Origin of the sequence: Methylacidiphilum infernorum V4, from assembly GCF_000019665.1 — a bacterium.
In the GTDB taxonomy this organism is placed as follows: Bacteria; Verrucomicrobiota; Verrucomicrobiia; order Methylacidiphilales; family Methylacidiphilaceae; genus Methylacidiphilum; species Methylacidiphilum infernorum.
Genome location: NC_010794.1, coordinates 1,607,680 through 2,069,052 on the forward strand (window position 1 = coordinate 1,607,680; position 461,373 = coordinate 2,069,052).

Here is a 461,373-nt window from a genome sequence, read left to right on the forward strand (position 1 = left end):
AAATCTCGTCGAGATCAGCACCTGGTTTTCGAAAAGCTTAAAGAATGCGTCAGAAAAGACAGAGCAAAAATAAACCTGCTTCCTATATCTTCCTTCGGGCTTGTAGAAATGACCAGGCAAAGAGTCCAAGAAAGTATCTGGCATTCTCTCTATGTTCCCTGTCCCCATTGTCATGGCCGGGGGATGGTTAAATCCCCGGAAACGATGAGCATCGAAATTCAAAGGGCGATCAACCGGGTCATTCGCCTTCATCCCGAAGTAAAGGAACTAAGAGTGATTTTGAATGGTTTCGTTTTGGACAGGTTAAAATCTGAAGATGAAGAGCTTCTTGTGGATCTGGAACGTAGAATGCAGGGTAAACTTTACTTTCGGACCGATCCGAGAATCAATTACGAGGAATTTAAAATTGTTAACGCCTTAACGGGGGAAGACATTACATGAAGTTTTGGGAAGAAAAGTTTTGAAAGGTGACCCTTCTTTAAAAAAGACAAGCTTTCATTGACCGAAGCCATGCTTTCCTTTTCCAGGGAAATCTAGAAAACAAGCCTTTTTCACCATGGTCTTGTCGATCCTGATTCAAATAGAAAAAAAGGGAGTTTGATTGAGAAAAGATTAACAAGCGATGAAAACTTTACAAAAATCCTCTATTATTTCATTCATGCCCGCATCAATCTAAGCAAAACCAAAACGGTAAAAATTTATTTTCGCTATCGATTGTTTCCTGTTGAAACTATTATTATGTAAAAGTTTTAATTTTATAATGTTGCGATAAAAAAAGGTCCCTTGAACAACTACCTCGTATGCTCGATATCCAACTCATTAGACATAACTTAGCCCAGACAAAGCAGAAATTGGCCCTTCGATCCAAGGGATTAGAAACTCTCCTTGATCACATTTTCGAGCTCGATTTCAAGAAAAGATCCCTGCAAAGCGAAATAGAAAAGTATCGAGCCTTAAGAAATAAGCAAAGCAAAGAAATCGGTTTAAAAAAAATCAAGGGAGAAAACGTCGAAGGACAATTTTCAGAGTTAAAAAAAATGGGCTCTAGAATAGAAGAAATGGAAAAAGAGCTTATCCAATTTGAAAACCAGATTAATACTCTGCTTCTTTCTCTGCCCAATATCCCCCATGATTCTGTCCCTACCGGTGGGCCCGAAGCCAACAAGGTTGTAAAAACATGGGGAGAACCCAGGCAGGCGAATTTCCCATTAAAAACCCATTGGGAACTGGGTAGGGAACTGGGGATACTTGACCTGGAAAGGGGAGCAAAACTTTCTGGAAGCGGTTTTTCTCTTTTTACAGGCAATGGAGCAAAACTCCAGCGTGCACTGATCCAATTTATGCTCACCATCCATACCGAAGAGCATGGATATAAAGAACTTTGGCCTCCCTACTTGGTTACAGAAGATTGTATGAGGGGCACGGGCCATCTTCCCAAATTCGCCCTAGACATGTATGCAACCGATAAAGATAACCTCTATCTCATACCTACCGGCGAAGTCCCCTTGACCAATTTCCATAGAGATGAAATCCTTGCGGAAAGCTCTTTACCCTTGCGGTACGTGGCCTATACACCCTGTTTTAGGAGAGAAGCAGGAAGTGCAGGAAAAGATACCCGCGGCTTACTGCGACTTCACCAGTTTGATAAGGTTGAACTTGTCCAGATAACAAAACCCGAAAACTCCTATACAGCGCTAGAGGAAATGGTCAGCCATGCCGAAAATATTCTGCGTTCCCTTAACCTTTGTTACAGGGTCGTTTTGCTCGCCTCTCAAGATATGGGATTTGGAGCAGCCAAATGTTACGATCTAGAAGTCTGGTCTCCGGGAATACAAAGTTGGTTAGAAGTCTCCTCTGTCAGCAACATGGAAAATTTTCAATCCAGAAGAATGAATTTGAGGTATAAATCATCCTCGGGCAAAAACATCCTGTGCCATACTCTCAATGGATCGGGAACCGCTCTTCCACGACTTGTAGCTGCAATCCTAGAGAATTACCAAAAAGAGGATGGTCGGGTATTGATTCCAGAAAAAATTAGGACTTATTTTAAAGAAGAATATTTATGAAAGCCAAGGTCAATTTTTTTCTTTTTGTAACGGGGTTTTTCCTTTTCATGGGGTTTTCAGGACAGTATTCCCTCCATGCTGACTTGAACGAATCCCAATGTGCCAAGGTAGCAAAGACTGTAGCTTCCCTGCTTCAACAAGCTCATTTTTCCCAGAAACCCGCCGATGAAAAACTTTCTCAACTTTTTTTAAAAGATTATCTCGACGCCCTGGATTTCAGCCACATGGTTTTCCTCCAATCCGACATCGACGAATTCAACGAAAAATACGGCAAAAGGCTTTTCGACTACATTTACCAAGAGGATCTAACACCCGCTTTCGACATTTATTCCAAGTATATTCGTAGGCTGACCGAGAGGGAAAGCTTGATAGAAGGTCTTCTGGCCGCTCCCCATGACTTTACAAAAGATGAGTTTTACCAAACAGACAGGTCAAAAATGCCTTGGCCAAAAACCGAAGAGGAAGCCAAGGATCTGTGGAGAAAAAGAATAAAATTCGAACTCCTCCAGGGAAAACTGGCCAACGAGAAACCGGAACAAACCCAAAAGACCATAGCAAGAAGATATGCCCGGCTTTTGAAAGAAATGAGGGAAGCCGACTCAGAAGAAATTCTTGATTACTTTCTCAATGCTCTTACCCATGCCTATGACCCTCATTCCGATTATCAATCTCCTAGTGAAGCGAAAAATTTTGAAATTAACAGCATAAAACTATCCTTAACGGGCATAGGGGCTGTCCTGAAATCCGAAGAGGGTTATCCTAAAATAGTCAGTCTCGTTCCCGGGGGGCCTGCTGATCTAGACAAAAGGCTAAAACCCAACGACAGGATTGTCGCCGTTCAACAAGAGAAGGGAGAACCCGTAGATGTCGTAGATATGAAGCTCAACAAGGTGGTAGAAATGATCAGGGGAGAAAAAGGGACGAAAGTCACCCTTATCGTTATTCCAGCAGATAGCCCGGATGATTCCGTGCGCAAGTCGGTCACCCTTATCCGCGACGAGGTCAAACTCAATGAACAACGGGCCAAGGCTTTTGTTTATGAAAGAACATCCAAAGAGGGCAAAATAGAAAGATATGGAGTTATACAGCTCCCCGGTTTTTACGAAAGATCGAGCGATGATGTGGCCCTTTTAATAAAAAGGTTAGAAAAAGAAAAAATTTCCGGCCTTGTTCTCGATCTGAGAAAAAATGGAGGAGGAATGCTCGAAGAAGCCGTAAACATGACGGCTTTATTTATAAAAGATGGCCCAGTCGTTCAAGTGAAGGACTTTCGTGGAAGGATCCAGCCTTTCCTTATCTCCTCAAACCGGTATTGTTATGGAGGACCCTTGGTCGTCCTGATAAGTCGATTTAGCGCCTCGGCTTCCGAAATTGTTGCTGCAGCCCTGCAAGATTATGGAAGAGCCATTATCGTGGGAGATCAGGTGTCTCACGGGAAAGGAACCGTCCAGACCTTGATATCTCTGTCCGATTTCATGCCTTGGGATTTCCATGGCGATCCGGGAAGACTCAAAATTACCGTTCAAAAGTTCTACCGCATTACCGGATTAACAACCCAACAGCACGGGGTCTCCTCGGATATCGCCTTTCCTTCCCTCGATGATTACTTGGAAATCGGAGAATCTTCGTTGCCCAACTACCTTCCCGCTGACCAGATTAGCCCAATGAATTTTCAAAAATTCAATAATGATCTGCCCTCTATTCTCCCTGTGCTGCAACGACGATCGGCGCAGCGTATTTCTTCAAGCCTTGATTTTATCCACTTGAACTCGGAAATCGAGATTCTAAAAAAGAAGATGTCTGAAAAGCTCGTTTCCTTGAATGAAGCCCAGAGAAAAAAAGAGAAGGCAGATTTCAACTTGCTGAAGAAAAATTATGAAACGGCAAGGGCAGAACAAAAATTTCCTTACGACAAGATATACGAATACGATATCGAAGCGGTTAAAAACCACAAGGAGCCGAAAATCATAACGGCAACATCAGAAAAAGCCCCTCCTCCAGCGGAATTTACGCCAGACGAAACCAAAATACTTGATGAAAAATTAGACGATACGGTTAATTCCTCTCCCAAAAATGATTTTGTCATGAATGAAACGCTGAATGTTCTTAAGGATTACATTTTTGCACTTCAAGAACCGAAAAACATTCTCGTGTTAAAAAATGAGAATTCCTGATGGGCTGCTCATTCATCAATAACGACTTAAAAGCTTGTTGTTTGGGATCTTCCCTGTTTTCCTTAAGATCGGCAATCCATTGGCTGTAATTTCCTTGACATTCTTTCGTTCCACCATACCATAATTTATAATGATAAACACGAACACCACGGTAATGCTGGGAACGAGAAGTTACCGGAGTGATTCAATTTCATGCCCTGGGATAGCTTTCAAGCTTAGATCCCTGGATCAAAAAGGGTTGGTAGGTTTGAACCCACTCCCTTTTTTCTTTCATCAAAAAAAGAAAGCTTTATGATTGTTTTCATATTTCTATGTCATCAGCAAACACGATAGAATTGGAAGGTACGATTGTTGCTGTTCTCCCTGGGACCATGTTTCGAGTTGAACTCGATAACCAGCACCAGGTTCTCGCCCATATATCCGGAAAAATGAGAAAGAATTTTGTCCGGTTAACTTACGGCGATCGAGTCAAGCTGGAAATGTCCCCTCACGATTTGACAAAAGCAAGAATATTGTACCGGATTGATAGAGTGCATTCTTCTTCATCACCGACCCTCCAGTCAACGAAGGGCCCAACCAAAAAGTCTTCTTCAAAACATTCATAAAGATTGAGGAAAACCAGCCTGCAAAAATTTTTTTTATGTCACAGAGGGAGAATAGAGCACTACCTTCCCGATAAATATGGAACCTATTGTTCTAAGAAGAATTAAAAAAGAGTCTTTTTTAAAAATCCTGATGTCTTCCTTTTTCCGAAAAAGAGAAGGCATCGAACACAGGCCACAATTCCCAAAGCTAAAGCCCGGACAGATCTGCCTGACATGGGTCGGCCATGCCTCTTTTCTATTACAAACTCCCAGGCACAATATTTTGATCGATCCAAACTGGGCAAACTGGATGCTTATTATCAGAAGGCTAAAAAAAGCGGGTATCGCCTTGGATGCTTTGCCTTCGATTGACCTTGTGCTTGTCACCCATGCCCATTTCGACCATTTAAATAAAAAGACGCTGAGAACGATAGCCAAAAAACAACCCATTGTTGTTCCAAGGGGGGTAAAAAGTTTAGTTCAAGGACTAGGTTTTGAAAAAATTGTAGAAATGCACTGGTGGGAAAAAATCGAAATAGAAGGGACAGAAATTACTTTTACACCAGCTAAGCACTGGGGGGCTAGAATGTTAGCTGATTTCCACCGTGGCTATGGAGGCTATTGCATCAAATTTGATGGCAGAACGGTATATCACTGCGGAGACACGGCCTATTTTGAGAAATTTCCAGAAATTGGCCAGAGGCTTAAACCTGAAGTTGTTTTAATGCCCATAGGCGCCTATGATCCTCCCTCCGGCCGTGATGTCCATATTAACCCAGAAAAAGCAGTTCAAGCCTTTCAAGAATTGGGAGGCAAGATTATGGTCCCCATGCATTTTGGGACGTATAGAATGAGTTATGAACCCCTTCACGAACCTGCCTATAGGCTGATCATGGCTGCAAAAAAAAGGGGAATTTTATCCTCCGTACGGTTCCTCAACGAAGGGATACCGACTTTATTCTAAATTTTTCTGTTGAGAAAGATCGGCTCAATGGTCATTATTAACCTTACGATTTCTCATTTTTTTTACTCAACTTGGAGCCATAGCTCAATTGGTTAGAGCACTGCCCTGTCACGGCAGGGGTTGCGGGTTCGAGCCCCGTTGGCTCCGGGAAGGACTACATTAAAACTGATCGTGAAAGGGCAAGTTGGAGAGATTGACTTTTTTTCTCTTTTCAGAACTTTTTTCCTGTATTTTGTTTTTTTACCGCTCTTCTCTTTGAGCTTTTTCCCTCCATGTTGGGGAGAAACCGAAAGGCAAGTTCTCATCAGGTGGTACGGACATGCCTTTGTCTACTTAATCTCATCGACGGGAGTCCGGGTTGCCATCGATCCATACGGGGATGAGACGGTTAAATACAGGTTCCCCGATCACCTGCAAGCCGATGTCGTTTTAATCAGTTCTGAAGCTGAAGACAGGTCAGCCGGTGAAAAACTGTACGGAACACCGCAGATCTTCAGAAGCATAACCGCTGTAGGACCTAATAATGCCCGTGGACATATCTTCAAAGGGATACAAACTTTCCGTGATAAATCCCAGGGTTCGTTGCATGGAAAAAACACGGCGTTTGTCTTTAAACTTGATCACATCACTTTTGCACACCTAGGAGACTTGGCCCATACCTTGACCAAGGATCAATTAGCTGAATTTGGAAAGGTCGATGTCTTGTTTCTTCCCATTGGCAATGAAATTCTTTCCAACGATGATCTTGATAAAATTACTTCCGATCTTGGGGCTCGTCTCATTATCCCCATTGCTTTTAAGACAACTTTAAGCGGAGACCTAGACATCCGTCCCTTGGATAAGTACCTAGAGGGCAAGCATAACGTAAAAATGATCGATAGTTCGGAACTGCTGATCGGCCAATCGGATCTGCCTTCTGAACCGTGGATTTATGTTTTAAAAGAACCGTGATTTTTACTTCAAATCCTGGAAGAAATAATAGATTTTGAGTAAAATCAACAAACAATATCGGCTGTATAAGTAAAAAATGTTGAATTAACTCTAAAAGGGGTTCGGAACAGTTGAATCAAGAGTTGTGCTTTCTTGAGCTTTCATGCATAATTTGAGCGAAGTACCTGGAGTGCCACCTGTCCACTACGGCGAGCTCCGCCGGCCGTCTTGCCTGTGGAGAGGAAGGCTCCGGAAGCTATTGCAAGATGGCGCTGCATCCGGCCTCAATGAGTAAGCCTGTCGGCTTTGTTCTTGACTAAGCAGCAGTGAGTAAGCCTGATGGAACGGAATAGAGAGAACAGAAAAAAAGAACCGAAGATTGGTTTTTACCATGGATAGCAATCCTTGTTTTCCGGGCGGTGATCAACTGAATAAAAGAAAGGAATGGCCTTGAAAGTTCTTGTGATTGGTGGCGGGGGTAGAGAACATGCCCTGTGTTGGGCTCTGAAAAATGACCCTTCTGTAAAAGAAATTTTCGTTGCTCCCGGAAACGGAGGAACCGAAGAGTTCTGCACAAATCTTCCCATCAGTGTAAGCGACATGGATAATCTTTTCCAATGGGCTAGGGAAAATCGGCCAGACCTCACCTGGGTTGGTCCCGAAGCCCCGCTTTGCGACGGCATTGCCGATAAATTTCACTTAATCGGGCTGAAAATTATCGGTCCCAAAAAAAGGGCAGCCAGGCTCGAAGGGAGCAAAGCTTGGGCGAAAGAATTCCTTGTTCATTATAAAATTCCTACAGCTTCCGGCCACATTTTTGACAATCCCCTGGATGCTCTTTCTTTCAGTAAAAGCTTTAAATTCCCTCAAGTCATTAAAGCCGATGGGCTCGCTTCTGGGAAAGGCGTCCTTATCGCCTTTGACAGTTCGCAAGCTGAACAGGCCATAAGAAAGTTGAAGGATCAAAAGCTTTTCGGTGCAGCGGGCAAAAAAATCCTTATCGAAGAATTTCTTGAAGGAGTAGAAATGTCTCTTTTTCTGCTCCTCGATGGAAAAAGCTACAAAATACTTGCTGCCGTCCATGATTATAAAAAGATTGAAGACTCAAACAAGGGACTGAATACGGGAGGAATGGGAGCGTTTTTCCCCAGTCCCCTATTCGATACCCAACTCAAAAACACCGTAGAGGAAAAAATTATAGTTCCCTTAATGGAAGCTTTGCAAAAAGAAGCCATAGACTACCAGGGAGTTCTTTACATTGGTTTAATCATTACACGAGATGGTCCTGCTGTTTTGGAGTTCAATGTAAGATTGGGGGATCCAGAAGCCCAGGTTTTAATTCCCGCTTTGAATACTTCTCTTGTTGAAATTGCGGATGCCGTTATGGCCAGAAAACTCGATGAGCTCCAGGTCCACTTCAAGGAGAATTCGCATTATGTTGGAGTTGTGATTGCTTCTAAAGGTTACCCTGAAACTTTTGATATCGGTAAAGAAATCACCCTAAACGATAACAACTTGACCGAGGAAGAGAGAACTCAAAGCCTTCTCTTTCACTCAGGAACAAAAAGAATCGAGGGCAAACTGGTGACATCTGGTGGCAGGGTATTCTGCGCTGTAGGTTTCGGACAATCTCTCGAAAAAGCCATAGCCTTTTCCTACCGAAGATTAAGCACGGTCAGCTTCGAGGGCATGATCTACAGAAACGATATCGGCCGCTTAAATCCGCCTTCTTTTTAAAGCCTTCGGTTTTCTAGAGTATAGAGGATTAAAAAAGTATTTTTTCATTTTCTAGATCAGCTCGGGGTATGGGTCCCACTTGCAAATTTTAAAAGCCATCGTTATATATATAGCATGTTCAAACGCATCTTTTTGTTAACGCTTACGAACATCGCCGTTATTTTTCTTTTGACGTTGTTTATTTCGTTATTGCACCTGGACCGATGGCTTAATGCTTATGGAATAGACTATCAAACGCTCTTTTTATTTTCCATGGTCGTCGGCTTTACGGGTAGTTTTATCTCCCTGGCTATATCCAAGTGGATGGCCAAAATGGCTTACAACATCCACGTTATACAAGAACCCTCGAACGAAGCTGAAAGATGGTTGGTTGAAACCGTTGCTGAGCTCGCCAAGCGGGCGAATATCCGCATGCCTGAAGTCGGTATTTACGAGAGCCCCGAAGTCAACGCTTTTGCTACCGGTCCCTCTAGATCCAACGCTCTTGTAGCCGTCAGCACGGGTATTCTTTCACAGATGAATAAAAAGCAGATTGCAGGCGTTCTTGCCCATGAAATCACCCATATAAACAACGGGGATATGGTAACAATGACTTTGCTGCAAGGTGTCGTAAACACCTTCGTGGTCTTTCTTTCCCGCATCATAGGGTTCTTTGTTGATCGGCTGTTTAGTCGTAATGAAGAAAGAGAGTCTATCGGCATAGGCTTTTACTTGGGAATGTTTATTTCAGAAATCGTACTTGGTCTTTTAGCTTCTATTATTGTAGCATGGTATTCCCGAATGAGGGAATTCCGTGCCGATGCCGGCGGAGCTCATCTTGCAGGCAAAGAAGCTATGATCTCTGCACTCAAAAAGCTAAAACAGATCATGGAAGGAGAGTCCGCTTTTATCGATGAGCGTTCTCCTGCGTTGAATGCTTTTAAGATTAACGGAAGACCCGGGGGGATTCTTGCCCTTCTTGCCACCCATCCTCCGCTCGATGAAAGAATAAAGGCCCTGGAAAGAATTCCCGATTAATCTTACGGGAGGGGTTTGTAGAGGATTGAGCAAGACTACCCAAAGCTTATAATATCTTGATCTAGATTCCAACATCCAGGCAATAACTAAACAGGATAAGCAGCTAGCCGCTTGCTCCCTTTTCCATGCAATCTGCCGGCAAGATCTTTTTAATCGATTGGCAAGGAGGAGTTGTTATTCGAGATTAAAAGACAGGTATTTTGTTTCTAAAAATTCCCTTATTCCCCATTGCCCTCCTTCCCGACCAATACCCGATTCTTTGATACCACCAAAGGGAGCTTGGCAGCACGAAGGCCTACCATCGTTGATACCCACGATACCGAATTGCAAGGCATGGGAAAGTCGAAATGCTCTCTTGAGATCGGAAGTCATGATATAAGAGGCCAGTCCATAACTTGTTGAATTTGCCAGCCTCACTACCTCTTTTTCGGATTCAAAGGAGAGAACGGGTAAAACCGGTCCAAAGATCTCCTCGGTAAGGATCTCTGAAGCAGGATCGTTGATTCGGATAATCGTGGGGTTAAAGTATAATCCCTTGGCTTCTCCTCCATAGAGAATTTTGCCTCCCTTGGATAGAGCATCAGAAAGCAACCGCCGGATTTTCTCAAGGGATTTTTCGCTGACAAGCGGTCCTATATCCGTTTCCTCATCCAGGGGATTGCCTACTTTGAGCTTTTTTGTTTCTTCAACGAGCTTGTTACAAAAGAGCTCAACGATCCCTTTTTCAACATAAAGCCTGTTAACCGCTATGCAGGCTTGACCGGCGTTTCTAAATTTGGCTTGAATTGTTTCTCTTACCGCCAGATCCAGGTCGGAATCCGCAAATACAATCATTGGAGCATTTCCTCCCAATTCTAGAAGAACTCCTTTTAATGTTTTAGCCGATTGCTCGTAAAGAGCTTTCCCGACAGGAACACTTCCGGTGAAAGAGACCTTTCTTATTCTAGAATCATCGAAAAAGGTTCTGCACAACTCTTCCGGCTTCGATGTAGGGAGAACCTGTAATACTCCTGGAGGACCTCCCGCTTTATCCCAAAGATCGACGAGGAAAAGAGCGGTTAAAGGACTATGCTCGGAAGGCTTAACAACAACCGTGCAACCTGCAGCAATCGCCGAGGCGGCTTTCCTTGTCACCATGGCGGATGGGAAATTCCATGGAGTAATGCACAAGACAGGTCCAACAGGCTCGTAACTCACGATAATTCTCTTGGAAGCTATAGAGGGGGGAATAGTCATTCCATAAATCCGTTTCGCTTCCTCGGCATACCACCTGACAAAACTTGAAGCATAATCAACTTCCTTTTTCCCTTCCTTTACAGGCTTTCCCATTTCAAAAGCCATGATTTCAGCCAATGTGTTTTTTTCTTTCATGATAAGTTCAGCCCACAAAGAAAGAATTTCAAAACGACGTTCGGCCGGGGTTTCTTTCCATTGTTCAAAAGCCTTCTGAGATTCCTCTATGGCCCATAGAGCTTCCTTTGGGGTGCAGTCCGAAACAAGCCCAATAACTTTTCCATCCACGGGACTGATCAACTCGAAACTCCCTAGGTTGTCTATCCAGTTGTTTCCAATCTTCGCCTGAGTAATGAATTTCTTTTTCATCAGTTCTCGATTCCTATGTTTCATTTCGCCAATTTTGCCAAGATCAGAAAATTGATGACAAAGTAATTTAAGGAACGGTTTGTGGATGATCTTTTTCAAAAGAATATCTTTCAACCTGGATCCACTGCTCCCCTTCTTTAACAGGTTCCTTGTGAATCTTAATGTCACTGACTATGAGTTTGCCCTGTTTTTCATCAAACCAAAAATCTATATCATAATATTTTTCAGGTTCGCCTTTTTCACGAAAATCGGTGCAGGCAAAGTACTGCTTTCCCGGTATCCTTCGCACGGGATTATGAATTTCAACAAATTCCAAGGCAAGATCTTTGCCTGTTTTTGGATCTTTCAAATGAAACACCCCTCCTCCTTCTTTCATTTTTTGGGCGACATAGTCATGAATGGCCGCCTTAACTTCCCAAGCCCTCTTTTGTTCATACTCTCCCGGATGCTCGGTGGAAGGGAGCCACCACCAAGCAATGGGGTAGTGCGTTTGCAAGACCCACCTGTCTCCTTCTTTTTTTGGGAATTTGTAGACTCTAATATCCATCAGGAGAAGTTCATTGCCCTTGGGTTTCCACCAAAAATCAAGTTCGTAAGGCTTAGACGGATCGGTGCTATCGTGAAATTGTGTCGTTGCAAAATATCCATAGCCGGCCAACGACCTCACTATCCGAACTTTTTCGAAGATGAGGGAGAGATCCTGGTTGGAGATCGGGTCATGAAATAGGAATTTTCCATCATGGGCTTTCTCGGAAACGTATTTCTGGACAGCTTGTTGGACCTCGCTCTTGGTAAATTCCGCTTCTTGGGAATAACCCGTAAAAGAACCCAGCATGAAGGAAAGCCCGACCATGAAACCAAGCATCCCTTTTCTAAAAAACCGATTCATGATAATAACCTTTGTTTAACTTTAGTCTCTTAGAAATAATGGATCGATTATCAGGAGTTGTTGTCAAGGATTGATTTTACAGGAAATGACAATTTTTAGGTCTTAACAAACCAATGATAAAGCATGAAATAAACCAACACTCCAGTTATAGACACATACACCCAACTGGGCCATAGAAGTCTTGTAATCCGAGTATGTTTATCAAAGCTGCTTTTCAAGGCAAAATAAACGGCTAAAAAAATAGCCGGCAAATTAACGATAGCAAGAACAGTATGGGTAGTCAAAATGGTGAAATAAAGGGGCCTTGACCAGTCATGCCGTGGAAAAGGGGTAGCGCCATGAAAGTAATGATAAATGAGATAACAACAAAGAAAAGCTATGGATAAAAAAACAGCGGTAATCATGAAAATCTTATGGGCATCCCTCCTTCCCTTTTTTATAGCTATATAGCCTAGCAAAAGGAAAAAGAATGTCAGTGCGTTTAACGAGGCATTGATGGCTGGGAAATCCTTAATCGACATTTTTGACTTTCGGCTTATAAAAAACAAAACGCAACCAAAAGACTTTATTTAACATCTTTTTTCCTTGCCCTCTTTTTCATTCCATTACCCAGGACTACCTACAGGTCACCCAAAAAAAAGTCGCCTTTCTTTCTCATAAAAACCTGTTACTTCCCCAGGAGTTAAAATCGTTGATCCTACTCCTCGATTCCTTCAATTCAATGCCGAATTTACATCCTCGTCCTTTCCGCTATCCCATTCTATAAGCCTTTTTACACGGGATGGCGCAAGAAAGGGGCCCCTCATTGCTAACCTTTTCCAACCCTTTATGTTCCTTTATTATTTTTTGAAGCTTCTTGCAACAAAAGGAGAATGTCTATAGAGAGATCTTTCGGGGTTTTTTGGTTCAATCCATCGTAATATTTTCGTATAAAGCCCTCTTGATCGATTAAAACAAATTGGGTGGAATGATAAAATCTTCCCTCGGCTTGCCTTTTATCTTGAGGATTTTCTCCCATTCCCAAAGCCAATCCCTTGACGACAAAATCCTGGATGTTCTGGGACTTCCCAGTTAAAAAGTACCAAAAAGTAGGGTCGGCATGGAATCCTTCCGCATACTTTCTTAAAGCCTGGGCATTGTCCATTTCTGGATCTATGGATATGGAAACCAAGCGTACTCCCTCGAGCTTGCCCAAAATGCTTTGTAGCTGAGACATCCTCAAGGATTCTGTCGAACAGGGACCGGGACAATGGGTATAAATCAAGTCGGCCACCCACACTTTCCCTTTCAATTCTCGTTCGGTAATTGTCACCCCATCAGACCTTATTAAAGAAAAAGGAGGAATCTGCCGGATCTTGGGCATGTTTGACCTTTCTTTCCAGTATTTAACTTGGAAATAACTGGAAGTCAGGTTAAGGAAAAAGGAAATAGCCACCAGGGAAACGAAAAGAACAACTAATGTTTTGATAAGGCTTTGGGGACTTTCTTTATTTTGTAAATTCATGGATGTTTCACTTTAATTTTATCGGTTACCCAAATACTGAGTGCTGTCATGGTTATGAAAAACAGCAGGGTAATAAAAAAGTACATCAACAATTTTCCCAGATCAAGAGAGGAGTAGGGACTCAACCAAAACCGCAACATTTCCAAGCCGTAGTAAAGGGGATTAAGAAAGATCAAGGTTTTAATCCATCCATAAGCCCCTTCAGCAGGAAAAAGCGCACCCGATAAAAGCCACAAAGGCATCAGCAAAAGATTCATTAAAGCATGGTAGCCTTGGACCGAGTCCAAGGGCCATGCCAAGATATAGCCGACGGCGGTCATCGCCATGCCTAGTAAAGCCAAGGTAAGGACTACACCAAAAAACCTCTCAAGACTAAAAGGAATACCCATGGGCAAAACTAAAAAGTAAACTATAAGCGATTGCAACAGCCCTAATGTTGTCCCTCCTAAAAGTTTAGAAACGACGATCGATCCACGGGATATAGGAGCACAAAGCACGGCTTGAAGAAAACCCTCTCTCCTATCCTCTATAATAGAAATGGTGGAAAATATAGCGGTAAAAAGAAGGATAAGAAGCATCATCCCCGGAAAAAAGTAAATCAAGTAATTCTGTCCATTGGGAGCATGGAAAGAACGACCCACGCCCGAACCAATTAAAAGCCAGAACACTAAAGGAGTGCCTAATGCACCGACTATCCTGTTTTTCTGTCTCAAAAACCGAACGACCTCCCTTTTCCAAAGAGTATATACGGCTAGGGTATTGTTCCCCACTCTTCTAATAGGCGGTTTCATCTTCTTTTTCTCCTATCAAAAATTGATGGCCAGTCAAATGCAGGAAAACATCTTCAAGAGATGTTTGGGCAATAGTCAAGGCGGAGATAGAGTTAGGTTGTTTTTCTAATAAATTTGCCGCAAATTGAAGAAGGGAGCTATAATTTTCTCCTCTTTTAGATTCAACAACTAAAGCTCCATTCACTTTAATCGGGGTCCTGCCCAGGCTCACGATCTGCTGTTCCAAAAGCTCTAAAGTCGAAGAGCGAACCGTAAGAATAAGACCGGGGATTAAAGACCTTAATTGATCCGGGCTATCCCAGGCAACAACCTTTCCCTTATCCATGATCAGGACCTTATCGCATCGTTCCGCTTCTTCCATGAGATGCGTGGTCACCAAGATCGTTAAATGGAATTCATTGCGCAAAGTAAAAAGATAATTCCAAATCTCCCGACGTGCAGCCGGATCTATCCCCGTGCTGGGTTCGTCTAAAATGAGAATCTCTGGTTGATGCAATATTCCTTTGGCCACTTCTACCCTTCTTTGAAGCCCCCCGGAGAGAGTTTCAACAAGATCCTTTTTCCTTTCCGAAAGATGAAAGAGTTCCAGCAGTTCGTCTATACGTTGACGGAGATCCTTTCCATGCAAATTATACAAATGACCCTGATGCTGTAAGTTTTCTTCAACAGTCAATTTTTTATCCAAACTTGGAGACTGAAACACTATGCCCAATACGGAACGAGCGAGAGCTCCTTCTGCTGGATAAGAAAACCCTGCAAGTTTCACAGAGCCAGAGGTTAAGGGCAACAGGGTTGAAAGAATCCTAAAAAGGGTTGTTTTACCACTGCCATTAGGACCCAGGATTCCGGCTATGGTCCCTTCTTCTACTTCAAAACTGACATCGTTGAGTGCCTTGCGTTCCCCATAAGAAAAGGACAAGTTTTTAACCTCTACTTTGATTCTCCGTGTCGTCCTCGTAGATCCAGCAGATTCTGTTTGAATAAATGAACTTATGCTCATTGTATAAAAAATATTGGGTTAAAAAAAGAATTCCACAGTGTTTTTTCAAGCATACTTTATTTCCTAGGAAGCCTCTTTAAGCAGATTTTCAAAAGGTCTTTTTGCGGTGAGCCTCTTTTGATATTCCAAATAATTATACACGATTTCTGCTGTTTTTCTTCCCACTCCTACATTTTTCATAAATACCGATTTTGCTTTTTTCCCCATCATTTTTCTGGCTTTTTCATCTTCGATCAACTCTTGGAGTTTGTGAGAAAAATCCGCCTCGTCCTTGACCACGGTAAGGGCTTCACAGTCTAAGAAGAGTTTAAATAACAATTTAAAATTTTGCATGTTTGGACCAACCAGTATCGCTTTCCCTGCCCTAGCCGCTTCTATAAAATTCTGTCCTCCCTTTGCCGTTAAACTTTTACCCACAAACACAAGATCTGCCTTTTCATAAAGCGCCCTTAACTCCCCGGTTGTATCCACTATAAGAATATCCGACGAAGGCTGTAGATCATTAATTGTCTCAAGCTCGGTTCTCATTACCGGGCTGATTCCATAATCCAGGCAAAGGCTTTTAATCTCCCTTGCTCTTTCTGCATGACGAGGGGCTAAAATTAAGCGAAGATTAGGCCACTTTTGTTTCAGTCGGATAAATGCCTTGACCAGGATTTCTTCTTCACCACGGTGAGTACTGCCTCCAAGAATAATTAAACTGCCTTGATCCCATCCCAGTTTTCCCCACCATGTCGTGGTTCTCTCCAAGTCAGTTCTATAATCGGCAACATCAAATTTCATGCTCCCCATGCAAAATATTCTCTCAGGAGGAAATCCAACCCTTGCAAATCTCTCCGTTTCAGATTCGTGGGTAACGAGAATTAAGCTTAACTGGTTAAGAAAAGGCTTCATGAACCAAGAAAAAAACTTGTACCATTTTTCCGTCCTTTCCGAAAGCCTTGCGTTACAGAGGATAATGGGAATTTTTCTTTTTGTCGATTCTTCGATAAAATTTGGCCAAATTTCCGTTTCGATAAGAACGACTAACCGAGGATTTAAAAAGGAAAAGGTCCTTTTTACGGCCCAAGGAAAGTCAAGGGGAAAATAATAAACCGAGCACTTATCCCTTGGTTCAGATAACGCCATTCTGAGCCCTGTTGAAGTGGTTGTGGTAAAGGCAACCTTGATTTCGGGATCTATCTTCCAAAGTTCTTTTAAAATGACTTTCCCAATCAAGACCTCTCCCACACTCACCCCATGTATCCATAAGTCTACGCCCTTTAAATAAGAATTTTTTTTCCTTGGATACATCCCGAACCGCTGCCCGATCCCTTCAAAAGGATTACCCCTTCTGCGCAATTTCACGTAGTAATAGGGCAAGCTAAACAGTGTAAAAATAATGAAAAGTAAAGTATAAAGAACCCGGATAACAAAAGAACGCATAGGTTTACTGTTCAAGCCCTAGGGTGAGTTCTAAAATAAGATTCTTTTAGATGCTCTGCGCTGACCGCCGTATATATTTGAGTGGTCGAAAGATGAGCATGACCCAACAATTCTTGAATACTCCTCAAATCCGCTCCTCCTTCTAACAGGTGGGTTGCAAAGGTATGCCTTAATTTATGGGGGCTTATCGACTGATCTAACCCGGCAATGGCTAAATACTCTTTTAAAGAAAGTTGGAAAAAACGGGGCGTAAGAGGTTTTCCTCTGGAAGAAACGAAAAGAAATTCCGACTCAAAAGGACAGCTTTCTAAATAAGAACATAGGGAGGCGGTGGCGACTTCCCCGAGAATACAATACCTTTCTTTTTTCCTTTTCCCTTCGACGAGAAGGGCTAGATCTGAGGGAAAAAAGTTTTTCCTTTTAAGAGAACTCAGCTCTCCGACCCTAAGACCCGCTCCATAAAGAGTTTCTAACCACGCTTGGTCTCTTTTCCATTGCCACTCATTCCACCTGGATTTTTTCCCCTTTTCTTTTTCCTTTTCCCATTTTTTTTGCGGAGCATTGAGCAAGGCTTGAACCTGTTCTAAGCTCAAGTATCTCGGCAGATTACGATCGGGCTTAGGCAACATAACCTGGGAAAAAGGGCTTTCCTTGTTTATCTTTTTCTCTCTGTAAAAAAAATTAAAAAAGGAACGCAAAGCCGCAAATCGGACCCGAATAGAACTCGGTTTTAAATCCGGCCTTTTGCAAAGAAAATAAAGATAATCTCGACATTCTTCTATCTTCGGCTCTTTACACTGCTGCCACTTCACGAAAGAAAAAAATTCTTTCAACGGCTGGACATAGTTTCTCACCGTGTATAAAGAAAAACTTTTAGCTAAAAGATAATGGATATACCTTTCAATCCATCCCGAGATTTCCGGCGACAAGGAAGTTCTTTTCTTAGAATCCATCGAAAAAACTTTCTTCTATAATCCTTCTTTCCAGGGAAAAAGAAAAGATAAATTTTACTCCAAACTCCGGAGAGAGCAATGGGATGAAGAGAGGACATCAGGGAGGATCAAAAATTAAAAGTAGTTGAAATTTTTACCAAAGGCTTTTCATTTAGATGGCTAAAAGAATGGATAAACGGTGAGTGTCAGAAAACAGCTAAGTAGCCTTCAGCGCATCTCTCCAGAACATGATTTTTCTCTTTTATCCAGGACCATCCATTTTCTTGGAGATACCTTGGGAAAAGTCATTACCCAGCTTGAGGGAGAAAAAATCCTATCCATTGAAGAGACGATAAGAAAATTGGCAAAAGAAAGCCGTAAAGGCAAAGAAGAAGCAACCCGGAAGTTATCCGATATTGTCCGAGGATTGGACATAGACATGGCTTACAGGATGGCCATGGCTTTTACCTGCTACTTCGAACTCGTCAATCTTGCCGAAGAAAACTATAGAGTTCGAATTTTAATGAAACGGCGGATCAATCAACTCAACCATCCCCAAAAAGCTATTCCCAAGGAGTCCATAGAATCGGCGATCTCCCAGTTAAAAAAGGCCAAGGTTAAAAAAGAGGAGATCCAGGAAATTCTTGAGAAGATGGAAATCGTGCTTGTCTTTACGGCCCACCCCACGGAAATAAAAAGGCAGACGATATTAAATAAACTGTGTGAAATTTCTTCTTATTTAAAAAAAGAATCTTTCAACTCCAAGCCTTCCCCGGCCATTCATTCAACCGTTGAAAGATTAATCGCTTCTTTGTGGCTCACGGAAAGATCGAGATCAAAGAATCCTCAAGTTCTGGATGAAGTACGCACCGGGCTGTGGTACTTCGAACATACCCTATGGGATGTCATCCCCGAACTCCATAACGAATTGCAAAGAGTCCTTGATATTTACTATCCTGGAGTAACCTTAAAGCCCAAGTGGATATCTTTTGGTTCCTGGATTGGTGGCGATCGCGACGGCAATTTTCAGGTCACTACGAAAACTACGGCAACCACGTTCATTCTCCAACGCAACCTTGCCCTAAGAAAAGTTTCTCAGAGTCTCGAACGGCTTTCTGAAATTTTCTCTATTTCAAGCCAACGGATCCCTCCTACAAAAAAAGTTATCCGGCTGTTGAATGAAAAGCTAAAGTCTTTCCCCTCTCTCAAAGAAGAATATGAAAGGTATCCCAATGAGCCTTACCGGCTTGTTCTTTTGGCTCTAAAAAAAGAAGTGGAAAACTCGATAAATAAAATTTCTGAGAACGACTTGCTCGATTTTTTTCATGATTGCAAGCCAGATACGACCCTGAAGGCTATTACCGAAGTCTTGGAAGCTTTGAAAGAAAATTTTGACGCTCCACAGACGAGAATATTTCTCGAGGGAGAATTTCAAAAACTTGCTCAATGCATCGAAGTTTTCGGGATCCATATCTTTTCACTGGATATTCGACAACATTCCGCCATTCACGAGGAAGCTATTGAAGAAATACTGCGACTTAATGGACATCCCGAAATTTCCTATGCTTTGCTTGATGAAAAGGAAAAGGTAGGGTTGCTCAACAAGTTGCTGGAAGGGCCCCTTCCTTCCCTGCATTCTCTTTACAATCGAGCTTCGGATAAACTTAAGGAAGTCCTTGGTCCAATCCTGGTCTTTTCCCGGTCTATAGCTATTCTGGGCAAAGAAGTTTGCGGTTGCTATCTTATAAGCATGACTTCCGGGCTCTCCGATATCCTAGAAGTCCTTTATTTGTGTAAAATATGCCGATGTTCAATCGACATTGCTCCGCTTTTCGAAACTCTGTCTGACTTAAAGTCTTCTCCACAAACCCTTCAGGACCTTCTCTCTCATCCTCTTTATAGAAAGTACCTACAAGAACGTTCCGACAAACAGATCGTCATGCTCGGATATTCCGATAGCAACAAAGATTGTGGATACATGACGTCAAACTGGTGGCTTTTTCAGATACAAGAAAAGCTTCATGAAGTCTGCCGTGTTCATGGCGTCAGCCTCGTTTTATTTCACGGTAGAGGAGGAACAATAGCTCGCGGAGGGGGACCTGCAGCAAAAGCCATACTCGCCCAACCCAAAGGTCTATTAGAGGGTAAAATCAGGATTACCGAGCAGGGAGAAGTCCTTTCAACCCGTTACCACGATTTCGATATCGCTTTCCGGATTCTTGAACAGACTACTTATGGTGTTCTCCTCGCTATTCATAAAAGTAGAAAAAAAACAATTCTTCCCAAGTCATGGGAAAAAACGATAGAATGCATTGCTGAAGAAAGTTATAGGGCTTATACCCATCTCCTTCATCAAGAGCCTGATTTTTTGCGCTTTTGGCAGGAAGTCACCCCGATAAACGAAATCGGTTCTCTAAAAATCGCATCCCGTCCCATTTTTAGATTTCGGTTAAACAATTTTGAAGATCTTAGGGCTATTCCCTGGGTTTTTTCTTGGATGCAAACCCGTTTTGTCATTCCTGGATGGTACGGTATTGGTTCCAGCTTAAAAAAGGTGATTGAAACAAGCCCAAAGGCTTTGTCCATTCTCCAAAAGATGTACGAAAAGTGGACCTTCTTTCAAACGGTCATCGATAACGCCCAACTTTCCCTGGCTAAAACCGATATCGATATTGCCAGGTTATATTGCGACTTGGCTTCAGACAAAAATTTGGCCCAAAGAATATTTTCCATCATAGAAGCGGAATACAAGAAGACGGTTGAAACCATTCTTAAAATTACCCTTCAAAATAATATCCTTGATCATGAACCCATTCTTCAGAGGTCTATACAACTCAGAAATCCTTATGTCGATCCCCTGAATTATATTCAGGTCGAAATGATCAAACGCAATCGAGCAGGCCAGCCGCCAACCGCGTTGGAAATAGACAAGATAAAATCGGTGATCGAGTTGACCATAAACGGTATAAGTGCAGGGCTTAGAAACACCGGTTAAAGGATCATAAGCGACTTTTTTATGCTTGTTTACCCTATGAACGGGGCAAGGAGATCCTTGGGCATAAAAATATCTTTTTGTTTTCTCTTTCTTCTCTTATTTCAAGATTTCGACATACCGCTTAGGCTCCTGAACAGGAACGAGAAAAAAAATAAGCACCGTGGCAAAGGATGGGCTGGCAAAGAAAAACTCCCCCAAGAGAGAAGATACAGTCTTCATTCAGAATACCGAGGAGTGCTTTTATCGAAAGGAAGCAAGACTGATCCTCGCAGCCTAGCTAGAACAGAGGGATAGCTCTCCTAAAGAGGAATTCTTGAGGTCAAATTTTATTCTTTTAAAAAAAAGATAAAATATTTTTGCTAAACTGCTATTTGTGCTAAATATTATTTTGATGGACAATAACTATAAAAGTTATGATCACCACCATTCTTATGAACGGGTTACCTCTCGTTTCAAAAAAGAGTTGGATACCACTTCATTGTCCATCATTTTAGCCATCGTTATCGGCTATATCTTGTTCATGCTCTTTTTGAATTTTGATCATTTCATTCCCTACTTAAGACCGGAATCCGAAATATTTGATATTCCCCCTACGCCCTTTTAGCCAACTGTTCTTTTTCTCTTCCGGAAAGGGGAAAAACCAAAGAAAAAGGAAAAGCTATAATAAAGCCTTGTTAACGGCATTTAAGTAAGCTTTTATGCTGGCTTCGATCACATCGGTGGAAGCCGCTTTAGCCGTAACCAGTTTTTTCGAATCAAAATTGACCTTAACGGTGACTTCTCCGATGGCGTCTTTCCCTTCTGTAACGGATTTGACTTCATATTCCACAAGATGCCCATGCTGGCCCGTAATTCGATCCACCGCTTTCATCGCAGCGTCCACTGCCCCATCTCCCGTACTGGCATCGACAAGGACTTCTTCTCCATGCCTCAATTTTATGGTGGCCATGGGAATCCCCCCACTACATACCGTTACGGCTACATATTCGAGTTCATAAGTCTCTTTTATTCTCGATATTTGACCTTCAACAAGAGAAACCAGGTCATCGTCGTAAATAAACTTTTTCTTATCTCCTATCTGTTTAAACTGGGAGAAAATGTTGTCGATCTCTTCCTTTTCTAATTCAAATCCGAGTATTTTCAGTCGATTCTCCAAGGCCGCTCTACCGCTGTGCTTGGTTAAAGGCAACTCGCTTTGCTCCCAACCGATGATTTTCGGATCGATGATCTCGTAAGTTTCCCTTTTTTTCAGAATACCATCCTGGTGGATTCCTGCTGCATGGGCAAAAGCATTTTCTCCAACCACCGCTTTGTTTCGTTGAACCGCGAGCCCAGACATCCTGGAGACAAGCCTAGATGTCCTGAGAATTTCTTTAAGCTGGATGCCCGTCTCAATTTTGCCAAATGCATCGGGACGCGTATGCAAAGCCATGATGATTTCTTCAAGAGCAGCATTACCGGCTCTTTCGCCAATGCCGTTGATCGTCCCCTCCACTTGCCTCGCTCCAGCTTTTATAGCAGCCAAAGAATTGGAAACGGCCAGTCCCAAGTCATTATGGCAATGAACACTCACCACGACTTTATCAATATCTTGAACGTGATCAAAAAGATAACGGATAAGAGAGGCAAACTCTTCGGGAACGGCATATCCCACCGTATCGGGAATATTGACGGTAGTCGCTCCCGCCTCTATGACTTTCTGAATAATCTTGGCCAAAAACTCGGGCTCGGTCCTTGAAGCATCTTCGGCGGAAAACTCGACGTCTTGAACATAGCGCTTCGCTAAACGCACCCCTTCTACAGCGATCCGCACGATCTCCTCCTCGTCCTTGGCCAGCTTGAATCTCCGATGAATTTGAGAGGTGGCAAGAAAAACATGTATCCTTGCTGCATCTGCTGCTGCTTTTAAGGCTTCAGCTGCCGCTTCAATATCCTTCGGCAAGCACCTTGCAAGACCACAAATCTTTGGTCCCTTAACCTGGGCCGCTATTTCTGATACCGACTCGAAGTCTCCCTGGCTAATGACAGGGAACCCCGCCTCGATCACGTCCACTCCCAGCCGGGCTAATTGTTTGGCAACTTCCAACTTCTGCCTGGAGGTCATACTGGCTCCAGGACATTGTTCTCCATCTCTTAATGTTGTATCAAAGACAATGAGCCGATTAGCTGTCATCTCCAATGGTTAACCTCTCTTTTTAGCTGATTAGGGCTAGTTATTCATAAGCCGCTTGTACCCCATGAAGATTCTTTTTCTTCAACCAAGGGAAAAGGGCTCGAATTTCTGATCCCACTTTTTCAATCGGATGCTTAGCCCCTTCTTCCAGGAGTCTCTTGTAATTCGGTTTTCCTGCCTTTACCTCTTCAATCCACTTCTTTGCAAATTGACCATTTTGAATGTCTTCCAGAACCTGTTTCATGCGAGCTTTGACATGTTCGTCGATGATTTTAGGACCCACGGTAACATCACCCCACTTAGCGGTCTCGGATATAGAAAACCTCATTCCCGAAATGCCGGATTCGTATATTAAATCCACGATGAGTTTCATTTCATGCAGGCATTCGAAATAAGCCATTTCAGGAGAGTAACCTGCGCTAACCAATGTTTCAAAGCCAGCTGTAATCAAAGAAGTCAGTCCCCCACATAAAACGGCCTGTTCCCCGAAGAGGTCCGTCTCCGTTTCTTCTCTAAAAGTCGTCTCAATGACTCCTACCCGTGTAGAGCCAATTCCTTTCGCCCAAGCCAAGGCGATGTCTCTTGCCTTTCCGCTTTGATCCTGATAAACAGCTATCAAGGAAGGAACTCCTCTTCCCTCGACAAACTCCCTTCTCACGATATGACCTGGACCTTTGGGGGCAACAAGGATGACGTCAACTCCAGGAGGAGGAACAACCAGTTTATAATGAATAACGAAACCATGGGCAAAACCTAAAGTTTTGCCTGGAGAAAGATAAGGAGCAATCTGAGCTGAATAAATTTCTGGAATGACAAGATCGGGCACGGCTAAAAAAAGGATATCGGCACTCTTCGCTACCTCGGCGCTGGGCAAAACCTCAAAGCCATATTTTCTGGCCACTTCTATAGATTTACTTTGCGGATACAGGCCGATGACTACGTTAATGCCACTATCTTTTAAATTCAAAGCATGGGCATGTCCTTGCGAGCCAAACCCGATGACACCGACAGTCTTTCCTTTAAGCAGGGATAAATCAGCATCTTTATCGAGCAATACAGTTCTTGTCATTTTGTTTTCTCCGGTAGCTGGGCTTTATTATAATAACAAGCCTCGATGTTTCTCAGAGTTTGTCAACCTCTTTCTTTAAGTTCCTCAACAACTTGCTTGTGAGGACAGTTCGTCTTTTTGCATGTTCTAAATCCTGGGCAAAGCGATTTTACCCGTGCGGCTTAAATCGAGTATTCCGAAATCCTGCATAAGAAAAATAAATTTCGAAATCTTGCTCTCGTCCCCCGTTACTTCAATGGTCATGTTCTTTGGCTCCACATCCACAATTTTCGCTCGAAAAATATCGCATATTTGCATCAGTTCCGCTCGACTCTTGTTGCCCGTTGCCACTTTCACCAATACCAGTTCCCTATCGATATATTCTCCATCTCTAAAGTCCTGGACCGCCAATACATCGATAAGCTTATTTAATTGTTTTGTTACCTGGTCCAAAACTTGGTCGTCTCCTTTTACAACGATGGTCATCCTAGAAATGGATTCATCATGGGTAGGTCCCACGTTAAGAGTATCGATATTAAAGCCCCTGCCGCTGAAAAGCTCGGCGATCCTTGTCAAAACCCCGAATCGATTCGCAACCAAAATAGATAACGTATGTCTCATAGTACAAGCGCCTGGGTTAAGGAGAGTTCAAAACAGCAAAACAAAGCTCATTTACCTTATTGATCATTATAGATTCCGGCTTCAAACAGCTAAAAAATTCGTTTTTGTTAAACCAATAGCACATCAACGAACGATAGAAAAATGAATATATTTGTCTTCTGGTTTTTCCCAAAGCCATTCCACGTGCGTAATACAGGATTTGAGATGGCTATGGGTTAACTCCCTAATGAAGTCTTTAATAGCCTGCTCTTCTCCCTCTACGATCAACTCGACTCTTCCATCCTTCAAGTTCCGCACCACTCCCCCAACATTGTAACGCTGGGCGATACTCCAAGCCGTAGCTCGAAATCCTACCCCTTGAACATGTCCATAAAAACTAGTCTTTAGCCGTTTTTTCACAACAAAGGATGTTTTAACCGCTAAAAGGGATTAATCCTCTTTCCCTACCTCATAAAAACTCAAAAATTAGGGTTTAACTAGAAGAATAAGATAACGAGGAATGGGCTGAATAAAAAATTTTTTTTGATTACTAGACAAGGATTGTAACCCTACCTTCCTTTTTCTATTCCCTATCTTGTCGATGCTAAAGTCTTCTTTTGGGTATATTCGTAAAACGGTCTAGAAATTTCCCTGGAGATTTCCAATTTTCTTTTAAAAAAGATTTTTTTTTCTAAAAATGGAGATCGCATCAAACTCCCTTTTGAACTATAAACAACCAACAGGAAAAGAGGTGAAAAACTTTCTGGATTAAGGCCAACACCCTATGAATGGATACTCTACTTCTACAAATGCTCTCCGCGATGGAGGAAGATTCCTCATCATAGGACTTCCCGGAGCCCACCTTTCCCAGGACCAGATTCAAACCATTCGCGAAATACAGCCTTCAGGATTCATTTTTTTTTCTAGGAACCTGGAGAATCCCCTTTCTTTCAGAAACCTTCTTGAGCAGTTAAGATCCCTGGTCGAGCATGAACCCATCTTTGCAATTGACCAAGAAGGGGGAAGAGTCTCTAGGTTAAAAGCTTTTGGGAGCGAACCTCCCGGGGCAAAAGAACTGGGGGAAAAAGCTGACCTCGATCTTCTTAGAGAACATGGAGAACTGACGGGGAAGTTATTACGTCTTTTCGGTCTAAACTTTGACCTTGCTCCCGTACTCGATATGGACACGAGCGAGCGCGAGCATAATTCTTTGAAAGGACGATCTTTTGCCCCTGATCCTCAGGATGTCTCTCGTTTTGCCAAGGCCTTCATAGAAGGGTTAAAGTCCCAAGGGATTCTTTGCTGTGGAAAACATTTTCCCGGTTACAGCTTTGCCCAATGTGATCCTCACCTCGAATTACCCCAATCTTTTAAATCGAAAAAAGAACTCGAATCTTTTGAATGGATTCCCTTTAGAGCTCTTCAAAACTCCTGCGATAGCTTCATGATCGCCCACATCCGCAACTTCAACCTGGATCCTCAAGGCTTACCTGCTACCCTATCTTCTCGGATGATTAGCATTATAAGGCAAGAATGGCAGTTTACTCAACTCCTCGTTTCCGATGATATAGACATGGGCGCCATCATCAACCACTACTCCTTAAAAGATACCCTAGAATTATCTTTAAAAGCCGGTATAGACATTCTCCTTCTTTGTCATCGTTTCCATTTAGTTAGAGAAGCCGCTGCCATTCTCAGTTCATTCCCCGAATCGATCAAGGAAGAAGCGGCTCAAAGAATCGAAAATTTCAGGAACCGTCTTGCCCCCCCTTTAGCTTTCTCACTAGAGCTATTTCAATCCATCGACCATGAAATCTACTCGCTTCGCGAAAAGGTTCTTGGGAAAGAAAGAGCAAAACAAAGATCTATAGAGGATGGGAAGCGATCACCCGTTGAAATTTATTGAAAATCATGTTATTCCATTGAATTTACCCTGGGATGAAGGTAAAATTTGGGGCTTCTATAAAATAGCTTAAGGTGCAAGGAATGATCTCATGGACTGGATAGGTAGGGAATGGATCCCCTCATCCCAAGGGGCATTGCTGCTGGTTTATACGGCAACTTTACAAGACCTTGAGGCTTTCGAGAATAGCATTCCAAGGAAAACGGTCGTTGCTATAGGAGAACTGAAGGAAGTCAAAGAAGAACAGGTCCTTCTCAAGGGATATATTCCCCTTGAAAAGACTCCAAAAGAAGAGGCTATCCAGTGGGTGGAAGAAAAACTTCAAACTCATAGCTTGGTGGCCATTATCTTCCGCTTGACCCCATTTCCTGAAGGGACGGTGTCCAGTTTTCCCCGGGTTGTTCTTGATATCATAGAACATGTTCAATCCCTAATCATTCCCATCTGGATCGATTCTTTCTGGGCTCATTTTTTTAGTTCCGCCAATGCCTATCCTCCTTCTAAAAGAATCCTTGTCGGCAGCCCAAAAATGCGCGATGAAGATTGGAAAGATTGGTTAAGAAAAAGCTTCTATGATCTCTCTTCTCAAGCTTTATCCCTCCAACCTGGGCTAGAAGAAAATATCGGCTGGCAAGCCTTGTATTATCTTAAACAGAAAAAAAATAGCCCTGTATTCATTGACGGATATTCTCAGAAGCCCCTGACCGGTAAGCTGTTACTAGGGTTAGCCTTAAAAGTCGCCTCATGGATTTCTAAAAATGTCCCCGAGCCACGGGTGGGAGTCCTTTTGCCTATAGGAGCAGGAGCGGTGATTATCAACTTGGCGATCATTTTTGCAGGGAAGATCCCTGTCAATTTTAACATGACGGTGGGTTCTGCAATGAACCTTATTGCCGTTGAGCGATCAAAAGTAAAGACCTTGTTTAGTGCGAAAACATTGAGAGAAAAACTGCAAGATTTTCCGTGGCCTAAAAAAACGATTGAGACGGAAAGTTTTCTCAAGTCCTTTTCCAAGGTTTCCTTGTTTTTTTCCATTTTTCTTGCGGATCTTTTACCCCCGAAAATCGTGGCTACTCTCTGGGGAATACCCAGGCTCGGCGGAGAGAAAGAAGCCGTTTTGCTTTTTACCAGTGGCTCTTTTGGAGAACCCAAGGGGGTTCCCTTATCCCACAAAAACATCTTGGCCAACATTGCCCAAATAAAAACCATCCTCTCGAGTATTCCCATTAAAAGATTACTCGGTGCGCTCCCCATTTTTCATAGCTTTGGTTCAACGACCTGTCTTTGGTGGCCCCTATTAGGAGGTCCCCTAACGATTAGCTACGTTAATCCCCTAGAAATAGAGAAGTTAGCCAGCCTCATCGAACAATACCAGATAGAACTCCTCATCACCACCCCTACGTTTCTTCGTCAGTATTTTAAAAAAGTATCCCCGGAAAAACTCCGAAGTCTCAAAATCGTGATTACCGGATCAGAAAAGCTTCAAAGACAACTTGCAACCGATTTCGAATCGAAGTTCGGGGTCCCGGTTTGTGAAGGATATGGGACAACGGAAGCCTCTCCGGTTATTAGTTCGAATGTGATCGATCCCTTCCAACCCTTGGGTTCTTTAGCCTATAATCAAAGGAACAGGCCGGGGAGCGTGGGGCAACTGGCTGCAGGCCTATCCATTCGCATATTTGATCCAGAGACACGCAAAGAACTCCCCCTTTCTTCTCGTGGAATATTAAGCTTTAAAGGGGCGAATATCTTCAGCGGTTACCTGGACGATCCCCTCCGGACGGCTGCTTCTTTTCAAGAAGGATGGTATTTAAGCGGGGATGTGGGTTCTATGGATAGCGATGGATTTCTTTACATTGAAGACAGGATTAATCGATTTTCTAAAATCGGCGGTGAAATGGTCCCCCACGGAACTATTGAAGAAGGTTTGAGAAAAGGATTACAACAGGCAGTAGGAGAGGATGTCGAAATTGCCGTCGTCGGTATTCCTGATCTCAAAAAAGGAGAAACGCTCGTCGTCCTGATCAACAGAAAAGTTTACAACTGGCAAGTAAGAAAATGCTTGCTTGCGTTGGGTTTTTCTCGACTTTGGATCCCCAAACGGGTTATCTACCTTGATTCTCTCCCCAAGACGCCGCTGGGTAAAGTCGACTACCAACGCTGCAAGATTATAGCATCCAAAGAAGAAATCGAGGCCCATTTGCCCTCTCAATCTCAAGACAAGGCCATCCCAGGTGAAGAAGAACCCAATCAAATCCAAGGATAAACCGCTTGGGGAATGTCCTTCCTAGGGTTTGAGGCAATCTCTTAACTGTTTTCTCTTCTCCCACAATCTTTTGCCTCCACCGGGAGCCTGTTCATAGAGATGGTCGATCTCCGCCCCCTGTAATCCATGGATAGCCAAAAGCCGTTTTTCATAAAGCTCTACAATTTTCAAACTCACGGGCTTTTTTTTTATGTAGCCTAAGGCCTTTTCAAGAAGTATAAAACATTCCGGAAGCGGTGTTCTTTCCTCAGCCGTTTGGGCAATCAATTCAACAAAATAACTCGAGCAAAGCAAGGTTACCCAGTCCCTTCTCAAGGCAAGCATGGGATCGACAATCCGGTATTCTTTCAACAAGTAAAGATCGCTCCTTCTCGATACATAAAAAACAATTTCACATTCGTAAAAAAGATCGATAGGTGCAAAAGAAGCTGTTCCCGACTTTCTAGAGCCCTTGGCAAGGGTTTTTATACATCCCATTGGGCTGATCCAGTAAATAATCGTGCTCGTTTCAGAAAAAGGGTATTTTCTAAAAGCAATAGCCGTGGTGGATAAAAGAGGACCAGAGTGTTTATCCATGGAATGCAGTCGATTGCAGTTTCTCCCAGGTCTTCTCCAGAATGGATTCCTGCACCTGTTCCATCCGCTTCCTCTCCTCTTCTTTGTCATCATCCATACCACAAAGATGGAGCATCCCATGAATCCCATAAAGGAGGACTTCTTTCAATACAGCTATAGAGCGCTGCCTTGCTTCCTTTTCAGCCACCGAGGGACAAATTAAAATTTCACCATAATCGAAACTAATGACATCCGTAGGATGAGGATCCCGAAAGAAAAGGTTATGCACTTCTCCCATTGTCTTCTCAGGTAAAAGGACGAAGTGGATTTTCTGAGGTAAGCGAGGCTGGTCAGCAATTAACTCCACTGCCCATTTCCATCCCTTCCTTAGATCGGATAAGGGCAACGGCACCTCTTTCTGCAGGTTCTGGATCACTACTCGATTTTTCAACGTTTTTAGTACTCTTGGGATAATGAATGCGGGTATGCAATATGGTTTTCAACGAAAAAACAAAACTTTTCTTTATTTCTGTTATTTCTTTCATGCTCAAGGGGCAATCATCGAGCTGGCGGTCTTGCAACTTTTGGGAGACGATGTCTTCGACCAGTTGTTCGATGTCTTTAAGGGTAGGCCTTTCCAAGCAACGCGAAGCACTTTCTATGGAATCGGCAAGCATTAAAATGCCGATCTCTTTCGTTTGCGGCTTGGGACCAGGATATCTAAAACGGGAATCATCAACCTCCAGGAGATCCTCTTCGCCCATGTTGAGGATCTTCACCCCCTTGCGACAATCTTCAAAATTCTGTAAGGCTTTCCTGTAAAAATAATAGACCAAGGAAGTGCCGTGATGCTGTTGGATGGCATCAATAATGGGACGTCTTAAGTGATGCTCTAAAGCCAAGTCCACTCCATCCTTGACATGAGAAATAATAATTAGAGAACTCATTTCTGGAGTAAGGCGGAAATGGGGATTGTCCGCTCCTTGGTTTTCAACAAAATATTGAGGGTTAATCACCTTTCCAATGTCATGAAAATAAGCCATCACCCGGCAGAGACTGCCGTTTTCTCCAATTGCATTGGCCGCTGCCTCGGCTAGGTTAGCCACCATTAAGCTGTGATGATAAGTTCCTGGAGCTTCAGTAGCAAGCCTCCGCAGCAGAGGATGGTTGAGATCGGATAATTCAAGCCATGTAAAATCGGTGTTGAGTTGAAAAATTTCTTCAAGAAGAGGCAAAAGGGTGTTTACAAGCACAGCCGTGAACAACCCTATGCCGATACTCAAAAAAGATTGCTGAATAAGCACATCGGTATCCCCTCCGTTGATAATTCCAAAACCCACGGCGCAAACGAGGCTGGTAAGCCCAACGGCGATGCCCGCCTTCAAGATATCCCTTCTCTGGCAAATCCTCTGAATAAAATAAACTCCAACTATACCGGAAAGCAGGTTGCTGGCTAAAAGCGGTATACTGGGATTAACAAGTAAAGAAATAAAAACACTCGAAAGCATCACCACGATCACGCCGGCATTGACATTAATCAAGGCGGTAACCAATAGGGGAGCCACGGCGGTTGAGACATAAAAATAAATAGCCCTGGATTCTAGCCCCGGCTGGCGAATAGACCATACATAGACAGACTTGGCTATCAACAAGTTGATGGCTATTACGGCAAAAACCAAGAGGAGCTTGGAATTGCTGTAGAAAATCCGGGGCAGGCTCAAATTCAAAACCATGGCCGCACAACTTGTCAGTATCAAGGAAAGGAAAACCAGGGAATAGGTCACATGACCCGTCGCGAAAAGTCCTAGGACGATACAAAAAAAGATAAAAAAGAGAAAGATGGCTAGACGAATCGGTTCGTTAGTTTCAAGTTTGCTTTCCCACTTGGGGATAACAAATATTCTTCTTTTCCGATCCGCCTGCCCTTTTTGAAACTTCGCTAACAGATGCTCAAACAAAGGCTTCATAAATTATTTTTCCCACTGGCCCTATGTATCCTATAGGCTTCCACAATATCCTTGACAAGCTTGTGCCTAACAACATCTTTTTCACCAAACTCGCAAAAACATATACCTGATACGGATTTCAATGCGCTTATCGCCTCAAAAAGCCCAGAATTTCTATGCTTTGGAAGATCTACCTGCGTAGGATCTCCCGTCACCACGCAACGGGATCTCTGCCCCAGGCGGGTTAGGAACATAAGCATCTGTTCGGTGGTTGTATTTTGGGCTTCATCAAGAATAATGAAACTGCCACTTAATGTCCGCCCTCGCATAAAGGCCAAGGGAGCCAATTCAATGACCCCCTTGTCAACCATTTTCTTTAACTCTTCGGCATCGAGCATTTCCTCTAAAGCATCGTAGAGGGGGCGTAAATAAGGGAAAATTTTATCCTCAAGTTCGCCCGGAAGAAATCCAAGTGCCTCTCCCGCCTCTACAGCAGGACGCGTCAAAATGATTTTTTTGATTTCTTCAGCTCGAAATGCCGCCAAAGCAGCAGCCACTGCAAGAAATGTTTTCCCCGTACCTGCTGGACCTAATCCAAAAACAAGTTCGTGTTCTTTTATAGCCTGGATATACCTTTTCTGGTTCAAAGTTCTTGGGACTACTGGAGGTTTTTTAGAAGATGTTTCAAGTTTTGCTCTCTGGAAATCACTCAAAACGACCCCATTTTCTTTTTCAACAAATTCCATGGCGCTATGAATATCCTTTTTAGCAATTTCTAACCCCTGATCGAGGGCGTCCTGCAACTGGTCAAATACTCTTTTGGTTTTCAGGACATTCTCTGGAGCACCGTCAATACGTACCCATCCATCCCTGGTTGTAACCTTTACCCCAAAGCGTTCTTCCAAGATACGCACATTTTTTATTTCATTGGCAAAAAGTTCATGCACTAATCGACCATTCTCAAAAGAAATAATTTCTGAATGCATCATGGGTTAAGTTGGAAAGAAAAGAAATTTAGCAGGGAAGACCTATCCTTAGACCGCTTACAGGGATTTCCAACGAAGGAGTTTAAATAGAATAAAAAAAGGAAGAAAATCAAGCTTCTTAAATCCGAAAATATAAAAAATAGAGTGGGAAAGATCCAAAAAAGAACGGAAACAGTTTTATAAAAAAAATTCTTCCAACCTATCATGAAAATTTATTAATCAAGATCTACCTCAAGAAAATAACCTTTTTAATCTTCTTTTTTTAAGCAATATCATTTTTTAAAACTGAAGTCAAATGTCAAAATAAAAGTTTTACAACCTAAAAAAACTTCTTCACAGATTCTCGTTGAATTAGGCAGCAGCCCTTATTTTAAACAAAACCGGTGAATATCCTTTTTATATCCACTGAACTCAGTCCCTATGCTAAGACAGGAGGGCTTGGAGATGCTGTAGCCTCTCTATTAAAGGCCTTACAGGCTAAGGGCTATAGCGTCGGCTGTGTTTTACCCCTTTATAGATCCCTAATGGACCGGTTCAAAGCGATGAAAAAAAACGGTTTGCTCTTAAAAATCCACTTTGGAGGGAAAATTGTCCCGGTCCAAGTTATTCAAACTCAAACCGATACCGGATTCCCCTTGTTTCTGCTCCGTAGCGATGCTTTTTTTAACAGGGATTTCATTTATGGACCTCCGGGAAAGGAATACGCGGATAATTTTCAGAGATTTGTTTTCTTTTCAAAAGCCGCATTAGAACTTGCCCAATGGATCAAACCCTTGCCTAAAATTCTCCACGTTCACGACTGGCCCACCGCCCTTGTGCCTCTTTTTGTAAGGCATCTTGGACTGCCTTTTCATACCGTTTTGACCATTCACAATTTGTCTTACCAAGGCATTTTTGAAAGCCACTTATTTGGACTTACCGGCTTGCCGTCGATCTACTTTTCCTTGCACGGGTTGGAATTCTTTGGAAAAATCAATCTTCTTAAAGGGGGAATTATCTTTTCAGATTGGTTGACTACGGTCAGTCCAAGCTATGCTTTGGAAATTCAAAATCCAGGCTACGGATGCGGGCTCGAAGGAGTCATCAAGCAAAGAGCTTACAAGTTAACGGGAATTCTCAATGGGGTAGATTATAGCCTGTGGAATCCGAAAACAGATCCTTATATCGTTCAGAACTATTCCCTGTTCAATTTAAAAGGAAAAGAAACATGCAAGGAAAGCCTGCTGAAGACTTTTTTTCTTAGTTTTGACGATAAGCCCCTGTTTTGTACTCTTTCCCGGTTCATTGAACAAAAAGGCTTTGAGCTGATTATCCCATTAATAAGAGAATTGGTTTTTAACGGCTGTCGCTTCATTTTTTTTGGCGAAGGCTCTTCGAGAATTGAAAAACTCCTTCTTGAGGCTTCAAGCAATTATCCCACTCATGTGGCAACAAAAATAGGTTTTGATGAGATCCTAGCTCACCAGATTGTAGCTGGAGCCGATTTTCTTCTCATGCCTTCTTTGTTCGAACCTTGCGGCTTGAGCCATCTTTACGGGATGAAATACGCTACCCTTCCCATTGCGAGAAAAACAGGAGGCCTAGCGGATACCATTGACGGTTGGGACGAGCAGAAACATCGGGGAACAGGGATTCTTTTCGATGATCCTACTCCCGCAGCACTTTTGAAGGCTATAAAAAAAGCTCTCCATATCTTTCAAAATAAAAGCTTGCTCTCCTCCATGAGAAAAGAGGCGATGAAAAAAGATTTCAGTTGGCAAAAATGCTTATCCTCTTACGAAAAAATTTACCGCCGATTTGACGTTTCCCATTCCCTTCCTCTCTATTCGCACTGAAAGAAGAACTCAAGGAGAACTTTTCTTCACAAATTCCAAAAACCCCGTGGCTTGTTCCAGCATTTTCTTTTGGATGTTTTCTTGTTCAATAGCGCATTTCCCCTCAAGGAGCTCGTCTATTTTAGCTAAATATAAAGGGAAAGGATAAATGAACGCTCTCCTATAAAAGAGAATAGCTTCAAGATGCGTCGATGCCCTCAAAGCCCCAGACGATCCTCGGGCTACTCCAACAAGGCAAACAGGTTTTCTTGCCAATGATTCCGGATGGGGCAGTATATCGATATAGTGCTTTAAGGAGCCCGGAATACTCCCGTTATATTCTGGATAGACGATAACTAGACCCTTGCAATCGACCGTTCGTCTCACCATGGGAAGAATTGAAAGGGGAAGTTTTTTAAAAACCGTGCCCGCCCATGCCTCTTTCGGTAGTGCTCCCAAATCGATCACATTTATTTTCTGATCAAGCTTGGAATACAGGCGCACAAGTTGAGCAGCTACAAGCCTACTTTTACTCCCCACCCTGTTTGTTCCTATCAATACCCCGATCATAAGACTCCATAAAAATCTGTTTGAAGCTTGTTTCTAAACGTTATACGGTATGCCCTTTCTGGCTATGACAAAACTGTTTATTGAAATTCCTTCTTTTTAAAGATCATTACTATAAAGGTAAAAGTATAGCGGTATTTTTTATTTTCGGAGCAATTAAAATGCGTATTGGAATACCTAAAGAAATTAAAAAAGGAGAAAATAGGGTCTCTCTTATCCCTTCAGGGGCAAGACGCCTAGTCGAATCTGGACACTCTGTATACGTAGAAAAGAATGCCGGAGAGGGCAGCGGTTTTAGCAATGAAGATTACGCTAAAGCTGGAGCTTTCATTGTATCCGCAGAAGAAGCATGGAATTGCGACTTGATCGTTAAAGTTAAAGAGCCCCAACCGTCAGAATATCGATACCTTAAGAAAAACTTACTGCTCTTTGCTTTCTTGCATCTCGCTGCCAACCGTGAACTGACTGCGGTGCTCCTTGAACGGGAAGTCATCTCCTTTGCTTACGAAACTCTCAGGCTTTCTGACGGCAGTTTACCCCTTCTCATCCCGATGAGCGAAATTGCCGGCAGAGTCGCTATCCAGCACGGGGCAAGGATACTTGAAAAAAATCAGGGAGGCATAGGGATTCTTCTAGGCGGTGTACCCGGAGTAGAACCCGCGCGGGTGGCTATTGTAGGTGGAGGAACAGTAGGGACCAATGCCATGAAGATGGCCTTGGGACTAGGAGCAGAAATCACAGTGTTCGATTGCGACCTAAAGAAACTACGCTACCTTGATGACCTTCTCGGAGGAAGAATCAAGACGGTCATGGCCAACCCCTATGCCATTGAAGAAAGGATACAATCCTTTGATCTTTTAATAGGGGCTGTCCTCAATCCCGGGGCCAAGTCTCCCAAGGTGATCACAAAGCAGATGATTCAAAAAATGAAGCCCGGAAGCGCCGTCATGGATATATCCATTGACCAAGGGGGATGTATCGAAACGATCGATAATCCCACTACTCTTGATAATCCAACTTTCATCAAAGATGGAGTTATCCATTACGCGGTGGCCAACATCCCGGCAAGCGTTCCGAAAACGGCAACAGCCGCCTTAACAAACGCCACTTTCTACTGGATTGACCTCCTGGCCAATCATGGAGTCGAAGCGGTGCAATTCAACCCTTCAATCAAAACGGCTATTAATACGATATATGGAGAACTGACCTGTCGCGCTGTGGCCGAGGCCTTTGGAATACCTTGGAGCCCAATAGAAAAATTTTTGTAAAAATACCTTTTTTTAGCGCATGTAATTCCACTCAAAGCTTTTATATTTCTTTTCTTCCAGCTCTACCGCTCGACCCCACACCTCCGGACTAATATTCTCTTTAAGAAAATCCACCTGAAAGGTCTCCAGAAAGCCTTCGATAACCGCTCCAACCATCTCTTTGAAACAGACTCCCCTTGGAATGGCAATACTTCCTTGGTGGAGTAATCCGTGACGATTTCTTCTCTGCGCTGCACCGGCAATTTTCCTGTTTTCCCACATCAGGTCGTATTTGACCGGTTTCAGAAAACAAAAGCTTCCCTCCTGTTTTTTTTCATCTTCATAAAATTCAGTTTTTAAGCCTAAGCGGCCGATCCCTCTTTCTAGAGCCTTATGAATGGTGTAATAAGATTCTCGGGCGGCAAGGCGCACAAGAGAATGATTCTTGGGGAAAACCAAGGTATAGGTACAATCCTCTCCATGATAAACAGCCCCTCCTCCCGTGTAGCGGCGCACGAATTTCGAACCCTGGGGAATTTCTTTCCATTTTTGAAAGTAACCGATAGAGATCATCGGCTCAGAAAACCTATAAATTCTCAATAAAGGATGGGAAACCCAACCTAGATAAGCTTCATCCAGAGCCATGTTTAGTTCCCCGTTAAACGGTCCTTCAAGCACTAAACTCCAAGTTTGCATCAACTGTTTATCCCGATTCCCCTTAATCTTTCCCGTGAATAATCTTCTCTAAAAGTCCCGTCTCCTTCCTAGGAGCGTTAAATTTCTTCTCTAAAAAATCGATGGAAATATGCCAAGCCGCTTCAGCATTCGTCGGATCATAATTGGAGTTGGATGGATCCGCAAATCCATCCTGGGCATCAAAACTATAAAAAACGAGGGGTTTTTTTTCTTCCTCAAGCCTATTGACAAAATGGATGATTTTTTCCTTGGAAATCGACTTATCCTTTTCGGCATAAAAATAGCAAAGAGGAACTTTGAGCTTGAAAAGTTTTTTCTTTTCAAAATCCACCTCTCCGTAATAGATAATGGCTGCTTCTATGCCCTTGATGTTGAGGGCCGCCTCAAAGGTATATTCTCCTCCTCTATCCCATCCTACAATCCCCACCTTGTCCGTATGAAACCTTGGACTTTCGTGGAGAAAACGGACGGCGGCCGATATTACTCCCAGGGCGGAATCTTCCCTGACGAACCGGGTTAGATCGGCAGCATAGGAACTGTCTTTAGGAACAATCCCGTTAAAAAGGTCCACGGCCAAAGCTACATATCCTTCCTTGGAAAAGCGATCGGCCAAAAATTTTATGCCTCGATTCATTCCCCATTTGCCGGGGACGAGAACAACGCCCCCTTTCGGTTCTTGGTCAGGAATCGAAAGATACCCCACATCGTCTGCACCGAAATCCGTCAACTTGACTAATGCTCCACGCAAAACAGGTTCAGCCGGCTGAACAGAGGGATTTCCCTTTTCTTCAACAGAACCAATAGGGGCGGCTTGCAGAGAATTCGGATCTTTTTCTAAGTTATTCTCGGCTAAAGAATTTTGAACAGGTAATAATAAATAAAATCCAAGAAAAAAACAGGCACTGAAAGCTCCTTTTCTTTTCTTTCCAACCATCCCCTTTTGATAAACAGCTTTGAAGAAAGAAAAGTGTTCCATCGAAAGTGCCGGGTTAAAAGATTAGAGGGATCAAACAAATAAGCATTCTTTTGATTTCTTGGCTACTGGGCGGTTAGGGGAATACCCCTCGCATCTCCTTCGCCTCGGCCACCTTTTTAATCCCTAAAGAGAGGGCGGCCATTCGGGTAGATACTTTATTTTCGTGGGAAAATTGCATGATGGAATTTAACGCTCCAGATAAAATACGGCAAAGGGCATTCAACACCTCGGCTTCCGACCAAAAATAACTCTGCATATCTTGAACCCATTCGAAGTAGCTCACAATGACTCCTCCTGAATTACATAAAATATCGGGGATGATAAATATCTCTTTTCTTTCTTCAAGTATACGATCAGCTTCCGGGGTCGTAGGACCGTTTGCTCCTTCAGCAAGAATACGGCACCGCAATTTTTCAGCTACAACTTCATTAATCACTCTTTCCTTTGCTGCAGGAATCAATACATCACAATGCTGGCAAAGAAGTTCAACCCCATCCATTTCATCGGCTTCGGGAAAACCTGCTAATCTTCCCGTTTTTTCTTTGTACTCGAGAAGCCGGAAGTAATTGATTCCCTTGGGATTATAAAGAGCTGCAGAGGCGTCGGAAACACCTACCAGGATGGCTCCATCTTTTACAAGTTGGCATGCGCTTACGCTTCCCACGTTGCCAAAACCCTGGATGATAATCCGCAAGGGACCGGGTAGCTTTAATAATCCAGTTATCTTTTTTACCAGAAAAGCTACACCTTTACCCGTAGCTTCTTTCCTTCCCAGGGTCCCCCCAATAGTCACCGGTTTTCCTGTGACAACACCAGGTACAGGATAACCGACTTGCATGGAATAAGTGTCCATCATCCAAGCCATGATCTGTTCATCGGTTCCTATGTCGGGCGCAGGGATGTCTTTCTGAGGGCCGATAAAAGGAATCAATTCTTGGGTATATCTTCGGGTCAATCCTTCGAGTTCCTTTTTACTCATTTCAGCGGGTTGACAACATACCCCTCCTTTGGCTCCTCCAAATGGCAATCCCACCAAAGCACATTTCCAACTCATCCACATAGCCAAGGCCGATATTTCTCCCAGCGTTACGTCAGGATCAAACCGGATTCCCCCCTTAGTCGGCCCTAAAGCAAGATGATGTTGAACCCGATAGCCCGAAAACATCCGTACTTTTCCATTATCCATTTTTACGGGAAAGGTTACAGACAGGGATCTTTGAGGCCATTTAATGATTGCTTGGGTTTTTTCGGGAAGGTTCAAAAACTGGGCAACTCTATCGAATTGTTTACAAGCCATCGAAAAGGTAGGATCGGAAAGGAGGAACTCCATGGATTTACGGGGTTAAAAAAATTAAAAACGTGGTTGTTTAATAGAAAGAAAATTTTTTAAAAGCCTCTTGCCTTCCTTGGTCAATATCGATTCAGGATGAAACTGCACCCCAAAAACGGGATTCTTTTCATGGGCCAGCCCCATAACCTCCTCTTCCTTGGTCCAAGCTGTAATTTTAAGACACGAAGGAATGCTTTCCTTCTCGACGATCAATGAATGGTATCTTGTGGCTTCAAAAGGGCAAGGCAAATCCGAGAAAAGATCTTCTCCATTGTGATAGATAAAAGAAGTTTTTCCATGCATGAGCCTTTTTGCCCTAACGACTTTTGCGCCATAAACTTGGCCTATACATTGATGTCCAAGGCAAACGCCGAGAATAGGCACAGAGGGGCCTAATCGCCGGATCAATTCACAAGATATACCGGCATCAGCCGGTCCTTTAGGTCCTGGAGATATAACGATATAATCGGGTGAAAGCCGAGCCACTTCATCGACCCCGATCTGATCGTTTCTAAAAACGGTTGGTTCTATTCCAAGCTCCCCAAAATACTGAACAAGGTTATAAGTAAAAGAATCGTAGTTATCGATGACAAGAAGCATAAAAGAGCAGGGCTTCGCAAAAAATTACCTTACAAAAAAGATTCCACCAGTGCAAGAGCTTTCATCCCCGCTTTCGCTTTGTTCGAAGATTCGAGATATTCTCCTAGAGGGGTACTGTCCGCTACCAACCCTCCTCCTGCTTGAAGATAAGCTATTCCTTGTTTTATGAGAATGGTTCTAATCGCAATGCATGTATCCAAATAACCTGAAAAACTCATGCAACCCACAACTCCCGCATAAGGACCCCTGCAGGTCGGTTCAAGCTGGGCGATAATCTGCATAGCCCGCACCTTGGGGGCACCCGTTACCGTCCCGGCAGGAAAAGTAGCCTCGAGGACGTCGAAAGCGGTTATTCCCTTACGCACGATTCCTTCCACCGAAGAAACCATGTGGATCACATGACTGTATTTCTCTATGACCATAAGCTCCTTGACACAAACGGTGTTAAAAGAACATACTCGGCCGATATCGTTACGAGCCAGATCGACAAGCATAATATGTTCGGCCCTTTCTTTAGGATCGTTTATTAATTCCTCGACGATTCTTTCCTCTTCCTCGGCAGATGTTGAACTTCTAGGCCGAGTCCCCGCAATGGGCCTGACATAGACTCTTCCCTTATCAAACCTGACGTGCACTTCCGGAGAAGAACCAACCAGAGAAAAATCCCCTAATTTTAAACAGAACATGTAGGGAGAAGGGTTAATCAACCGAAGAGCCCTATAGATATCAATAGGGTCTTTTTCACATCGGATATGCCAGCGTTGAGAAGGAACTACCTGGAAAATATCCCCGGCTCGAATATATTCCTGCATTTTTTCCGTCATCTCTATATATTGTTCCTTTGTCATATTCACTTGGGGAGTTATAGCCGCGCTTTCTTGCTGGTTGATAAAGAGGGGATGATAAAAAGGCTTAGAGAGAGCGGTTTGAAGATCATCTAATTTTTTTACAGCTTTCTCATAGGCTTCAAAAGGCTCATCATTAATAATAGCATTGGCCACGAGAAACATTTTTCTTTCTTGATGATCGAAAATGACTAACGTATCGGCCAGTAGAAAGCAGAGATCGGGCACGTTAAGATCGTCTTTTTTGGCCCTGGGCACAGAGGGCTCAAAGAAATGAACCATTTCATAACCCAGGTAGCCGACACAACCTCCTGAAAAATCGGGAAGCTGGGCTAAAGGGAACGCCCTGTAAGCCTCCATCTTTTTCCTTAACTCGTCGAGGGGATGGGAATCCGTCCAATACTCCTCTTTTTGCCCGTTACGGTATTCGACGGTGATCTTCCTCCCATAGGCCGTAATAAAGAAATAGGGATCGGCACCGAGGTAAGAAAACCTTCCAAACTTTCCTCTGTCCGCTGATTCTAAAAGAAAAGAATACTTGGAAGCACGAGATATTTTAAGATAGGCCGATACAGGAGTATCGAGGTCAGCCACAATCTCCCTAACCAAGGGCACGACATTAGCCCTGGAGGAAAAATGAAGAAACTCCTTGAACGTAGGAAAATCCATATAAAGGATACTTTCCTAGAAAAGGCAAAGAAGACAACTCCAAAAATGGATCTTCGGATACTTCAACAATAATTACTGTTTTCTCTGAAAGGAATTACGGGACAAGGTCAACTCAACTGTTCCTTCCTAGGAAAAGCTTGCCCGATTCGGCTAATTAATCTTGAACCGGATCGGCACGTCCACATCCACTTCCACGGGAACACCAAAGACGGTAGGAGGCTTAAACCGCCAGGATTTTCTTACCGTACTTTCAGCGGCTTGATCTAATTCCGGGTAACCCGATGACCTCCCAATGGAAACGGAGGTGGGATATCCACTTGAAGAAACGTGGACACGTAAAATAACCAATCCTTGATGGCCGGCCGCCTTGGCCGCCGCAGGATAGACAGGGGCGGGATTTCTTAGATATCCGGGCATCGACATCTTTCCTGCAGGAGCTCGAGCGGTCGAAGGCACCCCCTTGGGTTTGATGGCCTTGGGCTTTTGCTGGGGTTGGATCACGGGCTTGGGAGCTTCCGCCGGCATGGTCATCTCCTCCTGGACAGGAGGGGGGACCGGTTCAGGCTGGGGAGGGGGAGGAACATCTGGAGTATTGATAAGATCGACATCCACGCTACTTTCCCCCGCCGTTATCCCGTACTCCACTTTCTGAATAAAAAAATACCCAACAATAAAAAGAAGGGTAAAATGAATGAGAATGGAGAAAAAATATCCAATGTAATCGTTACGTTCCATGGGCTAATCCACTTTTTTGAGCTTGCGGTTGGGGTTTGGTTGTTTGGATGGCAATTTTGTTTATGCCTATTTTCCGAGCCTCATCGATAATTTTCACAACGAGTTCAAAACAGGCATTAGGTTCACCCGTAACAAAAATCTTGGGATCCGCATTGGATGCCTTGATCTGGTTTAATTTCACGGTCAGATCCTGGGAAAGAACCTTTTCCTTGTCAAAAAGGAAATTCCCATCTTCGAGTACTTTCACGGTCACCTGGTCTTGAGGAGCCTGTGTGACAGTCGTCGTGCTTTTGGGCAACTTTATCTGGATAGATTCATTTTTTAACATCGTTAAAGAAACGATCATAAAGGTCGCCAAAAGAAAAAACATCACGTCGATAAATGGGATGATTTCCAACCTCGGTCGATGCTTTTCTGCCTGGATACGCATTCTCATCTTTCAAACTCCCCCGATTGAGACTAGCTTCTTTTTTCTACCTGGCCATTTCCACTTCCATTCTTTCGCCGGTTAACTTCGCCCCCTTTTTTTTCAATATCATTTCCAGCCGCGTGCAATAACCTTCCAATTCTCTCCTGACTTTTTCCGTCCGGGCATTAAAAAAATTGAGAGGAATGATGGCGAGGATCGCTATGGCCAAACCAAAGCTCACCGCGATCAGGGATTCGGCTACCCCCCCGGTGATCGCGGCTTGCTTTCCCGCGATCTCTCCAGTTCCTACGATGCTAAAGGCATGCATCATCCCGGTGACCGTTCCGAGTAGCCCCAAAAGGGGTCCAAGGGTCACCGCCGTATCTAAAATGACAAGGCCCCGAGAATATCTTTCTATTTGTCCACTTGCCGCCTCGATCATGGCATCTACCGGCATGCTGTTCCTATGCCTGAGCCCTTCAACAACCACTTGGGCAACATTATATTTTGATTTTTCTCCTATGGCTATGGCCTCCTCATATCTCCCTTTTTCCGCCAGTTCAAAAATTTTTTGAATGAGCTTGGGGTTACGCACGCTCTGTTCGGAAACCAAGAAAATCACTTTTTCTAAGAGCGCAGCCACTGTCACCACTCCAAGGATTAGAATAGGCCACATTACCGGCCCACCCTTGAAAAAAAACTCGATCATAAAAAAACCTCTCCTATTTCCTATTTAAAAAATCGAATATCCCTTCCAACCAAAGAAAAGCAGATATCGTTTTGATAATTGCTTAGCAGTTTAAGGAAAAATAGCACAAAATCATTAACCTTTTTGTTAATTTATTATGACGATATTATGGAGATATTGTGACAAAAATGAATTTTGTATGTCATTTTATTCCAATAAATTATAGAAAATAAATAAGTTTTTAAAAAAAATTCATCAAAATTGATAATTTACTGCATTTACTTTAACTTTCTTGTACCCCTTAGCGTGCTTATCGATCATGGAATTGTTCTCTAATCTTTTTCATTTGGCAAAGCAAAGCTTATAAATAGGATTATTATTAAAAAACGGACTAAAACAAATTGCTTCCCCCATTTCTTTTTTGCACCGACTTCGATGGCACCCTTCTTCCTGTTGACAAGGAAAGAAAGATTGCCGAAGAGTTTTACGAGCTTCTGCTCAAGAAAAAAATTCACCATCATTTCCTATGGATAATCAATACGGGGAGAAGCTGGGAAAGTCTTCTCGAAGAGTTGAATAGGCTTCAAATTCCTTTTTTTCCCGATTGGGTCGTGCTTTATGAAAAAGAAATTTACAAGGTCAAGGGTTCCCATATTTACCCCCTGGAAGAATGGAATGATTATTGTAAAAGACTCCAAGCCGCTTTATTTGACTCCCTGAATTTTTTCTTTGAAGAACTCGTTCAATATTTAATCAAAAATACGGGAGCCAAGCTCAATAGTTCATCCTGCTCGCCCATCGAGATCGAAGCTTCAAGCCAAGCGGAAGCTGATCAGATATCAGCCTACATCGATCTCAAGCTTCAACATTACCCTTCCTTGACTTACCACCGTAATTTCGTCTACTTCCGTTTTGCCCACAAAAATTTTCACAAGGGTTCCGCCCTCAAACAGATCCAAGCCATCCTGGAAATCCCCCCTCAAAATTCCATGGCTTGTGGCGATCATTTCAACGATCTGCCCATGCTCGACTTGGAGATCGCCTCCCATCTCGCCTGCCCTGCAAATGCCGTGGAAGTTGTAAAGGAAAAAGTTGCCGCACAAGGAGGCTACATAGCGCACAAAGAAGCTTCCCTAGGAATTATCGAAGCTCTTTTAAAACTCGAGGAAGAAATTTTTTCTTTCCCTAAAATCTAAATAAGATCCAGGAAGTAAGGCTGTCGCTTCAGTTTCTCAAGAAGTTTCTTTTTTTCCAAAACAGCCCCATAGACCTTTAATGTTTCTTTTAATGCTTTTTGCCATCCATTTTTTTTGGCGGTTTGGAGGGCATTATCACTCAATTGCTTTCTCAATTCAGGCTGGGCCAGCTTACCGAAAGCAGCAGCTAAAACCTTAGGGTCTTCTGGATTTTCAATCTTAAGGGCATTTACTCCTTCTTCAGCTACATCCCAGGCTCCAACATCCGGGGACAAAATCACGGGTAATGCCGATGCCATCGCTTCCAAAACAACCATGCCAAAACTTTCGAACCGGGAAAGCAGGACAAAGAAATCCGCAGCCTGGTAATAGTGTTCAATCCCCTCGGTAATGAGTCCGGTAAACCCAACCTGGCTTTCAATGCCTTTTAACTTCAAAAAACGGCTTACTTCATCGCGATTTCCTCTGCCTACGACAAGAAGGTTCACCCTCAAGCCCCTGTTTTTGGCCTCGGCGAGACCATAACACACCTGGAGCAATCCCTTCAGTTTCCAGTTGTTGCCCACGAAAATGCCAACCAGATCCTCCCGGTCCCATCCAAACCTGTCTAAGATCCTTTTTCTTCGCAGCTCTTTATCCTTAAGATCCCCATTGAACCGTTCAAATGCTACACCGGGATTGATCACTTTAACCTTGGACAGAAGATCGGGATAATACTGCGCAAAGGCTTTCAATGCACGTCCCGAGTTAGGCAAAATCCAAGAAAGGCTTTGAGAATAAAGAGTTTTTTTTTCTAGAAAATTGATCAAGCAATTATAGAGGGATAGAGATCGCTTTTTTTGGATTTCTCTTACCCAAAACAGGTGCGGAACTCCAAAGGTAACAACGTCACTGTTCTGGATGAGTTCATGGCTGTGCACAAGGTCAAAGTTCCCTCTCCGTATCATTTTGTAGGCGTTCCAGCAAAAGGAAAGTCGAGTTGAATACCGATTGATTTTAAAAAGAGGGATTTTATGGCAAACAATTTGAGGACCGACTCTTTTCCACCTGGAAGCTAGAAGATGCACTTCCAACCCCGGAATACAACTCATCCTTTCGGTGATTTCCCAAACAAACTTCTCAGCTCCTCCTTCAAATCCATATTCCATGGAGACAACGGCAAGGCGCAAGGGTCTCATCTTGATTTTCCAGGTTCAAGGTTTTAGCCCCGTGGCAATGACCGTCCGCCCTAGCATAAGATCAAGGGAGTTAACGAGCTTGACGTAAGGGAGGTTCTCTTTTTGAATAGTCCGGTATTTCCATTGCTCCTTGAAAAAAGAGGCGGCCCCCAAGAATTTGATGGGGATATAAAAAAGGGAAAGGGCAAAAATCGAAGACCGCTGGTATTTATCCGTGGATACCTCTATATGAGAAAAACCCGCTTCGTGGAGGCCATGGACAATGTAAAAAAAATGGACAGGACTGATATGTCCATCCGTGTCCTCTCTCTGGATACGATCAAAAGGAAGAGGACCAAAAAGATTCCAAAACCCGAAAGAAAAAAAGCGGATTCGAGATTTAATGTTCAACAGGTTAGGAGTTGACAATATAACCAATCCCTGGGATTTTAACACCCTGTAAATCTCCCTCAAAAGCCTACGGAAATTTTCAAGGTGTTCGATGACTTCCGTACAAGTGACAATATCGAAAGTATGATCAGCATAAGGTAAGGGATCCGTATTAAGATCGACAATATCGACTTTCTGGCCCTCCACTTCCATGAGCTTGTCCGTGTAATCACAGGCAGAAGTATGGAAATCCCATTTTTCTTTTACCTGCCGAATAAGTTCGCCCTTGCCGCTTCCAATATCCAAGAGCCTGGCTTGAGAAGAAAAACGGCCCTTTTTTTTAATTTTTTCAAGAACCGAATCGTAAATCGCATAGGTGCTCATGTTTTCTTACCCAGGGATTTTCTCGAAACGCTAATCAAACTGCTTCCTCCAAAAATAACAGCAAAAGATTCATTGTCATCCATGCAGTATTTTTTTCTTCTCTCAGGAGGTTGAAGCCGACCATAAAACCAAACAAGAAGGCCGATAGGCCAAAGAAAAATAAGCTGCTTCCATTTGATCTTGTCTTTTTCCAAGAAAAGCGGCTTGAGCTCATTCCATTCGAGAATCTGCTTCATTTCAACCCATGTCATAAGGTTCTGATGATCGAAGCCGCTGCCGTTCTGTTTAAATTCCTCCGGAGAGATGAACCTATAAAAACAGCCACGGAAAAGATAGTTGAGCCGTTCTTCAAGGTTACAAATATTAGGCGTGGAAAGAATGAAATAGCCCCCCGGGCGAAGGACTCGAGAAACTTCCCGGACAAATTGAAACGGGTTTTCTAGATGTTCAATGCCTTCAAGAGAAACAACGAGGTCGAAAAAATCACTTTCAAAAGGAATGGCCTTGTTTAAATCGGCCCTCTTCCGAATAATGGAGGGTTCAATCGCTGCAGACTGATGCAGGTCGATATCCGCTCCATAGACCTTGTAGCCTTGATGATGCAAGTAGACGCTCAATGCCCCCGGACCCATGGGAACATCAAGGACCTTTGACCCAGGGGTTAAGTTCAATTTTTCTATGATTAAGGTCACGGCTTGGTGAATTTCTTCCCTTGCCCTCGGCTTAGGAATCATGGGTTCAACGATCAACCTTTTTTCCTTGTTCATCTTTCCTTTTCTCTTCCTTCAACTCTTACTCCTTGAGCTCCGGGTTAACAAGATCAAGTCTATATTTGGGTAAGCTTTGCGGATAATTTTGCCGCAGATAATCGATGATTTTTTCTCGAACAAAACAGCGAAGATCCCAAAGCTTGGAGGAATTTTCAGCACTCACCACGATACGCAGTTCCATTGCTTTATCGGTTGCATGGGTGACCTGGATGGAGGCTACTTTCTTGTCCCAAAGGGGACAATGGGAAAGAATGGCTTGGAGATGTTCGCGCAGAGGATCAACGGCTATGGAATAATCAACATAAATATGGACGGTTCCCAACAGTTCCGAAGAATTCCTCGTCCAATTTTCAAAAAGATTAGAGGTAAAATAACTGATGGGTAAGACCAACCTCCGATGATCCCATACATGCACGACGACATAGGTCAAGGTAATCTCTTCAATAGTTCCCCAATAACCCTGGACGACCACGACGTCTCCCAGTCTAATAGGTTGGGTAATAGCCAGTTGGATTCCTGCAAATATATTTGAGAAAATGTGCTGGGCGGCAAAGCCGACGATGATGCCTAAAACACCCGCGGAAGCAAGCATGCTTGTCCCGATGTGTTTCACTTCAGGGAATAACATCAACACGGAAGAAACGGCAAAAAGGATGATAAAAAAATAGAGAATCCTTTCGATGACCCTAACCTGGGTATAAACCTTCCTCTTTGTAAAATCGTTTTCCGCTTTTCGCCATTTATAGATAATAAATTCCCCGGAAACTGAAACCAGTTCGAAAAAAGAATAAGCCAATAACACAATCAGCAATATTTCAAGAATTTTATTGAGCACCAATCGTACCTGGGAGGGGAAAGGATAGATTTCTATGGCTCCAGCCATGCCGACGGCTGGAATGACGACATAAATGGCCCGGGCAATCCTGCTAATAACGATGTTCCCAAACTGCTCGCCGTTTCCAAACTTGCGTTTAACAAACTCCAAGTTGGTTTTAGCCAAGCGAAATAAAAAAAAGACAAAAGCTACATACCAGCCAAGAAATAATCCCCAAAACAGTCCTATAAAGGGAAGATCCAAAGAAAACTTCTTATTGAGATAGAAAGTAAGAAAGAGGGTTACCCCAATAGAAAGAGAAAAGAGAAAAGCCGTCCAGAAAGATACCCATAAACTTGAGCAAATCCCTTTTTTTATAAAGTCAGCCGGTTTATCTGCCGGTTCTGCCCTCAACCTTTTTGCAACCCAACCCCGCACCGGCTTCCCCAAGATAGAGAGGAGGAAAAATACTAAAAGCACAACCCCCAATTGGGTTAATGCGTAGAAAAGGGAAGAATCAAAGCCAAGCATCAGCTCCTCCTCTTTTAAATAGTAGTTATCAAGAAAAAAGATGACCCCTTAAATCTCTTGAAATAGTGCCTTCCTAGTTGATTTATACCCCTTACAAGAGAGGTTGACAACAAAGGACTTACCACCAGTAGGCTCCCGGTCCCCATCCCCAAGCGTGAAGGTTCCCCTCGGGCTGGTCAAACCAATTCGTCGAATTTTTCCCATAAACAATCGATTCTTTCCAAGGAATAATGGTTTTTACCTGGACAAGAGGGAAAAACGATTCAGCAATTAAACCTTGAGCTTTCCCTATGACATTTCCCCTAACCGTGACGGGGGTCCCCTCTCCAAATAATGTTGGATCCATATCATGGGAGATTTCGGCTATGAAGCGGCCTTCCGAAGGATAATCGATCAGGGGTCTACCGCTATCATCGACAGGAAGTTCGATGATTTCCATGTAGGTTTTGCCTCTTTTCTTATTCACAGCGGCAACGGTTCCACCGAGAAAAACCTTCTGCCCCCTGTATTCTTGGGGCTTTGCCATCAGTTTTAAAAAAGAGGGCTGCTTTTTTATACTTTCCATTTTGACATCGGTAAAGGGAGCGCAACTCGAGAATTCCAAGAGAATAAAAAGGATTGAAAATAAAATAAAAAGAGAAAACTCTTTATCCGTATTATACATTCGCTAAATTTTACATAATTTTAATTTATAAATTAATTTTTTTATTTAAAAAATTTCGTTTTCCTAGCTCAAGCTATGTGGCTCGTCAAGCTTTCTTTAAAAAAAACTTATACAATCGGAGTATTAGCCGTTCTCATTTTTTTCCTCGGTTTTTTTACCCTAAAAACAACCCCCACCGATATATTTCCCGAAATTAACATTCCCGTTGTCGTGGTCAGTTGGCAATACTTGGGGTTAGTCCCTACCGACATGGCCAATTATATAACGACATTTAGCGATTATCAGATCGCCAATTACGTGGACGGGGTCAAGCGAATAGATTCGAACATCTATTTTGGTTTTTCGGTAAGTAAAATTTATTTTCAGCCTTACGTGGACATCTCCATGGCGGTTGCCGAAATCACCGCCGTTCTCCAACCCATTATCAAAAGAATGCCTCCTGGGACGACTCCTCCCCTCATTTTTAAATTCAATGCTTCATCCGTCCCGGTTCTACAGATAGCTGTTTCAAGCTCCTCTCTCTCTGAACCCGCTCTTTATGACTATACGATCTGGCAGCTGCGCCGTGATCTTTTATCCGTTAAAGGAACAATGTTCCCCCCTCCATGGGGCGGAATTGTAAGGTGGATGACCGTGGACCTGGATCCTCATCAACTTCTAGCCAGGGGGATTTCAGCCCAGGATGCCGTGGACGCTCTTACCGGGCAGGTTCTGAATTATCCTTCCGGGGATGTCAAAATCGGGGATAGGGATTATTTTGTCACCCTCAACAATGTCCCAAAGAATCTTTTCGAAATCAATGATTTTCCTATAAAAAGAGTTTTTGATACTGATTTTGCTTATGTTCGAAGAAACATCAATGATCGAGTAATCTACTTTCGGGACGTGGGGACAGTCCATGATGGAGGGGTCCCCCAAGTGAACTTGGTCCGATTGAACGGTGTTCATGGCATTTTGATGACCACGCTCAAAACCATGGGGGCTTCGACTATTCAAATCGTTGATCAGATCAAATCCCTTCTCCCCGAAATCCGCAAAGCAAATCCAGATAAAAAAATTCAAGAACTCTTCGATCAATCCATATTTGTTCGTGCCGCTATAAAAGGGGTGGTGTTTGAGGCCGGCTCGGCTGCAATCCTGACAGGGCTCATGATCCTTTTATTCCTCAGAAGCCCAAGAAGCTCTTTCATCGTATTGACATCAATCCCTCTTTGTATTTTTGTGGCGTTGTTTCTTCTTAAACTACTAGGCCATACCTTAAACTTGATGACCCTTGGAGGCCTGGCCTTAGCGGTGGGAATACTCGTCGACGATGCAACGGTGGCAATTGAAAACATTCACCGGAACAAGGAATTAGGGAAACCTCCCCTGCAATCCATTATGGATGGCTCACAACAGATTGCCTTGCCTGCGCTAGTCGCAACGCTATCCATCTCCATAGTCTTTACTTCCGTCATTTTTCTTGACGGTCCTCCTCGATACCTTTTTATCCCCATGGCCCTTGCCGTCGTATTTGCCTTGCTTTTTTCCTACGTATTGTCTCGATCCCTCGTCCCCGCGATGGTTCTTTTGCTCGAATCCAAGGAAGATAAAGAAAGCAGGATAGACCGGCTTTTCTCCTTTTTTTATCCTATCCAAGCTTCTTTTTACCGAAACTTTGAAAGATTGCGCCTATCCTATGCAACAATCTTAAGGATGGTTCTATGCAACAGGAAGAAATTTTACATCGGCGTGTTTTTTTTCATAACGGGAAGCCTTCTCACCCTTCCTTTCATTGGCAGAGATTTCTTCCCGACGGTGGATGCGGGAATCATGCGTTTGCATGTTTATACCCCCACGGGAACGCGCCTGGAAAAAACAGAGGAGTATTTTTCCCGGATTGAAGCGTCTATAAAAAAAATAATTCCGCCTGCAGAACTCGAAACGATGGTGGATAACACGGGCCTACCGATCTATTTCATGGCCACCCTTGCCATGTCTGACTCCATGAACCAAGGCTCCTTTGATGGGGAAATCATGATTAATTTAAAGGAAAAGCATCGCCCTACCGCCTTCTACATGAAAAAAATAAGAAAAATTCTAAGAAAAGAGTTTCCGGATTGTATCTTCTTTTTTCAGCCCGCCGACATGGTTAACCAAGTCCTCAATTTTGGCGTACCTGCTCCCATCGACATCCAGGTTATCGGCACCGACGACAAGCTTACGTATCAATTTGCCCTCGAATCTCTTTCCAGAATCAAGGAAATTCCCGGGATAGTGGACGGCCACATCCATCAACGATTCGACTATCCCACCCTTCACCTCGAGGTAGACAAAGTCAGGGCCGTGGAGATGGGCCTTTTTCAAATCCACGTGGCCAACAACGTGCTCAATCAACTGTCGACCAGCTACATGGTCAAACCTACCTATTGGCCAGACCCAAAAACAACGATCAACTATCCCTTGCTCGTCTTCAGCCCGCAGATGAAGATCAACTCCATAAACGATCTATTGAATTTTCCCTTAACTTCGATTACTACCCCGTTTTTGGTAGGGGCTTCGCCTCCCGTCGAGTCCACGCAAACCCTCCTTGGTAACGTGTTAAATCCTGAACTTTTGGCCAATGTCGCCAAATTGATCCATACAACAGAACCGGCCATGGTGAGTCATTCGACGATGAAGCCCGTCTTCGATATCCTTTGCAATGTTCAAGACAGGGACCTTGGGGCGGTTGCTTCTGACATAGAAAAAAAACTCGATCCGTTGAGAAAAAAACTTCCCCCTCTTTACAGGATCATCTTGTCCGGACAAGCTTCCAGCATGAACAGCGCTTTCCAGCAACTGGAATTTGGAATTCTTTTTGCCATTATCTTGGTTTACCTTTTAATGGTAGTAAATTTTCAATCCTGGCGAGAACCCTTTATCGTTCTTACAGCCCTGCCTATTGGAGCCTGCGGAGTTTTATGGATGCTTTTTCTCACGCGAACAACATTTAGTGTTCCCTCGCTCATGGGCATTCTTATGGCTGTTGGAGTCATCACTTCAAACAGCATCCTTCTTATTACTTTTGCCAACCAGAGAGTCAGGGAAGGGCTGTCTCCGCTTGAAGCTTCGCTAGAGGCGGGTTTTACCCGGTTCAGACCCATTTGCATGACAGCCTTGGCCATGATCATAGGCATGCTTCCCATGTCGTTGGGGCTATCGGAAGGGGGAGAGCAATACATCCCTTTGGGGCGGGCCGTTATTGGAGGACTGCTTTTAGGAACGGCGGGCACCCTGTTTTTTGTGCCTTCGATGTTTACCACCATTCGACAGCGAAAACCCTAGACGTGAATCACCATGACCTTCAGAATGCATGAAACAAAGGAAGAACAAAAAGCAGAGAAGAACCTTGTCCAAACCAAAGGAAAAAGAGAACACCTTTTTTTACGTTCCATGATTTTCTTCTTTAAGGGAAAAACCGGGAGGATCTTAAGATCCTTCAAAGAAAAAAATCCCTTGTTCATCGTCGGTGGGCTTTTCTTTCTTTTTTTTGTCTTTTCTTTGGGTCAAAGGATCTTAAATTGGTTTGAACTTCAATCCAATCTTCGCCTTTCCCAACTCGTCTATGTTCACGTGGTACACCCGGAAAAATCGAAACCGGTTGTCTCTTTGACTTTACCCGGAACGACTCAAGGCTTCTACGAAACTCCTATCTGGTCAAGAGTAAACGGCTATATCAAAAAATGGTACGTGGACATCGGGGATAAGGTTAAAGCGGGGCAGCTTCTTTGCGAAATCGATGCCCCGGAAGTAGATAAGGAAGTGGAACACGCTCGAGCCAAAGCCGAGATCGCAAGGATCAGTTACGAAAGATGGAAAAACCTTTCCGCTACCCGTGCCGTATCAGCCCAAGAATATGACGTTCAAAGAACAAATTACGAAGCCGCTGTCGCCGAACTGGACAAGTTGCTTCAGTGGCAGAGCTTCGAAAAAGTTACAGCCCCTTTTGACGGGGTAATTACGGCCAGGAATATCGATATTGGAACACTCGTTGCCGGGCAAAACGAAGCGGTCCAAGGCGCCCAGAAACAACTCTACCGCATTGCCCAGATCGATGTTTTAAGGATATATGTCGCCGTTCCCCAAACCTATTCGTTGTCGATCAACGAAGGCATGCCTGCCGAAGTTATCGTTCCTGAACAACGCGGGAAAATTTACCCAGGCAAAGTGGTTAGGACATCCTATGGATTAGAATCAGCCTCAAGGACCCTGCTTACGGAAATCGACGTAGAAAATCCCGACATGAAACTGCTTCCAGGACTCTATGTCATCGTTTCCATTAAAGTTCCGAGCATAGCCCCGTGGACTATTCCTGTAAATGCCCTCTTCATTAAAGATGGCCAACAATACGTTTCTACCGTGGATAAAGGCAACCGTTGCCATCTCAAAAAAGTGGAAGTAGGGAATAACGATGGGTATAAAGTAGAAATTTTACAGGGGATAGATCCCCAGGATGACATAGTTCTCAACCCTCCAGATGAAGCAAAAATCGAGGGATCCAAGGTTATCCCTGTCCGCTCTCAATAAATAATTCTTCTTTTTTTCTTTTCATCATCCATTTAGAATCATTTTAATTATATATCAAGCTTGGTTTAAGCCCCGATTCCTAACATTTCTCTGTAATGCAAAAGAGCTTTATACAGCTTTACTTGGAACACAAGGAAAAGATAGCCCATAAGTGGACTTCTTATCTTGAAATCTATGACTCCGCTTTTGCGCCTTTTAGGAACCTGCCCATTAACTTGTTGGAGATTGGGGTCCAAAACGGAGGATCCCTTGAAATTTGGTCTAAATATTTTGAAAATGCTCTAAAAATAGTGGGATGTGACATTAATCCCCGTTGCAAAGAACTGATTTTTTCAGATCCTAAAATCCGCATTGTCACCGGGGATTCATGCCGTGAAGAAACCAAAAACAAGATCCTTGCTGAAACTTCAAGCTATAATCTTATCATCGACGATGGATCACATAAGTCTTCAGATATAATCAAAAACTTCGCCCTTTACTTCCCTCATCTAGCAAACAAGGGGATTTATCTCATAGAAGACCTCCATTGTAGCTATTGGAAAGAGTTCGAAGGAGGACTTTTTTATCCTTACTCCGCCATGGGATTTCTCAAGAAGTTGGTGGACATTATCAATTATCAACATTGGGCCGTAGCAAAGGAAAGAAAGGAGCTGTTAAAAGAATTTGAAAAACTTTATGACATCAACATTGGAAATGACACCCTTTCTCAAATTTATAAAATCGAATTTTTCAATTCGGTCTGCATGATCACCAAATCCGTTGAAGAAGGGAGCTCTATCGGCAAACCGATTGTCGCCGGAACAACGGCTGAAATCAGTCCTGGGATTAAAGATTCGGGGGGGGCTGTATTCTTTCCCGATCAGAAAGAGAATTTTTGGTCTAACGAAACAAGCTTCGAATCCTTGGAAGAAAAACTGATTCAAAAGTTGGCCGAAAAAGAAAAAGAAATTGAAAGGATTAAAAATTCATTTTCGTGGAAACTGATTCAGCCTATTCAATATATCCTCCAAAAAATTTTAAAAATTTCTGCAAGCAATCATCAATAGGTAGGGTAATGGATAATATCAAATTTTGACCTAATATGATAGACGGTGACGATTTGGGTAGAACTTTGGACCGGTCCACCATAACCCATTCCCCAACCGGGATACCCCACCGGTCCCCAAAATGGATCTCCAAATCCAAAGGGATATCCGAACATCCCATACCCATAACCCATTCCCATAGAATCATAATAGGTTTCTCGTCTTCTTTCTCTCAAGACTTTCGAATAGACTCTAACCACCCCATTTGCATGCTTATCCTTGGCTTTATCGACAGCTTTTTTTATGGCCTCTCTTTTTTCTTTGTCCACCTTAGCCCAGCTATCTGTCGTGCGTTCGTCCCTAAGGACGCCATCAATCCAATAACGCATGGCCGGTGTCCCCTCAAGCCACACATCCACATTCTTTATCCTGACTACCTTGCCTCCTTTTCCAATCTTCAGTTTTGGGTGCTCATAGGCAATATATTCGGTCGAGGCGCGCACCAAAGAAAGAGAAAACAAAAAAAAGAAAGCAAAAGCTACCATCCTTTTTCCAAGATCAAAATCGGTCTTCATAACTAAAGGTTGACGATCGCACAAGAAGAGAAAACTTTTTAAACTATAACCAACCCGCTCAAAAAGAAAAAGTTCCTTGAAGTTTAACAAATAGCCCGAACCACTGGGAAAGAAGTTACCCTCACCGAGTCCTGTTCCTTGGCATCCCCATCCAAATGGATTACTTTTTATGTATCTTGATGAATGAATATTCCCTTTTAGAAGAAAATGCTTCCCTACTCAAGGCCTACTCCTCCTCGATGTCTTCATATTGGCTTCCCGTATGTCCTTCTTCCTCTTTGTTGGACAAGCCTCTAGGAATACAGCTTTTAGAAAAGCGTCTTGTCCTGGCCCGTCTCCATGGAAAAGCCAGCTGTTTCGATGATCTTTGCCGTCATCTTGGTGCCGCTCTTTCCAGGGGTAAAATAGAAAAAAACAGTTTCTTGAGGTGTCCTTACCATGGGTGGCTCTATAATGAAGAAGGCCGCTGCGTAGAAATACCCTCCCGGCGCAACCTTCCCATTCCTAGGGACGCCCGGATAGGTTCTTATCTCACCCAAGAATCCCAAGGAATGATTTGGGTATGTCTTGGAGCAAAGGAAAAGTATCCCCTTCCCCATTTCAAGGAGTTCGATGATCGGGATTTTCATCAACTGGATGGAGGAAAATGGAAAGAAAGCCACTGGCGGGCAACTCCACAGAGAATTGTTCTAGGACAGCTCGACGATACCCATTTCGCATGGGTTCATCCTTCAACCATTGGGCATCCGGACCTCGTAGAAGCACCCGAACACAAGGTCACTAAGGAAACAGGATTTATACGCTCAACTTTTACCCTATTCCAGCGAAAAAAGGCCCCTTCATCGGGGTTCAGCACGGCCGACATCGCCCAAGAAGGAGAACTGTCCCCTGTTCATTACACGGTGTCCGCCGGGCCTAACTGGATTCATTTACGCAAAGAAAACGACAAGGCAGAAGCATGGGTCCTTGTTCAACTTGTTTCCCCCTTGTCTTACAACGAAAGCAAGGTGTTTTGGAAAATAGCCCGTAACTTCGATAAAAATCCCCAGCGTGATCCCATTTACGAAGAAGTTCAACTCCAGATAATGGAAGAAGATAAGCGTGTCATAGAAAGCCAAAGACCCTGGCTACTGCCCCCGATTTCCTCCAGTTTATCTCTTTACTTGCGCCCCGGCGATCTTCCTTTAATCGAGTACCATAAATGGATGGAAGAAGAAAGGATTCCCCTCCTGTAGAAAGGCTCTTGAAAGGTATCTTTGATCCCTTTTTAAGTCCACTTTCTTCTTGTTTACAAGAGATCGGCTCGCTCTAGCCAGGAAAAACTCCTCCCATGGGAAAGCCCTTCAGCGATGAAAAAGAACGATCAATCCCAGGGGCCATGAGAAACTAAAACGGCTTCACCCCGGGAAAAAGGGAACCGTTTTTTGGGTTGAGGTAAAGTGCGTCGAGGAGGTTTTTGTTCCTCCAAAAAAGGATCTAGAGAATCTTTAAGATCTTTAAAAAGCGATTGCTGGATCTTGAACAACTCCCTTTGTTCTTCCAGGAAAAGGGATTGAAGCCGAGAAATCCTTTCCCAAAGCACATCTTGCCATTCTTCAAGAAAAACAATCTCTTGATTGATTTGTTCTAATACCTCTTGGGCCTCTTTATCGGTGGAATTCAAAACCTTTCCGTTTTTTATGATTACTATTTTTTTTCCTTCGCAATCACAATAACTTGCTTTACCCAATAAAGAAAAAGGGGATAAAAGCCATGTAAAGAAAAGTAGGATAGCCAGTCCCGAGCGCATTTTCCCTCCTTCTTTTCACAAAGGCTCTATACAAATTATCCGGAATTTTAAACTTTGCAAAACGAAGGCTGTTAAGCCACCGGGATATTCCCCTTGAAGGGGTGGGAAAAGATTCTTGAATCTTCGAGCTGATCAAATACGGGTTGAAACCAATTTTTGACCCGTTGCCTGAGAAGAATAGGAACCGAGTTGTCATGAGCGAGGAGGGATGGTCTTGATCCCGTTTTGACCAATTGTTGCATCGCTTCTTGCAAGAGGGTTGAGATTTTAATCTCGATAGGCAGATAACTTTTTCTAAATTGCTGCCCGGCCTTAGAATCAAAATAATCGCTGAAATGGGCAAGTTTTGAATGCATCATGTTTTTTGCAACCAGGTACCTGCAAGAGTCTTGAAAAACAGCAGCCCAATCGAAAATCCCTCCAGCAGATCCCGGATAAGGGGTAACCGATCCCACGGCTATCACCTCTACTTTCATTTCCGTAAGGACCTGGGGAGTAATCAGCTCCTTCCACCATCCCTTGATTTCGGCTCCACTATTGGCGGGAAGATCGACAAGGGTATATTCATTTTCTGCAGCCGTTTCCAAAATCATGTCGCACTCCCTGGCACTGCGAATATCAACCCTCAGGCAATCTTCAAACCAATGGCTTATCCCCCCTGCCTTTCCGGAATTTTCTAAATCGGCTTCAATGATCTGAACGTTTTTTCCCTTGGATAGAAGCCAGTCGGCAATGAGAAGCATAGCCGTGGTTTTCCCCGTTCCCCCCTTCGCCCCTATCGTCATGAAAAGATAACTTTTAAGCATGAGAAAAAAACATCGCTGTTCAACCAACGGGGATAGTCTACAAAAAAGGCAAAGGAGCGGTCAATAGGAGTCGAAAAAATTAACAATTGTAACAATAACTTAACAATCGTAACAGATTTTAATTTTTTTGTTCTCCATGAGGAAGTTGATGGAGTTAAAACGGATAAATCTTAGCCACAGTCCTTATCCTCGATCTGTTTTATGGCAACAAGAACATTTTCTTTGAGAAATACAGGTGGGCTGATCTGCTGCAGACAGTGCCTGATCATCCCCTCTAAATGATCTTCTTTTTCTTCCCTGAAGAGCTGTTTTCGGGCTAAGCTCAACCCCGAAGATCTGTCCTTTTTAGGCAATTTATCCCTCTTTTCTTTATTCAAAGCCTTATGGACAATCTTTTTCGACCCCATGGTTCCTCTTTATATTTCTAATTTTAACCTCTTATTTTTCCCTTTGTTTGACCCTTTGGCAAGAATTAAATTGCGTAACGACTTCTTTGCACGAAATATTCTAGACATCACCGTTCCTATAGGCACGTTCAATATTTCAGAAATGTCTAGATAAGAAAGTTCATCCATGTAATAGAGAAGCAGAACAATCCTATAGGGCTCATCAAGCTGGAAAAGACAGTCCAGGACATACTGGCAATCAACCGTTATTTCTCCTTTGTTTTCCTCCACAAGGAAATTTTCCATCTCTTCAATACCCATGTATTGATAGCGTTCTTCCCTCTTCTTCGATCGGAGGAACAACCTATACAAGGTGGTAAAAAGCCAGTTTTTGACTTTCAAAGCGTTCTTTAAATTTTCTTTATGAGTATAAAGAAGAACAAAAGCCTGCTGCACTAAATCACAAGCTTGATCAGGTTGCCTGCAAAGCGACAAGGCAAATCTATAGGCATCCTTGTGATATTCTTCAAAAAATTTTTCAAACTCTTGTCTATTCATAACCCCTTGTCCATTATTCTTATAAGAAGGTTTTTGAAACGAAATGGTAGAGAGCCAAAGGCAAAGCCGATGCTCAGCGACCGAACAAAGCTGATTGCTAGGCTTTCTTTCCCTAAAACTTTGCCGACACACAAAAGGGCAAACGCTTACATGGGAACAAGAGGGCGATTGCAAAGCTCCTCCATGGCCTAGCTTGATCGAATTTAAGAATAGGACTTAGGGGGAGGATTACGGAACGGGAGACAAACCGAATCAGGAACTTGCTTAACCTGGTGCAGGGTTTGCAACAAAAGATTGTACCTTTTTACTTCGATAGACAAAGCGGGCGTAATCATGGGTGATGCTTTTTTCAAGGATTTCGACCACGCCATTTTCTTTGCTTCTTTGAATTGCTCCTTGGAAACTTTTTTACAAATGGAACAGGGATGTTTCCCATCAAATGTCATTGTTATGCCACTTTCTACCCCGTAACTGGATGAATAGCTAGAGATCATCTTTCCGTAGGCAACAAAGAGAATTAAAATCCAGTGGAGGCCCAAAATACCAAAAAGCGACAGCAAGGAAAGAATGGAGCCTACTTTTTTCACTTTCCTTTACTTGGAATTTTTTCTAAGCTCTGTCAACACTATTTTTTCAATTCTTGTTTCGTTCTCTATCCTGTTGTTTTTAAGCAGCATGAGGGATATACAATAGGTTGATGCCCGCCTGCCACGATCATGATAAAGCCAAGTTTTACCCTTTTCTGCGGCTGTCTATGCCTATTTGCTTTTCGGGAGACGATTCAAAGTTTTGCTTCCAGTCCCTCGGTTAAAGCCTCTAGGGATACTCCTGCCCTGGCCCGATCCTATCAACGGCTAAGCCTAGCTCAATATCAACAAGGAAAGAAACTTGTCGATCTCTTGAATATTAACCCAAAAGATAAGGTCCTAGACATCGGATGCGGTAGCGGAGAACTGGCCGCATATGCTGCCCAGTTTTGTTCACCCCAAGGTTTTGTGCTCGGCATCGATCCTTCGCCCTATAGAATAGAGCTCGCTCAAAAAAAAGGGGCCAAGAACTGTTATTTTCGGGTCGCAAGCTCCGACCAACTCTATTCTTTGCCCTCCAACAGCTTCGATGTGGTTTATCTTAACTATGTCTTGCATTGGATAGAGAATAAAAGGCAAGTATTCGAAGAGATTTTTCGCCTTCTTAAACCTGGAGGCAGGCTGGGAATAAGCATGGGGGACAAGCAGCAGAATTCAAAAGTATACTCTATCCTCATGGAATCGATTCAAGAAACGCTTGGGAAAATTCCCTCTGACCGGCTCGTCACTCCTTATTACATCTCGAAGGAACAACTCGAAAAAACGGCTATTCAAAGCGGTTTTTCTATAGATCATCTTTACGTCGAAGAAAATATCCACTACTTAAGTTCCCCTTCGAAGGTCATAGAATTTTTTGAAGCGAGCGATTTCGGTAATTTTTTAGCGGGTATTCCTCAAAAAGCCAAAAGAAAGATAATCCGTAAAATGAAGGGGAATTTAGCCAGGCTGGCTACGCCTCGAGGAATAGAAATGAAATACCGAACTATTGTCTTCATCGGTCACAAACCCTGAGTAAACTAGAGCACAGCTGCCCCCAACCACTTCTCCCTAACCAAGCGAGAGGGGGAAGGAACTTGAACCTCGATGCTCTTTTATACAATGGATTATTTAAAGAAGGATGATTCTCTTGTAAGAAAAATTCAGGAAAAGTCCAGGATCCTTTTTAAATAGGGACCGAGACCATGTTTATTCTCCTGGGAATCCGACTTTCCAAAATTCTGCGCCCGCATTTGGCAAGAAACCGGGCATAATCTAAAGGCTTGGCTTCTGTCAGAACCGCCCTCCTTGGCTATAGGGAGAAAAAATTTCAAAATCTAGGAAGGCTTACCGACGAATACAATGGTTCTTTTCCCAGGGCTTACAAGGGAGCAATGTTCTTGGGTTCTTTTCTGGCGGGATAATTCCAATAAAAAAAATACAGGACGGCGCCAAGGCAAAGCCAACCTACAAAGGCAATAAGAGTAGTCTTGCTGAGATGAATAATCAAAAAAAAGCAACTCAAAATCGAAAGAATACCCGTCCATGGCATTCCCGGAGCCCTAAAAGGAGCTATAAGTTCGGGATTTTTTTTTCTCATCACTAAAACGGATACCGAAACCATGATAAAGGCGGTCAGCGCCCCGACATTGGTCAGTTCAGCCACGGTATGTATCGGAGTAAAACCGGCCAGCAAGGCTACGATTAAGCCAGAACTCAATATTATCCTGTAAGGAGTATTAAACTTGGGATGCAACTTTTCCAAAAATGGAGGCAAGAACCGATCACGGGACATGGCAAAAAAAATCCTGCTCTGCCCATACATATTTACAAGCAAAGCCGACGTGATCCCTCCTAAAGCTCCCACGCTGACAACGGAAGCTGTTAGACGTTCTCCAACTTGCATCAAGGCATACGTCACGGGGTCTTTTACATCCAGTTTCTTGTAAGAGACCACCCCCGTTAACAATAGCCCGACCAATATGTAAAGAAAGGTACAAAACACAAGAGAACCGATAATGCCAAGGGGTAAATCTTTCCCAGGATTCTTAGCCTCCTCCGCGGTGGTCGAAACCGCATCAAAACCGAGGTAAGCAAAAAAGATAAAAGCAGCTCCACCCATAACTCCTTTCCATCCAAAAGGCATAAAGGGAACCCAATTAGACATGTTGAGATGGCGGCTGGCTACAAAAATGAAAAGGACGATAACCGCTAATTTTAATCCCACGATAAAATGATTAAACCAAGCGCTTTCCTTAACACCCTTAGAAAGCAAAAGAGCCATCAAAAAGACTATGCCCATGGCCGGAACGTTCATCATTCCTCCTTCCGAAGGAGCGTGGGCAAATTGGAAAGGAACGACGATTCCCACAGCCTTTAGGAGATCAACCATGTAAGCCGACCAACCTATGGAAACCACGGCACCCGTAAGGAGGTAAGCCAAAATCAGGCACCAACCCGTAATCCATCCGGCGAACCTGCCAATAGCCCTATAGGCATAAGTATAAGCACTGCCCGCAGAGTGAATAACAGAAGAAAATTCCGCATAGGCGAACGCGGTAAAAAGACAAACGATTCCCGCAAAAACAAAAGATATACTCAAAGCCGGTCCTGCTTCCCTTGCTGCGGCAACCCCTGTAAGGACGAAAATGCCCGAACCGATTATGGCACCTACTCCAAGAAGAAAAAGATCGAAGGCATTAAGCGTCTTGGCTAGCTTTTGTTTCTCTGAAGGTTTCAAAAGATCCATCGTTTACTTCTTAAACTTTTTTCCCTGTTTTGACCTTAATGTCTAAAAAGCAGGAGAGATTCCAAGAGCTTTATTCTATCTTTGTTTTTTGTAAAAGAGTAGCGGAATTGAATCCTCTCTTTATAATTTTTTTCATGGAAAATCTTGTTATCAGGGAGGCCACCAAGGACGACCTTCCTGTCCTATATTCTCTTTTCAAAACAATTGTCGAAGAACAAGCTTCCTATCCTTTTACCCTTCCTTTTTCTTATCCCGATTTTATCCAGTTCTGGGAAGTTCCCTCCCCGTCTTGGAAATTTTGCGCCTGTATTGGAGATACAATCACCGGAGGTTATATGCTCAAGCCCAATTCCGTAGGCTTGGGCGATCATGTCGCTAACGGCTCTTTTTTTGTCGCTCCCCCCTTTCGTAGGCGAGGCATAGGAGAGCAGCTGGGAGGGCATGCTTTAAAAAAAGCCAAGCAATTACATTTTCTTGCCTTGCAATTCAATTACGTCGTCAGCACGAATGTCCCGGCAGTCAATCTATGGCTCAAGCTCGGATTTAAAATCGTAGGTAGCATCCCCAAAGCCTTTCGCCATCCTCAAAAGGGTTATGTTGATGTTTACATCATGTTTAGAGAAATTGAGCCATAGGATGGACAAAGCTTTCATTCTTTTGATTCTTTTGGAGGAGGATTTTTATTCCCAGGGTAGTCTTTTTTTGAAGACCAGTCCTTGACAGGTTGGTCTCTTTTAAACTCCTTTTGGATATTCTTCCATACCCATTTGCCTACCTGTTTCAAAAGGTAATAAAAGAAACCCATTCGGGCTAATTTGGAGAAAATCCACCGGAGGGAATAGAGAAGCAGGCCTATGGCTATCCCCGCGACGAGGCTAAGGATAAGGGTATTTTCTTTAGAAAGATTGTCGCCTACCCGCTTGAGAGATTCCTTGAATCGGGCACGAGCTTCCTCAAGCTTTACTTGAGGATCCGATTTGCTATTTTTCTTATTATCCATAGAAAAAACCCGGAAAGAAGAGTCATGAAGGCGCCGCAGAGAAAGGCCCCTCCAATTTTTCCCAGTACCTCACTAAAGAGCAAGTAAAGCCCCCAAATGCCGTAGAGGAATCCTATAAAAAGAGAAACAATGGAAAAGCAGAGGAGAAGCAGGCTGATCAACAAGAGAAAGACGAACGACCATGCTCGGTGGCGAAGACAATGTATTTCAGCTTCGAGAAGTTCCATGAGTCGAAGAACAAGTTCGCCTATTCCCCAAAAAGGTTCTTTGTTTTCAGAATTTTCACCCGCTTTCTTTTCCATGAACATCTAAAATGAATCGACTATCTTCAGAGATACCAATAAAAAAATAAAGCTCAAAGACAATCTTTAGCTCTTTTTGCGAAAAAGAGCTTTTCCCATCTCAAGCCCTGGATACCCCAATCTTCAGCGACTACCGGCTGAGGTCGTCGAGCCTTTAACCAGCTTAACCGGCTCTTGGCTGTTGAACTTTTTTCGCCTTCCCAGCTATACATCGCCTTTTCCCATAAATTTCTTTTAAGCTATTGCACCGGAGAAGGTCAAACGGACGTTTCAAAGGATTATACCGGAAGCTCTGGGTTGCACAAGGCTTCGCAGATAACGTGATAAATGGAAAGCTGGACTTCCTGGATCCGGGGAATATAATTGCTGGGGACGACGATCGATACGTCAGCGAGCCCTCTTCTTTTGATCTCTCCGCCGTCATGACCCACTAAGGCAAGAGTAGAAAGTCCCCTCCTTTTTGCCTCTTCAAAGCCCCGTAACAGGTTTGTCGAATTCCCGCTGGTCGAAATGCCCACCAAAACATCATTCGATTGAGCATGGGCTAATAATTGCCGAGAAAAAACAACTTCAGCTCCTACGTCATTTAAAAGCGCTGTAATGAGGGCAGGTTCCATTGCAAGAGAGACTGCTGGGAAAGGTCTTGCTTTTTTTACCGGTGGACTGATTAGATCCAGGACAAAATCATTGGCATCCGTTGCCGAACCCCCGTTACCCATAACCATAACCTTTCCCCCTCGAATCCTCGTTTCTTCAAGCAGTTCGATAGCTTGAAGGATAGCTAGAGGCTCCTCTGCAACTCTCTCTCTTAATCTATTGTCTTCCTTTAGCTTTTCTAAGATAGATTGAGATACCGCATCCAATAAAGGCCCGATGTCATGACCACTCGAGCGAAGAGAAGGATAAAGAAATTCAAGCCCTCCTATTTCATATCCCAATGGGCGGTGCTCCAAAAAAACATGAATCGTTTCCCAGAACGTATGGTATATGGTCTCTACGATTTCTTGAAAAATCCAGGGATCGCTTACGGGAGATTCCACCGCATAATTTCCTTTTTTACCCGGGAAGGCAAAGGTCATCGCTCCTTTTACCGATGCCCATTGAAGAGCTTCCTCGATCTCCTTGTCCCCCTCAATGGGACCAAAACCAAAAACCATGTCTTCTTTCTTGCAAAGGCAGCTTAACCAGCTAGAAAAATGCGCAGAAATATCCAAAGCGGGCAACGCTTTCTTGCCCACGATTACAGGATGAACAAATTCAACAGCAACATGCTGGGCATCGCTGAGGGCTGATCCTTTCCCAAAAGCAAGCAATCTACCCCCTCTTAAGAATCTTTCGGAAGCCTCCTGGCTTGCTTGTGCTATTTTAAAAGCCTCGGAGAAAAAAAATTTCTCGGCTATTTCGTTCCTTTCCTGAAGTTTTTGCTTAATCCAGAAAGTGTCCACTGCCATTTTCAACAGATCCGGGGAAGGGGTTCTCCAACTAACATATCAATAATCCGGCTCCCTCCATATTTTGTAAAACCCAAAACCGTGGCCGGCGGGTATTCTCGAATTTCTCCAATTTCCACCGCTCCTTCACCTCCAGGAGTGGATCTTAAGATCTCAATAACTTCCCTGGATCTTTTTGCTTCGACTACGGCTAAAAATTGCCCTTCGCAAGCGATATAAAGAGGATCGATCCCTAAAATCTCGCTCGCCCCCCTAACCTCATCCCTCATTGGAACCTGTTCCTCCCTAATCGCTATAGCCAATCCGCAGTCCCTTGCTAGTTCGTTTAAAGCCGTAGCGACACCACCCCGGGTCGGATCGCGCATCCATTTAACCGCCGTAGGGGCTTTTTTGAGTATCGGATCAATCAAGGACCAAAGGGGACGACTGTCACTTTTTAAATCCGCTTCAAGTTCGAGTTCCCCTCTTGCCATTAAAATCGTTATTCCATGGTCACCTATCGGCCCGGAAAGAATGATTTTGTCTGAAGGTCTTACCCTTTGCACGCCGAGATTCACATCCAAAGCTATGCTTCCAATGCCCGTTGTGGTTATAAATAATGAATCAGCTTTTCCTTTTTCAACGACCTTAATATCTCCTCCAATAATGGGGACAGGAACAAGGCTGGCCGCCTCAGCCATCGCTGCAATTTCTCTTTTAAACACGTCCAGGGGAAGTCCTTCTTCAATAATCCAGCTTGAAAGGATGGCTAAAGGCTTTGCCCCGCTAACGGACAGATCGTTCACCGTGCCATTGACGGCGAGTTTGCCAATCGATCCTCCGGGAAAAATTATAGGGTGGACCACAAAGCTATCCGTGGTCAACGCAAGCTTTCCTTCGGGCTGCTCCACCATAGCTGCATCAGAAAGAACCTCCAGGGAGGGATTGCGTAAGGCGGGAAGAATGATAGATTCAATTAACCGTCGGGTTGACTTCCCTCCTGAACCATGAGTCAGGTTAATCCGCTGGTCGTGTTCCATTTTTTCGTATTTGTTGCTTCAGGCAGGATTCATCCCGAGAGCCCATGAAAAGCATGATGATAATAAGCGGCACAGGCCCCTTCGGAAGAAACCATTAACGCTCCTACGGGATGTTCCGGAGTGCAGTAAGTACCAAAAAGCTTGCATTGAAAAGGCTTTAATACTCCCTTAAGAACTTCTCCACACTGGGAAGCCTTAGGATCAGAGACCGAAATACCCCTGAATGCATAACGCTTTTCGGCATCCCAATCCTGAAATTCCTGCTTTATTCTTAGAGCCGAGCGAGCAATAAATCCAAGTCCCCTCCATTCGAAATAAGGACGCAGTTCAAAGACTTCAGCCATAAGCCTTAGCGCCGCCGTATTCCCGTTCCAAGGGACAACACGATTATACTGGTTTTCGACTTGAGCTTTACCCCGGTTCAGTTGCCGGAGTATCCTTAAAATCGACTCCAGGATGTCCAATGGTTCAAACCCTGAGATAACAATGGGTTTCCCATACTCTTTTGAGACAAACTCATAAGGCCTACAACCGATTATCGTAGAAACATGGCCCGGGCCAATAAATCCATCCAATCTCATATCCGGAGATTCTAGAATCGCTCGGATGGCAGGAATGATCAGCACATGATTACAGAACACGGAAAAATTTTGGACACGGTGTTGTTTCGCCTTAAGAATAGTCAAAGCGGTAGCCGGGGCCGTCGTTTCAAAGCCGATGGCAAAAAAAAGAACCTCTCTTTGGGGATTATCCATGGCGATTTTTAAGCTATCCAGGGGTGAATACACCATCCGGACCTCTACTCCCTTGGCTTTAGCTTCCAGGGGGCTTCCGTTTTGGCCCGGCACCCGCATCATGTCCCCAAAACAGCTAAATAGGAGATTTTTTTCTCGGGCAACATCTAAACACTCATCGACCCTTCCCATGGGTAAAACGCAAACGGGACAACCCGGTCCGTGGATCAATTCTACATTAGGGGGAAGAAGATCATGGAGACCAAATCGGTAGATAGAATAGGTATGTCCTCCACAGACTTCCATGATCCGGTAACAGCGTTGGGGATCGGCATAGTGCAGTATCTCCTTGGAAAGATTCTTGATGAGTAGGCCGTCTCGAAATTCGTCAACAAATTGCATCGGTAGGGATTCCCGTCAAAAAGCCGTTCTCGATAAACATCCTTTACTCTTCTTCGCCGAATCGATATCCCTCTAATTCTTGGAGGGCTTGTTGTTGTTCTCCAAGTATTGCAAGCATCTGGAGTTGTTCCCTTGCTTCAGACTCCGAGATTTTTGCCAAGGCAAACCCGACATGAACCAACACCCAATCCCCAGGATGTATGCCCTCCTCTTGAATAAGTTCAATATTGATCTTTCGCCTGACCGAGGAAACCTCGACAACGGCAAAATGCATGAAAGGATTTTCTCCTAAATTTAAAACTTCAACTATTTTACCGGGAATAGCCAGGCACATTTTTATTTAAAAGCCTATTGTGCTTTTCGCTGGCTGTCAATGATTCGATTCCATCCTGGGAATTTGAGGGTCAATTTCCCGCCCCTCCTTCCCATAAAGGGCTCCTATTAATTGGCCAAAGCTTATATTTTCATCGTTAGGAGAGATCTCGTCATGGAAAAAAAGATCAAACCTACCTGCCCACTGCAAATAAAGGAGATCAACAAGCAAGCTATTTTGGAACACTCCCCCCGAGAAAGCGATCTTCCTTGCCCCGGTATTTTCAGCCAATTTCCCGATGAGTTTTGATAACCAAAAATGGAACCCTAGGGATATTTCCTCCTTGGGTATTTCCTCTACAATGGACTTCTCTATAGATTTCAAAAGATTTTCCAATGAAATGGGCCGGCGCAAGGGTGCCTTTTCGTCAAACCAACGGAGAGGAATTTTTTCTAAATCGCTTAAAGATTGCACGGAGCTTGATGCCAGTCTTTGAAGGGCAATTGCCGCTTCACCTTCAAAGGAGGCTCGATCACATAGACCGAGCAAAGAGGCCAGGGCATCGAAAAGCCTACCGACACTACAACAAGCCCAATATTTCTTTCTATCGAGAAGAGCCCGGTAAGTTTTCCACTCCCAAGGGTTAAACTTTGGTTTTAAAAAATCTTCAACAATCTTTCTTTCTTTCCGGAATATTCCAAGAGCCGAGATCCTAGGCTCCCTTACGGCTTTATCTCCCAAAAGAAGAGGAAAATACTCAAAATGGTTCACCCTTTCCATTCTCCCTTTATAATAGAGGAAGAATTCTCCCCCCCACACCGCTCCATCTTCACCGTATCCGGTTCCATCCCATATTACCCCAAGAACGGGCTCTTCTAGTCCTAGGAGTTTTTTTTCGGCGAGTATCGCCCAGAAATGAGCTTTATGATGCTGAAAATAGATTCTCTCGATGTTCTTTTCTTCAGACATCGCCTCACCAATAAGGCGGGAACGGTAAAGAGGGTGAAGGTCCAAGATTATCTTCTGGGGTTTGAACCCCCAAAGGTTAAAAAAATGAGATAGAGTTTTTTTGAAATTTTCTTCAGCTTCAAAACAGTCCAGATCTCCTAAATATTGGGAAAGAAAGATGTTCCCTTCATGGCAAAAACAAACAGTCGATTTTTTCTCGGCGCCCAAGGCTAAGTAACACTCCCCCTTAGGAACCCTTAAGGAAGCATTCAAGAAAGGAGCAAAAGAACGGCTTCTTCTCAAAAAAATGGTTTGTTTGAAAAAAAAAGAAACCCGAATCACCGAATCGTCTTGAGGAACCACGATGTCCCTGTTATGCGTCAAGACCTTGTCAAAGACATGCCCAAGTTTCAAAAAAAGCATTCCTTCTTCAAAAACAATGGGCAAGCCCGATATGTTCGCACTCGTGGCTACCAGTGGCCTTTTCAGGTAGTCGAGCAAAAGAATATGCAGGGGAGTATAAGGGAGCATGATCCCAAGGGTGTCTTGCGCAGGAGCCACAAGATCGGCTATGGGACTTTGCGTTTTTTTCCTTTGCAAGATGAGAATCGGTTTTTGGCGGGAAATAAGCCAACTTTTTTCTTTTTCACTGAGGTAGACCTCCTTTTCCACCTCTTGGATGTCATTGAACATCAGGGCAAAGGGCTTGGAAGCTCTCCGTTTTCTCTCCCTTAATTTCAAAATAGCGGCAGGATTAAGGGCATCGGCCATGAGCAGATATCCCCCTATCCCTTTCACGGCAACAATCTGTCCTTCGGCAATGGCCCAAGCTCCCTCTTTTATCGCCTCCTCGCCTTGAGCTATCTCCTCTTTTTGTTTTCCATAAAGATAGACCCTTATTCCACATTCTTTACAGGAATTGGTTTGGGAATAAAAACGCCTATCGGAAGGATTCTCGTATTCTTCAAGGCAGTCTTTACACATGGGGAAAATATTCATCGTCGTCTTCGACCTATCATAAGGAAGAGAATAGATGATGGAGTAGCGGGGACCACATTCAGTACAAGTTATGAAAGGATACCTAAACCGGCGATTAGAAGAGCAATAAAGCTCTTCTTTGCAGCTTTCACAAACATCCAGATCCGGAAGAACAATTACGGAATGTTCTTTTTCCTCGATGCTTTCTTTGACGATAAACCCTTCTAAACCCAAGAAAGGGGCTTCTCTGCAAAAAGATTCTGTGAGGAGGGCCAATGGAGGGTAATCTCTCAAGAGATCCCGGTAAAATCTCTCTAGTATTTCTTTTTGACCCTCAACATGGATATGAACGCCATCTGTCCCATTGCTGACCCAACCTTTGAGATCGTAGGATCGAGCCAAGCGATAAACATAGGGACGGAAACCCACCCCCTGTACTTTTCCCTTTAGCTGAATATGTATCGCCTCTTTGTCAGCCATTTGCGTTACTGTTGAAAAACCCAAAATATACCGACAGCTATGGCTAAAAGACCAAATAAAATACCTATCCCTTTTTTGCCGCGGTCCGTTTTGACAGCGCCAGAGACAATCAATTTCCCCATCATCATCGAAAAACAGATCATTCCCAGGATTGACCCTCCTCCAAAACCAATAATGTAGGCTAGGGCAAGAGAATTATCGGGGAAAGCCAAAACAGGAAGGGCGGAAAGAAAATGGTTACTGCCGGCAAACCCATGGAGTATCCCTATAGCCAGCGGGAAATGGCAATGACGATGAGCAAGTTTTTCATGGCTGTCCTCGGTGGGTTTATCTTTATGGAAGTGGATATGGGAGTGAACGACGCCGTCGTGACAATGCGTATGCACATGGACTCTCTTCTGGAGATTCTTTTTTAATCCCCACGCCCCAATTCCAATAAGCACAATACCCACCATTTTTTCAGATCCCTGGGATATAGAGGAAAGGGGCAGGATGTTCTTGAGAAGGAAAAGGAGCAGGGTCAAAATCCATACTCCTCCACTATGACCGATACCCCAATATAAACCTATCCTCCAAAAAGAGGTTCTTTTTTCCAAAACTAAAGGAGCTATAGCTGCCAAGTGATCAGGACCACTAAGGGCGTGAATAAAACCGGCAGTAATTCCACTTCCTAGGGCTACAGGGAGGATCCAGCCTATCATTGGGAAGGATAGCTAATGTTTCTCCCCATTTCAGAGAAGGGGTTTATGGGTAAATTTTTCGAACTCTCTTTCGATCCAACAAAACCAATTTTCCATTCCCTCCCCCGTCTTTGAGGACAAAGCCAGGATTTCTATACCGGGTCTAATTTTTCTCAGGTAATCTTCGCATCTTTCCATGGAAAAATCGACATAGGGTAACAGGTCTATCTTGGTCAAAATCAAGAGATCAGCTCCATAAAAAGCTTCAGGATATTTTGCCGGCTTATCTTCTCCTTCAGCAACCGATAGGAGGAGAACTCTTTTTGTTTCTCCAAGATCAAACAGGGACGGACAGATCAAGTTGCCTACATTTTCAATCCACAATAGTTGTTCCTCTCTCAAAGGGATCTCTTCAAGGGCATGGCTGATTAGATGGGCATCCAGATGACAACCTTTTCCTGTTTGAATTTGATAAGCGTATGTTCCCGTTGCCCGTATCCTTTGAGCATCGAGTTCGGTTTGTTGATCGCCTTCGATAACCAATTGTTCGATCTTTGATTTCAGCCGGTTGAGCGTTGAGACCAAAAGGGATGTCTTTCCAGAACCGGGACTGGAAATGATATTCAGCGCTAAAATCCTTTTGTCTTTGAAAAAAGTACGATTGCCCTTTGCATACTGGGCATTCTTTTCCAATAGGTCAACCGAAAGATCCCTATGCCTTCGCTCCTTTATTCCAGTGGCTCCATGATCATGATTATGCCCCAGGCGGCCGTGGTCATGCATCGCTTCTCCAGGGCCGTTGCATCCACAATGTGCACACATTGTTCTTTCCTCCTTTGTTTTTTATTGGCTTATTCTGTCTCTCTATAAAATAACCAGGAGCAAAGAACTTCTTCATCCTAAATTTTTATTCTCCTTTATCCCTTATCGGTAATAGAATTTTACCTTAAGGGGTAGATCTGCTTCACGGCGGCATCGGCCGAGGAGAAAGAGATTGCCTGGCGGGCTGGCTCATCAGCCAATAGGTTTGCAGTTCATGAATCATGTCGGTCCACAAGGGAGAGAGATGGGTGGCCACGTCAATTTCTCCAAATGAATTTCTAGGGAAATCCTGGCTCATGTCGAAATGCCCGCAAAAACCGCTCACGATGTTCCCCTCTTGGGATCTGGTCAACACCGTCACCGCCGTGCGCCACTGGATGGCAACCCCACAAGGATATACTCGACTCGGTTCAATCGATAGAATGGTAATTTTGACGAAGGGCCTTTGTTCCAATCTCTCGGAAAAGAGTTGCTTATCCCTTTCTGTAACAGGACAGGGGTGTTGGTCTTTTTTACTACATGAAACCAAGCAGAAAAACACGACTAAAGACAATCTCCCTAAACTATTCCCGAAGATTTTATACATCGTAGCGATTTCATTTATAACTCTGTAAAAAGAATTTCTCCGCTTTCTATCTCAACAAAACATATTCTTAAAATAAAGTTACGGTTTCTTTTCAGGAGGAAGAAAGTAAAAAAAATTCTTGTCGAATAGAAGATCTGTTGATGATAAAATACTTGTCCAGGATAACTTAAAGATGATGCATTCCAAAGCCTTGAGCAGGAAAACGGCTATCATTATTGGGGCATCAAGCGGCATTGGTTATGCAACAGCTCTTGCTCTTGCCGGCGAAGGAGCAAACATCGTTGTCGGTGCCCGCAGAATAGACAGATTAGAAAATCTCGTGCAGAAAATCGAATCCATGAATGGAGCTGCATTGGCAATCCGCACCAACGTCAGGGAGCTCAGCGATGTTGAGAACCTCGTCGTGGGGGCAAAGAAAAAGTTCGGTGGGGTAGACATATTTGTGAACAGTGCCGGGATAATGCCCCTTTCGTTGATGAGAAAAATGAGAGTCGTGGAGTGGTTGAATACCATCGATATTAATTTTAAAGGAGCCGTACACGGACTAGCAGCTATACTTCCCACTTTCCTCGAGCAAAAATACGGCCATCTTGTGTTCGTTTCCAGTATCGCTTCTCGAAAGGTTTTCCCCGGTTCAGCTCTCTATTCCGCCTCTGCAGCAGCCCTGCGTACCCTTGCCGAAGGATTGAGATTGGAACTTTCCCCCTACGACCAAATTAAAGTCACCCTCGTGGAGACAGGCTATGTTCAAACCGAGATTTTCGATACCATTGAAGATGAGGAAATGAAACGATCGGTGCGCACACAGCTGGATAATCTTTCCATTCTCAAGCCCGAAGAAGTGGCTTCAGCCATTCTCTATGCCCTTCTTCAACCCCCCCATGCGGATATCAATGAAATAGTAATCAAGCCAACCGCTGAACCTGTTTGAGCATTAGGCTTCATTCCCGTCATGGAATTCTATTTACCTAGAGGTTGAAAAAGATCCGTTCTTTGCCCCTTTACCAAGATGAAACTTCGCCTGTCCTTCGAAAAACAGCTTCTTCTACACAGCAAAAACCGTTCCGCCAGGCTTACTCACTTGTGCTCAAAAAGGAACAAAGCTGACAGACTCACTCTTTGATGCCGGTTTTACTCGGGCCTTGCGACCCAAGCCAAAGCCTTCCTCTCCAAGGTAAAGACGGCCGGCGGAATTGTCCGTAGGGCCGGCCGTTAAGGGCGGCCAATCCATGCGCCAGGAGATTCCCGGCCGCATTTGTATCCCGGCCGTGGAGCGTCCTGCACCCGGGACACACCCAGGCAGGATGTCCAGGGGCATGGAACCTTGTGCAAATCTAACACCCTCACCGGCCCAAAGCGATACGTCACCACGACCCGGTTACCCGGATGAGCCTGTATTCCCTCCACCAACGCCTTGATCAGCGGACGCCGTGCCTCCGCCGTCACCAACACCTCAACCCGCTCCCGCAACTCCTCCAAAAACTCCTCGGTCGTCACCAGCTGCGTTGCCCGCTCCGCCCTAGCCTGCGCCCGCGCAAACACCTGCTCCTGGTGCTCCAAAAGTACCCGCCGCAAACCCCAATCCGATCCAACTCCCGATCTATATACTCCCGCCGCCCAGGCTTGCGGGCCAGGTGCACTAAGTTAGCCGCCTCTTCGTCCAGTCGCCGAAGCGCCCGCTCTATCTCCTGCTGCTCTCGCAATTCCTCCGCCTCTCTTTCCCCCATCTCCGCCAGGCGCTTCCGCACCTCATCGATAACCGAACCCGGCTCCCGGCAAAACGCCGGGATGTCCCCAGACCAACTGCCCTATCTCCACCACCCGCACCCTAGAATGACCGCGTCGGTGGCGGTAGGCATCCCCTGAACAGTAATATATATACACCATGCTCGTCACCAGCGTCTTGCCGCAACAGCAGCGGATCAGCCCCCGCAGGAGGTATGTCCGTTTAGGGCGTGCGGTGGCGGCACTTCTTGAAGCGCTTCTTCAAGAGTGCCTGGACACGCTCAAATGCCTCGTCGTTCACGATCCTGGGGGCATTCGTACTCGTCCAGTTCCTGACGCCGTGCCCGTCGATGACAATAGCGGCCCATATAGACCGTGTTGGTCAACAGCCGGTACAGCGTGCCGACCTGCCAGCCGTTTCCGCGCTTCCCCCGGTGCTGCGAACGGAACGGGAACGCCGCGTGCGTTGAACAGGTTCTGAAGCTGCACCAGGCCGTAGTCCAGTGCCAGGTCAAAAATGCCCCGCACGACCTGGGCCTCCGGCTCGTGCACGACCAACCGCCGGTTGTGCTTGTCGCCTTCAATCCGGTAGCCGAACGGCTCTACACCCCCAGCCAGCGCTCTTCTCTGACCGCCAGGCTGCGACCGAAAGACATGCACTCCAGGATCGTCTCCCGCTCCAATTCGGTCATGCTGCCCAGCAAGTGCATCACGAAGCATCCAATGGTCTGTGCGGTATCAAACGGCTCGGTGACCTACCTCAACGACACATTGGTTGCGTTCAAGGCTTCGTAGGCGTCCAGAAGCACCCACAGCGACCATGCCACCCGGTCCAGGAGGTAGACAACGACCTGACCAAACCGCTCTTACGGGCGTCTTCGAGCAGGCACTCCACCTCCGGCCGTCTGCCTAATGGTGCTTTGCCGCTCACACCGTCATCGGCATAGATGTAATAGACAGGCAGGCTGTTCAACTCAGTGAAGTGGCTCAGATACTCACGCTGTTTCTCAATGGTGCTGGCCTGAGCCGCTCCTCACTGCTGACACGTATGTATCAGGCATCCGGCCTGCTGTCACTGGGGAAAGAGTTCAAGATGCTCATGTCTTCGACTATCACTTTCGTCCCCGGCCTCGTTCGGTCAAGTCAGGCCGGTGTTTGGCCCAAGGGGTGTGTCGTTGACCGCCTAGAATGCCCATGTGCTACTTATAGCGCACTATGTACGCCTTGTTGATTAGCCAGTCACGGCCTGCCTTTCGGGCTTCTATCCGGTGCTCCTGAGTCAACTAGCGTATGTGCGAACGGCTATAGCTGGTAATTTTGGCGGCCTGATCTATTGTAATACATCCTTCTATCAGTTCACTAATCTTCAATACAATTATCCATTATAAGTATTCCACAGCTTTTGAGGGTGGTCAAAGGGGGGGGTAGTTAGAAATCGGATTCTTACTCGTCCCTTGCCTGATGCACACCTTCGACGTAGAATGAGGGTCATGCGTCGCTTGCCCATGGCCGTCCGCCTTGCCCTCCTGGAAATCAGGTTGGCTTGCGGGCTCCCCGCACCAGGTCGTGCCCAGCCACTCTGAGCGTCTCCGTGTGATTGTAGCGGGCAGCGTACAGGCTACCGGTGAGGGCCCAGAGTCCAGGCATGGGGGTGCTTGTCGCCAACGGCCGACATGCCAGCCTGTTTCAGTATTTCAGCCTCAACCGGTGGAAATACCCTCCTCGGCTGTCTCTCCGAAGGAGGATCAGTCTTTCAAGTCCGGAATGTCAGCGATATATCCACAATCTTCATAGAAGATATTGATATGATAATCCTTCATGATTAGTCTTCCAACGGCTTGCACTTCACCAGTGCCGCGAAGCACAGCGGAGCGGCGTCAGGTGCAAGCGCTTGTTAGTCCACGCTATCGTCGATGAAAAGGGACATTTGCAGAAGGTCTTTATCTTGAATATCAACTGACTGCACTTCTTGGAAATTAATGCCGTCATTACTAAAAGTAACCTGCGTTATTGTGAAAGACTTGTAATGTCCACTATTTCTAAACCCGATACCCCGTTTTCTCTTGTCTAACATTTCCTTCACTGGCTGAGCGATAACATCTCTTTTATTGCAATGATCTTTATTGCAATGATCTCCAATCTTTGGCGTCATTCTAATGGGTCTAGCGCCTACATAGCACGATCTCATTATCGCGCCTAAAAGCAGATCAGCTATCTGGAGAAAGTTTGCGTGCTTATATTCTTCGGTATCAGGCTGATACTTTTTGTGATCCGATGGAAGATGGACAATAGAGGCATCCTCAGAAAAAGTTACATAATCCCGCAAGGGAGTTTTTCCACAAGAACCGTCATAGATCAATCGCCAAACAACTCTGTCTTCATCTAGTTCTCTGTGAGCAGGGTAGCCGTCAGAGACTATCTTCGTTACTTCAATGCGATTAGAATCGTCATATAAATAATGCCCTGCACCCTTGAGCAAGATCCGCAAAAGTGTCTCATCGTGCCTGAGTTTTTGTTCTTTGCGCGAATCACCGCCATAGATATCCCAATCAGCACCTTTAGGATAAAAAATTGTCGCAATTTTGCAATTTAATGGACGGGAGAATATCTGTGGAGATTTACTCCGTAGCGCATCTACAGCAAGAGCAATAGCTTTGTGATACGCACAATCATATTTATTCCAAGTTTGACCACTGATTTCAGCAAAATGTAATTTGCCATCACAATCAAATTTTTGACGACAACGAATTAATTCGGTCAAGAACAACTCCCGAGGAAAATATTCTTCTTGGGAAGTACCCAATAGTGGTGTCTCGCTCTCCACCGACAGCGTAGTAGGCACGAAAAGCAGAACATGCCCCTTAAAGTTGCGCTTGGGCACATCTTTGGTTTCGTCGTGATAGATAACAACACGATGAAGCGAAGTGCTACTCATTCGTCGTCTTCCGAGCGTGGCCTAACGACCCGTGGTTCAGCCGCACGCGGAGCGAGGAGCAAAGCGATCGAACGGAGCGTGTCTGCTGGATGCAGCGTTGGACGGTGCATAAGCTCTCATGAACTCCAGTGGAACGGTTCAGGCGGCATCGGGATAGTTTGGACATGCCAAGTTGCTTTTTGCTTTAGCAGCGAGAACTTCAAACAAACCCTGAATTCTTCACCCAAAGAAGGAGCATTGCGTCCAGCCCTCCAAATCGTATCTTGTGGGGTAGGATTGTGCCTTTCTTGCAACATGCCATTTGGAACAGCAGCCACAATGATACTCTTGAGAGTATGAACGCCACTTTTTTCCTCGTCGTAGTTGTATTTCACAAACAGAGTTGTGGTCAAATATTTCTCGCCTCTCAAGGTAATCACCGTTGGCATTTTGCCTTGAACCTCTACCTCTTGCCCGGAACGAATTTGTTTAACAACCATAGAGAGCTGCGATATCTGCAATGTTGCCGTGCCTCGTTCACTCATTTTCTCTGCTTTTGAATCCACAAAAAGGGCTTGCTTGATTGCGTAGTCTGGGTGAAACAAGTAACAAGCATGTTTGTAATCCACCTTACCAAACAAACGTTTGTCAATCCTGGGCATCCCCAGTCGATCTAGGGCCTCTCGCGTTATATCTTCGCCGATGTCCGAAACCAGATCGCCTTCTTCGCGGAAGATTTCAAGTGCCGTTTCTCTGTAGTCATAGATCGCCTGGACCACAAGCCACAGGGTCACTTTTTCGATTTCTTCAAGACGATCCAAATCATGCTGAAGGTCTTCAGGCTTTAGGAGCATTGTCACCTCTCCGCAGGATTTTCCGCTGAAACTCTTTGGCGTGCCAAGTTCACATATTTTTCCAGGATTTCTATCCCGATGTACTGCCGATTTTCGCGAATGGCAGCTACTGCTGTTGTCCCGCTTCCCATAAAGCAATCAAGCACAATATCACCAGGGTCAGTAAGTAATCGAATTACTCTGGTAGGTAATTCTACGGGGAACTTGGCTTCATGATCGTCATTCGCTCTTACAGAGGGAAAATACCATACCCCCCTAGAACCCCAATTCTTCCATTCGTCGGCGGAGAGTCTTTTCCTGTCAAACTTGGTAATTCCCGGTTTCCAGAAGAAATACAAGTACTCAAACTCGTCTACGGACCGATAGGAGAGACTTGCCCACCGCGAGTTTTCCCAAGCAGCATCTTTCACCCAAACCCGACGATCATACGGATAAAACCCAGTACTCAATGTCCACTCCTCTACAAGACCTCCAACAATCTTGATTCGAGTTTGTGACTCATATTTTCCACCTCGTATATTGTTGCCGTGAATGAAGTCGGCGGTCTATAGTTTGCTCGCTGCATCCAAGGAGTTTGGCTAGCTGATAACGGTTATAGTCAGGATGTTCAGCCATAGCTCTCAATACATCCTCTCTTGTAACAGGTGACCGCTTCCTGTTTACGGCTTCAGCTTGAATACGAGGTATAGACGGGTCCCTGAAGACCAAAATATCAGCTATATTGATAACTAAAAATCCTCCAGGTTTGATTATTGGGTAATGAAGGCGGATAACCGTTTTTAAGAGATTCTGCCAATCTTCAAACGACAAATGTGCCTCATATTTTTTCCCAAAGAAATAGGGTGGGGACCAAACGCTTAGAGCAATGCTATTAGGCTCTATTTGGGGCAGTAGCTGTCTAGCATCTCCCAAATAGATTTCGTTGGGACGCAAGTAATGAACCGGTTCATTTCCTTCGTCTTTCAAGTAGAGTTCACGGAATTTATCCTGCAAACCCTTAGGCAACCGGTCTATTCTGAATTCAGTTTCCTCAACCATACAGCTCATGGCTTACCTACGACTATGGCGAACCCATGTCCTAATTATACCCTCTCTCGGAGGAAATTGCTACTCTTCCGGAAAGCCGCCTAACTTGTAATCATCTTGAGTTCCTATCTTATCTTGCGTGACTCTCTATTTTATGCTATGCCGTGAGCCACGCCGTTGACTCAAGACCTGTGGACCATATCATATCCCAGGGAGAAAATGCTGTCAAAAGGGAAAAATCACGCCACAACAGAAAAAGTTGCCGACTGCCTCCGCGGGGCAATTCGCCTGTGCGGCTACTCCATCCGCACTGAGATAGCCTATCTCCATAGGTACGAATGCTTCATCCGCTTCCACAAACTGTGCCACCCCTCTACCATGGGCGAACCAGAGGTTGAAGCCTTCCTCACCCATCTCACTGCCGTGGAGCAGGTCTCCGCTTCCACCCAAAACCAGGCCCTCTCCGCCCTTCTATTCCCCTACTAGGAAGTCCTCGGCATCCCATTGGGCGATGTGCATGCCCACCGCGCCAGAAAAACCACCTATGTCCAGCCCTATCTCAGCCACGACGAATGCCTGCACATCCTGGCCCGATTGAACAGCACACCCTATCTCGTCGCCTGCTTCCTATATGACAGAGGCCTGTACCTCCTGGAAGTTTGTGCCTGCCCATCCAGGACCTCGACCTTGAGAATTCACTCGTTACCGTCCGCGATACCAAGTCCAACCGCGACCGCGTGACCTTCCTTCACGACTAGGAGCACTTCCGCCAACGCCTCCGTATCCACCTGGAACAGGTGCGCCGCCTCTACGACGCTTACCCCGATGCCCAGGCCTCCATGTCCCCAGCCCTGGCCTGCAAGTATCCGGCAACCGATCGATCCTGAGCATGACAATATGTCTTCCCTGCGTGCAATATCTCTGTGAACCCTTGTACCCTGGCGATTAAGCGGCATTACCTCCACTCCAGCGCCATTCAGAGGACCATTACCGCAGCTGTCCGTGCCGCCAGCATCTCCAAACGCGCCACTCCCACACCTCGAACTCTGCCTTTGCCCATCGGCTCAAGGAGGCCGGTTATCAGTTCGACGATATACAAAAGCTCATGGGACACGCCAACATCCCCACCATGCAATATTATCTCGAAAGCCAGCTCCCTGCCTACAAGCACCTGCGCAGTCCTTTCTCCTCCAAACCCTGTGCTGCCTCATCCTCCCGGTCACGCAAGCAAGGATCGGAGCGTCTGCCGGTAATACCGCCGGAAGTCTCTGCTTACAGCTAGGAGAACTGCACCGGGATGTGATCTCTATAGTTTTGCTATGAGCTCATTATAGAAGCTGTCCAACACGCAGTCCGGTGTCTTATGCCATTCCTCCAGGGCTGCCAGGATGGAGGCTCGCTCTTCATCCGTTAGGTACAGTTTGTCAGGCATCATCTACCTCCCTCTAAACAAACGGACCGTCCGCGCTTTGACGCGAGCAGCTTGATTTGGTACACATTCGATTGCCGAACGCTGCGACCGTGCTAACCATAGCCGGGGGTGTTAACGCACCAGCCGGCCTTTTTATTTATGCCTCATTTTAGCACATCAATCGGGCGTGCACCATGTCGTCTCAGAAACCCGCTTGAACCCGCCCCTTTGTAGCTAGGCTTTGGCGTCCTCAATTGCGTTCAGACGGTTATAATGCGGTCGCGTCTCGTGGAATATATAACCGTCAAACTGGTCGCGCACCAACCCCACGAACTTTTCAACCCTCGGCGTCGGGAAGGCCTATAGCATATCGGCGGCCAGCTCTAGCCTCTCTACAGTGATGATGTACTCCATCGTGTTATCCTTCTTTCTGATGCTAAATTTTCACATGGTGATTCCTGCATAAACACGACAAACCGAGCAAATCCTGCTGCAAAAAGATCTACTAACGAGTCAACTGTTCAAGCTCCTATTTAACCTCCGGAGGTAAAAAAGAATACAGTTTCTTTAATTCCTGCAATTTATCTTTTGGACAGACAAGAATAGCCTGGTCAGATTCAATAACGACAAGATCCTTGACGCCGCATAAAGCGATTAATTTGGAATTGGAGACAACAATGTTTTCTTCGGATTCATAAGCGCAAATTTTCCCTTTAACCTTGTTGCCTTTTTCGTCGCTTTCTAGATATGAAGCCGCTGATATCCAACTGCCGAGATCATCCCAATCGAATTTAGCTTCTATAGCAAATATTTTATCGGTTTTTTCCATCAAGGCATAATCGATGGATATCCTGGGAAGCTCGATAAATTTATTTTTCCATCCGAAAGGATCCTTTAAATAATCAAGAATGAATTGGTGGAACGCAGGAGCCCACCTAGAAGTTTCATCCAGGAATGTTTTAACCGACCATATGAATAAACCGGCATTCCACCCATAGTTTCCTTCCTTTACGTAGCTTTGCGCATATTCCATGGTCGGCTTTTCCACAAAGCGGACGACAGGAAAAAATTTTTCATCTTCCTTTAGAAAATAGCTTGATTTATCCAGTTTCAAGTAACCGAAGCCTGTAGACGGGTATCTTGGAGGAATAGAAAAGGCTACAATCCTCCGCTCCTCCTTGGCAAAGACAAAACAAGCACGGAGTTGGCGCTGGAATGCTTTTTTGTTCTCTATTTTACTATCCGCAGGCAGAAGAATAACAACGGCCTCTTCCGAATGCTTTGCCGCCATGGCTGCGGCTAAAGAAGCTGCAGCGGCGGTGTCCTTTTTTTCAGGCTCAGGAATGATTCTTTCGAGAGGAAAGCCGGGCACCGTCCTCTTGATCAAGGAGAGCTGGTGGCTATTGGTCAAAATGTAGAGATTGTCATCGGGAACCAAGCCCTTTACTCTCTCTATAGTTTCTTCAAGCAGGGTTTTCCCAGAAAAAAAAGGAATCAAGTGTTTTGGAGCATCGGCTCGGCTCATCGGCCAGAACCGTTCGCCACTGCCTCCAGCCAAGATAAAAACAAAACAATTATCCACGAATGCCCCGTGCTTTTTAAACACACAAAAGACAGCTCAATTCTTCCTGGCCGGACAAAAATGTCAATCTTTTATAACAATCTCTTTTTTTTCTTTGATCCTTAATGGCTCTTTAACATCAAAATAGAGGTTGCGCCTCACTACGGCTTGTCGGATCCCTCCTCCTATCTCTATACCCACCGGCCCATGTTCAAACCAATTATGATCTATGAGCAGATCTTTCCCCACCACGGCCTGGGCGGAAGCACTCTCCCCGCCGTGGTCTATGCCCACAACAATCCTCTGTCCAAAGGCAAGGCGATTTGACCTCATCACTCCTCCCCGGATCGTCTCGAAAGGGACCATCGTAGCACCCCCCATTTTCTGATCTATAAGAAATCCCAGCGTGCCAAAATCTGGGCTCTTTATCCTCGACCGCAAAAGCTCTCTATTCTCAACCAGAGGATAATTTACGGCCACGTCCAAAACATTGTTAAGCCATTGGATGAAATAGCCTCCTTGTGCGATTAATCCCTGGGATCGCCTCAGTTGATTACCATCGAATAGAACGTCGTAGGCAAAGCCACTTAAAGGGAAAAGAAACCGGCAATCCTGTGCCTGATTTTCGAAGAAAATCGACTTTCCTTCCCACTGATAAAAAAACAAAAGACTAGAAAAATCGGGAGGAACATCCCAAGGCCTGTCCACGCGGATAGCATTGGAATTTTGAGCGGTGACCTTTCGCAGTTGACCGGCTCCTTTACCCGAAACAACAAGGACATCTAGCCCCACAAGACCGGGAAGTACATTTTTTCCCAATATTTTCGTCTCCGATGCTTCAGAAGACTCTACAGGGGCCGCGAATGGACTGCTCCAGGGAAGGAAATAAACCGCTATCTCTTTATTTAAAGGCAAGGAAGTTCCTTGATCAAGGGATAGTTTCCGTTCGCTATTGGCAATGACTTTCCTGGGTAGGGGTTCTTTATTGTCCTCCTCGACGATGAGTATCTGCTGGTCCACTAAAGAATCCTTGGCAAAATTTCCCTCTTTAAAAATAATCTCGGTTCCCGCGATAGTCGCTTTAAGAGGTTGAATCTTGGCTAAAGGATCGGTTTTTTTCTTCCCCATGGGAAAACCAAGATCGATAGACAAAGCCAGCCGACTGCCGCGGCCAAACTCAGAAAACTGGTTATGCGCAACATACATGAACCTCAAGGGGGCAAGCCTCCTGTAAACAGTCGATTCATCCGAAAACCAGTTATCTTCGACAAATAGCCTTTCTCCGCCCATTTCGGTCCAACAAAAAGCGCCCATCGGGTTATAAAAACTATTTTGGGTGATCCTGCCGTTTTTTAAATGCACAGCCCTCTGCCTGCAGCCGATAATCTCACAGCCAGAAATCTCAACATTCTCAAGACTCCCTAGGGCGAGTGAAAAACCCACTCCAGGCACGCCCTCCAACCCCCATCGTAATATTTTCCACAAGGGGCCGTTGACAACAGAGCCATGGGGGTAGCCATAGAAAGGGAGAAATTGTATGCGGATATTGCGCAAGAATACATCTGAAAGATCCTTAGAAAAAGGGATTTTTCCTTGAAAAACAAGGGATAAATCTTCCCAATCTTTAGCATTGCCTAAAAGTTCCTCGTCACCCAGGGCAGATCGATCGACCAGGACACGCTTGGCATTCCTAACCCTGATCGACAACTCTTCGAGGGCAAACTGTCCAGAAGAAAAAAGGGCAGCAGGAATGAAATCTTCCTCGCCATGGGGTTCATTTTCAGGCCAATTTAACCATGAGAAATCCGTTCCATCTCCTTCTATTAAAGTCTTTGGGGGAATGAAGAAACTCCCTCCTACCTTGTATGTTCCTGCTGGAATGTAGACTATCCCTCCCCCGTTGGACTCCGCCGCCTTCAAGACCTTCCGCAAAGCTTCTGAATCATCACTTAGGCCGTCTCCTTTTGCCCCATATTCTTTAATATTGAAAATCTTGGATGGCCATGCCGTGGGATTAACAACCCGGAGCAGGAAGGCTTCACTCCAACCGGATTGCCCTCCATGGCCGTTATGAATGAATAGATCGTATTCTCCCACGGGCAATGTTTCAGGGATTTTAACCCGGCAGCAGTATTTTTCGGCTTCAAGGGTTTCAAGAAATGTAGGTTGAGTCCCTTTTTTGGGAACAACCATGACCTTCAATTTTTGAACGTCTTCTGGAGATAAAAGAATATTGCGACCGATGAGACACAACTCCGATCCTGGATAGGCTTCATCTTGTTTTAAGCCGGGAAGCAGCCTGCTTGGCTGGCACCATTCTATTTGCGGCCGATTGATCAAAAACCGATTTTCGGCAATCTCTACTCCGAAGATTCCCGGGGGGAAAACGGCAGGAATCTCAAATTTTATAGACTGTTCAGATACCTGGATCGGGCTAAGTGAAACTTTTTTTTCATTGGGAAAAGAAAAAGGTACATAGCCGGTTTTAGGATCGTCGTCGGGGACGGACCAAAGCAATACCTCTTCTTTAGGAACAAACCCCCAACCATAAACGATCACCCCATCAGCGGGTTCTACCGGCTCGGATACCCAGAAGGAGCTCGATTTCGAATAAGCAACAGAAGAAAACCACAAGAAACAATAAAAAGAAAAGAAATGAAAAAATATCTTCAAGTTTATCCCATCCTGCTTTCCGAATTATTCCCCTTTTATTTTTATAAGATCGACAACGATAAACAAGTGAATACCTTGTAAAGAAATTGTCTCTTTTTTTCTACGGTGTTGAATTGCTTTTCATAATTGGGAAAATAATCTGCTATTATGGAAAAAGCGGACTGTATCATTATTGGGGCAGGCATTGCCGGAGCAACGGCCGGGTTTCACCTTGCACAAAAGGGACTTTCCGTCATTATCTTGGAGAAAGAGGCTTGCCCGGGTTATCACTCCACGGGAAGATCGGCGGTTTTTTACAGGGGTAGTCACGGGCTGCCCCTTGTCAGAGCCCTTACCCGTGCAAGTAAAAAGTTCTTCGAATCCCCGCCGGAGCCTTTTACTTATCCCCTTACTACTCCCCGAAATGCTTTATTTATTGCGAGAAGAGAAAAAAAAGAGCTTTTAGAAAAATGGTTTCTACAAAACCAAGCCCCTGAGCTTTCTCTTGAGAAAATCACCCCCGAAAAAGCCCTCGATATCGTTCCTATCTTGAAAAGGGAATCCGTGGAAGGGGGAGCCGTTCTTGAAACGGCCGGAAAGGATATCCATCAACCCGACCTCCTCAATGGATACCTCAAAGGAGTGGTCCAAAAAGGGGGGAAAATTTATTTCAATGCCCCGGTAAGAAATATTGAAAAGCAACAAGTATACTGGAGAGTGGAAGCCGGTAAAGAGCTTTTCGAGGGGAGAATCCTTGTCAATGCTGCGGGAGCCTGGGCCGATGAAATAGCCAAGTTAGCTTCCATACCCCCTCTAGGCATTATTCCCAAAAAAAGGACCGTGATTACGTTCGAGCCCCCTTCCCCTCTTTCCTTTTCCGATTGGCCTATGGTTATCGAAATCGGCGAAGAATTTTATTTCAAACCCCACCACAATGAAATATTGGCCTCTCCAGCTGATCAAACTCCCTCCCTACCTTGTGATGCAAAGCCGAACGAATCCGACTGCCTGCTGGCTCAAAAGAGGATAGAAAAGGCTACTACGCTTAAAATCCAAAAGATAAACAGGAAATGGGCGGGGCTCCGCTCTTTTGTCAAGGACGAGATTCCCGTCATCGGGTTTGATCCAGATAAAGCAGGTTTTTTCTGGGTAGCTGCACTCGGGGGTTCAGGTATAGAAACTTCACCCGCTGTTGGAGAAATATCATCATGCCTGGTTGTCGGTGAAGACCTTCCCGAGGCTTATTCTTCCCTCAACCTCGAAATCGAACGCTACTGGCCTAACCGTTTAAAAAAAGAATAAGAATCGGGCTTCTGTGACTTATTTTCTTCTCAAGGATAAACTTTTGTCCCTAAAAGGGAGAGGAAAAGGGATAGCCACTTGGGATGAGCCGGCCAACCCGGAGCCGTAACAAGGTTCTTATCGAGGAGTGCATCCTCAAAATCCACCGAAACATACTCGGCCCCGCTCAAGTTTACCTCCGGCCCCACTGCAGGATAAGCCGTAAGCCGATAACCCGAAAGCACTTTTGCCGCCGTGAGCAACTGTATGCCATGACAGATGGCTGCTACGGGTTTTTTCTGCTCAAAAAAATGACGGACCATTTCAATGACTTTTGGATAAAGGCGCAGATATTCCGGGGCACGGCCACCAGGGAGAACAAGGGCGTCGTATTCCGGGGCGGCCACTTTTTCAAAATCCGCATTCAAGACAAAAGAATGTCCCCTTTTTTCAGAATAGGTCTGTTCTGTCTCAAAATCATGAATGGCCGTAGCGATCTTCTGCCCTTTGGTTTTACCGGGACAGACGGCGTCCACCTTATGGCCTATTCCACAAAGAAACTGGAAGGGAACCATGACTTCGTAATCTTCGGCAAAATCTCCAACGATCATGAGAATCTTTTTTTCAGCCATAGGACTACACTTTCATGAGATCCTTTTCTTTTGCAGCCAGGATACGATCTATCTTTTCTATATACTCATCGGTGAGTTTTTGGATTTCTTTTTCCGCCCGCTCAAGCTCATCTTCGCTAAGATGGGCTTCTTTTTCAAGCTTTTTCAGTTCTTCCAAGCAATGACGCCGCACAGCCCTAATCCCCACCCTGCCTTCCTCAGAAATCTTCCTGGCTACCCTTATCAGTTCCAGCCTCCTTTCCTCGGATAAAGGAGGAATAGGAATCCTTATTAATTTGGCATCCACGATAGGATTTAAACCCAATTTCGATTCTTCTATCGCTTTACGAATCGAGTCAACCAGGGTCAGGTCCCAAGGCTGAACAATAAGCAAGTTCGCATCTGGAGCTGTAATCGCTGCCAGGTCCTTTAATTTCATGTGGGTCTCGTAAGCTTCAACGGATACATTGGAGAGTATTTCCGGATGGGCTTTCCCGGAACGCAAGGAAGCGAGTTCCTGGCGAGTTTTCTCAACCGCCTTTTCCATTTTTTCCTCAGCCTCCAGTAAGACATCTTCGATACTCATAATTACTCACCCTTTATGTAACTTGAGGATTCAATATTTCAACATTATAATAAAGAAGAAAAAAACATACTCTATCTTCTTATTTGGCTTTTTTGACGGTCGGAAACCAAGGTTCCCACCGGGGCTCCAAAAATCACGGCCTTGAGATTGCCCGGCTTGAACATGTCGAAAACCACTATCGGGATGCGATTATCCATGCACAAAGAGAAGGCTGTCGAATCCATGATGGTCAGCCTATTTTGGATCGCATCAAGATAGGTTAAATGCTCATATCGTTTTGCCATAGGGTTAATCTTGGGATCACTATCATAGACCCCTTCAACTTTTGTGGCTTTGAGAATAACCTGCGCCTCGATTTCGCTCGCTCTTAATGCGGCCGCGGTATCCGTTGAAAAAAAAGGGTTCCCTGTTCCCGCCACGAAAATAACGATCCTGCCCTTTTCTAAATGTCTTATTGCCCTTCTCCGGATGAACGGCTCGGCTACATTTTTCACTTCGATGGCCGTCTGTACTCGAGTGGGAATGCCCAGGTGTTCGAGCGCTCCTTGCAAAGCCAGTCCGTTGATAATTGTAGCGAGCATTCCCATGTAATCGGCGGTTGGTCTATCCAAAAATTCTGAATGGGCAGCCATTGAACCCCTCCATATGTTTCCACCGCCAATAACGATCCCAATGCCCACCCCTAAACTATAAATTTCGGCAATCTGTTGGGCGATCTTGCGGGCTACATCCAGATCCAAATGTTCAGACTCACCTGATAATACCTCCCCGCTGAGCTTTAAAAGAATTCTTTTGTAAACGGGTGTTCTGTTCCGATCGTCAAAGAATTCCATATATTTGCCTTTCTCCAGTTATTGCATCTTCTTAAAGTTAGAGATAAAAGTCCATTCTAAAGAGATCTCCTTTGCAAGCTTTCCCCCCTCTTCTTTACCCTTGCTTGAGTACTTTTTTGCTTCGTTTCTTTCCTCTTTTCCCCAAGGGAATAGGAGTAAAATCAGCTTGGGGATCTTTTTCCCCTTTCAATCTTCTTTTCAACTCTTCAATTTGATCACGGAAAAGAGCAGCCTTTTCAAATTCCAGTTTTGCAGAAGCCTCGATCATCGCCGCACCCAATTCCTTTATCAACTCCATGTAATCCATTTTAGCCTGGGTATCTTTAAAGTGGACAATTTCTTTTTCTTCCGATCTTATCAGTCCATGCAGGCTGACCAATTCCTTTGCTCGGACACCCCTTGGAGTGACGCCATGCTCCTCGTTATACTGTAGCTGCTTGGCTCTCCGATAATTGGTCACGGCGATGAGCTTTTTAATGGATTGGGTCATGACGTCAGCATAAAGAATGACTTTGCCCTTCTCATGACGGGCAGCTCTTCCGGCAATCTGGATAAGGGATTTTTCGGACCTTAAATATCCCTCCTTGTCTGCGTCAAGAATGCACACTAAAGAAACTTCCGGCAGGTCCAGCCCCTCTCTCAAGAGATTTATCCCTACAAGAACATCAAAATCCCCTGCCCTTAGTCCACGTAATATTTCCACCCTTTCTATAGCGTCGAGTTCGGAATGAAGATAACGTACTTTAAAACCGAGTTCTCTAAGATAATCCGATAAATCCTCGGCCGTCTGCTTCGTCAGGGTAAGTACGAGCACCCTTTGTCCTTCTTTGATCCGCCTGGAGCTTTCTTTAATTACGTCGTCAATCTGTCCTTCAAGAGGGCGAACCTCAACTTCAGGATCCAATAATCCGGTAGGCCTGATAATTTGTTCAATCACTTGGCCGCCGGTCTGTCTCAATTCATATTCTCCAGGAGTAGCCGAAACATAAATCACCTGCCCGATTTTAGCCTCAAACTCGGAAAATGACAACGGCCTGTTATCCAAGGCAGAAGGCAATCTAAAGCCATGCTCAACGAGGGTCCTTTTCCTAGACATATCTCCTTCATACATCCCTTGTATCTGGGGAATGGTCGCATGACTTTCATCTATGACGGTCAAAAAATCTTCAGGAAAAAAATCAAGCAAAGTATAAGGAGCTGAACCGGCAGGCCTCCCGCTTAAATGCCGACTGTAATTCTCTATGCCGTTGCAAAAACCCAGCTCTTCAAGCATTTCAAGGTCGTTCTCCGTCCTCAACCTCAATCTTTGAGCCTCCAACAACTTTCCTTTAGACTCCAGTTCCGCTATGCGTTCGTCAAGTTCACGCCTAATCGACCCAATCGCCCTTTTTAATTTTTCAGACGTGGTCACAAAGTGGCTTGCCGGAAATATCAATTCTTTTTGGAGCCTACATAAGCTCCTTCCCGTCAGTAATTCAAATTCAGTAATTCGATCGATCCGATCTCCAAAAAATTCTATCCTAAGCCCTCGATCCGGGGATACGTGGCAGATTTCAACCACATCTCCTCTTACTCGAAACTTACCTCGAGTTAACTGCAAATCGTTTCTTTCATAAAGCATCTCCACGAGCATGGCTAAAAACTGATTCCTGGATATATTCTGTCCAACCTCTACCTGGCAACACAAGCTCTCGTAATCCTCAGGAGATCCTAAACCATAAATACAGGAAACACTGGCAACCACGATCACATCCCTCCGTGTCAATAGGGAGTTTGTTGCCGAAAGCCGTAGTCTTTCAATTTCGGTGTTGACGCTCGAATCTTTTTCAATGTAGGTGTCTGTGCTCGGTATGTAAGCTTCGGGTTGGTAATAATCGAAATAGGACACAAAATATTCAACGGCGGAATCGGGGAAAAATTGTTTATACTCGCTGTATAGTTGAGCTGCCAGAGTCTTATTGTGACAAATGACCAAGGTGGGTTTTTGCACTTTTTCTATACATTTGGCAATGGTAAAAGTTTTTCCCGATCCTGTTACCCCAAGGAGCACTTGATGTTTCTTTCCAGCCTTAATTCCACGAGAAAGCTCATCTATGGCTTTTCCTTGATCTCCACAGGGTTCAAAAGGGGAAACAACCTTGAATTGTCTCTCTAAGTTTTTATCAAACATAGCCGATGGGGATAAAAGTCAGGAATTGGTTAATACTTCATGGCCTTTCCCAGGGGTTTCCTTCCGGGACTCCCTCAGCATCGAACAAACATCCCAATCGGAGAGTTGGCTGAAATTTTCATACCACTGGCCAACTCCCACAAACCCTTCTGGAGTCATCAATATGATCAGCTTGTCGGCAATTTTTTTCATTTCGTTGTACACAGGTGGCGGAGCTACGGGAACAGCAACAACGATTTCTTTTGGCGATAATTTTCTTATAGCTGCAACGGCTGCTCTCACGGTCGAACCGGTAGCTATGCCATCGTCTACTAAAATTATTCTTTTATTCTCTATGGATAGGGCGGGAAGTTCTCTCCGATAAAGGTTCTCTCTCCTATGCAATTCCTGGAGTTCTCTAGCAGTTGCTTCCCGAATGGTTTCTTCATCAATATTTAAAGAGTTGATCACCGACTGATTTAATACCTGGATTCCTCCGGAAGCAATAGCCCCCATGGCCAGCTCCTGTTGCCAAGGAACCCCAATTTTCCTTACAACAAATATGTCCAAGGGAAGCTTAAGAACCTGGGAAATGACAAAACCGATTTCCACGCCCCCCCGAGGTAAAGCCAAGACAACCACATCCGGCTTGCCCCCATATTCGAGAAGCTCTTCGGCCAAGAGCCTGCCCGCTTCTTTCCTATCACGAAAAACTCTATAAGGCATTTTTTTATACAATTTAAAACAAAGACTATTCCTTTTCTACCCTTTTACTGGTTTTTTTCTTTTTGTTCTTTTCTTTATCTTGAAAATAGGGTCGAACTTTAAAAGCGCTTCTTGTTAAGCCTCGATGTGATCTCAACGGGATCCTATCCTTCAATAGATTTTTTGACGGTCAGGGCATTTTCAGCCGCCCACCCCATTGCCGTATTATTAAAAAAGATGTAGACTTCCTTGGCCCCTTTCTCCACCAGCTTCCTAGCCGTGGTGAGTATTTCATCAATTTCACCGGGAGTGTAAAAATGATAGAACCACTGCTTTCTTCCATGAAGCCTGATATAGCCTATAGTTGAGGTGAGGATGGGCTGCATCCTGACCAAGGGTGAGTCAGCGATACAGTATACCGCTTTTTTAGTTTCTAAAAGGTCTAAAAGAAAGGATACATCCTTCTTTGTCCGGAATTCCACGGCCACCTTGGAAGGATCCGGAAAAGCATCCAAGGCTTGTTCCAGTCTCTTTTGATCGAGGGGAAATTTTGGGGAAAGCTGCAACAAATAAAGTCCCATTTTATTCCCCAGGGCCGAGGAAACTTCGCAAAAATGCAAAATCAACTCCTTTACATCTTCTAATAGACGCAAATGGCTAATGGTTCGGGGGACTTTCAAAACAAAGTGGAATCCGTCCGGCACCCTCTTAGCCCAGCGTTCATAAGTCACCTTGGGAAAAGTTCTATAAAAAGTAGCGTTGATTTCAACCGTGTTGAAAACCTTGGAATAATAATCAAGCCAATGGGAGGGCGATAGCCCTTCGGGATAAAAAGATCCTTTCCACTCTTGGTAATTCCACCCCGAGGTACCAATCCAAAATAGGGGACGGGTTTTTGTCGAATGGTCTATCACCGAAATCGCATTTTCTTTTATAGAAAAACCAACACCAATAATATTTTTATTCCATCCTTCTTCGCTTCTACTTACCAAAGATCCTATCCTTCGGCATAGTTGTCCAGCAAAAGCTAAGAAAGATAAAAAAGAACAAACTTTTCCCATTCAAGGAAAATATACGGCGACGATCTCGTTTTTCTTATCTATCCCGGTAATTTTGAGTGGTCCATGGTCTGCCGAGACCAAGAGGGCCTGTCCCTTTTCATAGAGCTTTTTTTCGACGAGCAGCTTTCCCTCGCAAAAAAAGAAATACATAAAAGAATCTTCATCGATGAGATGAAGCAAGGATTGGCCAGGACCAAGCTCAATTCTCTTGAGGGCAAAACTTTTTTCTATAATGGAGATTTCTTCTGGAGGAAGAAGCCTTGGGGTGTAAGGGAAAAGCGATAGAGAATGCATGGCTTCCCGGTCGTGTATAGGCCGGGGGTGTCCGTCCCCGCCCTTTCTTTCCCAATCGTAAATCCGAAACGTTGTATCCGAATTTTCCTGGATTTCAAGAATGAGATTGCCTCCACCAATGGCATGGACTTGGCCTGAGTGGACTAATAGCCCATGAGAACGAGAAGTTGGAATCGCATTTATATACTTAATAATCTCTTTTTTGCCGATGACCGATGCTAATTGGCCTGGAAAGAGCCGTTCCTTGAATCCGAGATAAACAAAAGAACCGGGAGCGGTATCCAAGAAAAACCAAAACTCTGTTTTCTTTTCCCAGCCATGGATTTTTGCAGTGTTTTCATCCGGGTGCACTTGAATGCTGGTCGGCAGGCGGCAATCCAGGATCTTGATGATCAAGGGAAAGTGAGATCCAGCAGGAGATTTTTTCCCGAATATCTCCTCTCTTTTGTTTAACCAAAGCTCATGGAGATTATTCATGGATCCGCAAGGAACTTCCAGCTCGCTGCGTTCCTCTTTCCTATCTACAAGTTCCCAAACCTCTCCAACTTCGGTCAGCTGTTGATGATTATGTTTTGCCGAAAAAAACTTTAGACGGCCTCCTCCCCATATTTTCTTCTTGTATATAGGCTTAAATTGAAAAATAGCCATAAAAGGAAACTAGGATTGAAGGGATTAAAAAAATATATAGAATAAGCTTTCTTGTAATTTTATTTTTTGTCTATGACAGATTCCAAGTCCGAACAAGCTAAAAGTCATGGGGTAAGCAGGGCCAATCCCTATCTTGCCTCTATAACCGCCAACTTTCCGCTTACAAAAGAAGGCTCAGAAAAAGAGACCCGGCATATCGTCATCGATATCAGGGGAAGCGGCATTAGTTATCAAGTTGGAGATTCTCTAGGGATCTTCCCTTCTAATCCTCCTTATATTGTCGAGGCGATGCTCCAGGCTCTATCCCTTGAACCTGAAGAACAGGTTACCTCTCAAAATGCCAAAATTTCCCTAAAAGAATTTCTCTCGAAACATGTCGTCCTCACACGGGTGACCAAGAAATTCGTGCAACTATTGCAGCAAAAAGTCTCTTCTGCTTTTGCAAGGAAAAGACTCGAAGAGATCCTGCAAAATGAAAAAGAGCTCGAATCTTATTTATGGGGCAAAGATTACCTGGATCTTTTAGAAGAATACCCGGGTATTTCTTTTAATCCCGATGAACTGGTTTCTTCATTGGGTCGAATGGTCCCCCGGCTTTACTCCATTGCTTCTTCTCCACTCCTGTTTCCCGAAGAAGTGCATTTAACCGTTGCCGTGGTAAGCTACAAGGTAGCCGGAAGAATGAGGTACGGGGTGGCCACAGGCTACCTGAGTAGATTCGCCAAGATAGGAGTTAAAGAAATCCCCGTTTACAACCAACCCGCAAAACACTTTCATCTCCCTGAAGATCCTTCAGCGGACATTATCATGATCGGACCGGGAACGGGAATAGCCCCTTTCCGCGCTTTTCTCCAACACAGGACGGCAGCGGGACACCGGGGAAAAAATTGGCTTTTCTTTGGAGAGCAACACCAAAAGACGGATTTTCTTTACCACGAAGAACTGCTTAACTGGTTAAATCAAGGGATCTTAACCCGGCTGGATACCGCTTTTTCCAGGGATCAATCCTACAAAATTTACGTGCAACACAAAATGAAAGCGGCTTCAAAAGACCTGTGGGGTTGGTTACAAAGGGGAGCCTATGTCTATGTTTGCGGAGATGCGAAACGAATGGCTAAAGATGTTCATCAAACACTCATCGAGATAGCCATGGAGGAAGGAAGAATGTCCCAGCAAGAAGCAAGCCATTACATTAATGTTGTCTTGGCCAAGGAACAAAAACGTTATCGCAAAGATGTTTATTAAGGGAATTGGGCTCTGGGAAGGATTAAAGCAGCGGACGGTCAGCCAAAATAATAAGGAAGTATTTCTTCCCATTGGCTTTTTTGATCCAAAACCAGGCGTGATGTAGAACGCATCCAGAAAAGGGCCTCCGCTATGTTTTCAGCCACCTCCCTCGGGAGCAATCCTTCCTTCGTTTTTCTTTTTTCAGCCCCTATATCGGCCGATTTTCCATGAATCCACACCCCACAGCGCGCAGCATCAAAAGGATCAAAACCCTGGGCTATAAGTCCGGCAACAATACCCAGCAAACTATCTCCCGAACCTCCCGTAGACAGCCCGGGATTACCGCTGGTGTTAACAAAAAGGGGCTTCCCTTCTTGAGCAACCAAGGTTCTTACCCCTTTCAATACCAGCGTTATTTTCTTGTCCTTGACAAAAGACCGGGCTATCTCTGGCCTTCGTTCTGCAGAGAAATCCATCCTGAGTAGCCGCTTCATCTCACCCGGATGAGGAGTCAAAACAGCCCATTTTTTAATCTCCTGGTAGAGTTCGGGATAACGGGCGAGCAGGGTCAAACAATCCGCGTCGATCACTAGCGGCTTATCCAGCTCAATAAGCGTTCTAAAAAAAACCTCAGAGTCCTTTTCCAATCCAAATCCAGGTCCCATAGCAACAACCGTCGCCTGGGAAACGGCCAGGTCAAATAACCGACTATCCTCGTAAGGGAAAACCAGGGATTCAGAAAATATTTTTGTTGCCACAATGGGATAGATTTCCTGGGGTACGCCCACCTGGACAAGACCCGAACCTATGCGCAGGGCAGCCTGAGCCGCCATGACAGGAGCACCGCTAAAACCCCTACTGCCACCAAAAATCACCACCCTGCCGTAATTTCCTTTGTGGGAATTCGAGCTTCTATAGGGGAAAAGGGATGCCAGTTCCCATCCTGTTAATGACTCAAAGCCAGAATAAGAAGAAGGAGATTGATCAAAAATCGGGATGACTTCGATTCTACCCGTAAAATGAGAAAGTTCTTCTTTGAAGAGGAAATCCTTGCCGTAGCCGATGGTAATTGTCAAATCGGCAACAACAGCAAGAGAGTTTTGTTTTGAACCTTCCCAAAGACCGGTAGGGCAATCAACGGCAATCGTTTCAAAAAAACAACTCTTTCGTTTTTCATTAAGCTCATTGACAAGATTGGCTATTTCGCCTTGCAGTTCTCCTCTCATGCCAATGCCGAGGATAGAGTCCAAAACATAGTCGGCCTTGGTCCAAGGAACGGGACAGGGATATTCGTAAATGGGCAGGTCGGGAAAAGCATGAACCAACTCGTTCAATTTCTTTTTACATAAAGATCCTAACTGGTTTCTTTCCGTCGTAAGATAAACGGAAACATTCCATCCTTTTTTCAGTAACTCTCTGGCTATAACAAGGCCATCTCCCCCGTTGTTCCCCTTCCCAATTAATGCCAAGAGAGCATGCCCACGGGAACAATACGCTTCAATAAAGGCGGCGGCCATTCTCCCCGCTCTTTCCATGAGGACCTCGGCAGAGATACCACGGGTTATCTCCGCTTCTTCAAGCTTTCTTATCTCCTGGACATCAACAATGGTCATTATTTAAGATATTATAGATAAAAAAATTCTTCTTTCTATTCTTCTATCTTAAGATGACTCGAATGCCAATTCAAAGAACTATACTTGCCAAGAAAATCTCTACAGAAAAACTACAATTTTTCTTTAATAAGGGTAATTTTAAGTGCAATTGACCAAAACAGCAGCTAATAATTATAAAGGAATTTATAAAAATGGCGGCCGTAGCTCAATAGGTAGAGCACCAGATTGTGGCTCTGGCTGTTGCGGGTTCAAGTCCCGTCGGTCGCCCTTAATTACAGGGTTTTTTGCGTGATCCTAGCCGATCTTGCCGAGGAGATTTTTCTTTTCCTTTTTGTTCAATCTATTCTTCGGAAAAATTTCTTCTCGGGATAGGTTTTTTAAAAGCTGGCCGATTTTACCCGGCGAATCCAGCGCCTCCGTTCAGCTGACCTTAAGCAGGAGTTTGCCAAAATTTTTATTTGCTTTTAAATATTCCAAGGCCTGGGGCAACTCTTCCCAACTAAATACCCGCTCTATAATGGGCTTAAGCTCTCCCCTCGTAAAATAAGGAAGGATTTTTTTTCTAAAATCCTGGGTTAAGATCATCTTTTCTTCTATCGGTCTTGAACGCAGGGTAGATCCAACAATGGTTAATCTTTTCCGCAGCAAAAGATCAAGGGAGATTTCCGTTTTCGTTCCCCCCAAAAGTCCAAGACACAAAATCCTTCCCTTTTCCGCAACAATACAAGGATAAAGGCTAAATTTTTTTCCACCTACCAGGTCAAAAATCAAGTCCATGCCTTTTCCGCCCGTCCGGGATAAAGACCAATCTCCAAGATCTTGCTCCTCTTCCACGAGCACATCCAAGGCTCCGAGTTTCAAAAGCTTTTCTTTTTTAGAAGGGGTTCTTACGGTGCAAAAGGGTCTCAAGTTCTTTATCTTGGCTAATGCTAATGCGGAAAGACCAACCCCACTTCCCGCAGCCGAAATCAAAATGGTTTCATTTTCTTTGGCTTTAAGCCGGTATTCCAACCCATCCCAGGCCGTAAAGAAAGTTTCAGGAATAGCTGCCGCCTCCATCAAGGAAAGAGAACCTTCCACGGCCAACAACATCCTTTGCTGAACGATAATTTCCGTGGAAAAGGCTCCACCTACGACCAATCCAAAGACCGGATCACCTTCTTTCCAGTGTTCTACTTCTAAGCCAACCTCGCTTATGAAACCAGAAAACTCTAACCCCGGAATCTCGTGGGCAACGGGTGGTCCTGGCTGCGGATAGACTCCTTCCCATTGAAGGAGATCGGCCCTATTGATCCCCGCATAATGAACTTCGATTTTTAACTCTCCCCTTCCCGGATGAAGGGAAGGAAGGGAAACCAGCCTTAAATTTCTTTGCTTATCTTTCTTTTCAATAATCCAGCAGTTGCTCATTATAAAAACCACATTCTGCTGAGTTAAAAAGAATGCTTTAATTTTCCTCGACTTGTTTAAACTTTTCTTTTTTTAGCCGCCAACCAGGGGTAAGCTTGAGCCCAGTTTAAGGGAATAGGGGCAGGCTTGCCTCCCGGAATTTTAACGCAGGCAAGAGTTTGAAGGCAACTGGCAAGCAGTTGGCCACAAGCTTCTTGCTTTCTTAATTCAAACTCGATTTGAAAACGTATTCTTTCCACCCTACAGAGCCTTGAAACGATATGAACGATATCACCCAGCCTTGCCGGGGCCTTATAATCGATCTCTGTCCTTATAACCACGGGGACAATTCCCGTTCGCTCCATTTCCTTCAAAGGCCAACCGAGTTTTTCGGCAAGTTCTGAACGGGCAATCTCGATCAAGCGCAAATAGGCTACGTTATGAACAACTCCACAAGCATCCGTGTCAAAAAAAAAGATCTTGATTTTCGTTTCGGATTCGGGAAGTTCAACTAGATTAGACATGGGAAATACATTATAACTGATTTTTCAGTTCCCGGTCATCTTTTTTCACTTTAAAATCAATCTTCATGATTAGAAAGATAGTTTCTGGAGGGCAAACAGGCGCCGATAGGGCAGCCTTGGATTGGGCAATCGCCAAGGGCATAGCTCACGGAGGATGGTGTCCCAAGGGCAGGCTTTCTGAAGCCGGTGTCATTCCTTCAAAATACCAACTTTGTGAAACCCCTTCGTCCAGTTACACGACGAGAACCGCATGGAACGTATGGGACTCGGATGGGACTCTCATCGTGACCTTAGACCCTACTCTCACCGAAGGGTCTCTGGCAACTCAAAAGTTTGCAGAAAATTTTGGGAAGCCTTGTCTGCATGTTCACGAAAAGCTCCCCGGAAAGGAGTTCAAGATCAAGGACTTTCTCTTTTCAAATGCAATAGAAATCCTCAACGTCGGCGGTTCCCGTGAAAGCAAGGAAAAAGGTATTTACGAATTCTGCTACCGGCTCCTCGATCGATCTATCGAGAAGGAAATGCTCCCTGAATCTTTTTTTCAATCTCCCTACCACGGGTTAGTCAAGGCTTTTAAACAAGGCCGGAGAGGGAATCGTTTTTCATTATCCCCCGACGTCATCCACATGGAAGACCTAAAAATTGAGACATGCATCGGAGCCACGGAAGAGGAAAGGAGAAACAAACAACAAATCAGGCTATCCCTCGATATCTATGTAGATCCAAGCCTCATTCGCAAAGCTTGGATGACGGATAACCTTGCCGACACGCTGGATTACGCTTTAATAAAAGAAAGAGTCGAAGCCTTGGCCTCTTCAAAACCAAGGAACCTCATAGAAACCCTGGCCGAAGAAATCGCCGAGGAACTTTTAAGGCTTCCCCTGGTTTTAGGACTGAAAATCAGGGTTACAAAATTTCCTTTCCCCAACGTGGGCTCTGTCTCTTTGATTATAGAACGATTTGAAGATACCCCAATGAATCAGATAAAGCCTTCTTGACGAAAATCTTGTATGTTCTTCCCCATGGACATGCGCACCCAATCTACGAGGAACTTCAGCAGGGAAACTTCCCAAAGTTCTTCTTCTCCTTTTAAAAGAACAGACAAGGGATTGCCTTCCTTAACCAACTCTTCTTTAAGCCTGTTGCATACCTCTTCAGAAGAACCCTTCACTTCGTTAAAACGCAGATCGTCTTTCTTGAACAAGAACCCGTAGCGTAAAAAGGAAACATTCCCCTGTTGGGAATTTTTTAAAAGCCACTGGGCGTACTCTTGGGCTTCTTTACCGAAGCCTTCCAAGGAAAGCTTGGCAAACTGGGGGGAGGTGATAATCCTTGGTCTTTCGGCCTCAAGCTTCCCTTCCCTTACAAAACAGAGATCCACTTTGTCCAGATCCTCGGTAACCAGGTAGTAATGCAGAAGAGTCGTCCCAAATGTTGAAACGATTCGCCGAGGAAGCAATATAATTTTTGTATTTTCCAAAGCATACAAAAAGTTGTCTTGAAAATTCATAGTTTTACCCAGTTTAATCTTGGCGATGCATTTCTCTATAGAGAGCAAGAACTTAAAAATAATGCCTTAGAACGATAAAAACTATACAAATTTAAACAAATTTTCCAGGATTTAAAATCCCTTTTGGATCCAAGCACCTCTTGATCTTCTCGTGGACCAACCGTGACTCTCGACTGAGGGCTTTTCCCCACCAAGGCAACTTGGCGATCCCTATGCCGTGTTCCCCGGTTATGGATCCATTCCATGCCAAAACCGAATCGAAAAGAAGATCGAGGGCTTTCTCTGCCTTGTTGCGGTTTTCTACCTTGGTCCAATCAACCATCAAGTTGACATGAATGTTCCCATCCCCGGCATGACCGAAACAAGCAACGGTCAAGTTAAATTCCTTTTGAAGATGTTCGCCTAAACTGATCAAATCCGCAAGCCGGCTGCGCGGCACAGTGACATCTTCGTTGAGCTTGGTCAACCCGCTGGCCTTAAGAGAAGCGGAAAAAAGACGGCGCGTTTGCCACAGTTTTTCACATTGTTCTTCGCCTAATGCTTTTGACAAGTTCCTCGGGGAAAAAGAGCGGACAAGTTTTGCAAAAAAATCGATATCCGCATTCACCGCGGCCTCGCTCCCGTCAACTTCTAAGAGCAGATGGGCATCAAAAGGGGGAATTTCTTCTTGTGTAAATTCCCTTGCACAATTAAGGGTAAATCGATCGGCGATTTCTAGGGCAGAGGGCATTATTCCCGAGGATAAAACGTGGTTTATGCATAAAATAGCCTGATCCATTTTCTCGAAATAAGCCGAGAGAGCAGCTCTAAACGGGGGTTTAGAAATGAGCCGCAGGGTAATTTCTGTAACAAGGCCTAGCATACCTTCGGAACCCACAAAAAGTCCCGTTAAATCAAACCCCGTTTTGTTCTTTATCGTTCTTCCACCTACTCTAGCCACCGATCCATCGGCCAAAATGACTTCGAGGCCTAAGACATAATTCCTTGTCACCCCATATTTAAGGCACCGGGGTCCTCCGGCATTCGTGGCGACATTTCCTCCAACCGTGCATTCCATGATACTGGCAGGATCCGGAGGATAAAACAGCCCCATCTCTTTAACTTTTTCTTGCAGAACCCCGGTAATTACGCCCGGTTCTACCACAGCGACAGAGTCAACCGGATGGATCTCTTTAATCCTATTCATTCTTTCAAATGAAATAACAACTCCTCCTTTTACAGGCACAGCCCCTCCTACATATCCCCTGCCTCCACCCCGAGCTGTTACATAGACCCCTTTTGAATAAGCAAACTGCATCAACTCGATCACGTCTTCCTTGGATTCCGGGAAAAAAACTCCATCGGGATTGTGGGAAAAAAGCCAGGCATCTTTCGCATATTTTTCCAAAATGTCTTTCCGGTATGAAAACTTATCGGTAAAACGCTCCTTCAACTGCTCAAGCCATAATTCCATGAAAATCGCTCCTCGAATTTTTCAAATTTCCTTTCTTCGGCAAAAAAATTATTGATTATGATAATTATACATAAAAAAAAGTAGGGATCTATGAGCTTGTTTTTTCCGGCCATGAAAAAAAACAAGGGGGAGGGGCTCAAAGTCGGCTCTGAAATTCCAGGGATAAATGTTTTCGATACCGAGGGCAATCCTCTTTCTCTTCGAGAACTCTGCAACCAAGGAATAGTTTTACTTTATTTTTTCCCCAAAGCCTTCACCCCAGGTTGTACCCTTCAAGCTTGCCATCTTAGAGATCGCCTATCCGACCTGCAGCAACATAAAATAAAGGTCTACGGGATAAGCAAGGATAAGCCTTGCATTCAAAAAAAATTTTCTCAAAGCTACCGGTTGAACTTTTGCTTATTAAGCGACCTCCATGGAGAAGCCTGTAAAACTTTTGGAGTTCCTCTTTTTCTAGGAATGCCCAAACGGGTTTCCTTTTTAATCAAAGAGGGAAAACTTCTGTGGCGGGACTTTCATCCTCACGTAGGGAAAACCGCCGATGATATTTTGGAAGCAATTGCTGCAAGCATGTACTGGCCAAAAGATTGAAAATCCCCGCTCTAAAGATCCCCTTTAAAAACATTGAAAATCCCTTGGCTTTATGGCTCTTTTGCCGTTTCCTTTCCCTTGTTTACCTCGTCGCTTTTTTTTCCCTTTCCCTTCAAATCCTTGGATTAGTTGGAGCTGGAGGGATTCTGCCCGTTTCCCCATTTCTCCGTTTTGTCCGTGAAAACATGGGATGGGAAAGATTTTTTTTTGTCCCCACTCTTTTTTGGCTTGTTCCTCCGACGGATCTTGTTCTTGAGCTGGGAACCTTTCTGGGAATCTTTTTATCCCTTCTTCTTTTTCTTAATATCGCCCCTTCGGTTGTTTCGCTGGGCCTTTGGTTTCTTTATCTCTCCTATGTATCCGCAGGACAGGTCTTTTTTAATTTTCAATGGGATGGGTTGCTGCTGGAATGCGGTTTGCTTTCATCTCTCTTTTTGCCATGGAAGCTTTCTTGTCGCTTTACCACGTTGACTTCCTCTTCGGCTTGGACCACTTTCCTATTTCATTGGCTGCTTTTCAAGCTCATGTTTCTTTCGGGGTTGGTTAAATTGGAAAGTCATGACCCCACGTGGCGGGCGCTCACCGCTTTAAAATACCATTATGAGACCGAACCCCTGCCCACTCCCCCTGCCTGGTATTTCTATCATCTGCCCATGAAGTTTCATGAAATAACCACTTTTCTCGTTCTATTCATCGAACTGGTCGTTCCTTTCGCTATTTTTTTGGGCAAAACAGCCAGAAGAATAAGCTTTTTCCTTTTTAGCTTTTTCCAGCTTTTCATCATTTTGACGGGCAATCATGCCTTCTTCAATTGGCTTTCTCTAGCCTTGTGCTGGACTTTACTCGATGACGGCTTCATAAAAAAAATCATCCCCTATTTCTCTTCATTTTCTCCTTGCCCTAGTCCGACCTTTCAGAAAAGGATTATCCCTTTTCTTTCCTTTCTTGTCCTTTTCATAAGCCTATTGTTTTTCTTGGAATCTTTTTCTTTTCCCTATCCTCAAGGCATAAAAAAACTTCTATATTTCCTGGGGACCTTCCGCTCGGTAAACAATTATGGAGCCTTCGCCGTGATGACAACCCGAAGACCGGAAATCATTATCGAGGGAAGCAGGGATGGGATCGAATGGAAAGAGTATCCTTTCCGGTGGAAACCGGATGATCCCTACAAGGCTCCATCCTTTGTATCCCCCTACCACCCAAGAATGGATTGGCAAATGTGGTTTGCCGCTCTCAGTACACCCAGAGAAAATCCCTGGTTTGTTTCCTTATTATCCTGCTTGCTCAAAGGCAACAAAGAAGTAATCAAGCTCTTCAAGGAAAACCCCTTCCCCTCATCTCCACCTAAGTATATCCGGGCCCTTCTCTATGTTTATGAATACAGCTCTCCCTCTGAAAAAAGAGAAAAAAAACTATGGTGGCACAGGACCTACCTTGGACTTTATTTCCCCCCTTCCTCCCTCCTTCCCGAATTTAAATCCAATCAAACCAAAACCCCTATTTACCCAAAAACGGCAGGGTCTTTAAAAGATTTCCGCTACCCTTTGGGCTTCCCGGGTAGCTTTGAATAAAAGCTCATCTCTTTTTTGAAAAAGAGTTCCCTCGACAATCACTTGGTGAATTTCACTAATGCCGATAAATCCAAGGATAAGCTTAAGATAGGGAAGTTGGAAATCAAGTTTTTGGAGTTCATCCTGGTAAGTTCCCCCCCTGGCACAGACCAGGCAGGCTTTTTTTCCCAAAACAAGCCCCTTGTACCCTTCCTGCGGAGAATAAGAAAAGGTATAGGTAGGCTGAACGAGGATATCGATATAATGTTTCAGTTTATAGGGAATTCCGAAATTCCACATGGGCAGGGAAAAAATATATTTATCAAAGGATATAAAATGACCGATGATCTCTTCCACCGCTTTCCATGCCCTTTTTTGCTCTGGAGTATGTTCCAGCCCATGAAAAAGGGCGTATTTGCTTTCAAGCACATATCCATCAAACCGCGGTAAATCCTTAGCCCAAAGATCCAATAATTCAACAACATCTTGCGGATGCTTTTCCTTGTATTTTTGAAGAAAGGCTTGTGTAGCGGCTATAGAAAAAGACCGATCTTTCCTTGGAGAAGCTTCGATATACAATATCTTGGACATCTTTTCCCCCATTTTAAAGCCTCAGATTTAAAGCTTAAGAAATTACTTTTGAGAAGGGTTCTGAAGGTTCCTTGATTTCCTACTCGGCATAAGGTTGGGAGAAGAACGAGAAGATTTCTTTAAAGTCGGTTTTCTTGAGGGTTTTTCCGTTGTAGGTAAAAAGGTGCGCACATAGGGCTTTTGCGGAGTATAGTACAAGTTGGTTGAGACAACACAGTAGGCATAGCCATAAGGATCCGTTGAACCGTAAGGGAAAGTGGGGTATTTCGCATCAAAGTGCTTACCCATCAAGGGCAGGGCTGCCGCCCTATCGAATGCCATGGAAAAGAGGCTTAAGAGCAAGGAGAGGAAAAAAAATTTTTTCATGGGAAAGAAATTAAAAAATTAAAACTTGTATCTCAATCCACCAAGGACAAGATTGGCTTCAAACTGATCAAAATGGTTATTAATTGTTGTTCCCGAACCAAAAACGGCCGGATTTCCCGAATAGGTAAAGTTTGAAGTCCCCACCCATACAAACCGGTATTCCACGATGAAGCTTAAGCGGTCGGTTATCCATCTTTCCACCCCGGCAATGCCCTGGAGGGCAAAGGCCCCGTTAGAGGTATCAATTCCCTTGCCAAACAAGTTTTTCCCGGAAAAATTCCCTTTCGATCCCACGCCGGAAATCGACGATTCCCATAGGTAAGCCCCCCCCACCCCAATACCAAAGTTAATGACGAGAATAGGCGTATAGAGCCTGAGCAACCCGTCGATGAAGAACAGTCCAGAATTAAAATTATCCTTAAAATCGATATTCCCCGCCACCGGGTTGATTTGCGAAGCGGCAGCGGTCATACCCATGTAATAACCATCAAATTGCACCGATGGACTCCAAAAAAAATCCCCGGTAGTCCCCATGGCTTGCTTGGGAAACTCATAACCTACTTCTACTCCCCCCACTCCATTTACTATGCCTCCTCTAGGATTAAACGTGGCCAAGCCTACGGGAGATGGATATTGAGAATAACCGTAATTGCCCGGAGCAGAAAAAGATCCTCCCCCAAATACTCCTGCATACAGGCCCGTCTTCAATGAAAAAGGAGCCTTTTGTGAGTTTATTTCCTTGATATTCTTTTCGAGTTCCCTTTTGTCCTTGTCAGGAGGAAAAGCATGCTCATTTTGAGACCCCGCCACTTCCTCACCGCCTGATTGGGCATAAGAGGGATTTTGAACTGCAGAAGCCAAATTGGGTTTTTCTTCGGCATATTCATCTTCGATTTCAGCTTTCAAAGGATAAATGCACAGCGACAGGCTCAACCCGAAAAAGCATAATCCCCGTGCTAAATCCACTTTTCTCTTTTTCAAATCGATCATTGCTAAAAAACGTTAAACAGTTAAGAAACCTAGAAAACTTGCTATCATTAATGTTTAGAAACTGTCAATGGTTTTCTCAAAATAATTCAGTTACACTGGCCGTCAGCCCATGCCGGGCGATAAAAAATGAAGAAAGAACCGGCAATGAAATGATAATTGCCGGTTCTTTCTTTTCAATAAGAGAATGCAATCTGCCTTTGACCCCCTCCTCCGCCTGAATGCGGAGGATTCCTTCCTGCCATCAGGGGCCTTGCCCCTTGGATCGGTCAACGACCGACTCTCCGACACCACGCCTAAGAACAGGCGATCCGGGCCGGTCCGGCCCTTCGAACGTTTACGACGCGCCTTCTCCTCTTCCTTCGGGAAGAGGTTTACGGCGCGTTTTTTCCAGATCAACTTACCTTAACTTCTACGGTTTTCGGCTGCGCTTGTTCTCCCTTGGGCATATGGAGATAAAGGACACCATCTTTAAACTCAGCGGATATTTTATCTTTCTCAACCCCCTCGGGTAATTCAAAACTCCGGCTAAATGCCCCATAGGCCCGTTCTACCCGGATGTATCTTTTCTTTTTATCTTTTTCTTCCTTTTCCACCTTTCTTTCCCCAGAAACAGTCAAGATATTATTTTGTATCGATACCTTGACCTCTTCCTTTTTTATCCCGGGAAGATCCATTTTCACTAGGAACTCCTTGTCATCCTCGGTAATATCTGTAAATGGCCGCCACTCACTCAGTTCAAAGGGCTCGATCTCCTCGGAAGTCAGGAGTTCCAGTGGTTTTTCAAAAAGAGAAGCCATCTTTCTCCTCATCTCTTCAAGTTCCTTGAAAGGATCCCAAAGGGAAGGCAAAAAAGAACTTCTCTTGGATAATAGATCAGCCATAACACCTCCTTGTTAAGGTTTCCGGTTTCAATTATAAACTTAAAAAAGAATCGTTTATTGTCAAGCCGTTGGGAATAAACAATTAATCAAAATATTTTATAGATATTATATATTGGACTTGATAGTTTAATGAAAAATATAACTTTAGCTTGATCTCCACCATGACCCCTTTATTGGAATTTTTCTTTCACTGGGACCACTATCTTAGGGAAATCATAGTGACTCACCAAGATTGGATTTATCTTTTGCTCTTCGCCCTCGTATTTTGTGAAACAGGACTCATAGTTACCCCCTTCCTTCCCGGGGATTCCCTCCTTTTTACCCTAGGGATTTTAGCTGCTGAAGGATGGCTCAATATCTATTATTTATTTTTCTTTTTAACCCTAGCCGCCATTGGAGGAGATAACTTGAACTATTTCGTGGGGCATCGATTTGGAAAATGGATCTGCTCCTCAGAAAAATCTTATTTGATCAAAAAAGAGTATATTTTCAAAGCAGAGCAATTTTTTGCTCGATTTGGAGCAAAGGCGGTGTTTCTTTCTCGATTCATCCCTGTTATTCGCACCTTTACCCCTTTTATTGCCGGCATAGGATCGATGAACTACGGTCGTTTTGCCTTCTTTAATGTCTCCGGAGGGTTGAGCTGGATCGGTCTCTTTCTGGGGCTAGGTTTTTTCCTAGGCAACCAGCCCATCGTTAAAAACAATATTCAAATCTGCATTTACGGTATCATCCTTGTATCCGTTCTTCCTCTAACCTTGGAATGGATAAAATCCAGGCTTTCTCTTAAAACGAAAAGAAGCCCCCCCTTGAAATGACTAAACAATAATAGGCAAAGAATCCTTATTGACTGCTCCGGCAAAGATCGCGTTGATAATTCAATAGCTTGCAAAAGGCATCCCATGAAAAAAGAGTCCTTTGAATTCCTTTTATCTCTCTTGAATACCCCCAGTCCTTCGAGCCTGGAAACCTTGGGGCAAAAAGTATGGATTGATTACGTAAAAAATTATGCCCACCGCGTAGAAGTAGATGCTTATGGCAACGCCGTGGCGACTTTAAACTTGGAGGGCAAACCTAAAATTCTTGTCAATGGCCATATCGATGAAATCGCTTTCCAAGTCCAATATGTCGATGACAACGGTTTTATTTATTTTTCCCCTGTTGGTGGACCTGATCCAAAACTTTCCAGGGGAAGAAAAGTGAACATTTTCCATGAAGGCAAAGTTGTTCCCGGTGTAATTGGTACTCTTGCCATCCATATGCAGGAGAAGGAAGGGCAGGAAAAAACTCCGAAATGGAACGAGCTTTTTATCGATATTGGAGCATCAAGTAGGGATGAAGCCCTTGAACATGTCCAAGTTGGAGATCTCGTTCTTTACGATAGCGAGGCTTTCTGCCTTTTAAACGATATCTGGATATCCCGTGGATGCGACGACAAGGTTGGGGCTTTCGTCGCCGCAGAAGTTTTGAGAATCTGCTCGGAAGAAAAAATATCCGCTCCCTGTATCGTTGCCGCTTCCACCATCCAGGAGGAAAATGGACTTTACGGAGCGAGCATGATCGGATACTCCATCCACCCCGATATTGCCATCGTAGTCGATGTTGGCCATGCAACCGATATTCCCATAGCGGATAAGAAAAAATTCGGCGATATTCGTCTTGGGAAGGGCCCCATCCTCAGTCATGGTAGTGTCAATCATCCTGGAATAGTGGACTACCTGAATAAACTCGCCCACAAGCTTTCCCTTAGCCATCAGCATGGCATTGATCCCAGGCGATCGGGAACAGATGCCGATGCATTGTTTATTCAAAGAGGTGGAATTCCTAGCTGCTCCATCGGTATTCCTAACCGGTACATGCATAGCCCCGTGGAGGCCTTTCATTTAAAAGATTTAGAAACGGCGGCTACTTGGATTGCTGCCTTTTGTAAAGAAATAAAAAGCAGGGAAGAAATTCTCCCTTCTATAGAAAAAGAACCTTTTTTAGAGAAGCGTTTTTAAATAAGTAGTTTTAGAAGAAAAAAATTTTTTCTCTTTATCCCTTTTAAAATTTGAAAAATATTACTTCTGTAGCTTACCAAGAAGGGAAGTTTCTTTTACCCTTTTTTGTTACTGTGATGGAGTTATCGAAAACTTCCCGAAAAGTTTCCGTTGAATATATTGTAAACGAAAATTAAAAAATATTAAAAAATTCGATAATGTACCTGTTTTTTCAAGAATATTCTCGATGAGTATGAAAGTAAAAAAACTGCTTCATACCCGGCTTCGGGTGAGCAAGCTTGAAGAGTCGGTTAAATTCTTTACGGAAGTTCTTGGAATGGAAGTCGTCAGACAAACTCAATCCCCTAGGGGCTCCGTTCTTTTGTTTCTGAAAATTCCCGGGAATGAAGAAGAAATAGAACTTTGCTATTATCCAGGAAGCGGTAAAGTCACCGTTCCTCCAGATTTAATGCACCTCGCCTTCGAGGTAGACGACCTGGAAGAATTCGCCGCCCATTGTTCAAAGCTCGGCTATCCGTTTTCAGATGGTCCGACAGTATCAAGCTCCGGGACAAAATTTGCCTTCATCGATGGTCCCGACGGCTATGAAATAGAATTAATCGAACGCAATGACACCCATTAAAAATTAAAAAATTATGGCCCATCCAATCCGCCTTTCTATAAATATCGGAATCAATCCCTTTCTATTATCAAAAGAGATAAAAAAAGCCGAAATTTTTAACTGTGATTCAATCCATGTGGACGTAACCGATGGGCACTTTGTGCCCAATCTTTCTATAGGACCAGATTTTATTGCCGCTTTACGTTCAATGACAAACTTACCCATCGAAGTCCATCTGCTCATTCAACAACCCGATCGTTTCGCCAGGGATTTTGTCGAATCCGGGGCCGACCTACTCATCGTTCACATGGAGGCACATCACGACGTTAAAAAAACGATTAATCTTATTCACAGCATGGGTTGCCGCTGCGGACTCGCTTTAAACCCGCTGACCGTTTTCGAAAAAAGCATCAACTACCTTTCTCAACTGCAAGCCCTCCTTATTCTCATTACCAATTTCCCCTCCAAGAGCCATCCTTTCCAGCCTGATAAGCTATCAAAGATAAGGAAAGCCAGGGAATTCCGTGAAAAGAATAACCTGAATTTTCAAATATTGGTGGAGGGGGGCCTCTCCGCTCAAACCATCCCCTCAACCGTCATTGCCGGTGCCAACACGCTCATCTTGGAAAGTTCTTTTTTCAAAGAAGATCTTTCCATGGAAAGCCTGTCTGCAATTCTCAAAGATATCGATGAAGCTTCCGCAGGAGGATAAAACCGTCGCGCCTGTCTTGCCCGTTGCTGCCCAAATAGGAACGGAACCGGCTTCCTTCTTCGCCGAGGCTGGATGCAGCGGGCAATTGGATGTCGGGCCAGGGTCCTCTTCTCCATGGGTTGACACCGCCCAACTTACTGCCGTTTCCCTTAAATGGACCGAGGTGTGAACGCCCGCGGCCAGGTTCAGCTCCGTGGTCCGGGCAGGGCAAGCGCCGCAGCGTATTCAACGCGACAGCTGGGAGTTCCGCAGCCTTGCGAATGCTTCCCTCTTGCGGGACATGCTTCAGAGCATGAATAAGCATGAACAAGCAAGAAATTTATTAACTGCTCAAGCCTTTAAAGTTGAATACAGACGGTTTTTGTTTCCAGGTAGTTCTCGAGTACCGCATGCCCCATTTCTCTCCCCCATCCCGACTGTTTATAACCTCCAAAAGGTAAAGAGGCATCAAAAACATTATAACAATTTATCCAGACCGTTCCCGCTTTCAGTTTTGAGGCGAGCCGATGGGCTTTTGAAATATCTCTTGTCCATATTCCTGCCGCAAGGCCGTATATGGTCTGGTTGGCCACCGGGGTAATCTCTTCGGTATCTTCAAAAGGAGCAGCACAAACAACGGGTCCAAAAATTTCCTCATTCACAATTTTCATGGAGGGATTCACCCCGGTAAAAATGGTGGGAGTTATAAAATAGCCTTTCTCTCCATAGCGCTTCCCCCCGGTAACTACGGTCGCTCCTTCATCCATTCCGGAACGAATGTAAGAAAAAACCCTGTCGTATTGTTCTTGGGAAACAAGAGGTCCCATCTCCGTCGAGGGTTCAAGACCAGGGCCAAGGCGAATTTTTTTAGCCTCTTCGGTTATTCCCGCCAGGACTTTATCAAAAGCTTTCTTTTCTATATAAAGCCTGCTTCCTGCACAGCAACATTGGCCATGATTAAAAAATATGGCGGAAGCGGCTCCCGGAATAGCCGTTGACAAATCTGCATCGGCAAAGATGATGTTTGGAGATTTGCCCCCGAGTTCAAGACTGACCTTTTTCAGATTTGAAGTTGCCGCTTTAACGATAATCTTGCCCACTTCTGTTGAACCGGTAAATGCAACCTTGTCGATATCCATGTGAGAAGCGATCGCCGCACCCGCCGTTTCACCAAAACCGGGCAAAATATTAACAACCCCGTCGGGGAAACCGGCTTGCTGAATAAGCTCCCCTAGCCACAAAGCGGAAAGAGGGGTTTGTTCGGCCGGCTTGAGAACAACCGTGCAACCCGTAGCTAATGCAGGGCCTAATTTCCAAGCAGCCATCAACAAGGGAAAATTCCAAGGAATGATCTGCCCCACTACTCCAATAGGTTCTCTCCTTGTATAAGCAAAAAATTTTTCTGGAGAAGCCAGGGAAAAAGGGATCGTCTCCCCTTCTATTTTCGTCGCCCATCCCGACATGTACCGGAAAAGATCGATGGACAAGGGGAGGTCTGCAACCCTGGCCACGGACATGGGTTTACCGTTGTCCAAAGATTCAACTTGGGCTAACTCTTCCAGGTTTTCTTCGATCAAATCGGCAAGCTTCCATATTAACTTGCCCCTTTCGGCAGGCGTCATTTTGCTCCACGGTCCTTTTTCAAAAGCTTCCCTAGCCGCTTTAACCGCTTTATCCACGTCCTCTTTATCGGCTTCGGCTACAAAGGCTAGTACTTCTCCCGTAGCGGGATCATAGGTTGGAAACGTTTTTCCGGAGACGGCATCTACCCAATTGCCGCCGATAAATAACTTTTTTGGAGACTTAAGAAAGTCCTGAACCTTGGGTAAAAGACTGTATGATAAGGCCTGGGATTTTTCAGTTGAAGTTTCTGTTAGCATCAATACCTCCTTTGCCAATTATTATTATAGGCATCGATCTCGAAACAAAACAACAAAATCTAATCAAAAGGAAAGGATTAAAATCTCTTGATTCCATCAACAATATCTGTTATGGGCTAGCCACTTCCAATTTGAAATCAACTCCATAAACCTAGTATTGAAAACAATTTTTTCACATCTTTTCGATTGTCTTTCCATTTCCCTCTTCAACTGCTTTCAAAAGCCATGCATTTTAGCTGCCGATTTTTCCGTTCAACTCAAGTTGTACGTTCAATATTGGCAAAGAGCTTCTCTCGAGGAATATTACCTTCCCGATCCTAGGTACGAGAAAAAAATCTCCGCCTCCATAGCCTCCGGTCTTAACCGAGAGCGCCGGTTAATTTTCCCAAGCTTCATCAGAAGCCCGGATTCTTTTTCAAATTACGCTACCTTTGATCTCTTCCCGTCAATAAAAGGATGGAATCGATCCCCGACGATGATTATCGTCCATGGACTTTTATCCCTTTCTCTTAAAGGGTACAAAAAATGGATACACTGGCTCAACGAACAAGGATGGAATGGAGTCCTTATGCATTTACCGTATCATTTTCAAAGAAAATCTCCTTCCTTGCTGTTCAGCGCCCGTTGCGTTCAACCCAACCTGGTTCACACCATGGAGACATTAAGACAATCGGTTATGGATCTTTATACTTTTACAAGAGGACTAAGAAGAGTAGGTTCCCCCCTTATTGCGGGATGGGGAATCAGTTATGGAGCATGGACGATCAGTCAACTTTGCTCTTTTGACGATACCCTGCATAAATTAATACTGGTAGAACCCCTGCTCCATGTTCATTATGTCATCTGGCAGTCACCTGCAGGAAAAGAAATAAGGAAAAAATTGACTCGATTAGGGATTACTCCCTCTGAAACCTACCCTCATCTCAGGTTGGCTTGCCCGAGTTTATCAAAGCCTAAACTCGATGGCCAGGATATACTCATCGTCGGAGGGCTTTACGATAAGATTAGCCCTCCATGGATTCTTAAAGAAATCAAAGAAAAATGGAAGGTAGACCATCTCTTTTTTTTCCCGGTAGGGCATCTCAACAATACATTGACTTCAAAGAGCTTTAAACTTGCCCTCGAATGCTGGAAAGATGATTTTTCCCTCTCCCATGATTGACAAGAGCTAAGAAAAGCTAATGATAAATTAAGCCCCAGATGCATGCTGTAAGTAGTATTTATAACGGCCCATTAGAAGAAAAGAGAATCATCCAGATGGTCTCAAAGCTCCGCATGGAACTTCCGGGAGAGCCGACTATTGGTTTTGCTTTTATATGGTCTGGATACTTGGATTTTGATTCGGATAGTCTTGCAGAACTTTCCGACCTGCTCACTATCTACGGTCATCTCCAACACCTGGTCGTAGTGGGTAGTTCTGGAGTCGTTGGCCAAGGGATAGAAAATGAAGGAACAGCTTCTTTCTCTCTTCTTCTTATCCATAATCCGGAGCTGAAATGCCATGGCCTGGAAATTCCTCCTCATGTCGTTGATTCTTTGGACCAGCAAGAGAATTGGCACTCCCTCATTCCTTTTGATGGCAACGACATCAAGGGGTTCTGCGTGTTTGCCGATCCGATAAACTTTCCAATAGAAAAATTTTTGAAATACTTGACCCAAGCCTATCCTCACCTTCCTGCTTGGGGAGGAGTAACCAGCGGCAAAGAAAATGAATGTTCTCTCTACTATAATCGAAGGGCCCTAACAGGATGTTTGCTCTTAACTTTTGCCGGGAACATTACCCTGGATGTAATCGTCTCCCAAGCTTGTCGTCCTATCGGTGATCCCTACACGATCACCCATGTTGACCAGAACATTCTCTATACCCTGGGGAGAAAAACCGCCTACCAGGCCTTGGCTAAAGCCTTCGATTCCTTGACCGAACAGGAAAAGCTCACCGTCCAAGGTCATCTCTTCATAGGCTTGGCCGTTTCTGAATACCTAGAAGAGTTTAAACAGGGAGATTTTCTCATCCGCAATATCCTCGGCGCCGATCCCTCTACCGGTGCCATCGTCATTGGTGCTTTTCCGAGGGTAGGGCAGACAGTCCAGTATCAATTAAGAGATCCCCAGGCCGCCATTCTTTCTCTTCAAAAAGCCCTAGAAGAGGAAAAATTAAAATTCAATGCTCAAGGAAAAATTCCTTCTGCCGCCTTACAAGCGATATGCACGGGAAGAGGGAAAAATCTTTTTGGAACCTCTTCCCACATCGATGCTCAAAGTATTCAAGAATTTTTTCCAGGTATCGCTCAAGCCGGCTTTTTTGCCCACGGTGAAGTAGGACCTTCTTGCGGGATGAATTTCCTCCATGGTTATTCGACTTCAATCGCTTTCCTTACCTAGGGAACTTTCCTTCATTCTCGCTTAGAAAAAACCATCTCGGGAAGCCTGGATCACCGTTAAAGCTCGCTACCGCTTAGCCGGCAACGAAACCGGCTTCTTTTCCACCGAGGTCGGTTTTGTTTCAACGGCATTCGACAGGCATGCGTTCGCTTACGGCTGGAAAGAGATTTCCCTCGCCTTTCGACTACCGCACAAGGGGCACAACTTCCAAGAACCGGCCGTAGTCAGCGAAGCTGATCTTATCAATCTGATCGGTTCGACAGGCAGATGAAGCTTTAATAGGTAGAACTCCCCCTTTTGCTTTTATGCTTTCCTTGCCCGGAGAAGGGGAAGAATGCTACTGCTCTTGCGACCGGGATCCCGTTTTGTAAGAAGCGGCTATCCAGCGGTTTAAAGTTTCCTCAGGATCCCGGAGATCTTCTTTAGTCAGGGTAAAATCACTCATTCCATTATTATTTTTGATCAATTTCAGTCCCAAACTGTAATTTTTAAACTTCTCTTTGCATAGATCAATAACGGCGATCCCCTTTTCATGGGCTTCCTTTTTCAGAGCCTCGATCGCTTCTTGATCAAAATGGATATGAATATCGGTTGTTTTATAAAATTCCAAGAGGAACTGATCGATCTGTTCATTGTCCCTACTTTTTTTATTTTCCTCTATCTTTTTCAGAATTTCCGCCAACTTTTTTTCCGGATCCAGAACCGTAAGACCGTCGATTTCCAACTCTTGGACACCGCTCCTGGGAAGTTCGAATCGAAAAGGCCTTAAAATCTTTTCACATATGGTCATCAATCCCCTGGCCCCGGTTTTTTCTTCCATCGCTTGCTCGGCAATCAGCTGTAAGGCTTCTTCGGTAAATTTCAACTCTATTCCATAAGCAGCAAAAGAACTTTTATACTGCTTGAGGATAGAACCTTCCGAATCGCGCAACACATGGAATAGATCGTCTTTCCCCAGGGGTTGACAAAAGACCCGAACAGGCAACCTCCCTATAAACTCCGGCTCAAGTCCATACTCGACAAAATCAGCCGTTTTAGCTTCGGCGATAATGTCCGATGGAATGCCTTCGGGACCATGAGGTTGGAATCCTAAGTGAGACCTTCGGATTCTTTTCTGAACAATTTCAGAGAGTTTTTCGAATGCTCCGCTTACAATAAAAAGAATATACCGGGTATTGATGGTCTTACGGGGAGCTTTAGCCCCTTTTTGAAAATCGAAAAGCGACTGCATCTGTCCAAGGACGTCATGGGCGGCTTTTATAGGAACATCGGTTTCTTCGAGTAGCTTCAATAAATTGGACTGCACACCCCTGCCACTGACATCCCTTCCCATGAAATGGGAAGTAGCCAACTTGTCTACTTCATCCAAGTAGATAATCCCGAACTGGGCGATTTCAACGTCTCCTTCGGCTTGCTGAATAAGTTCTCGCACCAGGTCCTCCACATCGGCCCCCACATAGCCTGTTTCTGAAAACTTCGTTGCATCCGCTTTAACCATGGGTACACCTATACAGTCGGCAAGGCAGCGGACAAGATAAGTTTTACCCACTCCACTCGGGCCAACGAGCAGAACGTTTTGTTTGACATAATGAGCCGGTCCCCTCCCCATCAAGGCTTCTTTAACTTGGTTGTAATGGTCGCATACGGCAACGGAAAGGACTTTTTTAGCTTCCTCCTGCTTAATGACAAACCGGTCAAGATAGGCTTTAATATCCTTAGGTGTAAATTGAAATTGTAATATTTTTTCTTTAAATCTTTCTTTTCGATCCTCTTTGAGGGGTTCACTGGCCATGGGAGAAGGGCTGCCAAAAGATTTTACGAAATCCTGGAGCCGCTTTTGCATCTCCTGGGGATCGGGAAAAATAAAAGAACTCATACCTATTCAAATTGAATAAAATAGGTTTAAAATCAAGATGGATAGCCAAGGAATCCAAAAAATTTTTAGAAAAGCCATCCCGACTTGAAATATTCGGCAATTCCCTTTTCCAATGAATATTCTGGGAAATATCCCAGATGAAGCTTGGTCATTCCTAGGTCGGCTTCCGTGTGCTCCTGATAAAAGGGATAAGGACAGGGAAAATACTCGGGTTGCGCTTGCGTATTTAAGGTTTGATTCAAAACACGAATGACTTCATTGAAAGATCGTGCATGACCACTGCCGATGTTAAGGAGGGGTACGGGACAATCCTTTAATTCTGTTAAAAGAGTCGCTTTAACGACATCGGCAACATAAACAAAATCCCTCTTTTGCTCCCCGTAAGAGAAAAGCCTGGGATTTTTTCCTTCTTTAATCTGTTGGGCCAGTTGAAAGATCATGCTTGATGAATTTTTTTTATGGGCTTCCCTTGGGCCGTATACATTGAAATATCTAAGCCCTGTTATCTTCGATTGCGGATTTTCTTTACAATAAGCCTTGGCCAATCTCTCCATTTGCAACTTGGAATACCCGTAGGGATTTGCCGGTCGAGGATCATCTTGGAGGGAATTTCTTCCCGAACGCAACCCATATACCGCTGCAGAAGAAGCATAGATAATCTTGGTAGAAGAACCGGCAAAAAAACGAAGCAAGTTCCGAAAGCTCTCCACGTTATTTTGCATCTGCCTGCGTTCGTCTAGGACGGTGGTATCCGTAAGAGAGGCCAAGTGGTAAACTACCTCGATTTCCTTTTTAGAAAAATAATTTGACCAATCAAACTCATAGAGGTTCTCGGTAATGACATCGCAGTGAGGATCGAGAATGTTTTTAAAGGAACCGCTCGAAAAGTCATCTATAATTATAAGCTCCCTTTGAGGAAAGACTTTTTGAAGTTCCAAAACAAGGTTGGAACCGATAAAACCGGCTCCTCCAGTAACGATAATTTTGTTTCCCATGGTTTTTTAATCCGATTTTTATAGAACTAAAAAAAATTTCTCCTAAAGCTTCAGTTCATAATTCATGACGGATGCCAAAAAAAGGGCGGCCGTCTCGGAACGGAGAACTTGATTACCTAGGCTTACGGGAATGAAACCCTGATTTAAAACCATATTTTTTTCTTCCCCTGTAAAATCGCCTTCAGGACCAATCAGGATAACTACAGAAGAAACATTTCTAGAAGAGTAGCATTGCATAACTTCTTTCAAAGATCTTGCTTCTTTACCAAGGAAAGCAACAAGTTTCAAGGAAGAAGGAAAACCCTCTTTTAAAGCGTCAGCTAAGAGAGAGATTTTGAAAAGCTCCGGTAATTTTCTCCGGTGGCTCTGCTTCGCTGCCGCGATGAGAATCTCATTCCATTTTTTTTCTTTAAGTTGTTGCCCTTCTTCTACCGCCGACAAACTGCGTTTTGAAATCACCGGGATAATCCGATCAACGCCGATCTCTGTAACTTTTTGGAGGAGCCAATGCATGGCCTTGTTCTTCAGGACCGATTGGATCAAAACCAACAAGGGTTTTTTTGAAGGACTGTCCTCCTTTATTTCTCTTAAAAGGGAAACAAAAACTTGATGATTTTCTATTTTTTCGATCTTTGCTTCCCAGCTACTTCCCTTTCCGTCAAACACCTCGATAAGATCTCCTATCTTATGGCGCATGACATGTACGCAATGGTGAGATTCTGCCCAATCCAGGCATCTGCGGGTGTAATCTGGACAAAAGTAAAGCTCCATAATCCAATTTTTTTAGAAAACTTTTGAAATTTGTTGTTTTGAATATTTTCTTTCAAAGAAAAACATTCTGATCGTAAACTTTACTTTTATAACTAAGTAGGTGAGATCAAGTTGAAAGTCTTAGTCAGTGGAATGATCGCCGGGATGAGCGATCGAGCCTTTATCCAGAAAGTCGTTGAGCTGGGCAGGCTTAACGGTAAAAATATCCATGTTTATGATGCCGTCCAGGAATTCACCAAAGGAGGGAAAAAACCTCTCGAACGACTTCTCGGGACGACCGATTATGTTTTCGAGCTGACCAGGGAAAGAGAATATGAAAAAATAGGTTTCGACATCCAAAAAAAAGGCTACAAGGATGTCATTATCAGGCTGCCTGCCACGATAGAGTGGAACAGGATAAATAGGAAATTTAAAGACCAGAGAATATTGCGTGATTTCATCGGACCCGATGTCATAGTTACGCTCATCGAGGCGGAATGGGTGATCAAAAAAGAGCTTGAATCCATTGAATCCCAGGACCCTTTTCTGAAAGCCCTAAAAGCTCGTCAGCATACCATTTATGAAATACTTTCCTGGATGAACGAGGAAGTTTCATTGTCTGAAGATTGGGCAAAATACATGAATATTCCTCATTACGTCCTTTCCGTTAATGAATCCCCTGACAGTCTCTACAAGCTTGTCGTTTATCCAAAACCTTGGGTTGTCTATGCCAGTTACTCCATGACCCATGCCACGGAAGAAATGAGGAAAATTGTTAACGAGATAATCCGCAAACTTCGGTATTACGCCGTTGTGATAGATCCTCAAACGGTAGAAATATCCCAGGAATTTGATTCTCCACTGGATAAAGAAGTCATTTATGCCTACACGGTACACCGTGACCTCCATTGGTATGTCGGCAAGGTTGACGCGGTCATTGCGATCCATCCTTATCCCGAAAGACCTCCTCTTTCTGCAGGGATGATGGATGAGTTAGGACATGCCCGGGATTACATGAAAACCCGTTACATGATTTTCCCCAAGGGATTTTCGCCTTTCACCACGGATTCTTATATCGAAAAAGGACACCTTTTCGAAACTGCCGAAGAATTTTTCGATTATTTAGAAAACGTGGAGAAGAGAAAAAAATATTCGGACATTCTTGAACTTTAAGGAGGTTTAATGGCCGAGTTGTCAGCTTTTATCGATTCCACCCTCCTTCGTCCCACTGCTACAAAAGAGGATATCGTCAAGCTTTGTGAAGAGGCTAAGCAACATGGCCTTTATTCCGTCTGCATTCAACCCTGCTGGGTAGCCCAGGCCACCAAGCTGGTTCAGAAAAGTTCCCTCAAGATTACCACCGTCGTTGGCTTTCCCCTCGGGGCCAACAAGACCACGGTTAAAACGTTGGAAGCTTTTGAGGCGATCAAAGACGGAGCCGATGAGTTGGATGTGGTTGTTCCCCTTTGGGCCGTTTCTACGAACCAATGGGCAGTCATAGAAGAAGAGCTCAAGGCTATCTGTGAAGTCGCCAATGGAAAAGTGGTCAAGGCGATAATTGAAACAGGATATTTCAGCCGGATCCAGATCGAAAAAGCTTCCTATGCAGCTATTCAAGGAGGAGCAAAATTTATAAAAACCTCTACGGGATACGGACCCCGAGGCGTAAATATTGAAGATATTCATTTTCTCAAGTCCTTGTTGCCTCCTTGGATAGGAATAAAAGCTTCAGGTGGCATTCGTTCCAAACAATTTGCCCTGGATCTCATCGAGGCCGGAGCAACAAGAATTGGAACATCTCATGCTCTTGCCCTTTTACAAGAATAGACCATCCGTTGCCTCAGACTTACTCAGTTGTGCTCAAACAGGGGCAAAGCTGACAGACTTACCCATTGAGGCGGACGGGGCCGGCGCGTGCGCTCCAGGCCAGAGCCTTCCTCTCCACAGGCATGCCTTCCGGTGGAACTCGCCGTAGGGCCGTTCAAGACGGCCAATAAGAAGTAAAATGTACAAGAAAGATTGAAAAAGATCAAATAATTAACCAACTGTTCAAACCCCTTGCTCACTAAACGGGAACAAAGTTGACCGCCCTCTCCACCAAGGACCGCGTAAAACTTTGCTTAAGGAGTGCTCCAATTTAACAGGCAAGCCAAGAGAGCAGGGTGGCAAGGCAGCATCGGCTAAGGAATAGCACGCATAAAAAAAAAGCTAAAAAGAGGATCGGCTGTTTGCTTGCTCTTCCAACAACAGGAAGGGAGCAAATTATTTGACACCGAATCGCTGCAATATCTCCGTTTTATCAATTTTGGTTAAATCCGCAGGAATTGTCTTGATCAGGTTTTTCTTCGTCGCTTGATCCAGATTTTCGATAATTCTTGGAAGAATTTCCGCAGTTGCTGACAAAGCCCAAGCCGAAGGATTGTATTTCTTAATGATCTGGCCGATTATTTTCGATAATTCACAAATCAATTTTCTCCGAATTTCCAGTTTCTCATTATGCCTCTCTCCCACAGATCTTTCTCCTGTCAATGGATAACTGACGACTGCAAACTCTCCCTGTTTGTCGGTATCTATATCCTTCAGTTTTTTCCTTCCCATTTCAATGATCTGATCATCTATGAGTTGGACGTGGCTGTGAGCTGTAAGTTCATCCCTGATAACCTTGAATGCCTTGATTTGGCCAAGATCGGCTACAATGATTATATCTAATCGCATAGTTGTCTTTTTGAATTTTTTATTTATTTAAAAACTCGAAGAGAGTAATTTTTTGTTATAATCCGTTAAAATGCAAGATGAAATTACTCTACATGAGCATGAGCTGACTCAAGCAAGGAGCTTATCCTCGAGTCAACTACCCCGTCCTAAGAGGCGGAGCTTGCGGGTAAGCGCAGGCTCAGGTTGACCAGGGAAAGCGCTACCTAGTCCGCTACGTTGCATGGAGAGCAAAAGACCGACATTGGGATGCTTTCTAAAGCCCTAACCCCTCGAAGCCGGAGTTGCAGACAACCGCGAGGGCAAGGGCGCTGGGGTACTCCGGCATACGGCAGGCATGCAACATTCCCGAGGGGAGACGCCCCTCAAGGGGCACGTAACATGGCCCGTAAGGGCAAAAAAATGGCTCCCCCAGGCCTACCGGGGGAGCCCAACCAAAGGAGGCCGCGCTTTCCTCCCCAGCCTGAATGCTGGGGTCTCAAACGCGGAAAAACGATGATGAAAGCTATGGTTCTTGAAAGACCCAAAAACCCGCTCGTTTTAAAGGATGTCCCTATACCCAGTCCGGGTCCGGGTGAAGTTCTCCTGGAGGTACTCGTATGCGGCGTATGCCGAACGGATCTCCATGTCGTCGATGGAGAACTTCCTAATCCCAAGCCGAATCTCATTCCCGGGCACGAAGTGGTGGGAATTGTAAGAAAATTAGGTAGCGGTGCTACCAAGTTTTCAATTGGTCAACGGGTGGGAGTTCCTTGGCTAGGGAAAAGCTGTGGTCAATGTCGGTTTTGTATTACAGGAAGAGAAAATCTTTGCGACAGGCCCGAATTTACCGGGTATACACGGGATGGAGGCTATGCAGAATGGATAGTTGCCGATGAACGCTTTTGTTTTCCTATTCCTCCTCGATACTCTAATGAAGAGGCTGCTCCTCTTTTGTGCGCTGGATTGATCGGGTTTCGCTCCTACAGGCATGCAGAAAAATCTGCTCGCATCGGTTTCTATGGATTTGGAGCCGCTGCTCACATTCTTATTCAGATCGCCAATCATCAAGGGAAAGCCGTTTTTGCTTTTTCCAAGCCTGGAGATAGGGAAAGCCAGGATTTTTCTCTTTCCCTTGGTGCTGCGTGGGCCGGGGACTCCACGACCTTACCTCCTGTTCTTTTGGACACGGCTATCATTTTTGCCCCCGTAGGAGCCTTGGTTCCTCAAGCCCTTCGTGCCGTAGAAAAAGGAGGGACAGTTGTTTGCGCCGGGATATACATGACTGACATCCCTTCTTTCCCTTATGAAATTTTATGGGGAGAAAGAAAAATCGTTTCCGTGGCCAATCTTACAAGAGACGATGGCGAAGAGTTTTTTAAAATTGCCTCGCAATTCAAAATCCAAACTCGAGTGGAAGTTTTACCTTTAACCGAGGCCAATAACGCTCTTCAAAGACTGAGAGAAGGGAAGGTCCAAGGGGCTCTTGCCTTGGTTCCAAAACTATAAACAGCTGAAGGAGCTGGAGCCCCCGCTCCGTTTCAACAAGGGAGCCCCATCCAAAATTGGCCTGTTCAAAAAGGCCGTGCACCCCTTACCGAAGTCAATAGAAAAAAACCCCGTAAAAAAACTTGCCTTTTTTATGGATCTGTCTTTTAGTAAATTCCTGCTTTTCAAATCGGCTTATTTAATTCAACAGGAAATTGAATAGGTTTTTAATAGCGATAAGGTAGAGATTATCGAAAGGAATGTATGACCGAAGTTAAAGTAAAAAAGGGAGAATCTATCGACAAGGCTTTACGACGATTAAAAAGGAAACTTGACCGTGAAGGAACGCTTAGAGAGGCAAGGCTAAGAAAAGCTTTTGAAAAACCTTGCAACCGAAGAAGGCGTAAAGCAAAAGAAGCTCGATTGAAATTATATTCATCCTTGTATTGATTCTACCCCCCTCTTGTCTTTCAGGCATTCGTTTTCCAGCCTTTAGCTCTTTAGCTTTATCTCTTTAATGGGTTATTCGTCTCTACCTTTGAGGCTTGGAAGGCTTTCTTTTCCTAAATTCACAGAGGCGGGGTTAACCGTGGCCCTAAAATCGGAATTGTGGATTGGGAGATAAAGAGTAATCTCTACCCTTCTATTTTTTTCTTTCCCTTCTTGGAAGCTATTGTCCGCAATGGGCTTAGTTGCTCCTCCGGCGGCCAAAGAAAAAATATCCTCGGGAAGCTGGCTCAATTGAATGAGCGTCCTGATAACCGCTGCTGAACGCATGGCTGAAATTTCCCAGTTTGTTGGATATACATTCTGCACTTCCAATGCCGGGGGATCATTGTCGGTATACGCACAAACTTCGATCTTCGCCTCTTTGGAGTTATCCAAGTAAGGCTTGAGGGCCGTGATCAATTTTTCAAGAAGGGCTTTTCCACTATTACTTATTTTAATTCCTCCATAACTGAACAGTGCACTCTTACTGAATCGAATGACTATGTTTTGCGGGTTTTGTATTACCCAAGATTCTCCCTTTTGTATTTCTTCGGCAAAGAGAGCGTTTAATTTTTGAGCCATTTCATGAATAAGGGTAAAATTTTCGTGCGTTGAAACCGCTTCTTCTTGCCTTTTTTTTGATTCAACCGCCTTGAGAGACTGGGTTGTTTTTTCAAGAAGTTCTTCCTGGCTTTTTAATAAACTCCCCGTTTGCGCTAGTTCGGCTTGGAGTTGATCGACAACCGCCCTTTGCTTTTGATTTTCTTGTTTTAAAAGTTCGTCTTCCTCTTTAAGCACCCTAACCGTCTTTTCTAGGGAAACATACTGGCCATAAAAATATATGGCACTGGCGCCGAGAAAAACACTTAAAGAGACCCAGAAAAAAAAAGCTCCAAGTCCACCCGAAGGCACTACGGCGTGTTTCTTCTTTTGAACTTTGACTGAAACAACTGCTGGTTTTTGCTCCATTACTTAACAATAGCTTTTTAAACTAAAACAACAAGAATAGAAAACATTCTCCGGCAAACAAATCAACCCAATCAACGGGAACCGTTTGTTTTTTCAATAGGAGGGGATAAAGGAGCAGTGCTCACGGGGAGAGGATTGGTCCAAGCCTTTTTAAGTTCCTCTGGACTGCTGGGCAAAATTGTCGAACCCGAAGGAGCGTCTAGCGGTCTATCCCCAACCAAGAATTCAAATAAAAGCGGTTTCCCGTCCCTTATTACCTTTACGGGTATTTTTTGGCCAACAGAAACAAAAAAGGAGGCATCCATGACATCGGATAAGTTCTCAATTTTTTTTCCATTTATGGAGACAACCACATCCCCTTCCCGCAAGCCACTTCCCACCACGGGTGTATTGGGGAAAAGACGAGCCACGACAACTTTACCCTCGGCATCTTCTTTCCCTAGCTTTGTAACGGCTACCCCTACCCAACCATAACGGACTTTTCCAAATTGACATAGATCGTCAACGACCTTTTTAATCGCGTTACTCGGAAGGGCATAACTCCACTCTTCCTCTTTGATACTCATGGTTATCATCCCAATAGCTAGCCCTCTTGAATTAATGAGCGGACCACCAACTTGACCGGGATTGATCCTTGCATTTATCCTCAAATGGGTTGTTGGGAAAAAATGGTTTAAATATTCGCATTCTTTGCCAGCAATCAAACCAAAAGAAGGAGAGGAGGGAAGATTGTAAGGAAAGCCGATCCCGATCACGGGCATCCCTGGAGCAACATCCAAAGTCTTGGCTAGTTTAAGATAAGGAAAAGGTTTTTGATCATCACTGACTTGAAGAACAACAACTCCGCTTCTTTCGTCAACACCTACTGTTTTGGCTAAATGCCATTGGTTACGGTACTCTACATAAAAAAGAGCCTCGGCTGCTTGTCCAGCTGAGGCAGTGATCACTATCCCTTTGGGATCAATGAAAAAGCCTGAACAATAACCGTCTACTCCTCCTCTTTTTTCGATACGAATGCGGACCACCGCACTTTTGTTGCTTTCAAAAATCCTGTTTACTTCTTTTCCAATGCTGTCAAAAAGGTTTTCGGAGCCGATAGCATAGGGAACCCCTAGCAAAACAAGGAAAAAAAAAAGAAACGAGGGAACTGTTCTTGGGAATGAAACCTTAAAAAGCCACCATTGCTTCATAGTGAGTAAGACTATCCTGGACAACGGATTGAGAATCTTGAGAATGGGGCAAACTAGGCGAAAGCCGAGTGGATTCGATTTCAAGTGGCTGTTTTGATGGCACTGAAGAAGAAATAACCTGCAAGGGTTGCTTGTTTCCCTCACCCTGTGGGCTTATCGAATTGGTCGCCGCCAAGGAAGAAGGGCTGATATTCTGGGTGCGTTTTGAAAGCCCGATGCTCATGGCAGCCAAGAAAGCAACGAAAATAAAAATGCCGGCAAATGCGGAACGGAATAAAACCTTCCTCTCCGCATCAAAAAACCACTGGAGTTTTTCAAAAAGCATTTCGGAAAAGGTCGTGTTTTTTATCATCTCTACTCTTAGCCTTCGATGAAGGCTTTTATGCATCTGCTCAAAATAATGAGCTGAAGCATGTTTTTCCACTTGTTGTTCTAAATGCTCCTTGATTCTCTTTTTCAAACCTTCCAGCTCCATCCTGTCTTGACTCTTCATCTCCATATCAAGGCCTCCAATATTTCCATCATCTCGAGTTGCACTTCAGCTTGTTAGTTCTAACTTATAAAGTTATTATCATTTTTCAAAATCTTTTGAAGTTGTTTATGAGCATAAAACAATCTAGAGCGAATTGTTCCTTCCGAACAGCCCATGATTTTCGCTATTTCTGAATGGCTCAGTTCCTCTAGGTCAAAAAGAACAACCACCGCACGATGCTTTTCTGAAAGTTTGGATAAAGCTTCATTTAAAATTTTTCCTAACTCTTTCATCTCAATCTGCTTTACCGCTTGTTCCCCGGAGCGGTAATCGACAAATTCCTTTTCTACTTGCCCCTCTTCCTCGTCAGAAAAATGGGGAAAGGGTTGAGGCGTAAACTTCGATTTTCTTTTGAAACTTATAGCCGTATTAACGGCAATGCGGTAAATCCACGTATAAAAAGAAGCACCAATGCGAAAGCCTCCTATATTCTTGTAGGCCTTAAGGAAAGTTTCCATCAAGACATCATTCGTGTCTTCGTGATGGAGAAGAACTCCATAAATAACCCTATACAGTCTTTTTTGATACCGTTCTACCAATATATCAAAAGCTTCTAATTCTCCGGACTTCATCCGAAGGATAAGCTCTTGATCTGTAGGTGAGCGTTCAACAACTTCTGGAATGGCTTTTTCCATTATTTTAATATTTGACTAATTTTTATAGATTTAAATAGCCGGCTTAAAAAAATCAAGCAATATTTATTCGTTTTCTAGTCGAGAAAAGAAGAGAAGCAAGGGGGAAAAGTTTAAAAAAAGAAAAGGGACTTGTCATTTTTCGTTTTTGCAAATAATATCCTATCCCATTGATGTCTGTAGAAAAATTACCTTCTAAAGAAAAAACCTCCAAGCATCTTTTACCTCCCATCTACGCCTGGGCGGTCAGGTTCGTTATCCTTGTAGTTTTTATCCAGCTTTCTTCTCTTCTATCCATTTTTTGGCTAAGGCATTATGTTTTCAACCAGGTTTCCAAGAAAGATCGACTGCAGGCCTCCAATCGTTCTTTTCCCTTGCCTTCGTTCCTCTCTCCCAAGCCTCCAACATTACCGGTTATCCATTCCAAGGAACTCAAAAAAGATTTTTCTTCTATAGCCGAAGAAAGCAAGGAAGAAAAGCTGGATGCCTTCATTAAAGATGCTGAACGCTTTGAAAAGGAAGGCGACCTGAATTTAGCCCATGACGCTCTTAATAATGCGGAAGAAGTGGATCCTACAAATTTTGAGGTGCTTATAAAACAGGCTCAACTTGCTGAACGTCAAAAAGACAGCCAAAGGGCATATATCTATTGGAGCAAGATTGCAAACCAAGACAAGAAATCGGGCTCCTTGTATAAAACAGCTCATCAAAAGATAGCAACTCTTAAAAACCAAGCTCAAAAAGATTTTTCATCTCCCTCCTTGATCCCCTCTTCTCTAAAAGATCCTCATGGGATGGGTAAAACGCTAGTCCTTGAGAAAATTCGTGTTGAAAAGAGCAATTTATCCAATACCCTTTGGGGCCAAGAAGTGACCTTGCGGATTCCTATCCTATTGACGGATCCCTCTATCCGCATAGACCCCAAACAGATCCGTTATCAAGTTTACATTTACGATGAGATCGACAAGGGACTCATCCTTCAGTCCAACGCAAAAATCACCAGTTCTTTCGAAAATCCTCTTCCCACATGGACCATCCATCAGACGGAAATTTTACGCATAAATTATAAACCGGAACGGCCTGTTCAAAATCAAAGGTTTTATGGATACATTGTCCGCATTTTCTATTGCGGACAACTTCAAGATCAAATCGCCGACCCTCCCGAACTCCTTACCCGCCTCCCCGGGTTGACGCCTAAGATGTAATCGATTGGATCTCTTTTTTTTGTTCTCCTTTTAGCAAAGCCAATACAAGGCTCGCCGCTTTTTGGCTTGCCCCTGCTGAACCCAGCTGATTTACCACCGCCATCATCTTGTTTCGCATCTCATTTCTTAGTCCTTCGTCATGCATCAATTTTATAGCCAAGGCACTGATTTTTTCAGGTTGAGCCGCCTCTTGAACAAATTCAGGAACGACTTTTTCATTAGCCAAGACATTGACGATACTAAGGTAGGGAACTTTGACGAGCCTTTTGCCAACTTGGTAGGTCAAGGGGTTGGTTTTATATATCACTATCTGCGGAACTCCAAGCAAGGCACATTCCAACGATACCGAACCGGAGGCCAAAATAGCCAGCTTGCACCGAGAAATATGGGAAAGAGGATAGCCAACCTGTATTCTCAGCCATTCAGGTAAATCTTTTAACCCTAACAAAGACAAACCAACTTCTACAAGTTCTTCATTGGGAGCAATCCATATAAATTGATAATCTTTACCCCTCATGACCATTTTCCATGCCGCTTTATAAAGGATAGGCAGATGGCTGGTTATCTCCATTTTTCTGCTCCCCGGCAGCAAAGCAATCTTGGGTGCATTCGAAGAAGCCGTGGGCAAGCTATTAGGAAGAAGCCGATCCATTAAGGGATGCCCGACCCATTCCACGTTGAGCTTGGGAGCATGCTTTTCAAACCACGGTTTTTCGAATGGAAAAATAACCAACATCAAATCGATAAGTTTATTGAATTTCTCCGCTCTTTGGCTATGCCATGCCCATACCTGGGGGCTGATGTAATAAACGATTTTAATCGAAGGTAACTCTTTTCGGATTTTAGAGGCCAGTTTCAGATTAAATCCCGGATAATCGATCAAAATGACACAATCGGGTTTTTCCACAAGTGCGCAATGGACAAGATCGAGAAAAATTTTTCTGATTTCCCCTAAATGTTTAAAAACCTCCACAAGACCGACAACAGCAAGTTTCGACAGATCATAAAGTTGAACCTGCCCAGCTGCAGCCATACGAGGCCCTCCCACTCCCAGGAACACGGCATCAGGAACAGATTGGCCAATGGCCTCCATCAACAATGATCCATAAATGTCCCCACTCGTTTCCCCGGCAACAAGGAGAAATTTCGCTTTGGATTGTCTTAGCTGGGTCATTTTTTTCAACTTCTCAATTGGATTAATTCGGTAATGCGCATGGCCAGTTTCAAAGCTTCAACCGCCTCATTCCCACCCACCAGGGGATTGTCCTTTGAGTTGATGCAGCCGATAAAAGATCGCAACTCAAAAAATAAAGGTTCTCCTTTCTCTATAGGTATAGGAGCACATTCGATCTGGCTATCTCTTTTTCTATAAATTTCTCCCTTTTGGTCGAGATAATTCAAAGAAATATAGGCGTCATCCTGGAAAATGCGTATTTTACGCATTTTCTCCGGGCTTATGCGACTGGTGGTAACATTGGCTATGGCTCCATTTTTAAATCTAATTCTTGCGTTGGCAATATCTTCGGTAGAACTCAAAACAGAAACCCCCACCGCATCGATAAGCTGGATCTCCGAACGGACTAAATGAAGAATAGCTTCCAAGTCATGGATCATTAAATCCAGCACCACGCCCAACTCTACATTCCTCCCCGGGTAAGGACAAAGCCGATGGCATTCAATAAACCTTGGATTGGTCAGGTATTCTTCAAGGGCCCTGAAAGCCGGGTTGTATCTTTCGACATGTCCCACCTGCAAAATAACATTTCTTTTTTTAGCCGCCTCTACAAGAGCCTTGGCCTCTTCTAGGCTTGCGGTTATCGGTTTTTCAATCAGGACATGAACTCCGGACTGAAGGCATTTCATCCCTATTTCAAAATGAGACGGGGTGGGGGTGGCGATCGACACCGCATCGACTTCTTTTAATAAGTCCTCCAAAGAGTCAAAAGCCTTGCCTCCTATTTTTTTAGATAGGGCTTCGGCGGCATTCTTTTCTCTATCAAAACAGCCTACATAACGGACATCATTCATCTGCGCATACAAGCGGGCATGATGTTGTCCGATGTGGCCTATACCTATCACTCCAAGTTTTATTGGGTTCATCGGTTAAACATTCCTAGGGAAATCCAACAAGACTGATTTTTGATTGATCAGCCATCTCGATTACCTTTCCTTTTTCTAAGACAAGAGTCTTTTCGGATTCACAAACAATAACCCCAATTCCATATCTTAATGCAGCATCAATCGTTTTTAAACCGATGACGGGAACATCAAACCTGAAATCCTGGTCAGGCTTACTCACCTTTACAAGCATGGCTCCTCCCTTCCCCAGTTCGCCCCCCCTTTTCATGGTCTCATCGGTTCCTTCGAAGGCTTCAACGGAAAGAACCGTCCCATTTTTTACAACGACGGATTGACCAATATCGAGTCGAGCTATTTCTTTAGCAATTCTAAAACCAAATTCAACATCCCCCCAAAATCTTTTTTTAATTTGCGGCCCCCCGAAATGTCCGGAGGGAACTAATTGATCTTCCAAGAATGTTGTGGCTTTCAAAAGTAAAACTCCAATTTTCTCCAGTTCTTCAGCTATGGCGCCAAACAAGCTATGAGCATTCCTTTCCTTAAGTTTGGCAAGAAGCAAAAGGGTTTTTAAATCGGGTCTTAACTCGAAAAGATGGGAAGGAGCTACTCCTCCTGCCATTATCGCTCGTTTTACTTCATTTTTTTTGAAAAATTGAAGCATCTTTGATAGTTGTCCCACTCGGATCCATTCCACCGTGGTGGATAAGGACTCCATTTTTTGATCGGTTTCAGAGACAAAACAGACCGAATAAATCTTTTCAACTCCCGCTTTTTTTGCCGCTTCCGCTACCAAAATCGGGTAAACGCCCCGGCCAGCAATAATACCAAGAGGATGAGGGAAATCAAAAAGAGATTTTTTTTGAATAGGGTCGATCATGCTAGAGATTTTTAAAACACAAACTATATTTTATGGAAAGAGAAAGAAAGAAAATCAAATCTTGACCGAAGATAACGATAAGTTTAAATTATTTCACCACTGGTTTTGTTGATTTTTAAAGTGGAAACTTTTGGAGAGTTTCCACTTTTTTCTTTAAAATTTAAGGAGAAAGCCATGAATCAGGAAGTCCTAGCTATCATGGAATACATGGAAAAGGAAAAAGGGATCAACAGGCAGGTTTTCATCGAGGCGATGCAATCGGCATTGCTTGCGGCGGCAAAAAAAAGCATTGGACCTGCAAGAGATCTCAGGGTAGAAATACACCCTAAAACAGGACGGATCAATGTTCGGGCAAAACTTGAGGTTGTAGAAAAAGTTCAGAACAGTCATGATCAAATTTCCCTTAAAAGAGCGAGGGAAATCGATCCCAATGTCAATATCGGTGACCTTGTTGAAGTAGAAGTTACTCCTAAGGATTTTGGAAGAATTGCCGCTCAAGTCTTTAAGCAGACGATTAACCAAGCTCTAAAAGGCATTGAAAGGAAAATGGTCCTATCGGAATTTAAAGACCGGATCAACAACATCGTCAGCGGAACAATACGAAGGATAGAACGATCCGATATCATTATAGACTTGGGAAGATACGAAGGAATCATGCCTTTTAAAGAAAGGGTCCCCACGGAAGAATATGTTGTAGGAGAAAGGATAAAAGCCTATGTGCTTTCCGTGGACGATACCCCTCATGGCCCAATGATCATCCTTTCTCGTAGCCATCCTAATTTTATTTTGCGTCTGTTGGAATTGGAAGTCAGCGAAGTAGCAGACAAGATAGTCGAAGTCAAGGCTATCGCTAGAGAACCCGGATTCCGTACTAAAATTGCAGTTTGGAGTAGCAATCCCAAAATTGATCCTGTTGGTTCTTGCGTGGGTGTAAGAGGGGCTAGAGTCAAAAACATAGTAAGAGAACTCCATAGTGAGAAAATTGATCTTTTTAAATGGTCTCCCAATGTTGAAGAACTCGCCATTGAAGCTCTTAAACCTGCAAAAGTAAAAAAGGTGGAAGTCGATCAACAAAATCATCGTGTTAAAGTTACGGTCGATGAAGAAAACTATTCTATAGCCCTTGGCAAAAAAGGAAAAAATGCCTGGCTTGCTTCTAAAATTGTCGGCTGGGATATTGATATTGTTAAAGAACCTTCTTTCGTGGTCGATAATTTTACTCAAAAAATCACTAAAGCGGCTGAAGAAATGGCCTCTTCTTTAGCCATTGACCAAAGCGTGGCCGAGCAGATAGTTCGTGCCGGCTTTATAAATCCTGAAGCCGTAGCGGAAAGTGAAGAAGAAGATCTCATGTCTGCTCTCCCCGAACTTGATCCCCAATTGATTCATCGCTTAAAAGAAGCCGCCCTTCTCGTGGGAAAAACAAATTGAAATCATAACCTCAAGCCCATTTAATTTATTTGCATGAATTCAAAAAAAAGCTCCTCATCCACCGAACTCAAGACTCTCAATAACAATTCTTCCAACAGGCTTTCTTTAGATAAATCTAAAAAGCCTGCCAAGGAAGTGGATTTTGCCCTTCCTCCCAAAGAGAAGAAAACCAAGGCTGTTGTTGTCCTCGATGAAATTAAAGAAAAGCCTAGAAAAGAAGAAAAAAAGGAAGCTTTTCCTCCCCCTCTGGCTCAAGCAGAACAGCCTGAAAAAAAAGAGCCGAAAACCGGGCAGGGCAGCGATCAGGCGGCCCATTCTCAGGAGTCGGAAAAGAAAACCATCTTTATAAAAGGGCCTGTCACGGTCAAAGAGTTAGCCTCCCTCATAGGCATTAAACCCTTTCAGCTCATCCATCATCTGATGGAAATGAACATTTTTGCTTCCATGACCCAGTTGCTTGACGAAACGGTAATCCAGGCCGTCTGCAACAAGCTCGGCATCGTCATTCAAACAGAAAAAAAAGAAAGGCATCTCCAATCTTCTGTTTTATCACCTCCTCCGAAACCAAAGGCTAAAGAGGCTCCTCCCCAACCTTCATCTCATATTAAACCGAGGGCTCCCGTAGTCACTTTTATGGGGCATGTAGATCACGGGAAAACCTCCTTGCTTGATGCTATCAGGCAAACCCGAGTCGCCGCCGAGGAAGCCGGTGGCATCACCCAACACATTGGTGCCTACACGGTCGTGAAAGAGGGAAGAGCCGTAACCTTTATTGATACTCCGGGGCATGAAGCCTTTACGGCCATGCGTGCCCGAGGGGCTTCCATTACCGATATTGTTGTCCTGGTTGTCGCCGCCGATGATGGGGTGATGCCCCAGACCCTAGAAGCCATCAATCATGCTCGAAGTGCAAAAGTTCCTATTATCGTGGCTATTAATAAAATTGATCTTCCTGGAGCCAACCCCTTAAAAGTGAAATCCCAACTCCAGGAAATCGGCCTGGTTCCAGAGGAATACGGTGGAAATACAATCTTTTGCGAGGTATCCGCCACCAAGAAAATCGGCATAGATAATCTCCTCGACATGATTTTGCTCCAAGGTGAAATTCTGGAATTGAAAGCGGATTACGAGGGAAATGCCAAGGCTAGAGTCATTGAGTCTCAAATTGAAAAAGGAAGAGGACCCACGGCCACGGTCATCGTCCAGTCGGGACGCTTAAAAGTTGGAGATCTCGTCCTCTGCGGTCCCTACCATGGCAAGGTGCGTGCGCTTATCGATGATAGGGGAAAAAATATTAAAGAGGCCTTCCCCTCCATGCCTGTGAAAGTCTTAGGTCTTGACGGGGCACCCTTGCCTGGAGAAGAACTGGTTGTAGAAAAAGACGAAAAGAAGCTCAAGGAGATCGTCCAGGAAAGAATTGAATCCCTCAAAAAAGCTCGTGAAGAGTCCCTTGCTCCCAAGGTTACCCTTGAAAACATTTTCCAGGCAATTGAAGAAGGCCAAAAAAAAACCTTGAATATTGTGCTTAAGGCCGATGTCCAAGGTTCCCTTGAAGCTTTAACCGAACAACTCAAAAAAATTACCAGCTCAAAAGTGGATCTAGATATCATCCATTCAGGCGTCGGTTCTATATCCGAATCCGATATCCTGCTTGCCAAAGCTTCCAAGGGGATTGTCATTGGATTCAACACGAAAACAGACTCGGCTGCTGCTTCCTTAGCCAAAAGAGAGGGAGTTCAAATAAAGCTATTCAGCGTGATTTATGAACTTGTAGATCAAATCAAGGAAGCCATGTCGGGCCTATTGGAACCAGAACTGCGTGAGACCATTATTGGAACGGCCATTGTAAAAAAGGTATTTGAATTATCCAAGTACAAGGTAGCCGGATGCATGGTCCAATCGGGAAGAATAGTCCGAGGAGGATTAGCCCGTATTTTGAGAGCTAAACAACCCATTTATGATGGAGAAATACTTTCCCTCAAAAGATTTCAAGATGAAGTATCCGAAGTGAGGATGGGCTTGGAGTGCGGTATTCGGCTGGGTAATTTCAACGATTATGAAATTGATGACATCATCCAATGTTATCAATTGGAAAAGATCCCTCAAAAATTATAATAAACTATTAACAAGGATCTTTATTTCTGAGAGATCTCATGACTTCAAGGGCGATCAGAGTATCCGAGGTTATCCGCAGGGAGCTTTCCTTTTGTTTTCAACGCGAGGTAGAACTCGAAGGGCTGGTTTTAACCATATCCTCGGTTGAAACAACGGCAGATCTAAAAGAAGCTTCGATCTTTGTGAGCCTTTTCGATGCCTCGATATCCGACGAACTCTTGCTGGATATACTCAACAGGCATCGTAGCGAATGGCAAAGATGGATCGGTAAAAGACTCCAAAGCAAATTTACGCCACGATTAACCTTTAAGATCGACGATTCGTTGTATAGGGGCGACAAGGTGCTGAGAATCATAGAAGAACTAGACAAGGAGAACAAACAAAAATAAGGACCGGCTAAAAGGCAATAAAAAGCAGATTGTACAAGTAATCGAAGGCGATTTCAGTTTGATTCATAAAAAGACGGTTATTATGCTATATCCATGTGGATATACCTCCTAAGGAGAATATTATCTTCTTTATTCCTCTTATTCGGAATCGTCACCCTGACTTTTTTCCTGGTTAGACTGGCCCCGGGAAGTCCTTTTAGTTCAGAAAGAAATATTTCTCCCACTATTCTCAGGGAACTCGAGGCGCGTTACAATCTCAGTGGAACACTGCTCGAACAATATGAAAATTATCTTCTGCGAATCTCCCATGGAGATTTAATGCTCTCTACTCGGTACCGTAACAGGTCGGTAAACGAAATCATAGCACAAACCCTCCCCGTCTCCATACTACTGGGAGGATGTGCTTTTGTTTTATCGCTTGTTTTCGGCATTACGATGGGTTCCCTGAGCGCTTTGTTCTGGAACCGTCCCTTTGACAAAATTACCCAGGCTATTACCCTGGCAGGCATTTCTATCCCTAGTTTTGTACTCGCCCCTCTTTCTGTATTGATATTTGCCATTCTCTTGAGGCTTCTCCCTCCTGCAGGATGGGGATCCCCAGATAAAATTATCCTTCCTACGTTTTGTCTCGGGATACCCTATGGATGCGTTGTTTGTAGGTTAACCAGGAGCGCTATGCTCGAAGTTCTCCATTCTGACTACATACGCACAGCCAGGGCAAAGGGATTAAACGAACCCTGCATTCTATTCGTTCATGCCTTGAAAGCTGCAGCCCCTCCCATCATCGCCTATTGCGGCCCATTGGCCGCCAACTTGATGACAGGTTCCATGGTTATTGAACAGATATTTGGCATCAGCGGAATGGGTTCTTTTTTCGTGGACGGAGTTCTTAACCGAGATGTTTTCCTCGTCAGTGGAGTTACCCTGGTTTATTCTCTTTTACTCATCACTTTTAATCTAGTCGCCGACATTCTATGTCTTCTTTTCGACAAGAGAATAGTCCTAGAATGAATACTTTTAGAACAAGAAAAGGGTATGGGAGATTCCCTCTCAAATCATTCCTGACATTTTTTCTGCTCGTCATTTTGGCCGTAATAGGTCCCTGGTTATATCCCGAGTCCCTTTCCCAGGTTACGGATGAAAGCCTCCATCCACCTACTCTCCGTCATATATTCGGGACGGATATCCATGGAAGAGATCTATTCGTAAGGATATTATTCGGAGCAAGGATCTCTTTTAGCGTTGGATTAAGTGGATCTCTCATCAGCCTTTTGGTCGGGGTTTCCTATGGAGCCATAGCTGCCTACGCCGGAGGCAAAGTGGAAAGGATAATGATGCAGATTGTCGATCTCCTCTATTCCTTACCCGTACTCGTTTTTGTCATCGTTCTGATCGCCTTGTTCGAAAAACCGCTACGGGCTATTCTCTACCAGGCTCACCTTGGTTATCTCCTTCCCTATTCTCGAATCATACTCCTTTTAGTGGGGTTGGGACTGGTCGAATGGTTAACCATGGCCAGGGTCGTGAGGAGCCGGGTGCTGGTCTTAAAAGAAGCCCTTTTTGTCCAAGCCGCCAAGGTTCTAGGTCAAAATAGTTTGAATATCCTTTTAAAACATATTTTGCCAAATCTAGCAGGACTCGTGGCCGTGTATCTCACCCTAACCATTCCTACCGTTATCTTAGAAGAATCTTTTCTTAGTTTTCTTGGATTGGGCGTAGAACCCCCTACATCCAGCCTGGGCAGCCTGCTTTCTGATGGTGCCAACACGATTAATCCCATTAAAATCTCCTGGTGGCTTCTTTTTTTTCCCGGTTTATACCTCAGCTTGGCCCTATGGTCTTTAAACGTTTTTGGAGAATGGTTACGGGACAAATTGGATCCCCAAGCAAGATCCGCTTCTCAGCAGTAACCTTGGGGATGGGATTTATGCCATGACCAGGCACTATGGATAATCGAACTCATATCGTTTTTCGGTTTCCAGCCAAAAGTTTCAAGGGCTTTGCTGAAATCGGCCACAAGAATGGGAGGATCCCCGGGGCGTCGGGGAGCAAAAACTGCAGGAATGGGCTGCGAGGTAATTTTTCTTGATAACTCGATAATCTGGAGAACCGAATAGCCCTTTGCGTTTCCTAGATTAAAAACCCCTTCAAAAGGAAGTTCCAGTGCTTTTATGTGGGCATCCACTAAATCGACAACATGGATATAATCCCGCACAGCCGTTCCATCCTCGGTGGGATAATCCTTGCCATAGATTTCCACTTGAGGTTCAAGACCAAGGGCCACATGGAGGATCCGTGGAATCAAGTGGGTCTCTCTTCTATGATGTTCACCATGGCTTGCGGTTGCACCGGCAGCATTAAAATACCGAAAAATGACCGGGCTGATCCCATGAATTTTCCTATACCATTCGAGCATTTTTTCGAAAAGGAGTTTTGATTCTCCATAGGGATTTTCAGGATGTACCGGGACATTTTCATCGATGGGAATTTTATTCACGCAACCATAAACAGAACAAGTTGAAGAAAATACGATCCTTTTGACTTCAAACTTGACCAGGGCATCTAAAAGATTAATCCCAAAAGCCACGTTATTCCGGAAATAAAGAGAAGGGCTATTCATTGATTCTGAAACGAGGGCCTTGGCTGCAAAATGAATGACAGCCTCAGGTCTTTCCGAATCAAAAACAGAAAAAAGGAGCTCTCGATCGGCAAGATCTCCCTGGATAAATAAAGCCCTCGGATCAACAGCTTGCAGGTGCCCCTCAGACAAATTATCAAGGACAACGACTCGATATCCCCTACCGAGAAGCATTTCCACGCAAATACTTCCAATATAACCCGCTCCACCTGTAACCAATATCTTCAATTTGCACTCACCCTTTTACCGGCAGATAATAGTGCCTTATCCCTTTATTAAGCAAGAACCATAATTTACCCGTTAATCTCAAGCAATGCTCTCGGTACCGATCGATCATCCAGCAAGAATAAAGAAAGAAGGCCGCCCCCCTTTCCTTAAGTTGTCTCTGGGAGGTTGCTTCCGGCTCACCGCTCCATAAACAACTCCATCCAAGCACAAAAAAACGGTTCCTTTATCCCTTCTCTTCCTCCCTTGGGCTTTCCCAGGCTCCTTCCGGGATACTCAAAGAAAACCAAAGAGGATGCTCCATTACGGTAGATAAAAAAGCCCGCCTCGTTAAGCTTGCAATAAAAAGGTAGAGGCAGCTATTGTCCTTGGACCGGCCGCAATAAGTTCTAAGGTCGATAGACTAACCCAGTACAACTCCAATCATGCTTGGCGTCGCAGACTACTTCGGCAAAACCTCCAATCGATGCTCAAGGCTCACAAAAAAGGTTTTTTGGTTAACCTTCGAACCTTGCTACTTCCGGAAAACGCGAAATCATTTCAATACCCATCGAGGCATATTTAGCTCCCGCCTCTGCCAATTTTTCGAGGGTAGGATAACCGAACCGGTGCACATCACGCAAAGTCTTGTTGATCACGACAAGCCTTCCTCCAAAAAGGATCACCCTTCCAAAGCCTTCATGATGCATGCTCATCATGGGAACGATAAGGACACCCGTTCTTTTTTCGATGGTCAATGCCACAGCATTGAAAAAAAGTTCAACTCTCCACAAAACATCCGGATCAGGATCACCGATGATGGGAATCTCTTTTCTCTTCTGCGCATCAACAATATAATCTTTTAATAACTCTTCATCCTTTTTTCCATCCCAGTTCCCATAAGTATCCTGGGCTCGATACTGGTTGACCAGTTCATCGATAAAGCCGCTCAGCAGTTGATCATCCATTTTTACTTCGTTCAGTTTCATTTCTATTCCTCTTCAAAATCAAAAACCTTCTCTTTTCCCTTGTTCATCGCTTTCCTTAACCATGGGGGAGGCGTTCCATTAAGAATCTGTTGCAGCTTCACGAGGATATCTTCAATGGACTCAGCATGGTTTGACTTTACGGGATGTATGCCCTTGGCAACCACTCTTGCCGCCCCGGATCCCCCGATGGCCGCCACATAGAGTATCGAGCAATCCTTAATGGCTTCTAACTTAGGCTCCAGCTTGTCTTCATTGCCGTCTTCTTTAAGCTCACCGTCAAAACTCACGGTTTGCAAACAACGGTAGCCCTCTTTATCCACCTCGTAGATCATGATGTTTTTGGCCCATCCAAAATGGGCGTCAACTCTCGTTAAATCCTGTGTTGCAAAAGCAACTTTCATGATTGAATCCTTTCTGGTTTGCATTCAGCAGGGGATTGTCTTTGCCTCCTTCATTGGCTTCATGATGCTCAATAACAAGATTTGCGATTTCAAAAAGAAGATTTGAGCTTCCTCTATAACCGATGTTCAATCGGTGAGCCGCACCCACCCTATCGAACAGGGGAAGGCCAATCCGATACAAGGGGATGCCCAACCTTTGAGAAGCTCCCCTTCCATGAGAATGGGTGAGAATCAGATCGGCTCCTCGGGCCCTAATCTCCAGATCTTCCAGATCTCCTATCACCACTTCTTCACAGGGCATGTTATGGAGCAGAACAGAGTCAGTGGTCGTCACCGCCGCCGGAAGTAAAGCTCCCATTTCAACCATGAAATTCCCGATCGCCCATAATAGATCAGGCTCGGCTCCGAGGGCTACTTTGAGTCCTCCAAAATAAAATTGGCAATCAAGCATGGCATCAACGAGCTGAGATCTCTGGCGGCGGTATTTTCCCGGGACAGGTTTTCCCGACAAACCACTGAGCCGTTCCATGAAAAGATCAACAGGGCTAAGGCCGGTGAGACGATCAAAAATATAAAAAGGAACACCCGTCTTCATTTCCAAGGTCAAAGCCGCTGCCCGCATCTGTTCGCCGATAGCAAGGGTAACTAGCGACTTTCCCATTTCTTTTATCATTCCAAGCTCGGTACCTCCCGTTGTCGTTGGTGAAAAATCCTCGGGAACATGACCGTCAAGAGAACCTGAAATATCGGGCAGGATAATGGCTGACAAGCCAAAATCTTCGACTATTTGCTTGATCTCTTCGATGTCCGCCGGTGTCAGATGACTACCAGGCAAGATGTTGATTTGACCTTTTGTCGTTTGAGGAGAAGCTTCGACGTGCTCTTCTATTATTTTTGTTACAGCCTTTGCCCATCCATCCTGGAATGCCCCTACAAAATCGGGAGTGGAAACATAAACAAGCTTGCAATCGTCGATCTCGGGATGCCTATCGCGGACGATTTTTATATAACTTTCCACATCGTCGCCTTTTGTTTCGGTAAGCCCGGTTGAGCAGATCCCGATCAATGAAGGCTTTGCCCTTTTATAAATATTTACCGCCGCCTGTTCAATGTTATCGAGTCCTCCCATGATCGTTGTGACTTCGTTCATGGCCGTCGTTTGCAACGGGATCATTTCCCGGAAATGGCGGACGAAAAGGACAAGGCCAAAGGCCGTGCAGCCTTGAGAGCCATGGAGAACCGGCATGCACCGGTTTATTCCCATGAAGGCAAGCGCCCCGCCGATAGGTTGGCTCATCTTCAGAGGGCTTACCGAACAAGCTTTTTTGCTGGAGATTATTTTTGCCATACCTTTCTTAGTCCCACGGAGCCGCGGTCTTGACTACTTTCCAAACCGGATTGCTTAACGCCCGATCGATCTGATCAACCAGGTTAACCATTCCTTCATATCCGGCATAGGCATGATGTCTTTCTTGGTTTATGTCTAGCCAGGGGACCTTGGCTTTCAAAGCTACAAATTGGGATCTCCCACCAGAAAGCAGTATGTCGGCCTGGGCTTCCTTGAGCATCTTGTACATTTCCTTCGGCGTCATGTCTTCAATCAAGTGAGCCTCCTCACCCATGATTTTCTTTATCCTTTCCTTGTCTTCCGCAGTGGATTTTTTGACACTCGTCCCAACCACGATCATGCCTACCTCTTGTAAAGCGGAAACAACGGACCAGGACTTGACCCCGCCTGTTATTAACAAGACCCTTTTCCCGGAAAGTTTCTTCTTGTATCTTTCCATCCTTTGCCAAGCCTTCTGCTCTTCGTGGCGGATTAAAATTTCTGTTCGAGAAAGCAGTTCTTCGGGGGCTCCCCTTTGCACAAGAAGCCTCGCTATATTCCTTAAAGCTTCGCTCATATCCGAAATTCCATAAAAGGAGCCCTCAAAAAAAGGGATGCCATAACGTTCTTCCATCTTCCTAGCAATGTTGATCATCGCCTTGGAGCAGACAAGCATTGCCGCCCGGGCCCTATGACAGCTCGCTATTTCCTTGTATCGGCTATCTCCAGAGATGCAGGCCGCAATTCGAATACCCAACTTGTCGAAAAGGGGCTTTACTTGCCACAATTCACCCGCCAGGTTATACTCGCCTATGATGTTAATATCAAACGGGGTCGTTATTTCCGGCTCTTCAGTCCCTATCACGTAGTCCAAAAGGGCTTCCCCGGCGAGTTTATTCCCAAGGTTTTTACTTCCTGCAAAACCCGGGGATTGCACGGGCACTACGGGTACTCCAAATTTTTCCTTTGCTGCCTTGCAGACCGCTTCCAGGTCATCCCCGATCAACGCGGGAATGCATGTGTTATACACAAATACGGCCGGGGGCTTATACCTTTCAATCGCCTCTTTTATGGCTTTGAATAACTTCTTTTCCCCTCCATAAATCACGTCCATTTCGTTCATATCCGTCGTAAAGCCCAGGCGGTAAAGCAGGGGACCGGAAGATTTCGAGCCCCTGTTATCCCAGGAATTACCTTCACAGGCTATAGGGCCATGAACAAGATGAACGACATCCGTAATAGGCTGCAAGGCGATCTTCGCCCCATCGAATGCACAGCCTCCGGCTGCAGCCCCCGGTTGCAGTATTTTCGTGCATCCCTTCTTCCTTTCCTTGTCTGATTTAGAAAGGTTCTTCTGGCAGGCGGGTTCCTGGAAAACTTCCTGGATTTTTGCCGAAAGAGCGTTCATTTAACCATCTCCTTGCAGCCCTTTTCCCCCAATCAACCGTTAACGGATTATGTCGAAGCTGTAATCGGATTTCGCCGGAACAATCGTATTTTTGTCCATCTCGTCGAAAATCTTGTCGAGGATCCATACCAATACATTCAACCCACCTTGATATCCCCAAATGGGATAACGGTGGTGATGATGCCTATCAAATAACGGGAATCCTATGCGGATTAAAGGAGTGCCGGTGTCTCTCTCGAGGTACTTGGCATAGGTATTACCGATCAGAAAATCAACCGGCTCGGTAAAGAGAAGGGAGCGCATATGCCAAAGGTCTTTTCCCGCATAAACATTGCCATTTTTACCAAATGGAGAAGAGTTTAGAAGCGCCTTGGCTTTTTCCTCCCATTCCTTCCCCCCGTTTGTACATAACACATGTACAGGTTCGGCTCCAAGTTCCAGTAAGAATCCGGTCAACCCAAGGGCCATATCCGGATCCCCGAATAGGGCAAAACGTTTCCCATGGATATGAGCGGTGGAATCGGCTATGGCATCAACTAACCTACCCCTTTCTCTCTCAAGTTCTTCCGGGATGGGTTTACCGGATAACCGGCTGATCTCCATAAGCAGTTCATCGGTAGCACGCACCCCGATAGGACAATGAAAAGCAGTCGTTTCTTGCCCTTTCTCGGCAATGTAAGGAAGGGTTTTTTCCGTGCAAAATCCTTGAATCGAGATCGTGGCTTTTGAATGGATGGCTTCGGAAATATCCGACAGTTTCGTTCCCCCGTCGTACATTCGGAAGGTGCCGTCCGTAGGGGTATCCCACACATCGCTATTATCCGAGATGATCAGGTAATTGACCCCCATCAGATTTAATATCCTTTTGAGTTCACGCATGTTCCCAACGGTATAGGGATCAAAACCGCCGATAATATTTATTCTATCCACGGGCTTTCTCTGCAGGGGAGGAATAGTCTGCGCTTTGCCGTCCCAAAAATAACTAAGAATGCCTTTCATCATGTTGTCGTAGCCTGTGACATGGCTTCCGACGAAAGAAGGGGTGTGGGCAAAGGGAACGTCAAAGTCCATGGGAATACTCCCTTTATCCCGGGCGTTCTTTATAAACGCATTAAGATCATCCCCAATCACTTCAGCCATGCAAGTCGTCGAAACGGCGATCATTTTTGGCTTATAGAGAGAATAAGAATTGGCTAATCCATCGATCATGTTGTTGAGACCGCCGAAAACCGCTGCATCTTCAGTCATGGACGAGGAAACACAACTTGAAGGCTCCTTGAAATGCCTGCTGAAATGGCTTCGAAAATAAGCCACGCAACCCTGGGAGCCATGGACAAACGGCAACGTCCCTTCGAATCCGACAGCCGCAAAAATGGCTCCCAGGGGTTGGCAGGCTTTGGAAGGATTTATGGAAATAGCTTCCCTGGCAAAATTTTTTTCCCTGTAGTCCCAGCTCTTCGTCCACTCCCTAATTTTTTCCACCTCTTCAGCGGGAGCTGGGTTTTCAAATTCACACTTTTTCTTTTCGAACATCCGCAAGTACTGCGGCTGTCTAAACAAGTTAAAATGATCGAGAACGTTTTCCGCATTTTGGCTCTTAGTTCCATCCATATTTTCCATAATCCTTTCCTCCATCGGTGGTTCAGTTTAATCGCCCTTTTAAGATTTTGTTTTCCATGGAGCAGCAGTCATTTTCCAGACCGGATTGTTAATGGCCATGTCCATGTCCCGAGCAAAGATGGCAAAACCATCGTAACCATGGTAAGGACCGGAATAGTCCCAGGAATGCATCTGGCGAAAGGGAAAACCCATTTTCTGGAAAACGTACTTTTCTTTAATTCCCGAACCGACAAGATCGGGTTTAAGCGCTTCGACAAACTTTTCAAATTCATAACCGGTGACATCATCATAAATAAGGGTCCCATCCTTCACATAATGGGTTGTTCTTTGGTAGTCATCGTTATGACCAAATTCATATCCGGTTCCGATCACTTCCATTCCCAAATCTTCATAAGCTCCAATCACATGCCTTGGCCTTAGTCCTCCCACAAAAAGCATCACTTTTTTACCTTCCAACCGAGGCCTATACTTGGCGATTACGGAATCGACCATGGGCTTGTACTTCTCGATAACCTTTTCGGCTCCTTCCTTGATTTTATCGTCAAAGAAGCCGGCAATTTTTCTCAAGGATTCGGCAATTTTCGTCGGCCCAAAAAAATTATATTCTACCCAAGGGATGCCGAATTTCTCTTCCATGTATCGGCTGATATAGTTCATCGACCGATAACAATGGAGAATGTTGAGCTTGACTCTAGGCGTCCTTTCTAATTCCTTTAAGCTGCCGTCACCCGACCATTGTGCTACGACCCGCAATCCCATTTCTTCAAGGAGTATCCGCGAAGACCAAGCGTCTCCTCCGATGTTGTAATCGCCGATAATAGCCACATCGTAGGGACTACCCTGGAAATCCTCTTTTCTTCCAGATGTCTTTTCCAATACCCAATCCCGGATACTGTCGTTGGCTATATGATGGCCTAAGGATTGAGAAACCCCTCTGAAGCCTTCGCAACGGACAGGCACAATTGTTTTCCCACCGAAATCTCGACTTTTGGCCTTAGCCACGGCCTCTATATCATCTCCAATGAGCCCGATGGGGCATTCGGACTGAATGGTAATTCCTTTATTGAGGGGAAAGAGTTGTTGGAGTTCCTCAAGAGCCTTGGCCAGTTTTTTGTCCCCTCCAAAAACAATGTCCCTTTCCTGGAAATCCGTCGTAAACTGCATGGTTACAAAGGTATCAACCCCGGTAGTCCCGATGTAATAGTTCCTTCGTGAAGCCCAAGAATACTGCCCGCAACCCACGGGGCCATGACTGATGTGGATCATGTCTTTTATGGGTCCCCATACTACCCCTTTGGAGCCTGCATACGCACACCCTCTTATGGTCATCACCCCGGGTAAAGATTTAATGTTCGATTTGACTCCACAATCGGTCTTGCCCGATTCAAACGTGTTGAGATGTTTTTCTCTCTTCTTTGCCGTCTTTTCTGGATAGGCTTTAAGGACTTCCTTGATGAGGGCCTTGTTTTTTTCTTTTAGATTGGACGCTTGTCCGCTATCGATCGTCAGACTCATAAGCTTTCTCCTCTCTCTTTTTTCCTTTTCTTATTTCCAAAAAAAAATCATTTTCCCCGGATTCGATCGAACCCCTCTCCAAGTTCAGAACGAGGGGTTCGATCTTCCATCGTCGCAATCAAACACACACAGCAGCTTCTTCTTCTACCTTGGCTTTTCCGATCAAGCTCTCGTCCTCTTTCTTCATGATCCCGTATTCCATAAGTAGATCTTCGAGTTCATCCATCGTCACAGGCTTTGGAATCACCCCTTTGCCTGCATTTTCATGGATTTTTCTGGCCAAGGTGCGGTATTCATCGGCCTGTTTGCTTTCCGGAGCATACTCAATGACCGTCATTCTTCTTAATTCGGCATGCTGAACAACATTATCCCTGGGAACAAAATGTATCAGCTTCGACCCCAGTCTCTTTGCCAAGGCATCAGCAAGTTCGTATTCCCTATCCGTTTTTCTTTCGTTGCAGATCAACCCTCCAAGTCTTACCCCTCCTGAATTGGCATATTTCAATATCCCTTTGCATATGTTGTTTGCCGCATACATCGCCATCATTTCTCCCGACATAACGATATAAATTTCCTGGGCTTTGTTTTCCCGGATAGGCATGGCAAATCCACCACAGACGACATCCCCAAGAACGTCGTAGGATACATAGTCGATGTCCTCGTAGGCGCCGTTCTCTTCCAAGAAATTGATGGAGGTGATGACACCACGACCCGCGCATCCCACACCCGGTTCCGGTCCACCCGATTCTACGCAGCGGATATTTCGGTACCCGATTTTCATCACGTCTTCGATTTCCAGATCCTCAACGCTGCCGGCTTGAGCGGCCAAATGCAGAATCGTATCCTGGGCCTTGGAATGAAGAATGAGCCTTGTAGAATCCGCCTTAGGGTCGCATCCGACAATCAATATCCTTTGTCCCATCTCGGCCAATGCAGCCAGGGTGTTTTGAGAAGTCGTCGATTTGCCTATTCCTCCTTTTCCATAAAATGCAATTTGCCTTATTCCACTCACAACTACCTCCTTTTTACTCGTTTTTTTTTATGGCTAAATGCCGTTGCCCTTGTTCGAGCAGTAACCATGCCAAGATCGCTTTACCGAAGAAAAAACGGCTGCTTCTCCCCGTTTTACCTAGAGAACTACAGGGTTTTGTTACTAGGAATAACTCCCTAGGCCATCTCTAGAAAAATGAGCCGCATCTTGCAGATGAATTCTTTCTAACCCGGCGAAGTTAAGCTGTTAAAAAAAAGACAAAAAGGGAATGTTTGTCGAAATGCTTACATCCATTCCTTTTGTTTGGACAGTTCATAGGGAAAATAGGGGGAATTGATTCCTTTTTGTCCTCTTAGGGGGTTAAACTTGTGGCATGTTTTCTGCTTCTAAACCTGAATAAGAATGAATGGGAAAATCCTTTTGGCCGATACGACCTTGCGGGATGGGGAACAAGCTCCCGGGGTCTTTTTCAGTCCTAGGCAAAAGGTACAAATCGTTAAACTTTTGGCCCAATGCGGTATCAAGGAAATCGAAGCGGGTACACCTTCCAGCTGCAAGACCGAGATGGAAGCATTCCACAAAATCCTGTCCCTGGGGTTAAAAGTACGTATTGTTGCTTGGGGAAGAATGACTAACGAGGACTTGCAAGCCGTAAAAAGTTCTCGAGTCTCCACGGTTAATCTTTCCATACCCCTTTCAGATATTCAGATATCCACAAAACTGAGAACCAATCGAAAACAGGTACTGGAAAAAATAAAAGAATATGTAGGCAAAGCAAGGGAGATGGGGCTTGAGGTTGCCTTGGGTGGAGAAGATTCTTCCCGAGCCGAAGAAAATTTTCTTGTCGAGGCCATTGAAGTGGCAAAACAGGAAGGAGCATTTCGTTTCCGCTATGCCGACACCGTGGGGATCCTTGATCCCCTGTGCACTTACCAAACCTTATCCAGGCTTAAAAAATGGACTTCTTTCCCCCTTGAGTTTCATGGCCACGACGATTTTGGCATGGCTACGGCCAATTCGATTGCTGCTTGGCGAGCAGGAGTGGCATCGATAAGTGCCACGCTCTGTGGCCTAGGAGAAAGAGCGGGCAACGGGGCACTTGAAGAAATAGCTTTTTTCCTGGCCCTCCGAGAAAACGTAGATGTCGGAATCGATTTAAAAGGGCTTTTTTCATTGTGTCTCTTAACGTCCCGTCTTTCTAAGAGAAAAATTCCCCCTTGGAAGAGTATTATCGGAGAAGAAATTTTCCTCCATGAGTCGGGAATCCATGTGGATGGCATTCTTAAAAATCCAAGAAATTACGAACCTTTTAATCCCTCCATCATCGGCAGGAAACACCGTTTTACCTTGGGAAAACATTCGGGAAGAAAATCGGTCCTGTGGACCTACGAAAAACTGGGAATCACCTTGAGTGAACAAAAGGCCACAGAAATCTTACACAAGATTAAGAATTTCACGGCAACCAAGAAAAGGCCTCCTTCGAAGGAAGAGCTTTTTCAATTTTTAACCGAAAATTTTCCCCACTCTTCGAATATCGGCACTTAAAATAAAGTTTCTTTCTTGCAGCTCCCCATGACCTAATCTTCCAGCCATCCTTTCTTATCGTTTTGCAAGCAGAAGCAAAAACTAGCCCCTAGCTCTCCTAAACGGCCAATTCAGCTTCTTCTTTATACCAAGAGTAGAGTTTTTTACCGTTCCGTCAGACTTACTCACTGCTGCTCAAACAGGGACAAAGCTGACAGACTTCCTCGTCGAGGCGGACGGGGCCGGCGCGTGCGCGTCAGTCCAGAGCCTTCCTCTCCACGGGCCGCCTTCCGGTGGAACTCACCGCAGGGCCGTTCAAGACGGCCAATATGAGGTAAAACAGACAAGAAAGATTGAAAAAGATCAAATAATGAATCAACTGTTCAAACCCCTAGAACCAACCTTCTTAGGCCGATTGCCTCCCCCACAAGTCTAATCTTTTAGGGAGGGTGCATTTAAGCAGGGTTTTTCTATGGTCAGCCTTGGATTGTCATCCATGGATACAATGATTCATCCGGCATTCCCTTTCTGCTACCAGAAAATCGTGCATTGGGTGGCTCTTTTCCTTTACCCCCCCGATTGCTTGCGCAATCGTCTCCGGCAGTCTAGACTTTCCCGGCTACGTCCAGGGATCCTTTGCCGCAGTGCCGCCGCTACCGGCCTTCCTCGCCACGGCTAGGGCAGTTGCGGTCGCCAATTACTTGGGAGACTTTGCCGCATCCAGATCAAAATCGAGCTCTGCGCCTCATGCCGGACACACCCACGGCCGATCCTTGGGAGGGAGTCAACCGTTTGTCCAAACACGGACCGGGCACAAAAGGCTGCCCGGGTAGGGACGATCAGCAATGATCCGGCTTTGGGCCCCCTCCACTGCCATAGCCCCTTGACTGATACACCCAACAGCTTCGCCGCCTTGGCTGTGCCCATGGTGCTATACATCTGGAAATTATACGTCGATGCGCTTGTTATCCGATACCAGGGGCAAGCTCCAGGTGCAAATGGGAGAAGGGCAAGCTTTTCAAGGCAACAATCGATGGGTTTCGTGTAGGCCGCATTCTCTTTTTATTCCAAAAAAACGCGTTTCTTCTGCCTTCATCCCCTCTTCAAGCCTTCTTGTTGTATGAACATCGCCAATGGAAACGTAGCCCTGGTAGACAAGGGGATGAACCGGCAGATGATGTTCATGTATAAATTGCTTAACCTTTTCATCTGTCCAATCAGCAATGGGATGGATCTTGACACGGTTCCAATGCCATGTTGCAAGTGCAATATTCTTTCTCGTTGAGGATTGTTCTCTACGTAATCCCGAAATCCAGCACTTTGCTCCAAGCTCCTCCAATGCCCGGTTCATGGGCTCCAGCTTCATCAACCGGTTGTATTTTTCAATCCCTTCCCTGCCTTTCTCCCAGAGTTTTCCATACCGCGCTTCAAACCACGCTGCCGAAAGGGATGGCCTATACACTTTAAGATTAATGTGAAATTTCTCGACAAGGCTATCTATGTACCTATATGTTTCCGGGAAAAGATAACCGGTATCAATAACGACAACGGGTATTTCAGGCCATACAGAAAGGGTGAGCTTGAGCATGACCACCGCTTGGGCGCCAAAGCTCGAACTGAGCAGAACTTTTTTGTCAAAATATTCAATCGCCCAGCGTATCCGCTCTACCGGTTCCTTTTTTTCCAAAATACGGTTATACTCTTCTACGGCTTTGAAAAACTCTTTTTGCATCTCGTCCTCTCTCTTAATAAAAAAAAAGGGTTGTCAAAAAAAAGAAATCAAATAAAACTATATTCACTCTATAGAATATGCAGAATTTAGACAACTTAGAATCTCAAAGTATTTATATTTTTCGTGAAGCCCGTTATGCTTTCAAAAATTTGGCTATGCTTTGGTCCATGGGAAAGGATTCCAATGTTCTCCTATGGCTTGCCAAGAAAGCTTTTTGTGGACACATTCCCTTTCCGATCGTCCATATTGATACTACTTATGAGTTTCCCCAGATGCTCGAATTCCGCTCCTGGGCAAAGGAATTTTACGGCTTTGAACTTATCGTCAAAATCAACCACGAAGCAATAGCCCGCGGGATAAGTTACAAGACTCATGATCCCCTAACGGTAACTCACGAGCTGAAAACAGTGGCTTTAAAGCAAGCCCTGGAAACCTATAAATGGGATGGCCTGATTACCGGGATCCGGAGGGATGAGGACGGGGTAAGGGCAAAGGAAAGGTATTTTTCTCCTCGGAACCAATCCATGGAATGGGAATATAAAAACCAGCCTCCCGAATTTTGGAATTTATTTTTGGCTACCCTGCCCAACAATGGACACATGCGCATACAGCCCCTGCTTGATTGGACCGAACTGGACATCTGGCTCTACATAAAGAGAGAAAATATTCCTATTCCTTCTCTTTATTTTTCAAAAAATGGGAAGCGTTACCGCTCGCTGGGCTGTTGGCCCATCACCCACCCGGTTGACAGTCATGCATCGACCATAGATGAAATCATCGAAGAACTTTACACCACAAAAACATCGGAAAGAGCGGGAAGAGCCCAGGACCATGCCGAACCCAATGCGATGCAAAAGCTTCGCGCAAAGGGTTTTCTCTAAAACATTTTTATCCTTTTGAAAACTTCTTTTAAAAAAAAACCGATGAAAAATGATCTTCCTTTAGAAGCCAGAAGTCTGAATGTTATCTTCGCAGGTCATGTCGATCATGGGAAATCAACACTGATTGGAAGGATCCTTTGGGAAACGGATAGCATTTCAAAGGAAAAAAAAGAAACAGTCATAGCCTATTGCAAAAAAAACAACATCGATTTTGAATATGCCTTTCTTTTGGATTCCCTGGCTGAAGAAAGGACTCAAAACATCACTATCGATGTAACCGAGGTGCACTTCTTTTATGGGAAAAGAAGATTCAGAATCATCGATGCCCCGGGGCACCTGGAGTTTTTGAAAAATATGATCAGCGGGGCAGCCAAAGCCGATTGCGCGGTACTCGTCATTGACGTGACTTCGGGAATCGGAGAGCAAACAAAAAGGCACGCTTTGCTCCTCTCTCTGTTGGGCATAAAACAGATTGTTATTGCCATGAACAAATTTGACCTTGTCAACTACGACAGGCAAACATACGAGAGATTGAGCAATGAATGTAAAAGCCTTTTTAAAAAGCTTGGGCTAGATAGCCTATCGATCGTTCCTCTCTCGGCAAAGGCCGGGGAAAACATCATAGGAAGATCTCAGCGGTTCAGCTGGTACCATGGTGGAAGCCTGCTTGAAGTCCTGCTCGGTCTTGAATCTTCAGAGTCCGCCGAATGCTCCCCTTTGAGACTTCCCATTCAAGATATCTATCGCTTTGACAATCGCAGGCTTTTGGCAGGGAGAATTGAATCGGGGAAAATCGAATGCGGAGAGCTGGTCCGCTTTTTCCCGTCGGGCAAGAAAAGCAGGATCAAGGCTATCCACCATTGGCCAGCCGAAAGTTCGCCTCTTAAAGTGACGGCGGGCAAATCAACGGCGATTCAGATAGAGGATGAAATCTTCATTGAACGTGGAGAAATTATTGCCCACGAAGATTCCCCACCCCTCGTTGGAACCGATTTTTGCGCAAGATTATTCTGGCTGGGTGACTCTCCCTTGATTGTGGGAGCTCCCTACACTTTTCGGCTGGCTACCGGACAAAGTGTGGCCAGGGTATTGCAGGTGAACAGGGTTATCGATGCCTGCACCCTCGAAGACCTCCAGCCCGTGCCCATGGAAGTAAAGAAAAATGAAACTGCAGAAATCATTCTCCGCACCTCCGCTCCAATTGCTTGCGATCCCTTTGAAAAAATCCCGATGACGGGAAGGTTTATCCTGGCCGATAGGGACAGGATATCGGGTGGAGGAATAATACTGAAGGTTCTTCCCAGTAAAGCTGTCCATGAAACCCAGGGCAGATCCCGTATAACGCAGCTCCAGAGGACTAAATTCCTGGGTCACCGCAGCGGAGTATTTTGGATGACGGGTTTATCGGGATCCGGTAAAACTACACTCTCCAACCGCCTGGAACAGATGCTTTTCCACAGGGGAATCCTCGCTTATGTCATAGACGGTGACGAACTGCGGACCGGGTTGAGCAAGGATCTAGGATTTGATGTTGAAAGCCGCAGGGAAAACATCCGCAGGGCAGCAGAAATGGCAAAAACCCTGGCTAAATCGGGCTTGGTAGTGATCGTTGCCCTCATTTCTCCTTTCGACGTGGATAGAAAGAATGCCCGGGCGATCTGTGAAAAAGAGGGCATTCTTTTTAAAGAGATTTACGTCGATGCTCCTCTTGACATCTGCAAGTCCAGGGATCCGAAGTTTCTTTACCTTAAAGCAAGTAAAGGAGAAATTCCTCAAATGACGGGCTTGGATTCCCCTTATGAACCTCCCCAATCTTGTGACCTCCATCTTTTGACCGGGAGTGAGTCTATAGAAAGTTGCCTGGGAAAACTCTTGGATTTTATCATTCCCCTCGTCCGCCTTACTCCGGATAAAGAAAAGGACCTCCTGGAAGATCCCGCCGCAGAAATTTAGTTTTTTTCAAAGAAATCAAATCCCTCGAGGGATGAATGAATTAACCGTTCCATCACGCTTGCTCACTGCTGCTCAAACAGGGGCATAGCTGGCAGACTTACTCATCGAGGCGGACGGGGCTGGCGCCTGCTGCGCCTCAGGCCAGAGCCTTCCTTTCCCCAGGCCTGCCTTCCGGCGGAACTCGCCGTAGGGCCGTTCAAGACGGCCAATATGAGATAAAATGGAAAAGAAAGATTGAAAAAGATTAAATAATTAATCAACTGTTCAAGCCCTGGAAGAGAAAGGGGGGGAAGCCCTGTCCATGTATTATGGCCTTGGAGAGCTAAAAGCGGCAGCCAAGGGATGTTTCCAGATGGGGACCTCGGCTTTTAACCTGTCAACATATTCCTGGGCGAGTTGAAAAGCTTCCATCCGGTGTTTACTAAAAATTCTTAAAAAAAGAGAGGGTTCTCCTACTCTCACTGTGCCAACCCGGTGCTGGATTTCAATCTTTTGACAAGGATATTTTTTCGATAACTCCTCGGCGATCTCGTAAAGAATTTTCTCCGCCATGGGTCGGTAAGCTTCATATTCAAGGCCGGCGATCTGTTGTCCCCTTTCCATGAGCCTGGCCACTCCCCAAAATTCGATTACGGCTCCTTCCTCTCCTCTAAGGGGAAAGGAAATTGGAGATATGACCAGGGGCTTCTCAGTGATTAAAACCTCAATTTCCATAAGCTCAAGCTTTAAGTGTCCTTGGTTATCCCCCACTAACGGGTGGTATAATGGCCATTTCCTGTGCTTCCTCTATCGGTTGATCCCAAGAAGCATACCGGCAGTCTAGGGCCACTCGGGCAGCAGGAATTTTTTCAAAAAAAAGAGGCTCCATCGCCAAGACTATTTCTCTTGGGCTTTGAGATCGGCCCACCGAGAGGACCTTTTCATCAAAACCAAGAACAGATCGTGCTTGAGCAAAAGCCACGATTTTTAATTTTTGAGAGGAATCGGAGCCCATATCGATCTTTGACAACTCCTTTTTTCTGCCGTCTCGATCCTGCCCGTTCATCCTCCGATGGCTGTCATAGCCCTTCCCGGACTATATTTTTCCCTAAAGGAATGCTCTGGGGGTTTCTTTTGCAAAGCCCACTCGAAACTCTTGTACAAGCCTAAAGGATCAACGGTAGGCCTTAAAAAACCCTTGATGTCTATTTCCAAGTGGTTCCCCAAACAGGGTCTTATAAAGCCGTCACTGGTTAGACGCATTTTATTGCAGTTATCACAAAAATGGAAATCGGAGAGTGCGCCAATGAACCCGACAATCGCATTGCGGGATTTCATCCGGAAATATTTCGCCGGGCCCTGGCCCCATTTTTTTTCCAAGGGCTCGAGTTCGTCTCCTTTTTCCAGTCTCTGCTTGACTTGGTAAACGGAAAGGAAATTTTCCTTGGAAATCTTTGTCGTGTAACTTATGGGCATAAGCTCGATGAATCGAATGATGAGGTTTTTTTCCGCCGCAAAATTGATCAGGGGTAAAATTTCCTCCTCGTTTATTCCCTTGAGAAGAACCGTGTTCAGTTTAATCGGTTCTATTCCTACCTTTCTGCATTCTTCAATGCCTTCAAGCACGGGAACAATATCCCCTCCCGTAATCTTTTTGTAAAGAGAAGGCTTTAGCGTGTCGAGACTAACATTAATGCCGGCAATTTGTGCCTCCTTGAGTTCCCGGGCGTAATATCCCAAAAGGGTGCCATTGGTTGAAAGCCTAACGGAAGAAATCCCCGGAGTGCGGGTGAGCCTCCGGATGAAGGCAAGGGTGCCTTTCCTGACGAGCGGCTCCCCTCCAGTGATCCTAAAATCCCTAAAACCATGCTTCATCGCCCCATGGAAAACCACGGCATACAACTCCTCGAAGGAAAGCTGGCTGTCTTTCTTGGACAAGAAGCCTAAATCTTGAGGGAAGCAGTAAATACACCTTTCATTACACCGATCCGTTACCGAAATGCGTAAATAGTGAACTTTTGTCGATTCAGCTTGGGTTTTGATGCCGCCATCAGTCTCAATATTTTCCTTAAACATAATTAAGTATTTTCCTTAGCCATAGCTTTTGAAAAATTTCCTCTTTTCAGGATCGGTTTCAAATGGTTTTTCAATTTTCTTTTCCCCTTGAGATTCTCCCTCCTTCTTGGATTGCCACTCCTTGGCTACTTTGAGATAGGAAAGCCTCAGTTCGGTAAGAATATGTTCCAGTGCATGATGTTCTTCAGCAGTCAGATTGCCCTGGGTCTTTGCTTTCAAAGCTTCAAGTTGATCGATCGCTTCGGCTGCTTCTTGAAGCTTGGGAGATTGCAGCTCATGACCAGGCGCTTTTATTAGTCCAAGGAAAAAAAGGACTTCATGATACTTCATCATGACAAGGCTCACGAAATTTCTGGTAATCTCTTCAGGGGTATATCCAGAACCAGGCATATTATTTCCCTCCATGTTCTTGCTTGTTTACTCCAAAATAAAGGTGCGAAGCTAAGGGTAAACAACTCCTATTACACTGTCTTGAGAGCTGAAAATTCTTTGGGCGGCTTCATTGAGCTCATCCAGGGTGAGTCGTTCAATTTTTTTTATTTTCTTTTCCTCGTAATCCCAACCCAGTCCAAGAAGAGCGTCGATCGTGGAACGCACGACATAAGAAGAAGGATATTGAGAGGCGATCTTTTCTTCACTGAGAAGTTTAGCCCTCGCCCTTTGCAGTTCTTCTTGAGAAAATCCCTCCCTGCATATTTCTTCCACCACCTCCTTGATGAGTTTTTCAACTTCTTCTTTGTATTGTGGATCGGTGCCTGCGATAATGGAAAAGGATCCTCCCTTCCATCCCAAAAAACGCGAAGGAAAAACAAAATAAGCTAACCCTTTTTCTTCTCTTACTTTTATAAAAAGCCTTGATCCAAGGTCAGAAAGAATTTCGGCTATGACTTCGATGGGGACCTGGACGGGATCGTTAATCGGAGGAATCCTAAAAGAAAGCCCGACTATCGCCTGTTCTTTGCCCGGGATTCGCTGCTCAACCCTCAAGGGCTTCTCAAGCTTGGGATAGGGCCAATCCCATTCTTTAGGAATCGCTTTTTTAGGGAAGTCGGAAAAGAAAGATTCAATCCGTTTCAACTCTTTCTCTGGATCGATCGGTCCGCTGATCCCTAGTACCATTCTATTGGTCTGAAAGATCGTAAGAATAAACTGCCGTATATCTTCACCGGTAATCTGTTCCAAGGCTTCTTCCGTCCCCAGGGGATCGTAAGCGTAAGGATGGTTCTGCCAAAGAGCCTTTCTTAAGAGGGACTGGGCAATATAGACCGGATCGTCCATCATTGAGCGGATTTGATGGATCTGTTTTCTCTTTTCAATTTCTAGTTCTGTTTCGAGGCAAGCAGGCTCGTGGATCATTTCAGAAAAAATGCCCAGGGCGTTTTGCCACTCCTCGCTCAAACTTTCAAGATAAAGTCCCGCCGTGTTGTTTCCCGAATCCGCTCCAAAACTTCCTCCAATAACCTCAATGTCCCTGGCGAGTTTTTCAGCCGATCTCCGTTGCGTGCCTTTAACAAGGATGGCGGCGGCAAGTTTCGATAGGCCATTCTTGCTTGGAGGTTCCCACAAAGGTCCTCCATCAAAAGTGGCTCGGTAATATTGAAGAGGCAAAGGATCGGTACGGTATATAAGCTGTATGCCGTTTGAAAGCTCAAAATGTTTTGATGAAGGCTCCGCAAGAGAGGAAGAAACGACTTTCGATTTATGTTTTTTGGGGATGATCTGCACTTGATTGAGTTTCTCTTCACGAAAATACATAGGGATAAGATCGAGGATTTTTTCTTTTTCCAAAGTATAAAGCCTATGTAAAAAACTCTCTCTAAACAAAGGATCCTTGAACATCAGCCATCCGCTACCCACGGTCTCGGCCCGGGATCTTGCCGATCGCAACTCTCTAAGCGATTGAGAAAATTGCTGCCTTATGCAGAGAATAAATTCCTCTTCGGTTATTCCTCTTTGAGGAAAGCCGAGCAGTTCTTCCCAAATTTTCTCACCGACTCTCTCGACATTTTCAGGGCCGCATTGGGCTTCAATACCGAACAGGCCCAGGGAGTCATCAGCAAAAAAAAAGGAATCCACCTGTTGAGCAATGGCTTCTTTTTCAACCAGTTTCTGATGCAAAAGAGAACTGCGGGTTTGGGCTAGAAAGGTTGAAAAAACATTTAAAGCGACGGCATCCTCATGCCCCCATCCCGGAACGCGAAACACGAAGCAAAGCCTGCCCACTTCCGTCTGGATTTCTTTTGAGGCAAACCTCCGAGAAAGCTGGGGAGGTTCATCGGGAAGATCGAGCGGTTCTAAAAACCCTGTCGGTTGATTCGATAAGATTTCCTTGGTTTTTGCAAAAACTGCCTCTGAAGAAACAGCACCAGAAACGACAACAAAGACGTTTTGGGGAACATAGCGACGATGGTAATAGTCCAACACCGCTTCTCTATCGATCGCATCAAACAGTCCGGGTAGGCCGATGATGGGATACTTTAAAGGGTGCCTGCTAAAAGCCGTCTTTAAGGCCAGCTCAAAAAGCAGGCTATCCGGATCATCTTCAACCATGGCAATCTCCCGGCGGATTACCTCCTTTTCTTGGTCAAATTCATCGGGAGGGATGGCAGCATGGAAAACGATATCAGCAAGAATCTCCAAGGCTTCTTTCCAATGAGTGGAAGGAAGGTCGACATGATACACCGTCCGGTTATAAGTGGTATAAGCATTAAGATGGCCTCCAAGGGATTGCATCTCCCATGCAATTTGATTGCCCTTTCTTTTATCCGTTCCTTTAAAAAGGAGGTGTTCGAGAAGATGGGAAATTCCCGATCCCGCATACTTTCCCTCATGAATGCTCCCCGTTGCACACCAAAATTGAAGCGAAACAACATCGGCTTGGTGGAAAGGATCGACAAGAACGGTTAAGCCATTGGGCAGTTCTTCTTGATCGATTTGGGGAAATAAAGATAGAGAAGAGGGCAAGGGTAGGGCTAAGGCGGGCATAATAAATTCCTACTTAGAAAAGGAGAAAAGAAAGGTTCTTATTCCTTGGAATGATTAGGGGTTTTTCCAGAGTCGTCTACCTTTTTTTTGCGTTTTGAAGAAGACTTTCCTTCCTTTCTTGCCTTTTCCTTTTGAGCCGTTTTGGACCGGATCGGCAGAAAGGGTTTTACAAAGGCTGCAGTAAAACTATAGCCTTTTTGAAAATCTTTCATATCCCCCATATCGGTTTTCCCAAGAAGTCCATACAGATCCATGTTTTTGATCATCTGTCCAAAATCCCTGCAACTTTTAACTCCCCACTCGTTGAGAACCAACTTGCTCATCGGACCAAACTCCTTAAGAGCATAATCTTTCAAACCCTCAAGAATCTGCTTCCCACTGAGTTGTTCAATCTTCTGGTGCTTCTGTTTCCCCATGGTCTTCAGGGTATATTCCAGGCCATCTCGAACAAAATAGTAACTTTCCTTTAAATACCGGGAATCTTTCTCGACTATTTCTTCGACAATCGTTGTAAAGTCACGTTTGCGCATACACTCACCTCGTTGGTTTGCTCGTTAAATCGACAGATCGGTCTAATTGAAAAAGAGACAAAAACCTGTAGAAACTTCTCCCCGCCTGGGTTAGAACGCATAGAATCACCAAAAAGAGAATAAGGGCTTGTTCTTTGCGGGTAAACCATGAATTAAACCAGTTCAAGATTTATTCCTATTCTACAACTTCCTTTATTTAATGAAATAACTTTATTTAAACACCTTTTCTTTTTTTAAGATAATCGATCTAAAAAAAAATTAAAAAAAAACAGTTTTTTTCTTCATCGCAACAACCACACAAGCTAATTGTTTAAACATTTGCCTAAGGCTGTTAAACTAAAATCTTTTTATCTTTACCGGATGATTTCATGAGTCTTCATCTTTTAGTCCCCGAGGGGCATCTTCCTGAAACCCTTCTTTCAGATTATCGAACCCGACTCGGAGAGGAGCTTTTGGCTTTTTTCTACAAGGATGAAAATAGTGCCGTAGAACAAATCAAAAGGCAGGATTTCGACATAGTAGCAATAACCGACCGAATGGCTTTCCTGCTTATCGGCCAAGGCCTTCTTGCCCGGCTCCCCGTGGAGAAAAAACTTTTGCCCCCCATCGATCATAAATTTTTATTCCATTATTATGACCAGGCCAATACCTATTGCTGGCCCTACGGGTGGACACTCCTCGGTATCAGCTGGATTCCACGTCCCCATTTAAAGAACTATCCTTTGCGCTGGTCAGATCTCGCTGCTTCCACCTACGAGATTGTTTATCCCCTCGACAGTCTTCTCAAGGCTATGATCATTCATTCTCTTTCCCTGCGTTCTTCAGTAAAATCCTCCCTTCCTTTAAACAATCCCTCCCCCGCCCTTGCCGTTTACGTCGATACGGTTTCCGAGCTTTTAAAAAAAACCGAAAAAGAGTCCAACCGCGTGGTTGTTTTACCCAAGGATTATTCTTGGATTACCCTTTATCATTGGGCTGTCCCTATCCCTAAAAAAGAGATGAATTTTGATAAGATCAAAGAATGTCTCTTTTTCCTTTGCAACCCCCAGCAGCAAGCCGCCATTCTTTCTTGCAACTGGATTGGAGCCGTTTCCATGGAAACCTACATGAAGACAGCGGAAAACCAGAGAAAATCTTCCCTTATCTATCCTCCCGCACATTATTTAAATCTCTGTCGGTTCTTTCGTATGGATCGTTATCCTTTATTTTCATCAAGGTGATCCGCAGGACTCTGAAATGAAAGCAAAAGGAGAGCGTCCAAAGAAATTTTCCAAAGAATCGACTTGAATTTCTCTCTATAACCATTTGTAATAAGTGGACTTTTCCCCGGGTTGCTTCTTTTTTCTATGGCACGCTGGATTGATAAGTTAGAGCAATTCGCCGTTGATGTTATCCTCGAACGACGCTACGGGAAACGGGCCACCGTTTTCCGCTGGTTTCTTTCTTTTTTATCCCTTATCTATAACCCTCTTGTCAGGCTTAGAGTATGGCTTTACAAAAAGAGACTTTTGCGATCTTATGAACTTGGCTGTCTTGTCATTAGCGTGGGCAACCTCACGGTTGGAGGGACAGGGAAAACTCCCCTTGTCGAGAAGCTGGCCAAGGAGCTCTCTGCGGCTGGAAGAAAAGTCGCAATCCTGAGCCGTGGCTATAAAAGCGTTCCTCCTCCCCTCGGGCATAGGCTTATGGCCAAGTTAAAGGGAAGCAAAGAATTTAATCCAAGGGTTGTTTCGGACGGGGAAAAGATTTATCTCAGCCCTTTACATTCCGGAGATGAACCGTACATGCTGGCTAAAAATCTAAAAGGGGTAGCCGTCATCACGGGGAAAAATAGGGTTCAAAGCGGCCTCTGGGCGATTAAAAACATGAACATCGATATTCTCATCCTTGACGATGGCTTCCAGTACCTTCCTTTGAAAGAAAGATTGGATATCGTTCTCATCGACAGGGAATTTCCTTTCGGCAATAGGCATCTTCTACCCAGGGGGATGCTCAGGGAGCCCAAGGATCACCTCAAGAGAGCCGATCTTCTCTTTATTACTAAATGTGATGGATCTAACCTTTCTCCTCTTAAAGAGGAGTTGAGAAAATTCAACAACCATGCGCCGATCATCGAGTGTGTTCATAAACCCCAATATCTCTTCCACATTGTAACAAGAAAAAAAGAACCGCTTGACTATCTCAAGGGCTTGAAAGTCGCCGCGATTTCCGGCATTGCTCAACCCGAAAGCTTCGAAAAGGGATTAAAAAAACTCGGTGCAGAAGTTGTTTATTCTAAGTATTTTGCCGATCACCACTGGTTTTCTGAGCAAGAGATCATTCGCTTCATGGAAAGAAGCAAAGCCCGGAATGCCAAGGCGGCTATTACGACCGAAAAAGATGCCGTGCGCATTCCCACCACCCAATATTTTATCTTACCCTTTTACTTTCTTAGGGTGGAAATAGAGATGTTAAACGGTAAAGAGACTTTTCAATCGATTCTTTTTGAATCAATTTCCCCTGGCAGAAAATATCGAATAGTTTATTCTAGAAAGAGAGAGAGGAGCGACAGAATGACAAACAGTCCCACTTTTGCAGAAAGATGTGAAAAAACATCACAGGGATTTTGAACCGCTTTCCGGTCCTCTTTTAATCCGTTCTCCAAATTGGCTTGGTGACGCCGTGATGAGTATGCCGGCGGTAAAGGGGATCAAAGAGATCGATCGCTCCATTTCGCTCGTCGTAGCCACACCTAGAAAAATTTCCTATCTCTGGTCTCTCTGTCCCTTCGTTGACGAGGTTCTAGAAATAGAACATTCCAAAAATATTTTTGAAAACGTAAAGAAACTGAGAAAGAAAAAAATGGACAGGGCTATCCTCTTTACCCGTTCAGTGAGAACAGCCTTGGAATGCAAGCTTGCTGGAATTCCAAAAATCATAGGTTTTGGGAGAACCGATCAATCCTTTTTCCTTGACAAAAGAGTCCTCCTTTCTCAAGACCTGGAAACCCTTCACCAATCTCAAATCTACATTAGACTTGCCCAATCCTTGGGAGCAAAAAAAGACACCTATTCCTACCCTTTTTTAAAATTACCCGCACAGTGGAAGAAAACTCCACAGCCGATCATTGTAAGTGTTTGTCCCGGAGCCGAGTATGGACCGGCAAAGAGATGGTTTCCTTCTTCTTTTGCCTGGGTTTGTCAACGTTTAAAAGAAAAGTACGGTTGCCACATCCAGATTCTTGGAGGAGAAAAAGATAAAACCGTCTGCAGCGAGCTCGAACAAGCCGTTCAGGAAGCTGAAAATCTTGCAGGCAGAACAACCCTTGCCGAATTTATGGAAAGAATTTATAGCTCCCACCTTCTCCTTTGCAATGATAGCGGGGCGATGCATGTCGGCTCCTTGCTCAATACACCCACGATCGCCATCTTCGGTTCAACCGATCCACGACGAACGGCGCCAATCGGGGGATGTTTTCGAGTAATCTATGAAAAGGTTCAGTGTAGCCCCTGTTTCCTGAGGCGATGTCCTATAGATATGCCCTGCATGCGGGCTGTCAAACCCCAAGATGTTCTTCATGTTTGCGAAGAGTTGTTATCCCTTGGAGGTTAATCCCTGATATTTTTTCGAATACTCTCATGGACAGTACCCAGGCACAAGTACCCAAGAAGACTGCAAGGGCCGTTGGAATAGTCGGCATGGCCGTTGCAGCTTCAAGAATGCTCGGACTTGTCAGGGAACTTGTTTTTGCTTCACTCTTTGGCGCAGGAGCTCTTCTTGATGCTTTCCTAGCCGCCTTCCAGATTCCCAACCTCTTACGCGATCTCTTTGCCGAAGGGGCTTTATCAACCGCTTTTACGACCGTGTTTTCGAAGACTGTCGAAGTCGACGGCAACAAAAGGGCCTTTTTGCTCGCCAACCGACTTTTTAGCGTATTCTTTATTTTCCTTCTTATTGTAAGCCTCCTGGGAATTATTTTCGCTCCTATTCTTGTGGAAATCACAAACTTCGGATTTCACAAAATCCCGGGGAAATTTGAACTGACTGTCCAACTTACCCGTCTTATGTTTCCTTTCATTCTTTTTGTATCCTTGGCTGCGTTGGTTATGGGACTACTCAACGCTTATCATATCTTCGGACTGCCTGCATCCGCATCGAGCGCTTTTAACCTTTCTTCCATTCTTTTTGGCGTCCTCTTTGCCTACCTGTTCGATCCCCAGCACGATATTTTTCACCCCCGTTTCGGTCCCGCGTCCCTCTACGGCATATCCCTAGGAGTCCTCCTTGGAGGGCTTGTCCAGCTCTGCATTCAATTTTTCGCTTTTCCTAAAATAGGCTTCAGATATTCCTGGGAGTTCAATATCGCAGACCCAAAGCTTTTGGAAATTTGGAAGCTGCTTTGGCCTACGATGATCGCCGGGGCGGCTATACAAATAAACGTGCTGATCAACGGCATGTTTGCTTCTGAAATCAACGGAGCAAGATCCTGGCTTAACTGCGCATTCCGGCTAATGCAACTTCCCATCGGAGTCTTTGGAGTAGCGATTGCTACGGTTACCCTTCCTTCAGTTTCAAGACAAGACGCTCGGCGTGATCACCAAGCCTTCGGCCAAACCCTGGAATCTTCTCTTAGACTTGCCTTCTTTTTTACCCTGCCTTCGGCAGTTGGACTGGTTTTTCTATCCGACCAGATCATCGCCCTTATATACCAGCACGGTCGATTCAGTTCTTTTGACACCCTCCAGACTGCTTATGCTCTCAAAGCCTATGCTGTCGGCCTGTGCGGTTACGCTGGCATCAAGGTCCTGACCCCTTGCTTTTCCGCTTTGAATAAACCCCAGGTTCCCCTAAGGGTTACCTTGATAGGTATAGCCATCAACCTCTTATCCAATATTATCCTTGTTAAGATCTTTTCTTTAGGACATGTAGGGCTGGCCGCAACGACATCTTTAGTCAGCCTCCTCAATTTTACCCAGCTCTACCTTTCCATCATCAAGTCCATAAAGGTAGGTGAACTGAAGAAAGGGCTTTTTTTTCTCTTAAAAATCATTTTCTCTAGCGTTCTTTGTGCCTCCTCTGCCCTCTTTTTTTCTCTTTGGATCGGCAAGCTCCTAGGGCAATCCTTTTTTTCTTTATTTTTTTCTACCCTCTTAGGAATCGCCCTAGCGGTCGTCATCTACCTCTTCACTACCTTCGGGTTGGGCGTAGAAGAAGGAAAAACTTTGTTGAGATTTTTATTTAAAAAATTTCATCTATTGAATAAAAAGAATTAAATAAAAGGAAACCCCATCCGGTTAAATAGTTCAACATAAAATGGGCTTATTATGGCTGAAGCTGAAGAAAACACCAAGCTTCCTCGAAGAAGAGGTCGACCTAAAAAACAATCATTTCCCAGATTGCCCTCAAAGAATAGCCAGGAGTTGTTTCTTGAAGGTTCCGCTCCATTCACCGATCTCAACCAGGTAGAAAATAAAATCGAGCAGTTGCAAAAGAAGGCTGAATCTGAAAAGGAACCAACCCAAAAAATCGAAAAAAATAACGTTGAAAACAAACCCGAGGGGCAATCGAAAATTGAAAACTCTCTTCCTGGAGTCCTTCCAAGCGAGGGATTGTCTTCCTTGCCTCCTTTTTCTTTCCCCAAGGGAAAAGGACAAGGGGAAAACACGGCTGATTTCGAATCAGAAAGGCAAATGAAAGCTATGAATATGCCCCAGAATACTGCTGCCGATACTTTGAAAAAAACAATTGAAAAACAGTCCAAGGAACAGAGGTCCTTGCAAAAAATCCTTTCCGTTTTCCTCTTTAGCTTCGTTGCCCTGTTTTGCTTCATCCTCATTCTTGCCGTTTATGGTGCCGTAGTGATCTTTCAGAAAATCCATACCCAAGACGTGCTCATCACCGAAGTGGAAAAAAAACTCCAGGGAAGAATAGATCAGCTTGACGGTCTTGTTCTCCAGCAAAAAAAGGAAATCGATGAATTAGGGACTAGCCTTAACCAGCTTCACTCCTACATTACGGACACCCAAAAAGATCTTTCAAAAATCCGGTCCAAAATTGACGGCCTTGAATCCAAAATTGCCGAGCATTCCCAAAACCTCCAACAAATCAGCGCGGACATCAAACAGGACAAGCAGAACCGGCTTAAAAAAGAAGAAATTCTTCTGAAAAGAATTTCCCTTCTCGAAGAAGAAAGAACAAAGGCAAGCTACGACAGAAAAAGAGCCAAAGCTTCTTTTAATCCCTAGAAATGAGCCTGTTTACCGAATTGCGAAGGATCTCTCAAGATTGGTCTACCCGTATCCAAAGAGCAAAATCCATTCTTTTCCCTGCCCCGTGGAAAGAAGAAAAATGGCTTGAATTCTGTAAATCCCTCTGCCTTTTCATTCAAGAAAGAGGGACCAACTGGGAACAGGATGGTAAATTGTACTGGGATCTGCGTTGCCGACTCAACGATGGCGGAGAATTGGTATGCCAAGTCGAACAGGATGGTCATGAAAAAATATCCCTTGCCGTCGCCCAAACCGGGGGATTTGTTGAGCCCGGAGAGAATTATATATGGCTGCTTGTTGAACTGAACAAGGAAGGAAGATTTCTCAAGGATCCTTATTTTGTCGATGGAGTATGGAAAGAGGCTTTTCTTATCTTTCTTTTACCCCGGCATAAACAAGCTGCTTTTTTTCTTGCCGCCTTCAAAGAGGCAGCTTCTTCTTTACCTCTTGAACGTCCCTCCCCTGGAGTCGACTACAAAGCCTACCTGTTTGATAGATAGAAAACTTTACTTTTTTCATGAACTTGTCGAGCTTGATAACAACACCCTTAAGTTATGGTTGTAATTGACGATAACGATCCTTTGGCCTTAGATCTCCTGGAGAACCTCATCAAAAGCGGTGCCTTGCTCAAAGGACATTTCTTGCTTAGGAGCGGCCTTCACAGCAGGCACTTCCTCCAGTGTGCCCTTCTTCTTCAAAATCCTCTCTTATGTTCCCGTTATGCTTCTTATCTGGCACAAAAATTAAAACACCTCAATGCACAAACCATTGTTTCGGCAGCCATAGGCGGAATCCTTGTTGGTCATGAAGTAGCCAAGGAACTGGGATTAAGGCATATCTACGCCGAAAAAGAAAAACAGGGGATGTGCCTCCGTCGGTTTTATCTCCAAGATTCAGAACGGGTAGTGGTCATCGAAGATGTCATGACTACTGGGGGAACCGTAAAATCAATCATGGATAGTGTAAAGGCGATGAAGGGGGAGGTATGTGCTGTAGGCTGCCTTGTAGACCGCAGCGGGGGAACGATCGATCTTGGTGTTCCCTGTTACTCGCTTTTAAAACTCAAAATTGAAACTTTTCCTCCTGACAGGCTCCCTGAAGACTTGGAAAAGACTCAACCCCTGCGGCCTTGAATTCGTTTGTCCTTTCCTTTCCCAGCAGGACCTAGGACCGCTATTTTTTATCAAGGGATTCTAGGGCTACGCCTGTGTCCGCCTGCGCTTTAGGGTTTTCCCCCGGAGAAAAGTCTAAATTTTCACTTTCTTTAGGCGATAAGGGCTTGCCCTCTTCGATCTGGATATACGTTTTAGAAGAGGAGAGGGTTTTCCCAGGGGGAATCGTCGCTATTTGCATTTCTTTAATGACATAAGCATCCCCTATACGCTGTACACTATTTATATCGAGTCTCTTGACGATTTGTCCCCCAGCATTGTAACCTTCAACCCTCAAAAGCGCATAATAGTCTTCAGCAATCCAGTATCTTACCTTGGCATAGGCCGAGGGGACTGGACCCGGGTAAGCTTCAAAGGCCCAACAACTTAAAGTTTTAATGGAATCGGTTCCCAGGGGTTTTATCTTATCCCAACGGATAAAATCCAGGCAAAGATCCTCATAACTGATATCGGTGTTCAAAATGTGCTTTGTACGGTTAAAACCCGTAATGGGTTGCCAAGGATCTGAGGGATGGTTTTTATAGGCAACATAGGTATTATCGGGATTGATTTCCACGTGGATCTGCAAGGGTAACCCCATAAAATGGTATTCCATGGAACGATCATGAAGAATCAAGGTGATGGGATAAGTATCCTTTGCAGCCTGGATCGAACCTTTAAGGATATAATCCTTGAGCCTAAAATTCCTCCAAAACCTCCCCTGGATGAATTCAAGGGGAGGAGAAGGCTTATCGGGATTGGGCTTGGACCAGAGGAAACAGGAAAGAAAAAAGACAAAAAAAAGGGGAAAAATACGCAAAACCATAGAGTTAATACTTTGCCTCGATTTTTCTTGATCTTGAAAACAATACCCCTTTTTCTTGCATATTCAACTCAATGCTTCTTTAAGAAAAGAGGAAAGCTTTTGACCAACCTGCTGAACCCGTTCTTCCTCCTTGGCCTCGACTAAAAGCCTGATTTTGGGTTCAGTTCCCGAGTATCTCAATAGAACTCGGCCTTTTTTGTCCAAAAGGGCCTGGGATTCATCAAGTAATTTTTTTAGGCCTGGTATTTCTTCCAAAGGCTTTTTTCGACTTACATCTATGTTCCATAATTTTTGGTGATAACGGATCAATTTTTTTCTTAAGCTACCCAGGCTCTTGCCGGTTGAACACATGATTTCTAGTACGATCAAGGCGGCAAGAAGTCCATCCGCTGTTTTTGAATAATCAAAAGGGATGATATGGCCGGACTGCTCTCCACCAAGAGAGAGTCCTTCCCTCGCCAATGCCTCGGCAACATTCCTATCCCCTACAGGAGTACGGATCACCCCTATGCCTTCCGCCTCCAAGGTTTCATCCAGTCCCAGGTTGCTCATAACGGTAACAGCGATCGTATTCTTAGAGAGCCTTTTTTTATCCTTAAAGTCAGAAGCAAGAATGCTTATAATGTCGTCCCCATCGCAAAGTTCTCCATTTTCGTCACAAAGAACCACCCTGTCCCCGTCTCCATCAAGGGCAATTCCTATATCCGCTCCGGACAACCGTACGAACTGCTGGATGTTCTGGGGAAAGAGGCTGCCACAGTTCAAGTTGATGTTTATCCCGTTAGGTTCCTTGCCAAAGGCATAAAGAAAAGCGCCATAATCATCCAGGATCGCCGGAGCGACTTCGAAAGAAGCTCCATTGGCCGTGTCCAACGCAATTTTTATCCCCTTCAAATCCAAGCCCCCTGGGAAAAAGCTTTTAAGGAGATTTTGATACTCCCTGGAGGTATTATCGGGTAAAAAAATCTTGCCAACTTGGGAGCCCGTAGGTCCCTCGGACCCCAACCAATCAAAGCTGCTTATTTCTTTTTCTATCTCTTTTTCGAGATCAACCCCGAGTTTTCCGCCATCATGATCAAAGAACTTTAGACCGTTGTCGTAAAAAGGATTGTGAGAAGCACTGACCATTACCCCGCCTATGGCCCCGTAAACCCTAGAAAAATTACCCACCGCAGGGGAAGGGACCACGCCTAACTCAAAAACATTTACTCCCTGGGAAATCACCCCAGAAATCACGGCATATTCCAGCATCCGGCTCGAGATTCGTGTATCCCTGCCCACGACTATTCCCTGTTTTTTTTTTGATGGACAATGAGCAGTGAAAACCTTGGCGGCCGCAGCTCCCGCGGCAAGGGCAATTTGAGGAGTCATGGGATAAACATTAGCCTTTCCTCTAATGCCGTCGGTGCCAAAAAGGGATTGTGCCTTAGGGTTCATATCGAGATCATTTCAATAACCTGAGAGAGGAGAGGAGCTGGTCCAAGGAGCCCGGCTCTATCGATTCCTTAAGAATAATCCAGATTGCAACCGCCAGGACCAAAGAAAACAATTTCTGCTTCCAGTGAGAAAAGATATTCATTATCGCTTCGCCACACCGGTTATCTTTTATCGACGGTCTTTCCATTGATCTGGTTGGCTTTACAATGATTTAAATTCCACAATCAATAACATAGAGCCAGGGAAAATTTCAAGTTATTTGTTCAATACGGAAAACCTCTTAAACAAGAATCTGGGTGAGTTTGGCCCTGAGTCCATCGGGATCAAAGTGCCTTTCTATTTTTCCCTTGTATGCCACCGAAATGATGCTCGTGACCTCGGATATGACCACGACCACGGCATCGGTCTGTTCACTCAATCCTAGGGCGGCCCTGTGTCTCAGTCCTAATAGCCTCTCCATCTGTTCAACTTGGCTCAAAGGGAATATGGCTGCAGCCACAACGATCTGATCCCCCCGGATAATGACTCCCCCGTCATGGAGAGGAGTCCGTGGATAAAAAATGGTCACCAAAAGATCGGCGCTGACCTGGGCATTCAAAATCGTCCCCGTATCCCGTGCGGGCATAAAAACATCATCCTGTTCGATAGCTATAAGAGCCCCTATGTGCTCTCTTTGGAGAATTTCAGAAGCATTGACGATATGTTCGATGACTTCGGACTTCTGCTGCCTGCCGATATGAACAACACTTCTACGCCCCACCTCGGCAAAAACCTGCCGCAACTCGGGTTGAAATAAAACAACAAGGGCAACGAAAAAAGAGGGAGAAAAAAGCCTAAGGAGCTCGGTCAGTACTCTTAAATGGAACACGGAAGAAAACAAGGTCAGGCCCACAAGAACAACAATAAGACCCGTCAATACCTGGAACCCCCTGGTCCCCTGTAACAACTTCCAGATTTGGTATATGGCAGTGGCAATAATCAAAATCTCCAGTATTCCAGAGATAGGAAAGCCGAATAATTTCATTGCAAAAGATCCGTATCCCAGAGTTTCTCAAGAAAATTTCTTGCCGCCACAGCCGCCGACACATCATGCACTCTCCAGATTTCCACTCCGAGGAAAAAGGCAACTGTTTGAGCAATGGTATTCATTATCTCAATATCTATTCCATGTTGTTTGGCAAAAGCTTGCAAAAAACTTTTCCGTGATACCCCGATCATGAGTGGCCTTCCAAGATCAAGAAAACGATCCAACCTCCGCAGCAACTTGAGATTATGCGTTTTATCTTTTGCAAATCCAAACCCCACATCACAAACGATTCTTTCCTTGGCTATGCCTACATTTAAACACCTTTGGAGTTTGTTTGAAAGCTCGGCAAAAACTTCTTCGACCACGTCCCCGTACCGGGCATCCCTTTGCATGTTCTTGGGCATCCCACGAGAATGCACGAGTATATAGCCGACATTGCCCCCCGCAACGACATCAAGAATACCTGGATCCCATCCCCCTCCGGATACATCATTAATGATATCGGCTCCTTCTTCTATAGCTACGCGGCTAACTGCCGCCTTGTAAGTATCCACGGACAACGGCACGGTCAATTTAGCCCTACATCTTTTCAGGACGGGGAGGAGTCTTAAAATTTCTTCTTTTTCGTCAACAGGATCGGCCCCAGGACGGGTAGACTCGGCTCCAAGATCGATAAAGTCAACCCCGCTGTCCTGCATCCAGAGTGCACGGTCTGAAGCCGCTTGGGGATTCATGTATTTGCCCCCGTCAGAAAAAGAATCTGGGGTTAAGTTAATGACCCCCATAATCATGGGACGACGCGCAGGAAAACGAAGCATTTTTTTTCCCAAATTCCAATGCATTTCTTTTTTTAACATGGCTTAAAATAGGACAAATTAAATTTCTTTCCTCTAAGATATTCTAAAGAAGTTTCTCAATGCCATAGCCTTTTTTTTGCAGCTAAGAGTTAAAAATTCATCCCGTAGAGCTTTCTTTTTTTCAAGCCAGATCCCTTGACTCCATCCTCGAAGAAAAAGCCAAAAAAGAAAAAAGAATGCCAACTCTATACCCAACAAGTGCTTTTTTCTTTTCCCCTTTTTTCCATGATCAAAGCCAAGAATAAAATCAACACAAAAAACGATCTGCAATTCCCAGGAAGAGGGCAGCTAAAAACCGTTCCGTCAGACTTACTCATTCCTGCTCAGCCATCGACAAAGCTGGCTTCCTGCTTCACCGAGGCGGTTCGCTTGGCGCGAAACGCCAAGCCAGAGCCTTCCTCTCCGCAGGCGTGATTTCCGGCGGAACTCGCCGTAGCGAGCGCCAGGCGCTCAAGATTTTTCGCCGCGTTCAGGTCGCGGTCGTGGATCGCACCGCAGGCCGGGCAAGTCCACTCCCGCGCCGACAGCGGCAAGGTTTCCAACTCGTACCCGCACGCCGAACACGTCTTGCTGCTGGCGTAGAACCGATCCGCAACCACCACCACGCTTCCCCGCATAGCGGCCTTGTACTCCAGCTGCCGCCGGAACTCGAAGAAACCGCCGGCTGCGATGGAACGGGCAAGACGCCGGTTGCCCATCATTCCACGCACATTCAGGTCCTCGACGCCGATGATCGAAAACCGACGCGTGAGGCCGGCCGACAGCTTGTGCAGGGCGTCCATGCGGCTGTTGGCGATTCGAGCGTGCAGCCTAGCCAGCTTTACCTTGGCCTTTCGCCGGTTGGCCGATCCCTTGGCCTTGCGCGAGAGGCTCCGCGAGAGCCTGCGCAAGCGGCCCAGCCGCGCCTTGTGCGGCTTGGGGCCAGGCACCTTCTCCCCCGTCGAGAGCGTTGCCAGCGCGGTCAGGCCCAAGTCCACACCCACCGCGCCTTGGTTCTCGGCTTTGGGTAGATGCAGCCCGGGAGCGTCTACTGTGATGCTGGCGAACCATCGGTCGGCCACCCGGGAGACCGTGGCCGACACGATCTTACCGGTGAAGCGCAACGGCTCGCGCATGCGCACCCAGCCAAGATTCGGGATGCGAATGCGGCAGCCGTCAACCTCAAACTGATCGTTGGTAAGGGTGAAACGGTCGTCACGGCCTTTCTTGCGAAATTGTGGATACCGCGCTCGACCCGCGAAGAAGTTCGCAAACGCCTGCCCCAGCTGAATAATCGCCATCTGCGGGGCACATTTGGTGACTTCCAGCATCCAGGGGAACTGCTCGCGCTTGATGGCGTTGAGCTGGCGGCGCAAGGAATACTGCGATGGCTTGGGCAATCTCTTGTCGGCCTTCCATGCCTCGTACTGCTTTTGCCACTGCTCCAGCGCCCAGTTGTAGGCGAAGCGTGCCGTGCCCGCAGCCTTGGCAAAATAGGTCGCCTGCGCGTTGTTCGGATCAAGGGCTATTTTGTGGGAAATCAGCATTGCGCAACCTTAAGATTATCCCTGTTTTTATCAGATCCAACGCTTTCGTGTCTCCTGTTGCCTTTCCATTCCCAACGCTTCAGCACTTGGGCACAAATACCAAGAAACTCGGCGGCTTCGTGGATACCTGCCAGTTAGCGTTTTATGTGTGAAATATTTAAAAAAGCGCAGGAATAAGCAAGGATTAAATTAACTGTTCAAACCCTTTTTCTTTCTTCCCTTGATCTGTAAAGCTTGGATTACTTCTTTGAGAGGGAGGCAGTTGATAACATCTTCTTTGCGCAGCCACCCTTTACGGGCGATATTGACTCCAATCTTAAAGAAAGCGATTTCTTTGAAGTGGTGTGCGTCAGGATTGATAACGCACTTTACCCCTTTATCTCTAGCTGTTTTCCATAGTCTCCAGTCCATATCCAGCCGCATAGGCTGAGCATTTAACTCTATCCAACAACCTGTCTTTGCGGCGCAATCAATAACCTTGTCCATGTTTACAGGATAAGGTTTTCTGACCAACAATAATCTTCCCGTCGGATGCCCTAACATTGTCACGTAAGGATTCTCCATGGCTTTTATAAGCCTTTGGGTATTATCATCTTCATCGCTAGAAAAACCGGCATGAAGAGAAGCAACGACATAATCCAGCTCTTTGAGCAAGGAGTCGGGAAAATCCAATTTCCCTTCTTTCAAGATGTCACACTCGATACCGCTCAATAACCGGAAATTTTTCCACCGGGCATTCATGTTTTTTATTTTTTCAACCTGGGCATATACTCTTTCTTCACTCAGCCCATTAGCTTGAAAAGAAGATTTCGAGTGATCGGCTATACCCAGGTATTCTAATCCCATGTCCATGGCTGCCTTGGCCATCTCTTCCAAGCTACTCCTGCCGTCGCTTTCGGTTGTATGACAATGGAAAACTCCCCGAATATCTTCCCATTCCACGAGTCTTGGGATTTCATTTTTTTCAGCAGCTTCAATCTCGCCCATGTTTTCTCTCAGTTCTGGAGGAATGTAGGCAAGACCCAAGGATGCATAAATGTCTTTTTCGCTCCGGCATGGAATCTTGGATTCAAAAGGTTGAACAAGCTGAGGGTTATCCTCGGATTCTCCTTCAGCCGTTTCTCTTTCTTGTGCTCTCGACACCCGGAAAAGTCCCCATTCGGATAGTTTTTTGCCCTGGGCAATCGCTCTTTGCCGCAAGGCCACGTTATGTTCCTTGCTTCCTGTAAAATGAAGGAGAGCATAAGCATAATCTTCATCCGGGACAACGCGCAGATCACAGGAAATACCTTTTTCCAGTAACACCGTGGATTTCGTTTCTCCATGATTGACAATGCGACTTACTTGGGGAAACCGCACGAAATAATCCATGACGGCCTGCGGTGTTCCGGAAGTACATATAAAATCAAGATCTTTTACGATCTCTTTTCCCCTCCGAAAACTCCCGGCAACATGAACATGAACAATTGAAGGATTTTTTTTCAGATAATCAAGGAGCTCTTCTACGATGTTGATGAGATCCCCGTACCGATGGTAGGCGGCAAAAGAGCGGAATTGACTAATTCCTAAAAGGATGTTTTCTTCGGACTTTGGACCAAAACCGGCTAATACGGCGATCCGATGTTCCTTGCATGCTTTCTCCAAAGAATCAATATCTTTAATCCCGAGTTCCTCATAAAGAATCTTTGCTCTCTTGGGTCCCACTCCCGGAATCTCAAGTATCTCTAAGAGACTGGCAGGAAACTCTTTTTTCAATTCTTCGTAATAGGGCAGGCTCCCCGTAGTGATCAGCTGGGTTATTTTTTCTCCAATTCCCTCCCCAATGCCTTTTATCCCCTTGAGACGTCCTTGGGCGACCAGATCGTCCAGCTCCTCGGCTAAAGAGTCAATTACCCTTGCAGCTGTTCGATAAGCCCTGGATTTAAAGGGATTTTCCCCTTTCAATTCAAGCAAAGTGGCGATGCCTTCAAGAACAGAAACGACCGTCTGTTTATCCACTTTCTTCGCCGGGGAAAGAACTTTTTTTGGAACTTCGACTTGTGAAGCGTCTGAAGTCGGGGACTGATTTTCCTTTTTTTTCTTTGCCATGTTGTTAATTTTAGCTTTTTTTTTATGAGAAAAAAATGAAGAAAATCCCCTTTTGATTGCCCGGTAAGGCAAGTATATAATCTCCCCTAGCTTAACAAGCTGTCCAGGGCTGCCTTAAGGGAATCCTTTTCATTGATAAAACTAGAAATGGACTTCGTGCTCTCTGAAAAATTATGGAAAGAAGCCCAGGAAATTTTTCCTGGCGGAGTCAATTCTCCCGTTCGTTCTTTTCAATCGGTAGGCGGCTTCCCTTTTTATGTCAGCCGAGCGAAAGGTTCAAAAATCACCGATGTCGATGGAAACGACTATACCGATTATGTCTGTTCATGGGGAGCTTTAATTCATGGTCATGCCCATCCTGCCGTTGTGCGGGCCGTGGGAGAAGCCCTTAAAGACGGAACGAGTTACGGCGCAAACAGCCCGCTTGAAATCAAGCTTGCCCGGCTTATCCAGTCCGCCATGCCTTCGATCGAAAAAATCCGGTTCGTCAACAGTGGAACCGAGGCATGCATGACCGCTATAAGAATAGCCAGGGGAGTGAGTGGAAGAGAAAAGATAATGAAGTTTGAAGGATGTTATCATGGACACTCGGATAGCCTTTTGGTCAAAGCCGGTTCTGGAGCTCTCACTACGGCTGTACCCAACAGCGCCGGCATTCCTCCATGTCTTTCCTCTTTAACTCTCGTTCTTCCCTGGAATGACAGGCAAACTCTTCTTGAAGCTTTTAAACGACAGGGCAAAGAAACGGCTGCCGTTATCCTCGAACCGGTGCTGGCGAACTGCGGATTAATTCCTCCCGAAGAGGGTTTTTTAGAATGCCTCTTTAAGACGGCTCGAGAATATGGAACTCTTGTCATATTCGACGAGGTGATTACAGGTTTTAGATTGGCCTTGGGCGGGGCACAGGAAATTTTCGGAATTCAACCTGACCTGACCGTGCTTGGGAAAATCATTGGTGGAGGATTGCCCGTGGGGGCTGTTGGAGGCAAAAAAGAGATCATGGACAGCCTATCTCCACTGGGAAGTGTTTACCAAGCCGGGACACTCAGCGGCAATCCCCTGGCTATGGCCGCGGGCATTGCTCAACTTGAACAGATCAAAAAAGCACCACCCTACAGCCATCTAGAAACTTTAGGAAGTGAGCTTGAATCGGCAATAAAAGACATTCAAAGAAAGCTACCAATCCCTTTTCAGTTCAATCGACGCGGATCCCTGTTCAGCTTTTTCTTTACCGCAAAAAACATTCGATCCGCTACCGATGTTTATAGCGTAGATAAAAAGCGATTTTCTTGTTTCTTTACCTCCCTTCTCCATTCAGGCATATTTCTTCCCCCTTCCCCTTTTGAAACCGCTTTTTTGAGTACAGCCCACAGCGAAACTGACATTGATGAACTGGTCAAGTTCGTTTATGATATTTTAAAGAAGATGCCATGACTCTTTTATTACGCCTCGTTTTCGTGGTTTGGGTTTCCCTGGTTTTCTTTCTTTCCACGGGGCAATTTTGCCTGGGTTCCGAAAGCAACTCTGCTGTGGAATATTATCCGAAAGAAAAGCTTAAACCCGGAATGCGGGGTATTACTTATACCGTCTTACAAGGAGATAAAATTGAACCCCTCCAAACGGAGATCCTGGGTATAGCTAAAAACTACATCGGGCCGGGGCTCGACCTGATCATCGCCAAGCTCGTCGACCCCAAAACGGCGGTGATTGGAGCCGTTCATGGCATGAGCGGCAGTCCTCTCTACGTGGATGGGAAACTTGTAGGGGCATTGTCCCGTCGGATTGCTTCCTTTGAAAAAGATGGCCACTGTGGTTTTACCCCGATAGAAGATATGCTTAAGGTCGAAAGGATGGAGAATCAAAACCTCGGTTCTCCTTCGTCGTATCTTTCTTTAGGGAACAGCTCCTCCTGGAATCTTATCGGACCTCGTCGCCCCGGGGGACTTTTGCAACAAAGAACGGATTGGCTGGCTGTCCCTCTTACGGTTAGCGGCATCAACCAAAATCTTTTTGAAAAGTATCTCAAGCGATTCGGCTGGGAAAAATTTCCCTTCCTGGTTGTTTCCGGTGGATCTGGATCTTCCTCTTTGACCGTCCAACCTGAATCTTTGCAACCGGGTTCTCCCGTCTCCGCCGTCATGATGACAGGAGATATTTCTATAGGAGGAACCGGTACCTTGACATGGAGAAAGGGGATCAACGTTCTAGCTTTTGGTCATCCCATGTTCGGATTCGGCAAAAGCGATCTTCCCATGGCCATGGCTGAAGTCATTACGACCATCCCCAGCTATGAAACCCCTTATAAACTGGCGAATATCGGTTCCGTTATAGGAACTATACTGGAGGATCGGCTTTCGGCAATCGGAGGCAAAATAGGCCCTATTCCTCCCATGGCTTCTTACAGCTTGAAAAGGATCCACGATGATAAAATGCTGAAGCCTCTAGAAGGGCGATTTATATCGCATCCTTCCCTCTCTCCCATGCTCGTCAATCTTGCCTTAGCCGAGGCCTTGTCTTCTACGGATAATTCCTCGCGAACGTTTTCAGTTAAAGTCGAGGGGAAGGTTCTTTTTGAAAATCTCCCTCCCCTTTTCCTGGGAGGGTTTTATTCGGGACATGATACCGATATCATCGATGCGACCATGGAAATTACCAAGCCGTTGAATATCCTTTTTGAACAACCTTGGATCGAACCCAAAATCAAGTCCTTGGACCTTTCCGTTGTTTCTTCTGAAAAAGAAAAGGTATGGATGGTCGAAAAGATCTATACCGATTCTCAAAGATATAAACCTTCTTCTCAAGTCCATCTCCAGCTTGAACTGAAAGAAAAGTATGGAGAAAAACTCCTGCGCAGTGTCCAGTTCAATATCCCCTCAACGGTGGGTGCTTCCACGACCTTGACGGTGCGCGTTCTTTCCGGCAATATCCTTGACAAGATTATCTTGGATAAAAAGATCCAGGATATATCCGACGCAAAGGAGCTTGTTGAGGCCCTGAATGCAAGACATAAAACCAATAGCCTTTACATACAACTTGTTGCCGAAAGTCCCGGAGAAGTCCGCGCAGGTCATGAACTGCCTTCCTTACCTCTTTCTTTAACCGTCCTTTCCAATGCATCAAACGTTTCCAGGCTGACCGTTCAGGACAACGAGGAGATATTAACAGAAACCGAAATGGAGCTCCCGGGCATGGTATGGGCAGACAAGGCCGTGAAAATTGAAGTCCAGTAAGCAGAAGTGCCGTTCTATTCCAATAGGATAAAAAAAATCTTTTACTTTCATTTCTTGACAGTTCGATCAAAAGATTATAAAGCCTTCAGTAGTTTGTATTTAAAAATATTTTCATCCTTTCTGGATGAAGCTTTGAAAATTTTTTACAAAAAAAAGAGGTTACCGATGCACAAGGTCAGTGGGTTTTTTCTCTGTTTTATCTGTTTGCCCCTTCTTTCCTTTTTTTCCTCGAACCCCGGTTATTCTCAAGAAATTGCTCCTGATAAAGTCAAAACCATCTTCGGCATCGTCCCCAAAGTTGCAGAAAATCCTTCTAATCCCGTTACTCCTGAGAAGGTCAACTTGGGGCGCTATCTCTTTTTTGAACCCAGGCTTTCAAAGAGTTCTAAAATCAGTTGCAATTCCTGCCATAGCTTGGCTAATAGCGGGGTTGATGGCCTGCCGACTTCAATCGGTCATAAATGGCAAATCGGTCCAAGAAATGCTCCCACGGTATTGAATGCGGCCTTGGAATTCACCCAATTTTGGGACGGTCGAGCCAAGGATGTCGAAGAACAAGCCATGGGACCGATGCTAAATCCCAAGGAAATGGCCTCGACCAAGGAACTCGTGGTCCAAAGGCTGAAAAGTATCCCCCAATACGTGGAAATGTTCAAGAAAGCATTTCCTGATGAAACCGATCCGGTCAGTTTTGAGAACGCGGCAAAAGCGATAGCTGCCTTTGAACGCACCCTCATAACCCCGTCTCGTTTTGACCGATACATGGACGGAGACCTGTCGGCGTTAAGTCCCGAAGAAAAAGAAGGACTGAAGACTTTTATCCAGACCGGTTGTATTTCCTGCCATAATGGAACGGGTATTGGAGGAGGAATGTTCCAAAAATTCGGCTTGGTCCACAAGGTTAGCTGGTTGCAGGACCTGGGGAGATTCGAGGTCACCAACAACCCGGCGGATAAATATGTTTTCAAAGTTCCTTCTCTACGCAACGTGGCTAAAACCGCTCCCTATTTCAACAATGGTCATACTTGGTCTTTAGAAGAGGCGGTAAAAACGATGGGGTATGTGCAGCTTGGAAAGAATTTAACCGATGAAGAAGTAAAGAAAATCGTGAGCTTCCTCGGCAGTCTTTCTGCAGAACCTCCCCTGCAAGTTACTCTACCCAATCTCCCTCCTTCGACACCACAAACCCCAAAACCAATGCCTTAAAAGGGTGATTTTTAGAGGAAAACTAAGCCTTGGATTTCGGGTTTTAGCTTGTATTGGCTCCTCTTTTTATAAGAGCGGTGTTTTTTTCTTCTTTTTCTAAGGCTAATAAGGATATGAAAACGGAGCATGCATTTTGGCCATGAATATTTTTAAAAAGATTCCCTCTCAAATCTTTATTTTAAGCTTATTTTTTTTTCAAAGCCCTCCAGAAATCCACGCTATTCATCCTCAAAGAATAATTTTAGACAGTTACAATGACTTTGCCCAAGGAACTTCTGAAAGTGTCGAAATAAAAGCCGAAGGAACGCTTGTTCCCTCCCCTTTCATGGAAAAAATTTGCAGCCTTCCTGCCGAACAAACCTGGTCAATCTTGGCTGAATCTTTAGACAGTTGCCTTGTAGGAACATCTCCAGAGGGGAAGTTGTTTCGCGTCAAAAAAGACGGTTCATACCAACTCATCGCCAAGTTTCCCGAAGGGAATGTTTCAGCCTTAGCCAAAAACAAGAAGGGAGAGATCTTCGTCGGCACTTCCCCCGATGGGAAAATTTACAAAATCGATACAAACGGCCACTTTACCGTCTTTTTTGATCCAAAGGAAAAATACATATGGAGTCTTATTTGTGATGATAAATCTAATGTCTATGTAGGAACCGGAATTGGAGGACGTATTTACCGGTTAACCGCCGAGGCCAAAGGAGAAATTTATGCCACGGTCAATGAAACCCATGTCCGTACCTTGCTTTTCCATCCTGCAAAAGATACCTTGCTTGCGGGAACGGCAAACAGGGGAGCCATTTACGAAATTTTCCAAGGAGGCAAATCCATCCTTCTTGTCGATCCTGAAAAAGATGAGATCAACCAACTGGTAGCTGGAGAGGAGGGAAACGTTTACTTTTCTACCGTCGGAAAGAAAAAATCTCCTCGGATACAAAATCAATCCCCACAGGACAGCTCCTCCTTACTGCCAGAAGGGTGGATAGAAGTCAGTGGAGAACCCGACGAAACCAAGGAGTATCCCAGCACAAAAACTCAACCCCTCGTCTCGATAAAGCCTTCTATTCCTCCAAGGCTTTCCGAAATCTGGAAAATGGAAAAAACAGGGACAGCCTATCCCATTTGGAGCAGCAAGGATTTTGTTTTTGCCATCCAGTGGTTTAAGGACCGGCTTTTCATAGGATCAGAGTCCGGAGGTTATATCTACTCGATTGATTCCAATGGGAAAATGGATCGGGTGATGAAAACGGATTCTAACCAGGTTAATGCCTTTGCCTTAAGTGGGAACCAACTATTCATTTCTTCAAGCAATCCCGTTCACATTTATTTGAGCGGAGAAAGTGCGCGTGAAAGAGAATCTGTCTATCGTTCTTGGCCTTTAGATGCAGGATCGATAGCCAAATGGGGATCAATAAGGCTGGAAAAAGAAGGAAACGTTGAAATCCTCACAAGAACGGGTAATACCCATAGGACAGAAGCGGGATGGTACGGGTGGCAGCCGCTCGTGGACAACCATTGTGTAAGTCCAAAGGGCAGGTACTTGCAATTCGAACTTCGGCTCGGGAAAAACGCCAAGGTGAGCCGGGTCGAAATCGCCTGTTTACCCGAGAATATTCCTCCTAAAATCGAATTGTTAAAAATCCTCCCTTCCGGAATTTCTTATAGCAGTCTAACGATGCCTCCTCCGCCCCCTCCAACCAAGACGATCGATCAGCTTCTTTCTCACGATGAAAAACCCCCTGAGTTTGAAAGCCAAGCCCTTCCCCCGCGATTTCAGATCAAGGAAAGCCGGGGACTTCGGACAGCCGTTTGGAAGGCTGTTGATCCGGATGGAGATGACCTAAAGTACTGCATTTTCTTTAGGCCTTTTCTTTCTCCTCGCTGGACAGTCCTTGCCAAGGACCTGGATGAAAGTTTATTTAGCTGGGATACAACCGGATGGCCGGATGGCTTTTATGTCCTCAAAGTAGAAGCTACGGATGAAAAGGATAATCCTTTGGGCATGGGGTTAAAAGCCTCTCTAGAAAGCCGTCCTTTCCTGGTTGATAATACTCCTCCCAAGATCCACATCCAGAATAAAACCCTAAACGCCATTAGTCTAACGGTATCGGATGAAGGCAGCGGGATTAAAACGGTGGAAATTTCCGAAGATGGGAAAAACTTTACTCCCCTTTATCCCAAGGAAGGAGTACTGGATTTTCAAAAACAAGAATTTGTCATTTCCCTGACCCAAGAAAAGAAAATCCTTTTTATTCGTGCTGAAGATGAAAGCGGCAACATCTCCAATGCCCTTGTCAACCAGTGATCAAGCGCAGTTCCAAGTGCAAGGAATAGAGCTAGCCGCTACCTTTTATGCTCCTCCCCTTAAACCTACTGCCCCTAAATTTTCGTTTACCGAAACGATCCGGATCCCCAGGTAAACGAAACGCAGGCTCGATTCTACAAACTAGGATAATACAAAAAAGGCCGATCATCTGGCTTCCGATAAAGGGTAAAACTGGCGGCCAAGAATAGAGGCTAACCTTTTTTAAGCTGGACCGGAGGTTTCTGCGCTACCAATAAAGAAAACAACGGCTGGATGCCCTTCTCACAGCCGGGCTCTAAGAAAAAGGAAATAATTTCCACTTTCTTCTCGCCGCTTTCTCTGCTTGGAGGGAAGCCGCCCAGGTCTCGAAACAAGCTTTCCCTTTAGGGCAAGAGGCAGAACCTGTTATACTCAGGGTTCAAGTGCTGCGGGAAGATGGAAAAATAAGAAACCTTTCCCGATCAAGCAAAAAGAAAAGCTTAGCCCTGGCCGGCGTCAACCTTCATCAAGTGTTGAAGAACTGTAATCTCCAGGGATTGCCAGGTTCACACCGGGGTAAATACAGGCGATCAACCGGCCGATCTCATCCTTGAGTATGGTTTGAGGAGCTGAAACTTGGGTAAGGAACACGGCAACAAAGCTCGGGCTTATGCCCAAAAGACCGCTTTTCTCTTCTTTGTCAACCCATTACAAGGAAATGCGAAGGGCAATCCTTGCCCTTTTAAGATAACCTCGCTTCAATTAAGCCGGGGCTCCTTCAAGACCGGGTAAAAGCCCACCATCTTTAGTGGTTTCTTCCTGTCTTGCCGGGCTCTTCGTAGAAGAAGCTTCACCTCCATTGGAAACTGGGGAAGAATTCTTTGAAGGAGGATTGGTCATCTTTCCCGTTTTCACAATTTCGGTCACTTGGTCGGCATTGAGGGTCTCATACTCCAAGAGGGCTTGGGCTAACGCTTCGACTTTATCTTTATGCTCCAGGATAATTCTTTTAGCCTTTTCATAAGCCGCCTGGATGAAATGTTGGACCTCGTGGTCAATTGCACGAGCCGTGGCTTCACTATAGCCTCTTGAAGTTCCTAACTCCCTACCGAGAAAAACCATTGAAGAGTCATCGGCGTAATGGACCATGCCTAACTTTTCACTCATCCCCCACTCACACACCATTTTCCGAGCATACCAAGTAGCCTGGCGAATATCACCGCTGGCTCCACTCGATATATCACCCAAGAAAACTTCCTCAGCCACCCTGCCTCCCATGGCTACGCAGAGATCATCCAGGACCTCTTTCTTTCGGGCATTGTATTTATCGGAAGCAGGAAGCATCATCGTCACGCCCAATGCAGGCCCTCGCGGGATAATCGTAACCTTGTGTATGGGATCGGTATTTTCCAAGAGGACATTGAGAACGGCATGGCCTGCTTCATGATATGCGGTGGTCTTTCGCTCTTCCTCGCTCATGGCAAGGCTGCGGCGCTCCTTACCCCACCTCACCTTGTCCCTGGCTTCTTCCAAATCCGGTTGATCAACGTTATCTTTGCCTTTTTTAGCGGCTATTAACGCCGCTTCATTGATTAGGTTAGCTAACTCGGCTCCGGAAAATCCGGGTGTACCCCTTGCCAGCGCGGAAAGATCGGCATTTTTTGAAAGCTTAATCTTTTGCGCATGAACCCTAAGGATCTGTTCACGACCCCGGATATCGGGCAAGTTTACCCGAACCTCGCGGTCAAACCTTCCGGGTCTCAAAAGCGCGGGATCCAACACGTCCTTCCTATTGGTCGCCGCAATGACGATAACTCCTTCTTGAGACTCGATCCCATCCATTTCAACCAAAAGAGCATTTAAAGTCTGTTCCCGTTCATCATGGCCTCCGCCAAGGCCGGTTCCTCGAGCACGTCCAACCGCATCGATTTCGTCAATAAAGACGATGCATGGAGCATGACGCCGGGCTTGTTCAAACATGTCCCGAACTCGTGAGGCTCCCACGCCCACGAACATCTCCACAAAATCCGAACCACTAATGCTGAAAAAGGGCACGTCGGCTTCCCCCGCTATAGCCTTGGCCAGCAGAGTTTTTCCTGTTCCCGGAGGCCCCACCATCAAAACACCTTTGGGAATCCTTCCTCCGAGTTTCTGGAATTTCTTTGGGTCCTTGAGAAATTCAACCAGCTCCTGGACTTCTTCCTTGGCCTCTTCCACTCCCGCAACATCTTTGAAAGTCACCTTTGTTTTTCCTCCGCTCAAGAGACGCGCTCGGCTCTTTCCAAAGCTGAAGGCCCCCCTGCCCGCCATCCTAATCTGTTGGCGGAACAGAAAATAAAGAGCCAAAATAAACAAAAGGAAGGGAAGAACGCTTAAAAAAGCTTGCCCCCAAAAATTGTGAATGACTTTGACATCGATTTCGGGGAACCCCTTGGATGCTAAGAACTGTTTTAAGTCCCTGTTGAATTCCAAGTCAACTACGGTGCGAAACGGAACAACGATTTCCGCATTTTCGGTTGGCCCCGCCGGCCGCGTGTACCTTCCCTCCAGAAATGTCTGCCCGGTAGATGTATCCCGGATAAAAACCAAGGCCTTGACCCTTCCCTGGTCTAAAAGCCGTGTCAACTGGGGAAGGGATTTCTGCTCAATTCCCGGACCCTGATTCACGCTGACATAATAAGCCAGCACGACAAAAAGAATTGAAACAAGAAAGAAAAGAAATCCTTTCCAATTCGATTCACCGCCCGGTTCGTTTTTCGATGAATCGTTTCTTTTTAACGATGAACCTTTTTTCATTTTTGGAAATTGCAATGAAGACTTTGGCATACCAATAAATATTATTTTTTTTAAACATAATACCACTACAAAGAAATTCTTGCAAACGAAAGCTGGGATTTATGGAGATTTTCCTCTTTTTTTATCGGAAGAATTTGAAACAAATCCTAGGGGAATCCACCGTATTCTTTGGCTTGCTCACCCCTGCCTAAATAGGAAAGAAGCAGGCTTCCCGCTTCATCGAGGCCGGTTTCGTTCTCGCCTTGCGACCAAGACCAGAGCCTTCCCCTCCAGGAGCCGACACCGTGGAACTCACGGCCAAATCCTTGCGATTCACTGGGGCGTCCACCTCCCGGTGTTGCTCAGCCCCACAGGCTGGACAGCTCCACCTCCGCGCCAAGATCGGCAAGCTTTCCAACCGGTGCCCGCAGCAGGAACGGCTCTTGCTGCCGGAAAAGATCGGATCGGCGACCACCTCCCCGCCTCGGATCGCGACCTCTTATTCCAACTGCCGCCGCAACTCCTAGAAGCCCACCTCTGCGATCGACCGAGCCATTCTCGGGTTGCCTATCATGTCACTCACCGCCAGGCCCTCAGGCGCCGCTGGGCTAAAACCGGCGTCTGAGTCCAGTCGTGGGCTTGAGCAGGACCTCCATGCGGCTGTCAGCGATTCTGCCGTCAAGCCTCGCCAGCTTCTCCCTGGCCTTGCCCCGGCTGACCGACTTCTTCCTCTTGGAGCCCAGGCTCAGCACTAGGCTGCGCAAGCGGTCCAGCAGCTCCTTGGGCGGCTTGGAACTGGTCACCTTCTTCCCAGCCGAGATCCTTGCCAGGGCCTACACGGCCGGATCCACGCCCACCGCGCCTTGGTTTTCGGTTGGGGGTAGGAACAAGGCGGCCGGGTGTGTCCACAACGATGCGGGCGAACCACTTGCCGGAGATGCCGGCAGGACGCTGCCGACATGATCTTGCCAGTAAAACGCAAGACCTGGAACATGCGCTCCCAGCCGATCTTGGGGATTCGAATCTGCAAACCGTCGCCTTCAAACCGGCGGCTTGTGAGGGTGAAACGGTCGCGAACGGCTTTCTTAGGAAGAGTTGAGGTAACGGATCCGTCCGGCAAAGAAGTCCTGGAACGGTTGCCAGACTGGATAATCGCCGCTTTAGGAGCGCACTTGGCAGCTTCGGGCATCCACGGGTATTGATTGTGCTCGAGCGCATTCAACAGGCTTTGTAGCGAAGCCCGCAAAGGCTTCGGTATAGAGGCGTCTTTTCCCCATGCCTCGTACCGCTTTCCCATTTTTTGCCCCAAGCCCAATTGTCGACAAAGGGGGCTGTTCCCGCCGCCTCGGGCAAAACAATCAGCCTGCTTTTTGTTTGGATCCTGGACGATCTTGTGGGCGATCAGCACCGCGACCCCACTGGAACTGGGCAGCCTCACGAACGCAGCCCTTCTTGCGCGAGCTGTTCGAAACGCACACCGCAGAAACGAGCACCTCAGAAGCGAACCGATCAAACCCTAGCAGGCAAATAAGAATTAGGCTCTAGTTTCCGGTAATAGGTATCCCGACGTATGGGAATTTTTCCCGCATTTTCAATCGCCTTTCTTAAGGTGGCAACGGTCTGTCCCGGGGGTGTCTTCGATCCGGCCATGTGAAAGATTCTTTCCTTTTCAATCGTCCCGTGCAAGTCATCTGCCCCGTAATTGAGGGCGAGTTCTGCAACGGCCATTCCCGAACTGATCCAGTAGGCCGTTACGTGATCAAAGTTATCCAAGAACAGCCGGCTGAAGGCAATCGTTTTTAAAAAATCGATGCTCGTAGCCTTCTTTATATTTCCCAGCTTTGTGTTTTCCGGTTCAAAGGCAAAAGGAATAAAAGCACAAAAGCCCTTCGTTTCATCTTGAAGTTCCCGAAGCCTCGATAGGTGATCAACTCGATGGGCAAGGGTTTCAACATGGCCAAAAAGCATTGTCGCCGTACTTTTTTTCTTCAGGTTGTGCCACCGCCTGTGCACTTCGAGCCACTCATCGGCGCTTTCTTTACCTGCACAGATCCTTTTTCTTATTTCCGGATCAAATATTTCGGCTCCTCCCCCCGTTAAAGAATCCAGGCCGGCGGATGCAAGGTCAACCAGGACCTCTTGGATAGATTTCTTGGCGATTCTTTTCGCCAAATGGATGATCTCTACGGCCGTAAAGGCCTTAATCATTACCTGGGGCAATTTTTCTTTTATTGCTCGGATCAAATCGAGGTAATAAGAATAGGGTAGCTTCGGGTGCAATCCGCCTACGCAATGAACCTCCGTGGCCCCTTTTGCCGCCGCCTCTTCGGTTTCTTTAACCAGTTCTTCTATGGAATGGGTAAAAGCTCCTTGTTGGCCATTTCTTCTATAAAAAGCACAAAATTGACAGCTCAAGATACAAACATTCGAATAATTCAGGTACCGGTTAAGAATATAGGTAACCACATGCCCATTCTTATCCCTGGAAACCCAATCGGCAAGGCTGCCTACAAAATTCACGTCCGGACAGGCATAAAGACGCAGCCCATCTTTAACGCTCAACCTAAGGCCATTACCGATTTTCTCTACTATATCCGCTAATCCCAGCCGCAGGGAACGATCTAAGAAAGTCGAATAGATATTCTCGTTGATTCTCATAACCTTACACGGAGAGACTCAATAGAACTCCCACGAAAATAAACAGGCTGATCCAAGCATTCATATTAAAAAAGGCCATGTTGATCTGCCTTCTTCCCCCGGTTCTGCTCAATATATGCTCATAACCAAGGATAACGGCCACCACTCCAAGAGCTATCCAATAAGGGCTTCTCATATCACCGATCAATCCAAAAACAGCCCAACTGATCCATGCTAAAAAATGTAACAAGGCGGCTAGCTTCAATGAAAATGGCTCTCCAAATTGGGCCGGCAGTGAATATAGGCCAACCCGCCTATCAAATTCCACATCCTGTAGAGCATAGATAATGTCAAAGCCAAAAGTCCAGAAAAAGACGGCAAGGGATAACAAGCAGGGCAGAGGACTTGCAAGGCTTCCTTTTACCGCCGCCCATGCTCCAAGAGGAGCCAAGCCCAGGCACAATCCAAGGACGGCGTGAGAATAGGGCCCAAATCTCTTGGTCAATGAATAAAAAACGATGAGAAAAGCCGCTAAAGGAGAAAGGAAAAAACAAAAAGAATTCAAAGAAAAAGCTCCAAGCTCAAATATCCCTAAGGAGACGATGCCTAGGGCCAAGGCTTCCCTCTTGGTTGCAAGTTTTGTCCTTCCTTCTGTCCGAGGATTTTGTTTATCAAATTCCCAATCCAGGAACCGGTTAAAAGCCATTGCCGCTGTCCTTGCTCCAATCATACAAAGCAATATGCCTATGAAAATTTTCATTGGAGGCATCCCCTTTGCCGCAACAGCCATAGAGGCCAACGCAAAAGGAAGGGCAAATAGCGTATGAGAAAATTTTACAAGTTCAAAAAGATTTCTTATCTTGATAAAAAGGTTTTTTAAACCGTTCATTCCATTCTAAAAACTTTGCTTCCAGCGGATAGACAATGAATTGTCTATACCGAGGTGATCTAAAACTCGGGCATTCACCGTATCGACCAGGTCCTCAATAGCCTGTGGGAGCCCGTAAAAGGAAGGACAAGCGGGTAATATTACCGCCCCGGCTTCTGCAAGGGTTGCAAGATTACGCAAGTGAATGAGATTAAGAGGCGATTCTCTAACAACCAAAATCAACTTTCTTTTCTCTTTTAAAAAAACATCCGCACTTCGAGTAATCGTTGAGTTCGAAATTCCCTGGGCAATTCGACAAGCCGTTCCCATGGAGCAGGGAATAACGACCATGGCGTCAAAGCGTGCAGATCCGCTAACAAAAGGGGCATCCATGGTATTATCGCTATATAAGCCAAATTTTTTAGGAATATCCAGGCCACGTCCCAATTCCAAGGCGATTACCTGCTTGCCCCTGTTACTCACGACCACGTGAATTTCATGATCGGTTTGAGAAAGAAAATGGAGTAACCTTTGAGCATATAAAGCTCCACTGGCTCCGGTAATGCCGACCACAATTTTCATCTTTTTTTCCGCTTTCTCTCCGGGAATTGAACTTTTTAAGCCTTCTTAATTTTTCAGTAATAATGTCGATCTTAAGGTCGTTCCAAACAACCCGATGAACCGCTTTATGTTTTGGAAAGGCAAGAAAAAAGCTCTTTTGCCTATAACTTGAGAGTTCATTTCCGTTCCAAGTCCTATTACGACCAATCTGCTTTTCCGAAAGCCTAGGGCAATAACAAGGAGAGCCAACCTTCAATCTCTCCGCCCTAACCCGCAGAGATGCATTTTACTGGCAGATGGAAACGATCTCTATCGGGAACATCCCTAGGTATTCCACGGCTAGGGGTAGTATAACTTTACGGGGCATGTCACGCAAACAGGAAAAACACAGAAAAGATCTCTTCTTTTTATGAGCCGGCAATGAAAGGTTCTTTAGCGGTAACCCTTTCAGCTTTATCCTTAGGAGGTGGCCTTCTTTCCGGGCGGCGTTTTTCCCTTCTGACTTCCTTGCAGGCGGCAGCAAAAAGGACTGAACCTAATAATAGTTTTTCTTTTATCAGATTAAAAATGCATTTTGCACAGCTTTTCTAGTAATAACATAGTTGCATTTTGCTTCTTTTAAATGCTTCTTAGTTTGTCGGGAATTTGAAATTAAAAAGGTTGCAAATAGTATACATTTTGCAAAAAAATCTTTTTTTTATTCCTCTTTATACAAGGGGAAAAGCGGAAAAGCAACAGCACTATTTAAGGTTTCCAAAAAATTGAGAAAAGAATGGAAAACAAAAGCAGAACAAAAAAAGATAAAATTAAAATATTCATAGTGGATGATCATCCCGTAGTTCGAGAAGGAATCATTCAACTTCTCAGCCGAGATAAAAACCTGCATGTTTGCGGGGAAGCGGGAAACGCCTACGAAGGGTTTGAGGGGATAGGGAAAGTTTTGCCCGACATTGCGATCATTAATCTTTCCATGCCCGGGAAAAATGGATTGGAACTGATTAGGGATATTCGATGTGCCTATCCCCAGGTTTATAATCTTGTTTTTTCTATGCATGACGAAATGATCTACGCAGAAAGGGCTTTAAAGGCGGGAGCAAGGGGTTACCTCATGAAGACGGAAGGAGGAGAAAAACTGATCGAGGCTATTTATAAAATTGCCAAGGGGGAGATAGCCGTTAGCCCGAAAGTTTCCAACCTTATTATTTCCAATATTTCAACAAAGACCCAGAAAACGGTCAATAATCCTACTCAACTGTTGAGCAACAGGGAATTTGAAATTTTTCAACTCATCGGCAAAGGCCATGGAATAAGACAGATCTCTGAACAACTGCACATCAGCATAAAAACGGTTGAATCGTACAGGAGCTCGATCAAGGAAAAGTTGAAAATCAAGTCTACCGAAGAACTTGTTCATTATGCGGTAAGCTGGTGTCAAGCTGAATTCCTAGGCATGAAATAAACTCTAAGCTCGCCCCTTCCCATGAAAATCCCCCCTTTCATGAAAAAGGCTAAAGCGTTTTTTTCCCGAGGGGTTTTATGTTTATGTTTCAGCTTGTTTTTTCGTGGTCATGCCGCTACCGCCGATTCTTTTTCTCAATCTTATCGGTTTAAAGATCCCTACTTGTGGTCAAGGGAGTTCGATTCAGCTTCTCGGGATAAATGGCAGAAACCACAGGCCGTTCTCCATGCCTTGCGTTTAAAACCCGGAGAAAAAATCGTAGATATTGGGGCAGGAACGGGGTATTTCGCTGTGAAATTTGCTCGTGCCGTTGGTCCTGAAGGCGAAGTACTCGCCTTGGACAGGGAACCGGCCATGGTTGACTACTTGCGGAAAAGAGCACAAAAGGAAGGTCTAAACAACCTCAAAGTCCGCCACGTGCCTACCAACGACCCAAAGCTTAAAAAACAGAGTGCCGATCTCATTTTTTTCTGTAACAGCTATCACCATATTCACAACCCAGGATACCTGAAGAAATTGGCTAACGCTTTGAAAGAAAACGGCCGCATTTGTGTTATCGACATCAAGGAAGGATCTCCACGGCTTTTCCCTTCCACGGCAAAATTTAAAAAGCATTTAAAACTTTCTGCCCAATCCGTGGTGGAGGATTTCACCAAAGCGGGATTTTACCTCGACAAAGAATTTTTCTTTTTACCTTACCAGTACTTCCTGGAATTCAAACCGGGCCCTATTCCCTCAAGGCAATTATAGGGCTAAAACAGAAGTTATCCGGTCCAATCCAAGGACATCCTTCATGGAATAAAGGGCAGGGGCTTTACCGATTATCCACTTGGCCGCTTTGAGAGAACCCAGAGCAAAAGGAAATCGATTTTCAGCTCTATGGGTAATTTCTATGACCTCACCTGGACCGCAGTACATGACCGTATGCACGCCTACAACCGTTCCCGCTCGAATGGAATGAACTTGAGGAAGTCTATTCCTAGGGTTTTTTTCGGCTTTCTGGCCCAACCCTTCATCCCCTTTTTCTTCTGCTTCAACAAGCACCTCTAAAAGCCTTTTTGCCGTTCCACTGGGAGAATCGAGTTTTGTATTGTGGTGGATATCAATGACATCCTTATCATAACTTTTTCCCAAAACGAGGGAAGCGATACGGACCAAAAACTCCATGGCATTTATTCCCAAGGAAAAATTCGGAGATAAAACGATGGGGATTTTTTGGGCAGCCTGTTTAATTTCCGCAAGTTCCTCTGGGCTATGGCCAGTAGTACCCATAACAAGCGGAACAGACCGACTCATCGCTTTTCTTACCAGTTCGGGGCTGAAATGATGCACCGAAAAATCGATGATGCAATCCACTTCTTTTACCAAGAGATCTTCTAACTTATCTTCCTTGTCGACTAGTCCAACGATTTTGACCTCGGGATCTAAAGCGGCGGCCTGAACTACCGTTTGCCCCATCTTGCCGCCAGCCCCGGTTAAAAGAATTCTTATCATAGCCCTGGTTCCTTCTGCTGGGTTTTTCGTTTCATGCACCATCAGGCAAGCAAGTGTTGAAAGCTGGCCAGCTTTTCCTTTGTCCGCTTTATGGTTGCTTCAAGTTTGGCCTGGTTTTGAGGTTGGAGAGGAGCCAAGGGGAGCCTTATTTCAAATTCAGCCCACCCCTCCATCGCCAACGCCGTTTTGATAGGTACGGGGTTGGTCTCGATCATGAGATCCCGAAACAAAGGGTAGAGAAGGCGATGGAGATGACAAGCCTGGTCCGATTTTCCAGAAAAAAATAATCGGACTAATGCCCCCACCGCCTTGGGGAAAAGATTTGAGGCTACACTGATTACTCCAACCGCTCCAACGCTTAAAAAGGGTAAAGTTAAAGAATCATCTCCACTCAAAATAGAAAATTCCTCGGGGAGAACCTGTCCAAGTTGGCTTACCCTATCTACACTGCCACTGGCTTCTTTAATGCCGACAATGTTCCTGTTTTTTTCTGCCAACCGGGCAACGGTTTCTACTGAAATGTCCACTCCGCACCTCGAAGGAATATTATAAAGGATAATCGGCAGCGATGTGGAAGAAGCAATGGCGGAAAAATGGCGAAACAGTCCTTCTTGAGAAGGACGGTTATAATAGGGAGAAACAAGGAGTACTCCATCAACCCCGATTTTTTCTGCTTCTCTGGTCAAATGGATTGCTTCAGCCGTACTGTTTGAGCCCGTTCCGGCGATAACCTTTATGCGTTTGCCGGCTATTTCCTTTGTCCACCGAATGACCTCGATATGCTCATCATGGCTTAGAGTCGGCGATTCTCCCGTCGTCCCTACGGGAACAACGCCGTCGATGTGGTTTTCGACCTGGTTTTCAACAAGCCTTTCCAAGGCTTTCTTGTCTATCTTTCCTTTTTGAAAAGGGGTAATAATGGCGGTGTATGTTCCTTGAATCTTCATATTTGCTTTTTTTACGTTATTTCTATGGTCCCTACAAAAACCTTTTTAGCAGGTCCTTCGAGAAATGCCTCCCTAAAAGCCGGCCCCGATTTCACAAAATAGACTTTTAAAGTCTCTCCGCTACGCACTGAAACCTCTATCGGGCAGTCCATATCCAAAACAAGGTGGGATATCAAGGCGGAGGCGGTCACTCCAGATCCACAAGCCAATGTCTCTCCTTCTACTCCCCGTTCATAAGTTCTTACCTTTATCTTCCGCTCCCCCACCCTCCATGCAAAATTCACATTGGTGCCTTCGGGCTGAAATGCCTTGTGCCAACGGATACGGGAACCGATTTCCTCAAGCGTGCTCCTTGGAAGATTTTCGCAATCTTCAAAAAGCACAACGTGAGGAACTCCCGTATCGATCTTATGGAGCTCGTAGGATTTTCCCTCTATTTCCAGGGGAATACGCAATGTCAAGTTCTTGGGGGTAGGAAGAGTTATTTTAACCGCTTCACCAGAAATCCACCCCGTTATTCTTCCCGCCTCTGTCATAAAGCAAACTTCTCCCTGCTCCCCATCCTTATTTTCCATTTCAAAAAGAAAACGAGCAAAACAGCGTGCTCCATTCCCACAAAAGCTTGCCCGGCTTCCATCGGCGTTGAAATAAACCATGCGGGGCTCTTTCCCTTCATCGTTTTCAACCACCAAGAGCCCATCGGCCCCTATACCCTTGTGCCGATCGCAAAGAGTGCTAATCCGTGAGCTGTCCAACTGGATCAATTTTCGACGATTATCGAGCAGAATAAAATCGTTGCCCGCTCCGTGCATCTTCGTGAAAAAAACATCCATAAAAAATTTGTTTTTTAGCTAATATTATACAAAATCGCTAGAAAAAAACGTAGAGAATTGCAAAACCTGAATGCTGACCCTATCCAAGCCGATTTTCCCGTCGGCTTGATTGACTACGGAATGGGGAATCTCCAGAGTGTTGAAAACGCCCTTACTGCCCTTCGATACCGGGTGGAAAGGGTAGTCTTTGCCCCATCCCACATGGATTTTCTTGCCCTCGTTTTACCTGGTGTAGGAGCCTTCGGCGATTGCATGAAAAGCCTTCAAGATAAGGGTTTTTTGCCCTTTCTCAAACAGTGGATATCAACGGACATGCCTTTTTTGGGAATTTGTCTTGGATACCAGATTCTTTTTGAAGAAAGCAGCGAATCGGATGGTGATGAAGGCCTGGGAATATTTAAAGGAAAGGTCCTGCGGTTTCCCGGAGGTAAAGAAAAGGTTCCTCACATGGGCTGGAATTCCGTTCAAATCGCTAAAAGTTCAACTTACTTGGAAGGCATAAGCTCCGGCGATTATTTTTATTTTGTTCACAGCTACTATCCCGATGTCCTCCAAAAAGAAATTATTCTTTTGCAAACGGATTATGGGGGAGTCAGCTTTAGTAGCGCTATCTCGCGGGGAAATCTTTTAGCTACGCAGTTCCACCCTGAAAAAAGCCATAAAAAGGGTATTCAGCTTTTAACCAATTTTCTTTATAGAGCCAAAATGGCCAGGTGTTCAGAAAAAAAGGCAAAACAATGAAAATGTATGCAGCCATTGATCTTTTTAAAGGCCAGGTTGTTCGATTAAGGCAAGGAAAACTTGAAGAAATGACCGTTTATGGCTCTGATCCGGTCAAAACGGCCCTTTTTTGGCAGAGCCAAGGAGCGGATGGTTTGCACATTGTCGACCTGGAAGGGGCCTTTTCGGGAACTCCTCGACATTTGGATCTCCTAGAGAAAATTGCTTATGCGGTGACCATTCCTATCCAGTTTGGCGGGGGCTTGAGAACGGTAGAACAGGTGTTAAAAGCCCTTGAAGGTGGAGCACAGCGAGTGGTCATCGGCAGCAAGCTGGTAACGGATCCGGGATTTTTGCAGGAACTTTCCGAAAAAATAGGACCTGAGAAAATCGTTGCTGCCCTAGATACCCAAAACGGTGAAATCCAGATCGAGGGATGGAAAAAATCCAGTGGCTATAGTTTAGAAAACTTTATCAAATGGGTAGAGCAAAAGGGAGCCGGATTTTTGCTCTACACGAACATCCAAACCGATGGAACATTGAAAGGAGCAGATGTCAGGGGTACTCAAAAGGTTGTCGAGATGAGCCGTTTACCCGTCTTTGCCTCTGGAGGCATCGGTTGCACCAAAGATGTGGAAGAACTCCTAAAATTAAAAGGGCTCTATGGAGCTATTCTCGGAAGAAGCTTGTATGAAGGCAAAATTTCTTTAAGCGAAATAAAAAAAAATTTTAAGCTTTAATATGAAAAGAAAGCCATTCAAGGCTATTCTTTTCCTCTCCATCCCGTCATGGAAAAAAAGCGTCTTTTTTCGGCAAAAAACGAGTACAAAATTATGCTTTAGCTATAACTTTTAGGTTTTCTCTCCACGCTTCATCATTCAAGGAGTCGATTCTGCTCTCTTTGTTTAATTTCAAACTTCCACGATGAACCGGCTGTCTTTTTTATTGCCCTATCTCTTTTTGACCAGGAGCTTTCCTTATATTCCAGGAGAGGAAATAAAATTTTGCTTTTTGCAGGCGGTATTGAAAAATCGTTGACCGGCCCCCCCTTTTTGTACCTGGTTTTGACCCAAAACCGAACACCCACTCGGTGCACGGCGTAAGCTATGCGTCTATGAAAAGGGCAAAAGGGAAGCCCTTGGCATGAAAAGGATCCCCTGACCAATATTCCCTAGCCCATTTTTAAAAAATTGTTCAAATTAAAGAGGGAAAAATTATAAGGGTGGTATAAAAAAAGGAAAGAGGAGGGAGACTATAGACTATTTGAAGGCACCTTTACGGGTTGTTCTCACCTCTGTTGTGTTCCTTGCAAGTGGATCGTTTTTTTCGAGCCCTTTTCTTTATCCCCAGGTCCTTGAAAATTTGAAAAAATCCTCCCCCTTGGCTTCAACCTTACCTGAAGAAATCGTTCCGGAATATCTTGATTCCCTTCTTGCAGACCAGCCGGAGAACCCTTCCCAGGATGGCGATTCAACAGCTTCAAGCGATCAAACCGGGATAGCACCGGGGACTCAATCCATAAAAATTCTTTCTCAAAGCAGTTTAAAAAATATCAATTTTCAAAATGTCAACGAACTTTCAGCTTATCAAGTGGGAATCAACCAAACCCAAATCACCGGTAGCCCTCAAGCCGAACCTATTCTTCGGGGCTTGCCCGCAACCCGCTACAGAAATGGAATACTCGTCGGGTTTAGCAGGGATGCTCAATATGGCCCTCTGCTCAATCCCAACATGGATGAAAACATGGATATGGTCATGGGGCCTTCAAACATTATCTTCGGTCCACAAGAACTAGCGGGAGGCTATCTCAACGAGATCACAAAGTTGCCCTACTTTGACCAATTCAAGGGGGAAGCTTCCTACACCGTGGGCATGTATGGAACCAATTTCTGGAACTTGGATTTGGGAGGGCCGATCAAAAACAACCTAGCTTACCGGCTTGATTATTTTGGTCAAGATGGCTCTTCTTACTATAACTACTACTACGGATCTTATTTAAGAAGGGAGTCGGGTTTCATAGCCCTCAGCTATCAGCCCTACGAGAATTTCTCGATCGATTATAATGCGGAGATCGATTCCAACAGCCTTAATCCACCCGCAGGACTTAACCGCCCTACCCAGCAGCTCATCAACAATAGATTGTACCTGACGGGTCCCTTTGCGGGTTGGTACGATCAAAACGGCATATTTCATAGCGGGATCGGCACTTCCCCACCCGGTGAGGGTTATGCGGTAAACTGGGGACCGCTTGTATCGATTGATCCAAGAACCAATCTTTTAAACAATCCCATCAACAGCACCGAACAACTTTACGCGGTTTCCCAGCTCATTGAAACCCTAAAAATTTCCTCCAATTTCAAGATTGTCAACAACTCGATGTTTGAATATTACAGCACTTTTATCGATCAAATGATCCCCGGAGACTTTTGGTCGGTGCTTCCCGCAGGATACAATTTTGACGACAGGATGGAATGCCTGGGAAATTTCTCAACTTCCTTGGGGAACCTTTCGATAGACAACAACTTTGATGGTGGGGTTGAAATTCGTTATTACAGCGATAGGGAATACTCCGGGGTTTGGCACTCTCCCATTAACACTTGGGATCTAACCAAGCCTCTGCTGGATAACGATTTTTCTCCCCTCGTTTCCTACAGCCAGGCCCTGCTCTTCTCAAACCCTTATCTTACCGACATTCCCGTTCCGGGATATCCCGGCTTTTACTTTAACTCCCATAATTTTTTATCCACCGCTTCCACATTCTATAAACTTTCTCCCTTTTATCAGCATAAAATGGACTTAACTAAAAAATTGAACATCGTTGTCGGCGCCCGTTCCGATCTTTATATCGTCCATGCTTCTAGTCCGCCTGGCACTCCTGCTCCCCTTTTCCTGGAAAACAACATGACCGCGATCCTTCCCCAAGTATACACCGGGGTTGTTTACGACCCTTTTTCTTGGATGAATACCCATTTTAGTTATTTTTTCGGCCAGAACCCCTTCCCAAGCGCCTATGGAAGTTTCGCTCCCGATTTTACTGCCACCTATTACCATCTGACCAACCAATATTTCGAGATCGGAACAAATTTCACGCTCTACAAGGATAAGCTGTCCGTGAGCGTTTCGGGATTTTACCAGGATGGATTCATCCCCGCCTACGTCCTTCCGGAAGGCTCGGTAGCCACAACCCAGGCTTATTTAAAAGGTGGACAGCTTCAGGCCACCTGGAACCCCATACACAATTTATCTTTGAATGCAGGCTATGCGTTTATCGACGCCCATGAAAACTGGACGGGTTCTCCTATAGGTCCTTTCACCACCCAGCCTTATCCCTCTAATGTAGCCAAACAACTCGGGTTGCACGTCGATCCTTATGTTTTTCTGGCTCCTCTCGATTACCCCTTCATCGGTTTTCCAAGAAATTACGGTAACGCTACTTTGAGTTACCAGTCCAAGAAGGGTTATGGCTTTTCACTCTGGGCAATTATTCAAAGCGGGCAGTTTTTGAATTATGACTACACCGTAAGAATTCCTACTTGGTATACCCTCAATGCACGCCTTTTTTACACGACCTCCAAGTGGGAAATCAGCCTTTATTTTTATAACCTTACCGATGAAAAATATTGGGCCGCCGGAGCTCCCGGTTTTATCAGTGCAAGATCCTTCAATTACGATTTTATAACTCCCCAACTGCCCTTCTGGATCCAGGGAACTCTACGGATTTTCTTCTAGCCGCCGCAGCTTATTCCTTGTGAAAAAACAAGTGGAGTAACATAATTTCAGATCTCTGCCCAACCCTCACGGGAGGGCCCCATGTCCCGGCTCCCCGCGTGACAACGATATGACTCAATCCTATTTTTCTATAGCCGTAACTCAAAGGGAACAGCCTGTCCACGATATGGTTGATCGGCCAAAACTGACCTTGGTGCGTATGCCCACAAACCAAAAGGTCGACTTGCTCTCTTACCGCTTCGTCAATGGCCGTCGGCCTATGATCCATGACCAGTATAGGCTTGCTCCTATCGCAATTCTTGAGAATTTCTCTTAGCGTTTTTCTCTTTGCCTTCCCTTCGATTATTTCCACGGCCTGATCATCTCTTCCAACAACATAGAAAAAATCATCCACCCGTCTCGTTTCGTCCCTCAGAACGGCGATACCGCAATTTTCAAGGAAAGAGGATAGACTGTCGGAATCGTAAAAACATTCATGGTTGCCTATACAACTATAAACGCCGTAGCCGGCCGAAAGGCTTTTGAAAAAATGCTCAATCCCTTCTTTTTCCAACACCCTCTTGCTTCCATCAAGCAGATCCCCGGGAAGCAAAATAAGATCCGGATCTAGGGAAAGAATTTTTTTCAAAATAATCGAAAGCCTTCTTTTGCCAATAGTTCCCCCGGCATGAATATCTGAAGCCACGACAACGCGCAGGGAACCAAGCGGACATTTTTTCTCTATGTGCAGCTCGATCTTTTTTATCTCGACGTTGAGGGCATTGAAATAACCCTTGAGTAAAACCCCTCCCACTGTTCCAATCATCCCTAGGGCTATGATCCAGGACCTACCCGAAAAAAGAGAATGAAAAGAGCCCGGCGTAATTAACCAACCCATATCTACAAGGCATATCCCAACAAAAAGGTAGATAACCCCGGGAAGCCAAAGGCTTGAGATGGCCAAAAGGCCGTTGATCAAGGGCATGTAAAACCAATCCTTGAGGTAAGAAAAAAGAAAATACCCAAAAACGGCCCAGGCACAGATCAACAGGTAAGCTCCCTGGAAAAGCCATAGGTGGGGAAGAACCAAAAAACCCCTTAAAACAACATAACCACTCAGCCCATAATAAAGGGCCAAAAAGAACACCCTTCTCATTTTTCAGCACAGCTCGCTCAAACTTTTTTCCGCCACCGCTCAAGCCGGAACTTTCTTCCCGGATGGTCCATTAATCTGCTCGCTCAGGACCCAACCTACCGGCAAGCTGGAAACATTTTCCTTAAAAAAAGGTTTTTTCGTTGTTTAATTTTACTCCTTTTGTTGGCTTGCAACCGCTCTCCCGGAGTTGCTGTAAACGCTGGCAAAAGGATTGAATACGGCTTGCATGATGGATAAAAAAATACCGCTTTTAAACGCGTTTCAAAAAAAGGGAGGGAAATTTGCCTGTCACGGCGATCTTGGCCTTAAATCCTCTATTCAAAAAATCCGGGTCTATAAATTCCTTTTGCCTACCATCATCTTATCTAGAGAAAAAGATCCTCCACCCCCAACAAGCAGGGCAAAAGCCGCTGCCCATAGGCAAAGTGCGTATTCCATTCCTCCCTCGTGGACAAAAAACGCTTTTCGATGCGCAACGAGGATGGCAACGGTCATGATGATCATTAAATTTAAAGCTGCAAGACGGGTTGCCAAGCCCAGGAAAAGAAAAACCGCTCCCAACAATTCTCCCCACCCTGCAAGGGTTGCCCAGAGAACGCCCGGCACCAGGTGGAACTTTTCGGCAAAACTGGTTGCCGTAGCTTCTAGTCCTTTTCCCCCAAACCATCCGAAAAGCTTCTGGGAACCGTGGGCAAAAAAGATGAGGCCCAAAACCATCCTCAGGGGGAAAAAAGCAAAGGTGGAAGAAGTTTGAAAAAGGCGATCAAGCAAAGTTGAAAACGCTCTCCTATTTTTTTTCATCCGTTTTTTTCCTCGAATAATTCAATTCAACATGATAATGCTGCAAGGGTTTTACGTGCATCTCCTTGGATTGGAGAGACTTGATCGCTTCAACGGTTGCCCGGGCAGCGGCCATAGTCGTCATAACAGGTATCTTGCTGTAAAGAGAAGTCGTTCTGATCCGAATTTCATCTTTTCTTGCCCAGGAACCCGAAGGAGTATTGATCACAAGGGAAATTTCTCCGTTTTTAATCATGTCGAGAACATTGGGTCTGCCTTCAGACAATTTATAAAGCTTCGTACATCTTACCCCTGCTTCATTGAGAGCCCTCGCCGTCCCCTCGGTTGCAACGATTTCAAACCCCAGATCGACAAGAGATCTTGCAATCTCCACCCCCTCCTTTTTATCCTGGTCACGAACGCTCAAGAAAACTTTTCCCTTGAGGGGCAACGGAGCATTCAAGGCAATCTGGGTTTTGGCATAAGCTATCCCCAGGTCATCATCTATTCCCATCACTTCACCGGTTGATTTCATTTCCGGTCCAAGGAGGATATCGACCCCGGGGAACCGATCAAAAGGGAATACCGCTTCTTTGACACAGTAATAAGCCGGGACGATTTCTTTACCCACGTATCCCAATTCCTTGAGCTTTTTACCCATTATGACTTGAGCAGCTAGCTTGGCCAGGGGAACACCTATAGATTTGCTTATAAAGGGCACAGTGCGTGAAGCCCGAGGATTAACTTCAAGGACGTAAAGATTGTTCTTTTGGACGGCGAATTGGACGTTCATCAATCCCACGACGTTCAACTCCCTGGCCAGCAGGAAAACCGTCCTGCGGATCTCTTCCTTGATATTTTCTGAAAGGCTAAAAGGGGGAAGGACGCAAGCGCTATCCCCGGAATGGACTCCCGCCAGTTCAATATGTTCCAGGATAGCTCCAATAAAGATATCCTCACCGTCACTCACGCAATCGATATCCACCTCGATGGCATCTTCCAAGAAATGATCAACTAAAATAGGTTTCTCCGGTGCAGCTTCGATCGCCTCTTCCACAAACCGAACAAGATCGCTTTCGGTATAAACGATATGCATCGCCCTGCCTCCCAAGACGTAAGAAGGACGCAAGAGCAGGGGAAAGCCGATTTTTTTTGCCGCTAACAGCGATTCTTGAACGCCGGTGATGATTAAGCTCTGGGGTTGTCGTAACCCAAGCTTGGATACCAGCTGGGAAAAAAGCCTCCTATCTTCGGCCGTTTCAATGGATTCAACCGAAGTCCCCAAGATTCTCACCCCAGCTTTTTTCAAGGGGATGGCCAAGTTCAGGGGAGTTTGACCACCAAACTGGATGATCAATCCATGGGCTTTTGTTTTTTCATAAACCTGGATAACGTCTTCGGCTGTCAAGGGTTCGAAAAAGAGAAAGTCGGAACTGTCGTAATCGGTGGAAACCGTCTCCGGATTAGAATTGATCATTATGGTTTTATATCCAAGCTGCCTTAAAGCCATTAGGGCATGAACACAACAATAATCAAATTCAATGCCTTGCCCTATCCTGTTCGGTCCGGCACCCAAAATAATTATCTTTGGGTCATCCTGCTTGGGTTCGAGTTCGCTTATGCCCGGTTCATAGGTAGAATAATAATATGGGGTATAGGCTTCAAATTCGGCAGCACAGGTATCCACCAGCCGATAAGTGGGCAGGCAATTTTCCTTTTTCCTTAAAGCCCTTATTTCTTCTTCTGGAAGATTCCAAAAATGGGCAAGCTGCTTGTCGGAAAACCCGTTCATCTTGGCTTCAACTAACAAGGCAGGATCCTTGGATTGTTTCAAGATTGCTTCCTCCTGGACAAGCTCTTCGATCTGGCTCAAAAACCAAGGATCTATCCCACTTAACGAAGCTATCGTTTCTACATCCATCCCCGCACGAAATGCATGACGGATGTAAAAAATTCGTTCAGCCCTTGGAGTAAGGAGAAAATGGCGAATCTGTTCCAGGGGCAAAATTTGGTCATGCCCATGGGTTCCTCCCGAAAGCCCATGAGCGCCGACTTCGAGTGACCGCAAGGCTTTCTGCAAGGACTCCTTGAACGTTCTTCCTATAGCCATCACCTCTCCAACGCTCTTCATCGAGGAGGAAAGAGTAGGATCGGCTTCCGGAAATTTTTCAAAAGTAAACCTAGGGATTTTAACGACGACATAATCTATAGCGGGCTCAAAACAAGCCAGGGTTTTCCGGGTAATATCATTTGCAATTTCATCCAGGGTATAGCCAACGGCCAATTTGGCAGCAATTTTAGCTATGGGGAATCCCGTGGCTTTCGATGCTAAGGCTGAAGAACGGGAAACCCTCGGGTTCATTTCAATCACCACCATTCTTCCGGTTTTTGGATCCACGGCAAATTGAATATTAGACCCTCCGGTCTCGACCCCGATCTGCCTGATCACCGTAAAGGCCCAATCACGCATCCTTTGATACTCCTCATCGGTAAGGGTTTGGGCCGGAGCAACGGTGATGCTGTCTCCCGTATGGACTCCCATTGGATCCATGTTTTCGATCGAACAGATCACCACGCAACTATCTTTACGATCCCTCATGACCTCCATTTCAAATTCTTTCCAACCCAACAAGCCCTCCTCAATTAAAATCTCTCCAATAGGTGAAACACCCAGCCCCCGAATCACCCCTGCTTCAAACTCTTCCCGGTTGTAGGCAATGCTTCCCCCCTGGCCCCCCAGGGTAAACGCGGGCCTGATAATGAGAGGAAACTGATTGATTTGGGCAGCCACCTCCCTAGCTTCTTCCATGTTCCGGGCAATCCCCGAGCGCGGAATATCCAGGCCGACTTTTATCATTTCTTCCTTGAAAAGCTGCCTGTCTTCGGCTTTTTTAATGGCCTCTATTTTTGCCCCCAACATTTCTATACCCAAAGCATCCAAGATTCCCCTTTGGGCAAGCTCTACCCCCATGTTTAGAGCGGTTTGTCCTCCTAAAGTGGGCAGCAGGGCATCGGGCTTTTCCTCTTTGATAATCTTTTCAAGAATATCCGCAGTAATAGGCTCAATATAGGTCTTGTCTGAAAACTCAGGGTCCGTCATGATCGTCGCCGGGTTACTGTTAATGAGGATGACCCTGTAGCCATCCTCTTTTAAAGCCTTGCAGGCTTGAACACCGGAATAATCAAACTCCGCGGCTTGCCCAATCACGATAGGGCCGCTGCCAATGACCAAAATGGATTCTATATCTGTTCTTTTACCCATTGTTTTTTTCCACGGGGAGTATAGCCAGGGCTTTTTGTCCAATTAAACAAGAACGAACAAGTCGATCCCGTTGCCAGGTTAGATACAAACCGCTGAGTGAAAAATTCACTCAATTTAAAAGTTGATAGCCATTATTTCTTCTTCTCGGTTGAAAACCACTTCGACTTATCGCTTCTTCAATTTCCTCAACAGTTGTCCTGTAAGTGGTTCCCGCCGCAGAAACAACATTTTCTTCCATCATCACGCTTCCAAAATCATTCGCACCGTAATAGAGGGCAACCTGTCCCACTTCCACCCCCTGGGTGACCCAGGAAGACTGGATGTTTTCTATATTATCGAGAAATATCCGTGATAAAGCCTGCATCCTCAAGTACTCCGAAGGACCCTTTTTTTCGGCTTTAAGCTTCGTATTATCGGGTTGGAATGTCCAACATATAAAAGCGGTAAATCCACCCGTTTCCTCCTGCAGATCCCTGATTTTTTCAAGGTGTTCCAGCCGATCTTCAAGCTGTTCGACATGCCCAAACATCATTGTTGCGCTCGATCTCAAACCTAACCGGTGGGCAATTCTCATCACTCCCAGCCATTCTGCAGAAGAACATTTGAGGGGAGCGATTTTTTTCCTGACGCTATCCACGAGGATCTCTCCCCCTCCCCCCGGGATGGATCCTAAGCCCGCCTTCATAAACCGCTTAATGACCTCTTCGACGGAAAGATCAAAAAGCTTGGAAAAGTGGAGAAATTCGGGTGGGGAAAAACCATGGATATTAATGTGGGGAAATTTTTCATGAATGGAATGCAGGAGGTTGAGATAATATTCAATGCCAAGCTTGGGATGATGGCCACCTTGGAGCAAGATTTGAACGCCTCCAAGGGCATCCAGTTCCCTGATTTTTTCTTCAATCTGTTCGACCGAAAGAACGTAATGGTCGGGATCTCTTTCCGTCCGGTAAAATGCGCAAAATTTGCAATAGGTATTACAGACATTGGTATAATTAATATTTCTGTCTATGATATAGGTAACGATTTCAGCTCCTTTTCCCCCATAAGCTGAAGCTTTGATCTTCTGTCTCCTTAAATCGGCCAGCAGCCCCAGTTCGGCTAAAGGAAGAAAATAAAGATCCCTGGCTTCTTCGACGGTAAACCTTTCAAAATTTTCTATCTTTTTCCTGGCGTATTCCAATAAGCTTTTTGAATTCGTATTTCCGATTATATTCATACCCAATAAAAAGGGAAGGATCGATCAATTATTTCTATTTTTATCAAATTTTTTAAAAATTCTTCAATGCCCATTTTTTCTTTTTCTCCCACTTCATAGCGAATGTAATGGGTAAGATAATGAAGTTGATGGCTGTCTGCAGCTATTTTTTCTCTTGCAGAGAGTCCCTTCTCTTTAGTTTTTGTTAAAAGCTCTTTTATCTCTTCTCTACTCCACTTTCCGACCGGACCAAACGTCCAAAGGGCAAAAACAAAAGGCAGACCCGTCAACTTTTTCCAAGCTCCACCCAGATCGATCACTGGGTGTTCGGGATGGCTTTTCCGGTAGTTGATGGCTTTATCTCCAATCAAAAGGAAACCGTCGGCGGGTTCATCATAGGAAACAAACCGGATCTTTTTCCCATAGAAACACTCTAAGATAACCCGCAGAAGCAATACCGAACTTCGACTTTCCGGGTCAACGGTTACGGATCGAATGAGCTCAAGAGGCTTTTTAGGCACCAAAATGACGCTATAGACATCTCCATCGGCAACAATACCCATCCCGTCAATAAAAAAACTCCATTTCTCGATGAGAGAAGCGCCAACAGGACACAAGGCGACATCGAGTTCTCCCCTTTTAAGCATCAGGGATAGATCTACCGGAGAGCCGTAAATAACCTGCTTTTCGATGCCATAGATCAAGGGCCTGGCGTTAAGATAGGGAACGCAACCTATTCGAGCATTGATCATAAAGCCAGGATCAAAAAATAAGAGAGGTTAAACAGCTTGGGTGGGGATGGATATTTTCTTTCTTTTCTTTTCAGCTAACCCATGGAACCAGTAAAGCAAGGCTGGGGTAATCAAGTGGGAAGAAAACATGCCTGCCAATACGCCGATCAGGATGGCCAAGGCAAAAACAGAAATAACGAAGCCCCCCAAGATGAGCATAGAAATGGTCGCCAAAACGACCGTTCCCCCGGTCATGATCGTTCGGGCAAGGGTTTTGTTAATGCCCTCGTTTATAATTTCCTTAAAGGAAAGATTTGCTCCCTTGAACTTTAATGTTTCACGGATCCTGTCGGAAATGACGATTTTTTCGTTAATGGAATAACCGAGAATAGTCAAGAAAGCTCCAATCAAATACATGTCAAACTCTTTACCCAAAAGGGCCATAATGCCGATGGCCAGCAACACGTCATGCAGTTGGCCCAGTGCAGCAGCCAACGCAAAAGACCACTCGTAGCGTAAAGACACGTAAATAAGAATGGCTAAAAGACCTAGAGATAGGGCCAAGCCGGCACGATGTTTCAATTCATCTCCAACCACCGGCCCCACGCTATCCATTCTCGAAAGGCTAAAACCGGCTTGAGGGAACTTTTCCTTGAGAACGTTTACACTCTTCTCACCCTCTCCATAACGGACTTGGTAAACGAGCTGGTTGCCCTCCCTACTATACTGAAGCAGGCTAGGATGTATTTTTTCTTCCTCCAAAGCTTGCCTGACTTTGGCTACGGGCACAGCCTGCTTATAAGCAACGGTAAGGGAATCCCCACCAGAAAAATCAACTCCCAGAAGTTCTCCGCTCCTCAGGAAAAAGGTAGCGATCCCAACTGCTAAAAGGATGGCGGCAGCGGGAACGGTTATCCAACTCCATTTAATAAAGTCAAAATTGGGCTTATGCAGAAACTTCATCATGGAAAGCTTTCTCAGCATCCCCCAAGACAAGAGCCATTCAAACAAGTTCCTGCTGAACACAAGGGCTGCAAAAAGATTAGCCACGATGCCCAAAACCAAGGTCACGGCAAACCCCTGGAGAGGACCACTTCCCAGTTCCATGAGGATGATCGAAGGAATGATCAAGCTCACATTGGAATCGAAAATGGCGCTAAAGGCCTTGTTAAAACCGATAAAAATCGCATTTTTGACATTTACCCCTACTTCGAGTTCGTCTCGAATCCGTTCGTAAATAAGAACGTTGGCATCGACGGCCATCCCGATAGTCAAAATAATGCCCGCTATACCCGGGAGGGTAAGGGTAAAATGAAATTGGGCAAGCAAGCCCAAGAGCAGGAGCAGGTTGACAAGAAGGGCTACCACGGCGACGATTCCGGCAAGCCTGTAATAAAAAACCATGAAGAGAACAACGGAGGCAAATGCCGCTAAAGCAGCATTAATTCCACTGATGATCGAGTCTTTCCCCAAGGAAGGATCGACTCCCCTTTCCTCCAAGATCTTGACAGGGGTTTCCAGCGGATTTTCAAGAACGCTGGCAAGATCCTCCGCCTCTTTTGGAGTCATATTACCTCCAGAAATAACCGCATTTTTAAAAATGGCCGTTTGAATGACCGGGGCGCTCTTGACTTCACCATCCAACACGATGGCTAATCTTTTGCCGATATTGTTCGATGTGATTTCTCCAAATCGCTTGGCCCCGGCTTCATTAAATTCGATCACCACCGTCGGCCGGCCTACTTCATCAAAGCCTCGAAAAGCACGCCGGACATACTTGCCGCCCATCTCTTCTCTTTTCCGGACCAAAATCAAGCTCTCTGACTTGCCTTCCTTTGACTCAGCCTGGGAAAAGGGGAGAATCTCGTAGCCTAAAGGTATTTTTTCCTGGCCGGACTGGATAGCCGCCAGCAGCTTATCCGTATCGGGATGAACAAGGCGGAATTCCAACTTGGCTACCTTGGAAAGCTGTTCTTTTGCCGCCGCTTTTTCAGATTCGGATAACCCGGGAATCTGGACGCTGATGCGCCTTTTACCCATCGGTTGTATGATCGGCTCAGAAAGCCCAAATTTATCTATTCTTTTGCGGATCACCCCGATGGCCTGGTCAAGCGCCCCGGCCGAGGGTTCACCTTGCAGTTCCAGCAGGAAAGCCGTTCCTCCCTTGAGATCCAATCCAAGCTTTATTTTCTCTGCAGGAGGAAAAAGGGAAAAAACAGCATTGATGAGGATGAAAAAGCTGCAAGCCAAACCCACCCATCTTTTTGTCCTATCATCGGAGGCGGTAAAATACCAGATGAGAGTAACAAGGAATAAAAGGGCTGTAGAAAAGGAAACAAATAACATTTTATCCCTAACGATCTTTTAAGTTTGACACCCTCCCTTATTACTTAAACAGTTGTCCTTGCAAAGCCTTCCGGCAAGTGTTTTCTCACGAACTTTTCCCTTTAGCCTCTTTGGAATCTTTCGTTTCTTTGGGCTCTTCCTTGACGGTCTTAGTCACCGTGGTCAAAGCGCTTTTAAGCACCTCTATCTTGACATTTTCAGCTACGCGAATAACCACGGTTTTCTCCTTGACATTCGTCACTACACCCAGAATACCCCCGGAAGTGATGACCCTGTCGCCTGTTTCGAGGCTTGCAATAAGCTTTTCCTGCTCTTTTTTCTGTTTTTGCTGGGGTCGAATGAGCAGGAAATAGAAGATTCCAAAAATAAGAATCGTCGTTATGAAAAAGGTCATCGGTGGAGGACCTTCGGGAGCTTGTTGAGCTACCCCGCCTCGACCGCGAGGTTGAGGGGGAGGAGGTGGAGCCATACTAAACCAAAACTCAGTTCCTGTTTTCATAATTTTTTTTCCTCGTCTATTTTGTTACCTTTTTATCTTTCCATCGAGCTAAAAAATCAACCCATTGCCCATGGGCGAGAAATGATCTTATTTCTTTCATCAATCGATTGTAAAATAAGAGGTTATGCATTGACAAAAGCATAATGCCAAGAATTTCTTTTGATTTTAACAGATGATGGATATAGCCTCTACTAAATTTTCGACAAGCATAGCAAGAACAACGGCTATCCAAGGGGGATCCATCTTTTCTGAAACGCGCATTTTTGATGTGGATAATTCCCTCTTCGACATAAGCTGAACCATGCCGAGCCAACCGGGTGGGTAAAACACAATCAAAAAGATCTATCCCTAAATCCACCATCTGGACGATCTGCCAAGGTTGTCCCATGCCCATGACATACTTTGGAGCTTTTTCATCCAAAAAAGAAGATACCGTTTTTACGACCGCTAAACTTTCCTCATGGGGTTCTCCGACGCTTAAGCCCCCGATTGCATAGCCGTCAAAACCGATCTTCATGAGCTCCTCTGAACAATATAACCTCAATCTTTCATCCGTCCCACCCTGGATGATCCCAAATAGAGAATATGAAGCAGAGGGCTTAGAGAACAGTTTCTCTTGCTGCTGCATCCAAGTTTCTTTTCCCCTTTTAGCCCATTGGATCGTCCGGCGGGTTGCCTCCAAAAGATCTTTTTCTTTGGATGGCCAAGGAGGACAGTGATCAAGGCTCATGACGATGTCCGAACCGAGTTCCATCTGGGCATGAATGGCACTTTCAGGTGTCAGCATGAGGAAAGAGCCGTCCACAGGCGATTTAAAACGCACCCCCTCGGGAAAAATCTTGCAAAAAGGCGATAAACTAAAAACCTGGAACCCCCCGCTGTCGGTAAGAATAGCCCCATTCCACCCCATGAACTGATGCAGTCCTCCAAATTCTTTGATCACGGAAATTCCCGGCCGAAAAAGAAGGTGATAAGCATTAGCCAAAATCAACTTTATGCCCTCTTCTTCAAGGTCCTTGGGAAAAATGGCTTTCACCGTGGCGGATGTTCCCACGGGCATAAAACAGGGAGTTTCTACAACTCCATGCGGCGTCAATAACCTGCCTAACCTAGCCCTCGATCCCCCTGATTTTTGAATCACTTCAAATTTCATGTTTTTCTCAGCCTTTCTACCGCCCTATGCTTCCCGGTGGGCAAAGCCTTCCTTGCAAGACCGAATCTTAAGCTATACTTTTATTCTTGCTCATAATCCAATTCTGGGTACAAAAAAGAACTGAATCGAGCAACAGGTACATAAAAAATCTATTGGATTAATCCGGTAGCAACCTTTGTTGGCTATTCATACAGAAATGATAAGAAGATATTTAATTTTATGCCTGAACTGCGTAAAGATCCATTTGTCTCTAATCGGTGGATAATTTTTTCTCCAGAAAGAAAACAGAGACCAATAGAATACACCTTTAGGGATCATGAAGAGGGGAAAGAACCGTTTGATGTATTTTCTTGGGGAAAAGAAAAGCTTACCCCTCATGAAGTCTTTGCGTTAAGACCAAAAGGAGGTTCGGCAGACTCTCCGGGCTGGTCTGTACGCGTCGTCCCAAACAAGTATCCCGCACTGCGGATTGAAGGGGATCTCCAGGCTGAAGGTATAGGCCTTTTCGACCGGATGACCGGGATAGGAGCCCATGAAGTCATCATCGAAAATCCCAATCCAACCGTGGAACTCGAAGATCAAACCGTTGAAGGCATTGCCGGCGTACTCCAAGCCTACCGCCAGAGGATTCTCGACTTGCAACAAGATATCCGTTTCCGCTACATCCTCATTTTTAAAAACAAGGGCCAATTGGCGGGGGCAACCCTCAAGCACCCCCATTCTCAACTCATTGCCTTGCCCGTGGTTCCAAGGGAAGTTAAAGAAATGATTATCCAAGCCCGAAAACATTACGATATAAAAGAAAGAGGCCTTTTTGCCGACGTTTTGCACGAGGAATTGCGTTCAGGGGAAAGGGTGATCATGGAAAATTCTTTTTTTGCTGCTTTTTGTCCATGGGCGAGCCGTTTCCCCTTTGAAAGTTGGATTATGCCCAAATTTTCATCCTTGGATTTTTCTACCCTTGACGATAACCAGATCATGCTTTTGAGCGACATCCTTCAAAGCCTGCTCCGACGATTAAAAAAAGGATTACAGGATCCCGATTACAACATGGTGCTCCAAACCGCACCTCTCCGAAGTTCACGGCAAGACTATATGAGCGCTGTAGAAGTGGATTTCAGGTGGCATATCGAAATATTACCCAGGATTTCATACCTCGCCGGTTTTGAACTGGGAAGCGAATTTTTTATCAACCCGGTCTATCCGGAAGAAGCGGCCGATTTTCTTAGACAAATACGAAAATTATAGTTTTTTATGCTAACAGCTAAAGGATTTTTATAGGTATGAATATCCTCCTCCTCTGGCATATGCACCAACCCGAGTATACCGATCATTCCAGCAATGTAGCCCTTATGCCTTGGGTAAGACTCCATGCCGTTCACGGTTATCTTGACATGGTGGAAATGGTGGGAAGATTTCCCGCTCTCAAAGCCATTTTTAACTTTAGCCCGGTTCTTTTAGACCAGATAGAAAAACTGGTCAAAAAAGAATCCAAGGATTTTATCGAAATCTTAACCCGGATACCCGCCGACGAACTCAACCAGGTCCAAAAACAAAAAATTTTAGAAAACTTCTTTAAAGCGAACTACGATACCCTCATACGCCCTATTCCCCGTTATTATGATCTTCTTAAAAGAAGAGGAAAAGTTGTTAATTTTGCCAAACTCGAAGAATTAACCTCTCTTTTTAGCACCCAAGATTACCTGGATATCCAAGTTTTCTATAACCTGGTGTGGTGTGGTTATACAGCCCGCAAGCGTTATCCCCTGATAGAAGAATTGCGTAAACAAGGAGGTCATTATACCGAAGGGCAAAAAGAAGAACTGCTTGAAGTTCATCATGAGATTCTTGCCTCGATTATTCCCAGCTACAAGGCAGCCCTGGAGAGAGGCCAGATCGAAATAACGATTTCCCCCTACTACCATCCGATCCTGCCCCTCATCTACGACACCAACTTTGCACGAAGGTGTATGCCCAACGTCAGCTTGCCTTCACAGTTTAAAGCGCCTGAAGATGCCCTGAACCAACTCAAGCAAGGGCAGGAAAAAATGAAAAGCGTTTTTGGACAACCGGCTCGGGGTGTTTGGCCCTCAGAAGGTTCGGTATGCCCCGAACTCATCCCTCTTTTTAAAGAAACCGGGTTCGATTATTTCTTCACCGACGAATCTATTCTTTTTCGCAGCCTTGAACTCGATCCTCATTGGAGAGGAAGGCATGAAGAGCACCTGCTTCTTTTTCAAGGTTGGCGCGTAGAACTACCGGAAAGCTCTATATTCGCCCTTTTCAGGGAACGACCTCTTTCGGACTTCATCGGCTTTAAGGCTTCCCAGAACGATCCAACCCAAGCTGCAAATTTCTTATTGCATAACCTAGAAAATACTTGCAAGTATATCGACCCCCGAAGAGGAGCTATTCTTCTAGCCCTTGACGGGGAAAATGCCTGGGAGGCTTTTCATGACGGAGGAGAAGCCTTCTTAAGCTATTTTTACCAAGGTCTTGTTAACCACCGCAATTTAAGAACGGTTCGGGCCAAAGATTATTTTGATGAAAATCCTCCCCTGAATACCGTTCATAAACTCTACACGGGTTCCTGGATCAATGCCGATTTTGATATTTGGATAGGGGACAGTGAAGAAAACAAGGCCTGGGAATGGCTGGGTAAAACAAGAGAATTTTTAATCCATAAATCGGGACAAAAGAACGTGACCATTGAGCAGCTCGCCAAAAGTTGGAGTTGCCTTTATGCCGCGGAAGGAAGCGATTGGTTTTGGTGGTATGGACCTGATTTTTCTACCGACTCTGACCAGATTTTCGATGAGCTTTTTCGCACGCATCTCAAAAATGTCTATGGTTTTTTAGGGGTCACCCCTCCCCCTTATCTTGATCTTCCCATCAAGGTTCCCTCTCCTCCCGTTCCCTATGTTTGCCCAAGACTGTACATCAGCCCCAAACTCACGGGAAGATTAGAAAACTATTTCGATTGGGTCGGCTCAGGTTTCCTGGATATTTCCATTCAACAAACCGCCATGTATCAATCTAACCGCATCGGCAAAAAACTCTTTTTTGGTTTTGATAAAAAACATTTTTACCTGAGGCTCGATTTAGCCGTAAAGCCCGATATCGTCGTCGTCGATTTCTTATCCCCCAAATGGCGTCGCATTGAATGCCAGGCCACAGGGGATCAACAATGGGAGAAGAAAATTGAAGCCATTGACCAAAGTGGATCTTTTCAACCCCTCCAGGGAACGGTTGAGGTTTTTTGGGATGATTTTTTCATCCTCTCCGCCGATATGGCTACCCTAGGGTGGGAAAAAAACGACCAAGTTAGTTTTTTTGTGAGAATACTTGACCGGAACCACCTCGGCTTGGAAAGATATCCTGAGAAAGGGACAATAGACTTTATTTTTCCTTCTGAAGATTTTGAATTGCAACAATGGTTCATTTAAAACAGGTCAACGTTCTCTGGATAGTCCATTTCCATCAACCGGTGGGGGTTTTCCCGGAAACCTATAAAAAATTTACCCAAAAGGCTACCCTTCCTTTTCTTTTCTCGGTAAAAAACCATCCCCAGGTTAAACTCTCTCTCCATTTCAGCGGCAACTACCTGGTCTACCTCCAAAAAGAAAGCCAGGAAGTCGTCGATCTCCTCCGAAAAATGGTCGAACAGGGCCAGGTTGAACTTCTAGGAGGAGGTTTTTATGAACCCATTTTGTGCTTTCTTTCCCACGACGATGGCTTGCTGCAACTCAAAAAACTCCACCGGTTTTTATCCGACAATTTCGGCTTTTCTCCCAAGGGAGCCTGGCTTGCTGAATCTGTCTGGGAACCTTACTTCGTTGAACTTCTTGCCCAATCCGGCTATCAATATACCCTTTTGGAAGACAGCCTTTTTGAAAATGCTGGACTAGCCCCTGCAGAAATCAGGCATCCTTTCCTTACTCAATTCAACCGGCACTCTATTTATGTCTTCGCCTACCACTCTCTCTTTTCAAAAGAGATCCCTTTCAAAGAGATCAAGGATATCCATTCTTCCTTTGTGCAGGTAAGCCATAGAGAGGGAACGCAGCTCGTCTGCATTGCCCAGAGTGGAGAACTTTACGGTTTCTGGCCGGATACCCGGGAACAGGTCTACCACAGGCATAGACTTGAAGATTGGTTGCGTTACCTGGACGAAAATTCAAGTTGGATTCAAACGCGTTTTCCTTCCGAGTTCATCGATGGTTACTGGCCCATCGTTTCCCTGCCTTCTGGAGGGAGAAAAGATCTCCAGCCTTTTTGTTTGCCTCACCGGGCTGCTTTAGATTTCGTTTCCGCTCAAAACGATCTCAAGCTGAGATTCGATGCCGACAGGTTCCTGAAGTATTTCAAGGGAGGGAACTGGTTGTCTTTTCTTTCCAAGTACCCTGAAGCCAATTACATCCATAAAAGAATGCTGCAGGTCAGCGAAAAAATCCGATCGCTACCCGGGAACCTCCGGGAAGATATTTATGACAGTCTCTTGGCAAGCCAGGGGCACACCGTTTACTGGCATGCTTATAAAGATGGTCTTTTTGGAAACTACATCCGTGACAACGCCTTTTACCATATCCTGAGCACCGAAAAGAAGATCATGGAAAAATCGGCCCAGCTTTTTCCCCCCATTGAGCAAGAAGATTTCGATGCAGATAAACACCCGGAAGTTTTTCTTCGCTCTCCTCTCTGCTCATTGTGCATCAAGCCTCTCTATGGAGGTTCAATAACCGAATGGAATTTTTTACCCACCGCCTATAATCTTACCAATACCTTGAGACGACATCCCTCTTACTTCCCTGAACCCATACCACCTGAAATGTACGTGGAAGATTGGCACCAACGAACGGCTTTCTTGGATCACTTTGTCCCCCTAAGCACCTCTCCCTATGATTTCGTAGGCGGTTCTTTTGTGGAATACGGGGATTTCGTCAATCAACCCTACAAAATAATCCACGTGGGCGAGATCGAAAAAGGCTATTCGGTCGTTCTTGAAAGAAAAGGGGGCTTGTATTTTACAAATAACCAATTTAGCTTTACGACCAGGAAAGAATATCTCCTTACTCCCGGAGATGAACTCCACGTCCACTACACGATAACCAACGAAGACAACATCCCTATAGAACTTCTTTTTTGTTGTGAAATCAACTACTCCATCCTTTCCGTGGATTCATCCGACCGCTACATCTTGATCAATGGCAAGAAACTTAATCCCGGGATGATCTTTGAAGAACAGAAAGTGAGGGAATGGACGATCGTGGATAAAACCAGGCAGCTAGAGTGGTGGTGGTATTTAGCCGAGGGCCCCCTGGACATATACCATTTCCCTTTATATACCGTATCGTATGAAAGGGGATTGTTTGGCAAAGATTACCAGGGATCTACGTTCGAAATTTTAAAACCTTTCCACCTTTATCCTAAAGAAAGGATGGAACTCAAAATAATTTCAAAATTTGTAAATTCCTAGATTGAATTTTTTAAAAAAGTTTCGTAGCCTTCCTCACAAGGTGAAAAAAGTACTCATATTACTCATTTCCTGTTCATTTGTTTTTTTAGCTTGCTCAAATAAATCCAAGAAAATTGAAACGGAGGGTTCCAGAGGCGCTAAAGCGGGGAAATTGCCTGAAAAAGCAAACGAGCCCCAGCCAAGCGGTACTTCTGGGACATCTGGCGAAAGCGTAGCCGGTAGCCCTTCGACATCGAATCCTCCTGCTTCTGGAGAATATAAGCCATGGGGGTCCTCGGGAAGCTCCTCCGGCCAACAAGCCGCAAGCAAGTATCCAAAAGGGATTTCAGTCCCAGGAAAACCGGGGTACGTGAAGAGCCCCTATGCACCGGATGCCGGGTTGGTCGATGTCAGGGGGTTCCCTCCAGGGACGGAGGTTAGGTGTCCCTATACAGGAAAAATCTTCGTCGTTCCTTAATCAAGGCAAGCCTTTGCCGGTCAACCGCCCGGCAGGGTTGGAACAGTTGATTAATCAGTTGATCTTTCCTGTATATTTTATCTTATACCGGCCTTCTTAACCGGCTCTACGGCGAGTTCGGCCGGAAGGCAGGCCTGCAGAGAAAAAGGTTCTGGCTTGGGTCGCAAGGCTTGGCTGCATCCGCCTCCGTGAAGCAGGAAGTCATCTTTGTTCCTGTTTGAGCAGCAATGAGTAAGCCTGACGGAACGGAAAACGACCTCTATCCTCCACGGGACGGATGCAGTTTTTTTCAGCTGGGCGGTTGACCTTTTTTTTTATCGCAAAAGGACCTCCGGGTATAGGCATACCCCTCAAGTTTTTTTTTAAGGCATTAAAGAAAATATCCCTTTTTTCTGTTGCGAAGCCATCTTTCTTCCAAACCGACCAACCCGGAATTTACTCTCTTACTGTTTAGACTTGCTATCAAAAACGGCCGCAATTATGCGCAGAGTTTTCTTCCTGCCCTGAAGTGTCTTGCCGAAGACATGCATATCCGAGAGAGGTCACTTTCCCCGCTATACCCGGAGCAATTCCGGATGCAACGCTACAATTGCTTGCTGCGGACTCGCCACGGCTATGGTAGTTGCGGTTGTAAGCCCCTTAAGCTTGCGCGCCGAATCCAGGTAACGGCCGTGGAGTGTCCCGCATTGCGGGCAAGTCCAATCGCAAGCCTCAAGCGTTCATCCCTTGCCTGTGCTCATCGCCCTTTCCATAATTATTATTATACATTCATGCGCAGGCTATACTAGAATTTAGCTCCCTAAAGGCATACAGACCCCTAGCCGGCGAACCCTGGCAAAACAAGGGGAAAAAAATCGAGGGAAGGAGGAGTTTTTTAAACCTCCAGGAAGATTGGGCGGATAGGAGAAGATTTTTCAAGGTTGCCCACCGAAACTGGCATAATCGTCGAGATCAAGCAGATCAAACCAACTTGAAATATCCCTCCGGTGTGGAGCCATTTTTTGAAGGGTTTCCATAAAAAACTTTTGAGATTCCAAGTCTGTAGGACCACTATTTTGCTGGAACTGTGACCAGTTTTCTATTTGCCAAGCGGGCAACGAAGAAAGCTTTAAAATCTCTTCCAGGACTTCCCTATCTGACCGGGATCGGGACAGGATATCCAAAAATTGCTTTTCCCCTATGCCAATAAAAGAAAAAAGCCTTTGATCCATCGGGCAATTAAACTTGTATTCACCAACTTTTCCCGCGAGGAAGGCTCTTCCTTTATCAATCGCCCGGGGCAAAAGGACAAAACCTCCCAGTTTTACCCTAGGGCTGCGGGGAGGATGTTGAGTCAGGTCGTAGGGATCGTAGGCCATAGGTCATAGCTGGACATCCACCCAAAAAGAATGTTGAAAAAGGTTTTTTAAGGCGTTCTTAGGGATGGGCTACTTCGGCAACAACCTTTTTGTCCGCAGGGCCGTTAACTGCATTCATTTCAGCCATCTGCTTAAGCCAACTGTTATATTCTTCAGGGGATTCAACAACCAAGTAGCCTTTCATGGCAAAATGACCGACTCCACAAAGCTGACCGCAGGCAATCTCAAACCGGCCCGTTTTAATCGGCGTAAACCACAAGGGAATGGTCAACCCGGGGATGGCGTCTCTTTGTATACGCATCTGGATAATATAAAAATTGTGGACGACATCTTTAGATCCGATCTGGACTAAAAGAGGCTTCCCCACGGGAGCATGCATTTCATTCATGGTCACGATATCATCCTTCGATGCGGGATCAGTTTTATCCAATCCAATGGGATTCATCGGATCGATCAAGTAATTGTCTCTTCTCCCCAGTTTCCCATCCGCTCCTGGATAATGGAAGAGCCATCCAAATTGTTGAGCTATGGCTTCCACGACGATCGCCTCGGAGACGGAGGGAGGATTTAAAACCCTCTTTCCCCATAAGGGGATTGAAAAGCCAAAAAGCAAGACCATTTCGACAAAGATTACCCCCCATTCCAGGTGCTTAGGCCAATCCGCTTTCAGTCCTTCGTAACTGGCGTTGGGATTTCTTTTCTTTGAAAATTTAAAAAGAGAGTACACGAAAAAAGAGGACCAGATCATAAAAAGGATGAGCATAAACCAAAGAATCAATTCTAGGAATTGATCAACCTGGTGTCCATGTTCGGCAGCATTGGGAGAAATCCCCGTCAGTTCGAGTAAAAGTGCAATCATAATGCCTCTCTCTATTCTTTCTTAAGCCTGTTATACATTGAGTTCTACATTGGACTCTTCGGTTTTTTCAGCTTGAAGAGGACTATTTTCGTTATTCAAAGCGGCCTCCTTGCGGCTTATTTTTACAAAAAAGGAAATGAACAGTCCAAAGACCAGCCCAAGCAAGGCCAGTAACACAAGGACAGCCGGCAACATTCCTTTTGTCGCATTAGAATTGGGAAGAGAACATATCCCGCAAGAAAAGGCTTTATCCATGATCGATGAAAGCCCTAATAACAAGAAACTATACAACCCGATTTTCATAACCGCTCCTTTTTAAGTTTTCTTTTTTGTATTCTTCCCTCCCTTTTTCTACCTTACTTTCTCCACAGCTTTTCCTCTTCGTTTTCCTCTTCTTGCAAGTTTAAAAACTGCGCGTAGTCGGGGGGCGGCTCCTTGGTTTTTCTAACCAAGTAATAAATAAAACCGCCCAAGGACAGCCATATCAAGAGAACAAAGAAAGCCAAGAAAAACCCTACCCAATCCTCCCTCTGGATCGTCACAGTCGTCCCGGTCAATGAAAATATTTCCTTGTCATGATTCCACGACTGGATAAGAAAAAGGAGAAGGATGACGGCCATCCCCACAGCACCCAACTTTCCATTCCTTTTCGGCTTTTCTTCCGTTTTTTTCATGACTTCAAGAAATTTTCAACTTCTTCATCTTGAAAATAAACCATATCCCATACACAACGGCTAAAATCCCAAAAAGAAAAGATCCTCCCCCCAACCAGAGATAGAGAACCTCATGACTGCCTACATAGCTATAAAGGGCCCACGCACCAAAAGTCAGGAACAAAAGCGTGGCCAAGGTGATAAAAACCAGGTGAAATTGCCTCAGTGACATATTTTCTCCTTTTTATTTTCCAATAGAATCGAAATACGAAGCAACCAATAATAAAAATAAAGCCAAGACAAAAAGCACTGCAAGGCCTATAAGTTGATGGATCGTCTTTTTTTCCCAAAACATGTGCATCAGGATACCCAAGGCTAAAAGGGCCTGGACCCCTGCAATAATCAGTCCAGCCGCTATGTTCCCTCCGCCTAAATGAAGATAGGAGACCGCCACGTTGACTATCGCTAAAACAACCAAAAAGCCAAAAACGATAAAATAGGACTTAATTCGCTTTTTTTCCTCGTGTATTTCTTCACTCATGGAACTCAAGCTCCTTTATATTTAATCTCTGCTTCTTATTTTCATCCCTAAAAGAGATAAAGGGTGGGGAAAAGAAAGATCCATACCAGATCGACAAAATGCCAGAAAAGACCGGCAACCTCCACCCTGTTTGCCAAGTGTTCCGGATTGGTGCGGTAAAGGGAAGCACCCGGCCCCCAGAAATAGCCCAAAACGAGAAGCCCCCCGAGAATGTGGAGGGCATGGATGCCCGTCATCGTAAAATAAGTGGCTAAATAAGTATTGTACTTGGGCACAAAGTTCGACCACCAACGGATCTCGCTCTTGGGAATCTCCAAGACCTTCTCTTCAGCCTCGGGCTTGGAAAATATGGATTTAAGCTGGTAAATAAAATCTCCGGCATTTTCAGGATCAGGTTTGATTTTCAAAACATCCGAGCGGACGGCTTCTTCTTCGCTCATGGCTAGGTGACCCGTTATTTCCTGGCCGGTTTTAAGAATAACCCCATAGTGATGAAACTTATCCTTGTATTCTACCGATTTGACACTGAGAAACAAAACGCCACAAAAAAGGGTAACCCCTAACCACTGCCTATATTTAGCAAATTCCCGCATTTTCAGTGAAGCCCATGCCAAGACCATGGTGATACTTGAACTAATAAGCACCATTATATTAAAAAGCCCCATCGGCACATTGAGGATATGGTGGGGCCAATGCGATGCTCCAAGCCTTAAAAATATATAGGCTGAAAAGAGCCCTCCAAAAAGCATGACTTCCGATGCCAAGAACAACCATATGCCGACCTTTGCATTATAAAGGCCGGTATCAGGCCTTGCTGTAACTGTATAAGGAATCTCCATTCCGCAATCCTCTCGTTTTTCTTTTTGTCTATATCTCTTTTATTCTTAAGAAGGAAGCTGGGATAATTTTCCTTCTTTTTTTAATCTTTCCTCTGGTTCCCATTGCGGTAAATAATCCTGTTTGTACCCCGGGACACTATACTCATAGGGATCCCGATAAACCGCTACCGGATGCAGAAAATTGCCGTGCCCGGGAGGCGTAGGAGTAGCCCACTCAAGGGTAGTCGCCTGCCAAGGATTATCATCGGTTACCTTTTTCCCTGCCCACAAGCTCCAGAAGAAATTGATAATAAAGGGGATCTGGGCAACCGCTAAAGCCCAAGCCGAAAAGCTCATCACGTTGTTCAGCCAAAGTACATTCTGGGCCATCTGCCAGCCCGCACCTCCATCATACCACCTCCTATGAACCCCGGCAAAACCTTGAACGAGCATGGGAAAGAATATCCCGTTAAAGAAAATGACCGTCGGCCAAAAATGGAGTTTGCCTAAGAATTCGTTCATGGTCCTGCCCGTGGCTTTTGGAAACCAGTAATAAATACCTGCAAAAAGGGCGAGCAGGGAGGCCGGAGCCATCATGTAATGGAAATGACCAATGACGTAATAAGTATCATGCAGCACAACGTCGGAGGCCGTCCAACCCAGGGGTAATCCCGTCAAGCCTCCTATTCCAAACATGGGAAGCCATGCCAGGGCAAAAAGCATCGGGACATTAAATCGGATAGAAGCCCCCCACAGGGAGAGGAGGAGAACCGTGCCCAAAAGAACGGATGGGATGGAGATGATGGTCGTAAAAATCTGGAAAAATGAAGTAACGGCCTGGCCCATTCCCGTCATGTACATGTGGTGAGCCCAAACGACCATGGATAGAAAGCCGATAGCCAGGAGTGAATAAACAAAAACCTTGTAGCTCCAGAGTGGTTTGCGGGTATTGTTGGCAAAGATCTCACCCACGATCCCCATGGTAGGCAGAATCTGAACGTAAACTTCCGGATGTCCTAAAAACCAGAAAAGATGTTGCCAAAGGATGGAAGATCCCCCTCCGCTGATATCCGCATGCTTGCCGTTGACAATCAATCCTTCAGGAGAAAAGAAACTCGTTCCAAAAAGTCGATCCATCAGTTGCATAATCGCCGCCGATTCCAAGGGAGGAAAAGCCAGGAGCAATAGAAAAGCCGTAACGAGTTCACTCCAAACAAAAACGGGTAACCTCATCCAGCTTAGCCCCTTGGTTCTCAATTGAATAATGGTCGTAATGATGTTGACGGATCCCAGCAAACTCCCGGTAATGTTAAAGGCCATCCCGATGAGCCACAAGGTTTGTCCGTTGAAAATGGGGTGAAAACCCGGCCCCATATCCGCAAAATCGGCAAGCGGGGTATAGGATGTCCATCCCGACTTCGCCGCCCCCCCGGGAACAAAAAAACTCACCATCATGATGACAACCCCGACGAAAAACAGCCAAAAGCTGGCCATGTTCAGCCTAGGGAAAGCCATGTCGGGAGCACCGATCTGAAGGGGAACGACAAAATTGCCAAATCCAGCAAAAAGAGCCGGTACAAGCGCCATGAAAATCATCATCGTTCCATGCATGGCTCCAAAAGAATTATACAACTGGGGTGTCATTACCCCCCCGGGAGCCATGGATGACCCAAGGAGTTTCTCCAGTACAGGCCCGAAAACGGGTATCGGTTTGCCGGGGAAAGAAAGCTGCCAGCGCATCAATACCATGAGGAAAAATGCAAATAGGGCCACGAAAAGAGAAGTAACCATGTATTGGTAGCCGATCATCTTGTGATCGGTGGAAAAAACATACTTTCTTATCCAAGGAATTTCCTCGTGTTCCTCATGAAGGCCATGGGCTGCAGGTGAAGTCATCGACATTTCAGAATCCATAGTGTACTCCCGTTATATTGTTATAACATGTAATTTATTTTTTAAAGTTTTTAAATCAAGAGGTAATTTGTGATCCTTTTTCCAATTAATAAAATTAATTTAATTGAAATTGCAACGCCATTTTGAACTGTTTTAATTTCCTACTTGAGAAAGCTCCTCGACGGTCCATGACCCCTCTTTTTTCCCATATTTTTCCCTGAGTTGCTTGACCTCCATCTCCTCGACCTTATCCGCATGATTGCCCCAGGAGTTGCGTATGTAAGTCATCACCGCTGCCAATTTCGCATCATTCAAAGCCGTTTTCCATCCCGGCATCACCCCGTTATAGCTTGAGCCGTTGATCTTTAACTGCCCGGAAAGCCCGTTCAGTAAAATGGCTCCTAGCCTAGACTTGCTGCCTACGACATATTCGGAGTTTGCAAGGGGTGGATATTGACCGGGCATACCCATGCCATTTTGCTGGTGGCAAGCCGAACACATCGCTTGGTATTGTTCCCGGCCTATTTCCATGGGATCGGTCTTGGCTTCGGCGGTGGTTGTTTTGGGCTCCTCCTTGGGTTTCTCCTTGGCCACATAGCCCCAAAACAAGTTTCCGGAGTCAAAAACATTGTTCTGCCATCTCCCCGTTTCAAACACCAAGATATAAAGGGAGAGTAGAAAAGCCAGAAAAGAGAAAAGCAAAAACCACCGAGGGACTTTATCTTGTCGGCTTTTTGCTGGGTCTCCTTCCCTCGTTCCACTACCTATAATTTGAGTATTTTCTTCCCTTTCATTCATGGTTTTTTTGCCTGGGTTTCGATCGCATAGGTCCTATCAAGGGAAAGTAAGTAAGCGACAAGGGCGATAGCTTCGGGGGAGGGTAAAACCTGGAGCTCGCTGGGAACGCCAGGGGTCAATTCCTGGGGCAGTGCTTCAGGATTCCTTTTGCCTTCTGCCCTGACCTTGCGAAAAAGATATCGATAGGGAGGCATGATGGTGCCAGGGAATATTTTGTCGGGATTATAAAGAAGAATATAAAACCAATGAGGGTCTTTCCTTCTTGTTCCAATATTGGAAAGGTCAGAGCCCATTCTCACTATGCCTAGAAAAGGATTGCGTTCATGATAATAATCCACGGGCAGTGTCCTGCGACTTCCCCATCCCCTTGCAATGTCTGAACCCATATTTGCCGGCCTGACCACTTGGGTATGACAACCCGAACAGCCGTTGGCTCCATAAATTCTTTGACCCGTTTTAACGAGTCCGAAATCGGGCGGAGGGGTTTCTTCTCCGCGGGGAGGAGTGTCCAAAACCTGGTTGGGAACAATCACGTAGACGATCCAGCCCAATATAAAGCAGCTTAAAATCCCCAACATCCAAAGAAACTGTCTAGCCATCGACTTTAATCCCATTCTTCAGTTTATAAAGATTCAGTCAGTTGATTTATCCCCCTTTTTGCTCTCCCTCCTCCACGGGCATCACAGCCATCAGCAGCAATAGAAAACAATAGGTCAGCTGCGAAAACAAGATTAGGGTGGCGGACATCCCCGCTCCTCTTAGGTAAGGCAATACCGATTCAATAACTTGTGCAATCGGCAATTGGACATCTTGAAATTCAAAGCTCTGGACAAGTCCACCCAGGCATAAAAATACAAAGAGGAAGGTCATACCGTAGATGTTCGCCCAAAATGTAACCTTCAGGAGAGTTTCAGAAATCCACGGTTTTTGAAAAAAACTTGTAAAAAGGCCATGGGCCATCGCAAGTAATGCAAAAGAATAAAATCCATAGAGAAAGAGCACAAGAAAAGCTATTTCTACAAAACTAAAATGGGTAAATCGACTGACCAAGGGAAACGAAAGAAGTCCATCACCCAAGACGGCGATGATAAAGCAGTAAAGGGCAATTAAATAATATCTCGATACTATAGGGGTAGAATGCACTTTCAGGGCTTCTTTAAGTTGCTGCCGCAGATCAATGGTTATAGCCGTCGCGCCGACTAGAGCCAAAATCCTCGAAGCAATTCCCAATCCTACCATCCAGAGGGGAAAAGGACCACCGACAAGATGCGAAGCGCAAGCGAAATTCGAAAAAAAGAAAAACGCAACCAGCCCTCCCCAGGAAAGCCGCGAGGGGCGGAATTCCGCCCGCACCCTTTCAACGTAATCATAGAGCATCGCCAAGCCTACGGGGGCCAACCAGAGATGCAAAAACCCTTCATTAAACCACCACTCCATGCTTGCAAAAGAAACCCCTCGAATCACATCCCAATGAAAAAAGGCAAAAAGGCTGCCAATTGCCCAAGGGAACCAGAGTAAAGCAACGAGGAGATAGCAACCCGAAATTTTTCTTAAAAAAAGGCCTAAACCTAACCCCTCCCTAACCAACCCATAAACCATGAAGAGGTAATTCAAAAGAAGTAAGAATAGAACAAAATCGGGCCAACCCGCCCACGAAAGAGAAGGGATATCCCCGGTCAGTACGGCCATCATACCGATAAAAAGGGACAGATTCCAAAAAATGGCCGAGGAAAGGAAGTAACCCTTTTCTCGAAAAGGGCTGCCTCCACTGCTGCCCACCAGATAAAGGCTAAAAGCCAGTCCTCCATTCATTCCCCATCCATAAGAAAAAACGAGAAAAGAAGCCAACTCTATGCGTCCAAAGGTCAGCCATCCCCACGATCCAAGAAGGCTTGGAATCATGATCTTTCCCGCTCCAAGGAGGGCAAAACCCATGGATACCAGGAGCCAAAAAAAGGAGGCCATGAGCAGGAAGATAACGGCGCTCATAAAAGAGCTTCCGGAGGATATCTCTCCCTGCCCCTCTTTTTGTGCCACGAGCGATTTTAAAGAATTCATGGTTCTTTTGACTTCATTCCCTGCTTTTTATTTTGGTTCTTGAGGCCGAGGTATACCGGGCAAATAAACCCCTGAAGCTTTAGGAGTTTTTGCCTTGTATTCCTTAACTATGCTTACCATGGCCTCTTCTATGGGGACATGGACGATCCCCTTTTCCTTGTCAATCCATCCGTAAGAGGAAAGTCTTTTCCTTGCTTCGAGCTGTTCTCCTACGCGGATTTGTCTTATCTGTTCTGCTTCTTTCAGTTCTTCTGTCTTTTGCTTATGGATGATCGAAAAGGCATAAAAAGAAGAAAATACAAAGCCGGATAAAAAAATACAAAGGAGGGTACCTCCCCACAGCGGATAGGAAGAAGACAATATTGTTTTTTGATTTTCTTTTTTCGTCTCTTCTTGGATATTCATGGTTCAAGTTATCAATTATAAACTTCTATCGATTCCTGGAGTCTTGGATCATGAATTGGATAGAGGCAAACTTCAGCTGCCTTTTTGAGATAACCGGATAAAAATATAAGTCCCATGCCGATCAAGACGGACAGCTCCATCCAGCCAACCGCAAAATTTTGGCTCATTTCCATGGGCATCACAATCCAGTATAACTCTACTGCCTGCATAAAGAGCACCCAGCAAGCAACCAATCCCAAGAACTTTTCATTTTTTTTCGTGGACTGGGGAAGCAAAAAAAGAAAAGGCAGTGCAAATCTCCCCACAACCAACAAAATAGAAACATAATACCAACCATCATTGTTTCTTCTTATAAAGAAATAAGTTTCCTCGGGAATATTGCCATACCAGATCAACATGTATTGACTGAAAGCCAGGTATGCCCATAGGGCGGTAAAAGCAAAAAGCAATTTCCCCAGTAAATGGTAATGTTCCTCGTTCATCTCTAAAAGATAGCCCCGCTTACGAAGAGAAAGCAGGATCAAAATCCAAAGGCTTAAGCTGGCCCCGGCTGCCCCACTGAAAAGGTAAAAAGCCCATACCGTTGAACTCCAACGAAAATCCAAGGACATGGCCCAGTCAATGGCAAAAAAAGTGAAAAGAAAACCAAAAAACACCGCAACGGGATAGGCAAGTCGTTTCAATCTCAAGGAATGATAAGGATTGCCGTCTTCGTCCTGGACACAGGATAACCTGCGGAAAAACCAGCTTACAAAACCGAAAAAACAAAAATAAACGCAAGCCCTGAGGCAAAAAAAGGGAACGTTGAGATAAGCGGATTTTTCCATGTAATCCTTGAGTTTTTGAATCTCCGGCCGCGTCCATTCATAAAGGGTATGCGAAGAAAAAATATCGAGAAAGATCGGCAGAGAGAAAAGGATGACCAAGGGAAAAAGAGAAGCTACGTTTTCTACTTGCCTCCTCAGCAAGGTGTCCCAACCTGCATTGGTGACATAATGAAGAAGGACCCAAAAAAAAGAGCCGACGCACAGTCCAAAATAAAACAAAAAAGAGAAAAGCCAGGCATGGAAAAATTCAGAGCTGTTTACAATCAACCCCAACAGGGAGGCCAAAAGAAGAACGATTCCCGAAATTCCAAAAGTCCATACGAACCTTTTAAGCTTCTCCCTAGGAAGCATGTTTTGATTAAGGGCATGAAGCCTGGAATTATTCACGGATTTGCCTCCTTTAACAGCCGTTTTTGTTCTTCGGATAATTCTCCAAGAGGGACATTTTGACTTTTTTGCAAGGCCCTTATATAGGCCACTATAGCCCACCTCTCTTCAAGGGACAAATTGGCCCCATATCCCAACATCATCCCCTGTCCATGGGTAATGATATAAAAGAGCTGGCCATCGGGCATCTGCCGGGTATGATCTTGATGGTAGTTAGGAACACCAAAAAGATTGAAATGGGTAGCGATCCCATTGCCATAGCCGGCCAAACCATGACAGGCCGAACAATAAATCTCGAATCTCTCTTTGCCCATTCTCAGGGTATCCATCGAAACTTCGAGCGGAATACCCTCCCCCCATTGATCACCAATAATCCCTGTAGAAAAATAAGGGTTTTCAACGGGCTCTTCCCAGCACACCGTGCCCGCTACGGGCATTCTTGAAGCCCTTCCGTCAGGGAAAAACACGCTTGGGGCCTGCTCCTTGACCTTGAGTTGCCTGACCATATCAGGAAAAATTTCTAGGGGAGGACGCCGGCTTTTTGTTCCTCTCAATCCCGCCGTAGCTACCACAGTAATAACCAAAAGAAAGCAAATAAAAAAGAAATTTCGCATCGTCTTTCAATCGTTCGTTTATCTTGGAACCATCACCACCTCTTCAGCACCCAGCTCTTTTAACAGCAATCTTGTTTTCTCTTCTGAAAAAAGGGGATCGACGTTCTCCACAACCAAGAAAAACCGGTCATCCAACCCTTTTCGTGCAAGTTTTTCCCAATTCCATACCGATTTGTAAACCGAAGGCATGCCCGACAAAAGAAACACCCCCATAACCGTGCTAAAGGAGGCGAAAAGAATCGTCATCTCGATGAGCACGGGGACAAAAGCTTGAAATCCTAGATAAGGTTTGCCTTGGACAACTAGGGGATAAAAAAGCCCTTGGAGATGACTGCTCAAGACTTCCTTAAAAAAAGCGGGTCTGGGAGCCGAAATGGTTGTTACCATGACCAAGGCGATACTGAGTCCGATTACTCCTCCAATCAAGCTAAACAAAGAAACTTTTGATTTCCCAAGTCCCCTAGCCTCGGCCATGCCATGGATGGGGAAGGGAGAATAGGCTTCCCAGCGGGTATATCCCAACTTTTTCAGTTCTAGAGCAGCAGCCTTCAACTTGGCGGCGGAGTCAAATTCCGCCCCCAGGCCGTAAATATCACCGGATAGCTGTTCATCCTTCATAAACTCCTCCCCCAGGAGAATCCTTTTCCTTTCGTTCTTTTTCATAGACCAAAGTCTTCACTTCAGAAATGGCTATGACAGGGAAAAATCGTGTAAAAAGAAGAAACAATAAAAAGAAAAATCCCACCGTTCCTACAAACAGCCCAATGTCCACCCACGTGGGATAATACATTCTCCAAGAACCGGGAAGAAAATCCCGGCTGAGAGCTGTAACGACAATGACAAAACGCTCGGCCCACATCCCCACATTGATCATCAGGGAGAGGATAAATACCGTCCACGGACTTAAGCGGATCCTTTTCAACCAAAAAAGTTGGGGCAAAAGAACATTAAAACCAAACATCAAAAAATAGGCGATCCCGTAAGGTCCAAAAATACGGTTCCAAAAAACATAGCGTTCGTAGACATTGGAGCTATACCACGCAGTGAAAAGCTCTATGATATAGGAATATCCAACCATAGAGCCGGTAGCCAACATGACCCGGGCCATGTTATCGATATGCTTGGGAGTGATGAGATCTTTAAGCTGTGGATACAATGCCCTGAGAGGAATTAACAAGGTAGCAATCATGGCAAAGCCGCTAAAGATAGCTCCCGTAATAAAATCGGGGGGAAAAATGGTTTCATGCCAACCGGGAAGAATGGTGGTTGCAAAATCCGTGGAGACCACGGAAGCCACGGAAACAACCAAGACGGTCGCAATGCCGCCAAGACACAAATAACCCAGTTCATAATTATGCCACTGGGCGGCCGATCCACTCCATCCCCAGCATAGAACATGATAAAGTCTCTTTTTCCACCGTTTTTCAGCTCTATCTCGCAAGACAGCGATATCGGGAATAAGCCCAAAGTACCAGAACAAGCAGGAAACGGTAAAATAAGTGCCGACAGCAAATTCATCCCAGAGCAAAGCGGCCCTGAAATTTTGCCAGACCGCATAGGATTCAGGTACCGGAACAAGGTACCAGAACATCCACTGCCTACCTATGTGAAAGAGAGGGAATACCGCTGCGCAAAGGACCGAGAAGATAGTCATCGCCTCTGCTGCCCTATTGATCGAATTTCTCCACTTCTGCCGGGTAAGCAACAAGATGGCCGAGATCAGGGTTCCCGCATGGCCGATTTCAATCCAAAAAACAAAATTGAGAATGGCCAATCCCCAAAACACCGGGCTATTCAGTCCCCATACCCCAAGACCGGTACTGATAAAATAAACGATCGTTACGGGTAGAAAAAGCGAAAGAACGAGGGCAATGATAAGGGCTATCCACCACTGCGGCTTGGCCGGCTCCTCAACAATAGAACAGACCGCGTCGGTTATCCAACCGTAATTTCTGTCGTTTAAAACAAGAGGCTCTCTTTTGAGTTCCTGGAGTACTCGCTCTTTCTGTTCTTCGGTCAACCGGCCCGGTAAAGTCGATTTGCTTATCATAGCTTTTCTTTTTCTCCATCACCGTTTCTAGACACCATCGAAGGATTGGGATTGTTGATCCTTGCCAAATAAGTAATCCTTGGCCTCGTGTTTAACTCTTCCAAGATGCGAAAAGCTCTCTCATTCTTTTTCCATTTTGATACCGAACTCTGCGGATCGGCCAAATTGCCAAATATGATGGCTTCGGCGGGACAAGCAGCTTGGCAGGCGGTTTTAACCCTATCTGTAGGAATCGGCTGGGGTAAAGATCCCTTGGCTTTCGCCAAAACCGCAATCTTGGCTTCTTCAATGCGTTGCACGCAAAAAGTACACTTCTCCATCACCCCCCTCATTCTCACCGTAACATTGGGATTTCTTTGAAGTTGTATCGTCAAAGGAGAGCCTTGGTCTCCAAAAGGACCAAGATATAAATTACCTATTTCAAAAGGACCTATTTTCTTTTTCTTGAGAACATCCCGCTTATTGTAATCAAAGAAATTGAATCTCCTCACCTTGTAAGGACAGTTGGCAGCACAGGCTCTTGTGCCGATACAGCGGTTATAAACCATGACATTGAGTCCATCTTTACTATGAACCGTGGCATACACGGGGCAAACCGCCTCGCAAGGAGCATTCTCACATTGCTGGCAGAGCATAGGTTCAAAATAGAGCTGGGATCCTTCTTCATGGCCTTGGAAATAACTGTCTATCCTTATCCACTGCATAATCCGTCCACGCATAACCTGCCCCTTTCCCACGATCGGGATGTTGTTTTCGCTCTGGCAGGCAACAACACAGCTATTGCAGCCCACGCAGCTTCCCAAGTCGATCACCATCCCCCATTGATAAGGTCCACCCCACACTCCCCCGGTGTAAGCGGGTCCCTTCTCACGCTTATCCGAGTAGGGGTTTTGATATATGGACACCTCGGGAATGGCATCGGCTTCTCTCTTAGAGGCAAAATCGGGATGCTTGCGGTAATAATCCAGCGAAGCGATCTTGAATATCTCCCTCTCATGCATCTGCTGATGCTCCTGGGATTTAGCTAAAGGGTAAAAGAGGTTTGTCTTTTGAATCGTCAGGCCCTGGATCCACCAAAAATTTCGGCTTTGGGTTAAAGGATAAGCATTAAAACCAGCCCCTGCGGCCACTCTCAATTCTTGTTTTCTTCCGTAGCCGAGGGCAATGGATAGGGAATTGTCAGCATGGCCGGGAACAACAAGGACAGCCGCTTCGATCCATTTGTTTCCAGACCCTATGCGCACCACTTCCGCTTTCTTTGAATCCTCGCTGCGCCCGTTTATTCCATAACGTTTAGCGGTGCCAGGACTCAGCAAAAGGGCGTTATCCCAACATATCTTGGTTACAGCATCAGGCAGCTCCTGCAGCCAGCTGTTATTGGCCAAGCTTCCCTCATCCACTTTGGGACAAGGATAGAAAACAAGTTCCAATACATCCGCATTGGATCCTTCGGTTTTACGGCCCTGGGCAAGCTCTTGGAGGATATCCCACTTGGGGAGAGAAGATACGGCAACAGGAGCAGACTCTTTATGGTACCCATCATGCAAAAGCCTTCTCCAACTGACATCCTTATCCGATGTCGCGGCGGGAAAAAGTTTAAAAAAAGTGTCCCGAACAAGCTGCAGGCCTACAGGCAGCGGAACAAAGGGTGGAGAACCCGCTACCTGGGGTTGGGCAATCATGGAAGGAGAAGAAGGTTCCGGCTCTTCGATAGCCTCCCACATCCCATTCATGAAGGCCATAAGTTCCAATAAGCCGATGGAACCGAAGAGAGGTTCTATTAAAGGCTGCTGGCTGACATAAATGCCTTTTGAAGTTCTCGAATCTCCCCACGATTCCAAGTAGTGGTTTAATGGAACATGCCAATCCGCGCAGGCGGCGGTTTCGTCATACAAAAGCCCAAAATGGATAACCGAAGGCAGGCTCCGCTGCAACCTAGGCCATTCCAGATCCCCGGGAGCATTATACACCGGGTTGGTCCCGATAATGACAAGCTCCTTTATCTCCTCTTTTTTTATCATTTCGCAAAGCTCTTCAAGGGATGCCCCCTCGGATTCGATCCCCGGAATGAAATGGATCGCTTTTCTTTGTCCAAAAGCCTCGTTGAGAGCAAAAACAATAATTTGCTCTCGGAGGGAGGCCATTCTATTGATAACGACAAGGGGAGCTTGAGCCGCATGCAGATCCCTAGCCAGCTCTTTTATCCACCGGGTTCGCTCCTCGCCCCAACCGGCGGGTAAACCAAAAGAAGCAACAAGGGGCTTCAGGCTGTCATATCCTCCTTGCTGGACCAAAAAATAACATAGAGAGAGCAAAAAGGATTCGAAATCGGAAACCTTCAAGGCAAGCCGGTGATCGGCCATGGAACCGGTAACGGTCAGTCGATTTTCAACGACGTAAAGACGGCTCATCAATCCATTCTTATCCTTGAGTTTCCTGGACCGGGCAAATCCACGAATGGATTCCACTCCTTCTTCACCCGCACAAAAATCGCATCCGAGGGAAAGAATCACATCGGCCTTCTCCCAATGAAAAACAGGAAAGAGAGAGGTGCCGTAAAAAAGTTTTAAGGCTTCATTTCTCCGGGCATTGCCGACAGGATCGTAAAATACAAAAGTCGATCGGGGACATTTTTCAACAAAATCCGCTTTAAGCCGATCGAAAGTAGGTGAAATAATCGGGACAGAAAGTATAGCCAACCCCGCTCCTTTTCGGTCGATATACTGCTGCATTCTTTCTCTGAAAAAGGAGATGAACTCTTTTTTAGAAACCGTTTCCCCTTTTCGAATAATCCTTCCATCCCGATCAGGATCATAAAGATCAAGAATGGAAGCCTGGGTTTGCGTGCTTACGCCGTAGTCAGAAAAATGGGGGTTGGGATGAATGTGGGTGGGTCTGCCTTCATGCGATTCGACGAGAAGCGGCTCGGCCCCGTTACGGGTTTGCCTGGAGGTAGCATAAAAAGTGGCTTTCCCCGGAATAACCCACTCTGGACTATTGGTATAAGGAACGAGAAAAGCCTCGGGCCTGCGGCATCCCCCCGCGGTGATCGTCCCTGTGGCCATAGCGGCAGCGGATATGGTTTTTAAAAAAGTTCTCCGGTTCATTTTTCCCTTTCCTTTCAGCTCATCCATGCTCCTCTCCCCTCCAAATATAGATTGATAAGAAATTATCCATCTCCTTAAATTACACGTTATTACCTGTGGCAAGCATCGCAATTTTCCGGTGGATGTATTCCTCTTTCTTTTACCAGCGTTTTACCCATCTTGATTTGCTCTTTTCCTTCATCCTCCGGCCTCCAGTCCATATCGAATACCTTGTCTTGAGGTCTCACAAAATACTCGGGATTTCTATGGCAATCCAGGCACCAGCTCATGCTCAAGGGCTTGTCATGGTAGACTTCCTTCATGCGGTTGACCTTTCCATGGCAGCTGACGCAGCTTACGCCCCTGTTGACGTGAGCGGAATGATCAAAATAAACGTAATCGGGAAGCTGGTGGATTCGCACCCATTTTATAGGCTTGCCCATTTCCCAGCTCTCTCTCAATGGAGCTAGTTTAGGGCTATCCATCTTGATCTGCCGATGACAGTTCATGCAGGTTTGGGTTGTAGGCAAGTTAGAAAAACCGCTTTTCTCTACATAACTATGGCAAAACCGGCAATCCAGGCCGAGCTGACTTGTATGCAAAGCATGATCGAAGGGAATAGGCTGGGTAGGCATATATCCAACCCGGGAATATTTAGGAGTAAAATAATAGCTGATGGCCAGGACAAAGAGAAATCCCAGGACCACGATACCCAAGACTATCTTAGGAGGCAAATCGTTGGAAGAACGGCTGAAAAGGTTACCCATTTATAAAATAATTCGATCAAATTCTATAAGCTTTTATAATACTTCTATTTTTAAAGTGATCTTATTAAAAAGAAAAAGAAAAAAGAAAAGAGGTTGTGATTTTTTCATTACTTATCATTCAATTAAAGCAATAACGAGGAATTGGCAGGGGAGAGGATCGAACTCTCGACCTAAGGCTTATGAAACCTCCGCTCTACCACTGAGCTACCCTGCCATTAAATGGGCTCATTTTTGGTGCGATTTTCTTTCCATGATGAAGCAAAAAGTATCCTCTTTCAACATCTATTTAAAAAGACCCTGCTTATCCCGGTAAAGCTGAAATACCATTCCTTAGAAAAATACTTTTCTTCAAAGCCTGCTGCTGCCATATTAATTTTTTCCGGGCTGTAGCGCAGTCTGGTAGCGCGCTTGGTTCGGGACCAAGAGGTCCAGGGTTCAAATCCCTGCAGCCCGATTTTTTTAAAAATGAAATGATTACCTTGCAATGGGAATTTTTCCCGGCTCTTTCCTTTCCCACTCTCAAGCACGGGCTGTCTCTTCGTTATCCCAGGGACCCCGATCACCCTCAAACGGAGGAACCCCTACTGAGAAATTCCTTGGGAGGTATTGGACTTCATGCCTCTATCCCCATCGCCCGAGCCGGTCAACCTCATGGAGAAGCCGTAGCGGTATTAAAAGACAAAACGGAGCTTTATTTCCCTCAAGCCGACGGCCTTTTAACCGCCCTTCCCCACGTTCTCCTGGCCATTCGGATTGCCGATTGTGCCGCTTTATACTTGTTTGATCCGAGGAACTCGGCCATCGGACTCGTCCATTCCGGCAAAAAAGGAACGCAACTAAGGATTGCAACAAAAGCGGTCCTAGAAATGAAAAAAAACTTTGAGTCCAATCCATCCGATCTGATCGTTCAAATAAGTCCCTGCATCCGTTTCCCCCATTACGAAGTCGATTTTGTTTCCGATATCATCGATCAGCTTAAATCCTGCGGAGTGGAAAAAATCTTTGACTCGGGAAAATGCACGGCTTGCCAGCTGGAACGCTACTTTTCCTATCGCGCTGAAAAGGGGAACACGGGAAGAATGTGGGCTGTCCTCGGCCTTTTTCCCCAATAAATTCAATCAAGAAGTCCGGCTTTCTTCATTTCCGACTCGATCTTTTTGGCCTCCTCTTTTCTCTCTTTTTCTTTTTTGGCCTTCCAGGCTTCGTAGGATTTCCCGTCGGCAGCGTCCCTTCCACTAAAACTCAATGCGGCTATCTCTTCAAAAGGAATGATCCTAGGGCTATCTTCCCCGGCAACGAGCATTTCAACAAAGTAAGGAAATCTATCCAGTTGCCTATTAAAAAGATACCCTGCCAGGGTTTTGCCACCTCTCAGTTGAACCGTAACATCACCCCGATAATCGAAGGCGGCCTCCAGCACTTCTTTTTTATGAACATCATCTTTAAACACAAAGCTTAATCCACTCCAACTTTTTTTCCCTTCTTCCATACAAGCTCAACCTCGTGAAAGAATTCCCATGGATGTCTCCCCTTAAGATAACGAGGCTTTGACCGTTTTAACAAAACCTTTCCAAGAGCCAAACGTATCGTTTACCGCCGTAGCTTCATAACCTGAATGCACCATGCAGTTGGCGCACTTTGGATTCCCACTCCTATATCCATATTTCTCCCATGGCGTGTTCTCGATGAGCTCCTTAAAGCTTTTCACATAACCATCCTGGAGAAGATAGCAAGGTTTCTGCCAGCCAAAGATATTATAGGTCGGATTTCCCCAGGGTGTACAATCATATTCGATGTTACCCTGCAGAAATTCCAGGAAAAGGGGAGAAAGATTGAATTTCCAGCTTTTTTTTCTTTCTTTTAAAATCTGCCTGAAAAGTTCTCTCGTATTATTCCTCTGGAGAAAATGTTCCTGGTCGGGAGCTTTTTGGTAGCTGTAACCGGGTGAGACCATTATGCCTTCGATCCCTAGATTCATGGCTTCGTCAAAGAAAGCTCTAACCCTTTGGGGATCAACTCCATCAAATAAAGTGCAGTTAATCGTGACCCTAAAGCCCCTCTTCACCGCCTCTCTAATCCCTTCAACAGCCGTTTCATAAACTCCTTCACGGCAAACCGATTCATCATGTTCTTCCTTCAGTCCATCCAGATGGATACTAAACGTCAAATACTTGCTCGGCTTGAATAAATCGATCCTTTTTCGTAAAAGAATCGCGTTGGTACAAAGATAAATGTATTTTTTTCTTTCGATGAGCCCGGCAACGATCCGGTCTATTTCCTTGTGCACGAGCGGTTCTCCACCCGCTATGCTCACAATGGGAGCTCCACATTCTTCTGCAGCCTTCCAGCACTGTTCGGGCGTCAGCCTTCGGTTTAATATGTGGTCGGGATACTGAATTTTTCCACAACCGGCACAGGCGAGATTGCATCGAAAAAGAGGTTCCAGCATGAGGACAAGAGGATATCTTTTTTCCCCCCTGAGCTTTTTACTCAAGACATAACTCGCCACCGTCCAGATTTGAGATAAGGGCACCATAGTGAACAGGGAGAATAAAAAAGAACGGGGAAAAAGTCAACTCATTAGTATTTTTTTCTATAAAAATATTAAGACAACGCCTTAATTCTTTTCTAGAAAATGCCCCGTAAGAAGAAGATCAAGGATTAAACACCGCCCTTGCTTGATTCTTCTTTCTCGGTAATTCTAGGCACCGTTCCCTCAGGAGTGGGAAATGGGCTACCCTTGGAAACAGGCTCCTCCGTTTGGACCTTGCTTGCCTCCCTAACCTCTTTTTCGAATTCTTCTTTCGCTTTATGAAATTCACCCAGGGCTTTACCCAATCCCCTTGCCAGCTCTGGTAATTTTTTTGCTCCGAAAAGAAGAAAAACGACCACAAAGATCCAAAACCATTCCGAGCCCGATGGTAATCCAAATGCAAAGATCATGAAAAAAACTTAACAGAAAAAAAAAAGTTATCAATCAAACAAAATTTTTTCAGATTAACTTGCAGAATCCATCCATTTTCCTTCTTTCTTGATGAGATCGATGAGGGCATCCACGGCCTCAGCCTCGGGGATGTTAAACCGAACGGGCTTCTTCCCCACGTAAAGATTAACTTTCCCCGGAGCTCCACCCACGTAGCCAAAATCCGCATCAGCCATTTCTCCAGGACCGTTAACGATGCAGCCCATGACGGCAATCTTGATCCCCTTGAGATGACCCGTGGCTTTCTTGATCCGAGCCGTCGTTGTCTGGAGGTCAAAAAGCGTTCTTCCACAAGAGGGGCAAGCCACGTACTCGGTCTTGACCGTCCGATTACCCGCCGCTTGCAAAATAGCATAAGAGAGAACCAAGCCGTAAGATGGATCAGGATCGCGCCTGAGCAATATCGCATCCCCTATGCCATCGCACAAGAGGGAGCCAAGATGAAGACTCGAAGCAATCAGGTTTTTTTCTCTATCCCCCAAGCCCTGGTCCCTTAAGGGGAAAAACGTATCCTTCAAAAGTATGGGCCAAGAGGGATCCAGCAGGGAGGCCAGGGCTCTAAAAGCATACAGGGGAGGATAAGGGCAACCGTCTTTGATCGTCACCAGCCGGGCAGGTTTATCCCTAAGAGCAAGGATAGAATCGATATCGTCGAGATCGAGTTCAACGATTGCAGAAGGATCATAGGGAAATTCAGCTACAAAATCTTTCCCCGGGGGACGGCTTTTAAGATATTCATAGTGGGATGAGGGGACGGCCACCCGCACCGGCTCATCTCCGCCTATAGCTATACCCAAGTCGATTTTTGTCGTTGGCCGCCTGTTGTATTCCAAGGGAGGGGAAAAGGAAAAGGAATTCAATCTCGGTGAAGGGGCTTGTGCCAATTCATCAACGACAGAAAGGAGTTTTGCCGCCACGGGAATTTCATAAACGCTCTTTTCGGTAAGGGAAACCCGAATCGTATCCCCGATACCATCGGCAAGCAGGCTGCCTATTCCTATGGCGCTCTTGATTCGACCATCTTCTCCATCTCCAGCTTCCGTTACACCCACATGCACGGGATAATTCCAATCCTCCCCCAGCCTCTCCAGGGTCTGTATAAGCTTCCGGTAGGCAGAAATCATTATCCGGGGATTGGAAGCTTTCATCGAGAACACAAAATCATGAAAATCATGCTTCCTGCAGACCGCTGCGTATTCCAGGGCACTCTCAACCATACCCTGCGGGGTATCTCCGAAGCGGTTCATGATTCTATCCGAAAGAGAGCCATGATTCGTCCCGATACGCAGGGCGATTTTTCTCTTCCTGCAAAGTTCAACAAGGGGTAAAAAGGCTTGTTCGATCCTCTGGAGCTCTTGATTGTATTCCTCATCGGTATAGGACCTGATGATAAATTTTTTTCGATCGGCAAAATTTCCCGGATTGATGCGCACTTTTTCAACCCACCGCGCCGCTTCCATTGCCGCTTCAGGTTTAAAATGGATGTCGGCAACCAGGGGGACGTCACAACCCCTATCGTTCAACCCCCGGCGTATAAACTCCAAGTTCGATGCGTCCTTCACCGTGGGGGCTGTTATCCTTACGATTTGACAACCACTTTCCACGAGCTCCAGTGTTTCTTTTAAACAAGCGGTTGTATCCATCGTGTCTGAAGTCAGCATCGATTGAATGGCAACCGGGTTGCCTCCGCCCAATTTTACCTTGCCCACCGCTACTTCTCGTGCCTGCCTTCGTTTATAACTGCAAAAATGGGTTTTGTCCGTGAACATGTTTGGCCTGCTATCAAAAACGTGCACAAAGGTGCGCACTGTTCTCTTCCTGCCCCGATTCCTCAACGGAATCGTCTCTGACAGGCGTAACTTTCCCGACTACGGCAGAGACCATCTCTGCCGCAGTGCCGCTGTTACCAGACGGACTCGCCACGGGTAGGGCAGTTGCGGTTGCCAGCCGTTTGAGGTTGAGCGCCGCGTTGAAGTCGCGGTCGTGGTGCGTGCCGCACTCGGGACACGTCCAGCTCCGATCCTTGAGCGTCAGCGCCTCGTTCTTCCACCCGCAAACCGAACACAGGCGACTGCTCGGATACCAGCGATCGGCGATGATGAGCCGCGTCGGCTCGGACACCGCATGGCGCAGGCCGAGAAAATCACGAAGCTGTGATTCGGTGTAAAGCCTTCGGTTGCTGTCGGTCCGCGCCGCAGGAATTAGTCGGCCTTCACGCTCCCATCGCTGCAAGGTCTTGACCGAGACCCCCAGCAGCTTGGCCGCCCGGCCCGTGCTCATTGTGCTTTCCATTCCCTACGTAATACACCATTACGCACTATTTGCAATACTAAAGTTTAGCTCCTTTATTACTTCGCACTTTCCAGGTGAGACCGAGAAGATGTCGCTTCCTCCTTGGAATGGAATTTTAATTCTGGAACATTTCCCTTCGATTTCCAAGGAATTTCTTGAACATCGAAAAAAGTCACATAAAGCATGTAGCCGATGAGGAGAGTAGCGAAGACGGTTTGAAGGGCTTCCAATAACTTTATGTTCAACGGCCTGCCTCTGATCCATTCTACGACTCCCAAAAGAATATGCCCCCCGTCAAGGACGGGAATCGGGAACAAATTTATAAGAGCCGCATTGACATTAAAGAGGACACTGAACCAAAGAGCCAGCCTCCATCCATGGGGACTTTCAAAGAGCATGTAATAAAACCGCATTATTCCTATCGGCCCGCTTAAGTGTTGGGGCTTGATGTCCGACTTGGGGGAAAGAACCGCCTGCAAAACATTAAACATCGCCGAAACGCTCGCTTTAAGCTGCTCTATAGGGCCAGGATGAGAAAGGGTCATCTGGCCGTTTAAATCCCACAGTAAACCGATACGGGGAACTTTTTCTCCTTCAGGATAGGTCGGCTTGATCCGCACCGTAAAAGTACGCCCTGCCCTTTTAATCAAAAAGGTCATTTCCTTCTGGGGGTGGGATGCAACATAGTCGTTCAATAGAAAGGGAGAATAAAGTTTTTGCCCATCGACTTCTAGAATCTGATCGTTTGGCTTTATGGATGCCGCTTCGGCAGGACTACCCGGGAAAACTTTGGCCACAGTAGGGGTTTGGGCAGGCATAATAAAAATCTGCCTCAAGCTTTTCCGCTGAAATGCCGATCTTTCCTCCTTTACAGGAACAACATCAAAGTGCAATATTTTCCCCTCTCTCTCTACTTCAACAGCGATCGTTGAACCTTCACTCCGAACGATGTTCCAAGTGACCGAATCGTTATCCATTCCTTGAAATCTCTGGACGGGATGTCCATCAATTTTGAGAATTTTATCCCCCGCCCTTAATCCAGCACGATCTGCGGGAGAATCTTTGACCACGTAACCGATCACGGTGGTCAGTTCGCTTTCGCTCACCGGCCTGCCCACAACGTAAACAACCAAGGCAAAGATAACCGCTAGAAGAAGGCTAAAAACGGGGCCGGCAAGAGCGACAATGATCTTGTCTTTCGGAGAAACAGCCGGCAGTTGCCTTCGAGAAGGCTCCCCTTCTCCTTCTTTATTATCCTCGTTAGGAATCATCTGGGGTAAGGCAACGAATCCTCCTGCAGGGATCCAGCCTAGGCTGTAAGTTACTCCCCCTATTTCCTTTTTCCAAAGAGGATGGCCAAACCAAACTCCAAACCTTTCCACGACCAATCCCCTCCATCTAGCCGCTAAAAAATGGCCGAGCTCATGGACAACAATCATGACATTGAAAAGGAAGACCACCTCGAACAAGATGACCAGGAAATGAAGAAGCGATTGCAAGGACATGGAAATTATAAAAAAATTATCCCACAATGGACTAAAGTCGAACTCTTTTTTTTATCCATTCTCGAGCAGCGACCCTAGATATCTTGTCCGCCTCGATTATCTCTTCCAACTGGGGATCTGGAGTCTGCTTGTGGTTGTCAAGAACAGCGCCAACGCACTCCCAAATTTCGGAAAAAGATATTTTCCCCTCGAGAAAAGATTCTACTGCCACTTCGTTGGCCGCATTCAAGGCGCAGGGATAAGTTCCCGCCGCTTCCCCGGCAAATCTCGCAAGATTAAGAGCGGGAAAACTCTTGTGATCGGGAGCTTCAAAGGTTAAATCTCCTATTTCATAAAGGTTTAACGGTCTTACAGGACTGGGTAGCCTTTCAGGAAAAGTAAAAGAAAACTGGATAGGCAAACACATATCCGAATGGCTGAGCTGAGCCAATTGAGAGCCGTCGCAGAATTCTACCAGGGAATGAATGATACTTTGGGGATGGATAACCACCTCGATTTGAGAATAAGGGATAGAAAAAAGATGATGAGCTTCAATCATCTCAAGTCCCTTGTTAAATAGGGATGCCGAATCAATGGTAATTTTTTTTCCCATTTTCCAAGTCGGATGATTTAATGCCTCCTCAACGGTCACTTTCTTTAGCCTTTCAACGCTATAGCCTCGAAAGGGTCCTCCGGAGGCGGTAAGGATAATCCGTTTTACAGAGCGTCTATCCTCGCCACGGATGCATTGAAAGACAGCGCTATGCTCGCTATCCACGGGGATAATCTGGACATCTTTCTCCCTGAGCCTCTTCATCACCACGCAGCCGGCCATCACCAGGATTTCCTTGCTGGCCAAGGCGATGTGGATTCCCTTATCTATGGCTTTCAAAGTCGGCTCCAGTCCGGCCGTTCCTACAATGGCCACAAGAAGGAGGTCCGCCTCCAGCTCTTCAACCAAAGCATTGAGGCTGCCCGGACCCCAAAACCCTTTCGAAGGGGAAAATTCATTAAACCACTCGGGTCGAGCGGGAGTATTCCACAAGGCAAAAGCACGAGGATTAAATTCCAGGCACTGTTTTCTCAGCAGTTCTGACTGAGATCCTGCTGCCAAACCTACGATTTCAACCCGATCTGCAAGTTTCCTGGCTACCTCCAATGCATTACGGCCAATGGATCCGGTCGATCCCAGGATAATGACTTTTTTCCTCATGAATGCAGGAAAGGAAGGGAAGGATTCTTTTGGGGTGTCTAACTTGCCAAGTTCCCTTCCTTGGCTAATTTAAAAATTTGATCGAAGTCTTCTTGAGACCTCACCGCCAGCTCCGCCAGCATTTTTCTGTTCACCCCAATGCCGGCTTTCCTCAAAGCTTCCATGAACCGGCTATAGGTCATCCCCCTTTTTCTGCACGCCGCATTGATCCTCTGGATCCATAGCGCGCGAAATTCCCTTTTTCTATTTTTCCTGTCTCTGTAGGACCAGTACCTTGCCTTGTAGAGGGCATCCTTAGCATATCTAAAGAGCTTGCTCCTTCTTCCACGAAACCCTCGTGCATCTCGTAGAAGCCTTTTCCGTCTTTTGCGCGATTGCGGCGCATTCGTTGCTCTAGCCATATCCGCTCTCTCCTCTCGTATTACGATAGCATCTCAAAAAAAGTTCCAATTTTAAGAAAAGGGCAGGCTTTCAACAATTTTCTTTCTATCGGAGTCATCTACAACTTTTACAGAGCCGATTCGTCTCATCCTTTTCCTGTTTTTAGAAGAAGCCAGGTGTCTTCTCCCCGATCCACGATAGAGAATCTTTCCCTTTGCTGAAACTTTAAATCTTTTGGCTACCGCCTTTTTTGTTTTCCTTCTTGGAATAGGTTTAGGCATCTTTGTTCCCCTCTTTGCTGGTGTTTTCTTTTTCCTTTTGTTTTTCCCTATTTTCTTCCCTTATTCTCGTTGTTTCCGTTTCCGGAAGGTTATATTTTAGCAACCTTTTGTTTGCCGGTAAAGGAGTAAAAGTAAGGGAAATATTCCTTCCTGCAAGTTTGGGTTCCTGGTCCGTTTGCCCAACGTGGGCTAATTCTTTGATCAATCGATTCATCAAGTTCAGGGCTAAATCCTGATGGGTTATTTCTCTTCCCCTCAGGAAAAGGTTGAACTTGACTTTCATTCCCTTGGCCATGAAGGCTTCCGCCTGCTTGAGCTTGATAAGGAAATCATGCTCGTTGATATTGACATGAAGCTGGATTTCTTTGAGCTTGGTTGCCCCTTTTTTTGAATCTTTTTCCTTCTTGGACAAGGAATATTTGAACTTTCCATAATCGAGAATCTTGCAAACGGGAGGGTGAGCATGCGGAGAAACCTCCACAAGATCCAGTCCTTGTTGTTGGGCTCTTTGCTGGGCTTCTTGAATAGGAAGGACACCCAAAGACTTCCCCGTTGAATCGATGACAAGAACCTCTTTTGCTCGAATAGCGTTATTAATCCGAACAAAGGTTTTTTTATTGGAGTGAAAACGGGATGAAGGATGCACAGGAAGATCGGATCTTAGACTCTACGCTCTTTATATTCAGCGGTTATCAGAGAAATAAAGGTATCCAGAGACATTTCTCCTATATTTCCTTTTTTCGAAGTTCTTACCGAAACTCTAGACATTTGTTCTTCTTTTTTACCAACGATTAGCATATAAGGCACTTTTTGAAGTTGTGCAACACGAATTTTTGCTCCAAGGGTATCATTTTTTCTATCAAGACTAACTCTAAACCGGTTTTGTTGCAATATTTCTTTGATCTTTTCCCCATAAGCGATCAAGCCGTCAGAAACGGGAATGACACGAACCTGTTCCGGCGCCAGCCAAAGAGGAAAATGCCCTTCATAATGCTCAATCAAAATCGCAAGAAATCGTTCAAGGGAACCGAAAGGGGCCCTATGGATGATCACTGGTGCGTGGAGTTGGCCGTCTTCTCCCACATACGAAAGAGAAAAACGGGCAGGGAGGTTGTAGTCTAATTGGACCGTTCCCAATTGCCACGATCTTCCTATGGCATCCTTGACGAGAAAATCCACTTTTGGACCATAAAAAGCCGCTTCCCCGGGTTCTTCGACAAAATCTATACCACTCTTGGCGGCTGCGCGGCGTAAACCTTCTTCTGCCTTTTTCCAGCTTTCAGGACTGCCCACGTATTTTTCTTTCTCTTCTCCTCTCAATCCCAATCTGGCTTTAGTGTCCAAAAGACCCACTTTTTGGATGACTACTTTAACCAGATCCAGGCAATCCATCAGCTCCCCTTCTACCTGGCTTTCCGTGCAGAAAATGTGGGCATCATCCTGAGTAAATCCTCTCACGCGGGTAAGCCCCGAAAGCTCGCCCGATTTTTCAAACCTGTACACCGTCCCAAACTCGGCTATGCGCACGGGCAAATCCCTGTAAGACCTCGGTTTTGAATCAAAAATCCGAATATGCATCGGGCAGTTCATCGGTTTTAGAAGATAACCTCCAACTTCTCCCTTTTCCAAGCGATTGGCCAGCTCTGCACAACTGCCGGTTTTATCTTCAAAAGCCTTGAGCTCATCCGGATCAAGGATAGGCGGGAATTGGGATTCCCGGTAATAGGGATAATGGCCGGAAGTCCTAAAAAGATCGAGTGAGCCTATATGAGGAGTATAGACCAGTTGATAGCCCCTTTGGAGAAGCTCTTCGGTCAAAAAATTTTGAAGCTCTCTTCTGATGACCGCCCCTTTAGGAAGCCAAAGGGGTAGTCCAGCTCCTACTCTTTCATCGATGAGGAAAAGTTCAAGTTCTTTTCCTATCTTGCGATGATCTCTTTTTTTAGCCTGCTCAAGCTGCTTTAAGTGATCTTCGAGCTCTTTTGCAGTGAAAAAAGCCGTCCCGTAAATGCGCTGCAGTTGCGGGTTTTTTTCATCCCCCTTGTAGTATGCGCTGGAAACGTGCGTCAGCTTAAAGCTCTTGATCGATCCGGTGTCTTCAACGTGGGGCCCGGCACAAAGATCGATAAACGAACCATTTTGGTAAAGAGTAATGGGTTCATTTTCGGGAATCGATTCGAGGATATCGAGTTTATATCGACTCGGGATTTTCCTTTCCGATAAGGCTCCCAGCCTTCCTTTAAGCCCCAGCTGCCTGGCTTCTTCCCTAGAGACCTCGATCCTTTTGAAGGGTTGCTTTTCGGAAATAATTCTCTTCATCCTTTCTTCTATGGCCGGAAAATCCTGGGGACTAATACGATGATCGAGTTCAACATCATAATAAAAGCCTTCTTCAACAGGAGGCCCTGCGGCCAATTGTGCCTCGGGCCATATTTCTAATAGGGCTGCAGCTAAAACGTGAGCCGCGGAGTGGCGCAACTTTTCAAGTTCGTTCATTCTTCAGCGTTTATCCTTCCTTTGGAACATTTTCCTTTTATCGCAGGCAAAGTCAAAAAAAAGACTCCAAAATCCACCGTTTCTTTAAAAAAACAAAATCGTCCTTTCCCCCTCCTTTAACGGTTGGCGGCGATGGACTCTTTTGAAGTTTTTAAAATCCCTCTTTTTTTCATATACAATAAAACAAAAGCCAAGAGGAGTGTAAATAGAGAAAGAAGTTGGCCTTGGGTCGCAAAGCCAAAATAATAGCCGATATGGAGATCGGGTTCTCTAAAACATTCTCCAATGATTCTCAGCAAGCTATAACTGAAAAGAAAACCTATAGAAACCGCCCCTGCCGTCCCCTTACGGAAACGGAGGTAAGTCAAGATTCCAAAAAGCACCACTCCTTCGAGAAGGGCTTCGTAAAGCTGGGAGGGATGCCTGGGCACAACCTGCCCATCAACCAAGGGAGCATCGGGGAACACGACCCCCCAAGGAAGGGTCGTGGGCCTACCCCAAAGTTCTCCATTGATGAAGTTGGCAACTCTTCCAAAAAAAATGCCGATTGGGGCACACCACACGGCCGCATCGGCGATCTGGAAAAAAGGCTTTTTCCACTTCCAAGACGCCCAAAAAAGAACGATTAAAACCCCCAAAATACCTCCATGGCTGGACATTCCCCCTCTCCATATTTCAAACACCGACCAGGGCTCTTTTAGAGTATGAAAGAAGTCATAAAGAAGACAATAGCCTAGACGGCCCCCGATCATCACCCCACCCAGCGCTATCCAGAATACAAGATCGTCTAGCTGCCTTACGGAAAGCTCCAGCCACCCCCGCTTTCTCTGCCATCTCATGCCTAACCACAGAAAGACAAATCCAAGAACGTAGGCAAGGCCATAATAGCGAATGCCGAAGCCAGCCGAAAATTGGATGAGAAAAGGACTGAGGTGATGGACAAAATAGGCGATCATCAGGCTTTCGAAAAACAGTTACAGGGTAAAAACAAAAATCATTTTTGAAAAAGTTTTGACTTCCCTTCTCTTTTATTACTAAAATCGTTCAAAATAAGCAATTAAAAGCCTATTGTATATCCGACTCAAGCCAGCGAAGAGTTGAGCAGTCAAAACGGTGGAAAATGATTATTAAAAGAAAACAAGGAGGTTATCCCATGAAAACTATAGCCAAGCTATCTGTCTTGATAATGTCTTTGGGTATTGCCTTTGGTCCCCTTTACAGCTTTGCCAAACCTAAAGCTGAACAGGTCCAAGACGAAACCAAGCCTGAGAAAAAGTCCAAGAAACATCATAAAAAAGAGAAAAAAGAGGAGAAAAAAGAACAAAGTTCTTCCAATCTCCCTTCTCGCTGATCCCTTGGCTTCATTCCAATCGGCCGGGTGATCCTTATCGACTGAACTGCTTTTTCTCTTCGCTGGTTCGAGTGGAACATCAATGGCCAAGCCGTTTTTTTCCTTCTCCCGCTTAAAAAACAAAAGGCCTTAAGCTTGCTCTTCGGTTTTTTTTAGCAGCCAGTATTCTATGCTATCGAAGAGAGCCAACCAGGACGCCTCGACTATGTCGTGCGAAACCCCAACGGTCGACCAGTTCCTTTTGCCATCGGTTGACTCCACCCAAACGCGTATCGAGGAGGCTGTGCCCTCCTTCGAATCCACGATCCTTACTTTATAGTCTTCCAAGCGGACTTGACTGATTTCAGGATAAAACTTGGCCAATGCTTCGCGCAATGCCCTATCAAGAGCATGAACGGGACCGTCACCTTCTGCAACGGTATAAATTCTTTCCCCTCGTATAGACAACTTGACCGTAGCTTCACAAACCTTGTAATTCTTTGCAGGGAGTTGACGGATCGATACATGATATTCCATCAAGTTGAAAAAGGGGGGATAGGGAGAAAGGGTTTTCTTGAGAAGAAGGGCAAAAGAGGCTTCCGCCGATTCGAATTCATATCCCTTGGCTTCCAGCTCCTTGATTTTATTCAGAATGCGCTGGATGTTGGGATTGTTCTCTTCCAGGGCTATGCCTAGCTCTTTGGCTTTAAGAATAATATTGGACCGACCGGAAAGTTCCCCGATTAAAATTCTGCGGGTATTCCCCACGGCCAAAGGATCGATATGTTCATAACTGCTGAGTGCTTTCTGCAAGGCATTGACATGCGTCCCCCCTTTATGGGCAAAAGCGGACTTGCCTACAAACGGAGCCCGGGGATTGGGCCTGACGTTGGCTATTTCATCGATGAACAGGGACAACTCCCGCAATTCCTTGAGTTTTCCGTGAGGGAGCACTCTCCTGCCCATCTTGAGTTCAAGATTGGCAATAACCGAAATAAGATTACAATTTCCCGTTCTTTCTCCGTAGCCGTTAATCGTTCCCTGGACTTGCAGAGCTCCCGCTTCTATGGCTACAAGAGCATTAGCAACGGCCAACTCTCCGTCATTATGCGTATGAATGCCTACAGGGGTTCTGCACCGAGAGAGGACTTCGGCCGTTATATTTCCTATTTCCCAGGGCAAAGATCCCCCGTTGGTATCGCACAGGACGATGAAATCCGCCCCTGATTCCTCGGCTGCGTTGATACACTCCAGGGCATAGCCCTTGTCCGCTTTAAAACCATCGAAAAAATGCTCGGCATCGAATATAACCTCTCGGCCATGAGATTTTAAAAACTTTATCGAATCCCGGATCATGGCCAGGTTTTCTTCGGCCGTGGTCTTTAAAACCTCAAGAACGTGGAAAAGCCAGCTCTTACCGAAAAGGGTAACTACCGGGCTTTGGGCTTGAAGCAGCAACTGTATTTGCGGGTCTTCTTCCACGCCCAGGTGAGCCTTTCGAGTGCTCCCAAATGCGGCAATCTTGGCTTGCTTCAACTCCAAGTCTTTCAAGTGGTTAAAAAAAGCAAAATCTTTAGGATTACTTCCCGGCCATCCCCCTTCAATGTACTGTATCCCAAATTCATCCAGCCTTTTGGCTATCCGCAGCTTGTCGGACAAGGAAAAGTGGATGGCTTCGCCTTGAGTACCATCCCTTAGGGTTGTATCATAAAGAAACAGTTGGCTCTTTTTACCCGTTTGCATGGTAGGAAAAATAACCTTCTCATAAATTGTGGAGAAATCAAATAGGATTTGATCTAGACATTCTCAATAAAAAAAAGATAAATTAAAAAAATGCAAATTCAGATTTCATCCCCGACCGTGAAGCTGACCGATGCCCTTTACAATCACATCGAATCGAAATTTGAAAAATTGACCCGAATCAACGAACGGATCCTATCAGCCCAAGTCAATATTCACCACGAACCGGCAAAAGCGGACATCAGCCATCAAGCTTTTGCCATAAAAGCAAGGTTATATATACCGGGTAAAGACATCGTTGCCGAAGATCGCGGCCATGACCTCTATCAAGCCGTTGATCTTATAGTGGATCGGCTGGCCCGGCAACTGCGGAAAAGAAAAACCGATCTTACCGATAAATCCCGAGACACTTCAAGGGAATTTAAAGAAAAAGAAAAATAACCGTTTTATTCTTTTTGCAAGCCGATCACCCCCCTACCCTAAGGACGAATCCCCCTGTATGGCTCATGGCAGGTTCAGTGCGCTCTCTTTCCCTTGAGGAGGAAATCCTGCGAGGATTTGTAAGGGTAGGGGCAAAGAAAATACTTTTTAGGTGCATTTGTAAGGGTAGGGGCAAAGAAAATACTTTTTAGGTGCTAAACCGCAACCATTCCTCCCTGGCCGCTTCGATCAAGGGCCTCAAGGTTTGCGCACTGAAATCGAAAGGCAAGCCTGCAAGCTGAAAAAGTTCCCTGAGCGGCTTCGATCCCCCTAGGGACAACGCGTAAAGGTAACGTTCAAGTGCCGTTTTTAAATCTTTTTTGGCCTCGATCCAAAAGGCTAACGCTCCCATTTGAGCAATCCCATATTCGATGTAATAAAAGGGAATCTCAAAAATATGAAGCTGGCGGTGCCATAAATAGCGCCTGGCTTCTTCATAACCTTCCCAATCCACTATTCCTCCAAAGCGGTCAACAAGGCTTTCCCAGATATCCGCCCTTTTCTCTCTACTTTGATCGGAACTGGTATAAAGCTTTTGCTGGAAGCTATCCACCGTCGCCATCCAGGGGAAAAAGAGAATAATCCCCTCAAAAAGCTTCCTGTTTGCTCTTTTGAGTTCTTTATTCGAATAAAACTCGTCTAAAAACGAAGAAGCGAAAAGTTCCATGGACATGGAAGCAACTTCGCAAAACTCCAAGGGAGCCGATCGATAATCGTAAAGGAACTGATCTCTAGAGGCAAGGGAATGAATGGCATGGCCCGATTCATGGAGTAGAGTTTCCAAGTCTCGATGCGTTCCTACGGCATTCATGAATATGAAAGGAAGGCGAGCCAAAGGGAGCGTGCTTTGATAGCCTCCCGGAGCTTTCCCCTTGCGGTTTTCCAAATCAATCAACCTTTTCTCTCCCAAGGTTTGATAAAAATTCCACAGTTTTAGGTCCATTCTTTTGAAAATCTTTCCCACTTTTTCAAACAGTTCTTCTGCCGTATGAAAGGGTTTCAAAGGGGGTTCACCTTCCGGGTCCACGGCTAGATCCCAAGGTCTCAACCTATCTAAACCCAGCGCCCGTTTCCTGGCGTCTTGTATTTCTCTTTGCACGGGAACTACCGTCTGTTCTATCGCTTCGGCCAATTTTAAACAATCTTCCGGGGTGTAATCGAAGCGGCGATATTTCTCGAAAACGTAGCTGCGGTAGTTGTCGAACCCCGCTGAAGCGGCAATTTGAGAGCGAAGAGCAAGGAGCTTGTCGAAAAGCTCTTCAAAAATGTCTTTTTTTTCCAATCGTTTCTGGGCGATGATCTCCCATACTTTTTTCCTCTTTTCCCTATCCTGGTCTTCAAGAAAAGGGCTCAATTGAACCAGTGTATACTCTTTGCCTTCGTATTCGGCCGCAAGCCCCCCGGAAATCTTCTGGTATTGTTGACAGAGCTTTTCTTCTTCGACTTCGCGGGCAACATTTTCTTGGCTATATGTAGCCAACTGGCTCAAGACAGACCTTTTGAAAACCGCGTAAGAACCGTCAAGACTGTTAAAAAAGGGGTTGGAAACAAGCTTTTGTAAAAGGGCCATTTGCCTGGGCTTTCTCAGCGGTTCCACCACCGTAACGATGTAGAGATAGCTTTTTTCTCTCTCTTCATCGTCCGTCTGGCAGGTCATCGCGATATAGCGCTTGGTCCTTTCCTCGTCGAGGGCTTCTCTTAATTCATCGTAAAAACCGATCCACCTTTTAAGATCTTCCAAGCCCCGGACATTTTGAAGCTCCTGTTCCAGCCTATCAAACAATGCGCAAAGGGTGTTTTCTTCCAGGATATCTTTGCCCGGTTCAAGAAATTGCAGGGGTTTATAGGGAGAAAAAGAAAAGCTGATCTCGGCGGTTTCGTTCATATTCAATTAGGTATCTTCGATTTGAAACATATTCCAGAAATTTTGAAAAGCCGTATTCCAACTTCTTTCTTCTCTTACCTTTTCCGCCCATTGCCTCTTCAGTTCCCATGACGGGGGGTTGTCAAGATAAGAAGAAATGGCCTGGGCCCAGGCTTTCAGATCCTTTGCCTTGCATATCTTTCCCATTCCAAGCTTTCTTACCAGCTCGGAAGGCCCTCCCACGTCTGAAACTATGGCAGGAACCCCCGAAGCCATGGCTTCAAGAACCACGTTGCCAAAAGTATCCGTTGTACTGGGGAAAACAAAGAGAAAAGCCGAGGCATAAGCTTTACTCAGCTCAAGGCCGGTGAGCACCCCGGTAAAAATAGCTTCAGGAATCAGCCTTTGCAATTCTTCTCTAAAAGGGCCTTCCCCGACAAATGCCAAAGAAAATCTCTTGCCCATTCCCCACAAGTAATGAGAGAGATCGGCCAAAAAAGCCAGCTCTTTTTCCTTTGAAATCCTTCCTACATAAAGAATAACGGGTAAACTCGATCCATATTTTTTCCAAAACGCCTGGTCCGCATAAGAGGGGCTAAACATGTCCACATCCACCCCGCGGGGAAAGAGAGCCAGCTTTTCAGCAGGAATTCCTCTTTGAACCCAGCACCGCTTATAATACTCGGTATTGACGAGAATTTTATCTAACTGGCCATAGAACCATTCCATGTATTTCCAGGTCAATGTTTCCATCCAGGAATCATCACTTAAGAACCGGGCATACTGGGGAAAATCGGTATGGTAGATTCCCATCAGGGGAATCCGAAGTATCTTGCCGGCCAAAAGGGCGCTGAGCCCCACCGGACCCGGAGTGCTGATCACCAGGTGGGAAAAATCTTCTTTCTTGATATAGTCCATTATTTCTAAAAAGGGGGGAAAACTTAACTTCTGGAGCTTGTACTCGGGAATTTCAAATTCCCCCACCGGTTCGAAATTTTGTACGGGAATATCCAGCTCTTTTAATTGGCTTCTCGAGATCACCAACTTCAAGTGGGCACCCCTTTTGTACGCCGTTTTGGCCATCGCCTGGATTGTCCGGGCCACCCCGTTGACGTCATCGATGGTGTCCGTAAACCAGGCTACCTTGATTTCCGAAAGCTCCCTGGGAAGGTAACCCAAGTAGCGGTGGGCCAATCCTCTCAAAAAAGTTTTATCGGTAGCCTGGTCAAAAAAAGACCATAAATAAGGCACAACGGCAAGTCCCAACGGCAGGAAACCCGAGAGGGACTGGAAAGCATCGATGTAATCCCCTTTTTCGAGTCGAGAGACGAACTGGAGAAACAGCCTATAAGAAAGTTCGTTTACAATTTTGGAAGCTATACGGAAGGAACGGTTAATGGGCTTTTCGGTTGAATGGACGATGGCATCCAGCATCTGCTTCGTTTTCGCATCGGTCAAAAAATGGATAAACTGCTTCGTCAGCGTTGATCCCTCTGCTATTCCCATGTAATTAAACGCCTGGCCCGTGCGGATCGCTTCGGCAAAATGTCCTACTTTTTCGGCAAAAGAAAAAGCCGTGGGATTTTGCCCTTTGACAAATCTTTCGGCGATCTTTCCTACAAGATCGGCTGTCAAGGGGGCTTTCTGCTTCAACCGACTCTGTGTGAATTTAAAAAAAGTATTATAAAAACCGATGGAAGTTTTCAAAGGATCTCCCATCTCCCCTTGGACTTTGCCCTGTCCCCTAAAAAGGGAGTTAAAAAATTCTTCAACCGTTGCTCCTCCTTTGACTTCCGTCCATGCCGAACCCACTGAAAGCCCCCCATGATCGTTAGAACCCCCTACAAATATCTTTTCATGCGCCCTATCTCCTTGAGGCGCTAAACCTTGCCTATGGGCAAATTCCTCGATCAGTCCTGGAGTCAACATGCCCAGGCAGAGGGAAAGGATTTTTTGGGAAAGAGGTTCCAAGGCCCCGTTACAAACCTCAAATCCCTTGAAAAGGAGGATCATTTTCTCGAAATGATCCGCCGTCAATTTCGAATTTACACTCTTCAAGGGATGAGCCACCGCATGGGGTATGTTTTTTTCAACCAGGTAGCGGGCAAGATCGAAAACATTCAAAGAAAGTTCTTTTAAGGCAGCAAAATCACGATGATCAAAGTGCCATATCAAAAGATGGATTTCACAGCCGTCAGGGAAAAAAGTGGACAATTCCACTCCTAGAAAAACATCGGGATATTTTTCCATCAACTCCAGGCACCCCTCAATCCGGTTGTGATCCGTAATGGTTTTCCACCGCATCCCCTTGGCTTGAAGCTTGTCATAAAGCTCTTGGGGAGGGGTACAGCTTTGGGGAAAACCGATACGGCGCAGGACCCACTCCGAAGGCCTGTCCGAATAACTCGAATGAAGATGAAGATCAACTTTTGACCAGGACTCCATAAGTTTCCGACTCCATTCCCCTATCCAGGAAATTCTTGACGAACCTCTCAAGCTGCTCCCACAAGGAGCGATAATCACTATCCTCGGGATGAACGGCTACTCTTACATGACCTTTTCCTTTCCCGAGCGCCCTGCTCTTCAGCCAACTGTTCCATGCCCGAGAGATCATCCTCCTCCACGCCGACCTATTCGACCAGCAAAGGGAAAATGAATAAATAGAGGAAGGGGTTGAGTTTTCAAGTAAAATAATGCGATCAATTGCTGCCGTATAACGAAATCCCGCTTTGCGAAGCCAATGGAGCAGGGGCGGCTCATAGAGCCATCCTGGAGCGATAAATCCCTTCGTGGGCCATCCCAATTGCCCGAAGAGCTTCTTGGCTTGACCAATCCGCCTTAAGGCTTCTCTTTCTCCAATATCAAGGAACTCGGCTTCGCCTTGGGTGTAAAACCGCGTCCAAAAAAGTTGAGAAAGCTTTTCTTTGCTGCCCAGCCGATCATGATAAAAACCATGAATGATCGGCTCGTCCCCACGGCTCAGCCGATCGCCTACCCATGCACGAAACCCCTCGTCTTCCTCGATGGATTTCTGGTGGTGATAAAAAGGGATGATCAGCAGCCCTGTCTTTTTAACTCCCCAAGACAAAAGCTGCTCTCTTTGTTTTTCAATTTTAGCTCTATTCAGAGGATGCACGTCATGGAGAGTGACAAAAAGAAATTTTTCAGTCATGCGCTTTTCCCCAAAACAACCTTATTTTACTTGGAATAAAGCAAGGGGGTTTTTTTTAAATCCTTGACCACGGTAAAAAGAAAAACCTTTGATGGGTAATGTTCTTTGTACTTGGTGATTTCTACGCTGTTCAACACCTCGAATCCAAATCGGCTAAATAAAGCCGGTTTTCTCCTTTCTCCAAAAACGACGATTTGTCCATAAACTTGGCTATATCCTCTTGAAATCAGGTAAGAAAGAAAGCTGTCAATGAGTCTCCTGGTTGTCGTGGGGCTTTTCACCTTGGGTAAGAGGTTAATGTGAAAATGCGGGCAATTTTTTGGAGCCGGAGGAGTTTGTTTCAGGCCCGAAAAAATCAGCCAGCGGATGTATTTTTTGGACGCCGGCTTATAAGGTTTAAAGAAATAGCGGTAGAAGAGTTTCATCAGCAACAAGGGGCCGTTCAAAAGATCAAAACAAAGCTTCATTCTAGGCTTGCAACAACCGATGAGATAACCGCCGACCTCTCCGCCCAATTCGCAAACAAAAGCCGATTCCGGCTCCATGTCCGTGTAGTAGCGGGTAAGAAAATCGGCAAAAAGTTCCCTATCCTCAAAAACGGGATCGATCGGCTTACCGAGAAAGCCGGTATCCGCGCATATCCTTCGGATCGCTTCCCTGTCCTTGGGGCAATACTTTCGAATAACCGGCTCTTGGTCCTTTTTTCCCTCGAGGATGACTTTCCGGTTCTCATTAAGGTCCATCGACACCGCGTTTTTGTGCATATTCTAAAACAGCCTCCTTGCATTCATCCCGGCCTTCTTTACCCATCGCCTTTAGGTAATATCCCCACAATCTTTCGAAAACCTGGCCCCATCCATACTTGGCTCTCACTTTCCTGGATAACTCTAGGCCCAATTCTCTAAGATCGGTTTGCCGAAAATTCCTTATTGCCTCTGCAAAAGCTCGGGGGCAATTTTTCCTCGGCCAGTATTCCAATCCTCCCTCTATCTGCTCGTCCATGTTTGTCCCATGTACTCCGATGACAGGACATCCACAAGATTGGCTTTCAATCGTTACCAGGCCAAAGGTCTCCACGATTCCAGGATGAACGAACAGGTCGGCGCTCCGGTAGCTGCGGGCAAGATCCTCCTTGGAATCAAGGTAGGGAATCCAGGCGATTCGGCCGAGTTTTTTCTTCAAATCCAATACAAGGCTCCTGAGGGGGCCATCCCCAATGATGAGAAGCCAGTAATTGTTCCCAGGCTCTTCTTCCAGGAGGCATCGAAAAGTCTCCAGGAGCAAAACAAGATTTTTTTCCTTTGAAAGTCTTCCCACGTAAAGAAGTAAAAAAGCATCGGGGGGAATGGCTAAAAACTTTCTCCAGCTTTCGTCTTTCGGTCCCGGACTGAAATTTTCTGTATCCACCCCCAAGGGGAGAGGGACGGCATTATCCAATCCCCAGTTTTTGAGCAATCCGCAAAGCTTGTAAGAGGGAACAACCGTTAACCGGAACTTTGAGAAAAGGCTGATAATATAGCCCTTGGCCATGTTTCTAAACGCCGTTTCCGCAAGCTTACCCCCGTAACGGGAAAAAGTCCTCAAGTAAGCCTCGGGAAAATGGCTATGATAAAAGCCGACAACGGGGATTTTCAGTCTCCTGGCTTTCCTTAAGATAAACCAAGCCAACTGGTAAGGATCTCCGACTTCAATAATGTCCGGATTAATCTCATCGATGAGCAAAGACAAGGTTTTTAAATTCAACATGACTCTATACCGGGAAGTTTTATCTAGCCTAGGGGATTTGATGGTTATCGTGTGCACCGACTTATCGGACAGATGTTGGTTTTTTTCCCCGGGAACGATTAAAAAATGCTCATCTTTAGCGAGCCTGCGCACGTAATCCTGTTTCTCAGAGAGGTACCGTTTTACCCCACCGCTACAAGGAGAATAAAACTGGGTTATATCGCATATTTTCATCTTCGTCTTTGGCTTCCTCTCTCTTTCCCCTTTCCCCAAGGATTTTTTCCCTCTTTTTATTTTAAGGGAAAGGGCGGTCGCATCCAGGAAGAAATTCCCTATAATAATAGCTTGAGAAAAAATATTTTCCATAAGATAGCCTATGTTTTGATCATTTTGATTTATAAAGCTGGGCCGTCCCCGTCCAAAAGATCCCTTTCTATCTCCTCCCAAAGGAAGAATCTTTTTTTCTTTCCTTTTTCAATCCCTATTATTTTGGTCATCTTCCTGCTTTCCGGGTTAAAAATTTACGGTTGTTTTTCTTCCCCTTGACTGGTAAGAGAAAAGTGTTGCTTAGAGCATTTTTGAGTTTTCCTAACGGCCCCTTAGGAAACAGGTTTTTCTATTTCTGTTTTTCACTTTCTAAGAAAATCATCCTTTGGGTCTGTTTCATGGGGGTTGCCGTCAAGACGACGAGGGCTGTAGATCTCCAACAAGAAAGCATAGCCGAACTTCAAAAGGCGCTTGAAGAAGGAGGAATTGCCGTGGAGAGTAGGCCTCCGGCTATCGCTCTTTCCGGATATATAGACAGCAGCTATACCTACAACTTCATTTCGGCTCATTCGGGCAAAACGGCAGCCCAAACCGCACAAATTCCAACGCGAATGGACAGCGATGGCATTGCCGGTGGAGGATGGAATCTCAACCAAGTTTACCTGGTGATTGAAAAACCCCTTTCGGAAATTAACGATTGGCAATCAGGATTCAGGGCCGATCTCATGGTCGGAGAAGATGCGGCTTCCATGGGCATGCCGGACAACATTGTAGGGCTCTCTACCCCCAACAGCAATGGTTTAGCCTTAAACATCTCTTCATTTCTTTTGGCGCAGGCCTATGCCCAGTTTAGGGTGCCTGTAGGCAACGGGCTGGACCTTAAAATGGGCAAATTTATGTCTCCTTTTGCTTTTGAAGTCATGGAAAGACCGGCCAATGTGAACTTTTCCTACGGGCTTATTTTTTCAAATCTCATTCCCGAGATTCTCGTGGGTGCCGAAGCGGTTTATCCTTTTTCCAACTCGCTGGAACTGACATTGGGCATTACCGATGGAGGGTTTAACACGGCCAGGGGAGGATTTCCTTTTTTTGGCGAAGTGAACAACGAGCCTTTTTCTTCCCTTTTTCTCGGTTCCTTGCGCTACGAAACACCAAGGAAAAATGCCCTTGTTACTACTTCGGTTCTTTTTGGCCCTGACGGGGCCGATCCCCCGGGCTTCGGCTTATATCCAGGTTTTGCCGGTGAGGGTGTATTCAGGGAAAGCCCGTATAACCGTTCCGCCCCCTTTGTTCTTGGGGATATCTATGGATCTTGGATTCCTCAAGTCAGCAAGGACAGGCTCCTTGTTGCCTTAGAGCTTACAGGGGGCTTCTACAACGGCGGGGTTGCCCTACCTACAGATCCTTTAAGTTCAAGGGCATCGGCCAATTGGTATGGGGCGAGTTTCTGGATGAAATACCAGCTTACAGCTCTCTTGAGCATCGCTTTTAGGCAGGATTGGATTGAAGGATCAAACAACGAAATTCTCTATCAACATGTGGGACGCACCGACATATGGAGTTCGACCCTCACGTTCCGCATCGACCTTTGGGAAAACATGATGCTCAGAGCCGAGGGAAGAATGGATTGGGGTAAAGATGTTGTGGGCGCCATTCTTGCCCCATTGGGACTCCCCTCGGTTCCCGTATCCTCCGGGCCCGCTTTTTTCGCCGCCATCGAAGCCGCCTATGCCTTTTGGTAAAATAGGTTAACTTCTATTTGTTTGTTGGTTCTTACCCTTCCTTGGATTAGTTTTCTTTATGAAAAACAAACAGATTATTCTTGTTAAAAAACCCGAGGGGATGATCGACGAGTCTCACTTTGCGGCTGTTTTTACCGATGTTCCTGCTCCAAAAGACGGGGAAGTGCTGGTCAAAAATCGTTACGTTTCGATCGATCCCTATTTAAGGCTTTTGACTGAAGAGCCGGCTACCTTTAGCCGGGGAGTACAAGTGGGGAGCCGGATGGAAAGTTGGTCGGTAGGTGAAGTCCTGGAATCTAAAAGTGACGCCTTTAAGCCAAGTCAATTCGTCGTCGGTTACTTGGGATGGCAAGAATACGGCCTTTCCGAGGCTAGAGATTTAAGAAGGATCGATCCTTCCCTTGCTCCCCTACCCGCTTTTCTAGGGGTGTTAGGGATGCCCGGGATAACCGCTTATTTCGGGATATTCCGTTACGGGAAACCGCAGGCTGGACAGACCGTCCTCATTTCCGCGGCTTCTGGAACGGTAGGAATGACCGCTGGACAGTTAGCCAAGATGCATAGTTGCAGGGTTATCGGCATAGCCGAAACCGAGGAAAAATGCCGCTACCTGGTTGAGGAACTGCACTTCGATCGGGCAATTAATATTTCCCAGAGGAGTCTTATCGAAGGACTCAAGGAAGACGCCCCTGAAGGAATCGATCTTTATTACGACAACGTGGGAGGAGAAACGCTCGACAACGCCCTCTTATTCCTTAGAAAAAACAGCCGGGTGGTCATTTGCGGGATGATCTCTCAATACAACGTCAAGACTCCCTATGCTCTTAAAAATTTTGAAAGACTCCATTCGGCCCGGGCAACCCTCAAGGGATTTATCGTCGCCGACCTGATGAGCCAATGGCCGGAAGCCCTAAGCAAGCTGGAGAGATGGGTAAAAGAAAAAAAACTCAAGCATAAAGAGAATATCTTCCATGGACTTGAAAACGCTCCCAAAGCCCTCCATTCCATTTTTACCGAAGCCCCCATAGGCAAAACGGTTGTTGAAGTATAAGCAAGAGCGCAACTTTAACGGATCAGTTCGAGCAACGCGCTGAGGGGAATTCCTACCCAAGAAGGCCTGCTTCCCAGCTCGTAGCCCACTTCATATACCGCCTTTTCGAGCAGGAAAAAATCCAGCAGCAGCCGGAAATTCTTTTCTTCGGTCGGCAATAGAATACTTCCCCGAGTCATTCGCCTGTAAGCATCAAGAAAATTTTTAGAGACTTTTGAGTACCACAGCTCGGCAAGCTTCTTCAAAAAAAAGCCTTCTCTTTCTTTGCCTTCCGCAAAAGAGTAAGCCACGTAATGAAAAGACCTGAGCATTCCCGCCACGTCACGCAACCCGGGCCACTTGATTTTCCTTCTTGCCATAGCCCGGTTAGGTTCCCCCTCGAAATCGATAACCAGGTAATCTGATCCGGTCCACAACAGTTGACCCAGGTGATAATCTCCATGGATCCTGATTTTATGGACACATCCCGCTTCCAGCGCGCTGATTTTTTCCTCCAATCTTTTTCTTACCCGCTCCGTCAATGAACCGAAGGAAAGATTTTGCCGCGACAGCCAGGCATTGAACCAGGGATTGGAAGGAGCATTTGTCCACTTTTCCTTCATGATGCCAATCGATTCTTCGTAGAGAAAGTAAAGATCTTCTTTCTCTAGAGGTTGGGGTTCGAAAGAGGGGATTCCTTGGGCTCTACTCAAGGCCAAGTGAAGTCCGGCCGTTCTTTCTCCAATCAAAGCAGCATCTGGGCCAAAATAAGCCCCACCGGCCATTGCTGAGAACCCCGAACCGCCGGTCTCATCGTTTGGCTGCAACCGGGCTGCCCGGATGAATCGAGATAAAGCTTCTTGAGCCTTTTTCCAACCATTCTCCAGGCTAGGAACATAGCTGCTAAGAAGACCAAGAGTGTAGGATAGGCCTTCAATCCGGGCTTCGATTTTGCCCCTGTAGGCAGGCACATGGGAAAAGGAAGATCGTTCCGTAAGGAAAGAAAGAATTTCTGTCTCGGGGTTTTCTCCGGGTTCAAGCTTGCGGTAGAGCTTTAAAAAGAATTCCTGGCCCAAGATGTAGGCGCTGTTGGATTGGTCGGCGGCTAAAAATTGCCCCTGGAGACGGCTCAAAGTGTTTCGATCTAAAGAAAGCAGAAAAGGGGAACCATAACCCTGCATTTTCCCTTTTCCACCCTGGACTTCTCGTCCTTTCACGATCAACTCGAAAAGCAGTTGGCCCAGTTCAGCCCTAGCCGTAGCTTCCCTATAACTTAAGGAAGAGCGCTCATCAAAAAACAGCCTCTCTTCGTTGCCGACCTCGGTCGAGCTTGTTTTCTCCAAGGGCAACGAATAGAGTTCAAGAAGGCCATCGTCATAATAGACTCTAACCAAAAGAATGCTGAAGGCTGCCGAGGGGTGATCAAGGCAGAATTCCTCCTCGACGTCCACTTTGGTTATGGATTTAGACTTGGAAGCAAACCACCGGCAACGGGGCAGGTAAACTCGAAGAGCCTCCGTGAAGGCTTCTCGCTCAGGCGGAGTAAGCCAAAAAAAAGACCGCATGGGATTAATTTTAAAGCCTTCCGCTTTCCTTGTCAGGGAGAAAACGAACCATCCTGTGATAATTGGAAGAGGTGAGCGGGACAGGCTTCAGGATCGAGCTTCACAAAGTTCCATTCTCCATGCCAAGTGTAGGTCACATCCGCAAGAAGATCGGTCAGCTGGTAAGGCTTGGAAGGATCTAGTCCAACCGATTCAGGTTGGAAATGAATCCAACCCATCTCGGTATTTCTACTCATGTTCACCACGATCAGGAGGGGATCTCCATGTCCCGGCAGTTCCTTGACATAGGCAAGCAGCCTTGGGTTATCCCCCTGAATAAAGCGGATGTTTTCCGTTCTCTGCAAGGCGGGATGGAGCTTCCGAATATGGTTGACCTTGGCAATGAATTCTTTTATGTTGCCGGGAGCATTCCAGTCCCAAGTTTTAATCTCGTATTTTTCAGAATCCTTGTATTCTTCCTTCCCGGGTTCAAGGGGAATGTTGACGCAGAGTTCAAAGGCAGGGCCATAAATTCCATAATTGGAGCTGAGGGTGGCCGCAAGCACATGACGCATTTTAAAAACAGAGGGGGGAGCATACTGCAGATAGCCGGCAAGGATGTCCGGGGTGTTAGGCCAAAAATTGGGCCTAAAAAACTCCACTACCGGGGGAGAGGTCAACTCTTCCATGTAAGCCTTGATCTCGGAGGCTTCAGATCTCCAGGTAAAATAGGTATAGCTTTGAGAAAACCCCCGCTTGGCTAAACCATAGAGCAACTTAGGCCGCGTAAAGGCTTCAGAAAGAAAGAGAGTATCGGGGTAATCCCTCTTGATTTCCCATATGACCCAGCGCCAGAACGCTAAAGGCTTGGTATGAGGATTGTCTACCCTGAAAATCTTGACTCCCTGGTTTATCCAAAAAACGAATATGCTCTTAAGTTCTTCCCATAAGGCTTGCCAATCTTCAGTCTCAAAATCAAAAGGGACAATATCTTCGTACTTCTTGGGGGGATTTTCAGCATATTGGACGGTCCCATCGGGTCTCCATTTAAACCAGGCAGGATGCTCAAGAAGGTAAGGATGATCGGGAGAACATTGAAAAGCGATGTCTAGGGCTACTTCTATACCGTAGTCGGCAGCCTTTTTGACGAAGTGCCGGAAATCTTCCAGGCTGCCTAGACTGGGATGAATGGATTTATGTCCTCCCTCTGCCGAACCAATAGCCCAAGGGCTACCCACATCTTCCGGTGAAGCGATCAAGGCATTGTTTTTGCCTTTCCTGGCCTTTTTACCGATAGGATGGATGGGAGGCAGATACACCACGTCAAAACCCATCGCGGCGATGTCGGGAAGAAGTCTTTCGCATTCCTTGAATGTCCCATGCTTGCCGGGAACCGAACTCCAGGACCTCGGGAAAAATTCATACCAACTGCTAAATTGGGCTTTAGACCGTTCCACGAAGATAAACAATGGAGATTCGGATTCAACTGATAAACTCCTATCCGGGTTCTTTTGAACGAGTTCCTCCAAGTAAGGATTTTTAATCAGCTGCAACCTTTGATGGAGGGAAAGTCGTTCATCCTTGAGACGGTCAATCCAGTCTTTTAACTCCTGACTGCGGCTAAACGCCCAATTTTTTTCGAGCAGCCCTATCCCGATGGATAATTCTACAGCGATATCCTTGTCATTTTCAGCCAACTTATGCAGCTTTTCCAACCAATTTTGAAAATGATCGATCCAACCGATGATCTTAACCTCGTATATCCCCAGCTTCTCCAAAGGAAAAGAGGCTTCCCATTCATCGTTGCCGAGCTCCTCCATGGAGATTTCAGTCCATTGGCTGTCGGCTATATGCCTGTAGGCGAGATGAACCGAAATCCTTTCATGCCCATCAGCAAAGACGTAAGCACGGACAACCATGGTTTGACCGATAACCCGCTTTAGAGGGAAATCAGAGCAATCCACCGAGGGGAAAATCCGCTCTATGACTATCCTTTTTCTGCCGTCAACAGGCAGAAAAGATTTTTCGACTTCGTATCCAAAGGAAGGCATTTTCATTAGAGCTGAAAGGAGAGCCCTTTAAAACCCTGGGCTGTTTTCAAGCTTGTCGAAGTTAAAATCCAAGAAGGAAAAAAACTTCTCTTTTGGTGTTATCGGCACCCAGCCCGGCATTCAAAAAGAGCCTTCAAGAAAGCCCAAAGGGGAAAATCCCATCTTCGCCTCGAAAACGGGGCTTCTGCCTATCGTCCATGAACTCTTTGTTTTCAGCGGGCAGGTCTTCTTCAAAAAAATCTTCCCCTTCTTCGCCAGGCAAGACTTGATAACTTGAAAGTTTCATGTCGATCTGTTCCAGTTTCTGTTCAATCCTATCGAACCTTTCGTTAAGATGGTGATCAAGCTGATCGATTCGATCGAGCACCATTTTTACAAGATATTGGAATTCTTCCTGGGGATGTTGACCGGCTGTAAAATTCTCATTCCAAACACGGTTCAAAATATCGATACGTCTTTTCAAGGAAGAAAGGCGATGATTGAAGTACCACCAGAGCCCGGCCAATAAAACAAAACCTAAACCCAATAACCAATACCCCAAGCCATAGGAATCAAAAAGAAAAGACTTCATAAAATGTTCCTTACATCGATAATATTAAAAAAAATTATAAATTAAAGATGTTTTGAATTTTTTTTTGTCATTCCCCTCCAAGGCTCTTTATTGCTTGATCCACAGGCAAAGAATCTTTTATTCTAAGCTTGTGCACTTTCAAAGCTTGATCCCTTTAGCCCTCTTTTTCTTGCTGCCGGTCCTTGTAGGGGGATGCAGCGGAGAACAAAGAGCGCATTTTGCCAAGGATAAAATAGAAGAATACAAGCAAAACCCGACAAAAGAAAATAAGCAGGAAGCTCAAGCCGCCCTTGCCGAGCTTGATGCTTCCATACATAGGCTTGAAGCCCAAGTATCCAGGGAAAGCGGGGAAACGAAAAGATCCGACCAACAGAGACTAAACGAGCTAAAGAAACAAAGATCGAAGCTCAACACCGACTTTACGAAAGCCGAGGCGGAAACGCTCTTGAACAACTTGAAAAACTTTTTTCAAAACCCTCCCCTCTTGGAAAACAAGAAGGACAACAAAAATCCCTGATTTTTTAAAAAGAGCTCCAACAAGCAAAGAGATCTTTCATTGAGAAGCGATTAATAAACGGAGGATTGGGCAAAGCGTTGCCCAACCTTGGGGCTTTTCCCTCGGGTTGGACTTGGACTGGGAGCAAGGCGCTCATAGGCCAGCCGATAGAGCCTGATCCTATGGTATTCCTTGGGCCAAAGTTGCCACAAGGAAGCGGGTTGATAAAAATCGGAATACCACCTGCCCTTGTAAAAAATCTCCATATGCCCGTAATGGCTTCTTTTCCTGGGATAAAGGATGTGGACATCGAAATCCCTGGGTTGCAAGTGGGCAGGCACCTCCCTATAAAAGCCTGTTTTCACCAGGACTTCTCCATACTCCTTGGCGTAGTCTCTTCTTTCCAAGGGTCTGCCGATAAGCTTTTCAATACATGTCCTGACAACTCGGGCGCAGAGTCCCCTTGAACACTTTTTTTTCTTGGGTAGGGCAGCCTCAAACTCCTTTTTATTGATGAGGATAGCCTGGGGGGCGGAAAAAGAAGAGCCTTTTTTGATCGCTTCCTTCGAAGCCTTTGCCCAGAGTCGTTCCCCTTTGAACGAAAGGCAAAAGAAGAAAAAAAGGAAAAAAGGCACAACGATCCATTTTGAACCCATGAAATTGGATTAATTGCCAAAAATTTGTTCCGTTGGCAATCTTTTTTTCCATTCTCAATGCTTATCTGCAACCAATGACTTCTGAAAAAGGCTGGTATAAAAGGCATGCAAACCCCGGGCTAAATCATGCCTCCTTTGTTAGAGCCCGGCTAAATCTATACCCTGTAGCCCAAGACCGGTTTCCAAGACGGCACAAGCTTCCTTAAGAGAGGGAAGGACAAGGCAAGTGCCTCCTCAAGCGGGATTTAGACTTTTCGAAATCAATATGGCATGAAAAAGATGTTGAAAAACCGCTGCGTCAGGCTTACTCGTTTTTGCCTAAACAATAGCGAAGCCTGCTCTGGTCATTAATCCCTTTGCCAGGGGATGCCTCGGCAGCGGGCTTTCCTCACCACACCAGGGAAGATTTAATCAGCGGTCCGTATAGTCCATGGGTTTGACTTTTGCCCGCGGGTGAGCTTATTCTTAATTTCTAAAACAAAAGAGAAAGGAATCGTTATAGAAAACTTCAAGACTCTTTCTCTTCCCCCGCTTACTCCCTACCAGCTATTTACCGTGGCCAACCACAAGGCTTTCTTTATCGATGTTCAAAGCCAGCAGGTTCTAGGCATGATCGACTTGGGTTACCTTGGGAATATCGTTCTTTCACCAGGCGGTCAATTCGTCTATGCCGTAGAGAGTTTTTATAGCCGAGGCACGCGAGGGAAAAGGACAGATGTGATTACCCTCTACGACGGGAAAAATCTATCGGTTGTCGGAGAAATCATCATTCCTCCGAAACGTTTTCTTTGCGTTATCAAGAAGAACACCCAGGCTTTGAGCGGAGAGGGCCGTTTCCTTCTTGTCTGCAACATTACTCCGGCCAGTTCCATAACGGTAGTTGATCTGCATCAAAGAAAGTTCTTAAGAGAGATTCCTACTCCCGGCTACGTTTTACTCTATCCCTACGAAAAGAGAAGGTTCATCATGATCGGCCGTGATGGGAGTCTCTTGGTCTTCTCCATTGACGATGAAGGGCATCTTGAGCAGCGTCGCAGGTTTCCAGCCGGATTCTCGATGAACGATCCGTTGTTCGAACATGGCCTTTATCTCAGAAAGACCAACCAATACGTCTTTATCTCCTATGAAGGCCTGCTCAATTTCCTACAGCTCGAAGGCCCGGCGGTCCAATGGGGGAAAAAAGAAGATATCTCCCAAGGAAGCGGATGGAGACCGTGCGGTTGGCAACTTCTCAGTTGCGATCCCCTGGAAAAAAACCTCTATATTCTCATGCATAAGGCAGGCAAAGAGGGGCATAAAGATAGCGCCGAGGCGGTTTGGGAAGTGGACATGACGAATCAAAAATGCAAAAGAACGATTTCCTTGGAAAGACCGGTCGATTCGATACAGGTCGCAGCCCAACAAAAAACTTATCTTTGTTGCCTGAGTCGAAAAGGTTATCTTGATATCTATGATCTTCAAAAGGGCACAAAGATCGGATCCATGGAAGAACTTGGAGAAGGGGCTCTTCTTCTTTTAAGTTACTGCTCTTAAGCCTATGGTCGATCCTCTGATCCATGATACAATCGTTTATTTTCTTGCCGCCCTTTTTTTTTATTCCGGGCTGCAAAAATGGATCCATCATCGTTACTTTATTTTATCCCTCGCAGGCTACCGTCTTTTCCCTGGGAAGCTCGTTTTGATTCTCTCCTTTCTGATTCCCTTGAGCGAATGGGCAGCCTCCCTATGCTTATTCTTTCCTGGGGGGCAAACCTACGGTCTTATCCTGGCGCTTGGCCTCCTTGGAGTTTTTTCCCTTGTAATATTCATCAAGCTTCTCCAGGGTGAAGAACCGGCCGATTGCGGCTGTTTTGGTCCGGGGTTAAAACTGGAACTATCCTGGATTCTTCTTTTGAGAAACTTGGTCTTGCTTGGGATGTCGGCTCTCTCGCTCTGTCCCCAGTCTCACCGGCCCTTGACCTTTTGGGATCAACTCTTTTCTCCATGGATAACTTTCGTTTTTTGCCTTACCTTTGCCGCCTGGAATCGGATTCTCAGCAACAACTCTCTTCCCTTGTTGAAAAAAAAGAACCTTTATGAATGAACTGCTTGTCTTGCTGCTTGCCCTGGCCTGGATCATGATCGGTTTTCTTGCCCTCGGCCTTTTTGCCCTGGCACGGCAAATCGGTATCCTTCACGAAAGGATCAGCCCTCTTGGAGTCCTCCCCTTTCAGGGAGGAATAAAAGTAGGGGAAAAAACCAAGCCTTTTGAGTTAAAAGACATTGACGAGGGCAGGTCTCCCGTTCGAATAGGTGGGGAGCATCCCCTCAAAAAAGACAGCCTTGTCTTGTTTATCTCTCCGCGCTGTCCCTTATGCAAAAAGCTTCTGCCCGGCATCTCCACTTTAAGCCGTTCATTGAACGACATCGAGCTTATCTTTGCCAGTGACGGAGAAGACAGGTCCGAGCATGAGAAAATAAGGAATTTAAAATATGTATCTCCTTTCCCTTATGTCGTTTCCCGGGAGCTTGGCGTTTTCTTTGGAGTAGCCTCGCTTCCCTATGCCGTTTATATTAATGCCGAAGGCAAGGTTATGGCCAAGGGGCTTGTCAATAGCATCGAACAGCTTGAAGGATTAATCGAGCATGGGCGAAGCCCGAAGAATGAACGGGGAAGGTGGCCTGATTCAACCTTGAGTCGAGAAGGCTAAAGGCCCTTCAACGGACAGAGCAGACAGCCGGCTGATATGAAAGCAATTGACCGTCTCGTTGAGTTTTTTTGCCGCCATCTTGCCTTACGCCTGCCAAGGAGAAGTTTCTTCGCTTCTTTTGCCCTTTTTATAGGGGCGGCTAAGAACATCATGGCGGTCCCGGTTGAACGTCCCAGCCTTCTAAAGGATGATGCGGAAGAAAAAAAAGGAAAAGAACCGCCTGCAAGCAACGATCCTGCCACTTCCTGTTCCTATTGGAGATACTGCAGCCTAGACGGTTTTCTCTGCAGCTGCTGTGGAGGGGGGGCCACAGCCTGTCCTCCCGGCACCTTCCCCTCTCCCACTCATTGGGTTGGAAGTTGCAGGAATCCCGAGGATGGCAAACATTACCTTGTTTCCTATCGGGATTGCTGTGGCAAAGGATACTGCGGTCGCTGTTACTGCCGCCAGACCGACGCAAAGGAAATGCCCGTCTATCAACTGCTCCGCAACAATGATACAATCTGGTGTTTTGGAGCTCCTAACATGATCTATCACTGTACGGGAGCCGCCGTTCTTGCCCCTGCTCAAGACAATCCCCGGGAAGAAAGAGAACCGGTATCGCAGCACAAGGAAAAGGACTGAAGAAAAAAAGGGGGATTTGATGCGTTTCCTATGCCGGTTCATTCTTCTTATGGTTGCGATTGACCCCCGTTTTTCATGGAGCTTGTCCAAGGAAGAGGAGCTATACTGGCTTCACTGCTCGGGTTGTCATGGTTTAAAAGGAGAGGGCGTTGCCGGGGTCTCTCCTCGGATCAACGAAACGATCGGCTACTTTGCCAGTACCGAGAAGGCAAGAAAGTATATCATCAAGCTTCCCGGGGTGGCCCTATCCCCCATGAGCGACGAGGAACTTGCCGATCTTCTCAATTGGATGGTCGACTCTTTCAGCCCGCAGAAATTCCCCTTTAAAAAATTTACGAAAGAGGAGATAGCCCGGCAGAGAACAGAACCTCTATGGGAAATAGAAAAAGAAAGGTTGAGCCTGCTCAAGACCCTGCCTCAAAAAGAGGCCTTAAGCCGATCCTGGAAAAAATTCCGGCTCGATTCCTCCCCATGATGATTAAATTCCCTCGCTTTCCCCATCAGCCCTCGGAGTGGTTCTCAAAGAAAGGATCGGCCAATCCTGCTTGCAAGAAAAAGAAGGCGTCTTTAAAACAGATTTTCGTTGTATTCGGTTGTCGATAAGGCCAAAATAAATCATTTCTTTAAGAGGGGTACTTTTAAAGAGCCCTCGTGGCGGAATGGCAGACGCACAGGACTTAAAATCCTGTGAGCTTAAAAAGCTCGTGCGGGTTCGAGTCCCGCCGGGGGCACATCAAGTTTATTAGCTGCAACTCAACCCGCGGCCATTTGTTCTTCGATATAATGCAGCGCACCGTAAAGTCCTAGACAAGGGGTTAATACAACTTTCAGGGGAACTTCTTTCAAGAAAAAGGAAAGTCTTCCTTTGTCGCAAAAAGACTCTATAAAAAAAGGTTCTTTGAGCTTTTCTACAATATGCGGAGCAATTCCCCCCCCGATATATACCCCGGCCGACGCCAAAAATTTCAGGGCTAAATTTCCCGCTTCAGCCCCAAGCAAAGAAACAAAAAGATCGAGTGCTTTTACACACAGCATGGAATCTTTTTGGAGGCCGTGCAAAGAAATGAGCCGTGGAGGATCTTCGCTATTTTCCAGTTCGGTTTCCAGCCCGTTGTGGTCCACGGCGGTTTGAGTTTCCTTCAAAAACCTGTAGATATTCAAAAGGCCGGGTCCAGAAAGCACCCTTTCATAACTCACATGCCCGTAAAGGTTGTGTAAATACCTAAAAAGTTCGATTTCCTGTTCATTCCTTGGAGCAAAATCGACGTGGGCCCCTTCAGAAGGGAAAGGAACGTAGCGGCCGTTTTCCCATCTTAATCCCGCTTCACCCAGGCCGGTTCCGGGGGAAATAAGGGCTTGACAGCCCCTCGGCTGGGTTTTCCCTTCCTGGATGACCATGAGCTCTTTTTCGTCCAGGACAGCTAACCCATAGGCTGCAGCCTGGAGGTCATTGATAAGATAACAGTATTCCGTTCCGCAAGTATCCCGTAAAACTTCTTCATCGACGACCCAGTTTAAATTCGTCAGTTTTGCTTTGCAATCGACAATGAGACCGGGAAGGCCGAAACAAGCCGCCTGGACTTTAAGCTTCCTCTTTTCCAAGAAAAGGCGGACAAAGGTTGTAAAATCGGCTATATCTTTGCTCTTGAAATATTCGATCGGGTAGAGCAACCGCCTTGATGTTATAGATTCAAAAAGGGCGAAACGAGTATGGGTTCCCCCCACATCTCCAACAAGAATCATTTTTTAATCCTTAGACCCGACAAAGACGAAGTCGGTTCCATTATCCAGCACGAATTTCTGAACATTCAATCCGCATTCTTCCAAGAAAGTTTCGATCTGGTTTTCTCCGAGCAACTGGTTTCCTTCTACAAATTCATGCAGGTTTTGAAAGGCAAGGACCTGCCTATTTTCTTCCCTTAATTGCTCGAGCTTTTCCGGCCAAACCGGCTCCCAAACCAGGACCTTTGAATGAGGGTTCAAGGCGGACTTGAGTTTCTCTACCAGCCTTGATCTTGATGACCAAAGATGATGCAACGACCGACTAAAGGTAAATAAAGAAACCTGTTGGGGCAAGGGATATTCAAAAAAGTCCGCAGCAACGAATTGAACTCTGTCTTTGAGGCCGCCCGCACGTTTTTGCGCCTCGGCAATACCTTCCTGGCTGGAATCGATACCGAGTCCACGTAATGTTTGAAAGTGGGTTAAAAGGGCTCGCAACAACCAGCCGTTTCCGCAGCCGACGTCAACGACAATTCCCCCTCCAGGACCGATTTCCTCGACGAAAGCAAGCCTGGGAATAATTTCCTTTTGGAAAAGGATAGAAAATTTATCTTCCATCATCGTCCACATAAACGGGAAAACGGCCGTATCTTCAAAAGGAGGGAAGGCATGAACATGGCCTCCTGTTTTAGACAATTTCGCAACTTGGCTGGTGATTAAGGGATAAAAAACCGATTGCAAGGCCAAGGGTAAGGTTTTGTGCCTGTCTTTTTCATCCGCGAAGAGGGTCCCAAGGGGGGATAGAACATACAAGGAGTTCTTTTCATCCATAAAACCAAAAGCATAGGCGGCAAGACAAAACCTTCGTAGATACTCGGCATCAACGGCCGTTTTTTGCTGGAGTTCCTCAAAAGAGAGAGCACCCTCTGCATGCAAGGTCTTGAAAACTCCCATGCTTATTCCAAGGTAAGCCACGTTAAGCGCTTGAAGGGTGGGAATGAGGTCATTGCCCTGTAAGAGAAATCGGTCTGGTTGCATAATCCAAAAGGTAGTGCAAATCCCAAGCGATGAAAAAGTTTTTTTCTGTCGTGGTTAATCATTTAAAAGCTTGAACCGTATAGGAACGATCACGTAGGAGGTGACGGGTATACCGGCCATTTTGGCGGGATTAAATTTCCACCTTTGAACCGTCTCAAGCGCTGATCTATCCATGGCCGTGAATCCCGAGCTTTTTGACAGTTGCACGCTCACCGGCCTGCCTTCCGGAGATACACACACTTTTAAAACGACCAATCCTTCTTGACCCCGACAGCGGCATTCTTCGGGATAAGGAGGAATAGGGTTGTGAAGGTAGTCGGGGGAAGCGGCGGTCGTTGTGCCTCCACCCCCGCTAGCGGTTCCTCGAACAAGGGTCCTTGTATTTTTGCCTTTTCCCGTCCTTCCCTGTCCGTAATTCGCAGAAGGCTTCGTAATGGCAAGAGCGGGCTTTGGTTCTTCCTTTTTCTTTTCTAGAAGAGAAAAATCCTCCTTCTTGGGAATCTCTTCTTTTTGGGGTTGAGGAACGACGGGGGATTGAGCCTGGGGTTCGTCAACCTTGCCGCTGCTTCCCTCCACGAGCTCGATCTGCGAATAGCCTATAGCGCCACCCATGGCGTACTCGGCCTTCTTGTAAAAGAGGGAACCCACCCCGAACAAGAGGACGAAATGAAATACCAGCGAAGCAACCAATCCAATGATATCCTTTATTTCCATACGCATCGGCTTTTCCCCAAGGGTCTATAATTATGAATCTTCCGGGTCGTCAAGTTGTCTAAAACAGAAGCAAAAAGAAAAAGCGGTAAGCCCTTCATCAATCCAACCAGAGGACATCCAATGGGCTAATACCCTTCTCGATCAGCACGATAGAACTTTGAACTTCGGAGGAGGAGTAGGAGGAGGTTCTCCCGGGGAGCAGCTAAAAGAAATCGGGCTGTAGCTTACGTAAGAATCCAAGATAAGCTCATGTCTAGAAAGGCCGGGAGCAAGGCAGACAAACATCAGTTCTTTATCCGTAGGCTGAACTTGGCTTTTCAGGGGGGAATCCCTGAAGGAGCGGGGAATCTTTTCACAAATCCGGCAACTTTCTTTGCCCGATAAAGTTTTTTCGACCGCTTTATACCAAGGAATACTCTGGGAATAATGACTGATCATCCGGCTCCAAGCGATGGATTGAAGGATAAGCAGATGTCCCCCTCCAATAAAGATCATCGCTACGGCAACCAGGCACCATCCCACTTTTTTCATTTCTTCTTTTTATTTTAAGGGTTATGGAGTCAAAGAACAACTCGTATCCTTGCAGAAAAATTTCTAAAGGAAAAAAACTTTTTGTTGTTTTGGCATTTGAATTATAAGCAGCTCCCCTCGATTCGGGGAATTGAATTCTAACCCAGGAATAATTTTAACCCAGGAATATATCCTCAATGGCTAAATTTGTTTCTTTACTTTTTCCTTCCCCGGCCTGCTTCTTGGCAATCCTTTTAGTGCTTGTTTTCTTGAGTTCCTGCAGCCCTATATCGGGTCGCATTATGAAAGAAGCCCAAGGAAGCCCTTCTTTTACGGAGATTAAAAAGAATCCTAACCGCTACAAGAATAAAATGGTGATACTCGGGGGCACCATTGCCCAAGTCAAAAACCTGAAAAACAAAAGTTACATAGAAATTATTCAAAACCCGTTGGACAATACCGATTATCCCTTGGACAGTTCAAAATCCTCGGGTCGATTCCTTGTCCTAACAAGCCGTTTTATCGATCCCCAGCTTTACAGCGTCGGCAAAAGGATAACGGTTGCAGGCAGGATCATCGGTGGCCAGCCTGGAGTCATAGGTCAAAGAACTTATGTCTATCCCTTGATTGCCGCTTCCCAAATCCACCTCTGGCCATCCTATTCCGCATCGGAATACGACTACCAGGCTCTAGGCATGGGCATGGGTCCGTTTATGGGTCCATCCTGGGGGTGGGGAGGATATGGACCGGGATTTTTCTGGTAGTTTTTTCTTGCATGCCCATTTAAAACATGGGAAGAACAGGAAACCAGTTAAAAGAATTCTGATCTCCATCCTATGAATTCCCCTAGCCTTGGGTTTAGGATTCTCTTCCTTCCGGTTCTTCTTTTTGGATTGATTTCCTGTAGTCCTTTTTCAAGCACGGTAAAAAAAGAAACCCGGGGCCAACCTTCCTTTTCCCAGCTCATACGAAATCCCCAAGCCTACAAGGGAAGGACCGTGATGTTCGGGGGAACCATAGCCCAAACGAAAAATTTAAAAAATACCACGCTGATCGAGGTAATTCAAAAGCCCTTGGATAGTTCAACGGACAGGCCCCTGGATACGGATAGAAGCGGAGGCCGGTTCCTGATCGCCTCAAAAAAATTTCTCGATCCCTCTATTTACAGTAAAGATAGGGCGGTGACGGTTGTCGGCAAAGTCCTGGGTGTTCAGCCCGGAGTGATCGGGAAAAGATCCTACGCCTACCCGGTCATCGGGGCAACCCAGATCCATCTTTGGTCAGAGTCCTATTATTACCCCGGGTACTACTACCCCGGTTATTTCTGGGGCCCAGGTTGGGGCTGGGGTTGGGGCCCAGGCTGGGGGTGGGGCTGGGGTCCAGGTTGGGGTTGGGGCTGGGGCTGGTGGTAAGGATAAGAAGAAAAAAGCTCTCCAACTTAGCCGGGGAAGCTTGCTCCCGGTGGGTAAGAAGGGAAAAATCGGCTTAAAAAAAAAGGGACCGATGAACCCGGGCAGGCTTACTCAAAGAGCTCCAGTTGTTGATTGAGGGGAGAGTTTATACCCGGTTTTTTCTTTTCCCCATATCCATACTTACGGAGAAAGCATCCAAACCACTGGTTAAATTCTGCGGCCGCTTTCCCGCTGCCGGTCATCCTCGTCCCAAAGCGGCTGTCGCTAAGCTTGCCTTCCCTATAATCCTTGATGCGGTTTAGGATTTTTTCTTTTTTTCCTGGAAAATGGGCCGAAAGCCACTCAACAAAAAGATCCGCTACCGACCACGGCAACCGCAACAAGGAATACCCTGCAAATGAAGCTCCCGCTTCGGAAGCAGCCTTCAAGATAGAAGGCATTTCACAATCGTTCAACCCGGGAATGACCGGGGCGATCATCACTCCCACCGGAATACCTTCCGAGGAAAGGGCCCTGATGGCTTCAAGCCTCAACTGCGGCTTGCTTGCCCGTGGTTCAAGAACCGAGGCCAAGGCAGGATCCAGGGTCGTCACGGAAAGAGAAACGTTCACTAAATTATGCCGGGCAAGCTCCTTTAATAGATCCATGTCCCTGCATACAAGACGGTTTTTCGTAATCAGCGCAAGGGGTTGGCGATATTTTAAAAAAATTTCCAAGCACTGCCGGGTGAGTTTAAAATGGGATTCGCAAGGTTGATAACAGTCGGTTACCCCGCTAACCAAGATCAGCTTGCTTTTCCACCGCGGCGAGCGGAAAACTTTTTCCAATAGAAAAGGAGCCTTGGTTTTGACAAGAATCCGGCTTTCAAAATCGACTCCAGCAGAAAAGCCCAAGTACTCATGGGTTGGACGGGCATAGCAGTAAATGCACCCATGCTCGCATCCCCTATAGGGATTAAGACTCAGCTCAAAACCGAGATCAGGGCTCTTGTTATAGGACAAGATTTCGGAGGTGGGATCCTCGTAAAAAAGCGTTTTCCTCACCCCATGGCCTGTTTGATACTCCTCTTCCCATTCTAGCTTTAAGGATTCAAACCTGTTAGAAGGATTGGAGAGTGCTCCTCTACCCTTCCATCCCCTTTCGACCTTTTGAACTGATTGCTGCACGACACCCTTCTTGGCCTTAAGCGATATTACCCAGCATGTCGTTTTCTTTCAAATGTTCGCTTTTGACTTTCTTATCCATGAGTTTATGGCTCATCTGCATGCACAAATCGACCAGTGCCTGGGTAGCCCTGCTTTTCATTTTATCAATCGGCTCAATGATATTTATCCACCATTCGATACCACGGGGAGGATCGATTTCACAATAGAGAAGATCGCTGTTCCCATGCTCGAGAACCCGCCTGGCGACAAAACCGATACCCATCTTTGCTCTTACCGCTTCTTTGACCGCGTCGGCCCCACTGACCTCGAAACAGAGCTTGAAACGCAATCCTTTTTTTTCTATCGCCTTTTCAACCGTTTTTCTTACGCCTGATTCGGGTTCCCTCCAAATAATGGGATAATCAACGAGTTCTTCAAGCATTACCCCATTTTGCCATTTTTCAGACATGGGATGATCTTTCCAATAAATCAAAACAATTTTATCCTTCCACCATTTCTTGACTTGGAAAGTCTCGGGAATATCTTCCTCTATCGGGTCTTCCACGAAACCCAGGTCCAATTCCGTCATGCGGCGGAACAATTCATGGGTAGGAGCCGTTTCTACGGAAATACGAATGCCGGGGAACTTTTTCTGGAATTCTACCAGGGAGAGGGGAATATAATAATTGGAAGCGGTTACCGTCGCTCCAATGCGTAGAGTCCCCGCTGACAAACCTTTTAGCCGCCGGATATAGCCTTCGGCTTTTTTCATGTTTTCCTCGAGGGCAACGGCATAGACCATGAGCCCTTCACCCGCTGGAGTAAGGACGACTTCATGTCCCTTTCTCCGGTATAGAGGCTCTCCCACGGCGAGGTTCAATTGCCTGAGCCTGGCCGAAATGGCAGGTTGACCCAGGTTCATGAGCTCGGCAGCCCGGGTCACGCTTTTTTCTCTAATCACTTTCAGCAAGGTTAACAGGTGGTTGGGATTGAGTTCGACGGTATCGGCTCCCTGCAGTTTCTGAAAAAAATAATCATTATCATTTTCCATGATTTTATAATTTTTTTTGTTTAGGAGTAAAAGTCAATAAAAATTATCAATAGATTTTAAAAAAAACTTCATTTTCTGAACATAAGGATAGACTTATAATTTTTAAAACATAAGCTATCCTTTCAAATAATCGATTATCACCGCAATGCATCGGCTGCTTTCCAGAAGAAATTCCGATGCTTCCAACACCCAATAAAAGCCATGACCAAAACGGCCAAGGGACTTGCTATCAAGCTATTTTAATAGCTTGCCGGAAAAAAAGGAGCTAAACTCTAGTATTGCAAATAGTGCGTAATGGTGTATTATGTAGGGCATGGAAAGCACTATGAGCACGGGCCGGGCGGCCAAGCTGCTGGGGGTCTCGGTCAAGACCATGCAGCGATGGGAGCGTGAAGGCCGACTAATTCCTGCGGCGCGGACCGACAGCAACCGAAGGCTTTACACCGAATCACAGCTTCGTGATTTTCTCGGCCTGCGCCATGCGGTGTCCGAGCCGACGCGGCTCATCGCGTACTGCCGCGTCTCCAGCGCCGCACAGAAGCCCGATCTTGTTAATCAGCGCAAGGTGCTGGAAGAGTTCGTGGTGGCAAAGGGACTGGCGAACGTCGAGTTCATCGAAGAGGTCGGTGGCGGACTGAACTTCAAGCGCAAGCGCTTTTTGGAACTCATGGACGCCATTGGACGGCGAGAGGTCAAAACCCTGATCCTTGCCCACCGCGACCGGCTCACCCGGTTTGGCTTCGAGTGGTTCGAGCATTTCGCCAGTAGGAATGGGTGCGAACTTCTCGTGCTCAACCTGGAGCGGCTGTCGCCCGAACAGGAAATGGTGCAGGACCTGATGACCATCGTGAATTGCTTCTCGTCCAGGCTCTACGGTTTGCGCAACTACCGAAAAAAGCTCAACGAAGCGCTGAAGCTGGACGCGACCAACGCGACACAGGTGTGAAGCCGTGCAACTGACCCACAAAATCGCCCTTCGTCCGACGCCCGAGCAGGCAGACTACTTTGCCCGCGCCTGCGGCACCGCGCGGCGCGTCTGGAACTGGGCGCTGGACGAGTGGAAGCGCCAGTATGCCGCCGGGTGTAAACCCAACGCGATGGCGCTCAAAAAGCAGTTCAACGCCATCAAGTACCGCGACCCGCAGTGGCTCGACGAGGACGGGCAGCCGTGGTTCAAGACCATCCATCGGGACGCCCACGCGCAGCCCTTTGCGTACCTGGAAAAAGCCTGGAAGCGCTACTTTGCCGACCGCAAAGCGGGCAAACCGGTGTCTGAACCGCAATTCAAGAAGAAAGGCCGCTGCCGCGACAGCTTCGCCTGAGCCAACGACAAGTTTCGGGTCAGCGGTAAGACGATTCGCCTGCCCAAAGTGGGCGAAGTCGCCATGGCCGAGGCGCTGCGCTTTGAGGGCAAGATTCTCGGCGCCACCGTCTCTCGCACGGCGGATCGCTGGTTTGTGGCGATTCAGGTCGAAGTGCCAGACCGCATATTCCATCGCCGCCGCACGGGCGATGGTGTTGTGGGCCTTGACTTTGGCGTCAAAGCAGCAGCCACCCTCTCAAGTGGCGAAGCGATTGATGCTCCCAGACCGTTGAAAGCCGCTCTGCGCCGATTGAGAATCCGTAGCCGACGCTTAAGCCGCAAGATCGAAGCCGCCAAGGTTGCCGCCGGATTTGCTCCTCAAGCTCGTCTGCCCAAAGGCACCAAACTTCCCGTCTCCAACAACCGCAGGAAGTCTGCTGCGACATTGGCAAGGCTGCACGCCCGCGTTGCCAATGTCAGAGCGGATTTCACCCACAAGCTCACGACCCGGCTCTGCCGTAAAAACCAAGCGGTGGTGATCGAGGATTTGCACGTCAAAGGCATGTTGGCAAACGACCGACTGGCCCGTGCCATCAGCGACGTGGGCTTGGGGATGTTTCGCGAGCAGATCGAGTACAAGGCGAGGCGCTACGGCACGCGGCTCATCATCGCCGATCGCTGGTATCCGAGCAGTCGCCTGTGTTCGGTTTGCGGGTGGAAGAACGAGGCGCTGACGCTCAAGGATCGGAGCTGGACGTGTCCCGAGTGCGGCGCGCGCCACGACCGCGACTTCAACGCGGCGCTCAACCTCAAACGGCTGGCAACCGCAACTGCCCTACCCGTGGCGAGTCCGTCTGGTAACAGCGGCGCTGCGGCAGAGATGGTCTCTGCCGTAGTCGGGAAAGTTACGCCTGTCAGAGACGATTCCGTTGAGGAATCGGGGCAGGAAGAGAACAGTGCGCACCTTTGCGCACGTTTTTGATAGCAGGCTTGTCTTTCTTCCACGGCTCCTTGAAGTGGATTATTCTAAAAAAAGAACAGCGAGGGATGAGCTAAAGAAGGAAAATTTTTTTCCCCAATTGAATATTTTTAGTTAGATTCCAACTGTAAAGCTCTGGAGAAGACACTCCCAGCAGGGGTAGAGACAAAGCGATAGCTTTATGGGAAGCCGATCCCCTTCCCGCTTCGGTTCTAGCTCGGCTTTTTGCCAGCTAATACCGCGGCTTTTAGATAGCCAAACATCTTGAAAAGTTGACCTGGGGCATGGGAGGGCGACCCAAGATGAGATCGGTTACCTTTTGATCGCCCACCAGTAACGAAATTCACTGAAGCGCAGGGTGCCACGATGCCTTCCCACCCAGCGGGGAACATAGGGAATTTCTTCGCGCTTGAGCAAAACAATACCGTTTGCCCCATGTTCAACGGCCACCCTTGCCGCATGTTTTCTTTGCCTGTTTGTTTCTATCAGGCCCAAGATCCGGTAAGGATAGGAAGGGACAGAATCCACCCACACATCCACGGGGACTTTGCCCCCATCAACAACGATATTGATCGTTTCCGGTTTTGCCTTTTGATTTCCCGCTTTATGCCACTGAGGCTTAGGGGAAGCAAAATACTCCGTTTTGGCAAGAAGGGGAGAACAAAAAAGGAAAAAACCCAAAAAGAAATAACCAGCTCTTCTTATTTCTCTTGATTTTAGCATGGTTCTTAGTAATGAAAAAGAAAACTATAAACAAGAAAAAAAGCGCAAAAAAAACATCCTTATTGCTAATTTTACCCTGTTGACAAAAAGACTTTATGACTTCCCCCATCCCGTTGTCCAGGCAGCAGATTGAAATTCCCTTGGATTTCCATGACATTCCCTATAACACTACCGATGAAATTCCTCTAGGAACCGATTATTTTGTCGGTCAACAAAGAGCGGGAGAGGCCTTCGACTTTGGCCTTTCCATTTTAAAACCGGGCTACAATTTTTTCGTCATGGGTCCCCCGGGAATCGGCAAAAGGACATTCCTGGAAAGGGTATTGAAGGAAAAGGCCGCTCGGGGCCCCACTCCCCTTGAGTGGTGTTATGTTTTTAATTTTGAAGAGGAAAACAAGCCCAAGGCCCTCTCGTTCCCCGCGGGGAAAGCTTCGGAATTTTCTGAAGACATGGCTAGGCTTGTCGACGATCTCAAGATTGGAATTCCTGCTATTTTCGAAAGCGATGAATATAAAACCAGGGCCCAGGAAATAGAACAGGAGTTCATAGACAGGAGAGAAGAGGCTCTTAGCCGACTCAGGGAAAAAGCCCAAAAAGAAGGAATAGCCCTTCTGCAAACACCCGCAGGAATCGCCTTTGCTCCCTTTAAGAACGGGGAGGTCCTCGATCCCGAAAGATACAATGCATTGCCCGAGGAAGAAAAAAAGAGGATAGAGACGGCGATTCGTTTACTCCAAGAAGAACTGACGGCCATTCTCAGGCAGATTCCAAAGTGGCGAAAAGAAGCCCAAAACAAGCTCAGGGAACTCAACCGCAGTTACATCCAGGGAGTTGTATCGGGTCTCCTCGAAGAGCTCAAATCGAAATACAAAAACAGTGAAGAGGTACTTAAGCACCTGGAAGAGATTCAAAAAGATGTTTTAAAAAATGCCGAGAGTTTTCGCTCTCCAAGGGAGACTGAAATGCCGCCCTTGCCCGGAATGGGAACGATCGGCAGAGAACCCTTGGAAGCCTTGCTTAAACGTTATAAAGTCAACGTTATCGTGGACAATTCCCAGTTGCAGGGTCAGCCGATCGTCTTTGAAGATAATCCCACCTTCGTCAACATCGTGGGAAGGATCGAACACATAGCCCAGATGGGAGCCTTGGTTACCGATTTTTCCCTGATTCGGCCTGGAGCCTTGCACCGTTCAAACGGAGGCTACCTTATCCTTGATGCCTTGCGGGTTCTTTCCCATCCCTTCTCCTGGGAAGGACTCAAAAGAGCCCTGCGCACGAGGCAGATCAAGATAGAACCCCTGGGTGAAGCTTTAGGATTAATCAGCACGGTTTCTCTAGAGCCCCAACCCATTCCTCTCGACCTCAAAGTGATCCTCGTGGGAGATCGGCTGATCTACTACCTGCTCTATCAATTCGATCCCGAATTCAAAGATCTCTTTAAAGTAAGCGTGGATTTCAGCGAAGAATTCGACGCTCACCCTCAAAACCTTCTTCCCTACTGCCAGCTCATTGCTTCCCTTTGCCGCCACCACGGCATCGGCCCCCTGGATAAATCGGCCTTGCGGCTAATCCTAAAGCAGAGCCTAAGGCTTTCCCAGGACTCCAAAAAATTCTCCCTGCAAAGGGGAAGAATACTCGAGCTGCTTGAAGAAAGCGATTACTGGAGAAAAAAAGAAAAGGCGCCAACAATTACCGCCAGGCACGTTCAAACCGCCATCGTATCTTATTCCAACCGGATAAACAGGGTGCAGGAAAAAATTAAAGAATCGATTTTGAGGCAAATCCTGCTCGTTGAAACCGAAGGGAGCAAAGTCGGGCAGGTGAACGGGCTTGTCGTCGTCGACATGGGCAATTTCCTCTTCGGCTATCCGACAAAAATAACCGCTCGGGTGCGGTTTGGCAACGGACATGTCGTGGATATCGAAAGAGAAGTTAAGTTAAGTGGACCTATCCATTCCAAAGGGGTCTTGATCCTTTCGGGCTTCCTGGCGGGCAGGTATCTTCCCGATGAGCCTCTTTCTTTGAGTGCCTCCTTGGCTTTCGAACAGTCTTACTCGGTTGTGGAAGGAGACAGCGCTTCGGCTGCGGAACTCTGTGCCTTGCTCTCCGCCCTTTCCGAACAACCCCTATGGCAATCGATCGCCATCACCGGCTCGATTAATCAACTCGGAGAAATCCAGGCTATTGGAGGAGTCAACGAAAAGATTGAAGGCTTTTTTGATATCTGTTCTTCTCGAGGACTCAATGAACGATCCGGGGTGATCATTCCCCAGTCCAACCTCCAACATCTCGTACTCAAGGAGGAGGTCCTGGAAGCTGTAGAAAAGGGACTCTTTAAAATATATTCGGTCAAAACGATCGACGAGGCGATGGAAATCCTTACCGGGATCCCCGCCGGGGAAAGGGGACCGGATGGGAAATATCCTCCCTCGAGCCTTAATGGAAAAGTTGAAGAAAAGCTCTCTCAATTCGCCCGTCGCGCTCAAAAATTCGCCTCCTCTCTTCCGAAAGCGGCCGTTGAATCCCAGGAAGGAAATAATGATAAGCAAAATTCTTCTCTTTGAGAATCTGACCGTTTCGATCAGCAATGCGGCATTACTAGCAGCAAAGCTGGAAGCCGAGCTACTGGGGCTTTTCGTCGAAGATGTCAACCTTTTACGGCTCAGCAACCTTCCCTTTGCCTGTGAAACCGAGATTCATTCGACCCTCACAAGATCGATAGAGCCCGAATCCCTGCTAAGAAGATTCCGTACGCTGGCTGCCCAGATGGAGGAAAGATTGTCCCATGCAGCCCACAAGCTCCATGTTTCATGGTCATTCCAGGTTTCCCGTGGAATCCTCTGGATGGAACTACTCGAAGCGGCAAAAAAATGTGACCTTCTTGTGGTTTCCGCAAAAGGTCAATTTTCTAATTTTTTACCTTTCTTTGACGATCCTTTGTGTCGTTTACTTGAAGAGGTCCAGAAACCCATCCTTTTCCTTCCTTCCGAAAAGCAACTCCAATCTCCTTTTGGGTTGCTGCTCGATCCTTCCAAGGATTTCCTCCCTATTCTTAGGCTATCGGCGGGGATTGCAGAAAAATTCTCCGCGGCCTTGACAATCTTTGCATTAAACAAGCCTCTTGAAGCGGCTCAAAGCCGCCTTGTCGAAACCATGACGGAAGGCATTCCCAAGCTGTCCCTTATTCAAGGGGTGAGGAAAGAGCCCACGGTGATCGGCTCTCTTATCCACAAGGAAAAAATAGGTCTTTTATTTTTTTCCCTGAAAAACTTAAGCTTGCCCAAAGAAAGATTAAAAGTCCTGATGCGCTTATTGAGCTGTCCGGTTTTATTATCTCCTTAAGGCTACCCAGCTAAAATGCTTTAGCTGATATTCCCTTTTCATTAATCTTAATTCTTGCAAGGATAGGTTGAGCTTGTTAAAAAAATAAGGAAATTTTTCCATGAATCCTGAAGGTCTCACTCCCTTTTGTCATCCCATTTTATCCCTCTATCCGGAAAGGTTGAACCCTGAGTCCCTCTGGCACGGACATATTCCTTTTGCATTCTGGATTACGGCGGCCGTTCAGCCCCAAATTTTTGTCGAGCTTGGGGTTTACAAGGCCGATTCTTACTGTGCCTTCTGCCAGGCTGTAAAATACCTCCATTATCCCACAGCCTGTTATGGCATCGATCATTGGAAGGGAGACGAAACAACCCCTCCGCTGAGTAGGGAGCAGTTCGAAGAACTCGAATCTTACCATTATCCCCGGTATGGTTCTTTTTCAAAATTGCTTTCTTTTAGCTTCGATGAGGCGCTGGATTACTTTAAAGATAGTTCCATCGATCTCCTCCACATCGATGGATCTTCAACCTATCCCTCCGTCCGGCATAATTTCGAAAAATGGCTTCCCAAAATGACCGACAGGGGAATAATCCTCATCCATGGGACGAACGCCCGGGAAAAAGAATTCGGAAGCTGGCTTTACTGGGAAGAAATCAAGGAGTCCTACCCTCACTTTAACTTTCTCCACGGCCATGGACTGGGAGTGCTTGCGGTGGGCAAAGATATTCATCCTTCCCTGAAAGCTTTGTTAAGCTTAGAAAAAGAAGAGACCGATATCGTCCGTTCCTTCTTTTTGCGCCTGGGAGAAGGAGTCGCTTCTCTGGCGAAAAACGAAAAACTCAGAAAAGAAAAAGAAAGCCTTCTTTCCAAGATAAGAGAGCTTGAAGAAAAACTCCAAGAAAGCGCCCTTTTAAGCCTGCAGTTAAAAGAAAAAGAAAAAGAAGCGGCCGATTTTTTTGCCCGCCTCCAGCAGCTTGAGGACAAAGAAAAGGAATTTTACCGGGATCTAGGCCAGCTCTTCAAAGTCTCTCCCGATCAATCTGCCGATCCTCTTTCCCTCCTGGCCCTCGTAAAGGAAAAATGGGAGGAAGAACAAGCTCTCGTCGCTTCTTTAACCAACCAGCTCAGGCAGGTTGAAAAAGAAAAAGAAGATCTTCTGCGCAAAGAAGAAGAAGAAAAAAATAAAAGCAAGGCTGCCGCTTGTGCTGAAAAGACAGTTTTAGAAAACCCGCTGAAGCCGACCCAAGACACTTCCGCCGTAGAAAAGCTTCGTGTCGTTGTAGAAAAAGAACCTTCCGGCTTTGATGCTTCAGAAAACTTAAAAAAGGTTCAACTGAATTTAGCCAACTTAGAAAAGGAATTTCACACCTATCAAAACCGGTTGATAGAAGAAATCCGAAGGATAAACTGCCTGGATGCCAAGAGGTTAGAACAGCAATACAAATCCTATAAAAAGAGCGCAAAGAAAAATTCTTTCTTCGCCTGCCTTTTTAGTCCCAAGGCTAGGGAAGAAAACAAGCTTTTTGAAAAGGTCCTCGAACTCAATCTCTTTGACCCGGATTTTTATATCCTTCAAGCACCCGATGTATCGAGAGAGGAAGCCTTACGCCATTATTTCAGGGAAGGCTACATTGCCGACCTCAATCCCAATCCCTATTTTGACACCGCTTATTATGTAAAACAAAATCCCGAGGTAGTCCAACAAAAGATAAATCCTCTTATTCATTTCATTGAAAAGGGAGCTTTAAACCGTAGGAATCCCAGTCCCTACTTTGATATCCAGTATTACCTGGAACAATATCCAGAAGTCGCCGAGCAAAACTTAAACCCCCTTTCCCACTTCCTTATCCAGGGAAGGAAAGAGGGAAGATTAAGCCGACCTATTCTTAAAATCAGCTCCCGGATACGTCCCAACCTTATGCTTAAAGAACCGCGTCCAACAAGGATTTGCACGGTCTGCGGCAAGGAACTCCCTCTTCAATCAAGCGAAAAAACACCTCCGGACCCTATTCTTTGTCCCTACTGCCGTTCCAAGGAGCCCGAAATAGAGCTCGGTAAAACTCTTATCCAGGCCCTAGGCTTGCCTACATCTTCCCTTCGAGAAGCTGCCGTAAAGCTTGAGAATAGACGCATTCTTCTCCTAGGGCCGATCCAAGCGATCCGGGAAGTTCTATCCCCAAGCTCTACTACCGAATTCTTCACCGATTTTGATCCCCAAAAGCTTGCTTCTTTCCCTAAAGAATATTTCGACCTTGTTCTAGGACTTCTTCCTGAAAATTTTTCTCTCCAAGATAAAGAGCCCTTTGAGGGGATATTCGAAAGACTGAAGCCCCAAGCTCAATTTCTCCTCTCTTTTTCTCTTCTTGGCGTTTCTTCCAAGGAACCGTCCAACGAAGCCCAAGTCCAGTGTCCATCCCCTTTACCTACCGATCTAACCTCCCAAAACGGTTCTCCCTCTTCCCTAGCCATGCAAATTTTAGAAGTACTCAAGGAATGCGGCTTTAGGCTTCTCCCTTCCCAACCAGCAGCCCCGCCGCCGTCAACCCCGACCGTGGTTGTTCTTGAAAAACCCCGGCTCGCCGAGGAGAAAAAAAGTTAAATCCCTTTACTTTTGCCAACCCGGACCGCTACCGGCCCCTTGCTTTAGTCGATTTTAATGTTAGTTTATTTACCGAATCCCATGACAGGTTCCGGTCTCGAAAAACTCCCTTTTTACAGCCATGCCGACAGCCGGCTTTTATCGAAGTTTTCGGCACTGATTGCTCCTAAAAACGATAGGGAGCTCGATTGCTTAGCCCATGAAGCTCGCAGGCTCACCCAACTTTACTTCGGCAAAACTCTTCGGCTTTATGCCCCTCTTTATCTTTCTAACGAGTGCATTAACAGCTGCGTTTACTGTGGATTTTCTAGGGAAAACCCGATCCTAAGATTGACACTCAGCCCCGAAGAGGTGTACCAAGAAGCCTCTTATCTCTGGAACCAAGGCTTTCGATCGATTCTGCTCGTCGCCGGGGAACACCCGAAATTTGTCTCTCTAGGCTACCTGGAAAGTTGCATCGATAAAATACGCCCCCTTTTTCCCTCTATCTCCATAGAGGTTGCTCCCATGGAAACAGCGGATTACGAAAGGGTCGTCAACGCCGGGGCCGAAGGGGTTGTCGTCTACCAGGAAACTTATAATTTCGATCTGTACAAGCTCTACCACCTTTTTGGTCCTAAAAAAGATTTTTTCTGGAGATTGGAATCCGCCGAGCGAGCCTATGCCGCAGGAGCACGCCGCTTAGGCATAGGTGCGCTTTTCGGCCTAGCTCCATGGAGGGAAGAAGCTTTAAGCTTGGCCGCCCATACGGCCTACCTTCTAAAAAAATGCTGGCGGGCTACTATTACCGTCTCCCTTCCGCGTTTGCGCCCGGCAGCCGGCGGATTCACTCCCCCTTACCCCATGGAAGACAGGGACCTCTTCCATTTCCTCTGTGCCTTCCGGATTACTTTTCCCCAGGTAGGCATCGTTCTTTCGACGAGGGAACAACCTCATTTCAGGGAAAAATTAATTCCTTTTGGAATAACGGCGATGAGCGCGGGTTCCAAAACAGAACCCGGAGGATACACCGATGCGGGAACCCATTCTTTGCATAGGCGGCTTAAAGGCAAGGAAATCCGTCTTGATGAAAACGAAAAAAACGGGGCTAAAGCTACCGAACAGTTCGAAATCAGCGATAGGAGATCCCCCGACCAAATTGCGGCCCTCTTGAAATCCATGGGCTATGAACCGGTATGGAAGGATTGGGAAACATGTCTAAACAGGTTCAAATTACGGTTAACGGAAAAGTGATGTCCGTGGCTGAAAATACTTCTGTTCTTATGCTTCTTAAAGAGCTGAACCTCGATCCCAATGCCGTTTTTGTCGAAATGAACAAAACGGCCCTTTTAAAAAAGGAGTACGGCAGTATCGTTTTAAAAGACAAGGACAAGATCGAACTAGTGCAGGTCACGGCGGGAGGATAACCTTTTTTTCAGCCGTTTCTTTCCGTTCTACTTGGCTCAAGGTCTTCTTGCAGGATTTTCTGGGCTTGCTTATCCAAGGCCAGAACAGCTTTCAGGTCCTCGCCCTGAAGGCTATAATGGCCCATCTTTCTTCCCGCCCGTGGATACTTTTTAGCGTAAAGATGGAGCTTGAGACCTGGAATCTTCAACAGCTCGGGCCAATTGGGCGGCCGACCGTCCCGCCAAAGATCTCCAAGCAAGTTACGCATGAGCACGGGACCTTTTAAAGTCGGCTGCCCCAGGGGAAGCTTGCAGATAGCCCTTATTAACTGTTCAAACTGGCTGGTTATGCAGCTATCCAGGCTAAAATGACCGGAATTATGGGGTCTTGGAGCCAGCTCATTAACGAGGATTTGTTGGTTTTCCGCAAGAAAAAACTCCACCGTTAAAAGTCCTACGACCCCCAAGGCTAAAGCGATTTCCAGGGCGATTTCTTTCGCCGCTTCTTCAACCTCTTTGCCTAAGCCAGAGGGAACGATCGAGTAATCTAAAATTCCCTTTCGATGATAATTTCTAGGAATAGGTAAAAAAGAAAAATTCCTTTCATAGCCTAAAGCCAGGATCACGGAAAACTCGGACAAAAGGTTGATTTTTTTTTCGACGATGGCCAGCTTCGGTTCACCCAGTTCTTTCCATCCCCACCGGCAATCCTCGATCGTATCGAGCGGCACCTGTCCTTTACCATCGTAACCCAGTTGCACGGTTTTCAATACGACCGGCAATCCCAGCTCAACGGCTGAAGCGGTCAATTCGGCCAGGGTACGCACTACCCTAAAGGGGGCCACCGGAAAGCCGTTTTGGGCTAAAAACTGCTTTTCCTTGACCCTATCCTGGCTGATGGCCAGGACGGCCGCCGAAGGACAAACGAGGGAGTTTTCTTCAAGTTCCTTTACCGATGCGCTGGGAATATTTTCAAATTCGTAAGTCAGAATATCGACCGAGCGGGCAAATGCTTTTAATCGATCAAGATCCTCGTAGGAATAGCTCCAGTGCCGACTGGATAGGCCTGCAGCCGGACATAAAGGATCAGGATCATAGACCTCGACGTCATATCCTAATCTTCTGGCTTCCATGGCCGTCATCCTTCCCAACTGGCCTCCGCCGAGGATCCCTATGGTGGAACCGGGCAAAATTTCTTTCATGACTTCTTACAACGTCTCGTTAAGGACTTTTTGCGTTTGGGCTATCCTGAAAGTCTCCAACTTCTTAGCCAACTCCTTGTCCCCGATCGCCAATATAGCTACAGCCAGCAGGGCGGCATTTTTAGCTCCACTTTCCCCGATGGCCAAGCAACCTACAGGTATCCCAAAGGGCATCTGCACGATAGAAAGCAGGGAATCCATTCCCCGCAGCACCTTGCTTTCCACAGGTACTCCAAGGACGGGCAGCGGGGTATAGGAAGCCATCATTCCGGGAAGATGGGCTGCTCCCCCGGCCCCGGCAATAATGACTCGAAGTCCCCTTGCAACCGCCTTCATCCCGTATTCTCTTAAAAGCTCGGGCGTCCGGTGGGCGGAGATGATTCTTTTTTCATAATCAACGGCGAATTCATCAAGAACATCGGCACAAGCTTTCATGGTCTGCCAATCCGAACGGCTGCCCATTACAATGCCCACAACGGGAAGTTTATCTTTTTTAGGTTCGGGATTCATTTTGCAACCTCTTTCTTTGCGAGTCGCCCAAAGGAAAATGGCTGATTATTTTCGAAAAGATGCCTTCCACAGGCCACAACCTGCCTTTACCCCTATCTCCACAGGCAAGCTCTCCTTCATCGGGGCCAATAAACACTACCCCCCGTTCTTTCAATAGCTGGACATTCTTCTGCACGGCGGGATGATGCCACATGGCGACATTCATGGCAGGAGCGATCCATACCGGGCAAAGGGTAGCCAGCAAAAGGGAGGTAAGAAGATTAGGAGCAAGACCAAGGGCATACTGGGCTATGAGATCAGCCGTAGCGGGAGCAAGAAGGACAAGCCTGGCTCGGCGAGCCAGCTCTATGTGCAGGGGACTCCCATTAAGCAGCTCCGAGAACATCGCATCGGTATAGGCTTTTCTCTTGGTCACGCATTCAAAAGAAAGGGGGGTTATAAACTGGGTTGCCGCAGGCGTCAGAACGGTATCGACAAGGTATCCTTCTTTTGATAAAGCACTGGCCAGTTCCACCGCCCTAAAGGCCGCAATGGAGCCACTTACCCCAAGGAGAATCGAAAAAGAATCGTTTTCTTTTTCCCGGTTCATATCTGCTTTCCTAAAGGGGATAGGGGGATTTTAAGTGGGGTCTTCTACGAGCGTGAGCCTTCGGCTCAGGTAGCGCTCGGCTCGCATTATCGCCCGAAATTTCGTTAAATCCTCCTCCATTGAACCACTGAGTATGGTATATTTAAATTCGGGCCAAAGCTTCATTTCTTCCCTGGCGGTCTTAAGCCGCAGCCGAAGTTCTTCCTCGGTTTCTGTCCCCCTTTTGCGCAACCTTCTTTCCAGTTCTTCGAGGGTCGGGGGCATGATAAAGACATCAACCAGGGCATTCTTTAGCAATGGATCTTTGTTTTCTCTAATCTGCCTGGCCCCTTGAACATCGATGTCTAAAAGCACATCGGTCCCATTCTTTAATGCGGATATCACGCTACTTTTTAGAGTCCCATAATAATGCCCATGGACGCGGGCATATTCAAGAAATTCCTGGGCCGAAAGTTTTTGGAAGAATTCCTTTTCCGTTAAAAAAAAATAATCCTCCCCATGAACTTCCCCTACTCGAGGGGGCCGAGTCGTACAGGAGATGGAAAATATAAAATCAGGGGTTTTCCTTAAATTGGAGCAAAGGGTGCTTTTCCCCGCCCCCGACGGGGCCGATATCACAAACAAGATTCCTTCTCGACGAAAAAACTTTTCCATTGAAAAAAATATTCAAAATTGAAGCGGAAAATAAAGAAAATCTTTATAGGAAAACATTTTTTGCAGGAGAAAAAAGCTCGCCAGCTACAGGGACTCTTCTCTGCCGACAGGGTTGTTTTCGTGCAGGGCAGAGAGCTGGCTCACATCCTTATCTCCCCTCCCTGAAAGGTTTACAGCCACAATAGCTCCCTTCGGGAGCTCCTTGCCGAGTTTTATGCAGTAAGCCAAGGCATGAGCGCTTTCCAAGGCCGGCAATATCCCTTCGGTTCTCGATAAGAGAAAAAATCCTTCCAAGGCTTCCTCGTCTGAAACCTTGGTATAAAGGGCCCTTTGCTTTTCCCTCAAAAAGGCATGTTCGGGACCCACCGCCGGATAATCCAGTCCCGCTGAAATGGAATGGGTCAAAGCGATCTGCCCATCTTCATCCTGGAGAACAAATGTCTTGGTACCGTGGAATATCCCTAGTTTGCCCGAAGCAAAACGCGCCGCATGTTCTCCAAGACTTCCTCCCTTGCCACCCGCTTCTACGCCGACGAGGCGAACTTGCGGATCGGACAGAAATCCATAGAAAAATCCTATGGCATTGCTCCCTCCCCCCACACAGGCTATGGCCACGTCAGGGAGCTTCCCTTCTTGAGCGAGAAACTGCTCACGGCATTCTTCACCGATCACTTTTTGAAAATCTCTGACGATCATCGGGAAGGGATGCGGTCCTAAGGCCGATCCAAGAACGTAATGGGTGGTTTTGAGGTTGGTCACCCAATCCCTCATTCCCTCGTTGATGGCTTCTTTTAAAGTTCTCTGTCCGACCTTCACAGGGCATACTCGAGCCCCCAGCATTTTCATCCGGCTCACGTTGAGAGCTTGTCTTTCCATGTCGACTTCCCCCATGTAGATCGTGCATTCCAATCCAAAGAGCGCGCAGGCCGTTGCCGTAGCCACTCCATGCTGTCCTGCTCCCGTCTCGGCCACCACCCTTTTCTTGCCCATGCGCTTGGCCAAGAGCACCTGGCCCAGCGTATTGTTAATTTTATGGGCCCCGGTATGGAGCAGATCTTCCCTCTTGAGATAAACCTTGACATCTCCGAGTAGGGAAGAAAGCCTTTTGGCATGATAGAGTGGAGTAGGCCTTCCGGCGTAATTTTTAAGCAGCTCTTGGAGTTCTTCTTTGAACCGGGGATCTTCCTTAGCCTTTTGATACTCGGCTTCGAGCTGCAACAAAGCTTCCATGAGCGACTCTGGAGCAAACCGTCCTCCATAGGGACCGTAATATCCCAAGCTATCGGGAAGAGTTAACGAGAAAGGGAATCGAGTTTTTTGCATTTTTCGATAAAATCGATGAGTTTCTTCTTGTCTTTTTTTCCCGGGTAGGTTTCTATCCCGCTGGAAACATCCACCCCAAACGGTCCGACTTCGTAAAGGGCTTTTTGAATATTGTCCGGGTTCAGTCCACCGGCAAGGATAAAAGGATAGGAATATCGCCGGCTGAAAAGACAAGCTTCTTTCCAATCAAAGGCTTTTCCCGTCCCTCCCCATTTCTCGGAGGGAGAATCCAGTAAAAAAGCAAAAACGCATTGGCTCCACTCCTTTGCTTTTATTTCAAAAGGAGGCCTTAGAGCCTTGATAATTTTTCCTTGAGGCAAAACTTGGCCCAGCTCGGGGGATTCTTCTCCATGAAGTTGCCAAAGATCGATAGGAAGTTCCCTTTTCAAAACTTCGATCTCTTCCAGGGACGGATTGACGACCACCGCTACTTTCAGGACATTGAAGCGGCTGAGAAGATTTGAAGCCTTGGCAAGGGGAACATAGCGTGGACTTTTAGGATAAAAAACAAATCCCAGGGCATCCGCTCCATGTTCTATAGCCAGTTGGCCATCTTCATAAGAGGTTATCCCACATATTTTAACCCAGATCTTCGAATGGCAGCCACCTTGATCAAGGCTTTTCATGGATAGCCAAAAGTTCCCTTGAAAAAAGTACTTTTCCTCGTTCCCCGGGATAAAAAAGACCTGGACAATAGATCGGCGATCGCTTTCTGGGGATTGTCTTGCTTCATGAGAAATTCTCCTACCAAGACCGCATCCGCCCCCCTTACCCTTAAGTCACAGAGGTCATCGCTTGAGCTAATGCCACTTTCGCTCACCACGATTGTCTCTTCGGGTATAAAGGGGAGAAGACCCCGGCTCACCCGGAGGTCGACCTGCAAAGTATATAAATCCCTGTTATTAATACCGATGAGCGAAGCTCCCGCTTCCAAGGCCCGATCTATTTCAGCTTCGTTATGCACCTCTACGAGTGCCTCTATGCCCAATTCCTTGCAAAAGGCATACAACTTAAAAAAGTCCCTCACCGGAAGGATCGCCACGATCAACAGCAGGGCATCGGCCCCTCCAAGAAGGCTTTCAATCACCTGCAGTTCATGAATGATAAAATCCTTCCGAAGGATAGGAAGGGTTACCGCCTCCCTGGCTTTCTTGAGATCCTCTAGTGAACCCTTGAAAAACTTGTTTTCAGTGAGAACACTGATACAATCGGCCCCACCCTGCTGGTATTTCGATACCTGCAGCTTTAGATCTTGCGATGAGGAGATAACCCCTGCTGAAGGAGAATTCCTTTTAAATTCAGCAATCAAACCCATTTTTTTCCTGTGACGTAAAGCAGCCGCAAAAGCCCTCTTGGGTATGGAGCTATTGTAAAGGGCTTTTTCCATCTTTGCCCTCTGGGGCAGAAGCTTCTTGATTTCCTCTTTCTTTGCGGCGATAACCTCTTCCACCCAGTTCAAACTTCCTTTCATAGGGATTTCCTTAAAATAGCTAGTTAAGAGTTCTCTTAGGTTTCCTATTATGGGGAAAATTTTAAAGAACCGAAGAAAAATTATATTTTTTTAAACACATTTCCCTTTTTAGGAGTAAAACCTAATGACCCCCACTTCCATTCAAAACTTATTGACTTTTAAACGAAAAGCGAAAAAAAATTGGCGACGATGCAGCAAGCAAGACAGCTCCTATGGCTATTTTCCCTGCTGTTAATCTTTGGATTGAGCCCGCAAGTTTTTGCCGTCATTTCTCCCCAAGATGAGTTTCTGAACATATACCTAGCCTTGCAGGAAGCCGAGCAGATGGAAAAGAAAGGAGAAGCGGCGGGAGCCTTTCAAAAATACAGCGAATGTTGCCGGCGGCTTGAACTGTTGAAAAAAAACTTCCCGGAATGGGAACCGGGCATCGTCAATTTCCGGATCAATTATTCCAAGGAAAAACTCAAGGTCCTTGGCCCAAAGCTGGGTAAAACACCCGAAGAAGTTCAAAAGGGGCTCAGCTCAGCCCTGAGTTCCACCCGGACCGAACCCCCCACATTGGAATCAAACCGGGATGTGATCAAAAGCCTTCTTTCCAAGCATAATAAAGGATCAAGCTCAGAAGAAGAAGTAACCAAGTTAAAATACAGGATAAGCCAGTTGGAATCGGAGCTTGCGCAAACAAAAATGAAACTTGAAGAAGCTGTCACCGAGGCCAACATGCTGCGGAACAGGCTGGCGGCGACACAAAGAGAACTGGCGATGTTCCGCTCTTCCAATATCGAAAGCAAAATCACCGCTGTCCTCCAGGAAAACAATTCCTTGAAAGCCAAGTTGGCCCAGGCTGAAGCGAAAATCAGGACACTGCAGGCAGGCAACAGTGAAGCCGGCATAGCCGCCCTGCGTGATCAACTTAAAGGAGTCCAGGAGCAACTGACTATTCTAGAAAGGGAAAACGAAGTTTTTAGAAATACGGCCAGCACGCTCAAGTCTCAACTGGAGATTGCCCAACAAAAACTCGCCGAGTCGGCGCGTGAATTAGCCACTGCACCGAATACCGAGTCGCTAAGAAAAGAAAACGAGATTCTCAGGGGGATTATCAATAGGCAGCTCCAGGAACAAGCGCGGAGAGATTCAGCCAAAAGACTTGTTCTTGAAGAACTGCAAAACCTAAAAATCGATTCCAAGTTCTTGCAGAAAGAACTGGAATTCTTATCCTCTCCCGTCGTCAACCTATCTCCCGAAGAAATGGCCTTGCTCAAGTCTCCCTCCCAGCCCGGGCTGGGTGAAATCCAGCAATCCAGTTTTGAAGCTCAACTGACTAAACCCCAAGAAGAACAACAGCATGCGCTGGGCCAATCCAACACCACCCCCCAGGCGGAGTCCAAGGGGGAAACAACCGCCGACCACGTTCAATCCAACCCCGCTTTACCCTCTGCGGATGCCCAGCCGGTTGCCTATCAATCCTCCCATGAAGGAAGCGCAGTCCCTGCCGATCCCAAGGCACAAACCGCGGCTTCTGCTGCAGCCGCCAACGAATCGGCTGCTTCGACCCTCCCAGCTGCCTTGCCCGATGACGTCCAGAAACTTGTTGATGAAGCTTCCACCCTCTTTTCCGGGCAGCATTACCAGGAAGCGGCTGAAAAATACCGTCAAATTTTAGAAAAATTTCCAAACAGCGTCACCGCTTGGGCCAATTTAGGGGTGATCTACTACCAGCAAGGTCAACTGAAAGAAGCCGAAAATGCGTTAGCCCAAGCTTTAAAGCTTAATCCCAACGATGCTTTTTCTCATTCCATCTTGGGAATCGTTTATTACCAGGAAGGACTTTTTGATAATGCCGTCACGGAGCTTACCCGGGCGATCGTGATCAACCCCAACGATCCCAAGACGAGGAATTACCTGGGGATCGCTTGTTCCAAGAAAGGATGGCAGGAAGCGGCCGAAAAAGAGTTGAGGAAAGCCCTGGAACTGGATCCTAACTATGGAGATGCCCATTTCAACCTTGCCGTTATCTATGCCACCCAGCGTCCTCCCGCTAAAGAGCTGGCAAAAAGGCACTACCAGGATGCCCTGAGCTTGGGCATACCCAAGGACCCAGGCTTGGAAAAATTTCTTGAATAATTTTTTTTCTTAAAGTAGCTCCTCACCCTGCTCCATGTTTAATAAATGATAAAAGGATGATCGCGTTTAACAAAAAGCCTGGTTGCCACACTTCACCGGAAGAAGCAGGAATACTCGAAAGGATTTCCTGGTGCGCTTTTGATTTTTCCAATTCCGCATTCAGCACGGTCGTCGTTGACCTCGTTTTCAGCCTGTATTTCATAAGGATCATCTGTGCCCATAGAACGGATGCCACTTTCCTGTTAACTTTTACGACTTTTCTCAACCAGATCCTCGTCGGTCTTCTTCTTCCCCTCGTTGGAACCCTTTCCGATGTTACGGGGAAGAGAAAAGAGATCATTCTTTTTTTCTACAGCCTATGCACCTTGAGCACCGCTTACCTGGGAACGACTGTCGAAGGAGAGGTCTGGAAAGGATTGATCACCTACGCTATCGCCCACGTTACTTTTTCCTTTTCTGAAAGCCTGGTGGCCAGTTTCTTGCCCGAAATCGCTCCCGAATCGATGCTGGGAAGACTGTCCGGCTGGGCTAGGTCTGCAGGAAACCTAGGGGCTTTCGTAAGCCTAATGGCCATATATCCCTTGCTTTCAGGAGGTTTCATCCAATCCAACATCGATCGCATCCGGTTATCCTTTCCCCTGGTTGCGGCTTTATACGCCGTGGTCGGTTTACCCTTTTTTCTTGTCACCCGGCAGAGAACGCCAGGATCTCAAAAAGATTTCTCCCTTGCTCTAAAAAATTTTTACCTCCGTACCGCCCTGATGATTCCTTCCATCCTGAAACAAAAGTACGTGTTGCTGTTTTTTCTCGCTTTTTTCCTTTACGGTAGTGGAGCTACGGTAATCATGGTGGTGTTGGCCGTCTTTTCTCAAATGCAGCTTGGGGTAAGCGGAGCGGAACAGATATGGCTTTTTTTAACCCTTCAGCTCGGCAGCGCCATAGGCGCATTCATTTTCGGATTCATTGAAGACAGCTTTGGACCCAAAAGAACACTCCAGCTGAATCTCGCCCTATGGTTTATCTGCGTAGCCCTGACCCTTTTTTTGGAGCAAAAATGGCTTTTCTTTTTGGTCAGTTTTCTTATTGGCACGGCAAACGGCTCCTTGTACTCGGTGAGCAGGGCCTTGATGGGACTTATATCCCCTCCTGACAAAGTCGGTGAATATTTCGGCTTATGGGGATTAGTCGGCCGCTTTGCTTCGGGTATCGGTCCCTTGGTCTTCGGCCTGCTCTTTGCCGTCAACAAGTCATTTCAAACCCCTCTGTTTGCTCCCCTTGTATTTTTTGGGTGTGGTCTCTGCGTGCTCTTTTTCCTTCCCAACCAGAAACCCCAGAAAATAGAAAACAAGGAAGCCAGCTAGGGTTGCATGTTTCCAAGCTAGGTAAATTTGCTTTGGACATACCATCGGGCGGGTTGAGTCCACGAAACTAAACGGCTGAGGAACCGGCTTGCAATTACAACTTGCTTGTAAAAGAAAATAAGCGGAATCTCAATTTTAACCCTGGTCGGTTATCGGTGCAGCAAGGCAGAGAAAGGTCATGAAGGATACTCAAAAGATCACCTTGAAGGAAAACGGCACCGTCGGGCTCAAGGAAAAATTGTCCTGGGGAATTTTCGACCTGGGCAACGTCTCTTTCAGTATCGTTCTAGTGGACCTTGTTTTTAGCCTTTACTTTGTCCAGATCATTTGTGCTCGCCGAACCGATGGAACATTCCTATTGAGCTTGGCTGCCTTCTTTACGCAGATTATAGTGGCCGTATTTTTACCCTTCGTGGGAGCACTTTCGGATGTGGTTACCAAGAGAAAATTCATCCTGGGATTTTTCTTTTCCCTCTGCATCGCGGCTACGACCTTGCTGGGAACGACCAAGGAAGGAGATGTTTGGAAAAGTCTTCTTTGTTACTCGGTAGCGAACATTTCGTTTTCTTTTACCGAGAATATCTTTTCGAGTTTCCTCCCCGAGATCATTCCCATGGCCTTCATAGGTCGATTCTCAGGATGGACAAGGGCTTTTGGCAACCTAGGGGGTTTTCTTAGCCTTCTTGGGGTCTATCCCCTGCTTGCTCCCGGCTTTACGGTAGCCAATACGGAACTCCTTCGCCTTAGTTTCCCCATAGTTGCCGCCATTTACATGATGTGCGGTTTGCCCCTGTTTTTTAATCTTGAACTTCAAAAAAAAACCAAGAACAGCCTCGGCTTTAGCAAAGCCCTTTTAAAAATCGTTTCCGATCTCAAGGAAACGGTCTTTTTCATGGTCCATAATAAGGCCATCCGGCTGTATTTTGCCGCTTCTCTCCTTTTTTTCTCGGCAGCCACCATCCTTATGATCATCCTAGCCGTCTATGCCCAGATGGAATACGGAATAACGGGAGCCCAACAAATCGGCATTTTTCTCTTAATTCAAGCCGGGGGAACCCTAGGTTCATTTATATTTGGCTTTATCCAGGATCAATGGGGTTCTCGAAGAGCCCTCCAGGTTGATCTTCTACTCTGGGTAAGCTGCGTGAGCAGCCTTGTTTTTGCCGACAACAAGCTGGCCTTTTACGGGGCTTCATTCCTGATAGGCCTAGGCAACGGTTCTCTCCCTTCCCTATCCAGGGCTGTCATGAGCCTTCTTTCCGAAGAAGAAAAAATAGGCAAATATTTCGCCCTTTGGGGTCTTTCCTGTAGGATCGCCACGGGAATCGGTCCTTTGAGCTTCGGCTGCCTCTTCATCCTCAGCCATTCTTTCAAAACCCCCATGCTCCTCCCCCTGTTCTATTTTCTAGGAAGCCTATTGCTGGTTTCTTTCCTTCCTAAAATAAGGAAAGACTCAAGGCCAAAAACCTTCTAAAAATCCTTTTTTTTAACTTGTTCCTACACAAAAAGGGCTGCAAGAACCCCAAGAGCGGTTATCCCTGCTTCCTTCGTTCCGCGAGACTTACCCACTGCTGCTCAAACAGGGACAAAGCTGACTTCCTGCTTCACAGGGGGGATGCAGCCGACACTTACACATCGAGCCAGGGCCTTCTTCTCCGCGCAGGCCTGACTTCCGGCGGAACTTGCCGTAGGGCCGTCTAGGGCGGCAGATACGGGCTAAAATATACAAGAAAGATCAACTCTTTAATCACCTGTTCAAAGCTCTTTTCATGACTTCCAGGGACTAGTCCTTGGAGTGACACTCCCAACCCCCTAAAGGGGGCGGGAATTCCCGCGCCGGTCTTTTAAAAAGCAGCCCAAGGCTTTCTGCTCCCTCTACCCGGGCCCGGATGCAAGGGATGGCCCGGGGAAACCCGCTCATCCTCATTTTTATGGAGACGATCTCTTCCGCCACCGGTTCCAAGCCTCTTCAATCCAAAGGTAAAAAACCGGCAACACCACCAGGTCCAGCAAGGTTGAAGAGACAATACCTCCAATGACTACCAGGGCGAGCGGTCTTTGGACTTCCGCCCCCGGGCCATGAGCAATGGCCATGGGAACAAAACCCAAGCTTGCCACCAGTGCCGTAGCCAACACGGGTCTCAGCCGCATCAAGGCTCCTTCTTCGATCGCTTCGACGAGGGTCAATCCAGCAGAGCGGCAGCGGTTAATCGCTCCCAACAAAACAAGTCCCTCGAGGATCGCCACTCCCGAAACTGCGATAAATCCAATCCAGGCTGAAATGCTGAAAGAAAGGCCGGAAAACAAAAGGGAAAAGATCCCTCCCGTGACCGCCAGGGGAATGGAGAAACAGACGATGAAACAATGCCTGAAGTTTTTGAACAGGAAATAAAGGAGAAGAACTATCGCCAAGGCAGCCATGGGGACCACTCCTTTTAGAGTTTCTTTAGCCTCGAGGTAATTTTTGTATTGGCCACCGATTTCGTAATAATAGCCTTTGGGGAAATGGACCTCCTTGGCTATCTTTTCGGTTGCTTCCCTAACAAAACTTTCCATGTCCCTTCGTTCCAGGTCCACAAGCAGGGCGATCCGACGCAGGCCGTTTTCCCTGGAAATAGACCTCAGCCGCTCGGCATAACGGGTAGAAGCCAGTTGAGATAAATAGAGAAGCCCGCCGGTCCCCGAACGAACGGGTAAAGAAAGCAAGGCATTTAAATTTTGCCTTTGCTGATCCGAGAACCTGACAACGATGTCAAAGCGTCGAACCCCGTTGATCAGTTGCCCCACGGTTTTCCCTCCCAAGGCCCCCGAAACCGCCCCGTTAATCTCTGCAGACTGAACATTGAACCTTGCCATGGCCAACCGGTCGGGAAGAACTTCCAGGGAAGGCGCCACCCCGGATGTCTCAAAGGCTAGACCTACAACTCCTCGAACTTTTTCCAGCAGCTTCTTTAGAGCTTCGGTCAATGAATAGATGGTCCCGTAGTCCGAGCCGAATACCTTGAAGGCCACGTCGGCTTTAACACCCTGGAGAATCTCGTTAAAGCGGTTTTCAATAGGTTGAGAAAAGATCATGGCCTGGCCGGGAACCTTCAGTTTGATTTCTTCTTCGATCAGGTCCTCGAGATCTTCTTTAGAAAGAGCTTTGCCGTTTATCTTTCTCCATTGAGATTTAGGCTTGAGAAAAATATACAGTTCGGGCTCGTTTGGGCTTGCCGGATCGGTAGCTATATCGGCCATTCCTATCCGGGAATAAACGTAGCGGATTTCCGGGAAAGATTCGAGAAGGATCTTCTCGGTTTCTTTTTCCATGGCCACGCTGGCCTCCAAGCCGATCGTATTTTCCCTGAAAATATTGATGTCATAAGCCCCTTCGTCGAGTTTCGGAACAAAGTCCGCTCCCAAGGTAGCGAATTTCATGACGGCGATGACAAAAAAGAGCAGGGCAGAAGAGCTGAAAAACCATCCCTTGTTCAATGTAAACCGGATAAAAGGCCGATACATTTTCTGCAGCATCCCAACCAGCCAATCCTGCTTTCTTCTCGAGGCTTTCCCGCTTCCAAGCCCCATCACGGCAAGGACGGGAACAGCGGTAAAACTGAAAATAATCGAACCCACCATGGCAAAAATGACCGTGAGGGCCATCGGCCTAAACGTCTTTCCGGCCACCCCGCCAAGGCTTAATATGGGAACGTAAACAAAAGTTATAATCAGCACCCCGATAAAGACCGATGGACCTACTTCGGTAGCCGTTTCTTGAACTACCTTTTCTTTCTCCTTTCCCGCAAGAGATGGGCTAGCTTGGGATTCACCTTGAGAAAGCTTGCGCAGGATGTTTTCAACCATGATGACCGCACCATCCACGATCAATCCGAAATCTATGGCTCCAAGACTCATGAGATTGCCGGAGAGATGGCAAAGCTTCATCCCCAGGAGGGCAAAAAGGAAAGAGAGAGGAATGGTAAAAGAAACGATCAAGGCTGCCCTAAAATCGGCAAGGATAAAAAAAAGGATCACAGTGACCAGAGTGGCTCCTTCCAGGAGGTTTGAAAAAGCGGTGTGGATGACCTGGTCTGTGAATTCCGAGCGGTTGTAAAGGACTTCTATGTTCACCCCTTCGGGTAACCGGGCTTGAATCTCCCGGATTTTTTTAAAGACCCTCTGGGAAACCGTTCTGCCGTTTTCCCCGCTGCGCATGAGGATAATCCCCAGGACCGTCTCCTTGCCGTTTTTCAGGGCTGCTCCAACCCTTATCTTCGCTCCTGCTTGAACCGCCGCCACATCCTCGACAAGAACCGGCTTGACATAGCCGGGGTACTTGATCGGCAGAATCTGTATTTGACGGATCTCCTCCACCCGGCTTGCCGCCCTTACGGTCATCTGCTCACCCGCTTTTTTGACGTAAGCTCCTCCCACATTTTCCACGTTCATGCCCACGACATCGGCAAGATCTTTCAAAGTCAGTCCCAGGTTCATGAGTTTTTGCGGATCGGGCATAACGAGGATTTCTTTGTCATATCCACCCAGGGTGTTGATCTCAACAACTCCTGGAACCATCCGAAGCTGGGGAATAACCTGGTACTGCTGGATCAACTTTAATTCTACGAGTCGTTCAAACTCGCTTGGCGGCTTGCCCGGGGCATCTTCTTTCCAATCGAGGGCATAGACAAAGACCTCCCCCAGGCCCGTACTCATCGGTCCCAACCGCGGAACCAGGCCAGGGGGGATTTTATCCAGGGCCGTCAGCAGCCTTTCGCTGGTCAACTGCCTTGCCCTGTAAACGTCAGTACCGTCCCTGAAAATGAGGGTAAGCTGAGAAATACCGAATTTGCTCACCGAGCGCATTTCTTCCAGCCCCGGTATTCCCGAACACTCCCTTTCCAAGGGAAAGGTAACGAGCTTCTCGATCTCTTCGGGGGCATAATCTCGAACCGGGGTCATAACCTGGACTTGAACACTGGAAATGTCGGGGACAACATCGATGGAAAGATGGAAGGCGGTATAAAGGGCTGCCCCAAGATAAAAAAACAAGCCAAGAAAAACAACCGGCTTGTTTTTTAACAGGATTGCAATGAATCGTTCAAGCATGCTCGAAGAAGAGGACAAAAATGTTTTTTCCCCTAACCCCAGGTAAGCCTATCCAACGGCGAAGTAAACAAAAAAAATTTCTTCTCCTCCTTCTCCTAAGCGACCCAAACCGAAGGCCTTTTTCATCATCGGCATAGCATACAGGCCTTTTGACTTATCCGCATAAAAAACGGCTTTTCTTTCGGCCGATCCCGGCCAAGACCATGGATGGCTCAAAAATTTCAAAAGCTTTGCTTGCTTTTTTCCCTCAAAAAAATTATTGTTGGCTAGTTAAGAGAGGGGGGAGGAACAGAAGATAAAACCTTGGATACCATTAAACCGGAAGCTCGGGTAGGCAGGCTTTAAGTTTTTTGATTTTTATCTTCTTATGCACAACCGCGAAAAGAACAACTCTCTTTCTTTCCAACTTTTCAAGTTCCTTTTCTTCCTTTACGTTTCCTGGTTTTTCCCCTGTGAGCTGTTAACTGTCCGCAAAATGGGCAAAGATTATGCCAATCCAAAACGCTTTCTCGTTTCGTTGACTCTCCTTTTGATCTTGAGCTGGATCAATAAAACCGCTGACCATAAGAACATAGGCATAATGCTTATATTCTGCGGACTGCTTAGCCTTATCTATCTTTTTGAAGCCCTCGTTCTCTATTACGAAGAAGAAAAGAAAAAGATCTTGAGAAATCCTCTTTCCTGGGGAATTCCCCGTTTTGGGTTCCCTGGAAACGAATGGTTCTGGTATCTCTTCCAACCTTTAATGATCCTCCTTTTTTCTCTTCTCTCTTCCCTTTTTTGCCCCACCTTATTCTTTTATTTTTTAGTTTCGGCCGTTTTCCTTTGGATCTTTCGTTTCCTTTCCTTCCGCTTTTATAAAGAGGCAGAAACCGAGCCCCCTTGGACCGACGATTTTCCTTCTGAAGAAGAAGAGGAGGAGGAAGTTATGCCTGGATCCACCGAGATTATCCAGGGAACCGAAGGCAGTACCCCTTTAAAGCTGAGGAAACTCAACCCACAGTTCGTATCCCTTGCAATCATCGGTCTTTTGGCTTCCTGCTCTCTTATTTTCTACGAGAAAGCCTTTTTCTTTTCCCGAATACCCCTTCAGGATTCTCTTGCGAGGGTTTTAGCCCGGGAAGAAGAAAAACTTTCCTCTTCCATGCCCGAGGGATGGACGTTTAAGACCGCGTTGAGCAAAGAGGAAGATTACTTTACCCTCAGCCACCTCCAAGAGAAATACCACGCTCAGCCCCCTTCATTCCTCCAACAACTCTGGACTTACTGGAAAGAGCAGAAAGCCGAAGTCGTCAGCGGCCGCTTTTATCCAAAAGCCATAAAACCCTTGTGGGCTCCTTTCGCAGGAATAATGATCCAATGGGTCCCCGTGGAAGAAAAACAGGACCAAGGTCCCGATACCGAGCTATGGACTTACCTGGAAACTCCCTCATCCCTCTACAACAAGCTCTCCCCATTATTTCCAGCTCAAGCTGCCCCGGTTGTTACTTTTGGCAAGGAACTTAAAGCTTACCTTTTCGACGTCACCCCGGTAGGGGCTAAAACCGTGTTCCATGCGGTCATCCCCTTTTCTTTTACCCTTAATATAGCCGGATGTCCCGTTTCCCAAACCCTTCCAGACTATTACGCTCAAAACGAATACCAACTCCAAGGGCAAAAGATCAAGGCATTGATCATCCAAAGACAACGCGAGCTTTTAGCCGAACTTAAAACGGCTCCCCTGACCAAGGAAAAACTGGAAGAAATCAAAAAAGAAGCCGCCCTACTGAAAACCAAGCTCGCCGAAATCGAGGGAAAAAGATAAAGTCTTCTTATGAGAAAAACGGCTTGGCTCATCAGCTGCTTATTGTTTATTGGATTATTTGCACAGGCCCAGACCCCGGAATCCGAAGAGCTGGACAAAGCCATCGAACAGGCTCAAAAGCAATTGGAAAAACAACAAGGGGCAACCCCCACGGATAGGCAAACGGAAAATAGGAGCCAATCCTCTGGCCCCGAGTATTCTCCCAAACAAGGACGGCTGGTCTCGGCGCAGGATTTTGCCGGTTACATCAAAAAACACAAAGCTCAGCATCTTTGGGTATACGGTCATTTCAAGGTCATCCAGGTCAAAAAAAATAGGCAGCTTGTCGCCAAGCCCGTTATCAAGGGTTTCATTCCTCTCATCAGTTCGATCGCTTTACCCAAGACCCATTTTGTTTTTTTAAACCCTCAAAACTTGAAAAACTTTGGCCGTCTCTCCCCGGGGGATAGTTTTTATATTTCCCCAAGGCATCCCGCCCTGGTTATCCGGATAATTTCTAAAAATAAAATGGAAACCTTGGCCAAGGCCCTATTAAGCAGCCAGCCTAAAAACCACCTGCTTAGTTCAAAATCCCCTCCCCTTTCTGATTAACTTTTCTTCCGTTCCGTCAGGCTTACTCACTGCTGCTCAAACAGGGGCAAAGCTGACAGGCTTACTCATTAAGGCTGGATGCGGCTGGCGCGTGAGTGCCAGGCCAGAGCCTTCCTCTCCACAGGCCTGCCTTCCGGCGGAACTCGCCGTAGAGCCGTTCAAGACGGCCAACATGAAGAAAGATTGAAAAAGGTCAAATAATGAATCAACTGTTCAAACCCCTTTCAAGCTTCTTTAGAAAGAAAAGGGGCTGGCCCAATGCACTCCCTGAGCTTTCAAGGACCTTCTCCCCCGGATCCACGGTTAAGCTTTTATACCCGCTCTCGGGTTAACCCCTGGCCCCAGGTTCTCAAGGCCAGCCTTTCTTCATCGTTTTTTAGGGAAAAAAGCGGGAAGATTAACCCCAAGCCCATGGAGAAGATGAAGGCCAAAGGTAATAAAATCCAGGGAAAAAACCCTCTTCTTGACCCCCTCCCTTTTCATTCAACAAGAGGAAAGGCAATGAAAAATCCTTGGCTTTTATCATGCCGAGTACTAAAAGTGCACCTTTTTCTCCCAAGGGTATTTTTTTTTTAAATCAAGAAGTCTTGCTCAACCGGGAAATATGCCTCTTTTGAACAATGCAAGATCAAGTGGACAAACAAGGTTTAGAAAAGGACACAAGAAGGGGATGGCGGACAGGGCGGGATTCGAACCCGCGATGGGGTTTTAGCCCCATTCTCGATTTCGAGTCGAGTGCCTTCATCCTCTCGAGCCACCTGTCCACGAAAATCCTTCATAAAAAAACACCAAAATCAAAAACAAAAGAAGAAAAAAAAGATTCCGCAACCGTCAAGTATTACTGAAGCTGTTTTTCATACTCGCTCAAAAGAGAGATGAACTTTTGGGCATTTTTAGCGTTAAGGAGCCGGTTTTTATTTTTAGAGACGATCCTTGCCAGGGAACCCACAACCACTATATCGGTCGTGCTGATTTTCTTGGGGGCGCCGATCACAAAAATCAACTGAACCAGGGGAGCATTTTCCCTGAAAAAAACTCCGGGAGAAAAAAAACCGGCCGCAAGGATAAGTTCCTTAACGAGTTCACTGCGAATATGGGGGAAAGCCACTTCTTGTTCAAACCAAGTTAATCCCGCTCTCTCCGCTTCCAGGAGGGCATCCAGGAATGCCGCAAAAGATTGAATTTTTGGAGAGTTCGAGAGGAGCTGGGCTACTTTTGTTATGGCCTCGAACCGATCGTTAGCCGTTAAATTAAAGAGGACTCGATCCTGGGTCAATACATCGGTGAGGTTCATTTGTGCTCTCTCAGTAAAGGATAGCTTAAGAAGGAGCAGTTCGGCAAAATCCTTTTATTCCTCGACCGCGGTCCCACTCCACCTGAGCTTTTTTCTTAAAATTTCAAAAAAATCCCTCTCCTTGAGAAATCCCAAGACGACTCTTTCAGATCTAGCTTCGATCTGGATCCAGTCCCCGGGATGAAGATCTCCATAGGCTACCCCGTCATATTCCAACCGCACCGGTCCTCCCCCCAAGGGAATGGAAAAGCGCAAAACCACCTCTTCGGCAAAGACCAAGGAGCGGTTTGTGAGGGTATGAGGACAGATCGGATTAAGGGTAAAAACCTTGGACTCAGGAACGACTATGGGTCCTCCCGTCGACAAAGCATAGGCCGTGGATCCCGTCGGGGTAGAAACAACCACCCCATCGGCCTGGTACTCGGTCACAAGCTTTCCCTGGGCAAAGACATCGATCATCGTCATGTGGGAATAAGCTCCCCTGAATAGCACGATATCGTTGAGCGAACAGGGAATTTCAAAATCCTTCCCGTAGGCACTTCCTACCGCTTTAAGAACCATCCGGGGACTTTTCCTAAACCGACCGGTCAAGATCTTGGGCAGTTCAGGAAGAATTTCTTCTCTGCCAACCGCGGTCAAAAACCCCAGGCTACCGGTGTTCACCCCGAGAATGGGCACCTGTGAAGGGAAGATTTCATGGGCTATCCGGATAATGGTCCCATCCCCTCCCGCGGCCAGGATCAGGTCCACTTCTTGTGAAAGCCGGCTCAAAGATAGACCCTCCCGTCCCACAAGCCTGGCCGTCGACTCTTCCAGGAAAAAAGAGACGCCGTATTTCTTGAAATATTCGAGCAACTCCACGAGAAGTTCATGAGCTCCCCTTTTTTCCTTGTTGACAAAAAGACCAACGCGTAAAGTCATAAATAAGCCGCTCAATCGTTCCTTGGGCTATATCCACAATAAACGCCTTCTATACGAGCGCAATCTTTTTATCCTTTGAAAAGAGAGAAAAACTTTTCTTTGAACCGTAGTTTTGCCCCTTTTTTTCCCAAAAAGAAGCTTTTTTTACCGCCTTTTTTTCTTATATAAAGATTTCCCTTGGCTATGAAACAGGTAGAAGTCCTTGCCGTTGGTCATAGCTGTTATGACCTATCCTTTTTTGTCGAAAAAGATCCGCACAGCGACGAAAAGACCATGGCAAGCGATCTTGTCCTTTGCGGAGGAGGCCCGGCCGCAAACGCCGCCGTAGCGGTCAGCCGGCTTGGAGGCAGTGCCGCTTTTTGCGGTTATGTCGGTTGCGATCTTTTTGGAGAACTGATCCATAGGGAATTCAGGGATGAAGGAGTAGACACCGCCCTCCTGGTAAAAAAAATGTACCCTACCCCTGTCGCCTGCTGCCTGGTTAAACCCGATGGGCAAAGAGCCGTCGTTAATTATAGAAAAAGGACCCCTCCTTTGAGTCCTGCAGAGGTGGACTTTTCCTTTTACCATCCCCAAGTCCTTCTTTTTGACGGGCATGAACCGGCGGTTTCCTTGGAGTTCATCAAGTTTGCTAAAGCACGGGGCATCGTGACGGTGCTGGACGGGGGGTCGTTGCATGAAGGCACTTTACTGCTTGCTCCCCAAGTGGATTATGTCGTCGCTTCTGAAAAATTTACCCTCGAGCTTACCACCAAAAACGATCCTCAAGCCGCTTTTGAAGAAGCCTCAAAAGTATATCCACGTTTCATCGTTACCCTTGGAGAAAAGGGGCTTTTGTGGAGCTGTCGCGGTCAAAAAGGGATGATGAAAAGCCTGCCCATTATCCCCGTTGATACCAATGGGGCAGGAGACGTATTCCACGGGGCTTTTTGTCTCGGCCTAGCCCGAGGAATGGATTGGGATAGCCTCCTGCTTTTTGCCACGGTTTCAGCGGGCTTAAGCTGCACCCGCAAGGGAGCCAGGACCTCTTTCCCCAAAAAAGAAGAACTGGAAGCTAAACTCAAAGAAGTAAAGCTTGAAGATCTTCTTTCATTTTGATCGGCGATGGAAGAAACCCTTTCCTCGGCCGTCCTTCAAGGAAAAAACAAACCCGCCTTTTTTCCCCACCTGCTGTTTAAAGAAGAAAAACCTGGAAGCAAAAACAAGGCTAATAGAAATACCTCCAAGGGAAAAAAGCGAGCTCATCCCTCGGTGGCTGACCCAAAACCAAAACCCTTTTCCTAATCCTTGCTTTCTCCCAAGAGAAGGCTCCAGGCCGACAAGAAATGCTCCAAGGGAGGCTTGTTTTCCTGAAAATAAAAGCCAAGTTGCTTATCCAATGCGTCATCTTTTCCTGCTTGACCATCCCTCTTTTGATGGCCAATGGAGGAAAAAGGACCATGAAAAAGACCTAGAAGGCTAATCTTCACGGCTGACTCGACAGCCATAACAGGAAAAACCGGCACCAAAACTAAAAAGCAAGATCTCTTTTTCTTCGGGTTGGGATTCGATCCCTTTTTGAAAAGCAAATAAAACCGAGGGACTGCTCATGTTCCCATAGAGTCTTAAAATTTCAGCGCTTTCTTCAAAACGGCTTTCCGGGAATCTTTTTTGCAGCTCTATAAGAACCTCTTTCCCCCCGGGATGAACGATGAGCCTTTGAGCCGGGGAACCGCCCTTGGCTATAAAGTCCCTGTAAAGCCCGGCGACAGCTTCCGCGGCTAAAACCGGGACGGAGCGGTGAAGCTTGTTGCGCAGCTTGCCCTGGCTATTCTCAAAGCGCAGCTTTTCCCGGTCCTGGGGGATATGCAGGGAAAAAAAATCCTTGAACCGCCACCCGAGTCCCCTTTTTGAACTATGCCAAAGGGTCGAACAACAACCATCGGCAAAAATGCACAAGCTGACGAGTGTGCCCGGATCGTCATCGACGTAAAAAGCCGTAGAAGAAAGTTCTACGGCCACAGCAGCCGCATAACAGCCGGGATTTTCACTCAAGAAGCTTTTTACGGCCCTGAGGGTAGGCAAAGCCGCTCCACAGCCATGTCCCACGATATCGATCAGGAAACTGTCCGGCCGCAATCCTACCCTTTCGGCGATATGGCTGGATAGCCCAGGGCAGAGATAGCCCGTGCAGGTACAAACAAAAAGCGCGTCCAGTTCAGAAGGCTTCAAATGGGACATTTCAAGGATTTCACGGAGGGATAGGGAGGCAAGCTTGGGAGCTAATTCTTCAAATTTCCTGTTCAAGCTTTCCGCGGGCAGATCGAAGAGCATTTCTATCGGTTCGACCGCAAAATGCCTTTTATCTATCCAGCTATTTCCCAGGAGAATCTTCTGTACAAGCTGAAGGGAAGGTTCACGGAGAGCTTGGGCTACTGGGGACCGGCTGAAAATCTCCCAGCATTCCGACTGTTTATATCCCCGTTCGGGAACCAGGGAAAAGATGGATTGAAGGAACATACCTTTTTCTTATATAAAATATAAGTAAAAAGAGGGGTAGCCGGGGCATATTTTTTCTTTTCCTTTTCATTCCCTGCTCAAACTATGCATTCGATCGGGTCAAGCGGTAAAGGGTATTTGCCACCTTTTCTTGGGAAAGAAGAGGCAAAAGAGGGGAGTTTTCCTTCATGAGCAGGGGATGAATCCATAGGCCAAGATAAAGGCGGCGAAAAAATCGCCTTCTTAGTTTACGATGAACGGATGAGACGGTCTTAAGCCAGCTTAATTTTCCTTGGGCATAAAGCAGCAGATCTTCAGAGGCCGCTGCCCCGGATTCCATGGCCATCGCCATCCCGTTACCCACAAAGGGAGGAACGGTTGCAAAGCTGTCGCCGATCCGCACAAAAGGCTCCTTTTCCCGGTGAAATCCCAAGCGAAAGGAAGGTATCGCCGCAAAACTCTCTTCTAAAAACTGGCTTTTTTCAAAGTAGCGGTAAGCCAAAGAAAAGTTCGATTCGAGGAGATAACCCGCCAGGAGATCTTTCCGGGTTGAAGCCGAAATCTTTTTCTTTTTGAAAAACCCGCAGAGATTCACCGTCTCCCGGCCGCTCCGGCACAACCCCAAGTACCCATGACCGTTGGCATACATTTCCAGGTCGTAGCGCAGTTTTATCCCCTGGAGATGGGCTTTTAGACCAATCCAATCCCCGGCAATCTTTTTTTTACCCCAGGCAACGACTATTCCTTCTCCAGGAGAGGAATCGAGCCGGCATAAACTATGCGTATAAAGGGCTCCTCCCCGATCCCGATAAAGGATGGCTAGCTGCGTATCGAGTTCCGCCCTCGGAGCAAGGTAAACGGGAGAAGGAAACTTTAAAAGAAATCTTTTTTTTTCTCCTACAAAAAAGACGGCTTCCCGGGCTTTAGGGAACCGCTCCAACAGGGCTTCTATCCCCAGCTTTTGGACAACCCGGCCGGGGAGTCCCGAAAGGAATTCTCCACAAACTTTTTTCAGGGGATAATCGCCCGCTTCATAAATAGCTACAGGCAGATTAAACCGGCGCAAGCAAAGCCCAAGGGAAAGCCCTGCAAGTCCCCCTCCAATGATCGTGATCGGTTTCATCGTGCAGTGGCTTCAAGCCTATAAGCTCCCATCCAGTTAGAAGAGATGTTGCAATACCAATCCCTCTCTTCCAGCTTTAAGAAAGAAACGAGTTCCTCATCCCTAAACCCACTTTTTATGCTCAACCAACCGTCATGAAAGGTGACCTCATTTAAGCCCGCTAACCGCAGCAAAAAAAGCTCGATCAAGCTCAGTCGGCTGCGGAGAGGCTCGCAAAAAAACAAAAAGGAAGGGTTGACCCTCTTTATCCACTTCCCGAGAACGCCCAACTGTCCAGGAGAAAAATGATGAAGGACCATGTTCGCCAGTATTCCTTTAAAATCTTGGCGATCAAGCAGGGCTCCGTCGAGAGCTTCAAAAAGATCGCTCTTTATCCAATCCCATTCCTTAGGCCAACACCCGGGTCTAGGAATCCGATCCAATCCGGTTATCCGCAACTTTCCTTTAAGCAGCGGCTCACGGTAAAGGTAACTTCCCAAGGAACCGTCTCCTGCCCCGATTTCGAGGACGGCCACTATCCCCCCGAAAGATCCGGCAACAGGACCAAGCTTCCTTTTAAACCATGAAAAATTGCCCATGATAAAATTCAATTTTTTAAGCCCCTCCCTTCCCTTTTTCGCTTCAGGGGAATCAGGAGGCAAAATGTCAAGGTATTCAACCTCTTCAAGCCGTCTTTCCATAACCCGCTTTCGTTCTTCTTTAAAAAAAACCTTTTTTTATAAGCTTATCCGATAGCAAAACAGCTACAACGGGTAAAAAAAGCGGGCAATCTCCTTAAACTACCGCATTTTTTTTAAAACCAAGCAAAATCCCTTGCTTGTGCAAGTCCATAACCCAATGACCTGTAAGAAAGGCTCTACTTGTTTAAAAAAAGGAAGAGATTTTTTATTCCCTTGAAAAGACCCGGAGGGAACAATCTTTTTTTACCGCTAAAAAGGCCCCTGGCTTTTGAAATCGGCTCTTTCCAATAGGAACCGAGCTGGATAAAGATTTTTTCAGCCCCGGCCTGACCCCCAGATTTCCCTGCAAAAGGATGGCCTTGTTTCCTTTTCCTTGCACCGGCCAATGCCAAGGGAGAGTCTCTACACATGAACAAGACCTTTCCCTTTCTTCTGCAGGCTACAAGGTAACCCTTTTTCCCAAGTTCCTCCACAAGTTGCGGTCCTTCACTCATCCCCTTGTAATAAAAACTTTCAAATACCCGCTTGTAGGCGCTGAACAGGGTTGTTTCCGTGGCTCCATCCAGTTCCAGTCCCTCCTTTATTCTCCACTGGATACTTTCATGTAATTTCTTTACCGATTCATAGCCCTGCTCGTGAAAAAAAGACAAGATCCTCCATTTTTTTTCCCAATTTCTCGTGTATTTTCTTAGCTGGGGGTGATCGTAGAGATAACTCAAAAGGTAGTGATACTTCCCCTTGACCAATTCCCTTTTACAGATTCCATCAAAACCGGGATTCCTGACAAGGATGCTGCGCGCCTTTTTGTTAAAGAGAACCTTTAACCCGTGGCTCGAAAGCCGCAAGCCTAGTTCTATATCCTCATGAAACTTGAAAATAGGATTAAATAGCCCATCATGTTCCAACAGAAAAGAGCGTTTTACAGAACTTCTCCCACCCCAAAAAGCCTGCCAGTCAAGCAGGCTTCCATCTTCAAACAAAGGATAGCAACAATACTGGTATCCCACCGTCGTCACGTAGCGCAACAAAGGATCGGTTTTGAGTTCTTCGGCCAGCTCGGTATACCCCAAAACAGCGACCGACGGATCGGGATTTTGCTGGTGAGTGGCAAGATGGGTTGAAAGCAGGGACCGGGCAGGAATATCATCGTCATCTAAAAAGAGGACGACCTTCCCCTTTGCCATGTAAATCCCGAGGTTTTTTGCATCTGCGGGGCCTGAATTTTCCTTGCGCACGTAGCGCAGGTTTTGCAAGCCGGAAAAAGTGGCCATCTCCCGGGGGGTCTCATCCCTGCTTCCATCGTCAACGACGATCAGTTCAAAAAAATCTTTTTGCAGGTCCTGCTCGGCAAGGGCCCTAAGCACTTTTTCCAAGTAAGCCCAGCGGTTGAAAGTGGGGATGATGACGCTGAGGAAAGGCCGATCAGGCATAAAATTTAAAAATGAAGAAAGTTTCTCCTTCGTTTAACTTCCGGGGATGAAAAAGAAAAGATCCTTCCTTTTTTTTGGGTTTTTAGGAAAAAAAGAAAGAAAGGCACACTTTCCCAGGGGAGATTTCCACGCGCGCTTCGCAAGTTTTTAGGAAAACAAGAAAGAACGGTAACCCTGGATTCATGCATACAAGGAAAGACTATCCACAATCTTTCTCTCAAATCCAGTTTTTTTCCTTCTCCAAGAGCAACAACAAGTCAAATCCTCCACTCAATCCAGCAAAACCAAGGAACAGGTCCCTTTGGCTAAGATAAACCAAAAGAAGGACTTTTGTAGAACGGCTCAAGGCCCGAGAATTCATTCCCTCCTTGATCGGTCCAGGACAAATAATACAACCTGAAGCCCAAGCGGGGCGAAAAAGAACGGATTCAACCAGTTGGCTTCCTTTCCGTAGCGCTGGTGGAACCCCATAGAAAGCCCAGGAGTCCCAGGCCAAGCTTTTCAAGGTCAAGATCATCTTCCCATAGCACTTTGCCCTTTCTTTCCCGGTCAATTTAAACGGCTAGGTTCCCTTCCCAACCCGGTTTATAAAATGAAGAAAGGGGGAGCATGGCCGCCGCCTTCGGCGCAGGCTCACAGCCGGCTAATAGGTAGAATCAAAAGAAAGGATAAGATTTTCTTCTCTTTTTCCAGCCGTCTCAGGCGGCTTGGAGCAGGAGTCTTGTTCCTGCCCCTTTAATAAGCGGCCCAACTCCTTTAGCAATAACCCCTGTAAGCTGGATCAAAGAACCCAGGTCCACTCTCCTGCCGGCCATTTTTATCCCCCGCTCAACCCCCGTTTGCTGCTATCAAGAAAGTGTGCAAACATGCGCACTTTCCTTTCCTGCCCCGACGCGTCTTGCTGACCGATTCGTAGCTGACAGGCCTGCCTTTCCCGACTCCGACAGGGACCGTCCCTGTCGTAGTGCCGTCGTTGCCGGTCGGACTCGCCACATGTAGGGTAGTTGCGGCTGCCAGCCGTTTGAGATTGATCGCCGCGTTCACATCATGGTCATGGGGCGTACCGCACTCGGGGCACGTCCACTCCCGATCCTTGAGCGCGAGCACTTCGTTCTTCCAGCCACAGACCGCGCACAACCGGCTTCTCGGATAACAGCGGTCTGCGATTGCCCTGCCTTGTTCCGCAGCGCCTGGCCTTGTACTCGATCTGCGATCGGAACATTCTAAAGCCCACGAAGCTTGTGGCGCGGGCCAGTCGGTCGTTTGCCAACATGCCTTTGACGTGCAGATCCTCGAGTACCACCGCTTGGTTTTCGCGGCAGAGCCGGGTCGTGAGCTTGTGGGTGAAATCCGCTCTGACATTGGCAACGCGGGCGTGCAGCCTTGCCAATGTCGCAGCAGACTTCCTGCGGTTGTTGGAGACGGGAAGTTTGGTGCCTTTGGGCAGACGAGCTTGAGGAGCAAATCCGGCGGCAACCTTGGCGGCTTCGATCTTGCGGCTTAAGCGTCGGCTACGGATTCTCAATCGGCGCAGAGCGGCTTTCAACGGTCTGGGAGCATCAATCGCTTCGCCACTTGAGAGGGTGGCTGCTGCTTTGACGCCAAAGTCAAGGCCCACAACACCATCGCCCGTGCGGCGGCGATGGAATATGCGGTCTGGCACTTCGACCTGAATCGCCACAAACCAGCGATCCGCCGTGCGAGAGACGGTGGCGCCGAGAATCTTGCCCTCAAAGCGCAGCGCCTCGGCCATGGCGACTTCGCCCACTTTGGGCAGGAGAATCGTCTTACCGCTGACCCGAAACTTGTCGTTGGCCACATAGAAGCTGTCGCGGCAGCGGCCCTTCTTTTTGAACTGCAGTTCGCGTGCTGGTTTGCCAGCTTTGATGTCGGCGAAGAAGCGCTTCCATGCCTTTTCGAGGCGCGCAAAGGGCCGGGGATGGGCATCCCGATGGATGGCCTTGAGCCAGGGTTTGCCGTTCTCATCGAGCCACTGCGGGTCGTTGTACTTGATGGCGTCCAACTGTTTTTTAAGCGCCATCGCGTTTGGTTTCTTGCCCTGGGCGTACTGCTTGTTCCACTCGTACAGCGCTTGGGTTCCAGACACGCCTGGCTGTACAACAGGAGGGCTTGAAGTAGTCCACCCGCTCAGGCATTGGGCAGAGGGCGATTTTGTGGGTCAGTTGCATCGCTTAGTCGTATTGCTCTTCCGTCGATCGCCAAACGACCTCGCCTGTTTCCACGCAGATGACACGCACCTCTTGCTCTTCCGGATCGTCCACGCCTTCGATTGCTGTCGCTATGGCAATAGAAATGCTGTCGTAATGCTGAGTAAATACGTGCGCCGGCAACCAATCGCTGGTTAACACAAAGTCAGATTCAATCCGATAGGTCATGTTCTACATCCTTCTTCAACGCTTCATCCAGCTTCTTTCGGTAGTTCCTCAACCCCTTCGCAACAACGTACTCTTCCACAAACTTGCGTTGATTGGCGAGGTCTTGCTTCTGCGCGGCACTGGATACGCGGCAGTAGGCGACGAATCGCGTCGGATGGGATGCCGTATTTCGCAGTCCGATGAACTCGCGGGTCTGCTCCTCGGTGTAGAGTCGCCGATTGGTGGCCGAGCACACCGCAGGAATCAACCTTCACTCCTGCTCCCACCGCTGCACCGTCTTGACCGTTACGCCCAGCAGCTTCGCCGCCTTGCCGGTACCCATCGTGCTTTCCATATAAACAATTGTAACCTAAAAAGCACAATCGTAAATACTAGAGTTTAGTTCCGACCTTGTTTCTCTTCCCCATAAGAATGAACAAGATTTCTAGGTTTTTTGCTATAAACAAAAGGTTAGTATTGTCAGCTTTCCTCTAAGCTTTTTAGGTATTATAAATCTAACTAAGCTCTTTTTTGGCTTTCTTTGGTTGTAAGAATCAATAAGAGAAAAGAGTTCCTGGAACGCCGAGAACGACTTGGAAAGGCTATCCATCTGGACTTTTGCTTCCCTGGGAATAGGAGAACAGGCCATGGCCTTAAAGAGCTTCCAGCTTTCGACCAGGGGATAAAAGGCTGCTTGGTGCCGTTCGAGTTCCCTATCCGTAAAGCGGGCATGACGCAATTCCTGCTTTAGGAAACTCCTTTTCAAAGCACAGGCAGCCTCTTCATCGTAGACCAGGGAAAAAAGCTCGGCTATCCTTTGAAGCTCTTTTTCGGGATGATCCAAAAATTGGTCGTAATCGATGACCGCTTTTAAATGGGGCGCATAGAGGGGCCAAGGGAAAACGTTGTGGGAAAGCCAAAGGGAGAAGGACTTGACCAAGGGAAATCCGTTTCTCCGGAAAAGGGAATACCCCACGGCCAAGGGATTGCGAACGGCCAGTATATAAGAAGGACTGATGTCCAGCTTTTCAAAAACCGCATGCCAAAAGGGAAGAAGGCGGATGGTCCGGGGATCTTTAAAAGCAAAGTTCTTTTCTTTTAGCTTCTGCTCGATCAAGTCTGCGGCCCTGCCTAGGAGGGAAACCATCTTCTCATCCTTAAGAAAGAGAGAAGGAGGAGCAAAACTATCCCAGGAAGAACCGCTCGCCGCAAGAATTTCCTGGTTGATGGCCACGATATCCTTGTCTTCCCAAAGTCCCGTGGGGTTATAGGGCACAGGATCAAGGAGGCTTTGCCCAAGCGACAATCCCAAGGTCATAAGAGACCTGCTCAGAACGCTTGTCCCACTGCTGTGCATCCCAAGGACGATGACAAGCTTCCTCTTCTCTCCAGTCTTTTCTCTATGTTCCATCCACTTTCCCCTTGAAAACTCAGCTTCTTAAGGACTTAAACCCAAGATGCTAGCCTTTGTTTTTTGGCATTTCAAGAGAGGAAGGAAAAAGCCTTCTTTTTTTCAAATACCATGGCCTCTAGAAAAAACCCAAGGGGGCTCTTGTTCATTTCCGTGGTATTATCCGGGCATTTTTAAGGATCTCATTTTCGAACGGCTCCGATGAGTTTCTTATCCTAATCCAACGGCCTTTTCGGCTCCATCTGCCTATTCCGGGCAAAACCGGCAGCATCAGCCCTAAGCCTTTTGGCCTAATAACCAGCCGTCTTTTTTCCCTTCATAGGAAATTTTTCTCTTCTCAAGAAAAAGGATAAGAAAAGAGCCTTTCAAGGGTATCTTTTAGCGCCTCTTTTGAAAAATACCTTTCCACGTGTTCAAGGGAAGCCCGGGAGAGTTTTTCCCAAAGCTCCTTGTCCTTGTAAAGCCTAACGGTCTGGCGGGCAAACTCCGAGGGATCGTCACAAACGAAGGCATTTTTCCCGTTTTCCAACCTCATCCCTTCAGCCCCGATGGAAGTGGTGACCACGGGAAGCCCGGAAGCCATCGCCATCCCTATTTTACCCTTCATTCCCGCCCCGTATCTTAGCGGGGCGACAAACACCCTTACCTTTTCAAAACAATCCGCCAGCTCAGCCACGTACCCTACGGGGTTTACCCCTGGATAGTTTAAAAGTTCCATAGGCACATTTTCTTTTAGGAAACTGCCCACGATATCAAAACGGCAACCCGGGATTTCGCCTTGGATTTTTCTCCAAATCTCGGATAGAAAATACCTGAGCGCATCCACGTTGGGCCTATGGCCGAAATACCCTAAAAAAAGAAGGCCTTGCCGGCTCTCCCAGGAATTTTTAGGCCTATGAATCTCGTGGATGTTGGGAATAACTTCCACCTGCCTTTCAGGAACAAATCCTTTTATGAGCTCTTTTTCTTCTTCGGTGACGGCCACGACGATATCCACACCCCTGAAGTTGCTTTTATCCCTTTTTTCACTCAGCCTAGCTTCCTTCTTCAGTTGATCGTTACCCGTCGTTAAGGCTTCCCTTCGCAAGCGCACGAAGGCCAAATCTACCGTGTCGTAGATGACCCTTGCATTGATCGCATAAGTTCGAATCAAGGGCAGGAACCGGTAAGCCACCAACTCGTGAAATACGTAAGCTAAAGAAAACTGGGAACCAAAGTTGCTGAGAAATTCCTCCAGTTCTGATTCGCCATAAAATATGGCTTTTATTCCCAAATCCAAAAGAAGTTTTTCATATCTTTTTAACTCCTCTTCCCACTTCCCTTCTCCAAGAGGAATCTCGAACCGGCTAAGGAAGGTTGCAAAATAGACCTCCCAGCCCTTTTCAAGGATCATCTTGAGGATCTGGAAAGCCCTAAAATCTGCCCCCTTTTTATCAGGGATCAAGAGCGAGTCATTGATCATGATCGCCGCCTTCTTGGGGGAATGGAGATACCAATGCTCGGTTTTTTGGGGAGCATGCAGGTACCAATCTTCTATCTCGGTTTTTGAAACAAAAGCATAAAAAAAACCAAGTCTCATTTTTTGGCCCTGCTGAAGCTCCGCATAGAGATCGATCCTTTTTAATCCCCGGCTCAGCTTAAGGACCAATTCGAAACCACAATCTTCATCCACCGCCGGATTCCCCTTGAAGTACTTCAGCAGGACATCGGGACGCCTCGTCTTTTTCGCCCAATAGCTCTCCTTTTTTACTTCCACGGTGATCTGCTTTGCCGCCTTCCCCATCGCGTCTATGAAAAAACCTCTGATCCTTACCCTTCTTCCCTTGGGCAAGAAAAAAATTGACCTGGGTTCTTCAACGACATAAAAACAATTTCCTCTCTGGATTCTCATCCCTCTTTCTCTTGATCTTCCCTTTCGTGTAGGTTTCTTTTAATCCTTAGCGCCCTTGTCCGCAAGAACCAAAACGCACATCCTACCCTCCCCAAAACAAATCCCTGTCTTGCCCCACTCCCTTTCTTTCCTGTTTTTTCATCCGCTTTTTCCCAAGGAAATATCTTTCCCGCAAGCCGTTCTTTTTACCTCTTATTCCAACCCCCTAGGAAACCTTTTTACTTTTTTTTCTGTAACCCTCTTTTAAACCGAAAAGCAATGAAAGTTCCCCTTTAATACCCAAGATCAAGTTTTTTAAAAAACTGAAAGCTAAATCCTTGGCTTTCTTTGCCGTATCGCTTTATCTCTTTGAATTAGACCCAGTTTTGGACGAAAACCTTTAAAAAAAACTGCCTTCTTTTAGAAGGGATGAAAGGAAATCATTTTTTTTGGGGAATTTACTTAAAATCCGCCAAGGCCTTTTCTTTTCTTTCGACTTAAAAAAGCTTTTCTGCTAAGCTCTCCTCCCCATTATAATCAAACCGCACAGGAGAGGAACATTCCTCCACGGCCCCGTCCACCGCCAAGAAAGCTTTTTTTCCTTCTTTTGGAAACCTAAAAAGTCAATCTTTTTTCCAGCCAAAGAGCTCCAAGCCGTTAAAGGAAAGGGAAATGGAGAAAGGATCCTAGGCTTCAAGTTCTAGCTTAAGAAAAAGGCCCGCGTATCCAAAAAAAGAACTTTCCTCTTCCAAAAGAAGATTGAGCATCCCCAACACCCGGAGCCTACAAAAAACCCAGGCCCATGCAGAGGAAAAGCCTTCTTTTAGACAATCCCCGCTTCCCCTCCAACCTTTTCCAGGCTCGGTTTTCCCTATTCCCTGCTTATGGGCTCCAAGGAAAGGGACCCACCACCAAGGCGGAAGGATTCAAAACGACCGTGTAGACGGTGGGGTTAGAAGAAGAAATGGGGCTGACCGCATAAACACCCTCGTTAACCGGGGAAGAAACCGTAACCCGCGTGTTTCCATTTGTAACAAAAGGATAACCTACAGATAGGAAAGGAGAGGAAAGGAAAATCCCCTGGTAGTTGGTCCCCGCCGAGGGAGAATAACCGTTATCCAGGGAAGCATTGACCGTAAGCGATCCTCCCGCTTTCATGGCGATGCCCCCGGGAAATACAAAACCGGGGAAACTTAAAATGTCCCTGCTCATCGCAAACTGGGAAGGACTTCCGGGATTAACCGTCAAGTTCCCGCTGACATTGAGGAGGAGATTGCCCCCGGCATTGGGAACAGGTAGGGTGAGTCCCTGCACACCGTTAACCATGACCTGTTGCATGAAAGTAGAACTGTTCCCCGAATTGACAACCGCGTTGCCACTCACCGCAATATTGATGAACTGCGGTCCTGTTCCATCCGCATTAATCGTGATATTGGTCGAAGGGAAAGGACCGTTGGCTAACTGGAAACCGTTAAGCAGGGGATTGGTCGACACGACATGATTGACATTGCCGCTCAGGGTAAGATCGATCGACTGCACGGAAAGTATCCCCCCGCCTACAAGGCTTCCCCCGTTAAAGGATACATTTTGGGCCGTCAGATTGGTCGCCAACTCGAAGGGAAAGCCGGGAGAAAATCCGCTGCCTAAAAAGGCATTGGTAATACCCATTTGAGAAGCATAATTGACCGTTCCCCCTAAGTACCCAGGCCCTGTTGCACTCCGGAAAATAAGGGTGGTTGGAGTATCCTCAGCACTAAAAGAGATCGTTCCATTAGAAAAGACTCCCCCTTTGGGGAAAGTTCCCGTCCCTGAAGGGTTCGTCGCCGCAATAACGATCGTATCATGGCCGTTTATCGTTCCGAAGTTGGCGACTCCCCCTTGCCAAGCCTGTAGGGTTACGTTTTGATCAGCATCTTCGTTCAACTCTCCCCCGTTAATGATCCCATAATTGACAATAGAACCGTTGACGTTAATGACTATGGGTTGTTCGTCAAAGGATACAATCGATCCATAATTGTACAAGGAGCCGCTATACTGCCGGTTGGCGATGGATAAAGGACCGGAAAAGGCAACCGTAGCGTCATTGACTAGAGTGGTGGACCAGACAAGGCTTCCAAAACCGGGAGCCCCGGTGGGAGGCAAAACCACGCTGCCACCCGTTATCCAGATATTACCGTTACTTAGAGCCGTTGAAATCACGAAAGGTTGCTCATCGGTCGATCCATGGATATTCAAGCTAGCCGGCACACTAAAGGCTCCATTGGAAGGCACCGTAAATCCATAGCCGTTATAACCGCTCAGCGCATAACCGGCAACCAGGCTTACCCCTCCCTTAGCCACGATTCCCCCATCCCCGGGTTCTCCCTTTAGAGCAGCTATATTGACCGACTGGGGTGCTGCAATAAGAATCATCGCCCCAGGCTTTTCGCTCCGCAGGGTAGCTCCATTCATCACCGTGACGAAGCTTCCCGGGCTGTCCTTAGCAATGCTCACGGAACCCCCGAAATTCGAGGGGTTTATCGAGTAACCGAAAAGACCGATCCCCGCCGGGGCATTGATCGTCCCCGAAGGACCCACAATAATACCGCTGCCGTTAGCCAAGAAAAAGATCACGTCCCCGGCAACGGTGATATTCCCATAGACCTGGGAAGGATTACCGCTGACGTCCACGTTCAACAAGGCGGCCACCGAAGGCCCGGGAAAATTTTTCACGATCCCGAAATGAGCCTGGGCTCCCACGTTAAAACCGGCCGGCTGATTGGGGTTTAAATTATAGGAAGGACCTCCCCACATTATAGAAGTAAACTGACTTTCCACTTGAAGCGTGTTTCCGGGAGGATTCAACGTCGCCGCTCCCGTGATCACCTGCCCATGGCCGGGCAATTGATTCGGAGCCGGGGGAGGAGGAAGAGGAGGAGGGACAAAGGCTAGAAGTTTCTGGCTATACAGGGCAGAAAAACCTAAAAAAAGAGAGGCAAAGATCCATTTTCTTAATTTTTTCAAGAATTTCTTATGCATATTTCCTCCTGCAACCCCCCTTCTTTATGAACGAGGGATCTATCTTCCCGGATAGGGAAAAGCGCTAACCATTACATCAAAGGAACCAAAAGGGGTCAACTTTTTTTTACATAGTTTTTCTAATCCGCCCTTGATTTTTTAAAACTTTTTTTTTGAATAGGATACCTACTTCAAACTTGTCGAGGAATATCAAGCCCCTTAAGCTTTTTTCCTAAACCAGAATGAACCGCCAAGGGGCTTTAGGCCCTGGAGCTGAGGGGCGGTCCATAACTCATTTAAAACTTGGACGAGCCCAGGTTGCATGGAGATGTAATGAGAAGCAAACAAGATGTCAAATTTCTCTTGGGCGTAGAGAAACAAGGCGGCCAAGAGGTACTGCTCTGAATAATACCTTTTTGACCATGCTTTGGGGTAATCCACGGGCCAGAATATGTCATGGAGATGAACGAGGACACCGGGTTTTACAACCGGCAACACTTCAAGGAAGAAAACCGTCACATCTGAGCCTTGAAGAACCCTATGCGAACCGTCGATAAAAAGAATGTCCCCGGCCTGGAGCCGTTCAAAAAGAGAGGGAGGAGAGTCCTGGAGAGTTGACTGGATCGCCTCATCGATATAAGGACTCACCTCGATTCTCGGGGCCGGATCTATCGTGACAATCTTGGTTGTGGGACTATGAGCTTTCTTGGCCGCGTAGGCAAAGAGGGTGGAGTAGCCTGAACCCATTTCGAGGTATAGTCCCGGTTTTTCTTGGGCGATCATCCCAAAAAGGGCAACCCCATCCAGGCTAGTAAACCAGCGGTTATGCCAGAAGGCGGAAAGGTTTTCCAGGGGCAAAAAAGAATTAATGGAAAGGAGGGCCGGAACAAATTTTTTCCAGGCCCGGAGATAACCCTCGAAGGTTTGGAGTCGAGAGCCTAGAAGATCATCAAGCAGGGGATGCACCCTCTTGTTCCATTCCCACCGGGGTTCAAGGCTGGCCCCATAAGGATACCAATCTTCGATCTCTATTGCTCTACTCACTGCTTGCTCTTGATCGTTAGACTTTTTTACTCCTTGTTTCATTCCCCTTCAATTTCAAAGCCGATTTCTTCATTTTTTTTTTATGCCCGCTTTTCCATGGTTTTGAGCTGTTTTTTCTACGGATCTTCCGGCCGCCATGGGAATGTTTTTTTCCCTTGAGCCCACTCTCCTTGGCCGCTTTATACCTTGAAAGTCAAAAAAGGCCTTTAACCTGGAATTTTCGGCCACGGGGCAAAAGAAAAAAGCGGGGCTTTTCGATCAGAAGCTAATATTGTTCGTTCATCGACTTGGGTGAACAAAAAAGTCTAAACCTAAAAGGCCAATCTTTAAAGTTTAAACCGCAATGAAAACAACCGGCATTTTAAACCATCTCTTTGCCCTGATCATCCACTAGGGTCATGGAGTAGATTTTCTTAATCCTCTTATCCTTGTCGAGCAAGTAAAGCTTTTACATAGAAAAAAATCTGGAGTCAAAGGGGAATTTTTTTCCCGATGGTCCCGGCGTCCCAAGGACACTTCCAAACCGGGACTTTTTTTAAAAAAATCCGGTTCTTTTGTTATCTTTCAAGAGTCCTGTTCTCCAATGAAAGTCTCTCTCCAATAAGGACCGACAAGGGTAAAGGTTTTTTCCTCCCCGGAAAGATCAAAAGCTTTAATGGACTGTCTTTCTTCTTGGGATAGGTTTTTTAACTTTCTAAAGACCATCGATCCCGAGAAGGTTTTCTCCAGTTTCCACTCCTTTTCCAAGGAAAGCAGGTATTGGCACAAGAGGGAACAACCATAACCAAAAGTATCGTTAACGACAAGCAGTCCCTTTGCTTTCAACAACTTGGAAAGGAAGAGAAATTCCACGAAAGGATAAGGAAAGCCTTTCTTACCGTGCATAACGGCGGCATCAAAACCCGTTTCTTTAAGCTCGGCAAGCCTTTCTTCGGTGGGTCCTCTCAATATTTTTAATGAATCAACCTCCCTATTCTTGCTTTTCAAATACTCTTGGAGGATTTCTTCGCCTTCCGCCTTGGAAAACAAGGCGGTATGATCCATCTTCTTGTTCAAAAAAACCAGGGTAGCGACCACCCCATCGACCTCGATGGTTTTGCTTCCTTGGGGAATCCCCTCCCAGAGATACTCGGCAAGATCTTTTTCTATTTCAGCTCGGGCTGCCAGCTCTCCAAGCGGGCTAACAGTAAAACGCTTGGGAGAAAACCTGAAGATCTCTTCAAGAAGGGGATATGAAAAACTCTCCTTGTCAAGGGAAACGGAAGATACGAGAGGCCGGACTCCCCGGGGGAAAGATATAACGAGATTTTTGCCTTGAGATTCTACAAGATAACCTTTTTTCCCAAGATCCAAGACAAGTTGTGGTCCTTCGCTCATCCCCTTGTAAAAAAAACATTCGAGAAGCTTACGGTAGGCCTCGTAAAGCAGGGGCCTGTGCTCGTCGATCGATTGGCCCTCTTTTATTCTTAAAGCAAGACAATCGTGAAGTTTCTTTACCGAAACATAGAGATTTTCACTAAAAGGAGCATACCGCCGCCATTTCTCCCGCCAATTCTCGATCCTTGCATAGCTCTTGATCCGTTCGTCTCGGTAAAGATAACCTAAAAGGAAGTGGTATTTCCCCTTGTTTCTTTCCCGTTGGCAGATCCCTTCAAAGCCGGGGTTGCGAATGAGAACGCTTCGGGCATTCTTGTTGAACACTACTTTTAAACCAAGCTTGGAAAGCCGCCATCCCAGCTCTACGTCTTCAAGGAACCTGAAAATGGGGTTAAAGACACCTCCTTCAATAAGAAAAGAGCGTTTGACAGAAATCCTTCCCGACCAAAATGTTGTCCAATCGTAAATGCCGCCCTCGCTCAAAGCGGGATAACTGAAGTATTGCCCACCTTCGGTAGTGACGTAGGCCAAAAGAGGATCGGTTTTCAAACTCTCCGAAAGCTCCGTGTAAGCCAAGACGGCGACCCGGGGATCCGGAAATTGCTCGTGGATTTTCAGATGCTCGGAAAGAAGGGAGCGGGAGGGAATGTCGTCGTCATCGAGGAACACCAAGATCTCCCCCCTGGACAGGTAAATCCCCAAGTTCCGGGCGGAAGCTTGCCCCGCATTTTCCCTGCGCACGTAGCGCAAGGCCAAGCCGGATGAAAAAGCTTGGGCAACCTCGGGGGTGTCATCGCTGCTGCCGTCATCGACAACGATCAACTCAAAAAGGGAGCTATCCAGGTCCTGCTGGACAAGAGCATCAAGCACTGCCCGGAGGTAAAAGGACCGGTTGAAAGTAGGGATAATGACACTCAAAAGAGGATGAGGACGATCAGGCATAAACTTCCAAGATCCGAAAAGCTTCTTCTTTTTTCAAATGAGGGGTAACAGAAAGAAAATACTCCATGTCTTTCCAGGGATTAGACTGTGCATAGTTAAGGACGGGAACCCTGAGGTTGTGGACACAAGGAAGACTATCGACGATTCCCATTTTGTAGCCGGCCTTTTCCATGGCCAGGGGCCAGACGAAATCAAATCCCCACCCCGAGGGAGGGAATGGCGGAAAAGGGGAAACGAGCTCCCAAGCCCTCCTGCTGAAACACACTACAGGGCCTATTTCCACGTAACGGGTCAGCCTCGCCTGGATACCGTCTATCCTTTCTGTAAAAGGATGATCGATGAAACTGTCGTGCGAGCGGGCGGGCTGGGAAAGATCAAATCCCCGTTCAAGAACGATTTCCATGTACCGGTCCAGAAAACCGTGCGGCAAAACCACGTCGTCATCGCATATGAAAAGGTAGTCAAAAGGGCTATCCTTTTGAATCACTTCGTTGGCAACGGCAAACTTCCAGAATTGTCCCGTTTTCAAGGTATAAGCTTGCAATTCCAATTCCGGTTCTCCCTCGCCCAAGGCCACCCAGCTCTGCTCGACTGCCCACTCTTTTGAAGCATTCCATGCTTGAACCAACTGTCGGATGAAAGAGGGCTTATTTAAATAATATACCCCAAAAACCTTGATCTTACCCTTTGGCTTGTTCATAAGCAATGAAAAGAAAAAAGCTTCTTTAAGGTTTCCTTGACGACAGCCTTGGAATAGCGACTCTCCACGTGCTCAAGGGCGGCTTGCGAGAGTCTCTCCCAAAGCTCCTTTTCCTTGTAAAGCCTCACTACCGCCTGGATAAACTCCTCTTTATCATCGCAAATAAAGGCATTTTTCCCGTTTTCTAGCTTCATCCCTTCAGCCCCAATGGAAGTGGTGACAACGGGCAGCCCGGAAGCCATCGCCATCCCGATTTTCCCCTTCATTCCCGCTCCGAACCTGAGGGGAGCCACGAACACCCTTGCTTTTTCAAAGCAGGGGACAAGATCTGGAACGTAACCCACCGGCTGGATCCCCGGCCGGTTTAACAGTTCCTCCGGCACGTATTCTTTAAGAAAACTACCCACGATCTCGAAGGAACAGCCCGGGATGTGTTCCCGGATACTTTCCCACATTTCCAGAATAAAATAGCTTAAACCGTCCACGTTAGGCTCATGACCGAAATAGCCAAGGAATAGAATACTCTTGCGATTTTCCCAAGGACTTTTCGGTTTATGGACCTCGTGGATGTTGGGGACCACCTCGACCCGGCTTTGGAGAGAAAGCTCTAGTATTTTCTCTTTTTCTTCCTCGGTAATCGCAACAATGGCATCCGAAGCCACGAAGTTGGTGGTATCGATTATCTTTGCTTGTTTTGCTTCTTCTATCACTAAAGGATCTTTTGAAAGGGCCGCTTTTCTCTCTAGCCTAATGAAAGCTAGATCCACCGGATCATAGATGAGCTTGGCATTGACCGCATAACTCCTGATCAAGGGAATGAAATGATAAGCAACGGTTGGGGAAAACACGTAAGCTACTGAAATCTCTTGTCCCTGTCGGCTCAGAAAGGTTTTTATCTTTTCTTCTCCAAGAAGGATCTCTTTCACCCCCGCTTCAAAAAGAATCCCTTCGTAGTGTTTGAACTCTATATCGAGATTATCTTCTTGCAGCACTTTCCCATGGTTTTCCCGGTCATTTAGAACGGCTAGGTTCACTTCCCAACCCAGTTCCCGAATGATTTTTATAATCTGGAAAGTCCTGAAATCTCCCCCTCGGCGATCTGGCACTAGCAAGTAATCGTTAAAAACAAGGGCTTTTTTCCGCGGAGCCATCGAAGGGGAGATCTCCCAAGGCGGTGTACTTTTTCCCTTGGTGATCCTGTTTTCCTTTTGCCCGTAATGGAGATAATGCCAAAGGGGGTTAACCTGGGCTTGCTTGACATCGGGATAACGCTCTAGGTAAGAACGAAGGTCAAAATCCGGATGCGGGTTGCGTCCTTCCTTCCAACCATTCTCGATAAAATGAAGAAGCGGGTTTACGCCCGCCGCTTTGACGTCGGGATTCTTTTCCAAGTAATAGGCAGAATTAAAATAGGGATTGGGATTTCTTCCCTCTTTCCAACCGTGCCGAATGTAATGGAGCAGGGGATCGATTCCTGCTTCCTGAACGTCGGGATATTGTCCCAGGTAATAAGCCTTGTCAAAAAGGGAAGAACGCAAAATTTTCAAGTACTGGCCGCGTTCCGGAGTGCCTTGCCCGGGCGCTGTCCCCCCTTCCAAGGACTTTACACTTTCTAAAAAATGTTTCAAAGGATTGACTCCCGAAAGCCTTAGCTCGGGTTGGGTTTCCAAGTAGAGGTCCAGGTCAAAATCCGGATGCGGGTTGCGTCCTTCCTTCCAACCATTCTCGATAAAATGAAGAAGCGGGTTTACGCCCGCCGCTTTGACCTCGGGATTCTTTTCCAAGTAATAGGCAGAATCAAAATAGGGATTGGGATTTCTTCCCTCTTTCCAACCGTGCCGGATGTAATGGAGCAGGGGATCGATTCCTGCTTCCTGAACGTCGGGATATTGTCCCAGGTAATAAGCCCTGTCAAAAAGAGAAGAACGCAAAATTTTTAAGTACTGGCCGCGTTCCGGAGTGCCTTGCCCGGGCGCTGTCCCCCCTTCCAAGGACTTTACACTTTCTAAAAAATGTTTCAAAGGATTGACTCCCGAAAGCCTTACCTCGGGTTGGGTTTCCAAGTAGAGATCCAGGTCAAAATCCGGATGCGGGTTGCGTCCTTCCTTCCAACCATTCTCGATAAAATGAAGAAGCGGGTTTACGCCCGCCGCTTTGACCTCGGGATTCTTTTCCAAGTAATAGGCAGAATCAAAATAGGGATTGGGATTTTTTCCCTCTTTCCAGCCGTGCCGAACGTAATGGAGCAGGGGATCGGCTCCCGCCTTCTTAACATCAGGATAACAACTCCAGTAGTAACCCGGATCAAAGAGCCCGGATTCCATGAACTTGACCGCCATTTCCTTTTCGGGGTCGACTTCCTTTTTCCCCCTGTTCCAAATTTTCTTCTTCCCCGGCGATGAGTAAGCGAGATCTCTAAAAATTTTCGCTATGAATTCCTTGTTAGCCCTGTTAACAAAATGGTTTTTTTTTAATTTTTCTTTTAGTTCCCGGATCTCCAGCTTTTTTTCTTCGAGTTCTTCTCCAAGCTTTTTTTCCCTATCGTATAGTTCGGCAAGCTCTTTTTTCTTACTTTCGTTGTAAAAATCAAAAAGAGACAAGAGTTGCTGGAATGCCGAGAATGACTTGGAAAGGCTATCCATCTGGGCTTTAGCTTCCCTGGGAATGGGAGAAAAAGTAGCCATCGCCTTAAAAAGCTTCCAGCTTTCGACCAGGGGATAAAAGGCCGCTTGGTGCCGTTCAAGATCCATGTCCGTAAAACGGGCATGACGATATTCTTGCTTGAGAAAGTTTCTTTTCAAAACCAAGACAGCCTGGTCGTCATAAGGCAGGGAAAAAACCCCGGCTATCCTTTGAAGTTCTTTTTCGGGCTGATCCAAAAACCGGTCGTAATCGACGACCGCTTTTAAATAGGGCACGTAGAGCGGCCAAGGTAAGACGTTATGGGAAAGCCAAAGGCAAAAAGACTTGACCAAGGGGAATTGGTTTCTCCGGAATAGGGAATAACCAACGGCCAACGGATTGCGAATGACCAGCAGGTAAGAAGGACTGATCTCCTTTTTTTCAAAAACCGTATGCCAAAAGGGAAGGAGTCGGATAGTCCGAGGATCTTTAAAAGCAAAATTCTTCTCTTTTAACTTCTGCTCGATCAACTCTTCGGCTTTTCTGAGGAGGGAGACCATCTTCGCTTCCTTGAGAGAAAGATCAGGAGGAGCAAAACTATCCCAGGAAGAACCGCTCGCCGCAAGAACTTCTTCGTTGATGGCCACGATCTGCCTGTCTTCCCAAAATCCCATGGGATTATCCGGCTGGGGATCCAACAGGCTTTGGCCAAGAGATAATCCCAAGGCCATGAGAGACCGGCTCAGTGCGCTTGTCCCGCTGCGGTGCATCCCAAGGACAATAACGATCCTTCTTTTCTCTTTAGTCTTTTCTCCGTGTTCCATCCTCTTACCCCTCAAAACTCTGGTTCTTAGTGATTAAATCACAAGATACCCTCTTTTGTCTTATTGAATACCAATCGAAAGGAAAAACCTTCTTTTCATTCCTTTTCAAAAATGACAACGTCTTGAAAAAAAACACCGGGGATTTCTTTCCAGTTTCCAGGATAATAACGGCAAATTTTCAAGGAGCTCTCTTTCAAAAGCAACTGCAAGGCTTCTTCCTTGAGTCCAATCGCCTCTTCGGGCACCTCCGCCCATTCCGGGCAAAACCAGTAGCCCGAACCGTAAGCCTTCTTGTTAAATACCCACCGGTTTTTTTCGGTCATGTGGTATTTGCCGGTTTCCTTGGTGCGCAAGGGTAAAGTTTTCTCGTAGCTTTCATCGAGCAGAAAGAAGGTGACGATGGCCCTGGCCTTTCTTTTCATCACCCGGCTTATTTCCGAGAAGTAAAAGAGGCTATCTTCCTCTGAAAGATGCGTCCAGACCGAAAGGGCGGTGACGAGATCAAAAAAATCGTCTTCAAAGGGAAGTTTTGGCTTTTCTTCCCCCAAGGGAGCATAATGGGGGTTTTTAGCCTTTAAATCAATAAAGTGAAACTTTTGGGAATCGTAATGGCGGCTGCAAAACTCGATGTCCTCCAAGCGAACATCTACTCCATAGTAGGCCCCCTTTTCCCCGAGGAAAGGTTCGCTGGCGATCGCCAAAAGCCCTGTGCCACACCCCATGTCCAGGATAAGGTTCTCCTCTTTTTTGTCCAGGTTCTGGTAAATGAGGGTCTGGAATATCCCTATCACATGAGCCCACTCCCCGTAAGCATACTTCCCGCCCCGGCGGTTTTCCTCGGTGGGGATGAGCCGTAGATTTCTAGTCCTAAGGAGGTGGGTTTTATCAAGCTCCAAGTAAGCTTTGTCCAACGCCCGGTAAGAATAAAACCCAAGGAGATCTTTTTTTAAGCTTTCCTCAAAAAACGGTTCATGGTAAACGGCCCCGGTTAAATACGCAAGCTGCTCCCGGCTGGGAAGCTTACTTTTATCTTTTGCGAGCAGATACCAGCTTTGCCTTGGATGATACCAGGGCAGTCGGACAAAACAAAGGGCGGCTTCTTCAATGCAGCGTTCGATAGTGGCCGGCCGGTAGCTGACAATTCCCGGGTAAATCCAACCCTCTGCTTCAAAATCCTCTTCCCCTTCGATAAAGGTCGCCGCGATAAGTCCCTGGGACTTGAGCGAGCGGGCAAAGTTCTTGAGAGCTTTCAGGATGAGATCCCTCCCCGCGTGGGAAAAAATCGATTGGGCGAGAATGTAGTCGAAATCCACTCCAAAAACGTCGGTTTTGAAATCCCGGTTGTGGTTAAAATGGGGTTGCTTGATTCGGATAATATCTTTGCCTAGCTCCTTTCTCAGGGCTTCTTTAATTAACCAACTTGCAGGCTCTATGCCGAAGTAGTTGCCTTTATCCAGGTAAGGAATGAAAAGCTTGCCGGCCCGCAGTGAACCGCATCCAAAGTCAAGAAGCCTGTGATGAGCTCTCAGCCCCAAGGCACAAAGAAGCCTGAACTGGGTTGCCCCCATGAAGTCGTACTGGTCGGGAGGACCCACGTAGGCCTTGTAATGAAGATCCCCGGCTTTAAGCTGGGAAATATCCTCTTGGTTTCCCTTATTTATGGCCTTTTTGCCGTTTATTCTTTGACCCAGCAAGTCGATAAAAATGTCCTTCAATCTCATCCACGATGAACAGGAATTCTGTTAAGCTTAGGGAAAAGGAAAAGTTCCTGTCAAGATGCAAAATCAAAAGGACCGGCCTCTTTCTTTTGCCCACTCCTTTCTTATCTTAAAACCTTGGAAGGGAAATGGGCACCGAGGTATGCACCAGGGTATTCCCACCCCTTACAAAGGGAGCTGGGAGCTGATCGATGGAGCCGAAAGACATATCCCCTGGAAGTTAGGTCAAGCCAATATCGTATAGCCGATGTCGATCCGGAATTAAAGGGAGTGGTGCCACTGACCGCAAGGTTGATGACTTGAGGTGCACTCCCCAAGGCATTAAAAATTATGTTCGTTGTTCCAAGCGGCCCGCTTGCAATATGAAAACCGTTCTGGGTCGGATGGAGACCCAAATCATTGCTAACATTCCCCGCAACACCGAACACACACAAGCGCAGTAGTCAAAACTCCCGGAGCTGCAACATTGCCCACAACCCCTGTGTCACCCGGCGGAATGGGTATGCCAAATATCGGGGTATTGACGGTCAGGGGCGTATCCATAAAAAAAGTTCCCGCTCGAGCGGGAGCAAAACGAGCAAGAGAGTTAAAACTACTGTTCGCTAAACTTACTGTACCGCCTCACAAAAATACCGAACCGGTCGGACTATCAAGGCTCAAAATATTCCTGGGAAAAAGAGCTTGTTGTGATTATGATCCCAGAGCCAGCTATCGACCCCAAGGGATAATGCCCAAGATGATGGCTATTGGTTGGATCAAGGCTGACAGCCTCAGGTCCTATAATCGTTCCAGGATTATCAATTCCTCCACCCCTTCCTATCCTAGCCGATCCGGCAACCAAGCTTGGATTTACATATTCTAACCCTTTGGGATGTTTCCCATGATAAAACCCTTGTTGACTAAAAATAGAATTTCTATCCACTACCGTTGGCTACACAAACAGGAATATGAGCTAAACTCGTAGTCATCGCTTCCATCATGAAAGAGGGACTTCCCGTTGCATCCACACTGAGAAGGGAAAAAAACCGCAATCTTAAGTGTAGCCCAAGAACCCACGGTAAGCCCAGGTCCCGAAAACAAGTTACCCACACCTCTAACATTACCAATCCCCCCACTAGGCCCCCACAAAATTACCGTAGTCCCTGAACCACTAAGAAGGGTAGCTGCAAATCCCGGTTGTGAAAAACCTAAAACCGCTTCAGCTGCAACGATCCCATGATCTGGGAGTTTGGTAGGTCATTGCAGGGATTACCCGGCATTTTGCTCCCACTCCTATCCAAGTACTCACTTCCAACAAATGAGCTACCGGGTAAAGTTCCTTTAAGAATAATTTCCTTTTCAAGCCATCGTTTCTTGCTTTTGAATGTTGTTTTTGAACGGTTATTTAATTCCCTTTTTTTAAGCAACCCCCAAAGTTTGCCAGGGAATAACCATGGGCTGTAAGACCGTTAGGGTAGCCCACTTTTCTTTCCCATCATGAGGATTAAACGCACCTTTTTTAGCCGATCATTTAGAGGAAAAGGATCCATTCCTCAAACAGGATTAAAAGAATTTCCAAGAAATAATGCCCAGAATAATCCGAACCCAAGTTGAAGAGATTGTTTCAGCATGAATATAAATTATTGTAATATTTTTACTCCAAGATGAAAGACCCGGTTAACAAAAAAACACAATTTTATTGCTAAAAAAAGGGAGACTAACAAAAAGCCCTCCTTGTTCTTTAAACCAGCCTGCTTTCTCCATCATTGGAAGGGGAAGGGACTGACGACAAGCTTACCCGGACTAGGATTCGCAGTATAAATGGTCGGAAACAAGGGCGAGACAGCCGTAACATCATACACCGTAACCGGGGGAATGGGTAGAGAGGTATGGACCACAGTATTCCCACTCGTCACAAAAGGAGCCGCCACGCTGATCGATGGCGCCGAAAGGAATATCCCCTGGAAGTTCGGACCCGCGACAGCCGTATACCCGTTGTCGATCGGCACATTAACTGATAAAGTTCCCCCTGCTTTCAGTGCTATCCCTCCGGGGAATATAAAGGAAGGTCCTAGATGAAGAATATTGGTACTTAAAGCTTTGTGTAATGGCAAAAATCCATTAATTTGCGTAACCGTCAAGTTCCCCGAGGCGTTCACCAACAGGTTTCCTCCCTCGTTAGGTACCGGATTGGTTAAACCGACTGGAGGGGAGAACACAGAGTGTAAAAATGTCGAGGTCCCACCCGAATTGATCGAAGCATCGCCATTGACAGCAAGGTTGATGATCTGCGGCACTACCCCATCCAAATTCAGAGTAATCGTTGTATTCCCAAAGTTCCCGTTGGCGATATGAAACCCGTTCAGTATCGCCTGGCTACTCACCACATTTCTCACATCCCCGGCCGTCGTCAGGTGAAACTCCTCCGTGGTTAACACTCCTCCTCCCGTGAGATTGCCCCCCTTGAAACTCACGATCTGAGAAGTAATCGGGATATTCAAGTAGAACGTCGACAAGGGAAAGCTCGCCGCAGAAAGGGCCGCGGCATGCAACCCGCCGGGATCAGCAGTATTCACCGCTCCCCCCGTCACGAAAAAGACGTTCCCCGTGGCACTGGAAGCCCATAAGTTTATATTGGGAACAGCCGTCAACTGGTGAGGATAAAGGGGAGCAAAGAGACTTATGGACAGATTACCCGGATTGGTAAAACTATCGGTCGAAGCGGTAGGACTGGTAATGTTGATCACCCCACTGTTATACACGCTGCCCAAGGGATACTGGCTGTTCAACCCCCCGGGATTCTGGGCAAAGAGATCGACAAAATCATAGCCCGAGATCGTCCCCTTGTTGATCAACGCCCCCTGCTGGGCCCACAGATGCACGTTGGTCCCCCCACCGTTCATGATAGCCCCGCTGTTATTGATGATACTTCCCGTTACCCAGATTACCACTCCGGGTAGTGTTAACGAAGGATTACCCAGTATCGTTCCCCAATTAGAAAGGGATCCATGGAAACCCACCGTCTGGGGACTTAAGAGCTGGGAAAAGGTAATCGTCCCGTAATTGTAGAGCCAACCCTGCCACATCCCCAAGTTGCCGTAGCCTAACCCCCACTGGATATCCCCTCCACCGGGAAGAACGAGCTTGCCGCTTGTCGTAATACTTCCCGAGGAGAGAAGGAAAGAGCCGATGGGAAAAGTAAAGGATCCAGATGAAGGCCCAGAAAGAGTTATCGAACCTGCCGTAGCTCCCGAAGTAGCATTCGAAATTGGAGTCGGCCCAGTAGTAAAAGTTCCATAGTAAGCATAGTAACCGGTGAATGAATATCCCGAAAGAATACTCACAGGGTGATGACCAAAAGTCCCCAAAAGCGATGTTGGCGTAGCGATACCCACGTTCACCGTTGGTGCCGCGATGAGAAGGGCACTTTCGGTAGCATTTAGAGTGGCTCCAGATTGGATGGTCACTGAAGAACCGGCGGTCGTGGGCGCTACACTCACTGATCCACTTACACTAAATCCAGAAGCTTGGCTTGATAGATCATAACCTAAAATCCCGATTCCACCAGGAAATGTAATGCTCGCATTTGGACCAACAACAACTCCACTTCCATTAGCAATATATATTGGGAAAAAGTAACCTCCGGTACTCTGAATACTTCCCATAATATACGAAGGATTTCCCGTCGTATCCACATTCAGAAGTGAAGCCGACCCAGTCTGGCTAACAAATAATTTAGCACCTTGACCCACATTAAATCCTGGACCAGAACCTGTAACATTCAATGTCCCCCCACTAGACCCCCACAAGATCGCCGTGTTCCCTGACACATTAAGAGTTGCTGCATTTGAAAACCCTGCTGGTGGTGCTACATTAGTATAAGAATTTACCGTTCCACTGGCAACAATCCCATGTCCAGGCAATTGTCCTACCCCCGGCAACGCCCAAGTTTTCGTTCCCAACCCGATCCAAAGGCCCGCCGCTAACAAAAGAATCGCTTTATATAATTTCCTTAAGATTTTCCTTTTCACGGTATCGTTTCCTCTTTTTTCACTTTGTTTTTCTCTAAATGTGCGGTTATTTAATCAACTTTTCGTTTCCCTTGTCAAAGAAAATTTTCATTTCTTCAAAAAGAGAGACCCGGTCAACAAAAAACCCGGTTATAACGATAAAAAAAAAGGGAGGCTTAAAAAGCCTCCCTTTTTTCTTTAAACCAGCCTGCTTACGCCTTCCTTAAAAGGGGAAGGGACTGACGACAAGCTTACCCGGTGTAAGATTTGCGTTATAATAACTCGGGAATAAGAGTGAATTAGCAGCACTATACACCGCAACCGGGACGCTGACAGAAGTGTGCACAAAAGTATTCCCACTGGTTACCATTGGCGCATTGACTATAATCGTTGGTGCTGCCAAGAATATACCCTGGAAATTAGGTCCTGCCACGGCTGTATACCCGTTGTCGATCGGCGCATTAACTGTTAAAGTTCCCCCTGCTTTCAATGCTATCCCTCCGGGGAATATAAAGGCAGAACCGAACCCAAGAATGTCAGTACTTAAGGCATGATCTATCGGCGTTCCCCCCTTAACCGTCAAGTTCCCCGTGGCGTTCACCAACAGGTTCCCCCCAGAATAAGCTTCAGCATTGGATAATCCAAGTGGGAATACGCTATTGATAAAGGTTGAGGTATCATGGGTCTGAATCACCGCATTCCCATTAATTGCCAGGTTAATAATCTGGGGAGCTACGGCATCATCGTTGTCAATCGTTATCGTTGTCAGACTAAAGGGTCCATTGGCAATATGGAATCCGTTCTGGATCGCCTGGTTGCTCACTACATTTCTGACATTCCCAACTACATCATGAAAGTTCACTACTGCCGAAGTCAATACCCCCGATCCCGTGAGATTGCCTATATCAAAGTTTGTAGTATACACGGTCAGAGGGGTATTCATAAAAACTGTCCCTGTTGTAGCCGTCCTAAAATGAGCAGTTGATGAAGGATCGGTCCCATTAGCCAAACTGACCGTGCCCCCTAAGAATATCGAACCGGTCGAACTAACAACATCCAAGGTATTGGAGCTAGAACTACTCGTTATACTGATAGTCCCCGTGTTGGATATTGAGCCCGCCGGGTAAGGACCGAGGTGGTTGGGATTGGACGCCGTAAGAGTAACACTCGTATTTGCCGTAATCGTTCCCATGTTATTTATACCACCACCGGCAGCATCCAAAGATACATTAAACCCTGTTGATCCAATCGTTGCCCCACTATTATTGGTGATACTTCCTCCAACAGTTATACTGATATTGGAAGCAGAGGCAATGATAGACCCATTATTCACTAAAGAACCTGACAAAAGAGCGGATGAAGAAAAGTCCCCCGTAATCGTCCCGTTGTTGGTAAAGTTACTCGCCGCAAGATTGGAGGGATTACCCGTTCCCCACTGGGCAGAAACCCCAGACAAAACCAAGTTCCCATTGGTCGTAATACTCCCCGAGGAATATAAAAAGGAACTAGCTGGATTCGTAAAAAACCCAGAAGTTGGGCCACTCAAAGTGATCGACCCGGATGTTCCAGGAATAGGCGATGGTCCTCCAGAAACTGACCCACTAGCTACATTGTAGCCCGTGACCGAATAACCCGAAAGAATATCCAAAAAGGTCATTCCCGAAAAAGAAGTAGGAGTTGCAACACCCACGTTCACCGAAGGAGCGGCCACTAAAATGGTATTTCCAGTACCTACGGTAATCTTAGAAGCTCCGGACTGGATGGTTACCGCCCCTCCCGTGGTCATGGATGGCGTCACGCTGACCGTTCCAGAAAACGCAGAAGCCTGGCTAGAGAGATCATAACCCAAAAGTCCTACCCCCCCGGCAGTAATCGATGCCCCGCTGCCCACGATAATCCCACTGCCGTTGGCCACGTAAACGGGAATCCCAGAAGCACTTATAGTCCCCATAATGTAGGAAGGACTCCCCGTCGTATCCACATTAAGGAGTGCTCCAGATCCAGAAACAAACAACTGAGCTGCTGATCCAACATTAAATCCTGGACCAGAACCTGTAACATTCAATGTCCCCCCACTGGACCCCCACAATATCGCCGTATTGCCAGAAATACTGAGCGTAGCCGCATTGATAAAACCGGTCGGAGGTGTGCTGTTTGAATAGGTTGCTGAACCCGTCGCTATCGTCCCATTTCCCGGTAATTGTCCCGCTCCAGGGAAAGCCCATCCTTTTGCTCCCAACCCGATCCAAAGGCCCGCCGCCAATAAAAGAATCGCTTTATATAATTTCCTTAAGAATTTCCTTTTCACGGTATCGTTTCCTCCTATTTCGCTTTGTTTTTCTCTAAATGTGCGGTTATTTAATCAACTTTTCGTTTCTCTTGTCAAAGAAAATTTTATCTTTTTTTTCTTTGTGCGCCCTTTTTTATGTTTTTTACAATCTGCTGTCAACCTAAAAACTTAAAATTTCTTTAAAAATTTCTTCTTTCCATCCCGATCCCTTCAAAAATTCTGACGCAGGACAAAAAGAATGGCCGCCCTCCCCCCCGTGGCGTAATTTCTTTGGTCAACCGGCACGTTAATCGACATCACGGGGAAAGCCGCATAAGCGCTGATCGTCGTCCCGTAGCGGTGGACTATATCGACACTTACCCCCACATCACCCAGGTATTGCCAGGCGGCCACTGCCCCCTTGGGCATGAAATTAAACCGGCTTCCCCCAAATTCGGTGTAACCCGAGGCATTGATCGTAAAGCCCCCCAAGTTCCAAGTGGGGGAGTAAAGCACGCTTCGGCCGATAAAACCGGTATCCCCGAATAGCACGGCCGGGTACCAGGCCGAGAGGTTTCCCATCCCTCCCAAGATCCACATGTCCATGATGGGCAGGGTATTTTCAGAAACCTGCCCGTATCCCGAGACCATGAAGTTCATCCCGTAGGGAAGTCCCTGGACGTAATCGGCGTTGAACTTGAAGTAGGTAAAGTAGGGGTTGGGCGCACCGGGAAGGCTGTTTACGTCTTGATTTAATATCTGGAAACCGCCGTGGGCATAGGAATGGACGGCGTGAATGCCCCCGTCCCAGTGGGCTGGCCTGCCAAAGGCGATAAAATTCTGGGTATAGGTCGAACCCACCTGGAAAGAATTGTAATCCTGGGCATAGAGGTGTTGAAAGATAAAAAAATCCTGGAAATTGGTGAAAGCCAGGTATTCATCGAAACCCCACCGGATCGATTCACTGGCGTAAGCTACCTGCTGACCGTAAAACTGCCAGTAACGGAGATCTCCCGTGCTCCCCGAGGCGAGCAAAGTGGCTAGTTCAGGTGTCATCCCCGGGATGTTAAAAAGCCCCAGGGCATTGGGTCCTTCCTGGAAATGCATCTGCCTGTACATCACCCCGTATACCCCGTAGGGATTGGCCCAGGAAAGGCCGAAGGTCCCCGCGTAATAGATCCCCCCGTTACTGTAGGTATCAAAGCCGGTCAATCCCTCGGAAAGATCCCCCGTGATTTGCAACCCATACCCCGGCCTATAGCCCACGACAAGATCGGTCAGGTAACGGGAGACAAAACGGGTCCCGTAGTTGCCGAACATCACGGAGGTGTCCCACGGCTTGGCTTCATCGAGCACGTTGGGAGTAAAGGTTTGAACGGGTTGGGATTCGACGAACATCTCGGAGGTAGCGTAATCTTGACCCGGCTCAAAATGGATCTTGGGCTGTTCCTGCTGCCTTCGGGCATAGTTTTCGGCATTAATGTTGTCCCGGATCACGTCCGAAGTCTGAACATCGGGCCTGTTCTTGATCCCGTAATAAAAAAGATCGAGCGGCTTTTCGGCATGGATGGCACTGATCCTACCCTCGATCACCTCGAGTTCCACCTGCTTATCCTCGGTATAAGCCCTGACAGTCACAAGGAAGTAACCCTTTTGCTGGTAAAGCATCTTAAGCCTGTTCAAGGCATCTTCCGGGCCAACCGCTTTCTTGAGGGCTTTCTTTATCGTTCCTTGGGAAAGCAGGGTGTTGCCCGTCACGATGTAGGTATAGGTTGGAGTAGAGACGATGACTGGCTTGGCTTTAAGCTCCTTTTGGTTGAGAATACTGACCGCATGTTTTTCCCCGGGGAGGTTAACGGGAGGGACTTCGGGTTGTTGATCTTCCTGCCGGGAAGAATAACCCAAGCTTTCGGAAGAAGGGGGCAGGGAAGTTTCCGGGGAATCCTTGGGGCTTGAACCCTCCTGGGGGTTCTCTCCTTCTTGGCCGGCAAAAGAAAAGAAAGTCAAAAGAAAGCAAAACAGGGCTATTGTTAATAAAAACCTCATGAGAAAGCATCAGTGATAAAGACTGACTTCCTTGTTTTCAACCTCTTTTTTTTTTAAAAGGGCAAGCTTTTCGATTCTCAAAGCTTTTTTTTTAGCTAAAAGCTTATTCTTCCATGTACCGGATGGCCACCGCGTGGTAGGCGGGAATGTAGCGGTTTAAGTTGGTATCGTACATCCCCCCGGAGGTGTTCATAATAAAGGGATTACCGATGGGAACCGAGCGATCTTCCAAAATCAAAGCTTCCGCTCCCAGTTCCCTCGCCTTTTGGCTTAATGCCCCGACCAGCTCGGTCTTGGGACTGCCCTCGGCCCCGCGGATGTCCAATTCGGCTATCTTCAGGTACCTTCTCTTGGGAGCCTTGTTCAAGATTTCCACGTAACGGCTCGGGCTATAAGCCTCGGTCGTCAACCGCTTGACGCGGACGGATTCCTGCTGGGCACAACCATAAAAAAACAAGAGAATGAGCAAGTAAAAAGAGCGCATGAGGGAAGCCATTATGGGGTTGTTGAAGAAACGTTCAAGGGGAAAATTTGGACCCGGCTTGAAGCGATAAGTTCCTGGACGTATTTTTTCAAGTTTTCCTGCTCGATCTGCTGGATTAACTGCGGCTTGAGTTCTTCATAGGAAGGCACCCTCAAGGGCCTTACCGCAAGAAGCTCGATCAGTTCCCACCCCATCGAAGAAAGGATTGGCCCCCCGACCTGGCCGGGTTTCAGTTTTTGGATCAAGGAATAGGCTGAAAGCACAAGGGTTGCCTTGTTTTGCCAGCCGAGTTCCCCTCCCCGGTCAGCCGTCTGTTTTTCCAAGGATTCCATAGCAAGCAAGGAAAAATTTTCTCCTTTTTTTAACCTTTCCATGACTTCGAGGGCTTTCCTGCGGGTGGGTAGTACGATATGCCTGATCTTGTATTCTTCCTTGGGCAAGGATTTTAAAAGCTGGCTGTAACGCAGCCGCAGTTCCCCTTCGGAGGGGGGCTGGCTCCTTATTTTTTTCTGGACGACCAGCTCGGTAAGGGCCTTTCGGTTAAATTCTTCCTGGGCCCTCAAGAGCTCCTTGCTCTTTTCCATTTCGAGCTTCATCGCCTCCTGATAGAGGATTTCCTGTTGGACGAGGCTGGCCAGCGCATTCTGGATAGCCTGGGAATCGGGCTTAACGATCCCGGCTTTCTTAAGCTCTGCCAGCACGTAGGACTTCCTTATTTCTACCCCGTTAACGATCGCAAGGAGCTGGTCGGATTCAACCAGGTCCCCTTGGGAATAAAGCTCTTTAAGTCCAAAACCCAAAAAAAAGAGAAAGGCTAAAAAGAACTGGAAAGAAAAAATCTTCATGGAACTTGGAACTTTCATGATGCACTTAAAAGAATGGAACTTCAAGAAAAAAAGGGGAGTGATGTCAGGGTTTTTTAGGCTGGATATCGGTTAGAAAGGATCGCTTTGGCTTTCGTCCCATGGGATTTATTCAACTCTTGGAGAGGAAAGAAAGGCTTGAAAAGGCCGTCAACTAAAGGCCTCGCTATCTTTTCTCGGCTAGCCCTTTTCAAGGTTTATCTTTAGAGGGGGGTTGTGCAGGGCTTTTGGTGATCCTTGCGATGTTCTGCTGGAGGGTGGCATTGGTGGGGTTGAGGAGGTAAGCCTTGCTGAAAGCCTGGTGGGCGGCTTCTTTTTTGCCCAACTTTTCGTAACAGAGGCCTAAAGTATGGCGGGCCTCGATAAGTCCAGGATCAAGGTGAGCGGCTTTTTCCAAGGGATAGAGCGCTTCATTAAAACGGTTTAAGTTCATGTAAGCCAGCCCGAGGTGATACCAGGATTGGGCCGTGGGGCTAAGAAGGGTAGCCTCTTTAAAGCTTTCCAAAGCTCGCTTGGCCATGTTCAGGTGTTCTTCTTCAAGGCCCAAGGCCATCCAGTTTTCGGCGGACGTAGGATCGACTTTGACCGCTTGGCGGTAAGCCAAGAGGGCTTTCCTGCGGTTTTGGCAAAGCACGTAGCTGTCTCCCAAAAGCCTGTAGATTTCTCCGTTTTTAGGATCCAGGCTTTGCGCTTTTTTTAGTAACCCGTAGGCTTTTTTCCACTCCTTTTCTTCCAACCGCTGCCTTGCCCGGCCGACGAGAAGCTTGGCGAGGTTCTTTTTTTCAAGAGCCCCAAGAGAAGGAGCCCTCCTCTCCTTGGGCTTAAAGGGGCCACTTGATCCCGGTGGTTGGGCTTGAAGGAGGCTCAAGGACAAGCAAAAAATAAAAAGGGATAAAAACCGTTCTTTCTTCATGGAGATATTGAAGCCTAAAGGGAAGCTCAATATACCCTAAAACGGCCTTATCCCAAAGCCCTTTTTTAGTTCTAAAAAATCGAGCCGAGAAAGGAGAGATCTCCCCTGGGCTCTTCCTTTGAGCTCGGGCCTTTCTTTCATCTTTAAGAAGCATTTTTTGGCCGTTTCTTTACCGGGGCTTACCCTGTGATATTACTCCGGCAACAAGATCCCCTCCCTTGCGGCGATCTTCCTCCTGAACTCTCCCTTTTCCCCAGCCTAGCAGATCCAGGAGAGGATCCGAACCGGATTATCCAAAAGAAGAGGGAATGAAGGGATTGCTTCCAACTGGCCGTTGAGGCAAGCTCAATAGCCTTGGACGGTTCCAAGCCCGTTGCTAAATGCTTGTTTATCTAAGCAAGGGCTACAAGAGGGCATAGCCCGCAGCCTCTTTTTTCGTCATCCGGTTATCCCTGGGCTTGGTTAATCCCCATCCTCAAAATCCATCCCGGAAGTAGCGGGGGCAAGCTCGCCTTGAGAGCCAACTGGATCCGGTTGCGGGGACTGGAGTTGGTATTCAAAGATGGGCTCATTTCCTATGCTCCCTACCCCCACGTTGCCCACCTGGTTAAACCAAAAGGGCTGGTTGCCGATCGATCCGACGGTAAAGCCATTACCGTTCTCGAACGCATAAAAGGGAGAGTTGCCGATGTTTCCTATAGTCGTGTTCCCTTCCTGGTTAAACCAGAAAAACTGGTTGCCCACGAATCCCGTAGTAAAAGTTCCACCGTAAAGTGCCGGTTTCATCCCCCACAAAAGACCGGCCGCCATCCACCCGCAGAGAATGATTTTCTTTAGTTTCGCTCCTTTCATAACATTGTCCACAGGTTCAGTCAAAAGTCCAAAGTTAGACTTCCAAGGAAAGCCATTGGCTTTTTTTTCCCTTGGGGGGGGAGAACGTCCCTCCTGGCCCACTTCCTACAAAATAAAGCAAGCCCTCCCCTTTTTTTATCCCCGCAAGCCTTAGACTTTCCCCGCGTTCTCTTTGGCTTTCTTGCTCGTTATTATATCCATTTTAGCTTTCCCCGTCGATCTTTTTGTCATGAAAGCCAACCGGCTTGCGATGAAACTTGCTTGATCTCTGTCCCGGCTTTGACCTCTCCTCCCCATGGACCCCACTTTCTTGTTCGATACCACGGATCAACCAGGCATAAAAAAAAAATCCATCCTAAACCAATCTATTTGCCCTCTCCATGCCCCAAGAGCCTCCCATTACAATGAAAAAAAAAGAAAAGGGGAGGACTCTCCTTCCTTTCCCTGCCAATGCATCAATACCTTACCGTTCATGGCAATCGAACAGTCGGCTAGATAAGCTTTTTTACAGGCGAGGTGCGGGATAAAAAATCAAGAAAGGGCTTGGGGATCGATCCGCATCGCCTTGGCCAGGATTTTCTCGATCAGCTCTATCCTTTTGCTTTCCATCTCAAAGTCCAGTTTCATGTCCGCCCTTAGATCTTCTATCCTCTTGCCTTGTTCGACAAACCTCCCGTCCATGTCCGCCCTTAGATCTTCTATCCTCTTGCCTTGCTCGGCAAACCTCCCGTTCATATCCGTCCTTAGATCTTCTATCCTCTTGCCTTGTTCGACAAACCTCCCGTCCATGTCCGCCCTTAAATCTTCTATCCTCTTGCCTTGCTCGACAAACCTCCCGTCCATGTCCGCCCTTAAATCTTCTATCCTCTTGCCTTGCTCGGCAAACCTCCCGTTCATGTCCGCCTTTAGATCTTCTATCCTCTTGCCTTGCTCGGCAAACCTCCCGTTCATATCCGTCCTTAGATCTTCTATCCTCTTGCCTTGCTCGGCAAACCTCCCGTTCATATCCGTCCTTAGATCTTCTATCCTCTTGCCTTGCTCGGCAAACCTCCCGTTCATGTCCGCCCTCAAGTCTTCCATCCTCTTACCCAGCTCTTCCATCCTCTTGTTTTGCTCGGCAAACCTCCCGCCCATGTCTTCTCTCAGATCCTCTATCCTTCTTTCTAGATGCCTAAAAAGGTAGAAAAAGATTCCCGACAAGGAAGCGATAATGGTCAGGGTTTGGGTCCATTCCATGACTCATTCATAGCACAGAAAAAGCCAATTCACTATAAAAATTACCGAGCTAAAAATTACCGAGCCGGTAAGCTTAGTAGAGCTAAAAGAGAAAAAAACTCAATCTCCACCGCCCGGAAAAGAGGATGAAAATGTAGAGCCCCAGGCAACCAAGCGGTATGGGTTAAAAAAAAGAAAAAAAGAATTCTTTGAGACGTCGGCCTAGATGAGCCGCTTGTGGGATTCGAACCCACGACCCACGCTTTACGAAAGCGTTGCTCTACCCCTGAGCTAAAGCGGCGCAAAACCCTTCGGCCTCCTAAAAGGTTATTTTTTTTTAAGAAAAAAGAAAAATTCTTTTTTATTGTTTTCTTCTTTTCTTTCCAGCCTATCATAAAGAAAAAATGAAAGGGAAAATTTCTACCGGTACCCTTGTCCTTGTTGGAACGGTTAGTTTATTTCTTCTTTTTTCCTTTGGGCTCCTTGCTTACCGGATCATGGTTGATCGTTCCCAGGCGGAGTGGGCAAAAATCATCCTGGACTACGACGAAGCGAAGTCAACCGAGGAAAAACTAAAAATCGCCAAAGAGCATCTTTCCCACAAGCAAACCGCCGTTTGGATTTTGGAGTGCGCCGACAGCTTCTTTGAAAAAAGAGCGATTTCCGAAGCTTTATCGACCTACCAGTTCTTTATCGATCATTTTGCCGGCCACCCCTTGGAAGCCGGGGCTTTGCTCGGAGCCGGGGAATGCTTGGAAAGCCAAGGCAAAATAGCCGAAGCTCTTAACCTTTACCGCAGGATACTAGAAAAAAAAGAGAGTTCTTCATACAACACGGTGGCCACGCTCAGAATTGCCCAGCTTCGGATCCAGAAAAAGGAATATGCCCCGGCAAAAGAACTCTTGGAAAAATTTCTCTCGCAAAATTCCACCAGTCCCTTTGCCAATCAAGCCCAGATGCTTCTTGAAATGATTCCCTCCTCCTAAGCGGTTCATAAAAGCTGGTCCAGCTTGAAGGCATCATGAACGACCTGGGCCGCTTTTTTCCCCACGGCTTCATCGATGATCACCGCTATTTTGATTTCACTTGTAGAGATCATCTGGACGTTGATTCCCGCTTCGGCCAATGCAGAAAAAAGAAGGGCGGCAACCCCGCTGTGGGAACGCATCCCTATACCCACCACGGACAGCTTGGCAACCCCTTCCGTAGCCCTCACCTCTCTTGCTCCAATTTCAGTCACGATAGGGTCCAAGGCCACCATGGCTTTCTTGAGCAAGCTCTTGTGCACGGTAAAAGTAATATCGGTCAGCCCATGATCGGAAATGTTTTGAACGATCATGTCCACGTTGATCTCCGCTTCGGCAATCCTGCTGAAGACTTTCGCCGCGATTCCGGGTTTGTCAGGAACGCCCAGAATCGTCACCTTCGCCTGATCGGGCTCCAAACTCACAGCCCTCACCACCACTTTTTCCATCGCACGCACCTCTTCTTTGACTATGGTCCCCGGGGCGTTCGTAAAACTTGAACGCACCTCAAAAGGCACCTTGAATTTCTTGGCAAATTCCACCGACCTTGCCTGCATGACCTTCGAACCCGAAGCCGCCATTTCCAACAGCTCATCATAGCTAATTTCTTCAATTTTTCGAGCCCCAGGGACGATCCGGGGATCCGCCGTATATACCCCTTCTACGTCCGTATAGATCTGGCAGCACTGGGCATGGATCACGGCGGCTATAGCTATGGCCGTAAGATCCGAGCCTCCCCTGCCAAGGGTAGTAATATGACCTTCAACGTTTTGTCCTTGAAAACCGGCTACAACCACCACGTTGCGCCCTCGGAGCAGGTCCTTGATCTTTTTGGGACTGATATTGAGAATCTTTGCCCTCGTATGCCGAGCGTCGGTAATAATGCCCGCCTGTGCTCCCGTCAAGGAGACGGCGGGAATTTTTAAAGCATGCAGGGCGATCGACAAAAGGGCTATGGTGGTTTGCTCCCCGGTAGAAAGGAGGACATCAATTTCTCTTTCCGAAGGTTCCGGATGAAGTTGAGAAGCGAGCTGCAAAAGCTGGTCGGTGACTCCCGACATCGCCGAAACCACCACGACCAAGTCGTGTCCCTGCCTGTAAAAGTCGGCAATGCGTTCGGCCACTTTTTTTATCCGCTCCACGCTCCCTACGGAAGTTCCTCCATATTTTTGAACAAAGAGAGCCATTTCCTCTTCTTTTCCCTTTATTTATAAAAGCCAATATTATAACAAAAGGTTAAAAAATTGCAAATTTAGACTTAAAAACTATTGCATCGATCATGGAGATTATTGTAAAGATCAAAGAAAAAGGGCGGCACACATTCATGTGCCGCCCGGGCCGGGAATCGTCAGAGGAGGAAAACGATCATTTAGAGGTTATTCATATATTGATACTCGGCAAGTTTTCTATTTGTTCAAAAAAAAATCGTCCTCGAAAGAAAATGGCTTTTTAAATAAAGAAGGGCAGCAAGCCAAGCTGCCCTTTTCAAGTTGTATCCTAGAGGAGGAGGAAACAAATTCTTTTATCTATTTTTTAAACGATTCTACCCCGTTTCCCGTTCAAAATTTTTTTAAAGATTTTTTTTAAAACTTCTTTTATTTTTATCCTCCCCTATCCAATCCTTAATAACTGTAAACGACATCCACCGCTACGAACCAAAAGGGACCGCTCGAGGGCTGGGCAAGCCCGTTGCCGTTGAGTCCCACGGCTGCGGGAGCTATACCGGCCGCCGGGTAGTACCAGTTCATGAATCCTTTGCCGTAATCGGCTCGATTTTCTATGCGGATCATGAAGTTATCGGCCAGGTCAAACCTCCAGTCTACCGTGACACTGTAAATATCCATCGGGAAAAGCATGTCGGAAAAGATCTGGTTGCGGTTCGCATGGTCGTACTGCTCTCTCCAGGCCATGCTGAAAACCTTGTTAAACTTGTAAATCTGGTAGATTGATATGCCCAAGAAACTCGTCGATCCTTCAAAGCCATAGAGAGGGTAGTTTCTGGGGAATATCGACAAAGCGGTTTGTGTTGCGGGCCCAAGTTGGGCAATGCCCGCGGGGCCGATCCTGTTGGCAAAGCCGCCGACCAACTCGTAGGCAAATTCCAGTTTCTGGTCTTTAACAAATTTAGGAATCCAGGTTCCAAAATCGTTAAATTCCATGAAAAGCCCGTTGTTATTGTAGGCGGAGGGAACGATGTCTCCCCCGATATCGTATGCTCCCACGTAGCTTCCGTTTTGACTTGTTCCAAATCCCGGTGGGTTGACCGAGTTGGGAGCAAAGGCATAGCCAAAGGTATTCAAAAAAAGCTTATCCTTGGAGGTGTAATCCCACATGTTGAAGAGGACTACTCCTTCCCCGCTATTGATCATGTTGTTGGTGTACCCAAAGTAAGGATAGCCGGCACGGGAGACATTCCAACCCCCGTTGGTAACTCCCCACCGGGTCGTCCAATTGTCGTTGAACTTGTAGAAAACCTCGCCTCCGACCATGGTGAAGGGCTCGAAGTTGTTAAACAAAATCCCATAAGAAAAGTTAAAGTTTGCCGGCCTTTCCATGACTTCCAATCCTATGGGCGAAGCAAACTGCCCGATATGGATCTCCAAGCTTTTCTCTCCTATTGGAGCTTTAAACTGCACGTAAGCCTGTTCCAGGAAAATCCCGCTGGAATTAAAGCCAATACCCGAATTGAAAGGATTGCCGATGCCTGTAACCGCATCGGGTTCGCCCAGGGCGGCATCCTGGCCAAAGATCATGTCCACTCTAAAACCGGCCTGCCATTTGTTTTCATCGGTCAGGGGTTTTTCCAGGGCGACCTTTAGCTGGTTAAAATTGAAGGCTCCCCCGGGTATGCCATCGGTGGTAAACCGCAAGGGCAGTGCCGGGTAGGAGGGAACGAAAGGGGATGCGGCAGGGGGACCATGAAGCCCTGAAGTTGCCGGGTTGGCAAACACAAGGGGAACCTGGTTAAACGAAGGGGCGGCAATGAAATTATAGGTATAGCTGGCTTCCACATACCCGCTTAACTTAATGCCTGGGTTATTCGCCTGGACCGCCGCTATGCCCTCCTCTTCGAGTATTTGCTTGAGTTTTTCCACTTCCTTGGGATCGGTAATGGGACCAGGAGAGTCTTTTTGATCCCCACCCTGCGCCGACAGCTCCGGGCCAGCTCCAGTTTCCCCTTCGGCCTCTCCCCCATGGCTTGCGGGAGAGCCGAACCCAACAAAACATAAAAGTCCAACTAGAAACGCTATCTTTTTGAATCGCATTTTGACCTTCCATGGGTTGCGGGTTGGCTTTCAGTTAAAAGCTGTAGACAAATTCAAGCCCTACGAAATAGACCGGGCCGGTTGAACTGCCCAAGAGAGCCGAAGGACTCCCGGTCGGGTTCTGGAAAGGAAACCCGTAGTAGCCGAGTACTCCTTGTCCCCAGTCCATCCTGTACTCAAGCCTGATCATGAAGTTGTCGGCCAGGTCAAACCCAAGCGTTGCCGTGTAAGCCCATATGTCGGTCGGAGCATTATGCCCGGCCAGGATCGAGTTCCATCCCGATTCCACCCAGTCGGCCCTCTGCGCTATGCTGATAATGTCGGTTAGCTGGTATTTCATGTGCACCGATGCCCCATACCAGTTGGAGGGCCCGCTCGATAGGTTGACCGGTAGCCCGCTCACCGCCGCTGGCACAACCGTCACGTTGTTGTTGTAAAATCCCCCCGTAAACTCAAATCCCAGAAGAAGCTTGTCATGCGCAAACTTCGGCGCCCACGAACCCCATACATCCCCAAGAAAAAACGCATTGTTCTGGTTGAAGGGCCCCTCCCCCCTTATCCCCTGGGCTATCCCATAAGGCTGAGCTACCCCGTCTATGGGCGAAGCCCCAAAACCCGGCGGGTTGACCCCGTTAAACCCGTACATCAAGGTCGCACTCAAGGTGGCATTCTTCCCCTTCGCATCCCACTGGCTGTTCAAAAAAAGCAGGTAGGCGTCGCTGTTGTTAATCATGTTGTTGAGAAAACCAAAATATTCCATTCCCCCCCGAGAAACGTTGAACCCCCCGTCGGCTATCCCAAAGCGGCTCGTCCACTGCTCATCCCACCGGTAGATCGCCTGCATCCCCGTCAGCGTCGTCGGCAACAGGTTGGCAAACAATAGCCCATAGGTAAAATCCAGGTTCACCGGCCGCTCCACCACCTCGTAGCCCGCCGGATCCACAAACTTCCCTATCTTTATGTCTAAGCCGTTACCTACAGGGGCCCGGAAAATCACGTAAGCTTGCTCAAGCCAAAAACTGGAAGTGTTGAACGAATACCAGGAACTAAAGGGAACCCCAAGGCCGGTAATCGCATCGGGTGCCCCCACGACCGCGTCCTGGCCTACGATCAGGTCCGCCCTAAAGCCCGCCTGCCAGCGGTTCTCCTCGGTCAAGGGCTTCTCCAAGGCCAGCTTGAAGGCGTTCATGTTAAAGCCTCCCCCGGGAATCGCATCCACCGGTTCCCTGCCCGGAATCGCCGGGTAACCCTGGGCAAAGCCCGCCGTATTGGTCGGTCCCACGTAACCCGGTGGGGGAACAAAACCGGGCACCTTGTTAAAAGCCGGTGCATTGATAAAATTGTAGGTGTAGCTGGCATCAACATAGCCGCTAAGCACTATCCCCTTGGTGTTCGCCTGCACCGGTATGCCCTGGTCTTCCAGCTTCTTGACCAGTTCCGCTATCTCTTTGTTCTTCTCTTCAAGAGTATCGGATTGATTGGCTCGGTCAGTTTTCTTTGCATGCTTCTTCTTAGATTGAGAGGGTTGTTCTGAATCCTGGCCATGACCCCTATAAAGCCCCACCCCCACTCCTAGAAAAAGAAATAATAGATAGACAAAAAATCGACTCGATCTCTTCACCTCAAGCCTCCTCTTTTCCGTGTTCACCAATAAAAATTATCCCGAATACCCCTACTTCTTTTGCCTATACTGGGAATGGGAAAATCTTTTTTGGCTTTTTTCCTAAAGCATTTTTCATGCCATAGGATAGGGGAAAGAAAACTGGGGGAGGGACTCAAAAAAGGGAGTTGGATATTAAAAAGGAATCAAAGAAAAGAGGGTCCTTTATAAGAAACTCCCCGTTGCGGCATCAACCCATGGGGTATTAAAAAAGCATAAAAAAACCTTTCTTCGGTGATGGGCCTATTTCTTGTGTCAAGCCTGGGACAGTTGAGCTACAACCCGCAAGCCTAATAGCTATAAACCACTTCAATGGCGCTAAAGACGATAGGGCCCGAAGAAGACCCCACCAGCCCATTGCCTTTTAACCCGATACTTTGGGGATTAACAAGCAGGTTGGGCTGGTAATAGTCCAGGACGTTGTCGCCCCAGTCCGCCCTCCACTCCACTCGGACCATCAAGTTATCGGCAAGATCGAGGCGGACCGTCAGGGTCGTTTCCCAGATGTTTGCAGGAAAAATAAATCCTTCGAGATAGGAGTTCCAACTCGCCTGCAGGTATTGTTCGCGGAAATTTAAGCTGGTGAAGCTGTTGAGCTTGTAGACCTGGTAAAGCCCTACGCCAAGCCAGTTGGTCGGTCCATCGTAACCAGAGGCAAAAGGAAAGGGAGGAAATATCCCGAGAAGCCTTTCTTGCTCAAGACCCAGGGCGGTAATCCCACCGGGGGCAACGGCATGGTTATAGAATCCCCCGACCAGTTCAAAACTCAACATCAACCTCTCGCCGGGCACAAAAGAAGGAAGCCAGGTGCCAAAATCGTTCAACTCCATGTAAGTCCCGTTATTGTTATAAGGACCGGGGATAATATCCCCATTGGCATAAGCACCGGGATAAGAGAGCGATGGGGCAGGAGAGGTGGCAAAACCGGGAGGGTTGGTGCCGTTAAAACCGTAAAGTAGGGCAAAGGTGTTAAGGAGTTTTTTGTCTTTTGAGGAATAATCGAGGTTAAAGGTGACCAAGTAAGCAGGGAGGTTGTTGATCGTGTTGCTTAGAAAACCAAAATAGGGAAATCCCCCGCGGGAGGTGTTAAAGCCGCCGTCGACAAGACCACCCCTGACCCTCCAGGAAGCATTGAGCTGGTAGTAAACCTGGCTTCCGACCAGGACGAAGGGTTCGACGTTGTTGAAGAAAAGCCCATAACTAAAATTGAGGTTAGCCGGCCTTTCAAGGACCTCGAAGCCGACGGGAGCTTCAAATTTCCCTATATGGATTTCCACCCGGTGCTCGTCCCCTGCCGGAATCTGAAACGCAGCATAAGCCTGTTCGACGAAAATCGTGCTCGAGTTGAGCCCAAAGGTGGTCGAATTAGCCGTTCCCAAGCCTTCGACGCTGTCGGGAACGCCCAGTCCAGCATCCTGGCCGAGCATCAGGTCAAAGCGAAAAGCGCCGTCAAACTTGTTTTCCTTGGCCAGTTCTTTTTCCAAAACGACCTTAAGCTGGTTGAGATTAAATCCTCCCCCGGGAATCCCATCGTCGGCATAGCGCAAGGGGGCCACGGCAACGGCCGGAGATAGGATAGATTGTCCGCTCAACGTTTGAGCCGCAAAAAGAGGCAAGGCGCCAAAAGAAGGAGCATTAAAGTAATTATAATCGTAGCTGGCATCCACGTAACCGCTTAATCTTATGGCGGGCCTAGGCGGAGGAACCGCTATGCCTCCTTCAGCAAGGATTTTTTCCAGCTTTACCCTGTCCACCGAGCATGACACCTCTTCTTGGGGGGTGAGGGATTCAAGCTCTTGTTGAGAAAATTCTTCGGCCCCAATTAATGCGGTCAGAAAAGAACTGACCACCGATAAGAATAAAAGAAGACCGATTCCGGCCCGTCTAAGCCCAAGCCGACGTAATGTGCTTGCCATTGTCTTTAGTTCGTTTTAGACTGCTCAACAGGCCCCAAAGCCGCTTGACAAACTTGGCTGCCGGCCGGCAGCCCCGTACCCTCTTTTTTTTCCTTTTGTCCTCCAAGACTTTCCTTTCACCTTTTTCTTTTTTTTAAAGGCTTCTTTAGGTGCATGAAAAAAAAATCTAGGCCGCTTGTTTTTATACCTCCAGGCCCCCTATAACCCAGCCGAAAACCACTCCCGTTTAGCCTTGGAGATGCAACCGATCTAAGCCTCCGCTTGCCTTTTTTTTAGCCCATGCCCACCCAAGATCCTCCAAGGAAAAGCTTTTTTATTTCAGCCTGGACAAGGGCCTCGACAAGCCCTTTAAAAAGTCTTTCTCGGCATAAGATTCTTTCTGGACAAAGGATAAATAAAAGAAGGAAAGAAAAGAACTTAAAAAAGGGCTTAAGAAGATCAAAAAGAAATTAATAAACCTTTTTTTTGAGCCGGCCAAGGGGTTATCCCTGGAAAATCGCCTCGATAGCCCGGCTCCCTGATCCGTCAAGAAAACAACGAAAGAGAAATTCAATAAAAAATCCCGTTGTATTTAGCCGCTTTTAATCTTTTTTTTGGCTCTGTTGACCTCCCTTGCTTTGGCGGATGCCAAGGGGGCAAAGGGCAGGATAGAGAGAAAACTCGGGCCCGGGGATGGGTATAACCTGGGGGTTGGCCGCTACCAAAGCACTGAAAATACCTTCTATTGAAGCAACCCTTCCTTGAATACCCCGCTTGAGGATCATTGCACCGGCTGAGAGCCTTGGGATTTTCCCTCCTTCGGGCCGGCAGGGGACATCTACTCCAGGAATGAGCCCCATACTATAGAAAAAGGCCCTAGTTTTCCTTTACCCAATCCGTCAGTTCAAACTGCTTGATCTTTCTTTGGAGGGTCTTTCGGCTTATGCCCAGTTTTTTTGCGGCAGAGGTTTTTTTTCCTTGGCAGACTCTCAAGGCATGGAGAATGAGCCGCTTTTCGGCTTCTTTTAAGTTGAAGCAGTCTGGTTCGGAGGATTCTACGGAGATCGGAGCACTGAGCAGGGGTCTTGGGATTCTTATCCTTTCAGGAAGGTCCCTGGGACGAATCTCTTCTCCCTGGCAAAGGACCACTCCATGTTCTATAGCCATTTTGAGTTCGCGAACGTTGCCCGGCCAATCATATTCTAAAAGGATTTTCATCGCCTCGGGGCTTAGCCGATCGATCTTTTTACCGTTTTCCGCTGCAAATTCGGCCAGGAAAGCTTGGGCAAGCAAGGGAATATCCTCCTTTCTTTCTCTCAGAGGAGGCATAACGATCCGCACCACGTTTAACCTAAAAAAAAGATCTTCTCTGAATTTTCCTTCCTCGACCATCTTTTCAAGGTTCTTGTTCGTGGCGGCAATGACGCGCACGTCCACCGCGACGACCTTGTTGCTTCCAACCCTCTGTATCGTCTTTTCTCCCAAGGCACGAAGCAACTTGACCTGCGTGGGCAGATCGATTTCCCCGATTTCATCGAGGAAAAGCGTTCCCCGTGCCGCTTCTTCGAATCGCCCTATCCTTCGTTCAATCGCCCCGGTAAAGGCCCCTTTTTCATGGCCGAAAAGCTCGCTCTCGAGAAGCTGGGGAGAAAGAGCCGCGCAGTGGACGACGACAAAAGGGAAGTTTTTCCTGGGACTGAGCTGGTGGATGGCATGGGCAACGAGTTCTTTGCCCGTCCCGCTTTCCCCTTCAAGCAGTACTGTCGCCTTGCTCGATGCCACCTGCTTTATCTTTTCAAAAACGGCTTTCATCGCCGCCGAATTGCCGATGATCTTCTCAAGGCCGTATTTCCAGTTGAGCTGTCGTTTCAACTGGAGATTTTCGACCTCGACTTTCCTGGATTGATAGATTCTTTTGAGGGTAATCTCCAACTTTTCCAAGTCCAAGGGCTTGGGAATGTAATCGTAGGCTCCCATCTTTATGGCTTCGACGGCGTTCTCCACCGAACCGTAAGCGGTCATAAAGAGGCAGGCCGGAGGAAAGGGAAGCGACTTGACTTTCCTTAGAATTTCAAAACCGGACTCCTTGCCCAGCCGGATATCGGCAAGGACGATGTCGATGGGTTCGTTTTCCAAGATGGCCATGGCCGAAGAGAGATCGGAAGCTTCATAAGTGTCAAACTCCTCTCCCAAAGCCATAACCAATCCCATGCGCGTTCTTTTTTCATCTTCGATGATCAGCAGCTTGGGAAAGTCATTCTCCCTATTCATCGCAACGAGCCTCGGTTTGCTTTGCTTTTTCAGCCATGGGAAGAAGCCTGATCAGCCTTTCCGCCCGGGGCAATAAAATTTTTACGGTCGTCCCTTTGCCTTTTTGGCTTTCGATCTGGACTTCTCCCCCATGATCACGGATGATCCTCCTGACGATGAGAAGACCCAAGCCCGTGCCGGAGGACTTGGTCGTAAAATAGGGTTTGAAAAGATGACTCATAGCCTCTTGGGCAATCCCCGTTCCGTTGTCCTGGAAGGAAACGATCAAAAAGGAATCATCCGCATGGGTGCTGATTTTTATGATCCCGTTCTTGCCTACCGCCTCTATCCCGTTTTTCAGAATGTTGTAAAAAGCCTGTTTTAATTGATTTCTATCCGCCCGCAGGAGGGGAAGCCCCTGGTCGAGATCCATCTCGATGAGGATATCCAGGTTTTGGATTTCCGGCGAGAGAAACTCCACGGCTTGCTTAAGGACCTGGTTGAGCGACAGCAACCTCAACTTGGGAGGAGAAGGCCTGATCGCCTTAAGAAACTGGTTGATGATGCCATCAAGCCTACGGATCTCCGAGCGGATGGCTGCAAAAGAATTTTCTATCTCTTTATCCCCTATTTGCCCGTTTTTCTGCTGGAGCAGTTTCTTGTACTTCTTTTCGATGAGCTGAAAATGAATACCTAGGGCATTGATGGGGTTGCCCAATTCGTGGGCCACTCCAGCAGCCAGCATGGTCAAGAGGTTGAGTTTTTCGCTCTCTATCGCCTCCAAAGTTTTTTCTCGCGTCGCCGTAATGTCATAAAAAATGGCAATGTAGGCGGCATTTTTATCCCCCAATCCTTCAAGAGGAATCAAGGAAAGATTGAAATAACGGGGTTCAGGATAGAAAACCTGGAAATCCCGGCTGATGACTTTTCCCAAGGAAATCAACTCCGGCCAATCGATCAGAGGAATACACTTCTGGATCTCCTTGCCAAGGATATCGTCGGGACTCACCCCGAAGAGCCTCTGCACCGCAAGATTGCTATACTTGATTTTACCCAGGTTGTCGAGAACGATAATCCCCTCCTGAAGGGCATTGAATATGGCTTCAAGAAAACCCTTTTCCTTGACCAAACTCAAGAAAACGCCCTGGATCTCCCGGGGCCCTACCCTCTCGAACTTTCCCAAGAGCTTGCTTAAAAACGAGTGGCGCATGAATGTTTAAAAACGGCTGTAATATAAGTTTTTCTTATTTATTTCTCCATGCAACGATTTTGTGAAAAGCTTTTTTTCCTTAAAGCCCCGAGCCGTCCGAAGCGAAAGATTTTTGCAAGGCTTTCTTCTTCTGGGGATTGACCTGGTTAAAAAAGGTCAATATCCCCCGGGCGATGGCTTCGGCCAGCTTTTGACGGTAGCTTTCATGATCCACAAGGGAAGATTCGATAGAATTGGATAGAAAACCGCCTTCAACGAGCACGCTGGGAAGCGAGTTTTCCCTGAGGACCTTGAACCTGGCCCTTTTCAGTCCTCTATCCATGTCCGAATCGTTGGGATGAAGCCTGATAATTTGACTATGGATGTCATGGGCAAGAAGGATATTGAGGCTGTCCGTCCGGTTACCGGGACTGGGACTATAATCGGTCAGGTAGAGCCTTCGGCTGTTGGTGGAGGGGGAGCCGCGGGGAGAAAGGGCATAGGTTTCCAAGCCGCGGCCTCCCCCGTAAGCTTGATTGTAATGAATGCTGACGAAGATATAATCGGGATAATAAGAGGCCATTCTTATCCGTTCATCGAGCGAAACAAAGACATCTTCGTTCCGGGTCATGACCACGGGTATCCCCCTGGCTTTTAGAAGGGCGGCAAGCCTACGGGCGGTATCCAGGGCATAGTTTTTTTCTGTCCCTTTTCTCGAAACAGCCCCTTTATCCGATCCTCCATGTCCCGGATCGATGACCACCCCGCGATAAAGGCGACCAGTGGGAATCATCCCCGGTCGGAGCAAAGGTTCAAACAAGCAGCAAAGATCTATCCTCGAAATCCATATTTGTCCCAGCCGTTCGACAATCGGGAATGAAAGCCAATGCTTGACCCCATCGATAAAGACAAACGAGGTATTGGGCAGGAAGTCAAGAGAGTTGATCCCGTTGGATAAATGGATGGGTTGGGAGGGAAAATAATCCGGGGCAGAAAAGTGATAAAAACGGCAAAAATCCTCCAAGGGGACATATTGGCTCTTGCCGAATTGGGCAAGGTGCCACGGCTCCGCTTTCAAAAAAGATGAGCCCAAAAAAAGAAAAAAAAGGAAAATTCTAATCAAGGGCATGGGAAATTATCGATTAAGCGTATTTTATCTATCCATAGGGCTGCACACAACCGCCCATTTACTTTTTCCACATAATCGAGCTTAAAACAAGGAATTTTTTCAAGCTCTTTCTTCGCCCAAGCTTCTCCTTCGGGCATCGAGGCCGCCTCTTTGAGGATCCTTGGGAACTGGGAAGCTATCCTTTTTTGTTCTTCGTTCAAGTAAGCATTCCTGGAGCTGTAGGCCAGCCCGTTTTCGTCCCGCACCGTCTCTACCCCGATCACTTCCATGGGAAGATAAAAATCCCTGGCCAATCTTTGCACGAGTTCCAGCTGTTGGGCGTCTTTCCATCCGAAAACCGCCTTGGAGGGTTGAACCAACCAAAAGAGCTTCATCAACACCGTTGCAACTCCCTTGAAGTGTCCCGGCCTGGAGCGGCCGCAGCGGCCCAGGGAAATCTTTTCTTCGACCACCCAGCTTGAATGCTCTTCATGGTAAAGGCTAGGAGGTGCAAAAAGAACATCGACCCCCTGTTCACGACAAAGCAGCCTGTCTTTTTCATAATTCCGGGGATAGACCTGGTAATCTTCGCCAGGGCCAAACTGCGTGGGATTAACATAAATGCTGACAACCAAGGGATCCCCTAGCTTGCGTGCCTTTTCTATCAAGCAGAGATGGCCCTTGTGCAGGGCACCCATGGTAGGGACCAGGACGGTGGCCTTCCCTTGGATTTTCCACTGCAGAGCAAGCGACTGCATCTCCGAAGGAGAAAAAATTTCGATCATAGCAATAAAAACTGCTTCCGGTTGGACCGCTGTCAATATTCCCTTTCCAAGAAAAATCCCTCGCAAAACTTCTGCTCGAAAAAGATGACGAAAAAAAAGAATCCGACTTGAAGAAAACTCTGGAGTTTTTATCTTCAAAGCCCATCAAAATAAGCTTAATAAATCGAGATTAAAAAAGGATGGACTTAAAAAATCAATAGGGCTAAGCCCAAGAGAAACTTCGGGGATGTTTTTTTTCTAAGCCCGGATCAACGGTTACAAAACATGGATCTTTTTTACATTCTTTTTTTTTCTTTGCTCGGGTTGGCCTTAGTCGGACAAATCTTGAATTCCTTGGGTTTTAGCCCACGAGGAAAGACCCCGGGCTTGGGAAGATCTTTCCTATGGATCCTTTTTAGTCTCCTTCTTGGACTCTGGCTAGGACTCGTCAAGGGGGCGGAAAAGGCGATGAGTTTCCTCGGTGTTTTTGGAATCGAATACCTCCTGAGCCTGGATAACCTCATCACCTTCCATCTCATTTTTGAATTTTCAAAAACGGCCACCTCTCTCAGGCAGAAAATCTTGAGCATAGGGCTTCTTTCAGCGGTTCTCCTTAGGCTGCTGCTTATTGTTTTTGGCCTCTATGCCGCCTCCAACTGGTCTTTGATCTACCCCCTTTTCGGCCTTTTCCTTTTTTACGGCGCTTACCGGCTTTCCCATCCCAAGGAAGAAAAACCTCCTTCCCTTCTTGCCGGAACGAAAAGAACGAAGCGGGGACCCTTTGTAATCGACCCGGAACAAAAATGGCTTTTTTTGTCAAAAGGTAAAATCGGGGTGGGTTCTGCCGCTCTTACGCTGCTAGCCATAGAAAGCAGCGATATTTTTTTTGCCTTAGACTCCGTCCCCGCCTCCTTTGCCCTGACCGACGATCCCTTGGTCATCATCGGGGGGAACATTTGCGGGATCCTAGGTCTCAGGTCCCTCTATTTCTTGGTTGAAAAAATGGCCCAAAAGATCATCTCGATCCGCAAGCTTTCCGCCTGGCTCTTGTTGCTTATGGGAGCCGAACTCATTGCCAAGTTCTGGGTGGAAATCCCTCCCTTGTATAGTTTCATAGCCCTCGTAGCCCTCTGTATTTTGCATGAACTCAAGGAAAGAAGCCTACTCAAGCAAAAAGGAAAGGCCGCCAAGCCGGCTAAAAAATAAGGAAAAGAAAGTCCTTTATTTTGATTCTTCGCCAAAAAGAGGAGGTTCTTCGGGAGGCTCCTGTTGTTGTTGTTTTTTCTGTACTTCTCTCATTTTTTCCAGAAGCTCGGACATATCCTCGACTTCTTCCCACACCTCCTCGGCGACGTAAATAGGGCACTTGTACTGCAATGCCAAGGTCAAGCAATCACTCGGCCGGGCATCCAATTCGATGATTTTTTTATGGACCTCGTTTTCGGCGCGCAACAGAAGCCTTGCAAAATAAGTGTTGCTCCGCAGATCGTTGATGACCACCCGTTCAACGTGGATCGAAAGGGAATCGAAAACCATGGCCATGAGCTCGTGCGTTAGGGGCCTTTCATTTCTTTCCCCCCTAATGGCCATGGCTATCGCCCTCCCCACGTAACTATCCACATTAATGACAAAAACTTTTTCCTCGTTGCCTAAAAAAATGGCAAAACCATTGGGGCTGCTGGGCAAAATGCCTTTAACCTCTATTGGAACAACATCGTTTCTCACACTGTATTCAGTTAATTCGGTTTTAAATAGTTTGCAAGGGTTTTCAATAGCAATAATTAGTCAGCACCAATCCAGGAATGGATCACCCTGGGCAAATGAAGCGAAGCAAGCCTGCAAGCCATCCAGGCTTTTGTTACAAGGGAACAGTTGGATGGGGAAAGAGGGAAAGATTTCCGGCAGGCGGTTGAGCGGCCGGCACCGTGATCATCCTCTGGGAAGGAAAGAAACCGACCGATGTAGTCCTATAGGCTTGGCTGTCCGGCACAGGCCAAGATGGGGATCCTAAAAAAAACTCCAGGCCAGGATCACGGAAAAGAAAGCTGTCAAAGGGTTAGGGGGCCGTTGATCACCAGGTTCAGGAAGCCTGTCCTGGAATAAACGGAAAATACAAGGGATTTTTTCATGGGTGATCCGGGGCTTGGCTCCACCCGCGCTTGAATGCCGGGATAGGTTCATCCGCCTTGGAAGCGATAAGGCAGATGGAGCATCGGCAAGGGATTGTTCCTCCCTTCTCGCCACCAATCACGGGGCTATGGCATGGGACATTAACCGTGATTTCCCCAACTTGATCGAGCTCTTCTGAACGAGGAGCCGGGGCAAGCACTCCGCCAAAGCCTGGGCAAAAAAGCTGACGGGATGCCCCCCCAAGGAATGTTTTGTTAAGAGTCCAACCCGAAGTGCCTGGAGCAGAACTTGGCTGACGTCGTGGGAGAGCTTCAGGGAGAGGGGCATGATCGGCCCTGTGATTCAAAACGGCGAAAGAAAAAAATTAAAAATAAAATAGACAATTTTTGCGATTTATTTTTGTAGTTTTATATTGTGAGTTCCATGATTAGCCAACCAAAAATCCCGTGGGAGATAGGCCAAGCCCTGAACACCTATCAGATACCTCGCTGGGGAGCAGGCTACTTTTCCATCAACAAGGAAGGAAACATTTGCGTCAGGCCCGTGCAAGATGCCGGACCGGAGCTTGACCTCTTCAAAGTCATCCGTGCCGCTTTCGGAAGGAAACTCCATTTCCCCCTCCTTTTGCGCTTCCAGGACCTATTGCGCCATCGTGTTCTCAATCTCAACCAGGCATTCAAAGAAGCGATCGAAGAAGCGGACTACAGGGGAAAATATCGAGCGGTTTTCCCCATAAAAGTAAACCAACTCCGTGAAGTGATCGAAGAGATCGTCGATGCAGGCTCTCCCTTTCATCACGGCCTGGAAGCGGGAAGCAAAGCTGAATTGTTTGCCGCATTGGCCATGCTCAAGGATTCCGAAGCCCTGCTCATCTGCAACGGGTTCAAAGACAGGCTTTTCGTCGATTCGATCTTTCTTGGCCGTAAACTCGGCAAAAAGGTAATCCAGGTCCTCGAAAAAGTTGAAGAATTGGATCTCGTGATCGACGGGCTCAGCCGTTTCAAAGTCGATCCCATCATCGGTGTGCGCATCCAGCTGGCTTCCAAGGGCAGAGGCCACTGGGCCTATTCGAGCGGCGATGAAGCGAAGTTCGGCCTTTCCACCGCGGAGCTCTTACAGGTCATCCAGAGGCTCAAGGAGAACCATTTATCCCACTGCCTTCAACTGATCCATTTTCATATCGGCTCGCAAATTCCCGATATCCTCACGATTAAAAGGGCGGTAAGAGAAGCAGCAAGATATTACGCCAGGCTTTATCAGCTTGGATTTCCCATCCAGTACATCGACGTGGGAGGAGGACTCGGCGTCGATTATGATGGAAGCAGGTCTACCGACTCGAGCATAAACTACTCCCTTCAGGAATATGCCCGGGACATTGTTTATAACATTGCCGAAATCTGCAACGAAGAAAAAGTTCCCCATCCCACCATTGTTACCGAGAGTGGAAGAGCGGTCGTGGCCTACCATTCCGTCCTCATTGTCGATGTCCTGGGCACCATCCAGAAAATAAAACCCGCAGGCTTACAACCCTTAAGCTTTCATTCCAATCACAAGCTTGTCCAGGATCTCATGGAGCTTAAAGCCTTACTCAACAAGAGAAATCGGCTTGAGAACTACCATGACAGTCTCCAGATCAAGGAAGATGCTCAAGCGATGTTTGACCTCGGCTTGCTCGATCTTCAAACCAAGGCTGAAATTGAAACCCTTTACTGGGAGATCTGCAAAGAAGTGGTCAACCTTTACAATGGAGCCAAGCAGGTTCCCGAGGAGATACGCAAGCTGCGCGAATCTCTCAGTGATCAGTATCTCTGTAACTTTTCGGTCTTTCAATCCTTGATCGACCATTGGGGACTTGGACAGATTTTCCCCGTTGTCCCGATCTCCATGCTGAATGAAAAACCCGACAGCCGTGGTTTTCTCGTGGACATTACCTGCGATTCCGATGGAAAAATCTGTTCCTTCCTGACCGGGGAAGAAAAACACCAGAGTTCCATCCCCTTGCACAGCCTGGATTCCAAGCCCTATCTCCTAGGCATTTTCCTCGTTGGCGCCTACCAAGACATCATGGGGGATCTCCACAACCTATTCGGCAGGGTGAACGAAGCCCACGTGTTTATCGATCCTGACGAACCCGAGGGGTTTTACATCGAAGAAACGATTCCTGCCTTAACCATCGGAGAGGCGCTGAGCGCGGTTCAATATGAACCGAAGATTCTTGAAAATGCCATGAAAAGCCAAATTGATAACGCGATCAAGCAAAACCTTCTTAAGCCCAATGAAGGCATGCGTCTTCTCGAATTCTACGAGAGCGGATTAAAAAAATCCACCTACCTAGAGATCGAATACGAAGAGCTCAATAAAAAGTCCGTCGCGGAAATCGAGTCAGAAAGAAGCTTGTTTTTTGGCCCCCTTCCCGGTTAAAGGGTTGTCCTCCCCTAGAAAGGGTTCCTCGGGCAAGCCCGGTGCATGAACAGGACAAAGCCCGAGGCGATCAGGGCCAACCCAGGCCTATAAAAAAAAGCTTGTTTTTGGAAAGGAAAGAAATGAGCGGTTTTCTCTTCCTTGATCCGCCCTTAGGCTTAGCTTTTCAAGAACCGTTCTTAACGTTTAAAAAATCTAGAGGAGTATCGATGGGTACCTCCTCTTTCTGGAGAATCTCTATGAATTTTCTCATTGCCGGGGTAAGCATCCTTCCTGATTTATACAGAATCCCAATCGGTCTATAGCAAGGGGGGCCGGAAAGCTCGAGCATCTTGAGGGTGCCATTCCTGATCTCCTGGGTAATCGTAGCCATGGGAACGATAGCCACCCCGGCATCGATTTCTACAGCCCTCTTCACCGTCTCGACATTATCAAACTCCATTACGGGTCTAAATTCAAGCCCCCTATCCCTAAAGAGCTTGTCGAGCTCCCTGCGGGTCGGCATGTCCGAACTAAAAGCGATGAACCCCTCCCTGGCTATTTCTTCCAAGCCGACCTCTTTTAATTGGGAGAAACGGTGAGTCGGGCTGCAGATAACCACCATGCGGTCTTTGCGGAAAGGCTCAATTTTGATCAGTTTTCTCGGCGAGGGATAAGCAACGATGCCGATGTCGCTATTGCCTTCTATGATGTCTTGATAAACTTGCCTTGAGTGGCGGTATTCGACCCGGATGTTAACTTCGGGGTAGAGTTTCAAAAACTTTTTCAAATAGTAAGGCAGTTCATGAAGACCGACACTGTAAATGGCCGAAACCCGGATGTTGCCCGAAACAGAAGCCTTGATTTCAGTAATTTTCGCTTCTATTCTTGTATAAATATCAACAATCTCCCGGGCGGCATGATAAAGTATTTCTCCTTCCTTTGTCAACTGCACCTTGCGGCTCCCTCTCTCAATAAGAGGAACACCAAAACGCTCTTCAAGGGAACGAATCTGCTGGCTGACAGCAGATTGACTGATCTTGTTCAGTTGGGCAGCCTTGCTAAAACTACGACTTTCTACAAGATCCCTAAAGGCTTTGAGCGTTTCTATTTGCATCGAACTAATTTTTAGTAAAACTAATAATTTGTCAAATTATGAATTTTTCTTTTTACTCGGCATCAATCCAAGAAAGGTTAGAAAAACTTCAATATAAAATTGAAACGGCTTCAAGGAAAAGCGGCAGAAATCCTAAGGATATTACCCTCGTCGCGGTAACAAAGGGTTTTGGACCGGAAGTCGTTGAAACTCTCCTGCGGATGGGCATCGTTCACATCGGAGAAAACCGTGTTCAAGAAGCTCGGCTTAAAAAAGAGCAAATTGGAGAAAAGGGGATATGGCATTTCATCGGACACCTTCAGAAAAACAAAATAAAGCTCACTTCCCATCTTTTTGATTGGATAGATTCTGTTGACGACCTCGAGGATGCCACCCTGCTTTCTCACTTCGCCCAAAACATGGGAAAAACGTTGAAAATTTTAGTCCAAGTCAACGTTTCTGGAGAATCGACGAAGTTTGGAACGACCCCGGAGCTAGCGCAGTCCCTTTGCCTGGCAATCAACGCTCTTCCCCGGTTAGAAATCCTTGGACTGATGACCATCGCTCCCGCCAGTCCGGATCCCGAAAAGGTCAGGCCCGTATTTTCTCGGCTCAGGATGCTGAGGGACAAAATCGAATCCCAAAGCGGTATTCCTCTGCCGGTTTTGTCCATGGGTATGAGCCAAGATTTCGAAGTGGCCATCGAAGAAGGAGCTACGATGATCAGGATAGGTCATTTTCTTCTTGGGCCAAGAAAAGAATCCTTCATTAAAACCGGGGGAACAAAAACTTTTCTTTAAGATCCCGCATTTTACCCCTTGAAAAAAGGCTTTTTCTTTTTCGTCTTCTTCCTTTTGCCCGGACTAAACTCTCTTCTTTTTCCCGCCGAAGAGAGCCCTCCTTCTGTTTCTTACACGTTTGTTTTGCTAAAGGGTAAAGTCAAAGAAGAGCTCGAATTGAAAGTCAGCCCACCCTACCTGCGCATAGACAGGCCTAAAGAGCTGTTTTCCGTCGTTTACAACGAACAGGAGGATTCCTTTTTGGGCATGGAACATCGAGACGGCCGGTACTGGAAATTCAGCTGGAAGACCCTACAGAAGGCGGTGGAGAAGATCAAAGAGAGTAGTTATCGTATCCGGCGAGATCCTTACAGCGATCCTTCAGAACAAAGCTTGGATGAAATCCTCAATCCCTCCTTTTTTCCCCATTACGGTCGGTTCGAACCTTTTGGAGCTCCCCCGCAATTGAACTGGACAAAAAGTGCTCAATCCAAAAGTTCTCCTTTCGGGGAGCTCTTCCAGTGGGTAGGGAAAGATGAAAAGACTCAAGCGGTTTGTTGGATACAGCTTTTAACCGCTAAAGAAGAAGCCAACTGGGACTGGGCGGTCCCCCTGTTGAGGAAAGTCTGCCAGGTCCTTTCCTTTCTCCTCGGAGAAAATGCTTGGCCAAGCTCTTCGCTGGATATCTGGGCATCCCTTCCTCCCAAGGCAGGCATTCCCATTGAAACACGCTGGACAGAGGAGGAAAATGCGCTTGTTCTTTTTCTGCAGCGTAAAAGGGTCCTTTCAGGCCTATCCTGGACAAATCCCCCTCAAAATTACCTCAGCGAAGAGTTGTCCCTATTAGAAGAATACAAAAACCCCTAATTTTTTTTTAAAATTCTTTATCTCTATTTCTTTTCTAGAGAATATGATTAAAATATTTTTATCCCAAGTATGTTTTTGACTAAACGAAGCAAGTATGCCATTCGAGCCCTTCTCTACCTTGCCAAAGAACAGCAGAGGGGAACGATTTTAATTCAAGAAATCGCTGAAAAAGAAAAAATTCCTAAAAAATTTCTCGAATCGATTCTCTTGGAACTAAAAAACAACGGGTTTTTGAGCAGCAGGAGAGGCAAAGGGGGAGGTTATGCCCTTGAATACCCACCCGAGAAAATCCCGATCGGCTCGGTGATCCGGCTGATCGATGGGCCCTTGGCTCCCGTCCGCTGCGTCAGCCAAACGGCTTATGCTCCCTGCGAGGACTGCTTGGATGAAAAGACCTGCGTCATCCGCCTCTTGATGAAAGAAACCCGGGATGTGATATCGACCGTGCTGGATAAAACTTCCCTAAAGGAACTGCTGCAAAAGGAAAGCCAGTTAAAGACCGAAGCCACCGAAGGCTTCGCTTTCGAGATATAAGAAATTTAAATAAACGCAAATCACTTTTCCATAAGCAAGCCCACCCGTACTCCTCACCGTTGAAAACCCCAGCCGAGCGTAACGAGCCAGACTCAAGGGAAGGATTTCTTTTCCTGAAAAACGCAAGTTTTCTTGTCTCTTCCACTCAGGGCCCTTTAAGATCGTCATACTGGAAGAAAGCTGCAAGGGAGGGGAAAGTTCAAAAAATCTTGGGAAAGAGGATCTTGAGAAGGAAAAAAAGCGCCGCTCCCCCTATGAAACCCACGGCTAAGAGGAACCATACCGCCCAGATTCTCAACAGGTGCTTCTTTTTCTCCAGGCTTTCAACGCCGGCCAACAGCTTTTTGATCAGTTCGTCTCGCTGGGGAAGATCTTTATCCTTCCTGGTCTTTTCCTCGACCACGATCTGTTTTATTTCCTGGTGGCTTTCCGCCAAGGTATGGATGACTTCTTCAACCTGTTTTTGGTAATTTTCCAAGTAACCGACAAAATTTCTCAACTCTTTAAGACCCTCCTCCAAGGAGGAAAAATTACTCGAAGCCAGATTTTGCAGGAGTCGGCTGACTTCCTTGGGGATCGAATCCAGGTAAGCGGCATTCGCTTCCAGCAAAAGCAAAAGACCGGGTAATGTATCCAGGGGTTTTTCTCCCTGGCAATGGTCCATGTACCATTCCCAAGCCATTTCTCTTTTTTCCGCGGGAAGCCTGGAAATAGCCGCCTTCCAGTACCTGTGGGGATCATCTTTTCCTTCGGATTGAACGCTTGAAGTCAAGGATGAAGATAGGGAATGGCCTTGTTGAAGAGCAGGGTTTTCCAAAGCCGTTTTCTGGTCTTCTTTCGTCGGCAAGGGATTCCTTGATGAGGGAAAAGGAAAGGAAGATTTCGAAGGAATAGACCAGTTGGCTTTAAAAGGTTTCATTGAAGGTTCGATAAATTAATCTTGGCCCCTCTTCTTTGCAATGAAAACTCCTTATTTTCCTCGGGCGGCTTTTTCCACTTTTCCATAACCCTCTTTGCCTCCTCGTCAGGAAGTAAATAACCGGCAAGCCGGTCATACTGCTCGAACATTTTTTTAACCCAATCTTCAAGGATGAGCCGGTGAAAAAGATCCATTTTAATCTTCTTATCTGAAATGATCTCCAGGAGATTGAGAGGTTGTTGCAGTTCGACTTCTAACAGGGAGAGGTAATTGCGCGTATCCGAAAGCAGGGCGGGAATCTCCAGGGTGGCAGCTCCCAGTGCAGCCAGTTCTTTTTCCAGTTGGCTGCCGTCGAACATCCGGGTTTTAGGAGCTTTTGCCCTGTTTTTAATGACCAGGTAATCTACCTTGTCTCCAAACTTTTCGACGATCTCCGCCAGTTCATCCATGACACTCAGATCGTCAACGGGAAAGAGTAAAACCGTCGTCCTTATACCAGACTGGGCTCCCCAATCGAGAAAATGGGCAAAATCCATGGAATGGAGTAAAACCCTAAAAAAATGGGCTTGAGGATCAAGGACCGTTACCGACCTTTCGGGAATCGTCCTAAATATTTTTAGAAAATCCGCCTCGGGTTCCTCGGACAACAGGACCAACTTCGCTTCAGGTATCGCCCTGGAGAGAGTCCGGTTATCGCTATCGAGATCGTAAGCCTGCCATGAAACATTCCTGGCATTCATCCAGAAAATCTGCAGCGAAGCCTGCGTGGATTTTCCTACATTTCCCTTGCTCTGCAGGGGCAGAGTAAAACGGTGTTTAATCATATTCTATAAAACTCCTTCCTTCTTGTCTCTTCAACAAATTTACTCGTTTTTTAAAGCTCTCTAATCTTATTTTCTATTTTTTTCAATGAGAATTTCAGCTATTCTTAAAATCGCGACTTGATTTTTGCCCCCAGTCGAGGGGTTCTTTTCTTGCACCGGGGTTTTTTCGCCCGAAAAAATCAAAACGGCTAGGCTCTCTTCGCGTGCCGTCCAATAGGCACGGTCGGAATAGGAAGCCTCAAGGATAATGTCAAGGGGATATTCCCATAAATGGCGCAGCTTGTCACTGCATTTTTCCCTTCCAAGCACTTCTTGGGCTCTTCCGGCAAGCCTCAACCTTTGCTTCTTTTTGCAAAACCGCTAATGACTTAACAGCCGATGGCAACAGTAAAAACTCACCAACCGGGACCTGGCGGCGGACCGCTTCCTTCCACTCGGGGCCGTCCCGGCAAAGCGTCAAGCAGCCCTCGAGTCATTTTGATCGCGAAACCCATTGCCCGGCTATAGCTGCATGCAAACCAGCCGGCGACTTTACGGTCGGCAGGACCGGTAATGGCCTCTGGCCATCCCTCTCCATCCCTATCCACCCCATGAGGCCAGTGAACATATTTTCCCTCAAGGCCTAAAAAATCAAAACAACGCCAAAAGTTAATTTTTCTTCCCGTTTTTTTCCATGGTAAACACCCGCTAGGAGCCCGGTGCAAGGCGCATTACGACTACATCTTCCAATGGGCCCAGGCTGTCAAAACGGGGAGTTTTTAAACCAAAACAAACCGCTCCCCGCTCGTCGATCGCAATATTGCTAAAAGGGGAACTGGTCATGGCGCCAAACTGCTTAATCCATAAAAGATCTCCCCGGTCATTTAAACGGGCTAGGAAAACCCTACCCGGTTTTTTCTCTCCCACGGCTTCTTGCGGGTAAACATCCTTGATCTCTCCAAGCACGTAGGATCCTCCCGCTGAGTCCGTGGTTATGGCAAGGGGAGCCAGTGACACCCCAGAGCCAAATTGCCTGCACCAGAGCAATCGGCCTTGAGCCGAATAGCGAAAAACAAAGGTCTGGAGACTGTAAAGATCGTTGGCCGTCCGGTGCGAGTCGTCGGGACAAGAAAAACTTTCAGAGGTGCCGCACAAGGTTAGGATCCCCGAAGGACCGGCGAAGGCGGAAGCCACAAGGTTATTCCAATTGCCGCTGAGTAAAATATTTTCCAGGAGTTTTCCCCCCCTGTCATATTTCCGAGCAAAAATGTGATTATGAGAAACGATGAGGGGAGAGGAAAGCCAACCATAATCCATGGTTTGGCCGGCATTGCCGGCAAAAGGACCGAAGCCTGCGGTATAACCGTAAACGACGAGGCTGTCGGAGGAAAGGGCAAGGAGGCCTACCAAGGTATCCAAGGTTTGCAAACCGGGAGGAAGCCAGCTCTTTGAAGGATTCTTTTCTGAATAAAGGGGAATATTTTCAATCCATTTGCCCGCAGCCGAATAATGGGCAATTTCAATGGGACCGGCATTCTTTTTGCCCGCAGAAGCAAAAAGAAGAGGCGGAATAGCTACATAAGCTCCTCCCGACCCATCTCCCGCAGCTATCCCTTCGGGAAGCGAAAAAGCCGATTTTCTCTCTATTTTCCACAAAGGTTGGCCATCGGATCCCCACTTCCACAGGAAAAACCGATCTTCGATGACTCCTCGAATGAAAATTTCTTGCGGTCGATCCGAAAAAAGAGAAAACCGGTTGTCCATCCCATAATAATCCCCGATCGGCCTTTCCCAAAGCTTTGTTCCCTTCTTATCCCACTTGGCTAGGACGACTTCCCATCTATAGGAAGCCCCGGCAAAAGGTTTTGTCGCCTCACGGGCAAAAACCAGGTAACATTCCCCGGTTGGAGACATATAAAGATCGTAAGCTTTTTTAACTTGCCCCTGGGCAAGGGAGATGACGGACACTCCCTTGGGTAAACCCAAGGCGGGATAAAGGAACGACAGGGCAGCAGAGAAAAGAAGGGAACAAAGCCCAGCTTTTAAGCCTCTATAAAAACCATCCATTTTTTACAAGGATTTTTCTTCGAGCCGTTTCATAAGATAACGGCAAATCAACCGCACGCCAAATCCCGTGGCCCCCTTTTCAAGATAGGGATATTCTTTGGTTATCCAAGCCGGCCCCGCTATGTCCAAGTGGACCCAAGGTACTTCCCCTACCCATTTCCGTAAAAAAGAAGCCGCCGTACAGGCTCCTCCTTCCCTGCCTCCTACATTTTTGACCAAGGCCACATCGCTCGTTATCGCTTCATCAAACTCCTCGCCTAGAGGCAAGGGCCACAGCGGATCCCCATAATCCTCGCTCTTCTTCCACAAAAATTCGGCTATATCCTCCCTGTTGCTGAACAGCCCCGCTTTTTGCTTGCCGATAGCCACAATACAAGCCCCGGTCAAAGTGGCCAGGTCAAAAACAAGACCGGGATTAAACTTCTCGATCCCATAGGCTAAAGCATCGGCAAGGACAATCCTGCCCTCGGCATCGGTATTCAATACTTCGACGGTCTTCCCTCCGTAGGTCCGAAGAATATCCCCGGGTCGATAGGCATGTCCGCCGGGCATATTTTCCGCAGCAGCAATGATCCCTACAAGCCTCAGCGGCAACCCAAGCCGGCTTACCGCATCAACGATACCCAGGACCGCACATCCTCCCATCTTGTCATACTTCATTTCATCCATGTGTTCTCCGGGCTTGATCGAGATGCCTCCACTATCAAAAGTAATCGCTTTGCCCACGACCAGTACCGGGCGGGAGCTGGAACCCTCCCCTCGGTAGTCTAAAACGATGAGCCTGGGTTCATTCGCAGAACCCTTCCCCACGCTGGTTAATCCGCCAAAACCTTCTTTTTCCAACCGCTCTTTATCGAATACTTCTACATAAAGAGCTTTCCTTTTCCCGGCCAGCTCTACCGCTTTCTGGGAGAGGGTTTCAGGAGTAACGTAATTGGCGGGCATATTGCCGATCGCCCTGACGTAATTAACGGCATGGGCGATCTCCTGGGCCTGGCGCACCGCCTTTTCTATATCCTGGAGCAGGGAGTCGGGAATCTCTCCCGTTACCACCCTCAACTCTTCGAGGTTATTCTTTCTCTTGGCCTTTTCTTCTTTAAACTCCTCAAAGCGGTAGGAGCCCAGCATGGCCCCTTCCACTGCAGCATCCACATGGGGCAAAAAGTCGGGATGATTCGAAAAATCAAGGGTAATATCCCTGGCTCCGATCTTCAACAAGGACTTGACCCCCAGGCCGGCCGCCTTGCGTAATGTATCCCTCGTATAAGGAGGACCGCCTATACCCACATAGAGGATTCTTCCCCAAGGTTCACGCCACAAAAGAGAGGAAAGTTTTTTGCCCTCAAACTCCAGTGCGCTGACTCCTTCCTTTTGAAACTTCCCCTCCTCGACAAAAACGACCTTGTCTCCCCTCCCTGGAAATGCTTTTTGCAGATGAATATTCATGGTTGTCATTATCCTTTTACAATCTCATTTTCCATCGAGTGGTTGGCCAGGAGCGTTTCAACCCCGATGCCGCGCAGTTCAAAAAGCCTTTGAATCGTTTCCTCGATCAGGTTGTTTGGACAAGAAGCCCCGGCCGTAATGCCCACGTTAATCTCTCCCTCTTTCAGCCAACCCTCGGTGATCACTTCCTGTCCTTTGTGCAGGTCCCAATGCTGAATCTGGCGGGTAGAAATCAACTTTTCGGCATTTTTTATAAAATAGGTGGGTAGCCTGCTTTCCCCGATTTCGGCTAAATGGGAAGTGTTGCTGCTGTTATAACCGCCAACGACGATCAGCAGGTCAAGTTTTTCTTTATCGAGCATATCCAGGAGGGCGTCCTGTCTTTCCTGGGTGGCCCCGCAAATGGTATCAAAGAAACGAAAATGCTCATGGAGGTTTTCTTTTCCATACCGATCTTCGATCGCCTTACAAATTCGCCGTTGTACCTCTTCGGTTTCTCCGCGCATCATCGTCGTTTGATTGGCTACCCCCACGTGACAAAGATGAACGTCGGGATCAAACCCGGGGGAAACCGCTCCCTTGAATTTTTCTAAAAACTCCTTCTTATCTCCCCCATAACGAATGTAGTTGCAGACGTAATCGGTTTCTTCAAGGTTGTAAACTACCAGGTAATGACCGTTGCCGTCTTCTCCGATTGCCCGAGAAGCCGTAGCCTTCGTTTCCTCATGCCAAGCTTTCCCATGAATAATGGACGTAGCCCCTTCCTTCCTATACTGCCGGACCCGTTTCCAGACCGTCATGACATCCCCGCAGGTCGTATCGACAATTTGACAGCCGATCTGCTGGATTCTTTTCATGGTTTCGACCTCCGCGCCAAAAGCGGGAATGATCACCACGTCATCGGCCGTCAATCCATCCAGGAAATATCCTCCTTCTACCGCTTGCAGTCTCTTTATTCCCATCGCCGTCAACTGATCGTTCACTTCCGGGTTGTGAATAATTTCTCCGAGTAAAAAAATCCGTTTCGTAGGGAAGACCTTGGTGGTGGCATAGGCTAAGTCAATGGCCCTTTCTACCCCGTAACAAAAACCGAAAGCCTTTGCCAGCTTAACGGTTATGCCGCCACCGGAAAGAGAACCCCCCGTTGTTTTCAAGTAATCGACAAGAGGACTGCGGTAATGTTTTTCCACCTCCGCCTTGACGAGGTTCATGACCTCAGGAGTCCTTAAGTTTACTTTCAAAGGTTTCTGTTGGATTTTTTCAACCATAGCCTTATTCCTGCTTATTTTTTTGCAATCGTTGTTATCACCGCTTCAGCCGACTTGTTCAGTTATGCCTTCTAAGCTGCGAAGCCGGCTTACCATTTACCCAAGCCAACCCGGGCTCAACCCCGGCTCAAGCCCTCAAGTATTCGCTCAAATGACCCCAATGCATCTCCAAGTTGATATTTCCAGCGTTTGCCCTGCCCTATCCTGCTCATTTTATACACCCATTTTCAAAAAAAAGCGAAACTAATTCTTTACCCGCTCAAATCCATTTCTCTACCTTGAGCCGTTTAGCAGAAGATAGCGGCCTTTGCATGCATCGCTACTCGGCTTTAGGCAGGGGCTCGTCCGGTCTTGGAGGTTGGGGCTGTTTAGCTTTTTCATAACCCGGCGGAGGGCCCTCGTAGAATTCCTTGTGGCGGATCTTGCCTCCCGCATGTCCCGTCCACACCGTCATAAAAAGAGCCGCAAGCCCCACAATAATGGTAGCCGTCCCTAGAAACTGCATCCCCTTGGGAAATATCCCCAGGGCAACCAAGGCGATGACCGCTATGAGCCCTTCAGCATAGAGAACCCAGACAGCCCTCTCTCCCCTTTCTTTGTGGGCGTCCAGCCAAGCTTTCTCTTTTTCGGACACCATCGCTTCCACCCGATCATACCCCTCTTCTCCATAACGTTCAACCAACCAACCTGATGCACACATCGAAAGGATCAGCACAAGCCCCACCGCCTGCACACTCCTTGACTTTATAAAAGAGCCGATGATGAAGACCAAAAGGGCCAGGCCTAGGCCGTAAATAGGCAAAGGATTGAGAAGGACGTGGATGTATTCAGGCTGCTTGAGAGTTTCTAAAAAGTCTTTGAATTCGTTCACAATCAGTTCGTTTTAAACTAAAGAAAAAAGGAAAGCAATCGCTTTAAGAAATCCTCGTTTCTCCAAGAGGCTAGGAAAGAAAACAACTACTCTTCTCCAAAAGAGATGCCCATTGCCCGGGCCGTTTGAATCTCGGGGCAATGGACATCTACTTTTTTTAATTCTTTTATCGCTTCAAGGATGGGGACGGAGCCAATTTTGCCTTCACGGTAACTGACCATGTAGCCAAAACGCTTTTCCCGTATCAAGCCCACCGCCGCAGCGCCGAACATCATCCCCAGGTTGCGATCGAAAGCGGTTGGCTCTCCTCCCCTTTGGAGATGGCCGAGCACGACCGCCCGGGTATCCTGGCCGGTCATCTGGTGGATCACTTTTTCCAACTGCCTGCTCACCCCTCCCAATCTCAGTTCACCGGGCCTTTCTTTTCCTTCCTCGACGACATAATAGGGATCCTCTTTAGGATGGGCCCCTTCGGCTACAACGATCATCGTCTGGAAGTTGCCTTCGGCAATCCTCTTTCTCACCTGGTAAGCAATTTTCGAATATTCGAAGGGAATTTCCGGAATCAATATCAGGTTGGCTCCGCCCGCAAGCCCTCCATAAAGAGCGATCCAACCCGTATACCTTCCCATGACCTCCACGATCATCACCCGCCTATGGCTGGCCGCCGTGGTCCGCAACCTGTCCAAGGATCGGCAAACGAATTCCACGGCAGAATAAAAACCAAAGGTATAATCCGTAGCGGAGAGGTCATTATCGATCGTTTTAGGCACGCCGACGATGGGGACTCCTTCTTCGTAAAGCTGTTGAGCCGCGGTCAACGAACCATCCCCTCCAATGCAAATAATCGCCCCGATACCCAGGCCTTCAAGAGTCTCTTTGACCTCGTCGATAAGATGGGCAGGTAACCTCATGACCTCCCCTATACCCGTTTTTGTCGTAAACCTTCCCCGATTGGTTGTTCCCAAGATGGTTCCTCCCAGGGATATGATCCCTTGGGTATCTTCTTCATTCAAAATTTGATACCTTACCGGAGAAATCAACCCTTCAAATCCATCAATAAAGCCGAAAACCTCCCATCCTAAAAGGCCGGCAGAACAGACAACGGCTCGGATAGCCGCGTTAAGCCCCGGACAGTCGCCCCCGCTGGTAAGCACTCCAATCCGATATCTTTTCATTTAAAATCATTTATATTATCGGTTTACAAGCGTAGTACCTGGCCGAAAATCTTTCCCTGCTTCATCCTTTTTATAAAAAAAGACCCACAGCGGTCCTTACCGGGAAAGGATCGACTGCAAGGCTTCCTTGATCGGCTCAAATCGAGGCAATTCAAGCGGAGAGGCAGTTACCTCTCTATAAACTATTCTTTGAGCTTTATCAACAACGAAAACAGCCCGCGCAGCCACATCGCCGATCCCGATCAACCCCGGCAGAAGAACATCATAAGCCCTGCAAACTTCCTTGTTCAAGTCGGAGAGCAAGGGGATGGTAATTCCCTCTTTTTTCGCCCATGCTTCTTGTGCAAAAGGATTATCTACGCTTATACCAAAAACCTGGGCATCGAGTTTTGCATACTCGTTGAGCGAAGAGGAAACCGTGCACATCTCCTGGGTACAAACCGGGGTGAAAGCCATGGGAAAAAAGAGCAGAACCACGTTTTTTTTAGCAAGCTCCTCCTTGAGATGGATCTGCTTTATCCCTTCCGGGAACTTGGAACTTAAGGTAAAGTCGGGGGCCAAGCTTCCTACACTCAGGGCCATAACTTCTTTCCTCCTTTTTGATTACGAGCAAGTCCTTTTACTGCATCCTCTTGGCATGAAGCTCTTTCATCGCCGCCTTCCTGCTAAACTTATAGCGGCCTTTTTCGTCCACTCCAATACACTTTACCCAAATTTCTTCTCCTACCCTAACGACCTGGTCCACCCGCCTCACCGGCGTATCGGACAGTTCAGAAATGTGGACAAGACCTTCTCCTTTGCCTTTGATTTCAATAAAACAGCCAAAATCCTTGACCGATACCACCTTGCTTCGGTATATCCCTCCGACGGTTACCTCTCCAACCATATCTTCGATCATTTCCCGCGCCGCTTCCAAGCTATCCGCCGAAGAGCTATAAATCATGACCGTCCCATCGTCTTCGATGGTAATCTCCGCCCCGGATTCGGCGGAGATCTTCTTGATCGTCTTTCCCCCGGGACCGATAAGCAAGCCGATCTTGTCAGGATGGATCTTTATCTTTTCTATCCGCGGGGCATGTTTCGATATTTCCGCCCGTGGGGCATTGATCACCTTATCCATGCAATCCAGGATAACCATGCGCGCTTTCTGAGATTGGAAAATGGCTTTAGCCATGACATCCAGCGGAATACCCCTGAGTTTTAAATCAAGCTGAAAGCCGGTAATCCCTTTACGCGTTCCGGCGATCTTAAAATCCATATCTCCATAATGATCTTCAAGACCCAAGATATCGGTCAAAAGACAATACCGGGACCAATCGAAATCCTCTTCCTTGCCCTTCACCAATCCCACGGAAATACCCGCAACCGAGGTTTTGAGAGGGACTCCCGCATCCATGAGGGCAAGACTGCCTCCACACACCGTCGCCATCGACGTGGAGCCGTTAGATTCCAGTATTTCGGAACTCACCCTAATGGCATAGGGAAAATCGGTTTCCGAGGGGATTACGGGCAATAGCGATCTTTCGGCCAGGGCTCCATGGCCTATTTCCCTTCGGCTTTGCCCGGTGATCCTCCCCACTTCCCCCACGCTAAAAGGAGGGAAAAAATAGTGAAGTAAAAACCGCTTGCTCTGTTCTCCCCCTCCGTAAGCATCCAATTCCTGGGCTTCATTCAACGAGGCAAGGGTGGCCATGCAAAGCGCTTGGGTTTCCCCGCGGCAAAACAAGGAAGAACCATGCGACCTGGGAACGACAGAGGTTTCGATTGCAATCGGGCGGATATCTTCCGGCCCCCTGCCGTCGCAACGCCTCTTAGTTTCCAACACGTTGGTGCGAAAGATCGTTTTTTGCAGGCTATCATAGGAAGAAGTGATCTCCCTAGGGGTAGCCGTGGGGAATTCTTCCAGGATTTTCGCCGTGAGTTCTTCTTTAAGCTTGGCCAGCTTTTTCTGGCGCTCCGTCTTGGAAGAGGTATAAAGGGCATCTTGCAGTTGGGAAGAATAAAGCTCGGCAAGACGGTTGGTTATTGCCAGGTTCTCTTCGAAAAGAACGCACGATCTTTTGGGTTTTCCCACTTTTTCAGCAAGCTCTTTTTGCGCGGCTATCACCTCCTGGACGTGCTGATGGGCAAATTCAAGGGCCTTCACAAATTCCTCTTCAGGAAACTCCCGGGCACTGCCCTCGATCATCAAGGGATAATGTTCGCTTCCCACGTAAACGAGGTCAATATCGCTGATTTCCCTTTCCCTATGGGTGGGATTGATAATCCAGCGTCCATCTATTTGTCCTATCCTGACCGCTCCAACCGGCCCGTAGAAAGGAATGTCTGAAACCATTAGAGCCGCAGAAGCTCCATTGATAGCCATCACATCGGGATCGTTTTGACCATCGGCGGAAAGCAAAGTCCCCAATATCTGGGTTTCGTAGAAATACCCTTTAGGGAAAAGAGGGCGCAGTGGCCTGTCGATCATCCTCGAGGTGAGTATTTCTTTATCCGTGGGCCTCCCTTCCTTTCTAAAGTAGCCCCCCGGGAATCTTCCTGCTGCTGCCGCCTTTTCCCTGTATTCAACCTGCAGGGGCAAAAAATCCTGGTCCTCTTTTAGTTCCGTTACAGAAACCGCGGTAACCAAGACAGCCGTCTCCCCGTAAGAGACGGTAACGGATCCATCGGCAAATTTGGCAAGTTTCCCCGTTTCAAAAACGATCGTCTGGTCTCCAAATTTCCTTTTTATATATTCTGGCATAATCCTTTTTTTCGTTCGAAATACGCCCGGGAGAAACGTCGTTCAAAGAAAGGCTCTTTTTTATTTACTTTCGAAGAGAAAGCCGGCTTAGCATTTCTCGATACTTTTCCGGCTCTGTCCGGTTCAAATACTCCAACAGCTTTCTCCTCCTGTTCACCATGCGCAAAAGCCCTCTCCTTGAGCTGTGATCTTTACGATTATTCTGTAGGTGCGCTGTCAGCCGCTTGATTTTTTGGGTCAGCAAAGCAACTTGCACAACAGCAGAGCCTGTGTCTTTCTCATGAAGCCTGAACGATTCGATAAGCTTTTTTTTGTCTGTTTCTACTTCCATAGGCATTTGTTAATATTTGATATATATTCAGAAGGCATAAAGAGGCAATAATCTCTTTTTATTTTTTTCGTAAAGCCCTCAAAGTTGAAACAGGATGAGGGGGTTGTCAATAAAAAAGAATTTCTTCGATTTTGCAGGACTTTATGGTTCATTGGGTTTTTACTGGTTAAAAACTTTACATTTTTTTTAAAGAACCGGTTATGAATAGCATTTTACTCAGCGAAATCGAAAAGGCCTACAGGGAGAACAAACTCCTCGAGTCTTCCTTCCGCAACCTAAAGGAATTTCTTTCTTTCCAGGACCTCTCGGCTGTCGAAAAAGAATCTCTCGAAGAACTCGTTCACAACCAAAACTGGGAAGAACTCGACGAAAGGTTTTACAAAAAACTTTCCTTCGGCACCGGAGGCATTCGCGGCAGAACGATAGGGAGGATCATTACCCGGGCTGAGCGGGGATCGTCCCCTGCTGATCCCATTCCCCAATATCCGGCCGTAGGGCTCAATTGCATGAACGATCGCAACGTGCGCAGTGCAGCTTTAGGACTTGCCCGCTATCTTCGAAGAGCATTGAAAGTAGAGCCCTTAAAAATAGTGATTTCCCATGACTCGAGGCACTTTTCCCGCTATTTTTCCCTACTCTGTGCCCAGGTCCTTGGGAAAATTAATGTAGAAGCTTTCCTTTTCCCATCCCAAAGATCCACCCCTCAACTTTCCTTTACGGTAAGATGGCTAAAAGCCCAAGGCGGAATCATGATCACGGCCAGCCACAATCCCCCTTATGACAACGGCTTTAAAGCCTACTTTAAGGACGGCTGCCAGCTCGTCGAACCTCACGCTTCAGAAGTCATCAAGGAAGTGGAGGCGCTAGAATCTCTTCGAGGCTTTCCCGCTCAAGAGGCGGAACTTTCTCCGAATATCTTGGGACCGCAAGCCGATGAAGCTTATATCAAGGCGGTTGAAACCCTTATTCTTGAACCCCGGGCTATCGAGGCGGCCGGGAAAAAACTGAAGGTCATTTATACTCCTCTTCACGGAACGGGGATCGAAATCATTCCCAAGCTGTTCGATCGGCACGGGATTCGTTACCAGGTCGTTCCCAGCCAAGCCATCCCCGACGGCGGTTTCCCTACCGTAAAGTCCCCCAATCCTGAAGATCCCGCTGCCCTTTCCCTGGCCGTTAAACTCGCCCTGGAACAAGGGGCTGACATCGTCATAGGGACCGATCCCGATGGGGATAGGATGGGAGCGGCCGTAAAAAATAAGCAGGGAGAGTTTGTCCATTTGACGGGCAACCAGATTTTTTCTCTTTTTGCCCACTACCGCACTTCTCGGTTGTTTGAATTGGGCATACTCAACTCCCAGAATGCACACAAGGCTGTTTTGATCAAGTCTTTCGTCACGACCGACCTCGTAAAAAAAATTGCCGAACACTACCAGGTAAGTTGCGTTGAAACCCTGACCGGTTTTAAGTATATCGGGGCAAAACTCTTAAAGTATGAACTCCAATGCGGTCTTACCAACTACGACGACCACAGTTTTGAAGAAAGAAGAGCTGCCCAGCTCCAAAAAGGAAAGTATTTTATCTGTGGTGGAGAAGAAAGTTATGGCACTTCGTGCGGGGATTACGTCCGGGACAAGGACGCCAACGCTGCAGCCCTGCAGTTGGTGGAAATAGCGGGTTGGGCGGCAGCCCACTCGATGAGCCTTCTTGACTACTTGGACAACATTTACACGAGCTTCGGCTATTTTGCCGAAAAACTGGGGACGATGACCTTCGAAGGGCCGGAAGGCTCAATGTTGATTGCTCAAATCCTCCGCTCCTATAGAGAAAATCCCCCCTTGGAGTTTTTGGGCAATAAAAGGCTAAGCTTCGATGACTTCGGCCAGCAAGACCATTATGATACCGAAGGGGACCTTATTCCCAAGGAAATCATGCTTCGGTTCGAATTCGAAAACAATGCCAAGCTGATCATCCGCGGATCGGGAACCGAACCCAAAATAAAGTTTTACTTGTTCACCCAATGCAGCGTGGAGGAGGGACTGGAACAAGCTAAAAACAAGGCCACACAGTTCTTGGAAAGCTGGTGGACGGCCCTCAGGGAAGATGTCAAAAGAAGGATAAGTGGCCCAAGAACAGGGTAAAAAAATTTTTCTTCTCTTCCTTTGCTTTGATCTTCCTCTCTATTGTAAGCTAAAAGCTTCAAAGCGATCCATCTCCATGGCTACTCCTTTAGCAGTCGACTGTGCGGTCGTCCTCTTTTTTTTCCTGGTCACCCTGGGTATCGGCCTGGCGAGCAGCAGAAATGGACATGAAAAAAAGTACGACGAGCTTACCCTTGGAGGAAGAAGAATGCCTTGGTGGGCCGTCCTGGGCTCGATTATTGCCGCCGAAACCAGCGCGGGCGCTTTTCTAGGAACTCCAGCCGAAGGCTACGTTCTTAAGGATTTCACTTATCTCCAGTTGGCTTTGGGAACCGTGCTTGCCCGCGTAATCATCGGCTTTTTATTCATCAAGCCTTTTTTTCAAAGCGGGGTCCATTCGATATACCAATTTTTAGAGATCCGTTTTGGGCCCCTGACCCAAAAAATGGCTTCGGCAACTTTTCTTTTCAGTCGAATGCTTGCCACCGGGACCCGGCTCTACGTGGCCGCGATCATCCTGGTGGTAGGGGCCCAAGTTTTGCTCCAAAAACCCCTGAACCGGTTCCAGGAAATCCTGCTCTATTTTTTTTCCATTTTTATAATCAGCTCCTTTACGGCCTTTTATACCGCCCTTGGGGGAATTAAAGCGGTGATATGGACAGACCTCATCCAGGCTCTAATCATGCTTTTCGGAGGGATTTTCGCCCTCTTGTTCATCCTGCTCAAACTCTCTGCGGTTTATCCCGAGGCTGAAATCCTCCATCAGCTTTTCCACAGGCCCTGGTTGACTACCGGCATTAACCCTTCAAAGAATCTTTTCGGCAATCTCTTCGACATCCTGGCGCTTGACTATACCCTATGGTCGGCCCTCATCGGTTCGACATTTACCACCATGGCCACTCATGGGACAGACCAGGATATTGTCCAGAGACTGCTCACGGCCAAAAATTACCAGAAGAGCAGGCTTTCCTTGATCCTTTCAGGACTTGCCGATATTCCCATCGGTTTTTTGTTCCTCAGCATCGGCCTTTTGTTATCCTTCTATTACTCGGCCTATGTCGATCCCTCCCTCCCGGCAAATCCTAACGAGGTTTTCCCTTACTTTATAGTCAGCCAGTTGCCCGGTGGGATAAGAGGCTTGGTCATAGCCGCGATCTTCGCTACGGCTACAGGCTCCTTAAGCGCAGCCCTAAACGCCCTGGCTACTTCCTTCTGCCAGGACTGGCTGCAACCTTCCTTCGACAGGCTGGCCGATGAAAAAAAGAAAGTCGCCACGCTCAGGAGAGCAACCCTCCTTTTTGCCCTGCTTACCTCCTCCATAGGCATGGCGACAGCCCTTTACACCGTTTATTCTCCCTCGGCAAGAATCTTGCCGATCATCCTCGGCATCATCGGTTTTACTTACGGCCCTCTTCTCGGCGTTTTCCTCTTGGGCATGCTCACCGACAACAGGGGCAGCGACCTAGGCAACGTGGTAGCCATGATCATGGGATTTCTTGCCGTCCTGGTCCTCAGCGGCATTCCCGCTTTCGACTTTCAGGCCTATGAAAACAAAAGGGCCTTGCCTTTCCTCCACTTTTTCCCTCACATCGCCTACCCCTGGAGGATAGGCATTGGATCCTTGGTGACGTTCTGCATAGGACTGCTTTTCAGCAACAAAAATAAAAAAACCTTCGCCCAGAAACCCCTCCACTCCAATCAAGATTCCTTGTAAATGGCAAAAGCCTCCTCGACTGAAACGTCATCAAAGGTAATAGCAGAAATGGCGTTGCAGAAGGCAACGGCTTCTCCCAGGGGTTTCTGGTGGATGTTTCTTCCCGTGGCATTGCCAAAGGCTCCCCCGACATGAATCTGCCCGTAGAGTTGTGCCAGGAAATCCTTTACCCCTATTTCCTTGCCTCCGGCACAGATCAACCGGGTTCTGCCCGCTGCAGCCACAGCTTCCTTTAAGGCGGCATGAGGATCTCCCTCCTTGACTCTTGGAGGATTGACCTTGACGAAATCCGCTCCAAGACAAGCGGCAAGTCCGGCAGCTCCGGCGATAAGATGGGGATCGGTTTCGTTGGATACCGCCCTACCCCGGGGATAGGCCCAGATGATCGCTATGAGGCCGCGCTGGTGAGCTTCAAAAACAAGCCGAGCCGCTTCTCTCAGCATTTGGGGTTCATATTCACTGCCGGGATAGACGGTGTAGCCGATCCCCACGATAGGAATGGACTTAGCCTGGAGAAAATAATCGAGCTGTTCAAAATCCAGCCACAAAAGGCTTAAGGGGTCTCGTTGCGCCGTTTTAACCAGGTGGGTCTTGCTATTGAGTTTCACAATGTAGCGGATGTTGGAATAATCCATGGCATAACGGGCAATGAGTCCCAACTGGGTGGCAAAGGCTCCAATGCGGGCCCTGCTTGCAATTCTAAAGAAATGCTCGGGATTGGCATCATCGGGGGCTATACCTTCCCCGAAAAAATCGTCGTTGAGATGTTCGACTTTCTGATCCCCGGCCATCAGCATCAGCCTGCCCGATCCCTGGGTGACTTCGAAAAAAATCCTCCGGTAATCGTCTTTTTTTGATTCGGGAACATCCAGGGGAACTTTGATCTCCTCCAAGCGAATCATAGGCTTGCCTCCTTTATAAAAAAATAAACAGCCGGCCCAATTCAAAGTTTTGCGACAGCCATTTTTCCTTGGAAAAAGCGAGCCATACAAAAGAGGCCCCTCCCGGTCTCATTCCCGGTCCTCTAGCGGATAATTCCTCTTTCAGAGCCCTTGATAAACTCGACGAGTGTCACAATATCCTGGAGTTTATCCGCTTGCTTTTCCAATATTTCGACGGCCTGGGTGGTATTTAATCCTTCATCTAACAACTGTTTTAAAGCAAACTTAAGGACCTTGATTGTTCCTTCGGGAAAATTGTTTCTTTTCAAACCCACGAGGTTAAGGGAACGGAGCCTGGCGGGATTGCCGTCCACAAGGCAAAATGGAACCACATCTTGAACGATCTTGGAACAGCCCCCGATCATGGCAAATCTTCCAATGCGGCAGAACTGGTGAACCGCAGAAAGCCCTCCAATCGTGACGTGATCTTCGACGACGACGTGCCCGGCCAGCGTAGCGTTGTTTGAAAAAACGCAGCGGTTGCCGATCCGGCAATCATGGGCTACATGCGTATAAGCCAAAAAAACGTTGAATGAGCCAATCTCGGTACTCTGACCCCGGAACGTCGACCTGTGCACGGTAGCAAACTCACGGAAGACGTTACCGGCCCCGATCTTCAGATAGGTGGGCTCTCCTTGGTATTTCAAATCCTGGGATTTTTCGCCGATCACACAAAAGGAATAAAACTCGTTGCCCGGCCCAATTTCGACCGGCCCCTTTAAAACGACATGGGGATGGATCACGCAACCGTCCCCCACCTTAACCCCTTCCCCGATGAAGGCATAAGGGCCTACTTCCACCCCCAAGCCTAACTGTGCTTTTGGGCTTACAATCGCCGTGGGATGAATCGAAGTCTGCATTGCCGGTTTTTCTAAAAAAGCCAACCTAGGAATTTATCCCCGCCTTAGGATTACGACAAGGATACCGTTCATTGCTCCCTCCAACCCTAAAACCCTGATCCCGGCGACCGGGACCCGGGGACATCAACCTTCAACCAGGGCAAAGAGAAGTTCTCCTTCGCAAACCGTTTCCTTGTTGACATAACATTTGCCAAAGGCTTTGCCAATTTTTCCCCGCGCCTTGGTCATTTCCACTTCGATAATCAACGTATCTCCGGGCATAACCGGTTTGCGGAATTTCACTTTATCGGCGCTCATAAAATAACCGAGTTTTCCAGCGTTACCCGCTTTCCGGAGCAAAAGAATACTGGCCAGCTGGGCCATGGCTTCAATCTGGAGCACCCCGGGCATAATCGGATGGCCGGGGAAATGACCCTGGAAATAGGCTTCATTCATCGTTACCGCTTTTTGGCCGATAGCCTTAACATCGTCTTGGAAGCCAAGAACCCGATCAAGCATGAGAAAAGGATAGCGGTGAGGAAGGATTTTCATCACCTCGTTAATATCCAGGGCTCCTTCCCCAACGGGAATGTTTTCAACGGGCATTAAATGGGAAAGATAATTTTTATAGGCTTTCTGGACCTCCTTGACAAACTTGACGTTAAGAAAATGGCTGGGCCGGGCAGCGACTATCCTGGCTTTCAATCTCTTGGGGAATAGGGCGAAATCCCCGATCATATCCAAGATCTTGTGCCTGACGAACTCATTTTCAAACCGCAAGGGATCCCGGCAATAGACCTTGTCTTGCCGAATGACGATGGCGTTTTCCAAGCTCCCCCCCTTGATCAATCCTTTCTCGATGAGAGGAAGAAGTTCTTCGTAAAAAACAAACGTTCGGGCAGGGGCGATTTCGGTAACAAAACTTTGAGGATCGTATTGCCAACTGAAATACTGGGTAAAAAGCCCCCCCTGGCTTGAATGGGTGCAGCTGATCGAAAAGTTTTGAGCCGGCCAACCGGCAATGTAGGCTCCTTCTTCTCCTTCCACCCACACCGGCTCTCTCAGTTCAAAAAAAGAAACCGCTTTGGCCTGTTCGACGGTTCCCACCCGGGTGATTTCCCGGGCAAGAAACATTCCACTGCCATCCCCGATCGGCGGCTCGTTGGCATTCAACTCGATCAGGGCATTGTCGATCCCACAACCCCTCAAAACGGCCAAGACATGTTCAACCGTATGAACCTTGACATTGCCCTCCCCGATCGTTGTTGCCCGCTCTGTTTGCCTGACATTATCGACGGCGGCGACAACCGTGGGTTCATCGGGCAGGTCAACCCTTTTGAAAACATAACCGCTGTCGACCTCAGCCGGCTTGATCACCAGCTTTACCGTGTTCCCCGTGTGCAGGGATTTTCCCTCCATGCTCACCGCCTCCCGTATCGTCCTCTGCATGATCACAACTGACCCCTCCTTGTTACTCTAGTTTTCCATATAAAGAACCAATGTCGGCTTTTTGCAAGTTTCTTCTCTTGCGTTTTCAGCTAAAATTGTATTTTTTCTTCAACAATGAGTTCCGCTCCATCTGTTCAAAACCCGGTGAAAGCCCTTGGTTTTTCATGATTACATTTCCTTTTTCTCAGCGCCCTGCTACTCCTGGGAATAAAAAAGGGGGGATGGGGTTGTTTCCTTTTTTTTCATTTATCCTTCTTTTGTCGTTTATCGCCAGTGGGTGTTACAGCCAGAGAAAAATTCAAAAAGCCCAAAGACCCAGCTATCCCTTTTTCGAAGACATGGAGAAATCCGCTTTGCCGGTAGGCAAAAGAGGAGGGCTTTTCATAGAATCCAGTGCTGCCGAGCCCTCGACCTTTAACTGGCTTGTTTCTGAAGATGCCACTTCCTCTTCTTTTCTTAACCTGATGTTTGACAGCCTGCTTTCCTATAATCCCATCGAAGACAAGGTCGTCCCCGGGTTAGCCAAGAGCTGGGAAGTAGCTCCGGACAACAAGACTTTCCGCTTTATGCTGAGAAAGGGATTAACTTGGAGCGATGGGGTCCCGATTACCGCCGACGACGTCCTCTTCAGCTTTGCCTGTATTTATGATCCCCGGTTTCCTAACCGCAACGCCTATGATCTATCCGTAGGCGGCAAGCCTTTTCAAGTACAAAAGATCGACGAGCTGACCGTCCAGATCCAGACCCCTGAAATTTTCGCCCCCTTTTTACGCTACATGTCCGGGATGCCCCTCATGCCCAAACATATTCTAGAACCCTATTACAAGGATGGATCTCTACAAAACCAGTGGAACATCAGCACGGCAAAAAAAAATCCTCAATCGATTGTCGGCAGTGGGCCTTTTTTAATCCTTTCTTACAATCCCGGAGAAAGAATCGTTTTGAGTGCCAACCCGCGGTATTGGAAACGAGCCGATTATGAAATTCGGCTTCCCTACATCGATTATCTTATCGTGAAATTTGTCAAGGATGCAAACGCCAGCCTCATCGCTTTTGCATCCGGTCAAACGGACATCGAAGGGATCAGCCCGGACAACGTCGCGTGGGTGCAAAAGGGTGAAAAAATCTATCACTATACCGTTTACGACCGCGGTCCTTCCACGGCCTCTTCCTTTCTCTGGTTCAACCAAAACCCGGGAAAAAACAAAAACGCCGTCCCCTACGTGATCCCCTACAAGTTAAAATGGTTTCAAAATCGACTGTTCCGCCAGGCCGTTTCCTACGGCATTGACCGCGAAGGCATCATAGCCGGGGTGCTCTTCGGCAGGGGAACCCCTTTGTGGGGCCCGGAAACTCCCGCCAACGTCAAATGGTATAATCCCAACGTCAAGAAATACCCTTACAATCCTCGTCTTGCCTTGGAACTTCTCGAGCGGGCGGGTTTTCACAAGGATGCTTCGGGCCGACTCCTGGACCAGGATAATCATCCCGTTTCTTTTAACCTTTTAACAAACCAGGAAAACCCCATCCGTACCGCCATGGCCACGGTTTTCAAGGAAAACATGAAACAACTGGGCATCGAAGTCCACCTGCAGTTCATCGATTTTGGAACACTCGTGACAAAAATCAGCGATTCTTATGAATACGAAGCTTGCTTGCTCGGACTGACCGGAGGCGGGGACCCTGCCGACGGGATGTCCGTGTTCATGAGCAAGGGAAGGCTTCACCAGTGGTATCCCAATCAACCAGAGCCGGCCACCCCTTGGGAAGCCGAAATCGACAGGCTCATGATTGAGCAACTGACTACCCTTGACGAAGAAAAACGTCGGCGATGCTGGTTTAAGGTACAAGAAATCATGAGCGAAGAGCAACCTTACATCTACTTGGTTACCCCGAACACCTACGTGGGGTTGAAGAACAGGTGGCGCAACGTACAAATCCCTCGCATTGGACCCCTGGTATGGAATATTGAAGAAATATGGACTCCTTAATCTCCGAAAGGGATGAGAAAATGACCCCTGTTTTTTCTGAAAGCGCACTTGGACCGGTCCAGGTCGTCCTGCTGGATGGACTCCCCCTCGAGCTCAAAAGAATAGATCCCAAGACTCCAAGACTTTCTGAATTAATCGAGGATAGCCGCAGGCGCTTTCCCCTTCTTTTTGAGCAGCTTTACAGGACCCTCGTTGAAGGAGAGATCTATTTCCAACAGCTCCATCTAGAAAGGCTCCCTTCCTTTTACAAGCGGGTACTCCAACGTGTAAAAACCATTCCCAAGGGGACGGTCAAAAACTACGGTGAAATCGCTACAGAAATCGGTTCTCCCCACGGAAGCCGTGCCGTAGGATCGGCCCTGGCTAGGAATCCTCTCCCTTTGCTTATTCCCTGTCATCGGGTTGTAAAAAAAGACGGTGCAATCGGTTCTTTCAGCATGGGAGGAAGCACGCTGAAAGCAAAACTCCTTGAAAAAGAAGGGATAATCCTGGCCAAAAACCATAAATTTTGGATAAAGCAGCAAGGAACTTAAGGGAGGCCTTTTCAGCTTTCCAACTCGATCCAGCACGAGGCGGGGAGTTCGTTGCGAGGAATATCAGGCAGGGGGAAAGGACCATGGAGCAGATGCAGCCTTCGTTTTTTTGCAGCAGCCGTTTTTTGTGCCTTAAGGAGCAGATCTTTTGTTTTCCACGGCTTGTAATTTGCCGACAGCAATAAAGTGGTCTTTTCCCCGGAGCCGAGCTCAAGGATGGTTTCAAGCAGGGATTCGAAATCCCGGGCGAGAGAAAAATTGGCCCCCTTTTTCCCGCAAGAAAAAGTGGGAGGATCGAGGATGATGTGATCAAACATAATCCCTTTTTTCTTGAAAATTTTTAAAGCTTCCCTTGCGTCCATGGCCCAAAACCGGTGAACAGCCGGATCGACGCCGTTAAGCTTGTAGTTCTCTTTTCCCCATTCTAAAAACCGGGGAGATAAATCGACGTTCCAACTTTCTGCCCCGGCAAGAGCGCCACAGAGTCCAAAAGAACAACTAAAGGCAAACAGGTTTAATAGCCTTGAGACCGGCCTTTTTTTTAAAAACAGCCGGTTTTGCCTCTGGTCCATGAACAAGCCGGCCGAGCCGCCTTGATCAAAGCGAATGGAAAAGTAAAGCCCGTTTTCCCGGCAAACCGTATGCATGGGCAGGGAGCTCTCTCCATAAACAAGGCTCAAAGCGGTCGAAATGGGCTTTTCTTTTGCAAACCGTTTTTTTAAAAATATCCTCTTGCAGGGAATTCCCCGCCGTGTACACCACCCTAAAAGGCCTTCTATTAATCTTTCTTTTTCTTCCTCGTGGTTTAAAACCAATACAAAATCTTCGCCGTATCTCTCTATCCATCCGCAATTGGAGGAATGCACCCGGTGTATGTCCGTTGCCGAACGCTGAAAGTATTGAAGAATATCCGGATCAATCCACATGCCAGCTCGATCAAAGTACGGGAATAGCCGAAATCAGTTTTTTGGTATACTCCTGCTTGGGGTTTTTATAAATTTCTTCGGGTAGTCCCTCTTCCACGATTTTTCCCTTGTAGAGGACCAGGATGTAGTCGCTGATGTATTCAACGACGGCCAGGTCATGAGAAATAAAGAGATAAGAAAGATGGAGTTCCTCCTGCAGATCAAGCAATAAATTGATGATCTGGGCTTGAACCGAGACATCCAGGGCGCTGACGGGTTCATCACAAACGATCAACTGGGGATTGACCGCAATCGCACGGGCAATGCCTATCCGCTGGCGTTGTCCCCCGCTGAATTCATGGGGATAGCGAAAAATGTGATCGGCTTTAAGACCGACTTTTTCCAACAGCTCAACAATCTTCTCCCTCTTTTGGGTCTTGCTCAGGCCCGGGAAATGGATGTCCAGGGGCTCTCTAAGTATGGCTTCAACATTTAAACGAGGATTTAAAGAATTATGAGGATCTTGAAAAATCATCTGGATTTTTTTCCTGTAGGGACGGAATTGTCCCTGGGAAAGATGGTGGATCGGTGCCCCCTCGAAAAAAATAGAACCCGAGGTAGGGTTCAGCAGCTTTACAATCGCTCTTCCAATGGTGGTTTTGCCACTGCCGCTTTCTCCAACCAGGCCGACGGTCCGCCCCTTTTCAATCGAGAAAGAAACGTCGTCAACGGCTTTCACAAACTCTTTTGCCCTGCCGAAAAGCCCCTTGCGCAAGGGAAAGTACACTTTAAGCCTATCGACGCTAAGTAGGGGGGGAGTACTTGAAGAGGGGGATGTCATAGCTTGAGGGAAGATTCGATCGTGCTATAATCTATGGCTTTCAACCTTTTTCCTTTTTCTCCCAGTTTTGGAACGCAATCGATCAGGGCCCGAGTATAAGGATGGAGAGGGGAGTAAATGACTTTCTCGGTTGGTCCTTCTTCAACTACTCTTCCTCTGAACATCACCACGACCCGATCGGCAAATCCTTTGACTATGCCAAAGTTATGGGTAATGAGCAGGACGGACATCCCTAATTCTTTCTGGATCTTGGCAAACAACTCCAGTATCTGGGCTTGAATGGTCACATCAAGAGCCGTCGTGGGTTCATCGGCAACCAAAAGTTTCGGTTTACACAACAGGGCCATGGCGATCATTACCCTTTGTTGCATCCCTCCACTCAATTCATGAGGATAGCAACTCCAGACCCTTTGGCAATCCCCAATTCCCACTTTTTTGAGAACATCCATGCCCAGGGATTTCTTATCCTTGACTTGAGGCTGGTGAAGCTCGATCGCCTCCATGAGCTGAAACCCGATCGAATAAACGGGATTTAAAGAAGTTGAAGGCTCCTGGAAAACGTAGGCAATTTCCCCTCCTCGATATTTCCGCAGTTGCTTCGGCGCCAGTTTCAAAAGATCAACCCCTTCGTAGAGAATTTTTCCTCTTTTATAGAGGGCCGGAGGACTATCCAGGAGTTTTGTCAACGAAAGAGCGGTTACCGACTTGCCGCTGCCGCTTTCTCCGACAATGGCCACCGACTCCATTTTTCCAATGCCGAAACTCACCCCGGAGAGGGCCGGCTGCTCTCCCGAAGGAGTCAAGAAACTGACGTGAAGATCTTCTACCTGCAGAAGCATGGTTTTATCCTCAATGCATGCATAAAATATCACCCTCTTTTTGCCTGATACAGGCGAAACTTCGGGTCCACAAGGTCCCTTAGCACATCGCCCAGCATATTGAACGCTATAACCGTAATCAAAATTGCGACTCCGGGAGTCAACAGCCACCAGAAGTTCAACATGAAGACCTTCATATCCTGGGCCTGAGCGAGCATCAAACCCCAGGAAGAGGAGGGTTCTTGTATTCCAAGACCCAGGAAACTCAAGGCCGCTTCACCAAGAATATACCCGGGGATAGACAAAGCCGCCGACACGAGCAGGTAACTTGCCAAGTTGGGAAGCAAATGCTTAAGGAGAATGCGCAAGGAAGATTGACCGAGAACGACGGCGGCATCGACAAAAGTCTGTGAACGGAGGGAAAGGACCAGTCCCCTTATGACCCGTGCAAACCCTGACCAACCGATGAAGCTCAATATGATCACGATAAGAAAATAAACTTGGGCTGAGCTAAACTTAACCCCGAAGACTCCCCTTAAAGCCAGGAGTAAATACAAGCCGGGAACGGCCATGAGAAATTCCGTAAGCCGCATCACCACGTTGTCGAACCATCCCCCATAATACCCGGACAACCCTCCAATCAAAAGCCCCAAGACCAAGGTTAGGCTAACGCCGATTACCCCTATGCTTAAGGAAACCTGCGAACCATAAACAAGCCGAGAAAAAACGTCTCTGCCGGTGCTATCACTGCCCAAAAGATAAACCCGATCGGGTTTATCTACTCCGAAAAGATGGATATCCGCGGGGATTATGCCCATAAAGCGGTAGGAATATCCATGGATAAACCATTTCAAGGGAGAGCATTCCCCGGGTATCTCTTTATAGCTGGCAGAGGTCGGATCGACATTCCTGTAGCGAGCCACTTGCCACCGTCCATCCTTCCAGTATATCTTTGTCGGGGGATGGTAAGTCCTCTTAAGGTCTTGATCCGAGGGTTCGTAAGGAGCAAGAAAGGGAGCTAAAAACGCGGTCAAATAGAGAATAAGCAGAATAAAAGAAGAGAGCGCCCCCAGGGGGTGGCCTAAGACTTCTTTAATAAATGATCTTTTATCTTTCATGACGAACAACCCGTGGATCCACCCATGCCAATAGAATATCCGCTGCAAGATTACCGACCACGAGCAATACACAACTAAAGACGACCGATCCCAGGACGACAAATTGATCTTGTTTCATTAATGCCGAATAGATCAGTTGACCAATCCCAGGGTAATTCATTATGTTTTCGACCAGCAAGGATCCGCTCAACAACCCGGCAATGACGTAACCAAATGTGCTGATCAAGGGGTTGATGGCATTACGGAAAACATGCCTGAACATGACCAGGCTTTCCGGTAGACCTTTTGCCCTGGCCGTCAAGACATATTCAGCTCGGATCGCATCCAAGAAACTCCCTCTCATGATCCGCATCATGTTCGCTATCCCTCCCACGCTCAGGACAACCGTGGGCAGCACCAAATGATAAGCTATATCTAGCCACTGATCCAACGGGGAAAGAAAGGGATATTCTATGGATGTTAATCCGCCGATGGGGAACCATCCCGTTCTTGCAGCAAAGTAGACGGCCAATAGGGCGAGAAAAAATTCAGGGAAAGAAATCGAAATATAGGCAAAAAAAGAACTGAGCCGATCTATAAAAGAATCTTTATACATAGCCGCCAAAACCCCAACCGGTATGGCGATACACCAAGCCAGGGCCAAGGAAGAAAGATTCAACAACAGGGTGGCTTGGACCCTTTGCAAAAGCAATTCAATGACCGACATTTTGTAAGTCCAGGAATAACCGAAGTCCCCATGAATGACGTTCATCAACCAGAGCAAATAGCGTTCATACCAGGGCTTATCGAGACCGAATTTCTTTTCAAGAGCGGCAATCATTTCTGGACTGATATCCCTTTCGGCTTTCAGTGGAGTCAAGTAATTGGTTTGGGTCAAGGACATCAAGAAAAAAACCATGAAGGTCACCCCGAGTAAAAGGGGAATAAGGGCTAAAAGTCTGCGGATAATAAAAAGGATCATAATCCACTTGTAAAGAAAAAGAGGCTTAAAGCCCCCACTTGCAGATCAACGGCTAAAGGCTATGATAGAAAAAACTCTTGCATAATTTGAAATCAAACTCAATGTACAAGAAACTACCCTATGTCTTACTCATTGCTTTATTTCTTGGTTTAGGAATTATTATCGTGGCTTTTCTTTCTATCATCAATTTTTATCTTTCGAGTCAAGGCTTTAGAGATTTTCTCTCCCAAAAAATCCAAAACGTTATTCAGGTTAAAGGACAATTTAGCCCCATTTATATCCAAGGCAACAGCCTTTCCGCCCAAAAATACCAGGGTTACGGGGAACCTTCCAGTCCCATAAAAGAGATAGAGGCTAGTTCTATCGACTGCCAGCTTCTTTTGCGCAAGCTTTTCTCCAGGCTACTCTATATCCAAGAACTGAAAGTAGAGAATCTCCAAGTCCAATTCAAAGAACAGGATTTAACCACCCAACCGTCCTCCCCATCCCTTGTCCCTCCTTCAACCCTCAAAGAAAAGGAAGAAAAAACAGCTCCCTTTTACAAAAATTTTGTTCCCAGAAAAGTAGAATGGGGGCGGATCATCATCCAGAACAGCCTGATCAGGTGGCCTAAAAGCATTGCCGGGGGAGGAAGGCTAGAGAATGCCGCTCTTGAGCTGGACAAATCCGAAGGAACGGACATGTGGATAGGCCGGGGAACGGGAGGAAATCTTTATATCAGCAGCTACCCCCCTTTCAAAGTAAAGGAACTTTTTTTCAAGCTCTTTTCTGACCATTGTTACATCCAAAGGCTGGTTCTTCTCAACGAACAAAAGGGTGAAGTCGAGTTAAGCGGCCGGTGGAATTGGGAAAACAAGGAAAAAAACATCGAAATTCACTTGAAGGCCCTTCCCCTTCCCTTGTTCCTTCCCCCCTCCTGGAAAGGCAAAATCGACGGCAACCTCTACGGGAAAACTTTTTTGTGTGAATCCCGGAGCATGGAAACTTCCCTGGAAGGAGAGATCCATTTAGAAAACGGTCTCATTGGCGAACTGCCCCTGCTGGCCTCCTTGGCTTTATTTGGGACAAAAAATACTGTTCCCCTTGACTTGGCCAAGGCCGATCTTTTTGTGTCGAAGAGCAAAACCGAATTTAATCACATCACACTGGAGGCCAGGGGAAAAATGAAATTAGAAGGCCAAGTAGAAATAGAGGGAGATCAAATTCGAGGACAACTCTTGGCAGGACTAAACCCTAAACAACTCGAACTTTTACCCGGGGCCAAGCAGAAAGTTTTTGTCCAGGAAAAAGAGGGCTATCAATGGACAACGGTAAACATCTCAGGCTCTGTAGAGGATCCCAAAGAAGATCTTACCCCAAGATTAACGGCTGCTGCCGCGGCCGCACTAAAGGAAAGTGCAAGCCAAATACTTAAATCGACTTTGGATTTTTTAAAAAAAATCCAAACCCCTAACTCTTCTCCATGAAGGCCCACTTGAGGAGGCGGCGGCAATAAAGGATCTATCCCTCCCTGGGAATTTCTTTCCTGCGGCGATTTTTTTCTATCATGAAGCCCCGTTTACCTTGGTCAAGTTTTCCGGCCAACTTGTAGTTTATCCCGTAGCCTTCCAATTCTCGATCCAGGGCCGTATCTCCAGGACGGCCGCCTAGAGTTTTGCTGAAGTGCAAAGCCCCGTTGTATGAGAGGGCCAGGGAGCGGGAATTGTCCTTGGCGATCTTGTAGCGGTTCCTGCCCATCACCTTCTCTCTGCAGCTGATGAATCCAGGGATAAGGAATTCGGCCCCTGCACAAAAATCCTTAAAATCTCCCCATGTCCAATCCCTCAAGGGTAAACCTACACAGAAAATACGCATGGGATGATGAATCTCTAGCCCATGGAGAGGAGTGTTTTCGCCTGGAATATGGCGATCCCTGTCCGGAGAAAGGACATGATCAAAGATGTTCAAAAATTGGTCTGATACTTGGGAAATCTCATCTTTTCTTTGATCAAAAAGTTCCTTGTTTTCCCTTTCAAGATATTCCGTTAAAAAGCTTTTGAATCGGTCCCTAAGTTCCCTTTTTTCTTTTCCCAAAGGAAGGTTTTTCATCCGTTCCCGGTAGCGGTCCACTCCTGGCTGGAGCTCTTCCGGCAGCTTGACTTGAATATACAGCTCTCCCTCATCTATCGCCTTGAGTTGATCCGCCAAGGGCGAATCGATCCATAAAAACGCTTCCCTTTTCTTTCCTTCCGCCATTCCACCGTCAGGCGGCTTTGAGAATTTCCTTGCATTCCTTGTTTAAGAAAATCCGGTAATCTGCCAGCCCTGCGATTTCCCCTTGGATTTTTCTGACTTCGTCATCTCTCTCGTCTTTTTTTTTTCTTTAGGAAGTCGGTCGTCATTCTCCTAAAGGTGAAGGATCCGGTCCACGTAGGGCTGGAATTCGGGAGGAAGCTCGAGGGCTATCCCCCCTCATTTTCTTTTCGAAAGAGGTTTGGAAGCTGCTCGAGAAGAAGCTTCCAGTAGTCGTGGGGTTCGTTATTCTCATCACCGCAAGCATGCCTTTCCCCCACCAAGTGGACGGGGCCAAGCTTGGGTCTTTGCCAGGGGAAAAGGGGTAGCCCGTTTTCCCCGAAGATTTCCCGGAGAGCGGTCCATAAGACGGCAAGGTCGAGGAAGAGGGTCTTATTTTAATCTATAGGGATGGATTAAAGCAAAACGCTCCTTTTCCAATTCAGCCTCTCGACAAGAAGGATCTCTGTAGCCTTGATTTTCAGGTCTCTTCCCCCACCGATGCTTATCCTGTTTCTTATGCCGCTCATTTCTACTTCTCAGCCGCCTGCCAGGGAAACCTCTCCCAACTAGGCGTTTTTTCCCTATAATCTTTTCACCAAGCCAAGGGGAAGAGGAGATGAAAAAGAGAAACCCATTGAGGCTGTTATTTGCTTTTTTCTCCAACAATTTGCCACAGCGGCCCCTGTTTTCCCTCAACCACCACCTTTTCTTTCCTTGTGATTTTGTTATAGCTCACCAGGGCCACTACCGCCATAAAGATGAGAAGGATGAGAAAATCAAAAAGTCGAAGAATGAACCTGCTCATAAAAGTCGAGTATTTTGCCTCTCCAAGGCCTTAAGAAAAAGAAGGAGATAGCGGAATTTTAGCCCAGGCCTGAAGAGTTAAGCTGTAATAAAGGACGGTTTTGATTCGTTGTCAAACTTTAATATGGAACCATAAAAGGCTAAGCCCGGCTTTTTCGGATCGATCTTGATTTTTTCTTTGAACTTCTTTTCCTGTTCCTTTACATTGATTACCTTTTATTAAAAAGGTCTTTGCCGCTTGGATAAGCTGCAAGGAAAAGACATAAAGAAAATTTAAGGGGGAGGCCCTTTAATGGGATGAGCCAGCTAGCTTGCTCCCTTTTTTCACCAACCTGAAAGATGCAACCCAAAGAGGATCTAGCTGCAATTAAAGCTTTATTCGAAGAGAATGGTTCTTTTGTCATTCTTTCCCATTGCAGGCCCGACGGCGATGCCTACGGTTCGGCCATCGGCCTAGCACTCGTATTAAAAGGTATCGGTAAAAAAGTTGAAGTGTACGTAGAAGAAGGACTGCAAGAACACTTTCAATTTTTACCCGGCTCCTCGCTTCTTAAACCCACGCCCAAGGAAGCTCCAGGACCTTCTACAAAAATTATCCTTGTGGATTGTTCCAACGAGCGCCGCCCCGGTCTTTATTTCGAGTCCTGGCGTCGGAAAGCCGATCTGAATTTCGATCATCACATCGATAACACGCGATTTGCTTCCCTGAACGTGGTCGAGCCCCAAGCCTCCTCGACAAGCGAAGTGATCTTTAAATGCATCGAAAGGCTGTCGCTGCCCTGTTCGAAGGAGGCGGCCTCCAACTTTTACGTCGGGCTGCTGACCGATACCAACGGATTTTGTTTTCGCTCCTTGCTGCCGGAAACCTTTGAACTGGCGGCAAAACTGGTGCGGCTGGGCGCCGATCCCGAAGAGCTTTCCCTTCGTTCTTTTAGGAATTACCCCCTGTCCCGGTTTTTCCTGTTGAGAGAAGTTTTAAATCAAACCCAATTTGTAGAGAACGCCCAAGTCGCCTATTACATCCTTACCCAGGATATGTACCAGAGAACGGGATCGAGCCCTGGAGAATCTGAAAATTTTCTTTATTATCTTCAAATGGTCAATTCGGTCGCTGTTGCCTTCATGCTCGAAGAGCTTTCGCCCGTGCTCACCCGTTTAAGCTTGCGTTCTTCAAAACAGTTTGACGTGCGCACCGTCGCTTCCAAGTTTGGGGGAGGCGGGCATAAGCAGGCCGCGGGAGCACGCTTGAAACTGGGACTAAAAGACGCTCTAAAAGCCGTTTTATCTGAAATCCAGGCTTTGCTCAATTCAACATGCTAAAAACAACTCTTCAAGACACAGCACATGGATATAGACGGGGTATTACTGGTAGATAAACCTAAAGGCTTTACGTCCCATGACGTGGTCGATTTTGTAAGGAAAAAATTCAAAATTAAAAAAGTCGGTCATTGCGGGACCTTGGATCCCCTGGCTACAGGGTTGCTTGTGCTCGTTTTAGGGAAAGCCACCAAGATTCAAGATTTGCTCATGTCTGAAGACAAGCGCTACGAAGGGGTATTGCGGCTCGGGCAATCAACATTAACCCAAGATTCCGATGGGCAACTCGTCGAAGAAAAGCCCGTTCCCCCCCTTTCTTTGGAAGAAATTAAGAAAGTTTTTGATCGCTATGTCGGGGATTTTTACCAGGTCCCGCCCATGATCTCGGCTATCAAAAGCCATGGTGTGCCCCTCTACAAGCTGGCCAGGGAAGGAAAAGAAATCGAAAGGAAGCCCCGCCTCGTCCACGTTTACAGCTATGAGATTAAGAAATGGGATTCTCCCTTCATACATTTTGAAGTTGTTTGCGGAAAGGGATTTTACGTCCGCACCTACTGCCATGACATTGGGCAGGATTTGGGTTGTGGAGGGCACCTTTTTTCTCTAGTACGCCTCCAATCCGGAAATTTCAAGTTGAACCAGGCTCTTTCTTTTGATTTCCTTAATTCTTTAAAGAGCCCCGAAGAACTTTTAAACCATGTGCTTACCCTCCCCCAAGTCTCAAGAATCCGCAGGCAATGAAAAAGACGTTCCCTTGGCTGACGATCCTCAACAAGTAGAGGTCTTCTCCTTTTTTGCCCTTGGAGAAAATCCCCAAATAGAGAATATCGCCATAGGGGTTTTTGACGGTCTCCACCTGGGCCATCAGAAGATCCTAGAAAGACTGCTTTCCTTGGGCACTGCGGAAAACTGCCTTGTTTTAAGCTTCGATCCCCACCCCTTGGCGGTTATTTCCCCCGAGCAGGCTCCCCCTTCACTGCTTTCCCTATCCCAGAAAAAAAACCTCCTCCATTTATACGGGATCAAGCATATCCTGTTTGTTCAGTTCGATCAAAGATTGAGGCAACTTCGAGCGGAACTCTTTTTAATCACGCTGAAAAAAATCTTTCCAAGACTGCGAGCTGTCGTCGTGGGCGAAGATTTTCGATTTGGCTTGAATGCCGAGGGCAACGTGGCTTTCTTAAAGGAAAGGGGAAGAAATTTAAGGGTTCAAACCGTGGTTGTTCCTCCTTTAATCCGATACGGAGAACCGATCTCCAGTACAAGAATCAGAAAAGCGATCGTCCAAAGAAACTTCTGGCTTGCCTCGGAGCTGCTCGGCCGCAGTTACAAAATCGAGGGATATGTTGCGGCGGGACGGGGTGCAGGCAAGGAAATAGGCTTCCCGACAGCCAATCTCGAGGGCATTGCCCAGCTCCTGCCTCCTCCCGGGGTATACGGCTGCCAAGTTGAATACAAAAATGAATTTTTTTTCGGCGTTGCCAACTACGGTCGAAGACCAACAGTACAGGATGGGGGGGAGCTTGTGCTGGAAGTTCATCTCCTCAATTTCAGTGGAGATCTCTACGGTGAGAAACTTTCCCTGTTCAACTTCCAGTTCCTGAGGGAAGAAAAAAAATTTCTTTCCTTACCCGAGCTTAAATCGCAGATAGAAAAAGATATCCAGAAAGCAAAGGAATTTTTTATGCCGAAGTTCTTTTAATTATCCCAAAAGGGCTTTGGCCGTAGCCTGGGTTATGCTAAAAAAAACCTTGCCCCTCTCTCATGTTCAACCCTGCTAAAATCCCTACCCTTGTATTTTGGGTCCGGCTTTCAAAGGTCCTCATCCTTTTGTTCTTTTCCCTTTATTTTCTCTTGACCGCTCTTGATAATGTGCTGGACTACGAAGCCAACTTCCAGTTTGTCCATCACATCTTGTTCATGGATTCCATTCCCCAAGGCTCTCCCCTTCACTCTCGCGCCTGGAAATCCCACAACCTGGAGCTTCTCATCTACAACTGCCTTATCGCGTGGGAGGGAAGTTGCGGGAGTATCCTTTTTTGGGGCACAGGACTGCTTTTTAAAAACCTTTTTAGATCGAGGGAGGATTTTCATCGTGCCAAAAGCTGGGGAACCATCGGCCTTTTTCTTGGACTTTGTGGATGGCTCTTTTTTTTCATTCTTGGAGGGGGGGAATGGTTCCAGATGTGGAGGAGCCCGGCGTTCAATGCCTTGCCCCAAGCTTTTAGAATGGCTATTTTAACCCTGGTTTTTTTCTTTTTCTTTGTGCAACCCGAACCCGAAGAGAACCGCTTCCTTCAGATGTAAAATTTTTTTACAAAAAAATTTGACAACTCTTTTTTAAAAGAATATTCGCTAGCAAGAAAACGAAATCCCTGGCAATGGAGTTTGCCGTCCCGCCGGTTCGAAGTACTTGGGAAAACCTCCTTTCTTGAAAAGAAAGGCTGATAACTCCTACTTCAACAACCTGGGATGCAAACAGATGAAATTCATACGAAGGGGCAAGCCAAAAAAAGTTATCCTCCTTCCCTTTTTGCACGGCCCTCCTCCCCTCCTTCTTCTTTTCTCCCCATGGATTTTGGGCTCAACTTTTATTAGCCTCGTGGGCTGTTCGGTCGGTCCCGATTACAAGCCTCCCAAGCTCGAGGTTCCCCAAAACTGGAAATGGGGAGAACAAAAACCCGATCCCAAAGGCTCCCATTCCAGGGAAAAGCCGCAAATCGAAGAGAAAAAAACAGCCTGGGGAGGCAATGACCTGCAAGGCGAAGAAAATATAAAAAGAGCGATTGAAGAAGCCAGGAAAAACCCGGGAAAGTGGAAGTTGGCTGCCCCCAAGGATTTCGTCAAAAAAGGGCAGTGGTGGAAGATCTTCAACGATCCGGTCCTTGATCAACTCGAAGCCGAGGCCGAAGTAGCAAACCAACAGATTAAAATGGCAATGGCCAACGTCATTGAAGCCCGTGCAGGAGTAGGAGCGGCCTTAAGTGCTTTTTTCCCCCATACCAATTTCACTCCCAGCTACCAGCGCTGGAAACTCAAAACCCATCTTCCCTGGCTTCCTTTCATTTTGCCTGAACCTATTTTTTCCACCGTTCCCTTGCTGGGCCAGAATGGCATCCCTATCCCTTCGGGCTCCATCATCGGATCGACCCAATACTATGGTTTTCAGCCTACCCTGAACATGTGGCAGGTCTACCTTAACTCCAACTGGGAACTCGACATATGGGGGAAATTAAGAAGGCAGCTCGAAGCGGCCAAGGCCGAGGCTCAAGCTTCGCAAGCCGAACTGGAAGGAATGAAACTGACGATCCATGCCGACGTGGCCCAGGCTTATTACCTGTTGCGATATATCGACAGCCAGCTCGAAGTCATGGAGCGGATGATCCATGTTTACGAAGACAACCTGAAAAGAGTTGAAATTCGGTTCAAAAGCGGGCTATCCAACGAGTTGGATCTAGCCAGGGCAAAAACCGATCTTTCCCGGATAAAAGCACAGTATATAGCCCTGGAAAGCCATAGGGCGAAAGTAGAAAACTCCATTGCCCGGCTCCTGGGCCAACCCGCTTCAACCTTCCATTTTCCAAGGAAACCCCTTAAAGAAGATCCTCCTCATGTTCCCCAAAGTCTACCCTCGGACATTTTAGAGCAAAGGCCGGATATAGCCCAGGCTGAAAGGGAAATGGCGGCGACCAACGCCATGATCGGGGTAGCCTATGCCGCTTATTTTCCCTCGGTCAATCTCAATGCTTATTTTGGTTTTTTCAATACCGACTTTGGCCAGCTCTTTACCTGGCCTTCCAATTCATGGATTTATGGACCTTTAATCGATCTGCCGATTTTTGAAGGCGGCCGATTATTGGCCAACTTGATGCAGGCCCGGGCGGCGTATGAAAAAGCGGTTGCTTCCTATAGAGAAACCATTCTTTCGGCGTTTGAAGAAGTAGAAAATGCTTTAATAGGCATGCGGTTGCTGGAAGAAGAGCAAAAAGTCGAAGACGAAGTGGTAGCCTCCGCAAAAAAACAGTATGACCTGGCCCTAGACAGGTTTCAAAGAGGTCTTTCCCATTACATCGAAGTCGATACCACCGAAAGCGTCTGGCTTAATGCCATACTTACGGATATCGCCTTGCGCGGGGAAAGATTCATCGTCAGGATTGCCCTCATTCGAGCCTTTGGTGGAGGATGGGCGGACAGTTCAATGAAAAAACCATCCTTCCAACAAAACCAGTCCAAAAACTGATCAAAAATGCAAAGAAAAGAGAACTTTTGAGTTGAAAATAAATCAATCCAAGCTTATAAAAAAAACAGCTTACTCTTATTGGGCGATGGGGCTCGCCGACCGTTAACCGCCGTTCTTTTCAAAGAAGGCTGATAGCTCCTACCTCTAAACTAAAAAAAACAATGAGAATGGGGCGGAAAACGGTCAACTTTAGAATCAATTTCAACTCCTTCTTTTTTTTCTTTTCCTTGTTCCAAGGGAAAGGGCTGGGTTTTAGCCACCGGCAATGAATAATTCCCCTAAACTTTTTCTTCTTTTCAGCCTCTATTTTATCCTCCAGTGTTTCTGTTTTTTTCAATCCGGCTCCTATACCGACATCATTCCCTATGCCACGGCTGAACTGGGACAAAGCCAAAGCCATGGAGCATGGACCAATGGATTTTTCTTCCTGGGGCAAGGTCTCGGACTGTTGATGGCCACCCCTCTTAGCCTTCGCTACGGAAGAAAAAAAACGGTCCTTTTCTTTTCTTCTTTTCTTGCGGCCAGCAGCCTTTTCTGCGCATGGGCCCCTGATTTCTACCTATTTTTGGGAGGACGATTCCTGCAAGGCCTCAGTTGTGGCCTGCTGATCATCAACTCTCAAAGCCTCATGTTTGAAAATACCCCTGATCCATGGAGGGTATTTCCCTTGATGCTCGGGGCCGTGGCCAGCGTTCTTCCTTTTACGATCGGGCCCTCCCTCGGCGGCTATGGCAAAGAGTATTGGGGAAGGGAAGCAAGCAGTTGGAGATATTGGTTCTATGGAACTGCCCTTCTCTTTGTCATCCTTAGCTTTCTTTTCCACATCCTGTTTAAAGAAACCGAAGCGGTTGCAAAAAAGAAGCCCTGGGATTGGGCAGGATTTATCCTTCTTTTTCTAAGCCTGGGCGCTGCACAAACGATTTTCAACATGGGGGATGATTACGAGTGGTTTATTTCTCCGATTATCAAGTTTTTATTCCTGTTGGGGATCGGTTGTCTTCTGAGTCTTTTTGTCGTGGAATTGAACCGGAAAAACCCTTTTATCCCGGTTCGGCTTTTTTTAAGAAAAAATTTTTTTATCGGCTCCCTATGCTTAACGGTTGGCTTTCTCTTTTTTTACGGCCTATGGACAACGCTCCTTGTCCGGCTTCAAAACCAAAACCTTTTCCCTCCTCACCGGGCGGGAACCCTTTTTGTGGGCATGGCCCTGTTTTCTACCCCAATCTCTTTCCTCCTTCCCAGGCTTGCGGGGAAAATGAGAAGTCCTCTCTATGCTTTCATCGTATTCGTTCTCCTGGGTGTTCTATACACCTGGATGGGATATTTCGACTTCTACCAGAAAAGGTGGTTTTGGATGCAGTCCCCCTTGATTTTTGTTATCCAGGGAATCGCCTTAGGCCTTTTTTTTATTCCCCTGACAAACCTGATCATTTCAGGCCTTTGCCCTAAAAACCAACTCCAGGCCATTGAACTTTCCAGCAGCATGCGGATCATCGGCCAGGGCTGGGCTTCCCCGATCATCGGTACGATCCTCTACCACCGGATCGTCTTTCACAAGATGCGCCTGGATGAATGGTTGCATGCCGGCCATCCCTACTTGATGGAGTATTATTCAAAGTTCAAAGAGCAAGGAATCGGTAGAGAAATAGCTTTAAAAATTCTCGATCAATCCGCCCTCTCTCACGCCTTTATCCTGAGCCTCAACGACGCCTTTCGATTTTGCGGAATCGGTTTCCTTGTTTTATCCGGAGTAATCCTATTGGCCAAAGAACGACGAGATCAAATCTAGCATGAAAATGCCGGGAAATGAGAAAAAAAGAAACATTTTTTTTTCTTTCCTTCTTGGGAACAAAGAAAGGATAAGAAATAAGGGGAGTTTCCAGCGCCTATTCCAAGTCCTATGGCGCTCTTGGAAAAGGGATCTTTTTTCTTTTGCTTTCAATAAATACCGCCCTTTTTTAGTTTTTTTCCTGATCCTTTGCCTTGTTGCCCTATGGTGGTTTTTCTTTACCGGCCGCTGGGTTGCAACCAACGATGCCTACGTGACGGGTAATGTCATTCCCGTCAAGGCCCAGACATCAGGAAGGGTAGTAGAGGTTCTCGTCGAATCCACCCAGTTTGTCCAAAAAAACCAACTACTCGTCCGGTTGGATTCACTCAAACAACAGGTCGCCTTTGAAAGCGCCCAACACAACCTGGCCATGGCGGTGCGCAGGGTGGAAGATCTCTTCAATAAAGCTAGATCCCTCCGCCATAAAATAGCGGCACAAAAAGCGATCCTGGGCCGACAGCGTTACGACCTCGGACTTTATTCCTCGGGAAGCAAAGCGGGGGTCGTTTCCGTTCAAGATGCCGTGGATGCACAATGGAAAGTGGCGGAAATCGAATCGACGATCAGGCAACTCGAAGATGAACTGCGATCAACGGAGGCTTGGATCCAGAAAACGACGATTTGGGACAACCCGATTGTGCTTAAGGCTGCCGTGGAACTTAAAGATGCCTACCTGGCCTTGTACCGGTGCCAGATCGTAGCTCCAGTAGCCGGTTACATAGCCAGGAGATCTGTCCAGGTTGGAGATGAAGTAAGCCCCGAAAAGTTGCTCATGTCCGTGGTCCCCTTGGACTATTACTGGGTGGTAGCCAATTACAGGGAAACAGAGCTGAGAAGGATCAGGCCCGGTCAACCGGTTAAAATAAGAGCGGACATCTACGGGCGGCATTACCTCTACCATGGAATAGTCGAAGGGATCGAGCCGGGTTCAGGAACCGTTTTTTCCCTTTTACCCCCGGACAACGCCACGGGCAACTACATTCACGTTGTCGAAAGGGTGCCTGTAAGAATAAAACTCGATCCCACAGAACTGCGCAAACATCCCCTGAGGCTTGGCTTATCGGTTGTAACCAAGGTCAACGTATCCTACCAAGGGCAGTCGGTTCTCAAACCGCTGACGGAAATTCCGCCCGAAGCCAAGAAAACCGATTACAGCTCTCCCTATTTTACCGAAGAACTCGCAGGGGTAGATCATTTAATCAAGTCGATCATTGAACAAAACCGCTATTCTCAAGACCAAGCTGAAAACCCAAACCAAGCCGAAAATTCTTTGAGTCAAAAACAACAGGAAATTTTTCCTTCCCCACCCTCCAACTGACCCCTCTTTTAGGTCCAGTCTTAGCCCGTTTTTAGGTTTTTTTTTTTTGAGCGTTATCTCCCTATACCGATATATTTAGAAGGGCTAAAAAATGACCTTAGAAAAAATCCTCGTCGGTTATGACGGATCGGAGAAAGCCAAGAAAGCTTTAAGCTTGGCTTTGAAAATGGCCAAGGCCTGGGGATCAAAAATCACCGTCCTTGCCGTCAGCCATCCTCCCGAATTTGATCAAGACACCCAATTTGATCTCGAAAGGAGGAAAATTGTTTCAGAACTGAAATGGGCAATGGAAAAAGCGGCGGAAGAAAAGGTCGAGGTGGAGATAAAAACAACCATGGGGGATCCTGCAGACAACATTATCCGGCTGGCCCGTGAAGGAAAATTCGATCTTGTGGTATTGGGTCGAAGAGGACTTTCCAGGATCGGGTACTGGCTGACGGGCTCCGTTTCCGAACGGGTTCTTCGTCATAGCCCCTGCTCGATCCTGATCGTCGAATAATCGCCCTGTCCGATTCGCCCGGGAACTTATGGGTTAAAACGTTTCCCCCCGTTTGCCGTTTTTTTTGCCGTTTATGCCCAAAGAGTGAAGGAGCGGTTTTAAGATTTTCTTCCGATAAGAAGATCCATGTCTTGAATAGGTAAAAAAGGGATGATCTCCCCCCCGCTCCTCATCGGCTCGAACAAGCCAAAAAAATCTAAACGTTTTTCCAAGAACAATTTCTTCATTAAAACATTAATTTTATTGAACAGGATTTCGTTATCTTTTATAATTGTTATAACAAGGAAGTGCTTATGGAAGAAAAAATATCGATTATCCTTTTTTCAGGAACCGTAGATAAGCTTCTTGCCGCAGCAACAATCGCTTCCGGTGCCGCAGCGATGCAAAAAAAGGTGCAGATTTTTGTTACCTTTTACGGGCTTTTAGCTTTTAAAAAAGATGATTGGAAAACCAATAGGCGGCTGAGCAAGGATTTTGAAGATTTTGCCACCGAGGCCCTAAAAGCGATGGAAGCTAAGAAAGTTCCCAGTTGGCTGGATACTTTGAAGGGAGCCATGGAAATTGGGGATGTTACCGTTCATGCCTGTGGGCTTACCATGGATCTTTTGGCGATTAAGCTTGAAGATCTGGAACCCGTGGTAAGTGACATCGTCGGGGTAGGCACTTTTATCGAAAATGCATCGGGAGGCCAAATTCTCTTTCTCTAACAGGAGGTGATTATGGAAGGCATTAAGATTACCAAAGAAGTGGATGCGCGAGGGAGTTTTTGCCCTGGACCCTTGATGGAAATGATCAGGCTTATCCGGTCCGCAAACGTGGGAGATGTCGTGGCCGTGATTTCGGGAGATGAAGGCACAAAAAAAGATCTTCCCGCGTGGATTAAAAAGGCCAAGCATGAACTCATTGCCGAAGAACCCCTTGAAGGCGGGGCCACGCGTTTCATCTGCAAAAAACTCCACTAAGTCGAATCGATTGAGAGGTGTGCAATGGCAAAAAAAGTCGTGATTTTGGGTGGAGGGACAGGAGGTTCTATCGTCGCTAATATTTTGGCGAGGTCTTTAAAGAGCCAAGAGGCGGAAATAACGGTCATTACCGCTTCCCCTCTCCATGTCTATCAACCTTACCAGCTTTACATTCCTTTCGGTTATCAAGATCCCAGGAAAATTGCACGCTCTGAACGATCCCTTTTGAACCGGAGGGTTTCCCTCGTAATTGACCCCGTCGAACAACTGGACACGAAAAACCGGCAAGTCGTGGGCCATTCCAAGAAAACCTATCCTTACGACTACTTGGTTATCGCCACGGGCTCCGTTGTCGATGAACAGCAGATAGCCGGCTTTAAAGAAGGTGCCGATCATTTTTATACCCCCGAGGCGGCTTTTGCACTCTATGAGAAGCTTCAAAATTTCAACGGGGGAAGGATCGTGGTCGGCATCGGAGGGTTACCATACAAGTGTCCCGTCGCTCCCATCGAGTTTACCTTCATGCTGGAAGAATACTTGACGAAAAAAGGACTTCGCCAGCGCACGGAGATTATCTATACCTTTCCTCTCAACGATGTTTTCAATATCAAGACGGCCGCGGATTTCATCCGCAGTGATTTTGAAAAACGAAATATCAAGACTGAACTTTTCTTCAACCTGGCTGAAGTCCATCCTGAAAAAAAGGTGGTGGAGAGTTTAGAAGGCACCGAGCTTCCTTACGATCTACTCGTCATGACTCCTCCCCATAAAGGAGCGGCTTTTCTAAGGGGACACGAAATCGCGGATGCCGATGGATGGATAAATACAGACAGGCATTCGCTTAAAGTATCAAGTCTAGAAAATGTTTGGGCCCTTGGAGACACAACCAATTTGCCGATAAGCAAGGCGGGCAGCACGGCCCATTTCCAGGCTCCTGTTATTGCAAGCCAAATATGCTCGGCCCTTAGGCAGGCTAGCGCAGAAGAGGGGAAAAACCGTTACAACGGGCATGTTGCCTGTTTTATCGAATCGGGGTATGGAAAGGCCACCATGCTTGATTTCGATTATGAACACCCGCCCCAACCTCCACCCCCTTCCGAGTTTATCCATTTTCAAAAACAAGCTCTTAACAAATTTTACTGGTATCTTATTCCCAAGGCGATCATCTAAAACAAGGAAGCCTGAGCTGGACTTAAAGACCCGCAGGGCCTTGTTGAGTTTTTTTGTAGGCAGTCGCATCAAGAGATCCCCCCTGGGTTTTTTGGTAGCCTTGGCGGGCTATCGGGGATGCTTTCCTATTCTCACTTTATAAAGGTTCAAGTTCTTTTTCCCCGCCTCCAACAAAGCCGCTCCAGAAAAAGCTCGAAGAGGAGGGATAAAACTCTAGCCAAGCCCGGTGTTCTATCCTCCCAGCAAGGTCCAAGCGAGAGTCCCCGCCAGGCCCCTTTCATTGTTGGATAGAACCCTACTGGGAAGAATCCCCCTGGGAAAGCTGGTCCCGTCGTTTTTTAAAAAGCTTTCTTTCCTTGGCTTTCCCCAGTGCGTCAAAAGGGGAACATAAACGGACTCAAGCTTACCTTTTTACCGCCTCTATCCATTTAACGATGTCCAAGTAGATGTTTTCTTCCCTGGTGATCCGAAATCCGCTGTTGCGAACGGCTGACACCGTATCCCTGTTCAAATCAGGGCCAAAGCGTCGAGACAGAGGGGTAAGGAGATCAAGAAGGATACCCAGGGGACCTATGCGACTCCTCACATGCTCGAAAAGATAGAATTTCCCATCGGGTCGCAATACCCGGTAAATTTCCCTCATTCCTTGAAGAGGGTCGGGAACAGAACAAAACGTGCAAACGCTAAGAACGGTGTCGAAAGATTCATCGGGGAAATCCAAGGCACAGACATCGGCTTCCTTGAGTTCGATGGTCCCCGGGAAACATTGCGCTTTCAATGCTGCCCTTTCAAGCATTTTTGGACTGATGTCGATGGCTACAATTTCTCCATCATGGGGTAAAAAGCGGAAGTCCTTGCCCGTACCCGCACCTACGAGTAGAGTCTTTCCCCTTACTTTTTGAAACAACCTGTATTTAAACGGGGAAAAACGTTGATCATCGGCCCAAGTAATCCAATCGAAAAAACGACTGGCCAGGTCCCACTTTTCTCGGACCTGCCGTGCTTGAGGACGGCTATTCATCTCCATTTTTCCTTTCTCCCTGTAAAACTCGATCATAAATATGAAAGCCAGCCACGACGAGCGCTCCGAATAGAGCGCCAACAAAGAGCGCTTCATGAAGAGACCGGGAACCGGCTCCCATCGAATCCCTCATGGCAAAGAGCATACCTCCATACATCCCGATCATTGAGCCCGGGACCATGGTTTGAAACATTCCCAGCAGTGGAGCGAGGAAAAACCCAATCCCTAAGTGGAGGAGCATCCCTACGGCCATTCCCAGGATCATGGCTAAAACCATGTCCACTCCCGGAGACACGACAAGTCGCACTGCCCACGCCACAAGGACTCCCGTAAGTATCCCCCCAATATAATCCCCTATAACAAATCCTACCGGGTTGAGCCGTTTTGAAGAGGAGAAGTTTTCCTTATCTTTCATCTTTTTTATCCATGTTGAGCATTTTCTTCGATTTCCCCGGCTAATAGGCCATATACGAGGAGATCTTCATAAATGCCCCTGACCTTAAGATGTTTTCTTAAACAACCCTCGAACTTCATCCCGAGTTTCCGTATCATACTTACAGACGGGGCATTGCGGGCCAGGCAGTAAGCAGAAACTTTATTCAGCTTTAATTTTTCGAATGCATAATCGATCACCGCCCGGCAGGCTTCAGAACCATATCCTTTGTAGCGGTAAGGCTTGCCGATCCAACAACCGATTTCAGCTCGATCATGATTGGGCTCAAAAAAAAGGATCACCGCACCCACCAAAACAGGTTGCTCCCTGGAAATGATAGCCAAGCTCAAAGTCTCTCCTCTTTCGGTCATAGCCCTGTGTTCTTTAAGCCATGATGGAGCCTTTTCAGGGCTTTCCGGATAAGTGATCGGTCGCGTTCCCCAAGAGGCATCCGGATCTCCCGAGAGTTCTACAATGCTTTTCTCGTCACTTTCTTCAAAAGGCCTGAGCCAGACTCGTTCAAGAACAAGCGGAAAGATCACCGTTTCAATCGGTTAAAAGCAATCGTTTCAAACAAAGAAAAACTACTTGATTTTTTCAACCCTGCCACCGTTTTTTGTGGTAATTTTTTTCCACCTCCATTTTTATATAAAGGAGACGAAAAGAGAAGGAAATAAAGGCTGAATCCATCCACAGAGAGAGTGTCATGATAACCATTGGCGAAATTCGAGAAACTCTTCTATTAATGGCGAGCATTGCAGCCCGCAATCTCCAACTTGCTCTCAAGGCTTTAATAGAACGCAATGATGCCTTGGCCCAAAGCGTCATCAAGGGAGATGAAGATCTCGATACCCTGGAAATTAAAATCGACGATCAGATCATCACTTTTATTGCTACCCATAGCCCGGTAGCGATTGACTGCCGGCTGGCTCTTGTCGCTTCAAAAATTTCCAGTGATCTTGAACGCATTGGAGACCAAGCGGTCACGATTTCTCGGATCGCCCTTCAACTCAATGAAAAACCACCCCTTAAATCTTTTTTCAACATCGACAAGATGGCCGAAATCGCCAGAAAAATGTATCAAGAAGCCATCGATAGCTTTATTTCGGGAAACCCCAAGGAAACATTAAGCGTGGTCCGGGAAGACAAAATCGTGGATCGAATGAACAAGGAACTTTTTAGCACCCTTGTAAAAATCATGAGGGAAGATCCCGATGCCATTCCTCAAGGGCTTAATCTCATGCTCGTTTCCCGGGCTATAGAACGAGCAGCCGATCACGCCAAAAACATCGCCGAAGAAGTCTACTATCTTTATAGGGCAAAAGACATACGCCACAAGACCAGCCTCATCAATGTCAAAAAGGCGACGGGAGAAGAAAGCTAACCGTTTTTTTTTGCGATCAAAGGTAAATCCACCGATGCCAGAGGAAAAGGAGAACCAAGCAAAGCAAGAGGAAGAGTAAAATAAAGTTTCTTCGATCTTTTCTTTTCTTGGCTCTATGAGCAAAAGCCGAGGAATAAAGCTCGGCTCTCAATAAGTATTCTTTAACTTCTTCTTCGTTTTTTTCCATGGGCGTTTTTTTGCGGTTAGTGGATCATTTTTTTAGAACCCATATCACCAAGCCTGCAATGAGCACTAAAATCAAGGGCAGGGAATAGGCAAATCCACTCAAGACCTTGTTCCAAAATTGGAAGGGAACTTCCTCTTCCTCTTCTTCTTCCTCATCCAGTTTTTCTTGGTTAACCCCTAACTTGTCTCGATATTGAGTGTAGATAGATTTTGCCTGTTCGACCGTGACCAGGGCCTTGTTCAGTTCATCCTCGAGGTTCATCGGATCCCAACTCGAAGGCTGAATATTTTCTATTGCCTTGAGCTGCTCGCTAAATTGGGAATGGATGGTTTCGATTTCCTCAAGCTGTCTTTTTAACTCCCCGGCCTGTCTTTCAAGCAGGACAAGGCCCCTCGTCAACAAATCCACGGTCGTTTTGTGACCTTCCTCAAAAGTCCTCTGTTTTTGTCGAAGCTCTTCGAGCTGCTTTTTTTGACGCTCAATCTCTTCCTTTCTTCTCTCCAGGTCGAGAAGGATTTCTTGAGCTTGCTGAACTTTTATGTTCAAATCATCCAAGGAAAAACGATTTTCGTCGTCCTCGCTCACGGCCGCCTCCATAAGATGTAGACTTCGAGAATAATCTTACAAGGACTTTTCCTAAAGATCAAATAAGGCATTCGATTCTCTATCCAAGTACAACGTAGTATTATCTTTTAATCCTAGGGCTGTCAAAAAGAATAAACAGATTTAATCGTTTTATTCTTTTCCTATTTTTTTCTTTGTCCAGGAGTCCAAGCAACAGCCTCTTTTTTGAAAAGATATCCCGACGATAAATGTCCTTTTTATCCCATTGAAAAACAACCGGGTTGCGCTACAATGGAGTTGTGTCGAGCTCAACTCCTCCTGTTCCCCTCGTTACCTTCCTTTATAAACACCATATCGAGCTTGGAGCACACATGGGGATGTTCGCCGGTTGGTGGATGCCCATCTATTATCATTCAGCCCTCGTGGAACATAGAGCCGTAAGGGAAAATGCAGGGCTGTTCGATCTTTGTCATATGGGGCAATTTTTCGTCGAAGGACCGAAAGCCACCGAATGGCTTAATAGCATTGTGACAAACGATTTATCGGTTTTAAAAGACGGCCAGAGTCAATATAACCTGCTGTTAACAGAAGAGGGAGGAATTATCGATGATCTTCTCCTTTACCGTATTTCTTCCACCGCCTATCTCCTTGTTGTCAATGCCAACGCTGCCGAAAAAGATCACCATCTACTCCGGCTCCTCTTGCCCCCAGAGGGAGTCAGTCTCATTGACAATCGGCAGAAATGGGGCTGTATAGCCATCCAAGGACCCCAATCCTGGAGCATTCTTCAAAGAGTTTTTTCGATCGATCCCCTCCCCAAGCATACTCTTAGAAAAATCATTTTCGAAAAACAGTTCTTGTACATCGCCAGCACCGGGTACACGGGAGAGCCGGGAGCTGAATTATTTTTTCCCGGCTCGATCGCATCTGCCCTATGGAATAGACTTCTTGAAGAAGGCAAAAAAAACGATGCCCTCCCTTGCGGCCTGGCGAGTCGAAACATTCTCAGGCTTGAAGCTTCCCTTCCTTTAAATGGCACCGACCTTAGGGAAGACAAAAATCCATGGGAAGCCGGGTTGTCCAAGGCGGTGTGCTTATCGAAGCCCTCTTTTTTTCCAGGGAAAACTGCTCTCCTCCGGCTCAAGGACACTTTTCAAGATCTTCTCGTCGCCTTTGTAGCCGTTTGTGAGGGCTGCCCACAACCCAAAACCGGGTCTCCCATTTTTTCCATGGGTGAAAAAAAAGGCGAGGTCACCAGCGGGGTATGGTCCCCTTCGTTGGGCCGCATGATAGGGATGGGATATATCCTTAAATCCCATGCCAGGGAAGGCACCCCTATTGAAATAGAGATCAGGGGCAAGTATCATCCTTTCCAAGTTCAGAAAAAACCTCTTTACAGCAAAAGGAGTCCCCGGTCATAGTCAAGTTTCGTGAGTTAGGTTTCTACTATGAATATTCCAAGCGATCGGTTGTACACGGACACCCATGAATGGGTCAACGTCAGTGGTGATGTGGCCACCGTGGGCATTACCGAACATGCTCAAAGGGAACTATCGGATATCGTCTATATTGAACTTCCCAAGGTAGGAGAACGTTTTAACCAGAAGGCGGTGGTCGGGGTTGTCGAATCGGTAAAAGCGGCAAGCGATCTTTACGCCCCGGTCAGCGGTGAAATTTTAGCCGTGAATACCCAGTTGGTTGAACAACCCTCTTTAATCAATAGCAACCCCTATGGAGAAGGATGGATATTCAAGATGAAAATGACCAACCCCGATGAACTTTCCTCCCTTAAGGATGCCGAAGCTTACCAGGAATTGTTACAAGATAAGGAATGAATTCTAAAGGGGGGGAGTACCTAGCTCTACAGAGAACCAACAAGCTTGATTATTTTCTCCCCAGCTCCAAGATGATTGACAAGAATAACGATTTTCTTTTGCTTACAATGGTTACTGCCGCCAAGGCAAAGGAGGAGAGCCTGCTTTTGGATAGCCTTGACTCTAACAGGACAGCTGAGGGCAATCCAAGGAATAGGCCAAAAGACCGCTTGGTCTTCCCCTTTCATGGACGTCTCCGTTCCCTGGACAGGGAAGGCGGATATCTCCCAAAGAAAAGGACCGGGGAGAGCAAAAGTCTCCGGTGCCGGCTGCAAGAGATCCCTTTTAGGAGATCGGTTTGCCTAGAAGAAAAACAGTTTCTCCCTATCTTCGGAGGGGGGAAAGATTCCGCAGGAGCCGATGATTTCAGGGATGAGCCTACCCCTTCGGATGGAAGCAAGCGGGGAGTCCCTGCAGATGCCGATCATGGGATTGCCGTCCCTGGCTTCATGACTTGCCCGGCAAGGCCGCAAGGCTTTCCAGGGGGACGGAGCGGCCAGGGCCATCTTGGTCCTTCCCGTGATGAAACCATGGCAAAAAGGATGACTTCAGCCGGCGGGCTACGGCCTTGAGCCCGATCTTGGACATAGTCGTAAGAATAAAAGGATGAGATCATACCATGGATTCCTTCATAAAAAGACATATCGGTTCTTCTGAAGAAGAAATTCAACAGATGCTTGAATTTCTCCGGCTCAAAAGCTTGGATGAGTTGATTGAAAAAGTCATCCCTTCTTGTTGCCGTACTTCTACCGGACTTCATCTGCCCGATGAAGCTTCAGAAGAGGAGGCCTTGAGAGAACTCAAGCAAATCGGCTCCGAAAACAAGGTTTTTCGCTATTTCATCGGGATGGGCTTTACAGAAACCCTTTGTCCCAGCGTCATTCGGCGCATGGTATTGGAAAACCCCGAGTGGTACACTCCCTATACCCCCTACCAGTCAGAAATCTCGCAAGGCCGGCTAGAAGCCTTGTTAAACTTTCAAACCTTGGTCAGCGATCTGACCGCCCTGCCTGTAGCCAATGCTTCACTTCTGGACGAAGCCTCCGCCTGTGCCGAAGCCATGCTCATGTGCAACAGGCTTTCAGCAAGTAACAACCGGAAGAAGTTTTTCCTCTCCAAGGATTGTCATCCCCAGATCCTTTCCGTGATGGTTACCCGTTCTTCTCCCCTGGGAATAGAGCTCGTGATCGAGGATTGGCAGAAGGCAAAAATAGATGAGAGCTTTTTTGGGGCATTGGTGGCTTACCCCGATACCCAGGGAAGAATTTTCGATTACGGCGGATTTTGTGAAGAACTCCACCGGAAAGGCTTGGTTGTGGCCGTCAACACGGATCTGCTGGCCTTATGCCTTTTCAAGGCTCCTGGAGAGTTTGGTGCAGACATAGCGGTAGGCTCTGCCCAAAGATTCGGGCTTCCCCTTTCCTTTGGAGGTCCCCATCCCGCGTTCATCGCGGCAAGAAAAGGAATGGAAAGAAAGATGCCCGGCAGGATTGTCGGCGTTTCCAAGGACGCCTTCGGCAATCCGGCCTTAAGACTTGCCCTCCAGACGCGAGAACAACATATCCGCAGGGAAAAGGCCACGAGCAATATCTGCACCGCCCAGGTTCTTCCCGCGGTTGTCGCCTCGATGTATGCGGTTTATCACGGTGCTGAAGGACTAAAAGCCCTAGCCAAGAAGATCCTTTCCTACAGCTATTACCTCTACCGGCAGTTTTCTTTTTCGGGGTTTTCCCCTTCTTCCTTCCCGTTTTTTGATACCCTCAAAGTTCCCCTCAAAAAGGAACAAATGGAGGAAATCAAAAAACGAGCCTTGAGTTGCGGCTACCTTTTCAGGGAATTCAAGGATGAAACCGCCCTAGGAATCACCCTCGGAGAAAAAACGACCCTTGAGGACCTGGGTTGTATTCTCAATATCTTTGCCGTTGGAGAAAAAAAGGTTGCTCCTTCTTGTGCCGATATCAAGCTTCCTGAAATTCCTCGTTCTCTTGAGCGGCAAACGGAATTTCTAAACCAAGGGGTATTTAAAAACTACCGCACCGAAACAAAACTGGGCCGTTACATCAAGAGACTTGCCGCTAAAGATATCAACCTGACCACTTCGCTTATCCCGCTGGGCTCCTGTACAATGAAACTGAATCCCGCCTCGGCAATGATTCCCATCCTGTGGGACTGCTTCACAGAACCCCATCCTTTTGCGCCCGAGGAGACGACCCAGGGACACCATAAGCTGGCCGCCGATCTTGGCCGGTGGCTTGCCGAAATCACCGCCATGGACCATGTTTCATTACAACCAAACGCGGGCTCCCAGGGAGAATTAGCCGGCCTTTTGGCCATAAGGCTCTACCTTCGTTCCATCGGGGAGGACCGGAGGACAATCTGCCTGATCCCTACCTCGGCCCACGGGACAAATTGTGCCAGTGCCGCCCTCGCCGGGTTAACGATTGAAGAAGTCAAGTGCGACAATAGAGGACGGTTGGATCTGGAAGATCTCGAACAGAAGGCCAACCGATATGCCTCCGAGCTGGCCGCCATCATGATCACCTTTCCCTCCACCTATGGGATTTTTGAAGAAACCCTCGTTGAAGCTTCACGGATCGTTCATGACCATGGGGGTCAAGTTTACCTGGATGGAGCCAACGCCAATGCTTTCCTTGGATTATGTAAGCCCGGAGAACTAGGAGTAGACGTTTGTCATCTCAATCTCCATAAAACTTTTTGCATCCCGCACGGGGGAGGGGGTCCGGGAGTAGGACCGATAGCCGTTAAAAAGCATTTGCAGCCCTTTGTGCCCTCAACCCGGATCGATCTTCCTTCCCAAGGTAAAATGGGCCTTCTCTGTTCTTCACCCTTGGGCAATGCCGGGGTTCTTCCCGTCAGTTGGATGTTTATCCGGATGGCGGGCAAAAACGGCCTCAAATTGTGCTCTCAACTGGCCATTTTAAATGCCAATTACATGGCAAAAAGGCTCGAAAGCTCTTTCGACATCTTGTACAAAGGCGAACATGGCTATGTCGGCCATGAATTCATCATCGATTTAAGGCCCTGGAAAGAATATGGAATAGAGGTAGAAGATGTCGCCAAAAGACTCATGGATTATGGCTTTCATGCCCCTACCATTTCCTGGCCTGTCCATGGGACAATGATGATAGAACCCACGGAGTCAGAATCAAAAGATGAACTCGACCGCTTTTGCGAAGCTTTAATCCTTATCCGCAAAGAACTCGAAGACATTAAAAAGGGCGTTTATCCCCTAGGCAACAATCCTCTTAAAAATTCTCCGCACCCGCACCATGCCGTATGTGCCGACCGGTGGGCTTTGCCCTATCCACGAAAGCTAGCGGCCTACCCGGCTCCTTGGCAAAAAGAATTCAAGTACTGGCCGCCCACGGGCAGGATCGACAACGTTTACGGGGATAGAAATTTTGTGTGCCGCATAGAAAAATAGGCTGGCTCTTTTATTCCTAACTTCTTTATTCTTTTTGTTGCTTTTTTAGTTCATTCTAACAGGCAGAATGATCGGTCTTTTTTTATGAGCGACAAGACACCCACCGCCAAGCAAAAGAAGGATTGGCTATCGGTAGTTTTGCGCTCCGCCGTTTCGACCGGCATTCTCTCCTTTCTTTTCTTTAAGGTTGATTGGACAAAAATAGCAGCCGTAGTCGAGAGATCTAACCCGATCGATATTCTCTTGGGCTTGTTTTTTGGAGGAGGCCAGATTTTTTTTTCTGCCGTCCGCTGGAAGATCTTGTTGCAAACCCAGGAAATATTTATCCCGGCCGTCAAGGCCTTTGAATTAACCCTCATCGGCCAATTTTTTAATGCTTTTTTGCTGGGTTCTACCGGGGGAGATATCGTTCGGATTTATTACATCGTGCAACTGTATCCCCAGAAAAAAGCCGCCGGATCTCTTTCTGTTATTTATGACCGGGTTATAGGGCTACTGGGGTTGATTTTAATCGGCCAACTCTTAGCCCTAAACTTTTTCAAGTTATTCGAGGCCAACCCCATCACTCGCCATGCCGTTTGGTTGTTTCTGTCCATTTCTCTATTTATCCTCCTTCTTTTCGGACTCATTCTTTTCTTCCCCAACATCTTTTCCTTTGAGAAAAGAAAAAAGGAAAAATCCAACTTCCTTTCCAAGCAGGATTTCAACAATCTCGTTCATGCTATAAGCCGTTACCGGCACGGAAAAAAAGAGAATTTTTTGGCTCTTTGTTACTCCTTTGCCAGCCACGCCTCGACCTTGGTCATGGCCTATTTTGCCACCCGTTCTCTTCATCTCGATATACCCTTTTTATTTTTAGCTTCCATTTTAGCCATAGTCAGCGTGCTTATATCTATTCCGGTAACCATATCCGGATTAGGGGTCCGGGAAGGTCTGATCGTGGTGTTTTTCCAACTGTTGGGAATAAAAGTCGAACCCGCCTTAAGCTTTTCCTTGCTTGTTTTTGCCATGAGCCTATTTTGGAGCCTTATCGGGGGAATTGTCTATTTACGCTATAAAAAGCCCAAAACTGATGATACAATTAACCGATGAAAGAAGAGGCGATCCGGATTGTCCGCATTCTTCAAAAGGCCGGTTTTACGGCTTTCTTTGCAGGAGGATGCGTAAGGGATATCCTGCTTAAAAAAGAACCCCACGATATCGATATCGCCACGTCGGCTACTCCCGACCAAGTTCAAAATCTCTTCAAAGAAAAAGCCTCAGGACTGATTGGCAAATCCTTTGGTGTCATCCGGGTCAAATCGGGCGCCCATTTCTTTGAGGTGGCCACGTTTCGCACCGACATCGGCTCCCAAGGAGGGAGATGGCCCAAGGCGGTCCAATTTTCTACACCCAAGGAAGATGCCCTTAGAAGGGATTTTACGATCAATGGAATTTTTTACGATCCCCTCACAGGTACAATCATCGATTATGTTGGGGGGAGCGAAGATATCGAAAAAAAAAGGATAAGAGCCATCGGAGATCCCAAAATAAGATTTGAAGAAGATCACCTGCGCCTGCTCAGGGCGATTCGTTTTGCCGTCCGGTTGGGATTTTCCATCGAAGAAAAGACCTGGGAAGCGATTCAAAGTTCAGCTCACAAGATCACCCAAATAAGCCCGGAAAGAATAAGAGAAGAACTGGACAAAATTTTTACCGGTCCCGATCCGGCAAAGGGACTAGAGCTTCTTGATCAGAGTGGGCTCCTGCGCTTTATTCTTCCCGAAATTTCCAATTTACACGGGGTAGAACAACCCAAGGAGTTTCATCCTGAAGGCGATGTCTTCAACCATGTTTTGCTCTTGTTAAGTCATCTTCATAATCCCAGCCTAGAGCTTGCCTTAGCCGCCCTTTTTCACGATGTAGGCAAGGCCGTGACTTTCAGCCGAGACAACACCGGGCAGATCCATTTTTATGGTCATGAAACGGTTGGTGCCCAGATAACCGAAAAAATCATGACCCGGTTGAGATACAGCAAAGATATTATAAAAAAAGTTGTGGAATGCGTAAGAAATCATATGTCCTTCAAAGATGTCCCAAGGATGAAAAAATCGACTCTTAAAAAACTGATATTAAAACCGACTTTCCCCATTGAACTTGAGCTACATCGGATAGACTGTTTATCCTCGCATGGAAATCTTTCAATCTATAATTTTCTTAATAAAATAAAAGAACAGTACTCTGCCGAAAGTTTATCCCCACCTAAACTCATCACCGGATTCGACTTGCTGGCTTTAGGCTTGAAACCAGGGAAAAAGGTCGGCGAAATCTTAGAGCTCATTAGAGAAGCCCAATTAGAGGATAAAATTTCTTCGCGTGCTGAAGCCCTATTAATGGCTGAAGATCTTATTCGCAATGAATTAGTTAAAAAAAATCATTAATTTTAAATAATCAATATTTTTGTCTTTTTATTTTTGATCTTTTGTTTCAATATATTTATTGACTAAATAATTAGTCATAGTAAACCCTAATCAAAACGAAAGGAGCAAATCATGGCAAACGAAGAAAAAAAAAGATTTAATAAAGCGAGTCTTGTGGAAGTCGTCCAAAAAAATATGGGGAAAGACACCACCAAGGCCTTGGCTGAAAAATCCGTGGATGCCGTCATTAACGGCCTAAAGACCGGAGTACTGAAAAACGGGATTGTCCAGTTAATCGGTTTTGGGACATTCCGTGTCATTACAAGAAAAGCAAGAATGGGGGTCAATCCTAAAACGGGAGAAAAAATCAAAATCAAGGCTTCCAAAACCGTGCGTTTTTCTCCGGGCAAAGAATTAAAAGAAAAGTTATAACCTTTTTCTGAAAGCGGGAATCGTTATTCAACCGGTAAGGCAAAAAAGGGGGATGGATATCCATACAATAGTAAGTAATTACTTATTTCCTATTTAATATCATTGAGCTAGCAGCTTATAGATAAACTTTTATCATTATGAAATTATGAAATCTGCCGGCTTTAGTCCGGCAGCCATCCCCCTCTCTCTTTTTTCACGGAGGGTTATCGTCTTTCTTTTTTAACTTTTTTAGTTATTCTAGCACACGGGACGACATATCGTAGAATAATTAATATTATTAATAATGTTGGGTGAGATTTTATAATTCACTTCATTAAAGGGGGCACGACAGCAGGCTTGGGTTATAGTTTTATTAAAGGATTAAACCTTGGGTTTCCCAGGCCGGTTTTTCATTGGAAAAGGGAAGGACCAGCATAGCGGCTGTTCCTTATCCGATCACCGAAGTGGGCTAGAAAAAAATCAACCTAAGGGCTTGTTTGCCGGCGTTCGCTAAGCAAGCTTTTATAAGAAAAAATCTAAACAAGCTTTTTTTCTCTTTTACCTCGAGATTGGATTGCGATAGGGCCTGGGTAGAACCGCTCTTACCCAATAGGCTTCTTTCCAAGGCCTAGAGGCTTTGTAAGGTCTTCTCTTTTAGCACTTCCATGGAACCTATTGAGCCTTTATCGTGCAAGGAGTAGTCTTCGCTTCTTTTTTTATCCATGCGGGGGAAAAAAATCCCCAACTTGACATGGTTTATACCGTTTTGCCGATGCTAAGAAAAAGGCTAGAGACGATTTCTCCCGGAATAGAACGGAAGAATTTTTCTCCTGCTCAATGGGATGGTCGCCCACGCTTTGAAGCAAAAAAACAAGCCAGGAAAAATTTCCTGGCTTGTCTTTGCTTGCCCTAATTTTAAATCAATATTCCATGTCTCCCATTCCTCCCGCACCCGCAGGCGTGGCCGGTTTCTTTTCCTTTTCAGGAATTTCTGTGACCATGGCCTCGGTTGTCAGGAGCAAACCGGCGATGGAAGCTGCATTCTCAAGGGCCGTCCTCGTTACCTTCGTCGGATCCACGATGCCGGCTTCGAACATGTCCACGTAGGAACGTTTCGCAACGTCAAAGCCTTCGTTCCCTTTCTTGGCTTTCACCTCGTTGACGATGACGCTTCCCTCAAGTCCAGCATTATCGGCAAGAGTTTTCAGAGGGTATTCTAAAGCCTTATAAACGATATTGGCTCCAATCTGCTCATCTCCTTTTAGAGAAAGCCCCTCGATGGCTTTCTGGCAACGCAGGAGAGCCACTCCACCACCGGGAACGATACCCTCTTCAACAGCGGCTCTCGTTGCATGCAGGGCATCCTCAACCCTGGCTTTCTTCTCCTTGAGCTCGGTTTCTGTAGCCGCACCCACGTGTATAACGGCAACTCCACCGGCTAACTTGGCGAGCCTTTCCTGGAGTTTTTCACGATCGTAATCAGAAGTCGTTTCTTCGATCTGTCTTCTGATCTGGTTAATTCTCCCTTGGATCTCGCTTCTTGATCCCGAGCCTTCGATAATCGTCGTATTTTCTTTCTCCACGATTATCCTCTTTGCCCTACCCAGGTCTTCAAGCTGAACGTTTTCCAGCTTTATGCCCAGGTCTTCGGTCAAGCAACGGCCTCCCGTTAAAATAGCGATATCCTCGAGCATCGCCTTGCGCCTGTCCCCGAAGCCAGGGGCTTTAACGGCACAAACTTGCAGTGTCCCCCTTAACTTGTTCACCACAAGCGTAGCCAAGGCTTCGCCTTCTACATCCTCGGCAATAATCAGCAAGGGCCTGCCCGCCTTGGCAATTTTTTCAAGCAGGGGCAAAAGATCCTTCAGGTTGGAGATCTTTTTCTCATGGATCAGGATGTAGGCATTCTCCAACACCGCCTCTAGCTCTTCGGCATTCGTTACAAAGTAGGGTGAAATATAACCCCTGTCGAACTGCATTCCTTCAACCACTTCAAGAGTCGTTTCTATGTGCTTGGCTTCTTCAACCGTTACCGTCCCATCTTTACCTACTTTATCCAGGGCATCGGCAATAATCTCTCCGATCGAAGTATCCCAATTAGCGGAAACGGTCGCCACCTGCTTGATTTCCTCTTTCCCTTTTACAATGTGGGATATTTCTTTAAGCTGTTTGACAACGGCTTGAACTGCCTTGTCAACCCCCCGCTTAAGATCCATGGGGTTAGCGCCTGCCGTGACGTTCTTTAATCCCTCCTTGTAGATGGATTCAGCAAGAACGGTGGCCGTCGTTGTTCCATCCCCGGCAACGTCACTTGTTTTCGAGGCCACCTCTTTTACAAGCTGTGCCCCCATATTTTCCCACGGATCTTCCAATTCAACTTCTTTAGCTACGGTTACCCCATCCTTAGTGATCGTTGGAGAACCAAATTTCTTGTCGAGAATCACGTTACGTCCTGCAGGTCCAAGCGTGCACTTTACCGCCTTGCTTAACTTCTCAACACCACGCAACAAGGCATGCCTTGCAGATTCATCAAAAATCAGTTGTTTAGCAGCCATTGTTTACCTCCTTTCTTTTATCCTTCAATAATGGCTAAAATGTCATCTTCACGAAGAATCTGGAAGGATTCTCCATCGATTTTGACTTCCGTTCCCCCATACTTGCTAATGAGGACCTTGTCCCCTTTCTTTACCTCGATAGGAATCCTTTTCCCATTTTCATCCAATTTCCCGGGGCCAACAGCGATAACCGTGGCTTCCTGGGGTTTTTCCTTGGCTGTATCTGGGATAATGATTCCCCCTTTTCTTACTTCCTGTTCTTCGATGAGCTTGACTAAAACACGCTCACCTAAAGGACGAATTTTTGGTTCAACCATCTTGACCTCCTTTCATAAATTTTATGCTTTTAAAACCGAGATATATGCTTTTTTCCCTTTCACCGGCGCTTCAACAGCCGGCGAAAAAACCTGGCTAAGCTTGGGGTTTATCCTTATCCACCTTTTCAAATTCGGCATCGATAACATCCGATTTCTGCCCTCCAGCTCCCGGAGGAGGGGGAGGAGAAGAAGCCGCAGAAGCCTTGGATGAAGCAGCCCTATACATTTCCACGGATATGGCCTGAACCTTTTCATTAAGTTCATCCATGGCTCTTTTGATGGCCTCGGTATCATCCCCTTTTATGACCTCCCGCACCTTTTCGATACACTTTTCAACCTCCATTTTCTTAGCCGAATCGACTTTATCCCCGTATTCGCGCAAAAGCTTTTCTGCCTGGTATGCGGCATTGTCCGCATTGTTTTTTGCCTCGGCTCTCTCCTTGTTCTTCAGGTCTTGCTCCCTGTAAGCCTCGGCTTCCTTGGTCATTCTCTCGATTTCTTCCTTGGAAAGTCCACTGGAGCCCGTAATGGTAATTTTTTGTTCTCTTCCCGTTCCCAGGTCCTTCGCAGAAACATGAAGAATCCCGTTGGCATCGATATCGAAGGTCACTTCGATTTGGGGCACTCCGCGGGGAGCCGGCGGTATGCCGTCGAGGTGAAACACCCCCAAAAGCTTGTTATCCCTGGCCATCGGCCTTTCCCCTTGAAGGACCTTGATCTCCACGCTCGGCTGGTTATCCGAAAAGGTACTGAAAATTTGCGATTTCCGGGTAGGTATGGTCGTATTGCGAGGAATCATCGGGGTGGCAATGCCTCCGGCCGTCTCTATGGAAAGAGTAAGGGGAGTCACATCCAAAAGAAGAACATCTTTGACCTGGCCCTTGAGCACCGCTCCCTGGATGGCCGCTCCGACCGCTACGACCTCATCGGGATTGACCCCTTTATGAGGTTCTCTGCCGATCAGCTTTCGGGCGATCTCGATGATTTTAGGCATCCGGGTCATGCCTCCAACCAAGACAAGCTCATCGATATCCGCGGCGGTTAACTTGGCATCCTTCAAGCAATTCAAAACGGGCTGCACAGTCCTTTCGGCAAGATGTTCGGTCAACTGTTCAAGCTTCGCCCGGGTTAATTTCTTTTGAATATGCTTTGGACCCGTTTGATCGGCGGTAATAAAGGGTAGGTTTATTTCGTATTCGAGCGCCGAGGATAGGGCGATCTTTGCCTTCTCAGCTTCTTCTTTAATCCTCTGCACCGCATCGGGTTGCCCGTGAAGATCTATGCCCGTTTCCTTTTTAAAATCACTGATAATCCACTCCATAATGGCGGCATCCCAGTCATCACCTCCCAAATGGGTATCCCCATTCGTGGCCTTGACCTCAAAGACCCCTTCGCCAATCTCCAAGACAGAAATATCGAAAGTTCCTCCCCCAAGATCATACACCGCGATTCTTTCATCTTTCTTTTTATCCAACCCATAAGCCAAGGAAGCGGCCGTCGGTTCGTTGATGATCCTCAACACTTCCAAACCGGCAATTTCTCCCGCAGCTTTAGTCGCCTGTCTTTGACTGTCGTTAAAATAAGCAGGTACGGTGATCACCGCCTGTGTAATCTTTTCCCCCAGTTTAGATTCGGCATCCGCTTTCAATTTCATTAAGATAAAAGCGGATATTTCCTGGGGGGTATAAACCCTTCTCTCTCCCGCTACCTCGACTTCAACCGCGCAATCTCCATTTTTGCCTTCTATGACCTTGTAAGGAACCCTTTTAATTTCTTCTTGAACTTCACTAAACTTCCTTCCAATAAACCTCTTGATAGAATAAATGGTGTTTTTGGAATTGGTGATCGCCTGTCTTTTCGCCGCCTGGCCAACCAATCTTTCCCCACTTTTGGTAAAAGCAACAATGGAAGGAGTGGTTCTCGCTCCTTCCGAATTCTCCAAGACAACGGGTTGTCCTCCCTCGACGATCGCCATGCAGGAGTTCGTCGTTCCTAAATCGATACCGAGTACATGTGCCATGCCTTTATTTAAGCAAAAAGCATGCCATTTTTGACAAGTTATTCAAATACATGGACTTAAATAAAACGATCCCGGGAACAAGGAAAGGAAAAGCGGATATTGTGGGTCATTTTGTCCCATGGGATTGGTCAAAATGATCCTTTTTATTGTTCAATATTTCAACCAGCCGATAAGGGATCCCATGGAAGGAGCCGTTGCTAAAAAATACAACAATGTCTCCAGCTCTTAAAACTTCGAGCAGCTTTTGAAGGATTTCTTGAGGGGAAGCACAGAAAAAGGAAGGTATTCCCTTTTTGCCGAGTTCCTGGGCGATCTGTTCAGGCTTGAGTCTTTCGGAAGGGGATAATCCGTCCTTGTTCGCCACTTCACTGATAACCACTCCATCGGCTCCAGCCAGGGCTTGGGGTAACTCTTGCTGAAAAACAGCCCTCCGGGTCGTATTGCTCCTGGGTTCAAAAACGGCCCACAGCCTTCTAGAGGGATAACGTTGTCTTACAGCCTGGATCGTTTTATATATTGCCGTCGGATGATGACCAAAATCGTCTAATACTTGTATGCCGCAGGCTTCTCCCAAAACCTCCAGCCTACGCTTTACACCCAGGAACGAAGCAAATCCTTGGGAAATTTGCTCAGGCTTTATCCCGTAAAGCTTGGCCGCAGCAAGGCACATCGCCGCATTCCTGACATTATATTCACCGGGAACAGGCAAAAAAAACTCTTCGCCAAGCATCCGAAAGCGACTTCCCCTTTGATCATAGAGCACATCTGTAATTCTAAATTCCGCTTCTTTCCCAAAGCCTACGGTATATACCGGGGCAAGAGAACTCTTGGCGAGTTCAACAATGTTGGGATCATCCTCAGGAATAATCAAATGCCCGTTTCTCGGAATAAGCTGGATCAGTCTCTTAAAAGCAAGCAGAATCTCTCCCAGGTTGGCGAATATGTCGGCATGGTCATATTCTATGTTGTTTATAATCACAGTCTGGGGAAGATAATGCAGAAACTTGCTCCTTTTATCAAAATAGGCCGTGTCGTACTCATCCCCTTCTAAAATCCAATAATCTCCCCGGGTATATCGACATCCCGAAGTAAAGTTTTTGGGCAATCCCCCGATAAGGAACGAAGGATTGAGGGAGGCCGATTCAAAAATCCACGCCAAGAGGGAGCTCGTCGTCGTTTTGCCATGAGTGCCACTGACAACGATATTCTGTTTGCCTTGAAGAAAGAAAAATTTCAAGACTTCCGGCAAGGATAAAAAGAGGTATTTTTTTTCTAAAACCGCTTCTAATTCAGGGTTTCCTCTTTTAATGACATTTCCCACAACGACAACGGTTCCCGCTCTATCTTGGGGAAGATTCTGGGCCTTATAGCCTTCCTTGATGCTAATGCCTTGCTGGGTCAAAAAAGTGGATAGGGGAGGATAGACATTTTCATCGGAGCCGCCTACCTCGTAGCCCAATTCCTTGAGCATCGAGGCTACCGCACCCATGGCCGTTCCGCAAATGCCTAGGAAATGAAAACGCAAATCTTTACTAAAGAGCAGGTCTATTGTGGCCATGGAGAATTAAAAAGCCCATTTCTACTCCAGCGGAAGAAAATTTCAAGACTTTTCTGAAAAATAGGAGTTTAGCTTGGTATTGATGAAATTTTCAATTTCTTGAATCCTAAACGTGGGCCAAAGAAAGAATTTCTCCCAGTGATTAATGATCTTTTCTATGCCAGAGCTCAAAAGATAGAACTTCCACCGCAAGGAATGAACAATAAAAGGATCAAAACTGCAAAACCCGATAAATTTTTGGGCGCTAATTTCGGTAGCTCGATTGAGCTGTTTACAGACAAATACAACTTCAAGCTTCAAGTTCCTAAACAAATAAAACCGGTATTTCGTTAGCCGGGGATGGACAGGATGAATGAGATCAATATTGGGGGGAAGCCCTTCGAGGGGCCCAATGCTCCATATTCTTATGCGATCGAGCTTCTTGGATAGAACCTCGTACCTTTTCTTCTGGTGCGAAAAGTTCTTCGCCCCGTCCAACAACAGGGTGAGCTCCCCTCCTTGATCACCATTTTCCATGGCTAGGTCTTCAATCGTATAACCCAGCGCTCTCTGCACGTACCCATTGAAAAAATGCAGATGGTCGGTTTTGGGAATTTCTACAAGCTCATTAGGCAATATGCCATTGGTCGGACAATATCTTAATTTAACCGAGTAACTGGCTAGGCAACTCCGCTTGAGGTTTTCATGGAACTTTTTTTGAAAGAGCAAATGAATATCCGTTGACGATCTTACACCACTTGTGTCATGAACGGGTTTTTCTTCCATGATATTGACATTAACTAATACCAATATTGCAACGTGGCAACTCCCTTTTTTTATTTCTTAGAATAAAAAAAAATTGATGCATTAACTCTAAAGATTCTTGGGACCTGACTCCCGGTAGAATTTCAGGTTTCTTTCTTGCCGTAAAAAAATCTTTAATACAACAAAAATCCGCCTGTTTAGGATCAGAAATTCCAAAGACGACCCGTTCTATCCTGCTCAAAAAAACAGCCCCCCAGCACATGAGGCAGGGCTCTTTAGTCACATACAGGGTCGTCGAATCAAGCCGCCAATCCCCAACCCGTTGTTGACTCTGTCGAATGGCCTCCATTTCAGCATGAGCGGTAACATCCCGGTGGCGTTCAACCCGGTTGCGGCCAAAACCCAATATTTCCTCTCCCCGGACGATCACGGCTCCAACGGGAACTTCACCGTTATCGAAAGCCTCCTTGGCTTTCTCCAGGGCTAGTCCCATAAAATAGTAATCCCGACTCAACCTTTCATCGCCACCCTGTGCAGTCATTTCTTTTCCCATGAGTTTTTCCTTCTTTCTCCATGCCGTTGCTTTTTACTTTATAGTTAAAACAACTTCAGCCAATTCCCAACCTTGGGATTACTTCTCCTTCTCCGCCGTCATCTTAACCGGCACGAACACAAGGTTGAAGTTTTACAAAGGCTCAACTCAAAGATTGACCCAAGGCTTTCTCTCCTTAATATAATAAAGAAACAAATAAATAGCTTATCGCTGTTTATGCCTCTTTTCCCTAGAATAGGAAATCAAGAATGTCAACCACCCCCGACTGAATTCGGAGGCTTGCCTTACGGCCATGCCTGGGTTGACAAGGAAAAGCGGTACCCAACCCGCTGCGTTGCAAGGAGTAGAGGAGACCCTCGTCGGGATGCTTCCTCAGTCCCGACCTCTAGAAGCCGGGGTTGCAGACAACCCTGAGAGCATGGGCGCTGGCGGGCTCCGGCAGACGGCCGACATGCAACATTCCCGAAGGGGAGACGCCCCGAAAGGGGTGCCTCAGTTGGCCCGCAAGGGCAAAAAAAAACGGCCACCCCAGAAGACCTGGGGGAGCTTTAACCAAAGGAGGACGCGCTTTCCTCCCCAGTCTGAATGCTGGGGTCTCAAGCGCGGAAAGGCGATGAACGAAAAAAAACTCTATGAAAGCTTGGTCCAAGGGAATCCCGGATGGTGTGAGCTTTCCGGTCAAGCGATTTGGAGAATCTCGGGAAGGGATAGGATCAAGTATCTCAATGGGCAACTCCCGGCGGATATCGCTTCTCTGCCCCCAGGCTGCGCGCTGCAAACGGCGGCACTCAACCGCAAGGGAAGAATGGATTGCGAACTCTGGATAGCCCATCATCCCGAGTTCCTCTTTGTAGACTGCCCAAAAGAGATTGAAGAAGCAACGGAAAAGCGGCTAACAAGTTTTCTTGTAGCGGATAAAGTTACCATAGAGAAGCTCGGCGGCCAGTTTTATCTCTACCATTATTTCAGTCCCGATCCACCCAAGGGTTTCTCCTTTTGTTTCCAAAACAAAAGGTTTGGCATTCCCGGATGGGATGTCTGGTCGGAGAGGAGACTGGAAGACTTTGGCTGCCCAGAAGTTCCTCCTGGCGTGCAAGAAAGCCTGCGGCTCGAGAACATGATTCCCCGGTGGGGCAAGGAGTTAACCTCCAACACCCTGGCCTTGGAAGCTTTTTTATCCAAGGATTCCATAAGTTTTACAAAAGGCTGTTATGTGGGACAAGAAATTATATCCAGGATTCATCACATAGGTGAGATAAACCAGCTTTTAACTCTCCTTATCGCTTTAGATGAAAGCATACCCCAGCTCGGGCAACTTTACTATCAATCCCGGCCTGCAGGCCGACTCACCTCTAGCGGCTATTCATACGGCTACAATAAAGCCGTTGCCCTAGGCTATATCCGCAAAGAGTACAGGAAGGAACAAGGGATCGTTCAAATAGCCGGCCAGTCCCTGAAAATCCTCAAGGCTCCACCCCCTATTGGCTAGTCGAATAGTCACAAAAAGAACTATTGGTCGTTTTTTAACGGCTCGTTTTCTAAAGGTTTTTCCTTTGTCTTCTCCCTTTCAACCCGGGATTCATCAAATCCATAATGACCTTTAGATAATTTTATGATTCCTGGAGTTTTCTTGCCTGTCGTATAAAACCAACAGTATAAATTATTTACTTTTACTCCTAACTGTCGAGAAAGTTCTTTAACAGTCAATCCTTGACTCCCTGAATTTTTTAAAGCCTCTATTATTGAACTTTTGAGCCTTCCCGGAATGGTTCCTTTCTCCGGTCCTCGTTTTTTTTCTGTTATTTGCGTCCTTACCCCTCTTTTCCCAGGGACTTTAGTGCCGACTTTCCATAAATTCTGGATCTTTTGCTCGATCTCTGAAACCTTTCTCTGCAGCGCTTCTTTTTCCTGTACGAGCTTTGCTAGTTCTTTAATATCTGCACTCGTAAGTTGTTTTAGCTTCATGTTATTAATTATGCATCATTCTTTTATTTAAACACTTATTACATTATTATGTTGTCTATCTTTCTCAAATATTTTCAACTAAAATTTATAAAACTTTTTATGATTTATTTTTCCACGATAAGATTCGAGCCCTGAGAGAAGCTTTTTCAGCTTCGATCTTGTTTCCCATCCTTATATAAGCCAAAGAGAGACTGGTCCACACCATAGAATCATTGGGGCGTAATTCGATCGCTTTTTTATTGGCGTTGACCGCTTTTTCGTATTCTCCCAGTTTATAATAAGCCATCGCCAACGCTTGCCATCCTTCAAAATAGGAAGGATCGCATTCTACACTCTTTTCATAATAAAACCTTGCTTTTTCGAGCTCTCCCACAGCGAGGGCCTCGTTGCCCAATTCATAAAATTCCATTTTTGATTCCATAAAAATTAAAGCTATAAACTGTTAATCTTTCTTCTTCTTTCTTTTAATTTCCTCAAGGAGAGTCTCAATCAAGCCGTCGATAGTGTGGATTTTTGATTCGCGATAAACTTCTTGATGAAGGTCTTGGAGAGCTCGAGTCGTTTGTGGTCCAATGCTTATAACCTTGGGTAATAGAGAGGTATCATGACAACTGAGATTAAGCCTGTTCCAATATTTAACAGAACTGGCACTGGCAAATAAAATCCAGTCTGCTCCTTCTTTTTGAAATTTCTCTCTACCGCCTCGAAAATCTTCGGTTTCCGGCTGGATATCGTAAAGAGCCCATTGTTCCACGCAAGCTCCAAGACTCGTTAAAAACTTCACAATGCCCTCATCAGCCATGGTGCTGCGGGGAAGCAAAAAACGTTCTCCTTCTATATTTTTCCCTAAAAAACAGCGGGCGAGATCCATGGAGGTAAACTTTTCAGGAATCACCTCTACGGCGAGATGATAACGGCCGATAGCTTGAGCCGTAGTTAAACCGATAGCCCCGATCTTGATGCCTTTCAGCCCTCGAATATCCCCCGTAAGCCGGAGATAGTGTCCAAAAAATATTTCTACTCCCGTTGGACTAGTAAAAAGGAGCCAATCGTAAAAGGCCTCAATTTTTTTTAACCTCCGGATTTGCTCATCCCCTAAAGAGCTGGGAACGATTCGGATCGTGGGGATTTCTAGAACTTCGGCACCGAGTTCCTGTAGCTTTTTGGCTATCCTAGCCGAACCTTCCTTGGTTCTTGTCACAACGACCCTCTGTCCATAGAGTGGTTTTTTTTCAAACCATTGCAATTCCTCCCTCAGGCGAACCACCTCTCCCATCACGATCACAGCGGGGGGGTCAAACCCGGGATGCCTGCCTTGGACGATATCCTCTAGACTTAATGTAACCACCTTCTGGCTGGGTAAAGTCCCCCAAGTAATCACCGCAACCGGTGTTTGAGGATTCATTCCCCGCTCGATAAGGTTACGAGCTATTGAAGCGAGTCGTTCCACCCCCATCAAGATCACCTTGGTACCCTTTACTTGCGCAAGGGCTTCCCAGTCCACCGACGTCGCCCCTTTTTGCGGATCTTCATGCCCCGTAACAATCGTCAGCATCGATGCCCAATTCCGGTGCGTGAGCGGAATGCCGGCATAAGCAGGAACAGCCAAAGCGGAACTCACTCCAGGAACAATTTCGAAATCGATCCCCGCCCTCTTCAAAGCTTCCGCTTCTTCCCCGCCTCGACCGAATAAAAAGGGATCTCCTCCTTTCAGCCGAACGACCAACTGGCCTTCCGTTGCCTTGGCTATGAGCATCTCTTCTATGTCCCTTTGAGAATAGGCGGCTTTCCCCGCCATTTTCCCTACATAGACCTTGGTGCAATGGTCGGAAGCCCAATCCAAGATTTCGGGATTACAAAGATAATCGTATAACAGGATATCGGCTTTTTCGATAAGCTCCTTTGCCTTGAGGGTTAACAACGAGGGATCCCCCGGACCCGCTCCTACGAGATATACCTTGCCACGGCTTCCCTCTTTTATTTCCATAGCTTCAGCCTTTTTTCAGGTCATTCCTAGAAAAACCGATCCGTTCCGAAAATCTACAGGTTTTTTAAGAGATCGGCTAACTTCTTCCCCAGGTCCTCGGCTCGATGGATTTCTCCCACGACTTTTCCCTCTTTCGGTTCGATAGCTTGCTGTGGCCACCAGATTCCTTCCAGGACCAATCGAGAACCTTCGACTTCCGCTCTAGCTCCAACAGCCGTTCTACATCCTCCGCCCAATTCATGGAGAAATACCCTTTCAGCCGTAACCGCGCAAGCCGTCGAAAAATCGTTCAGGTGCTTGACGAGACTCTGGGTGTGTTTATCTTCAATGCGCGCTTGGAGAGCTAAAGCGCCTTGTCCTGGAGCAGGCAACATCCAATCCATGCTCAAGGGCGTACAAAAAAATGAAGAAATATCGATCCCTAACCTCTTTATTCCCGCCAAGGCCAGTACCGTTCCCTGCCATTGTCGATTTTCTCTTAGTTTTCTAAGGCGGCTTTCGACATTGCCCCGGACAGGGACAATCCTTAAATCCGGTCTTTTTCGTAAAAGTTGATTCGCCCTCCTGGGACTGCCTGTAACGACGATCGCGCCAGCCTGAAGAGAAGAAGGATGAGGGTGTTGCAGGCTTATCCAACAATCGCGAGGATCTTCTCTAGGGGGGATCGCTGCAATCACAAGCCGGGGATGCAATTCTACTTGGAGATCTTTCAAGCTGTGAACGGCAAGGTCGATTTCCCCTTCCAAGAGCTTGTTTTCGATTTCCTTTGTGAAAATCCCCCTTTGGTCGATATCCCTAATAGGCTGCGCCTCCAAGTGGTCCCCCGTCGTCTTGATCACTCGGATCTGGATATCCAGTAGAGGATATTCTTTCTTCAGGCTGTCGACAATGAGCTGAGCCTGGATTAAAGCCAATCGACTTCCTCGACTACCAATAATAAGGGGTTTCACGCCATTCGAAAATTCCTGATAAACTGCGAGTCTTGAGAATTGATCGATTCCACAAGCCAGCTATAAAACCGCTCGATATGAGGTTCAATCAGTCTCTTGCATTTATCAACCTCTGCAAGGCGATCTTTTAAATTCTGATCCGCTATCGTTTGCAGGTCATCAATGTTATAACAATAAACCTCTTCGAAATCCTCGACGGCAGGATCAATGTCCCGCGGAACGGCAAGGTCGATTAAAAAAAGGGGTCTTCCTGCCCGCCTCCCTATGTGGGCTGCCAGTTTTTCCTTGGTAATCACGTAGTGGGGAGCGGACGTAGAGCTGATCAGTATATCGACCTTGGCAATCCGTGAAGGAAATTCAGACCAAGGTATGGCTTCCGCCTCTATCTCTTTACTCAACTCCAATGCCTTTTCATAAGTACGGTTGGCCACAAAAATAACGTTTGCCCCTTTTTTCTGGAGAGCCCGAGCCGTAGCCTCGCTCACCGCCCCGGCGCCAACAAGGATGATGGAACATCCCGTTAACTTTCCAAAAAGTTTCTCGGCCAAATCAACGGCCACCGCGCTGACCGAGATACTTCCCCGAGTTATCCAGGTCGATGACCTTACCGACTTGGCTGCAGAAAAACTGGCTTGAAAAAGCCTGTTTAGGTATTTCTGGGTCATTCCCCGCTCCTTGGCGATCATGTAGGCTTCCTTTAACTGCCCTAGTATTTCGGTTTCTCCAACGACCATGGATTTCAAACCACTGGCCAGCTCAAAAAGGTGACTGATGCAATATTTCCCGGTGTAGATCTGGGAATAGGATTCGAAGGGAAAATTTTTCTTATGATAAAATCTCAGAAACTGTCCCCATCCCTTCGAAACTGCATCGAGATTTTTACAAACGGAAAAGAATTCCACCCGGTTGCAGGTCGAAAGTAAAACCCCCTCTTCCAGGTGCATGATATCTTTCATCAGGGATAGGGCCTGGGGATATTCCTCGGCGCGAAACGCCACTTGTTCGCGCAACTCTATGGGCGAAGTGTCGAAAGCCAGGCCACCTCCAACAAGAACTCTCATGTTATAACTCAAAATTTGTGTATTTGACTCAAGGTGTTAATTCCCCAAAAGGTTAAGAAAATAAATAAAAAGCCTCCAATGGACAAAAGAGAGAGCCGTCTCATTCCCGACCGGGAAAAAAAACAACAGAACACCAAGTAGAGATAAAATAACCAGACCCCAACCGACCAACCGATTTTTACCCAGTCCCACGTGCTTTTCGGAGAAATAAAAACCCCTCCCATCAGGCCGGCGGTAAGCAACACAAGTCCCACTAACAGTATTCTTTTCTGGATGCAAGAGAGGTCCCCTATAGGGGGGAACCAGAAAAAAAGAGAAGAAAGTTTATGCGTTTTCAACTCCTTTGCCTCCAACAAGTAAATAGACGCCGATAGGGCTGCGATCGCAAATATCGCATAAGCCAACAGGGAAAAAGCGACATGCAGTTCAAGCATCCATCCCAGTTCAGGCAATATCTTAGGATTATCCGGACGAAGGATTAACCCGGTAAGATTGATTAAACAGCAGGCCGGAGCCGTAAAAAAGCCAAGGATAGACATGCGGTAGGCCGAACCGATGATGAAATACATCAACAGCAAAGCCCAGGACAAGAACACCCATGTTTCAAGAAAATTGGTTATAGGGCAATGGTTGATCGCCATTCCCCTCAAGTAGAGGAAAAGGGTTTCGAAGAAAAAAGCCACAAGCAGCAGGGCAAAAGTCAGTTGATCCCCACCCGCTTGTCTTTTAGCTCTCAAGACAAAAAAACCGTAAAGAGAGATAAAAAACTCAACGCACAGGGCAAGCACTAACCATATTTTTTCTTGACCCAAGATCATGAGCCCCCATCCTTATCCTTCAAAAAAAACTCTAAATAAAAAAACATCGGCCATGGAAAAAAATCAGTTTAAATACTTCTTTGCTATTTCCTGGAGTTTTTTCCCATCGGCCCTTCCACCTGCATGGGATAAAGCTGTTTTCATCACCACTCCCAAATCTTTTTTGTCCTTGGCTTGAGTTTCCTCGATCACTTTCTTGACGAGTTCCTCCATTTCCGCCTCGCTCATCGGCTCGGGCAAAAACTCTTTCAATACCGCGATCTCTACCTTTTCTTTTTCGGCCAGCTCCGGCCTATGAGCTTTTTCATACTCAACGATCGACTCCTCCCTTTTTTTAATCTCCTTGGCGATGACTCCGATGACCTCTTGATCGGTAAGTTCCTTATGAGCTTTCTGTATTGAAGCATAACTAATGGCGGCTTTGAGAAGCCTCAAAACCGAGGTTCTCTCCAAGTCTTTCTTCTTCATCGCCTCTTTAAGCTGCTGATCTATTTGAACCAACAATGACATACGTTTTTCCCTTTCGTTTCTTTAAAGTTGCATCGAATTGCCGATTCCTCGATATTCTACCTCTATGGAAAGTATAAAAGACAGAGTGAGCATTTTAAACATTATTTTATTTTATTCTGCTCTTTCATGAGAACAATTTATAAATTTCTTTTTCTAGAGCTGTTCAAAAATTCTCTTATTACCACCTCGATTTTGACTTTTTTCTTGGTCATCGCCAACGCCTTCCGCGACCTCTCCGACCTGCTGGTCAACAACGAAGTCCCTTTGTGGATCTCCGTGAAACTGCTTGTATCCCTTATTCCCTTTGTCTTGACCTTCACGTTGCCCTGGGGGCTACTGGTCGCCGTGATCCTGCTTTTTGGCAAGATGTCCCAGGACAGGGAGCTTACGGCTTTAAAAAGCGCAGGAATAAGCCTGGGGGCAATCATGGCCCCGGTCATATGGTTTGCCCTTCTTTATAGCGTGCTGAGCTTCGCCATCAATGCTTATATCGGACCTAAGAGTCGTCACGCTTTCAAAGAAATATTCTCCGACGTTATGCTTCACAACCCCCTTTCCTTTTTTAAAAGCAATAAAACCATCGACCAGTTCGATGGTTTCCGCTTGTATGCAACCAACCGCATTGGGGCCAGGCTTGAAGACGTCTACATTTGGGAGACCGATGCCGATCTGCGTCCCTTGCGTTCCATCCGGGCTTCAGAGGCAGAAATCGAACCGGATTTAGCCCATCAAAGAATTCTTTTAACCCTTTGGAATGCTCGGCAAGAGGAAAGAAACGTTTCTGATCCGCAAAATGTCAAGTTGGTCATGCCCGGGTCCCGGGCCACCCAACTTCCTTATGAAATATCCCTTGCCCAGCTTTTTGATCGGCTCACCGTCCGAAAAAGCATAGGGCTTTCTACCCTTGATGAAATCGGCCGTTCGATTGTTGCCGCCGACCTGTTCGGCTTCACTTCCAATCCTACCCCGGTCTTGACTGAATTCCAGAAAAGATTGGCTTTTTCTCTTTCTTGTTTTACCTTCGTTCTCGTGGGCGCTCCCTTGGCTATTCAAGTCCAAAGAAAAGAAACTTCCATCGGGGTGGCTTTAAGTTTGCTCATCGTTCTGTCCTATTACGTGATCGTGCTTCTTGCCGAAGCCCTCAAAGCAAAAACCAACCTTTTCCCCGAGCTCATTATTTGGCTACCCAACATTATTTTTCAATCCTTGGGATTTTGGCTCATCTGGAGAGTCAATAGAAGATAAGCTTGCCCAATCATCCAAGGAAGCAATAGCTTTATGCTCCTAAGCCTCACCCGCTTGCCCAACACCTCCCTGGATGGATAGGACATGTATAGAACAAGGTGTTGCCTTGATTTTTTTTGGGCTTTGTTCTTCTCGCTGCCCTGCAAGCCCCTATTTTTTCCAATCGTCCAGAGGCAATGAAGGCCACGGACAACTAGGGCAATTCTCCCGGAGGCATGGTTGGGCCGGGGAATCCCGGTATGGCCGGTGGAGAAGGGGCACTGGGTTCAGGAGCTTCATCCGGAGCTTTGGGCTCGTTTTCCTGCAAGGGAGGAAGCCAAAATAAAAACATGTTCATATCTTCTTTCCTTCTTTAATTTCAGAAAGCCTACTCTTTATATTATGCCCCTGTTCAAGCTATTTCCAATACTTCTTCAATTTGGGTCAAATTTTCCACCCCATTTTCTTTAATGACGACCATGTCCTCCAGTCTTACCCCTCCAATTTCGGGATAATACAAGCCGGGCTCAACAGTCAGGACCTGGTTTTTCTTGAATGTCGCCTTTCTAAACCTGGGGGGTTCATGGATTTCAAGTCCCACACCATGTCCTAGTCCATGGAAAAAACCGACCCACCTTCCTCCACGCATTTCGGTGGGATACCCTTTCCGGGTGAATGTATCCCTGAGCTCCTTCTCTATGTTTTTCCCTTTCAAACCCTCCCGCAAGATGCTTAAAACCCACTGTTTACCCTCCTTAACCGTTGCATATAACCGAGAAAGCTCCTTGGAAGGTTCTCCCTTGACAACCGTTCGGCTGAGATCTCCATAATATCCCGTAGTCCTATCCCTGGGGAAAATATCGATGACGATGGCCTGATTCGCCCTCAGCTTTCCTTTGCCCACCTCGTGAGGATCGCATGCTTCTATTCCGCAGGCTACTATGGTGCCTGTTGCCGTTGCTCCTTCTCTCATTATCCTTATTTCAATTTCTTCCCTGAGGATCTTTGAATCAAGAATCTTCTCCTGCCAGCGGAGCAAGCCCTCGGCTGTTATCTTGCTTTCCTTCAGCACCTCCATAGCCCTCTGCATCCCTTTTTCGGCGACGCGCAGGGCGGATCTGACCGCCTCGATTTCGGCCGGGGTCTTTATAGACCTTTCAGGGAAAAATTCTGTTTTGCTCGCTATGACATTTAAACCTTGTTTTCTGAGGGCTTCGGCTAAGCCTAAAGGAAAATTGGAGGGAACTTGCAGCCGGCTGACTCGGAGTTTCTTGCAGACCGTTTTGATCAGCAGGGGTACTGTCAACTTCTCTTCTTTAATTCCACTGGCTTCCTCGTAAGAAAGGATCACATCGGCTTTTGCCTCTCTTTTTGCCCGATCGATTTCAAGCTTGCTTAAAAAAATATAACTCTTGGAATTGACCTCTATCCAAAGAAAGGGATCGGGAACCATCATCCGCGTCGCATAAAGCATGTTCGCATCTTTTTCCGATGCGGCAAACATCATTCGAGCCATAGAATTTTCCTATCCTCTCTTATTAAGACCCCCGGGAGACAGATTTAGTCGATGCCCCCACCGGCCTCATGCTGTAATCCTCCCATCCTCCCCCAAGAGCCCTTATCAGCGCTACTGTCGAAATAAATCTCTCCCCAAGGATCTGGAGATTGAGCAGCTGGGCATTGAGCCAAACCTGCTCGGTGGTATCGACTTCGATGTAATTCACTAATCCTTCCTTGAACCTTACCAGGGAGACATCGAACTGTTCTTTAGAAAAAGCCACCGTTCTTTGCTGCGCTTCTTGTTGGGCTTCAAGGATTTTTAGAGCCGCAAGGGCATTTTCCACTTCCTGGAAGGCAACCAGCACTCCCTGCCTATAATTAGCTACCGCAGCCTGGTAGGCGGCCTTGGCCTGCTGCAGTCCTGCCACAAGCTGGCCGCCTTCGAAAATAGGAAGACTGACGAAGGGTCCAAGGGTCCAAAAACGGCTTGAACCGTTGAAAAGCATCTCGATGGTGGAACTGAGCAGTCCAACCGAGGCAAGAAGATTCACCGAAGGGAAAAAGGCACCCAGGGCCACCCCGATATCGGCGTTGGCCGCTGCCATCTGTCTTTCAGCCTGAGCCACGTCGGGTCTCCTCTGCAAAAGATCCGAAGGCAGGTATTCAGGCAAAACCGGTACCGAACCCGAAATGGGATTAGGGGCAATTTTTACGGAAGAAGCGGGTTTACCGAGGAGAACGGCGATCGCATTTTCGATTTGCGCCCTGGTGTTTTCTAAGCCGATATACTGGGATTGGAGATTGGCCAGGTCGGTTTTTGCCCTGGCCAGGTCCAGTTCGTTGGCCAACCCTCCATCGTAACGGCTCTGAACCAGGTAAAGGTTATCCCTAAAGACATCGATCATGTAGCGATAGACGGCTAATTGGGCATCGATGTAGCGGATGGAAAAATAATCGGTTGCCAGTTCCGCATGCAAAGTAAGAAGCAGGGATTCATAGGCGGCTTGCGTTGCTTGTGCAGAGGCTTTGGCCGCTTCCAGCTCACGCCGGTACCTTCCCCAGATATCCGCCTCGTAAGAGGCCGCCAAGGGAAGAGCCCATTCATTCCAGTAAATAGGCAGACCTGTTTGAAACTGGGTAAAACCGATCTGCTGACCGCTCGTATTAAAAACGGGAGCCAATACAGGGTGTTGGAGAAAGAAAAAGGGTTGGTTTTGGGAAAATCTTAACCTTGAGTAAAAAGGATAGAACCCAATATGGGGGAAGAAATTGGAAAGGGATTGGGTCACCAGGGACCTGGCCTCGACCACTTGAGCGTAAATACCTTTCAGTTGTTGGTTACCCACCAAGAGTTGGGCTTCCAGTTGATCCAACAGGGGATCTTTAAAAATTTTCCACCACTCTCCCCTGGCGATGGCATCCTGGGGAAGGGCTTTCTTCCAACGGATGTTCTCTAGCCTCTTGCCCGAGGCCGTTTGTTCTTCGGTAGGGGTGGCTCCCTCTTCACCCGTTGTCGGTTTTTCGGCGCCCGGGCTCTCCCCCCATTTAAAGGCTAGAGGCGTTTCGACAGCAGGCCTATGATAATCAGGGCCGACTGCACAACTAGAGAGAACCAAGACCAGGGGAAGAAAGAAAAAGCTCCAACCTGTTCTTCCCTTCTCCCCTGGAATCAAAGTCCATTTCATCGTCGGTTCTTCTTATCGATTAGAAAAGAGTTGACTCCATTGAGCCATCGTTTGCTTGTTTTCCCTTTTCCTGTTTCTTTTCCCTCAAATCCCTATATCTTTAGTTCAATGTCAAGTCCGCTTGCAAGAAAAACGCATAACAGAACAAAACCGAGTATATCATGGAAAGTATAAATCAAAATGGAATCCATCCGGTTGCGAAAAATTTCTGTTCATAATTTAAAAAACATCGATTTGGACATTCCCCACTCTACTTTAACCGTCATTACAGGGCTTAGCGGTTCGGGGAAATCTTCGCTTGCCTTTGATACCCTTTTTGCCGAAGGCCAAAGCCGTTACATTGAAACTTATCCCCCCTATATAAGGCAATTTCTTTTGCGGGTTGAAAAGCCAAAAGCGGAATCCATAGAAGGCATTTTGCCCGCCATCGCTGTCGAACAGGATAGAACTACCGCCAACTCCAGGAGTACGGTAGCCACCATGACGGGGATTGCCGACTACTTGAAGCTTCTCTATGCCAGGGTTTCCATTCCCATCTGTCCCCGATGCCGTCAACCGGTTAAAAAATCCACCCCCAAAGGAATTCTCGAACTGCTCTTTAGCGCCTACCTTCACAAAAGTTTCCTTATCGGCTATCCCGTTCGATTCGCTCCCCATACCTCTTTCAAAGAAGCCTGCCAGATGCTTCTTTCCCAGGGATATTCCAAGATATGGTTGGATAACCGCATCGTAAGAATCGATGAGGAATTCGCTTTGCCCCTACCCCCTGATTTTCAAGAAATTCTCGTCATCCATAGTCTTGAGAAAGTTGAATATGAGAGGGAAAGCCGACTTTTAGAAAGTTTAGAAGAAAGTTTCAAGCTCGGCCGCGGTATTATCCATACCCTTTTCCTCCCCGAAAACCAGGTTCTTTCATTCTCCAACCAACTGGTTTGCCCCCAAGATAAAATCGCCTTTGAGGACCCTTTCCCGGCCCTTTTCTCGTTTAACAACCCTAAAGGAGCATGTCCGTCCTGCCATGGATTTGGCCGTATCATTTCAATCGATTATGACAAGGTAATCCCGGAAAAAAATCTTTCGGTAGAAGGGGGAGCCATTCGCCCTTTTCAATCAGCCCATTTTGCCCATTGGCAAATCTTTTTGGAAAGAATGCTTAAAAAAAGACGCATCTCCCCTTCCAAGAAAATCTCCGCCTACGATAGCCGCGAGTGGGAATACTTGTTAAAAGGGGAAGATCCTTCCGCAGATCCAGACACCTTGATCGAGCAGGACCTGTGGTGCGGGCTCGAGGGATTTTTCTCAATCCTAGAAAAAAAGACCTACCAAACCCATATCCGGGTCTTTCTCTCCCGGTACCGGCTTTATACCCTATGCCCCGACTGCCAAGGGAGCCGCTTCAACAAAAAAACTCTCGACTACAAAATTTTCTTTGGGCAAACCCCTCTTTCCATTGGAGAATTTCTGCACTCACCCATAAGCGAACTTATCCCCATTGTCGATAAGCTCGATGTTCCCCAATCGGATAAAGCTACGCTAAAGATCAAAGAAGAGATCGCCAGCCGGCTCGGCTACTTAGATCACATAGGCCTGGGTTACCTTACCTTGGATAGGCCGAGTAGGACCCTTTCCGGTGGAGAAACAAGGAGGGCAAACCTGACCATCTGCTTAGGCAACAAGCTGACCCACACCCTTTTTGTCCTGGATGAACCTACAATCGGTCTCCACCCTAAAGATTCATCCAGGTTGGTCGAACTGATTAAAAAGCTTAGAGATCAAGGCAACACCGTCGTCGTGGTCGAACACGATGAGACGGTAATAAAAAATGCGGATTACATAGTAGAACTCGGACCCGGAACTGGAGAGGAAGGAGGAGAAGTTGTTTATGCAGGCAACCTGGAAGGGTTGCTCTTGAAGGAAGATTCCTTGACCGGGGCTTATCTCAGTGGAAGAAAAACCCTTCCTTTGCCCCAAAAAAGGAGAGAACCCCGCCAAGGCAAGCTTGAAATTCGCAAGGCCCATGTTCATAACCTCCATGGACTTGACGTCGACATTCCTCTTGGATTATTCGTAACCGTTACCGGGGTGAGCGGATGCGGTAAAAGCAGCCTCGTTCACGATATTATCGCCCATGGTCTTTATAGAATAAAAGAGCTGAATCCCCCCCAAGGAACATTTTTTAGCGGCAGGGCCCACTTGAACGGATGGGAGAAGATTGGAGAAGTCATCGAGATCGATCAAACGCCTATTTTCAAAACTCCCAGGTCCAACATCGCCCTTTACCTAGGTATTTGGCAATACGTAAGAAAACTGTTTGCCTCTACAGATGAGGCCCAAAGCCAAGGAATAGGAGAAGGAAGTTTCTCGATGAATTCCGGCGATGGACGTTGTCCGAGATGTCTTGGACTGGGATATGAAAAAATAGAAATGCAATTCCTTTCGGATGTTTTCGTTCCCTGCTCGGTTTGCGAAGGCAAGAGGTTCCAACCTCCCATTCTTGCCATCCGTTACCGGGGAAAATCCATTGATCAAATCTTTGAAATGACCGTTAAAGAAGCTTCTCTTTTTTTCTGTCCGAAACAGGACAATGCCGACCCTCAATCGGTTCTTTGCAAAAGGATTGTCGACCGGCTGGGAATGCTGAGCGAGGTGGGACTGGATTACCTGCGGCTAGGTCATCCTCTCAACCAGCTTTCCGGGGGAGAGTCTCAGCGCCTTAAAATTCTAGCCATTCTCGGCGAAAAACACTTCGGTTCTCCTGCGGATCCTTCTCCGGGGAAAATGAAGCCCGGGAAAGACCGTCAAAGGATCATTATACTCGATGAGCCGACAACAGGCCTCCATATGGATGATGTAAAACGGCTGATCGGTCTTTTACAAAAACTTGTTGAGCTGGGCAACTCCTTGATCGTCGTCGAGCACAACCTGGACGTTATTCTTTCCAGTGACTGGGTTATCGATCTTGGACCTTTGGGCGGCAAACAGGGGGGTAAAATCATAGCCCAGGGTCCTCCCGAAACCATTGCCGCAACTGCTGGGAGTTTTACCGGCTTTTTCCTTAACGAGAAGCTGAAAGCCAAATCCCCTTTTTTGCCCTCTTCCTCCTTTTATTTTACTCCCCCGGCAAAAAAGCAAACCTTATCCATTCGGGGAGCCCGCCACCACAATCTCAAGTCGATTTCCCTGGAAATCGACTTGGAGAAAACAACGGTGCTGACGGGAATCAGCGGATCGGGCAAATCTACCCTGGCTTTCGATGTCCTTTTTGCCGAGAGCCGGAGGCGGTTTCTTGATTCTCTTTCAGGTTACGGCCGGCAGTTCATTCAATCACTTGAAAAGCCCCAAGTTGATGACATCGAAGGGCTTCCTCCATCGATTGCTATTGAGCAAAGATCCACGATTCCCGGCTCCAAGAGCACCGTAGGCACTCTATCCGAAATCCATCCCTTCCTCAGGTTGCTTTTTGCTAAAACAGGGATTCCTTTTGATCCCGATACCCTTGAAGAAGCTATCCAGCAAAGCCCGGAAGAAATTTTAAGTTCGGTTCGCTCTTTATTGATGCCAGATCGGAAGTTGCGGATTTTAGCTCCCTTGGTTAGGGACAGAAAAGGGCTTTATTCCTCTCTAGCCAAATGGGCACAAAAAAAAGGCTATCCCGGGTTTCGTATCGATGGCTGTTGGTATGAACCGGGAAGCTTTCCTCGACTTTCTCGTTTTAAAAACCATACGATCGACCTCTGGCTAGGCACCGTAACTGCCCAAAGCTCTCTTGAGGAACTGGCAAAAAACGTTTCCACAGCCCTCGGCCTTGGGAAAGAATCGGTCATTTTCTTCGATGAAACGCAAAATCGAGACTACCTTTACAGCACCAAGTTTCATTGTCCCCGGAGCGGTAAAAGCTTTGACGCCCTCGATCCAAGATTGTTTTCCTTTCATTCTCCACTGGGCTGGTGCTGCCGCTGCCTGGGAAACGGAAAAATCGAAGAAAGCGAGGATCAACCCCCCATCCTCTGCCCCGACTGCCAAGGTAAAAGAATCAATCTTGGGGCCAGGTCGGTCAGTCTTCCTTGGCCGCTGAAAGGATCAAAACCCACGATCGACCTTCTTTGTTCCCTGCCTATTTCTTTATTGCTCGATTACTTTAAATCGATTGAACCCTCCTCTTCTCAACAAAAAGCCATAGTAGAAAAAATCGTTCCTGCAATCATCAAAAGGCTCAAATTCATCGAAGAGATGGGTCTTCATTACTTGAGCCTCGATCGTGAAGCCCAGTCCCTATCGGCGGGCGAATTACAGAGGTTGTACTTATGTTCCCAACTGGGGTCGAATCTCCAGGGTGTTCTTTACATTCTTGATGAACCCACGATCGGGTTGCATCCCACTGAAAATCAAAAACTTTTAGACTGCCTGGAAGAACTCAAAAGCAAGGGCAATACCCTGCTCATCGTTGAACATGACACGGAGGCCATGAAAAGGGCGGACAAAATCGTCGATCTAGGGCCAGGAGCAGGGGTAGACGGGGGAGAAATCATCTTTGAAGGCAACTATTCTCAACTGTTGCTCTGTAAAAATTCTACTACCGCCCGCTATCTCTGCCGGCCGATGCATCATCCTTTAAAAGGAAGCGATCGAAGAAGCTGTAAAGAACACCCATCCTGGCTCAAGATCCTGGGGATAAGGGTGCATAATCTCAAGGATCTTGACATCGAAATTCCCTTGGGTCGTTTTGTCGTCATTTGCGGGGTCAGCGGATCGGGGAAAAGCACTCTTTTAAGAGAAGTGATTTTTGCGGCGGTCAAGAAACTGCTCAATAAATCCCCCAAAAAGATCCAAAAGGAATGCTGGAGTAAAGTTATTGGTGCCGAAGCCCTCGGTGATGTCTGCTTTGTTGATCAGACTCCTATAGGAAAAAATCCTCGGTCAACCCCCTTGACCTATCTTGGCCTGTTCGACAGGATTAGAGAACTCTTTGCCCAAACTCCCCTTTCCCGACAGCGGGGCTACACCAAAAGCCGTTTCAGCTATAACTCCAAGGAAGGCCGGTGCCCCGATTGCGAGGGGAATGGAACCATCCCGGTTAGCATGCCCCTGCTCCCCCTTTTCTTTCTCCCCTGCGAATCTTGCGAGGGCAAGAGGTACAATCCACAAACCCTTGAAGTCCGGTACAAGGAAAAATCGATTCATGATATCCTTTGCATGACGGCTGCCGAGGCCTGCAGCTTTTTCTCCCCAATCGAAAAACTGCACAAACCCTTTTCCATCCTCTGCGATATCGGGCTTTCTTACCTCCGGCTAGGGCAGCCTACCCCCACTCTTTCAGGCGGTGAAGCCCAGAGGATAAAGCTCGCCAAGGATCTCATCGCCATGGAGCAAAAGGTAATTCAAAAGGAATTTCACTGGGGTCCATCCCGGCAATCCAAGATCCTTTATCTCCTTGAAGAACCCACGATCGGACTGCATTTAGCCGACATCGAAAAATTTCTCCATCTTTGCCAAAGACTGGTGGAGCTTGGTCATACCGTAGTCGTCATCGAACACCACCCGGAGGTGATTGCCGAAGCCGATTACGTGATAGAACTGGGACCGGGAGCCGGAGAAAAAGGAGGAAAAATCATCGGCCAAGGGCCGCCAGAAAGCTTGGCGAAAGCCGCCAACAGCCCGACCGCCCCTTTCCTTAAAGGGGTCATCGGCCCGGCGGTAAAATGACTAAAAAAGAAAGTTTATAGAAAGCCCTTTTTAGAGTAAAACCTAATCATGACCACGATTCAATTCTTGGCCCAGCAACTGCTTGCCCATAACGTTAAACATCTATTCTGCGTTCCCGGTGATTATTCCTTAAAAATTCTCGACGGCTTTGCCAAGGAAGGCATCCGCATCATCAATACCTGTGATGAACAGGGAGCGGGATTTGCGGCCGATGCCTACGGGCGGCTTAACGGCCTAGGTGCTGTGTGTATAACCTACTGCGTGGGGGGACTGAAAGTGACCAATCCCGTCGCCGAAGCCTTCGCCGAGAAATCACCCGTGGTGGTCATCAGTGGCGCCCCGGGATTAAGGGAAAGGCAAAAAGACCCTCTGCTCCACCACAAGGTCAAGGATTTTGACACCCAGTTAAACGTTTTTAAAGCACTAACCGTTTTTGCAACCATTCTTGAAAACCCAAGAGATATCGGGGCGCAGATTCTTCAAGCCGTCGAGCTGGCCCTTCAATATAAAAGACCCGTTTACCTGGAAATCCCAAGGGACATCGTTGCCGCCGAAATAGAAATCCCCAAAAACGGATTTTCCGCAGGCTTTTTGCAGTCCAATCCTAAAGCTTTGGATGAAGCTCTGAAAGAAGCTAAAGCAATGATCGAGTCTTCATCCCAACCTCTCATCCTGGCCGACGTAGAGATCCAAAGATTCGGGTTGCAAAAAGAACTCGAAATGCTTACCACCCAGACCGGAATTCCGGTGTGCGCTACCCTTTTGGGTAAATCGGTGATCGCCGAAACCCATCCCCATTACATCGGTGTCTATGAAGGAGCAACGGGAAGCGAAGAAGTCTGTGCTTATTTTGACCGGAGCGACTGTCTTATTTTGCTTGGCGTATTCATGACGGATATCACCTTGGGGTCCACGAAATCCGCCCTGGACATGAGTAAATGCATCTATGCCACGAGCGAAAAGTTGACCATAAGATACCATTCGTTTGAGGAGGTGCGGTTTGAGGATTTCGTCAAAGGATTGCTGGCTTTAAATATTCGAAAAAGCTTGCCCAAGCAACTGCCCCATCCTCCCTCCCCTCTTCTTAGCCGCATCGATGAAAATGCAAGCATTTCGGTCAATTCCTTTTTTGGCCTGGTTAACAGCTTTCTTTCCCCAAAAACCGTCGTCATCGCTGACGTGGGGGAATCCCTTTTTGGGGCTATAGATCTTGTCATTCATGAAAGCACCGAGTTTATCAGCCCGGCCTACTACGCCTCGGTGGGATTTTCTATTCCAGCCTCCATAGGAGCTGAACTGGCCAAACCCCATCTCATCCCCTTCGTAATCTGCGGAGATGGAGCATTCCAAATGACGGGCATTGAACTTTCAACCACTTGCCGGTACAACCTCCGTCCCGTCGTTTTCTTGTTGAACAACGGAGGTTACTCTACCGAGCGGATTTTCCTGGACGGTCCTTTTAACAATCTTTTGAACTGGAACTATAGTAAAATAACCGAACTTTTGGGATGCGGGCGGTCCTGCAGCGTTAAAACCAACAGAGAGCTTAAGGAGGCGATCGAAAAAGCCATGTCGGATCGAGATTCTTTCTGGCTTATTGAAGTCATGTTGTCTTCTGCGGACCATTCCCTGGCTTTACAAAGGATGGCCCAACGCATCATGCCCTAAACGAAAAAAGAGGGCTGACAGCTGCTTTTTTTGAAAGAATATTTCTTTAAGATGAAGGTATTGATTGTGGAGGACGATCAAAAAGTCCGAAAGCACCTCAAAGGGGCATTACAGGCCGAAGGCTACACGGTTGAAGAATGCGAGGATGGCGAAGAAGCCCAGTGGCTTCTTGAAAACTACAATTATGACTTGGCCATTCTTGACTTGATGTTGCCAGCCAAAGATGGAATAAGCATCGTCAGGCAGCTTCGTCGCCAGGGTCTTTCCATTCCCGTTCTTTTTTTATCAGGCAGGTCCGCCGTTTCCGATCGCGTCCATGGGCTAGATGCAGGCGGGGATGATTATCTTACCAAGCCCTTTTCGACCATCGAACTCTTAGCCCGTGTCCGAGCCCTTCTGCGCAGACGATCTCCCATTTCTCCGACCAAGCTGAAATTTGAAGACTTGGAAATGGATCTCGTCCGAAGGACGGTCAGCCGCGCCGGTCAACCCATAGAGCTCACCAACAGGGAATTCGAGTTGCTCAGGCTCCTGCTTGAATCCGCTCCCAATCCTGTAAACAAGGCGATCATTACCGAGAAAATCTGGGACCGGTGCTTTGACTCTGAAACCGCCCTGGTCAACGTCCACATCAACCACCTGCGTCAAAAAATCCATTTACCCGGCTTACCTCCTCTCCTTCATACGGTCAGGGGGGTAGGATTTATCCTGAAACACCCAACCGACAAATGAAATGTTAAGACGCTGGCATCTTTTCAGTGTTGTCTTTGGTTTCATTTTTCTCTTCCTCTCCGCCATTTTCCATTGGATGGCCACAGCCAAGGAAGCTCGTTTCCTCCAATCCCGTGAGCATCAAAGAGAGCTTGTCCGCTGGGAAGCTTCCTATGCCCTCGTTATGGTTGTCAGTTTTGGTATGGCAAGCTACCTCCTTGCCAAACTCCTCAACAGGCCTATTGTCCGTTTGCGTTCCGATATCGAATCGATCGACCCCCGCAATCCTTGGCAGCGGATTAAACCCGAAAACTATCCTCAGGAATATTTGGCCCTTATCCATGAAATCAACAGGCTTCTATCGAAGATTCAAAAGGTAGTCGAAGAATCCGATAAAGAGGCCGCCCAGTTAGCCCATGAATTAAAGGTTCCCTTGACCCTGGCAAAAATCAGGTTGGAAAAATCCCTTGAAAAGATGGATCCTGAAATCGCCGAGGAGATCGACTCCGAGCTCGAACGATTGAAACAACACATGGAAAGGGCGATCTTCCTCAATAAAGCCGAAAAAGGCAACTTGACTATTTCCTGGGGAAAAATGGAACTGGGGAAAACGGCAGAAATCATTATCGAAGGGTTTCGTTTACTTTGTGAAAACGAGCAGAGGCAGATCCACGTCGAAAAAGAAGAGGGAATTTTTATCGAGGCCGACGGCACCTATCTCAAGCAGATCCTTTACAACCTCCTGGCTAATGCCCTGAAACACGGCACCGGGGACATAACCGTGCGGATGAAAAAAAAAGGCGGCCAGGGAGCTCAACTTCTTGTTTTCAACAAGATCAAGCCTATAAGGAAGATGGGGAGCCTCGGGCTGGGCAAAAGAATCATCCAGGCCCTTGTTTCGGTCCACGGCAACATGGCCATTCGCTATAAACAACTGGGTTCTCTTTACTGTGCCCGACTCTCCCTCTACCCCAGGAAAGCCTAAAGTTCCATTCCTTGAAGGCTTGATCAACTTTTTTTTTAGGCCTATCTAATTTTTCACTTTCTTCCCTAGAAAATTTAAGAAAAATTAAACTAGAGTTTTCGTTAAATTAAACTTGGGCAGTTTATTTTGATGAAAAGGAGAGCTTTCTTCCCCTCCCCAGGAGAAGAAGAAAACAAATAAGGAAGAGTCTACGAAAAAGAAAGGGGGTGCAAAATGATCAAAATACTGCTCAAAGATCAACACAAAAACTATTTTAGCTCCGAACCGCTTTTAACCCGGGATGAAGAAAGAGTGTTTTCTCCTGGAGAAATGGCTTATCAAAAACTGCTCAAGCCCATGCATTTCTCCACCGAAACTTGGGGATGGATATTGTCCTTTCTTTTCCATGCCCTTTTGCTTTTCGGCATCGGCTTGTCCCTTTTCCCCAAGTCTTCTCCCCAAATGCCGGCCTTGCCTCCATCCATGATCGAGCTTGTCCCTTCCCCCGAACCCCAACAGCCCCAATCCAAAACAGAACCCCAACCTCCACCCCTCCGCCCCGATGACATGGTCAAGGCGGTCGTGCAAAAACCCAAGGCCTTGCAAAAAAAACCCGCGCCCAGGCCTCAACAACCTTCTCTTGCACAACGGGTAACGGCAATGGCCCTGCCCGACTACCTAAGGAATCCCCCTCCGATTTATCCCGAGGAAGCGAGGAGAAAAGGGGAACAGGGAGTTGTTTATATCTGGGTAAAAATATCCCCTGCGGGAACCGTTGCTTCCTTGAGTATATACAGGAGTTCGGGATTTGCCGACCTGGATGCTTCGGCCGTTGACGCGGTAAAACGATGGAGATTTCATCCCGCCAAGTCGGGCAATACTCCCGTTGAATCCCAAGCAGTTGTTCCCGTCCAGTTCCACTTGACAAAGTAGTCTCTTTCTTAGCTTGGCTAGGCGAGGAGATCTTCCCGCTTAAGGAAAAAGTTAAGGCTTGATTATCCTTGATAAAGTATGGGATTAAAGAATCATTCCCAAAAGGTTCATCATCACCAAGAGCCCGTAAACTTTACAACTTTAACCGTGGCAATGACTTAAGAATTGTATGTTCTTCCGGAAAGAAAAATGGCCTTCTTTCTCTCTTTTCCCCTTGGCCTTGTTCTTTTTTTCCCCTTTTGTCCTCCTCGCCCAGCTTTCAAGCGAACCTTCGGTTCCGGCAACCCAGCAACAACCCCAAGCAGAACAACCCAAGGCGACAGAATCCTCCCCATCCCAGGAACAAGAAGAGACCCAAGCCCCACAACTACCCTCCGCTCCCCCTTCTCCAGAACAAGCCCCAACCGGACAAGCTCAGCCTGAAGTGCCTTCTTCTCCTCCTTCTCCTCCTGCTGCAATCACTCCTCCTGGACCTTCAGCCCAGCTTCCCCCTAATATCCCTGTCCTTTTGCCCATCCATGTCACCGCACAAGAAGAGTTGCCCGAGGAAGAAAACGTCGTGGAAACCAACATGGAAACGAATGTTCTTGGGACACCCATGAAGGTGATCGACATCCCCAGGACGGTCCAGGTCGTAACCCGGCAGGAACTCAACACGATCAACGCCCAAACCGTAAACGACCTTGCCGCCTTCACCCCCGGGGTCAACCCTACCCAGATGACGGGAAGCCCCGTGGCCGAACCCCTTATTCGCGGGCTGCCCGGGACAGTCTACCGTAACGGGATGCTCGTCGGATTCAGTCAATCAGCGCAATGGGGACCGCTCATGAACATGATGGCTTACGACAACTTGGACGTGGTAACCGGACCCGTAAGCATCGTCTACGGCCCCCAGGAGCTTGCCGGCGGCTTCGCCAACGAGGTCACCAAGCAACCTTACTTCGACAAGTTCCGCGGCAACGCCAGTTACACCCTGGGCATGTACGACACCAACTTCTGGAACATCGACATCGGGGGACCGATCCTCAAGGATAAGCTTGCTTACCGCTTCGACTACTTCGGCCAGGATGGCTACGCCCCCTATAACTACTACGATGGAGCTTATCTCCAAAGACAATGTTTTTATTTAGATCTCGGGGCTAAACCCTACGAAAACCTCTCTATCGATTTCAACACCGAGCTGGACATTAACCATTTCAACACCGTTGCAGGGCTCAACCGGCCCACTTCGGCCTTGATCAATGATGGGCTATACCAAACAGGAACTTGGGTCGGCTGGTACGGACCTCCCGGGGTTTTTCACCCCGGCATCGGCACTGCACCCCCCGGGGCCGGTTATGCCGTCAGTTGGGGACCACTTGTTCCCATCAGCCCTAGGACCAATCTCTTCGCCAACCCCGAAAATTCTACAAATCAAGCCTATTATGTAGCCCAAGCGATCGAAACCTTAAAAGTCAACGATTCTCTGACAGTTGTTAACAATTCCCTTTTTGAATATTTTAGTACTTTTATCGATCAGGCTATTCCTTCGACTTTCTGGGCTATTCTTCCCAACGGGTATGATTTTGACGATCGGCTCGAATTTCGTGCCAGTTTTGACCTCTATCCCCAAGGGAAAAACTCCGGGGAGCAAAACCCGTTGGCCGGCAACAACTCGGTTGAGCCCCACGGCCTTGAGTTTCACAACCTGATCGATGGAGGGGTAGAGTTTCGCTACTTTTCCGACACCGAATATTCGGGGGTATGGCATAGCCCTATAAACATTTGGAACTTAACCCAACCTCTAGGTTACAACGCTTTCTCTCCCCTCGTCTCTTTTGCCCAAGCCACTTCCCCCCTTTTCGCCAACCCTTATCTCACCGATATCCCCGTCCCGGGCTACCCGGGAGCTTTCTTCAACGTCTTCAACTACCTCTCCACCGCCGATACCTTCTACGAGCTTTCTCCCTTTTACCAACACCAGGTCAATTTTACAGACAAATGGAGCCTCATGGTCGCCGCTAGAATGAATAGCTACTTCGTCCAAGCTTCCCCTCCCCAAGGCACCCCAGCCATCCTGTCAGCGGTTGCTCCCTCCTTCGGCCTGCCCCCTTACACCTCCACCTCCATGAACATCGTCCAGCCCGAAGTCACCATCAGCCCAAGCTACAAACCTTTCCCCTGGATGAACACCTACTTTACTTTCTTCTACGGGCAGACCACCCTCCTTTCCCAGTTCGGCAGCTTCGCCCCCGAGTTCCCTTCCGCCTACTACCACCAAAACAACTTCCTCTACGAAGTCGGCACAAAGTTTAACCTGCTCCACGACAAGCTCTTCCTGGGCCTGTCCGGTTACTACCAGACAGGGTTTATCCCCGCCCAGGTCATACCCGGGGGCCCCGTAGCCACCACCGCGGTGGCTATAAAAGGAGCCCAGCTCATGGGCAACTACCAACCCAACAAAAACTTCTGGCTTAACTTCGGCTACGCCTTCATCGTCGGCCAGGAACTCTGGCAGGGTTTGCCCATCGGCCCCCTGGCCGAACAACCCTACTCCTCGGCGGTTGCCAAGCAGCTTGGTCTGCCCGTCGACCCCCTGGTCAACGAGCCTCCCCTCAACTATCCCTTTATCGGTTTTCCCACCAACTACGGCAACCTCATGGCCACCTACAAGTTCGACAGCGGCCTGGGGATATCGTTGTGGGCATTGGCCGAAAGCGGCAACTTCATCTTCTATACCTACTCGACGAGAATCCCCTCCTGGTATACCCTCAATGCCCGCATCTTCTACACCTCCAAGAGATGGGAGGCCAGCCTCTACCTTTACAACATCACCGATGAACACTACTGGCTGCCCGGGGCTCCCGGTTTTAGCAATGCCCGCTTCATGAACTACGATTACATCGTGCCCCAACTTCCTTTCTGGATACAGGGCACGCTGTCCATTTTCTTTTAACCAACCAGGCCCGGATCATGAATAATAAAAGTTAAAATGGTTAGCCCCTATAAATCTCTATTTTATCTCCTTCCCCCTATCTGTTAGTTATGGATTGGGTGACGTTAAGTCCTTTCATCGTGTTTTGCCCGCATAATGGGATAAATGTCCTTTTAAGGTACACTCTATTTTACTTCATATTTTTTATCCTCGGTTTATCTATGACCGGACTTTATGCCCAACCATTGCCCGATGAACAACAAAATGAAGAAACAACCGCTCCTCCAACCCAAAACCCTTCTTCCAATGAATTTTCTCCTTTATCCCAATCACCCGGACCTGCCCTATCCAACCCCTCTTCTGCCGGTTCAACTCCCCCCAATATCCCCCTTCTTGCTCCCGTGATCGTCACCACCCAGGAAGAACTGCCCGAGGAAGAAAACGTCGTGGAAACCAACATGGAAATGAATGTTCTTGGGACACCCATGAAGGTGATCGACATCCCCAGGACGGTCCAGGTCGTAACCCGGCAAGAACTCAACACGATCAACGCCCAAACCGTAAACGACCTTGCCGCCTTCACCCCCGGGGTCGTTCCCTCTCAACAAACAGGAAGTCCCATGGGTGAACCCATGATCAGGGGTCTTCCTGGAACCGTGTTTCGAAACGGGATGCTCGTCGGTTTTAGTCAGTCCGGCCAATATGGACCGCTCATGAACATGATGGCTTTTGAGAACTTGGACGTGGTAACCGGACCCGTAAGCATCGTCTACGGCCCCCAGGAGCTTGCCGGCGGCTTCGCCAACGAGCTCACCAAGCAACCTTACTTCGACAAGTTCCGCGGCAACGCCAGTTACACCCTGGGCATGTACGACACCAACTTCTGGAACATCGACATCGGGGGACCGATCCTCAAGGATAAGCTTGCTTACCGCTTCGACTACTTCGGCCAGGATGGCTACGCCCCCTATAACTACTACGATGGAGCTTATCTCCAAAGACAATGTTTTTATTTAGATCTCGGGGCTAAACCCTACGAAAACCTCTCTATCGATTTCAACACCGAGCTGGACATTAACCATTTCAACACCGTTGCAGGGCTCAACCGGCCCACTTCGGCCTTGATCAATGATGGGCTGTACCAAACAGGAAGCTGGGTCGGCTGGTACGGACCTCCCGGGGTCTTTCACCCCGGCATCGGCACTGCACCTCCCGGGGCCGGTTATGCCGTCAGTTGGGGACCACTCGTAACCATCAGCCCTAGGACAAATCTCTTTGCCAACCCTGAAGATGACGACCAGCAAGCCTATTATGTTGCCCAACTCATCACCTCCTTAAGGATAAACGATAACCTCAGCCTGGTTAACAACACCCTCTTTGAATATTATTCCGCCCTTATCGACCAGGCTATTCCCTCGGATTTTTGGGGAATCCTTCCCTCTGGATACAATTTTGATGACCGGCTTGAACTCCGCTTCGTTTTTGATCAACCCATAAATGAAAAGGAAGGTTCTCAAGCCGCAAAAGGACAGGATCAACTTCCAGCTTTTTCTTTTCATCACTCGATCGATACCGGAATAGAATTCCGCTACTTTTCCGACACCGAATATGCAGGGGTGTGGCACCAACCCGTCAATATCTGGAACTTAACCCAACCTCTAGGTTACAACGCTTTCTCTCCCCTCGTCTCTTTTGCCCAAGCCACTTCCCCCCTTTTCGCCAACCCCTACCTCACCGATATCCCCGTCCCGGGCTACCCGGGAGCTTTCTACAACGTCTTCAACTACCTCTCCACCGCCGATACCTTCTACGAGCTTTCTCCCTTTTACCAACACCAGATCGATTTTACAGACAAATGGAGCCTCATGGTCGCCGCTAGAATGAACAGCTACTTCATCCAAGCTTCCCCTCCCCAAGGCACCCCGGCCATCCTGTCAGCGGTTGCTCCCTCCTTCGGCCTGCCCCCTTACAGCTCCACCTCCATGAACATCGTCCAGCCCGAAGTCACCATCAGCCCAAGCTACAAACCTTTCCCCTGGATGAACACCTACTTTACTTTCTTCTACGGGCAGACCACCCTCCTTTCCCAGTTCGGCAGCTTCGCCCCCGAGTTCCCTTCTGCCTACTACCACCAAAACAACTTCCTCTACGAAGTCGGCACAAAGTTTAACCTGCTCCACGACAAGCTCTTCCTGGGCCTGTCCGGTTACTACCAGACAGGGTTTATCCCCGCCCAGGTCATACCCGGGGGCCCCGTAGCCACCACCGCGGTGGCTATAAAAGGAGCCCAGCTCATGGGCAACTACCAACCCAACAAAAACTTCTGGCTTAACTTCGGCTACGCCTTCATCGTCGGCCAGGAACTCTGGCAGGGTTTGCCCCTTGGACCCCTGGCTCTCCAACCTTACTCCTCGACGGTTGCCAAGCAGCTTGGTCTGCCCGTCGACCCCCTGGTCAACGAGCCTCCCCTTAACTATCCCTTTATCGGTTTTCCCACCAACTACGGCAACCTCATGGCCACCTACAAGTTCGACAGCGGCCTAGGGATATCGTTGTGGGCATTGGCCGAAAGCGGTGACTTCATCTTCTATACCTACTCGACGAGAATCCCCTCCTGGTATACCCTCAATGCCCGCATCTTCTACACCTCCAAGAGATGGGAGGCCAGCCTCTACCTTTACAACATCACCGATGAACATTATTGGTTTGCGGGGGCTCCCGGTTTTAGTGCCGCAAGAAACTTCAACTACGATTACATCGTTCCCCAACTCCCTTTCTGGATACAGGGCACACTGTCCATTTTTTTCTAGCTTCAGCCCCCCGTTAAAAGGTTCAACAAAAACTTAGCTTTCCAATACATAAGAAAAAATCAGGGGGGCAACGATTGTAGCATCCGATTCAATCATAAACTTTGGAGTTTCTTTAGCCAACTTACCCCAAGTTATTTTTTCGTTGGGGGAAGCTCCGCTATAAGAGCCGTAGCTGGTCGTCGCGTCGCTAATCTGGCAAAAATATCCCCACAAGGGAATATTTTCCAGTTGCATATCCTGGTGAAGCATGGGAACGACACAGATGGGAAAATCCCCAGAAATTCCTCCCCCAATCTGGAATAAGCCAAGAGAATGCTTTTTTGTTGTTTCTTGGTAATATTGGGCAAGGGCCATCATGTATTCTATCCCGGTTTTAACCGTCAGAGGATCATGAACATGCCCGAGCAGGCAATGAGCCGCATACATATTGCCCAGGGTGGAATCTTCCCAGCCGGGAACAACCATGAAAATCTTTTTTTCGAGCGCAGCCAGGACCCAGCTATCCTTGGGATCAATCTGGTAAAAAGGTTCAAGCTTCCCCGACTGCAGCACTTTCCAAAGAAATTCATGGGGAAAAAATCTCTGTTTTTTTTGGTCCGCTTCCATCCACTCTTTAAGGATGGCCCGTTCTATCCTTCGCATGGCTTCCTCTTCGGGAATGCAGGTATCGGTAACGCGATTGAGGTGGTTTTCATAAAGAGCCACCTCTTCATCGACGCTGAGTTCCCTGTAGTGAGGAATTCTTTTGTAGTAGTCGTGGGCAACCAGGTTAAAGATGTCCTCTTCGAGGTTAGCCCCGGTGCAGGAAATCGCATGCACTTTATCCTGGCGAATCATTTCTGCAAGAGAAATACCTAATTCCGCCGTGCTCATCGCCCCTCCAAGGGCTACCATCATCTTTCCTCCGGATTCAAGGTGTTTTACGTAGCCTTGAGCCGCCTCTTTCAAGGTAGCCGCATTAAAATGCCTGAAGTGATGATCGATAAACTGCTTAATGGACTGGGACTTCATATTTTCTCTCCTCACAAAACAAAAGAAAAAACTTTATATCCATTTAAAAAAGAAGATTTTCATTTTAATGAACAGCCCTTTAACTTAAAGCCAAAAAAAACGAGTCATAAGTAAACTCCTTTTCGGCCCTCGATTAACGGTTTTAGTTTAGGCTAACTCGATTAATCAAAGAGAGAAAATTGAAAGAACGATCAGGATATGTTATCTGTCCAGAACAGAGAATGAACAACTCATGGATTGGACAATCGGTGACTTCCCGAAGCAAGTCTAATTTGGCCCTTTCTTTTTTTTGTTTACCCAGGGAACAGAAATGGGCCATGACCGTGTTTTACGCTTTTTGCCGGGTCATTGATGATATCGTTGATTCTACCATGCTAAGTCCACAAGAAAAAAAAGAGGGGATCTTCTTTTGGAAAAAAGAAATAGAACGCATTTATACTTCTATGCCCTCTTCCCCCCTGGGTAAAGAACTCAGGGAAGTCGTCATCAAGTGGAACTTGCCCCAAGATATACTCCAGGAAATCATTCTTGGGGTAGAAATGGATATCACTCAAAGCCGGTATAAAACCTTTGAAGAACTTTCCCTGTATTGCTACCGGGTAGCGGGAGCTGTAGGACTCATCAGCATCGAGATTTTCGGTTGTAGTCATTCCTTTAGCAGAGAATACGCCCTTACTCTAGGAAAGGCCTTCCAACTGACAAACATACTGAGGGATGTTCCGAAGGATTCCGCTTATGGCCGAATTTATTTTCCCTTGGAAGAACTCGAAGAGCATGGTATCAGCGAAAAAGAACTGCTCGATCTCAAGTGGAGTTTAAAAATTCGCGAATTTTTTAGATTTCAATATCTTAGGGCTAAACATTATTTTGCCAAGTCTTCAAAACTCATCCATCCCTCGGATCGGCCAAAGCTTTTAGCTGCCGAAATCATGAGCGCCGTCTACAGGGCTATCCTTGAAAAAATCCGCGCCAAGCAGTTCAACGTTTTTCACCATTCCATTCGTTTAAGCAAATCACAAAAGCTGGCTTCAATATTCAAGGTCCTGGTTACAAACTTTTTTGATCGCAGGGGGGAACACTCCTTTTCACCTCCCAAAAAAATAGTTGTCCTTGGGGGGGGATTTGCAGGGCTATCCGCCGCTATCGAACTGAACAACCTGGGACATGACGTTGTACTGCTTGAATCTAAATCGATGCTGGGAGGCAGGGCGGGCAGCTTTAAGCATCCCCGAGTTGGAGAAACGATCGACACCGGACAGCACGTCATGATGGGATGCTACCACCATACCCTGGAACTGATCGAAAAATTAGGGGGTTGTTCGAAACTGTTCTGGATAGATCCGATAAAAATAGCTTTTTTTAGCAACAAAAATTACTCGGTCCTTGCGGCAGGACAACTTCCTGCTCCCCTGCACCTGCTTGTTGCCCTTTTGCGCTACTCCCAGCTTAATTTCGGGGATTGGGTTCGTGCTTCTACTTTTCTTCTTTCTCTTTTGCTGGCGGACAAACCCCACGAACAAGAAACCGCTTCCCAATGGCTAAAAAGAAAGAATCAAAGTCCTTCACTGATCCGTTCTTTGTGGGAGCCCCTTTGCGTCGCCGCCTTGAACTTGCCTTTAGAAGAAGCTGCCGCGCTCCTTTTTTATGAAGTGGTCAGAAAAACACTTTTGGGTAAAAGAAAAGATTTAAGCCTCGTCCTCAGCCGCGTTGGATTGGGCGATCTCTTTTCCAAAGAATGCGAACGGCTCCTCAAGATGTGTGGGAGTAACGTCTACTTGAAAAGCGCGGTATGCTCCATGGAATTTGAAAACGGTCATCTCAAGGCCGTCAGAACAACTGAAGGAAAAATGTTCAGTGGAGATTGTTTTATTAGTGCCCTTCCCTGGCATACTCTAGGAAGTTTGCTACCGGAGAAATCGCCCTTAAAGGAACAATGCCGGTCTCTAAAGCAGTCTCCCATATTGAGTCTCTATTTTTGGGTCGATCGACCCCTGACTAACGAACCGGTTATCGGTTTTCTTGACTCCCCTGTACAATGGCTTTTTGCAAGAAATCTTTTCGTCGATAGTTCCCTTTTGTCCTTTCCCCTCTATTCCTACGTGGCGGTAATCAGTGCTCCCCCGCAAGATATCCTCTCCCTCTCTTCTAAAGAGATTGAGAACATGGTCTGGAAAGAAATCAACCGGCTCATCCCTTCTTCGAAAGAAGCGCGTTTTTGCCAGGGCTTTCTTTTCAAAGCTATCGGAGCAACCCCTAAATTTGATCCCGAGTCTCTGAAACATAGGCCTGGTCCTGCAACCCAATGGAAAAATTTTTTTCTTGCCGGAGATTGGACCGCCACGGGATTGCCGGCAACCATTGAAGGAGCTATCCTAAGCGGTAAAACCGCCGCCCAGCACGCCGACAGCCTTCCTTTGACGGAGGCATCCCCCACGATCTCCTTTGAAGAAAACAATTCTGAAATTCCTCTCAAAAAAATCCCCCTTTAAGGCCTTGTTGATCCTGCTGCTATCAAAAACGTGCGCAAAGGTGCGCACTGTTCTCTTCCTGCCCCGATTCCTCAACGGAATCGTCTCTGACAGGCGTAACTTTCCCGACTACGGCAGAGACCATCTCTGCCGCAGCGCCGCTGTTACCAGACGGACTCGCCACGGGTAGGGCAGTTGCGGTTGCCAGCCGTTTGAGGTTGAGCGCCGCGTTGAAGTCGCGGTCGTGGCGCGCGCCGCACTCGGGACACGTCCAGCTCCGATCCTTGAGCGTCAGCGCCTCGTTCTTCCACCCGCAAACCGAACACAGGCGACTGCTCGGATACCAGCGATCGGCGATGATGAGCCGCGTGCCGTAGCGCCTCGCCTTGTACTCGATCTGCTCGCGAAACATCCCCAAGCCCACGTCGCTGATGGCACGGGCCAGTCGGTCGTTTGCCAACATGCCTTTGACGTGCAAATCCTCGATCACCACCGCTTGGTTTTTACGGCAGAGCCGGGTCGTGAGCTTGTGGGTGAAATCCGCTCTGACATTGGCAACGCGGGCGTGCAGCCTTGCCAATGTCGCAGCAGACTTCCTGCGGTTGTTGGAGACGGGAAGTTTGGTGCCTTTGGGCAGACGAGCTTGAGGAGCAAATCCGGCGGCAACCTTGGCGGCTTCGATCTTGCGGCTTAAGCGTCGGCTACGGATTCTCAATCGGCGCAGAGCGGCTTTCAACGGTCTGGGAGCATCAATCGCTTCGCCACTTGAGAGGGTGGCTGCTGCTTTGACGCCAAAGTCAAGGCCCACAACACCATCGCCCGTGCGGCGGCGATGGAATATGCGGTCTGGCACTTCGACCTGAATCGCCACAAACCAGCGATCCGCCGTGCGAGAGACGGTGGCGCCGAGAATCTTGCCCTCAAAGCGCAGCGCCTCGGCCATGGCGACTTCGCCCACTTTGGGCAGGCGAATCGTCTTACCGCTGACCCGAAACTTGTCGTTGGCTCAGGCGAAGCTGTCGCGGCAGCGGCCTTTCTTCTTGAATTGCGGTTCAGACGCCGGTTTGCCCGCTTTGCGGTCGGCAAAGTAGCGCTTCCAGGCTTTTTCCAGGTACGCAAAGGGCTGCGCGTGGGCGTCCCGATGGATGGTCTTGAGCCACGGCTGCCCGTCCTCGTCGAGCCACTGCGGGTCGCGGTACTTGATGGCGTTGAACTGCTTTTTGAGCGCCATCGCGTTGGGTTTACACCCGGCGGCATACTGGCGCTTCCACTCGTCCAGCGCCCAGTTCCAGACGCGCCGCACGGTGCCGCAGGCGCGGGCAAAGTAGTCTGCCTGCTCGGGCGTCGGACGAAGGGCGATTTTGTGGGTCAGTTGCACGGCTTCACACCTGTGTCGCGTTGGTCGCGTCCAGCTTCAGCGCTTCGTTGAGCTTTTTCCGGTAGTTGCGCAAACCGTAGAGCCGGGACGAGAAGCAATTCACGATGGTCATCAGGTCCTGCACCATTTCCTGTTCGGGCGACAGCCGCTCCAGGTTGAGCACGAGAAGTTCGCACCCATTCCTACTGGCGAAATGCTCGAACCACTCGAAGCCAAACCGGGTGAGCCGGTCGCGGTGGGCAAGGATCAGGGTTTTGACCTCTCGCCGTCCAATGGCGTCCATGAGTTCCAAAAAGCGCTTGCGCTTGAAGTTCAGTCCGCCACCGACCTCTTCGATGAACTCGACGTTCGCCAGTCCCTTTGCCACCACGAACTCTTCCAGCACCTTGCGCTGATTAACAAGATCGGGCTTCTGTGCGGCGCTGGAGACGCGGCAGTACGCGATGAGCCGCGTCGGCTCGGACACCGCATGGCGCAGGCCGAGAAAATCACGAAGCTGTGATTCGGTGTAAAGCCTTCGGTTGCTGTCGGTCCGCGCCGCAGGAATTAGTCGGCCTTCACGCTCCCATCGCTGCATGGTCTTGACCGAGACCCCCAGCAGCTTGGCCGCCCGGCCCGTGCTCATAGTGCTTTCCATGCCCTACATAATACACCATTACGCACTATTTGCAATACTAGAGTTTAGCTCCCTCCTAAATAGGAGGCTTTTTTTTATGATTATAAGTGCCAGTACCTTGCGAAGATGGGGATAATGAGGATGGCCAAGACGTTGACCACTTTTATCATGGGATTGATGGCAGGACCCGCCGTATCCTTGTAGGGATCTCCCACGGTATCTCCAGTAACCGCAGCCGCATGGGCTTCAGAGCCTTTCCCCCCAAAATTTCCCTCTTCTATCCATTTTTTGGCATTATCCCATGCCGCTCCCCCCGATGTCATGGAAATGGCCACGAAAAGACCCGTAACGATCGTTCCTATAAGAGCTCCACCTAGAACAACCGGACCAAGGCCGGGAATGATAGCCAAACCCAGAACAGCCATTAGAGGCAAGAGTGCCGGGAAAATCATCTCTTTTAATGCAGCCCTTGTCACGATATCTACGCAACGACCGTACTGAGGCCTGTCTATCCCTTTCAATATACCCGGGATTTCTCGGATCTGCCGGCGCACCTCTTGAACGACGCTCCCGGCCGCCTTCCCTACGGCCGACATGCTTCTTGCCGCAAAAAGATAAGGGAGGAGTCCCCCGATGAAAAGCCCTATAATTACTTTTGGATCCTGCAAGTTAAACTGGAGCTGTTGGGCTATGCTCGACGAACTATAATGCTTCAGTTCTTCCACGTAAGAACCGAAAAGCACCAGGGCAGCCAAGCCTGCCGAACCAATGGCATAACCCTTGGTGACCGCTTTCATGGTATTTCCCACGGCATCCAGTTCATCGGTTATCTGCCTGACCGATTTGGGCAGTCGACTCATTTCCACGATTCCTCCCGCATTATCGGTAATCGGACCGAAGGCATCCAGGGAAATCACTATACCCGCCATGCTTAACATGCAGCGCACCGCTATAGCTACCCCGTATAAACCTCCCAACCAATACGTCAGCATGACCGCCGCCCCGATAAAGAGCACCGGAAGAGCCGTCGCTTCCATGCCCATGGCCAATCCGGCTATAATATTGGTGGCATGACCGGTCTGGGAAGCATTAGCGATGAGTCGCACAGGCCTCCTTGTCGTTGCCGTATAGTAATCGGTTATGAAAAAGATGGCTGCCGTCATAAGAACGCCGATCACCGAACAGGCAAAAATATTAAACCAGCGGGACGAAAAAAGGGACATAGACAGGGGTAAAAAGAGAATGGAAGAAACCACGCCGTTAACCATCACTCCATTTAAAAGGGCCTTGGCCGGAGAAGCCTTTGAAACTCCAACATAAAAAATTCCAGAAATTGCCCCCAAGATGGTTACCATGCCGACCAAAAAAGGATAAGCCATCGCCGCAGGATCCGCTCCCAAGCCGACAACGGCGACAAGGACCGCTCCAATAAGGCTGACCACGTAAGTTTCAAATACATCAGCAGCCATTCCCGCACAATCCCCCACGTTATCTCCAACGTTATCCGCTATGGTGGCGGGATTCCTGGGATCATCTTCGTTAAGATTCTGTTCTATTTTCCCCGTTAAATCCGCGCCGACGTCCGCTGCCTTTGTATATATTCCTCCCCCAAGACGGGCGAAAACACTGATCAGGCTTGCCCCAAGGGCAAGACCCACAAGGGATGACGAGGTTTCTGTAACCCCCTGGAAATGGACGGAAAGAGCGCAAAACAACCCTACCGAGAAAAGGGCCAAGGCTACAACGAGCAAGCCGGTTACGGCTCCACCCAGAAAAGAAACATGGAGGGCCTTCTCCTTGCTCTGGGTAGCGGCCTGTGCCGTTCTCACGTTAGCTTTAACGGCGACACGCATACCGATAAGACCGGCCAAGTAAGAGCAAAAGGATCCCAGCAAAAATCCTGAAGCCGTCCACCAGTTTTTAAAAAACCCGATCAAAATAAAGAGGAGGGCTGCAATCCCTAAAATGGTTATAAGCTGCCTATTCAGATAGGCTTTCGCTCCCTCTTCGATCGCCCCTGCAATCATCCGCATTGTTTCGTTTCCACTGTCCAGGGATAGGATCCGAAAAGCAAGGATGATCGCTATAACAATACCAACAAGACTAAAACCTATAGAAAGTCCAATCGCATTATGGATGAAAAAAGTTTGCATAATCTGGCGGGAAATTTTAGTTAAAGCGGTTCATGAATCAAGTTCAATAAAAACGATTTACCGACATTCATGCCTCGATCCATTAGAGCGGTCTTTGCAGGCGTGCTCAGGGAAATGGCCGTGGGCAGTGAGGGAATCGAACCCCCGACCCTCTCGGTGTAAACGAGATGCTCTGCCGCCTGAGCTAACTGCCCTCTTCTCAAGATAATACAGATCCAACCAATTTGATCACCGGTTCTGCATAAAATCCAAGCAAAATCGACCCAACGCTCAAAATCCACAATAACAGTTTCGTTGCCGGACTCAAATCTATCCGCTGGACGTTGTCCGGCTCCGTCCAAAACATGGCGCGGACAACCCCTATATAATAGTACAAGCCTGCGGCTGCGCAAAGAGCACCCACGATGACCAGCAGGTGCTGTCCACTGTCCCATGCTGCAAAAAAAACCATCAACTTGCCGAAAAATCCCATTAAAGGGGGAAGCCCGGCAAGAGAAATCATCGAAAAAGCCATCGACCAGGCCATAAGAGAATTTTTCAGGTAAAGTCCATTGAAATCTTTAATGGACACCCCGCTTGGTTGATTCTTTTCCAACAAGATCACGACTAAAAAAGCGGCAAAAATGGCAACCATGTAGGCAAAGAAGTAATAAATGACCGCCGCACAACCTATCTTGTTATGGGCGGAAAGGCCCATCAGCAAAAAGCCTCCATGACTTATGCTCGAGTATCCCAGCATACGTTTAATATTTCTCTGGGGAATGGCCGCCAGGTTGCCCACGATAACCGACAACAGGGCCATGAGAGAAATCAAGGGGATCCAATGTTTCTGGAAACCCGGATCATAAAAAGGAAGATTTAAAATTCTGAGAAGAACGACAAACCCTGCGGCCTTGGAGCCTACGGCAAGGTAAGTAGTGATCGGAGTCGAAGCACCCTGGTAAACATCAGGAGTCCAAACGTGGAAGGGGACCGCCGAGGCTTTAAATCCTAAACCGACCAGTATAAAGACAAGGCCGAGAATCAAGGGACCGTTAACAGGATTGTTTTGCGCAAAGCGGGCGACTTCATCAAATTGGGTTGAGCCGGTAATTCCAAAAACAAAGGCTATGCCCATAACCAGGAAAGAGGAAGCCAACGCCCCAATAATCAAGTACTTCACCCCTGCTTCCAATGCCGAAGGAAACTCTCTTTGAAAGGCTACAAAGACGTAGAAGGAAACGGTCACGATTTCAAGTCCTACGAACAGCAGGATGAAATCCCTGACCGATGCTAATAAAGCCATTCCGGCCGTCGTGAACAGGGGCAAAATATAAAATTCCGATCTCGCTTTAGGGATGAGCCGATCGCTCTCCAAGCTAAGGTAGGAAACGAGAAAACCGGTGATCAAGAAAAACACTTTCCAAAGAACGGCCATCTTGTCCCATACGTAGAGACCATTCCAGAAGATTCCCTGGTTTTCAACAAAGGGTAGCAACAAAACCCCCGCCACGAGGTAATCGGCCAGGACAAGAATACCGATGCTTTTGTCATGGATTTTTGCCAAGGCCTGCCACAAAAGCAGGACTAAAGCCGACAAACTAAGAAAGCATTCCGGAGTACAAAAAACAAAAAAGGCATTCATTGGAAGTAGACTTTATAAGTAGGGTTTAAGAAAATCGCTTGCTTTTTTTATTTTTATCGCCATGCATTTTTACCTCGGAAAAATCTCAAGGCGTTGAAAAATAATGTTCCAGGGTCGGTTTAATGACGGAAAGAAGGGAGCCTGGCATCATCCCTATAATCAGCAAAAAGGACATCAGCAACAGGTAAGGAAATTTCCTCATTATTCCTTGAACATCTTCCACTTCTTTCAGGTGGGGGGGAAGTTTTCCAAAAAACACCGATTGAACCGCTCGAAGTTGGTATACAGCCGATATCACTATACCCCAAATCGCTAATGCCGTGATCCACGGTTGAACTTTCCACGATCCGAAAAAGATAAGCAATTCCCCCGCAAAATTAGCCAGCCCGGGCACCCCTATGGAAGCAAAAGAAGCCAAGATAAAAGCCACAGAAACAAAAGGCATTCTTTGACCCAGTCCCCCCAGCTCACTGAACTTGATTTCACCCGTTTTATCTTTAATTTCCCCGGCCAAGGCGAACAGCAAGGCTATGGAAAGGCCGTGCGCAACCATGAGGAGAACCACTCCACTAAGCCCGATGGTATTCCAGGTGGCAAGCCCCAAAAAGAGATAGCCCATGTGCATGACGCTCGAATATCCAAGCATCGTGGTCAGCTCTTTTTGGGCAATCGTTACGTAGCCTATATAAAGGATGTTGCCCAGGAGAAGGGCATACAATAAAGCCTTCCAATGCTCTAATCCCCCGGGTAGAAGGGGAATCGCCAACCTCAAAAGCCCGTATAAACCGAATTTTTTTAATACTCCGGCATGAAGCATGGCTGCGGGAGTCGGGGCTACGGCATATCCCGAAGGGGCCCAGGTATAAAAAGGAAATAAAGAGACTAAAGTACCAAAACCCACCAGTAAAAACCCAAAAGCTAAGGGCTCTTTCATGATCGGCAAGGGATGAAGACGGACGTAATCTACAAGGGTGGGGATATCGAATGTTCTTGCTTCGGGAGGAAGTAAAACAAGGAGGGCTAAAATACCCACAAGCAGGATCATGCTTCCCACGATCAGGTAGAGGGTAATTTGAAGACTGACAAATTGCCTATTTTCACTCCCCCAAATACCGATCAACAGGAAAGTGGGAACAAGGGCAAATTCATGAAAAATATAAAAAAAGAAAAGGTCTAGAGACACAAAGGCTCCTAAAGCACCCAGGGAGATGGCAAGGAGATAACTGTAAAATTCAGGCTCCCTTTTTATCCCTCGTGGCGAGACGATCACCGCTGCAAGGGTTACCACCGTTGTTAAAAGAACAAGGGGCAAGTTGATCCCATCCACCCCTACGTGGTAGTGGATTTCAGGAAGAGCCGGGAGTTGGATCCACCTGTTGTCCTGGACAAACTGATAACCCGAAAGATGGGGGTCATATTGAAAATAGAGCCATAAACTGGCCAAAAAATTCAACAAACTAGCCCACAAAGCAGCTTGCCTGGCGGGCACTCTAAAGAGCATAGCCACAAAGGCCAATAAAGGCACCAAAAGAAGAACACTTACAAAAGACATACTTATTCCTTTCCCATGTCTTGGTTTAAAGAATAAAACATTTTACCGTTGCCATCTCATTCCCTTGTTCCACAAGAACAAAAGGCAGTCGGCGCTTCCCACCATCTTTGTAAACAAAGCCTGCCGCTGCAACTTTCCAACTAGCTTCGCATCAAGAAATAGACCAGTATAGCCGCCGCCCCTCCTCCAAAAAGAAAAGCATAACTTCTTATATTGCCCGTCTGGAAAATTCTTAAGATTTCTCCACCCACGCTGACTATAAAAGCCGATCCCCGGACTATCCCAAAGCCGATGATCCATTCGTCAAACCAGGCCAAAAGTTGTGCTCCCCATTGCTGGAATTTCAAAAGGGTCAAATCGTAAAACTCATCAAAATAAAACTTGTTTTTAAACAGCGGGAAAAGGACGATCTCGCTTTTCTTCCCCCAATAAGCAAAAGCCCCGATCCCCAAGCCAATTACCCCGACCAGGACAGAAAGGATCATCACGTGTAATCGAGAAGAGGCCTCTTCTACAGGCTGATGGGCCAGCCCCAAAGCCCTTTCAATCCCTAAAAAAGGATATCCTCCCACGACCGCAAAAAAGGAAAGAACGAGCATCGGCAAAACCATGACAAGGGGGGATTCTTTTGCATGAGCGGCTACTTCCGTCTTGGGGGGGCCGAAAAAAGTCACCACAAATAACCTCGTCATATAAAAAGCGGTCAATCCAGCCGTAAACAACGCGAGCCAAAACAAAACCCGATTTTTTTCTCCGACCATCTCTATAATCGTATCCTTGCTGAAAAATCCCGAAAAGCCCGGTATGCCAGCCAACGCACAGCTCCCAATGAGAAAGGTCAGAAAAGTCAAGGGCATCTTTTTCCACAGCCCCCCCATCTTCCATATATCTTGTTCATGGTGAAGAACGTGCAACACCGAGCCCGCTCCAAGGAAAAGAAGAGCCTTAAAAAAGGCATGGGTGCAAAGATGAAACATGGCTGCAACCGTGGCCGAAGAACCAACGGCCATAACCATGTATCCAAGCTGGGACATCGTTGAATAGGCCAAAATCCGCTTGATATCGTCCTGCTGGGTGGCCGTCAGGGCAGCAACCGCCGCGGTGATCGCTCCTGTCCAGGCAATGACATCCAAGGCTTGGGGCGACTGCTCGAGCACAAAAAATATCCTGCAGAGCATGTAGACCCCAGCTGCAACCATGGTCGCAGCGTGGATCAACGCAGAGACGGGAGTTGGTCCCTCCATCGCATCGGGAAGCCACACATGAAGCGGAATTTGAGCCGATTTGCCGACACAACCGCAAAAAAGAAGTAAGCCCATTATCGTCACCAAGGGATGGTTTTTAAGATAAGACGCAACAGAGGGATCAAACATCAAGCTTCCCGTCAAGGTCCAAAACAAAATAATCCCCAAAAGAAAACCAAAATCCCCAATTCTATTCGCCAGAAAAGCCTTGGTCGCAGCCGCAGCCGCCGAGGGTTTTTCGAACCAAAAACCGATCAACAGATAAGAACTTACCCCAACCAGTTCCCAGAAGATGTACATCATAATAAAGTTGGTCGCGACAACGATTCCCAACATAGAGAGCATGAAAAGGGAAAGTTCTGCAAAAAAGCGGCTCCTTCCCGGATCCTCAGCCATGTAACCCATCGAGTAGATATGGATCATCAGCCCCACTCCGCTCACGACAAGGAGCATCACCTTGGATAGGGGGTCGAAAACCATGCCCAACTGTATGGAAAGCCCCCCGACATCTATCCAACTGATAGGTGAAGGTTCAGGGATTGAACCCAGGGATATACCCAGGGAAACCAAGAAGGCAATTCCACAAGCTCCTACCGAGACCCATTGACTAAGAGAAGGAAAGGGTTTTAAAAAAGCCCATATGATAAAGGCCGAACTTAATGGGGAAAGCAACAATAGCCATGCTAAAAACTGTTCGTTCATAAGGTCGAATCCGGAGAAAAACTTCTAAAATTTGAGCATTGTTATATCTTCAGCCTTGGTCGTATGCTTGACCCGGTAAAGGGCGACGATTAAAGCCAGGCCCACGGCCACTTCAGCTGCTGCAACCGTAATGACAAAAAAGACGAGGACCTGGCCCAAGAGATTGGCATTAAACCGGCTAAAGGCCACAAGGGCAAGATTAGCAGCGTTCAACATGATTTCTAAACACATTAAAATAACAATCAGGTCCCTTCTTAAGATTATTCCTGCAAGACCGATGGCAAAGAGGATTCCACTTGCTACCACATAATGAGTGAGGCCGATGTGCATCTTTTTTCCTCTTGATCAACAATGATAAACGACAATCCAACGCTTCATTCTTAATAAACACAGGCTAGCTTTAAAGGTCTTCCCCGGTATCGGTGACCATCTCCAGTTGAAAATGTGAAGGGCAACAACCAAAAAAAAAGCTCATTGTTTTATTCCAGGTCTTTTTTACTCAAGATAATCACTCCCACCATGGAAATTAAAAGCAGTAACCCCACGACTTCAAAAGCCAACGAGTAGTTTGCAAACAGCAGCTCTCCCAAGGCCTTTATCCCCCCAACGCCAAGGGCTTTTTGTTCTTTTGAAAGCGAGGAATCCATCGCTTTTACTGCAAGGGAAAATCCCACGCCAAACAATAAAACAAGGAGGAATCCTCCCAACATCCCGAGGGGTCTCATCGTCGCTTGTTCTTCGGCTTTCAAGTCAAGCAGCATAATGATAAATAAAAAGAGAACCATCACCGCCCCCGCATAAACGAGCACCTGGACGGCGGCAAGAAAATACGCCCCTAGCAGGACAAAAAGACCAGCAATGCTTAAAATCATCAACACCAGGTTCATTGCTGAAGCCACCGGATTTTTATTGGCGATTACCCCGACAGCGCTCCCTACCATCGTCAAAACAAAAGTCCAAAAAAAGAAGTTTTCCATTTTAAATTGCCCACAAAGAGAATGAAAATCTTAAAAATTAGAACACAAAAAACAATAATAAAATATTCGGACACCCATGATCCTACTTTCCCTCTGCTGTTTTCATTTTTTTTCCCATTTTCGAATCGGCAGAGGGTACACTCCTCCCAACTCGTACAAGGTCTTTTTGTCGTGGACAAGATCTTGGCGGCTGTAGCCGGACAAGGAATAGATCTTTGGAAGGAGAAATATAGCCTCCTCCGGGCATACCTCTTCACACAATCCACAATAAATGCATCTTGTCATGTCGATAAAAAACTCCTCGGGTGCCTTCTCCACCTTAGCGTACTTATCCCCTGGAGGAATTTCTCCGGGGATAATGCGGATAGCCCGAGGAGGACAGATGAACTCGCACATCTGACAACTCACGCATTTTTCCCTCCCCTCCTCGTCCTTAACTAGCAAAGGTGCGCCCCGGAACCCCGGGGGCAATTTCGGCTTTTCCTCTGGATATTCGAGGGTAACCCGGGTCTTGCCGGTAATCCTGTCCCAAAAATGTTTGAGAGTAATGCCTAAACCTTGAATGATTCCAGGCAGATAGGTTTTTTCAAAAAGATTGAGCTCCGGCCTTTTGACGATCATAATCACAATATATCAGGAATGTTCTTTTTCCGAGGGAAAAAAATCCCCTTATTTTACGAATTTTTAAATAGCTAATGTAATTAATCAAAATATTCAATATTTTTCTTTTTTATACAGCCGACTTCCTAGGTAAACTTAAGACAATTTTTTTCTCTTCGCCCTCGTTTTGACTTATAAATTTTCCTTTAAATCCTGGAATAGATTTTTTCTTCCCTCTTCTGGGTTTTATGTTAATTTGATAGCTATGAAATTCAGGAATCTTCCAGGAACGGATATCAGGGTATCTGAAGTAGGATTTGGCGTGTGGACTTTAACCACGGGGTGGTGGGGGTCCTACACTGAAGAAGAAGCGACCAGGCTCCTTAAAGAAGCTGTGGATTTGGGAATAAACTTTTTCGATACCGCCGACGTCTATGGGCATGGATACGGGGAAGAAATCCTGGGCAAAGCTTTTGGGAATTCTCATGAAGTTGTTATAGCCACAAAAGTGGGTTACAACTTCTACGGGGTTCAAAACCGAACCGCCCAACATGAACTTCCCCAAGATTTTAGCCCTGGTTTTTTAAAAGACGCGGTCGATCGATCGCTCAAACGGCTCAAGCGCGATTGTATAGACATCCTCCAATTACACAACATCCGCATGGCCCACGTTAAAGACGACGGCATCTGGCTCCTCTTAGAAGGGCTCCTCAAGGAAGGCAAAATCCGTTCCTACGGTGTTGCCTTGGGTCCCGCGATTGGCTGGCTTTACGAAGGCCTCGAATCGATTCGACTCAGGAAACCCCATGTCGTCCAGCACATCTACAACATCTTGGAATCTTACCCGGGTAAGGCCCTCATGGAGGGAGCTCAATCGGATAAAACCCGTTATCTCATTCGCGTGCCCCACGCAAGCGGCATGCTGGAAGGCCGGTACAACAGCCAAACCCAGTTCTCAGAGACCGACCACCGCCGTTTTAGGCCGAAGCATTGGCTCGAAAACGGATTAAAAAAAATAGCCTCCTTGGAATTCCTGGTCTTGCCCAATCGCACCCTGGGACAAGCCGCCCTGCAATGGATACTCAACGAAGGGAAAGTGTTAAGCTGTCTGCCCAACATTTACAATAGTGTGCAGCTGCGTGAATTCGCCGCTGCCCCGGAGTGTCCTCCCTTGACCCAAGAAGAGCTTTCCAAGATCGATTCCCTTATCTCGATCAATTTTGGAGTTGAAGAAGAACCCGAAGCTTACAAGGGAACGATGAGTCCCGAGCAACTCCAGGCTGCCGGCTCTTAAGGGCCAGTAAGGGTTTCAAGGAAACGATTTTTTAACGGCCTTTTGATCTTGCGGGCAGTCCTGGGAGTAAGAGGCTTGCGTAGATTGGGGATTAAAACCACTTGAGAGGTTATTTTTAGAGTTCATTCGCTCTTTATGGGCGAAATAGAGGTTCCTGCTGTAGGGAATCCAACTGAACAAGTAGGCGAAGATGAAAACCGAATCCCACCGGTAAAACGCATAGATAAGAAGCAAAAGGGAACCCAGCAAGCTGCAATACCAAAAAGCGAGAGGGACAACCACCGCCTTTTTCTTTTCCGTCGCTATCCATTGTATAATAAAGCGGGAAAAAAAAAGAATATTTCCAATCCATCCGATGACTTTCATTGGACTCCAATGAATGCCGAGGAAATCAACCGTAGTGGCAACCCAAAAGCCGTAGCTCGTCATGTTTTCTCTCCTGGGTAATCTTTGTTTTTATTTCAAGGGAAGAAAGATCCGTTTTGATTTCTTTTTATTCTTTTTGCGGCTCCATCTCCAGGGCATAGGGGAAAAGAAAAGACCTGTTGACTTCTTCAACCGCCTCTTCTCCCAACAGCCGGCGAATAACTTCAAAAGCAAATTCAACCGCCCGACCCGCCGCTTTCGCAGTAATCAACTGTCCATCCACAACAACTCCGCTATACCTATCCAAGCTTTCTTGAGGAAAATCGTCCCACAGGGAAGGATGGCAAGTCATCTTGGCCGAGGGGAAAAGACCGAATTGAACCAGGCAGCCCGGGGCGGCACAAATGGCGGCGACCCATCTTCCTGCCCGAACCTGCTTTTCAAGGAGTTCCTTGATGCGTACATCTTTTTTCAAATTTTCCGCTCCTTCCGCTCCTCCAGGAAGGATAATGCAATCGAATTCCTCTTCCAGGACATCTTCCAAGTCATAGTCGGGGATAAGCCGTATCTTTCTCGATCCGGAAATCACCCCCGGCAAAACGCCGGCAACCACAACCTCTATTTTTGCTCTTCTCAATAAATCGATGGGAACAACCGCCTCGATTTCCTCGAAACCCGGAGCAAGAATCACCAATGCGCGTTTCATAACAGCCCCTTAATTCTAAGTAAAATATTTTTACGGATTTCACAAAATTTTTTCTCATCTATCACCGCTTCGAACCGTCTCGGCGTAAAAGGGCTAGCCATTTTTACCCAGGAACGGCACCCTCTCATCGCCTTCTCGTCCTCTTTAACTTCCAGGGGCGGATAGGCTCTATATACCCTTAAGATAAGAACAGACAGTCCCTTCTTTTTTCCGTAATCAAAGCGTTTTTTCAAAATCGGCTCTTCCCAAATGTAAAATGGAGAGAGACGGCGAACTATTTCCCAATCCGTGACGAAAAAATCTTCCTGGACCCAAGCTACATACTTAAGCAGTAGGCAGCCGGGAGAAGATTCTTCCCCTTCATCTTTTTCTACAAACCTGTACTCGGGTTTAACCTGGTGTAATTCTTCATGATAGTGCGTGGGTAAAAGCCAGAAAAAAGGGGATTTCAACTGAAATTCTTTTTCTTGAATTCCCCCCTTTCTCAAGAGGATAGACTGCTTTCCTTTACCCAAGGCCTCGACCACGATCTGCCAATCTTTAAATGCATACTGCTCTAGGGAGTTTAAAAAATCTTCAGCCTGTTCAGTAGGGAAAGATTCACTCACACTTTTTCTCCGGTTCTTTATGGATCAATTCCCAGTTGCGGTAAAAGTAGTTTGTCCCCGAAACGACGGTAATGGCAACCGTTAAAAGCATCATGGGGAAAAGGGCATTTTCCAGGATAGTCCCCAAAAATCCCATCTGCAGTTTTGTTTCCTTTAAACTTAGGGAAACAAAACAGCCGATGATAAAAATCATCTGGGAAAGGGTCTTTTGCTTCCCACCGAAATCGGCCGCCATCACTTTTCCATGAATAGCCAGCAGGGTACGCAACCCGGTAATTAAAAATTCTCTTGAAATCATGGTGATTACCGCCCATAAAGGGGCATAATTGAACTGGAGGAGAGAAAGAAGAGCGGCGCTGATCAATATCTTATCGGCCAAGGGATCTAACAGTTTCCCCAGCTCGCTTACCAGGTTGAAGTTTCGAGCTATCCATCCATCGAGAAGATCGGTAAGGCTTGCCAAGAGAAAAATAAATAGGGCCATCGTCGCTTGAAAGGGCCAATCGATGCTCAAATCGGCAACGAAAAGACCGCACATTCCTATTCTTGCCAAGGAAAGTTGGTTCGGCAAATTCAAATTAAGCCTGCCAGCATGGGAAGACACATCCGCTTTCGATCGTTCCTTTTTATGTAAACTTTGTGCGCACAATCAATTTATAATCAAATGAGCTCTTTAATTGTCGATAAGCAAATGAACAGCAAAAAAATTTCTCTTATTGAGGAGTTGAATCCGGAGCTTTTTTCTGGGCGCCAAATTTCACCTCCTTGGCTTCCCATTTATCCCCTTTTTTTTTCGCATGGATGACTACCCTCATTCCCTTTTTTAATTGATCTAAAGAAGCCGAATTACCCTTGTAAATGTATTGGGTTGAGTCGCTCAGCTCGATCGTTTTTAGCTCCCCTTTCTTGGTTTCTACGACCAGGGTTTTATCCGACACGGAACTGACCGTGCCGAGAATATGTTCGAGATTGCCATGAGCAAAAGCCAGCCGCGGGCTTAAAATCATGACAAGAAAAGCGATAAGAGTCAAAATCTGAAAAGGTTTCATTTACTTGCTCTCCATTTTCATTGCATTCTGTTGTTCCTCTTCAGAAGAATTCCCCAAAGAATGGTCTTCTTCAAGAAATTTTTCTTCCTCTTTTTCTTCCTGAAGTTCATGGGGACTGACCGGATTCATTTTTTCCATTTCCTTTTCTTCCTCTTTCGTCAAATACGGGAGATGACGAATAAAGTGAACGAGCTTCCAACTGTCTTCATCCTGGTCTTTTTCCCCCCATGCGGGCATGCCTGTCCACCGTATGCCATTGTGGATGATATAGTAGATTTCCCCGTCAGATTTTTTTTGCACCTCTCTCGACCTCAAGTCCCTGGGCTTAGGATAAAGATTTTTGCCGATAGGGGTCTCTCCACTGCCGTTATTCCCATGGCATAACGCACAATGATCGGCAAAATGATCCCTGGACTCGTTCAAGACCTCTTGAGAGAAGGGGATCGGGTTTTTCGTCTCCTTGACCGTCTTAGGAATGGACAGGGAGAGGGCGGTGGTCGCGATCCACTTTTCTAGGGCAGGAGGATTGCTCCTTGCCGTAAATCCTTCTCGCATTAAAAAGTAGGCAAAAAGGCAAACCGCTATAAAAAGCAGGCCGAGTAGCGAACAGAGGCTGTAAAAAATTCTTTTCAACATTCAAAAGAAATATTTATTATTGGCTAAGGGATTTGAGGTTTTATTTTCAAGTTAAATTCCAAAAAAGAAGTTATTTCCAGCTTTTTAATCTCCCAGCCAACGAAAAGAGATGAAAAAAAATTGAAACTATGAAGATCCTACGGATCTTTATCCCCTCGATGTTCGTTACCTTGGCCTATGGTATCGACATTAGCCCAAGTAAAAACACCCACCCGGACATCCTCCAGGCTCCCCGCAAACATTGGTCTATCCTTCCCTTTGCTGATCCCAAAAGGATAGACAAGGCCAACCAGATTAATTTTCGCAAAATTCAGCCCTCTGTTAAAATCGAGCCCAGCCGTCTGTCTCTCTCCTCTCTTAAAGACAGCCTTACAACGCCATCGCTGCGGATTGTCCTTACGGTGGTTAACAACGGACGCAGGACTTATACTTTTAGCTTTCCCGATTCCCAAAGATTTGATTTCAGGATAAGAAATGCAAGCGGCCAGATTATCTACGTGTGGTCGGAAGACAAGGAATTCCTGCCCATGGTGGGTACAACCGCCTTAAATCCCAATGATTCCCTAACTTACAGCGAAGTTGTTGCCCTCGAAGATCTTGACCAACCCCTCACCCCGGGAACTTACTGGATAGAATCAATCTTGGCTAACTACCCGGAAATTTCTGCGACGACCACCCTGATCGTCGATCCGTAAACCTCTGTCTCCTCAAGACCCTAATCCTAGCCGGGATTACTCCCAGCCGAAAGACCCCCAAGGGATTCTTCCTTCTGCGAGGGGTGGGTGGCTCACCCTCCCTTCCCGAAGGTGTCCGGCCAAGGCTCTTTCCGCAGGCCTAATCCCTGGGCTTACTCCGACCCTGCCACCCCCAAGGTGGGTGAGCTTTGCCCGCAATATAATTCCGTTCCGTCAAACTTACCCATTCTTGCTCAAACAGGAAAAAAAAGCGGGTTTCCTGCTTCATTGAGACCGGATGAAGCAGGCTCTTGCACAAGCCGGGCCCCGGTCCTTCTTCTCCAAAGGGCTGCCTTCCGGCCGAACTCCCCGTAGTGAGCGCGTAGCGCCCCTCTTTCCTGACATCCCCCTCTCTTTTTTTTCACCTGAATGCGGAGGATTCCTTCCTGCTAACAGGGGGGCCTTGCCCCTTAGATCGGTCGAAGGACCGACTCTCCGACACCGCGTCGAAGAACAGGCGACCCGGGCCGGTCCGGCCGTTCGCACGTTTACGACGCGCCTTGTCCTCTTCCACCTGAAAGAGGTTTGCGGCGCGTTTTTTTTCAGATCGAAACCATCCAATAAGCATTGACCGAGCAAGAAGTTTTTTAACCGCTCAAACCCCAGAGGAATACCCTTCTTTGGCTTTCTTGAGGTAACCGGTTTGAAAGAATAACCGAAGCCGGAAATCGGGAAAACCGGCTTTCCTAAAAAGAGTACCCGCTGGTGGTCTTTGGCTGTTTCCTAGCTCAATTATTCTGAGTTCGAAGCGCTTAGCTACTCCCAAGCATTTGCCTTGAGTCTTTGAGCAAGCTTTCCCAGGAGAACTTTCCATATTAGGCAACCCAAGACAAATGGACTAAAAGAAATGAGGGGATAAAAGCCTTTGTCTTGCCGGAATTCCATCTCAAGCTTCCAAGGCAGAACCGACTCTCCGCTAGCTCCCTTGCGGCCGACTTTCTGTGTCCTTTCCCTCAGGGAGAGGGACATAGAGCCTAAATTGAGTTAAAACAAATCAAAGCCGGCTATTCAGCCCCTGG

At 46.6% G+C, this 461,373-nt stretch carries 422 protein-coding genes, 8 tRNA genes, 6 pseudogenes and 2 riboswitches (2 of these 438 cut by a window edge); of the genes and pseudogenes, 147 read left to right on the forward strand and 289 right to left on the reverse strand.

From position 1 onward, the window contains the following. From MINF_RS07610 to htpX, 9 genes are all read left to right on the forward strand, one after another. Positions 1 to 441: the 3' portion of an Rne/Rng family ribonuclease gene (locus MINF_RS07610; protein WP_048810516.1), read on the forward strand. The gene continues 1,131 nt to the left of window position 1, outside the view; 441 of the gene's 1,572 nt are visible here — the last part of the coding sequence; the start codon falls outside the window, past its left edge; its stop codon occupies positions 439 to 441. Between the two features lie 359 nt (positions 442 to 800). Beyond that, complete coding sequence (gene serS, locus MINF_RS07615) at positions 801 to 2,066, forward strand: serine--tRNA ligase (protein WP_012464059.1); 1,266 nt, start codon at positions 801 to 803, stop codon at positions 2,064 to 2,066. Then, the gene (locus MINF_RS07620) at positions 2,063 to 4,240 is read left to right on the forward strand and encodes a carboxy terminal-processing peptidase (protein ID WP_012464060.1); all 2,178 of its coding nucleotides are present in this window, start codon (positions 2,063 to 2,065) and stop codon (positions 4,238 to 4,240) included. The genes serS and MINF_RS07620 overlap by 4 nt, the downstream gene beginning before the upstream one ends. A gap of 311 nt (positions 4,241 to 4,551) precedes the next feature. After that, positions 4,552 to 4,845: a translation initiation factor IF-1 gene (gene infA, locus MINF_RS07625; RefSeq protein WP_048810269.1), complete on the forward strand. Its 294-nt coding sequence runs from the start codon at positions 4,552 to 4,554 to the stop codon at positions 4,843 to 4,845. A 76-nt stretch (positions 4,846 to 4,921) separates the two neighbouring features. Further along, complete coding sequence (locus MINF_RS07630) at positions 4,922 to 5,788, forward strand: MBL fold metallo-hydrolase (protein WP_012464062.1); 867 nt, start codon at positions 4,922 to 4,924, stop codon at positions 5,786 to 5,788. Between the two features lie 73 nt (positions 5,789 to 5,861). Then, a tRNA-Asp gene (locus MINF_RS07635) sits at positions 5,862 to 5,935 on the forward strand. Between the two features lie 24 nt (positions 5,936 to 5,959). Further along, on the forward strand, positions 5,960 to 6,739 hold the full coding sequence (locus tag MINF_RS11005; protein WP_187146929.1) for an MBL fold metallo-hydrolase: 780 nt from the start codon (positions 5,960 to 5,962) through the stop codon (positions 6,737 to 6,739). Positions 6,740 to 7,162: 423 nt separating this feature from the next. Beyond that, positions 7,163 to 8,455 (forward strand): phosphoribosylamine--glycine ligase, encoded by a 1,293-nt coding sequence (purD, locus tag MINF_RS07640; protein ID WP_012464064.1) that lies wholly within the window; start codon positions 7,163 to 7,165, stop codon positions 8,453 to 8,455. A gap of 114 nt (positions 8,456 to 8,569) precedes the next feature. Then, on the forward strand, positions 8,570 to 9,472 hold the full coding sequence (gene htpX, locus MINF_RS07645) for a protease HtpX (RefSeq protein WP_012464065.1): 903 nt from the start codon (positions 8,570 to 8,572) through the stop codon (positions 9,470 to 9,472). A 174-nt stretch (positions 9,473 to 9,646) separates the two neighbouring features. Here the strand turns inward: htpX and MINF_RS07650 are convergent, their stop codons facing one another. From MINF_RS07650 to MINF_RS07685, 8 genes are all read right to left on the reverse strand, one after another. Next, on the reverse strand, positions 9,647 to 11,098 hold the full coding sequence (locus tag MINF_RS07650) for an NAD-dependent succinate-semialdehyde dehydrogenase (protein WP_079200467.1): 1,452 nt from the start codon (positions 11,096 to 11,098) through the stop codon (positions 9,647 to 9,649). 43 nt (positions 11,099 to 11,141) lie between these two features. Then, a complete protein-coding gene (locus MINF_RS07655; protein ID WP_148205197.1) occupies positions 11,142 to 11,963 on the reverse strand; it encodes a hypothetical protein in 822 nt (273 codons plus the stop codon). Between the two features lie 95 nt (positions 11,964 to 12,058). Then, positions 12,059 to 12,484, reverse strand: coding sequence for a DUF420 domain-containing protein (locus tag MINF_RS07660; RefSeq protein WP_012464068.1), 426 nt, complete (start codon positions 12,482 to 12,484; stop codon positions 12,059 to 12,061). Between the two features lie 305 nt (positions 12,485 to 12,789). Then, the gene (locus tag MINF_RS07665; RefSeq protein WP_012464069.1) at positions 12,790 to 13,467 is read right to left on the reverse strand and encodes an SCO family protein; all 678 of its coding nucleotides are present in this window, start codon (positions 13,465 to 13,467) and stop codon (positions 12,790 to 12,792) included. Beyond that, positions 13,464 to 14,258, reverse strand: coding sequence for an ABC transporter permease (locus MINF_RS07670; protein ID WP_012464070.1), 795 nt, complete (start codon positions 14,256 to 14,258; stop codon positions 13,464 to 13,466). The genes MINF_RS07665 and MINF_RS07670 overlap by 4 nt, the downstream gene beginning before the upstream one ends. Continuing rightward, positions 14,242 to 15,258, reverse strand: coding sequence for an ABC transporter ATP-binding protein (locus MINF_RS07675; protein WP_012464071.1), 1,017 nt, complete (start codon positions 15,256 to 15,258; stop codon positions 14,242 to 14,244). The genes MINF_RS07670 and MINF_RS07675 overlap by 17 nt, the downstream gene beginning before the upstream one ends. 63 nt (positions 15,259 to 15,321) lie before the next feature. After that, a complete protein-coding gene (locus MINF_RS07680; RefSeq protein ID WP_148205198.1) occupies positions 15,322 to 16,683 on the reverse strand; it encodes a 3-deoxy-D-manno-octulosonic acid transferase in 1,362 nt (453 codons plus the stop codon). Positions 16,684 to 16,694: 11 nt separating this feature from the next. Beyond that, a complete protein-coding gene (locus MINF_RS07685) occupies positions 16,695 to 17,636 on the reverse strand; it encodes a tyrosine-type recombinase/integrase (protein WP_079200437.1) in 942 nt (313 codons plus the stop codon). 178 nt (positions 17,637 to 17,814) lie between these two features. On the opposite strand from MINF_RS07685, the gene ppc reads away from it, so the two are divergent. Beyond that, positions 17,815 to 20,610, forward strand: coding sequence for a phosphoenolpyruvate carboxylase (gene ppc, locus MINF_RS07690; protein ID WP_012464075.1), 2,796 nt, complete (start codon positions 17,815 to 17,817; stop codon positions 20,608 to 20,610). A 391-nt stretch (positions 20,611 to 21,001) separates the two neighbouring features. Next, positions 21,002 to 21,214: a hypothetical protein gene (locus MINF_RS07700; RefSeq protein WP_048810518.1), complete on the forward strand. Its 213-nt coding sequence runs from the start codon at positions 21,002 to 21,004 to the stop codon at positions 21,212 to 21,214. A gap of 54 nt (positions 21,215 to 21,268) precedes the next feature. Here MINF_RS07700 and MINF_RS07705 read toward each other — a convergent pair whose 3' ends face one another. From MINF_RS07705 to MINF_RS07720, 4 genes are all read right to left on the reverse strand, one after another. Then, on the reverse strand, positions 21,269 to 22,783 hold the full coding sequence (locus MINF_RS07705; RefSeq protein ID WP_048810270.1) for a 2-isopropylmalate synthase: 1,515 nt from the start codon (positions 22,781 to 22,783) through the stop codon (positions 21,269 to 21,271). A gap of 40 nt (positions 22,784 to 22,823) precedes the next feature. Beyond that, positions 22,824 to 23,852 (reverse strand): ketol-acid reductoisomerase, encoded by a 1,029-nt coding sequence (ilvC, locus tag MINF_RS07710; RefSeq protein WP_012464080.1) that lies wholly within the window; start codon positions 23,850 to 23,852, stop codon positions 22,824 to 22,826. Between the two features lie 126 nt (positions 23,853 to 23,978). Then, on the reverse strand, positions 23,979 to 24,452 hold the full coding sequence (ilvN, locus tag MINF_RS07715; protein ID WP_012464081.1) for an acetolactate synthase small subunit: 474 nt from the start codon (positions 24,450 to 24,452) through the stop codon (positions 23,979 to 23,981). A 123-nt stretch (positions 24,453 to 24,575) separates the two neighbouring features. Further along, positions 24,576 to 24,851 (reverse strand): acylphosphatase, encoded by a 276-nt coding sequence (locus tag MINF_RS07720; protein WP_012464082.1) that lies wholly within the window; start codon positions 24,849 to 24,851, stop codon positions 24,576 to 24,578. Between the two features lie 364 nt (positions 24,852 to 25,215). Between MINF_RS07720 and MINF_RS07725 the strand changes: the two genes are divergently transcribed. Both MINF_RS07725 and MINF_RS07730 read left to right on the forward strand, forming a co-directional pair. Further along, a complete protein-coding gene (locus MINF_RS07725) occupies positions 25,216 to 26,337 on the forward strand; it encodes a glycoside hydrolase family 3 N-terminal domain-containing protein (RefSeq protein WP_012464084.1) in 1,122 nt (373 codons plus the stop codon). A gap of 88 nt (positions 26,338 to 26,425) precedes the next feature. Beyond that, entirely contained in the window at positions 26,426 to 28,600 is a 2,175-nt protein-coding gene (locus tag MINF_RS07730; RefSeq protein ID WP_012464086.1) for an AMP-binding protein, read from the forward strand. 21 nt (positions 28,601 to 28,621) lie between these two features. Here the strand turns inward: MINF_RS07730 and recO are convergent, their stop codons facing one another. From recO to MINF_RS07750, 4 genes are read right to left on the reverse strand one after another with little or no spacing between them, the layout of a single operon-like run. After that, the gene (gene recO / locus MINF_RS07735) at positions 28,622 to 29,176 is read right to left on the reverse strand and encodes a DNA repair protein RecO (RefSeq protein WP_012464087.1); all 555 of its coding nucleotides are present in this window, start codon (positions 29,174 to 29,176) and stop codon (positions 28,622 to 28,624) included. Further along, positions 29,169 to 29,567 (reverse strand): rRNA maturation RNase YbeY, encoded by a 399-nt coding sequence (gene ybeY, locus MINF_RS07740; protein WP_390176030.1) that lies wholly within the window; start codon positions 29,565 to 29,567, stop codon positions 29,169 to 29,171. Before ybeY ends, recO begins: the two co-directional genes overlap by 8 nt. Beyond that, positions 29,506 to 31,122, reverse strand: coding sequence for an HD family phosphohydrolase (locus MINF_RS07745; protein ID WP_012464089.1), 1,617 nt, complete (start codon positions 31,120 to 31,122; stop codon positions 29,506 to 29,508). The genes ybeY and MINF_RS07745 overlap by 62 nt, the downstream gene beginning before the upstream one ends. Further along, positions 31,119 to 32,090, reverse strand: coding sequence for a PhoH family protein (locus MINF_RS07750; protein ID WP_012464090.1), 972 nt, complete (start codon positions 32,088 to 32,090; stop codon positions 31,119 to 31,121). The genes MINF_RS07745 and MINF_RS07750 overlap by 4 nt, the downstream gene beginning before the upstream one ends. A gap of 380 nt (positions 32,091 to 32,470) precedes the next feature. Here MINF_RS07750 and glgA point away from each other — a divergent pair, with 380 nt between their 5' ends. Further along, entirely contained in the window at positions 32,471 to 33,922 is a 1,452-nt protein-coding gene (gene glgA / locus MINF_RS07760; RefSeq protein WP_012464092.1) for a glycogen synthase GlgA, read from the forward strand. 9 nt (positions 33,923 to 33,931) lie between these two features. Here the strand turns inward: glgA and MINF_RS07765 are convergent, their stop codons facing one another. Beyond that, positions 33,932 to 34,471, reverse strand: coding sequence for an NADPH-dependent FMN reductase (locus MINF_RS07765; protein ID WP_012464093.1), 540 nt, complete (start codon positions 34,469 to 34,471; stop codon positions 33,932 to 33,934). A gap of 158 nt (positions 34,472 to 34,629) precedes the next feature. Here MINF_RS07765 and ald point away from each other — a divergent pair, with 158 nt between their 5' ends. Next, positions 34,630 to 35,736: an alanine dehydrogenase gene (gene ald / locus MINF_RS07770; protein ID WP_048810520.1), complete on the forward strand. Its 1,107-nt coding sequence runs from the start codon at positions 34,630 to 34,632 to the stop codon at positions 35,734 to 35,736. Positions 35,737 to 35,748: 12 nt separating this feature from the next. Here ald and MINF_RS07775 read toward each other — a convergent pair whose 3' ends face one another. The 8 genes from MINF_RS07775 to MINF_RS07810 form a co-directional block, all read right to left on the reverse strand. Beyond that, complete coding sequence (locus tag MINF_RS07775) at positions 35,749 to 36,411, reverse strand: lipoate--protein ligase family protein (protein ID WP_148205199.1); 663 nt, start codon at positions 36,409 to 36,411, stop codon at positions 35,749 to 35,751. Between the two features lie 22 nt (positions 36,412 to 36,433). Next, complete coding sequence (locus MINF_RS07780) at positions 36,434 to 37,345, reverse strand: dienelactone hydrolase family protein (protein WP_079200438.1); 912 nt, start codon at positions 37,343 to 37,345, stop codon at positions 36,434 to 36,436. A 115-nt stretch (positions 37,346 to 37,460) separates the two neighbouring features. Continuing rightward, entirely contained in the window at positions 37,461 to 38,717 is a 1,257-nt protein-coding gene (locus MINF_RS07785) for a Glu/Leu/Phe/Val family dehydrogenase (protein ID WP_048810271.1), read from the reverse strand. A 21-nt stretch (positions 38,718 to 38,738) separates the two neighbouring features. Further along, positions 38,739 to 39,317, reverse strand: coding sequence for an anthranilate synthase component II (locus MINF_RS07790; protein WP_012464099.1), 579 nt, complete (start codon positions 39,315 to 39,317; stop codon positions 38,739 to 38,741). A 29-nt stretch (positions 39,318 to 39,346) separates the two neighbouring features. Beyond that, positions 39,347 to 40,831, reverse strand: coding sequence for an anthranilate synthase component I (gene trpE, locus MINF_RS07795; protein ID WP_012464100.1), 1,485 nt, complete (start codon positions 40,829 to 40,831; stop codon positions 39,347 to 39,349). 150 nt (positions 40,832 to 40,981) lie between these two features. Continuing rightward, a complete protein-coding gene (locus tag MINF_RS07800; protein ID WP_012464101.1) occupies positions 40,982 to 41,566 on the reverse strand; it encodes an energy transducer TonB in 585 nt (194 codons plus the stop codon). Beyond that, entirely contained in the window at positions 41,556 to 42,002 is a 447-nt protein-coding gene (locus tag MINF_RS07805) for an ExbD/TolR family protein (RefSeq protein ID WP_012464102.1), read from the reverse strand. Before MINF_RS07805 ends, MINF_RS07800 begins: the two co-directional genes overlap by 11 nt. Before the next feature lie 37 nt (positions 42,003 to 42,039). Beyond that, positions 42,040 to 42,684 carry a MotA/TolQ/ExbB proton channel family protein gene (locus tag MINF_RS07810; RefSeq protein WP_012464103.1) on the reverse strand — a complete coding sequence of 215 codons (645 nt, stop codon included), beginning with the start codon at positions 42,682 to 42,684 and terminating at the stop codon, positions 42,040 to 42,042. Between the two features lie 380 nt (positions 42,685 to 43,064). Between MINF_RS07810 and MINF_RS07815 the strand changes: the two genes are divergently transcribed. Beyond that, the gene (locus MINF_RS07815) at positions 43,065 to 43,859 is read left to right on the forward strand and encodes an HAD family hydrolase (protein WP_012464104.1); all 795 of its coding nucleotides are present in this window, start codon (positions 43,065 to 43,067) and stop codon (positions 43,857 to 43,859) included. On the opposite strand, the gene MINF_RS07820 is transcribed toward MINF_RS07815, so the two are convergent. The 5 genes from MINF_RS07820 to MINF_RS07840 form a co-directional block, all read right to left on the reverse strand. Next, positions 43,856 to 45,037, reverse strand: a complete 1,182-nt coding sequence (locus MINF_RS07820; protein WP_012464105.1) for a glycosyltransferase family 4 protein — start codon at positions 45,035 to 45,037, stop codon at positions 43,856 to 43,858. The two genes, MINF_RS07815 and MINF_RS07820, sit on opposite strands and share 4 nt — an antisense overlap. Positions 45,038 to 45,052: 15 nt before the next feature. After that, positions 45,053 to 45,790, reverse strand: a complete 738-nt coding sequence (locus MINF_RS07825; protein WP_012464106.1) for a class I SAM-dependent methyltransferase — start codon at positions 45,788 to 45,790, stop codon at positions 45,053 to 45,055. Next, the gene (locus MINF_RS07830) at positions 45,787 to 46,557 is read right to left on the reverse strand and encodes a class I SAM-dependent methyltransferase (RefSeq protein ID WP_012464107.1); all 771 of its coding nucleotides are present in this window, start codon (positions 46,555 to 46,557) and stop codon (positions 45,787 to 45,789) included. Before MINF_RS07830 ends, MINF_RS07825 begins: the two co-directional genes overlap by 4 nt. A 25-nt stretch (positions 46,558 to 46,582) precedes the next feature. Continuing rightward, entirely contained in the window at positions 46,583 to 47,905 is a 1,323-nt protein-coding gene (locus MINF_RS07835; RefSeq protein ID WP_012464108.1) for a mechanosensitive ion channel family protein, read from the reverse strand. A 118-nt stretch (positions 47,906 to 48,023) separates the two neighbouring features. Further along, positions 48,024 to 48,569, reverse strand: a complete 546-nt coding sequence (locus MINF_RS07840) for a Slp family lipoprotein (protein WP_012464109.1) — start codon at positions 48,567 to 48,569, stop codon at positions 48,024 to 48,026. Between the two features lie 75 nt (positions 48,570 to 48,644). Between MINF_RS07840 and MINF_RS07845 the strand changes: the two genes are divergently transcribed. From MINF_RS07845 to MINF_RS07855, 3 genes are all read left to right on the forward strand, one after another. Next, positions 48,645 to 51,875: an efflux RND transporter permease subunit gene (locus MINF_RS07845; protein WP_012464110.1), complete on the forward strand. Its 3,231-nt coding sequence runs from the start codon at positions 48,645 to 48,647 to the stop codon at positions 51,873 to 51,875. A 12-nt stretch (positions 51,876 to 51,887) separates the two neighbouring features. Next, entirely contained in the window at positions 51,888 to 53,117 is a 1,230-nt protein-coding gene (locus tag MINF_RS07850; protein ID WP_012464111.1) for an efflux RND transporter periplasmic adaptor subunit, read from the forward strand. Between the two features lie 95 nt (positions 53,118 to 53,212). Next, positions 53,213 to 54,163, forward strand: a complete 951-nt coding sequence (locus MINF_RS07855; RefSeq protein ID WP_012464112.1) for a class I SAM-dependent methyltransferase — start codon at positions 53,213 to 53,215, stop codon at positions 54,161 to 54,163. Here MINF_RS07855 and MINF_RS07860 read toward each other — a convergent pair. Continuing rightward, on the reverse strand, positions 54,157 to 54,717 hold the full coding sequence (locus MINF_RS07860) for a hypothetical protein (RefSeq protein WP_048810272.1): 561 nt from the start codon (positions 54,715 to 54,717) through the stop codon (positions 54,157 to 54,159). The two genes, MINF_RS07855 and MINF_RS07860, sit on opposite strands and share 7 nt — an antisense overlap. A 179-nt stretch (positions 54,718 to 54,896) precedes the next feature. Here MINF_RS07860 and MINF_RS07865 point away from each other — a divergent pair, with 179 nt between their 5' ends. Next, positions 54,897 to 55,952 (forward strand): aromatic ring-hydroxylating oxygenase subunit alpha, encoded by a 1,056-nt coding sequence (locus MINF_RS07865; protein WP_148205201.1) that lies wholly within the window; start codon positions 54,897 to 54,899, stop codon positions 55,950 to 55,952. 128 nt (positions 55,953 to 56,080) lie between these two features. Here MINF_RS07865 and MINF_RS07870 read toward each other — a convergent pair whose 3' ends face one another. The 5 genes from MINF_RS07870 to MINF_RS07890 form a co-directional block, all read right to left on the reverse strand. Continuing rightward, on the reverse strand, positions 56,081 to 56,380 hold the full coding sequence (locus MINF_RS07870) for a hypothetical protein (protein WP_148205202.1): 300 nt from the start codon (positions 56,378 to 56,380) through the stop codon (positions 56,081 to 56,083). Between the two features lie 197 nt (positions 56,381 to 56,577). Further along, entirely contained in the window at positions 56,578 to 57,312 is a 735-nt protein-coding gene (locus MINF_RS07875) for a nucleotide-binding protein (RefSeq protein ID WP_048810273.1), read from the reverse strand. Positions 57,313 to 57,482: 170 nt separating this feature from the next. After that, entirely contained in the window at positions 57,483 to 57,719 is a 237-nt protein-coding gene (locus MINF_RS07880) for a hypothetical protein (protein ID WP_012464117.1), read from the reverse strand. Between the two features lie 9 nt (positions 57,720 to 57,728). Beyond that, entirely contained in the window at positions 57,729 to 58,256 is a 528-nt protein-coding gene (locus tag MINF_RS07885; RefSeq protein ID WP_148205203.1) for an RNA polymerase sigma factor, read from the reverse strand. Positions 58,257 to 58,459: 203 nt separating this feature from the next. After that, positions 58,460 to 58,843: a hypothetical protein gene (locus tag MINF_RS07890; protein WP_048810274.1), complete on the reverse strand. Its 384-nt coding sequence runs from the start codon at positions 58,841 to 58,843 to the stop codon at positions 58,460 to 58,462. A 129-nt stretch (positions 58,844 to 58,972) separates the two neighbouring features. Here MINF_RS07890 and MINF_RS07895 point away from each other — a divergent pair, with 129 nt between their 5' ends. Beyond that, complete coding sequence (locus MINF_RS07895) at positions 58,973 to 59,854, forward strand: class I SAM-dependent methyltransferase (protein WP_079200439.1); 882 nt, start codon at positions 58,973 to 58,975, stop codon at positions 59,852 to 59,854. Between the two features lie 346 nt (positions 59,855 to 60,200). On the opposite strand, the gene MINF_RS07900 is transcribed toward MINF_RS07895, so the two are convergent. Beyond that, a complete protein-coding gene (locus MINF_RS07900) occupies positions 60,201 to 61,568 on the reverse strand; it encodes an amino acid permease (protein ID WP_012464124.1) in 1,368 nt (455 codons plus the stop codon). Positions 61,569 to 61,702: 134 nt separating this feature from the next. Here MINF_RS07900 and MINF_RS07905 point away from each other — a divergent pair, with 134 nt between their 5' ends. Beyond that, positions 61,703 to 62,203, forward strand: coding sequence for a GNAT family N-acetyltransferase (locus MINF_RS07905; protein ID WP_148205204.1), 501 nt, complete (start codon positions 61,703 to 61,705; stop codon positions 62,201 to 62,203). Between the two features lie 14 nt (positions 62,204 to 62,217). Here the strand turns inward: MINF_RS07905 and MINF_RS07910 are convergent, their stop codons facing one another. From MINF_RS07910 to MINF_RS07955, 11 genes are all read right to left on the reverse strand, one after another. Next, positions 62,218 to 62,568, reverse strand: a complete 351-nt coding sequence (locus MINF_RS07910) for a hypothetical protein (RefSeq protein ID WP_048810275.1) — start codon at positions 62,566 to 62,568, stop codon at positions 62,218 to 62,220. Then, positions 62,529 to 62,870, reverse strand: coding sequence for a hypothetical protein (locus MINF_RS07915; RefSeq protein ID WP_148205205.1), 342 nt, complete (start codon positions 62,868 to 62,870; stop codon positions 62,529 to 62,531). Before MINF_RS07915 ends, MINF_RS07910 begins: the two co-directional genes overlap by 40 nt. 53 nt (positions 62,871 to 62,923) lie before the next feature. Further along, positions 62,924 to 63,082, reverse strand: a complete 159-nt coding sequence (locus tag MINF_RS11475) for a hypothetical protein (RefSeq protein ID WP_012464128.1) — start codon at positions 63,080 to 63,082, stop codon at positions 62,924 to 62,926. 66 nt (positions 63,083 to 63,148) lie between these two features. Next, on the reverse strand, positions 63,149 to 64,321 hold the full coding sequence (locus MINF_RS07920) for a D-sedoheptulose-7-phosphate isomerase (protein WP_048810276.1): 1,173 nt from the start codon (positions 64,319 to 64,321) through the stop codon (positions 63,149 to 63,151). A 2-nt stretch (positions 64,322 to 64,323) separates the two neighbouring features. Next, positions 64,324 to 65,340, reverse strand: coding sequence for a hydrogenase expression/formation protein HypE (gene hypE, locus MINF_RS07925; protein WP_012464130.1), 1,017 nt, complete (start codon positions 65,338 to 65,340; stop codon positions 64,324 to 64,326). Positions 65,341 to 65,369: 29 nt separating this feature from the next. Next, positions 65,370 to 66,476, reverse strand: coding sequence for a hydrogenase formation protein HypD (gene hypD / locus MINF_RS07930; protein WP_012464131.1), 1,107 nt, complete (start codon positions 66,474 to 66,476; stop codon positions 65,370 to 65,372). A 43-nt stretch (positions 66,477 to 66,519) separates the two neighbouring features. Further along, positions 66,520 to 66,810, reverse strand: coding sequence for a HypC/HybG/HupF family hydrogenase formation chaperone (locus tag MINF_RS07935; protein WP_012464132.1), 291 nt, complete (start codon positions 66,808 to 66,810; stop codon positions 66,520 to 66,522). Between the two features lie 36 nt (positions 66,811 to 66,846). Next, positions 66,847 to 69,195 carry a carbamoyltransferase HypF gene (gene hypF, locus MINF_RS07940; protein WP_148205206.1) on the reverse strand — a complete coding sequence of 783 codons (2,349 nt, stop codon included), beginning with the start codon at positions 69,193 to 69,195 and terminating at the stop codon, positions 66,847 to 66,849. Between the two features lie 5 nt (positions 69,196 to 69,200). Next, positions 69,201 to 69,896 carry a nickel transporter gene (locus tag MINF_RS07945; RefSeq protein ID WP_012464134.1) on the reverse strand — a complete coding sequence of 232 codons (696 nt, stop codon included), beginning with the start codon at positions 69,894 to 69,896 and terminating at the stop codon, positions 69,201 to 69,203. 30 nt (positions 69,897 to 69,926) lie between these two features. Beyond that, positions 69,927 to 70,697: a hydrogenase nickel incorporation protein HypB gene (hypB, locus tag MINF_RS07950; RefSeq protein ID WP_012464135.1), complete on the reverse strand. Its 771-nt coding sequence runs from the start codon at positions 70,695 to 70,697 to the stop codon at positions 69,927 to 69,929. A 142-nt stretch (positions 70,698 to 70,839) separates the two neighbouring features. Continuing rightward, entirely contained in the window at positions 70,840 to 71,283 is a 444-nt protein-coding gene (locus MINF_RS07955) for a hypothetical protein (RefSeq protein ID WP_012464137.1), read from the reverse strand. A 118-nt stretch (positions 71,284 to 71,401) separates the two neighbouring features. Between MINF_RS07955 and MINF_RS07960 the strand changes: the two genes are divergently transcribed. Then, positions 71,402 to 72,214 (forward strand): SDR family oxidoreductase, encoded by an 813-nt coding sequence (locus MINF_RS07960; RefSeq protein ID WP_012464138.1) that lies wholly within the window; start codon positions 71,402 to 71,404, stop codon positions 72,212 to 72,214. Positions 72,215 to 73,032: 818 nt separating this feature from the next. On the opposite strand, the gene MINF_RS11480 is transcribed toward MINF_RS07960, so the two are convergent. From MINF_RS11480 to MINF_RS11990, 6 genes and pseudogenes are all read right to left on the reverse strand, one after another. Beyond that, positions 73,033 to 73,170 carry a hypothetical protein gene (locus MINF_RS11480; protein WP_187146930.1) on the reverse strand — a complete coding sequence of 46 codons (138 nt, stop codon included), beginning with the start codon at positions 73,168 to 73,170 and terminating at the stop codon, positions 73,033 to 73,035. A gap of 119 nt (positions 73,171 to 73,289) precedes the next feature. Next, positions 73,290 to 73,592 (reverse strand): recombinase family protein, encoded by a 303-nt coding sequence (locus MINF_RS11980; protein WP_148205207.1) that lies wholly within the window; start codon positions 73,590 to 73,592, stop codon positions 73,290 to 73,292. 1,164 nt (positions 73,593 to 74,756) lie between these two features. After that, a pseudogene (locus MINF_RS11985) lies at positions 74,757 to 74,828 on the reverse strand (type II toxin-antitoxin system HicB family antitoxin); the annotation flags it as partial. Between the two features lie 74 nt (positions 74,829 to 74,902). Beyond that, complete coding sequence (locus tag MINF_RS07975; protein ID WP_012464140.1) at positions 74,903 to 75,943, reverse strand: hypothetical protein; 1,041 nt, start codon at positions 75,941 to 75,943, stop codon at positions 74,903 to 74,905. 116 nt (positions 75,944 to 76,059) lie between these two features. Further along, the gene (locus tag MINF_RS07980) at positions 76,060 to 76,776 is read right to left on the reverse strand and encodes an SfiI family type II restriction endonuclease (RefSeq protein WP_048810279.1); all 717 of its coding nucleotides are present in this window, start codon (positions 76,774 to 76,776) and stop codon (positions 76,060 to 76,062) included. A gap of 2 nt (positions 76,777 to 76,778) precedes the next feature. Continuing rightward, a pseudogene (locus tag MINF_RS11990) lies at positions 76,779 to 77,823 on the reverse strand (DNA-methyltransferase). Positions 77,824 to 78,021: 198 nt separating this feature from the next. Between MINF_RS11990 and MINF_RS11995 the strand changes: the two are divergent. Both MINF_RS11995 and MINF_RS12000 read left to right on the forward strand, forming a co-directional pair. Further along, positions 78,022 to 78,288 (forward strand): phage integrase N-terminal SAM-like domain-containing protein, encoded by a 267-nt coding sequence (locus tag MINF_RS11995; RefSeq protein WP_079200440.1) that lies wholly within the window; start codon positions 78,022 to 78,024, stop codon positions 78,286 to 78,288. Positions 78,289 to 78,835: 547 nt separating this feature from the next. Next, positions 78,836 to 79,084, forward strand: a pseudogene (locus MINF_RS12000) (hypothetical protein); the annotation flags it as partial. 24 nt (positions 79,085 to 79,108) lie between these two features. Here MINF_RS12000 and MINF_RS11870 read toward each other — a convergent pair. The 3 genes from MINF_RS11870 to MINF_RS08010 all read right to left on the reverse strand — a co-directional run bounded on the left by MINF_RS11870 (position 79,109) and on the right by MINF_RS08010 (position 83,447). Next, complete coding sequence (locus tag MINF_RS11870; protein WP_274377009.1) at positions 79,109 to 79,234, reverse strand: hypothetical protein; 126 nt, start codon at positions 79,232 to 79,234, stop codon at positions 79,109 to 79,111. 508 nt (positions 79,235 to 79,742) lie between these two features. Continuing rightward, positions 79,743 to 80,795, reverse strand: coding sequence for a mannose-1-phosphate guanylyltransferase (locus tag MINF_RS08005; RefSeq protein ID WP_048810283.1), 1,053 nt, complete (start codon positions 80,793 to 80,795; stop codon positions 79,743 to 79,745). A 63-nt stretch (positions 80,796 to 80,858) separates the two neighbouring features. Beyond that, positions 80,859 to 83,447: a glycosyl hydrolase family 28-related protein gene (locus MINF_RS08010; RefSeq protein ID WP_012464144.1), complete on the reverse strand. Its 2,589-nt coding sequence runs from the start codon at positions 83,445 to 83,447 to the stop codon at positions 80,859 to 80,861. Positions 83,448 to 83,594: 147 nt separating this feature from the next. Between MINF_RS08010 and MINF_RS08015 the strand changes: the two genes are divergently transcribed. Continuing rightward, positions 83,595 to 84,728, forward strand: coding sequence for an NAD(P)/FAD-dependent oxidoreductase (locus tag MINF_RS08015; RefSeq protein ID WP_012464146.1), 1,134 nt, complete (start codon positions 83,595 to 83,597; stop codon positions 84,726 to 84,728). Between the two features lie 29 nt (positions 84,729 to 84,757). On the opposite strand, the gene MINF_RS08020 is transcribed toward MINF_RS08015, so the two are convergent. From MINF_RS08020 to MINF_RS08050, 7 genes are all read right to left on the reverse strand, one after another. Beyond that, complete coding sequence (locus MINF_RS08020; protein ID WP_012464147.1) at positions 84,758 to 85,339, reverse strand: DJ-1/PfpI family protein; 582 nt, start codon at positions 85,337 to 85,339, stop codon at positions 84,758 to 84,760. A gap of 4 nt (positions 85,340 to 85,343) precedes the next feature. Then, on the reverse strand, positions 85,344 to 85,904 hold the full coding sequence (gene frr, locus MINF_RS08025) for a ribosome recycling factor (protein ID WP_012464148.1): 561 nt from the start codon (positions 85,902 to 85,904) through the stop codon (positions 85,344 to 85,346). A gap of 71 nt (positions 85,905 to 85,975) precedes the next feature. Then, the gene (pyrH, locus tag MINF_RS08030; RefSeq protein ID WP_012464149.1) at positions 85,976 to 86,737 is read right to left on the reverse strand and encodes a UMP kinase; all 762 of its coding nucleotides are present in this window, start codon (positions 86,735 to 86,737) and stop codon (positions 85,976 to 85,978) included. A 94-nt stretch (positions 86,738 to 86,831) separates the two neighbouring features. Further along, complete coding sequence (gene uvrB / locus MINF_RS08035; protein ID WP_012464150.1) at positions 86,832 to 88,907, reverse strand: excinuclease ABC subunit UvrB; 2,076 nt, start codon at positions 88,905 to 88,907, stop codon at positions 86,832 to 86,834. Between the two features lie 18 nt (positions 88,908 to 88,925). After that, complete coding sequence (locus MINF_RS08040) at positions 88,926 to 89,612, reverse strand: phosphoribosyltransferase (RefSeq protein ID WP_048810284.1); 687 nt, start codon at positions 89,610 to 89,612, stop codon at positions 88,926 to 88,928. Positions 89,613 to 89,755: 143 nt separating this feature from the next. Then, positions 89,756 to 90,583 carry a DUF72 domain-containing protein gene (locus MINF_RS08045; protein ID WP_238523469.1) on the reverse strand — a complete coding sequence of 276 codons (828 nt, stop codon included), beginning with the start codon at positions 90,581 to 90,583 and terminating at the stop codon, positions 89,756 to 89,758. Positions 90,584 to 90,652: 69 nt separating this feature from the next. Then, the gene (locus tag MINF_RS08050) at positions 90,653 to 91,594 is read right to left on the reverse strand and encodes a type I phosphomannose isomerase catalytic subunit (protein ID WP_012464154.1); all 942 of its coding nucleotides are present in this window, start codon (positions 91,592 to 91,594) and stop codon (positions 90,653 to 90,655) included. A 72-nt stretch (positions 91,595 to 91,666) separates the two neighbouring features. Here MINF_RS08050 and MINF_RS08055 point away from each other — a divergent pair, with 72 nt between their 5' ends. After that, entirely contained in the window at positions 91,667 to 92,839 is a 1,173-nt protein-coding gene (locus MINF_RS08055) for a sulfite reductase subunit alpha (protein ID WP_048810285.1), read from the forward strand. A gap of 38 nt (positions 92,840 to 92,877) precedes the next feature. Here the strand turns inward: MINF_RS08055 and MINF_RS08060 are convergent, their stop codons facing one another. Further along, positions 92,878 to 94,434, reverse strand: coding sequence for a bifunctional ADP-dependent NAD(P)H-hydrate dehydratase/NAD(P)H-hydrate epimerase (locus MINF_RS08060; RefSeq protein WP_012464156.1), 1,557 nt, complete (start codon positions 94,432 to 94,434; stop codon positions 92,878 to 92,880). A 194-nt stretch (positions 94,435 to 94,628) separates the two neighbouring features. Between MINF_RS08060 and MINF_RS08065 the strand changes: the two genes are divergently transcribed. Next, positions 94,629 to 94,701, forward strand: a tRNA-His gene (locus MINF_RS08065). 153 nt (positions 94,702 to 94,854) lie between these two features. On the opposite strand, the gene MINF_RS08070 is transcribed toward MINF_RS08065, so the two are convergent. Further along, on the reverse strand, positions 94,855 to 95,844 hold the full coding sequence (locus tag MINF_RS08070; protein ID WP_148205209.1) for an NAD(P)H-quinone oxidoreductase: 990 nt from the start codon (positions 95,842 to 95,844) through the stop codon (positions 94,855 to 94,857). A 56-nt stretch (positions 95,845 to 95,900) separates the two neighbouring features. After that, positions 95,901 to 96,347: an acyl-CoA thioesterase gene (locus MINF_RS08075; protein WP_012464158.1), complete on the reverse strand. Its 447-nt coding sequence runs from the start codon at positions 96,345 to 96,347 to the stop codon at positions 95,901 to 95,903. Between the two features lie 65 nt (positions 96,348 to 96,412). Here MINF_RS08075 and MINF_RS08080 point away from each other — a divergent pair, with 65 nt between their 5' ends. Beyond that, positions 96,413 to 97,345: a YpsA SLOG family protein gene (locus tag MINF_RS08080; protein ID WP_012464159.1), complete on the forward strand. Its 933-nt coding sequence runs from the start codon at positions 96,413 to 96,415 to the stop codon at positions 97,343 to 97,345. On the opposite strand, the gene MINF_RS08085 is transcribed toward MINF_RS08080, so the two are convergent. Continuing rightward, entirely contained in the window at positions 97,327 to 97,857 is a 531-nt protein-coding gene (locus tag MINF_RS08085) for a hypothetical protein (protein ID WP_048810286.1), read from the reverse strand. The two genes, MINF_RS08080 and MINF_RS08085, sit on opposite strands and share 19 nt — an antisense overlap. Before the next feature lie 91 nt (positions 97,858 to 97,948). Continuing rightward, positions 97,949 to 99,310 carry an FAD-binding oxidoreductase gene (locus tag MINF_RS08090; RefSeq protein WP_012464161.1) on the reverse strand — a complete coding sequence of 454 codons (1,362 nt, stop codon included), beginning with the start codon at positions 99,308 to 99,310 and terminating at the stop codon, positions 97,949 to 97,951. A 90-nt stretch (positions 99,311 to 99,400) separates the two neighbouring features. Here MINF_RS08090 and MINF_RS08095 point away from each other — a divergent pair, with 90 nt between their 5' ends. Both MINF_RS08095 and MINF_RS08100 read left to right on the forward strand, forming a co-directional pair. Continuing rightward, a complete protein-coding gene (locus tag MINF_RS08095) occupies positions 99,401 to 99,901 on the forward strand; it encodes a peroxiredoxin (RefSeq protein WP_238523470.1) in 501 nt (166 codons plus the stop codon). Further along, complete coding sequence (locus MINF_RS08100) at positions 99,898 to 101,472, forward strand: lipase maturation factor family protein (protein ID WP_012464164.1); 1,575 nt, start codon at positions 99,898 to 99,900, stop codon at positions 101,470 to 101,472. Before MINF_RS08095 ends, MINF_RS08100 begins: the two co-directional genes overlap by 4 nt. Here the strand turns inward: MINF_RS08100 and MINF_RS08105 are convergent. The 4 genes from MINF_RS08105 to MINF_RS08120 all read right to left on the reverse strand — a co-directional run bounded on the left by MINF_RS08105 (position 101,425) and on the right by MINF_RS08120 (position 104,279). Beyond that, positions 101,425 to 102,042, reverse strand: a complete 618-nt coding sequence (locus MINF_RS08105; protein ID WP_048810522.1) for an FMN-dependent NADH-azoreductase — start codon at positions 102,040 to 102,042, stop codon at positions 101,425 to 101,427. The genes MINF_RS08100 and MINF_RS08105 overlap by 48 nt on opposite strands. A 42-nt stretch (positions 102,043 to 102,084) precedes the next feature. Beyond that, positions 102,085 to 102,408, reverse strand: coding sequence for a hypothetical protein (locus tag MINF_RS08110; protein WP_012464166.1), 324 nt, complete (start codon positions 102,406 to 102,408; stop codon positions 102,085 to 102,087). An 18-nt stretch (positions 102,409 to 102,426) separates the two neighbouring features. Next, on the reverse strand, positions 102,427 to 103,398 hold the full coding sequence (locus tag MINF_RS08115) for an outer membrane protein (protein WP_012464167.1): 972 nt from the start codon (positions 103,396 to 103,398) through the stop codon (positions 102,427 to 102,429). 392 nt (positions 103,399 to 103,790) lie between these two features. After that, entirely contained in the window at positions 103,791 to 104,279 is a 489-nt protein-coding gene (locus tag MINF_RS08120) for an Hsp20/alpha crystallin family protein (RefSeq protein ID WP_012464169.1), read from the reverse strand. Between the two features lie 149 nt (positions 104,280 to 104,428). Between MINF_RS08120 and MINF_RS08125 the strand changes: the two genes are divergently transcribed. From MINF_RS08125 to MINF_RS08145, 5 genes are all read left to right on the forward strand, one after another. After that, entirely contained in the window at positions 104,429 to 105,097 is a 669-nt protein-coding gene (locus MINF_RS08125; RefSeq protein WP_012464170.1) for a VTT domain-containing protein, read from the forward strand. Positions 105,098 to 105,181: 84 nt separating this feature from the next. Beyond that, positions 105,182 to 106,279: a M20/M25/M40 family metallo-hydrolase gene (locus tag MINF_RS08130; protein WP_012464171.1), complete on the forward strand. Its 1,098-nt coding sequence runs from the start codon at positions 105,182 to 105,184 to the stop codon at positions 106,277 to 106,279. 232 nt (positions 106,280 to 106,511) lie between these two features. Continuing rightward, positions 106,512 to 106,901 carry a VOC family protein gene (locus MINF_RS08135; protein ID WP_187146932.1) on the forward strand — a complete coding sequence of 130 codons (390 nt, stop codon included), beginning with the start codon at positions 106,512 to 106,514 and terminating at the stop codon, positions 106,899 to 106,901. A 13-nt stretch (positions 106,902 to 106,914) separates the two neighbouring features. After that, positions 106,915 to 107,592 (forward strand): ribulose-phosphate 3-epimerase, encoded by a 678-nt coding sequence (locus MINF_RS08140; RefSeq protein ID WP_012464174.1) that lies wholly within the window; start codon positions 106,915 to 106,917, stop codon positions 107,590 to 107,592. Next, complete coding sequence (locus MINF_RS08145) at positions 107,570 to 107,761, forward strand: hypothetical protein (protein WP_048810289.1); 192 nt, start codon at positions 107,570 to 107,572, stop codon at positions 107,759 to 107,761. Before MINF_RS08140 ends, MINF_RS08145 begins: the two co-directional genes overlap by 23 nt. A gap of 169 nt (positions 107,762 to 107,930) precedes the next feature. Here the strand turns inward: MINF_RS08145 and MINF_RS08150 are convergent, their stop codons facing one another. Beyond that, positions 107,931 to 109,451: an aldehyde dehydrogenase family protein gene (locus MINF_RS08150; RefSeq protein ID WP_048810290.1), complete on the reverse strand. Its 1,521-nt coding sequence runs from the start codon at positions 109,449 to 109,451 to the stop codon at positions 107,931 to 107,933. Between the two features lie 157 nt (positions 109,452 to 109,608). Between MINF_RS08150 and MINF_RS08155 the strand changes: the two genes are divergently transcribed. Further along, positions 109,609 to 110,613: an alpha/beta hydrolase gene (locus tag MINF_RS08155; RefSeq protein WP_012464176.1), complete on the forward strand. Its 1,005-nt coding sequence runs from the start codon at positions 109,609 to 109,611 to the stop codon at positions 110,611 to 110,613. Positions 110,614 to 110,651: 38 nt separating this feature from the next. Continuing rightward, positions 110,652 to 111,833: an FIST signal transduction protein gene (locus MINF_RS08160; protein WP_012464177.1), complete on the forward strand. Its 1,182-nt coding sequence runs from the start codon at positions 110,652 to 110,654 to the stop codon at positions 111,831 to 111,833. 337 nt (positions 111,834 to 112,170) lie between these two features. Here the strand turns inward: MINF_RS08160 and MINF_RS08165 are convergent, their stop codons facing one another. The 3 genes from MINF_RS08165 to MINF_RS08175 form a co-directional block, all read right to left on the reverse strand. After that, positions 112,171 to 113,709, reverse strand: coding sequence for an AAA family ATPase (locus MINF_RS08165; protein ID WP_079200442.1), 1,539 nt, complete (start codon positions 113,707 to 113,709; stop codon positions 112,171 to 112,173). Positions 113,710 to 113,774: 65 nt separating this feature from the next. Next, positions 113,775 to 114,704: an ADP-glyceromanno-heptose 6-epimerase gene (gene rfaD, locus MINF_RS08170; RefSeq protein WP_012464180.1), complete on the reverse strand. Its 930-nt coding sequence runs from the start codon at positions 114,702 to 114,704 to the stop codon at positions 113,775 to 113,777. A 42-nt stretch (positions 114,705 to 114,746) separates the two neighbouring features. Next, positions 114,747 to 115,475 carry an RsmE family RNA methyltransferase gene (locus MINF_RS08175; protein WP_048810291.1) on the reverse strand — a complete coding sequence of 243 codons (729 nt, stop codon included), beginning with the start codon at positions 115,473 to 115,475 and terminating at the stop codon, positions 114,747 to 114,749. Between the two features lie 111 nt (positions 115,476 to 115,586). Here MINF_RS08175 and MINF_RS08180 point away from each other — a divergent pair, with 111 nt between their 5' ends. Both MINF_RS08180 and deoC read left to right on the forward strand, forming a co-directional pair. After that, positions 115,587 to 116,627, forward strand: coding sequence for a hypothetical protein (locus MINF_RS08180; RefSeq protein WP_012464183.1), 1,041 nt, complete (start codon positions 115,587 to 115,589; stop codon positions 116,625 to 116,627). A 9-nt stretch (positions 116,628 to 116,636) separates the two neighbouring features. Beyond that, positions 116,637 to 117,281, forward strand: coding sequence for a deoxyribose-phosphate aldolase (gene deoC, locus MINF_RS08185; protein ID WP_012464184.1), 645 nt, complete (start codon positions 116,637 to 116,639; stop codon positions 117,279 to 117,281). Positions 117,282 to 117,716: 435 nt separating this feature from the next. Here the strand turns inward: deoC and MINF_RS08190 are convergent, their stop codons facing one another. Beyond that, a complete protein-coding gene (locus MINF_RS08190; protein WP_012464185.1) occupies positions 117,717 to 118,169 on the reverse strand; it encodes a host attachment protein in 453 nt (150 codons plus the stop codon). A gap of 495 nt (positions 118,170 to 118,664) precedes the next feature. On the opposite strand from MINF_RS08190, the gene MINF_RS08195 reads away from it, so the two are divergent. Both MINF_RS08195 and rpsU read left to right on the forward strand, forming a co-directional pair. Beyond that, positions 118,665 to 119,654, forward strand: coding sequence for a zinc-dependent alcohol dehydrogenase family protein (locus MINF_RS08195; RefSeq protein WP_048810524.1), 990 nt, complete (start codon positions 118,665 to 118,667; stop codon positions 119,652 to 119,654). A gap of 243 nt (positions 119,655 to 119,897) precedes the next feature. Then, complete coding sequence (gene rpsU / locus MINF_RS11025) at positions 119,898 to 120,083, forward strand: 30S ribosomal protein S21 (protein ID WP_012464188.1); 186 nt, start codon at positions 119,898 to 119,900, stop codon at positions 120,081 to 120,083. Between the two features lie 72 nt (positions 120,084 to 120,155). Here rpsU and MINF_RS08205 read toward each other — a convergent pair whose 3' ends face one another. The 4 genes from MINF_RS08205 to MINF_RS08220 form a co-directional block, all read right to left on the reverse strand. Continuing rightward, positions 120,156 to 121,091, reverse strand: a complete 936-nt coding sequence (locus tag MINF_RS08205; RefSeq protein WP_012464189.1) for an OmpA family protein — start codon at positions 121,089 to 121,091, stop codon at positions 120,156 to 120,158. A gap of 71 nt (positions 121,092 to 121,162) precedes the next feature. Beyond that, positions 121,163 to 122,281 carry a S1C family serine protease gene (locus tag MINF_RS08210; RefSeq protein WP_048810292.1) on the reverse strand — a complete coding sequence of 373 codons (1,119 nt, stop codon included), beginning with the start codon at positions 122,279 to 122,281 and terminating at the stop codon, positions 121,163 to 121,165. After that, the gene (locus tag MINF_RS08215) at positions 122,259 to 122,780 is read right to left on the reverse strand and encodes a hypothetical protein (protein ID WP_148205210.1); all 522 of its coding nucleotides are present in this window, start codon (positions 122,778 to 122,780) and stop codon (positions 122,259 to 122,261) included. Before MINF_RS08215 ends, MINF_RS08210 begins: the two co-directional genes overlap by 23 nt. Before the next feature lie 53 nt (positions 122,781 to 122,833). Then, positions 122,834 to 123,448, reverse strand: a complete 615-nt coding sequence (locus MINF_RS08220; RefSeq protein WP_012464193.1) for an RNA polymerase sigma factor — start codon at positions 123,446 to 123,448, stop codon at positions 122,834 to 122,836. A gap of 170 nt (positions 123,449 to 123,618) precedes the next feature. Here MINF_RS08220 and MINF_RS08225 point away from each other — a divergent pair, with 170 nt between their 5' ends. Then, complete coding sequence (locus MINF_RS08225) at positions 123,619 to 124,650, forward strand: tetratricopeptide repeat protein (RefSeq protein ID WP_012464194.1); 1,032 nt, start codon at positions 123,619 to 123,621, stop codon at positions 124,648 to 124,650. Here the strand turns inward: MINF_RS08225 and lpxB are convergent. From lpxB to MINF_RS08240, 3 genes are read right to left on the reverse strand one after another with little or no spacing between them, the layout of a single operon-like run. Beyond that, positions 124,640 to 125,824 carry a lipid-A-disaccharide synthase gene (lpxB, locus tag MINF_RS08230; protein WP_048810294.1) on the reverse strand — a complete coding sequence of 395 codons (1,185 nt, stop codon included), beginning with the start codon at positions 125,822 to 125,824 and terminating at the stop codon, positions 124,640 to 124,642. The genes MINF_RS08225 and lpxB overlap by 11 nt on opposite strands. 5 nt (positions 125,825 to 125,829) lie before the next feature. Next, on the reverse strand, positions 125,830 to 126,750 hold the full coding sequence (locus MINF_RS08235; RefSeq protein WP_012464196.1) for a Gfo/Idh/MocA family protein: 921 nt from the start codon (positions 126,748 to 126,750) through the stop codon (positions 125,830 to 125,832). 13 nt (positions 126,751 to 126,763) lie between these two features. Beyond that, positions 126,764 to 127,606, reverse strand: coding sequence for an LpxI family protein (locus MINF_RS08240; protein ID WP_012464197.1), 843 nt, complete (start codon positions 127,604 to 127,606; stop codon positions 126,764 to 126,766). A 174-nt stretch (positions 127,607 to 127,780) separates the two neighbouring features. On the opposite strand from MINF_RS08240, the gene nusA reads away from it, so the two are divergent. From nusA to MINF_RS08265, 5 genes are all read left to right on the forward strand, one after another. After that, positions 127,781 to 129,037: a transcription termination factor NusA gene (gene nusA / locus MINF_RS08245; RefSeq protein WP_048810525.1), complete on the forward strand. Its 1,257-nt coding sequence runs from the start codon at positions 127,781 to 127,783 to the stop codon at positions 129,035 to 129,037. 33 nt (positions 129,038 to 129,070) lie between these two features. Continuing rightward, positions 129,071 to 131,152, forward strand: a complete 2,082-nt coding sequence (gene infB / locus MINF_RS08250) for a translation initiation factor IF-2 (protein WP_012464200.1) — start codon at positions 129,071 to 129,073, stop codon at positions 131,150 to 131,152. A gap of 38 nt (positions 131,153 to 131,190) precedes the next feature. After that, positions 131,191 to 131,541 carry a 30S ribosome-binding factor RbfA gene (gene rbfA / locus MINF_RS08255; protein ID WP_012464201.1) on the forward strand — a complete coding sequence of 117 codons (351 nt, stop codon included), beginning with the start codon at positions 131,191 to 131,193 and terminating at the stop codon, positions 131,539 to 131,541. Between the two features lie 93 nt (positions 131,542 to 131,634). Then, positions 131,635 to 132,552: an ABC transporter permease gene (locus MINF_RS08260; protein ID WP_048810295.1), complete on the forward strand. Its 918-nt coding sequence runs from the start codon at positions 131,635 to 131,637 to the stop codon at positions 132,550 to 132,552. After that, the gene (locus tag MINF_RS08265) at positions 132,549 to 133,451 is read left to right on the forward strand and encodes an ABC transporter permease (RefSeq protein ID WP_148205211.1); all 903 of its coding nucleotides are present in this window, start codon (positions 132,549 to 132,551) and stop codon (positions 133,449 to 133,451) included. Before MINF_RS08260 ends, MINF_RS08265 begins: the two co-directional genes overlap by 4 nt. Here the strand turns inward: MINF_RS08265 and galE are convergent. The 8 genes from galE to nifH all read right to left on the reverse strand — a co-directional run bounded on the left by galE (position 133,442) and on the right by nifH (position 142,655). After that, entirely contained in the window at positions 133,442 to 134,407 is a 966-nt protein-coding gene (gene galE / locus MINF_RS08270) for a UDP-glucose 4-epimerase GalE (RefSeq protein WP_012464204.1), read from the reverse strand. The two genes, MINF_RS08265 and galE, sit on opposite strands and share 10 nt — an antisense overlap. Positions 134,408 to 134,901: 494 nt before the next feature. Continuing rightward, positions 134,902 to 135,372: a NifX-associated nitrogen fixation protein gene (locus MINF_RS08275; RefSeq protein ID WP_012464205.1), complete on the reverse strand. Its 471-nt coding sequence runs from the start codon at positions 135,370 to 135,372 to the stop codon at positions 134,902 to 134,904. A gap of 2 nt (positions 135,373 to 135,374) precedes the next feature. Beyond that, complete coding sequence (nifX, locus tag MINF_RS08280) at positions 135,375 to 135,773, reverse strand: nitrogen fixation protein NifX (RefSeq protein ID WP_012464206.1); 399 nt, start codon at positions 135,771 to 135,773, stop codon at positions 135,375 to 135,377. Continuing rightward, complete coding sequence (gene nifN / locus MINF_RS08285) at positions 135,733 to 137,121, reverse strand: nitrogenase iron-molybdenum cofactor biosynthesis protein NifN (protein WP_079200443.1); 1,389 nt, start codon at positions 137,119 to 137,121, stop codon at positions 135,733 to 135,735. Before nifN ends, nifX begins: the two co-directional genes overlap by 41 nt. Positions 137,122 to 137,128: 7 nt before the next feature. Continuing rightward, positions 137,129 to 138,508, reverse strand: coding sequence for a nitrogenase iron-molybdenum cofactor biosynthesis protein NifE (gene nifE / locus MINF_RS08290; RefSeq protein WP_012464208.1), 1,380 nt, complete (start codon positions 138,506 to 138,508; stop codon positions 137,129 to 137,131). A 39-nt stretch (positions 138,509 to 138,547) separates the two neighbouring features. Further along, entirely contained in the window at positions 138,548 to 140,128 is a 1,581-nt protein-coding gene (gene nifK / locus MINF_RS08295; protein WP_202943637.1) for a nitrogenase molybdenum-iron protein subunit beta, read from the reverse strand. 39 nt (positions 140,129 to 140,167) lie between these two features. Then, on the reverse strand, positions 140,168 to 141,643 hold the full coding sequence (gene nifD, locus MINF_RS08300) for a nitrogenase molybdenum-iron protein alpha chain (RefSeq protein ID WP_012464210.1): 1,476 nt from the start codon (positions 141,641 to 141,643) through the stop codon (positions 140,168 to 140,170). 118 nt (positions 141,644 to 141,761) lie between these two features. Further along, the gene (gene nifH / locus MINF_RS08305) at positions 141,762 to 142,655 is read right to left on the reverse strand and encodes a nitrogenase iron protein (protein ID WP_012464212.1); all 894 of its coding nucleotides are present in this window, start codon (positions 142,653 to 142,655) and stop codon (positions 141,762 to 141,764) included. Between the two features lie 381 nt (positions 142,656 to 143,036). Between nifH and MINF_RS08310 the strand changes: the two genes are divergently transcribed. Then, positions 143,037 to 144,179: a homocitrate synthase/isopropylmalate synthase family protein gene (locus MINF_RS08310; RefSeq protein WP_012464213.1), complete on the forward strand. Its 1,143-nt coding sequence runs from the start codon at positions 143,037 to 143,039 to the stop codon at positions 144,177 to 144,179. A 475-nt stretch (positions 144,180 to 144,654) separates the two neighbouring features. Next, complete coding sequence (locus tag MINF_RS11200) at positions 144,655 to 144,837, forward strand: hypothetical protein (RefSeq protein ID WP_148205213.1); 183 nt, start codon at positions 144,655 to 144,657, stop codon at positions 144,835 to 144,837. On the opposite strand, the gene MINF_RS11205 is transcribed toward MINF_RS11200, so the two are convergent. Both MINF_RS11205 and MINF_RS08315 read right to left on the reverse strand, forming a co-directional pair. After that, positions 144,834 to 145,097, reverse strand: coding sequence for a hypothetical protein (locus tag MINF_RS11205; protein WP_148205214.1), 264 nt, complete (start codon positions 145,095 to 145,097; stop codon positions 144,834 to 144,836). The two genes, MINF_RS11200 and MINF_RS11205, sit on opposite strands and share 4 nt — an antisense overlap. Before the next feature lie 79 nt (positions 145,098 to 145,176). Further along, the gene (locus tag MINF_RS08315; RefSeq protein ID WP_012464214.1) at positions 145,177 to 145,890 is read right to left on the reverse strand and encodes a phosphoadenylyl-sulfate reductase; all 714 of its coding nucleotides are present in this window, start codon (positions 145,888 to 145,890) and stop codon (positions 145,177 to 145,179) included. Between the two features lie 77 nt (positions 145,891 to 145,967). On the opposite strand from MINF_RS08315, the gene cysD reads away from it, so the two are divergent. Beyond that, positions 145,968 to 146,771 carry a sulfate adenylyltransferase subunit CysD gene (cysD, locus tag MINF_RS08320; RefSeq protein WP_012464215.1) on the forward strand — a complete coding sequence of 268 codons (804 nt, stop codon included), beginning with the start codon at positions 145,968 to 145,970 and terminating at the stop codon, positions 146,769 to 146,771. A gap of 42 nt (positions 146,772 to 146,813) precedes the next feature. Continuing rightward, positions 146,814 to 148,724 (forward strand): adenylyl-sulfate kinase, encoded by a 1,911-nt coding sequence (gene cysC, locus MINF_RS08325; protein ID WP_048810528.1) that lies wholly within the window; start codon positions 146,814 to 146,816, stop codon positions 148,722 to 148,724. A gap of 306 nt (positions 148,725 to 149,030) precedes the next feature. Here cysC and MINF_RS08330 read toward each other — a convergent pair whose 3' ends face one another. Genes MINF_RS08330 through MINF_RS08355 form a run of 6 tightly spaced genes read right to left on the reverse strand, consistent with a single transcriptional unit; the run spans position 149,031 to position 154,294 of the window. Continuing rightward, entirely contained in the window at positions 149,031 to 149,438 is a 408-nt protein-coding gene (locus MINF_RS08330; RefSeq protein ID WP_048810529.1) for a molybdenum cofactor biosynthesis protein MoaE, read from the reverse strand. A gap of 25 nt (positions 149,439 to 149,463) precedes the next feature. Beyond that, on the reverse strand, positions 149,464 to 149,769 hold the full coding sequence (locus MINF_RS08335; protein WP_012464218.1) for a MoaD/ThiS family protein: 306 nt from the start codon (positions 149,767 to 149,769) through the stop codon (positions 149,464 to 149,466). Next, positions 149,766 to 150,779, reverse strand: a complete 1,014-nt coding sequence (moaA, locus tag MINF_RS08340) for a GTP 3',8-cyclase MoaA (protein WP_012464219.1) — start codon at positions 150,777 to 150,779, stop codon at positions 149,766 to 149,768. The genes MINF_RS08335 and moaA overlap by 4 nt, the downstream gene beginning before the upstream one ends. A gap of 15 nt (positions 150,780 to 150,794) precedes the next feature. Next, positions 150,795 to 151,169, reverse strand: coding sequence for a DUF1844 domain-containing protein (locus MINF_RS08345; RefSeq protein WP_148205215.1), 375 nt, complete (start codon positions 151,167 to 151,169; stop codon positions 150,795 to 150,797). A 51-nt stretch (positions 151,170 to 151,220) separates the two neighbouring features. Continuing rightward, on the reverse strand, positions 151,221 to 153,764 hold the full coding sequence (locus MINF_RS08350) for a M16 family metallopeptidase (RefSeq protein ID WP_012464221.1): 2,544 nt from the start codon (positions 153,762 to 153,764) through the stop codon (positions 151,221 to 151,223). A gap of 38 nt (positions 153,765 to 153,802) precedes the next feature. Continuing rightward, positions 153,803 to 154,294 carry a Minf_1886 family protein gene (locus MINF_RS08355; RefSeq protein ID WP_012464222.1) on the reverse strand — a complete coding sequence of 164 codons (492 nt, stop codon included), beginning with the start codon at positions 154,292 to 154,294 and terminating at the stop codon, positions 153,803 to 153,805. Between the two features lie 368 nt (positions 154,295 to 154,662). Here MINF_RS08355 and MINF_RS08360 point away from each other — a divergent pair, with 368 nt between their 5' ends. From MINF_RS08360 to pyrE, 7 genes are all read left to right on the forward strand, one after another. Continuing rightward, entirely contained in the window at positions 154,663 to 155,514 is an 852-nt protein-coding gene (locus tag MINF_RS08360) for a spermidine/putrescine ABC transporter substrate-binding protein (RefSeq protein ID WP_012464223.1), read from the forward strand. Positions 155,515 to 155,640: 126 nt separating this feature from the next. Further along, the gene (gene lpxK, locus MINF_RS08365) at positions 155,641 to 156,903 is read left to right on the forward strand and encodes a tetraacyldisaccharide 4'-kinase (protein ID WP_048810530.1); all 1,263 of its coding nucleotides are present in this window, start codon (positions 155,641 to 155,643) and stop codon (positions 156,901 to 156,903) included. Further along, a complete protein-coding gene (waaF, locus tag MINF_RS08370) occupies positions 156,878 to 157,885 on the forward strand; it encodes a lipopolysaccharide heptosyltransferase II (RefSeq protein ID WP_238523472.1) in 1,008 nt (335 codons plus the stop codon). The genes lpxK and waaF overlap by 26 nt, the downstream gene beginning before the upstream one ends. Before the next feature lie 26 nt (positions 157,886 to 157,911). Continuing rightward, entirely contained in the window at positions 157,912 to 159,546 is a 1,635-nt protein-coding gene (murJ, locus tag MINF_RS08375; RefSeq protein WP_148205216.1) for a murein biosynthesis integral membrane protein MurJ, read from the forward strand. Between the two features lie 51 nt (positions 159,547 to 159,597). Then, entirely contained in the window at positions 159,598 to 160,518 is a 921-nt protein-coding gene (locus MINF_RS08380) for a hypothetical protein (protein WP_012464227.1), read from the forward strand. A 2-nt stretch (positions 160,519 to 160,520) separates the two neighbouring features. Then, positions 160,521 to 161,042 carry a hypothetical protein gene (locus MINF_RS08385; RefSeq protein ID WP_012464228.1) on the forward strand — a complete coding sequence of 174 codons (522 nt, stop codon included), beginning with the start codon at positions 160,521 to 160,523 and terminating at the stop codon, positions 161,040 to 161,042. A 54-nt stretch (positions 161,043 to 161,096) separates the two neighbouring features. Next, positions 161,097 to 161,675, forward strand: a complete 579-nt coding sequence (pyrE, locus tag MINF_RS08390) for an orotate phosphoribosyltransferase (RefSeq protein ID WP_012464229.1) — start codon at positions 161,097 to 161,099, stop codon at positions 161,673 to 161,675. Positions 161,676 to 161,715: 40 nt separating this feature from the next. Here the strand turns inward: pyrE and MINF_RS08395 are convergent, their stop codons facing one another. The 7 genes from MINF_RS08395 to polX all read right to left on the reverse strand — a co-directional run bounded on the left by MINF_RS08395 (position 161,716) and on the right by polX (position 169,454). Further along, positions 161,716 to 162,519 carry an outer membrane lipoprotein-sorting protein gene (locus tag MINF_RS08395; RefSeq protein ID WP_012464230.1) on the reverse strand — a complete coding sequence of 268 codons (804 nt, stop codon included), beginning with the start codon at positions 162,517 to 162,519 and terminating at the stop codon, positions 161,716 to 161,718. A 63-nt stretch (positions 162,520 to 162,582) separates the two neighbouring features. Beyond that, positions 162,583 to 163,956, reverse strand: coding sequence for a phosphoglucosamine mutase (glmM, locus tag MINF_RS08400; RefSeq protein ID WP_012464231.1), 1,374 nt, complete (start codon positions 163,954 to 163,956; stop codon positions 162,583 to 162,585). Between the two features lie 7 nt (positions 163,957 to 163,963). Continuing rightward, positions 163,964 to 164,143: a hypothetical protein gene (locus tag MINF_RS08405; RefSeq protein WP_012464232.1), complete on the reverse strand. Its 180-nt coding sequence runs from the start codon at positions 164,141 to 164,143 to the stop codon at positions 163,964 to 163,966. Between the two features lie 93 nt (positions 164,144 to 164,236). Further along, the gene (gene cdaA / locus MINF_RS08410; protein WP_012464233.1) at positions 164,237 to 164,980 is read right to left on the reverse strand and encodes a diadenylate cyclase CdaA; all 744 of its coding nucleotides are present in this window, start codon (positions 164,978 to 164,980) and stop codon (positions 164,237 to 164,239) included. Continuing rightward, positions 164,977 to 165,840, reverse strand: coding sequence for a dihydropteroate synthase (gene folP, locus MINF_RS08415; protein ID WP_012464234.1), 864 nt, complete (start codon positions 165,838 to 165,840; stop codon positions 164,977 to 164,979). The genes cdaA and folP overlap by 4 nt, the downstream gene beginning before the upstream one ends. 323 nt (positions 165,841 to 166,163) lie before the next feature. Continuing rightward, positions 166,164 to 167,366, reverse strand: a complete 1,203-nt coding sequence (locus tag MINF_RS08425; protein ID WP_012464236.1) for an RNA-guided endonuclease InsQ/TnpB family protein — start codon at positions 167,364 to 167,366, stop codon at positions 166,164 to 166,166. A 189-nt stretch (positions 167,367 to 167,555) separates the two neighbouring features. Beyond that, positions 167,556 to 169,454 (reverse strand): DNA polymerase/3'-5' exonuclease PolX, encoded by a 1,899-nt coding sequence (gene polX, locus MINF_RS08430; RefSeq protein ID WP_148205217.1) that lies wholly within the window; start codon positions 169,452 to 169,454, stop codon positions 167,556 to 167,558. 147 nt (positions 169,455 to 169,601) lie between these two features. On the opposite strand from polX, the gene hemL reads away from it, so the two are divergent. The 4 genes from hemL to MINF_RS08450 all read left to right on the forward strand — a co-directional run bounded on the left by hemL (position 169,602) and on the right by MINF_RS08450 (position 176,189). Next, on the forward strand, positions 169,602 to 170,888 hold the full coding sequence (gene hemL, locus MINF_RS08435; protein WP_048810296.1) for a glutamate-1-semialdehyde 2,1-aminomutase: 1,287 nt from the start codon (positions 169,602 to 169,604) through the stop codon (positions 170,886 to 170,888). Then, positions 170,885 to 172,684 carry a SpoIVB peptidase S55 domain-containing protein gene (locus MINF_RS08440; RefSeq protein ID WP_012464240.1) on the forward strand — a complete coding sequence of 600 codons (1,800 nt, stop codon included), beginning with the start codon at positions 170,885 to 170,887 and terminating at the stop codon, positions 172,682 to 172,684. The genes hemL and MINF_RS08440 overlap by 4 nt, the downstream gene beginning before the upstream one ends. A gap of 165 nt (positions 172,685 to 172,849) precedes the next feature. Further along, positions 172,850 to 173,890, forward strand: a complete 1,041-nt coding sequence (locus MINF_RS08445; RefSeq protein WP_048810532.1) for a cytochrome-c peroxidase — start codon at positions 172,850 to 172,852, stop codon at positions 173,888 to 173,890. A gap of 139 nt (positions 173,891 to 174,029) precedes the next feature. Continuing rightward, entirely contained in the window at positions 174,030 to 176,189 is a 2,160-nt protein-coding gene (locus MINF_RS08450; protein ID WP_048810297.1) for a WD40 repeat domain-containing protein, read from the forward strand. Positions 176,190 to 176,684: 495 nt separating this feature from the next. On the opposite strand, the gene MINF_RS11485 is transcribed toward MINF_RS08450, so the two are convergent. Further along, positions 176,685 to 176,846 (reverse strand): hypothetical protein, encoded by a 162-nt coding sequence (locus tag MINF_RS11485; protein ID WP_187146933.1) that lies wholly within the window; start codon positions 176,844 to 176,846, stop codon positions 176,685 to 176,687. A gap of 84 nt (positions 176,847 to 176,930) precedes the next feature. Beyond that, positions 176,931 to 178,964: an ATP-dependent zinc metalloprotease FtsH gene (ftsH, locus tag MINF_RS08455; RefSeq protein ID WP_274377010.1), complete on the reverse strand. Its 2,034-nt coding sequence runs from the start codon at positions 178,962 to 178,964 to the stop codon at positions 176,931 to 176,933. Between the two features lie 79 nt (positions 178,965 to 179,043). Here ftsH and MINF_RS12030 point away from each other — a divergent pair, with 79 nt between their 5' ends. Continuing rightward, positions 179,044 to 179,568, forward strand: a complete 525-nt coding sequence (locus tag MINF_RS12030) for a hypothetical protein (protein ID WP_012464250.1) — start codon at positions 179,044 to 179,046, stop codon at positions 179,566 to 179,568. A gap of 53 nt (positions 179,569 to 179,621) precedes the next feature. Here the strand turns inward: MINF_RS12030 and MINF_RS11620 are convergent, their stop codons facing one another. The 4 genes from MINF_RS11620 to MINF_RS08485 form a co-directional block, all read right to left on the reverse strand. Further along, complete coding sequence (locus tag MINF_RS11620) at positions 179,622 to 179,852, reverse strand: hypothetical protein (protein ID WP_048810298.1); 231 nt, start codon at positions 179,850 to 179,852, stop codon at positions 179,622 to 179,624. 600 nt (positions 179,853 to 180,452) lie between these two features. After that, on the reverse strand, positions 180,453 to 181,601 hold the full coding sequence (gene mqnE / locus MINF_RS08475) for an aminofutalosine synthase MqnE (protein WP_012464252.1): 1,149 nt from the start codon (positions 181,599 to 181,601) through the stop codon (positions 180,453 to 180,455). A 4-nt stretch (positions 181,602 to 181,605) separates the two neighbouring features. Continuing rightward, positions 181,606 to 182,469, reverse strand: a complete 864-nt coding sequence (locus tag MINF_RS08480; protein WP_012464253.1) for a 4-hydroxybenzoate octaprenyltransferase — start codon at positions 182,467 to 182,469, stop codon at positions 181,606 to 181,608. A gap of 6 nt (positions 182,470 to 182,475) precedes the next feature. Next, the gene (locus MINF_RS08485) at positions 182,476 to 183,030 is read right to left on the reverse strand and encodes a UbiX family flavin prenyltransferase (RefSeq protein ID WP_012464254.1); all 555 of its coding nucleotides are present in this window, start codon (positions 183,028 to 183,030) and stop codon (positions 182,476 to 182,478) included. 751 nt (positions 183,031 to 183,781) lie between these two features. Between MINF_RS08485 and MINF_RS08500 the strand changes: the two genes are divergently transcribed. After that, positions 183,782 to 184,468, forward strand: coding sequence for a response regulator (locus tag MINF_RS08500; protein WP_048810300.1), 687 nt, complete (start codon positions 183,782 to 183,784; stop codon positions 184,466 to 184,468). Positions 184,469 to 184,489: 21 nt separating this feature from the next. After that, entirely contained in the window at positions 184,490 to 185,218 is a 729-nt protein-coding gene (locus MINF_RS08505; protein ID WP_012464258.1) for a class I SAM-dependent methyltransferase, read from the forward strand. Here the strand turns inward: MINF_RS08505 and dapB are convergent. From dapB to dapF, 3 genes are read right to left on the reverse strand one after another with little or no spacing between them, the layout of a single operon-like run. After that, positions 185,213 to 185,962: a 4-hydroxy-tetrahydrodipicolinate reductase gene (dapB, locus tag MINF_RS08510; RefSeq protein ID WP_148205218.1), complete on the reverse strand. Its 750-nt coding sequence runs from the start codon at positions 185,960 to 185,962 to the stop codon at positions 185,213 to 185,215. The two genes, MINF_RS08505 and dapB, sit on opposite strands and share 6 nt — an antisense overlap. Positions 185,963 to 186,003: 41 nt before the next feature. Further along, on the reverse strand, positions 186,004 to 186,909 hold the full coding sequence (dapA, locus tag MINF_RS08515; protein ID WP_012464260.1) for a 4-hydroxy-tetrahydrodipicolinate synthase: 906 nt from the start codon (positions 186,907 to 186,909) through the stop codon (positions 186,004 to 186,006). Between the two features lie 11 nt (positions 186,910 to 186,920). After that, positions 186,921 to 187,742: a diaminopimelate epimerase gene (gene dapF, locus MINF_RS08520; RefSeq protein WP_012464261.1), complete on the reverse strand. Its 822-nt coding sequence runs from the start codon at positions 187,740 to 187,742 to the stop codon at positions 186,921 to 186,923. A gap of 57 nt (positions 187,743 to 187,799) precedes the next feature. Here dapF and hisH point away from each other — a divergent pair, with 57 nt between their 5' ends. The 3 genes from hisH to MINF_RS08540 all read left to right on the forward strand — a co-directional run bounded on the left by hisH (position 187,800) and on the right by MINF_RS08540 (position 192,191). Next, positions 187,800 to 188,483: an imidazole glycerol phosphate synthase subunit HisH gene (gene hisH, locus MINF_RS08525; RefSeq protein WP_012464262.1), complete on the forward strand. Its 684-nt coding sequence runs from the start codon at positions 187,800 to 187,802 to the stop codon at positions 188,481 to 188,483. Continuing rightward, positions 188,480 to 189,202 (forward strand): 1-(5-phosphoribosyl)-5-[(5-phosphoribosylamino)methylideneamino]imidazole-4-carboxamide isomerase, encoded by a 723-nt coding sequence (hisA, locus tag MINF_RS08530; protein WP_048810301.1) that lies wholly within the window; start codon positions 188,480 to 188,482, stop codon positions 189,200 to 189,202. Before hisH ends, hisA begins: the two co-directional genes overlap by 4 nt. A gap of 559 nt (positions 189,203 to 189,761) precedes the next feature. After that, a complete protein-coding gene (locus MINF_RS08540) occupies positions 189,762 to 192,191 on the forward strand; it encodes a TonB-dependent receptor (protein ID WP_238523473.1) in 2,430 nt (809 codons plus the stop codon). 10 nt (positions 192,192 to 192,201) lie between these two features. Here the strand turns inward: MINF_RS08540 and MINF_RS08545 are convergent, their stop codons facing one another. The 8 genes from MINF_RS08545 to tgt form a co-directional block, all read right to left on the reverse strand. Continuing rightward, positions 192,202 to 193,326: a metallophosphoesterase gene (locus MINF_RS08545; protein ID WP_012464266.1), complete on the reverse strand. Its 1,125-nt coding sequence runs from the start codon at positions 193,324 to 193,326 to the stop codon at positions 192,202 to 192,204. A gap of 333 nt (positions 193,327 to 193,659) precedes the next feature. Next, entirely contained in the window at positions 193,660 to 194,127 is a 468-nt protein-coding gene (locus MINF_RS08550) for a DoxX family protein (RefSeq protein ID WP_012464267.1), read from the reverse strand. Further along, on the reverse strand, positions 194,114 to 197,368 hold the full coding sequence (carB, locus tag MINF_RS08555) for a carbamoyl-phosphate synthase large subunit (protein WP_048810302.1): 3,255 nt from the start codon (positions 197,366 to 197,368) through the stop codon (positions 194,114 to 194,116). Before carB ends, MINF_RS08550 begins: the two co-directional genes overlap by 14 nt. A gap of 109 nt (positions 197,369 to 197,477) precedes the next feature. Then, the gene (gene mqnC / locus MINF_RS08560; protein WP_048810303.1) at positions 197,478 to 198,587 is read right to left on the reverse strand and encodes a cyclic dehypoxanthinyl futalosine synthase; all 1,110 of its coding nucleotides are present in this window, start codon (positions 198,585 to 198,587) and stop codon (positions 197,478 to 197,480) included. Next, entirely contained in the window at positions 198,584 to 199,318 is a 735-nt protein-coding gene (locus MINF_RS08565) for a menaquinone biosynthesis protein (RefSeq protein ID WP_012464271.1), read from the reverse strand. Before MINF_RS08565 ends, mqnC begins: the two co-directional genes overlap by 4 nt. Positions 199,319 to 199,345: 27 nt before the next feature. Continuing rightward, positions 199,346 to 201,643, reverse strand: coding sequence for a protein translocase subunit SecDF (locus MINF_RS08570; protein WP_012464272.1), 2,298 nt, complete (start codon positions 201,641 to 201,643; stop codon positions 199,346 to 199,348). Positions 201,644 to 201,728: 85 nt separating this feature from the next. Continuing rightward, a complete protein-coding gene (gene yajC / locus MINF_RS08575) occupies positions 201,729 to 202,142 on the reverse strand; it encodes a preprotein translocase subunit YajC (RefSeq protein WP_012464273.1) in 414 nt (137 codons plus the stop codon). Between the two features lie 16 nt (positions 202,143 to 202,158). After that, on the reverse strand, positions 202,159 to 203,295 hold the full coding sequence (gene tgt / locus MINF_RS08580; protein WP_012464274.1) for a tRNA guanosine(34) transglycosylase Tgt: 1,137 nt from the start codon (positions 203,293 to 203,295) through the stop codon (positions 202,159 to 202,161). A gap of 219 nt (positions 203,296 to 203,514) precedes the next feature. Between tgt and MINF_RS08585 the strand changes: the two genes are divergently transcribed. From MINF_RS08585 to MINF_RS11210, 5 genes are all read left to right on the forward strand, one after another. Next, a complete protein-coding gene (locus MINF_RS08585; RefSeq protein ID WP_012464275.1) occupies positions 203,515 to 204,543 on the forward strand; it encodes a galactose-1-phosphate uridylyltransferase in 1,029 nt (342 codons plus the stop codon). A 35-nt stretch (positions 204,544 to 204,578) separates the two neighbouring features. Further along, positions 204,579 to 206,741 carry a glycoside hydrolase family 57 protein gene (locus tag MINF_RS08590; protein ID WP_012464276.1) on the forward strand — a complete coding sequence of 721 codons (2,163 nt, stop codon included), beginning with the start codon at positions 204,579 to 204,581 and terminating at the stop codon, positions 206,739 to 206,741. Further along, a complete protein-coding gene (locus MINF_RS08595) occupies positions 206,729 to 208,771 on the forward strand; it encodes an alpha-amylase/4-alpha-glucanotransferase domain-containing protein (RefSeq protein ID WP_012464277.1) in 2,043 nt (680 codons plus the stop codon). Before MINF_RS08590 ends, MINF_RS08595 begins: the two co-directional genes overlap by 13 nt. A 151-nt stretch (positions 208,772 to 208,922) precedes the next feature. Then, positions 208,923 to 209,228: a hypothetical protein gene (locus MINF_RS08600; RefSeq protein WP_238523474.1), complete on the forward strand. Its 306-nt coding sequence runs from the start codon at positions 208,923 to 208,925 to the stop codon at positions 209,226 to 209,228. A 395-nt stretch (positions 209,229 to 209,623) separates the two neighbouring features. Further along, the gene (locus tag MINF_RS11210) at positions 209,624 to 210,016 is read left to right on the forward strand and encodes a hypothetical protein (RefSeq protein WP_148205220.1); all 393 of its coding nucleotides are present in this window, start codon (positions 209,624 to 209,626) and stop codon (positions 210,014 to 210,016) included. 126 nt (positions 210,017 to 210,142) lie between these two features. Here MINF_RS11210 and MINF_RS08605 read toward each other — a convergent pair whose 3' ends face one another. From MINF_RS08605 to MINF_RS08695, 19 genes are all read right to left on the reverse strand, one after another. Continuing rightward, the gene (locus MINF_RS08605) at positions 210,143 to 210,586 is read right to left on the reverse strand and encodes a DUF5069 domain-containing protein (RefSeq protein ID WP_012464279.1); all 444 of its coding nucleotides are present in this window, start codon (positions 210,584 to 210,586) and stop codon (positions 210,143 to 210,145) included. A gap of 58 nt (positions 210,587 to 210,644) precedes the next feature. Further along, positions 210,645 to 211,445 carry a cytochrome c oxidase subunit II gene (locus MINF_RS08610; protein WP_012464280.1) on the reverse strand — a complete coding sequence of 267 codons (801 nt, stop codon included), beginning with the start codon at positions 211,443 to 211,445 and terminating at the stop codon, positions 210,645 to 210,647. Positions 211,446 to 211,475: 30 nt separating this feature from the next. After that, the gene (locus MINF_RS08615; protein ID WP_048810304.1) at positions 211,476 to 211,748 is read right to left on the reverse strand and encodes a hypothetical protein; all 273 of its coding nucleotides are present in this window, start codon (positions 211,746 to 211,748) and stop codon (positions 211,476 to 211,478) included. Between the two features lie 53 nt (positions 211,749 to 211,801). Next, entirely contained in the window at positions 211,802 to 212,119 is a 318-nt protein-coding gene (locus MINF_RS08620; RefSeq protein WP_012464283.1) for a hypothetical protein, read from the reverse strand. Positions 212,120 to 212,123: 4 nt separating this feature from the next. Then, positions 212,124 to 212,330: a hypothetical protein gene (locus MINF_RS08625; RefSeq protein WP_012464284.1), complete on the reverse strand. Its 207-nt coding sequence runs from the start codon at positions 212,328 to 212,330 to the stop codon at positions 212,124 to 212,126. 12 nt (positions 212,331 to 212,342) lie between these two features. After that, positions 212,343 to 212,639, reverse strand: coding sequence for a cytochrome C oxidase subunit IV family protein (locus MINF_RS08630; RefSeq protein WP_048810305.1), 297 nt, complete (start codon positions 212,637 to 212,639; stop codon positions 212,343 to 212,345). Positions 212,640 to 212,686: 47 nt separating this feature from the next. Further along, positions 212,687 to 213,478, reverse strand: a complete 792-nt coding sequence (locus MINF_RS08635; RefSeq protein ID WP_012464286.1) for a cytochrome c oxidase subunit 3 — start codon at positions 213,476 to 213,478, stop codon at positions 212,687 to 212,689. A 45-nt stretch (positions 213,479 to 213,523) separates the two neighbouring features. Further along, entirely contained in the window at positions 213,524 to 215,371 is a 1,848-nt protein-coding gene (locus MINF_RS08640; protein ID WP_012464287.1) for a cytochrome c oxidase subunit I, read from the reverse strand. A gap of 132 nt (positions 215,372 to 215,503) precedes the next feature. Next, a complete protein-coding gene (locus MINF_RS08645; RefSeq protein WP_012464288.1) occupies positions 215,504 to 216,148 on the reverse strand; it encodes a c-type cytochrome in 645 nt (214 codons plus the stop codon). Next, positions 216,145 to 216,762, reverse strand: a complete 618-nt coding sequence (locus MINF_RS08650; RefSeq protein ID WP_012464289.1) for a cbb3-type cytochrome c oxidase subunit II — start codon at positions 216,760 to 216,762, stop codon at positions 216,145 to 216,147. The genes MINF_RS08645 and MINF_RS08650 overlap by 4 nt, the downstream gene beginning before the upstream one ends. Before the next feature lie 31 nt (positions 216,763 to 216,793). Continuing rightward, complete coding sequence (locus MINF_RS08655; protein WP_048810306.1) at positions 216,794 to 218,206, reverse strand: cbb3-type cytochrome c oxidase subunit I; 1,413 nt, start codon at positions 218,204 to 218,206, stop codon at positions 216,794 to 216,796. A 27-nt stretch (positions 218,207 to 218,233) separates the two neighbouring features. Next, positions 218,234 to 218,611: a hypothetical protein gene (locus MINF_RS08660; RefSeq protein ID WP_012464292.1), complete on the reverse strand. Its 378-nt coding sequence runs from the start codon at positions 218,609 to 218,611 to the stop codon at positions 218,234 to 218,236. 11 nt (positions 218,612 to 218,622) lie between these two features. Then, the gene (locus MINF_RS08665; protein WP_012464293.1) at positions 218,623 to 219,825 is read right to left on the reverse strand and encodes a hypothetical protein; all 1,203 of its coding nucleotides are present in this window, start codon (positions 219,823 to 219,825) and stop codon (positions 218,623 to 218,625) included. Continuing rightward, a complete protein-coding gene (locus tag MINF_RS08670) occupies positions 219,822 to 220,409 on the reverse strand; it encodes a c-type cytochrome (RefSeq protein WP_238523475.1) in 588 nt (195 codons plus the stop codon). The genes MINF_RS08665 and MINF_RS08670 overlap by 4 nt, the downstream gene beginning before the upstream one ends. A gap of 48 nt (positions 220,410 to 220,457) precedes the next feature. Continuing rightward, positions 220,458 to 221,102 (reverse strand): DUF3341 domain-containing protein, encoded by a 645-nt coding sequence (locus MINF_RS08675; protein WP_012464295.1) that lies wholly within the window; start codon positions 221,100 to 221,102, stop codon positions 220,458 to 220,460. Then, complete coding sequence (nrfD, locus tag MINF_RS08680) at positions 221,047 to 222,489, reverse strand: NrfD/PsrC family molybdoenzyme membrane anchor subunit (protein ID WP_012464296.1); 1,443 nt, start codon at positions 222,487 to 222,489, stop codon at positions 221,047 to 221,049. Before nrfD ends, MINF_RS08675 begins: the two co-directional genes overlap by 56 nt. After that, positions 222,486 to 225,623, reverse strand: coding sequence for a 4Fe-4S dicluster domain-containing protein (locus MINF_RS08685; protein WP_148205222.1), 3,138 nt, complete (start codon positions 225,621 to 225,623; stop codon positions 222,486 to 222,488). The genes nrfD and MINF_RS08685 overlap by 4 nt, the downstream gene beginning before the upstream one ends. Positions 225,624 to 225,685: 62 nt before the next feature. Then, positions 225,686 to 226,342, reverse strand: coding sequence for a cytochrome c3 family protein (locus MINF_RS08690; protein ID WP_012464298.1), 657 nt, complete (start codon positions 226,340 to 226,342; stop codon positions 225,686 to 225,688). A gap of 142 nt (positions 226,343 to 226,484) precedes the next feature. Further along, a tRNA-Met gene (locus MINF_RS08695) sits at positions 226,485 to 226,556 on the reverse strand. Between the two features lie 166 nt (positions 226,557 to 226,722). Between MINF_RS08695 and MINF_RS08700 the strand changes: the two genes are divergently transcribed. Both MINF_RS08700 and MINF_RS08705 read left to right on the forward strand, forming a co-directional pair. After that, positions 226,723 to 226,796: transfer RNA gene (locus MINF_RS08700), tRNA-Pro, on the forward strand. Between the two features lie 16 nt (positions 226,797 to 226,812). Continuing rightward, entirely contained in the window at positions 226,813 to 227,454 is a 642-nt protein-coding gene (locus MINF_RS08705) for a polyphenol oxidase family protein (RefSeq protein ID WP_048810533.1), read from the forward strand. A gap of 2 nt (positions 227,455 to 227,456) precedes the next feature. On the opposite strand, the gene MINF_RS08710 is transcribed toward MINF_RS08705, so the two are convergent. The 13 genes and pseudogenes from MINF_RS08710 to lgt form a co-directional block, all read right to left on the reverse strand. Next, positions 227,457 to 227,831: a hypothetical protein gene (locus MINF_RS08710; RefSeq protein WP_012464301.1), complete on the reverse strand. Its 375-nt coding sequence runs from the start codon at positions 227,829 to 227,831 to the stop codon at positions 227,457 to 227,459. Positions 227,832 to 227,873: 42 nt separating this feature from the next. Continuing rightward, positions 227,874 to 228,878, reverse strand: a complete 1,005-nt coding sequence (gene hpnH / locus MINF_RS08715) for an adenosyl-hopene transferase HpnH (protein WP_012464302.1) — start codon at positions 228,876 to 228,878, stop codon at positions 227,874 to 227,876. Between the two features lie 125 nt (positions 228,879 to 229,003). Then, the gene (locus MINF_RS11875; RefSeq protein ID WP_079200444.1) at positions 229,004 to 229,285 is read right to left on the reverse strand and encodes a Sec-independent protein translocase subunit TatA/TatB; all 282 of its coding nucleotides are present in this window, start codon (positions 229,283 to 229,285) and stop codon (positions 229,004 to 229,006) included. Between the two features lie 54 nt (positions 229,286 to 229,339). Next, positions 229,340 to 231,094, reverse strand: a complete 1,755-nt coding sequence (gene ispG / locus MINF_RS08720) for a (E)-4-hydroxy-3-methylbut-2-enyl-diphosphate synthase (RefSeq protein WP_048810534.1) — start codon at positions 231,092 to 231,094, stop codon at positions 229,340 to 229,342. A gap of 13 nt (positions 231,095 to 231,107) precedes the next feature. Then, a pseudogene (locus tag MINF_RS11490) lies at positions 231,108 to 231,434 on the reverse strand (zinc ribbon domain-containing protein); the annotation flags it as partial. Further along, positions 231,423 to 231,617: pseudogene (locus MINF_RS11765) on the reverse strand (MerR family DNA-binding transcriptional regulator); the annotation flags it as partial. The pseudogenes MINF_RS11765 and MINF_RS11490, both read right to left, overlap by 12 nt. A gap of 56 nt (positions 231,618 to 231,673) precedes the next feature. Then, positions 231,674 to 233,122: an RIP metalloprotease RseP gene (gene rseP / locus MINF_RS08730; protein WP_048810535.1), complete on the reverse strand. Its 1,449-nt coding sequence runs from the start codon at positions 233,120 to 233,122 to the stop codon at positions 231,674 to 231,676. Between the two features lie 31 nt (positions 233,123 to 233,153). Beyond that, positions 233,154 to 234,314, reverse strand: a complete 1,161-nt coding sequence (dxr, locus tag MINF_RS08735; RefSeq protein WP_012464308.1) for a 1-deoxy-D-xylulose-5-phosphate reductoisomerase — start codon at positions 234,312 to 234,314, stop codon at positions 233,154 to 233,156. A gap of 38 nt (positions 234,315 to 234,352) precedes the next feature. Beyond that, positions 234,353 to 234,715: a 50S ribosomal protein L20 gene (gene rplT, locus MINF_RS08740; RefSeq protein ID WP_012464309.1), complete on the reverse strand. Its 363-nt coding sequence runs from the start codon at positions 234,713 to 234,715 to the stop codon at positions 234,353 to 234,355. Positions 234,716 to 234,766: 51 nt separating this feature from the next. Further along, on the reverse strand, positions 234,767 to 234,976 hold the full coding sequence (rpmI, locus tag MINF_RS08745; protein WP_012464310.1) for a 50S ribosomal protein L35: 210 nt from the start codon (positions 234,974 to 234,976) through the stop codon (positions 234,767 to 234,769). Further along, positions 234,969 to 235,622 (reverse strand): translation initiation factor IF-3, encoded by a 654-nt coding sequence (infC, locus tag MINF_RS08750; RefSeq protein ID WP_012464311.1) that lies wholly within the window; start codon positions 235,620 to 235,622, stop codon positions 234,969 to 234,971. The genes rpmI and infC overlap by 8 nt, the downstream gene beginning before the upstream one ends. Positions 235,623 to 235,636: 14 nt before the next feature. Further along, positions 235,637 to 237,472: a threonine--tRNA ligase gene (thrS, locus tag MINF_RS08755; RefSeq protein WP_012464312.1), complete on the reverse strand. Its 1,836-nt coding sequence runs from the start codon at positions 237,470 to 237,472 to the stop codon at positions 235,637 to 235,639. A gap of 116 nt (positions 237,473 to 237,588) precedes the next feature. Further along, positions 237,589 to 238,428 carry a prolipoprotein diacylglyceryl transferase gene (gene lgt / locus MINF_RS08760; RefSeq protein WP_012464314.1) on the reverse strand — a complete coding sequence of 280 codons (840 nt, stop codon included), beginning with the start codon at positions 238,426 to 238,428 and terminating at the stop codon, positions 237,589 to 237,591. Between the two features lie 197 nt (positions 238,429 to 238,625). Between lgt and MINF_RS11215 the strand changes: the two genes are divergently transcribed. Then, entirely contained in the window at positions 238,626 to 238,823 is a 198-nt protein-coding gene (locus MINF_RS11215) for a hypothetical protein (RefSeq protein ID WP_187146934.1), read from the forward strand. 129 nt (positions 238,824 to 238,952) lie between these two features. Here MINF_RS11215 and cimA read toward each other — a convergent pair whose 3' ends face one another. After that, on the reverse strand, positions 238,953 to 240,545 hold the full coding sequence (gene cimA / locus MINF_RS08770; RefSeq protein WP_012464316.1) for a citramalate synthase: 1,593 nt from the start codon (positions 240,543 to 240,545) through the stop codon (positions 238,953 to 238,955). A gap of 90 nt (positions 240,546 to 240,635) precedes the next feature. Here cimA and hpf point away from each other — a divergent pair, with 90 nt between their 5' ends. Continuing rightward, positions 240,636 to 240,983, forward strand: coding sequence for a ribosome hibernation-promoting factor, HPF/YfiA family (gene hpf, locus MINF_RS08775; protein ID WP_012464317.1), 348 nt, complete (start codon positions 240,636 to 240,638; stop codon positions 240,981 to 240,983). Positions 240,984 to 241,170: 187 nt separating this feature from the next. Here the strand turns inward: hpf and MINF_RS08780 are convergent, their stop codons facing one another. From MINF_RS08780 to MINF_RS08800, 5 genes are read right to left on the reverse strand one after another with little or no spacing between them, the layout of a single operon-like run. Continuing rightward, on the reverse strand, positions 241,171 to 242,907 hold the full coding sequence (locus MINF_RS08780; protein WP_048810536.1) for a M3 family oligoendopeptidase: 1,737 nt from the start codon (positions 242,905 to 242,907) through the stop codon (positions 241,171 to 241,173). 6 nt (positions 242,908 to 242,913) lie between these two features. Further along, complete coding sequence (locus MINF_RS08785; protein ID WP_048810308.1) at positions 242,914 to 245,331, reverse strand: glycosyltransferase; 2,418 nt, start codon at positions 245,329 to 245,331, stop codon at positions 242,914 to 242,916. Next, positions 245,309 to 246,058, reverse strand: coding sequence for a polysaccharide deacetylase family protein (locus tag MINF_RS08790; RefSeq protein WP_012464321.1), 750 nt, complete (start codon positions 246,056 to 246,058; stop codon positions 245,309 to 245,311). Before MINF_RS08790 ends, MINF_RS08785 begins: the two co-directional genes overlap by 23 nt. 26 nt (positions 246,059 to 246,084) lie before the next feature. After that, positions 246,085 to 246,822: a hypothetical protein gene (locus MINF_RS08795; RefSeq protein ID WP_012464322.1), complete on the reverse strand. Its 738-nt coding sequence runs from the start codon at positions 246,820 to 246,822 to the stop codon at positions 246,085 to 246,087. Continuing rightward, complete coding sequence (locus MINF_RS08800; protein WP_012464323.1) at positions 246,791 to 248,149, reverse strand: glycosyltransferase; 1,359 nt, start codon at positions 248,147 to 248,149, stop codon at positions 246,791 to 246,793. The genes MINF_RS08795 and MINF_RS08800 overlap by 32 nt, the downstream gene beginning before the upstream one ends. Positions 248,150 to 248,448: 299 nt before the next feature. Here MINF_RS08800 and MINF_RS08810 point away from each other — a divergent pair, with 299 nt between their 5' ends. Together MINF_RS08810 and MINF_RS08815 are read left to right on the forward strand one after the other, a co-directional pair. After that, the gene (locus MINF_RS08810) at positions 248,449 to 249,792 is read left to right on the forward strand and encodes an outer membrane beta-barrel protein (protein WP_148205224.1); all 1,344 of its coding nucleotides are present in this window, start codon (positions 248,449 to 248,451) and stop codon (positions 249,790 to 249,792) included. Between the two features lie 58 nt (positions 249,793 to 249,850). Beyond that, entirely contained in the window at positions 249,851 to 250,843 is a 993-nt protein-coding gene (locus MINF_RS08815) for an NADP-dependent oxidoreductase (RefSeq protein WP_012464326.1), read from the forward strand. Between the two features lie 14 nt (positions 250,844 to 250,857). Here the strand turns inward: MINF_RS08815 and MINF_RS08820 are convergent, their stop codons facing one another. The 3 genes from MINF_RS08820 to MINF_RS08830 all read right to left on the reverse strand — a co-directional run bounded on the left by MINF_RS08820 (position 250,858) and on the right by MINF_RS08830 (position 254,988). Further along, on the reverse strand, positions 250,858 to 252,387 hold the full coding sequence (locus tag MINF_RS08820) for a phosphotransferase (protein WP_012464327.1): 1,530 nt from the start codon (positions 252,385 to 252,387) through the stop codon (positions 250,858 to 250,860). A 32-nt stretch (positions 252,388 to 252,419) separates the two neighbouring features. Then, entirely contained in the window at positions 252,420 to 254,423 is a 2,004-nt protein-coding gene (locus MINF_RS08825) for an alpha-1,4-glucan--maltose-1-phosphate maltosyltransferase (protein ID WP_012464328.1), read from the reverse strand. Positions 254,424 to 254,550: 127 nt separating this feature from the next. Next, a complete protein-coding gene (locus MINF_RS08830; protein ID WP_012464329.1) occupies positions 254,551 to 254,988 on the reverse strand; it encodes a hypothetical protein in 438 nt (145 codons plus the stop codon). 130 nt (positions 254,989 to 255,118) lie between these two features. Between MINF_RS08830 and MINF_RS08835 the strand changes: the two genes are divergently transcribed. Then, positions 255,119 to 255,505, forward strand: coding sequence for an enzyme of heme biosynthesis (locus tag MINF_RS08835; protein ID WP_238523478.1), 387 nt, complete (start codon positions 255,119 to 255,121; stop codon positions 255,503 to 255,505). A 50-nt stretch (positions 255,506 to 255,555) separates the two neighbouring features. On the opposite strand, the gene MINF_RS08840 is transcribed toward MINF_RS08835, so the two are convergent. Then, positions 255,556 to 256,140 carry a hypothetical protein gene (locus MINF_RS08840; RefSeq protein WP_048810311.1) on the reverse strand — a complete coding sequence of 195 codons (585 nt, stop codon included), beginning with the start codon at positions 256,138 to 256,140 and terminating at the stop codon, positions 255,556 to 255,558. A 453-nt stretch (positions 256,141 to 256,593) separates the two neighbouring features. Here MINF_RS08840 and MINF_RS08845 point away from each other — a divergent pair, with 453 nt between their 5' ends. The 6 genes from MINF_RS08845 (at position 256,594) to MINF_RS08870 (ending at position 260,185) form a co-directional block, all read left to right on the forward strand. Further along, positions 256,594 to 257,673, forward strand: coding sequence for an amine dehydrogenase large subunit (locus MINF_RS08845; protein ID WP_012464333.1), 1,080 nt, complete (start codon positions 256,594 to 256,596; stop codon positions 257,671 to 257,673). Positions 257,674 to 257,677: 4 nt separating this feature from the next. Next, a complete protein-coding gene (locus MINF_RS08850) occupies positions 257,678 to 258,223 on the forward strand; it encodes a MauE/DoxX family redox-associated membrane protein (RefSeq protein WP_012464334.1) in 546 nt (181 codons plus the stop codon). Then, positions 258,216 to 258,830, forward strand: coding sequence for a thioredoxin fold domain-containing protein (locus tag MINF_RS08855; RefSeq protein ID WP_012464335.1), 615 nt, complete (start codon positions 258,216 to 258,218; stop codon positions 258,828 to 258,830). Before MINF_RS08850 ends, MINF_RS08855 begins: the two co-directional genes overlap by 8 nt. A 36-nt stretch (positions 258,831 to 258,866) precedes the next feature. Beyond that, complete coding sequence (locus tag MINF_RS08860; protein ID WP_048810312.1) at positions 258,867 to 259,454, forward strand: methylamine dehydrogenase light chain; 588 nt, start codon at positions 258,867 to 258,869, stop codon at positions 259,452 to 259,454. 49 nt (positions 259,455 to 259,503) lie between these two features. Then, on the forward strand, positions 259,504 to 259,929 hold the full coding sequence (locus MINF_RS08865; RefSeq protein ID WP_148205225.1) for a c-type cytochrome: 426 nt from the start codon (positions 259,504 to 259,506) through the stop codon (positions 259,927 to 259,929). A gap of 170 nt (positions 259,930 to 260,099) precedes the next feature. Next, positions 260,100 to 260,185: transfer RNA gene (locus MINF_RS08870), tRNA-Leu, on the forward strand. 22 nt (positions 260,186 to 260,207) lie between these two features. On the opposite strand, the gene glk is transcribed toward MINF_RS08870, so the two are convergent. The 4 genes from glk to MINF_RS08890 all read right to left on the reverse strand — a co-directional run bounded on the left by glk (position 260,208) and on the right by MINF_RS08890 (position 263,459). Continuing rightward, a complete protein-coding gene (gene glk, locus MINF_RS08875; RefSeq protein ID WP_012464339.1) occupies positions 260,208 to 261,197 on the reverse strand; it encodes a glucokinase in 990 nt (329 codons plus the stop codon). 3 nt (positions 261,198 to 261,200) lie between these two features. Then, the gene (locus MINF_RS08880) at positions 261,201 to 262,214 is read right to left on the reverse strand and encodes a class I SAM-dependent methyltransferase (protein ID WP_012464340.1); all 1,014 of its coding nucleotides are present in this window, start codon (positions 262,212 to 262,214) and stop codon (positions 261,201 to 261,203) included. Between the two features lie 54 nt (positions 262,215 to 262,268). Next, positions 262,269 to 262,928: an energy transducer TonB gene (locus MINF_RS08885; RefSeq protein ID WP_238523479.1), complete on the reverse strand. Its 660-nt coding sequence runs from the start codon at positions 262,926 to 262,928 to the stop codon at positions 262,269 to 262,271. 141 nt (positions 262,929 to 263,069) lie between these two features. Next, positions 263,070 to 263,459 carry a hypothetical protein gene (locus MINF_RS08890; protein ID WP_012464342.1) on the reverse strand — a complete coding sequence of 130 codons (390 nt, stop codon included), beginning with the start codon at positions 263,457 to 263,459 and terminating at the stop codon, positions 263,070 to 263,072. A 176-nt stretch (positions 263,460 to 263,635) separates the two neighbouring features. Here MINF_RS08890 and MINF_RS08895 point away from each other — a divergent pair, with 176 nt between their 5' ends. Further along, entirely contained in the window at positions 263,636 to 264,202 is a 567-nt protein-coding gene (locus MINF_RS08895; protein WP_079200445.1) for a Slp family lipoprotein, read from the forward strand. Positions 264,203 to 264,274: 72 nt separating this feature from the next. After that, positions 264,275 to 264,850, forward strand: a complete 576-nt coding sequence (locus MINF_RS08900) for a Slp family lipoprotein (RefSeq protein WP_012464346.1) — start codon at positions 264,275 to 264,277, stop codon at positions 264,848 to 264,850. Positions 264,851 to 264,957: 107 nt separating this feature from the next. On the opposite strand, the gene MINF_RS08905 is transcribed toward MINF_RS08900, so the two are convergent. Both MINF_RS08905 and MINF_RS08910 read right to left on the reverse strand, forming a co-directional pair. Next, complete coding sequence (locus tag MINF_RS08905; protein ID WP_012464348.1) at positions 264,958 to 266,016, reverse strand: PA0069 family radical SAM protein; 1,059 nt, start codon at positions 266,014 to 266,016, stop codon at positions 264,958 to 264,960. Positions 266,017 to 266,032: 16 nt separating this feature from the next. Then, entirely contained in the window at positions 266,033 to 267,046 is a 1,014-nt protein-coding gene (locus MINF_RS08910) for a LysR family transcriptional regulator (RefSeq protein WP_012464349.1), read from the reverse strand. 313 nt (positions 267,047 to 267,359) lie between these two features. Here MINF_RS08910 and MINF_RS08915 point away from each other — a divergent pair, with 313 nt between their 5' ends. The 3 genes from MINF_RS08915 to MINF_RS08920 are packed head-to-tail and all read left to right on the forward strand — an operon-like array spanning position 267,360 to position 269,331. Then, entirely contained in the window at positions 267,360 to 267,992 is a 633-nt protein-coding gene (locus MINF_RS08915; RefSeq protein WP_012464351.1) for an IS607 family transposase, read from the forward strand. 4 nt (positions 267,993 to 267,996) lie between these two features. Then, the gene (locus tag MINF_RS11625) at positions 267,997 to 268,368 is read left to right on the forward strand and encodes a helix-turn-helix domain-containing protein (RefSeq protein WP_079200446.1); all 372 of its coding nucleotides are present in this window, start codon (positions 267,997 to 267,999) and stop codon (positions 268,366 to 268,368) included. A gap of 33 nt (positions 268,369 to 268,401) precedes the next feature. After that, positions 268,402 to 269,331 (forward strand): RNA-guided endonuclease InsQ/TnpB family protein, encoded by a 930-nt coding sequence (locus tag MINF_RS08920; RefSeq protein ID WP_274377022.1) that lies wholly within the window; start codon positions 268,402 to 268,404, stop codon positions 269,329 to 269,331. A gap of 309 nt (positions 269,332 to 269,640) precedes the next feature. On the opposite strand, the gene MINF_RS08925 is transcribed toward MINF_RS08920, so the two are convergent. Further along, positions 269,641 to 270,051, reverse strand: coding sequence for a hypothetical protein (locus MINF_RS08925; RefSeq protein WP_012464354.1), 411 nt, complete (start codon positions 270,049 to 270,051; stop codon positions 269,641 to 269,643). Between the two features lie 95 nt (positions 270,052 to 270,146). Between MINF_RS08925 and MINF_RS08930 the strand changes: the two genes are divergently transcribed. From MINF_RS08930 to thiS, 5 genes are all read left to right on the forward strand, one after another. Beyond that, the gene (locus MINF_RS08930) at positions 270,147 to 272,615 is read left to right on the forward strand and encodes a Lon protease family protein (RefSeq protein WP_048810314.1); all 2,469 of its coding nucleotides are present in this window, start codon (positions 270,147 to 270,149) and stop codon (positions 272,613 to 272,615) included. Next, positions 272,590 to 273,393, forward strand: a complete 804-nt coding sequence (locus MINF_RS08935; RefSeq protein WP_048810315.1) for a hypothetical protein — start codon at positions 272,590 to 272,592, stop codon at positions 273,391 to 273,393. The genes MINF_RS08930 and MINF_RS08935 overlap by 26 nt, the downstream gene beginning before the upstream one ends. Positions 273,394 to 273,493: 100 nt before the next feature. Then, the gene (locus MINF_RS08940; protein ID WP_012464359.1) at positions 273,494 to 275,974 is read left to right on the forward strand and encodes a class I SAM-dependent methyltransferase; all 2,481 of its coding nucleotides are present in this window, start codon (positions 273,494 to 273,496) and stop codon (positions 275,972 to 275,974) included. A gap of 81 nt (positions 275,975 to 276,055) precedes the next feature. Next, positions 276,056 to 277,207 (forward strand): 2-iminoacetate synthase ThiH, encoded by a 1,152-nt coding sequence (gene thiH, locus MINF_RS08945; RefSeq protein ID WP_048810316.1) that lies wholly within the window; start codon positions 276,056 to 276,058, stop codon positions 277,205 to 277,207. Next, the gene (gene thiS, locus MINF_RS08950; RefSeq protein WP_238523480.1) at positions 277,168 to 277,380 is read left to right on the forward strand and encodes a sulfur carrier protein ThiS; all 213 of its coding nucleotides are present in this window, start codon (positions 277,168 to 277,170) and stop codon (positions 277,378 to 277,380) included. Before thiH ends, thiS begins: the two co-directional genes overlap by 40 nt. Positions 277,381 to 277,388: 8 nt before the next feature. Here thiS and MINF_RS08955 read toward each other — a convergent pair whose 3' ends face one another. The 7 genes from MINF_RS08955 to trpC all read right to left on the reverse strand — a co-directional run bounded on the left by MINF_RS08955 (position 277,389) and on the right by trpC (position 283,108). Beyond that, positions 277,389 to 278,561: a 5-(carboxyamino)imidazole ribonucleotide synthase gene (locus MINF_RS08955; RefSeq protein ID WP_012464362.1), complete on the reverse strand. Its 1,173-nt coding sequence runs from the start codon at positions 278,559 to 278,561 to the stop codon at positions 277,389 to 277,391. A 6-nt stretch (positions 278,562 to 278,567) separates the two neighbouring features. Then, positions 278,568 to 279,071, reverse strand: a complete 504-nt coding sequence (gene purE, locus MINF_RS08960; RefSeq protein WP_012464363.1) for a 5-(carboxyamino)imidazole ribonucleotide mutase — start codon at positions 279,069 to 279,071, stop codon at positions 278,568 to 278,570. Continuing rightward, the gene (locus MINF_RS08965) at positions 279,055 to 279,660 is read right to left on the reverse strand and encodes a flavoprotein (RefSeq protein WP_012464364.1); all 606 of its coding nucleotides are present in this window, start codon (positions 279,658 to 279,660) and stop codon (positions 279,055 to 279,057) included. The genes purE and MINF_RS08965 overlap by 17 nt, the downstream gene beginning before the upstream one ends. Positions 279,661 to 279,690: 30 nt before the next feature. Next, complete coding sequence (gene gmk / locus MINF_RS08970) at positions 279,691 to 280,314, reverse strand: guanylate kinase (protein ID WP_048810317.1); 624 nt, start codon at positions 280,312 to 280,314, stop codon at positions 279,691 to 279,693. Positions 280,315 to 280,398: 84 nt separating this feature from the next. After that, a complete protein-coding gene (gene trpB, locus MINF_RS08975) occupies positions 280,399 to 281,637 on the reverse strand; it encodes a tryptophan synthase subunit beta (protein ID WP_012464366.1) in 1,239 nt (412 codons plus the stop codon). Further along, entirely contained in the window at positions 281,607 to 282,263 is a 657-nt protein-coding gene (locus MINF_RS08980; protein WP_012464367.1) for a phosphoribosylanthranilate isomerase, read from the reverse strand. The genes trpB and MINF_RS08980 overlap by 31 nt, the downstream gene beginning before the upstream one ends. Then, positions 282,260 to 283,108, reverse strand: coding sequence for an indole-3-glycerol phosphate synthase TrpC (gene trpC / locus MINF_RS08985; protein WP_012464368.1), 849 nt, complete (start codon positions 283,106 to 283,108; stop codon positions 282,260 to 282,262). The genes MINF_RS08980 and trpC overlap by 4 nt, the downstream gene beginning before the upstream one ends. Positions 283,109 to 283,297: 189 nt before the next feature. Between trpC and MINF_RS08990 the strand changes: the two genes are divergently transcribed. The 3 genes from MINF_RS08990 (at position 283,298) to MINF_RS09000 (ending at position 288,067) form a co-directional block, all read left to right on the forward strand. Further along, positions 283,298 to 285,232, forward strand: a complete 1,935-nt coding sequence (locus tag MINF_RS08990; protein WP_238523481.1) for a tetratricopeptide repeat protein — start codon at positions 283,298 to 283,300, stop codon at positions 285,230 to 285,232. Between the two features lie 56 nt (positions 285,233 to 285,288). Continuing rightward, positions 285,289 to 286,593 (forward strand): MFS transporter, encoded by a 1,305-nt coding sequence (locus MINF_RS08995; protein WP_012464370.1) that lies wholly within the window; start codon positions 285,289 to 285,291, stop codon positions 286,591 to 286,593. A 178-nt stretch (positions 286,594 to 286,771) separates the two neighbouring features. Beyond that, positions 286,772 to 288,067, forward strand: coding sequence for an MFS transporter (locus tag MINF_RS09000; protein ID WP_012464371.1), 1,296 nt, complete (start codon positions 286,772 to 286,774; stop codon positions 288,065 to 288,067). A 455-nt stretch (positions 288,068 to 288,522) separates the two neighbouring features. Here the strand turns inward: MINF_RS09000 and MINF_RS09005 are convergent, their stop codons facing one another. Then, positions 288,523 to 291,681, reverse strand: a complete 3,159-nt coding sequence (locus MINF_RS09005) for an efflux RND transporter permease subunit (RefSeq protein WP_148205226.1) — start codon at positions 291,679 to 291,681, stop codon at positions 288,523 to 288,525. Positions 291,682 to 292,048: 367 nt separating this feature from the next. On the opposite strand from MINF_RS09005, the gene MINF_RS09010 reads away from it, so the two are divergent. Together MINF_RS09010 and MINF_RS09015 are read left to right on the forward strand one after the other, a co-directional pair. Beyond that, positions 292,049 to 293,485, forward strand: a complete 1,437-nt coding sequence (locus MINF_RS09010; protein WP_048810318.1) for a hypothetical protein — start codon at positions 292,049 to 292,051, stop codon at positions 293,483 to 293,485. Between the two features lie 9 nt (positions 293,486 to 293,494). Continuing rightward, positions 293,495 to 294,076 carry a hypothetical protein gene (locus MINF_RS09015; protein WP_012464378.1) on the forward strand — a complete coding sequence of 194 codons (582 nt, stop codon included), beginning with the start codon at positions 293,495 to 293,497 and terminating at the stop codon, positions 294,074 to 294,076. A gap of 671 nt (positions 294,077 to 294,747) precedes the next feature. Here MINF_RS09015 and MINF_RS09025 read toward each other — a convergent pair. From MINF_RS09025 to MINF_RS09035, 3 genes are all read right to left on the reverse strand, one after another. Beyond that, a tRNA-Ser gene (locus MINF_RS09025) sits at positions 294,748 to 294,840 on the reverse strand. A 74-nt stretch (positions 294,841 to 294,914) separates the two neighbouring features. Next, positions 294,915 to 295,370: a PTS sugar transporter subunit IIA gene (locus MINF_RS09030; RefSeq protein ID WP_012464380.1), complete on the reverse strand. Its 456-nt coding sequence runs from the start codon at positions 295,368 to 295,370 to the stop codon at positions 294,915 to 294,917. A gap of 54 nt (positions 295,371 to 295,424) precedes the next feature. Further along, entirely contained in the window at positions 295,425 to 296,291 is an 867-nt protein-coding gene (locus tag MINF_RS09035) for an NAD(+)/NADH kinase (protein WP_048810319.1), read from the reverse strand. Positions 296,292 to 296,474: 183 nt separating this feature from the next. Here MINF_RS09035 and MINF_RS09040 point away from each other — a divergent pair, with 183 nt between their 5' ends. Continuing rightward, positions 296,475 to 297,389 carry a PfkB family carbohydrate kinase gene (locus MINF_RS09040; protein ID WP_148205227.1) on the forward strand — a complete coding sequence of 305 codons (915 nt, stop codon included), beginning with the start codon at positions 296,475 to 296,477 and terminating at the stop codon, positions 297,387 to 297,389. Positions 297,390 to 297,571: 182 nt separating this feature from the next. Here the strand turns inward: MINF_RS09040 and MINF_RS11220 are convergent, their stop codons facing one another. The 18 genes and pseudogenes from MINF_RS11220 to MINF_RS09135 all read right to left on the reverse strand — a co-directional run bounded on the left by MINF_RS11220 (position 297,572) and on the right by MINF_RS09135 (position 319,885). Beyond that, positions 297,572 to 297,760 (reverse strand): hypothetical protein, encoded by a 189-nt coding sequence (locus MINF_RS11220; protein ID WP_187146935.1) that lies wholly within the window; start codon positions 297,758 to 297,760, stop codon positions 297,572 to 297,574. After that, on the reverse strand, positions 297,750 to 298,790 hold the full coding sequence (locus tag MINF_RS09050; protein ID WP_012464384.1) for a type III polyketide synthase: 1,041 nt from the start codon (positions 298,788 to 298,790) through the stop codon (positions 297,750 to 297,752). The genes MINF_RS11220 and MINF_RS09050 overlap by 11 nt, the downstream gene beginning before the upstream one ends. Positions 298,791 to 298,872: 82 nt before the next feature. Next, positions 298,873 to 299,892: an NAD(P)/FAD-dependent oxidoreductase gene (locus tag MINF_RS09055; protein WP_012464385.1), complete on the reverse strand. Its 1,020-nt coding sequence runs from the start codon at positions 299,890 to 299,892 to the stop codon at positions 298,873 to 298,875. Further along, the gene (locus tag MINF_RS09060; protein WP_012464386.1) at positions 299,889 to 300,572 is read right to left on the reverse strand and encodes a hypothetical protein; all 684 of its coding nucleotides are present in this window, start codon (positions 300,570 to 300,572) and stop codon (positions 299,889 to 299,891) included. The genes MINF_RS09055 and MINF_RS09060 overlap by 4 nt, the downstream gene beginning before the upstream one ends. Positions 300,573 to 300,748: 176 nt before the next feature. Then, complete coding sequence (locus MINF_RS09065; RefSeq protein ID WP_012464387.1) at positions 300,749 to 302,002, reverse strand: glycosyltransferase family 2 protein; 1,254 nt, start codon at positions 302,000 to 302,002, stop codon at positions 300,749 to 300,751. Positions 302,003 to 302,219: 217 nt separating this feature from the next. Then, on the reverse strand, positions 302,220 to 302,519 hold the full coding sequence (locus tag MINF_RS09075; RefSeq protein ID WP_148205229.1) for a hypothetical protein: 300 nt from the start codon (positions 302,517 to 302,519) through the stop codon (positions 302,220 to 302,222). A 311-nt stretch (positions 302,520 to 302,830) separates the two neighbouring features. Then, positions 302,831 to 303,109, reverse strand: coding sequence for a zinc ribbon domain-containing protein (locus tag MINF_RS12010; protein WP_390176031.1), 279 nt, complete (start codon positions 303,107 to 303,109; stop codon positions 302,831 to 302,833). After that, positions 303,054 to 304,109, reverse strand: a complete 1,056-nt coding sequence (locus MINF_RS11225) for an RNA-guided endonuclease InsQ/TnpB family protein (protein WP_012464391.1) — start codon at positions 304,107 to 304,109, stop codon at positions 303,054 to 303,056. Before MINF_RS11225 ends, MINF_RS12010 begins: the two co-directional genes overlap by 56 nt. An 85-nt stretch (positions 304,110 to 304,194) precedes the next feature. Next, positions 304,195 to 304,398, reverse strand: coding sequence for a hypothetical protein (locus MINF_RS09085; protein ID WP_048810321.1), 204 nt, complete (start codon positions 304,396 to 304,398; stop codon positions 304,195 to 304,197). Between the two features lie 49 nt (positions 304,399 to 304,447). After that, a pseudogene (locus MINF_RS11050) lies at positions 304,448 to 304,732 on the reverse strand (MerR family DNA-binding transcriptional regulator); the annotation flags it as partial. A 102-nt stretch (positions 304,733 to 304,834) separates the two neighbouring features. After that, complete coding sequence (locus MINF_RS09095; RefSeq protein ID WP_012464392.1) at positions 304,835 to 305,788, reverse strand: sulfotransferase family protein; 954 nt, start codon at positions 305,786 to 305,788, stop codon at positions 304,835 to 304,837. A 337-nt stretch (positions 305,789 to 306,125) separates the two neighbouring features. After that, complete coding sequence (locus MINF_RS09100) at positions 306,126 to 307,679, reverse strand: glycosyltransferase family 4 protein (protein ID WP_012464395.1); 1,554 nt, start codon at positions 307,677 to 307,679, stop codon at positions 306,126 to 306,128. Between the two features lie 861 nt (positions 307,680 to 308,540). Further along, positions 308,541 to 310,676: a filamentous hemagglutinin N-terminal domain-containing protein gene (locus tag MINF_RS09110; protein WP_012464397.1), complete on the reverse strand. Its 2,136-nt coding sequence runs from the start codon at positions 310,674 to 310,676 to the stop codon at positions 308,541 to 308,543. A gap of 198 nt (positions 310,677 to 310,874) precedes the next feature. Beyond that, positions 310,875 to 311,741, reverse strand: a complete 867-nt coding sequence (locus tag MINF_RS09115) for a class I SAM-dependent methyltransferase (RefSeq protein ID WP_012464398.1) — start codon at positions 311,739 to 311,741, stop codon at positions 310,875 to 310,877. A 522-nt stretch (positions 311,742 to 312,263) separates the two neighbouring features. After that, a complete protein-coding gene (locus MINF_RS09120; protein WP_012464401.1) occupies positions 312,264 to 314,018 on the reverse strand; it encodes a glycosyltransferase family 2 protein in 1,755 nt (584 codons plus the stop codon). After that, complete coding sequence (locus MINF_RS09125) at positions 314,011 to 314,718, reverse strand: DUF707 domain-containing protein (protein ID WP_048810324.1); 708 nt, start codon at positions 314,716 to 314,718, stop codon at positions 314,011 to 314,013. The genes MINF_RS09120 and MINF_RS09125 overlap by 8 nt, the downstream gene beginning before the upstream one ends. Further along, the gene (locus MINF_RS09130) at positions 314,715 to 318,164 is read right to left on the reverse strand and encodes a glycosyltransferase (protein WP_048810325.1); all 3,450 of its coding nucleotides are present in this window, start codon (positions 318,162 to 318,164) and stop codon (positions 314,715 to 314,717) included. Before MINF_RS09130 ends, MINF_RS09125 begins: the two co-directional genes overlap by 4 nt. Positions 318,165 to 318,259: 95 nt before the next feature. Further along, positions 318,260 to 319,885, reverse strand: a complete 1,626-nt coding sequence (locus MINF_RS09135) for a methyltransferase (protein WP_048810326.1) — start codon at positions 319,883 to 319,885, stop codon at positions 318,260 to 318,262. A gap of 55 nt (positions 319,886 to 319,940) precedes the next feature. Between MINF_RS09135 and MINF_RS09140 the strand changes: the two genes are divergently transcribed. Further along, positions 319,941 to 320,126: a hypothetical protein gene (locus MINF_RS09140; protein WP_048810327.1), complete on the forward strand. Its 186-nt coding sequence runs from the start codon at positions 319,941 to 319,943 to the stop codon at positions 320,124 to 320,126. Positions 320,127 to 320,284: 158 nt separating this feature from the next. On the opposite strand, the gene MINF_RS11500 is transcribed toward MINF_RS09140, so the two are convergent. From MINF_RS11500 to MINF_RS09200, 12 genes are all read right to left on the reverse strand, one after another. Continuing rightward, positions 320,285 to 320,425, reverse strand: coding sequence for a hypothetical protein (locus MINF_RS11500; protein WP_187146936.1), 141 nt, complete (start codon positions 320,423 to 320,425; stop codon positions 320,285 to 320,287). A 106-nt stretch (positions 320,426 to 320,531) separates the two neighbouring features. Continuing rightward, the gene (locus MINF_RS11230; protein ID WP_012464407.1) at positions 320,532 to 320,804 is read right to left on the reverse strand and encodes a hypothetical protein; all 273 of its coding nucleotides are present in this window, start codon (positions 320,802 to 320,804) and stop codon (positions 320,532 to 320,534) included. Further along, a complete protein-coding gene (locus MINF_RS11235; protein ID WP_148205230.1) occupies positions 320,797 to 320,982 on the reverse strand; it encodes a hypothetical protein in 186 nt (61 codons plus the stop codon). The genes MINF_RS11230 and MINF_RS11235 overlap by 8 nt, the downstream gene beginning before the upstream one ends. Before the next feature lie 642 nt (positions 320,983 to 321,624). Continuing rightward, on the reverse strand, positions 321,625 to 323,892 hold the full coding sequence (locus tag MINF_RS09155; protein ID WP_012464408.1) for a hypothetical protein: 2,268 nt from the start codon (positions 323,890 to 323,892) through the stop codon (positions 321,625 to 321,627). A 202-nt stretch (positions 323,893 to 324,094) separates the two neighbouring features. Further along, entirely contained in the window at positions 324,095 to 326,179 is a 2,085-nt protein-coding gene (locus MINF_RS09160) for a beta strand repeat-containing protein (protein WP_012464410.1), read from the reverse strand. 192 nt (positions 326,180 to 326,371) lie between these two features. Then, positions 326,372 to 328,186 carry a hypothetical protein gene (locus MINF_RS09165; RefSeq protein ID WP_048810330.1) on the reverse strand — a complete coding sequence of 605 codons (1,815 nt, stop codon included), beginning with the start codon at positions 328,184 to 328,186 and terminating at the stop codon, positions 326,372 to 326,374. A 103-nt stretch (positions 328,187 to 328,289) separates the two neighbouring features. Next, positions 328,290 to 328,682: a hypothetical protein gene (locus MINF_RS09170; RefSeq protein WP_012464414.1), complete on the reverse strand. Its 393-nt coding sequence runs from the start codon at positions 328,680 to 328,682 to the stop codon at positions 328,290 to 328,292. Beyond that, on the reverse strand, positions 328,682 to 329,533 hold the full coding sequence (locus tag MINF_RS09175; protein WP_012464415.1) for a peptidylprolyl isomerase: 852 nt from the start codon (positions 329,531 to 329,533) through the stop codon (positions 328,682 to 328,684). Before MINF_RS09175 ends, MINF_RS09170 begins: the two co-directional genes overlap by 1 nt. Positions 329,534 to 329,723: 190 nt before the next feature. Further along, complete coding sequence (locus tag MINF_RS09180) at positions 329,724 to 330,446, reverse strand: tetratricopeptide repeat protein (protein WP_148205231.1); 723 nt, start codon at positions 330,444 to 330,446, stop codon at positions 329,724 to 329,726. A gap of 462 nt (positions 330,447 to 330,908) precedes the next feature. Continuing rightward, a complete protein-coding gene (locus MINF_RS09190; protein WP_148205232.1) occupies positions 330,909 to 331,298 on the reverse strand; it encodes a hypothetical protein in 390 nt (129 codons plus the stop codon). Between the two features lie 531 nt (positions 331,299 to 331,829). Next, positions 331,830 to 332,534, reverse strand: a complete 705-nt coding sequence (locus tag MINF_RS11505) for a hypothetical protein (RefSeq protein WP_048810334.1) — start codon at positions 332,532 to 332,534, stop codon at positions 331,830 to 331,832. A gap of 208 nt (positions 332,535 to 332,742) precedes the next feature. Continuing rightward, positions 332,743 to 332,814, reverse strand: a tRNA-Thr gene (locus MINF_RS09200). 103 nt (positions 332,815 to 332,917) lie between these two features. Here MINF_RS09200 and MINF_RS09205 point away from each other — a divergent pair. Then, on the forward strand, positions 332,918 to 333,499 hold the full coding sequence (locus tag MINF_RS09205) for a tetratricopeptide repeat protein (RefSeq protein WP_012464425.1): 582 nt from the start codon (positions 332,918 to 332,920) through the stop codon (positions 333,497 to 333,499). Between the two features lie 5 nt (positions 333,500 to 333,504). Here MINF_RS09205 and MINF_RS09210 read toward each other — a convergent pair whose 3' ends face one another. From MINF_RS09210 to panC, 9 genes are all read right to left on the reverse strand, one after another. Then, positions 333,505 to 334,725 carry an aspartate kinase gene (locus tag MINF_RS09210; protein WP_012464426.1) on the reverse strand — a complete coding sequence of 407 codons (1,221 nt, stop codon included), beginning with the start codon at positions 334,723 to 334,725 and terminating at the stop codon, positions 333,505 to 333,507. 435 nt (positions 334,726 to 335,160) lie between these two features. Then, positions 335,161 to 336,804, reverse strand: a complete 1,644-nt coding sequence (locus MINF_RS09220; protein ID WP_012464428.1) for an outer membrane beta-barrel protein — start codon at positions 336,802 to 336,804, stop codon at positions 335,161 to 335,163. A 34-nt stretch (positions 336,805 to 336,838) separates the two neighbouring features. Continuing rightward, a complete protein-coding gene (locus tag MINF_RS09225; protein WP_238523482.1) occupies positions 336,839 to 338,452 on the reverse strand; it encodes an outer membrane beta-barrel protein in 1,614 nt (537 codons plus the stop codon). Between the two features lie 302 nt (positions 338,453 to 338,754). After that, positions 338,755 to 340,380 carry an outer membrane beta-barrel protein gene (locus tag MINF_RS09230; protein WP_012464431.1) on the reverse strand — a complete coding sequence of 542 codons (1,626 nt, stop codon included), beginning with the start codon at positions 340,378 to 340,380 and terminating at the stop codon, positions 338,755 to 338,757. Between the two features lie 581 nt (positions 340,381 to 340,961). Continuing rightward, positions 340,962 to 341,219 carry a hypothetical protein gene (locus MINF_RS09240; protein ID WP_012464433.1) on the reverse strand — a complete coding sequence of 86 codons (258 nt, stop codon included), beginning with the start codon at positions 341,217 to 341,219 and terminating at the stop codon, positions 340,962 to 340,964. Between the two features lie 16 nt (positions 341,220 to 341,235). Next, on the reverse strand, positions 341,236 to 342,630 hold the full coding sequence (locus tag MINF_RS09245; protein ID WP_012464434.1) for a sigma-54-dependent transcriptional regulator: 1,395 nt from the start codon (positions 342,628 to 342,630) through the stop codon (positions 341,236 to 341,238). Then, on the reverse strand, positions 342,623 to 343,819 hold the full coding sequence (locus tag MINF_RS09250) for a two-component system sensor histidine kinase NtrB (protein WP_012464435.1): 1,197 nt from the start codon (positions 343,817 to 343,819) through the stop codon (positions 342,623 to 342,625). Before MINF_RS09250 ends, MINF_RS09245 begins: the two co-directional genes overlap by 8 nt. A gap of 79 nt (positions 343,820 to 343,898) precedes the next feature. Next, a complete protein-coding gene (locus MINF_RS09255; RefSeq protein ID WP_012464436.1) occupies positions 343,899 to 344,927 on the reverse strand; it encodes an N-acetylmuramoyl-L-alanine amidase family protein in 1,029 nt (342 codons plus the stop codon). Further along, on the reverse strand, positions 344,918 to 345,691 hold the full coding sequence (panC, locus tag MINF_RS09260; protein ID WP_048810539.1) for a pantoate--beta-alanine ligase: 774 nt from the start codon (positions 345,689 to 345,691) through the stop codon (positions 344,918 to 344,920). The genes MINF_RS09255 and panC overlap by 10 nt, the downstream gene beginning before the upstream one ends. Positions 345,692 to 345,955: 264 nt before the next feature. Between panC and MINF_RS09265 the strand changes: the two genes are divergently transcribed. Continuing rightward, positions 345,956 to 346,876, forward strand: coding sequence for a TerC family protein (locus MINF_RS09265; RefSeq protein ID WP_012464438.1), 921 nt, complete (start codon positions 345,956 to 345,958; stop codon positions 346,874 to 346,876). 15 nt (positions 346,877 to 346,891) lie between these two features. Here the strand turns inward: MINF_RS09265 and MINF_RS09270 are convergent, their stop codons facing one another. Further along, positions 346,892 to 347,395: a bifunctional nuclease family protein gene (locus tag MINF_RS09270; RefSeq protein WP_012464439.1), complete on the reverse strand. Its 504-nt coding sequence runs from the start codon at positions 347,393 to 347,395 to the stop codon at positions 346,892 to 346,894. A 522-nt stretch (positions 347,396 to 347,917) separates the two neighbouring features. Further along, positions 347,918 to 348,127 carry a hypothetical protein gene (locus MINF_RS09280; protein ID WP_012464441.1) on the reverse strand — a complete coding sequence of 70 codons (210 nt, stop codon included), beginning with the start codon at positions 348,125 to 348,127 and terminating at the stop codon, positions 347,918 to 347,920. Positions 348,128 to 348,223: 96 nt separating this feature from the next. Between MINF_RS09280 and speA the strand changes: the two genes are divergently transcribed. Then, the gene (gene speA, locus MINF_RS09285) at positions 348,224 to 350,221 is read left to right on the forward strand and encodes a biosynthetic arginine decarboxylase (RefSeq protein ID WP_048810540.1); all 1,998 of its coding nucleotides are present in this window, start codon (positions 348,224 to 348,226) and stop codon (positions 350,219 to 350,221) included. A 166-nt stretch (positions 350,222 to 350,387) separates the two neighbouring features. Here speA and MINF_RS09290 read toward each other — a convergent pair whose 3' ends face one another. Continuing rightward, positions 350,388 to 351,317, reverse strand: coding sequence for a LysR family transcriptional regulator (locus MINF_RS09290; protein ID WP_012464444.1), 930 nt, complete (start codon positions 351,315 to 351,317; stop codon positions 350,388 to 350,390). A 38-nt stretch (positions 351,318 to 351,355) separates the two neighbouring features. Between MINF_RS09290 and MINF_RS09295 the strand changes: the two genes are divergently transcribed. From MINF_RS09295 to MINF_RS09305, 3 genes are all read left to right on the forward strand, one after another. Further along, positions 351,356 to 352,096, forward strand: a complete 741-nt coding sequence (locus MINF_RS09295) for a YggS family pyridoxal phosphate-dependent enzyme (RefSeq protein WP_012464445.1) — start codon at positions 351,356 to 351,358, stop codon at positions 352,094 to 352,096. Positions 352,097 to 352,114: 18 nt separating this feature from the next. Then, complete coding sequence (locus tag MINF_RS09300; protein ID WP_012464446.1) at positions 352,115 to 352,942, forward strand: hypothetical protein; 828 nt, start codon at positions 352,115 to 352,117, stop codon at positions 352,940 to 352,942. 69 nt (positions 352,943 to 353,011) lie between these two features. Beyond that, a complete protein-coding gene (locus MINF_RS09305) occupies positions 353,012 to 353,476 on the forward strand; it encodes an RrF2 family transcriptional regulator (protein WP_012464447.1) in 465 nt (154 codons plus the stop codon). A 199-nt stretch (positions 353,477 to 353,675) separates the two neighbouring features. Here the strand turns inward: MINF_RS09305 and MINF_RS09310 are convergent, their stop codons facing one another. The 12 genes from MINF_RS09310 to rpsO all read right to left on the reverse strand — a co-directional run bounded on the left by MINF_RS09310 (position 353,676) and on the right by rpsO (position 365,102). Next, on the reverse strand, positions 353,676 to 354,395 hold the full coding sequence (locus MINF_RS09310) for a hypothetical protein (RefSeq protein WP_012464449.1): 720 nt from the start codon (positions 354,393 to 354,395) through the stop codon (positions 353,676 to 353,678). Continuing rightward, on the reverse strand, positions 354,392 to 355,219 hold the full coding sequence (locus MINF_RS09315; RefSeq protein ID WP_012464450.1) for a hypothetical protein: 828 nt from the start codon (positions 355,217 to 355,219) through the stop codon (positions 354,392 to 354,394). The genes MINF_RS09310 and MINF_RS09315 overlap by 4 nt, the downstream gene beginning before the upstream one ends. Positions 355,220 to 355,285: 66 nt before the next feature. Continuing rightward, positions 355,286 to 355,555: a hypothetical protein gene (locus MINF_RS09320; protein ID WP_012464451.1), complete on the reverse strand. Its 270-nt coding sequence runs from the start codon at positions 355,553 to 355,555 to the stop codon at positions 355,286 to 355,288. 59 nt (positions 355,556 to 355,614) lie between these two features. Then, a complete protein-coding gene (locus MINF_RS11510; protein WP_187146937.1) occupies positions 355,615 to 355,806 on the reverse strand; it encodes a hypothetical protein in 192 nt (63 codons plus the stop codon). 100 nt (positions 355,807 to 355,906) lie between these two features. After that, positions 355,907 to 357,265 (reverse strand): hypothetical protein, encoded by a 1,359-nt coding sequence (locus MINF_RS09330; RefSeq protein ID WP_012464453.1) that lies wholly within the window; start codon positions 357,263 to 357,265, stop codon positions 355,907 to 355,909. Between the two features lie 3 nt (positions 357,266 to 357,268). Then, positions 357,269 to 358,711 carry a leucyl aminopeptidase gene (locus MINF_RS09335; RefSeq protein WP_048810541.1) on the reverse strand — a complete coding sequence of 481 codons (1,443 nt, stop codon included), beginning with the start codon at positions 358,709 to 358,711 and terminating at the stop codon, positions 357,269 to 357,271. Positions 358,712 to 358,719: 8 nt separating this feature from the next. Beyond that, positions 358,720 to 359,979, reverse strand: coding sequence for a 4-hydroxy-3-methylbut-2-enyl diphosphate reductase (locus tag MINF_RS09340; protein WP_012464455.1), 1,260 nt, complete (start codon positions 359,977 to 359,979; stop codon positions 358,720 to 358,722). A 319-nt stretch (positions 359,980 to 360,298) separates the two neighbouring features. After that, positions 360,299 to 360,850 carry a hypothetical protein gene (locus tag MINF_RS09345; RefSeq protein ID WP_012464457.1) on the reverse strand — a complete coding sequence of 184 codons (552 nt, stop codon included), beginning with the start codon at positions 360,848 to 360,850 and terminating at the stop codon, positions 360,299 to 360,301. 86 nt (positions 360,851 to 360,936) lie between these two features. Continuing rightward, positions 360,937 to 362,028, reverse strand: a complete 1,092-nt coding sequence (locus MINF_RS09350) for a 6-phosphofructokinase (protein ID WP_012464458.1) — start codon at positions 362,026 to 362,028, stop codon at positions 360,937 to 360,939. A gap of 96 nt (positions 362,029 to 362,124) precedes the next feature. Beyond that, a complete protein-coding gene (locus MINF_RS09355) occupies positions 362,125 to 362,610 on the reverse strand; it encodes a redoxin domain-containing protein (RefSeq protein ID WP_012464459.1) in 486 nt (161 codons plus the stop codon). A gap of 37 nt (positions 362,611 to 362,647) precedes the next feature. Further along, positions 362,648 to 364,771: a polyribonucleotide nucleotidyltransferase gene (locus MINF_RS09360; RefSeq protein WP_048810335.1), complete on the reverse strand. Its 2,124-nt coding sequence runs from the start codon at positions 364,769 to 364,771 to the stop codon at positions 362,648 to 362,650. A 64-nt stretch (positions 364,772 to 364,835) separates the two neighbouring features. Then, entirely contained in the window at positions 364,836 to 365,102 is a 267-nt protein-coding gene (gene rpsO / locus MINF_RS09365) for a 30S ribosomal protein S15 (RefSeq protein ID WP_012464461.1), read from the reverse strand. A gap of 200 nt (positions 365,103 to 365,302) precedes the next feature. On the opposite strand from rpsO, the gene MINF_RS09370 reads away from it, so the two are divergent. Together MINF_RS09370 and MINF_RS09375 are read left to right on the forward strand one after the other, a co-directional pair. Beyond that, positions 365,303 to 367,243 (forward strand): phospho-sugar mutase, encoded by a 1,941-nt coding sequence (locus MINF_RS09370; RefSeq protein WP_012464463.1) that lies wholly within the window; start codon positions 365,303 to 365,305, stop codon positions 367,241 to 367,243. Positions 367,244 to 367,319: 76 nt separating this feature from the next. Then, positions 367,320 to 368,957 (forward strand): sodium:solute symporter, encoded by a 1,638-nt coding sequence (locus MINF_RS09375; protein WP_148205233.1) that lies wholly within the window; start codon positions 367,320 to 367,322, stop codon positions 368,955 to 368,957. On the opposite strand, the gene MINF_RS09380 is transcribed toward MINF_RS09375, so the two are convergent. From MINF_RS09380 to MINF_RS09390, 3 genes are all read right to left on the reverse strand, one after another. After that, positions 368,942 to 369,859: an aldolase gene (locus tag MINF_RS09380; RefSeq protein ID WP_048810542.1), complete on the reverse strand. Its 918-nt coding sequence runs from the start codon at positions 369,857 to 369,859 to the stop codon at positions 368,942 to 368,944. The genes MINF_RS09375 and MINF_RS09380 overlap by 16 nt on opposite strands. 122 nt (positions 369,860 to 369,981) lie before the next feature. Further along, positions 369,982 to 370,758 carry an acyl-ACP--UDP-N-acetylglucosamine O-acyltransferase gene (gene lpxA, locus MINF_RS09385; RefSeq protein ID WP_048810543.1) on the reverse strand — a complete coding sequence of 259 codons (777 nt, stop codon included), beginning with the start codon at positions 370,756 to 370,758 and terminating at the stop codon, positions 369,982 to 369,984. 123 nt (positions 370,759 to 370,881) lie between these two features. Continuing rightward, positions 370,882 to 372,186, reverse strand: a complete 1,305-nt coding sequence (locus MINF_RS09390; protein ID WP_048810337.1) for a bifunctional UDP-3-O-[3-hydroxymyristoyl] N-acetylglucosamine deacetylase/3-hydroxyacyl-ACP dehydratase — start codon at positions 372,184 to 372,186, stop codon at positions 370,882 to 370,884. Between the two features lie 164 nt (positions 372,187 to 372,350). On the opposite strand from MINF_RS09390, the gene MINF_RS09395 reads away from it, so the two are divergent. Together MINF_RS09395 and MINF_RS09400 are read left to right on the forward strand one after the other, a co-directional pair. Further along, positions 372,351 to 374,177: an ABC transporter substrate-binding protein gene (locus MINF_RS09395; RefSeq protein WP_202943639.1), complete on the forward strand. Its 1,827-nt coding sequence runs from the start codon at positions 372,351 to 372,353 to the stop codon at positions 374,175 to 374,177. Further along, positions 374,165 to 374,710: an MGMT family protein gene (locus tag MINF_RS09400; RefSeq protein ID WP_012464469.1), complete on the forward strand. Its 546-nt coding sequence runs from the start codon at positions 374,165 to 374,167 to the stop codon at positions 374,708 to 374,710. Before MINF_RS09395 ends, MINF_RS09400 begins: the two co-directional genes overlap by 13 nt. Positions 374,711 to 374,721: 11 nt before the next feature. Here MINF_RS09400 and MINF_RS09405 read toward each other — a convergent pair whose 3' ends face one another. From MINF_RS09405 to MINF_RS09425, 5 genes are read right to left on the reverse strand one after another with little or no spacing between them, the layout of a single operon-like run. Then, positions 374,722 to 375,636, reverse strand: coding sequence for a class I SAM-dependent methyltransferase (locus MINF_RS09405; RefSeq protein ID WP_012464470.1), 915 nt, complete (start codon positions 375,634 to 375,636; stop codon positions 374,722 to 374,724). 10 nt (positions 375,637 to 375,646) lie between these two features. After that, positions 375,647 to 376,456 carry an ABC transporter ATP-binding protein gene (locus tag MINF_RS09410; protein ID WP_012464471.1) on the reverse strand — a complete coding sequence of 270 codons (810 nt, stop codon included), beginning with the start codon at positions 376,454 to 376,456 and terminating at the stop codon, positions 375,647 to 375,649. Continuing rightward, complete coding sequence (locus MINF_RS09415) at positions 376,453 to 377,295, reverse strand: ABC transporter ATP-binding protein (RefSeq protein WP_148205234.1); 843 nt, start codon at positions 377,293 to 377,295, stop codon at positions 376,453 to 376,455. The genes MINF_RS09410 and MINF_RS09415 overlap by 4 nt, the downstream gene beginning before the upstream one ends. Positions 377,296 to 377,324: 29 nt before the next feature. Next, the gene (locus tag MINF_RS09420; protein WP_048810338.1) at positions 377,325 to 378,392 is read right to left on the reverse strand and encodes an ABC transporter permease; all 1,068 of its coding nucleotides are present in this window, start codon (positions 378,390 to 378,392) and stop codon (positions 377,325 to 377,327) included. Further along, the gene (locus MINF_RS09425; protein WP_012464474.1) at positions 378,382 to 379,353 is read right to left on the reverse strand and encodes an ABC transporter permease; all 972 of its coding nucleotides are present in this window, start codon (positions 379,351 to 379,353) and stop codon (positions 378,382 to 378,384) included. The genes MINF_RS09420 and MINF_RS09425 overlap by 11 nt, the downstream gene beginning before the upstream one ends. Before the next feature lie 86 nt (positions 379,354 to 379,439). Between MINF_RS09425 and MINF_RS09430 the strand changes: the two genes are divergently transcribed. After that, positions 379,440 to 380,819, forward strand: a complete 1,380-nt coding sequence (locus MINF_RS09430) for a hypothetical protein (protein ID WP_238523483.1) — start codon at positions 379,440 to 379,442, stop codon at positions 380,817 to 380,819. A 34-nt stretch (positions 380,820 to 380,853) separates the two neighbouring features. Here the strand turns inward: MINF_RS09430 and MINF_RS09435 are convergent, their stop codons facing one another. Both MINF_RS09435 and MINF_RS11515 read right to left on the reverse strand, forming a co-directional pair. Next, positions 380,854 to 381,588: a hypothetical protein gene (locus MINF_RS09435; protein WP_012464476.1), complete on the reverse strand. Its 735-nt coding sequence runs from the start codon at positions 381,586 to 381,588 to the stop codon at positions 380,854 to 380,856. Between the two features lie 682 nt (positions 381,589 to 382,270). Continuing rightward, complete coding sequence (locus MINF_RS11515; RefSeq protein ID WP_012464479.1) at positions 382,271 to 382,432, reverse strand: hypothetical protein; 162 nt, start codon at positions 382,430 to 382,432, stop codon at positions 382,271 to 382,273. A 338-nt stretch (positions 382,433 to 382,770) separates the two neighbouring features. Here MINF_RS11515 and MINF_RS09450 point away from each other — a divergent pair, with 338 nt between their 5' ends. The 11 genes from MINF_RS09450 to MINF_RS09505 all read left to right on the forward strand — a co-directional run bounded on the left by MINF_RS09450 (position 382,771) and on the right by MINF_RS09505 (position 393,768). Next, positions 382,771 to 383,751 (forward strand): DHH family phosphoesterase, encoded by a 981-nt coding sequence (locus tag MINF_RS09450; protein WP_012464481.1) that lies wholly within the window; start codon positions 382,771 to 382,773, stop codon positions 383,749 to 383,751. A gap of 24 nt (positions 383,752 to 383,775) precedes the next feature. Continuing rightward, the gene (truB, locus tag MINF_RS09455) at positions 383,776 to 384,489 is read left to right on the forward strand and encodes a tRNA pseudouridine(55) synthase TruB (RefSeq protein WP_012464482.1); all 714 of its coding nucleotides are present in this window, start codon (positions 383,776 to 383,778) and stop codon (positions 384,487 to 384,489) included. After that, positions 384,446 to 385,450, forward strand: coding sequence for a bifunctional riboflavin kinase/FAD synthetase (locus MINF_RS09460; protein WP_012464483.1), 1,005 nt, complete (start codon positions 384,446 to 384,448; stop codon positions 385,448 to 385,450). Before truB ends, MINF_RS09460 begins: the two co-directional genes overlap by 44 nt. Positions 385,451 to 385,512: 62 nt before the next feature. Continuing rightward, entirely contained in the window at positions 385,513 to 386,055 is a 543-nt protein-coding gene (locus tag MINF_RS09465; RefSeq protein WP_012464484.1) for a DUF2165 family protein, read from the forward strand. Between the two features lie 61 nt (positions 386,056 to 386,116). Further along, positions 386,117 to 386,212, forward strand: a riboswitch (Fluoride riboswitch). 18 nt (positions 386,213 to 386,230) lie between these two features. Then, a complete protein-coding gene (locus MINF_RS09475; RefSeq protein WP_148205360.1) occupies positions 386,231 to 387,988 on the forward strand; it encodes an efflux transporter outer membrane subunit in 1,758 nt (585 codons plus the stop codon). 72 nt (positions 387,989 to 388,060) lie between these two features. After that, a riboswitch (Fluoride riboswitch) is annotated at positions 388,061 to 388,136 on the forward strand. Between the two features lie 117 nt (positions 388,137 to 388,253). Continuing rightward, complete coding sequence (locus MINF_RS09480) at positions 388,254 to 389,777, forward strand: MFS transporter (protein ID WP_079200449.1); 1,524 nt, start codon at positions 388,254 to 388,256, stop codon at positions 389,775 to 389,777. A gap of 1 nt (position 389,778) precedes the next feature. Beyond that, on the forward strand, positions 389,779 to 391,137 hold the full coding sequence (locus tag MINF_RS09485; RefSeq protein ID WP_012464489.1) for an HlyD family secretion protein: 1,359 nt from the start codon (positions 389,779 to 389,781) through the stop codon (positions 391,135 to 391,137). A gap of 91 nt (positions 391,138 to 391,228) precedes the next feature. After that, complete coding sequence (locus MINF_RS09490) at positions 391,229 to 391,636, forward strand: universal stress protein (protein ID WP_012464490.1); 408 nt, start codon at positions 391,229 to 391,231, stop codon at positions 391,634 to 391,636. Positions 391,637 to 391,929: 293 nt separating this feature from the next. Beyond that, positions 391,930 to 392,343 (forward strand): DsrE/DsrF/DrsH-like family protein, encoded by a 414-nt coding sequence (locus tag MINF_RS09495; protein WP_048810339.1) that lies wholly within the window; start codon positions 391,930 to 391,932, stop codon positions 392,341 to 392,343. A gap of 12 nt (positions 392,344 to 392,355) precedes the next feature. Then, positions 392,356 to 392,598, forward strand: coding sequence for a sulfurtransferase TusA family protein (locus tag MINF_RS09500; protein ID WP_048810340.1), 243 nt, complete (start codon positions 392,356 to 392,358; stop codon positions 392,596 to 392,598). Between the two features lie 24 nt (positions 392,599 to 392,622). Beyond that, entirely contained in the window at positions 392,623 to 393,768 is a 1,146-nt protein-coding gene (locus tag MINF_RS09505) for an NAD(P)/FAD-dependent oxidoreductase (RefSeq protein ID WP_048810341.1), read from the forward strand. 403 nt (positions 393,769 to 394,171) lie between these two features. Here MINF_RS09505 and MINF_RS09510 read toward each other — a convergent pair whose 3' ends face one another. The 3 genes from MINF_RS09510 to MINF_RS09520 are packed head-to-tail and all read right to left on the reverse strand — an operon-like array spanning position 394,172 to position 395,764. Continuing rightward, positions 394,172 to 394,789 (reverse strand): class I SAM-dependent methyltransferase, encoded by a 618-nt coding sequence (locus MINF_RS09510; protein WP_148205236.1) that lies wholly within the window; start codon positions 394,787 to 394,789, stop codon positions 394,172 to 394,174. Beyond that, positions 394,782 to 395,204: a hypothetical protein gene (locus MINF_RS09515; RefSeq protein WP_012464496.1), complete on the reverse strand. Its 423-nt coding sequence runs from the start codon at positions 395,202 to 395,204 to the stop codon at positions 394,782 to 394,784. The genes MINF_RS09510 and MINF_RS09515 overlap by 8 nt, the downstream gene beginning before the upstream one ends. 5 nt (positions 395,205 to 395,209) lie before the next feature. After that, positions 395,210 to 395,764: a GNAT family N-acetyltransferase gene (locus tag MINF_RS09520; RefSeq protein WP_012464497.1), complete on the reverse strand. Its 555-nt coding sequence runs from the start codon at positions 395,762 to 395,764 to the stop codon at positions 395,210 to 395,212. 164 nt (positions 395,765 to 395,928) lie between these two features. On the opposite strand from MINF_RS09520, the gene phoU reads away from it, so the two are divergent. After that, positions 395,929 to 396,606 (forward strand): phosphate signaling complex protein PhoU, encoded by a 678-nt coding sequence (gene phoU, locus MINF_RS09525; protein ID WP_012464499.1) that lies wholly within the window; start codon positions 395,929 to 395,931, stop codon positions 396,604 to 396,606. Positions 396,607 to 396,622: 16 nt separating this feature from the next. Here the strand turns inward: phoU and MINF_RS11520 are convergent, their stop codons facing one another. Both MINF_RS11520 and MINF_RS09530 read right to left on the reverse strand, forming a co-directional pair. Continuing rightward, a complete protein-coding gene (locus tag MINF_RS11520; RefSeq protein ID WP_012464500.1) occupies positions 396,623 to 396,793 on the reverse strand; it encodes a hypothetical protein in 171 nt (56 codons plus the stop codon). A 24-nt stretch (positions 396,794 to 396,817) separates the two neighbouring features. After that, entirely contained in the window at positions 396,818 to 397,378 is a 561-nt protein-coding gene (locus tag MINF_RS09530) for a hypothetical protein (RefSeq protein WP_238523484.1), read from the reverse strand. A gap of 278 nt (positions 397,379 to 397,656) precedes the next feature. Between MINF_RS09530 and gcvT the strand changes: the two genes are divergently transcribed. The 8 genes from gcvT to MINF_RS11525 all read left to right on the forward strand — a co-directional run bounded on the left by gcvT (position 397,657) and on the right by MINF_RS11525 (position 406,399). Then, complete coding sequence (gene gcvT, locus MINF_RS09535) at positions 397,657 to 398,778, forward strand: glycine cleavage system aminomethyltransferase GcvT (RefSeq protein WP_238523485.1); 1,122 nt, start codon at positions 397,657 to 397,659, stop codon at positions 398,776 to 398,778. A 27-nt stretch (positions 398,779 to 398,805) separates the two neighbouring features. Continuing rightward, the gene (gene gcvH, locus MINF_RS09540) at positions 398,806 to 399,192 is read left to right on the forward strand and encodes a glycine cleavage system protein GcvH (protein ID WP_012464504.1); all 387 of its coding nucleotides are present in this window, start codon (positions 398,806 to 398,808) and stop codon (positions 399,190 to 399,192) included. Further along, complete coding sequence (locus MINF_RS09545) at positions 399,189 to 399,803, forward strand: hypothetical protein (RefSeq protein WP_012464505.1); 615 nt, start codon at positions 399,189 to 399,191, stop codon at positions 399,801 to 399,803. Before gcvH ends, MINF_RS09545 begins: the two co-directional genes overlap by 4 nt. Positions 399,804 to 399,850: 47 nt before the next feature. After that, on the forward strand, positions 399,851 to 402,676 hold the full coding sequence (gcvP, locus tag MINF_RS09550; protein WP_012464506.1) for an aminomethyl-transferring glycine dehydrogenase: 2,826 nt from the start codon (positions 399,851 to 399,853) through the stop codon (positions 402,674 to 402,676). 84 nt (positions 402,677 to 402,760) lie between these two features. Then, a complete protein-coding gene (locus MINF_RS09555) occupies positions 402,761 to 403,768 on the forward strand; it encodes a lysylphosphatidylglycerol synthase transmembrane domain-containing protein (RefSeq protein WP_012464507.1) in 1,008 nt (335 codons plus the stop codon). After that, on the forward strand, positions 403,765 to 405,096 hold the full coding sequence (locus tag MINF_RS09560) for a CCA tRNA nucleotidyltransferase (RefSeq protein ID WP_012464508.1): 1,332 nt from the start codon (positions 403,765 to 403,767) through the stop codon (positions 405,094 to 405,096). Before MINF_RS09555 ends, MINF_RS09560 begins: the two co-directional genes overlap by 4 nt. 111 nt (positions 405,097 to 405,207) lie before the next feature. Beyond that, a complete protein-coding gene (locus MINF_RS09565) occupies positions 405,208 to 405,507 on the forward strand; it encodes an HU family DNA-binding protein (RefSeq protein ID WP_012464509.1) in 300 nt (99 codons plus the stop codon). A 667-nt stretch (positions 405,508 to 406,174) separates the two neighbouring features. Further along, positions 406,175 to 406,399, forward strand: a complete 225-nt coding sequence (locus MINF_RS11525; RefSeq protein ID WP_187146938.1) for a hypothetical protein — start codon at positions 406,175 to 406,177, stop codon at positions 406,397 to 406,399. A 7-nt stretch (positions 406,400 to 406,406) separates the two neighbouring features. Here the strand turns inward: MINF_RS11525 and groL are convergent, their stop codons facing one another. The 6 genes from groL to MINF_RS09595 form a co-directional block, all read right to left on the reverse strand. Next, on the reverse strand, positions 406,407 to 408,041 hold the full coding sequence (groL, locus tag MINF_RS09570; protein ID WP_012464512.1) for a chaperonin GroEL: 1,635 nt from the start codon (positions 408,039 to 408,041) through the stop codon (positions 406,407 to 406,409). Between the two features lie 17 nt (positions 408,042 to 408,058). Next, a complete protein-coding gene (gene groES, locus MINF_RS09575) occupies positions 408,059 to 408,358 on the reverse strand; it encodes a co-chaperone GroES (RefSeq protein WP_012464513.1) in 300 nt (99 codons plus the stop codon). A 94-nt stretch (positions 408,359 to 408,452) separates the two neighbouring features. Further along, the gene (gene dnaK / locus MINF_RS09580; RefSeq protein ID WP_012464514.1) at positions 408,453 to 410,378 is read right to left on the reverse strand and encodes a molecular chaperone DnaK; all 1,926 of its coding nucleotides are present in this window, start codon (positions 410,376 to 410,378) and stop codon (positions 408,453 to 408,455) included. Positions 410,379 to 410,484: 106 nt separating this feature from the next. Beyond that, positions 410,485 to 411,936 carry a UDP-N-acetylmuramate:L-alanyl-gamma-D-glutamyl-meso-diaminopimelate ligase gene (gene mpl / locus MINF_RS09585; RefSeq protein ID WP_012464516.1) on the reverse strand — a complete coding sequence of 484 codons (1,452 nt, stop codon included), beginning with the start codon at positions 411,934 to 411,936 and terminating at the stop codon, positions 410,485 to 410,487. Positions 411,937 to 411,978: 42 nt separating this feature from the next. After that, the gene (locus MINF_RS09590) at positions 411,979 to 412,701 is read right to left on the reverse strand and encodes a hypothetical protein (RefSeq protein WP_048810546.1); all 723 of its coding nucleotides are present in this window, start codon (positions 412,699 to 412,701) and stop codon (positions 411,979 to 411,981) included. A 10-nt stretch (positions 412,702 to 412,711) separates the two neighbouring features. Continuing rightward, entirely contained in the window at positions 412,712 to 413,233 is a 522-nt protein-coding gene (locus MINF_RS09595; RefSeq protein WP_012464518.1) for a nucleoside deaminase, read from the reverse strand. A gap of 613 nt (positions 413,234 to 413,846) precedes the next feature. Here MINF_RS09595 and ygfZ point away from each other — a divergent pair. After that, a complete protein-coding gene (gene ygfZ / locus MINF_RS09605; protein WP_148205238.1) occupies positions 413,847 to 414,722 on the forward strand; it encodes a CAF17-like 4Fe-4S cluster assembly/insertion protein YgfZ in 876 nt (291 codons plus the stop codon). Positions 414,723 to 414,742: 20 nt separating this feature from the next. Here the strand turns inward: ygfZ and MINF_RS09610 are convergent, their stop codons facing one another. The 7 genes from MINF_RS09610 to MINF_RS09640 all read right to left on the reverse strand — a co-directional run bounded on the left by MINF_RS09610 (position 414,743) and on the right by MINF_RS09640 (position 420,524). Beyond that, positions 414,743 to 415,198 carry a hypothetical protein gene (locus tag MINF_RS09610; RefSeq protein ID WP_012464520.1) on the reverse strand — a complete coding sequence of 152 codons (456 nt, stop codon included), beginning with the start codon at positions 415,196 to 415,198 and terminating at the stop codon, positions 414,743 to 414,745. A 97-nt stretch (positions 415,199 to 415,295) separates the two neighbouring features. Beyond that, positions 415,296 to 415,607: a tetratricopeptide repeat protein gene (locus MINF_RS09615; protein ID WP_238523486.1), complete on the reverse strand. Its 312-nt coding sequence runs from the start codon at positions 415,605 to 415,607 to the stop codon at positions 415,296 to 415,298. Positions 415,608 to 415,640: 33 nt separating this feature from the next. Beyond that, positions 415,641 to 417,185 carry a uroporphyrinogen-III C-methyltransferase gene (gene cobA / locus MINF_RS09620; protein WP_012464522.1) on the reverse strand — a complete coding sequence of 515 codons (1,545 nt, stop codon included), beginning with the start codon at positions 417,183 to 417,185 and terminating at the stop codon, positions 415,641 to 415,643. A 53-nt stretch (positions 417,186 to 417,238) separates the two neighbouring features. Next, on the reverse strand, positions 417,239 to 418,135 hold the full coding sequence (hemC, locus tag MINF_RS09625) for a hydroxymethylbilane synthase (RefSeq protein ID WP_012464523.1): 897 nt from the start codon (positions 418,133 to 418,135) through the stop codon (positions 417,239 to 417,241). Next, positions 418,132 to 419,196, reverse strand: a complete 1,065-nt coding sequence (gene hemA, locus MINF_RS09630; protein WP_048810343.1) for a glutamyl-tRNA reductase — start codon at positions 419,194 to 419,196, stop codon at positions 418,132 to 418,134. The genes hemC and hemA overlap by 4 nt, the downstream gene beginning before the upstream one ends. Before the next feature lie 8 nt (positions 419,197 to 419,204). Then, complete coding sequence (ccsA, locus tag MINF_RS09635) at positions 419,205 to 420,014, reverse strand: cytochrome c biogenesis protein CcsA (RefSeq protein ID WP_012464525.1); 810 nt, start codon at positions 420,012 to 420,014, stop codon at positions 419,205 to 419,207. Positions 420,015 to 420,077: 63 nt separating this feature from the next. Then, a complete protein-coding gene (locus tag MINF_RS09640) occupies positions 420,078 to 420,524 on the reverse strand; it encodes a GatB/YqeY domain-containing protein (RefSeq protein WP_012464526.1) in 447 nt (148 codons plus the stop codon). 126 nt (positions 420,525 to 420,650) lie between these two features. On the opposite strand from MINF_RS09640, the gene MINF_RS09645 reads away from it, so the two are divergent. Continuing rightward, positions 420,651 to 421,769 carry an LptF/LptG family permease gene (locus MINF_RS09645; RefSeq protein WP_048810344.1) on the forward strand — a complete coding sequence of 373 codons (1,119 nt, stop codon included), beginning with the start codon at positions 420,651 to 420,653 and terminating at the stop codon, positions 421,767 to 421,769. Between the two features lie 193 nt (positions 421,770 to 421,962). Here MINF_RS09645 and MINF_RS11530 read toward each other — a convergent pair whose 3' ends face one another. The 3 genes from MINF_RS11530 to MINF_RS09655 are packed head-to-tail and all read right to left on the reverse strand — an operon-like array spanning position 421,963 to position 424,933. Further along, positions 421,963 to 422,106 carry a hypothetical protein gene (locus tag MINF_RS11530; protein WP_012464529.1) on the reverse strand — a complete coding sequence of 48 codons (144 nt, stop codon included), beginning with the start codon at positions 422,104 to 422,106 and terminating at the stop codon, positions 421,963 to 421,965. 54 nt (positions 422,107 to 422,160) lie between these two features. Then, complete coding sequence (locus MINF_RS09650) at positions 422,161 to 423,264, reverse strand: M24 family metallopeptidase (RefSeq protein ID WP_012464530.1); 1,104 nt, start codon at positions 423,262 to 423,264, stop codon at positions 422,161 to 422,163. A gap of 22 nt (positions 423,265 to 423,286) precedes the next feature. Next, positions 423,287 to 424,933, reverse strand: coding sequence for an efflux transporter outer membrane subunit (locus tag MINF_RS09655; protein ID WP_012464531.1), 1,647 nt, complete (start codon positions 424,931 to 424,933; stop codon positions 423,287 to 423,289). Between the two features lie 180 nt (positions 424,934 to 425,113). Between MINF_RS09655 and uvrA the strand changes: the two genes are divergently transcribed. From uvrA to MINF_RS09690, 7 genes are all read left to right on the forward strand, one after another. Then, on the forward strand, positions 425,114 to 430,636 hold the full coding sequence (uvrA, locus tag MINF_RS09660) for an excinuclease ABC subunit UvrA (RefSeq protein WP_012464532.1): 5,523 nt from the start codon (positions 425,114 to 425,116) through the stop codon (positions 430,634 to 430,636). A gap of 48 nt (positions 430,637 to 430,684) precedes the next feature. Next, positions 430,685 to 432,304 carry an alpha-keto acid decarboxylase family protein gene (locus tag MINF_RS09665; RefSeq protein ID WP_012464533.1) on the forward strand — a complete coding sequence of 540 codons (1,620 nt, stop codon included), beginning with the start codon at positions 430,685 to 430,687 and terminating at the stop codon, positions 432,302 to 432,304. A 51-nt stretch (positions 432,305 to 432,355) separates the two neighbouring features. Continuing rightward, the gene (locus MINF_RS09670; RefSeq protein ID WP_048810547.1) at positions 432,356 to 433,036 is read left to right on the forward strand and encodes a response regulator transcription factor; all 681 of its coding nucleotides are present in this window, start codon (positions 432,356 to 432,358) and stop codon (positions 433,034 to 433,036) included. A gap of 1 nt (position 433,037) precedes the next feature. Then, on the forward strand, positions 433,038 to 434,000 hold the full coding sequence (locus tag MINF_RS09675) for a sensor histidine kinase (RefSeq protein WP_012464536.1): 963 nt from the start codon (positions 433,038 to 433,040) through the stop codon (positions 433,998 to 434,000). A gap of 213 nt (positions 434,001 to 434,213) precedes the next feature. Continuing rightward, positions 434,214 to 434,912: a TonB family protein gene (locus MINF_RS09680; protein ID WP_012464538.1), complete on the forward strand. Its 699-nt coding sequence runs from the start codon at positions 434,214 to 434,216 to the stop codon at positions 434,910 to 434,912. A 169-nt stretch (positions 434,913 to 435,081) separates the two neighbouring features. Continuing rightward, on the forward strand, positions 435,082 to 437,847 hold the full coding sequence (locus MINF_RS09685; protein ID WP_012464539.1) for a TonB-dependent receptor: 2,766 nt from the start codon (positions 435,082 to 435,084) through the stop codon (positions 437,845 to 437,847). An 89-nt stretch (positions 437,848 to 437,936) separates the two neighbouring features. Beyond that, the gene (locus tag MINF_RS09690) at positions 437,937 to 440,636 is read left to right on the forward strand and encodes a TonB-dependent receptor (RefSeq protein ID WP_012464540.1); all 2,700 of its coding nucleotides are present in this window, start codon (positions 437,937 to 437,939) and stop codon (positions 440,634 to 440,636) included. Between the two features lie 33 nt (positions 440,637 to 440,669). Here MINF_RS09690 and MINF_RS09695 read toward each other — a convergent pair whose 3' ends face one another. Then, complete coding sequence (locus MINF_RS09695; protein ID WP_048810345.1) at positions 440,670 to 441,647, reverse strand: deoxyhypusine synthase family protein; 978 nt, start codon at positions 441,645 to 441,647, stop codon at positions 440,670 to 440,672. Positions 441,648 to 441,826: 179 nt separating this feature from the next. Between MINF_RS09695 and hpnE the strand changes: the two genes are divergently transcribed. After that, positions 441,827 to 444,136, forward strand: a complete 2,310-nt coding sequence (gene hpnE / locus MINF_RS11880) for a hydroxysqualene dehydroxylase HpnE (protein WP_012464543.1) — start codon at positions 441,827 to 441,829, stop codon at positions 444,134 to 444,136. 22 nt (positions 444,137 to 444,158) lie between these two features. Here the strand turns inward: hpnE and MINF_RS09705 are convergent, their stop codons facing one another. The 11 genes from MINF_RS09705 to MINF_RS09750 all read right to left on the reverse strand — a co-directional run bounded on the left by MINF_RS09705 (position 444,159) and on the right by MINF_RS09750 (position 454,982). Then, a complete protein-coding gene (locus tag MINF_RS09705) occupies positions 444,159 to 445,088 on the reverse strand; it encodes an RNA-guided endonuclease InsQ/TnpB family protein (protein WP_274377022.1) in 930 nt (309 codons plus the stop codon). A 33-nt stretch (positions 445,089 to 445,121) separates the two neighbouring features. Continuing rightward, the gene (locus tag MINF_RS11630) at positions 445,122 to 445,493 is read right to left on the reverse strand and encodes a helix-turn-helix domain-containing protein (protein WP_202943640.1); all 372 of its coding nucleotides are present in this window, start codon (positions 445,491 to 445,493) and stop codon (positions 445,122 to 445,124) included. Between the two features lie 4 nt (positions 445,494 to 445,497). Further along, on the reverse strand, positions 445,498 to 446,130 hold the full coding sequence (locus MINF_RS09710; protein ID WP_012464351.1) for an IS607 family transposase: 633 nt from the start codon (positions 446,128 to 446,130) through the stop codon (positions 445,498 to 445,500). A gap of 80 nt (positions 446,131 to 446,210) precedes the next feature. Next, a complete protein-coding gene (locus MINF_RS09715; protein WP_012464544.1) occupies positions 446,211 to 448,262 on the reverse strand; it encodes a sodium-translocating pyrophosphatase in 2,052 nt (683 codons plus the stop codon). Positions 448,263 to 448,383: 121 nt separating this feature from the next. After that, positions 448,384 to 448,456 (reverse strand) — tRNA-Val (locus MINF_RS09720). Between the two features lie 5 nt (positions 448,457 to 448,461). Then, the gene (locus MINF_RS09725; RefSeq protein WP_012464545.1) at positions 448,462 to 449,886 is read right to left on the reverse strand and encodes an NADH-quinone oxidoreductase subunit N; all 1,425 of its coding nucleotides are present in this window, start codon (positions 449,884 to 449,886) and stop codon (positions 448,462 to 448,464) included. Positions 449,887 to 449,971: 85 nt separating this feature from the next. Next, on the reverse strand, positions 449,972 to 451,438 hold the full coding sequence (locus MINF_RS09730; RefSeq protein ID WP_012464546.1) for a complex I subunit 4 family protein: 1,467 nt from the start codon (positions 451,436 to 451,438) through the stop codon (positions 449,972 to 449,974). Positions 451,439 to 451,578: 140 nt separating this feature from the next. After that, positions 451,579 to 453,384 (reverse strand): NADH-quinone oxidoreductase subunit L, encoded by a 1,806-nt coding sequence (gene nuoL / locus MINF_RS09735; protein WP_012464547.1) that lies wholly within the window; start codon positions 453,382 to 453,384, stop codon positions 451,579 to 451,581. A 24-nt stretch (positions 453,385 to 453,408) separates the two neighbouring features. Next, entirely contained in the window at positions 453,409 to 453,714 is a 306-nt protein-coding gene (nuoK, locus tag MINF_RS09740) for an NADH-quinone oxidoreductase subunit NuoK (protein ID WP_012464548.1), read from the reverse strand. Positions 453,715 to 453,863: 149 nt separating this feature from the next. Next, positions 453,864 to 454,361 carry an NADH-quinone oxidoreductase subunit J gene (locus MINF_RS09745; protein ID WP_048810347.1) on the reverse strand — a complete coding sequence of 166 codons (498 nt, stop codon included), beginning with the start codon at positions 454,359 to 454,361 and terminating at the stop codon, positions 453,864 to 453,866. A 102-nt stretch (positions 454,362 to 454,463) separates the two neighbouring features. Further along, positions 454,464 to 454,982 carry a NuoI/complex I 23 kDa subunit family protein gene (locus MINF_RS09750; RefSeq protein ID WP_187146939.1) on the reverse strand — a complete coding sequence of 173 codons (519 nt, stop codon included), beginning with the start codon at positions 454,980 to 454,982 and terminating at the stop codon, positions 454,464 to 454,466. A gap of 244 nt (positions 454,983 to 455,226) precedes the next feature. On the opposite strand from MINF_RS09750, the gene MINF_RS09755 reads away from it, so the two are divergent. Then, positions 455,227 to 456,255 carry an aldo/keto reductase gene (locus MINF_RS09755; protein ID WP_048810548.1) on the forward strand — a complete coding sequence of 343 codons (1,029 nt, stop codon included), beginning with the start codon at positions 455,227 to 455,229 and terminating at the stop codon, positions 456,253 to 456,255. Positions 456,256 to 456,270: 15 nt separating this feature from the next. Here the strand turns inward: MINF_RS09755 and MINF_RS11060 are convergent, their stop codons facing one another. The 6 genes from MINF_RS11060 to MINF_RS09785 all read right to left on the reverse strand — a co-directional run bounded on the left by MINF_RS11060 (position 456,271) and on the right by MINF_RS09785 (position 459,620). Next, positions 456,271 to 456,684: a lipid-A-disaccharide synthase N-terminal domain-containing protein gene (locus MINF_RS11060; protein WP_012464552.1), complete on the reverse strand. Its 414-nt coding sequence runs from the start codon at positions 456,682 to 456,684 to the stop codon at positions 456,271 to 456,273. A 64-nt stretch (positions 456,685 to 456,748) separates the two neighbouring features. After that, a complete protein-coding gene (locus tag MINF_RS09765; protein WP_012464553.1) occupies positions 456,749 to 457,327 on the reverse strand; it encodes a DJ-1 family glyoxalase III in 579 nt (192 codons plus the stop codon). Continuing rightward, positions 457,324 to 457,935 (reverse strand): DUF1802 family protein, encoded by a 612-nt coding sequence (locus tag MINF_RS09770; protein ID WP_012464554.1) that lies wholly within the window; start codon positions 457,933 to 457,935, stop codon positions 457,324 to 457,326. The genes MINF_RS09765 and MINF_RS09770 overlap by 4 nt, the downstream gene beginning before the upstream one ends. Continuing rightward, positions 457,928 to 458,512 carry a CDP-diacylglycerol--glycerol-3-phosphate 3-phosphatidyltransferase gene (gene pgsA / locus MINF_RS09775; RefSeq protein ID WP_238523487.1) on the reverse strand — a complete coding sequence of 195 codons (585 nt, stop codon included), beginning with the start codon at positions 458,510 to 458,512 and terminating at the stop codon, positions 457,928 to 457,930. The genes MINF_RS09770 and pgsA overlap by 8 nt, the downstream gene beginning before the upstream one ends. A 136-nt stretch (positions 458,513 to 458,648) precedes the next feature. Then, positions 458,649 to 458,984: a DUF5666 domain-containing protein gene (locus tag MINF_RS09780; RefSeq protein ID WP_012464556.1), complete on the reverse strand. Its 336-nt coding sequence runs from the start codon at positions 458,982 to 458,984 to the stop codon at positions 458,649 to 458,651. Then, on the reverse strand, positions 458,985 to 459,620 hold the full coding sequence (locus tag MINF_RS09785; protein WP_012464557.1) for a c-type cytochrome: 636 nt from the start codon (positions 459,618 to 459,620) through the stop codon (positions 458,985 to 458,987). A gap of 128 nt (positions 459,621 to 459,748) precedes the next feature. Between MINF_RS09785 and MINF_RS09790 the strand changes: the two genes are divergently transcribed. After that, positions 459,749 to 460,315, forward strand: coding sequence for a BsuPI-related putative proteinase inhibitor (locus MINF_RS09790; RefSeq protein WP_012464558.1), 567 nt, complete (start codon positions 459,749 to 459,751; stop codon positions 460,313 to 460,315). Positions 460,316 to 461,348: 1,033 nt separating this feature from the next. Here the strand turns inward: MINF_RS09790 and MINF_RS09805 are convergent. Next, positions 461,349 to 461,373, reverse strand: partial view of an NAD-dependent epimerase/dehydratase family protein gene (locus MINF_RS09805; protein WP_012464561.1) — the end only. It continues 965 nt past the right edge of the window; only the last 25 of its 990 coding nucleotides appear in the window; the start codon falls outside the window, past its right edge; the stop codon is at positions 461,349 to 461,351.

What these genes read in the sequence shown, in the direction of transcription:
- hypF (WP_148205206.1), bottom strand. Translation starts at nt 69,195, where the DNA reads ATGGCTGACAAAGAGGCGATACATATTCAGCTAAAGGGAAAAGTACAG.
- MINF_RS08115 (WP_012464167.1), bottom strand. Translation starts at nt 103,398, where the DNA reads ATGATCGATTTGAAAAAGAGAAAAGTGGATTTAGCACGGGGATTATGC.
- MINF_RS11480 (WP_187146930.1), bottom strand. Translation starts at nt 73,170, where the DNA reads ATGGTGTATATATATTACTGTTCAGGGGATGCCTACCGCCACCGACGC.
- MINF_RS07825 (WP_012464106.1), bottom strand. Translation starts at nt 45,790, where the DNA reads ATGAGCACCTATGCGATTTACGATTCGGTTCTTGAAAAAATTAAAAAA.
- MINF_RS08240 (WP_012464197.1), bottom strand. Translation starts at nt 127,606, where the DNA reads ATGATCGACCCTATTCAAAAAAAATCTCTTTTTGATTTCCCTCATCCT.
- MINF_RS07665 (WP_012464069.1), bottom strand. Translation starts at nt 13,467, where the DNA reads ATGAATTTACAAAATAAAGAAAGTCCCCAAAGCCTTATCAAAACATTA.
- thrS (WP_012464312.1), bottom strand. Translation starts at nt 237,472, where the DNA reads ATGAACGAACTTGAAAAGTTGCGCCACTCCGCGGCTCACGTTTTAGCT.
- MINF_RS09425 (WP_012464474.1), bottom strand. Translation starts at nt 379,353, where the DNA reads ATGATCCTTTTTATTATCCGCAGACTTTTAGCCCTTATTCCCCTTTTA.
- MINF_RS08110 (WP_012464166.1), bottom strand. Translation starts at nt 102,408, where the DNA reads ATGAAAAAATTTTTTTTCCTCTCCTTGCTCTTAAGCCTCTTTTCCATG.
- MINF_RS07910 (WP_048810275.1), bottom strand. Translation starts at nt 62,568, where the DNA reads ATGGATAATAAGAAAAATAGCAAATCGGATCCTCAAGTAAAGCTTGAG.
- MINF_RS08655 (WP_048810306.1), bottom strand. Translation starts at nt 218,206, where the DNA reads ATGAATTCTTTAAAATCGCTCGTGGCACAAAAAGAGGGGCAGGGAGAG.
- glk (WP_012464339.1), bottom strand. Translation starts at nt 261,197, where the DNA reads ATGATTCTTGTTGGAGATGTGGGGGGAACCCATACTCGTTTCGCCCTT.
- hisA (WP_048810301.1), top strand. Translation starts at nt 188,480, where the DNA reads ATGAAAATGTATGCAGCCATTGATCTTTTTAAAGGCCAGGTTGTTCGA.
- MINF_RS09230 (WP_012464431.1), bottom strand. Translation starts at nt 340,380, where the DNA reads ATGGCAAGCACATTACGTCGGCTTGGGCTTAGACGGGCCGGAATCGGT.
- MINF_RS08235 (WP_012464196.1), bottom strand. Translation starts at nt 126,750, where the DNA reads ATGAACCCAATAAAACTTGGAGTGATAGGTATAGGCCACATCGGACAA.
- MINF_RS09495 (WP_048810339.1), top strand. Translation starts at nt 391,930, where the DNA reads ATGGAAGAAAAAATATCGATTATCCTTTTTTCAGGAACCGTAGATAAG.
- dnaK (WP_012464514.1), bottom strand. Translation starts at nt 410,378, where the DNA reads ATGGCACATGTACTCGGTATCGATTTAGGAACGACGAACTCCTGCATG.
- ygfZ (WP_148205238.1), top strand. Translation starts at nt 413,847, where the DNA reads ATGAACGAAAAAAAACTCTATGAAAGCTTGGTCCAAGGGAATCCCGGA.
- phoU (WP_012464499.1), top strand. Translation starts at nt 395,929, where the DNA reads ATGATAACCATTGGCGAAATTCGAGAAACTCTTCTATTAATGGCGAGC.
- cysC (WP_048810528.1), top strand. Translation starts at nt 146,814, where the DNA reads ATGAAAAATGATCTTCCTTTAGAAGCCAGAAGTCTGAATGTTATCTTC.
- MINF_RS08570 (WP_012464272.1), bottom strand. Translation starts at nt 201,643, where the DNA reads ATGTTATTTGTTTCCTTTTCTACAGCCCTTTTATTCCTTGTTACTCTC.
- MINF_RS07980 (WP_048810279.1), bottom strand. Translation starts at nt 76,776, where the DNA reads ATGCTCCTAAAGCCTGAAGACCTTCAGCATGATTTGGATCGTCTTGAA.
- MINF_RS09690 (WP_012464540.1), top strand. Translation starts at nt 437,937, where the DNA reads ATGGATTGGGTGACGTTAAGTCCTTTCATCGTGTTTTGCCCGCATAAT.
- deoC (WP_012464184.1), top strand. Translation starts at nt 116,637, where the DNA reads ATGGCCGAGTTGTCAGCTTTTATCGATTCCACCCTCCTTCGTCCCACT.
- MINF_RS08645 (WP_012464288.1), bottom strand. Translation starts at nt 216,148, where the DNA reads ATGAATGAAAGGGAAGAAAATACTCAAATTATAGGTAGTGGAACGAGG.
- MINF_RS09095 (WP_012464392.1), bottom strand. Translation starts at nt 305,788, where the DNA reads ATGGAACATAGAGAAAAGACTGGAGAGAAGAGGAAGCTTGTCATCGTC.
- MINF_RS09615 (WP_238523486.1), bottom strand. Translation starts at nt 415,607, where the DNA reads ATGGAATTTTATGAATTGGGCAACGAGGCCCTCGCTGTGGGAGAGCTC.
- MINF_RS07875 (WP_048810273.1), bottom strand. Translation starts at nt 57,312, where the DNA reads ATGCTTAAAAGTTATCTTTTCATGACGATAGGGGCGAAGGGGGGAACG.
- mqnE (WP_012464252.1), bottom strand. Translation starts at nt 181,601, where the DNA reads ATGAGAATCAACGAGAATATCTATTCGACTTTCTTAGATCGTTCCCTG.
- hemA (WP_048810343.1), bottom strand. Translation starts at nt 419,196, where the DNA reads ATGAGAGTTCTTGTTGGAGGTGGCCTGGCTTTCGACACTTCGCCCATA.
- MINF_RS08585 (WP_012464275.1), top strand. Translation starts at nt 203,515, where the DNA reads ATGCCTGAACTGCGTAAAGATCCATTTGTCTCTAATCGGTGGATAATT.
- MINF_RS09765 (WP_012464553.1), bottom strand. Translation starts at nt 457,327, where the DNA reads ATGAAACGCGCATTGGTGATTCTTGCTCCGGGTTTCGAGGAAATCGAG.
- nuoL (WP_012464547.1), bottom strand. Translation starts at nt 453,384, where the DNA reads ATGAACGAACAGTTTTTAGCATGGCTATTGTTGCTTTCCCCATTAAGT.
- MINF_RS08135 (WP_187146932.1), top strand. Translation starts at nt 106,512, where the DNA reads ATGAAAGTAAAAAAACTGCTTCATACCCGGCTTCGGGTGAGCAAGCTT.
- MINF_RS08080 (WP_012464159.1), top strand. Translation starts at nt 96,413, where the DNA reads ATGATTAGAAAGATAGTTTCTGGAGGGCAAACAGGCGCCGATAGGGCA.
- hypB (WP_012464135.1), bottom strand. Translation starts at nt 70,697, where the DNA reads ATGTGTGCACATTGTGGATGCAACGGCCCTGGAGAAGCGATGCATGAC.
- MINF_RS08930 (WP_048810314.1), top strand. Translation starts at nt 270,147, where the DNA reads ATGACTTCCCCCATCCCGTTGTCCAGGCAGCAGATTGAAATTCCCTTG.
- MINF_RS08980 (WP_012464367.1), bottom strand. Translation starts at nt 282,263, where the DNA reads ATGAAAAGCCTTGATCAAGGTGGCTGCCATTCGAAGATCTGGGTTAAA.
- MINF_RS08350 (WP_012464221.1), bottom strand. Translation starts at nt 153,764, where the DNA reads ATGCCCGCCTTAGCCCTACCCTTGCCCTCTTCTCTATCTTTATTTCCC.
- uvrA (WP_012464532.1), top strand. Translation starts at nt 425,114, where the DNA reads ATGGAATCCATCCGGTTGCGAAAAATTTCTGTTCATAATTTAAAAAAC.
- MINF_RS09380 (WP_048810542.1), bottom strand. Translation starts at nt 369,859, where the DNA reads ATGATTCGCTTGGAGGAGATCAAAGTTCCCCTGGATGTTCCCGAATCA.
- MINF_RS09665 (WP_012464533.1), top strand. Translation starts at nt 430,685, where the DNA reads ATGACCACGATTCAATTCTTGGCCCAGCAACTGCTTGCCCATAACGTT.
- MINF_RS09100 (WP_012464395.1), bottom strand. Translation starts at nt 307,679, where the DNA reads ATGAGAATCCAGAGAGGAAATTGTTTTTATGTCGTTGAAGAACCCAGG.
- MINF_RS11995 (WP_079200440.1), top strand. Translation starts at nt 78,022, where the DNA reads ATGCTGTCAAAAGGGAAAAATCACGCCACAACAGAAAAAGTTGCCGAC.
- MINF_RS07850 (WP_012464111.1), top strand. Translation starts at nt 51,888, where the DNA reads ATGACCTTCAGAATGCATGAAACAAAGGAAGAACAAAAAGCAGAGAAG.
- pyrH (WP_012464149.1), bottom strand. Translation starts at nt 86,737, where the DNA reads ATGGAATTCTTTGACGATCGGAACAGAACACCCGTTTACAAAAGAATT.
- MINF_RS08205 (WP_012464189.1), bottom strand. Translation starts at nt 121,091, where the DNA reads ATGGAGCAAAAACCAGCAGTTGTTTCAGTCAAAGTTCAAAAGAAGAAA.
- pyrE (WP_012464229.1), top strand. Translation starts at nt 161,097, where the DNA reads ATGGTTGTAATTGACGATAACGATCCTTTGGCCTTAGATCTCCTGGAG.
- MINF_RS08275 (WP_012464205.1), bottom strand. Translation starts at nt 135,372, where the DNA reads ATGAAACTGAACGAAGTAAAAATGGATGATCAACTGCTGAGCGGCTTT.
- MINF_RS07845 (WP_012464110.1), top strand. Translation starts at nt 48,645, where the DNA reads ATGTGGCTCGTCAAGCTTTCTTTAAAAAAAACTTATACAATCGGAGTA.
- MINF_RS08335 (WP_012464218.1), bottom strand. Translation starts at nt 149,769, where the DNA reads ATGAACGGGCAGGATCGAGACGGCAGAAAAAAGGAGTTGTCAAAGATC.
- MINF_RS09175 (WP_012464415.1), bottom strand. Translation starts at nt 329,533, where the DNA reads ATGAAAGTTCCAAGTTCCATGAAGATTTTTTCTTTCCAGTTCTTTTTA.
- MINF_RS09130 (WP_048810325.1), bottom strand. Translation starts at nt 318,164, where the DNA reads ATGGAACACGGAGAAAAGACTAAAGAGAAAAGAAGGATCGTTATTGTC.
- MINF_RS07855 (WP_012464112.1), top strand. Translation starts at nt 53,213, where the DNA reads ATGCAAAAGAGCTTTATACAGCTTTACTTGGAACACAAGGAAAAGATA.
- MINF_RS09360 (WP_048810335.1), bottom strand. Translation starts at nt 364,771, where the DNA reads ATGCCAGAATATATAAAAAGGAAATTTGGAGACCAGACGATCGTTTTT.
- MINF_RS08990 (WP_238523481.1), top strand. Translation starts at nt 283,298, where the DNA reads ATGCAGCAAGCAAGACAGCTCCTATGGCTATTTTCCCTGCTGTTAATC.
- MINF_RS08310 (WP_012464213.1), top strand. Translation starts at nt 143,037, where the DNA reads ATGAATGGGAAAATCCTTTTGGCCGATACGACCTTGCGGGATGGGGAA.
- MINF_RS08790 (WP_012464321.1), bottom strand. Translation starts at nt 246,058, where the DNA reads ATGACTGAAAAATTTCTTTTTGTCACTCTCCATGACGTGCATCCTCTG.
- MINF_RS08015 (WP_012464146.1), top strand. Translation starts at nt 83,595, where the DNA reads ATGGAAAAAGCGGACTGTATCATTATTGGGGCAGGCATTGCCGGAGCA.
- MINF_RS08900 (WP_012464346.1), top strand. Translation starts at nt 264,275, where the DNA reads ATGAATTCCCCTAGCCTTGGGTTTAGGATTCTCTTCCTTCCGGTTCTT.
- trpE (WP_012464100.1), bottom strand. Translation starts at nt 40,831, where the DNA reads ATGGATTTTCCTACGTTCAAGGAGTTTCTTCATTTTTCCTCCAGGGCT.
- MINF_RS07650 (WP_079200467.1), bottom strand. Translation starts at nt 11,098, where the DNA reads ATGAAACATAGGAATCGAGAACTGATGAAAAAGAAATTCATTACTCAG.
- mqnC (WP_048810303.1), bottom strand. Translation starts at nt 198,587, where the DNA reads ATGAATATAATCGGAAATACGAATTCAAAAAGCTTATTGGAATACGCC.
- MINF_RS07945 (WP_012464134.1), bottom strand. Translation starts at nt 69,896, where the DNA reads ATGATAGGCTGGATCCTCCCTGTAGCCCTAGGAAGTGGAATTACTGCC.
- MINF_RS08915 (WP_012464351.1), top strand. Translation starts at nt 267,360, where the DNA reads ATGGAAAGCACTATGAGCACGGGCCGGGCGGCCAAGCTGCTGGGGGTC.
- cobA (WP_012464522.1), bottom strand. Translation starts at nt 417,185, where the DNA reads ATGGAAATAAAAGAGGGAAGCCGTGGCAAGGTATATCTCGTAGGAGCG.
- MINF_RS09435 (WP_012464476.1), bottom strand. Translation starts at nt 381,588, where the DNA reads ATGGCGGAAGGAAAGAAAAGGGAAGCGTTTTTATGGATCGATTCGCCC.
- MINF_RS08195 (WP_048810524.1), top strand. Translation starts at nt 118,665, where the DNA reads ATGAAAGCTATGGTTCTTGAAAGACCCAAAAACCCGCTCGTTTTAAAG.
- MINF_RS11235 (WP_148205230.1), bottom strand. Translation starts at nt 320,982, where the DNA reads ATGTTAGAGGTGTGGGTAACTTGTTTTCGGGACCTGGGCTTACCGTGG.
- MINF_RS09725 (WP_012464545.1), bottom strand. Translation starts at nt 449,886, where the DNA reads ATGAATGCCTTTTTTGTTTTTTGTACTCCGGAATGCTTTCTTAGTTTG.
- murJ (WP_148205216.1), top strand. Translation starts at nt 157,912, where the DNA reads ATGGACAGTACCCAGGCACAAGTACCCAAGAAGACTGCAAGGGCCGTT.
- MINF_RS09295 (WP_012464445.1), top strand. Translation starts at nt 351,356, where the DNA reads ATGAATTTTTCTTTTTACTCGGCATCAATCCAAGAAAGGTTAGAAAAA.
- MINF_RS08685 (WP_148205222.1), bottom strand. Translation starts at nt 225,623, where the DNA reads ATGGATGAGCTGAAAGGAAAGGGAAAAATGAACCGGAGAACTTTTTTA.
- nrfD (WP_012464296.1), bottom strand. Translation starts at nt 222,489, where the DNA reads ATGATAAGCAAATCGACTTTACCGGGCCGGTTGACCGAAGAACAGAAA.
- MINF_RS09375 (WP_148205233.1), top strand. Translation starts at nt 367,320, where the DNA reads ATGGCTACTCCTTTAGCAGTCGACTGTGCGGTCGTCCTCTTTTTTTTC.
- MINF_RS09500 (WP_048810340.1), top strand. Translation starts at nt 392,356, where the DNA reads ATGGAAGGCATTAAGATTACCAAAGAAGTGGATGCGCGAGGGAGTTTT.
- MINF_RS08090 (WP_012464161.1), bottom strand. Translation starts at nt 99,310, where the DNA reads ATGGAATTATGGCTTGAGCAGTTGAAGGAGCGTTTTACCGATAAGTTT.
- MINF_RS11870 (WP_274377009.1), bottom strand. Translation starts at nt 79,234, where the DNA reads ATGCCTGACAAACTGTACCTAACGGATGAAGAGCGAGCCTCCATCCTG.
- MINF_RS07730 (WP_012464086.1), top strand. Translation starts at nt 26,426, where the DNA reads ATGGACTGGATAGGTAGGGAATGGATCCCCTCATCCCAAGGGGCATTG.
- MINF_RS07900 (WP_012464124.1), bottom strand. Translation starts at nt 61,568, where the DNA reads ATGGATCTTTTGAAACCTTCAGAGAAACAAAAGCTAGCCAAGACGCTT.
- MINF_RS08605 (WP_012464279.1), bottom strand. Translation starts at nt 210,586, where the DNA reads ATGGCCTACGATCCCTACGACCTGACTCAACATCCTCCCCGCAGCCCT.
- MINF_RS08095 (WP_238523470.1), top strand. Translation starts at nt 99,401, where the DNA reads ATGAGCTTGTTTTTTCCGGCCATGAAAAAAAACAAGGGGGAGGGGCTC.
- MINF_RS08215 (WP_148205210.1), bottom strand. Translation starts at nt 122,780, where the DNA reads ATGGAGATGAAGAGTCAAGACAGGATGGAGCTGGAAGGTTTGAAAAAG.
- thiH (WP_048810316.1), top strand. Translation starts at nt 276,056, where the DNA reads ATGACAGGTTCCGGTCTCGAAAAACTCCCTTTTTACAGCCATGCCGAC.
- MINF_RS08190 (WP_012464185.1), bottom strand. Translation starts at nt 118,169, where the DNA reads ATGCGATTAGATATAATCATTGTAGCCGATCTTGGCCAAATCAAGGCA.
- MINF_RS07865 (WP_148205201.1), top strand. Translation starts at nt 54,897, where the DNA reads ATGAATGAATATTCCCTTTTAGAAGAAAATGCTTCCCTACTCAAGGCC.
- MINF_RS08955 (WP_012464362.1), bottom strand. Translation starts at nt 278,561, where the DNA reads ATGAAAGAAATTTTGCCCGGTTCCACCATAGGGATCCTCGGCGGAGGC.
- MINF_RS09065 (WP_012464387.1), bottom strand. Translation starts at nt 302,002, where the DNA reads ATGCCTGATCGGCCTTTCCTCAGCGTCATCATCCCCACTTTCAACCGC.
- MINF_RS09475 (WP_148205360.1), top strand. Translation starts at nt 386,231, where the DNA reads ATGAAATTCATACGAAGGGGCAAGCCAAAAAAAGTTATCCTCCTTCCC.
- MINF_RS09030 (WP_012464380.1), bottom strand. Translation starts at nt 295,370, where the DNA reads ATGAACCTCACCGATGTATTGACCCAGGATCGAGTCCTCTTTAATTTA.
- MINF_RS09595 (WP_012464518.1), bottom strand. Translation starts at nt 413,233, where the DNA reads ATGGGAAAAGAAATGACTGCACAGGGTGGCGATGAAAGGTTGAGTCGG.
- MINF_RS08940 (WP_012464359.1), top strand. Translation starts at nt 273,494, where the DNA reads ATGAATCCTGAAGGTCTCACTCCCTTTTGTCATCCCATTTTATCCCTC.
- MINF_RS08440 (WP_012464240.1), top strand. Translation starts at nt 170,885, where the DNA reads ATGACTCTTTTATTACGCCTCGTTTTCGTGGTTTGGGTTTCCCTGGTT.
- MINF_RS09560 (WP_012464508.1), top strand. Translation starts at nt 403,765, where the DNA reads ATGAAAGAAGAGGCGATCCGGATTGTCCGCATTCTTCAAAAGGCCGGT.
- MINF_RS09755 (WP_048810548.1), top strand. Translation starts at nt 455,227, where the DNA reads ATGAAATTCAGGAATCTTCCAGGAACGGATATCAGGGTATCTGAAGTA.
- MINF_RS09555 (WP_012464507.1), top strand. Translation starts at nt 402,761, where the DNA reads ATGAGCGACAAGACACCCACCGCCAAGCAAAAGAAGGATTGGCTATCG.
- MINF_RS11515 (WP_012464479.1), bottom strand. Translation starts at nt 382,432, where the DNA reads ATGAGCAGGTTCATTCTTCGACTTTTTGATTTTCTCATCCTTCTCATC.
- moaA (WP_012464219.1), bottom strand. Translation starts at nt 150,779, where the DNA reads ATGTTTAAGGAAAATATTGAGACTGATGGCGGCATCAAAACCCAAGCT.
- MINF_RS08795 (WP_012464322.1), bottom strand. Translation starts at nt 246,822, where the DNA reads ATGCACAAAAACGCGGTGTCGATGGACCTTAATGAGAACCGGAAAGTC.
- MINF_RS09650 (WP_012464530.1), bottom strand. Translation starts at nt 423,264, where the DNA reads ATGGCTCGAATGATGTTTGCCGCATCGGAAAAAGATGCGAACATGCTT.
- MINF_RS08630 (WP_048810305.1), bottom strand. Translation starts at nt 212,639, where the DNA reads ATGAGTGAAGAAATACACGAGGAAAAAAAGCGAATTAAGTCCTATTTT.
- MINF_RS09695 (WP_048810345.1), bottom strand. Translation starts at nt 441,647, where the DNA reads ATGAAGTCCCAGTCCATTAAGCAGTTTATCGATCATCACTTCAGGCAT.
- MINF_RS09565 (WP_012464509.1), top strand. Translation starts at nt 405,208, where the DNA reads ATGGCAAACGAAGAAAAAAAAAGATTTAATAAAGCGAGTCTTGTGGAA.
- htpX (WP_012464065.1), top strand. Translation starts at nt 8,570, where the DNA reads ATGTTCAAACGCATCTTTTTGTTAACGCTTACGAACATCGCCGTTATT.
- MINF_RS09420 (WP_048810338.1), bottom strand. Translation starts at nt 378,392, where the DNA reads ATGAAAGATAAAAGATCATTTATTAAAGAAGTCTTAGGCCACCCCCTG.
- MINF_RS07660 (WP_012464068.1), bottom strand. Translation starts at nt 12,484, where the DNA reads ATGTCGATTAAGGATTTCCCAGCCATCAATGCCTCGTTAAACGCACTG.
- rplT (WP_012464309.1), bottom strand. Translation starts at nt 234,715, where the DNA reads ATGGCTAGAGCAACGAATGCGCCGCAATCGCGCAAAAGACGGAAAAGG.
- MINF_RS08210 (WP_048810292.1), bottom strand. Translation starts at nt 122,281, where the DNA reads ATGAAGCAATGGTGGCTTTTTAAGGTTTCATTCCCAAGAACAGTTCCC.
- MINF_RS08150 (WP_048810290.1), bottom strand. Translation starts at nt 109,451, where the DNA reads ATGCTAACAGAAACTTCAACTGAAAAATCCCAGGCCTTATCATACAGT.
- MINF_RS08050 (WP_012464154.1), bottom strand. Translation starts at nt 91,594, where the DNA reads ATGGCTATTTTTCAATTTAAGCCTATATACAAGAAGAAAATATGGGGA.
- MINF_RS07840 (WP_012464109.1), bottom strand. Translation starts at nt 48,569, where the DNA reads ATGTATAATACGGATAAAGAGTTTTCTCTTTTTATTTTATTTTCAATC.
- MINF_RS07790 (WP_012464099.1), bottom strand. Translation starts at nt 39,317, where the DNA reads ATGCTTCTTGTCATCGATAACTACGATTCTTTTACTTATAACCTTGTT.
- MINF_RS08965 (WP_012464364.1), bottom strand. Translation starts at nt 279,660, where the DNA reads ATGAACCGGGAAAAAGAAAACGATTCTTTTTCGATTCTCCTTGGGGTA.
- MINF_RS09640 (WP_012464526.1), bottom strand. Translation starts at nt 420,524, where the DNA reads ATGTCATTGTTGGTTCAAATAGATCAGCAGCTTAAAGAGGCGATGAAG.
- MINF_RS09010 (WP_048810318.1), top strand. Translation starts at nt 292,049, where the DNA reads ATGCACAACCGCGAAAAGAACAACTCTCTTTCTTTCCAACTTTTCAAG.
- glmM (WP_012464231.1), bottom strand. Translation starts at nt 163,956, where the DNA reads ATGAACCCTAAGGCACAATCCCTTTTTGGCACCGACGGCATTAGAGGA.
- MINF_RS09265 (WP_012464438.1), top strand. Translation starts at nt 345,956, where the DNA reads ATGGATCTTTTTTACATTCTTTTTTTTTCTTTGCTCGGGTTGGCCTTA.
- folP (WP_012464234.1), bottom strand. Translation starts at nt 165,840, where the DNA reads ATGTTAAAAAAAGAAATGCATTGGAATTTGGGAAAAAAAATGCTTCGT.
- MINF_RS09510 (WP_148205236.1), bottom strand. Translation starts at nt 394,789, where the DNA reads ATGAATAGCCGTCCTCAAGCACGGCAGGTCCGAGAAAAGTGGGACCTG.
- MINF_RS09675 (WP_012464536.1), top strand. Translation starts at nt 433,038, where the DNA reads ATGTTAAGACGCTGGCATCTTTTCAGTGTTGTCTTTGGTTTCATTTTT.
- truB (WP_012464482.1), top strand. Translation starts at nt 383,776, where the DNA reads ATGGATATAGACGGGGTATTACTGGTAGATAAACCTAAAGGCTTTACG.
- MINF_RS09115 (WP_012464398.1), bottom strand. Translation starts at nt 311,741, where the DNA reads ATGAAACAAGGAGTAAAAAAGTCTAACGATCAAGAGCAAGCAGTGAGT.
- MINF_RS09240 (WP_012464433.1), bottom strand. Translation starts at nt 341,219, where the DNA reads ATGGGGCTCATTCCTGGAGTAGATGTCCCCTGCCGGCCCGAAGGAGGG.
- MINF_RS08660 (WP_012464292.1), bottom strand. Translation starts at nt 218,611, where the DNA reads ATGAATATCCAAGAAGAGACGAAAAAAGAAAATCAAAAAACAATATTG.
- MINF_RS08485 (WP_012464254.1), bottom strand. Translation starts at nt 183,030, where the DNA reads ATGAAAATTGTGGTCGGCATTACCGGAGCCAGTGGAGCTTTATATGCT.
- MINF_RS07880 (WP_012464117.1), bottom strand. Translation starts at nt 57,719, where the DNA reads ATGGGGTCGAAAAAGATTGTCCATAAGGCTTTGAATAAAGAAAAGAGG.
- MINF_RS07700 (WP_048810518.1), top strand. Translation starts at nt 21,002, where the DNA reads ATGGACAATAACTATAAAAGTTATGATCACCACCATTCTTATGAACGG.
- cdaA (WP_012464233.1), bottom strand. Translation starts at nt 164,980, where the DNA reads ATGAAATTATTCGGCTTTCCTATCTCTGGAATACTGGAGATTTTGATT.
- nifE (WP_012464208.1), bottom strand. Translation starts at nt 138,508, where the DNA reads ATGAACGCTCTTTCGGCAAAAATCCAGGAAGTTTTCCAGGAACCCGCC.
- nusA (WP_048810525.1), top strand. Translation starts at nt 127,781, where the DNA reads ATGAATCAGGAAGTCCTAGCTATCATGGAATACATGGAAAAGGAAAAA.
- MINF_RS08505 (WP_012464258.1), top strand. Translation starts at nt 184,490, where the DNA reads ATGAAAATCCCCCCTTTCATGAAAAAGGCTAAAGCGTTTTTTTCCCGA.
- MINF_RS11520 (WP_012464500.1), bottom strand. Translation starts at nt 396,793, where the DNA reads ATGGAAAAAAACGAAGAAGAAGTTAAAGAATACTTATTGAGAGCCGAG.
- MINF_RS11215 (WP_187146934.1), top strand. Translation starts at nt 238,626, where the DNA reads ATGAAAACTATAGCCAAGCTATCTGTCTTGATAATGTCTTTGGGTATT.
- MINF_RS07800 (WP_012464101.1), bottom strand. Translation starts at nt 41,566, where the DNA reads ATGGAACGTAACGATTACATTGGATATTTTTTCTCCATTCTCATTCAT.
- MINF_RS09040 (WP_148205227.1), top strand. Translation starts at nt 296,475, where the DNA reads ATGAAACAGGTAGAAGTCCTTGCCGTTGGTCATAGCTGTTATGACCTA.
- MINF_RS09395 (WP_202943639.1), top strand. Translation starts at nt 372,351, where the DNA reads ATGATTACATTTCCTTTTTCTCAGCGCCCTGCTACTCCTGGGAATAAA.
- dapF (WP_012464261.1), bottom strand. Translation starts at nt 187,742, where the DNA reads ATGGATGTTTTTTTCACGAAGATGCACGGAGCGGGCAACGATTTTATT.
- MINF_RS08910 (WP_012464349.1), bottom strand. Translation starts at nt 267,046, where the DNA reads ATGGAAAATGATAATGATTATTTTTTTCAGAAACTGCAGGGAGCCGAT.
- MINF_RS07975 (WP_012464140.1), bottom strand. Translation starts at nt 75,943, where the DNA reads ATGAGTAGCACTTCGCTTCATCGTGTTGTTATCTATCACGACGAAACC.
- MINF_RS07780 (WP_079200438.1), bottom strand. Translation starts at nt 37,345, where the DNA reads ATGGTTGGAAAGAAAAGAAAAGGAGCTTTCAGTGCCTGTTTTTTTCTT.
- MINF_RS08565 (WP_012464271.1), bottom strand. Translation starts at nt 199,318, where the DNA reads ATGATCAATGCTCGAATAGGTTGCGTTCCCTATCTTAACGCCAGGCCC.
- MINF_RS09460 (WP_012464483.1), top strand. Translation starts at nt 384,446, where the DNA reads ATGTGCTTACCCTCCCCCAAGTCTCAAGAATCCGCAGGCAATGAAAAA.
- MINF_RS07955 (WP_012464137.1), bottom strand. Translation starts at nt 71,283, where the DNA reads ATGTATAAAATCTTCGGGAATAGTTTAGGGAGATTGTCTTTAGTCGTG.
- MINF_RS09180 (WP_148205231.1), bottom strand. Translation starts at nt 330,446, where the DNA reads ATGAAGAAAGAACGGTTTTTATCCCTTTTTATTTTTTGCTTGTCCTTG.
- MINF_RS08705 (WP_048810533.1), top strand. Translation starts at nt 226,813, where the DNA reads ATGATTACCTTGCAATGGGAATTTTTCCCGGCTCTTTCCTTTCCCACT.
- MINF_RS07935 (WP_012464132.1), bottom strand. Translation starts at nt 66,810, where the DNA reads ATGTGCCTGGCTATTCCCGGTAAAATAGTTGAAGTTTTAAATTTAGGA.
- MINF_RS09140 (WP_048810327.1), top strand. Translation starts at nt 319,941, where the DNA reads ATGCAAAATCAAAAGGACCGGCCTCTTTCTTTTGCCCACTCCTTTCTT.
- rfaD (WP_012464180.1), bottom strand. Translation starts at nt 114,704, where the DNA reads ATGGGAAACAAAATTATCGTTACTGGAGGAGCCGGTTTTATCGGTTCC.
- MINF_RS09505 (WP_048810341.1), top strand. Translation starts at nt 392,623, where the DNA reads ATGGCAAAAAAAGTCGTGATTTTGGGTGGAGGGACAGGAGGTTCTATC.
- MINF_RS09310 (WP_012464449.1), bottom strand. Translation starts at nt 354,395, where the DNA reads ATGAAACCTTTTAAAGCCAACTGGTCTATTCCTTCGAAATCTTCCTTT.
- MINF_RS07785 (WP_048810271.1), bottom strand. Translation starts at nt 38,717, where the DNA reads ATGGAGTTCCTCCTTTCCGATCCTACCTTTTCGATGGCTTGTAAACAA.
- MINF_RS07680 (WP_148205198.1), bottom strand. Translation starts at nt 16,683, where the DNA reads ATGCGTTCTTTTGTTATCCGGGTTCTTTATACTTTACTTTTCATTATT.
- MINF_RS11875 (WP_079200444.1), bottom strand. Translation starts at nt 229,285, where the DNA reads ATGATCTTTGCATTTGGATTACCATCGGGCTCGGAATGGTTTTGGATC.
- MINF_RS07830 (WP_012464107.1), bottom strand. Translation starts at nt 46,557, where the DNA reads ATGAACAAGGAAAAAAGGTTGATCGTTGAACCCATGATTCCTAAGCCG.
- MINF_RS11060 (WP_012464552.1), bottom strand. Translation starts at nt 456,684, where the DNA reads ATGACGAGCTACGGCTTTTGGGTTGCCACTACGGTTGATTTCCTCGGC.
- hpnH (WP_012464302.1), bottom strand. Translation starts at nt 228,878, where the DNA reads ATGGTGCCCTTATCTCAAATCTGGACGGTGGCGAGTTATGTCTTGAGT.
- MINF_RS09610 (WP_012464520.1), bottom strand. Translation starts at nt 415,198, where the DNA reads ATGAAGCTAAAACAACTTACGAGTGCAGATATTAAAGAACTAGCAAAG.
- MINF_RS09645 (WP_048810344.1), top strand. Translation starts at nt 420,651, where the DNA reads ATGAGAACAATTTATAAATTTCTTTTTCTAGAGCTGTTCAAAAATTCT.
- MINF_RS08175 (WP_048810291.1), bottom strand. Translation starts at nt 115,475, where the DNA reads ATGGAGCTTTACTTTTGTCCAGATTACACCCGCAGATGCCTGGATTGG.
- MINF_RS09005 (WP_148205226.1), bottom strand. Translation starts at nt 291,681, where the DNA reads ATGCTTGAACGATTCATTGCAATCCTGTTAAAAAACAAGCCGGTTGTT.
- frr (WP_012464148.1), bottom strand. Translation starts at nt 85,904, where the DNA reads ATGAGTATCGAAGATGTCTTACTGGAGGCTGAGGAAAAAATGGAAAAG.
- MINF_RS08225 (WP_012464194.1), top strand. Translation starts at nt 123,619, where the DNA reads ATGTCTGTAGAAAAATTACCTTCTAAAGAAAAAACCTCCAAGCATCTT.
- rpmI (WP_012464310.1), bottom strand. Translation starts at nt 234,976, where the DNA reads ATGCCTAAACCTATTCCAAGAAGGAAAACAAAAAAGGCGGTAGCCAAA.
- MINF_RS08445 (WP_048810532.1), top strand. Translation starts at nt 172,850, where the DNA reads ATGCACAAGGTCAGTGGGTTTTTTCTCTGTTTTATCTGTTTGCCCCTT.
- serS (WP_012464059.1), top strand. Translation starts at nt 801, where the DNA reads ATGCTCGATATCCAACTCATTAGACATAACTTAGCCCAGACAAAGCAG.
- MINF_RS08865 (WP_148205225.1), top strand. Translation starts at nt 259,504, where the DNA reads ATGGTTGCGATTGACCCCCGTTTTTCATGGAGCTTGTCCAAGGAAGAG.
- MINF_RS08890 (WP_012464342.1), bottom strand. Translation starts at nt 263,459, where the DNA reads ATGAAAAAAGTGGGATGGTGCCTGGTTGCCGTAGCGATGATCTTTATT.
- MINF_RS09480 (WP_079200449.1), top strand. Translation starts at nt 388,254, where the DNA reads ATGAATAATTCCCCTAAACTTTTTCTTCTTTTCAGCCTCTATTTTATC.
- polX (WP_148205217.1), bottom strand. Translation starts at nt 169,454, where the DNA reads ATGGCAAAGAAAAAAAAGGAAAATCAGTCCCCGACTTCAGACGCTTCA.
- MINF_RS08840 (WP_048810311.1), bottom strand. Translation starts at nt 256,140, where the DNA reads ATGGGTTCAAAATGGATCGTTGTGCCTTTTTTCCTTTTTTTCTTCTTT.
- MINF_RS08140 (WP_012464174.1), top strand. Translation starts at nt 106,915, where the DNA reads ATGGCCCATCCAATCCGCCTTTCTATAAATATCGGAATCAATCCCTTT.
- MINF_RS08615 (WP_048810304.1), bottom strand. Translation starts at nt 211,748, where the DNA reads ATGAAAATCGGGTTGTATAGTTTCTTGTTATTAGGGCTTTCATCGATC.
- MINF_RS09355 (WP_012464459.1), bottom strand. Translation starts at nt 362,610, where the DNA reads ATGGCCCTGAGTGTAGGAAGCTTGGCCCCCGACTTTACCTTAAGTTCC.
- MINF_RS09710 (WP_012464351.1), bottom strand. Translation starts at nt 446,130, where the DNA reads ATGGAAAGCACTATGAGCACGGGCCGGGCGGCCAAGCTGCTGGGGGTC.
- MINF_RS07765 (WP_012464093.1), bottom strand. Translation starts at nt 34,471, where the DNA reads ATGATCGGGGTATTGATAGGAACAAACAGGGTGGGGAGTAAAAGTAGG.
- MINF_RS09250 (WP_012464435.1), bottom strand. Translation starts at nt 343,819, where the DNA reads ATGCGCCACTCGTTTTTAAGCAAGCTCTTGGGAAAGTTCGAGAGGGTA.
- nifX (WP_012464206.1), bottom strand. Translation starts at nt 135,773, where the DNA reads ATGAAAGTTGCTTTTGCAACACAGGATTTAACGAGAGTTGACGCCCAT.
- MINF_RS09390 (WP_048810337.1), bottom strand. Translation starts at nt 372,186, where the DNA reads ATGCAGAGGACGATACGGGAGGCGGTGAGCATGGAGGGAAAATCCCTG.
- MINF_RS08625 (WP_012464284.1), bottom strand. Translation starts at nt 212,330, where the DNA reads ATGTCACTGAGGCAATTTCACCTGGTTTTTATCACCTTGGCCACGCTT.
- panC (WP_048810539.1), bottom strand. Translation starts at nt 345,691, where the DNA reads ATGATCGAAATTTTTTCTCCTTCGGAGATGCAGTCGCTTGCTCTGCAG.
- MINF_RS09085 (WP_048810321.1), bottom strand. Translation starts at nt 304,398, where the DNA reads ATGACCTATCGGATTGAATCTGACTTTGTGTTAACCAGCGATTGGTTG.
- lgt (WP_012464314.1), bottom strand. Translation starts at nt 238,428, where the DNA reads ATGATCGCCTATTTTGTCCATCACCTCAGTCCTTTTCTCATCCAATTT.
- MINF_RS09400 (WP_012464469.1), top strand. Translation starts at nt 374,165, where the DNA reads ATGGACTCCTTAATCTCCGAAAGGGATGAGAAAATGACCCCTGTTTTT.
- MINF_RS08145 (WP_048810289.1), top strand. Translation starts at nt 107,570, where the DNA reads ATGAAGCTTCCGCAGGAGGATAAAACCGTCGCGCCTGTCTTGCCCGTT.
- MINF_RS08085 (WP_048810286.1), bottom strand. Translation starts at nt 97,857, where the DNA reads ATGAATTTTCAAGACAACTTTTTGTATGCTTTGGAAAATACAAAAATT.
- MINF_RS09060 (WP_012464386.1), bottom strand. Translation starts at nt 300,572, where the DNA reads ATGGAAAGACGGCTTGAAGAGGTTGAATACCTTGACATTTTGCCTCCT.
- MINF_RS08590 (WP_012464276.1), top strand. Translation starts at nt 204,579, where the DNA reads ATGAATATCCTCCTCCTCTGGCATATGCACCAACCCGAGTATACCGAT.
- MINF_RS08425 (WP_012464236.1), bottom strand. Translation starts at nt 167,366, where the DNA reads ATGCTGATTTCCCACAAAATAGCCCTTGATCCGAACAACGCGCAGGCG.
- MINF_RS09465 (WP_012464484.1), top strand. Translation starts at nt 385,513, where the DNA reads ATGTTCAACCCTGCTAAAATCCCTACCCTTGTATTTTGGGTCCGGCTT.
- speA (WP_048810540.1), top strand. Translation starts at nt 348,224, where the DNA reads ATGATTAGCCAACCAAAAATCCCGTGGGAGATAGGCCAAGCCCTGAAC.
- MINF_RS08550 (WP_012464267.1), bottom strand. Translation starts at nt 194,127, where the DNA reads ATGAAAAAAAATAGGAGAGCGTTTTCAACTTTGCTTGATCGCCTTTTT.
- dapA (WP_012464260.1), bottom strand. Translation starts at nt 186,909, where the DNA reads ATGAAGATTCAAGGAACATACACCGCCATTATTACCCCTTTTCAAAAA.
- MINF_RS09075 (WP_148205229.1), bottom strand. Translation starts at nt 302,519, where the DNA reads ATGATCTTGACCTTGAAAAGCTTGGCCTGGGACTCCTGGGCTTTCTAT.
- hypE (WP_012464130.1), bottom strand. Translation starts at nt 65,340, where the DNA reads ATGGAACACGACCAGCGGATTAACCTGACTCATGGTTCAGGAGGGAAG.
- MINF_RS09490 (WP_012464490.1), top strand. Translation starts at nt 391,229, where the DNA reads ATGACCTTAGAAAAAATCCTCGTCGGTTATGACGGATCGGAGAAAGCC.
- purE (WP_012464363.1), bottom strand. Translation starts at nt 279,071, where the DNA reads ATGAATCCCGAACCTAAAAAAGATAAACTTCCCGTTGTGGGCATTGTA.
- MINF_RS08160 (WP_012464177.1), top strand. Translation starts at nt 110,652, where the DNA reads ATGCATGCTGTAAGTAGTATTTATAACGGCCCATTAGAAGAAAAGAGA.
- MINF_RS08885 (WP_238523479.1), bottom strand. Translation starts at nt 262,928, where the DNA reads ATGGAAATAAAGGATATCATTGGATTGGTTGCTTCGCTGGTATTTCAT.
- MINF_RS08925 (WP_012464354.1), bottom strand. Translation starts at nt 270,051, where the DNA reads ATGCTAAAATCAAGAGAAATAAGAAGAGCTGGTTATTTCTTTTTGGGT.
- MINF_RS09715 (WP_012464544.1), bottom strand. Translation starts at nt 448,262, where the DNA reads ATGCAAACTTTTTTCATCCATAATGCGATTGGACTTTCTATAGGTTTT.
- MINF_RS09415 (WP_148205234.1), bottom strand. Translation starts at nt 377,295, where the DNA reads ATGCTTCTGCAGGTAGAAGATCTTCACGTCAGTTTCTTGACTCCTTCG.
- MINF_RS09785 (WP_012464557.1), bottom strand. Translation starts at nt 459,620, where the DNA reads ATGTTGAAAAGAATTTTTTACAGCCTCTGTTCGCTACTCGGCCTGCTT.
- MINF_RS07685 (WP_079200437.1), bottom strand. Translation starts at nt 17,636, where the DNA reads ATGGATTCTAAGAAAAGAACTTCCTTGTCGCCGGAAATCTCGGGATGG.
- MINF_RS08405 (WP_012464232.1), bottom strand. Translation starts at nt 164,143, where the DNA reads ATGGAAAGACCGTCGATAAAAGATAACCGGTGTGGCGAAGCGATAATG.
- MINF_RS07620 (WP_012464060.1), top strand. Translation starts at nt 2,063, where the DNA reads ATGAAAGCCAAGGTCAATTTTTTTCTTTTTGTAACGGGGTTTTTCCTT.
- MINF_RS08780 (WP_048810536.1), bottom strand. Translation starts at nt 242,907, where the DNA reads ATGAACGAAACCGCCGAGATCAGCTTTTCTTTTTCTCCCTATAAACCC.
- MINF_RS08315 (WP_012464214.1), bottom strand. Translation starts at nt 145,890, where the DNA reads ATGCAAAAAGAGTTTTTCAAAGCCGTAGAAGAGTATAACCGTATTTTG.
- ilvC (WP_012464080.1), bottom strand. Translation starts at nt 23,852, where the DNA reads ATGACAAGAACTGTATTGCTCGATAAAGATGCTGATTTATCCCTGCTT.
- ccsA (WP_012464525.1), bottom strand. Translation starts at nt 420,014, where the DNA reads ATGATCTTGGGTCAAGAAAAAATATGGTTAGTGCTTGCCCTGTGCGTT.
- MINF_RS08620 (WP_012464283.1), bottom strand. Translation starts at nt 212,119, where the DNA reads ATGAAAAAAACGGAAGAAAAGCCGAAAAGGAATGGAAAGTTGGGTGCT.
- MINF_RS08060 (WP_012464156.1), bottom strand. Translation starts at nt 94,434, where the DNA reads ATGACCATTGTTGATGTCCAGGAGATAAGAAAGCTTGAAGAAGCGGAG.
- MINF_RS08395 (WP_012464230.1), bottom strand. Translation starts at nt 162,519, where the DNA reads ATGGTTTTGCGTATTTTTCCCCTTTTTTTTGTCTTTTTTCTTTCCTGT.
- MINF_RS08995 (WP_012464370.1), top strand. Translation starts at nt 285,289, where the DNA reads ATGATCGCGTTTAACAAAAAGCCTGGTTGCCACACTTCACCGGAAGAA.
- infB (WP_012464200.1), top strand. Translation starts at nt 129,071, where the DNA reads ATGAATTCAAAAAAAAGCTCCTCATCCACCGAACTCAAGACTCTCAAT.
- MINF_RS09680 (WP_012464538.1), top strand. Translation starts at nt 434,214, where the DNA reads ATGATCAAAATACTGCTCAAAGATCAACACAAAAACTATTTTAGCTCC.
- MINF_RS08260 (WP_048810295.1), top strand. Translation starts at nt 131,635, where the DNA reads ATGTGGATATACCTCCTAAGGAGAATATTATCTTCTTTATTCCTCTTA.
- MINF_RS09335 (WP_048810541.1), bottom strand. Translation starts at nt 358,711, where the DNA reads ATGAATATTCATCTGCAAAAAGCATTTCCAGGGAGGGGAGACAAGGTC.
- MINF_RS09190 (WP_148205232.1), bottom strand. Translation starts at nt 331,298, where the DNA reads ATGAAAGGAGCGAAACTAAAGAAAATCATTCTCTGCGGGTGGATGGCG.
- MINF_RS11530 (WP_012464529.1), bottom strand. Translation starts at nt 422,106, where the DNA reads ATGAACATGTTTTTATTTTGGCTTCCTCCCTTGCAGGAAAACGAGCCC.
- MINF_RS09110 (WP_012464397.1), bottom strand. Translation starts at nt 310,676, where the DNA reads ATGCATAAGAAATTCTTGAAAAAATTAAGAAAATGGATCTTTGCCTCT.
- trpB (WP_012464366.1), bottom strand. Translation starts at nt 281,637, where the DNA reads ATGCAAAAAACTCGATTCCCTTTCTCGTTAACTCTTCCCGATAGCTTG.
- MINF_RS09245 (WP_012464434.1), bottom strand. Translation starts at nt 342,630, where the DNA reads ATGAATAGGGAGAATGACTTTCCCAAGCTGCTGATCATCGAAGATGAA.
- nifK (WP_202943637.1), bottom strand. Translation starts at nt 140,128, where the DNA reads ATGGAAAATATGGATGGAACTAAGAGCCAAAATGCGGAAAACGTTCTC.
- infA (WP_048810269.1), top strand. Translation starts at nt 4,552, where the DNA reads ATGTCATCAGCAAACACGATAGAATTGGAAGGTACGATTGTTGCTGTT.
- nuoK (WP_012464548.1), bottom strand. Translation starts at nt 453,714, where the DNA reads ATGCACATCGGCCTCACTCATTATGTGGTAGCAAGTGGAATCCTCTTT.
- MINF_RS07630 (WP_012464062.1), top strand. Translation starts at nt 4,922, where the DNA reads ATGGAACCTATTGTTCTAAGAAGAATTAAAAAAGAGTCTTTTTTAAAA.
- lpxA (WP_048810543.1), bottom strand. Translation starts at nt 370,758, where the DNA reads ATGCAGACTTCGATTCATCCCACGGCGATTGTAAGCCCAAAAGCACAG.
- MINF_RS08710 (WP_012464301.1), bottom strand. Translation starts at nt 227,831, where the DNA reads ATGGAAGAAGGGAAAAAAAGTTGGAGTGGATTAAGCTTTGTGTTTAAA.
- MINF_RS09330 (WP_012464453.1), bottom strand. Translation starts at nt 357,265, where the DNA reads ATGGATGGTTTTTATAGAGGCTTAAAAGCTGGGCTTTGTTCCCTTCTT.
- MINF_RS09670 (WP_048810547.1), top strand. Translation starts at nt 432,356, where the DNA reads ATGAAGGTATTGATTGTGGAGGACGATCAAAAAGTCCGAAAGCACCTC.
- MINF_RS07670 (WP_012464070.1), bottom strand. Translation starts at nt 14,258, where the DNA reads ATGAAACCGCCTATTAGAAGAGTGGGGAACAATACCCTAGCCGTATAT.
- rpsO (WP_012464461.1), bottom strand. Translation starts at nt 365,102, where the DNA reads ATGGAAGTAGAAACAGACAAAAAAAAGCTTATCGAATCGTTCAGGCTT.
- lpxB (WP_048810294.1), bottom strand. Translation starts at nt 125,824, where the DNA reads ATGACCCAGCTAAGACAATCCAAAGCGAAATTTCTCCTTGTTGCCGGG.
- MINF_RS09210 (WP_012464426.1), bottom strand. Translation starts at nt 334,725, where the DNA reads ATGGCTCTCTTTGTTCAAAAATATGGAGGAACTTCCGTAGGGAGCGTG.
- ald (WP_048810520.1), top strand. Translation starts at nt 34,630, where the DNA reads ATGCGTATTGGAATACCTAAAGAAATTAAAAAAGGAGAAAATAGGGTC.
- MINF_RS08785 (WP_048810308.1), bottom strand. Translation starts at nt 245,331, where the DNA reads ATGGAGTCCTGGTCAAAAGTTGATCTTCATCTTCATTCGAGTTATTCG.
- MINF_RS08825 (WP_012464328.1), bottom strand. Translation starts at nt 254,423, where the DNA reads ATGAAAATGCCTTCCTTTGGATACGAAGTCGAAAAATCTTTTCTGCCT.
- MINF_RS08165 (WP_079200442.1), bottom strand. Translation starts at nt 113,709, where the DNA reads ATGAGTTCTTTTATTTTTCCCGATCCCCAGGAGATGCAAAAGCGGCTC.
- MINF_RS09000 (WP_012464371.1), top strand. Translation starts at nt 286,772, where the DNA reads ATGAAGGATACTCAAAAGATCACCTTGAAGGAAAACGGCACCGTCGGG.
- MINF_RS11475 (WP_012464128.1), bottom strand. Translation starts at nt 63,082, where the DNA reads ATGTATAGCTGGGAAGGCGAAAAAAGTTCAACAGCCAAGAGCCGGTTA.
- MINF_RS09305 (WP_012464447.1), top strand. Translation starts at nt 353,012, where the DNA reads ATGTTTTTGACTAAACGAAGCAAGTATGCCATTCGAGCCCTTCTCTAC.
- MINF_RS09135 (WP_048810326.1), bottom strand. Translation starts at nt 319,885, where the DNA reads ATGAGATTGAAGGACATTTTTATCGACTTGCTGGGTCAAAGAATAAAC.
- hypD (WP_012464131.1), bottom strand. Translation starts at nt 66,476, where the DNA reads ATGCAATTTGTTGACGAATTTCGAGACGGCCTACTCATCAAGAATCTT.
- MINF_RS09405 (WP_012464470.1), bottom strand. Translation starts at nt 375,636, where the DNA reads ATGTGGATTGATCCGGATATTCTTCAATACTTTCAGCGTTCGGCAACG.
- MINF_RS09730 (WP_012464546.1), bottom strand. Translation starts at nt 451,438, where the DNA reads ATGTCTTTTGTAAGTGTTCTTCTTTTGGTGCCTTTATTGGCCTTTGTG.
- MINF_RS08105 (WP_048810522.1), bottom strand. Translation starts at nt 102,042, where the DNA reads ATGTCCAAGATATTGTATATCGAAGCTTCTCCAAGGAAAGATCGGTCT.
- trpC (WP_012464368.1), bottom strand. Translation starts at nt 283,108, where the DNA reads ATGAAAGGAAGTTTGAACTGGGTGGAAGAGGTTATCGCCGCAAAGAAA.
- MINF_RS09050 (WP_012464384.1), bottom strand. Translation starts at nt 298,790, where the DNA reads ATGTTCCTTCAATCCATCTTTTCCCTGGTTCCCGAACGGGGATATAAA.
- MINF_RS08450 (WP_048810297.1), top strand. Translation starts at nt 174,030, where the DNA reads ATGAATATTTTTAAAAAGATTCCCTCTCAAATCTTTATTTTAAGCTTA.
- dapB (WP_148205218.1), bottom strand. Translation starts at nt 185,962, where the DNA reads ATGATAAGAATTCTTTTAACCGGGGCTGGCGGCAAGATGGGGCAAACG.
- hemL (WP_048810296.1), top strand. Translation starts at nt 169,602, where the DNA reads ATGGACTTCGTGCTCTCTGAAAAATTATGGAAAGAAGCCCAGGAAATT.
- MINF_RS08345 (WP_148205215.1), bottom strand. Translation starts at nt 151,169, where the DNA reads ATGCCTGGTTCTGGATATACCCCTGAAGAGATTACCAGAAATTTCGTG.
- MINF_RS11505 (WP_048810334.1), bottom strand. Translation starts at nt 332,534, where the DNA reads ATGGAATGGACCCAAACCCTGACCATTATCGCTTCCTTGTCGGGAATC.
- MINF_RS08860 (WP_048810312.1), top strand. Translation starts at nt 258,867, where the DNA reads ATGAAAGCAATTGACCGTCTCGTTGAGTTTTTTTGCCGCCATCTTGCC.
- MINF_RS08500 (WP_048810300.1), top strand. Translation starts at nt 183,782, where the DNA reads ATGGAAAACAAAAGCAGAACAAAAAAAGATAAAATTAAAATATTCATA.
- ispG (WP_048810534.1), bottom strand. Translation starts at nt 231,094, where the DNA reads ATGTTCACGGACAAAACCCATTTTTGCAGTTATAAACGAAGGCAGGCA.
- MINF_RS09035 (WP_048810319.1), bottom strand. Translation starts at nt 296,291, where the DNA reads ATGACTTTACGCGTTGGTCTTTTTGTCAACAAGGAAAAAAGGGGAGCT.
- MINF_RS07725 (WP_012464084.1), top strand. Translation starts at nt 25,216, where the DNA reads ATGAATGGATACTCTACTTCTACAAATGCTCTCCGCGATGGAGGAAGA.
- uvrB (WP_012464150.1), bottom strand. Translation starts at nt 88,907, where the DNA reads ATGTTTGATAAAAACTTAGAGAGACAATTCAAGGTTGTTTCCCCTTTT.
- MINF_RS11205 (WP_148205214.1), bottom strand. Translation starts at nt 145,097, where the DNA reads ATGTATAGCACCATGGGCACAGCCAAGGCGGCGAAGCTGTTGGGTGTA.
- rpsU (WP_012464188.1), top strand. Translation starts at nt 119,898, where the DNA reads ATGACCGAAGTTAAAGTAAAAAAGGGAGAATCTATCGACAAGGCTTTA.
- MINF_RS08850 (WP_012464334.1), top strand. Translation starts at nt 257,678, where the DNA reads ATGGTCGATCCTCTGATCCATGATACAATCGTTTATTTTCTTGCCGCC.
- MINF_RS08815 (WP_012464326.1), top strand. Translation starts at nt 249,851, where the DNA reads ATGAAAAACAAACAGATTATTCTTGTTAAAAAACCCGAGGGGATGATC.
- rseP (WP_048810535.1), bottom strand. Translation starts at nt 233,122, where the DNA reads ATGTCCTTGCAATCGCTTCTTCATTTCCTGGTCATCTTGTTCGAGGTG.
- MINF_RS09165 (WP_048810330.1), bottom strand. Translation starts at nt 328,186, where the DNA reads ATGAGGTTTTTATTAACAATAGCCCTGTTTTGCTTTCTTTTGACTTTC.
- MINF_RS08820 (WP_012464327.1), bottom strand. Translation starts at nt 252,387, where the DNA reads ATGCGGTCTTTTTTTTGGCTTACTCCGCCTGAGCGAGAAGCCTTCACG.
- gmk (WP_048810317.1), bottom strand. Translation starts at nt 280,314, where the DNA reads ATGGAAAAGTTTTTTCGTCGAGAAGGAATCTTGTTTGTGATATCGGCC.
- ilvN (WP_012464081.1), bottom strand. Translation starts at nt 24,452, where the DNA reads ATGAGACATACGTTATCTATTTTGGTTGCGAATCGATTCGGGGTTTTG.
- MINF_RS08480 (WP_012464253.1), bottom strand. Translation starts at nt 182,469, where the DNA reads ATGAACGGTTTAAAAAACCTTTTTATCAAGATAAGAAATCTTTTTGAA.
- MINF_RS07885 (WP_148205203.1), bottom strand. Translation starts at nt 58,256, where the DNA reads ATGAATAGACAAGAGTTTGAAAAATTTTTTGAAGAATATCACAAGGAT.
- groES (WP_012464513.1), bottom strand. Translation starts at nt 408,358, where the DNA reads ATGGTTGAACCAAAAATTCGTCCTTTAGGTGAGCGTGTTTTAGTCAAG.
- MINF_RS09750 (WP_187146939.1), bottom strand. Translation starts at nt 454,982, where the DNA reads ATGATCGTCAAAAGGCCGGAGCTCAATCTTTTTGAAAAAACCTATCTG.
- MINF_RS07905 (WP_148205204.1), top strand. Translation starts at nt 61,703, where the DNA reads ATGGAAAATCTTGTTATCAGGGAGGCCACCAAGGACGACCTTCCTGTC.
- MINF_RS08595 (WP_012464277.1), top strand. Translation starts at nt 206,729, where the DNA reads ATGGTTCATTTAAAACAGGTCAACGTTCTCTGGATAGTCCATTTCCAT.
- MINF_RS08935 (WP_048810315.1), top strand. Translation starts at nt 272,590, where the DNA reads ATGATAAGCAAAATTCTTCTCTTTGAGAATCTGACCGTTTCGATCAGC.
- MINF_RS08610 (WP_012464280.1), bottom strand. Translation starts at nt 211,445, where the DNA reads ATGATTGCACTTTTACTCGAACTGACGGGGATTTCTCCCAATGCTGCC.
- MINF_RS09545 (WP_012464505.1), top strand. Translation starts at nt 399,189, where the DNA reads ATGAATTCTAAAGGGGGGGAGTACCTAGCTCTACAGAGAACCAACAAG.
- MINF_RS09685 (WP_012464539.1), top strand. Translation starts at nt 435,082, where the DNA reads ATGTTCTTCCGGAAAGAAAAATGGCCTTCTTTCTCTCTTTTCCCCTTG.
- MINF_RS08130 (WP_012464171.1), top strand. Translation starts at nt 105,182, where the DNA reads ATGAAAAAAGAGTCCTTTGAATTCCTTTTATCTCTCTTGAATACCCCC.
- MINF_RS08220 (WP_012464193.1), bottom strand. Translation starts at nt 123,448, where the DNA reads ATGGAAAAAGCCATTCCAGAAGTTGTTGAACGCTCACCTACAGATCAA.
- purD (WP_012464064.1), top strand. Translation starts at nt 7,163, where the DNA reads ATGGCCTTGAAAGTTCTTGTGATTGGTGGCGGGGGTAGAGAACATGCC.
- MINF_RS09410 (WP_012464471.1), bottom strand. Translation starts at nt 376,456, where the DNA reads ATGACATCCCCCTCTTCAAGTACTCCCCCCCTACTTAGCGTCGATAGG.
- MINF_RS08355 (WP_012464222.1), bottom strand. Translation starts at nt 154,294, where the DNA reads ATGCGCAAACGTGACTTTACAACGATTGTCGAAGAAATAGTCGAGAAA.
- MINF_RS07920 (WP_048810276.1), bottom strand. Translation starts at nt 64,321, where the DNA reads ATGGCAGTGGACACTTTCTGGATTAAGCAAAAACTTCAGGAAAGGAAC.
- MINF_RS09590 (WP_048810546.1), bottom strand. Translation starts at nt 412,701, where the DNA reads ATGGAAGAAAAACCCGTTCATGACACAAGTGGTGTAAGATCGTCAACG.
- gcvH (WP_012464504.1), top strand. Translation starts at nt 398,806, where the DNA reads ATGAATATTCCAAGCGATCGGTTGTACACGGACACCCATGAATGGGTC.
- thiS (WP_238523480.1), top strand. Translation starts at nt 277,168, where the DNA reads ATGTCTAAACAGGTTCAAATTACGGTTAACGGAAAAGTGATGTCCGTG.
- MINF_RS09780 (WP_012464556.1), bottom strand. Translation starts at nt 458,984, where the DNA reads ATGAAACCTTTTCAGATTTTGACTCTTATCGCTTTTCTTGTCATGATT.
- MINF_RS09340 (WP_012464455.1), bottom strand. Translation starts at nt 359,979, where the DNA reads ATGGTTGAAAAAATCCAACAGAAACCTTTGAAAGTAAACTTAAGGACT.
- MINF_RS07895 (WP_079200439.1), top strand. Translation starts at nt 58,973, where the DNA reads ATGATAAAGCCAAGTTTTACCCTTTTCTGCGGCTGTCTATGCCTATTT.
- mpl (WP_012464516.1), bottom strand. Translation starts at nt 411,936, where the DNA reads ATGGCCACAATAGACCTGCTCTTTAGTAAAGATTTGCGTTTTCATTTC.
- MINF_RS07655 (WP_148205197.1), bottom strand. Translation starts at nt 11,963, where the DNA reads ATGAATCGGTTTTTTAGAAAAGGGATGCTTGGTTTCATGGTCGGGCTT.
- tgt (WP_012464274.1), bottom strand. Translation starts at nt 203,295, where the DNA reads ATGAAATTTGAAGTGATTCAAAAATCAGGGGGATCGAGGGCTAGGTTA.
- MINF_RS09255 (WP_012464436.1), bottom strand. Translation starts at nt 344,927, where the DNA reads ATGCCCTTGATTAGAATTTTCCTTTTTTTTCTTTTTTTGGGCTCATCT.
- MINF_RS08810 (WP_148205224.1), top strand. Translation starts at nt 248,449, where the DNA reads ATGGGGGTTGCCGTCAAGACGACGAGGGCTGTAGATCTCCAACAAGAA.
- MINF_RS08360 (WP_012464223.1), top strand. Translation starts at nt 154,663, where the DNA reads ATGAGTCTTCATCTTTTAGTCCCCGAGGGGCATCTTCCTGAAACCCTT.
- lpxK (WP_048810530.1), top strand. Translation starts at nt 155,641, where the DNA reads ATGGCACGCTGGATTGATAAGTTAGAGCAATTCGCCGTTGATGTTATC.
- MINF_RS09055 (WP_012464385.1), bottom strand. Translation starts at nt 299,892, where the DNA reads ATGAAACCGATCACGATCATTGGAGGGGGACTTGCAGGGCTTTCCCTT.
- MINF_RS07705 (WP_048810270.1), bottom strand. Translation starts at nt 22,783, where the DNA reads ATGACAGCTAATCGGCTCATTGTCTTTGATACAACATTAAGAGATGGA.
- cimA (WP_012464316.1), bottom strand. Translation starts at nt 240,545, where the DNA reads ATGCAAACGGGTAAAAAGAGCCAACTGTTTCTTTATGATACAACCCTA.
- MINF_RS07820 (WP_012464105.1), bottom strand. Translation starts at nt 45,037, where the DNA reads ATGAGACCCTTGCGCCTTGCCGTTGTCTCCATGGAATATGGATTTGAA.
- MINF_RS09015 (WP_012464378.1), top strand. Translation starts at nt 293,495, where the DNA reads ATGAGAAAAACGGCTTGGCTCATCAGCTGCTTATTGTTTATTGGATTA.
- MINF_RS07745 (WP_012464089.1), bottom strand. Translation starts at nt 31,122, where the DNA reads ATGAAGCCTTTGTTTGAGCATCTGTTAGCGAAGTTTCAAAAAGGGCAG.
- MINF_RS08650 (WP_012464289.1), bottom strand. Translation starts at nt 216,762, where the DNA reads ATGGGATTAAAGTCGATGGCTAGACAGTTTCTTTGGATGTTGGGGATT.
- MINF_RS07860 (WP_048810272.1), bottom strand. Translation starts at nt 54,717, where the DNA reads ATGAAGACCGATTTTGATCTTGGAAAAAGGATGGTAGCTTTTGCTTTC.
- MINF_RS09790 (WP_012464558.1), top strand. Translation starts at nt 459,749, where the DNA reads ATGAAGATCCTACGGATCTTTATCCCCTCGATGTTCGTTACCTTGGCC.
- MINF_RS09125 (WP_048810324.1), bottom strand. Translation starts at nt 314,718, where the DNA reads ATGAACAAGCCAAAGGGTAAGATCAAGGTTTTTGGGGTATATTATTTA.
- MINF_RS08120 (WP_012464169.1), bottom strand. Translation starts at nt 104,279, where the DNA reads ATGGCTGATCTATTATCCAAGAGAAGTTCTTTTTTGCCTTCCCTTTGG.
- MINF_RS08855 (WP_012464335.1), top strand. Translation starts at nt 258,216, where the DNA reads ATGAATGAACTGCTTGTCTTGCTGCTTGCCCTGGCCTGGATCATGATC.
- MINF_RS11500 (WP_187146936.1), bottom strand. Translation starts at nt 320,425, where the DNA reads ATGGATACGCCCCTGACCGTCAATACCCCGATATTTGGCATACCCATT.
- MINF_RS07750 (WP_012464090.1), bottom strand. Translation starts at nt 32,090, where the DNA reads ATGATGCATTCAGAAATTATTTCTTTTGAGAATGGTCGATTAGTGCAT.
- MINF_RS08330 (WP_048810529.1), bottom strand. Translation starts at nt 149,438, where the DNA reads ATGGAAATTGAGGTTTTAATCACTGAGAAGCCCCTGGTCATATCTCCA.
- recO (WP_012464087.1), bottom strand. Translation starts at nt 29,176, where the DNA reads ATGGATAAACACTCTGGTCCTCTTTTATCCACCACGGCTATTGCTTTT.
- nifD (WP_012464210.1), bottom strand. Translation starts at nt 141,643, where the DNA reads ATGAGTCTGACGATCGATAGCGGACAAGCGTCCAATCTAAAAGAAAAA.
- dxr (WP_012464308.1), bottom strand. Translation starts at nt 234,314, where the DNA reads ATGAGGAAAAAAGTCATTATCCTGGGATCGACCGGATCCATTGGCCGT.
- MINF_RS07835 (WP_012464108.1), bottom strand. Translation starts at nt 47,905, where the DNA reads ATGCTTGGCTTTGATTCTTCCCTTTTCTACGCATTAACCCAATTGGGG.
- MINF_RS09220 (WP_012464428.1), bottom strand. Translation starts at nt 336,804, where the DNA reads ATGCGATTCAAAAAGATAGCGTTTCTAGTTGGACTTTTATGTTTTGTT.
- MINF_RS08635 (WP_012464286.1), bottom strand. Translation starts at nt 213,478, where the DNA reads ATGGAGATTCCTTATACAGTTACAGCAAGGCCTGATACCGGCCTTTAT.
- MINF_RS08880 (WP_012464340.1), bottom strand. Translation starts at nt 262,214, where the DNA reads ATGCAACCAGACCGATTTCTCTTACAGGGCAATGACCTCATTCCCACC.
- MINF_RS08265 (WP_148205211.1), top strand. Translation starts at nt 132,549, where the DNA reads ATGAATACTTTTAGAACAAGAAAAGGGTATGGGAGATTCCCTCTCAAA.
- carB (WP_048810302.1), bottom strand. Translation starts at nt 197,368, where the DNA reads ATGGGTAAAAGAACAGATATAGAATCCATTTTGGTCATTGGCAGCGGC.
- MINF_RS08380 (WP_012464227.1), top strand. Translation starts at nt 159,598, where the DNA reads ATGGCTGAAGCTGAAGAAAACACCAAGCTTCCTCGAAGAAGAGGTCGA.
- ftsH (WP_274377010.1), bottom strand. Translation starts at nt 178,964, where the DNA reads ATGAAAAAAGGTTCATCGTTAAAAAGAAACGATTCATCGAAAAACGAA.
- MINF_RS08640 (WP_012464287.1), bottom strand. Translation starts at nt 215,371, where the DNA reads ATGGATTCTGAAATGTCGATGACTTCACCTGCAGCCCATGGCCTTCAT.
- MINF_RS09280 (WP_012464441.1), bottom strand. Translation starts at nt 348,127, where the DNA reads ATGCCCCTCTCCCTGAAGCTCTCCCACGACGTCAGCCAAGTTCTGCTC.
- MINF_RS07775 (WP_148205199.1), bottom strand. Translation starts at nt 36,411, where the DNA reads ATGCAAACTTGGAGTTTAGTGCTTGAAGGACCGTTTAACGGGGAACTA.
- MINF_RS09290 (WP_012464444.1), bottom strand. Translation starts at nt 351,317, where the DNA reads ATGCAAATAGAAACGCTCAAAGCCTTTAGGGATCTTGTAGAAAGTCGT.
- yajC (WP_012464273.1), bottom strand. Translation starts at nt 202,142, where the DNA reads ATGAAAACAGGAACTGAGTTTTGGTTTAGTATGGCTCCACCTCCTCCC.
- MINF_RS09315 (WP_012464450.1), bottom strand. Translation starts at nt 355,219, where the DNA reads ATGATTAAACACCGTTTTACTCTGCCCCTGCAGAGCAAGGGAAATGTA.
- MINF_RS09370 (WP_012464463.1), top strand. Translation starts at nt 365,303, where the DNA reads ATGAATAGCATTTTACTCAGCGAAATCGAAAAGGCCTACAGGGAGAAC.
- MINF_RS08020 (WP_012464147.1), bottom strand. Translation starts at nt 85,339, where the DNA reads ATGGCTGAAAAAAAGATTCTCATGATCGTTGGAGATTTTGCCGAAGAT.
- MINF_RS09745 (WP_048810347.1), bottom strand. Translation starts at nt 454,361, where the DNA reads ATGGAAAACTTCTTTTTTTGGACTTTTGTTTTGACGATGGTAGGGAGC.
- MINF_RS08055 (WP_048810285.1), top strand. Translation starts at nt 91,667, where the DNA reads ATGACAGATTCCAAGTCCGAACAAGCTAAAAGTCATGGGGTAAGCAGG.
- MINF_RS11200 (WP_148205213.1), top strand. Translation starts at nt 144,655, where the DNA reads ATGGATACAATGATTCATCCGGCATTCCCTTTCTGCTACCAGAAAATC.
- MINF_RS09350 (WP_012464458.1), bottom strand. Translation starts at nt 362,028, where the DNA reads ATGAAAAGATATCGGATTGGAGTGCTTACCAGCGGGGGCGACTGTCCG.
- MINF_RS08690 (WP_012464298.1), bottom strand. Translation starts at nt 226,342, where the DNA reads ATGGGTAACCTTTTCAGCCGTTCTTCCAACGATTTGCCTCCTAAGATA.
- MINF_RS07810 (WP_012464103.1), bottom strand. Translation starts at nt 42,684, where the DNA reads ATGATCGAGTTTTTTTTCAAGGGTGGGCCGGTAATGTGGCCTATTCTA.
- MINF_RS07915 (WP_148205205.1), bottom strand. Translation starts at nt 62,870, where the DNA reads ATGGAAAAGAAAGCGGGTGAAAATTCTGAAAACAAAGAACCTTTTTGG.
- hpf (WP_012464317.1), top strand. Translation starts at nt 240,636, where the DNA reads ATGCAAATTCAGATTTCATCCCCGACCGTGAAGCTGACCGATGCCCTT.
- MINF_RS08075 (WP_012464158.1), bottom strand. Translation starts at nt 96,347, where the DNA reads ATGTCTAATCTAGTTGAACTTCCCGAATCCGAAACGAAAATCAAGATC.
- MINF_RS09450 (WP_012464481.1), top strand. Translation starts at nt 382,771, where the DNA reads ATGCAACCCAAAGAGGATCTAGCTGCAATTAAAGCTTTATTCGAAGAG.
- MINF_RS09655 (WP_012464531.1), bottom strand. Translation starts at nt 424,933, where the DNA reads ATGAAATGGACTTTGATTCCAGGGGAGAAGGGAAGAACAGGTTGGAGC.
- MINF_RS08800 (WP_012464323.1), bottom strand. Translation starts at nt 248,149, where the DNA reads ATGGAAAATATTTTTTCTCAAGCTATTATTATAGGGAATTTCTTCCTG.
- groL (WP_012464512.1), bottom strand. Translation starts at nt 408,041, where the DNA reads ATGGCTGCTAAACAACTGATTTTTGATGAATCTGCAAGGCATGCCTTG.
- MINF_RS09120 (WP_012464401.1), bottom strand. Translation starts at nt 314,018, where the DNA reads ATGCCTGATCGTCCTCATCCTCTTTTGAGTGTCATTATCCCTACTTTC.
- MINF_RS09515 (WP_012464496.1), bottom strand. Translation starts at nt 395,204, where the DNA reads ATGAAAGATAAGGAAAACTTCTCCTCTTCAAAACGGCTCAACCCGGTA.
- MINF_RS09485 (WP_012464489.1), top strand. Translation starts at nt 389,779, where the DNA reads ATGAAAATGCCGGGAAATGAGAAAAAAAGAAACATTTTTTTTTCTTTC.
- MINF_RS08385 (WP_012464228.1), top strand. Translation starts at nt 160,521, where the DNA reads ATGAGCCTGTTTACCGAATTGCGAAGGATCTCTCAAGATTGGTCTACC.
- gcvP (WP_012464506.1), top strand. Translation starts at nt 399,851, where the DNA reads ATGGATTCCTTCATAAAAAGACATATCGGTTCTTCTGAAGAAGAAATT.
- MINF_RS09205 (WP_012464425.1), top strand. Translation starts at nt 332,918, where the DNA reads ATGAAAGGGAAAATTTCTACCGGTACCCTTGTCCTTGTTGGAACGGTT.
- MINF_RS08545 (WP_012464266.1), bottom strand. Translation starts at nt 193,326, where the DNA reads ATGAGAAGGGTGTTCTTTTTGGCCCTTTATTATGGGCTGAGTGGTTAT.
- MINF_RS08830 (WP_012464329.1), bottom strand. Translation starts at nt 254,988, where the DNA reads ATGAAGTCTTTTCTTTTTGATTCCTATGGCTTGGGGTATTGGTTATTG.
- MINF_RS08675 (WP_012464295.1), bottom strand. Translation starts at nt 221,102, where the DNA reads ATGAAAAAGAACGAAAGGAAAAGGATTCTCCTGGGGGAGGAGTTTATG.
- nifN (WP_079200443.1), bottom strand. Translation starts at nt 137,121, where the DNA reads ATGGCAAAAATAATCTCCAGCAAAAAAGCTTGTTCGGTAAGCCCTCTG.
- MINF_RS08040 (WP_048810284.1), bottom strand. Translation starts at nt 89,612, where the DNA reads ATGCCTTATAGAGTTTTTCGTGATAGGAAAGAAGCGGGCAGGCTCTTG.
- MINF_RS08070 (WP_148205209.1), bottom strand. Translation starts at nt 95,844, where the DNA reads ATGAGCAACTGCTGGATTATTGAAAAGAAAGATAAGCAAAGAAATTTA.
- MINF_RS07675 (WP_012464071.1), bottom strand. Translation starts at nt 15,258, where the DNA reads ATGAGCATAAGTTCATTTATTCAAACAGAATCTGCTGGATCTACGAGG.
- cysD (WP_012464215.1), top strand. Translation starts at nt 145,968, where the DNA reads ATGCAGAATTTAGACAACTTAGAATCTCAAAGTATTTATATTTTTCGT.
- MINF_RS07805 (WP_012464102.1), bottom strand. Translation starts at nt 42,002, where the DNA reads ATGAGAATGCGTATCCAGGCAGAAAAGCATCGACCGAGGTTGGAAATC.
- MINF_RS09170 (WP_012464414.1), bottom strand. Translation starts at nt 328,682, where the DNA reads ATGGCTTCCCTCATGCGCTCTTTTTACTTGCTCATTCTCTTGTTTTTT.
- rbfA (WP_012464201.1), top strand. Translation starts at nt 131,191, where the DNA reads ATGACTTCAAGGGCGATCAGAGTATCCGAGGTTATCCGCAGGGAGCTT.
- MINF_RS08895 (WP_079200445.1), top strand. Translation starts at nt 263,636, where the DNA reads ATGGCTAAATTTGTTTCTTTACTTTTTCCTTCCCCGGCCTGCTTCTTG.